Origin of the sequence: Paraburkholderia sp. NPDC080076 (assembly GCF_050281145.1) — a bacterium.
GTDB lineage: Bacteria > Pseudomonadota > Gammaproteobacteria > Burkholderiales > Burkholderiaceae > Paraburkholderia.
The window spans coordinates 1-356,146 of the sequence record NZ_JBNNWQ010000002.1; the positions used below are offsets into that span (position 1 = coordinate 1).

The window sequence follows — 356,146 nt, forward strand, 5'->3', positions numbered from 1 at the left end:
CCGGAGGCAACTTCGTCCGACCACTCCTGATTGTCCAGATACCACTGCACCGTTTTCGCGAGGCCCGTTTCGAACGTTTCCGCAGGCTTCCAGCCGAGTTCGCGTTCGAGCTTGCGCGCGTCGATCGCATAACGGCGGTCGTGGCCCGGACGATCCTTCACATAGCTGATCTGATCGCGGTACGACGCGCCCGCCTTCGGACGCAACTGATCGAGCAGGTCGCACAGCGTATGCACGACCTCGAGATTCTTCTTCTCGTTCCAGCCGCCGACGTTGTACGTCTCGCCCGGCGTGCCGCGCGCGAGCACTTCGCGGATCGCGCTGCAATGGTCGCCGACATACAGCCAGTCGCGCACGTTCTGACCATCGCCATAGACCGGCAGCGGCTTGCCGCCGAGCGCGTTGGCGATCATCAGCGGAATCAGTTTCTCGGGGAACTGGTACGGACCGTAGTTGTTCGAGCAGTTCGTGGTGAGCACCGGCAGGCCATACGTATGATGGTAGGCGCGCACCAGATGGTCGGAACCCGCCTTGGTGGCCGAGTAAGGGCTATTCGGCGCGTACGGCGTGGTCTCGGAGAATTGCGGATCGGTAGCGGAAAGCGAGCCGAACACTTCGTCGGTCGACACGTGCAGGAAGCGGAACGCGGCCTTGTCGGCCTCGCCGAGCGCATTCCAGTAATGGCGGGCCGCCTCGAGCAGCGTGAAGGTGCCGACCACGTTCGTTTGCACGAAATCAGCCGGGCCATGGATCGAGCGATCCACATGGCTCTCGGCGGCAAAATGCAGCACGGCACGCGGCTTATGCTCGGCAAAGAGCGCGTCGAGCGCGGCGCGATCGCAGATATCCGCGCGCACGAAAATGTGCTTCGGATTGTTTTGTTGCGACTTGAGCGTACCCAGATTGCCGGCGTACGTCAGCTTGTCCACGTTCAGTACCGCTTCGTCCGACGCATTGAGCCAGTCGAGCACGAAATTGGCGCCGATAAAACCGGCGCCGCCCGTTACCAGAATCATGAAATTCCCTTCTAGATGTTTGGTAGCAGGTCGAATTAGGCTGACTGACCTGCTCCCACGCGTTGTGGTGTCGGAATCTTGTCGACGCCCGCCGCCGCCCCTGGCACTGCGGGCGGGCGCTCAAACGCCAATCTTATGAAGCCCCGATTATAAAGCCGCCTAAGGCAAAAACTAGAACCCTAACAACTTGAAACAGCTTGACAAGTTTGGTTTCCATCACTTAATCCGGCCGTCACTTTCACGATAAATGTCGCTGTGAACGGCCGCAGGCATGATGGAGCGCCGCGCCGATGGAACGGCTAGCGGCATGATTCAACGCGACGCACCGCCAAAACGGGAGGCAAACGCCGCACACATCTGACAAATCAGGGTGCAATGCGAAGCATTATGATTGTTTATACGCGATCGAAAGTCGCGCGTCACCATGACCCAAAAAGATGGCGGATTGCCGCGCGGGTGCGGCCGATTATGCCGCCAGCATCCAGCGCAGCGTATCCATGAACGGAATGGCCTCGACTTTCGGCACGAGCGTGCGCAGCTTGGCGGGCGACCCGGCCAGCATCTTCACATCGGTTTGTCGCACGAAGGCGGGATTGATCTGAATCTCGAGCTCATGCCCCGTCAGATCGCTCGCCGCCGAGAGAATTTCGCGCAACGTGAAAGGCGTGCCGGTGCAGACATTGACCGTTTCCGAAGCGGCCTCGGAGTCGAGCAACGCTTCATAGGCGTTCGCCACGTAGCGCACGTCGGAGAAATCGCGCGCAACGTCGATATTGCCGAGTTCGATCGACGGTTCGCGGCGCGCGAAGTGCTCGACGATCTTCGGCACGAGGAAGTTAGACGCCTGGCCGCGGCCGGTATAGTTGAACGGCCGCACGATCAGGATCGGCAGGCGGTCGAACCAGGTCCGCACCATGGTTTCCATCGCCGCCTTGCTGGCCGCGTAGTGATTGACCGGCGTGACCGGAAAGCTCTCGTCGATGGCGTCGCTCGTCACGTTGCCGTAGACGTTCGCGCTGCTCGCGATCAGCAGCTTGCGGGGCGTATGGCCGACTGCGGCGCACGCCTCCAGCAGATTCAGCGTGCCGATCACGTTGACGCGGTAAAAGTCGAGCGGATCGTTATGGCCTACGAAGCTGATCGCGGCCAGATGGACAATGTAGTCGGGGCGCGCGGTTTCGATCACGCGCCGGCAGGCATCCGGCGACGTGATGTCGAGCCTCAGGCGCGTCGGCGTTTCTGGCTCGTCGCGCCCGGCGACCGTTTCGATCACCGTGTGGCCGCGACCGAGCAGGTTATCGACCAGATAGCGGCCAGTAAAGCCGCTCGCCCCGGTGACGAGCGTACGGATAGGTTGCTCTGCATGAAAAGACGACATGCTTTCTCCGTTCATGAAAGTCATCCTGTTGTGTCGCAATATCGCGGGGTCCTGCACCAGGCCGCTTGCCAGCCGCGCCTGACGCGATATCAACCCTTCAAACGGGCTATTATGTCACGCTAATATGTTGCATTGCCCAACGCGGCACGCCTCGTGCGTAACAGCGTGTATCAAACCGCACCCATTTCCTTGATGACACCGTCCACCACGTCTTCCGCTGTTTCCGATCCGTCCCCACTCCCGCTCGCTTTCGGCGATCTGCAAGGTTGCCGCACGCCGTTCCAGCAGCTGCTGGCCAAGGCCGCGCCGCCGACCGGTACGCCGCTGTGGTTCGCGGGCGACCTGATCAACCGCGGCACCGAGTCGCTGGCCACGTTGCGCGACGTCATCGCGCTCGGCAAGCAGGCGGTGCCGGTGCTGGGCAATCACGATCTGCATCTGCTGTCGGTGTCGGCGGGGATTCGCAAGTCGAAGAAAGGCGACACGATCGACGAGATTCTCGCCGCGCCGGATTCCGCCGACCTGCTCGAATGGATCCGCCACCGTCCGATCGCGCACTTCGACAACGGCATGCTGATGGTCCATGCGGGCGTGCTGCCGCAGTGGGATGTGAATCTGACGCTCGAACTCGCCGACGAATTGCAGCGCGCCCTGCGTGCGCCGAACTGGAAAGAGACGCTCGCCGGTTTGTACGGCAACGAGCCGAACCGCTGGAAACCGGGACTGAAGGGCATCGAGCGGCTGCGTTTGACGTGCAGCGCGTTGACGCGCATCCGCTTTTGCAACGCCGAAGGCGTGATGGATTTCAGCAGCAGCGGCGGCCTGAACGCGGCGCCGCCGGGTTGCATGCCGTGGTTCGATGTCCCGTCGCGCAAGACCGCCGATGTGACGGTGGTGTTCGGTCATTGGGCCGCGCTCGGCCTGATTTTGCGTGACAACCTGATCGGTCTCGACTCAGGCTGCGTGTGGGGCGAACAACTGTCCGCCGTGCGTCTCGCGCAAAAGCCCGCGGAACGCACGCTGACGCAGGTCGATTGCGAAAACTGCCGCGCGCCGGGCGGCGGCAACTAACTCGCCGCGGTGACGCGGCCGGATGAAAGGCCCGGGGTCAGCCCAAATGTCAGGCCGAACGCCCTGACTGATCGACCTGATCGACTGGTTCTTCGATCAGCGTTGCCACGGCGGCGGATGTGGCGGCCCGCTCCGCCATCACCGCGCCGGTTGTCGCGGTGCCGCTTTGCATCGCCTGCAATGCGGCCGCAATCACACCTTCCGCTTCTGCCGCCAGCGTGCGCCGGTCCGCGCCTGGCGCGAGCGGTGCGCAGACATAGATATGCGCGGTGAGCGGTCCGCCGCTCAGCAGCAGATTCAGAGAATCGGCGAGCGACAGATCGTCGATATAGGCAGGCGCGGTGGACTGCCGGCCCTGCGCGTCCTCATACATGATGCACAGCGGCTGCACCGCCGCCGACGCCGACACGGCCGCCTGAAACATGTTCGCGTGAAACGGCAGCAGCGCGAGACCGTTGGATGTGGTGCCCTCGGGAAACACGCACATCAATTCGCCCGCGCCCAGGCGGTCGGACAGTTCATGCATGATCCGCTTCGCGTCGCTGCGCTTTTCGCGCTGAATGAACACTGTGTCCAGTTGCTGCGCGAGCCAGCCGACCACCGGCCATTGCCGGATCTCGGCCTTCGAGACAAACGGCGTGGGCCGCCACGCATTGATCACGTAGATGTCGATCCACGAGATGTGGTTGGCGACCACCAGCGCACCGCGATCGAGCCGTGCGCTGTCGTTATGCACGACGAGCCGCATGCCGCACAGGCGCAACATCTTCAGCGACCATTCGCGATTGAGCGTGTGACGCACATGGGCGCTGGCTTTGGGAAAGCGCGTCGCCACGATCCACATGCCGTGCAGCAGATGGGCGACGAGACGGGCCTTGCGTAACGCGAGCTTCATGGTCGGAGCGTTCCTGATTGGGCCAATGAGCGGGACAATGAACGTAGCAACACCGTCGCTATCAACGCTGTTCGAACGCGACGCGCCCGGACACGATGGTCGCACGCACGCGCGCCGGCAATTCGTAGCCGAGGAACGGCGTATTGTGCCCCTGGCTCTTCAACGCGCGCGGCTCGACGCGCCAGTAGGCATTTCGGTCGAACACGCAAAGATCGGCCACGCCGCCCACGGCGATACGACCGGCCGCGTCCAGATTGAGCACATCGGCCGGCGCCGTGGTGATTCGGTTCAGCGCCTTGGCGAGCGGCACCCCTGCTTCGTCGGCCCACTTTACCGTCAGCGACAGGAACAGCTCCAGCCCGGTCGCACCGGGCGTGGCCTCGGCGAACGGCAGCAGCTTTTCGTCGTCGTCGACGGGCGTGTGGTCGGAGCAGATCGCGTCGATCGTGCCGTCGACCAGACCCGCGCGAATCGCTTCGCGATCGCGCTGTTGACGCAACGGCGGGTCGAGCCGGAACTGCGCGTCGAAGTAGCCGATGTCGAGGTCGATCAGATGCACGTGATTCACGGTGACGTCGCACGACACCGGCAAGCCCTCGGCCTTCGCCGCGCGCATCAGCGCAATGCCCGCCGCCGACGAAACGTGCGACAGATGCACCCGTGCACCGGTCACGCGCACCAGTTCGAAGATGGTGTGCAGCGCGATGGTTTCCGCCGACACCGGCACGCCCGAGAGCCCCAACCGCGACGCCAGCGCGCCGCTCGCGGCCACGCCGCCCTTGCCGAGATAAGCGTCCACGGGACGCAGCCACACGGTGTAATCGTAGGTCTTCGCGTATTGCAGCGCGCGCATCAGCACCTGAGTGTCGACCACCGGCACGTCGGCCTGCGAAAAGCCGATGCAGCCCGCTTCGGTCAACTCGACCATCTCGGTGATGACCTGCCCCTTGAGGCCGACCGTCAGCGCACCGAGCGGATACACGTGCGCCTGATCCAGATTGCGCGCGCGGAACTTGAGCATCTCGACGAGGCCCGGTTCATCGAGCGTCGGATCGGTGTCCGGCGGACACACGAGGCTCGTCACACCACCGGCGAGTGCCGCGGCCATTTCGGATTCGAGCGTCGCCTTGTGTTCGTAGCCCGGCTCGCGCAAACGCGCCGAGAGATCGACCAGACCCGGCACGACACACAGGCCTTTGGCGTCGATCGTCTTCGCCGCGTTGAACTCCGCGGGCGCGTTGCCGATGGCGACGATCTTGCCCGCTTCGATAAAAATGTCCTGCTGCTGTTCGGTGCCCGCTGCCGGATCGATCAGCGTGCCGCCTTGAATATGAATCTTCATGCGCTGCCTTATGTTCAACCTAACGTTCAGCTACGTTCCGCGCAATATGCCGCGTGTTCGTACTGTGCTTTCGCGACGCGCGCGCCGTGCCATTCACGATCGACGCCGCGCTGCATCTTGCAAGATCAATCGTGGTTGCCCGCGACGATCCCCATCACCGCCATGCGCACCGCGATCCCGAAGGTCACCTGGTTCAGAATCACCGATTGCGGGCCATCGGCCACTTGCGAATCAATTTCGACGCCGCGGTTCATCGGGCCCGGGTGCATCACGATCGCGTCGGGCGCGGCGAGCGCGAGACGCTCCGGCGTCAAGCCCCAGCTCTTGAAATACTCCTGTGCCGACGGCAGCAATGCGCCGCTCATCCGCTCGTTCTGCAGACGCAGCATGATGATCACGTCGACGTCCTTCAGACCTTCGTCGAGGTTGTGAAACACGCGCACGCCCATCTGTTCGAGGCCGCCCGGCAACAGCGTGCGCGGACCGATCGCGCGCACTTCCGGCACACCGAGCGTGGTCAGCGCATGAATGTCCGAGCGGGCGACCCGCGAATGCAGAATGTCGCCGACGATCGCCACGCGCAGCTTCGTGAAGTCCTTCTTGTAGTGGCGGATCGTGTACATGTCGAGCAGCCCCTGCGTGGGGTGCGCATGACGGCCGTCGCCGGCATTGATCACGTGCACATGCGGCGCGCAATGCTGGGCAATCAGATAAGGCGCGCCGCTCGACGCATGGCGCACGACGAACATGTCGGCATGCATCGCCGAGAGGTTGTTGATCGTGTCGAGCAACGACTCGCCCTTGCTGGTCGACGACGCATTGATGTTCAGATTCAGCACGTCAGCCGACAGACGCGTCGCGGCGATCTCGAAGGTGGTGCGGGTGCGCGTCGAGTTCTCGAAGAACAGGTTGAACACCGACTTGCCGCGCAACAGCGGCACCTTCTTCACCTCGCGATCGGTCACGCTGACGAACTGGTCGGCGGTGTCGAGAATGTGATTGACGATCGCCTTCGGCAAGCCCTCGATCGACAACAGATGTTTCAGCTCGCCGTTTTTCGTGAGCTGTGGGTTGCCCTTCAGGAAGCCATAACGGAAGCGCTCGGTGGCGCTGTCGGCGGAATCCTTGGGAGCCTGGGAGGCGGTGTTCATGGTGTACCTGCTTCAAATACGGGCTTCAACGTGATCGGTGTCGATGCTGACTGCGTGTGACGATGCCAAGCCGGCTTTCGCGCGCGATGCCGCGGCGACCGGCTCGAAAAATCTCTCTTGTGTGGCGTGTGATGGCTCGATGCGATGCGCCGATTGCGACGGACTCGCTGCGCGCCTGGCGCATCGTGCCGTGTTCAATCGACGCGTGCTTCAGTGTGAAAAGTGAAACGCGGCTGACCGGGTGCGCCGCCTGCTTCAACGCTTTCCGAGCGGGCCAGCACGAGCGTGGCGTCGGCGGGAATGTTCACCACGCCGCCGACAAAGCGCGCCGCCACCGGCAATTCGCGCCCGCCGCGATCGGCGAGAACCGCCAGTTCGACCGATGCTGGGCGGCCGTAGTCGTACAGCTCGTTCAGCGCCGCGCGAATCGTGCGGCCGGTGTACAGCACGTCGTCGACCAGCACGATACGGCGGCCGTCGACCGAAAACGGCAGCGAGGTCGGGCTCGCCTGCGAGTGCAGGCCTTTCTTCGCGTAATCGTCGCGATGCAGCGCGACGTTCACCACGCCGAAGCTCGGCAGGTTCAGGTCGCGCGCCAGCCGCTCGGCAAGCCACGCGCCGCCGCTGTAGATGCCCGCCAGCACCGCGCCTTCGGCGCCGTCTTGCCCGCCGCCGAGCTGGTCGCCATACACCGCGCGAATCTGGTCGAGCAGCGCGCGATAAAGCGCTTCGGCGTCAATGGAACTCATGATCGTCGGAAAGTCCGTCTAGATATTGCTGGAGGATGATGCTGGCGGCTTCGGCGTCGAGCATGTCGGCGCGGCCGTTGCCGGCGCGGATTTCCGCCTTCGCCTCGACCGACGAATAGCGTTCGTCGATCCACGTGACCGGCAATTTGAACCGGCCGTTCAGCTGATTGCCGAAGCGCTTCGCGAGCTGCGTCATTTCGTGCGGCGTGCCGTCCGGATGCATCGGCAAGCCGACCACGAGCGCGTCCGGCTTCCATTCGGCGATCAGTTTGCCGACCGCCTCGAAGCGGTATTCGCGGCTGCGGTTCTGCACGATCACGAGCGCCCGCGCGCGACGCGTCAGCGAATTGCCGACCGCCACGCCGATGCGTTTTTCACCGTAGTCGAACGCAAGCAGCGTCGCCTCACGTCCGGCCCGCAGGTTCATGCGTGACCCGCCTCGCCCGACAGCATGGACAGGTTGATGCCGAGCAAGGCCAGCGCGGCTTCGAGACGCTCTTCGGCGGGTACGTCGAAGACGATCTTCGGGTCGGCTTCGACCGTCAGCCAGCCATTCTTCGAAATCTCTTCTTCGAGCTGGCCCGCGCCCCAGCCGGCATGGCCGAGCGTGAGCAGGAAACGCTCGGGACCCGTGCCGCTCGCCACCGCTTCGAGCACGTCTTTCGAGGTGGTCATCTCGAGACCGCCCGGCACCGACATGGACGAGGTGTACGCGTTGCCGTCTTTCGGATCGTGCAGCACGAAGCCGCGCTCTGTTTGCACCGGGCCGCCGAAATAAACGGGCACATGGAGAAGGGGTTCGATCTCGAGCTTGAGATCGATGCGACTGAAGAGCGCTTCGAGGTCGATATCGGTCGGCCGGTTGATCACGAGGCCGAGCGCACCGCGCTCACTGTGATCGCAAAGGTAGACCACCGTTCCTGAAAACGTCGGATCCGCCATGTTCGGCATGGCGATCAGGAACTGGTTGGTCAGATTGATGCGATCGGTACTCTTGGACATAGTTCGGATTTTAGCAAAGACGATGCAGGATGGCGGGCTTTGAGCGTGGAACCGCGATGTGTGCCATGGAGCGTGCCGCGAGCCATCGACGGCGATTCAAGTTGCACTCTATCACGCACGCGGGCGCTCGCCACGGTGCAGGTTCGCAGGGTTTCGCGGCACGCGTATTGCGTGCCGCCGGGATATGTCATTGCGGCCCGTTGCGTCCGGCCGGCAGAGGGTCCGGCGGGCCGAATCCGCCACGCGTACTGTTCACGCGCCGCCCTGCTCGATCGAGCGCGTCAAGGCCGCCAGCGCGGTGTTGCCGCCGGGCGGCGCGACGCCCGCTGCAACCTTGTGCAACGTGGCACGCAAGGCCTCGGCGGCCTGCTCGAGCGTGCTCGCCGCCGGCGCGCCGACAATCACATGCGCACGCACCGCGGGCGTCGACACGCCGGCATGCGCGCGACGGCGCCACGCGAGCCCCAGCGCGTCGGCCAGCAGCGCCACGTGGCCGAGGCCAAGCGCGCACGCGGCGGAACCGAGCCGGTAGGCGGCATCGCCCGCCTGCAGCGCTTCGCTGGGATCGGCTTTCTCCGGCTGGTCGGCGGCGCGGGCGTGCTCGGTCAATGCGGAAATCGAGGCGTCCGCGGTTTGCAGAAAATCTTCGTACGCGTTTGCGTTAACCGCCAGCACGCCCAGCTCACGCGTCAGTGCACTGCGCGTGGCGCTGATCGCCTGGGCCTGCACTGCGCCCGCTTCCCAAAGCATTTCGGATGCCTGGGTGCCCGCGACGTGCCAGTCGACGGTCAAACCGTAGTCGTGCAGCACTTCCACCTGGTCGGCGTCTTCCGCTGCGGCGCCGAACAACGCGTAGTCGCGCCACAGCAGCGCGAGCGTCGCGCGCACGAGGGAGCGCGGCGCAAGTTCGATGCCGCGCGCATGATCGGCGAGCGCGAGGTTGCAACGGGCGTAGAAACGCCGCGCGTCGGTTTCCCCGGTGGCCCGGCCGCTGACCCGCAGAGCCTTGGCGCAGGCCTTGGCGAGGCGCCAGAAATCGTAAGGGTCCGGGCCGGCGAGTTCACTGAAAACGGCGTCCAGTTCGTCGAGCGCCGCATTGGTCACGGCCAACGCCGCCGCACTGCCGGAATCGGCCTGCGAGCGCAGCACCGGCAGCAGCGCGCGCTCATAGCGGGCTCGCAGATGAGCCAATTGATCGGCGGACTGCGCGTGTAGCGAGACCGGTGGCACCGGCCGCGCGGTCAACGCGAGATCTTCGAACGCGACGGTGGAACCGGGCGTGTGCTCCGACAGATGCGTGCAGAGCGCCCGGTAATGATTGAAGAGCACGGGCGAGCAGGACAGCTCGCGCAGATTGTGGCGTTCGAGCGCGGCGCGGAAGTCGCGCAAGGCCGCGCCGAACACGGGCCGCGCGTTGACCGCGTCGGCCGGGTCGCCCTCCAGGAGCGGCGACAGCCGCACCAGCGCGTCAGCAAAGCGCTGCGCGCTCAGCCAACCGGCTCCGCGCAATGCGTGCGACGCACGCAGCAACGCCGAGGTGCTCTCGCTGTGCTGTTCGAATGCCAGCAGCGCCTCGGCCAGCGCCAGTTCGGCCGGACGTACGGCGCCGCCGCGCGGGTTCGGCAAGGCATCGAAGGAAACGGGTGCAGCGGATCGAAGAGTCATGGGCAGGCGACACGAAGCTGACGGGCCGTCGCCTCGCGCCGCACGCAGACTGATCGGCTAACGCGCGAACCGGCGACAGGACAATGACAGACTAACGTTGCGACACGGCACGGCCGAGGATGTTCCGCGTCGACGCGTTGGGGCAAACTTCAGAGCGCACCGGGTGCGTTCGATCCGGCGCGCCACGCCGGCTGCGAAACACCATGCCAATGCCGCGCCGCAGGCATGCGGCACGGCCCGCAGCCGGCATGCCGGCTGCTCCCGGACTTCAGATCTGGACCATCTCGAAGTCTTCCTTACGCGCGCCGCACTCCGGGCAGGTCCAGTTAATGGGGACGTCTTCCCAGCGGGTGCCCGGCGCAATGCCTTCGTCCGGCAAACCGGCTTCTTCGTCGTAAATCCAGCCGCAAATCAGGCACATCCAGCTTTGATATTCCATTCTTGTGTCGCGTCGTAGAGTCCGTGGAAACGGGAGCCATGATGGTACCGTGTTGCCGCCCCAATGCCTAGCAATCAGCAACGCGCAATCGTAGCGTGCTACGGCCTTTGGCTATGCAGTTTGCGTCGGCCGGCACGGTGGTTGCGGCGCCATGCCGCGCGCCGGCCGCGGCTGGCTTGCTGCAATGCATCGCGAGATGCGAAAAAACGCCCTCGCGACGGTTTAGGCCGCATAATTGAGTCGATTGCGCAGTCTCTGCGCCTAAATTTAGCTCCTTTCTGTCAATCTTCATGCCCAGCGACACGCCTCCGATCGTCCTCACCTTCGGCCTTTCCGATCCCACTGGCGGCTCAGGCCTGCAAGCCGACCTGATGACCCTTGCCAGCATGGGCTGTCATGGCGTCTCCGTGCTCACGGGCTACACCGTGCGCGACTCGGCGAGCTGCGACGAAGTCACCGGGCTCGACCCTGAAGTGGTCGCGACCCAGGCGCGGATGCTGCTCGAAGACATGCCGATCGCCGCGTTCAAGGTCGGCGCCTGCACCCGCGCGGAAGTAGTGAGCGCGATTGCCGAAGTCGTCGCCGATTACGACGACATTCCGCTGATTCTCGCCCCCGATTTCACACTCGACGACGAGCACGTGCTGTCCGCCGACGAACTGCGCGAAGCGATCGCGGATCTGCTCGCGCCGCAAACCACGTTGCTGGTCGCCGATTCCGCCACACTGCTCGCGCTCGCGCAACCGGACGGCGACGCCGAAGCGCCGAGCCTCGACGCCGCCATCTCGCATCTGCTGTCGCAAGGCTGCGAATACATTCTGTCGACGGAAACCGGCACGCACCGGCACGTCAATACGCTGTTCAGCGAAGACGGCCAGTTGCGTCAGGACATGTGGGACCGCGGCAGCCATCGGATCATGGGCTTGACGGATACGCTGGGCTCGGCGATCGCCGCGTTGCTGGCCAACGGCCAGGAGCCCGCTGAAGCGGTGCGCGAGGCGCAGGAATATTTGTACCAGGCCCTGCGCAACGCTTTCCGGCCGGGCATGGGCGCGTATATGCCGGACCGGTTCTTCTGGGCGCGCAGCAGCGACGACGATACGCCGCCGACAGCCGGCAAGGATGCGGCGCCGGGCGAAGCGCGGCACTGATAGCTGGCGCGAAGCGCCGATCGCTTTCCCGGCGCTTCAGCCCGCAGCAAGCGCCCATAAAAAAACCCGCATTTCTGCGGGTTTTTTCTTTTGGGAAGCACGCCTCGCGGCGCACTCCCCCATGTGCTTCCAGCTGGACCTCGTAACGAGGCCCAACTGAAATTACATGTCCATGCCCATGCCGCCCATGCCGCCGGGCATACCGCCGCCCATCGGAGCATCTTCCTTCGGCAGTTCGCAGACAGCTGCGTCGGTCGTCAGCAGGAGACCCGCCACCGAAGCTGCGTTTTGCAGCGCCGTGCGCGTCACCTTCGTCGGATCCACGACACCTGCGTCAACCAGGTCGACGTACTCGCCGGTTGCTGCGTTGTAGCCATAGTTGCCCTTGCCAGCAGCAACAGCTGCCACCACGACGCTGGCTTCTTCGCCACCGTTCGTGACGATCTGACGCAGCGGCTCTTCCATCGCGCGCAGCACGATCTTGATACCTGCGTCCTGATCGGCGTTCAAGCCCTTCAGGCCGGCGATTGCCGTACGTGCGCGGATCAGCGCGACGCCGCCGCCAGCAACGATGCCTTCTTCCACAGCTGCGCGCGTTGCGTGCAGTGCGTCTTCGACACGTGCCTTCTTTTCCTTCATTTCGACTTCGGTCGCAGCGCCGACCTTGATCACTGCAACGCCGCCTGCCAGCTTGGCAACGCGTTCTTGCAGCTTTTCACGGTCGTAGTCCGACGTTGCTTCTTCGATTTGCGTGCGGACTTGCTTCACACGTGCTTCGATGTTCGCACCTTCGCCAGCGCCGTCGATGATCGTCGTGTTTTCCTTGCCCACTTCGATGCGCTTCGCTTGACCCAGTTCAGCCAGCGTTGCCTTTTCGAGCGTCAGGCCGGTTTCTTCAGCGATGACTTGACCGCCGGTCAGGATCGCGATGTCTTCCAGCATGGCCTTACGACGATCGCCGAAGCCCGGAGCCTTGACAGCAACGGTCTTCAGGATGCCGCGGATGTTGTTCACCACCAGCGTTGCAAGTGCTTCGCCTTCGACGTCTTCTGCGATGATCAGCAGCGGACGGCCAGCCTTGGCGACTTGCTCCAGTACCGGCAGCAGATCACGGATGTTCGACACCTTCTTGTCATGCAGCAGCACGAACGGGTTGTCCAACACGGCAACTTGCTTGTCCGGGTTGTTGATGAAGTACGGCGACAGGTAGCCGCGGTCGAATTGCATACCTTCGACCACGTCCAGCTCGTCTTGCAGCGACTTGCCGTCTTCAACGGTGATGACGCCTTCCTTGCCGACCTTGTCCATGGCTTCAGCGATACGATCGCCGATCGACGAGTCGCTGTTTGCCGAAATCGCGCCGACTTGGGCGATTTCCTTGTTGGTCGTGCACGGCTTGCTGATCTTGCGCAGTTCTTCGATCGCCGCGAACACAGCCTTGTCGATACCGCGCTTCAGGTCCATCGGGTTCATGCCCGATGCGACGTACTTCATGCCTTCGCGGACGATCGACTGAGCCAGAACCGTTGCGGTCGTGGTGCCGTCACCTGCGTTGTCGCTGGTCTTGGAAGCAACTTCCTTGACCATTTGCGCGCCCATGTTCTGGAGCTTGTCTTTCAGTTCGATCTCTTTCGCGACCGACACACCGTCCTTCGTGACCGTCGGGCCGCCGAAGCTGCGTTCCAGGACAACGTTGCGACCCTTCGGGCCCAGCGTGACCTTCACAGCGTTCGCGAGGATGTTCACGCCTTCAACCATCTTGGCACGGGCGGAATCACCGAATACGACGTCTTTAGCTGCCATCTTCTAACTCCTTGAATTCTTTAAGATATGACCGGGAAAAGTAGCGACCAGCGCTTACTTTTGCACCACGGCCATGATGTCTTCTTCGCGCATCACGAGCAGTTCGTTGCCGTCGACCTTAACGGTCTGGCCTGCGTACTTGCCGAACAGGACGCGGTCACCAACCTTCACGTCGAGCGCGATTTGAGCGCCCTTGTCGTCACGCTTGCCCGGGCCGACTGCCAGAATTTCGCCTTGATCCGGCTTTTCTGCTGCGGCTTCGGGGATCACGATGCCCGACGCGGTCTTGGTTTCTTGATCCAGACGTTTGACGATCACGCGATCATGCAAAGGACGAAGGTTCATACATACTCCTCTCTTGATTGAGACTGAAGAACGCTGAGAAAACCCGGCTGGCTGAGCCAACCGGCGATGTTGTTAGCACTCTCGTGCAGCGAGTGCTAATTATATGGACGGGTGGTGACAAATTCAAGAAGGGATGCTGCTGTTGGGTGAGATTCACTCAACTTTGGACTTTGTTCACTTAAGTCTGAGCGCCCGAGCGGCGCCCGGCCGCGATCATGAAAGGAAATATCATTTTGAAACAACGGGTTATTGTTAAACCAGCTGTTCCACAATGCCGCGAGCGCAGTGCGACCGCGCGGCTTTTTCTGACCGCATCTGTCCGCGCGTCCGGGTGACTCATGCTAAATCCAGGGAAAACCCCGCCCCCGAGTGCAATCGTCAGTGACGTTCGGGCAAACGCGCGGCTATCACCGCCCTGCCCCAGAGACAAATTGTACGTTGTGTCTGTATTGGCTCGGTGTCACCCCTTGCTGACGAGCAAACAAGCGCGTGAAGTCCCAGGCGGGTCAAAGCCCAGATTGAGCGCAAGATCCTGAAGTGCCATTTCCTGCTGCGAAACACTTTGAATCGACAGATCCATCCGCAGCATGCTGCCGAATGTCGCCGGCGTCATGCGCTGCGGGCGTTCCTTGAGAATGGCTATGCGGAAAGCTCGGTGAACCGGATCGCCGCGGAAGCCGGCGTATCGATCAAGACGCTCTACCGGCACTTCGAGAGCAAGGACGAGCTGTTCAGTGCGGCGATGGAAGCGGCCTGCTCGACGACCGGCACGCAGTCCGGTTCGGCAGAGGGAGTCGCCGAGCTTGGCGAGCCTGATTGGTTTAGCGAACCGCCGCCCGTCGCGTTGCCGATCGCGGGGGCGAATATCTTCGGCACGCGCTTTCGGAAGAACAGTTGGCGCTGTATCGCGTCGTGACCCGCGATGCCGCTCGCTTCCCCGAACTCGCGCGCCGCTATCGCGAACAGGTTGCGGGTGCACGCGACGCGCTATTCGCGAGCTATCTTGACCGATGGTTACCTGTCACAGGCTGGAAAGGCAAAGACAAGTATGGTGCCGCGACAACCTTCGCGGCACTCCTTAAGGCCACGCTTTTCGACGAGGCGCTGTTTGGCGTGAAGAGCGCAAGCGAGGAAGAAATTGCATCGTGCGCGAGGATCGCGGCCGTCGAGATGATGGTTCTCATCGAAGCCGGTCAGTTCTAATTCGTTCCGCTGATTTCAAGCCGCGATAGATTCGAGGCATTGCGGAACATCGAGTGTTGACCTGCCTCGCCGGCGGCGCGATGGAACAGCGCGCCGCTGCGGTCAAACACCATTGCCGCAATGCCGTGAACAGCGCCGTTCGCGACAGCATCGTCGAGCAACGGCTTGATGGCCGAATCGTTAAAAGTCCTGATTGGCTCGTGAGTTCGTAATGGAGAATCCGTACGCGGGCAAGCGGGCCGATTTTGCGATTGACGGGATCACGCGCTCGATTGAGATCGTATCGACGCGTATCAGGACTTCGTTAGCCCCGAAGACCGCGCCGGCGACATCTTCATAACGGAAGATCTGCGGTCCTCTATTCCGAGAGCAGACGACGGCTTCCGTTTCTCTTGCTCTCGTTGACAGAGAAAATCGGATCTACTGCGCAGGCGCCGGCACAGGCACGATCGACGCAATCCGCCAACCTTCCGGGGTTCGGACAGCGACTTCATAGACGAGGAACGGAGCGCTCCTCGCCGACGCTTCCGAAGCGCCAAGGGTAATCTGCGTGGGGGCGTACAACTGGGCGACGTCTGCGGTCAGGGGAACAATCTTGATGCTCTCGACGTTCGGCTCGAACTTCCACACCCCTTTGAAGGTTTCCTTGAAATGCTCGATGAGCGCGGGCTTCCCCCAGAACTGATAGGCGCGAGCCACGAATGCGATCGGGTCGGGTTGGCCAGCTGGCGCGGATGCCAGTACGCGCTCGAACGCGACAATGTCATGCGCCGTAGCGGCCGCTGCCTGGCGGAGAAAGACGTCTTTGACCTCTTGGCTGTCTTTCTCCGTGAAACGATGCGTGGCGGCGGCGTATGCAGTCGCATTAGCGGCCGCAAGGACCACAACCGCGAAGAATGAAGCGAGTGTTTTCTGTATGCGCATGTGCATCTCCCATTCACTCGGCAGGAACGGGAATTACCGCCGAGATCTTCCAACCGGATGGCGTCCGGATCGCAAACTCGTTGATCAGAAATGTCGCCGTTCTGGCGGGTTGGCCGGCTGCTCCGAGTGTGACGCGAGTCGGTGCATAGATCTGCACCGTATCGCCGTTCAACGGAATGATGCTGATGGCGCTCTGATCCGGTTCAACGCGCCACGTACCCGTGAAAGCCTTGCGGAAGTGCTCCATGACGGCATCCCTGCCCCAGAACCGGTACGCGCGAGCCACGAACGAGACAGGGTCTGGCTGGCCTGGAACGGCATGCGCCAGCGTGCCGTCGAGCGTGTCGATGTCATGGGCCGTTTCGGCGGCGGCCTGACGCAGGAACAAGTCATGAATCTCCTGCGTATCGCGTGCGGTAACTTCGGCAGCGTGCGCGGAACTCACGGCAGTCATCAACGAAAAGGAAAGAACAAAGAGGAGGTTGCGACGCACACCCAACGATCGAATATCCACGATATATAGTCTCATATGCCCGTATATGGAATTTTTTTGCGGCGGGAGAAAGGGATACTCTCGCCGCATGTCGCGGGGATCTCAATGCAGATGTGGCGCCCTTGACCTCAGAAAGTCTCTTGATCCATGGCCAGGTCCAGTTGCACGATTCGAGCCATGAATCGCCGCATCGCCAACGCGTCCTCCGTTCCAAATTCCTTTTCGAAGCGTGCTTGCGCCTTCTGCCAGGATGGTTTGCTTTGCGCCTCTATCTTGGCGCCCAACGTAGACAACGCTAGTTCTCGCTCCCGGCGATCTTCGCGCCCGACCTGAATCGTGATCAGCCCGTCGCGCTCGAGCGGGCGAACGTTGTGTCCCATCGTTGCCCGATCCATCGACAACACGTCGGCAAGCGCGGCCATTGTCGTCGGCCCGCGGCTGGCAAGGAGACTCAAGATCGTGTACTGCGTGGCCCGCAAACCGGTTTCCGCCATGCAGGCATCATAGAAGCGGGTCAAGCGCCGCGCGGCTTTACGCAGAGCGGTGTTGTTACATACACCAGGATTGATTGCCAGCCGAGACGCAGTCATGTTGGATCAAACGTTAAGATCTTGGAGAAAATATTATGGGCATATAAGACCATTGTCAAGCGAGTTCATGCCGGCCGATTAGCACAGAAGTTCGCTTAGCCCACACCTGGCCGGCCGCGTTCGCGACGACGGCTACGTTGCCCGATCGAACTTGTGTGCAAACCGCTCCGTTGCCCATTCGATAAAGACGCGCAACCGCTGGCTCATATGCCTGTCTGGCGGATACACGAGGAAGAAGGGGTATGGATCCGGTTGCCACGCCGACAGAACAGGCAGGAGTTCGCCACGCGCGATCGCGTCCCTCGCGGCAAACGAGAAGGTTTGAATCACGCCGAGACCGGCCAGCGCAGCCGCGACATGGGCGTTGCTCTCGTTCACCCCCATGCCTTGTAAGCTGCCGATTTCGATTCGCTCGCTGCCCTTCTGAAAACGCATCGGCAACACGCGTCCCGTCCGTGCAGAAACGTAGCTCACGATCCGATGGCCGCTTTTAAGCTGGTCGGGATGCATCGGCCTGCCGTGCTGCTTCAGATAATCGGGCGTCGCGCATGTCACCCACGATGCACGGCCAAGCGGACGTGCGACTAGCGAGGGCTCGTCTACGCTGCCGCCGCGGACGACACAATCTACGTTCTCGCCAATGAGATCGATCTGCCGGTCGCTCACGCCGAGATCGACACGAATGTCGGGATATCGCGCAATAAAGTCGGGCAGTGCGGGGATCAACACGCCACTTGCGTTCGCCGAGCCGATGTCGATGCGCAACCGTCCGCGCGGACGCTGATGTGCGCTGGCGAAACCCGAGTCGATGTCCTCGAGTTCCTTCAACACGCGCGAGGTGCGCTCGTAGTACGCGGCACCCTCGGCCGTGACAGTGACGCGTCGCGTCGTTCGTTGAAGCAGTTTGACGCCGAGATGCTGTTCCAGTGAACGCACGAGTTTGCTCACCGTGGCGAGCGGCATCTCGAACGAGTCGGCGGCACGGGTGAATGCGCCCGCTTCAACAACACGGGCGAACACGCGAATGGCAAGCAGTTGGTCCATGTCGATTATCTATCCACGTAGATAAAGTTATCGGCTTTACGCACTTTTTCAATAATCTCCTGCTTTGTACAGTAGCGCTCACGTCTTTGAAAAGGAAGTTGATCGTGACTACGAACGCACTTGAACGACTGCTTGCGCCTGTTCGCCTCGGCAGGCTGGCACTGAAGAACCGTCTGGTCATGGCGCCGATGACCCGCAGCCGCGCCGGGTTCGACGGCACGCCGGGAGAGTTGGCCGCCGAGTACTATGCGCAGCGCGCGAGCGTCGGCCTGATCGTGACTGAAGGGACTCAGCCCTCGGACGATGGGCAGGGTTATCTCGCCACGCCGGGCATCTATTCCGACGCGCATGTCGCCGGATGGAAGAGGATCGTCTCTGCCGTGCATGATCGCGGTGGCCATCTCTTCATCCAGCTCATGCACGCGGGGCGCATGTCGCACCCGGAGAACACGCCGCATCATCGCCAAGGCGTCGCGCCTTCGGCCATCGCGCCCGCTACGCCGATGTTCACGGCCAAGGGGATGCAGGATATTCCGGTACCGCGTGCGCTGACGACCGAGGAGGTGCGCCAGACCGTGGCCGACTTCCGTTTCGCGGCACGCCGCGCGATCGAGGCAGGCGCCGATGGCGTCGAGATCCATGGTGCGAATGCCTACCTGGTCCATCAGTTTCTCGCGCCAAGCGCCAATGCCCGCACCGACGAATATGGCGGCTCGATCCAAAACCGCGCCCGCTTTGCCATCGAGGTGGCCACTGCTATCGCCGACGAAATCGGAGCTGACAGGACGGCCATTCGCCTGTCACCCGGCATGACGCGGTGGGGCATCGACGAAGGCGCCGAAGGGCCGGCGCTCTACCACTATCTGGTGGCTGAACTGGACAAGCTCGGTCTGGCGTACCTGCACATCACGCATCAGGGCAATGAGCCGCTGGTCGCTGACATTCGCAAGCTTTGGACGGGCGTCTTGATCCTGAACCGGCCGGGCCGCCCCCGCGACGAGCTTGGAGCCGATGTAGCCTCGGGGCTCGCCGAGCTGGAAGCCTATGGCCAGATGGTGCTGGCCAACCCGGATTTCGTCGCGCGCCTGAAGACCGGCGCACCGATGAACGCTGCGAACCCCAATGCCTTCTTCGGCGGCGACGGGCGCGGCTATATCGACTATCCGGCGCTGGCCGAAGCCGTCGAACCCTGAGGGAGTGCGCGTTACCAATCACGCCGGACGCGAGCCTGCTTCGCATCATTGGCAAGATGCGGCTCGCGCCGGCAGTCCCGGTCGACGGCGGTGCATGAGCCCGGAGTCAGTGCTAAACCGACATACCATCACACGACACACAGTCAGTCACTCGACCATGATCAAGGCAAACCACCTTGTGTACTTCGCCTGCATAGTCAAGCACAGAAGCTTCAGCGCAGCCGCGAAGGAAGTCCGCGTAAGCAAGTCGACGTTGAGTCGTGCCGTCATCGACCTGGAACAGGCGCTTCGAGCATCACTTCTCACGAGAACGAGCCGGCGCGTGGATGTCACGCCCGCGGGCGAGCGGCTATACGCCCGCTGCCGCGCCGTGTACAACGCCGTACTGGCGGCGCAAAAAGCCCTCGAAAATATCGAGGCGGAGCGCAATATCACTCCAACCGCTCACCGGGAAACCAGTGCCGTTGACCAATGAGGCGGATGACCGCTATCCGCGCCGTAACGACATTTGAGTGACTACTCACGTCGTGCTTCGCGGCTCCTGAATCATCTTCCAGCCGTTGCCGGCGGGGTCGCGGAAACCGGCGTCGACGCTGCCGAAGCGATCGACCGGCTCCTGGGTGAATTCCACGCCACTTGCCTTTAGCCGGGCGTAGCTGGCGCGGCAATCGGACACCACGAGGACGAGAGGCGGCATGGCCCCCTTTGCGACCATCGCGCGCAGGGTCTGCGCGGTGGCATCGTCGTGAATCGGCGGACCGGGTTTGAACAGTCCGAGCTGGAACGAGGGTTGGTCCGGATGCTGGACTGTGAGCCACCGGTAGGGACCGTTGACCACGTCCGTATGAACGCGGAATCCCAGTTTGTCGACGTAGAACTTGAGCGCTTCGTCCTGATCGTCGACGTACAAGCCGACCACACTAATACCTTGGTTCATGACACCTCCTTGGTTGATGGCCGGAATGTACCTTTGGCCACGCGGCGGCGCTTCTCCAAAACTGCGATGGTGAGATCGGGACGCTGCGCGGCTTTCAGAACGCAGGCGGGCACGCGGTCGAGCTGCTGCATGGCGGCCTGCGCCTCCCGGCGCATGGCACTGGGGCTTCGTCCCGTGATGTCGCGGAAGATGCGGCCAAAGGTACCCAGGCTCTCCCAACCGGTGGCGAACGCTATTTCCGTGATGCTGAGCCCAGTGTCGCGCAGCAGGGTATTGGCCTGCTCGATGCGCCGCGTCAGCAGGTAGCGATGCGGCGGGATGCCGAAGGCCCGCTTGAAGGAGCGAGCGAAATGGGCCTCGGAGACGCCACTGACCGCGGCCAGGCGTTCGACGGGCCAGGCCTCGTGCGAGGCGGCATCCATTCGGTCTTTGGCGCGTAGCAGGCGGCGCAGCAGGGCCGGATCCTGCAACGGGTCGACGACGGCCGGCGCTGGCGACGAGGCAGGCGGCTGATTGAATTCGGCCATGATCATTGGTCGGCATCCTCGGCTGCAAGGGCAGCCCATCGAAGAATGATTCCGAAACCTCTTGATACTTTCATCGGTCTGCGGCTAAAGCGAATCGGTCGGCACGATTGTCAATTGTTCGAGCAAGTCCGTGCGTTTAACGCGCGGCATCGATGAGATCGACAAACAAGTGCGACGCGTTCGGACCGCCTGTGATCGTAGCATTCCGGACCCGCACACAAAACCGTTCGTGGCTGACCAGTATCTCATCAGCCGCCTTGCTTCAGACAAACGGTTTGGGATTAGCGATATAGACGTCCGGGTAGTGACGCCTGCATGAAGCCATGCATCGCCAGCCGCGATCCGGCGCATTCGATCGCGCCTGCGGTTTCGCGATCCGGCGTGATCGACTGCCGACACGGCTCGTGTTCGATCAGTAGTGCTCTGTCGCTGCCGCGTTGCCGGTTGTGGGTGCGGGGCCCGCTGTCGTTACGCCGTGACTGTCAGCAACCGGTCGCGCGTCGGCGCCGCCCGGCTGCCCAGGGCGCAACAACAAACCGCCCAGCACACCCGCCGCCGCCGCGAAGATCGCAGCGACCAGAAACGCCACGTGATAGCCGCTGTTGAGCGCCGCCGTGACGCTTTCGGAAGCCTGCAGCGCGTCGCTGCGCGCGGCGGCGAGACTTGCGAGCACCGCGAGGCCGAGTGCGCCCCCCATCATCAACGATGTATTGACGATACCGGACGCGAGGCCCGAATCGCTCGGATCGACGTCGCTCATGGCCGCCAGCAGCACGGCATTGAATGCGATGCCCGCACCGAAGCCGAACAGGATCATGCCGGGCAACACGTCGAGCACGAAGCTGCCGGTCATCGGTGCCCGTGCGAACAGCGCGAGGCCACACGCCGCGACGAGCAGCCCAACGGCAAGCGGAAGGCGCAGACCGAAGCGCATCACCACGCGCGCCGACAGCCCCAGCGAAAAGAACGCCATGATCAGACTGGCCGGCAAAAACGCGAGCCCGACCTGCATGGGCCGGTAGCCAAGCACGCGCTGCAGATACAACGCGGAGATGAAGAACCACGCGAACATCGCCGCCGCCCAGAGTACGCCGACCACATTGGCAGTCGCGAGATTGCGCGAACGGAACAGGCCGAGCGGCATCAACGGATGCTGCACGCGCGCCTCGATAACGAGAAACACGGCAAACAGAGCCAGCGCGGCAAGCAGCAGGCCCAGCGTCTGCGCCGAGGTCCAACCCGCTTCATTGCCGTTCACGACTGCGTACACGGCGAGCATCAGCGAAGCAGTTACCGTCACCGCGCCGGCCACGTCTAGCCGTTCGCCATGCGCATGACCGCGTGCCGATGGCAAGAGCGCGACGCACAGCGCGTACACGGCAATACCGATAGGCAGATTGACGAGAAAGATCCAGTGCCAGCTCAGCAGGTTGGTCAACAGACCGCCGAGCAGTACGCCGATGCTGCCGCCTCCCGCGCAAACAAAGCCATACACGCCCATCGCTTTAGCACGCTCGCCGGGTTCAGTGAACAGGTTCATGATGAGCGACAGCGAAACAGCGGAGACGACCGCGCCGCCCAACCCCTGCACGGCACGCGCGCATACCAGCAGGAGTTGCGAATTAGCCATGCCGCATACGAGCGACGCCAGCGTGAACAGCGTAATGCCGCCGAGGAACAGCTTGCGGTGGCCGTAAAGATCGCCCAGCCGCCCGCCAAGCAGCAGGCAGCCGCCGAAGGTCAACATGTACCCATTGACCACCCACACCAGCGAGGTTTCGGTAAAGCCGAGGTCCGCGGCGATCGACGGCAGTGCAACGTTCACGATCGTCGTATCGAGCACGATCATGAGCACGCCGAGGCACAGAACGATCAGCGCTAGCCAGCGTTTATTGCCGTGGATGGAATGGGTCATGCAGAGGCTCCTTAGCCTTGGTCAAACAACTGCAAGCGGATGCCGGCCATGCCGATACCACTAGAAGGCATCGGCATGACCGGTTCCCTTCCGGTTTCGATCAACGCTTGCTGAGCATCGCAAACTGCTGGCGCAACGCGTCCGCCATGTACGACCACGAACCTGCACCGTGACCCAGGAAGCAGGTAGGCAAGTGTGGAACGGACATGGCGGTGCTACGTCATGCAGCGAGTGCGGCGGTATCTTTCTTCGCCGAGGCAATGGCCCCATTGCGTGCCTCCTCACCCATCGCCACGCCCTCCGCGCGAATGAAAGTGATATCCGTGATGCCCAGAAAACCGAAGGCCGCCTTCAGATAGGTTTCCTGGTGATCGAAGAAGGCTGCAGGCGAGCCTTCGCTATAAACGCCGCCGCGCGACGAGGCGATGATCAGCTTCTTGCCGCCGCATAGTCCGACCGGGCCGTGCTCCCCGTAGCTGAACGTCTTCCCGGCGACAGAGATGCGGTCGATCCAGGCCTTCAGTTGAGAAGGCACGCCAAGGTTGTACATCGGTGCGCCGATGACCACGATGTCGGCGGCCAGGAACTCCTCGAGCGCGAACTGGCCCGCGGCGACGTCGGACTTCAATGCCTCGTCGACCGGCGCGCCTTGCGCGGCCGCGAGGTGTGCGGCCGTCAGATGGCCGATCGGTGTGACGGCCAGGTCGAGATGAGTGACAGCAAGGTCGGCATGGCGGGCCCGGAAGGTTGCGGCAACCTCCGCCGACAGATCACGACTGACCGAGCCTTGCCCGAGGATGCTGGAATCTACGTGTAGCAGTTTCATGCGAAATCTCCGAAGTGGCAGACGATGCGTATGCCGGAAACCCGCACGATAGGCTCTGACCTTCAATCTGGATAGCCTATATTTATAGATGAAACCCATCGCTCTGGTAGATACCTACCTCACTGAGTGACGCAGGCTGAGTGTGCCTTCAATGCTGGGCGAGCCGAGCCAAAAAGGCGTCGATCTGGTGTTCTTGCGTGGCCCAGGATGTTACCAGGCGAATCACCGAATGATCGTTATCCGACTTTCTCCAAACGTAGAAAGCAAAGTGCCGCGTCAAAGCCGAAATGACAGAATCGGGCAAGATTGCAAACACTTGATTCGTAGCCGTTTCCGCCTCGAGCGAGTAACCGCCGGACACGATCCCGGAGGCGAGCTTGGCCGCCATGGCATTGGCGTGTTTTGCATTTTCGAAGAAGAGATTCTTGACGCCAAATAACTCCTGAAACTGGATACCTAATAGCCGCCCTTTGGCTAACATGCCGCCGCGCTGCTTGAGGTGGAAAGCAAAATCCTCCGTCAACGCCGGATTGCAAACAACAATGGCTTCACCCAAAAGCGCCCCTACCTTGGTTCCACCGATCCAGAAAATGTCGACGAGCGAAGCAATATCGGCCAAAGTCGCGTCGCTCTTGCTTGACGCCAACGCCGCGCCCAAGCGCGCGCCATCGAGAAATAGAATGAGGCCTCGCTGCTTTGCTAGCGCCGAGATCTGCCGCAGTTCCTCGAGGGAGTAGACGGTGCCTGTTTCGGTTGCATTCGACAGATAGATAAGTCGAGGCTTTGCCATGTGCGGAAAATGAGCATTGCTGGCAAGCGCGGCCTCGATATTGGCGGGCGTGAGCTTCCCGTCTATAGCGGGAACGACGATGAGCTTGTGGCCAGTTGCCTCAATGGCACCGGCCTCCCTGACTACGATATGTCCCGAGCTCACTGCAATGACGGCTTCGTGCGGACGCAGGCAGCTGGATATCGAAACGATGTTGGCCATGGTGCCGCTCGCGACGTAGTGGATCGCTCCGTCGAACGTGTCCCCCAGGTGAGCCCTGATCCGGGTCGTCGCCTCGGCAGAGTACGAGTCTTCCCCGTAAGGTGCCTGTTGGATGTAGTTGGAGTCAGTCAGGGCACGGAGAATGTCGGGATGTGCGCCTTCGCTGTAGTCGTCAAGAAAGCTGAAAGTAGTCATTCGGTGTTTCTGCCTTGGATGGAGGCCGCCCAGGATGGGCGCGAGGCCAAAAACCGAAGACTACCGATCCGTCAGCGAAACGCCTTGTAAAAAATTGCTGCCCCGCCGTCAGAAGCGAGCGGGAGTCACGCCGTACGCCTCGCGAAACGCCCGCGTGAAATGGCTTTGATCAAAGAAACCAACGGCGTGCGCGATTTCGGTGATTGGCATGTTCCTATTCGCGTTGATCAACGCCATCGCCTTTTCCAGCCGCATGCGCAGTAACCAGGCGTGGGGCGTCATGCCGACAGTGCGTTTAAACAGTTTCAAGAACCGGAATCGAGCGAGGCCAACAAGAAGAGACAGATCTTCCAGAACGATTTTGTCGGCAAGATGCGCCTCGACAAATTCCCGAACAAGTCGCAGTTGTTCAGACGACAGAGCACCGGCGATAGTTTGGGGGGACGGTTGCTTCAAACGGGCGAACAGCGACTCCAGCAATTCCAGAACGTAGGTCTCGTTCATGATCGGATCGTTTATCCCGTGCCGAAGGGTGGAATGCATCTTGAGCAACTGGTCTGCGAGGCGGCCATCTTGCAGCACCACTGCGGCCTGCGAGGGGAAATAGTGCTTGCCCGTGATTTCCTCGCCGAAGCCATTCAGCAGTGCAGGCGATAGTCTAAATGTCTGAAGCGTGTACGACTCGTCCGCATCGGCGACTCCGTCGTGAACCTCGCCCGGAGGCATGAGCTGAATGGTGCCACGCGTGAGCAACAGCGATTCCCCACGGAACGATTGACGTTGCACGCCGCTGGCAACGAGTGCGATATGGCTGTCAAGATGATAGTGCGGCTCAAAGCGAAACTCGGCAAACCGAGCCGTGCTGAGGATCAAACCGGGGATGTCGGCTGAGTGACTGTATTGGACTTCTTCGGGCATGACTCACCTCCGGTTCGCCGCCGACACCTTGGAGACTAGCCCCGAAAGTTGCGCTGTGAGGCCTTCATTATCCCAGCTTCCTTTGGTCTGCACTTACGCTGTCAGATTTCGCGCTTTCATGTGATCTCCCGACCGAGCTGATTAGTCGATTTGTTAACGTAATCCGATTGCAGGCTTCTCCTTGGAAGTGCCTCCCGTCGACTCCTTCAACAAAGCGATCAATGCCCGCAGCCCGGCGGGAATATGGCGATTGCCAGGAAAGTACAGGAACAGACCGGGTATGAGCGCACACACAGGCGAGCGATGCGAAGGCGATGCATCACGACTGTTCAATATGTCCGGCTGCGCCTACCATTACGGTAATAGCAGTAGGGGAGGCGTATGGACAGCTTCGGTACCGATACTCGCTTTACGGGCTCGATCCCCGAGCTCTATGAGAGCCACCTTGTTCCGCTGCTCTTCGAACCTTACGCCGCAGATCTCGCGAACAGGGTTGCCGGGCGTCATCCGTCACGCGTGCTTGAGACCGCCGCCGGCACTGGCGCAGTGACCCGCGCGATGGCGCATGCATTACCCCTGAATGTCGAGCTGGTTGCGACCGACCTGAATCAGCCGATGCTGGATCGTGCGGCGGCCATCGGCACCCCAGGGCCGATCAAGTGGCAACAGGCGGACGCGACCCGGCTGCCGTTCGACGACGCGAGTTTCGACGTCGTCGTCTGCCAATTCGGGGTCATGTTCTTTCCGGACAAAGCGCGTGCGTTTTCCGAAGCTCGGCGCGTACTTCGGAACGGCGGCGTGCTGTTGTTCAACGTCTGGGATCGCATCGAGGTGAACGACTTTGCCAATACCGTCACGGCAACGCTTGCCGGTCTCTTCCCCGCGGATCCTCCACTTTTCATGAGGCGCACGCCGCACGGCTATTTCGACACGGAACTGATCTCACGCGACCTCGCGGATGCGGGCTTCAGCGCGGCGCCGCACTTCGAGACGATTGCGGCGCGTAGCCGCGCGACATCGGCTCGCGTGCCAGCCGTCGGCCTTTGCCAGGGAACGCCCTTGCGCAGTGAGATCGAGGCCCGTTCTGGCGGCGGTGTGGACGACGCTACTTCCGCGTGCGCCACTGCGATCGCCGAACGATTCGGCACGGGACCGGTGGACGGAAAGATCCAGGCGCACGTGGTCATCGCTCAGCGCTGAGAGGGCCCGGCATTGCTGCAGCCGGTTGCAAAGTCAAACGGCCATTCACGCGGCGACTCGCCTCCAACGGCTGCGAATCCGCGGACGCTACCTCCGTTATGTAAGCCCGTGTGACCAAAGCCGATACACAGACCAGCAGTACCAGTGCAGTGGGTGATCGCCACTAACCCAGCACAAAGAGGCATCCGCTCACGCATGCTGACCTTCGTTAGCGCAGCCTCAGACATCACTTCCGCTTGCGCCTCCCCTGCACTCCGAGCCCGAACCTCCAAATCCAGAATTGCGTCCTCCGAGTTAATATGGATAGCTGAATGACAACGTGAGGATAGTCTATGAATGCATCGGTTATCTCTGCCCTGGCTGCACTAGTCGGCGCCGCCATCGGCGGCATGACTTCGGTTCTTGCCTCGTGGTTGACCCAACGCACCCAGGTTCGCGCGGAGTGGCTAGCGCATGACCTCACCTGGCGGCAGGATCTGTACAAGGCGTTCATCGAGGAAGCGACAAAGTGCTATGTCGACGCGCTGCAACACAACCAGCCCGATCTCGCCGGGCTCGGCAACCTCTACGCGAAGATCAGCCGTATGCGCATCCAGTCGTCGCGCGAAGTCGCGGACGAAGCCGACGTGATCGGACGCAAGATCGTGGACACTTATCTCGCGCCAGACAAGTCCTTCATCGAGATTCGCGAGATGCTCGCGGCTGGCTCGATCGACATTCTCGGCAAGTTCGGCGACGTGTGCCGCGCGGAATTCGAATCGCTGCGCGCACAGCAGTTCTGAACAGAATACGTGCGCCGTTCAACGCGGCTTCAGTTCGACAGGCGGATCGGCGAGATAGCCGCCGCCGAGCGCCTTCGTCAACACAATCTCCTGACTGAGCACTTGACCCTTGAGCGTGAGCAGGGCGACCTGTTCCGCGACCACGGGCTGGCGCGCTTCGAGCGCCGCGAGCCGGCTCGTCAGCCCGCGTTGATAGTAGGCTTCGACACTGTCCCTCGTGAACGCGACTGATTCGATCCGTTGTTTCTGCAACGCAGTCTCCGCGTCGAGGGACTGCAGACGGCTGCCCGTCTGCGCGACATCGCGTACGGCGTTGAGAACGGCCTGGTTGTACTGCTCGATCAACAGGTTGCTGCCCTCGCGGGCGCCGTTCAGGTTCGCGTTGAGCCTGCCGCCGTCGAAAATCGGCAAGGTCAGGCCCGGAATCAGGTTGATCTGCTGGCTTGCATGCGTGAAGAGGTCGGCGAGGTGCAAGGCGTTGAAGCCGAAAAATGCCTTGATATCGAAGCTCGGATAAAACGCCGCCTTCGCCGCGTCGATCCGGTCGAATGACGCCTCGACATACCATCGCATCGCCTGCAGATCGGGCCGCCGGGCCAGCAGTTCGTACGAGAGCGTCGTCGGCAACGCCGCCTGCGAGCGCGGCAGCGCAACGGGTTCGATGGCGGGCAGTCCGGCGGGCCCCGCGCCGACCAGCGCGCGCAGCGATTCGCGCAACTGCTTGATCTGCCCTTGCGCCGACACGATCTGCCCTTCAATGGCCAGTTGCTGCGCGCGTGCCTCTTCGAACTGGGTGCGGGCTTCGAGGCCTCGCGCCGCTCGCCCTTCGTGTGCTTGCACCGCGAACTCCGCGATTTCATGCGATTCGTTCAGCAGATCGATGAGCTGATAAGTCGTTTGAATGCCGTAGTAAAGCTGGGCGACATCCGTCGAGATTTCGATTTCGACAGCGGACGTCTCGGCGAGCCGCGCATTGCTCACGCCGAGCGAAGCGGCGACCTCCGCGCGTTGCTTGCCCCAGATGTCCACGTCCAGGCTCGCGCCAAGCCCGACGACACCTTCCGTGTACCACGGCCCCGTCAACCCCGCAGCCGGTTCGTTCCTTGCGAACGGGCCGAGAAAGCCGTTCGCCGAAATATGCTCGCGATCCAGCGACGCCAGCGCCGCCACCTGAAGGTTGGAACCCGCTCTGGCAAGCTCCACATCCGACTTTGCTTGCGCGACGCGCGTGCGCGCGATGACCATGGTCGGCGCATCGGCGAGCGCCTGATCGATCAGCGCGTCGAGCTGGGCATCGCGATAGCGCGTCCACCAACGCGCGGCGGGCCAGCCGTCGCGTGCGAGGTGGATGTCGTCCGCGAGATTGATTTGCTCCGGCGCGATCTCGGTGTAGGGCGTGCCGTTGTGATGGATCAGCGCGCACCCCGACAGCACGGACGATATCCACGCGATGCATAGAAAGCATCGACGCCATCGCCAGTCGCACAAACCCGATCGCGCGTTCATGCTCGCACCGCCGGTGATGCCGGCACCGCGACCGGTGCGTCGACGCGCCAGTCCGGCAGCCCCGCGATCTGCCGCGACAGTTCGTCCGCTGCGGCGATGAGCGGCCGATCGGCCAGTTGAGTCGGTTCGACCGCTTGCGCAGCGACCTCGATGCGCCGCGGCGCGTGTGCATCGGGTGGGTTGGCCGCGAGTTCCTCCGCGTACCGGTTGAGTTCGGCGCTGGCCTGTTGCTGGGCCGCCTGCACTGCGTCGATGGTGTGTGGGCTCGACGATCCCGCTTGCGCCACGAGCGCGCTGCGCAACGCATCACCCGCAAGCATGATCTCGCGTCCCTGCGCGAGCACCGTTTGTGCGCGCAGTGTCAGTTGCGACTGCTCGCCTTCCTGCCAGGCGGGCTCGAGCGCGACACGCGAGAGCGTCGTCTCGCAATCGGCCAGCACGGCCCACGCCTGCAACTGGCGCTGTGCATACGGCAGATCATCCCCTTTCTCGGCGCCAGCCTGCGAGGGGCGCAACTGTGCTGCAATCGCGCGCAACAGGGTTGCGAGCTTCTGTCGCAGCACATCGCCCTCGCCCTCGCGCCAGAACGACATCTGCACGAAAGTCGCCACGCAAACACCCAGCAGAATGCCGACCATCCGGTCGCGGATTTCAGTGAGGTTCGTGGTTGGGCCGAACTCTCCGAGCAATGCAAGCGAGAACGTAAACATCACCTGGAGGCCGGCATAGCTGATCCTCTCCGAACCCGCCGTTATCCACGCCCCTACGGCAACGACAGGCAACACGATCAACAGCAGGCCAACGATGTCGTCGAAATGCGGAACGATGAACACGACCGTGAACAACGCCAGCGCGCTGCCGACGGCGGCCCCGGAGAGCCGCAGCAACGCACGCTGCGTCGATGCGCCGAGGCTCGGCAGCGCGACGATCAGGCAGGTCAGCATGACCGTGTGGACGCCCTGCCAGTCCACGGCGTTGTAGAACACATAGCAGACGAGAACAGCGAGCAGCGTCTTCAGCGAAAAGCGCGTGTACGCGGGATTGGTCCACGCGTCGGGCGCGACCATCGGTTCGCTCGCGGGTGGCTTACCGGCCGCGGCGGCACCGCTTGTAACAAGATCGGCATACGCGCGCAGCGCTCGCTGCGATTCGGCAGCAGCAGGAATCGCGTCGGCGGCATTGCGCTCTTCAGGTGTCGCCGTGCTCACGTAGCGATAGGGCTCGCCAGTCATGACCGAGTCATCGAGCGCGCGGCAGTTCGCACGCAACTCGCGCAACATCGCCAGTTGCGCTGCCGACACGCCAGGCCAACTGAGCGGCAGTTCACTCGCTCCGCGATAAAGCCGCGACACGGTCGCAATGCACGCAAGCTGTGATGCCTGATGCTCGCGATAGTTTGCATCACGCATCGTCGTGAACCGCAGCAGCTTCTGCAGCGTGAGCGCGCCTTGCTGGACGGCCGCCAGCGTGATCGGCGCGGCGCTCGCCGTGCCGTCGATCAGCTGCGTCAGGCGCGCGTCCAGCGTCACGAGTTGCCGATGGATTTCCGCCTTGAGTTGCAATTGCGGTTCGGCAGGCAGCAGCAAGGTATTGACCACGAGCGTCAGGGCGATTGGATAGTTGACGGCGATCCACACCCACAACACCGCGCGGATCAGCAGGTCGGCCTGATCGGTCTGGTCCACGAAACTCTGCACGTAGATCACGACGATCGCGACGATGAAAAACACCACGCCGATCTTGAGCACCCGGAGCAGGTACACGCTGCCAAAGAACATCAGACTCGCGATGACGATGCGCAGCAACGGATAGTCGAATGTAAACTTCAACAGCAGGATCGACAGGCCGATGGCGAGCGTCGAGCCGACCATGAACATCACGCCGACCAGCCGCGTGACCACCACGTTCGACTGCGTGACATAGAACACCACGAGTAGCGACAACGCGAGTTCGGGCACCTCGAGCGCCATCGACACGACGATCACGATGGCGCTCGTCAGCATGGAACGCAACATGACGTTCAGACGCCCTGGAAACGGTGCAAGCTCGCGGCTCAGGAAAGCGCCTGCATCGCGCAGCGTGACGGGCAGATAGTCGGCGGCGGTCATGGGTTCCTCAATGGTGCTCGCCGCCGTCGCCGCGCCCGGGTTCCAGCACGGCCACCGCCGACGTACCGACGCGAAACAGTTCCGGGTTCGGCTTGTCGATGCGGATCTTCACCGGGAAGCGCTGCGATACATGCACCCAGTTAAGCGTGCGTTGAATGCGCGGCAATCCGCCGGGCAATGCAAGGCCGGCTTCATCGGGCGCGATACCATAGCTGATCGAGTCGACGCTGCCCTGGAAACGCTGGCCCGTATCGCTCATCAGATAGACCGTGGCAGGCGTCCCCGCCCTGACGCCCTTGAGTTCGGTCTCGCGAAAATTCGCGACCACGTACCAGTGGCGCGTATCGATCAACGTGAAGACCGGTTTGAGCGCCGTGGCAAACTGGCCGGTCGATGTCTTCAATGACACGATGCGTCCGTCGAACGGCGCTCGCACCGTCGCATACTCCAGGTTCAGTTCGGCCGTCGCGATCTCCGCCATGACGACGGCGCGTTGCGCGACCAGCGCATCGACGCCGCTCACAGCCGCCGCCGCCTGCTGCGCCTGCAGTTGCGCGGCGTTGAGTTCGGCCTGCGTGGAGCGTTGCGCGGTGCGCGCACGGTCGACGTCTTCCGCCGATACATAACCGTGTGACAACAGCGGCTCCATGCGGTGCAGCGTATCGGACGCCTGGCCGGCTGCGGCTCGCGCGCGCTCGACGGCCGCACGCACCGACTGCGCGTTGTACTGCTGCGCATTGACCGTGCGCTGGGTCAGCTCGATCTGGCGGTCGAGCGCGACGAGGGACGCCTGGCCCCGCGCGAGCGCATCCTGGTACGGGCGCGGATCGATACGGAACAACAGATCGCCCTGCTTCACCGCCTGATTGTCGCGCACGGCCAACTCGACGATGCGGCCGCTGACTTCGGGCACGACGTCGATCGTATCCGCGTAGACATAAGCGTCGTCGGTGCGAGGCGCCCGGTCCCACACCCGGATGACGTAGACGAGCAGCAACAGCGTCACCACGACCATCACGATGGCCGGCCATTTTCTCTTCGATGTCCTGCTGGCTGGGGTCGCCATTCATCCACCCGACAAAAATTCAATGTTGGAAGAACATCAACCAGACAGCGAGCGCGAGGAATGCGACAAGCGTGGGATACACCACGGCGGAAGGTCCCATCAGATTGTCGGCCTGTAAGCGCTTGAGGATCAGATAGATGACGACCGTGAGCACGACGCCAGCGACGATACAGAACAGCCAGTCGGGAAAGTACGCGCCCAGCACGCCAATGGATGGCGAATTTGCGCACCCTGACATCGGAACCGCGGCAATCGCGGCCGCGCCGATTGCACGCTTTGAACATCTGCCTCTGGCAAGTGGCATGTGTCGTTTCAAAGTCGTCTCTATGGTTGAAATCAATGTTACGCCTTGCAGATACGACGATGCGTCTCGCCTCGGATTTCAGGTTTTGGGCATTGAGGGAAACGGCTTCGGGCGCACCGGAGATGTGACGCTTGCTTTGCATTTCCAACAAAGCGCCTTCATCCAAAGGCCTTCTGAAGAAACTGACAGCGCACCTTTCAAGATCGTAGCCTGTGGGCCGCCCGTCGACAGATGGCAGGCGCACGAAGCCGTCACAATAACGCCGAAAAAGGTATTCCGCATTACATGAATATGTAATGCCGCCGCCATGGCTCCTCTTCCTGGTCAAACTCTGACGCACTCCACATTCATGTAGTAGCGGCCCGCAAATGCGCTGACTATCATCAAGCCGGGGTCGAAAGTTGGCTCGAGAATCCGGCACGTCACATTGATTGCGCACGGCGTCTTTTTGTCTAATGAGAATCGAGGAACCGCATCATGCAAGCTCCCTTTGGAGAAGACAGAACGTGGCAGTCCGCGACGGCGCGCCTCTCGAACGAAAGCGAAATGCAACGGCCCATTGTGTCCAGTCGCGCGCGCCCGATGTGCGGCAAAGGCAAGTTTTCGAAATGCGCGATCCGGATTCTGGAGCGCAATGGACAGATCTCGGCAACCATTGCGTGGAGCGACGCGACCTCCTGCTGCTACGGCGAACAGACATGGCGGCGCTGCATCGCGAGGAAAGCCGGGGTTTGCGCACTGAGCGGCCAGACCATTGCAACCGGCGATGCCGTGTATCGACCCAGGCGTGGCCGACCTGCCCCACGAAACGTCGAAGCGATGATCCTGGCTACCGTCATGGACGCAACCCCCGTGGAGGAAACAGTCTGACAGATAAAATCCGGCTCTGCGTCAACAACGATAACGCCATGCTCGGCCGACGTATTTCATATCTATGTAATCCGAATCTTGTTCCGGTGTCCTGCCGTTACTCAAACAGTGTCGAGCGCCAATAGCCTGTCCAGGCTGATTCCAGATTCATGTAATAGCCGCGCTTCGCCACGCTCACTAACATCAAGAACCTGACATTGCGGACCGTTCAGATCAGCCACTACGGCTGGATGATTGCACCGCGCTCATCCGGACGTGTCTCTTTGGTCTCTCTGCGAAAGCATCGCACTCGTAGTAATTCATTCACCTATGGAGATGTGAAATGGCGACGATAGCTGCCGACTACATGGTTGGTGCACTAGTCAACGCGGGCGTGAAGCGCGTGTTCGGTGTCGTGGGGGATTCGCTCAATGGATTCACGGACTCGCTGCGCCGGGATGGTTCGATTGAATGGGTTCACATGCGGCATGAGGAAAGCGCGGCTTTCGCCGCTGGCGCCGAGGCTCATCTCACGGGGCAGCTCGCAGTCTGCTGCGGAAGTTGCGGTCCGGGGAATCTGCACCTCATCAACGGCTTGTTCGACTGCCAACGCAGCGGCGTTCCCGTTCTTGCTATCGCCGCGCATGTCCCAAGCACGGAAATCGGCATCGACTATTTTCAGGCGACTCACCCCGAAATCCTGTTCAAGGAATGTAGCCACTACGTCGAACTCGTCACCAGCCCGGACCAACTGCCGCAAATTCTGGGCCGCGCCATCCGGACAGCGGTTGCGCGTAAAGGCGTCGCTGTTGTCGTCATACCTGGAAATGTGGCGCTCGGACCTCTAACCAAACCTGTGCCGACCTGGAGCGCGCCTTCCGCTCCGGTGATTCACCCATCAAACGACGATGTGACGGAACTCGCAGGCCTGCTGAACCGTTCGTCGCGAGTGACGTTGCTGTGTGGGGCCGGCTGCAAGGATTCCCATGCGGAAGTCGTAGAACTTGCCCGCAAACTGCAAGCACCGATCGTGCACTCGCTGCGAGGCAAGGAATACATCGAATACGATAATCCATTCGATGTGGGCATGACGGGCCTTGTCGGTTTCGCTTCTGGTTATTCCGCGATGAAGAGTTGCGACATGCTCCTGATGTTGGGCACCGACTTCCCTTATCGACAGTTCTACCCGGAGAAGGTGACTATCGCGCAGGTCGATACACGCGCGGAAGCGCTCGGCAATCGATGCCCGATAGAGCTTGGCGTATTGGGAACCGTCAAGGATACGCTCAATGAACTTCTTCCCAAGATTCAGCAGAAAACGGACAGCAGCTTTCTGAATCGCGCACTCGACGACTATCGCAAGGCTCGCCAGAGTCTGGATGCGCTGGCGGAGCCGGAAGCGGGCAGCAGCACGATCCATCCGCAGTATGTGACGCGGCTCGTCAGCGAACTCGCGGACGAAGATGCGATCTTCTCCTGCGACGTCGGCACGCCCATCGCATGGACCGCGCGATATCTGAAGATGAACGGCAAACGACGACTGGTCGGTTCGTTCAACCACGGTTCGATGGCCAATTCGTTGTTGCACTCGATCGGCGCGCAGGCTGCTTTCAGGGACCGACAGGTGATCTCGATGTCGGGTGACGGCGGCTTCACCATGATGATGGGCGAGTTCCTGACGCTGATTCAAACCCGTTTGCCGGTCAAAGTCGTCGTGCTCAACAACGGAACACTCGGCTTCGTGGAAATGGAGATGAAGGCCAGTGGGTTCATCGATACGGGATGTGACCTGAAAAATCCGAACTTCGCCGCGATGGCCAACGCGATAGGAATCAAAGGCGTGCGCGTCGAGCATCCTGCGGAGCTGGAAGGCGCCCTGGCCGAAGCATTCGCCCATCCGGGCCCGGCTCTCGTCGACGTAGTGAGCGCGCGTCAGGAACTCGTGATGCCTCCCGCGACCACCACTGATCAGGCCTACCACTTTGGGCTGTTCATGCTTCGTGCCGTCATGGACGGTCGAGGCCAGCAGCTCATCGATCTCGCAAAGGTCAACCTGTTCCGGTAACGCGGTCCGCAAAACTCAACGGAAATCGAACCATGTCCAGCAAGGCCGTCAGCACCGTCAATGTTGCATCAGACCGCCAGCCCATCCACATGGGTTTCGTCATCGCCTGGCTTTTCTGTGCCGCGTTCTACTTCATGCAGTACATGCTGCGTTCGGCGCCGGGCGTGATGATACCCGAGCTGAGTGCGGCGTTCGCCCGCGATGCGCTGGGCGTGGGCGCGCTAGTCGGCCTGTACTACTACACCTATGCGCTGTTCTCGATCGTTTGCGGTGCGTTGCTCGATCGGCTCGGCGGCAAGGCGGTCATTCCGGGCGGCATCGTCCTCGTTGCCGTCGGCGCGGCGCTGTTCGGTCTGGGCAGCGTGGAGGCGGCGCAGGTCGGCCGCCTGCTGCAAGGCGCGGGTTCGGCGTGTGGGTTCATCGGCGCGGTGTATCTCGCCACGCACGGCTTTCCCCCGCGTTCTCTTGCGACGGCGGTGGGCTTCACTCAATGCTTCGGCATGCTGGGCGGCTCCGCTGGGCAGTTCGCCGTTGCCCCGCTGATTCACGGCCTCATCACGTGGCAAAAGTTCTGGTGGCTGTCCGGCCTTGTCATCCTTTTGATCGCCGTGCTGGTGTTCTTCGCGACGCCCGCAGTCCATGACGACAGCCCAGCCAACCAGGGCTCATGGATGAAGATGTTCGCGCCATACAAGGAAGTGCTGTCCAATCCGCAGTCGTATCTCTGCGGCTTCTGCGCCGGCCTGCTGTTCCTGCCGACTACGATCGGCGACATGATCTGGGGTATTCCGTTCCTGCACAACGGTCTCGACGTCAGCTATGCGGAGGCTGTCAATCGTGCGAGCATGGTGCCGCTCGGCTGGGTGATCGGCTGCCCGCTGTTAGGTTACCTGTCTGACCGTCTGGGGCGTCGCAAGCCGGTGTTGATTGCCGGCGCACTCCTGATGCTTGTGTCGGGCGCGGGCATTTTCTATCTGCCAGCCGGTGTGGCGCCGCCATATGTGCTCGGGCTGCTGCTCGGCATCGGCTCCGGTGCGGCAATGCTGCCCTACACGGTCATCAAGGAAGTCAATCCCGACAACGTGAAGGGCAGCGCCAGCGGTGCGATCAATTTCCTGGTCTTCACGTTCAGCGCCTTGCTCACGCCCGCGTACGGCAAGCTGCTTGCCCACGTCGCGAGCGGCGGCGCCATGGATCTGCCGGTGTTCCGCGCAGCCGGCTCGTGGCTGCTCGGTGGCATCGTGCTCGCAATGGTGCTGGCGATGTTCATGCGCGAGACCGGACCACGCGGACGTGCGAACGCGTGAGACTGTACGGCCAGGCCAGCGTTTTGTGATCCTATCCGAAGGATGGGCCGCCGACGCCGCGACGTCCGGGCGTTTGGTGGTGGCCGCAAGATTTCCGTATCGGGTCGGTGCTAACACGCATCAGGCGTCAGGCATCGAACGTGGTTGTCGACGACGTTTCGAGTTGCAGTTTGCCGGCCTGCCGGACGAGAGTGGCAAACGAATCCGCCTGCATTTTTTTCATGATGTGGCCGCGATGCACCTGCACGGTGTATTCAGTGATGCCAAGGATTGCCGCCGCCTGCTTGTTGAGCAAACCGCTTGCGAGTAGCGGCAACAGCTCCTGCTCACGAGGTGTCAGCGATTGATAGAGCGCTTGAAGCGTCGCTGCATTCCGCGCTTCCTCGCGAAGAACGTATGCTCTCGCGAGAGCCGCGTCGACCGCGCGCATCAATGCATCTTCATCGACAGGCTTGGTGAGGAAGTCGACAGCCCCGCCTTTCATGGCAAGAACCACGGACGGCACATCTCCCATTCCGGTAATGAAAATGACCGGAATGGGAGAGTCCATGCGAAGAAGCTTCTGGACTTCCAGGCCATTCATGCCTGGCATTTTCATATCCAGGATCAGACATGCCACCACATTTCGATGCGGTGTCTCCAGAAACGCTTTACCGGAGCTGAATGCCTGGACGTCTCTTCCGTTTGCGCGCAGCAGCGCAGAGAGTGCTTCTCGCACCCGGCTGTCGTCGTCCACCACATAGACCAGTTCGTTTGCGGATTCCATGGAACCCCCTGTAGTCAGGCAAACCTCCCCTAACGTCGGTACAGTCGATCTGCGATAGACGCGCAGAATGTGCCTCTCAGGCGGGCGTGCCGACGAGAAATTATAGCCGTGCGAATCGTTGCCCGGAAGCGTAGGGAGCCGCATCGTGCATTACATGATTATGTAATGTCAGCGCCGTATATGAAATTGTAGGCTGAGCGTTCCGCCTTGTCCGCTTGATTGGAAATCCCGATGCGGCGCACTCGGAAACACGTCGTTGCTATCAGCCCACTATGCTCTTCCAAACCGCGTCTTCGAAAAGCTTTGATCCCCAAATGCAAGCAGCGATTCGCCATGGTGTGACGGATCGCTGTCTCCTCGTATCCGTTTCGTGCGCACTGCACTGCGCGCGACCAGGCCTCGCACGTACTACATAAAACAACCGACGACACCCCCGCTCAATTTGCGCAAGGCACCATTGCGCGGGAAGATCCTGCCATTGGGGGAGACATGCAAAGTATCACTGTCCAATGTGCCGACGAACTCGGAGGTTGACATGCTTACCGTGTTGATACCACGTTCGTCTCGAGATGTTGCCCTAAGCGTCGCCGTATCCGGTGCGTCGGGCATGGCAGAATTACTAGAACCGGTTTCGGGCATCATCAGCCTCCTCTTTGTTGTCCTGATCGCGCACTTTTTCGGCAGGAGCTTCGGGCGTCTGGCCGCTGGGTTCGCCTCGCTTGGGATAGCCGGAATGGCGTTCACCGCCGGTCACCCTCCGCTTGCCTCCGGCTCTATCGCCCATTCCGCCGTCGCAATCGCAGCGGCATGGCTTTGTGCCGAGCTGGCCTCCCGGCGCCCCCGGCAGCCTGACTCAACGGCCGGATCGAAGGATGGACAGTTCGATGAGCAACTCCGCCAACTGAACCAGACACTTCAAAGTATTAGCAGTCTTCTTCCCGGCCATGTGTGGACCGCGCTGCCCACTGGTCACATCGAATACCTGAGCCCCAGCCTGTGCGAATACACAGGCATAAAGGAAGCACACCACTGCGACTCTTTCCGAGCCGCAATCCACCCTGACGACCTGGAGACAAACGACCGATACTGGGGGGCGCTTCTGGCCGGAAACGACATGGGAGAGCTCGAGCTTCGACTCCGACGTACTGACGGCGAGTACCGGTGGTTTCTCTGCCGTGTCAAAACGATAAGAAACGAAAGTGGACGGCTACTGCGATGGATCGGTGTGAGCTGGGACATACACGACCGCAAGACCGCTGAATCCCTGCTTCGAATCGAAGAAGAAACCTATCGGCGCATTGTGGATAGTGTGCCGGCATGCGTATGTGTCGGTGGACCCACCGGCGAGCTTGTCTACGTGAATAAAGTCGGCGTCGCCGCGTTGGGACGACCGATGGAGGAAATAGTCGGCGACCGATGGATGGCTTACATTCATCCCGATGACCTGCCCGCCGCACGGCAGCAATGGAATGCGTGCATTGCCGCGCGTGAACCGGTCGACATTGCCGTGAGGATGCTGCGGCGCGACGGCATATACCGCTGGCAGCGTCTTCTCGCCGAGCCATCACGCTCGTCGAGCGGGGACGTCATCAACTGGTACCTCGTCGGAATAGAAATGGAGGAGACCATCAAGGCTCAACAGGCGTTGGCGGCCAGTGAGAAAGAAGCCCGAGAACTCCTCGATCGATTACCCGGCCGCTTCGCTACCCGGACAGAGCACGAGTTCGACTACGTGAGTCAGCAGATTCTTGAGGAAACGGGTACGACGCTTAAGGGCATACAGAATCTCGGCTTTCTGAGTTTCATTCACCGCGATGACCGCGACCGGATAGAGGCGGGCCATCGTCGCTCTCTTCAGGAAAAGAGCGCGCACGATACGACCTATCGATGGGCAGACCGCGACGGTAACTATCGATGGCACCACGCGCGCTCCGTTCCTTACTTCAACGATGACGGAAGCGTCTACAAGTGGTATGCCGTGACTGTCGACATTGACGATCTTTACAGGTCTAAAGAGGTGATCCACGAAAATGAGGTTCAACTGAACTGGCTGGCGGAAACCGTTCCTGGCCTGCTCTGGCGTACGGACTCCCATGGCCGCCTGCAATACGCCAACAAGCGCACTGAAGACTACACCGGGCTGCAGCTCGATGATTTGGTGGCGAACGGCTGGCTTCACCTGGTGCATCCGGATGACTCCGCGTCGACCGTTGAAGCCTGGCAGGATTCCATCGATAGCGGGAGGCCTTTTGACTGGGTCTATCGGCTCCGCGCGGCCGACGACACGTATCGATGGTTTCAATGCAAAGGCGCACCTATGCGGGGTGCCAACGGTGACATTTTGAATTGGTATGGGCTTTCGACGGATATCCACGACCGGCAGTTAGCCGAGGAGGCTCTTCGCTCGGAAGAGCTTAATTTGCGAAGGCTCGTGGACGCATTGCCCGTGATGATCTTGCGCGCCACACCGCAAGGAGATGTCGACCGGTGGAATCGACAAATGCTGAAGTTCATGGGCAAGGGCGAGGAAGAATTCGACAGAGAAATGTTACTTAACCTCATCCCCGAAGCTGACCGCCTTCGCGTCCGTTCGCGCTGGAGGCAAGCTGTCCAGGAAGGTGCGTCCTATCAGGACACGTACCAGGTGACGGGCGCCGATGGGAAACTGCGCTGGTATCTCGCGCGCGGCGAACCGTTTCGCGACGAAAGCGGGCAGGTCCTGCACTGGTACGGCGTATGTACGGACATCAACGATCTCAAGCAAACGGAAGCAGTGCTCGAACAGCGGGAGCACCAACTACACGAGCTTATCGAGACCATCCCGGCCATGCTCTGGTGCAATGACCCACAAGGCAGGCTCACTTACGTCAATCGGAAGACCTCCGAATTTGTTGGCCTGGATATTTCACAACTCGAGAACCTCGGCTATCAGAAGACCTTCCATCCCGACGATCTGGACAGCCTGCTTCAGGCGTGGACACACTCGATCGAGACTGGCGAACCGTACTGCCATGTTGCGCGGCTTCGCCGAAAAGACGGCGTCTATCGCTGGTACCAGAACACTGCCGAAGCAATGAGAGACGCCGACGGCAACATTGTTCAATGGTATGGGCTCAGTCTTGATATCGACGAGCGCAAGCGCGCGGAGGACCGGCTCAGACAGACTCAGGCTGAACTCGCGCGTGCAACCCAGATTGCCACGGTCGCAGAACTCTCGGCGTCGATCGCACATGAACTCAATCAGCCTCTCACGTCCGTTATCGCCAATGCGCAGGCTTGCAAACGGTGGCTCGCGGCGTCGCCGCCCAATTTGGGCGAAGCCAGGGTTTCCGTGGAGAGCGTCGTTCGAGATGCCCGTTCCGCGGACGAGACGATGCAAAGCATCCGCGCACTGTTCAAGCGGCAAACATTCCAGAAACGGGAACGGAATGTGAAAGACATGGTCCTCGAAGCCGTCCGTCTGCTACGGGAAGACGAAACCAGACGTAGCGCCGACATCGAGTTCGACTTGCCCGATGGCCTGCCTCCAGTGTTCGTCGATCAGATACAGATTCAGCAGGTTCTTCTTAACCTCATCACGAACGGCATAGAGGCCACGGAGAACTCGGGACGCACACCCAGGATTCTGATTGCCGCGAACCCGGTTGACGACCGGTCCGTACTGCTCGAAGTCATCGATAACGGCTCGGGCATCGTCGACGACGACAGCATATTCGACGCATTCGTCACGACCAAGTGCAAGGGGATGGGCATCGGACTTGCGGTTTCCCGTTCCATTATCGAGGCTCATGAGGGTCGGCTTACCGCCTCCAATAACGAGGGCTACGGAGCGACCTTCGGCGTCGTCCTCCCCGTCTTGCCTGTCCAGATTTCCCAACCGGAGGCGGGCGCGAGAGAGTGCAACCGGGCGACTTTCGCCATGCGTCCGCCGCCTGCTCCAATGCCCTCCGTCGCTTCAACCACAGAGCCTCGTCGACAAAAACAGACTTGACTCCAGATTCATGTAATAGCCGTCAGACATACGGCCAACTACCATCGAAACCAGGTAGAACACTGGAGCGACCACGGCTCGATGACTTCAACGCTGCTATCGCAGTCGCCGGTCTGCGCCGGTTATTGTCCCAATACAGCGGCCTCAAACGAATGGATATTTAAGCAATGATTCGCATTGGAAATCTGACTGTCTTCCCGGACCGGCGAGAGATATTCGTCGACGGCTCGCCTGTCGAGCTTGGCTGCAGAGCGATGGATGTTTTTCTCGTCCTTATCGAAGCAAACGGCGCATTGGTGACAAAGGAGAAGCTGATAGATCAGGTGTGGCCGACCACCATAGTCGTGGACAACAATCTTCACGTGCACATCTGCGGGATTCGTAAAATGATGGGCGAGGATCGTAAGTTGCTGGTATCCGTACCTGGCCGCGGCTATCGTCTGTTGAGACCGGTTCAGCTGCCGCATGCCGCCTCGATTTTCGTCGAATGTACTGACTCAAGGCGGGGTGCGCAGTAGTTTTTTCTCTTCGAGCGCGCAACTCGCCTGGCGCGACACGTCCCGCTCAAAACAACTTGCCGGCGCCTACAAATCTGGCAGCGCTTGTCCTAAGGCAGAGGTGGACCGGCCACCGACGCCTTCAGGCGATGCTGTCGAGCAGGTCCAGCAACGCGTCCCCATCGACAGGCTTTCTGAAGAAACCTAGTGCGCCTCTCTGCTGATAGTAGTTCTCCGTATGCTCGCCCGGCTTGCCGGTAATAATGATGACGGGCATTGCTGCGCCAGAATGAACCACACGCTCGAGCACTTGCAAGCCGTCGATGGGCCGCATTCCCAAATCCGTTATAACGCATAACAGCTCCAGATAGCCGTCTGAAAAGAAATCCTGTGCCGATTCGTAGAGCCGTGTTCCATACCCGCCTGAGGCCAACAGGTTTGCAAGAGAGGTCAGAACCCGCCGATCGTCATCAATCACGGCAACGGTTCGAACCGGAGGCGCGAGCATTTCTTTCCTCCGGGTCATGGAGTCTCACAGAGGTTTGGCGTTGGCGTCAGGCATCGAACGTGGTTATCGACGAGGCTTTGAGTTGGAGTTTGCTTGCCTGCCTGACAAGAGTCGCAAATGAATCCGCCTGCATTTTTTTCATGATGTGGCCGCGATGCATTTGCACGGTGTATTCGGTGATACCAAATCGAAAGGCTTTGTGAGGAAATCAACTGCCCCGTCCTTTATGGCAAGACCGTAGTTGAATGCCTGGACGTTCGTTCCGTTTGTGCGCAATAGTGCAGAGCGTGCTTCTCGCACCCGACTGTCGTCGTCAGCCAGGTAGACCAGTTCGTTTTCGGATTCCATAGAACCCCTCTGCGGTCAGGTAAAAACCTCTCCTAACTTCGGTACAGTCGATCTGCAGTAGGCCCGCTAAATGTGCTGCTCAAAGGGCGTGCCGATGAGAAATTATAGTCATCGGAATCGTCGTCCGGAAGTGTGAGGAGCCATGTCGTGCATTACATGATTATGTAGTGTCACCACCACGTATGAAGTTGTAGGCTTATTGTTTGGCCTCATCGGCCGCGGCGCATAGCGCCGGTTGTTCCAGATACACCATCTTCTACAGCGTAATCACGGCCGTCACCAGAGCCAAAGTAACTATTTATGCTTGAACGCTGCTTACAAAGGAATATTGGCACTTGTCCAAGTGTTCAATGATTTGAGGCTCGATTGCGCCTCGCCCATCAACCATGGCAAACTTTCTATGAACCGGTGCAAGGTCGGCCTCTACGCCAGGACATTTTTCGTCGGATACGTGTACTGCTCGGGGTGGAATGCGACTCCATTCGCACAGCTCTATGAAAAGTTCAAAACCGATCCGCGCGTTCAGACAGCCGTCATTGATACCAGCCATCACTGTATGCTCACCGAGCCATTGAAAACCATCGAGGTCCTCGCTAACCTCGCATAAGCGGGTGTCTCTCATTCCTGTCTACTGGCCACCCTTGCGGATGTGCGGCGCGCATTGTCTTTGGATAAGCCGGGTCGAAATATAGTCGTGGTTCACTTGGCTTCCGAACGATGAGCGAGTGCGATCGCATCGAGACCCGCCAGCACGAATCGCACAAAATCCTCTGCAAGCGCATCCTTGTCCCTGGCGATAGCGGGCAATAGAGCAGACTGCATCTGCTTTGGCGCGATCATCATGGCGATGCAGGGCAACACTGAAAACATCAAAGCCCGCTGAACCACGGGCGTGGTCGGGTCCAGCCCCAGCACGCCGCCGATCACCTTGAGCAGGAATGCGGCCTTCGGACGCACCGCTTTCTCGATGAGCGCCGGGATGGCTTTCGACGGTGACAGCACTTCGCGCAGCATCAGCATAAAGCCCCAAGGCGTGCCCGCGTTCGTTGAAAGACCGACGAAACGCGAGAGGACCGCGCGCAACTGATCCTTGGGATCGTCGAGGCCCGCAGCAAGCTCGGCCAGCTCGTCAAGACCCACGACTTGCCGGTGCGCCTCGACCAACGCTGCTTCGTAAAGCGCTTCCCTGCTTCCAAAGTGATAGTTCACCGACGCCATCGGTGTGCCCGCGCGTTCGCAAATTTCCTTGCTGGTGGCATCCGCGAAACCACGTTCGGCGAACACCCGGCCTGCAGTCTCGAGCAGGTGCTGACGAGTCGCCGCGCCGTCAGGGCGCGAGGCCCGTCTAGGCTGGGTCGCGGCTGTCTTTTTCGGGGTGGTCGGCATGGTCGAAGACTTACATTCCAGAAATAGTTTGAATTTGAATTCAAATTCGCATAGTATCCATTCTACTTGATCTGCGTCCGGTCCGCGAACGGACGCGCCGACATGAAATGCTGAGTCAGCACGGCAGCCGGATCGCCCTCGCGGAGACCGCAGATTGAACTCATCGCGCGCGTTCCGTCGTGTTGAGTCGATCCGCCCAGTGTCCCGATCGGGACACCACAGGGTTTTAATTATGGATGACTTAGTAAATAAAAATCTCTCGGTGGGCGTTTTGTCTAACCCCACGCGAGCGCAACGATTTGCCGGCGCCGCACTTTCCGTGCTGGTCGTCGCCCTGCTATCGGCCTGCTCGCGGCACGAAACGGCGACTTACCAAGGCTACGTCGAAGGTGAATTCGTCTACCTCGGCTCCTCGCAAGCCGGCAAGCTCACGGCGTTGTCGGTCTCTCGCGGACAAACGGTCAAGGCGAACGCCTCGCTATTTTCCCTTGAAGCCGACGATGAAACCCACGCGCTCGTCCAGGCGCAGCAACAACTCGCGGCGGCCCGCGCTCAACTCGCCGACATCCGGACCGGCAAGCGCGTGCCCGAAGTCGACGTCAACCGTGCGCAACTGGCCGAGGCCGTAGCCAACGCCCGCAAGGCCGCGCTGCAACTGACGCGGGACGAAGCCCAATACCGCGCGGGCGGCATCGCAAAAGCTCAACTCGACGATTCGCGCGCGAATGCCGACTCCACCGCCGCACAGGTTCGGGAGCTCACCCATCAGGTCGACGTGGCTCGCCTGCCGGCCCGTTCACAACAGATCGTCGAACAGGAGGCGCAAGTAGCCGCTGCCGATGCCGTGGTTGCGCAGGCGCAATGGAAGCTCGATCAGAAACGCGTCAGCGCGCCATCAGAAGGCCTTGTCTATGACACGCTCTATCGCCAGGGTGAATGGGTGTCCGCCGGCAGTCCGATCGTCCAGATGCTGCCGCCGCAGAACGTCAAGGTGCGTTTCTTCGTTCCGGAGACGATCGTCGGGCAGTTGGCATTCAATCGCGGCGTGACGCTGCATTGCGACGGCTGCGCGGCTGACGTGCCAGCGAAGATCACTTACGTGTCGAATCAGGCTGAATACACGCCGCCCGTCATCTATAGCAACGAAAGCCGCGCCAAACTCGTGTTCATGGTCGAAGCCCACCCGTCGATTGCGGACGCGACGAAGCTTCATCCGGGCCAACCTGTCTCGGTGGTGCTGCAATGAACGACGACACCCAACAGTACGTGATCGACGTGCATGACCTGAACAAGCGCTTCGGCAACAAGCACGTTGTCAACAACGTCTCGTTGCAGGTCGGCCGCGGCGAAATCTTCGGCTTTCTCGGGCCAAACGGCAGCGGCAAGACGACGTCCATCCGTCTCATGTGTGGCTTGCTCACACCGGATTCGGGCAGCGGCACCTGCCTCGGCTACGACATCGTGCGCGAGAGCGAGCAGATAAAACGCAATGTTGGGTACATGACCCAGCGCTTTTCCTACTGGGAAGACCTGACCATCCGCGAGAATCTCGACTTTGTCGCGCGCATCTACCAGATGCGCAACCGGCGCGAGGCGGTGGATCGCTCGCTGGAATCGCTCGGCCTGCAGACGCGCGCGAACCAGTTGACCGGTTCCTTGTCGGGCGGGTGGAAGCAGCGGCTCGCGCTGGCCGCCTGCATGTTGCACGAGCCGAAACTGCTGTTGCTCGACGAGCCCACCGCCGGCGTGGATCCCACCGCACGGCGCGACTTCTGGGAAGAACTGCACCGCCTCGCCGCCACCGGCATATCAGTGCTCGTCAGTACTCACTACATGGATGAAGCCGAGCGCTGTCACAAGCTCGCTTATATCGCTTACGGGAAGATGCTCGCGCGCGGCACCGCGAGCGAAGTGATCGAATCACAAGGCCTTTCGACGTGGTCGATCCATGGCGAACACCTGAGCAAACTATCCGAGCAGCTTCGCACGACGCCCGGCGTCGACCAGACCGTCGTGTTCGGTTCCGCGCTGCACGTCAGCGGGCGCGATCATGAAGCGCTCGAAGCCGCGGTGCGGCAAGCGGTGGCCGGAACCTCGCTGCGCATCGAACCGATCGGCACGGGGCTCGAGGATGTGTTCATCTATCTGATGAGCCATTCGAAAGACAATTTCGGAGCGCCGTCATGAGGAATCGCACCGTCTTCTCCTTGACGCGCTGGTGGAGCATCGTTCTCAAGGAGTTTCTTCAACTGAGGCGTGACCGCGTCACCTTCGGCATGATCGTCGGGTTGCCGATCATCCAGCTGGCACTGTTCGGCTTCGCGATCAATACCGACCCGAAGCATCTGCCGACAGCCGTCATCATCCACGACCAGAGCGAGTTTTCCCGCAGCTTCGTTGCGGCGATGACGAACTCCGCTTATTTCGACATCGTCGAAATCTTGCCTGACGAGGAGGCCGGACGCCGCGCGCTCGCTCAGGGTAAGGTCCAATTCGTGCTCAACGTGCCGGTGGATTTCTCGCGCAAACTGCTGCGTGGCGAGCATCCGTCACTACTGGTCGAAGCCGACGCGACCGATCCCACCGCAACGAATACCGCCGTCAGCGCGCTGCCGAAACTCGTCCAGCCGGTCGCGAACAAAGATCTCACGGGGCCGCTCGCGCACCTGAACGGCACGCAAAACGCATTCGACGTGCAGGTTCACAATCTCTACAACCCCGAAGGCCTGACGCAATACAACGTCGTGCCCGGACTGATGGGCGTGATCCTCACTATGACGCTCGTCATGATGACCGGCCTCGCCGTGACTCGCGAACGCGAGCGCGGCACGATGGAAAACCTGCTCGCCACTCCTGTTCTGCCAATCGAAGTGATGACCGGCAAGATCGTGCCCTATGTCGTCATCGGGCTTATTCAGGCGTCGATCATTCTTGCCGCGACGCGCTACGTTTTCCACGTTCCGTTTGTCGGGAGCGCGCTGGCCATCTATCTCTCGGCGCTGCTTTTCATCGCGGCGAATCTGACAGTGGGCATCACGCTTTCTTCGCTCGCACAAAACCAGTTGCAGGCGATGCAACTCACCGTCTTCTACTTCCTGCCGAACATCCTGCTTTCGGGTTTCATGTTCCCGTTCGCGGGCATGCCGGCATGGGCGCGGTTTATCGGCAACCTCTTGCCGCTGACCTATTTCAACCGGCTGATTCGCGGCATTTTGCTCAAGGGCAATGGCTGGGCCGACCTGTGGCCGTCGGTGTGGCCGATGGCGCTCTTCACGGCAATCGTCATGGCCATTGCATTGCGCTTCTACCGGCGCACGCTCGACTAGGGGGACACGATCATGAAGCAACTCGTTTTCCTGTGCTCACTCGTGCTATGCGGCTGCGCAGTGGGACCGGACTTTCACGCGCCCGCGGCGCCGGACACGCAAACCTACACGCACAAGGCCGAGTCATCTCGTACGGTATCGGCCGGCGGCACAGAGGGTTCCTCGCAAACCTTCACGGCGGCGGACACGCCGCTACCGATGTGGTGGCGCCAGTTTCACTCGGCGCAGCTTGATCGTCTTGTCGAGCAGGCACTCAGCCAAAGCCCTACCTTGGCGCAAGCCCGCGCAAAGCTGATCGAGGCGCGCGAAAACTATAACGCCCAGTCGGGTGCGACACGATTTCCGAGCGTCGACGCGAAGATTTCGGCAACGCGTCAACAAGTCGATCTCGCGGCTTTCGGCATTCCGAATGTCGAGAACCCCGGGCCGTTTTCGCTATTCAATGCGTCGGTGATGGTGTCCTACACATTCGACGTTTTCGGCGGCAATCGCCGGGCGCTCGAAGCCACGTTGGCGCAGGTCGACTATGAGGCGTTCCAACTGGATGCAGCGCGCTTGTCCATTGCGGGCAATGTCGTGTCGACGGCCGTGCAGCGCGCATCGTTGCAACAACAGGTCTTGCTGACGCAGCGTCTTGCAGATGCACAGGCGCAGCAACTCGGCATCATGGAGGCACGCTTTGCCGCCGGTGGTGTGTCGCAGCTCGACGTGAACAGCCAGCGCACGTTGCTCGCGCAGACGCGTGCGTCGCTGCCGCCACTCGCTACGCAGCTCGCGCAGGCGGATCACCAGCTTGCGATCCTGGTGGGCGACGCCCCGTCTAAAGCAGATTTCGATCAACTCACGCTGGACTCGCTTCACCTTCCGGTTGAGATACCCGTCACGCTGCCATCGACACTTGCACGGCAACGTCCTGACATCCGCGCCTCTGAAGCGCTATTGCATCAGGCCAGCGCAAACGTGGGCGTTGCAACGGCGAATCTGTATCCGCAGTTTTCGCTATCGGCGGGAATCGGCTCTGAACGCACGAGTATTCAGGACATTGTGAATGGCCTGAACATCTGGAATATCGGCCTGAATCTGACGCAGCCCATTTTTCACGGCGGCGAACTGCATGCGAAGAAACGTGCCGCCCAGGCCGCCTATGACGCTGCGTTTGCGAGCTATCAGCAAACGGTACTTCAGGCGCTGCAACAGGTCGCAGATGCGCTGACGGCATTACATAACGATGCGCGCGAGTTGCATGCACGCGACGACGCCGCGCGACAGGCTCGAGCGAACCTCGAGATTGCGCGCGCGCAGTATTCAGCGGGTGGCGTCAGCCAGTTCAGCCTGCTCGACACGCAACGTCAAGCGCTGCAGACCGCTCTCGACCAGACGCATGCGCAGGCTGCCCGGTTGGGCGACACGGCCGCGCTGTTTCAGTCGCTGGGTAGCAGCGAGGCTGACGTGACGTTAGGGAGCGCGCCGTAAGGGCGAGAGGCCGCTTTGCGTGAGCACATATATCATGGAGTGATATATAATCGGGTCGAAGGCCCGCGGCGGAATCCGGAGTGTGGCCTCGCCCCATGTGATATCGCCCTCTCAAATTCCTATTCGACCCTTGTCCCGCTACGCTCTCATCCGCTGGCTCGCCAGCTTCGCCCCCCACCCCATTGCCGTCCGGTGGCCGGAGCGCCTGAGATCGGGTCTCGGCGCCTTGCTCGGGATTGCGTTCACCGGCGGGACCATGCACGTCCTTCTCGGACCGGCGGCGAACATTCCGCTTCTCGTCGCGCCAATGGGCGCTTCGGCCGTGCTGCTGTTCGCGGTTCCCGCCAGTCCGCTTGCGCAACCGTGGTCGATTATCGGCGGCAATATCGTCTCCGCGACAGTCGGCGTCGCCTGTGCAAACTGGATCGCCGCTCCAGTGGGCGCGGCTGCCTTGGCCGTCGCGCTGGCGATCTGTGCGATGTTTGCGCTGCGCTGCGTTCACCCGCCGTCGGGCGCGGTCGCGCTGACCGCGGTCCTCGGCGGTCCGGCGGTGCACGCGTTGGGCTACCGCTTCGTGGCCGAGCCGATTGCGATCCAGTCGGTGACGCTGCTGTGCGGTGCCATCATCTATCACGCTGCTACCGGGCATCGATACCCGCACGTCGCCCAGGCGAGTTCGGTCAAAGGCGCGGGCGCATCGGCTTCGGCGTCGAATGAAGGTTTTACGCGCGCGGACCTCGAAGCAGTGTTGAACCGGCGCGGCGAATTGCTCGATATCGACACGGACGATCTGGAATCCCTGTTGCGCGATGTTCAGTTGCAGGCCTACGCCCGTACGTTCAATGAACTGACCTGCGCGGACATCATGTCGCGGTCGCTCGTCGCCGTGTCGGCCACCACGCGAGCTTCCGCCGCGTGGAGTCTGCTGAAGCAGCGTCAGATCAAGGCACTTCCGGTCACCGACGAAAAGCAGCACGTGATCGGCATCGTGACCCGCGCCGACCTCGTCGACAAACGCGCGTTCGGCAAAGCGCCCGGTCTGTCGTCTCCCATGCAGCGCTGGTTCAGGCGCAGCGTCACGCCGGCGCCGCTGGTCGGCGCCCTGATGAATGTCGACGTCCGTACCGTCGACGCAACGACGCCCATCGTCGAACTGGTGCCCGTGTTCGCGAACTACGGGCATCACCATATCCCGGTTCTGGACTCGAGACAGCGGCTTGCCGGAATGATCACGCAGGCCGATCTCATCGCGGGACTGTATCGCCAGGCTTACGCCAAGCAGCGAACCACGGCATAGCCACCGTCATACCCACCGAGGTCGAACACGGACATACATATCACGTCATGATATAATTCGCGTTTCACTTCTTTCTCCACGGCGCTCCGATGAAAACACTCACGCGCGGCTTGACCAAGGCGAACTTCGAGCAACTGTCCGAGTTTCGCTACCAGATGCGGCGCTTCGAGCGTTTTTCTGAACAGGCCGCCCAGGGCGAAGGCATCACGCCGTTGCAGTATCTGCTGCTCCTGCATATCAAGGGTTATCCGGAGCGCGACTGGGCGACCGTCGGCGAGCTTGCGGAACGGCTGCAGGCGCAGCATCACGGCGTGGTCGCGCTCGTGTCCCGCTGCGAGGCGCTCGATCTGGTCCGCAGAAAGGTCAGTGAGACGGACCGCCGCCAGGTCGAGGTTCATCTGTTGAAGGCAGGCGAGCAGGTGCTCGCCCGTCTCGCCGAGATGCACCGTGCCGAGCTGAAGTCGCTCAAAGGCGCGTTTAACGTCCCCCAGATCGATATTTGAGTCACCATGAGTCTCGATACCCATAAGCGCGATTTTTCCATCAATGCGCGGCTTCCTGGCATTTCCGCGCTCGCCGCGGGGATCGGCGCTCTCAGCACGCTCGCGGCGTTCGTGCTGTTGAGCCTGATTCATCTATTCACCAACCTGTTTTTCTTCCAGCAATTTTCGTTTGCGGACCGCTCACCCGCCGTCAACACGTTGGGTGTCTGGGTGGTGGTCATCCCTGTGATCGGCGGTCTGATCGTCGGTCTAATGGCGCGTTACGGCTCGGAGAAGATTCGCGGGCATGGCATTCCCGAAGCGATCGAGGCCATCCTGTTCGGCAAGAGCCGCATGTCGCCGAAGGTGGCGATTCTCAAGCCGCTGTCGTCCGGCATCGTGATCGGCAGCGGCGGCCCGTTCGGCGCGGAAGGCCCGATCATCATGACAGGCGGCGCACTGGGCTCGCTGATCGCGCAGTGCGTGAAGGTCACGTCCGCGGAACGCAAGACGCTACTGGTAGCCGGCGCGGCGGCGGGCATGACAGCGGTCTTCGGCACGCCGGTGGCGGCCGTGCTGCTGGCGGTCGAACTGCTGCTGTTCGAATGGCGCCCGCGCAGTTTTCTGCCGGTCGCCCTCGCGTGTGCCGTCGCGGGATTTGCGCGCGCGGCATTCTTCGGCACCGGGCCGCTGTTTCCGCTCGAAACCGCGCCGCCCGGCGCGCTGTCGCTGCTCTCCTGCGTCATCGCGGGTCTGCTCTCCGGTGCGCTCGCCTCGGGTTTGTCGGCCGCGCTTTATAAAGTCGAGGACCTGTTCGGCAAGCTGCCCATCCACTGGATGTGGTGGCCCGCGCTCGGCGGACTCGTCGTCGGCATCGGCGGCTTTCTCGAACCGCGTGCGCTCGGCGTCGGCTACGACGTGATCGGCGACCTGTTGCATCAGCACATTGCAATCCAGATCGCGCTGGCGATTCTCATCGTGAAGGCTGTCATCTGGGTCGTGGCGCTGGGCTCGGGTACTTCGGGCGGCGTCCTTGCTCCATTGCTCATGCTGGGCGCGGGACTCGGCGTCTTGCTCGGCCATGTGCTGCCAGGCGGCGAACCCGCCCTGTGGCCGCTCGTCTGCATGGCGGCCACGCTCGGCGCGACTTTGGGTGCGCCGTTGACCGCCATCGTGTTCGCATTCGGCCTGACGCACGACAGTAACGCACTGCTGCCGCTGCTCGCCGCGACGCTGATCGCGCACGGGTTCGCAACAGTGGTCATGAAGCGTTCCATCATGACAGAGAAAATTGCCCGGCGTGGTTATCACATTTACCGGGAATACGGTGTCGATCCACTCGAGCGCCACCATGTCGACGAGGTGATGTCGCGCACTGTCAAGACAATCGATGCCGACATGTCCGTGGCCGAAGCGCTGGCAACGTACTTCGGCGCGACGCAGACACATCGCGCCTATCCGGTGGTGCGTCAGGGCGCGCTGGTGGGCGTCGTCGATCGCGCGGTGCTCGAATCCATTCGCGATGGCGACGCGCAAAATGCGCTCGACTCGCGACTCGCCGACGTATTGCGTCAGCGTTCGCCCGCTTTTGCATTACCCGGTGAAACCTGCCGCCTCGTCGCAACGCGGCTTGCGGTGCATGGTCTCGAACGGTTGCCGGTGGTTGCGGATTCTGCAACGTTGCAACTGATCGGCATCGTGTCGCGCAGCGATCTGATCAAGCCGTCTCTCGCGCACTTCGACGAAGAGCACAAGAAAGAGCGGTTCCGTCGCTTGCGAATGGACACCGGCAAGCGGCACTTCCCGCCGGTTCCTTAAATCGCCAGAGCTGTCGGCGATTCTTCCGTGCCCCTTCGGGGGCACGCTTGCCTCCTTTTCCTCGCTGTTCCACAGCACTCTCTCCCGCACGACATCGTCCCGACGCCGCGAAGCCACGTCGCGCGCTTCATCGCTATTCGCAAGCGTTCCAAAGACACGCGCGTCGCAAGCCACAACTGGGAACGGGGCTCGCACACGTGACATCCAACACCATATTGACGATCGAATCAGCCGCCGATCGCGTGCTGACCGACCTGGACTCGCCATCATTATTCAGGAGACGCATGATGAAGATGATCAGCGCAGCACTGCTCAGCGCACTCACGTTGACCGGCCTTCCATGCTGGGCGCAGAGCGCCGGTCCCACCGATGCGCAGATCGCAGCCATCGTCGTGACGGCCAATCAGGTGGATATCGACGCGGGCAAGCTCGCGGAATCGAAAACGAAGTCGAAAGATGTCAAAGGGTTCGCGCAACGCATGGTCACCGATCACAGCGGCGTCAACAAGGCCGCCGTCGACCTTGTGCACAAACTGGGCGTGACGCCGGAAGACAATCCGACGAGCCAGAGTCTCAAGCAAGGCGGCGATGCAAACCTCGCCAATCTGAAGTCGCTCAAGGGCGCGCCATTCGACCAGGCGTATATCGATCACGAGGTCACCTATCACGAGAACGTTCTCGACGCGCTGGACAAGACGTTGATTCCGGACGCGCAGAACGCGGAATTGAAGGCGCTGCTCGTCAAGGTGCGCCCAGCTTTTGTCGCGCATCTCGAGCACGCGAGGCATTTGCAGGCGGCGCTGGGCAAGAGCGGTGAGTAATCCGACAGTTCGCGCGGCCGGAAAGTGCCGAGGCACGAGACGTACGAGTGCTTTCGTCCGCGCCTGCGCGCTCCTTGCGATCGTTGTGACGTCACTCGCCGGCGTTTCCAACGCTGTGGCGAAAACCTATCTGATCGTGATCGAGCAGATGCGTTTCGATCCGCCGGTGCTCACCGTGCACCGCGGAGATCGTGTGATGTGGGTCAATAAGGATCTGTTTCCCCACACGGCGAGCGCCATGTCGAAAGCGTTCGATTCACGCGAAATCGCGCCGAATGCATCGTGGACGTATGTGGCTCGGGAGACCGGCAGCTATCCGTATCTGTGCACCCTCCACGCCACGATGCGTGGCACAGTGATCGTGCAATGACGGACGCACAATGCGTGGAGGCAACCTGGCGAGGCAGTCATGACGGACATCGCTGAAGCACATTCAAGCTTTGCCGCGGACGACGAACGTGAGACAGTCCACCGCATCTGCGCGGGAGATCGATCGGCGTTCGAACTGCTGATGCGCCGGCACAACCGGCGCTTGTATCGTCTCGCGCGCGCCACGCTGCGTGACGCGGCGGAAGCCGAAGACGCGCTGCAGGCGGCGTACCTATCGGCCTACAGATCGATCGCCCGGTTTCGTGGCGATGCCACGCTTCTCACCTGGCTGTCCCGTCTGGTGCTCAATGAATGCTATGGACGCCTGCGCCGGGAAGCTCGCCGTCAGAACGTGATTCCGATGGTGGACGCCAACACTCACGTCGATATCGATGCCATGATCGCGCAAGATTCCGATTCCCCAGAAAAGGCGGCCGCGCGCGCCGAGTTGCGGACATTGCTCGAGCGCAAGCTGGACGAATTGCCGGAAGCCTTTCGCGTTGTGTTCGTGCTGCGTTCAGTCGAGGAAATGAGCGTCGAGGAGACCGCGCAATGTCTCGCCATCCCGGAGGCGACGGTGCGCAGCCGGCACTTCCGCGCCAAGAGCCTGCTGCGCGAATCATTGGCGCACGAGATCGATCTCGCCGAGCGCGACGTCTTCGAATTCGGTGGTGCGCATTGCGACCGGGTGGTCGCCAACGTAGTAAACCGGCTAGCCGATGAGGATAATCAGCCGTTCACCTGTGGTTGAGATTTGTTTGCACGCTGTTGGCAGATGGAGAGAGTCACCTATGCGCCGTCGATACAAATCGGCCGTTTTCGCCGACGCCATTCGCAGTGTCTGGGCGATCCTGGCCCTGCTCGCCGCGGCGGCAAGTTCGAGCGCCGAGGCGCGCGAGATCAAAGTCGTGTCGGGAACCTATGGCAAGAACTGCGGCGCGTCACGAGGCAACGCGACCGCAGACCTCGCCCGCCAGTGCAACGGTCTGCAGACCTGCCGGTACGTGCTGCACAAGGCACCCGCAGGCACTCCATCCGTGCGCTGCCGCACGGACTTCCGCGCCGAATGGTCTTGCACCGGCACCGAATTCCATACCGCCGCGCTCAGCGCTCAAGCAGAGCCGGGCAGCACACTCGTGCTGAGTTGCGTCGAAGAGACCGGCGCGGGCAAATAACCGCCTCACTTCTGCGGACGGGCCCGCAGGGCGTTCTGCGCCATCCACCTGAGCCGCTCGCAGTCAGCCTTGACTCTCGATTTGAATTCCGCCGGATCGTGCAACCGCATGGCGTTCATCTGAATGCCTTCCTTCTCGCCGCGGCGCCAGCCGGTCTGCCATTGCACGTCGAAGTTGCTGGCGTCATGCAGCACTTTGCGCAGGCGCTCCTTGTACGCGCCAATACGTTCGGGAGAGGTCCCGCAGAATTCCTGGGCGAAGTGAGCCCGCTCACCCGCGGCTTGCGCATTGGCGTTCGCGGTTTCCTCGTTCGCCACGCCCGGCAGCGGCCATGCCACCGACAGCAACAACACGGACGCCACCGGCAATAGCATTCGATAGCAGTACTGCCATTTCCTCATGTCCGACTCCTTACCGTCCACGACGGCGCGTCCGTCCAATTACCCGCACGGCCGCATCGCCCAGGGATACTCCCTACGTTTTCCGCCATTTCACGCCGATCTGTCTTGATTCGACTGCAGGATGGCGGTTTCGCGCGCTATGCCAGTGTATTGCGTTGACAATACACGGTGTTACGCTCAAGAAAGCAGCCTTCGCGGCAGTGAGCCGCCGTTCAGCGGCAGAACAGCAGCCATAGAACATACCGCGAAGCGCGAATGCCTACGAGAGGCGAAACATCGCTGCGGGAGCGACTGCGATGCAAATCAAAACATATACCGGACTGACGCTATTGGTGTTTAGCAGTGCTGCTTTCGCATGGCAGCCACTCACCTATCCAATTCGAAGTCAAAGCCCTTATCAGCGCAGCATCGATACCGCGATGTGTTACGCGACGGCGAACAAGCAGACCAAGGTCAACATCGTCCGCGAGCCGCAGATTCCACCGCGCAAGCCGGCTGCCACCAAGACGTCGTCGACCGGCGTGCCGTCGCGGCCGCCATTGCCGCCCAGCACCTTCTCGTCCGCGCCGATCGGCGCGAGCATGCCGGCCGCCGCCGCGCCGGGCGCGAGTGCGCCCGCAGAGACTACGGCGGCGACGGCGACGGCGACGAAGGGTGCCTCGGCGCCTACGGCGGCGAGCGCGACTTCGGCGGGCACCACGACCACGGCCGCCACGGCGGCATCGGCGACGAGCGCGGGCAACAGCGCCTCGGAAACGGCGGCTGCGAGCGAGGCGCAGATGGCTGCGGCATCCAGTGTGAAGCTGCCACCTCTGCCGGCACCCGAGCCGCCAATGACACAGTATTGGGCCGCGTATGGCGCGTGCATGCAAGCGCGGGGTTACGTCGTCGCACAGTAACCCTGCTTGCAAGCCTCGTTACGGTGCCTTGTTTTTTTCTGATTGTGGCGCCGGCATTCGACGCCCCTTTGCGACACGGCGATGCTTAGCGACTTTACTTCCGATCAGCACGATCCCCTCCGATGCGGGCACTGCGGTGTCCCGCTAGCCGGTCGCTTCACGCCCTGTCCTTCGTGCCATCGGCGGCCGGTCGATTCGTTCGGCGCGCGTCCGGCGCCGCCTCCCTCGCTCAAAGTCCCGCTGAAGGATCCATTGGACGATCCACAGCCGCTCGTCGACAGCCGTCTGCCGACACGCAAGACCTGGAACCCGTCCTCGCGCGCGCTGGTCAATCCCTACGAGTTCATCGAGGAGCCCGTGGTCGCCGTGTCCGCCTATCAGCGACTGCGCCAGCCCCTCGTGCTGGGCGCATCGGCGCTGGTGGTGACGTCCGCGGTGTATCTGGGGTTCATCCATAGCAACGACTCGGAGGTCGGCACGCCTATCGCGGTTTCCGGCAAGGTGCGCACGCAAAACGTCCCGCCGCTCGTCGTCATTCCGCAGAAGCCCACGGCCGCTGTCGCGCAGCGGTCCGCGCCTGCCACCCCGCCGAAACCCGCGACCATCGTCGCCCAGAAGCCTGCAGCCGTCGCCACCCAGAAACCCGCCACCATCGCCGCCCAGAAGCCCGCCACCGTCATCGCGCAGACGCCCGCGGCAGCGCCCCCTGTCGTCGCACCAAAGCCCGCGGCCACCGTCGCCGCCGCGCGGTCCGCGCCCGTGCGTTCGCCGCCGGTTCCGCCACCGGCCGCGACGCCACCGCTTTCGCGCCGAGTCGCATCCGGTGGACCCGAGACGAAGCGAAATCCGGGCAGCCAGTCAGGCAACCCGCCGGATCAACCGCGCGCGGATGTGTCGCGGCATCTCAGAGCTGCCCGTGCCAATCTGCAGCAGAACAATCTTTCGGCGACCCGAGTGCGCCTCGCAGCAGCCATCGCCGCGCAGCCGGATAATCGCGACGCGTTGAACTTGCGCTCGACAGTGAGCCAACGCGAACAGCAGCGCGACGCGCTACTGAGCCTTGCGCGAGGCTGCGGATATATCGCTCGATGGACGTGCGTCTCGCACAATGCCGGCACGGCACTGCAGATCGATTCGAGCAGCAAGGAAGCACAGCGTCTCGTGACGCTTGCACAGCGCGAAACCGAACTGCAGATGCCGCCGCCCGCGGAACCCGCACCCGAGCCGCCGCCCGACACACGCGACGTGGCCATCCATCATTGACACAAGAGGCCGCTTCGATCAGGCCATGCAGGAACGGAACAGGAACAGGTGCGCGCTGCGCCCTAGCGGGCCGGCACGGCCAGACTCACCTGACGCGCGATCGCGCGATAGCGGTCAGCGGTATCCCTGAGCGTCAAGCCGGCCAGCGAGCGCTCCGCCCGCGCCTGCCCTAGCGCAACGATCACCGCCTCGGCATAGCACTGCACATTGCCGGTATCGACCAATTGGACGCCGGGAAATCCGCTCGCGAAAGCGAAGGCCGGAATCTTGCTCGCCACGATCGGCACGCCGGAAGCCAGCGCTTCGAGAAAAGCCACACTGTGCGCCTCGGATTGCGACGGCATGACGAACACGTTCGACTCCGACAGCACGGTAGCGACATCGGTGCGCGGACCTGCCACCGCGACGCGCTCCGCGATGCCCAGCGTCTTCGCCAGAGCGACGACCGCGCGGTGATAGTCGGGGTCTTCGATCACGCCGTACAACACGAGCCGTGCGTCTTTCTCGTGCTTGAGGACTTCGTTGAAAGCCCGCACCGTCAGCAGTTGATTTTTGACCGCCGCGTACCGGCCGATCTGCACCACCTGCGGCGTGCGGCCGTCGCGCTCCACGCCGTCGGTGAACGCGAAGCGCGCGATGTCCACGCCGTTCGGCACGACGGTCATCGACGGATGCGGCCCGATGGCCTGCACATAGTCCGTGACCCCCTGCTCCGACACGCCGATCACCATCCGGGCGCGTCCCGACAGGACATGTTCGACGCGTCTGAACAGCGGGCGCTCGAAGTCGTTGGTCGCCGAATGCATGACGTAGACCACCGGCACGCGCAGCGGCAATGCGCGCGCGTAAAACGACGGAATGGTCGCGTGCGCAAAGATCACATCCGGATGAAAACGCCGCACGGCGCCGAACAGATGGCATAACTTGATGAACGCACGATGCCGCCGCTCTGGAAAGAAGCACTGCACGCCGTGGCTTTCGAGGTCGTCTTGCAAGGGCGCGAAATCGGCATGCGCCGGCAACAGCGAAGCCACGCACACCGCCATGCCCTCGGCACACTGATCGAGCGCGAGGTCCTTGGCCAGGACTTCAGCTCCCGACAGACGCGGCGCAAGAACCAGGTGAAAGACACGCATCATGGTGTCCTTGCCGTCAACGTCCTGAACAGCATCCACGCGGCGGCGCAGCCAAGGCCGAGCGTCATGGACCAGGCAATGCCCGTCACGCCCCAATAATGCACTGCGGGAGGCGCGCTCAACACCAGCACCACGACCTGGATCGCCGACGCATGCACGGTCGCCTTCGCGTCGCCCACCGCGCGCAGATAGGCCACGAGCACTGCGATCAAAGCGCCGATTGCCATATTGATCACCAGGATCCTGAAGAGCGGCACCGCCGGCAGCCATGCGGCGCCGAGAATCAGCGAGAAGAGCGGCTCGGCGATCAGCCGCAGCACCGCGACGAAAGCCGCGAGCCCGATCGCGATCACCAGCAGATAGATCTTGATGATGCGCGACGCCGACTCCGGACTGCGGCGATGATGCGCCGCGAAGGTCGGAAAGAGGTATTGCGACATGGCGATCGCGGCGTCGGCGAGCAGCATCTGCGCGAGCCGCGACGACATCTGATAGCTGCCCAGTTGCGCCGGCCCGAGCAGTTTGCCGACCACCACCTTGTCGAACTGATTGAGCAGTAGATTGATCACGCTGCTGGCCCAGATCCAGCGGCTGAAACCGACGTAGTGGCCGATGCCCGACCACACCGCGCGGATCGGCGGACGCGGTTTCATGGTCGCCCAGGTGAGCGTGCTTTTCAGGCTCTCGCCGGCCACGAGGCCGATCAGCACTGAAGACGCGCCGGCGCCGAAATACGCGAGCGCGAGCCCCACCGTGCAGTCGACGAATGACGCCGCCACCTCCACACCGGCGATATGCTGGAAGCGCCGCTCGCGCTGCACCACGTAATAGGCGGGCGACGCCAGACCGCGCAGCAACGGCAGCAGCGCCGCGAGTTGGATCAGGATCAGCGAGCCGTCCAGATGGAACTGGCTGCTCAGCAATGGGGCGAGCGCGACCAGCAGCAGCGAAATGAGCACACCTCGCGCCGTCAATGTCGTCCACACCGCGCCGAGCTGCGAGCGCGACGGCGGATGTTCGCCTTGAATGACCGCTTGCGCGAGGCCGGTATCGGACAGCGCCTCGGCAATCGCCACCGCGAGCAGAGCCACGCTCACGCTGCCGATCGCCGCCGGCCCTAGCATCCGGCCAATCGCAAGAAATTTGATCGCTACAAGTCCACGCACGGCGAACTGCTGTAGCAGGACCCACGTCGCCGCACTCGCGCCGAAGCTGCCCGCCACCGAGAACGCCGGAAGCCTGATCGCCCGCAAGCTATTTCTCCGTCGAATCGGAACGCCGTTGAATCGGCCGCGCAGAGCGATTTCAAGCATCGCTCTGCAGACGCCGCCAGCGCATAATTTGTTAGGTTGCACCAGCAAGCTGGCGAGGTTTTTTCATCGAACTCCATGCACGACCATACCGCGAGAGAATCGCCTACAACCGCCATCAGCTAGGCCGGTTCGGCCTAAGCCGACACCCCCTAGTACGCTGAACCACAAAGCCGGACAAATTAGTGGTTACACGGATTCCGGCGGTGCTAACGTTGCTCAGCTAGCACCATGCGGGAACGGGCGCACGGGTACTTTTTTTCGCAACGCAAATGGCTACCGAAGCGATGGAACAAGACTACGTCCTGATTGTGGAACCGAATCTCACCGGTCACCGCTGGCGATATGTCGAGTGGACCATGCAGGCCTGCGCTGAAGCCGGCTATCCGTGCATGCTCGTGACCGAGTGCGCAAACGAAGACCACCGGCTCCCGAGACAGATCACCGCCGCCAACCGCGCGGACCAGCAGATCGCGTTTGTCGATCCCGAGGAGCAACCCCGCGGCCTCATGCGCGATCCCAACGAATACTGGCGCTTCCACCGCTATTTCAAGCGCGTGCACACGATCATCAGCCGGATGCAGTCGATCCGCCTCGTGGTCGTGCCCTATGTCGATTATTTCTTCTATTCTCTGCCGTTTCTCGGCTCGCCGTTCGGCAAGACGCCTTGGATCGGCATCACGATGCGCTCGACGTTCCATCATCACAAGGTCGGCATCAAGGCTCCCGATCGTCCGGTCGTCAATGCAATCAAGGCGCTGCTCTTCAAGCGTGCGATCCGGACCACCGGCCTGCGCACACTGCTGACGATCGATCCCACCTTGCCGGAATGGTCGGCGCGCAGTGCATCGAAGCACAGCGCGGCCATTGCCTACGTGGCCGACCCTTTTCCCGATGAACACGCGGAAAACCCCGTACTGGCCCGCGAGCGTCTGGGACTCGATCCCGAGCAGCGCTATCTGCTGGTGTACGGCTCGATCACGGAACGCAAGGGTATCTACGAACTGGTGCATGCGCTGACGCGTCTCGAGCATGCGCCCACGCTGATCGTCGCCGGCGAGCAGGATGCGGGCACGCGTCATTTCATGCGCAATCATGTGCGCAGCCTCAAGCCCGCGCCGCTGGTGCTCGACGCCTTCATTTCCAACGATATGGAACGCGATCTGTTCTCCGCGTGCGACGCCGTCTGGCTCGGCTATAAGGGGCACTACGGCATGAGCGGCGTGCTGGTGCAGGCGTACCGTTTCGGCAAGCCCGTAATCGCGACGGAAGACGGTTTGATCGGCTGGTTCAGCCGGCGTTGCGAATTGGGGCCGATTCTGAGCGACCTGAGTTCCGCGTCGATCGGCCGCGCGATCACCGAGACCATGACCTCGTGGCCGCATGCGCCTCAAGCCACGCCGTCCGCGCGTGAAGACCTGCTGTCACGGCATACGCTCGGGCAATTCAAGCAGACCTTGCTGCAGCAGATGGCTTGATTGCACGGCAGGTTCTTCAATAAAACACGAGGCGTCCATCATTGCGATGGACGCCTCGTCACATGTGGCGTCGGTTTCGTCACCGACACGGCGAACTCATGTCTTGAAGTACCGCGGAAGTGGCTGAAATTGACGCGAAGGCTCCAAACGGTACGCGCTGTATGCCGCGAATCGAGGCCAGTAGCAAATCAGATAGGCGAGCGGAATAAAAGAGGTGACGGTAGTGACGCTGACGGTGGCGCTGATAAACAGAAATATCATCATGACGAAGCCGTCGCTCGCGGTAAATGCAATGACGGCGAAAACGACCAATGCGCTGAAGAGCCCCATTTCCGCTATCGTGCCGGGAAGACCACCAAACAGCGCACCGAGCGCCATGTCGTCCTGGATCAAACGGATATAGGGAAGGTACTTGTAGTGCGCCATCATGTCGGGTGCGCTGATGCCCTTGACGAGATCCTCCAGCCGCGCATCGAACACGAACGCATAGCCGGCCAACCGGTGGGCAAAGGTGTCCGAGCCGAAGAAATTGTTGGACGCAAGGTACACCGAGATCGCTGAAACCACCGCATAGTAGCCAACCATGACCACCACTGGATGGAGCGAGCGCAATCTGTAACGGAAGGGATACAGCGCAGCGAAAAGGAAAAGCACCATCGACGATTTCGAGAAGCTGATGAAAAGGCCGAAAAGATAGAGAGCAATGAGTTTTTTATTGGGTGAATCGCTGAAGAGATGCAGGATAAGAGACGCCACCAGCAACGACGAGAAAAACCCCGCTTCGCGCGAAAATCCCGAGACCCGGGTGAAGTAGAACACCTCGTAGAAGTTCGTGTTGGTCATCGTCGCGTAGTCGCCCCAAATCAGTTTCGACAGATTCGTTGGCCCGAGCAGGAGCGAGAAATCACGATCGACGTAGTACATCGCGAATTGCACGGTTGCGAACAGGATATTGATGACCATCCACGGATGAAGGTAGCTGATGCGGCGCTCTGTCGTGTACATCAGATAGCCGATGCAAATGCCGATCGACAGGACCCGCACCGCCGCGGAGGGAGAAGTCAACGCGCTTGCCATAACCGCGATCAGCAATGGGCCGGCCCAGCGACGCGCCGTACCGGCAAGGAAGCGGGAAAAATCCAGATCGAGGAACGGGATCACGAGATAGAAATAAAGGGTGATCCCGTTCACCTGCGGATTGAGAATCACGCAGGTAAAAAACATGTAGAACAGCACGGATACTAGTCTGGAGTACATTGTTTTCTCAATGCAGGAACGCGCGACAACCGGCGGCCGACCGGCCGGCGGCGATCACGATGCGCCATGCTGTTGCGGTGGCGGAGCACTCGCCGCGGCATAGGCCGCTGCATAGCCGTAGCTGCGTTTCTCGCTGCGCCGTCGCGGCATCGCGTTGAATATCATGCCGATCAGACGCGCGCCGGCGCGATCAAGACTTTGCGCGGTGTCCTCGAGTTCCCGTTCGCTCTGGGCGCTCGGACGTACTACGAGCACCGTCGATCCGCCGAGGGAGGCGATCAGGTTTGCATCGCTCACCGCGAGCACCGGCGGTGTATCAACGATGATCACGTCATACAATTCGCCAAGACGGTCGAGTAGTTGTTGCATGCGGGGAGTCGAGAGCAGCCGGGACGGATTGGACGGGTACCGCCCTGCAGCGATAAACGAAAGTCCATGAACACCTGTGTTTCGAATCACGTGATTGACGTCGACCTGGCCAGCCAGAACTTCGGCGAGGCCACCCGCACCGGTCTGCTTCATGATGGCGGCCAGTTGGCCGCGGCGCATGTCGCCGTCGATCAGCAATACCCGTTTTCCGGCCTCCGCGCTGAGGACGGCCAGATTCGAAGAGATAAAACTTTTTCCCGTGCCGGGCGTCGCGCCTGTCACGACAAGCACGTTATTCGGCGCGTCCTGAATCTGCCGTTGCAACGACGCGCGTATGCCCCGCAAAGCTTCAAGCGGCATGTCATCGTACCCGTCGGTGGCGAGCAGGAAGCGGCCGCCGGCCAACACGGGATCTTGCGGAGCAGAGCCGCTATAGGCCAATCTGGGCGGCGATCCGGTTATCCTTTCGGCCCCTGTTTGCGGTGCTCTCCCCGAAAGGCCTTTCTTCGCCGGCTGCAAGTTCAGACTCTGCGCACGGTCCAACCGGGCCTGCTCGTCACTGAACAACACGTGACCAAAGACAGGCAGGTTCAGATGGCGCTCGGCCGCCAGCGAGTTCTCGAGCGCCGACGACCATAGTCGCCGCACAAAGACGTACAGGAACGCCGCGATCAGACCGCCGGCGGCGCCCACGCCGATCACCAGCGGGCGCTTGGGTTTCACAGGGTCCACGGGCAACAGCGCGGTGTCGATAATGTGTACGTTCCCAAGCGTCCCAGCCTGCGTCACCGCCAGTTCGTTGGATTTGTTGACCATAGCAACATAGATATCCTCGGCGACCTTGACGTTGCGTGTGAGGTCGGCCGACCGACGCTCGGAGGCGGGCAACTGGTCAAAGCGCGCTTCGAACGCGCTCTTGGCATTCTGCAGAAGTGCGAGTTGGCTATTGACGGTCTGCACGTCACGCGAGTTTGCTGCAAAGTGACTTTCCAGCGCCGCTTTTTGTACCTTGAGCATCGCGATCTGACGGTCGAACTCAATGCTGCCCTGGAGGTAGGACGCGGCTTCGGTGCCCGCCTGCATCGAACTCGACGCGGTTCTGTACTGGCTCAGTTCCGCCTCCGCTTGCGTCAGGTTGGCGTGAAGCTTCGGCAGTTCTCCAACGATAAACTCACGGGTCGTGAGGGCCTCGGTGCGGTGCTGCGCTATATGAGAAGCGATATAGCCCTGGGCGATGCCGTTGGCAATTGCGCGAGCCAGTTCCGGATCGGTGTTTTCATAGATGATCTGCACGACGCCGGTGTCCTTACCCGACTCGCTGACTTTCAACTGATGCTGGAAACGTTCGATTGCCTTGACGTCGCTAAAGCGCACGAGCGTGAATTCGGTTCCGGGGCGCGCGACGAGCCGATCCATCGTCAGCGCCACGCCGTTGGCCTGGGAGGGTACGCCGGGTGCGCCCGTGAGCAGGGTCCGGCCTTTCGGATCGGCGAGACGGTAGTGACCGCCAGCGAGAGCGGTCAACGTCAGTGATTCGTCTTCGAGCCAGGCCGGAACGGTCAGCGAACCGACCGACGCTTCCTCTCCGCCCCATGCAAAGGAGCCCAAACCGATGGGCGCCGGCATTGGCTCACCCGGCGTGGCAAATTGGCTGGTGATCGCTCCGATAACGGGGACGCGGTTCGGCGTGATTGAGGTGTCCTGCTTGAATTTCGTGATCACCGGCGCAATCACGCTCCGGCTTTGGATGATCTGAATCTCCGCTTCGGTCGGCAACGTGGGCGGAACGACCTGCTCCGGCGTCTTCGACGCTTGACCGAGCGCATTGGGCTGAGGGAAATCAACTTTGACCAACGCATCCGCGGAATAGACGGGGGTTGCCGCGAATGCATATAGGGCGGCCAGTCCGGTGACCACCGCGACAATGCCGACGATCAACCACACATTGTCCACAATCAGGCGTGCTAGTTCGCCGGCGGAAAACGCATCGACGTTGTTCCGTAGCCCAACCGGCGCAGTACGGGAAACACTCGAATTCATACGACGAACTCCTTGTTTGTTAGAACCAGAGTGAACCACTGGCCGGGAAATCCTCTTCCCGAACGCGCCTCGCAGCTCGACAGGCGCATCAGATTGGATCAGGGGATCCGTCACGCTTGCGTGAGGATCAAGGGGTCGTTGGTGGCAGGGGTGGAGCGGTCCGGTCTCGCCTGACAGATTGCGGCGCCGCAGCGACATCGTCTGTGCTGTAACGCACACGACTTAAAAATCGCGCCACACAGAGGGACGGACCAAAAGAAACAGCCCGCGGCTTATAGAAAGCGCGGGCTGCGGAGGTAGAAGGCTTGCTGCGCCGGGACGCCGGCGCGACGGATCGGGTTAGACCGGATTGGCGGCAACGAAATTCTTGAAGGCCGCATAAGACGGATTCTTCGTGACGCCGTTTGCCTGTATGAGGCCGAAGTCCGGATCGATCAGGCAGTACATCTGGACGGATTGAATGTTGTATTGATCCTTGAGCGATCGATACTCCGTCAGCGCCTCGGTTACATAGCTAGCCTGTTGCGCCGGGGTCACCTGGCTACCTTGCCAGCCCCATTCCGTCAACCAGATCGGCAGGTTAAAGGAGTCTTTCAGAACTTGCAGTACATTCAGGCAAGCGTTGTTTCGCCAGCCACAAATGATATCGCCTGAACTCTGGTACCAGTGGTAAGTCGTGTAGTCCCAGCGAACCTGCGCTGCGCCTGAAACGCCGTTAGCCGAGCCATTGGGCGTGATGCCGCTCCACAGCATCTGCAAGGCGCGATAAGCAAGCGGGACACCGACGTTGACGCCGCATTGGATCGTCGGGTCGATCGCCTTCACGCCGTCTATCATGCCGCGAATCACGCCGCGGAATGCCGGCCAGATCGCGGGACTATAGTTGTTCGTGTTGCTACCATCACCGTTCGTAATCAGGCCGTTCGAGTCGAGCTCGTTACCGCACTCGATGTACTTGACGAGGCCCTTCAGCGGCTTGGCGATGGACGATCCCAGGTTGTAGCCCAACGTGTATGCGGCCGATTCGGAACCGTTCTGGTTATACGCCGTCGACCAGACATTAATACAGGGCATGATGGACACGCCGCTGCCGGCAAACGCACCGGTCAATGCGTTGGCGACCGTCTGAGCCATGCCTGCGTCTGCTACGTCGACGCGATAGGTCGTAACGCCGAGATCCTTGAGCAACGCCAGTTGGGCAGCTGCCGACATGGTGTGGTAGATACCGTCGGGCCACGCAAGGTGGCCATTCATGCCGTAGAACAGCGAGCCCGAAGTCGAAGGGGAAGTCGCCCGGGTGACGTTGACCGTGATGGTCTGCGTGGTCTTGGTGCCGCCCGCCTGTCCCGCCGCAACGGAAAATGCGACTACATCGATCTGATGCGAGCCCACGGTCAATTTAGTCGTATCAACCTGGATGGAAAATTTGCCGCTGCTCGGCGTCGTGTCGGCGCCGATCTTGGCGACGGTCGCGTGGTCGTAAACGGCCACATTGCGCCAGTTGGTGCCGGCCGTGCCGGTCACTGTGATGGTACCGGAGATAGTCGCGTTGGCCGCAGGGGTCGTCACGGTGAAACCGCTTGAGCCGGCCCTGTTGGCCACACTTGCGTCGTTGGCTACCGCCGCGGGTGAGTCGCCGCTGCCACCGCCGCCGCATGCGGAAAGTGCAATCGACCCGGCACCTGCGACGAGACCGGCGAGGAACTTCCTTCGAGGTACTGATTCAGCAGGAACCAAAGAAGGGACGGAAAGTGGAAGATGTTGCTGATTTTTCGGTCGGGTAGGTAAGGTCATGAGTACAACTTACGCAGTTCGGTTGGGGATCGCAGTATATGTGCCCGCCTTTTTCGTATGTTGTAACTGGATGTAAAAGCGCAGCGATAAGGCGAACTATCTCCAGACTTATGCGAAGAAGCAAATATCCGCATTACGCGTATCTAAAAAGAGAACATATGTGCGCCGCCGCACATACGAACTGTTGTGTCCGCGCAGCAGTAAAACAATTATTTACCTATTAATTAGGGGTTTTCAGCACTTAATTTTTGTGCTTCAGCCCGGCTCCAAGCGAGTTCTTGCATTGCTTCCGGACAACCCGTCCCCGATAAAAGATTAAGTATCGCGCGGATTTATTCATACAAATAGCAATTCCTTCTTCTATTTTGTATGATAAATAAGGGTAAAGACTAACGACACAAAAAAAGCCGGCCCTTAAATCGTTAGAGGGCCGATCGCATGTTCGCCATAGAAACTCTTTACGCGCGCACTTCTTCGAAGTCGATTACGTCATTGGCTTGAACGAGTTTAAGTTTTCATAACTCATTTAATTTATTCTCCATACGAAATGTCGAGCGCCCGTTGGATGCCCGTAGCCGTGGGAAATCAACAAAATGCGAGTGCGCCTGTCTGTCGCGCGGAGTGCCTGTGCGCCGGCGTGACGCTACATACTCGAACGCAAGCGCGGCGGCGAATGCTCTGAAAGTTCGATTTCGTACTGACGAGTGGTCCGGCGCACCGTATTTTGGTTCTGCTTGCCGCTAAAGAACGCGGCGTTCCGCGTTGCCTTCAGGTGCCTGCAGACCACCTGCCTCTTGCTCATCGAACCGACTGAGCCATTTTCATAAGCGATTCAACGAGGATTGATCCGATGCCGACGATTCATCGCCGCCGCAGCCTATTCAGATCACGCATATTCGGGCGCGCTACGCTGTCTGCTCTCCTGTTGCTGGCTTTCTCAAGCGGCTCGTACGCGCAGGTGAAGCTGCAACTGGCCAACCCGGCGGGCTCGCAAGTCATGCTGACAAGCGGAAAGAAGACACTCCAGTTCAAAGTCGTGCCGCCGGACCATCTGCGCGCGGCGAAAATAACGGTCGGCGTTTATTCCTATGACAGCGACGGCAAGCCGGTGCCCACTCCACTTGCCTCGTACGAGAAAACCATCGGCAGCATGCAGGGTGGTAAGGCGATCGACATCGACGTAGCGATCCCGCGTGCGGGTCTATTCCGCCTCGACGCAACCGTGGAATCGGCGCATGGGGAAACGCTCGGCAAGACAACGAGCACGCTGGCTGTCGTCACGAAACGCGACGAGGTCGGGCCTTCCGACTTCGGGGTCGGCACGCACTTCGCTCAACACGTCACACCACCAGCGTCGGTGCTGTTGCCGCTCGTCAAGCAGGCTGGATTCTCGTGGATTCGGGATGACCTCTATTGGGCGGCAATCGAGAAAAAACCCGGTGTGTTCAAATTTCCCAAGAGCTACGACGACTATCTTGCCTTATGTAAGCAGCTCGGCATTTCGCCGTTAGTCGTTCTCGGCGAGGGTAATGAGGGCGCCTATCCGACACTCTTCCCAAAGTCGAATTTTCCGCTGTCAGCCGACGCTCGCGCGCGCTTCGCGGATTACGTCGACGCGGTGGTCTCCCGCTACGGTGACGATGCTGTGACTGCTCCCTACGGCGGAACAGTTAAACATTGGGAGGTGTGGAATGAGCCGGACTTCAACAAGATCAGCTACGCCGCCTACCTTTCCCTACTATGGGAAACGTTCGGCGCCGTTAAGGATGTCAACGCCGATGCGTCGGTCATTTCCTGCGGCGGTGGCGGCTCGGGCGGCGGCCCCGGCGGCGACTGTGTTGTCGGTTTACTCAAGGAAGGAGGACTGAACGATCAGACCGGATTTAGCGTACACCCCTATATGTCGCCGAATACGCCAGAAAGGGGTTACAAAACCGAAGGCGCTCCAATCGACTCCGTGAGCATTCCGACGGTGTGGCCCTACCTGAAAAACTTCACTGCCGACCGTGTAAAAGCAGACGGCCGACCTCTGCAAGTTTGGGTGACGGAGTTCGGCTGGCCTGTGAATCCTAAAGAGCCGGGGCAGGATGAGGCCACGCAGGCGGCCAATCTGGTGCGCAGCTATTTGCTATCGCGACGCTATGGCACAGTTCGCGTCATGTTCTGGTATGACTTTGTCGACGACGGCACCGACCTCAACAACATCGAACATAATTTTGGCTTGCTGCATCACGACCTGACACCCAAACCCGCATTCGTCGCGGCGTCCGTATTGAGCAGCACGCTCGGCAAGCGTAACTGGGCAAGAGCGCTCGTCGACGAGGAGAACCTCAAGGCGTATCAATACGGAACCGATGATCCAGTTATCGTCGGCTGGACGGTCGACGGCAAGCAGCGCGTTGCATCCGTCAGCCTGCCGCCTGGAAAATATATTCTGCGCGACTGGCAAGGCGTCGACACACCGGTCACGATTACCGCGCAGAAATTCCAGTGGCGAGTGGGTCCGATTCCCCGTTACCTTATGCCAGACCGACGGTAGCGTCAGTACACGCCAGTGCGCAGGAACGCCACGCCTGGGGCAGCATGCACGCTCAGGATAACTGCCCGCCCGCAGCAGCGGCGGGCACTTCCTCGCGCACCGAACTGCTGCGCTTTTCTGGGAACAGTGCATTGCGCATCAACAGGAACGGATACTCGATAGCACGCGTGGTCACATAGCCGATCGCAATCGCGATCGCAAACTGCGCCGTAAGCGCGACGACCCAAGTGAGGCTCGGCGCAAAACCCAGCGCGGTCGCTTTACGAATCAGCATGTCGCCCGGCGCGAGCGCGAGCGAATGCCACAAGTAAATACCGTACGAATAGAGGCCGATCCACGCCACGCCGCGATAGATCCACGATTTACGCAGCGATCCGGAGTATTCGAGCACCAGCACGATCAGCGCAGCAAAGCCAAGCGCTTGAATCGTGTAGCCGATGCTTTCATCCAGTGCGAGGTTCTTGGTGGCGAAAGCGAGCCATGCGCAAAGCAGGACGACGCTGAAGATCAGCAGCCACTTGCGCTTGGCGAGCTGATGGTACACGCCGGGTTTCATCCAGTAGATCGCGGAAAGAATCACGCCCACCAGCAAGCTGTCGATACGGTATTGCGTGTAAGCAAACGCCCCATCGAGATTACCGCCCGCCACTGCGAAGCAACGCGCCGTGAGCACCACCGCGCAGATGCCGGTAAGCACGCTGACGATCGTCCACGCGCCGAGACGCCAACGCGCAAACACCAGCAGAAGCGCCGGCAGCACCAGATAAAAGTGTTCTTCGACCGCCAGACTCCACGTCTGCGTAATCGACGTGCCCAGATAGTTTTGCAGGTGGGTCAGGTTCTGGAACAGGAAGGTATTCCACGGGTGGCGGCCGGCCAGCACATGGAAGACGATCAGCACGTAATACGCGGGCCAGATGCGGAAAATCCGGCGGATGATAAAGCGCCGTGCATCGACCTGTCCTGTTTCGGCGTACTGTCGAAGCAGCAGACCGCCCACCAGAAAACCGCTCAACGTGAAAAACAGGTTCACGCCTTCACGGCCGAAACTCTTCAGTGGGTACTCAATAATCTGGATGAGGTAATTGCCGGTATGAACAGCATGAAAGTGAAAGCCCATCACCATGATGATCGCGATGCCGCGGACGAAGTCGAGTTCGATCGCCCGTCCGGCTTTTGTGGGTCCCGCCCCGCCGAATAACTTCATGTTGTGCTCCGGTCCCATGCAAATGCGGTCATGCAAGATTGCGATCGTCTCTCGCGGGCCCCATGTCCCTTTTTGCATCTTCGGTGTCGGCAAGCGTGCGTGCGCGCCAACTTCAAGGCATTGACCGACAACATACGCAAGTGTGCGCGCGTCTTGCAGAGCTTACGCTTTCCGCGACCGCCAGAACCCAGGCAATGGTCGACGAATGCGGTCCAGCCCACTAACAGGCGTGCAGATTCCTTCAAAATAACCCGATGCGAGACCGTCCACTGTAGACCGACGGCGAAACGACGGTGACGGGGAGGAACTCGGTAATGCGCCACCAGTATGCAACGCCCTGGATATGGTTTTTTCTGCTGCCGCTTGCGTTCGACTATAAGGCGACCGACGCGAATACGGGTCACTTCGCGCAGTTCATCTTCGTCCTGCCGGCGATCGCCGCAGGGATTGCCCTTCTTCTCATCGCGCCGCGTTTTCACGAGCGCTCGCGGCTGCGCTCGGTCGTCACCTGGAGCTTGATCCTGTGCGTGTTCGGCAGCATCGTCGCCCAACTGGTTCAGGATAACGACACCGGCAACTATTTACGAACGCTGCTGCCGTTCACTCTCTTCATGCTGGGTTATCTCGTGGCGTGCCGCCCGTGGAGCGAATTCCGCATCGCCCAGTTCGAAAAAGCCCTGTTCGTCGCCAACGTCATCAGCCTCGTGTTCACCATGGTCTACGGCATGGCGACGGGCGGCGGTCTCGACGACGTGCGCTTCCGTATCCTTTCCGTGACGCTGCTGGGTTTGCAAGGCGTATTGCTCCACGAATTCATCGTGGCAAAGCGTTTTTCGCTCTTTACCGTGTCGATCTTCGCGCTGAGCGTCGTGATCGAATTGCTGAGCGTGACCCGCAGCGTGATGGTCGGCACGGTGCTGCTGTTCCTGATCGCCATGGGACTGAGCGCGCCGTCGATCCGGCATATCTGGCGCGCAATGAGCCGCACCATGATCATCGGCGCCGTGCTCGCCGGCATGGCCGGCGTCGCGGCCCTGACTTTCCCGACCGTCGCCGAGCACTGGACGCAGCGCATTTTCTTCTCCGAGGAAACCCGCTCCGGCAAGGATCCGACCACGATCACGCGTCTCGCGGAAATGCGCGACCAGTACGATCAGGTCACCGCGCAGCCGGAGACCTTGTTGTTCGGCGAAGGTTACGGCCACTACTATCGCTACTCGCCGGTCTATCTGCCTGACCTCGCCGGCCAGATCAGCGAGAAGGACTTTTATGCGATCAACGAATGGGCCGCGGGCCACAACTTCTGGGTCTATCAGTTCTTCGCGGGCGGCCTGCTGTTCGGCATCGGCATGCCGTTGGCCACGCTCGCCGCACTGGCGATCTGCTTCTTCTCGTATCGCTATTGGCGCTCCGTCGTGCCCGACGCACCCATGCTGCCGGTGCTCGGGCGCGCCATCATGCTGTTTGCCGCGCTGCCGGCCACGTCGATCGGTGGCAATCCGCTTGGGCCGCGTTTTTCGGGCCTCATATTCGGCGTCGCGCTCGGCTTGATGATCGCCACCCACGCGCGTTTGCAGCGCGCGTTGCCGGCGCGCGCGCGGCGCTTGCGCAGGCCGCCTTACGTGCGCCCGGAAGCAATGCCGGAATTGCCCGGCCGGATCCAGCCGGGCATGGGCCGCGCGGACCTCACGTCCACGCTCGGCGTGTCGCGCACGGCCGCCACCTCGTCCGACGCCGGCCAGTTCGGCGCGCTCGTCCCGCATACGCCGCCCAGGCATCGCTCCAACCGACCGAATATCGCCCGATGAAAATCCTCCACCTGCTTGCAAGCGTCGACCCACGCGCCGGCGGTCCCGTTGAAGGCGTCCGCCGCAGCGGCATGGCGATGCGGGAGGCCGGACACGAGATCGAAGTGGCGACCTGCGATGCCCCCAACGACGCCTACCTTGCGGCCTTTCCCTTTCCGCTCCACGTCTTCGGCCCGACCAAAGGCCGCTATAGCTTCAGCGAACGCCTCGCGCCGTGGCTCGCCGCCAACGCGAAGCGCTTCGACGCGGTGATCGTCCACGGCTTGTGGCAATACCACGGCTTCGCGGCATGGAAAGCGCTGCACAAGAGCGAGGTGCCGTATTACGTGTATGTGCACGGCATGCTGGACCCGTGGTTCAAAGAGGCCTATCCGCTCAAGCATCTGAAGAAGTGGCTGTACTGGCCGTGGGCCGAATATCGCGTGTTGCGCGACGCGCGCGCCGTCATCTTCACGACCGAGGAAGAACGCACGCGGGCGCGCCAGTCGTTCTGGCTGTACCGGGCGCATGAACGGATCGTGCCGTTCGGCACGACGGTGCCGCAACTCGAAGCCGCGCCGCTGCGCGAAACCTTCCTCAAATCCATACCGAGCCTGCGCGGCAAACGCATCGTGCTGTTCCTCGGCCGCGTGCATGCGAAGAAAGGTTGCGATCTGCTGATCGAGGCCTTCGCACGCGTTGCCAGCCGCGATCCGGCGCTGCATCTCGTGATCGCCGGTCCAGACGAAACCGGCTGGGCCTCGACGCTGCGCACCCAGGCGCAGGCGGCCGGCATCGCGCATCGCGTGAGCCTGCCGGGCATGCTGCAAGGCGAACTCAAGTGGGGCGCTTTTCATGCGAGCGACGTATTCGTTCTGCCGTCGCATCAGGAGAATTTCGGCGTGGCGGTAGCGGAGGCCCTCGGCTGCGGACTGCCGGCGCTGATCTCCGACAAGGTCAACGTGTGGCGCGAAATCGAAGCGGACGGCGCGGGGCTGGTGGCCGCGGATACCGTCGACGGCACGGAAAAGAATCTCGTGCGCTGGCTCGAAGTCGACGACCCGGCTCGCGAAGCGATGCGCGCACAGGCAGCCCGCACATTCAATGCGCGCTTCCGTGTCGAGACCATGGTCAGCGCGCTGACTGCCCTGCTCGAGACCAAGGGCGGCCACGACGACGTGCGTGAAAACGACAACACCCTCACCACGCTGCGCGAAGCGACCCAGCAAAGCCGCTGATCACCGGCGGCATTCCACGGCCTGAAGGCCTCACAACTCAAAACGAAGATGGCGCGCCTCGTGCGCGCCATCTTCGTTCGTCTTCATCAAACGCTCACTGCTCCTTCATCACCGGCGTCAAAGTCGAGGCTGCGATCGGCAACGTCTCGACTTGAGGCGGCGTCTGGAGCGACATGGTCGCGCTGTTCGCGGCTTCGGTTCGCGTACTGCCTACGGCGTCCGGCACATCCAGCTGCCGCATCAGATGACCGGCGAGACGCAGCGACAGCGCGGCAATCGTGATGGTCGGGAAGTTGGCGCCGACAGTCGGAAACACCGAACTGCCGCCAATGTACAGATTGCTGATCCCGTGCACCTTGCAATCGCGATCGACCACGCCCTCGCGCGGTGAATCATGCATGCGCGTCGTGCCCATGTGGTGCCACGTGCCTTCCAGCTTCACCGGCCACGTCCGGCCTTCGAGCGGCGCATCGAGCGTGACGTCCGCGACGTTCGCCATCTGCAATTCCTGCGCGAGCAACTGGAACGTTTTATCGAACGTGCGCTGCACCTGGTCGCCCAGGCGCCACTCCACCCGCACGCGCGGCATGCCGAAGTGGTCGCGCTTGTCGGCCGACAACGTGACGCGGCTATCCGGATTGGGCTCCGCTTCGACGATGGCCTGCAGCGTCACGTCGGTGATCAGCGCGGGCCATTGCAACAGCCGCGTCAAACCGAAACCGACAGTGTGCAGCGGGTGCGCGATCATGGTCTCGATGTCGCGCTTCACGCTGCGGCCGGGCTGGTCCTTGCCCATCAGCGCTTCCTTGAAACGGATCAACGCCTCGGAACCCGCACTGCCTTCGCCGTACCATTTCGAGTAGAGCCACACGCGTGAATTGAGCAGCTTCTCGCGTTCCATCCACTCCTGCTTCGGCGCGAACTGGGACGAGATCTTCGTGCCGTGCGCGGAGACCGCCACATTCTGGTAGTGATACTTGATGTCGTACAGCTTGTTGCGCGCGATGCCCGGACGAAAGCGCACCTTGCCCGACATCATCCGCGGATGGTCCATGAAGTAGCGGCCGACCAGATCGTTGGCATTGCCGAGCCCCGCAGCCTGCACGTTGTTCGACGCAAGCAGTAGGCGCGCGTTTTCGATGCCGCCCGTGGCCAGCACGAAAATCCGCGCGCTCACCGACATCGCGCGGCCGCTGATGGTGGCCACCTTCACTCTGGAAATCGTCGTGCCTTGCGCATCGGCGTCGATATTGAGCACGTTCGCATGAAGGAACACGCGCACCCGTGTCGAGCGCGACAGTTCCTCGCGATACACCTTGCCGAAACGCACCGGCGGACTGAACTGCGCGACGGTATCGCGCATGTCGCCGGTGGCGAGCGGCAGACGGCGCACGTCCTGACGCCCGATCTCCTGCTCCCAGTAAGCAGGGTCGAAATTCTGCGGACCGAGCTTCAGCAGTTCATGCGTGCGCGCATAGTAAGGCTCCAGTTCGTCGAGGCCGAACGGCCAGCCGCTGTGCGCAATCCAGTCGCGCTTTTCGAAGTCCCAGGGATCGAGCGGGCGGCACCAGCCGCCCCAGCAGTTGCTGCTGCCGCCGAAATAGCGGCTGCGCGAGCCGTCCGCGAACGTGTAGGGCAGCCCGATGTTCTCGCCGCGATAGAGGTCGCGGGTTGCGTCGTCAGGACCAAAACCACCGCTTTCCAGCATGCAGGCGTCGATACCCGCCCTCGACATTTCGAGCGCGAGCGTAATTCCCGCCACGCCTCCGCCGATGATACAGACGGTCGTTTCAATGACCGTGTTTTGTTCAACAGTACGCGTATCGATGAACATCCGCTACTCCCCATCTGCTTCACGCATTTCCTGAGCGCGTCACGGTTCGCCAAGCGGAGTTGGCAACCAGGCCACGCAAACGTCGCGGCCGGAACTCGCATTGGTGCTGCCACGAACGCCGCTCACCATGCAGCGCGGCAATCCCATTGTGGCAGTCGACATTCCGGCAAAACGACCTCGGCCTCCCAGCGTACAAAACGCTGTGGTTCTATGTCTGTGGTTCAGGTCACGGAATCGAACCGGTTCCTGATAAAGCGGCAAGGATTTCCGCCGTACACGCCCTCCGCTTCCAGCGAACGATGCACGACCGACAAAGGTGTCACGACCGCCGAGCGGCCGATGGTCACGCCCATTTGCACGACGCACTTCGAAGTGATCCAGACGCCGTCCTCGATGATGATCGGCGCGACATGCAGATCCATCGTCGTACTCATGTCGTGAGAGCCCGCAGTGAGGAACGTGCCCTGTGAAATGCACACGTTCGAGCCGATGCGAATCAGCGTCTGGTTGTAAATCCACACATCGACACCGAACCAGCAGTTGTCGCCCACCTCGAGATTCCACGGCGCCTTTACGCGCACCGGATGCACGAATCGGCAACCTGTACCGATCTTTGCGCCGAAGAGTCGCAGCAACGCAACGCGCACACCTGAGAACGGCAGCAGTTTGTTGTTGATCACACAGGCTTCCAGCACGAACCAGATGAGCTCGATCAGCGCGCCGCGCTTGGCCTGATAGTTTCCTTTTCCGGCCTGCGACAGATCGATGACGCGGCCGTCTTCGCGTGCGCCCTCGGCTTGCGGCATGCGCCCGACGTGTGGATCGTCGGCTACGTTACCCATCAGCTTTCTCCGAACCACGAACAGTGGTAAACATACGCAGGCATGCCAGGCAAACCTCTCACATTATGTTGCTGCGCCTGGCTCGACTTCGCGCGGTGGCTGTGAGGGCAAGCGTTTTGGCGGCTACACGCGTACCGGTTGGCGCACGATAGCTTTATCCCGACAGCATTTCCCTGGGGAATGAGATGATGACCTCGCTTCGACACACCGCTACCTGGACGTTTCTCGCGATCGCATCGTGCGCGATGCCGGCGTTCGCACAGAACGCCGCACCCAATCCCGCCACGGCCGCCCGCCCTCCCGCCGCGACGGCGGCCAACGGCTACGGTCTGAACGCACAGCTTCCCGCCGACCGGCGCGCCGCGCATCGCAGCAGCGAGCAGGGCCTGCTCGGTGCCCCGAACCCATACGGCACCGACGGCGCGCAAGGCAATACCAACGACGCCCAACGCGCCGCGCTGCTCGACTCGCAACGCATGACGGTGCTGGGCGGTGATCAGGCTGCGCAACCGGCGGTGGGCAAGGGCAAAGGCCAGCGCAAAGCGCCGGCTGCGGCCAACGGCCAGGTCCGTGTAGCCGGCCAGCCGGGACGGCCGAATGCGGCCGACGGTCTGACGCCCGAAGGCGCCGCAAGAGCCACCTATGCCGACCCCTACGCCACCAAGCAGGGTGTCTACCGTTCTCCGTGGTGATTTCGCCTTCATGACAAGGGCCGCGCGCCGGATCAATCCGGCGCGGCTTCCTCCGCAGTAGCCGGTTTTCGCCGGCGCCTCGCTGCAACACCTGAAGGCCGCGCGCTGAAAGACGGCGCTTCGCCTTTGCCGCGCTTACCGTCCACCTCAAGCAACAGCATCGCAAGCCGTTCCTCGAAGGCGCGAATCGTCGACTCCGGCGAGAGCGCGCGCTCCGCATAATTGCGCGCCGCCTTGCCGAGTGCCGTGCGCCGTTCCGCGTCGCTCGCCAGCACCGTGATCGCCGCCGCCAGCGCTTTCACGTTGTCCGGCGGCACGACCACGCCCCGCGGCGCTACGGCTTCGTAGAGCGCCGTGCCGCGACGCGCCATCGCCACGGTCGCGCGTCCGCTTGCGAACATGCCCGTGAGCTTGGACGGCATGACGAGATCCGCCGCGTCGCCGCGTTGCGGCAACACGTGAATGTCAGCGAGGTTGAGCAGTTCGTTCAGGCGGTCCACCGATTGCAGCGGCAAGAACACGCAATTCGTCAATCCTGAGCAGCGCGCGACCAGACTCTCTTTCGCCGCGCCGCTGCCGCAGAACACGAAGGTGAGGTCCGTGCGTGCGGCCAGCGCGACCGCTGCATCCGCAAGCGTTTCGATGCCCTGCTTCGCGCCCATGTTGCCGGAGTACAGAATCACTTTCTGCTCGGCAGGAATCCCGAGCAAACGCCGAAATTCGCTCGGCCGCGCAAGCGGAAAGATGGTCGACACGTCCACCCAATTGGGCAGGCAGACAACCCGTGACGCGTCGACGCCCTTGGTCGTCGCGCGCGCGCTCATCTGCCGCGTGATCGACGACACCGCATCGAAGCGCCGCAGCAATGCGCTTTCCACCCAGCGTGCGGTGCGGGCCGCGAACGAGCTTTTCAGCAATCCCAGATCGAATGCCGCATCGACCTCGTAGTCCTGAATATGCAGCCACGCGCGCGCGCGCGTGATGCGTGCGAGCATCAGCGAACCCGGCGCGCACATCAAGGTCGGTGCGATCAGCATGACCGCGTGGGGGCGCCACAGCACGTGCCGCACGAGCAGCGGCAGCGAGGTCGCCGCAAAGGTCGCGAGATGCAGCATCCGCTTCAGGCCGCTCGGACGCGCCGGCACCCATAGCGGCGCGCGCCAGATCGCCACGCCGTCGCGCGTCTCGTGCTGATACCGCCACGAAACGTAGCCTTCCCCAATACGCCACTCCGGGTAGTACGGCGGCGCGCACACCACGCGCACCTCATGTCCGCGGCTCGCCAGCAGCACGGCCATTTCCGCCGTGTACTTGCCCACTCCCGTCAGCTCAGGCGCATAGTTGATGCCGTAAATCAATATCTTCATCGTGGCTGCCAGAACAAGTTAGGGCGTGATGCGCGCGACGTGGCTGGGCGGAGCGACTCAGTCGCTCAACATCAGTGCACAGCCGCGGGCGATGTTGGCAGCCGCGGAAGGCGGATCGAAACGGCGAATCACATCCATGCACCGGCGCGCGGTGCCGCCCGCGTCGGCGAAGGCCTCCATTGCCTTGAGCATGGTGCGTTGCAGGCCGGCGACATCGCCCGCTGTAAACGCATAGCCGCTCACCCCGTCGATCACCAGTTCCGGCACGCAGCCGCAACTTTCGCTGACCACTGCCGGGCAACCATGCGCGAGCGCCTCGTTGACCACCAGTCCCCAAGGTTCGCTGTAACTCGGCAGCACCATGCAGGTGGCGCCGTAGTATTCCCGTGTAAGCGGCTCGTCCTGCAGACTGCCGACGAACGTCACCGCGTCGCCGAGTTCGAGCTCAGCCACCTTGACATGCAACGCTTCGCACATCGGGCCGGTGCCGACAATGCGCAGCTTGGCCGCCGGAATACGCCGCCGTAATCCGGCGAGCGCCTCGATCAGCGTGCCGATACCTTTCTCTTCGGACAAACGCCCCACGAACAGAAACACCGGCGGATTACCCGCACGAGCGGCGACCCGCTCGACCAGCGCACGTTCCGGCGAAAACGAACCCGGCATCGCCGCGGCCTGACACGGCACAAAAATCTTGTCGCGCTTCGCGCCAAGCGACAGCAGATACTCGCGGCTGCGCTCGCCGAAGCCGAAGTAACCATCGCACAGCGAGAAAAACACGCGCTTTGGAATCGACGTCAGCAGCTTTTTAGGCCGGTCACGCGCGGTCGAGTCGCAGAAAACCGCACGCCGTTTGCCGGTCACGATGCACGCCGCGAGCATCGCCCAGTATTCCGGGCGGTGATAGCCCGGCAGCACGATCAGATCCGATTTGGTGCGCAAGACTTCCCACGTGAGCCGTGCGATCAGTTTCATGGTGGGCACGTCTTCGTAGCAGCCGTCGAACAGCTTTTGCATCGGATAGCGATGAAACGAGTAATCGACGTCGGAAAAGCCGACGCGGTCGTGCTCCGTATCCGCGATCTGCACCATCGAATAGCGAATCGCTCCGGAAGCCGAAATGTTATGCAAGGCGGAAAACACGACACCCTTGTGGCGCGACCACACGACGTTGTGGAAGATCGTGACTGACGCTGTCATTTTTATGCCACTCCTCGAAAAATCGACCCGCGTGCCTTGCGCGTCCTGCGCATGCACAGCGTCCCAAGCGGTCCTTTACTCCAAAGCCGCGCGCCTAGGCCTCGATGGCGGCAGCCGGTGTCGAACCAGCGTGTGATTCGACGAAGTCCCGATACGTGGATGCGATTCCGTCCTCCAGACCGATCGTGGCCTGCCAGCCCATTTGCGCGAGGCGCGAGACGTCGAGCAGCTTGCGCGGTGTGCCGTCGGGTTTCGAGGCATCGAATACGAGCTCGCCCTCGAAACCGACGACCTTGCAGATGCATTCGGCGAGCTCACGAATCGACAGGTCCTCGCCCACTCCGACGTTGAAGAGGCCCTCCGTCACGTTGTGTTCGAGAACGAACAGCGTGGCCGCGGCGAGATCGTCGACGTGCAGAAATTCGCGGCGCGGCGTGCCCGATCCCCACACCGTCAAAGCGGGTTCGCCATTCAGCTTCGCTTCGTGCGCCTTGCGCACCAGCGCCGGCAGCACGTGACTGCTCTTCAGATCGTAGTTGTCGTTCGGGCCGTACAGATTGGTCGGCATCAACGCGACGTACTGCGTGTTGTACTCGCGGTTGTACGCTTCGCACAGTTTGAGGCCGGCGATCTTCGCGATCGCGTAGGCGTCGTTGGTCGGCTCCAGCGGCGAGGTCAGCAGGTACTCCTCGCGGATCGGCTGCGGACATTGCTTCGGATAGATGCACGACGAACCGAAGAACACCAGCCGCTCGACTTTGGCGCGGTACGCGGCATGGATCACGTTGGTTTCGATCACCAGGTTTTCATAGATGAACTCGCCCGGCTGCGTCGCGTTCGCGAGAATGCCGCCCACGCGCGCGGCCGCGAGCAGCACCACGTCGATCTTTTCGCTTTCGAAGAAGCGATTCACGGCCGCCTGATCCGTGAGGTCGAGCTCCTTGCGCGAGCGGGTGATCACGTTCTGATACCCCTCGGCGGCGAGACGCCTGACCAGCGCGGAGCCGACCATGCCGCGGTGGCCCGCGACGAAGATGCGTGCTTGTTTGTTCATCGCAAGTTACTCGTGATGTTCCAGCGCCGTGAATCCGGCCAGTGTGACGAGCGCGTCACGTCGTGCAATCTGATAATCCGAGCGCACCATTTCCTTGACGAGCGACTCGAACGAGGTGGTCGGCCGCCAGCCGAGCTTCGCATGCGCCTTCGACGGATCGCCGAGCAGCGTCTCGACCTCGGCGGGCCGGAAGTAGCGCGGATCGACGCGCACGATCACGTCGCCCGGCGACATCCTGATCTCGCGCCCTTCCACCTTCTCGACGATGCCGACTTCATCCACGCCGGTGCCTTCGAAACGCACGGTGACGCCCAGTTCAGCGGCGGCGTGCTGCACGAACTGACGCACGCTGTACTGCACGCCGGTGGCGATCACGTAATCCTCCGGCTGTTCCTGCTGGAGCATGCGCCATTGCATTTCCACATAGTCGCGCGCATGGCCCCAATCGCGCAGCGCCGACAGATTGCCGAGATACAAGGTCTTCTGCATGCCCACCGCGATACGCGCAACGGCGCGCGTAATCTTGCGCGTCACGAAGGTCTCGCCGCGCACCGGCGATTCGTGGTTGAACAGAATCCCGTTGCAGGCATAGAGGCCGTAAGCCTCGCGATAATTGACCGTGGTCCAGTACGCGAACAGCTTGGCGACGGCATACGGGCTGCGCGGATAGAACGGCGTAGTCTCCGACTGCGGCACCTGTTGCACGAGGCCGTACAGTTCCGAGGTCGAAGCCTGATAGAAGCGCGTCTTCTCCTGCAAGCCGAGAATCCGGATCGCTTCGAGAATCCGCAAGGCGCCGAGGCCGTCCGCATTGGCCGTATATTCCGGCTCCTCGAACGACACCGCGACGTGGCTCTGCGCGGCGAGGTTGTAGATCTCGTCCGGCTCGACGCGCTGGATCACGCGCAGAATGCTGGTCGAGTCGGTCAGATCCGCGTGGTGCAGAAAGAGGCGCTGGTCCGGATCGTGAGGATCGCGATAAAGGTGATCGATCCGGTCTGTGTTGAACAGGGATGACCTGCGTTTGATGCCGTGTACGTCGTAGTCTTTGGCGAGCAGCAGCTCCGCCAGATACGACCCGTCCTGTCCAGTGATGCCGGTGATCAGCGCGACCTTACGTTTCATGGAGCCTTCTCCTCGTTAACCTTTGCAATGCGAGTGCCACAAGCTTTTGCTGCGCGGCCGGCAGTCGGCCGCTGTCTCAGCCGGCGATGCTGTCGTAGCCGTAGTAGCCGCCCTGATAGCCCGAGCCGAGGAACGCGCCTTCCTGCGGCACATCGGTCAGCAGCACGCCTCTGAGCCCCACGCCGCCATTGCGCAGCCGCTTGGCCGTCTCCATGACCTCGTTGAGCGGGTGGCGGCCGTGGCGCACCACCAGCAGCGTCGTGCCCGCGTACTTGCCGATCACCGTCGAGTCGGTCACTGCCAGAACCGGCGGCGTGTCGACGATCACGAGGTCGTAGTGCGACTTCAGTTCTTCGAGCATCGTTTCGAAACGCTTGCTCATCAGCAGTTCGGCAGGATGCGAGGGCAGCGTGCCCTTGGCGAGCACGTCGAGACCCGGCAACACGTCGCGCTGGATCATCGAGCTCAGGTCACCGCCGCTCAGCACGTCGGACAGACCCGGCTGATGCGCGACACCGAAATGCGAATGCACGTCGCCGCGCCGCATGTCGCCGTCGATGATCAGCACACGCTTGTTCGCCGACGCCACCAGCGCCGCCAGATTCACCGACAGGAACGACTTGCCGGAATCGGGCCGCGAGCCGGTGATCATCACCACGTTGTTCTCGGCGTGATCGAGCGAGAGCTGCAATGAGGTGCGCAGATTGCGCACGCCCTCCACGGCGATGTCTTCCGGCGCCTGCTGCGCCAGCACATGCAGCCCGCGACGGCGCAGCATGACGTTTTCCTGCAGCTTCAACTGGGTCTGGCTGCGCGGCACCACCGCGAACACCGGCACGCCGAGCATGCCTTCGAGTTCGTCCGGACGCTCCACGCCGCCGTACATGGCGCGCTTGAAGAAGGTCAGCAGAATGCCGAGCACGAGGCCGCCGCCGAGCGCGATCAGGATCGCGATCACGCGCTTCGGACGCACCGGTTCATCAGGTGCTTCGGCGAAGTCGACCACGCGCACGTTGCCCACTTGTCCCGCTTTCGCCACGCGCAGTTGCTGCGCGCTATTCAGCAGATTCGTGTACAGCTCCGTATCGACGTGCACGTCGCGCAGCAGCCGCAATGCGGTTTGCTCCGTATCCGGCATCACCGCCACGCTGCGATTCATGTTGGCTGCCGCGCCTTGCAACGCGGCGATCTGCGCGTCGAGCGAGGCCACCGCCGGGTGATTCGCCGTGAAGCGTTGCGACATCTCCGCGCGTTGCTGCTGCAAATCCATCAGCTTGGTCTTGTTATCGACGATCTGTTGCAGCAGCAGGCGGCTTTCTTCACCCAGATCGACCGTGCCGTGCGTGTTGCGGAACTTGTTGTAGCGTTGCTCGGCGTCGTCGAGTTCCTTGCGCAAGCCCGGCAGTTGTTGATCGAGAAAGGCCAGCATGTGCTCGGCCTCGGTCGACCGGCTCTCCACATCCTGACGCACGAACTCGCGCGCCATGCTGTTGACGATCGCGGCCGTCAGGCCGGCGTCGCCGCCTTCAAGGCTCGCGCGGATCACGCCGGATTGCAGCGTGGTTTCCTGCACCAACAAAGCCTTTTGCAAACGGTCCACGGTGCTCAGCGTCGACGCGCGCTGCAATTCGAAACGCGAGCCCGCGGCGCCGACCAGCTTGTCGACGCGCAACGTGATCGGGCCGTCGGCGGTATCCGTTTCCACGGTTTCGCCGACTTTCCCCGACAGAATCGCAATACCGTTCTTGTCCCGCAGCACGTACGACCCATCATTGCCGGAAATCAGCGTGAAAGTCGCGTCGTACATCTCCTTCGAGGTGTCGAACCGCGACACCGAAATGCTCTCGTCACCCCATGCATAGCCGGACAGGTTGATGAACTGCGGCAACTTGAAGCCCCATTGCCCGTTCACCAAGCCCGCAATCATTCCGCCGATGAGCGGAAAATAGCGCGGCGTAGCCGTGATATCGAGGTGCAGTTTCTTGACGGTTTCTTCCGTGACGAGCCGCGACTTCAGCAACTCGATCTCGGCCGCCGTCGAAGGCTTGGTGTCGAACATGCCGGTGAGCGGCGGCAAGGAATCCTTGCCGTTCGCATTGGCATTCGCCGTCTTGTCCTCGACGTGAAACAGCACATCCGCGCGGTACGTCGGCGGCGCGAGGAAAGCGTACGCGCACCCCAGCGCGAGCGCGATCAGCGTCACCATCACGATCGTGCGCCAACCTCGCACGATCGTCCGCAGATAGTCCGACAAGTGAAGCTCGTCCGGACCGGACACGTCGGTGTAACGGTTTTCAAAGTTGATTGCCATTTTCTTCACCCAACAAAGCCCGGCGGTTCAAGATCACGTTGTACGGTTACTATTTCGCGAGGACGGCGCCCGTCACAGCCGCATTGATTGCCGGCAGCAGCAGGTTCAACACACGGTTGAAGCGGACCAGCCCGCCTTGACCGACATACACCACGTCCTTCGGCTGCAGTTCGAACTGATTGGCGAGCACCATCGACACCGGCGAGGTCGCGTCGAGGTGGTACACCTCAGGCGCTTCGCTCGTCGAGTTGCGGATCACGAACAGTTGCCGGGCCGCGGCCGTGTTCGAGTCGAAGCTGCCGCTGTCGGAGATCGCCTGCGAAAGCGTCAACGAGCCGTTGCGCATCGGCAGGATGGTCGCCGGCTTGTTGACCTCGCCCATCACGTAGACACCGCTGTCTTCGCGCGACGCCACCCGCAGCATGTCGCCCGGTTGCAGATAGATGTCCGACGGATTTTTGCCACGCTTGATCAGATCGTCGAGGTTGAGCTGATACGGGACGCCGTTGCGGATCAACACCACGCGGCTGCGATCCGCATTCGCGCTGAGGCCGCCGCTCAAGCTGATCGCGGTCGTCAGCGACATCGGAATGTCGTTGACAGCCTGAGAGCCAGGCGTGCGCACTTCACCGTCGACATAAACCTGCTGCGCGCGGAACGAGGCCACCCGCACCGTCACTTCCGGCTTCTGGTACACCTTGCTCAGACGCTTCGCCAGGTCCTTCTGGATCGAGGCGACGTCCCTGCCCGCCACATGCACGTTGCCTGCGTACGGAAACTGCACATCGCCGTTTTCGTCGATCAGGAAGCCAGGTGCGGCATCCGTCGTCTTCGTGTTCTGTGCCGGCTGACCGAGTGCGGCAGCCAGTTCCGGGTGATCCCATACGACGATCTGCAGCACGTCGCCGGGGCCGACCTTGTAAACGGTCGGCTTGCCGAACAACGCGACCGTTGCCGGCGGCAGCGCCGAGCTCGTCTGAGCCTGGTTCATCTTGCGCAGCAGCGCGAGGTTGATATCGGTAATCGGGATCTGCTGTTGCGATGCCGCTTCAGTACTGTAGTCACCACCCGTGTCCTGAATTGCGGCAGGCGTGACCATCCGCTGGCCCGGAGCGATGCCGCATCCGGAAATCAACGTTGCAGTAGCGAAAACCAGGAGACTTCCCGTGCGTAGACCAAGCGAGCTCATGATGTTTCCTCCTTGTGCCACGGCGTTTTTCCTCAAAGTAGAAAGCGCGTGGCGTTTTTAACAACTAATAAGCGTTTCGATGCACCAGTCCGGCGACTATCGTCGCGCCGATAATCCGCATGTCGAGTGCGAACGACCAATGGCCCAGGTAATACAGGTCATGTTCGACACGACGTTCCATCTTTTCGATGCGGTCGGTTTCGCCACGAAAACCGTTGATCTGTGCCCACCCCGTAATCCCCGGTTTTATGCGGTAGCGATTGATATAGCCCGCGACCACTTTCTGATAGAGGTCGTCGTGCTCGAGTGCATGGGGACGCGGTCCTACGACCGACATGTCGCCACGCAACACGTTGTAGAATTGCGGCAGTTCGTCGAGGCTCGTGCGGCGCAGGAAAGCGCCCACTTTGGTCACGCGCGGATCGTTGCGCGTGGCCTGCCTGACGGTGCCTTTTGGCTCGATATGCAAACGCATCGAGCGAAACTTGTAAATCGTGAATACGTGACCGTCTGCGCCTTTGCGTTTCTGCTTGAACAGAACCGGACCGCGCGACGACAGCTTCACCGCGATCGCAATGGCGAGCATGACCGGTGCAAGAGCGATCAGCGCGGTCAACGCGAACAGACGGTCGAAAATTTCCTTCTTCAGCATCGAACTGGCGGACAGCGGCGAAGCCACGAGATTGATCGCCGGCACGCCGAGCAGATCGATCACGCCGCTGCCCTCGAAGAGCGCGAGGCTGCGCACGTCCGGCATGAAACGGATGTTCACCAGATCGTCGCGGAATTCGCCGACCAGCGAACAGATCAACGGCTCTTCGGAAAGCGACAGCATCAGCCACAGTTCATGCACGTCGTTGGTCCGCATGTAGCCGGCCAAAGCATCGACGGTATCGAACACCGGCACGCCCGGGCTCGCGACCGACGACACGTCCGGACGCGCGTTGTACACGGCCGTGGCGCGAAAACCGGTGGTCGGCGCGGCGTTGATCCGGCGAATGATCGCGTCGCACTGCGAGCCGCTGCCGACAATGGCGACCTGGTGCAGATTCATCCCGGCGCTGCGCGCGCTCGCCAGCACGGCATGCGTCATCAGCCGGTACGCGATCAGCAGGCCGCCGGTCACCGCCGTCCAGTACGAGAACCACAGCCGCGACACGAAGTCGATCCGATGCAGCGAATACATCAACACGAGCGCGCTGCCCTGCACCATCAGCCACGCGAGCGACACCTGGCCGGCCAGCACCAGCTTGGAGCGGCCGCGCCATGATTCGTAGACGCCGAACGCCGGAAAGATGGCCAGCGCGAAGGCCGCGGAAAACATCACGAGCGCCCAATAGAACCCGGATTGAGCGAGGTAATCAAAGCGGATTTGCGACGCCACCGCCGCTCCCGCCAACACCAATGCAACATCGAAAACCCGCGCGAGCAAATCCTGAAACTTGCGCATTTTGGTCACCTCGTTCTTGCCGTTCTTGTCCGCAGTTGAGTCCGGCGTGCTGTTTAGGAGCAGCGGCCGTAGTTGTCGTTAAACCTCACAATGTCGTCTTCACCGAGATAGGTGCCTGACTGGATTTCAATGATTTCGAGCGGCACCTTGCCCGGGTTTTCGAGCCGGTGGCGGGTGCCGAGCGGAATGTAAGTCGATTCGTTTTCACTCAACAGAAACTGCTCTTCACCGCGAGTGACGAGCGCCGTGCCGCGCACGACGACCCAGTGTTCCGCGCGGTGGTGATGCAATTGCAACGACAGTTGCGCGCCCGGCGTCACGACGATCCGCTTGACCTGGAAACGCTCGCCATGGTCGATCGAATCGTAGAAACCCCACGGGCGGCGCACCTTGCGATGCGCGTCGGCCTCCGGCGCGTGCTGCGCCTTGATGCGCGACACCAGACCCTTCACGTCCTGCACGTGCGAGCGGTCGACCACCAGCACCGCGTCGGCGGTTTCGACCACCACGACATTGGTGGTGCCGACGCAGGCGACCAGCCGCCCTTCCGAATGCGCGTAGCTCGATACCGCGCCTTCGAACGTCACCCGGCCGCGTCCTGCGTTACCGTTGGCGTCCTTCTCCATCGCGGCCCAGACGGCGTCCCAGGAACCCAGGTCCGACCAGCCGGCATTCAGTCCGACCACCACGCCGGCGGGCGTCGCCGGCGCGCTCGCGGCCGCGCCATCCGTCGTTTGCGGCTCGGCCGTCTCGGTCAGGCGCTCCATCACCGCGTAGTCGATCGAATTCGCCGGCGTACTGAGGAACGCATCGACCAACGGCCGGAAATACGCACCGTCGACACGACCACCGGTGAATGCGCGTTCGCAAGCCGCGTGCATTTCCGGTTGCAGACGCTTCAACGTATCGAGCCACACGCTGGCGCGGACGATGAAGATGCCGCTGTTCCACCAGTACATGCCCGCCGCGACGTACTTCGCCGCGAGTTCTTCCGCGGGCTTTTCGACGAAACCGTCGATCGCATGGCCGCCGCCCGCCAGCTCGGCACCGATGCGGATATAACCGAAGCCCGTGTCGGGGCGCGTGGGCGGCACACCCAGCGTCGCGATCGAGCCCTGCTCCGCATAGCGTGCCGCGAGTTCCAGCGCGGCCTGCAAGGCGGGCACGTCGGCGATCGAATGATCCGCGGGCATGACGACGAGAATCGCGTCGCTACCATCCGCGCACGCCAGCGAAGCCGCCAGCGTCAGCGCAGGCGCCGTATCGCGTCGCGCCGGCTCGACAATAAGACGAGCGTCGACGCCATTTTCATGAAGTTGTTCTGCGATCACGAAGCGATGTTCTTCGCCGCATACGATGATCGGCGATGCGTCCACGCTCCAGCCGGCCGGAAAGCCTTCCATGCGCCGCGCGGTGGCTTGCAGCAGCGAGTCGGAACCGACTACGTCGATCAGTTGCTTCGGATAGTTTTCCCGCGACACCGGCCACAGGCGCGTGCCCGAACCGCCCGCCAGGATCACCGGGACGATGCGCGCGCAACGCGCGCCTGCCGTCGCGCCATCCGCACCGGTCGGGGCGACCGACGCGGTGCCTACAGCTCCCTGATTCGACATATTCGCATTCCTTATAATTTCCAAAGATCAACGGAAGTACGGACCGGATGCCGTGTTGCCACGGCGATCCGGCTGGCCCCGTCGCGCTATTCGCCGACTAGTCGGCGACTTTGAATCCGAAATTCGGTCGGCGAAATTCTCATCCGCTTGCGAAACACTTTCGCGAGGCGGTCGCCGTTACCCATACCCGTGCGGCGGGCAATCTTGTCGACCGGCAATTCCGATTCGGTCAACAGGCTGCAAGTCACCGCAAGGCGTTCGTGCAACAGAAAACTCGAGGGCGTAATGCCCATTTCCATCTTGAAGCGGCGCAGAAAGTTGCGCTCGCTCATCGCGGCGAACTGCGCCGCGTCGGCAATCGAAATCGCCTGCTGGCAGTTCTCTTGCAGCCAGCGAGCTGCCGCGCGCACCTTGTCGCCGGGACTCAGGCCACCGTCTTCGCCGAGCAGCGGCGCGAGATTCGAGCACGAGTCCGCCAGCAGGCGCTCGGCAACCGTACGCGCCGTGGCGCCGCCGAGATCGCGCTTGATCATGGCGAGCGCGCTTCGCATCGATTCGAGGCGATCGCCCGCATCGGCCGTCTGTTCCGGCTGGCGCGCCGACACCGGCTGCGCCTGTGAGTCGCCACCTTCCTTGCTGTCGGGCACATACGCCGCCTCGAGCAGCGCGCGGCCTTCCGCGATCGGCCGGATCATGCCGGTGTTGCGGCGCACACGGCGCAGCCACGCGATCAGGCGTTCATCGCCAGCGGCGGCGAATGCGCCTTTGCCGCCCGCCACATACAACGCGTCGAAACCACCGTAATGCCGCGCGTCGAGGCCGTCTGTCCAGACCCGCAGCGCGGACGACGAAGTCACCATGCCGCCATCGGCCGACAGGAAGGACACGTCGTATAACCAGCCGCCCGAGCCAGACGAAGCCATTTCGTTCGCTGCCTGGAACACCTCGGCAACGACCCCGGCTCCCTGCAGCGAGCAGTCGTTGAACATCAGTATCGCGATGCGACGCATACCCTTGTTTGGAGCGTGCACCCAGCGCAGCATTGCGGACTCGAGACTCGCGCAGGTCATAGTCATCCTCTCACCAGAAAACGGATCTACTTTTCACCTCGGACGGCCGCGGAGAGGCCGGCCTCTGTGCAGCGCATCATAGTCACCGCCACTCAAGCATTTAGCCGCCATGACCGAAAGCGCAGACATGTTGGCGTATGGACAGGGTGACCAACCAGGGATTTTCGGAACACCCCCACTACCGCCGTCTTTTCAACGAATTAATTGCCGATTCCACATAGGAATGAATTGGCATTCTGCGAATGTTAATGCAAATAAAAGCGCCATTTCGTACGCCACCGCACACACCACGACTACTCGAAAACGGCGCAGTTACAATTTGATCCATCCATCGCCATGCCGATTTGAAGTGACTTTTTTCCATGGGGACGCCAGAATGAGCGCAACCTGCTTCGCTATTCCAGCGCCCGCCGCGCCCCTTGCCTACTTGGGTTTCTTCTGACGATATATCCGCGGGGATGGCAATAAGTAAAACGAACATCCAATATAAGCACTTGAGAGTGCGACAAAATTATTTAGTTGGTTGTTATTGGATCTCACGGATATAAACGTGACGATTAATGTTTCAAACGTGAAACACGGGAATAAGACCACTTTAGGCGGCACGGCAATAGACGGGCCAGTGGCGGAATGTGTCGAGTGGCAACCGGGCTATTTCCGCCAGCGGTTTGCGGAAATACACTATGCGGTTTCCGCAACACATTGCTTCGAGAGGTGGGTCGAGGCGGCTTTGACCTGGTGAACTAGTAGTTCGGCGACGCGTCTGTTGCCTTTGGAAGGACAGCGAACGACACGGGGAACACATGTCGAATGTACGCGAACAGCGCGCGCCGCGAAAGCGCGTCGACGGCTTTTCCGGCGGCAGTCGAGGGCTGAGGAGCGGCATTGCCGCCTCGGTGGCTGCCGTCGTCCTGCTCGGCCTCGCGGCCGGTCGATGCGCTGCGGCCGATGCTGCGCCGCAGGCAAATGGTGGGGGCAATGGCGAATTCACCGCGGACGGCAGAAAGTGGACGCCGTGTGCAGCGGAATACGGCACCTGCCGTTTCAACGGCACGCGCGACGTGCTGTATGGCACTGCACAACAGCACGTCGTCAAAACGTTCTCGAATAGCGCGGAGTGCAACAACGGCGTATTCGGCGATCCTGCACCGGGCGTGGAGAAGCGTTGCGCGATGGCGCCAACGGTGGCGAATAATGCAACCGCGTCTGTCGCGAAGCAGGACGCAACGCCGAATGCGGCAATGCAATCCGCCACACCCACGGACCTGAAGGCGCCGCCGGGACAAGGGCTGCGTTGCTCAGCGCCTTCGTCGCAGGTCCCCACGGCCGCGAGCGGCGATCTGCTCGAAGCCGACACGCCCAGCGACGGCACGCGTCTCTTCGCCATGAACAAACCGTTCGCGCTGGTTTTCGCCACGCGCCCAGCGCAAGCCGACACGCTCAACTGGCAGATACGCGACACATGGAATGCCGTGCGTGCCAGCGGACGCTTTCCCGTTGCAGTTGGTGCGACGCTGTCCACGTTGAGCTGCGCGTCGAGCGTGGCGGGCTACTTCGCGGTGTCCGCATCGCTGGAACGCGGACACGGGCAGTTCGAATCGCGCGGCACGCGTCCCGCGGGCATCGTCACGTTCGGCGTGCTGCCGGATCCGTCCGCTGCGCTACCCGTCGTGCGTTTTCCGTATGAAGATCTGCATCGGTTCGGCGGACAGGGGGCCGCTTATCTTGCGCCGGGACAGCACTGCTGCGACGGCGACGGCTATCGGCCGGTCTATACCGCTCTCGGTCTCACGTGGGTCAACGACAATCGCAACTGGTATATGGAGGAGCCGAAAAAAACCGGCACGTTCGACCCCGCGAGCAAACAGCTCACGCCCTTCTTCCGGCGCGGCGACCTGCTGCGGCTGATCCAGCTCGACGGCATCCCGCAGTGGGCAAGTCCGACGAACAAGGAGACCCACAGCTATGCGCCGACCTCGCTCGCGCAGATGAAAGACTACATGGCCAAGGTGGGCGCCGAGTCGAATCGCGTTCGCATGACTTACTTTCCCAAACAGCGCGACAACTACTATCAGGTGACGTGGGAACCGGACGCCGACGGCGGTCTGCCGTGGCGCGACACGGACGCGAATTTCATCGCCATGTACAAGGCGGTCTGGGAGGGCATCCATCAGACGGATCCGCATGCGGTGGTAATGGGTCTGACCTATTCGTCGGTGCAAGGTAACGTCACGTGGATGCGCAAGCTCGGTCCGCTTGGCATCGGCCGCTATATGGACGGCATGACGATTCACGGTTACTACGACATCGGCACGACGCCCTCGCATCCGCCCGAGCGCGTCGCGGATTCCGGCAATCAGGGCACGGTGCCAGGCGCGTTGCCCGCCGCGATGCGGGCGCTGCGCCACGAAATGCGTCTTTACCTGAAGCCCGGCGCGCCGCTCTTCGTGACTGAAACCGGCATCAGCTACGACATCGGGCAGTCGTATGGCAAGAACTATCCGGGCGCGAACGTGCTGTATGCACAGGCTGCCGTGACGGCGCGCACGCATCTGATTTTGCTCGGCGAAGGCGCCGACATGACCTACGTGTTCTATCTGGCGGATATGCCGGACGCCGCGCCGGGCTACGGCATTTTCTTCGAGCTCGATCATCCGAAAGGCGCCTACGGTCCTTCCCGCATCAGCCCGAAACCCGCGGCGCTCGCGGTGGCGGCGATGACGCGAATCATCGACGGCACCGACACGCTCGGCCCGCTCAAGGATCTGCCCCAAGGCGTCTACGCCTACGCGTTCCGCCGGCTCGGCGGCGGCAAGATCGTGACCGCGTTATGGACGCATGACAACGACAAGTGGAACGCCAAAAGCGGCTTCGACGCGAGCCGCAGCGTGGACTTTCGGCTGCGGGTCGACGCGCCCGGCACGACCGGCGAAGTGACGGCGTTCGACATGATGGGCAACGCGACGAGCGTGCCGTACCGCGACGGAATGGCTAGCCTGAAACTCTCGCCCGCGCCGGTCTATGTCGTCTCCGGCAACGCCGAAGCCTTCAGGAACGCAGTCGCCACGCCCGAAGGTTACATGGCGCATTAGCGGCGCGATGTGACGATAGTTCGGCGTGATGTGACAGGTTCTGTGGCCCTTGGCGCACATAGTATGCAGGCGGAGGCACGTTAGCATGCCTATCAACACGCTGGAGCCGAAACATGAGCGGCCTTGCATGGATGATGCTGATACTGGCCGCGATGATCGGCGCGTTTCTCTTCGCGACGATCGGCGCGATTGTGCTCGCGCTTCTTCTGACGAGCGTTTCAAGCCGGCTCACGCGGGACGATGATCACCATCGTGACTACTAGCTGACCTGGCGCTCAACCGGCGCGAGAAGCGGGGGAGATGACATGCTGCTGACCGAGATCGATTTCCTGGACGTGGTCCGCCTCACGCCCCTGGTCGCATTCGATCTGATCGTCAGCGATGCTCAAGGGCGCGTGCTGATCGGCCGACGCCGCAACCGCCCTGCCCGTGGCACATGGTTCGTTCCCGGTGGCCGCATTCATAAAGACGAAACACTCGACGCCGCGTTCACGCGCATCGCCGACGCCGAGTTGGGCATCGCGCAACTGGCGCGCTCGACGGCACGCTTCGAAGGCGTGTTCGAACATCACTACAGCGACAACTTCGCGGGCGAGCCGGACGTGTCGACGCATTACATCGTGCTCGCCTATTCGCTGACGCTCACGGGCACCGCGCCGCTCGGACGGCCCGAGCAGCACAGCGAATATGTGTGGCTTGCGCCTTCGGAACTGCTCGCGCGCGCGGACGTCCACGAAAACACCAAGGCCTATTTCCGCTGATACGGGAGCAAGCCGTCACGCGGGCCTGAACCCGCGCCGCATCGCAATCTGGCGCTGACTGTGAGTTCGGTAACGTGCCGGCCACGGTCGCTACAGTATGATGCGAGCTCACCGTCAGAGCTCGAATCACTATGCGATTACCGGCAATCAGGCTCGTTCGCGATTCTTTCACTGCTTTACTCGCGGTCTTCTTCCTCACCTTTCTGCCAGGCACGGCGCGCGCGGTCGATTGCGGCGCCGGCACGCTGGTCACTGTGGTCGCGCACCTCGACGACGATCTGCTCTTCGTGGACCCAGCCATCAGCGAGCGTCTCGACGCGGGCTGGTGTATCACCACGGTGCATCTGATCGGCGGCGCCAACGGCGGCGACTTCGCTTATGTTCAAACGCGCGAGCGGGCCTCGCGGCTCGCCTATGCGCGCATGGCAGGCGTGCCTGACGAGTGGCTCGAATCCAACGTGACGATTGCCGGCAAGCTCGTGCATCAAATGGTGCTGAAGGCCCGGCCGCAGGTGCGCCTGCTCGAATTGCGCCTGCCCGGCGGCGCCGTGCGCGGCGGCCGCGTGCCGCTCGGCCTGCTGTGGGAGCAGCACTCCACGATCTCCACTTATCCGATGAACGCGGACGGCTCCGTGCGCGTGAAATACGATCGCGACGCGTTGTCGGCCACGTTGAAAGTGATACTCGCGCAAGCGACGCTGATCTACACGCTCAATCCGGACACCGTTCCGTTTATCGAGCATCCCGATCACATCTATTCCGCGCGCATTACCCGCCACGTCGCGCAGACGCTCGGCAAAGGCGTGCCGATCGTCTATCACGTCACCTATCCGACCGGCGTCTGGCCCGGCAATCTTCCCGCCGCCGAAGTGCAGCGTAAGCGCGACATCGTCGCCAGCTATTTTTCGATCGACGGCAGTGAGTCGTCGCATGTATTCGGCGAGTTTCAATGGGACGGCAACTGGATTTCGCGCCGCTATGCGTTTGCCGATCGCTCCGATCGCCGCGTGCCCGATTTCGTGTCTCATCCGATTCAGCTCTTCAATGCGGCGGCGAGCCGCTGCCTGACCTCCGCGGGTCCGGGCCGCGCGCCGACACTCGCCGCGTGCACGGACTCGTCCACGCAGCATTGGCGATGGGACCCGCTGACCGTGTATCCCGGCAATACGCGCAACGCCGCGCTCGTGAGCGTCGCGACGTCGCAATGCATCGCCGAACGCGACGGCTATCTGGTCGCCGAGACTTGCGATCAATGGGACCTGGCGCAGCGCTGGACGCCGTGGGACTTCGGCCTCGTCTATACACCGATGCGGCATTGCCTCGGCGAAAACGATGGCAAGCTGACCATGCGCGGCTGCACCGCGCTCACCACCCGCTACCGTTGGGCCACCACGCAACGTACCCAGGCGAACGACCTGAGGCTCGCCACGGCGATGGTCGGCGACATCGCCGGCTCGGGCGAGCAGTCCGCCGTGTACGTTCAGCGGCAACACGACGGGCCGGGATTCGACGTGTATGCCGCGTCGCTCGCGAAAGCGTCGCCGCCCGCGCTCTGGTATGCGGGCGCCGTCCCATTCGATCCTCTGGCTACCGCACCGAGCTGTGCCGGCGACAAACTGTGCTTCGACAGCGTGCGCTTCCTGCTCGGCGATTTCGACGGCGACGGCAAGGCGGATCTGATGATCGTCGCGGCGCGTCAGGGCGGGACCGCATTCTGGTTGCTCCGCAGTGCCGGCGACCGGTTCGAGGCGCCGCGCCTCTGGCTGCAGACCAGCAATACGTTCAAGCCGGAACTGACGCAGCAATATGTGGCGGCGGACTTCACGGGAACGGGACGGGCCAGCGTGCTGATCGCGCAGAAGCGGCCCGACAGCGGGCTCGATCTGTGGATCGCGTCTTCGCAAGGATCGGGCGTCTCAACGGGAGCGGCGCCGGCGCTCTGGGCGCAGGCCAAAAACCTGCCGCAGAACGTCAATCTGCTGGTGCGCGAAACGGCGGGCGCGCGCGCCTCGCTGCTCGCGGTCGACGGCGCGAACGGCCGCCTCGCACTCACGCCCATCACCAACGAAGGCTCGCGCATGAGCGTCGGCGAGCGCAACGTCTTGCCGGCAAGTTTCGCCCCCGACTTCGTGAAGGTGACAATGGGCGCCGTGCATGGCCGCGACAGCAACACGCTGATTCTGCTGAGCCCGCATCTCGACGAGTCGAGCGAAGAAGCGATGGTCGACGTCGCCACCCTCGACCTGAGCGGCGCGGCGAGCGCGCCGGCCCAGGCGGCGATATTGCACGGCATGACGTGGTCGGATGTGTTTCCGCAATTCGTGCGCGACAGACAGGGTGCCGCACTCGTGCTGTTTCGACGGACGGACGCGACTCTCGGCGATTTCTATTTCACCGGCGGCGCCCCCGCGCTCACGCGCTATCCTTCCGGAAACGGCCTGACACTGGGCGAAGCTCAGGAACTCGGCAAACTGCCGGGGCTTTTCTCGGAGACAGTGCGAATCGACCGGCTCGCGCAGTAGCGCGGACCGGCCGGTCCGATAGACGTCAGGCCGAAACCTGTAGCTGAACGAACTTGCGCGCGATCGTCATGTAACGATCCGCGGTGTCGTGCAGCGTGTAGCCGGCCAGTTGCCGGTTCGCGCGCGGCGTGTCGAGCGCGTGCAGCAGCGCGCGGCCGTAGGCTTCCGGGTCGGTCGTATCGACCAGGTTGACGCCGGCGAAAGCGCTCGCAAAACCGAACGAGGGAATCCGGCTCGCCACGACTGGAATACCCGACGCAAGCGCCTCGAGAAAACCAATGCTCTGCGCTTCGAAACGCGACGGCATCGCGAAGACACGCGAGGCGCGCAGAATCGCGGCGACGTCGGAACGCGGCCCACTCACCGTCACCTTGCTTTCCAGGCCGAGCTGACGAACGAGCGACAGCACCGCCCTGTGATAGTCGAGATCTTCGACAACGCCGCAGAACAGCAGATGCGCTTCCGGCTCCGATTGCAGCACGCGCTCGAACGCGCGGATCGTGTCCAATTGGCTCTTGCCTTCGATATAGCGGCCGAGCTGGACGATCTGCTTGGGGTGCATGCCGATATCCGGCGCGACGGCGTCGTTGGCTTGCGCGAACAATTGCGCGTCCACGCCATTCGGAATCACGACCATGGACGGATGCCGGCCAATCTCACGAAGGTAGTCGTCGATATTCTGCTGCGACACGCCGATGATCGCTCTCGCCCGTCGCGAGAGGAGGCGTTCGGCCCGCTTGAGCGCGCCGTTCTCGAAGTCGTTGACGCCGGAATGCATCACCCACGCAATTGGCGTGTGGACCGGCAGGAGGCGCACATACAGCGCGGCAAGCGTGGCGTGAGCCACGATGAAGTCGGGCCGGAACCGCCGTACCACGCGATACAGGTGCAACAGCTTTCCCACCCTGCCGTAGCGAACCTCGGGAAACAGACACGTGACGCCCGCCGCCTGAAGTTCTGCGTGAATGGCGGCGAAATCGTCCTGCTCTGGGAGCAGCGACGTCATGCAGACTTCATGGCCACCGCGCTGATGATGAATGGCCAATCCTTTTACGAGTACTTCTGCTCCGGACAAGCGCGGTGCATGAACCAGTTGAAGAATCCTCACGATTTATCTCTCTGGATAACCGCCTTTTTTGCGCAGCGGAGGGATGCCGCCCCCGTTATTGCAGACCCCAAATAACGTCGGCATCCATCATCGTGTATCGCGCGTTCCCTTTCGCGGAGCGCGTCAATGGCTCAGTAAAACAGCGACAGTTCCGCTGCGAAGTCCATGTCGCGAGGAAACGTTACACCCAAGGCCCAGCACTTTTACGCCAACCCCAAGAGCTTTTCGGCGGGTCAATGAGCGCTAGCGCCCATTTCTCAGTCGATTAGCCGAGCCAGATAGTTAGGCATCCGTTTCAAATTATTGCGACCCCAATTCGTTATGGCGAAAAAATACTGGTTTCGCCTGACGGATCTTTTAGTGTGATCAAAGCAATTAGTACTGCATTAATGTTCATACGTAACGACTCGTTACTTCTTTTAAACACACTAATGCGTATTGTTGCGGTCGATTCTTCCCAAATTGAGCTTTTCTAGCTTACAGGACAGTAAAAAATTCATCGGCTCGCGCCGTGAATTCATGTACTGCGATCTGAATCGCGCTGTTCCTCAACTCGCTGGCCGTTTTCGTCGTACCTTCCCCGGTCGTCCGATTCCGCCAAATCCGCTTCTGTCGGCGGTTCGGTTTCGTATGACATGAGTTTCTCTGCAGAGAAATGCGTTCGGGGCCGACATCCCGGGAAGGCATCACCTTCGCGCAGCCGCAAAGCCGCGCACACAGGACGCCAGTGTCGAAGCCTCGGTCATCGGCTGGCTTGCAAATGAACCCCGATGTTCGCTCCACCTCCCGACGCGCTTTGCGCGAGGACACGGACGAAGCATCAGCTAACGCATTGCTTACAGATTGATGAAATCGCACCTACTCGCACTCTCGACACTCTCCCTTGCACTCGCCGCATGCGGCGGCGGTGGCGGCGGCAGCACCACCGGCACCGCGGCAAGCCAGTCCAACAGCAACAGCAGCAGTTCGAACAGTTCGGCCAGCACGTCTGCCGCTAACAACCCCAGCACCGGCACCACTGCGCTGAACGCCACGGGCGGCACCGCGGCCATGAGCTGCGCCTCGCCCTCCACGTCGGCCGGCTCGGGCAGCGCGACGATCTCCGCCGATACGCCCAGCGCCGACGGCACGCGCATCTTCGCGGCCGGCAGTACCTTCCAGCTCGCCTTCAACACCAACGCGCCGAGCGCGGACACGCTGAACTGGGCCGTCACCGACACGCTCGGCCGCGTCGCCGCGAGCGGCAGCACCGCCGTGCCGAGCGGCGCGAAGACCATCACGTTCAATTGCACCTCGACGCTCGCCGGTTATTTTGCGGCGACGGGCACGCTCGCCAAGAACGGCGGCCAGTTGCCGCAAGCCGGCACGCGTCCGGTCGGCATCGCGAGCTTCGGCGTGACGCCGAACCTGTCCGGCGTCGTTCCGGCCGTCACCTATGCGCGCCAGGAACAGCATCGCTTCGGCATGCAGGGCGCGAACGACAACGGTCCGCTGCTTGCCGCGCTGGGCATTTCGTCGACGATCGACGACCGCCAGCTCTCCACCATGGAACCGAACGGACCGAACACCTTCAACCCGTCGACCAGCAATCTCGATTCGTTCTACAAGAGCGGCAACGTGATGCGCCTGATCCGCCTCGACGGCATTCCCGCCTGGGCGAGCAGCACCGGCGCCTTCCAGGACGACACGACGCTGCCGACCGATATTTCGTATTACCAGAGCTATATGAGCCGTGTCGGCACGGAATCGAACGCGATTCGCGCCGCGTACTTCCCGACCCAGTCGGCGAACTACTATCAGGTGACGTGGGAACCGAACCAGATGTGGACCGATACCGACGCCAACTTCGTCGCGTTGTACAAAGCGGTCTACCAGGGCATTCATTCAACCGATCCGCACGCGATGGTGATGGGCCCGGCCGATGCTTTCCCGAGCCTGACCACGACGCACCTGAAACGCCTCGCGCCGCTCGGCTTCGGCCAATACATCGACGCGGTCGCCACGCACGGTTACTACGACGCGGGCACCTCGCCGTCGCATCCGCCTGAGCGTTACGACAGCGACCCGTCCACCGCGGATGGTTCGTTGCGCGGCCAGATGCGCAACCTGCGCACGGAGATGGCCACCGACTATCGCACCGGCATGCATCTGTTCTCGACGGAAGCGGGCATCAGCTACGACCTCGGCAGCTCGTACGGCCCGAACTATCCGACCGCGAACGTGCTGTACGCACAAGCGGCGGTCGCGGCGCGCATGCACATCATCACGCTCGGCGAAGGCGCAGATCAGACCTACGTGTTCTACGGCGCGGACTATCCGGATGAAGTCGGCTACGGCACCTTCTTCGACCTGAGCGATCCGCAAGGTGCGTTCGGCGCGTCCAACATAAGCCCGAAGCCGGTTGCCATGGCAATCAGCGCGATGACGCACACGCTCGACGGCACCACGACGCTCGGTCCGGTGAACGGCACGCCGACCGGCGTGTACGCCTACGCGTTCCAGCAGGTGGGCAACGGCGCGGTGGTCACCGCTTTGTGGGCGCACAACAACAACGTGTGGAGCGCGAGCACGGGCTTTAGCTCGACCTATAGCGTCTCGTACAGCCTCAACGTCGATGCGCCAGGCACGAGCGGCACCGTGAAGGTGGTCGACATGATGGGCAACGCGACCAATGCGAATTACAGCAACGGTGTGCTGACGCTCAACCTGACCGAATCGCCGGTGTATGTGGTGTCGAACAATGCGTCGGTCGCCAAGGCCAACGCGACGACGCCGGTGGGATACGTCGCCATGTAAGTTGCGCGTTTGATGGACCCGAATTCGGGTACGCGGCGGACATGAAAAACGTCAGCCGGCTCGTGGGCCGGCTGACGTTATTTTTTTGGACGCTCGAAACAGGCAAGGCATGTTCGGCGTCGAGATCGAGTCACGATGTTCTCGTGGCGCTGGCGATTGCTTTCATCGCGCTTGAAAAAACCGGTCAGATTTCCTGCATGACTTGTGCGCCGGCCAAACTGCCGGGCCTGATGTGAGCTTCGCCCGGACCACAGCCAGGCAAGCGCCTTAAAAACCAGAAACCCCAACCTAAAGCACAAAACAGGCGCACACTACCTTATTGCTCCCCTGCGGAGCAAAAACCGCCAATTTGGGAGTCCATCATGGCAAAAGGTCAAATGCGCAGTAACCGCGAAGTCAAGAAACCGAAACAGGCGAAGAAACCTCAACCCGCCACTTCGCCATCAGGCGCGCCGCCGATTCGCATAGCACCGAGCGTGTCAGCGACCCAGAAGAAGCACTAAAGCGAGCAAGCCCGCCCCACACAGGCGGGCATCCTCGTCGACAAACTACTTCGAAATATCCTCCAACGCCACGTCCCGCGTCTTCGGCCCAAGCGTCCCGATGGCCAGCATCACTACCGCCATCGCCCCGGAGATAAACACGAACACGCCGTCCACGCCGAAGCGGCTCAAACATCCCGCGATTACGAACGCGGAGAACATCGCCGAAATCCGGCTCCACGAATAAACGAATCCCACGGCCCGCGCCCGAATGCTAGTCGGAAACAACTCGGCCTGATACGCGTGGTAGCTATACGAAATAATATTTCCCGCTAGCACGAGACACACGCCCAGGCTCACCAGCAACACCGTCTCGCGCGCCTGGCTGAACGCCAGCCCGCACACCACGTTGACCGCCGCCATGCAGATAATCACTGTCTTGCGCTCGAAGCGGTCGGCGATCAGCAATCCCAGCAACGGCCCGAGCGGTGCGGCAATCGCGATGATGCTCGCGTACATCAGACTCGTCGTCACCGTAATGCCCTGCTTGATCAGCAAGGTCGGAATCCAGTTTGCGAAGCCGTAATAGCCCATTGTCTGGAACACGTGAAAGATGATCAGCATCAGCGTGCGCTTGCGATACGGCGGCACCAGCAGATCTCGAAACGCCGCCCGTGCGCGCACCGGTTCGGGCGAGGCCGGCTCCGGCAACGGCCGTCCGTATTCGCGCGCCACGCGTGCTTCGAGCCGCGTCATGATCGCGTCCGCTTCGTCGATGCGGCCTTTCTGCGCGAGCCAGCGCGGGCTCTCCGGCAAACGCAGGCGGATCCACCACACCACGATCGCGCCGACCACGCCGGTCAGCACGACCAGACGCCAGCCATCCAGGCCGAAGTAGCGATGCGGCACCAGCAGATACGAGAGAAACGCGACGATCGGCACCGCGCAAAATCCCACCGCCTGTGAACACGCCGACGCGCGTCCGCGCACATGCTTCGGCACGAGTTCGGAAATGTACGTGCCGATCGTGACGATCTCCACGCCAATGCCGATCCCCGCAATGAAGCGCCACAGGTTGAGCCCGAGCGCCGTGTCCTGGAACGCCATGATGATATTGGCCGCCGTGTACCAGAGCAGCGACCACGTGAAGATCGCGCGCCGGCCAAAACGGTCGGCGAGAAAGCCGCACGCCGCCGTGCCGATGAACAGGCCCGCGAACAACGCCGCGATGAAACTCGCCACGCCGCTGGTGCCGAACAGACCGTGCGTGGTCGCGGTGAGAATGCCGCTGCGCACGAGTCCCGGCGCGATGTAGCCGGAGAACATCAGGTCGTAGAGTTCGAAGAAGAGCCCGAGGCTCAGCAGCATCACCAGCTTCCAGATCGAACGCGTGGCCGGCAGGCGGTCGAGCCGCGCGGAAATACGCGCGCCATCGAGCGCGATTTCGTCCGCGCGGCCGTCCGCCGACGCACCCGCGCCAGAGGGCAAACCGCCGAGCGCGCCGGCATCGCCGACCGCTGTTGCATACACCGCATGATTCGACGACTTCATCGTCTGTCTCCTTTATCCGGTCTTGCGCCGGATGAGATTGATTTGATTGCGTTCCATGCATCGAACGCCGCGCTCCTGCAACGGCCTCACGCGGCTTCCTGCGGCGCCTGCTTCGACCCGCCGCCCAGCGCCACGATCTGCGCCTCGTCGTAGCCCAGATCGCGCAGCACTTGTGCGGTGTGCTCGCCGATCTTCGCGATCGGTTGACGTGGCTGCAGACGCGCGCCATCCAGTGAAATCGGCAGTAAAGGCATGCCGGTTTCGCTGCCGTCATCGAGCGTGAGTCGAGCAAGACCACCGCTCTGGTTCAGATGCGGATCGTCGAACAGCTCTTCGGGTTTCGTGATCGACGCGAACGGAATGTGGTCGCGCTCGAACTGGGGCGCGAGCGCCGCGCCTTCGAACTGGCTCAGCGTTTCGCCGAGTGTCTTCAACAGCCATTCGCGCGCCAGCACGCGATCGTTGTTGCTGGTGAGGCGCGGGTCGGCCAGCAGATCCGCGCGGCCGAGAATCGCGCACAGCGCGCGCCACTGTCCGTCGCCGGTCGCGGCGATGAACATCTGCTCGTTGTTGGCGAGCGTGAACACGTCGTACACTGCCCATGCGCTGATGCGCTCGGGCATCGGCGCCGCGGGCACGCCGGTCGCGGCGAACTGCTGCATGTGCTGCGCGGACAGCAGCACGCAGTTCTCGAACAGCGCGCTCTGCACTTCCTTGCCGCGTCCGCTCGCATGCCGTTCGTGCAAGGCGGCGAGCACGCCGATCGCGCCGAACATGCCGCCCATGATGTCGTTGACCGAACTGCCCGCGCGCAGCGGACGGCCCACCGGCCCGGTCATGTAGGCGAGGCCGGCCATCATCTGCACGACTTCGTCGAGCGCGAGACGATGTTCGTACGGACCGTTCAGGAAGCCCTTGTGCGAGACGTAGATGAGCTTCGGATTGCGTTCGCGCAACGTCGCGTAGTCGAGACCGAGGCTCGCCATGCGGCCCGGTTTGAAGTTTTCGACGAACACGTCCGCGGTATCGACCAGCTTGTGCAGCGCGGCCAGTCCCGCTTCGCTATCGAGGTCGAGCGCCACGCTCTTCTTGTTGCGATTGAAGGTGCGGAAAAAACCCGCGCCGGTGCCGAGCAAACGGCGCGTACCGTCGCCGCGCGGCGGTTCGACCTTGATCACTTCGGCGCCGAGATCGCCGAGAATCATCCCGCAGGTCGGGCCCATCACCATATGCGACAACTCGATCACACGAATGCCCGCGAGCGGCAGCGCGCCTGGCTGCGGCAAAGAAGTGGAAGTAGAGGAAAGCGGATTCATTGCAGTACCTGCGAGTCGAAGGATTCGAAAGTTTGACGGGCGGCGCTGAACTGCTTCGGCAAGCCGGCGCGCGCCAGATAGCCGTACAGCGGTTCGCCGGGCAAAGCGTCGGCGAGCACGGCGCGCGACGCGAGCAGAAGGTCGAGGTCGATGCCGGTCGTGTAGCCCATGCTGTCGAGCATGAACACGAGGTCTTCGGTGTTGACGTTGCCGGTCGCGCCCGGCGCATGCGGACAGCCGCCGAGTCCGGCCAGCGACGCGTCGAATTCGCGGATGCCGTGTTGCAGCGCGACCAGTGTGTTGGCGAGACCGAGGCCACGTGTGTCGTGGAAATGCAGCGAGCGCAGCCTGCCGCCCGCGACGTTGCGCACCAGTTCGATGATCTCGCCGACCTGGCGCGGCGTCGCTTCGCCGGTGGTGTCGCCGAGTGCGATCACATCGGCGCCTGCTTGCACCGCGGCGCCGGCGATCGCGGCGATATCCGCGTACGGCACCGCGCCTTGCAGCGTGCAGCCGAACACCGTCGATAACCCGGCGATCAGTTCGACGCGCCGCGCGCCCGCTTTCGACGCGCTGTCGATCAACTCGCGCATCGCCGCGAACGCATCGATCATTTCCACCGGCGTCTTGCGCACGTTCGCGAGGCTATGCGCAGCGCTCACCGAAATCGGCGCGACGACCCGATGCACGCCGCATTCGAGCGCTCGTTGCGCGCCCTTCAGATTCGGCACCAGCGCCGTGACGACCAGATCGTCGTAGGTGAGCGCGTGGGCGATGACTTCGTCGGCGTCGGCCATCTGCGGCAGCAGCTTCGCCGGCACGAAGGACGCGACTTCCATATGGCGCACGCCGGCAGCATACGCGGCGTCGATCCAGCGCCGTTTGAACGCGGTGGGCATCGTGCGGGCGATGCTTTGCAGACCGTCTCGCATACCGACTTCGGTCACGACGACGCGCTCCTGGGTGTCACTCATGGTCTTGAATCCCGGTCTTGAATGCGGCGGAGAATGAGGGGAATGAAGCAACTGAGTGACAGCGTGCCCGCGCATCGACGCGCGGCAAAGTCTGCGTTGGCGACGTACTCCATCGCCGCTCGCGATGGCGGCTCAGGCAGGCCGGACGGGCGTGAGCCGTCGCAAAGGGGAAACCCTTAAGGGCTTTTCAGAGGGAGGAGAGCAGGCAGATCGCGGCCGGGTTTCAGCTCAGACGCTCAGCCCGCGTTCAGCAGATGATCGAGCAGATGTGACGCCGCGAGCGTGAGCGCCTGACGGTCGCGCATGCAAATCACGAAGCGCCGTTCGGCCCAGGCTTCGCTCAAGGGCACGGCCATGATGCCGTATTCGTCGGCGGCGTGACGCGGCAGCGCTTCGCGCGGCAGGATCGCGACGGCGAGGCCGGCCTGGATGAAACGATAGGCGGCGTCGAACGTCGATACGTAGGTGCGATAGTTGAGTTCACGGCCCTTCTCTACCGCGATGCGCTGCATCAGTGCATTCACCGAGGCGTTCGACGAGAGTCCGAGGTGGTCGAACGCCAGCGTCTGCTCGAAGCTGACCGCGCCCTCGCCCGCGAGCGGATGGTCGCGCGGCACGATCAGCGCGAGATGATCGGCGCGATAGGGCAGCGCGTCGAGACTGCCCATCGGCACGACATCGCGGCAAATGCCGAGATCGGCGACGCCTTCTTCCAGCCCTCGAACGATCTCCGCGCTCACGCGCTCTTCGACGTCCACGCGAATTCGCGGGTTCGCCTTTAGAAACGCCGAGAGCGCCTCGGGCAGAAACTCCACCATCGACGACACGTTTGCCAGCACCCGCACATGGCCGCGCGCGCCGGCCGCGTATTCACTGAGTTCGGCTTGCAGGCGTTCGTGGCCGCGCATGATGAGCCGCGCATGCCGCAGCAGCGCCTCGCCGGCGGCGGTCGCGCGCACGCCGCGCTGGCTGCGCGAGAGCAACGCGACATCGACCAGCGCCTCGAGGTCCGCCAGCCGTTTGCTGACCGCCGACGGCGCGATGAACTCGCGTTCGGCCGCGCGCGCGATCGTGCCTTCCTCGCAGACGGCAATGAACAAGCGCAAGGTCACCTGATCGATCTGCCACATGAGCGGGCGTGCTCCCAAGGTCTGAAGTGGGAAAATTATGCCCGACGATGACGGCGGCCGAGACCATCTCAGGGTATCCACCGCGGAGGTTGCTTGGCTTGCTTGCGTTGCTTGGGCTGATTGAGCTGCTTTAACCCGCGATCATTCCCGCACTTGCCCGGCTTTTCCGGTCTGGCTATGCTGAGGGCCTTGCCGGCCGCGAGCCTGTGCGCAGCACGCGAATCGCGGCACGAACCAGAACAATCGACCAGAACCAGAGATAGCCATGTCCACCACCAGTCTCTTCCTCACCGCCGCAGGCGTCGGCCTCGCGATTGCCGCGCCGGTCGGCCCGATGGGCATGCTGTGCATCCGCCGCACGCTGACCGGCGGTCCGCGTGCCGGGCTAGCCATCGGTTTCGGCATCGCAACCGGCGACGCCGCTTACGGTCTGATCGCGGCACTCGGCCTCGTCAGCATCTCGCAGTTCATGCTCGCGTACGACCGGCCCTTGCATCTGCTCGCCGGATTGTTCCTGTTGTATCTGGGCGTGCGCACGCTACTGCAGAAAGCACCCGCCGACGCGTCGAACGGCGACAGCAACGGCAACGGCAAGCTCGCGCAAGTGGGCCGCGCCGGTGCGCTGCGCGCCTATGCGAGTTCATTGCTGCTCACGCTGACCAATCCGCAAACGGTCATCATGTTCGCGGCACTGTTCACGACGCTCGCCCCGCGCGGCGCGTTTTCATCGAGCATCGCGCTGACCACGGTTGGCGGCGTATTTTGCGGCTCGATCGCGTGGTGGTGTTTCCTCGTGACGGTGGTGTCGCTCGCGCGTCATGCGATCGGCAGCAAACTGCGCGTTGCCATCGACCGGATCGTCGGGTTCACGCTGGCGGCGTTCGGCGTCGTGGAAATTCGCCGGGCGCTTTGAGCAAGCGTCCGCGCACAGCACCACGTATTAGCGCTGCGGCTGGGTCGGCGGCTACGGTTGAGCTGAGGCCTCAGCCTCTGCCTCACGAGCGCCCGCGCAACGCCACGAGCACCACACCGCAGATCGCCAGCAAACCACCGCATAGCGTCGCGAGCCCCGGGCGTTCTCCGGTCAGCAGCGCGGACAAGACTGTCGCCACGGCCGGCGTCAGATAGAGAAAATTGGCCGCGCGCGCCGCGCCGAAATGGCCGAGCGCGAAGGTCCACGTCGCATAACCGAGCGTCGCGGGAAACACGCCGAGCACCAGCACCGCCTGCAGCGTCCCGCGCGGCGCACCGTCGAGCGAATGCACCGCGCCCGGCAACCAGGGCGTCAGCAGCAGCGCGCCGGCCATTAATGTGTAGGCGGTGCAGGTCAGCGCGCCGTAGACCGGAATCAGACGCCGCTGCAGCACGAAGTAACTCGCGGAACACAGCGCGGCGCCGAGAATCAGAGTGCTGCCCGCGCCGAGCGTCAGGCCGCCCGGCTGGCCGCGCGCAATCACGGCGATACCCGCCAGGCTTATCAGCGACCCGAGCCATCCCCAGCGGTTGAAACGCTCGCCGAGTACGACGGCCGCCAGCAGCGCAGTAAAAATCGGCAGCGTATTGACGATGAAACTCGCCGCGCCCGCGGCCACGGTCTTTTCACCGGTATTGAGCAGCGCGTTGTAGAGCGCGATGCCGAGAAAACCGCACAACGCGAAGCGCAGGCCATCGGGCCATGTCGGCAGACGCGGGCGCCGGTAGGCGAGCCACGCGAGCACCAGCAGCGCCGCAGTAGCGAATCGCGCGGACGCCAGTTGCAAAGGCGGCAAGCCCTGCAAGCCGATCCGAATGAATGGAAAAGCGGATGCCCACGACACAATCGTGAAAGCGACCGCACCTGCCGCCAACAGCGGCTGACGCGCAAAGCGCGAGGGACGAGGCGAAGTGAGTGTGTTCATGCCGCGATCGTGCCTCGGTATGAGCTGCTAAGCTAGAACACAAATGAACACCGTGATGTGAATATGGCTCACACCTCGCCACACGCCGCGTCCGCGCGGCCGCCGCTCGCCAGCCTCGAAACCGTCTGCCACGTGGCCCGCGAAGGCTCGTTCCTCGCCGCTGCGGAAGCCGCCGGACTCACGCACGGCGCGATCAGCCGGCGAGTCGCGGCGGTAGAAAACTGGCTCGGCATGACATTGTTCGAACGCCATGCCCGCGGCGTGCGGCTGACACCGGACGGGCAGCGTTTTGTTGGGCGGATCGAGCAGGCTTTCGGCATTATCGACAGCGCTGCGGACCAGTGGCGTTCGCCGCGCAGCCCGCAACTGGTCAAGCTGAGCGTGGTGCCCGCGTTCGCCAAGCTGTGGTTCTTCGAGCGCCAGGCGACGTTCGAAAGCGAGGCGCCGGCGCTGCGCATTCAACTCGACATCGATCACCGCAACGCGGACATCGTCAGCGGCGACGCGGATCTGGCCATTCGCTACGGGCGCGGCAACTGGCGTCATCTGGAGGTCAAGCCGTTCCTGCCGGAGAAGCTGTATCCGGTGGCGCATCCCGCACTGGCCGCGCAACTGGCGAAGCAGCGGCATAAGCGCGGCGACGCGGCGCTGCTCGACGTGCCGCTGCTGCACGACTCGGACGTGACAGGCTGGCGCGCATGGTTCGATGCGCTGGACATACCATTGAAGCCTCGCGCGCAGGACCGGCGCTTCGAAGACTACACGCTGGTGCTGGCCGCCGCGGAAGCGGGACTCGGCGTGGCGCTGGCACGCGTGCCGCTCGCCGACGCCTATCTGCAGCGCAGCGGCCTCGTACGCGTGAGCCGCCATGAAGTCGCCTCGCCGCTGACCTACTACTTCGTGCATGCGAAAGGCGAAAACCGGCCCGAAGTCCTCGCGCTGATCGATCGTATGCAGGCCGCGCAGCGCACCGCTTCATACGCAAACGCGGCAGTTTTGCGACAATAGCGGCTTTCGCCGCGCCGCGGCGGCCTTTGCGCCGCCCTCCATCGACTGTCGAAGGCCGGCGCGCCGGCCTTGCCGCCTCTAACCCGTCCAACCCACCCGACCGCCAGCGGTCCGCTCAATGGCACTTCCCCACATCGATCTGCTGTACTCCGTCTCCGGCCTGTTCGTCGGCTTTCTGGTCGGACTGACGGGCGTCGGCGGCGGCTCGCTGATGACGCCGATCCTGGTCCTGCTGTTCAATGTGCATCCGGCCACCGCGGTCGGCACCGACCTGCTGTACGCGGCGGCCACCAAGGCCACCGGCACGCTCGTGCACGGCCTGAAGGGCTCCGTCGACTGGCAGATCACCCTGCGCCTCGCCGCCGGCAGCGTGCCGGCCGCCACGATCACGCTGATCCTGCTGCATCGTTATGGCATGGACACGCCGGGCGCGAGCCGGCTGATCCAGGTCGTGCTCGGCGCGGCGTTGCTGGTGACGGCGGTGGCGCTGGTGTTTCGTCCGCAACTCGCGGCGCTCGGCGCGCGCAAACAGCGCACGCCGCGTCAGGGACGCACGCTCGCGCTGACCATGCTGACCGGCGCGGTGCTCGGCGTGCTGGTGTCGCTGACTTCGGTCGGGGCGGGCGCGATCGGCGTGACGGTGCTGTTGCTGCTGTATCCGCTTTTACCGACCACGCGCATTGTCGGATCGGACATCGCGCACGCGGTGCCGCTCACCCTGCTGGCGGGCGCCGGCCATTGGCTGCTGGGCTCGATCGACTGGTCGATGCTGCTGTCGTTGCTGGTGGGATCGCTGCCGGGCATCGCGATCGGCAGCTATCTGTCCTCGCGCGCGCCGGACGCGCTGCTGCGCAACCTGCTCGCCGCCACGCTCACACTGGTCGGCGTACGCCTCGTGCTGGCCTGAAACCGCCCTAAGGATATCGACGCACGGCGGCGCGAACGTCCAGCGGCTACTTGAAGAACCGGCAGGTCAGATCGGCCTCGAACTGCCGGATCCATTGACCGTGACGATCGTGATAGGACTGCGCCCAGCCGCCGCGCCGCACGGTGACGAGGCGCTCGTGCGCTTCATCGCTCGGATCCGCGCAGGCACTGATGTCGAAATGGACCGGTGCAAAACCGTGCCGCGCGCACACCAGTTCGAAAGCCGCCCGATCGCCGATGGGCAGATCGGTATAGCGCAAAAGCGAGGTGTCCATGACGTTGACTCCGGTTCCTTACGCATCACAGTACGCTTTGCAACGCGTCAGCAGTGTGTCACAGCGCACAGACGGACCGTGGCCGCGCCGCCGTCCCATTCGAAACGGCTGAGCCCCATCATCGCCGCTTCAATAATCGCCAAATAAATAAAAAAAGGCTCCGGTTTTTTGCCGGAACCCTGGTGCACGCCTGCATCACGATGGCGCATGACGACGTGAGCCGTCCGCGCCAGGTGTCGCAGCCTGCTTACTGCTGCACAACGGTCAGCTTATTCGACACCGACGTCACGCCGGCGACGCCCTTGGCCGCCTGGCCGGCAGCGTCGATCTGGCCTTGGTCAGGCACCGAACCCGTGAGGGTCACCGCGCCGCCACGAGCACGCACGGCGATGTTCGACACATCGACGCCTTGTGTCTTGGCCAGCGCGCTACGCACCTTGCGGCCCAGCTGGCTGTTCGCCTTCTTGGTCGACTTGGCGCTGGCAGCCGGCGCGGCGGTCGTGCCGGTTGCCGTTGCGTCGCTTGCCTGAGCGTACACATTGCACGCCACCACCATTGCCACAACCGAGCCCAGCGTTTTCAGAAAACCGACCGATTTCATAGCTTTTCTTCTCCTTAGCTTCACATTGGACCGCATATACAAGCGGCTTCGTTACGACTACCGGCAGCCATGCTGGGCGCGCACGACAAGGCGCGGCCGAGCAACGGCCGACTAGGGCTGTAACACGATGTGCGAGAGGCGAGAGAGGCCGGTTGCCGTTGCCGCCTGCGATGACCGATGACGGGCATGCAGTGCGGTACGAAACCGGCAAGCCGCGAAGTCCGCCGACGCGCCCGGTTCTTGTGTGTCGTGCCGGGTCGCGCCGCGCAAACATCTGTTCGCGGCAGCGATGCACAATTTAATCTAGCCGGGCCAGAAGCGCAAAGGGTTTAGTCGGGTTTAGTCACACTGGAGATGCGAATCGCGTCAGACGCGCGGGCTGTCACGCCACGTTCACGATTTGTTACGGGTTTGTCGTCGCTGGCCGCCGCCGCGCGTTCCGCCGTGCGGTGAATCTCAGGTACCATCGGCGCGACGCAAGCTGCCGCGCGGCTTGCGTGCCCTTCGCGGCAGCCTGGCCACAAGCCGCGCGTGCTTCGCACCGCTTGGCGCGCGGCGGAGCGCCGTTCCTGTTCACTTTCGACCGTAGCCCGTCACGTCATCCGATGAAGCCAGCCTCCGGCCGCAAAAGCCCTCCCCGTCTCGTCGCCCGTTTCGTCGCGATCTCCTGGCGCGATCTCGCGGTCTCGTTCGGGCCGATCCTGCTGATCGCCGCCGTCGGGATCTGGGTCGCCGTGCGGCTGATCCAGCCCGCGCCGCCCAGCACGCTGACCATCAGCGCCGGCCCCGAAGGCAGCACCTTCTGGACCGCAGCGCAAAAGTACAAGGCGATTCTGGCGCGCAACCGCATCACGCTGAACGTGCTGTCGTCGGAAGGCTCGCTGCAGAATCTCAAGCGGCTGTCTGATCCGAAGTCCGGCGTCGATGTCGCCTTCGTGCAGGACGGCGTCGCGCCCGGCGCGGCGGCCGACGGGCTGATGTCGCTCGGCAGCGTGGCCTATGTGCCGCTCGCGATCTTCTATCACGGGCCGACCGTCACGCGGCTCTCCGAGTTCAAGGGCCAGCGGCTCGCAGTCGGCGCCGAAGGCAGCGGCACGCGCGAACTGGCGCTCGCGCTGCTCAAGGCGAACGGCATCGTGCCGGGCGGCGCAACCAAACTCCTGCCGCTTTCGGGCGACGACGCCGCCGAAGCACTCGTCTCCGGCAAGGTCGACGCGGCGTTCCTCGCCGGCGATTCGGCGCAACCCGCGGTGATGGGCAAGCTCTACCGCACGCCGAACGTGCAGTTCTACGATTTTTCGCAAGCCGATGCCTACACGCGCCGCTTTCCCTACCTGACGCAACTCGAAATGCCGATGGGCGCGTTCGACCTCGGCAAGAACCTGCCGTCCGCGCCGATTCATATGGTGGCGCCGACCGCCGAGCTGGTGGCGCGCGACTCGCTGCATCCCGCGCTTTCCGACCTGCTGATCGAAGCCGCGCGCGAGGTGCACGGCAAGGCGAACATCATGCAGCGCGCTGGCGAATTCCCCGCACCGCTCGCCCACGATTTCCCGGTCAGCGACGACGCCGCGCGCTACTACAAGTCCGGCAAGAGCTTCCTCTACCGCATCCTGCCGTTCTGGCTCGCGAGTCTCGCTGACCGCCTGCTGGTGGTCGTGGTGCCGCTGATCGTGTTGCTGGTGCCGGCGTTGCGTCTGGTGCCGTCGCTGTATGCGTGGCGGGTGAAATCGCGCATCTATCGCTGGTACGGCGCGCTGATCGCGATCGAACGCAGCGCGCTCAGCGACCATTCGCCCGCCGAGCGCGCGTCGCTGATCGAGCGGCTCGACGCGATCGAGGAATCGGTCAACGGTCTGAAGATGCCGCTCGCCTATGCGGATCAGTTCTACGTGCTGCGCGAGCATATCGGCTTCGTGCGCCAGCGGCTCATGCAGGCCCGAGACGCCCAGCGCGACGACGCCGCCAACGAAGCGGAAGGCGCGGAGAACGGATCGGACGAAGCAGGCGCCGGACCCACGCCGCCCGCCGCGAACGAAGCGGCTGAAATCGGCGAAACGCGCGACGACCACGACGCGAAACCATATTGACGGGTGCAAGCCGCGGCTGCACCGCGTAAGATCATTACAAATCCGACGGTGCAGCAGACGCGCCGTGCGGAACCGGCAATTCGGGAGACATTTATGACCGTTGGCATCGACGCCAGGCAACCGCTGTGGTTCTACGACTTTGTCTCGCCGTTTACCTACCTGTTGCTGGAGCAACACGACAAATGGCCAGGCTTCGACTTCGTGTTCACGCCGGTCGTACTGAATGATCTGTATCGTCACTGGGGACAGCGGCCGGCTTACGGCGTGCCCTCGAAACGCACCTTCCTGTACCGGCACGCGCTGTTTCGCGCGGAGCAACTCGGCATTCCGTACAAGATGCCGCCGGCGCATCCGTTCGATTCCATGAAGCCGTTGCTGCTCGCCACCGCGGCGAATGGCGACATCAACTTCGTGCGCGAGATTTTCCGATTCATCTGGCGTGAAGGCCGCGATCCGTCCACTGACGAAGCCTTTGCCGAGTTGTGCGACCGCGTCGGTATGCCCGACGGTCCGGAAATCATCAGAAGCGCAGCCGTGCTGGCGCAATTGCAGCGCAACACGGCGGATGCGATCGGCCTCGGCGTGTACGGCGTGCCGACCTTCTTTCTGAACGATCAATTGTTCTGGGGTGAGGACGCGTTGCCCATGGTGCTGTATTGCGCGCGCACGCCGAACTGGCTCGAATCGAGAGAAGTCAAACGGATCAGTTCGCTGCCGTCGGGGCTTGCGGACATTCAACCGTAGGCGATACGTAAGCGTAAAGCGGGCAAAACGCGCGCCGCATGGCGCTTGCGCGGGTCGATTGCAGGTCGATAGCGGCAAAACAGCCTTGCTGATGCCGGTCATACCGTGCCCGCTATGCCGCTACACCGCAAACGGGCCTAAGGTTATGACCTTCGCGCCGTGCGCGTTGGCGCTGCGCTCTCACGAGACTCTCGCGGGCGGCTCCGTACGACGCCTTATCGAATGATCCGTTTGCCCCGCCTCGCTTAAATCATGGACGACACCGCCGCCTCCCTCGATATCTGGCTCGTGCGCGTGCTGCGCACGCTGCTGGTCGAGCGCAGCGTCACGCAGACCGCGTTGCGTCTGAATCAGACCCAGCCTGCCATCAGCACCGCGCTGCGCAAACTGCGCGAGACGCTGAACGACCCGATCCTCGTGCGCGGCAAGTCGGGCATGGTGCCGACCGAATACGGCGAATCGCTGCTGGCTTCCGCGCAGCGCGTGCTGCGCGAAGTCGATTTCGTCGCGACACCGCATGGCGACTTCGATCCCGGCCGCTCGCGCCGTACGTTTCGCGTGGCCGCGCCGGATTATCTGAACGACTTCTTCATGCCGACGGTGATCGCGCAGTTTCGCGAGGCGGCGCCGCACGCGCGGCTTGAGATCGATTCGTTGAGCCCGATGCTCGATCATTCGGCCGCGCTCGATGCCGGCGAACTCGATCTGGTGATCGGCAACTGGCCGAAGCCCGAGCCGCGCTTCGAGCGCAGCGATCTGTTCTCCGACACGGTCGTGTGCATGATGCGCGCCGATCATCCGCTGACGCGCATGCCGTTGACGCGCGAGGCGTATCTCGCCGCGCCGCATCTGGCGCCGACGGCGTATAGCGGCGCGAGCAGCGGCGCCATCGACATTGGTTTCGCGCGGGCGCGCGCCGAGCGCCGTATCGTCGCCACGCTGCCCTACTTCGGACTGGTGCCGCAAACGCTGCTGCAATCCGATCTGATCTTCACGACCACGCGCCGCTTTGCGATGCACTACGCGGACATGCTGCCGCTCGCGGTGGTCGATGTGCCGATTCCGTTTCCGCGCATCAAGTGCTATCAGTTGTGGCATCCGCAGCCGGACCGGCCGAGCGATGTCGGCTGGCTGCGTACGCTGATGTCCGAGGTGTCGGATACGCTGGTCGCGCAGAAGGTGCGGCGCGCGAAACGGGCGCCCAAAAAGGAAACGTCAGCCGCGATGGGCTGACGTTTGGGTTTGCAGTGCGATCGGCCGCGGTTGAACGCCTTCGTCTTGATCGACTTCTAGCTATCAGACACTCGCGCAGAGCTGCTGCGTTGCGAGCTGCGCCACGACCTGCCGCGTACGAATCTGCAGCAACTCCGCGCACACCGCCACGGCGATCGCCGAAGGCGCCTTATCGACGATACCGGCTACGCCGATCGGACACGTCATCTCCACCAGCCGGTCCAGATCCACGCCACGATCGAGCAAACGACGCTCGAATTTCACGCGCTTCGTCTTTGAACCGATCATGCCGAAGTAGGTGAAATCGCGCCGCCGCATGATGCGTGCGGCGAGCGAGAAATCGAGCGCGTGATTGTGCGTCATCACGAGAAAGTACGCGCCGGGCGGCGCCGTATCGACGATCGCGTCCGGCGTGTCGGTCGCTTCGATCTGCACGTTGGCGGGCGTTTCGTCGGGGAACAGTTCGTCGCGCTCGTCGACCCACTGGACGACGCACGGCAAGCTGCCGAGCAGCTTGATGAGCGCGTGCCCGACGTGCCCCGCGCCGAACAGCACGATATGCATCGGCGCCGGACGCGGCGTCTGCACGGCGCTGCGTCGGCCGATCTGAACGGATGAAAAATCGTTCATGGCGATCACTCCAGTGAGTGTGTTGTTCACGCGCTTCTTTCCCGGCTCATTGCTACGCTGGTTGCCGCGGTGTTGCGGTTGCGGCCCGCACCGCGCCGACCGCCTTGAGGATTTCCTCGCTGGTCGCGGGCGCATTCAGCGGCGGATTGACCTTGTGGTCACCCACGGCCGACACTGCATCGCGCACGGCGAAGAACACCGAGAACGGCAGCAGCAGCGGTGGCTCGCCGGTCGCCTTCGAGCGATGGATGCTGTCCTCCGCGTTGCGGTTCTTGAAAAGACGCACGCGGAAGTCGGGCGGCGTATCGTTGACGGTCGGAATCTTGTAGGTGGACGGCGCATGCGTCATCAACTTGCCGCCGGCGTTCCACCACAGTTCTTCGGTCGTGAGCCAGCCCATGCCTTGAATGAAAGCGCCTTCCACCTGGCCGACGTCGAGCGCCGGATTCAACGAAGCGCCCACGTCGTGCAACGCGTCCGCGCGCAGCACGCGCATTTCGCCGGTCAGCGTGTCGATCACCACTTCCGATACGGCCGCGCCGTACGAGTAGTAGTAGAACGGCCGGCCTTGCAGCTTCGATTGATCCCAGTAGAGCTTCGGCGTCGCGTAGAAACCGTCCGACCAGAGCTGAATACGCGCGACGTAAGCCTTCGCGATCACTTCTTCGAACGGCACGATCGCGTCGCCGACCACGACTCGGTCATGCACGAAGCGCACTTCCGACGCGCTCACCTGCCCCGCGCCGAAACGCTCGGCGGCAAACGCCGACAGACGTTCGCGCAACTGACGCGCGGCGTCCTGCGCGGCCTTGCCGTTCAGATCGGAACCCGTCGAGGCCGCCGTCGCCGACGTATTGGCGATCTTGCTGGTGTCGGTGGCCGTGACGCGAATGCGGTTGAAGCCAATGCCCAGTTCATGCGCGACGACCTGCGCGACCTTCGTGTTCAAGCCCTGGCCCATTTCGGTGCCACCGTGGTTCACCAGCACCGAACCGTCGGTGTAGATGTGAACCAGCGCGCCGGCCTGGTTGAAGTGAGTCACGTTGAACGCGATGCCGAACTTGACCGGCGTGAGCGCCATGCCCTTCTTCAGTATTTCGTTATTCGCGTTGAACTCGTTGATCGCCGCGCGACGCGCGCGGTATTCGCTGGTCGCTTCGAGTTCGTCGATCAACTCGTGAATCACGTTGTCTTCGACGATCTGACCGTACGGCGTCTGGTTACGCTCCGTCTTGCCATACAGATTGCGGCGGCGCACGTCGAGCGAATCTTCACCGACCGAGCGCGCGACGTTGTCCATGATGTATTCGATCGCGAACGCGCCTTGCGGACCGCCGAAACCGCGGAACGCCGTATTCGACTGCGTGTTGGTCTTGCCGCAGAAGCCGTCGATCGTGACGTCCGAGAGCCAGTACGCGTTGTCGAAGTGGCACAGCGCGCGCGTCATCACCGGACCGGACAGGTCGGCGGAGAAGCCGCAACGCGAGGTCATGTCGACCGTCACGCCGTCGATCACGCCCTTGTCGTCGTAGCCGACTTCATACGTGTAGTGGAAGTCGTGGCGCTTGCCCGTGACCATCATGTCGTCGTCGCGGTCCGGACGCAGTTTCACCGGGCACAGCAGCTTCCATGCGGCGAGCGCCGCGCAGCACGCGAACAGACCCGATTGCGATTCCTTGCCGCCGAAACCGCCACCCATGCGGCGGCATTCGATCAGCACGTTGTGCGATGCCACGCCCAACGCGTGCGCGACCATGTGCTGCATTTCGGTCGGGTGTTGCGTCGAACAGTAGACATGCATGCCGTCGTCGTCCTTTGGCACCGCGTACGAAATCTGACCTTCCAGATAGAACTGTTCCTGACCGCCGAGCAACATTTCGCCGGCTTCGCGACGCGCGGCGCGGGCGATCTTGGTGTCCGCCTCGCCGCGCGCGAGTTTCATCGGCGGCAGCACGTGCTGGTTCGCGGCGCGCGCCTGCTGCGCGGTCAGAATCGCCGGCAGTTCCTCGTAGACGACTTCGGCGCGGCGCGCGGCGAGACGTGCGGTTTCATGCGACGTCGCGACCACGATGAAGATCGGCTGGCCGATGTATTGCACGAGACCGTCGGCGAGAATCGGATCGTCGCCGTGGATGATCGGACCAACGTCGTTGACGCCCGGAATGTCGTCGGCGGTGAAGATCGCGACCACGCCCGGCGTGGCGCGCACCTTGTCGAGCGACATCGAGACGATCTTCGCATGCGCTTTCGAGGACAGGCCGAGCGCGGCGTGCAGCGTGCCGGCGAGCGTCGGAATGTCGTCGGTGTACGTGGCGCGGCCGCTCACGTGCAGATGCGCGGACTCGTGCGGACGCGAGATGTGCACCTGGGTGAAGTCGTCGAGATCCTGAAGGTCTTTCAGGAACGGTTCGGCTTGCTGATTCATCGTTGTGTTCTCCGTATCCTTTGGGCTTCTACTTAGACGGCGGCCGGCGCACAGGCCGCGGCGACCGCGCGCACATCCAGCGCGCTCCTGGGCAGCGGATTGTTCGGACGCGTTTCGAGCCAGAAACGGTACAGCGTGTTCTTCGCCGATTCGAGGCGGTAGTTGCTGGTCGCGCGCATGTCCGACAGCGGCGCGTAGTCGTTGCCGAGCGCGAGCATCGCGGCCTGCGCGGTGGCTTCGTGCCATTCGGCGTCGCGCAACACGGCTTCCGCATGCGTCGCGCGCTTGGACGTGGCAGCCATGCCGCCGAACGCGATGCGCGGCTCGCGGATCAGGTTGCCGTCGGCGATGAAGGCGAACGCGGCGCACACCGCCGAGATGTCCGAATCGAAGCGCTTCGAGAGTTTGTAAGTGCGGAACTGCAGGTTCTGACGCACGCCGGTGCGCGTCGGCACTTTCAGTCCGACGACGAACTCGTGCTCCGCCATGTCCTTCTTCTGATACGCGAGGTACAAGTCTTCGAGCGGCATTTCGCGCTCGATCTCGCCGCCGCGCACGATCACGCGCGCGCCGAGGGCGATCAGGCCCGGCATCGAATCGCCGATCGGCGAACCGTTGGCGATATTGCCGCCGAGCGTGCCGGCGTTACGAATCGGCAGCGACGCGAAACGCTGCCACATCTCGTTCAGTTCGGGGTATTGCTTCGCGATTTCCGCGTAGGCCTTTTCGACGCTCACGCCCGCGCCGATCTCGATCCATTCGTCGTTGGTCTCGAGCTTCTGCAATTCGGCGATCTGCCCGACATACACGATGTTGCCGAGATCGCGCATCATCTTGGTGACCCACAAGCCGATGTCCGTGCTGCCGGCGAGAATACGCGTGGCCGGTTCGGCTTCCTTGATCTTTGCGAGCGCTTCGACCGTACGCGGCGCAGCGAACTGCTGGCCGGCGTGCTGGTAGTGGAAAGTGTCCTTACGTTCGAGCGTGGCGAGCGTTTTCGACAATGCTTCGATGTTGACCGGCGCTTTCGGCGCGGGCGCTTCGAACATGCGCACCGCCGCGTCGACAATCGGACGATAGCCCGTGCAGCGGCACAGATTGCCGGTCAGCGCGTTGCTGATCGCGTCACGCGACGGCACGCTCTTGTTCGCGCAGCTATGTTCGTGGCCGTGCTTTTCGTACAGCGACCACATCGACATGACGAAGCCCGGCGTGCAGAAACCGCACTGCGAGCCGTGGCACTCCACCATCGCTTCCTGCACGGGATGCAGCGAGCCGTCCGGTTGGCGCAGGTCTTCGACGGTGTAGAGCGCTTTGCCGTCGAGCGTCGGCACGAACTGGATGCAGGCGTTGACCGCCTTGAAGTCGACGCCGCCCGCCTCGTTGCGCTCGCCGATCACGACCGTGCACGCGCCGCAATCGCCTTCGGCGCAGCCTTCCTTGGTGCCGGTGCAATGCGCGTCTTCGCGCAGATATTGCAGGACGGTGCGAGTGACGGGCGCGTCCTTGATCTCGCGGATCGCGTTGCGGTGGTAGAAGCGAATCGGCTCAGTCATGTCTCGTTACTCTCGAATGTTCTGTGTCCGTTGGGACGTGCAGCAGTGATGGTTCGAAAACTATCACCGTCAATAAATACAACCCATAGCTCGGGTCGCATGCGGGACATATCCGCGAAAAGATATCGAGATGGGTTTGGGGAAGGGTTGGCTTATGGTGGTTGGGGTATTTGACCGTATTTTTGTCTTTTTTGTTGATTATTTGCCAGTTTGGGGAGAACAGTTTTGACGCACCCACCCCAAAAAGTGACCTCTGACGAGGCTAAAACGGACCGCTATAAGGTCCCGGCACCGGGTTTTTGTTAGACGAATTATTAAGCAAGTCCTGCAAGAGAATCGGTTCCATGGGAAAATCACGCCTTCCCGCCGATTTCAAGTCTCGTTTTCCCCATGTCCACCGACTCAGCGACACCTCGCAGCGAATTTGCGACGACCATGCAGATCATTCCGGTCGTCTTTTTCACGTTTCTTTGCTATCTGACGATCGGAATTCCGCTGGCGGTACTGCCGGGCTACGTCCACGACGACCTGGGTTACAGCGCCGTGCTGGCGGGTGCGGCGATCAGCGTGCAATACCTGGCGACGTTGGCGTCGCGGCCGCTGGCCGGCCGTTCTGCGGATACGTTGGGGCCGAAGCGGACCGTGTCGATCGGTTTGCTGGGTTGTGGCGCAAGCGGGGTTCTGTTGTTGCTGGCTGTGCTGTGCGGACGCTGGCCGGTGTTGAGCCTCGGCCTCCTGGTATGCAGCCGTCTCGTGCTGGGGTTCGGTGAGAGCCTGTGCGGCACGGGGGCGATTCTTTGGGGTATCGGCCGGGTGGGCACGAGCAACAATGCGCGAGTGATTTCTTGGAATGGCATCGCCACTTACGGCGCGCTGGCAGTCGGCGCGCCGCTGGGCGTGGCGATCGAGCACACGGTCGGGTTTGCAGCGTTGGGAATTCTGGTCATTCTGCTGGCGGCGCTTGGTTTTTACCTGGCTCGTCCGATGGCGCCTGTGCCGATCGTGCATGGCGAGCGCATGTCGTATCGCAGCGTGTTCACGCGGGTGCTGCCGCATGGGATCGGGTTGGCGCTTGGCTCGGCCGGATTTGGGTCGATTGCTACTTTCATCACGCTGTTTTATGCGGCTAAGCATTGGCCCAATGCGGCGTTGTCGTTGACGGTGTTCGGGACCCTGTTCATCGGGGCCCGGTTGTTGTTTGCCAATACGATCAAGACCTACGGTGGATTTCGCGTCGCGATTGCTTCGTTTTCGTTTGAATGCGCCGGGTTGTTGATGTTGTGGTTGGCGCCTGAGCCGCATATTGCGCTGGCTGGTGCAGCTTTAACCGGATTTGGGTTTGCTTTGGTGTTTCCGGCTCTCGGGGTCGAGGCTGTTGGGCTCGTGCCGCCGGCCAGTCGGGGGGCGGCTTTGTCGGCTTATTCCGTGTTTCTGGATCTTTCTCTCGGGATTACCGGGCCGTTGGCTGGGTATATTGCCGGCGAGTTTGGGTATGGGTCGGTGTTTCTTTTTGCGGCTGTTGCCGCTGCCGCGGGTGTGGGGCTTTCTACTTTGCTCTATTTGCGCAATGCCAAGGTGAATAATTTGCCTGCGGCGCTTTGAGTCTGGATGCGTTGTGGTACTGGAGCTTTGGCCTTTCCTTGAGTTCACGGTGGTCTATTAGCGTTGCCCCTGTGCCGGGCAATGCTCTCAACTTAAGCCCCATCCCATCAAGCGAGTTTGTGCGCAAGATGGACATGGGGCTTCGCTTTTTTCTGGGTGGCGGATCACTGCAAGCACCCGATTGAGGTTGTCCAGATAGCGCCGGATACGCAGAAGGCACGCGCCGAGGATGAGCTTGAGCGCGCCGAGCAGGCAAAGAAGAATCTACCTCCCCCCCGACAACCCCCTCTCCAAAGCCGCGACCCCCGCCGGCAAATCAACCTTAACCCCCAGATCCACCATAGTCCTCCCAAGCGCGTGCACAGTGCGAAAGAGGTTATGTTCCCGACACTGCTCTCCCATCTGTCCCACGCGAACGATAGGCAATCCAAAAGACCCCGAAATCTCCACCTGATGCATCCGCGAAATATGCGAGCACACATCTGCCGGACTGAACCCTTCGGGCACCTCGATGCCAACAACAGAATTCAGCCGGCACGCGTCAGGCGTATACAACCGCAGCCCCATCGCCGCGACCCCATCCTGCAGCGCCAACGAACACTTCAAATGCCGCGCAAACCGCTTCTCCAGCGTCTCGGCACAAACAAGCCGCAAAGCTTCGTGTAAAGCCAAAACGCCAGAAACAGGCGCCGTATAGTGATACCCCGCGTTGTGCCAAAAATTCTCCGCAAGCGTCGCATCCAGGCACCAATGCGCATTCGGCGCCGTGCGCCCTTTCACGCGCTCCCACGCCGCATCCGAAAACGCGATCAACGACACACCGGGAATCGACGACAACCCCTTCTGCCCACCCGTAATAACGGCATCGATCCCCCAGGCATCCATCTCCAAAGGCATCGTACTCAAGGTACAAACCGCATCGACGATCACCAACGCGCCCGCGGCTTTCGCCAACGCGGCAATCTCCTTCAGGTGATAATTCCACACCGTATTCGACGTCTCGCCCTGCACCACCGTCACGATCTCCGGACGCTCGCGTCGAATTGCCTCGGCAATCTCTTCGAGACTCGCCACCGAGCGGTCGGCAACATCGAGCGTGCTCACCCGCGCGCCGACGCGCCGGCCCATCTCCGCCATCCGTTCGCTGAAGAAACCGTTCCTGATGGACAGCACACGCGTGCCTTCCCACGCGAGGTTCGAGATCGCCATCTCCATCGCGGCCGATCCAGGCCCGGCCACGCCCAGCACCCATTTCGAATTCGTCTGGAACACATAGCGCGCCATCGACTTCACCTGCCCAATCACCTTCACCATGGTGCCACCCAGATGATTGATCACGATCGCGTTGGCCTTGGCCACCGCCGCGGGAATCGGCACGGGGCCGGCGCCCATCATCAGGAGCGGCTCTTCGGGAAGAATGGCGTCGAGCGACTGGACAACCGGACAGGGCACTGCGGAAGATGCAGATGTGAATGATGAAGTCGGCATGATGATTGGTACGTGAATGTCAGGACGCAAAGGAGCAAACGGCCCCGCCAGCATTGACGCTGGCGAGGCCGCCTGTTCGATCATTCACCGATCCGCGCGATTGCGCAAGTTTTTTGACTATGCTTGACCGCACAACACGGCGGACAATCCCGTCACTTCACCTTGGTCTTATCAAGCTTCTTGCCCGTGGACGCATTGAAACGCTCGACATAATCTTCGATCAGCTTGCGCAGGGCGCGGCCGATCTGCCGGTAGTCGGACTCGTTCAGATTGGCCAGCGAGACGCGCCCCGACGGATGCTGGGTGCCGAAGCCGCGGCCCGGCAGCAGCACCACCCGCGCTTCGCGCGCGAGACGGAACAGCAGTTCGGAAGGCTGCGTGTTCTTCAGTAGCCACTCGACGAACTCGCGCCCGAACATCCGCTCGCCGAGGAATTCGATGTCGAGAATGGTGTAGTAATCGACCTGATTCGGATCGTCGTCCTCGAACGAAATGCCGACCTCTTCATAGAGCGCCTGCTTGCGCTTGCGAATCAGCCGCTTCAACGCGTTCTTGTACGCGTCCGGCGTGTCCATCAGCGAGAACAGCGAAAACAGCACCATCTGCACCTGCTGCGGCGTCGACAGGCCCGCCGTGTGATTCAGCGCGACGGTGCGGCTGTCGGCCACCAGGCGGTCGATGAACTTGAGCTTGTCCGGCTCCGTCGTGATCGACTCGTAACGCTCGTGCAACTGCTTCTTCGCGTCCTTCGGCAGTTCAGCGATCAACCTGTCGAGCACGTTGTCGCGATGCGTCGCGATCGTGCCGAGACGCCAGCCGGTCGCGCCGAAGTACTTCGAGTACGAGTACACGAGAATGGTGTTCTTGGGCGCGAGCGCGAACAGCGACACAAAGTTATCGGCAAAGGTGCCGTACACGTCATCGGTCAGCAGGATCAGATCGGGCCGTTCCTTGACGATGTCGGCAATGTACTGAAGGCTCGCGTCGTCGATCTTCACCGAAGGCGGATTGCTAGGGTTCACCAGGAAGAACGCCTTCACCTTCGGATCGCGCAGCTTGTCGAGTTCCTTCTTCGAATACTGCCAGCCGTTGGCCACGTCGGCTTCGAGATTCACGACGTTCAACTGGTAGTCGTTCAGGCGCGGAATCTCGATGTACGGCGTGAAGATCGGCATGCCGAGCGCGATCGTGTCGCCGGCCTTGATCAGGTGGTTCTCGCGCATCGTGTTGAAGATGTACGTCATCGCCGCCGTGCCGCCTTCCACCGCGAACACGTCGAATTCGCCGACGAACGGATGGTCGCCGATCATCTCGCGCCGCAGATACTGGCCGACGATCAACTCGGACAGTTTGAGCATGCGGTCGGGCACCGGGTAGTTCGAAGCGAGAATGCCCTCGCACATTTCATACAGGAAGTCGCCGGCCGAATATCCCAACTGGTCGCGCACGTAAGACACCGCGCCGCGCAGGAAGTCGATGCCCGCCACGCCCTTGTTTTCGCGCAGGAACAGATCGAAGCGCTCTTCGAGGCCGTCGCGTCGCGGAAAGCCGCCCACGCCTTCCGGCATGTAGGCGAACGAGCGCTCCGATTCGCGCATCGCAAAGAGGCCGAGTTGCCAGAAGCCGTGGCGCGGAATCGTCGCGAGAAAATTCGGATTGCCGCGGCCGGCGTTGAGCATCGATGCGTTGGCGGGCCGCTCCACGGCGCCGCCGCCGGCGGCCTTGATCAATTCGTCCTTCAGCTCGAACGGGCTGAGCGCGGCCATACCTGCTTGTGCCATATCCGAGTGTTTCTTGTCGCCCTTCTCTTTTGCCATGATGCGTTCTCCTGAGCCAAGTGAAAGACGCCGGCGTGGCGGATGATCGCCCGATAAGCGCCGGCGTGAGAGATCGATAGACGCCCGCGCTAGACGAGCCCGACCACGAGCGGGCCGAGCAGCGTCAACGCGACGTTCGCGATGGCGTACGTAATCGCGAACGGCACGGTCGGCACGGCGCTTTCCGCCTTGTCGAGCACGCCGCCGAATGCCGGATTCGCGCTGCGCGAGCCGGTCAGCGCGCCGGCCAGGATGGCCGCGTTGTTGTACTTCAGCACGTAGCGGCCGAACAGCATGGTGAGCAGCAGCGGAAACAACGTGACGAACACGCCGAGCAGGAAGATCGTCATGCCGCTCTGCTTGACGGTGACCACGGCCTGCAAGCCGGAGTTCAGCCCGACCACCGCGACGAAAGCCGCGAGGCCGAAGTCCTTCAGCAACTGCGAGGCCGCCGTCGGCATCACGCCGTACATCGGGTGCTTGCCGCGCATCCAGCCGAACAGCAGCCCGGCCAGCAGACAGCCGCCGCCCGAACCGAGCGTGAGCGGAATGCCGCCCACGTCGATGACGATCAGTCCGATCAGCAAGCCCAGCACGATGCCGACGCCCATATAGATGAAGTCGGTCTTGATGCTGTACGGCAGCTCGTAGCCGGCTGCGTCGACGGCGCGCTTGGTGTCTTTCGGCGAACCGTAGAAGGTGATCACGTCGCCGTGTTCCAGCTTGGTCTCCGGCAGAATCGGCAGCGGCTGGCCGGCGCGCGATATGCCCTGGATGTAAACGCCGTGGCGCATATCACGATCCAGCACTTCCCGCGCGGCGGCGATCGTTGTGTGGTTCATGCCTTTGCGTGTGAACACGGCTTCGCGTGTCTGCATGACCACGCCGATGTCTTCGACCGCGGCAACTTCGCCGCCGCTCGCACCGAATGCGACCACAGCCTCGCGGCGGCCAACAACCAGCACCACGTCATCGGGCTTCAACACCAGATCGGGCGTTGGATCGAGTTGCTGCCCGTCACGCTTGATCCGCTCGATCGTCAGCATATCCTGATGTTGCGTCTCGACGGTCTTCACCGTTTTCCCGGCGCTGACATCGATCTTGTACGCTCGGCCGACCATCTCGGGCAACGCGGAAAGCTGTCCCGGCGCGATGGACGGCGCACCGGAGGACAACTCCCGTTCCGCCTGGATCGAGGCGTCGCGCAAACTCTGCCCCATGAACTTGGGCAGAATGTTCACGCACACGATGATCGCGCCCAGCGAGCCGAACACGTAGGTCACCGCGTAGGCAATCGCCACGTCTGATTGCAGCGACTTGACCTGATCGGCAGGCAGGCCGAGACGCGCGATCGCGTCGCCCGCCGTGCCGATAATCGCCGACTGCGTCAGCGCGCCGCCCGCGAGTCCGGCGGCGAGGCCCTTGTTCAGGTGGAACAGCTTCGCGCACACCACCACGGTGATCAGCGCGGTGACCGCCAGGAAGACGGCCATCGCAATCTCACGCAGCGTCTTGCGGTTCAGCGAATTGAAGAAGCCCGGACCGGAGTCGTAGCCGACGGCGTAGATGAAGACGGCGAACATCACCGACTTCACACCGTTGTCGATGGTCACGCCCGCCTGGCTAATGACGACCGCGGCCAGCAGCGACCCGCCCACGCCGCCCAACTGAAACTTGCCGAAGTTGATCTGCCCGATGAAGTAGCCGGCTGCGAGCGACAGAAACAGCGCGATCTCGGGTGATTTCTGAAAGATGTGATGTAGCCAGTCCATCGTGCCCTCGCTGGATAGTTTGCGATACTGAGTACTGGGTGCGGCCCGCGCATGCGAGGCGCAATCGTGTCGCGCGCCACATGCCGCCTGCCGCATCGACCGAACGTGGCATGGCGTGCCACGTCCGGCACATCTGCCGCCTAATGGAATTTCCCGGCGAGGCCGACAACCACCGGCCCCATCAGCGGCAACAGAATGTTCGAGAGTGCATAAGTGATCGTGTAGCCGATCACGGGAGTGGAGTTGCCGGTGACGCCCACCAGCGCGCTGATCGCGGGCGTGCTGCATTGCTGGCCGGCAATCGCGCCGAGCAGCATGGGCGCCTCGAGCCTGAGGAACATGCGGCCGATCCATAGCGACAGCAGACCCGGCACGAGCACCATCAGAATCCCGGCCACCGGCAACGCGAGACCGTATTCGCGCACCAGCTTGATGGCGTCCGGTCCCGCCGACAAACCCACTGCCGCGATGAAAGTGGCGAGACCAAAGTCCTTGAGGATCTGCGCGGCCGCCGAAGGCAGCGAACCGACCAGCGGATAACGCGAACGGATCCAGCCGAATAGCAGCCCCGACAGCAAACAACCGCCGCCCGTACCGAGCGCAACCGACACGCCGCCCACCCGTCCGCCGAGATGGCCGATCGCCATGCCGACCAGCACGCCCAGACCCAGATAGACAAAGTCGGTCTTCTGCGTCGCGACGAGCGCGTAGCCCAACCGCTTCGCGCCGCGCTCCACATCGGTTTTCGTGCCCACCAGCGTCAGCACGTCGCCGCGATTCAGTTCGGTGCCTGGCAGCGCCGGCACCGTGCTCTCGAGCCGCGTGACCGCCGCGATGTAGACGCCGCGTCCGTTTTCCGGCGTCGCCTGTTCGCGCACCTGCGCGATGGTCCGGCCGTGCAGGTCGCGGCGCGTCAGCACCACGTCGAGCTTCTCGGCGATCACGAGGCCGAAGTCGGTGCCGCTCACTTCGTCACCAAGCGCGGCCGCGGCCGCCACTATGGCTTCACGTCGCCCCGCCACGAGAATGACATCGCCAGGTGCGAGCGTCAGTTGCGGTTCGGCCGGTACGTCCAGGCCGTTGCGCCGCACGCGCTCGACCGTCAAATTGAAGCCGTACTGCTGTTCGAACGCCCGAATCGTCGCGCCAGCCGCCGTACCGGCGAGAAACGCGCGGCCCACCAGCGCCGGCGCGGCCGCGTGCTGTCCCTCGCCGAATGCGCCGTCGCCGCCGAGCTTGCGCCACACGCGCTCGGCTTCGTCGCGCAGATTGACGCGCAATAGCAGCGGTGCGAACTGGCTCGTAAAGAGCACGATGGTGATCAGGCCGAACAGGTAGCTCACGCTGTACGCGGTCACGATATTGGCCTGCAGGCGGACCGTTTCCGCGTCGCCGAAGCCGAGCTTGGCAATCGCCTCGGACGCCGTGCCGATCACGGCCGACTCCGTCGCCGCGCCGGCCAGCAGACCGGCCGCGGTACCGGCATCGAGCCGCATGATGGCCACCGCGATCATGATCAGCACCAGCACCGACACGATCTCGACTACCGACAGCAACCCGTAGCGCCAGCCGCGGCCGATGTTGGCGAAGAACTGCGGTCCGCCGGTAAAGCCCAGCGCGAAGATGAACAGCGCGAACGCGATGTTCTTCAGATCGGGGGCGATGCGCGCGCCCGTCTGGCCCAACAACAACGCAACGATCAACGTGCCGCACACGCCGCCGAGCTGAATGGGCCCGACGCGGAACGAACCAATGAAATATCCGATTGCAAGGCTTGCGAACAGCGCGATCTCCGGTTGAGACCTCAGCAATTCACCGATCATGTTGGCTCGCCGATTAACGGGTTTATTGGCAGGAAACCGAAAAATCGTTCGAGAAACTCGAATAAGTTTATTCGGTCCCCAGTATTACGCACGCATTACTCAATCGGCATAGCGAATGAGTGAAAACTTAATTTATGGCAAGGGGATGACGCGAGTTGCGCCCGGGATGATTTGCCGCACTGCAGCGGCGGGTATTGAAATAGTCATTCGATAGCTCGACTGTCACTCTTTCCTCGCGAAGTTGCCTAATGCCTTGAAAAGATATCGTCTGCTGATGGCCAATTATTACAGCATGAGTGAACACGCCTTTTCGAACTGCCTTTTTTAATTGATATTGTAATTCCGCAGGGCTGTCAATATTATTTTTAACTCGCGTCCGCCTGTCTTCGCAAAAAATGATCTTTAGCAAAGGCGAATGGATTGCAAGTACCTGGTCCGTGAGGCTTACCCTATACTGGACCGTTCGCCTGCCGCGCCATCAGGCCGCTTCGTTAGCGCCGGCACGTATTCTTCGGAGCCCGACATGCGCATGATCCTGTTCAGCAGCCGCCAATACGACAGCGACACGTTCACCGAAGCCAATGCCACGCATCGCTATGAACTGCACTTCCAGGAGTCGCACCTCGACAGCGAGACGGCCATTCTCGCTCAGGGCTACGAAGTGGTATGCCCGTTCGTCAACGACAACGTTCACGCAGCGGTATTGGAGCGGCTTCATGCCGGCGGCACGCGCATGATCGCGTTGCGCTCGGCGGGCTTCAATCATGTCGATCTGGCCACGGCCGAGCGTCTCGGCATCACGGTCGCGCGGGTGCCGGCTTACTCGCCGCACGCGGTCGCCGAACATGCAGTCGGCTTGATTCTGGCGCTGAACCGGCGCCTGCCGCGCGCCGCCGCACGTACTCGTGAAGGCGACTTTTCGCTGCACGGACTGCTCGGCTTCGATCTGCATGGCAAGACCGTGGGTGTGGTCGGCACGGGCATGATCGGCCGCGTATTCGGCCGCATCATGGCGGGCTTCGGCATGCAGGTGCTCGCGTACGATCCCGGCAAGCCCGCCCACGATCTGCTCGCGCTCGGCGCCCGCTACGTGCCGCTCGACACTTTGCTCGCCGAATCCGACGTGGTCAGTCTGCATTGTCCGCTGGTGCCGGACACGTACCATTTGATCGACGGCCCCGCGCTCGCCAAGATGAAGCGCGGCGCGATGCTGATCAACACGGGCCGTGGCGGCCTCGTCGAAAGCAATGCGCTGATCGGCGCCCTGAAAGATGGCCAGCTCGGCCACCTCGGGCTCGACGTGTACGAGGAAGAAGGCGGCCTGTTCTTCGAGGATCACTCGAACCTGCCCTTGCAGGACGATGTGCTCGCGCGTCTGTTGATGTTCCCGAACGTGATCGTCACCGCGCATCAGGCGTTCTTCACGCGCGAGGCGATGAACGAGATCGCCCAGACCACGCTCGATAACGTCGTGGCGTGGCAGGCCGGCACGCCGCGCAACGTGGTGCGCGCGCCCGCTTAGGTGCCGCCGCCGGTGTTCAGCGGCGTCGCGCGAACCACAGTGCGCGCGTCGTCCGCGGCGCCGCAGAGTTCGCGCAGCAACGTCGCCTCACGCTCGTGCACTTCCACCGGGAACCAGCGCGCGCCCGCATCGGCCAGATAGCGCGCGCGATGCTGGCCGTTGCGAAACGCCACCACGCCTTCGCGCTCCAATCCGAACCAGCCCAGCAGACCCGGCGCGCGACGCGTCGAGATGGTCACGTACGGCATCTGCGGAACCCGCGGGTTCTCTGGATCGAGAAACTCGCGAATGCCGCGCACCTTGCCCGAATGCCATTCGGCGACCGGCTTCAGCACGTAATCGGTATTGTCGCGATTGGCGCAGGCGAGCAGCTTGCGCACGTCGACGAGGACGACCTGATGCCGCGTGCCGTCCGTGACGAAGACGCGTTTCAGGCGCACGTGGTCGTACCATGGATGCTCTTGCAGAGGCACGGTCCAGACCGTCTCGGCACAAGCCGGCGCGGCGGCTGACGATGAATTGGACAAGGGCAAAGGCAGGCTCGTTAAGCCGGCGAAAAGACGCCAGCGCATTAAAAGAGCGCTTACGCTACGAGCCGATTGTGTAAGAAGCATGACAGACCACGGTATTAATTACTCTGCATGAGCACACTGCTCACAACCCGCACCCAGCGGGCAGACGCTGATGACTTCTACGGTGACAACGATGATAACCACGCAAAATTTCAATGACCACGTGCGCATCGAAGCTAATCAGGATATCGGCGTGGCGACGATCATCCTTGAGCGCCCTGCGCGTCGAAATGCCGTCGACCGTCCTGTCGCTGACGCGCTCAGCGCCGCGTTCGCCCGCTTCGAAGCGGAGCCGGCCTGGCGCGCGGCGGTGCTGTTCGGCGCGGGCGGCACTTTCTGCGCCGGCGCGGACCTGACCGCCCTCGCTGACGACACCCGTCGCAACGAATTGCATGCCGACGGCAGCGGTCCCGGCCCGATGGGACCGACGCGCATGAGCTTCAGCAAGCCCGTGGTCGCCGCGATTGCCGGTTATGCGGTGGCGGGTGGCCTGGAACTGGCGGCCCTGTGCGACCTGAGAGTCGTCGAAGACGACGCGGTGCTCGGCGTGTTCTGCCGGCGCGTCGGGATTCCGCTGATCGACGGCGGCACGATCCGCTTGCCGCGCTTGATCGGCCTGTCACGTGCGCTCGACCTGATTCTGACCGGCCGCGCGGTGAGCGCGCAGGAAGCGCTTGGCTTCGGTCTCGCCAATCGCGTCGTCCCAAAAGGCACGGCACGCGCCGCGGCGGAACAGCTGGCCGCCGAACTGGCCGCCTTTCCGCAGGCTGCGTTGCTCGCCGACCGCCGTTCGGTGTTGGAAAACAGCATGCTCGACGATGTCGCAGAAGCATTGCGCCGTGAAGGCGCCGGCGGTTATCAAGCGGTTTTCGACGAAGGTGTGGCCGGCGCGGCGCATTTCGCCAGTGGTGCCGGCCGCCACGGCAAAACGCTCGGCCCCGACGGTGGCAGCCGCTAGAAACGCAGCAAGGCTCGCGTTAGACAGCGACTTTCAGCAAAAAACAACATACGTGTCGACGATCAGCAAGCCCGTTTTGACTTAGGTAGAATCCCCTACTGTTTTACCCCTGTACGGCGCACGCGTTCTCGCCCCGAAAACGCGCGCCGGCCGCGCGACGCTTCCCGTCGCGCCGATTCACGCTCCTTCACCATGCCTTTGCCCCTGCTTGCCCTTGCCGTCGCCGCGTTTGGAATCGGTACCACCGAATTCGTGATCATGGGGCTGCTACCCGATGTCGCGCGCGATCTGTCCGTGTCGATTCCGGCGGCCGGCATGCTGGTGTCGGCGTACGCGCTCGGCGTCACCATCGGCGCGCCGATCGTCGCAATCGCGGTCGCCAACATGCCGCGCAAAAAAGCGCTGATGAGCCTGATCGGCGTGTTCATCGTCGGCAATCTGCTGTGCGCGGTTGCGCCGGGCTACGCGGTGCTGATGGCCGCGCGCATCGTGACCGCGTTCTGCCATGGCGCGTTTTTCGGCATCGGCTCGGTGGTCGCCGCGGGCCTCGTCGCGCCGAACCGTCGCGCGCAAGCGATCGCGTTGATGTTCACGGGCCTCACGCTCGCCAACGTGCTGGGCGTGCCGCTCGGCACCGCGCTCGGCCAGGCGGTGGGCTGGCGCGCCACGTTCTGGGCGGTGACGGGCATCGGCGTCGTCGCGGCGGCCGCGCTCGCCGTGTGTTTGCCCGCGAAGATCGAAATGCAGAAGGCCAGCCTCGTCCACGAATTCAGCGTGCTGAAGAACCCGCAAGTGCTGATGGTGCTCGGCATCAGCGTGCTCGCGTCGGCGAGCCTCTTTTCCACCTTCACGTACATCACGCCGATTCTCGAAGACGTGACCGGCTTCACGCCGCACGCGGTCACACTCGTGTTGCTGCTGTTCGGCCTCGGCCTCACGGTGGGCAGCACGCTCGGCGGCAAGCTCGCCGATTGGCGGCTGATGCCGTCGCTGGTGGCGTTTCTGCTGGCCATCGTCGTGATTCTGACCATCTTCGCCGGCACGATGCATTCGGAGATCCCGGCGATGATCACGATCTTCGTGTGGGGCATTCTGGCCTTCGCGATCGTGCCGCCGCTGCAAATGCTGATCGTCGACCGCGCGAGTCATGCGCCGAATCTGGCTTCGACCTTGAACCAGGGCGCCTTCAACCTCGGCAATGCGACCGGCGCCTGGCTCGGCGGCATGGCGATCGGCGCGGGCGCACCGCTCACGACGCTGCCCTGGGTCGGCGTGGCGACCTCGATCGGCGCGCTGGTGCTGACACTGTGGTCGGTGTCGATCGACCGGCGCGCGCAACGCATGGCGATGGCGGGCTAACCGCCCTTCTGCTCGCTCGCGTCAAACCCCGCATAGGTGCGGATGACTCGCGGCCGTAGTAGCATCTCGGCCGATGAAAGTCATCTTCACTCGCGATTTCCTCGCTTTGATCCTCAGCGTCGCCGTCGTCGGACTCGGCAGCGGCGCAACGCTTCCCCTCACTGCCCTCGCACTCACGCAAGCCGGTTACGGCACCGACGTGGTCGGCCTGCTGACTGCCGCGCAAGCGGGCGGCGGGCTCGTCATCGTGCCGCTCGCGGGATGGATCGCGGCGCGTTTCGGTGGCCGCCAGGTGATCGTGAGCGCCGTGCTGGTAGTGGCGTTCGCCACGGCGCTGATGCAACTCACCTCGAACCTGTGGCTGTGGGCCGTGTTGCGTGTTCTATGCGGCGCGGCGCTGATGCTCCTCTTCACGATCGGCGAAGCGTGGGTCAACCAATTGGCCGACGACGCCACGCGCGGCCGCGTAATCGCGATTTACGCGACCAACTTCACGCTGTTCCAGATGGCCGGTCCTGTGCTGGTGAGTCAGATCGCCGGCTTCACGCAGTGGCGCTTCCTGATTTGCGGGGCGATCTTTCTGCTGGCGCTGCCGATGCTCGCCACGATCCGCAAGACGCCGCAAGCGTCCGAGGATGAGCACGCGGCGCACGGCAGTTGGCGCCATGTTTTGCCGCAGATGCCGGCGCTCGTGATCGGCACCGGTTTCTTCGCGTTGTTCGACACGATCGCGCTCTCGCTGCTGCCGCTCTTCGCCATGTCGCACGGCATTACGAGCGAGGTGGCCGTGCTGTTCGCGTCGGCGCTGCTGCTCGGCGATACGACGATGCAATTCCCGATCGGCTGGCTGGCTGACCGGCTTGGACGCGAACGCGTGCATATCGGTTGCGGTGTGATCGTCCTGGCGCTGCTGCCGTTGCTGCCGTGGGCGATGACTTCGCCGTGGCTCGGTTGGCCTCTGCTGTATGTGCTCGGCGCGGCGGCAGGCGCGATTTACACGCTGTCGCTGGTTGCCTGCGGCGAGCGCTTTCGCGGCGTCGCGCTGGTGTCGGCGAGTTCGCTGGTGGGCGCATCCTGGAGCGCGGCGAGTTTCGGCGGCCCGCTGGTGGCGGGCGCGCTGATGAAGGGCGTGGGGAATGACGCGATGGTCGGGGTGCTGCTTGTGGCGGCGTTGGCGTTTCTGGTGGCGGTCTGGTGGGAGAGACGGCGTGCGCCGGTACGAGTCGTTGGTTAATCGCCGGACATTGGTTTACGCGTTTCGGCGTTTCGGCGTTTCGGCGTTTCGGCGCTTGGGCGCTTGGGCGCGGCGCCACTGCATGATGATGACCCATGAATAGCAAAACGGGGAAGCCACGATAAATGGCGTCCCCGTTTTTCGTCGTGCACGTTGCGTGCGGCTCGTCCGCTATTACAGCGTTACTTCAACGCCGGCAAAATCTGCCCGACGCATGCGCCGAAACCCACACGATAACCCTCACCCTGACACCAGCCGGCCAGCGTCAATTCGTCGCCGTCTTCGATGAAACTGCGTGTGCCGCCTTCCTGCAACTCCAGCGGCTTCTTGCCGTTCCACGTCAACTCCAGCAGGCTGCCGAACGAATCTTCGGTCGGGCCGCTGATCGTGCCCGAGCCCATCAGGTCGCCCACGCGCGTATTGCAGCCAGATACCGTGTGATGGGCGAGTTGCTGCGCCATCGTCCAGTACATATGCCTGAAGTTGGTTCGCGCAATCGTGCTCGCCTGCTTCGCCTGCTGCGGACGCAGCTTCACTTCCAAAGTGATATCGAACGCATGCTCGCCGTCGTGCCGCAGGTATGCGAGCGGTTGGGGCTCCTGCGCCGGCTGCGCGACGCGGAACGGTTCGAGCGCGTCGAGCGTCACGATCCACGGCGAGATCGTCGTCGCGAAGGTCTTCGCGTTGAACGGTCCGAGCGGCACGTATTCCCATTGCTGAATATCGCGTGCGCTCCAGTCGTTCAGCAGCACCATGCCGAAGATATGCGCTTCGGCATCCGCGCACGCAACCGGTTCGCCCAAGGCATTGCCCGCGCCGATCACGAAGCCCGTTTCCAGTTCGATATCCAGCTTGCGGCACGCGCCGAACACCGGACGCTCCTGATCCGGCAGCTTCAACTGCCCGTTAGGACGACGCACGGGCGTGCCGCTCACCACCACCGACGACGCGCGTCCGTTATAGCCGATCGGCATCTCCGACCAGTTCGGCAGCAGCGCATTCTTCGGATCACGGAACATGGAGCCGACATTCGTCGCGTGCTCCTTCGACGAATAGAAATCGGTGTAGCCGGGAATCTGCACCGGCAGATGCAATTGCGCGTCGGCCTGGCGGATCAGCGCGCGGCTGCGCAGTTCGGCGTCCTCACGCAGCGTCGCGTTATCACGCGAGAGCAGCTTGCTTAACTGAATACGCACGCCGCGCCACGCGTCACGGCCGAGCGCGATGAAATCGTTCAACGCGTCGCGCACGAATACACTGTCGCCCGCACCCGACGTAGGCAGCGTCAGCAGACCCGCGCTTTCGAGCGCGGCCAGGTCGACGATGCTGTCGCCGATCGCGACGCCCACGCGGCGCGTCGCATTCAGAGCGTCGCTAAAGACGCCGAACGGCAGATTCTGAATCGAAAAATCGCTGGTCGAATCGTTGGCCGACTCGACCCAGCTTTTGCGCGACGGATCGAGCGTCGCCTGAAGATCGCTCGGTGCGTTCATCGTTGCTCCGGATTGAAGTGTTTCTTGAGACCTTGCCAGCACTCGTAGTAATGCGCCTGCAATTGCGCGGTTTCGAGCGCGAAGCGCGTGGGCTTGATCAACGTGCGCGTTTCGAACATGAAGGCCATCGTGTCGGCGACTTTCTTCGGCGTCGACGTATCGCCGTGCGAGGCTTTCTCGAACGTTTCCGCGTCCGGGCCATGCCCCGACATGCAGTTATGCAGACTCGCACCGCCCGGCACGAAACCCTCGGCCTTGGCGTCATACACGCCGTGCACGAGGCCCATGAACTCGCTCGCCACGTTGCGATGGAACCAGGGCGGGCGGAACGTATCTTCGGCGGCGAGCCAGCGCGGCGGGAAGATCACGAAGTCGATCGAATCGACGCCCGGCGTGTCGCTTTGCGATTGCAGCACCAGGAAGATCGACGGGTCCGGATGATCGAAGCTGATCGAGCCGATGGTGTTGAAGCGGCGCAGATCGTACTTGTACGGCGCGTAGTTGCCGTGCCACGCCACCACGTCGAGCGGCGAATGGCCGATATCCGCGCGCCACAGATTGCCGTTCATCTTGGCGACGAGTTCGAAGTCGCCTTCACGGTCTTCATAGGCCGCGTGCGGCGTGAGGAAGTCGCGCGGATTGGCGAGGCCGTTCGAGCCGATCGGACCGAGGTCCGGCAGACGCAGCAACGCCCCGAAGTTCTCGCAGATATAGCCGCGCGCCGTGCCGTCCGGCAGGCTCACCGCGAAGCGCACGCCGCGCGGAATCACCGCGATCTCGAACGGCTCGACGTCGAGCTTGCCGAGCTCGGTTGCAATGTGCAGGCGCCCTTCCTGCGGCACGATCAGCAGTTCGCCGTCGGCGGTATAGAAGAAGCGGTCCTGCATCGAGCGGTTCGCCGCGTACAGGTGAATCGCACAGCCGTTCATCGATTCGGCCGCGCCGTTGCCCGCCATCGTCACCCAGCCGTCGATGAAATCGGTCGGCTCGGCCGGCATCGGCAACGCGTCCCAGCGCAACTGGTTGGGCGGCGTCGGCGGCACCTCCGCGAAGTTGGCGACGAGCCGCTCCGAAGGCAGCGGCGTGAACGGCTTGTGCACCGCCGCCGGATGGATCCGGTACAGCCACGAGCGGCGATTGTGGCCGCGCGGCGCGGTGAACGCCGTGCCCGACAGTTGTTCGGCGTACAGACCATACGCCGCGCGCTGCGGCGAATTGCGGCCTTCCGGCAAGGCGCCCGGCAAGGCCTCCGTCGCGAATTCGTTCGCGAAGCCCGACTGATAGCCCGGCTCGATTTCGAGCCGCGAACTGGCAGTGTTCGGCGTGCGTGTTTGGGTGTCCATGCAAGGTTCTCCGTTGATACTCGATCTCGTCATCTCATGCGGTGCGCGGCTCGGACGGCTGGCCGCGTTGACGCGTCGCGGCGGCCAGCGCGATCACCAGCAGCGCGGAGCACAGCACCGGCAGGGCCGCCGCATGAAACAGCGCGGCGTTCGACCAGTTCAGCGCGATCAGTTGACCGCCGATCAGCGGTCCGATCACCGAACCGATCCGGCCAATGCCGAGGCTCCAGCCGATCCCGGTCGAGCGCAGCGTGGTCGGATAGAAATGACCGGCCAGTGCGTTGACCGCCGGTTGTCCGCCGACCACGCAGAAGCCGCCCGCGAACACCACGAGCAACAGCCAGGGCAATGCATGCGCCACCGTGCCGATTGTGCCGACCGCCAGCGCCGCGCCCGCGAAACACACGAACAGCACACGCACAAAACCAAACCGTTCAATGAACCAGCCTAGCAGCAAGGTGCCGACCACGCCGCCTGTTTGCAGCACCGTGCCGACGATCACTGCCGTGCCCGGCGAATAGCCGGCGTCGCGCATCACGGTAGGCAGCCAGTTCGACAGAAAGTACAGATCGATCAGGTTCATGAAGCTGATCGCCCACAGAATCAAGGTTACCGGGCCGCGGCCGGCCCGGAACAATTCGGCGACCGGCGCGCCGCCGTTGCCCTTCTCACGCACGACGAGCCGCGTGTTCGCGTCGATCGGCAGCGCCGGGTTGAATTTCGCGAGCCAGCGCAACGCGCGCTCGCTGCGGCCCTTGAGAACCAGAAATTGCAGCGATTCCGGCAATGCGGCGAGCATCGCCAGCGCCAGCAGCAGCGGCACCGCGCCGCCCACCCAGAATACCGCGCGCCAGCCATAAGCCGGAATCAGCGCGGCGCTGATGAAGCCGCCGAGCGCCGCGCCCAGCGTGAAGCCGCACGACACCAGCATCATGCGCTTGACGCGATGCGCGGGGGTCGAGAATTCGCCGACCAGCGCCATCGCGTTCGGCATGATGCAGCCGAGGCCGAGACCGGTGATGAAGCGCAGCGCGATCAACGCGGGGATCGTGGTGACGAAGGGCGTGGCCAGCATCGCCAGCGCGAAGAAGAAGGTCGAACCGATCAGCACCGGACGGCGGCCGATGCGGTCAGCCAGCACCGACAGCCCGAGCGCGCCGAGCAGCATGCCGAACAGGCTGGCGCTGAACACCGGACCGAGCGCCGCCTTAGAGACATGCCATTCGCCGATCACGCTCGGCGCGACGTAGCCCATCGCTTGCGCGTCGAACCCGTCGATCACGAGGCACAGCCCGCATAGCGCGAGCAGCAGCAACTGGAATGCCGGGTGATGCGTTTCGCCGAGCACGCGCTCGACTTCGATCACATTGGCGGCGGCCGCGGCCGGTTTTGCGCTCATTGGTTCGTCTCCTGATGCTGACTGGATTATTCGATGGTGGCGGCGCGGCTGAAACGGCCGGACGGCGCCACTGGGCGGCGCATGCGCCGCGCGCACGGCACAAGTCATCCCGCCATCGCAGTCGCACTGCAATTTACGTATAGTAAAATGAATTATGATTAGTGAAATTAACGTAAACCCTGAAAAACCATTTAAGAATCCCGGACAGCCAGTCGGCACAAGCGTTCGACGGATAACGTTATGAGCAATTTGTTCATGTGACGGCGGTGCAGACTGCTACCATCAGTGGATGCGGCAATCGAGTCGCGTTGCTGCGCGCCGAGCGCCTCACTATCGCCATCCATACGTCTACATGATTCCGCCGACCATCCCCAACCTCATTGCCCGCGCCGCCGATCATCCGTTTCTCGGCGAGCATCTGGTAATGGGTCAAGGCCTGCATCACGACGTCGCGCTGGCGCAATTCGACGGGGTCGAACTCGCCAGCGCCTATGAGCCGATCTTCGATATCAGCGTGCATGCGTTGGCGCAGTCACTGTCGTCGGGGGTCGAGGGGGTGGACCGTTTCGGCGATGAACTCGGCTTTCAGGCCGTCACGCACCGGGTCGAGGCGGCGCCATTCGACGTGTTCGATCCGTTCGACCGTATCGCCGACGATCAGGAACTGGTCGCGCTCGACCGCATGTCACGCGCGCTGCACGCCATCAATTTCTTCGGCGCGCAGCGGCATGGGTTGCTCTTTTTGCGCGTGCACGAACGGCTGCTCAAGAGTGTGAAGTACGACCACGGGCGTCATTTTTCGAGCGTGCTGTTGTCGTTCGGATTGAACCCGTCGCGGGTGGTGATCGAGCTGCCGGCCGCGGCGGTAGCGCACAAGACGTTTCTCGGCTATCTGACCAAGAGCTACCAGCACTATGGCTTCAAGGTGGCGGGCAATCTGTCCAATGCCGGGCAGATTCTGTCGGTGTCGGAGACTGCGCGCCTCGACTTCATCAAGATGGATGCGGGGACCGCTTTGCGCGATGCCACGGTTAAACCGCTAGTGGGTTATGCGGGCCGCTTGCGGATTCCGCTGATCTTCAACCGCGTGATGGATGAAACGCAGTTCGAGGCGTTGCAGCAGTACGACGTGCGCTTCGTGCAAGGCCCGTTGTTCAATGCGCATTATCACGACCGGGCGGTTTGAGTAGTTGGATTGACGCGTTGCACACGCGCCACCCGCTTCAAACCGTATCGCCCAAACGCCGCGCAAGCGCTTTCAGCCGCGGCGCGACGTTGTCACGAAACACATCCTCTCCCATCGACGATGCCGGCCCGCTGCAACTCAGCACCAGCCAGCGCCCTTCGCGCGGCTCGCGAAACGGCACCGCGACCGCATTGACATCGTCATGCCACGCACGGAACGAATAGCAGCAGCGCTGCGCGGCAAAGGCGGCGATTTCCTGCTCGGCGTCGGCGACCAGTTCGGCGCCGTCCTTGCCCGCCGCCTTCCTCAATTCCGCCAGTAACGCGGCGCGCACGTCGAGCGGCTGCACTGCGAGATAGGCGCGGCCCATCGAACTTGTCAGCATCGATAGTTTCGAACCCGACGCCAGCCCAAGCGTCAACGCCGTTTCGCTGCGGATCGTCTCCAGATAAATCATGTCGAGCCCGTCGCGGCAACCGAGCGAGACCGCCGCGCCCACCTCGCGCGCGAAGGTGCGCATGTGCGGGCGCGCGAGTTCGAGCGTGTCCGTGCCCGAGAGCAGCGCGAAACCGAGCGACAGCACACCCGCGTCGAGTGCGTATTTACCCAAGGTTTCGTCGAGCCGCAGATAGCCGAGCACGGTCAGCGTGTAGGCGAGACGGTTGACGGTCGCCTTCGGCAAACCCGTGCGTTCGACGAAATCGCGGTTGCCGAGCATCGTTTCGCCCGGCTTGAACGCGCGCAACAAATCCAGTCCGCGTGCGAGGGCGACCACGAATTTGCGCTGGTCGAGCGGTTCGGAGGGAGTAGATGTCGGCGTCATGGGGTGATACACTCGGACGTGGTTTGCAAAACATTGTTTCGCATAGCGGAACTTAAGTCAAGCGCAAACACGTTTCCGTCAAGCAAGGAATCAGGAGATAAGCCATGGCCGAGGCCGCGCAGTTTCACTGGGAAGACCCGTTGCTGCTGGATCAGCAGCTCACCGAAGACGAACGCATGGTGCGCGACGCCGCCGCGGCCTACGCGCAGGACAAGCTGCAGCCGCGCGTGCTCGAAGCGTTCCGTCACGAGAAGACGGACATCGAGATCTTTCGCGAGATGGGCGAACTCGGCCTGCTCGGCCCGACGATTCCTGAACAATACGGCGGCCCCGGTCTGAACTACGTGGCGTACGGTTTGATCGCGCGTGAAGTGGAGCGCGTGGATTCCGGCTACCGGTCAATGATGTCGGTGCAGTCGTCGCTGGTCATGGTGCCGATCTACGAATTCGGCTCGGAAGCGCAGAAGCAGAAATACCTGCCGAAGCTCGTCACCGGCGAATGGATCGGCTGCTTCGGCCTGACCGAACCGAATCACGGCTCCGATCCGGGCAGCATGGTCACGCGCGCCAAGAAGGTCGAGGGCGGCTATTCGCTGTCGGGCTCGAAAATGTGGATCACCAATTCGCCGATCGCCGACGTGTTCGTCGTGTGGGCGAAGCTCGAAGAAGACGGCAAGGACGCGATCCGCGGCTTCATTCTCGAGAAGGGCTGGAAAGGACTGTCGGCGCCGACCATCCATAGCAAAGTGGGCCTGCGCGCGTCGATCACCGGCGAGATCGTGCTCGACGAAGTGTTCGTGCCGGAAGAGAACCGCTTCCCGGAAGTCAGCGGCTTGCGCGGTCCGTTCACGTGCCTGAACTCGGCGCGCTACGGCATCGCTTGGGGCGCGCTCGGCGCGGCCGAAGCATGCTGGCACACGGCGCGTCAGTATGTGCTGGACCGCAAGCAGTTCGGCCGGCCGCTCGCCGCGAACCAGCTGATCCAGAAGAAGCTCGCCGACATGCAAACCGAGATCACGCTCGGCCTGCAAGGCGTGCTGCGCCTCGGCCGCATGAAGGACGAAGGCACCGCAGCCGTCGAAATCACCTCGATCATGAAGCGCAACTCATGCGGCAAGGCGCTGGACATTGCGCGGCTCGCACGCGACATGCTCGGCGGCAATGGCATCTCGGACGAGTTCGGCATCGCGCGGCATCTGGTGAATCTGGAAGTGGTGAACACTTACGAAGGCACGCATGACATTCACGCGCTGATTCTCGGGCGCGCGCAAACGGGCATTCAGGCTTTTTTCTGAAGGTTTTCTGAAGCGCGGATTACAACCATTTGCGATACAACGATTGCGTCGGAGTCCGCGCGGCTCGATAAAAAAGCCGGTTCAATGTGAACCGGCTTTTTTCGTTCGACGCAGCGCGCCGTCGCTAACGGCCCGCTTCGTGGCGCATCAGCCGCTTACTTGTTCGGCTGCGGCGTCATGCGCAGATACGGACGCAGCGCCTTGTAGCCCTTCGGGAATTTCTGCTTGATGACTTCCTCGTCCTTCAGCGACGGGACGATCACCACATCATCGCCCTGCTTCCAGTTGCCGGGCGTAGCAACCGAGTGGCTGTCGGTGAGTTGCAGCGAATCGATCACGCGCAGCACTTCGTCGAAGTTGCGGCCGGTGCTGGCCGGATAGGTGATGATCAGGCGCACCTTCTTCTTCGGGTCGATCACGAACAGCGAGCGCACCGTGAGCGTCTCGTTCGCGTTCGGGTGGATCATGTCGTACAACTCGGCGACCTTGCGATCGCCGTCCGCGAGAATCGGGAAGCCGACATTGGCGGCTTGAGTCTCGTTAATGTCTTTGATCCACTCTTTGTGCGACTCGGCGCTGTCGACCGACAACGCGATGGTCTTCACGTTGCGCTTGTCGAATTCGTCGGCCAGCTTGGCGGTCAAGCCGAGTTCGGTCGTGCAGACCGGCGTGAAGTCGGCGGGATGCGAAAACAGCACGCCCCAACTATTGCCCAGCCATTCATGGAATTTGATCGGGCCGACACTCGACTGCTGTTCGAAATCCGGCGCGATATCGCCAAGACGTAGACTCATTGTGCAACTCCTATAGGGGTTTGGGCATTGCCGCGCGACCATTTACCCGCGGCGCTCCGCAACGATAAAGCATACGGGAGGGACGGTGTATGACGAACGAACATCGCTTCACTACTTTATGCGTTTTTGTAATTTTCACCGATTTAGTGGAAACTTTGCGGGACAGATCAACTCCATCTTAGGCAAACTTGTCTGCACGTCGTGCAGGCGGTGACGTTGTTTGTGGCTATGCTTCAACCGGGAACGGTTCGTGCGAAGTTGGAACCAACCGAGCCCTGCGCTCGCCAGCGGCCGTTTCTTTGGTTACGATTCACGCGTGGCGTGAGACGAAGGGGAGCTGTCAATGTCGGAAATCAACAAGGAGAGATTGATGTCGGATATCAAAACCGTCCTCGCGGACGCTGAAGATCTGCTGAAACAGGCCGCGAGCGCCACCGGCGAGCGTGCTTCGGAACTTCGTGAAACGGCGCTCACGCGCCTGAAGCAAGCCAAGGAAAAGGCGGCCGACGTTCAGGTAGTGGTGGTCGAAAAAGGCAAGAAGGCAGCCCGCGCCACCGACGACTACGTGCACGAGCATCCGTGGGCATCCATCGGCATCGCCGCAGGCGCCGGTGTGCTGCTTGGGCTGTTGATCAACCGCAAGTAACACTGCCGATGCCGCCGGGCGTAGCTCGTCCGGCGCACCAGCGAATCGAGTTGACCGGCGCACGCCTGGCCGGTCCGCTTCTTCTGGCGCGCGCGCGCGCCGGTTAGGCCTTCACGCGCAACGCCCACAGCCATGACGATCGAAACACAATCGCAGCGCGGAGAACATAGTCCGTTACGCCGCATAATCGGTTCCGTGTTTGCCATTCTGCAAACGCGGCTGGAACTGGTCGGCATCGAACTCGCCGAAGAAAAGGACCGTTTGCTCGGCGTGCTGTTCCTCGGCCTTGCCGCCATGATGCTCGCCACCATGGCGCTGATCGCGCTGACCGCGCTGATCGCTATCGCCTTCTGGGACACTTACCGCTGGCAGGCGCTCGCCGGCATCACCGCGGTCTATGCGATTGCGGGATTAGCTTGTGCGCTAAAAGCGCGCAGCGGTTTGCGCAATGCTCCAATGGTGTTCGAAGCGACCCTCGCCGAGTTCGAAAAAGACCGCGACGTGTTCCGCAAACCGTGACCTTGAAGGCGCAACGGCGTGCCCTTCGCGCCTTGCGTCTTGCTTGAGAAGCTCGCGCGAAATGCAGCGCCGTTCCACCGCCCCACCATTCACTGCCGCCGACACGCCATGAGCCAGATCCATTCCGACACCGCATTCCGTAACAAGCGCCACCAGGCCAAAGATCTGAGCGCACCGCATTTGCGAGCACTGCGCAAGGAGCTGCTGCTGGTGCGTGCGGATGTCGAGCGTATGGAGCTCGCTCAAGCGACCATCGAGTTGCGACAGGCGGTCACGCACTTCAGCTGGCTCAAATTTATCCTGCCGGGCTTCGGTGGCATGCGCGTCGGCAAGGGCTCGAAGGCGAGCTTTATCAACGCGGGGAGCATCGGCGCCCTTCTCAAACAGTATCCGCTCATCAGCTCGATCGTATCGATCCTCCTCGCCAAGCCACTGCGTACGACGGTCGTGGCCGGCGCCAAACCGGTGCTCAAGTGGGGCAGTCTTGCGCTTGCCGGGTGGGAAGGCTACCGGATCTGGCAGCAGATGAAGCGAGATTCGGCGGCCTCGTCTGGCAACAAGGCTGAATCCACGGACAGCGGTTACTGAGGGCAGACACTGCGGGCCGTGTCGCCTCGGCTTGGCTCGCTAGCTTGTATTCCAGCAGTCGTTGCTAATGGACGTCGAACCGCTTGCCCCGTTTTTGTTGCCGCGTAATCCTGTCGCATCGAGCGTGAAAATGCCGCATGTGTCGTCGCGCATCGGGCCGGATTCGCTCGGCGCTGCCTCGATCGCATAGCCACCGTTTGCATCGTCCGCGGGCAGCACATGCAGGCGATAGACAGGCGTGCCGAATTGCGGCGCCTGATCGAGGCCGGGGGGCAATGTCGGCGCGCTGTCACTTGCCGCTCCTTCGACGAATTGGGCCGCGCGATAGAGCGCGGACGCCGCGTCGATTCGATGAGTTCGCGCAATATGGCTGCGATACGAAGGCACGGCAAAGACGGCCAGCGTAGCGGCGATCGCTAGCGTAATCATCAACTCGAGCAGCGTGAACGCGGATGCATGCGGCTTCATGTCGCCTCCGTCAAAAAGGTCTGGCGGCAACGCGTCGCCAATGACGTTCGATTTTCTGTCCGTCGATCACCAGTTCCATTTGCAGCCATACCTGCGACTCGCTGACGCGGCCGAAGCCGCGTGAAGTCAATAAATACGCCCGAGCATCGGCACGAGTGGCTAGACGCCAGGCCTCGATCAGACATTGCGGCGCACGCAGCGAGCCGGGCCATTGCGCCACCGGCGTAACGGCGCCTGCTTCGAATGCGGCTGCGAGTTTCCATTGTGTCGGCTCACCGGCCGCGACCGGCGGCGGTGCTCCGGACTGCGCGCTTGCAGCCGCGATGACACTGCGTGCGCATAAGGTCAACGCTGAATCCGCGGCGTGAAAGGCCTGCAAGTAGTCGCGGACGTTGGTCGTGCCGCGCGCTGCTGCGAGTGAGGTTTCGAACCAGGCGGCGGAAGTGACCAACATCATTGTTGAAATCAGCAGGACGATCGGCAGCACCATGCCGCGTTGGCGAGCGCGTGACACGTTGCGACCCGTTCGGCTTGGGCCTGACAAGATTGCCGGGTCATCGTGGCATCCAACGCACTTCCCGTCCGTGCAGCTCGGCCGCATTTCCCTTCGTCGTTTTGTCACAGCGAGTCCTCCACGTGGTTGCGTGTCGCCACACGCCGCGAGAACGCCTGTCGCCGCCGCGAGTCAGCGGCGAGAGCGCTCACGCCGTCGCAATCGACATAGCGCGCACGCTGTTGTCCCTGCGGCGCGCCGCGCACGAGCACACAGAGATCGACGGCGACGACCTTCGCCCATTGATCAGCCATCACGGCCGACGCGTCGATTGCGGCCAATCCGCCGGCCAACCAGTACTTGATCCGCAAGCGTTCGACGCCTTCGACCAGCGGTTGAGCGGACCCCGTCTTGCCGTTGCCCTCGCAGTAAAGCTCCGGCTCGCCGGTCGAACCGCTTGTTCTCGCGAAGTACCGGTTGACGACCAGCACGCCCTGGTCGCCGAGTGCCGCGTTGCTGCCAGTCACGGCCTGGCCGAGGCAGTCGGTCGTTTGTCCGGTGGTCGATGGCCATGTGGAGATGTTGTCGCCCACGTAGCGGACCGCGACACCGTCCGAGTGGCTGGGCAAGGTCTCGCAAGCGAGGCTATCGTCCGCGCCGGTCGGGCGGCCGCCCGAGCATCCGAACATCGGCGCGGGACTGTTGTAACGTGCGACGTCCGCGGGCACGAAGCCTGCCATTTGCAGTTGCTGGCCAATCAGCGTCAGCGCTGTCAGACCGGCCTCGCGAATCCGCATCGCATCGCTCGCGTGCTCGAACGCGCTCCGCTGCGTCGTATAGAGCGAGACTGCACCCGCGGTCACCAGTAGCCCCAGCGCCATAGCGATCACGAATTCGATCAGGGTGTGGCCGTAAGCAGGATTCGAACGCCGCATCATTTTGCAAACGCCAGCGCCACGCATGAAGAGCCCGCCGGAAGATCCGCTCCGCCGCAGGACGCGGGCTTGTCGATGACATCGTCGGAATGCGGCATGTCGCGCAGTGATGTCCATGTCACGCGAGCAGCCGACACACCACCGTTGTCTCCCACCGAGGCTTCGCCATGCGGCAAAAGTACCGTGGCCCGTGCGTCCCATTGCCTGATTGCGGAGTCGCCAGCGGAGGGTGCGCTCATCGCTTCCGCGACGGAATCCGCGATCCAGGCAGCATGTTCGCGCATGGACATCGCGCGGGCTTCGCGTGCGGTCCACAACTGACCGGCGATCAAACCTAGTGCGGTGACTGCCATCAACGCGACCGCCAGCATGACCTCGATCAATGAACTGCCGCGACACTTCGACTCGCTGCGGCGCGAGTGCCGGCTCTGCGAATATCGGCTCATGACGCCGCTCCGCATGCACCTTCGACAATGCGCGCGCGGCCGCCCGCCGCGATACGAATGCAACGTCGCCACTTGTCCCCTTGCGTCGCCCTGGACGGCGCACGCGGCGCGATATCAAAACTGCGAAAGGTGCCGATCAATTGCCCCGCCGGCGGCGTAAACGTGAGATTCGTCTGCGTGCCGACGATGCTCACGGCCGCAAGCAGCGGTTGCGCACGCAATAGCGATAGCGTGCCGCCTCGTTCGGCCAGGACTGCCCAGCCGCACGACCAGTCAGCGACGCCATTGCCGCACGGCTGCCCGGCGGCAAGACAATGCCGCGCGGCGTCGATCCGGCACACGGTGACGCGTGCGCCTCGGCGTAACGCCTCACTGCGCGCATAAGCGAGCGTCGATGCAAGCGCCTTTGCGCGGGCGTCGACCTGGTCGCGTACGTACCACGCTACGAACGACGGCGTGGCCATCACAGCGATGACAGCCAGCAGCGCGACGACGGCCAGCGTTTCGACAAGCGTAAAGCCGCGGTATCGCGGTGGACGGACTGCATTTCGATTCATCTGCATCCCTGATCGATTCGAAGAATGCAGTCAATCTAGCGATTTGCAAATCGCTCAACAATCGGCCGAATGGCCAGGTGGCACTCAGACGCTATCCCGCGCAAGAATGCACGCGACGAACCATAACGGCAGCGGGGGATACAGATGCGCGAAACAACGCGGGAGAAAACGGCGACTCAAACGCGACGCGAGATGCGACTACGTTCAGCGTTTGCGGGGGGGCTTGGGAGGAGAAGAGGCGCGGCGAAATTCTTCGATCACGTCTTCGAATTCCGAGACGTCTTCGAAGCGCCGGTAGACGGAAGCGAAACGAACGTAGGCAATAGTATCGAGCGCGCGCAACTCGTTCATCACAAGTTCACCGAGGCGCTCGCTGCGCACTTCGCGCTCGCCGCTACCGAGCAACAGATACTCGATACGGGCAACCGCCGCGTCGATCGCGTCCGCTGCCACCGGGCGCTTGCGCAGCGCCAGTTGCATGCTCGCGACGATCTTGCGACGGTCGAATTCGGTGCGGCTGCCATCCTTCTTGACGACCGACGGCAACGCCAGCTCGACCCGCTCATACGTCGTAAAACGTTTGTCGCAGGCCGGGCAGCGGCGGCGCCGGCGAATCGTCGCGCCGTCTTCGGATACGCGCGAGTCGACCACTTGCGTATCGGCGTGACGGCAGAAGGGGCAATGCATGGCGGCTTAGCGGTAAACCGGGAAGCGCTGGGTCAGCTCAGCGACTTGTCCGCGCACACGTTCGATCGTGGCCGCGTCTTCCGGGTTATCCAGCACGTCGGCGATCAGGTTACCCACCTGCTCCGCTTCCTTCACGCCAAAGCCGCGCGTGGTCATGGCCGGCGAGCCGAGACGCACGCCGCTCGTCACGAACGGCTTTTCCGGATCGTTCGGGATCGCGTTCTTGTTGACGGTGATGTGAGCGGCGCCCAGCGCGGCTTCAGCAACCTTGCCGGTGATCTTCTTCGCACGCAGGTCGACGAGCATCACGTGGCTTTCAGTGCGGCCCGACACGATGCGCAGACCGCGCTTGACCAGCGTCTCAGCCAGCACGCGCGCGTTTTCGACGACTTGCTGCTGATAGGCCTTGAACTCCGGCGACAGCGCTTCCTTGAACGCGACAGCCTTGCCGGCGATCACGTGCATCAACGGACCGCCTTGAATGCCCGGGAAGATTGCCGAATTGATCTGCTTTTCGAACTCGGCCTTCATCAGGATCACGCCGCCGCGCGGGCCGCGCAGGCTCTTGTGCGTGGTGGTGGTGACGAAGTCGGCGTGCGGCACCGGATTCGGATAGACGCCCGCGGCGATCAGGCCGGCGTAATGCGCCATGTCGACCATGAAGTACGCGCCGATCGACTTGGCGATCTTCGACAGGCGTTCGAAATCGATACGCAGCGCGAACGCGGAGGCGCCCGCCACGATCAGCTTCGGCTTGTGTTCCTGAGCGAGCTTCTCCGCGGCGTCGTAGTCGATGTCCTCGGCTTCGTTCAGGCCGTAGCTGACCACGTTGAACCACTTGCCCGACATGTTGACCGGCGAACCGTGCGTGAGGTGGCCACCGTGCGCGAGGCTCATGCCCATGATCGTGTCGCCCGGCTTGAGCATGGCGAAGAACACGCCCTGGTTGGCTTGCGAGCCGGAGTTCGGCTGCACGTTGGCGGCTTCGGCGCCGAACAGTTGCTTCACGCGGTCGATCGCCAGCTGCTCGGCGACGTCGACGTACTCGCAGCCGCCGTAGTAGCGCTTGCCCGGATACCCTTCAGCGTACTTGTTCGTGAGTTGCGAGCCTTGCGCAGCCATGACAGCCGGGCTCGTGTAGTTTTCCGACGCGATCAGCTCGATATGCTCTTCCTGACGGCGGTTTTCCTGCTCGATGACCTTCCAGAGTTCAGGATCGACGTTGGCGATGGTGCTTTGGGCTCTGTCAAACATACGGATTCCGTTGAATGTGTTCAGGTTGACCGGATCGTGCGCCGAATCTTGCGTAGAGGGTACGCAGCGCTGCTGGCGGCTGGGCCAGCCCTGACGTGGCGGATGGAGAGTCGCCGCACACGCGAGGCAGGACAGCCACCGTCAGCGCAGATCAATGCGCGCGGATCACGGCTGCCCAGGCGAACGGCAAAACGGCACCCTGCGCTTCACGGTGGGTTGTTCCACCTTGAACCCGGTTGCTTGAACCGGTTCTATCGCCAGTCACGCAGGGATGAGCGCGTTAGTTTATTGGAAGAGGATCGAATAGGCAACCAGCTTCCGGCCGCTGCCGCAGGCGCTCGCCGGGCGGCCCGCAGCGCCCTCTTGCGCGGCGCGCAAACATCTGAGGAAAGTCCTGCGGAAACCCGCGGCGCGTCCCTGCCACGGCCACTCGTACGGCTGGTTCATCCTTGCCGCAGCGCCGCAATGGAAGTAGGCTTGGGGCCTTTCTCTCTTACCAGCCTGGGAACCACTGTAATGATCGTGTTCGTCACCGGAGCGTCCGCGGGATTCGGCGCCGCCATCGCTCGCGCCTTCGTCAAAGGCGGCCATCGCGTCGTCGCCACCGCACGCCGCAAGGACCGCCTGCAAGAACTCGCCGACGAACTCGGCGACGCACTTCTGCCGTACGAACTCGACGTCCGCGACCGCGCCGCCGTCGAAGCCGTACCGGCCTCGCTGCCGGCCGATTTCGCCGCAGTCGACGTGCTGGTCAACAATGCCGGCCTCGCACTCGGTATCGAACCGGCGCAAAAAGCGAGTCTCGACGAATGGAACACCATGATCGAGACCAACTGCACCGGACTCGTTCAAGTCACCCACGCGCTCCTGCCCGGCATGGTGGAGCGCAATCGCGGCCACATTTTCAATCTCGGCTCGGCGGCCGGCAGCTGGCCCTACGCGGGCGGCAACGTGTACGGCGCCACCAAAGCGTTCGTGCATCAGTTCAGCCTGAATCTGCGCGCCGATGTCGCCGGCACCGCGCTGCGGGTGACGAACGTCGAACCGGGTCTGTGCGGCGGTACCGAGTTCTCGAACGTGCGCTTTCGCGGCGACGATGAAAAGGCCGGCAAAATGTACGAAAACGTGCAGCCGCTGACGCCTGAAGACATCGCCGACTCGATCTACTGGATCGCCACACGCCCGGCGCACGTCAACATCAACACGATCGAACTGATGCCGGTGGCTCAATCGTTCTCCGCTTTGTCCGTTCATCGCGGCTGAAAAACGCGACTGAGGGCCGCCGGACGGGGCACACATCTTGAAACAGACCTTGGGGTGTGCGTTCCGGTAAAATGCGCCGCATGAATATGTCGACCAGCCAGCCCGGCGCGGAAATCGGCTACACGTGGCCGATTCGCGTGTACTACGAAGATACCGACGCCGGCGGCATCGTGTTTTACGCGAACTACCTTAAGTTTTTCGAACGGGCGCGCACCGAATGGCTGCGCGCGTGCGGCGTCGACCAGAATCGGCTCGCGGACGAAACGGGCGCGATTTTCATCGTCCGCAGCACCGCGGTCGATTATCGGGCGCCGGCCCGGCTCGACGACGTGGTCAACGTGGTCAGCCGGATCGAGCGGCTCGGCAGAGCGTCGGTCGATTTCGCGCAGGAAGCGTGGCGGGACGGCACGCTGCTTGCTACCGGGTCCATCCGGGTCGGCTGCGTGGACCGCATTGCGCTGCGGCCGGCCGCGATTCCTCCGCCGGTTCTCGCCGCCTTGCGGCGCGGGCCAAGCGTGAGCGAGCCCGGCGTGTCAACGGACAATGACTGAACCCCGTTGTTACGGGGCCAGTGAACTCGTAACGATCAAGCAACACAAAGCATGGTTCGGCTTGCAATATCGCCGATGCTTCCGTTTTGCTCACGGCAAGCTTCGAGCGGCCTTGCAGCCGGACGCCCCCTTCCGGGACGTTAAAACGAACCTTTATGAACACTACACAAGATCTGTCGATCGTTTCACTCGTACTCAACGCGAGCCTGCTGGCGCAGGCTGTCATGGCTCTGCTGCTGTTGCTGTCGCTGTTGTCCTGGACTTTCATCTTCCGCAAGTGGTTTGCGATCCGCCGGGCGCGCGCGCAAACTGAGCGTTTCGAACGCGATTTCTGGTCGGGCGGCGACCTGCAGGCGCTTTATCAAAGTGCGGCGAACAACCGCCACACGATCGGCGCGCTGGAACGGATTTTCGAGTCCGGCATGCGCGAATTCCTGAAAGGCAAGGAAAAGCGCCTGAACGATTCGGGCGCGATTCTCGACGGCGCACGGCGGGCCATGCGTGCCGCGTTCCAGCGTGAAATGGACGTGCTCGAAGCCAACCTCGCGTTTCTCGCGTCGGTCGGCTCGGTCAGCCCGTATATCGGTCTGTTCGGCACGGTGTGGGGGATCATGAATGCGTTCCGCGGCCTCGCCAACGTGCAGCAGGCCACGCTCGCCAACGTCGCGCCGGGCATCGCCGAAGCGCTGACCGCCACCGCGATCGGCCTGTTCGCCGCGATTCCGGCCGTGGTTGCCTACAACCGCTACGCGCACGATATCGACCGTCTGGCAATCCGCTTCGAGACTTTCATCGAAGAGTTCTCGAATATCCTGCAGCGTCAGGCACAGTAAGGAGTCCACGATGGCAGGCTCTCGCTCCTCCAGCATGCGCGGCAGCCGCTCGCGCCGCGCGATGGCCGACATCAACGTCGTGCCGTATATCGACGTGATGCTCGTGCTGCTCGTGATCTTCATGGTGACCGCGCCGCTCGTGGCCCCGTCGATCGTCAATCTGCCGACCGTGGGCGGCGCGGCGCCTCAGCAGCAAACGCCGCCCGTGATCGTGAACATTCGCGCGGACGGCAACATGAGCGTCAAGTACAAGGACGACTCGGGTGCGCAGCAGCAGGAGAACATGACGAAAGCCGATCTGAACGGCTTCATCGCCGACCGTGCACAGTCGCATCCTGACCAGCCCGTCGTGATCGCCGCCGACAAGACCGTCAAGTACGAAGTCGTGATGAACGTGATGTCCGAACTGAAAGCTCGCGGCGTCAAGCGCGTTGGATTGCTCGTCAAATCGCAATGATCCGCAAGAATTCCGAATACCCGCTCCAGCCACCGCGTGAACGCGGCACCGGGCGAGCCTTTGTGTTCGCGCTGGTGATGCACGCGCTGCTCGGGTTCTTCCTGTATCACGGCATTCAGTGGCAAAACAGTACGCCCGAAGGCGCGGAAGCGGAGCTGTGGACAGAAGTGCCGGATACGGCGATCCCGCGTCCCGTTCCGCCGCCGCCCGTGCCGGTGGCCCCTCCTCCGCCGGTGCGAGATGAACAGGCCGACATCGCGCTGCAGGAAAAGAAGCGCCAGCAACAGGAGGCGGCTCGCCAGGCCCAGTTGGCTGAACAGCAACGTCAGCAGAAGCTGCAGGCGCAACAGGAAGCCGAAGCGAAGCGTCAGCAGCAACTGGCGGCCGACCAGGCAGCGCAGCTCGCCGCGCAGAAGGCTGCGGCAGCCAAGCAGAAGCAGCAGCAACAGCAGCAGGCCGACAAGCTGAAGCAGCAGCAATTGGCCGACCAGCAAAAGCAGCAGCAGTTGAAGGAGCAGCAGCAGGAACAGCAGAAGCAAGCCGAGGCTGAAGCGCAGAAGAAGGCCGATGCGCAGAAAGCGGCGAAGGCCAAGGCGCAAGCCGACGCCGCGGCGCAGGCGAAGAAAGTGGATGCGGAACGTCGCGCACGCCTCGCGCAGATGCAGGGCCTCGCGACTGGCGGCACCGGCTCGACGACCAGCGATGGTCTCGGCAAGAGCGGCACGGGCAGCGGCTCGGGTGGCACGGCGACATCGCCGGGGTACTCGGACAAGGTGCGTCGTGCGGTACGCCCGAATATCTCGTGGGGCGGCGAAACGAGCGGTCTGGAGACGGTGGTCTCCGTGCGCTGTTCACCAACGGGCACCTTGCTGGGCGCAACGATTTCGCGCAGCAGCGGCAACCCCGCATGGGACGACGCCGCACTGCGGGCCGTCCAACGTACCGATCCGATGCCACAGGACATCAATGGCAAGACACCGACCAACTTCCTGATTACGTTGCGCCCGGCCGGTTGAGTCCAGTAGTTTGACAGTCAGTTGACAGCAGACGCCGCGCCCCGCCCACCGGGGCGTGCTCGGGAACGAATCAGTTCTTTTCGGGTCTGTCTGCTGTCTTGAAGCGTTAGTAAAACCGTTTTTGGGGAATCCATACAGCATGAGTTTGATGACCAAGCTAGGCCTGCGGACACTTGTAGCGTCGTGCCTGATCGCCGTCGGCGGCGCCGCCCACGCACAACTCAACGTCCTCGTGACAGGCGTCGGGTCCACCCAGTTTCCGATCGCAACGGCGAATTTCGCCAATGAAGCGAACTCGCCGCAACAGGTCAGCACGATCGTGCGCCAGGACCTGCAACGCAGCGGCAAATTCACGAACATCGACGCGGGCTCCACGCCGATTTCCGAAACCGATTCCGTCGACCTCGGCAGCTGGAAGGCCAAGGGCGCCAACGCATTCGTGTCGGGCAGCGTGAACCGCCTGCCGAACGGCCAGTACGAAGTGCGCTTCAAGCTGTACGACACCGTCAAGGGCGAAAGCCTCGGCGGCCTCGTGCTGGTGAGCCCGGAAAGCGGCTTGCGCATGAGCGCGCACAAGGTCGCGGACTACATCTACGCGAAGCTGATGGGCGGCCGCGGCGTGTTCGCCACGCGCCTGTCGTACGTCATCAAGACGGGCGGCCGTTATCAATTGCAGATCTCCGATTCGGACGGCCAGGACGCGCATATCGCGCTGTCGAGCCCCGAGCCGATCATCTCGCCGGCATGGTCGCCTGACGGCACCAAGGTCGCTTACGTTTCGTTCGAAAAGAAGAAGCCGATCGTCTACATCCACGATCTGCCTACGGGCCGTCGCGTGGTCGTTTCGGACCAGAAGGGCAATAACAGTGCACCGGCATGGTCGCCGGATGGACGCACGCTGGCCGTCGCGCTCTCGCGCACCGGCAACACGCAGATTTTCGCCGTCAATGCGGACGGCAGCGGCCTGCGCCGTCTCACGCAAGGCAGCTCGATCGACACCGAACCGTGCTTCTCGCCTGACGGCCAGTCGATCTATTTCACCAGCGACCGTGGCGGCCAGCCGCAGATTTACAAGATGTCAGCGCAGGGCGAAAGCGCCGGCGCCGCTCAGCGCGTCACGTTCACGGGCAGCTACAACACCAGTCCGCGCGTGAGCCCGGACGGCAAACAGCTCGCTTACATCTCGCGCGTCGGCGGCGGGTTCAAGCTTTATATCCAGGACCTGCAGGGCAACACCGCCACAGGCCTGACGGACACGACACATGACGAATCGCCGAGCTTCGCGGCGAACGGTCAGTACATTCTTTACGCCACACAGGTGAACGGCCGTGGCGTGTTGGCCGCAGTATCGACCGACGGTCGCACTCGGCAGGTCCTGTCCGTTCAGGGTGGCAGCGTACGCGAGCCGTCCTGGGGCCCGTTTATGCAATAACGTTGATGCAATAACACAAGGAGAGTACTCAAATGATGTCAAAACTTCGCTTCGCTTTCGCCGTATTGATGGTTGGTGCGCTGGCCGCATGTCACTCGGGCGTCAAGCTCGACGAAAACGCTAACAAGGGTGGCGCAGTCTCGACGCAGCCGAACCCGACCGATGTCGCACAGGTCAACGTCGACCCGCTGAACGATCCGAACAGCCCGCTCGCCAAGCGCAGCATTTACTTCGACTTCGACAGCTACTCGGTCAAGGACGATTATCAGTCGCTGCTGCAACAACACGCGCAGTACCTGAAGAGCCATCCGCAACGCCACGTCCTGATCCAGGGCAACACCGACGAACGCGGCACCAGCGAGTACAACCTGGCACTCGGCCAGAAGCGTGCTGAAGCTGTGCGCCGTTCGCTGTCGCTGATGGGCGTGACGGACTCGCAAATGGAAGCCGTGAGCCTCGGCAAGGAAAAGCCGCAAGCTACCGGTCATGACGAATCGTCGTGGGCACAGAACCGCCGCGCCGACCTCGTGTACCAACAGTAAGTAACGGGTGATGAGCCGAATGACGCATCGTTTCTCCTGGCTGCGGTTTGCCGCAGCGGCCTGCGTCGCAGGCACGGCCTTCGCGGCTGTGCCCGCGCATGCGGGCATCTTCGACGACGATCAGGCCCGTCAGGCCATTCTCGATCTGCGTTCGAAGACCGATAGCCTGTCGAGTCAGTTGTCGGCCGCGCAGCGCACGATCCTCGATCAGTCCAACCGTCTCGACCAGTTGAACCAGCAGGTCGCTACGCTGCGTGGGCAGAACGAGGACATGGCCAACCAGCTCGCCACGGTGCAAAAGCAGCAAAAGGACTACTACACCGATCTGGACACGCGTCTGAAGAAATTCGAGCCGCAGCAGCAGACGGTGGACGGCGTCCAGGGCGAGGTGCAGCCGGGTGAGACCGATTCGTTCAACGCGGCTTCGCAGCAGTTCCGCAACGGCGACTTCAAGAATGCGGCGGCGTCGTTCCGCACCTTCATCTCCAAGTTCCCGAACAGCCCTTACCAGCCGACCGCGCAGTACTGGCTCGGCAACGCGCTGTATGCACTGCGCGACTACAAGGGTTCGACGGCGACCTGGCAGGGTGTGGTGCAGAAATATCCGCAGCATCCGCGGGCGCCGGAAGCGCTACTGGCAATTGCGAACAATCAGCTCGAGCAAGGTCAGAAGGCTGCGGCCAAGAAGACGCTGGAGCAGATCGTCGCGCAATACGGCGGCTCGGACGTCGCGCAGTCGGCCCAGAGCAAGCTGTCGCAGATCAAGTAGTTCATACTGTTTGAGTAGCTGGCAGTAACGCGCAGTGTCCGACGTCATAGCCACGCGCGCCTCTCGCTGGAAAGCCCGGGTAGTGATGCCCGGGCTTTTCACTATCTGAAGTGCTGATAGCTCGGATGGCCGTGACGGGTTGACAGCGCGCCGCGGCTATCGCTATAATTTCGCTTCTCTTTTGGGTCGTTAGCTCAGCTGGTAGAGCAGCGGACTTTTAATCCGTTGGTCACAGGTTCGAATCCCGTACGGCCTACCAAAAGATTCAAGGGCTTGCACGCGTTTGTGTGCGAGCCCTTTTCTTTTTGCGGTTCGGGCTACGTCATGTGTCCCCGCGTGACGCCGCTGCCGTCACCGGCAAATGTGGTGGCTTTTTCACGCCGGCTCCCTTCTGCACTTCCCCTTCTCGCGCGCATCAGCACCCAAACTCGTGCAAGAACGCCCGCAAAATTTATATCACAGCCGCATATAATTGCCGATCAGCGGCTGCCCGCTTTCCTGCGGAAATCTTCGCGTACGCCGACATCTTTTTTGATGACCGCAGACTTTTCCCACAACACTCGCCACCATTTCACACAACGCGATCAGCATTTTCCAGCGTCCAATCTGACCGGCACAAACAGGAAACAACGGATACCGAACAGAACATTTATTGAGACATAAAGACGTGCAATGATCGCCGCCGATTCAGCGAAACCCGCTGCGACTCTGCGTGAGCAGACGCTTTGGCAACGCCGCAGCCCCCCTGCGCTTTCATTCCACCGATATGACCAATTTTCTGTTCGACCTGTTCTCGAACCTGGCTTTGCTTGCCTTGGTGCTGGCCGCATGTCACCTGTGCAACCGCTTCATCCCCGGCGCTTCGCTCAACGGCTCGCACATATTCGCCGCATTGGCATCGGTTGCACTCCTGCTCGATGCCGCGCTCACCTTTCTGGTGTTCGCCGACTCGCAAAACCGCTACGGCCAGTTCAGCACATCTACTGCGTTCTTCGAGCGCGGCTGCGCGTACCTGCTTGCAATCATCGCCGCTTTCACGTGGCGCCGTGTCGCGCGGGGCGCGAAAGTCGGGGCCGGCAAAGCGCTCGTCGTCCACACGTCTCCGTATTCGAAATCGAACCTGCCGATGTAAGGCACGGCAAGCGCCATCGCGTCGAACGCGTCCGCCGAATCGCCTGCTTTTCCCGCCAGACAAGCCACATGAGCAACGGGAACGGTCCTTGCGAATGCCCGCGCCGTCGCCTATAACTTCCGAAGACCGAGTGTTACCCCGAGTTACCGCTTGCGCCCGTCGCCGGGCATTGCCGCTGTATTGCACCACCGCTGTTCAATCAGTCGAAGGCAACTCACCCAACGAGGAACATCTTGGATCTCGAAACCGTACGCGTCTTCATCATGACCCGAGGCATCGACCTCGGCACCAAGGTCGTCGGGGCGATCGTTCTGTGGATCGTCGGCCGTTGGCTCATCGGCCTGATCACCGGCTTACTGCGCAAGGTGCTGGCGCGTAACGGCCGGGTCGATCCCACGCTGGCGCATTATCTCGGCTCGATTCTCGGCGCACTGCTGAACCTGCTGCTGATACTCGCGATCCTGCAGGTGTTCGGTGTCCAGACGACGTCGTTCGCCGCACTGCTCGCCGGCCTCGGCCTCGCCATCGGCACCGCCTGGGGCGGCCTGCTTGCCCACTTCGCGGCGGGTGTATTCATGCAAGTGTTGCGACCGTTCAAAGTCGGCGATTTCGTCACTGCGGGCGGCGTCACCGGCACGGTTTCGGAGTTGGGGCTGTTCGGCACGACCATCGTGACGCCGGACAACGTGACGACCATCGTCGGCAACAACAAGATCTTTTCCGACACGATCTCGAACTACAGCATCCTCCCGGTGCGGCGTGTCGAGCTGACGGCGAAAATCGCCAACGGCGTCGATCCAACGGATGCGATGAACCGGTTGAAGGCCGCCGTCACGCAGATTCCGAATGTGGCAGAGAGTCCCGCGCCGGACATCGAAGTGCTGAGCTTCACGCCGGAAGGCCCCCTGCTTTGCGTGCGGCCTTACGCGCACAACGAGCACTACTGGCAGGTCTACTTCGACACCAATCGCGCGATCATCCAGACGTTCAAGGAAGCCGGCTACCCGACGCCGGAAACGCCGCTGGCGCCGCGTGCGGTGACCTGAGCATCGTCGTGCGACGCGGATTGCTCGCGTCGTCGATTGTTAAATCCACGAGATTCAGAAGTACCAAACGAAAACGGCGTCGCGAGATTCGCGACGCCGTTTTTTCATCTGGCTAGCAGTGCGATAAAAACGTCAGTGGCTACCCGGATTTGACGCGTTCTTACGCATCATCTTCCACACCGCGCCAAGCACGACGGGCACGATCGCCGCGCCGATACCCACCAGCACGATCACATTCAGATACTGACGGATAAACGGAATGTTGCCGAAGAAGTAGCCGAGCAGCGTCAGCAGCAACACCCAGAAAAACGCGCCGGCAAAGTTGAACAACTGAAACCGGCTCACCGTCATTTCCGATGCACCCGCGACGAACGGGGCGAAGGTCCGCACCACCGGAATGAAACGCGCGAGCACGATGGTTTTGCCGCCATGCTTCTCATAGAAGTTGTGCGTCTTCTGCAGCGCGCTGCGATCGAGAAAGCGTTCGAGGAAAGGAATGTGCGAATTGAACACCCGCGGCCCGATGGCTCGCCCGATCATATAGTTCACGGTATTGCCGCCGATGGCCGCCACGAGCAACAACACGATCAGCAAACCAATGTTCATCTCGCCGGTCGCGCAAAAAGCACCGCCGATGAACAGCAGCGAATCGCCTGGCAGAAACGGCAGAATGACGAGCCCGGTTTCGCAGAACACGATCAGAAACAGCACCGCGTAGACCCAGGCGCCGTACACGTGAATAAAGTCTCCGAGGAACTTGTCGATGTGCAAGACAAGGTTGACGAAATGTAGCAACGTGTCCAAAGAGAATCCTTTATTAAGCGAATGTGACGGTGGCGGAAACGGCCGTATCAACAGGCCTGTCAGCGATGGCGGCAAGCGCTCCCTCGCCGCCGGAAATTGACCGCGTCATGATACAGAAAGTGCCCCGCTACAATTAAAAAACTCCCGCGTCGGGGTGCGCTTGCCCGCGCTGCAGGCTTGGCGCGCCGAATCGCTATAATTTCGCCATGTCCGAATTCTCCGAAACGCCTGCCGGCCTCGACGCCGCGGCCGCGATTTCCGCCGCCGCGCCCGCCCCACGCCCGTTACGCGCGATCCAGCCCCTTCCCGATCAGTTGATCAGCCAGATCGCCGCCGGCGAAGTGGTCGAGCGGCCGGCTTCGGTCGTCAAGGAACTGCTGGAAAATGCACTCGATGCGGGCGCGCAGTCGCTGCGCATCCTGCTCGACGAAGGCGGCGTCAAGCGCATCTCGATCACCGACGACGGCTGCGGCATCCCCGAGAACGAACTCGTGCTGGCGCTGATGCGCCATGCCACCAGCAAAATCCGCTCGCTTGCCGAACTGGAAGCGGTTGCTACGCTGGGTTTCCGCGGCGAGGCGCTGGCCTCGATCGCCTCGGTCGCGCAGATGACCATCACGAGCCGCACGGCCGACGCGGCGCACGCGGTGCGCGTGGACGCGGAAACCGGCGTGCTGAGTCCCGCGGCCGGCACTCAGGGCACCACAATCGAAGTCCGCGAGTTGTACTTCAACACGCCGGCGCGCCGCAAGTTTCTGAAGAGCGAGCAGACCGAACTCGGCCATTGTCTCGAACAGATTCGCCGCGCGGCGCTGGCGCGGCCGGATGTCGCGATTTCGGTGCTGCATAACGGCAAGGCGGTCGAACACTGGAACGCCAGCGAGCCGCCGGTGCGGGTTGCGAAGATTCTCGGCGAGACGTTCGCGACGGCCCATCTGCCGCTCGACGAATCCGCCGGACCGCTTGCCGTCTACGGTTGCGCGGGCCTGCCGACCGCGAGCCGCGGACGTGCCGATCAGCAGTATTTTTTCGTCAACGGCCGCTTTGTGCGCGACAAGCTGCTCACGCACGCCGTGCGCGCCGCTTATGAAGATGTCTTGCATGGCGAGCGCTATCCGTCCTACGTGCTGTTCCTCGATCTGCCGCCTGAAGCGGTCGATGTGAACGTGCATCCATCGAAGATCGAAGTGCGGTTCCGCGATTCGCGCTCGATTCACCAGTTCGTGTTCCACGCCGTGCAGCGCGCGCTGGCGCGGCATGCGGGCGCATCGCCGGAAACGACGGCGGGCGGGCATGCGGCGCATCTGGAGCCGTCCGTTGGTGGACCGGCTTCGTTTGGCGCAACGCCGCTGGGTGCGCTGGGTGGAGCGGGCGTCGGCGGTACCAGCTTTGGTGCGGGCAGCGGTGCAAGCGGCATCGGCGGCGGCTTTGGTGGTGCATCAGGCGGCAGCTTCGGAGCGTCGTCACAGCCCGGCAATACCTGGATGCGCCAGGCGCGCATGACGCAAGGTACGCTGCCGGTCGCGCAACCGCTCGCGTTTTACGACGCGCTCTTCGGCCGCAAAGACACCAGCGCCGGCACAGCGGAAGGCGCCACGCTCTTCGAGGCGCGCGATTCGGCTGCCGAATCGCCATCGCCGTACAACACGTCCGCGCCCTACCCGGCCCCCGCTTTTCATGCCGCCGACGAACAGCCTCTCGGCTTCGCACTCGGCCAGATCCACGGCATCTATGTGCTGGCGCAGAACGTGCACGGTCTGGTGATCGTCGACATGCACGCGGCACACGAGCGCATTCTGTACGAGCAGTTCAAAAACGCGTTGGCCGATCGCACGATTGCCGTGCAACCGCTGCTGATCCCGCAATCGATGCAGGCCGACCCGGTCGAAATCGGCACGGTGGAAGAAGAGCGCGACACGCTCGACGCGCTCGGCTTCGACCTCGCCGTACTGTCGCCGACCACGCTCGCGATCCGCGCGGTGCCGGCGCTGCTGAAAGACGCCGATCTGCAGGTGCTGGCGCGCGCGGTCCTCTCCGACCTGCACGCGTTCGGCGGCTCACGCGTGTTGACCGAACGTCAGCACGAACTGCTCGGCACGCTCGCCTGCCATCACGCGGTGCGCGCGAACCGGCGTCTGACGCTCGATGAAATGAACGCGCTGCTGCGTCAGATGGAAGCCACCGAGCGCGCCGATCAATGCAATCACGGGCGTCCCACGTGGTACCAGTTGACGCTGTCCGATCTCGATCGGTTGTTCATGCGTGGTCAGTGACGTGACGCTGTTTCGACGGGCGCCCGCTTGCCCATGACTTCACGCATAACCACGGTTATTCCGTGCCTGCTCGGCCCGACCGCATCCGGCAAAACCGCTGCCGCACTGGCGCTCGCCGCGCGGCGCCCGGTGGAAATCATCAGTGTCGATTCGGCGCTGGTTTATCGCGAGATGGATATCGGCACGGCCAAACCGACCGCTGAAGAACGCGCGGTGGCGCCGCATCATCTGATCGATATCGTCGATCCGACCGACGCCTATTCCGCCGCGCAATTTCGCGCCGACACCTTGCGGCTGACCGGCGAGATCCATGCGCGCGGGCGTCTGCCGCTGCTGGTCGGCGGCACCATGCTGTACTACAAGGCGCTCACGCAAGGGCTCAACGATTTGCCCGCCGCCGACGCAGACGTGCGCGCCTCGCTAGATGCCGACGCCGCACGCGAAGGCTGGCCTGCCCTGCACGCGCGGCTTGCCTCGATCGATCCCGTGACGGCCGCGCGCCTCGCGCCGAACGATTCGCAGCGGATTCAGCGGGCGCTCGAAGTTTTCATGCTGACCGGACGGGCCATGTCAGCTTTGCTGGCCGAGCCCGCCCGACAGGACGACGCTGCGGCCGCGTGGCGCTTCGTGCCGATTACGCTGGAGCCGTCCGAGCGCAGCGTGCTCCATGCGCGCATCGAGAAGCGCTTCGATGCGATGCTGGCCGGCGGTTTCGTCGATGAAGTGGTGAAGTTGCGCGAACGCGGCGATTTATCGCCCGAGATGCCGTCCATGCGTTGCGTGGGCTACCGGCAGGTCTGGGAGTATCTGGATGGCGCCGTCGACTATTCGACCATGCGCGACAAGGGCGTCTTCGCGACGCGGCAGTTATGCAAGCGGCAGCTCACATGGCTGCGCAGCATGACAGAGCGCTTGGTGGTGGATTGCTGCGATCCGCACGCGACGGCGCGGGTGCTTGAAGCGATTGAAGCGTTGCTTTGAAATTGTGAAGCTTTGAACTCGCGCGGCGCCAACTATCGCACACCGCGCGGGTCCCAACAGTCTTTAGACCACTACCGTCTGAGCTTCACCGGCCGCGCTTTCGCGAATCACGCCGATCTTCCAGACTTGCTCACCGGCAGCCGACAGCAGACCGATCGCCGCCTCAGCATCCGCAGCGGACACGATCACGGCCATGCCGATACCGCAGTTGAACACCCGGTGCATTTCCGCATCCGCCACGCCGCCGTGCTTTTGCAGCCACGAGAACAGCGGCGGCAACGGCCAGCCGCGATGATCCAACTCAGCCGTCAGGCCTTCACGCAGCACGCGCGGAATATTCTCGACGAGGCCGCCACCGGTGATGTGCGCCATGCCCTTGACAGCGATCTGCTGCATCAGCGCCAGCAGCGGCTTCACGTAAATGTGCGTGGGCGCCATCAGCGCGTCGGCGAGCGACCGGCCGTCGAAATCCGCGTTCAGATCAGGCTGCGCGCGCTCGATGATTTTGCGCACCAGCGAAAAACCGTTCGAATGGATGCCGCTCGAAGCCAGACCCAGCACGATGTCGCCCGGGGCGATGGTGCTGCCGTCGATAATCTTGCTCTTTTCCACCGCACCGACCGCGAAACCGGCCAGATCGTACTCGCCGTCCGGGTACATGCCCGGCATTTCCGCCGTCTCGCCGCCGATCAGCGCGCAGCCCGACAGTTCGCAGCCATGCGCGATACCCTTGACAACCGTTGCCGCCGTGCCCACATCCAGCTTGCCGCAGGCGAAATAGTCGAGGAAGAACAGAGGCTCGGCGCCCTGCACGAGAATGTCGTTCACGCTCATTGCGACCAGATCCTGGCCGACGGTGTCGTGTTTGTTCAGCTGAAAAGCGAGACGCAGCTTGGTGCCGACACCGTCCGTGCCGGACACCAGCACCGGCTCCTTGTACTTCTTCGGCACTTCGAACAGCGCGCCGAACCCGCCGATGCCACCCAGCACGCCGTCGCGCATCGTCTTTTTGGCAAAGGGCTTGATCGCGTCGACAAGGGCGTCGCCCGCGTCGATGTCCACGCCGGCGTCGCGATACGACAGACCTTGGGCCGAATCAGTTGAATTCGGGGCGGATTTCGGTTGATTCATGGGGAAGAGCTCGAAGGTCGGTAAAATGCGATTTTACCCGATGCCGGCCGACTGGCTGGAATTTGCATCATCCTTAATGATCCGGTCGCGACGACACCTGGGAAACAACCTTGCACGAGAACTCCTCGAATCTGACGCCGGTTCAGCGGCGCGCCTTCATCTGGCTGGCTATCGCGCTGGGCGTCGGCATTCTGCTCTGGCTGCTGAGTCCGGTCCTCACGCCGTTTCTGCTCGGCGCGATTCTCGCGTACATTCTGCAGCCGGGCGTCGCGTGGATGGTACGCCGGCGCGTGCCGCGCGGTCTCGCCGCCTTGCTGATGATGCTGCTCTTCACGCTGCTGATGACGCTGCTGGTGCTGCTGGTGCTCGCCGTCATCCAGAAAGAAGGGCCGCAGTTGCGGCAGCAGGTCCCCGTGCTATTCACGCACGTGAACGCCTGGCTGCAACCCAAGCTCGCCATGCTGGGACTCGCCGATTCACTCGATTTCGCCAGCATCCGTGATCTCATGATGGGGCAACTGGAAGGCAGCGCGCAGACCGTGGCGATGTATGCGTGGACCTCCATCCGCACGAGCGGCAATGTGATGATGACGCTGGTCGGCAACGTGGTGATGGTGCCGCTCGTGCTGTTCTACCTGCTGTACGACTGGAACCGCATGCTCGCACGCGTGCAGATCGTGGTGCCGCGCCGCTGGCTCGACAAGACGCTGCAACTCGCGCACGACATGGACCAGATGCTGTCGCAATACCTGCGCGGCCAGTTGCTCGTGATGGGCGTGCTCGCCGCGTACTATGCGATTGCGCTGAGCCTCGCGCGCTTCGAGATCGCGTTGCCGGTCGGCATTTTCACGGGACTCGCGGTGTTCATCCCGTACATTGGTTTTGCCACCGGCCTCGCGCTGGCGCTGCTCGCGGCGCTGCTGCAATTCGGCGACTGGTACGGCTTCGGCGCGGTGGCAGTGATTTACGGTGTCGGCCAGATCCTGGAAAGCTTTTTTCTCACGCCGCGCCTGGTCGGTGAACGGATCGGCCTGCACCCGCTCGCGGTGATTTTCGCGTTGCTCGCGTTCGGGCAGTTGTTCGGCTTTTTCGGCGTATTGCTGGCGTTGCCGGTCAGCGCGATTCTGTCGGTCGCCCTGCGCGAGTTGCGGCAAAGCTATCTGACGAGCACGCTTTATAACAACTGATTGCTCTTTAACTATTTCGGCCCGTTCTGCGGGCCATTTGCGGCCCAAGCCTCATTTTCGGCATTCACCTACTGTGCTTCGTCAACTGACGCTCGATCTCGGCACCCCGCCGCCATCGACATTCGACAATTTCTTCGCCGGTGCCAACGCGGAGCTGGTCACGCGCTTGCGCGAGCTCGAGAACGCGCTCGCCGCCGGGCCGGTCGCCGATCGCACGTTCTACATCTGGGGTGAGTCCGGCAGCGGCCGCACGCACCTGTTGCAGGCGCTCGTGCACGAAGCGTCGCCGGGGCACGCGCGTTTCGCCGGCCCACAGAGCAGTCTCGCCGCCTTCAGCTTCGACCCGCGCGTCGCGCTCTATGCAATCGACGATTGCGACGGCCTGTCGGCCGCGCAGCAGATCGCCGTCTTCAACCTGTTCAACGAAGTGCGCGCGCATCCCACCAGCGCGCTGGTCGCCGCGGGCAACGCGCCGCCCATCGGCATGACGGTGCGCGAGGATCTGCGCACGCGCCTCGGCTGGGGACTCGTGTTCCATCTCGCGCCGCTGCCGGACGAAGGCAAGGCCGCAGTGCTGAAACACGCGGCGCGCGAGCGCGGCATCATGCTCGCCGACGACGTGCCGGCCTACCTGCTCACGCATTTTCGCCGCGACATGCCGAGTCTGATGGCGCTGCTCGACGCGCTCGACCGCTTCTCGCTCGAACAGAAACGCGCGGTCACGCTGCCGCTGTTGCGTACCATGCTGGCTTCGCCGGACGCCGAAGAACGGCGCGCTGTGCCGACCTCAGCGGCCTCATCCGCGTCATCCGCCGCTTCAAGTAAAATAGGCCCCCATGGCTAACCTCGCACTCTTCGACCTCGACCACACGCTCATCCCCACCGACAGCGACCACGAATGGGGCCGCTTCATGGTGAAACACGGCATGGTCGACGCCGAAAATTTCGCCCGTGAAAACGACCGCTTTTTCGCCGACTACAAAGCCGGCAGGCTCGACATTCACGCCTATCTGATCGCCATGCTCACGCCGCTTTCGAAGTACACGCGCGCGCAGCTGGCCGACTTCCACGCGCAGTACATGCACGAAGTCATCAAGCCGGCGATTTTCCCCGTCGCGCTGGAGCTGGTGAAGCAGCACCGCGAAGCGGGCGACCTGTGTTGCGTGGTCACCGCCACCAACGAATTCATCACCCGCCCGATCGCTCAGGCATTCGGCGTCGACACGCTGATCGCCTGCGAAGCGGAAACCGTCGACGGCGAGCCGCATTCGCCGTACACCGGCCGCCCCACCGGCACGCCGAGCTACAAGGAAGGCAAGATCGTGCGCACCGAAGCATGGCTCGCCTCGCTCGGCAAGACGTGGAGCGACTTCGAGCGCAGCTATTTCTATAGCGATTCGCACAACGACATTCCGCTGCTCGAAAAAGTCACGGACCCGATCGCGACCAATCCGGACGACACATTGCGCGCCCATGCGCAGGCCAAAGGCTGGCGCATCCTCGAACTCTTTCAACCCTCGTGATCAAAAAACTTATCCGCAAGCTATTCGGCCAGGACTCGGCGCCCGCTGACGACAGCCTGCCCGCCGAAGCCGAAGCAGACGAAACCGGCAGCGCACCGGCGCGCGCATCGTCAAGTGCCAGCAAGGCGCGCCGCAAACCCGCCCGCGCACCCGTCAAGACCGCGCGTGACCCAGACGTGCCGGTCATCATTCCGCACGACGTGCACGGCATCGACCAGGCGCTGATCTCGAGGAACGCGATTCGCGTCACCGAAGGTCTGCAACAGGCGGGGCACCGCGCGTTCATCGTCGGCGGCGCGGTGCGCGATCTGCTGCTCGGCATCAAGCCGAAAGACTTCGACGTCGCCACCGACGCCACGCCCGAACAAGTGCAGAAGCTGTTCCGCCGCGCGCGCATCATCGGCCGCCGGTTTCAGATCGTGCATGTGCAGTTCGGCCAGGAAATCATCGAGACCTCGACGTTTCGCGCACTGGTCGATCCGCCCGCGGCAGACGCGCCTCCGGCCCGTCGCCTGAAACGCGACGAACTCGACCGCCGCACTCACGCGGTGGACGCAAGCGGCCGCGTGTTGCGCGACAACGTATGGGGTGAGCAGCACGAAGACGCCACGCGCCGCGACTTCACGATCAACGCGATGTACTACGATCCGGCCACGCAAACCGTGCTGGACTATCACAACGGCATGGCCGACATGCGCGCGCGTCTGTTGCGCATGATCGGCGACCCGGCCACGCGGTATCGCGAAGATCCGGTGCGCATGCTGCGCGTGGTTCGTTTCGCGGCGAAGCTCGACTTCGAGATCGAGGACAGCACGCGTGAGCCGATCGCCAACATGGCCGATCTGATCAACAACGTGCCCGCCGCGCGTCTCTTCGACGAGATGCTCAAGCTGATGCTGTCGGGCCATGCGCTCGCGTGTTTGAAACGGCTGCGCCAGGAAGGCCTGCATCATGGCCTTCTGCCCTTGCTCGACGTGGTGCTCGAGCAACCTATCGGCGAGAAGTTCATCACGTTGGCCCTGAACAACACAGATGCCCGCGTACGCGCCGGCAAGCCGGTGTCGCCGGGCTTCCTGTTCGCCACGTTGTTGTGGCACGACGTGCAGCAGCGCTGGCAAAAATTTGAAGCGAACGGCGAATATCCGGTACCCGCACTGCATCGCGCGATGGACGACGTCCTCGACATGCAAACGGAGAAACTCGCGATCCACAAGCGCTTCTCGTCGGATATGCGCGAGATCTGGGGCCTGCAGTTGCGCCTCGAAAAACGCTCCGGAAGAAGTGCGCTGAAGCTGCTGGAACACCAAAGATTTAGAGCGGGGTATGATTTCCTCCTGTTGCGCTGCGAATCGGGCGAACTCGATGAGTCGGTCGGTGCGTGGTGGACGGAGTTCATTGAAGGAGACATCGCCGCACGTGAGGCGTTGCTCACGCAAGGCGGGAAGGACCGAAGCCCCAGAAAACGACGGCGGCGCAGCAGTGGCGCCAGAAACCGCAAGCCGGGGGACGGATTGGAGGGCGGTACGCCAGCCGAACGCACAGCCGACGACGCGAGCCATGACGGCCCGCACGAAGACTGACCTAGCGTTCGCGGTTGCCGTCGAACGAAAGTTGCAGGAAGTTATGCCATGACGGTTGCTTATCTCGGCCTCGGCGCGAATCTCGGGGACGCGCGCCAGACCCTGAAAGACGCGGTGGTGTGCCTCGCACAACAGCACACCATCACCGTGCTCGCCAAGTCGAGCCTGTATCGCACTGCCCCGATCGACGCGGGCGGTGACGATTATTTCAACTGCGTCGTGAAGATCGATACGACGCTCCCCGTGCGGCATCTGCTTGCGCTGTGCCACAAGATCGAGCATCAGTTCGGCCGCGAGCGGCCGTTTCGCAATGCCCCGCGCACGCTCGATCTGGACATTCTGCTGTTCGGCGATCAATCGATCGACGAAGCCGATCTGATCGTGCCGCATCCACGTTTGATCGAACGCGCTTTCGCGCTGGTGCCGCTCATCGAGATCGACCCCACGCTGGTCATCCCGCAACATGGCCGCGCCGAAGCGCTGCTCAGCGGCGTGAGCGATCAGCGCATCGAGAAGGTGAAGGGGCCTTGCCAGTGTCCTATGCTCAATGCATTGGCCGCCGAGAGCACGCCACCCAAAGGCCGCTGCGAATGAATTCAACGCCGCTCACCGTCACGGCGCCGCAACTGCGGCCTCCGTTCGGCTATCTCGCGATCGAAGGGCCGATCGGCGTCGGCAAGACGTCGCTCGCGCGCCGCCTCGCGCAGCGCTGGTCGATGCACGAACTGTTCGAACGGCCGCAGGACAATCCTTTCCTCGAACGCTTTTATCGCGACACCGCGCGTTACGCGTTGCCCACGCAACTGCACTTCGCCTTGCAGCGCGCGCAGCAGGCGCAGGACGTGAGCGCGGCGCACCTGTCGGGCACGCCGCTGATCGCCGATTTCATGACGCAGAAGAACGACATCTTCGCGCGTCTGACGCTACAGGAAGACGAGTGGCAGTTGTATCGCGCGCTTGCCGCGCGGATCGACGTCAACGCACCGGCGCCCGACTTCGTGGTCTATCTGCAGGCGAGTCCCGAGGTGCTGTTCGCGCGCATCCAGAAGCGCGCGGTGCCAATGGAACTGCAGATTTCCGACGCGTATCTGCACGCGCTGTGCGACGCGTACAACGAGTTTTTCTATCACTACGACCGCACGCCCGTGCTGACGGTCAATGCCGAACACCTCAATCCGCTCGACTCGGACGCGGACCTTGCGCTGCTCGCCGAACGCATCGAAACCATGCGCGGCCGCAAGGAATTCTTTGTCAAAGGCACGTCGCTGTAAGCGGCGCCGCCACCTCTCTTTTCTCAACGGATTGACCCATGACCTATTTGCAGGAAGCGAGCCGGAACGCCATCACCGTGCCGAAACTGCAGGCAATGCGCGATGCCGGCGAAAAAATCGCCATGCTCACCTGCTACGACGCGAGCTTTGCCGCGCTGCTGGATCGCGCGGGCGTCGACGTGCTGTTGATCGGCGACTCGCTCGGCAACGTGCTGCAAGGCCAGACGACCACCCTGCCCGTGGCGCTCGCCGACATCGCGTATCACACGGCTAGCGTGGCGCGTGCGCGGCCCGCGGCGCTAATCGTGGCCGACTTGCCGTTCGGCACCTACGGCACGCCGGAAGACGCCTTCAGAAGCTCGGTGGAGTTGATGCGCGCCGGCGCGCAGATGGTGAAGCTCGAAGGCGGCGAATGGCTCGCGGACACGGTGCGCTTCCTGGTGGAACGTTCGATTCCCGTATGCGCGCACGTCGGTCTGACGCCGCAATCCGTGCATGCGTTCGGCGGCTTCAAGGTGCAAGGCAAAACCGAGGCGGGCGCGACGCAGTTGATGCGCGACTCGCTCGCCGTGCAGCAGGCCGGCGCGCAGTTGATCGTGATGGAAGCGATTCCGACGCTGCTCGCAAGCGACGTGACGAAACAGTTGCGCATTCCGACGATCGGCATCGGCGCGGGCGTGGATTGTTCGGGTCAGGTGCTGGTGCTGCACGACATGCTGGGCATTTTCCCCGGCAAACGGCCGCGCTTTGTGAAGGATTTCATGCAAGGGCAGCCAAGTATTCTGGCGGCCGTGGAAGCGTATGTGGCCGCAGTGAAGGATGGTTCGTTTCCTGGGCCGGAGCACACGTTCTGAGTTTCAAGCGATAGAGAATGCGGCGGAACGGGCGTCTTCGCGCCCGTTTTGAGACCGATCCGATATCGTATGCAAAGCTGGTTGTCTGTCTTCGTCTTCCTGTTAATGCGGCCTGGCCGCGAGCCGGGGAGAGACCACCATGAGCCCATTTTGCCTGATCGATGTAGCGGGAATCCGCGACCACGCCACTGTACCGCATGACGTGCGGGAATCCGCCTGGCATGCGCGCCTGACCGGCTGGATGGCCCGGCTACGGCATGTTCTTCACGGCTGAAGCGCGCAGACAGGCGAGCCGGCGCCGCGTTTCCTGCTGCTGCCGTTAGCGGCTTACTCTCTCGCCTCTCTCAGGCCACAATCCGCGCCGGTACTGCACCTCGCAGCGCATTGCACACCATTAGCGCTTCGGCGTTTTGCAAATCCGTCCGGGTCAGCACACGTTCGGCCACCTGCAAATCCGACGCGTCCTCGAGTAGAACGCCACGCATCACGCCGGGTAGCACGCCCGACACAAGCGGCGGTGTCCACCAGCGCCCACCCAACTTCACCAACACATTCGAACGGCCGCCTTCGGTCAACTCGCCTTGCGCGTTGAAGAACAACGTATCGAATGCGCCCTTCGCTTCGGCTTCGCGCCAGCCGCGATCGTATTCGGCGCGGCGCGTCGTTTTGTGGCGTAGCAGCGGATCGGCGGCGTCGGTTGCCGGGAAAGCGTGATCGGATCCAAGCAGCACGCCGACTGTCGATTCGGCTAGCGGCGTCAATACCGCGGCAGTGATCTGGATCGTGCCGTTTTTGCTCAACGCAAGCCGCATGCGATGCGGCGTGTGCGCGGGCAGCGACGCACACTTCGCCGCGATCTCTGCGCAAATGGCGTTTGCCTCGTCAAGTTTGAAGCCGAGCGTCGCGGCGCTCGACGAGAGCCGTGCGAGATGGCGTGATAGATGCCGCACACCCTCTTGGCGTGTCGCATACATCGTCTCGAATAGCTCGAAACCCGGCTCGGCGCCGGTCAGAAAGCTGGCCTTCAATTGGCACTCCGCATATTCGTCGGCGGCGACGCTGTCGAGCACGATGCCCGCGCCGACGCCCATCTTGCCTTCCAGTTGGCCAGTTTGTGTCGACCGGCTCAACGTCAGCGTGCGGATAGCGACGGATAAACAGAAGTCGCCACAGGCGGTCTGGTTTGCTTCGAGCGTGGTTGCGTCTGTGGGATCAGCGGCCGATGAAGGCGCATCCAGCCAACCAATCGCGCCGGTATAGAGCCCGCGTGGCGTGCTCTCGAGTTCATCGATCAACTGCATCGTGCGATGCTTCGGCGCGCCGGTGATCGAGCCGCAAGGAAACAACGCGCGCAATATTCCGGCGAACGACGTGCCGGGTCGCAACGTCGCATGCACCGTCGAGGTCATCTGCCACACCGACGCATACGGCTCGACCGAAAACAGCGCCGGCACCTTCACCGAGCCCGTTTGCGCGACCCGCGACAGATCATTGCGCAACAGGTCGACGATCATCACGTTTTCGGCGCGATTTTTCGGATCGTTGCCGAGGAATTCGGCAGCGCGCCGGTCCGCCGCCGGGTCGTCCGAGCGCGGCGCCGTGCCTTTCATCGGCCGCGCACGCAACATCGCGCCCTGCTTCTCGATGAAGAGCTCCGGTGAGCAGGACAGCACCCACTGTCCGCCCGGCAACGCGATCAGCGCGCCATACGGCACCGGCTGACGCGCCCTCAACCGCCGATACAGTGCGGTCGGCGAGCCGAATACGTCGAACCCGAGCCGATACGTGTAGTTGACCTGATACGAGTCGCCGGCGCGCAGGGCCGAGTGAATCGCATCGATCGACGCATTGAATTGCGCCGTGTCGACGCTCGCGCGCACGTTGGCCGTACCCGCCACTGATGGCTCGGCCGCGCCTTCATCGCGCGCCATGAGCCATGTGTCGACCTCTTCGCGAGCAAGCTTCTCGCAACGTTCGAACAATAAAAAACGCAGCGTGGCATCGCCAGGCTGCGTTTTCAGAGACCGGTGTACTTCGAGAAGATTCCGGCCGAACTCATAATCGGCGAGCACGACGGCATGCAAACCTCGCTGCGTCTCAGCGACCACGGTCCCGCACACGGCTTCGAGGTGCGCGGCATCCGCACACACCCGTTCATGCACAAAACCCGTGTACAGACGACTCGAACGGCGCGCCGCCGTCGCGTCGCAATCGTCGAGCAACGCGAACACCGCGTCGCGCTCATCTGCCGTCATACCTACCGCCAACTTCAAACTGCCATTAATCGAAGAAACTCTTCACCCGATCGAACCAGCTCTTGCTTTGCGGACTATGCCGCGAGCCACCCTCGACCAATGCCTTCTCGAACTGCTTGAGCAGATCGCGTTGCGGCTCGGTGAGCTTGACCGGCGTTTCGACTTGCACGTGCACGTACAGATCGCCGGCAATGCTCGAACGCAGCCCCTTGATGCCCTTGCCACGCAGACGGAACGTCTTGCCCGACTGCGTGCCTTCCGGCACGGTGAAGCTGGCGCGGCCCGCGAGGGTCGGCACTTCGATTTCGCCGCCGAGCGCCGCGGTGGTGAACGGAATCGGCATCTGGCAATGCAGATCGTCGCCGTCGCGCTCGAACACCGAGTGCTGCTTGATGTGAATCTCGACGTACAGATCGCCCGACGGGCCGCCGTTGATACCCGGCTCGCCATTGCCGGCGGAACGGATACGCATGCCGTCGTCGATACCTGCCGGGATCTTCACTTCCAGCGTCTTGGTTTCCTTCACCTTGCCCGCGCCGTGGCAGTGGCCGCACGGTTCAGGAATGTAGGTGCCGGTGCCATGGCACTTCGGGCAGGTTTGCTGAATGCTGAAAAAGCCTTGCGACATACGCACCGAACCCGAACCGCTACAGGTTGGGCAGGTTTCCGGCTTGGTGCCGGGCTTGGCGCCCGAACCGTGACAGACTTCGCACGAGACCCAGCTCGGCACGCGAATCTGCGTGTCGTAGCCGTGTGCGGCCTGTTCCAGCGTGATTTCCATGCTGTAGCGCAGATCGGCGCCGCGATACACCTGCGGGCCGGCGCGGCCGCCGCCGCGTGCGGCGCCACCGGCCGCCTGGCCGAAGATGTCGCCGAAGATATCGCCGAATGCGTCGGCAAACCCGCCGAAGCCTTGCGCCCCGGCACCGCCCATGTTCGGATCGACGCCCGCGTGCCCGTACTGATCATACGCGGCACGCTTTTGCGAGTCCGAGAGCATTTCATAGGCTTCCTTCACCTCTTTGAAATGCTCTTCCGCATCCTTGTTGCCCGGATTGCGGTCGGGGTGGTGCTTCATCGCCAGCTTGCGATAAGCCTTCTTGATTTCGTCGTCGCTCGCGTTCTTTGCGACGCCCAGAACCTCGTAGTAATCCCGTTTCGCCATATCGGTTCAACGCCACTCGCGCAATGCGCACGGTGGCTCCTCTTGAATGCTGGAGTCTCACGACTCGTCCGGCCGCTGTTTCATGCCGCCTGAATGCGGCTCAAAACAACGCCCTCCATAAAACAAATGTGCCCGGAGAGCCTAAAAGGCTCGCCAGGCGTGATAACCGCTCTTGCACGTTTCTGCTGTCCTGCTGTTCGACAAAGCTGGCGCAGTGTCCGGTGCAGCCGGGCCGCACACAAGGCTGTGTGCGGCTTTACGGTCGAAAGGCGACCTGGCTTTAGTCTTTCTTGACTTCCTTGAACTCGGCGTCGACCACGTCGTCCTGCTGGTGGCTCGCGCCACCGGCCGTTGCACCCGGGCTTGCCGCGCCCGCTGCCGCTGCTTCGGCACCTTGCGCAGCCTGCATGTCGGCGTACATCTTCTCGCCCATCTTCTGCGAGGCGGTGGCCACCACTTCGATCTTGGCTTCGATCGCGGCCTTGTCGCTCGAACCGCTCTTCAGCGTTTCTTCGAGGTCCTTCAGCGCGGCTTCGATCTTTTCCTTCTCGGAAGCTTCCAGCTTGTCGCCGTATTCGGTGAGCGCCTTCTTCGTGCTGTGGACCAGCGCGTCGCCCTGGTTGCGCGCATCGGCCAGTTCACGCAGCTTGTGATCTTCTTCCGCGTTCGCTTCGGCGTCCTTCACCATCTTCTCGATTTCGGCTTCGGACAGACCCGAGTTCGCCTTGATCGTGATGCGGTTTTCCTTGCCGGTCGCCTTGTCTTTCGCGCCGACGTGCAGAATGCCGTTCGCGTCGATGTCGAAGCTCACCTCGATCTGCGGCGTGCCGCGCGGTGCTGGCGGAATGCCTTCCAGGTTGAACTCGCCCAGCAGCTTGTTGCCCGCTGCCATTTCGCGTTCGCCCTGGAACACCTTGATCGTCACGGCGCCCTGATTGTCGTCGGCCGTCGAGTAGACCTGGGCGTGCTTGGTCGGGATCGTGGTGTTCTTGTTGATCATCTTCGTCATCACGCCGCCGAGCGTTTCGATGCCGAGCGACAGCGGGGTCACGTCGAGCAGCAGAACGTCCTTGCGGTCGCCCGACAGAACCTGACCTTGAATCGCGGCGCCCACGGCGACGGCTTCGTCCGGGTTCACGTCACGGCGCGGATCCTTGCCGAAGAACTCCTTGACCTTTTCCTGCACCTTCGGCATGCGGGTCATACCGCCGACGAGAATCACGTCGTCGATTTCGCCGACCTTTACGCCTGCGTCCTTGATCGCCACGCGGCACGGTTCGATGGTGCGTTCGATCAGCTCTTCAACCAGTGCTTCCAGCTTCGCACGCGTAATTTTCAGGTTCAAGTGCTTCGGACCCGACGCGTCGGCCGTGATGTACGGCAGGTTGATTTCGGTTTGCTGGCTCGACGACAGCTCGATCTTCGCCTTTTCAGCCGATTCCTTCAGGCGTTGCAGCGCGAGCACATCTTTCGACAGATCCACGCCCTGTTCTTTCTTGAACTCGGCAATGATGTAATCGATGATGCGCTGGTCGAAGTCTTCCCCGCCCAGGAACGTATCGCCGTTCGTGGAGAGCACTTCAAACTGCATTTCACCGTCGACGTCCGCGATTTCGATGATCGACACGTCGAACGTACCGCCGCCCAGGTCATACACCGCGATCTTGCGGTCGCCCTTTTCGGCCTTGTCCAGACCGAATGCCAGAGCGGCTGCGGTCGGCTCGTTGATGATCCGCTTCACTTCCAGACCGGCGATGCGGCCTGCATCTTTGGTTGCCTGGCGCTGGCTGTCGTTGAAGTACGCGGGAACCGTGATCACAGCTTCCGTGACCGGCTCGCCGAGATAGTCTTCAGCGGTCTTCTTCATCTTGCGCAGCACTTCCGCGGAAATTTGCGGCGGAGCGAGCTTCTGATCGCGCACTTCGACCCATGCGTCGCCGTTATCGGCTTTCATGATCTTGTACGGCATCAGGCCGATGTCTTTCTGCACTTCTTTTTCTTCGAAGCGGCGGCCGATCAGGCGCTTGACTGCGTACAGCGTGTTCTTCGGGTTGGTGACCGACTGACGCTTCGCAGGCGCGCCGACGAGAATCTCGCCGTCTTCCATGTAAGCGATGATCGACGGCGTGGTGCGCGCACCTTCCGAGTTCTCGATCACCTTGACCGAATTGCCTTCCATGATCGCCACGCACGAGTTGGTCGTGCCGAGGTCGATGCCGATGATTTTGCCCATTTTTACTAATCTCCTAACTTTGATCGCTGCGGGAAGCGCCTTGTTTGCCCAGCTGGCGGTAAGGCGATCCGCTCTCAATTCCTACCTGCACTCAACATAAGTGCGTCCGCATCGTTTTCAAGACCTCTTTTGCGATGCGGTCTTTAATTTTTTTCAATCGGGCGAACTTTTGCCCAAATTTGTTCCATTAACCGAGCCGCCTGCCTGCCGCCGTGGAAGTGAAACCACGTGGCCACGCCGTGCAGCATGAAGCGCCGGCCCAGTTCGCGATGCTCGCCAACGTTGCTGTGAACCCATTCGAGACCGAGCGCGTGAATCGCGCCCGGCTCACGGGCACGGCTTTCCTGAAGATCTCGCAGTTGAAACGGTCGAGATTCTGGCAAACACCACGCCAGTTCATCGTCTGCTCCGAATGACTCGGCGCCGAGCTCGCGCATCGCGAAGACGCCAAACACCGAGGCGCCGACCAGAACACTGGCCGCAGCGCTGCCTGCCGGCCGAAACGGCTTACCGAGCCTTCCGGCGCTTACTTCGGCGCCGCGACGGTCACGAGTGCCGGACGCAGCACGCGATCGGCGATCACGAAGCCCTTTTGCAGCACGGCCACCACGGTGTTCGGCTCCTGCTCGGCCGGCACCATGGAAATGGCCTGATGGCGGTGCGGGTCGAACTTCTCGCCAATCGGATTCAGGGCGACGACGCGGCCCTTCTCCAACGCGCCGGTGAGCTGGCGCAGCGTGAGTTCGACGCCTTCGCGCACCTTCTGCAGGTCGTCGGATGAGTGGGCGACGGCTGCCTCGAGGCTGTCGATTACCGGCAGCAGATGCTCGGCGAAGCTCTCGATTGCAAACTTGTGCGCCTTGGCGACGTCTTCCTGAGCGCGGCGGCGGACGTTTTCGGTCTCAGCCTTGGCCCGCAGGAAGCTTTCCTGCAACTCGGCGATCTTCGCTTCAGCTTCGGCCAAGGCCGCTTGCTCGGCGTTGACCGGCGAGTCGGTCGCGGCGTTGGCAGCCGCTTCCTGCTGAGGTGCCGCGGCCTCGGCGGCCTGGCGCGCGGTTTCGTCGGCGGGCGTGGGATTCTGGCTCGTCGGGTTCTCTTGCGTGTTTTCCATGTCGCTGAAAGTCGTTAAATGTGAAAGCGAGGTAAAAGCCAACGGTGGCAGGCAACGCATCAAACCTGGCGCGGTTTGTGCGTTGCAAAATCGCGACAGACAACTGCGCGAGTCACCGCAAATCAAAACGGCAGATGAGGCCGGGAACAACCATTTCAAGCGGTTCTCCCGGATCTTTTCGCACCACGAACGCGCGGCGGAAATGCCCGGTTACAACGATTATTGCTGCGCAATCAGATTGAGATTGAGTGCTATCGACAAGTGGCCTATGCTCCACTTAAGCATCGGAAAAGACGCGTTAACCCTAATCTGACGTCAACCTTTCCGACATATTGCAATTTCCACCCGATTCGCCCGTCTTTATCCTGAACCTTCCCGAGGGGAGTACCGTGAAACTGACCTTTGCAATCTCGGTGGTCGCATTGGTTCTGATTGCGGGCACCACGACCATCTGCATGTCCGGGGCTGTCAACGACCACACTACCGAATACGGCGGTGTGCATGCGACCATGGAACAACTGTTCAACCCCCACCTGAAAGTTTGTCGATAGTGCGCCTGTCGCGTTTGGTCGGCCGGCCGTGCAACGCGGCCGCCGGCTCGCGATACGTCTTGCGCCGCTCCTGTTCGACCTGCCGCTTCACCTTGCTCGCTTCGGTTTCCGCATAAAGCGTTTGCGCGACGCTCGCCGGGCCGCGCACGTCGCACACGCCCAGCACTTCCACCTGCCACACGATCCGTTCGATCTCGATCTCCACCAGGTCGCCGACCCGCACGTCTTTGGCCGGCTTAACGCTGGCGCCGCCAATCCGCACGTGGCCTTTTTCGACGGCGTCGGCCGCGAGCGAACGCGTCTTGAAGAAGCGCGCCGCCCAAAGCCATTTGTCGATGCGCAGCTTCGCGCCCGCTTCAGTTGAAATCGTGTAATTCATGAGCCTGTTCAAGCTCCTGTCGTATGCGGCACCGGCAACGCCTGCACCGGCCATCCCTGGAGGTTCTGCGCGACGATCTCGCCCAGCGCGGCAATCCATGCCTGCGAGGCGTTCAAGCAGGGAATCCGATGGAAATCCTTGCCGCCCGCGTGGAGGAATTCGTCGCGCACTTCCATGCCGATTTCCTCGATCGTTTCAAGGCAATCGGCTGTAAAGCCCGGACAGAACACGTCGGCGCGACGCACACCCGCCGCACCCAGTTCCTTCAGCGTGGGCGCCGTGTACGGCTGCAGCCATTCGGCCTTGCCAAACCGCGACTGGAACGTGATGCGGCATTCCACCTGTGTCAGTTCGAGCGCCTGCATCAACAGTGCGCCGGTTTGCTGGCATTGCTCGTGGTATGGGTCGCCGAGATCCAGCGTGCGCTTGGGCACGCCGTGGAAACTCAGTACCAGCTTGTCGCCCGCGGCAAAGTCCGGCCGGCCGTGCTGATGCCAATAGTGATGCACCTGCGCGGCAAGCGCCGCGATGTAGGCCGGATGGTCGGCGTACTGCCGCACCGTGCGGATCTCCGGCTGATTGCGCATACGCTTGAGCGCCGAAAAAGCGTCGTCGAAAGCGGTGGCGGTGGTCGACGACGAATACTGCGGATACATGGGCATCAGCAGCACGCGCTCGGCGCCCGCCAGCTTGAGCTGGTTCAGCATGGCCGGAATGCCCGGCGTGCCGTAGCGCATCGCGTAATCGACCAGCACCGTGTAGTCGTTCAATTGCAACAGATGGCGCAAGCCCTCCACCTGCTTCTCTGTGTGAACGCGCAGTGGCGAGCCTTCGGGCATCCACACCGCGGCGTACTTCTTGGCGGACGCGCGGCCCCGGACCGGCAAAATCAGCAGCCGCAGAATGATCTGCCAGAGCAGCGCCGGAATTTCGACCACGCGCGGATCGGACAGAAACTGCGCGAGATAGCGGCGGACCGCACGCGGCGTCGGCGCGTCGGGCGTGCCGAGATTGATCAGCAGCACGGCGACACGGTGTGACGTGGCGTTCTGTGAGGGCCGCTCGAGGTCGAAGCGCATAGGCAGCAGAAGTAACCGGTTTTGGCGGAGAGTCGGTTCAGGTGGGATTCATTATAGCGGCGCGGTTCATGCACCGGTCCGCCGGACACCCCTGGCCATTCGGCCAATTGGCAAGCCGCGCGCGGTCACGCATTATTTGCAGCAGGTGCCGCCGCGGCCAGGAGTCGAAGCTATTTATTGCTGGCTGAGAGTCAGGGAAAGCAGGCGTGCGGTGATGTCCACAATCGGAATCACGCGGTTGTAGGCCATGCGGGTCGGCCCGATCACGCCGAGCGTGCCGACGATCTTGCCGTTCACCTCGTACGGCGCGGTGACCACGCTCATTTCCTCGATCGGTACGAGATTCGACTCGCCGCCGATGAAAATCTGCACACCCGCCGCGTGACTCGACACGTCGAGCAATTGAAGGAGACTGGTCTTTTGGTCGAACACATCGAACAACTTGCGCAAGCGCGCCATGTCCGACGAAAGGTCGGCGACTTCGAGCAGGTTGCGCTCGCCGGAAATCAGCACGGTCTCGCCCGTGTCGGATTCGTCCGTGCTGGCGGTGACGGCGGCGTGCATCAGCGTAGTCATGTCACCGCGCAGTTCGTCGATTTCTTCGCGCAGGCGGCGGCGCACGTCGTCGAACGAAAGGCCCGCGAAGTGCGCGTTGATGTAGTTGGAAGCCTCGACCAGTTGCGACGGCGAGAAATCGCGCTGGGTCGCCATGATGCGGTTCTGCACGTCCCCTTCCGGCGTGACGATGATCAGCAGAATGCGCTTGTCGGACAAACGCATGAACTCGATCTGCTTGAACACATGGCTGCGCCGCGGCGTGAGCACCACGCCGGCGAACTGCGACAAATTGGAGAGCACGCTGGCCGCAGCCGCAACGATTTTCTGCGGTTCGCCCGCCTGCAGCGTAGTCTTGACGGTACGCGTCACGGCCTCTTCGTCCGCGGCGGACTCCACCGTCAGCATGGTGTCCACGAACAGGCGGTAGCCGCGAGGCGTAGGAATGCGGCCCGCCGAAGTATGCGGACTGATCACGAGCCCCAGGTCCTCGAGGTCGGACATCACGTTGCGGATCGTTGCGGGACTCAGTTCGAGGCCCGAATAGCGCGACAACGTGCGCGAGCCGACCGGCTGACCTTCGGCGATGTAGCGCTCGATCAGCGTTTTGAGGAGGGTTTGTGCGCGAGGATCTAGCATGACGGAAAATTTTAGCTCAATGGCACGACAACCGCGAGCGCTAGGGGCGCCCATCCCTGACGAACGCGCCGCCTGTTGCCGGCGCAGCGCATTGCCTTCGGTCCGGCCTGCTAGCCGGCGTTCCGCCCGGCGCTTTGCGGACCACCTTGCAGGCCACCTTCTGGGCGGCCCCGCTGCCGGCACCCCGCCGCACTTTAACCGGCGCACATGTCATCAAGGCTTCACCATTCTAACGATAATCGCGAGATGCGCTGACGGCCCGCGCGTGCCGGCCGGCTACCGGGTCTGTCTGCGGTTCTTTTCAGGCCCTACCTATGGTGTAATGCCGGCATGCAAGTGACCAGCCAGTTCAAGACCGTCGCGCTCGTCGGGCGCAACAATACGCCGGGCATCGCCGAGCCCTTGACCACGCTCGCCTCGTGCATCGCGAAGCGCGGCTTCGAGGTCGTGTTCGAAGCCGACACCGCCGCCGAGATCGGCGTCACCGACTATCCGGCGCTGCGTCCCGCCGAGATCGGCGCGCGCGCCGACGTTGCGGTGGTGCTGGGCGGCGACGGCACCATGCTCGGCATCGGCCGCCAGCTTGCGCCGTACCGCACGCCGCTGATCGGCATCAACCACGGGCGGCTCGGCTTCATTACCGACATTCCGATCTCCGACATGCGCGAGATCGTGCCGCAAATGCTCTCGGGCAACTTCGAGCGCGAAGAACGTGTGCTGCTCGAAGCGCGCATTATGCGCGGCGGCAATCCGATCTATCACGCGCTGGCCTTCAACGACGTGGTGGTCAACCGCAGCGGCTTCTCGGGCATGGCGGAACTGCATGTCTCGGTGGACGGCCGCTTCATGTACAACCAGCGCTCGGACGGCCTGATCGTGGCCACGCCCACCGGCTCGACCGCTTACGCGCTGTCGTCGCAAGGGCCGATTCTGCATCCGCAATTGCAGGGCATCGTGCTGGTGCCGATCGCGCCGCACGCGCTCTCGAACCGGCCGATCGTGCTGCCGGACGACTCCAAGGTGAGCATCCAGATCGTCTCGGGGCGTGAGGTGAACGTCAATTTCGACATGCAGTCGTTCACCTCGCTCGAACTGAGCGACACGATCGAAGTGCGCCGCTCGCGTCATACGGTGCCGATGCTGCATCCCGTCGGCTACAGCTACTTCGCCACGCTGCGCAAGAAGCTGCACTGGAACGAATACCCGTCGCACGAAGAAGACTCCAAGCCCTGAGCGGCAAGGACACCGGAACGCGAACGCCGCCGCTGCCGAAACCCGACTATCACGCTCACCAGACGACCTCCATGCTTCGCCACCTCTCGATACGCGACTTCGTCATCGTCGCCGCGCTCGATCTCGAATTCGACAGCGGCTTTACTGTTTTCTCCGGCGAAACCGGCGCCGGCAAGTCGATCCTGATCGACGCGCTGGCGCTAGCGCTCGGCGCCCGCGCCGATGCGAACGTCGTGCGCACCGGCGAAAGCCGCGCCGACATCACTGCGGAGTTCGAGACGCATGGGCAGGTCGAGCAATGGCTCGACGAGCAGGCGCTCGGCACGACCGGCGACGACGGCCATCACGACGGCACGGTGATGCTGCGGCGCGTGGTGGATGCCAACGGCCGTTCGCGGGCCTTCATCAACGGCACCGCGGCGACGCTCGCGCAGTTGCGCGAGGTCGGCGAAATGCTGGTGGATATTCATGGCCAGCATGCGCACCAGTTGCTGATGCGCCCCGACGCGCAACGCGAACTGTTCGACACACACGCCGGCCTGTCCGACACTGCCGCAACCGTTACGCGAGCATGGCGCATGTGGCGCGAGAAGGTTCAGGCGGTCGAGCACGCGCAAACGCGTGACCGTGAACTGCAACTGGAACGCGAGCGCCTCGCCTGGCAGCTCACCGAACTGGACAAGCTCGCGCCGCAACCCGGTGAGTGGGAAGAAGTGAACGCCGAGCATCGGCGGCTGTCGCACTCCGCCAATCTGATCGACGGCGTGCAAGGCGCGCTCGGCGCACTGTCCGAATCGGACGAGGCCATGATCACGCATCTTTCCTCGATCGTCTCTAAGGTGCGCGATCTGGCGGAGATCGATCCGGCCTTGAACGACGTGCTGGCCGCGCTCGAGCCGGCCGAAATCCAGCTGCAGGAAGCGGCTTATTCGCTGAGTCATTACGCGCAAAAGCTCGAACTCGATCCGGACCGGCTGGCGCAGGTCGAGAAGCGTCTCGACGCGTTGCATTCGGCCGCGCGCAAGTTCCGTCTGCAGCCGGAAACGCTGCCGGAGGAACACGAGGCGCGTCGCGCTCAACTGGCCGCGCTCGACGCGGCCGCCGACCTCGCCAGCCTGCACGCCGCCGAAGCCAAAGCCAGGGAAGACTTCCTGACCGAGGCGAAGAAACTCTCGAAGGCGCGCGCCAAGGCCGGCAAGGCGCTGGGCGCGGCGGTCACCACGGGCATGCAGGAACTGTCGATGAAAGGCGGCAGCTTCGAAGTCGCGCTGGTGCCGCTGCCCGAAGGCGGCGCGCATGGGCTCGAACAGGTCGAGTTCCGCGTCGCCGGTCATGCCGGCGTGCCGCTGCGGCCGCTTGCCAAGGTCGCCTCAGGCGGCGAACTGGCGCGGATCAGCCTCGCGCTCGCCGTGATCGCCAGCGCCGCCAGCCCGACACCCACGCTGATCTTCGACGAAGTGGACACGGGCATCGGCGGCGGCGTCGCCGAAGTGGTCGGGCGGCTATTGCATCAGCTTGGCCAACAGCGCCAGGTGCTGTGCGTGACGCACTTGCCGCAAGTTGCCGCGCGCGGCGACCATCATTTCCAGGTGGCGAAAGCGGGCAATGGCAAAGGCGGCACGGTCAGCAGCGTGACCTCGCTCGACAAGGCGAGCCGCGTCGAGGAAGTCGCGCGCATGCTCGGCGGCCTGGAGATCACACCGACCACGCGCAAGCATGCGAAGGAAATGCTGGCGGCGTAGTTGTTCGTCGGCTGGGGATGCCCTCGCCATCCGCGACTCGCGATCGGAGCACTGGCGGCGACGAACGGCGGCTAAGGGTGAATCGCTGGGCGCGTCGCCCGCTTGGCAGAGTGAAGGCCGCGACGTCGCTCACGCCGCCGCTCGAAGCGCCGCCAGGCAGATCCCGCTTGAGAAACCCTCGCGCACGTTCAACCAAACACACGCTTCCACAGCCCCAGCACCGCTTCACGCTCCCTAGCCACCAGCGCCGGCTCGACCCGCGCCTTCTCCATCCCATCCAACCGCAACTGGTGCTGCAACTTGCGGTACGTGCGATACGCCGCGCCGACCGTCTCCGCTTCCGCCTCGCTCATCAGGCCGAAGCGCGACACTTCCCGCAGCAACGCGATGTTGCCGGTATTGCGGATCAACTCGGGATCGCTCGCCGCGTGCAACAACACCCAGTACTGCACGGTGAATTCGATATCCACCATCCCGCCGCTATCGTGCTTCAGGTCGAACAGCGCCGTATGGTTCGGATGCCCCGCTTCTACGCGCGCACGCATCTCCACAATTTCCTTCATCAGCGGCGCCGCTTCGCGCGGCGTGGTCAGCACCTGTTCGCGGATGGCTTCGAACTTCGCGCCGATCTCAGCGTCGCCCGCGCAGTAACGCGCGCGGCTCAATGCCTGGTGTTCCCACACCCACGCCGTATTCGCTGCGTCGCCCTCGCGCAACTGGTAACGGCGGAACGCGTCCAGATCGGTGACGAGCAGGCCCGATTCGCCGTTCGGCCGCAGACGCAAGTCGACGTCGAACAGGGTGCCGGCGCCGGTTGCCGTCGTGAGCCAGGTGATCAGGCGGCGGGTGTAGGTGGAGTAGACGTCGGCTGCGGCGTCGTCGGGGTCGTCGTAGAGGAAGATCACGTCGAGATCGGACGCGTAGCCCAGTTCCTTGCCGCCCAGCTTGCCGTACGCGATCACCGCGAAACGCGGCACGTCGCGGTGGCGTTTCGGCAGTTGGTTCCAGACGGCCTCGAGCGTGACGTCGAGCACGGCATCGGCAAGTTCGGACAGCCGGTCGCTCACATGTTCGACGCTCAGCTTGCCGGCCAGATCGATTAGCAGAATGCGAAACACCTCGGCCTGGTGGGCATGGCGCAACAGATCCATCTGCTGTTCGACGCCATCCGCCGCGGCAAGGCGCAGGCGCAGCGTGCGCTTGAACTCGGGCCAGTCGAACGGACTGTTGATCGCTTCGTCGTCCAGCAATTCGTCGAGCAATTGCGGATGGCGGATCAGATAGCCGGCCGCCCAGCGCGAACCGCCGAGCACCGACAGCACGCGATGCAGCGCCTGCGGATATTCGGTCAGCAGCGCGAGATACGCGCCGCGCCGGCTCACCGCTTCGAGCAGGTCGAAGAACCGCGCCACCGTATCGCCGCGCCGCTCGGCGGGCTCTAAAGTGCGCGCGGCTTCGAGCGCCCGTTGCGCGACGATGTCGAAACGTTGCCGGCTGCGCTCGGCCAGCCCCGCATAACGCGACGACTGCCACACCGCGCGCAGCCGCGCGAGCAGTTCGCCCGGTTCGGCCACGCCGAGTTCGATCAGGCGCGCCTGCAGGGCTTCGTCGGCGCTGTCGTCGGCGAGCGCGCTGCTCCACACCCACACGCCGGCGCCGTCTTCGGGGGCGCCACAGCCGTCGCGGCCGCTCACCTTGTCGGCGAAAATCTGATCGAACTGCTGTTCGACGAATTCGCGATGCGCGTCGAGCTTGGCCATCAGCGCGGCGTAGTCGTCGCAACCCATCGCATGAGCGAGCGCCGCGCGTTCCTCGCGATCGACCGGCATCGCATGGGTCTGCGCATCGTTGCGGTATTGCAGCCGATGCTCGAGTTCGCGCAGGAAGCGATACGCCTGCGACAGCTTCACGCAAACCGACGTGTCGATCAGCCCATGCGTGGCCGCGTGACGCAGCACGGCAAGCGTCGGCCGCACACGGAAGCCCGCATCCTGGCCGCCACGGATCAACTGGAACACCTGCGCGCTGAATTCGATTTCGCGGATGCCGCCCCGCCCGAGCTTGATGTCGTCCGCCTTGTCGGGACGCATCGACGCGCGCCGCTGCGCCTCCTGGCGAATCTGCAGATGGAGTGCGCGAATCGCGCTGATCACGCCGAAGTCGAGATAGCGGCGATAGACGAACGGTGTGACGATCGCATCGAGCTGCTTCTGCAGCCGTTGCGCGGCATCGCTCGCGGCTTCGGACACGAGACGCCCCTTGATCCACGCATAGCGCTCCCACTCGCGGCCTTGCACGTAGAAATACTCTTCGAGCATGCCGAGACTGCACACGAGCGGCCCCGAGTCGCCGTTCGGCCGCAGCCGCATATCGACGCGGAACACGTAGCCGTCGCCGGTCACTTCGGCGAGGGCGCCGATCAGGCGCTTGCCGAGGCGCGTGAAAAAGTCCTGCGTGGCGATCGGCGAACGCTGGCCGCCGGCGGTCTCGCCGTCCTCTTCGTAAATGAAGATCAAGTCGATATCGGACGACACATTCAGCTCGCGCCCGCCAAGCTTGCCCATCCCCACCACGCCAAGCGAGAGCCGTTCGCCTTGCGGATTGCGCGGCTCACCGTATAGCGCTTCGAGTTCGGCGGACAGGACCGCAAGCGCGCGCTGGATCGTCGTCTCCGCCAGGTCCGTCATCGCGCCGGTGACTTCGGCAACATCCGCCTCACCCGCCAGATCACGCTCCATCACGGCGCAAAAAACCTCGGTGCGCAGTTGGCGCAAGGCCCGTTTAAGTGCATCTTCACTCAATGGCGCATCGGCCGCGCCGGCCGACTCGGCGCACAAGGCGTCGAAACGCGCGTCGATACGCTCGCGCGTGAGCGGCCCGGACGCCAGCGCCGCCACGTGCGCCACGAGTTGCGGACGGGCCGCCGCAGCGCGCGCCGCGTAGTGTGAATAGTTGGAACTCAGGAGAGTGGCGTCAGTCATCAAGGGTCTGGCTCGCTCGTTGCTTGATCAGCGTGGTTCAGTTCGTCGTAGTACACGGTAGCGGTGGTCGCGGCAGCCTCGCGCAAGTCGCGAGACGGCATGCAGACAGGGTTTGCAGGAGGTCCGCCTACGCTTTCCCGTGTGTTACATTTCGTCGTTAATTCGCAAAACTACCATACGCCCACCCGCCGCAGCATGTCCGAGCGAAACGAATCCGCCGCCCCGCACGAAACTGCGCAGGTCCGGCCTGTGAGCGGACGCGACCACATCGTGCTGCGTCGGACCTTGCACGTGGTCCTCGCGCTCGCGCTCGTCCTGTACTTCATTGCGACGGGTCTGTTTCTCGGCTTGCGCTACGTGGTCCTGCCGCGGATCGATTCGTTCCGGCCGCGCATCGAAGCCGCCATCTCCGAAAAGCTGCACACGCAGTTCACCATCGGCAAGCTCGCGCCGCATTGGAGCGGCTTCCAGCCGGGCCTCGACGTCACCGATCTCGTGATCCGCGATCACGACGGCAAAGCCGCGCTGACCATCCCGCACGCCACCGCAGCGCTCTCGTGGAAATCGCTCTGGCAGTTTCATCCCGCGCTGTCCAGCCTGATCGTCGATCAGCCGGACGTGCTGGTGTCGCGCAGCAGCGACGGCGTGCTTTCGGTGGCGGGCGTGCCGGTGCCGACTCGCCACAGCGGCAACGACACCTTGTCCACCTGGCTACTGCGTCAGCAGGCGATCGTGGTGCGTGGCGGCGCGCTGCGCTGGCGCGATGCGCAGCATGACGCGCCGGAGTTGGCGCTGCGCGACATCCGCATCGCGATTCTGAACGACGGCTACGATCACCGCCTTGCACTGCAGGCGCCCGCCGACGGCCAGGTCCTGCACGGCCCGATCGATTTCCGCACGCACTTCAAACACGCGCGGCTCTCCGCGATCGGCAAGCCGATCAACTGGACCGGCCAGGTGTACGTCTCGACCGGCCCGGTCGATCTGCCGACGCTCGCGCGCTACGTCAATTTCCCGATCGAGACGTTTGCCGGCCGAATCGACAACGCCATCTGGATCGACTTCGCCGACGGGCGCATGAAGTCGGCGGGCGGCCAACTCGCCGGCACCGACGTCGCCATGCGGGTGCGTCCGACCCAGCCGAAGCTGCTGGTGCCGGTCGCCAATTTCTCGTGGCGCCTCGAAGCCGACCAGGGCGACTACAGACTGCAACTGACCAATCTGCACGCCGAACTCGGCCAGCCGCCGCTCGACGACGGCACGCCGCTCACCCGCACACTCGCGTTCACCACGCTCAATGGCCGCTACCGGACCGCCTCGCAGCAACACGGGCAGCTCGTCGGCGTGAGCGGCGATCGTGTCGACCTCGGCATCCTCGCCGAATTCAGCCGCGCGTTGCCGCTGCCGCGGCGCCTCCTGAACAGTCTGGTGCGCTTCAATCCGCGCGGTCTGGTGGCCAATTATGTGATCGAAGTCGAGCGCGGCAAACCCGAGTCCGGCGAAGCAGGCAGCGACCGCCGCCCGAGCGGCGCCGAGCCGATCGAACGCTATCGCTTCAAGGGCGACCTGCAGGGTATCAGCATCGCCGCTCAGGAACCGCCGCCGGGGCTTACGCCACTGAATCACCCGCGCGCTGGCATTCCCGGCATCGAGAATCTGTGGGGCAACGTGGATGCCGACGAGACCCACGGCACCGCCCTGCTCAACACCTCCAACGTCGCCATTACGCTGCCGGGCGTGTTCGACGACCCGCGCCTGAAGCTCGACCGTCTGCATGGCCGCGCCGATTGGACCATTGCGCCGAAAGCGCCGGGCGAGAACCGCCCGGCCTTCACCGTGAAGCTGGCCGATTTCGGCGTCTCGAACGCCGACGCCGCGGCCACCGCCTCCGCCGACTACAGCAACCCCGGCCACGGACGCGGCTCGCTCGATCTGAAAGCCGACTTCCAGCGCGCGCAGGTGTCGCGCATCGTCCGCTACTTGCCGACCAGCATCAGCGAAAAGCTGCGCATCTATCTCGGCCACGGCTTGCAGGCCGGCATGTCGCACGGCGCGACCATCGAGATTCACGGCGATCTCACCAAATTTCCCTACTCGCGCGATCCGAGCGCCGGGCAGTTCCATATCGTTGCGCCGTTCAAGGGCGGCAAGTTCGATCCGACACCCTTCCCGCCGCGCAAGATGAAGAACGGCACGCCGAACGTGTGGCCCGCGCTCGACGGCATCGACGGCGTGTTCGAGCTCAAGCAGAACGTGCTGCGCTTCGACATCGACCGGGCGCATTACAAGCAGGTCGCGCTGATCGGCGTCAACGGCAGGATCGAGGACCTCGGCACCAAGGCGTCGAGCCTCGTCATCAAGGGCGACGGCCACGGGCCGCTCGCCGACATGCTCGACTACGTGAACGCCAGCTCGCTCGGCATCATGGCGAAGCATGAAACCGAGAAAGTGCGCGCTGAAGGGCCGGCGTCGCTCGCGCTCCAGTTGACGGTGCCGCGTACGCCGAAGCCGCACATCGCCGTGGAAGGCGCGGTCGGCTTCCAGAACAATCGCCTGAGCGTCGAGAACGTGCCGCCGCTGTCGCAACTGAAGGGCAAGGTGCATTTCACCGAGCACACGGCGCAGGTGGACCGGCTCTCCGGGCAATTCCTCGGCGGCGACGTGCATGCGAACGGCGGATTGAAGAAGGACGGCACCTATGCGCTCGACCTTGGCGGCCATATCGCCGTCGACGCCGCACGCGGCCTCAATCTGCATGGGCCGGGCGCGCAGGTGCTGACGCGCATGAGCGGCAGCGCGCCCTACGCGCTCAACGTGCGCGGCGCCAAAGGACAGCTGCCCGAAGTGACGGCGCACTCCGATCTGACCGGCCTCGCGCTCGACTTCCCCGCGCCTTTCAACAAGCCGGTCGGCACGCCGATGCCGCTGCGTTTCGCCGTCAGCCCGTCCGCCGCACCGGGCGAAGCGGGAATCGAGCGCGCCGATCTCACCTTCGGCCCGGTCGCCGCCACCTATCTGCTGCGCTATCAGCCGAAAACGACGCCGACGGTCGTGCGCGGCGCAATCGGCGTGAACAAGACCGCCGACCTGCCGTCCGAAGGGGTGATCGCCGCCGTCGACCTGGACGAATTCGACGCGGACGCGTGGCGCGCGCTGATCACGCAAATACGCAGTAAAGAAGCGGCCGCCGCCGTGACGCCGGCTGTGCAGAACCCGACCGTCGCGCAATTCCTGCCGAGCCGCTTCGCGTTGCACATCGACACGCTGACGCTGCTCAAACGGCACTGGGACAGCGTGATCGTCGGCGCATCGCATACGGACCGCACATGGCAGGCGAACATCGCCTCGAACCAGGTGTCGGGCCATGTGTCATGGCTGCCGGGCGCGACGAAAGAGTCGCCGGGCACGCTACAGGCGCGCTTTGCCCGCGTGGTGATTCCGTCGGCGACCGACAAGGACGTGCTCGGCCAGGCGATCTCGGCGCCGGCGCAGAACATGCCGACCATCGATCTGGTGGTCAACGAGTTGATCGTGCGCGACCGCAACATTGGCCGCCTCGAAGTCGACGCGCACAACTTCGACGAAGACGGCGTGCCGGTCTGGCAACTCGACAAGCTCGACATCACCAACCCCGCGGCTACGCTGACCGCCACCGCGAACTGGCGCACCTCGACCGGCCTCGGCAACAGCGCCGACGAAGCCACGCCGCGCCGCACCGTGTTCGATTTCAAGCTCGATATCAAGGACGCCGGCGCGCTGCTGGAGCGCTTCGGCCAGCCGCGCACGCTCAAGGCGGGCAGCGGTTCGCTCTCGGGCAAGGTGGTGTGGCAAGGCGGCCCGACCAAGATCGACTATCCGACCTTTAACGGCAATCTGGCCGTCGATCTGCGTCACGGCGAGATTCTCAAGGTCGATCCGGGCGTCGCGAAGCTGCTGGGAGTGCTCAGCCTGCAAAGCCTCGCGCGCTTCGCCACCATGAATTTCCACGACGTGATCGGCGAAGGCCTGCCGTTTGATCATGTCACCGGCACCGCGCAGGTTCACAACGGCATTGGCCGCACCGAGAACTTCGAGATGGTGACCGCACCGGCGCGCGCCGAGATGAAAGGCTCGGTCGATCTCGCTCAAGAAACCCAGGACCTGCACGTGCGGATCGTGCCGACGGTCAGCGCCGGTGCCGGTGTGATTGCCGCGGCGGTCATCAATCCGCTGCTCGGGCTGGGCGCGCTGGTGGCCGATGTGGCCTTCAGCCAGACGGTCTCGCACGCGTTCGCGCGCGATTACGCGATCACCGGTTCGTGGTCGAAACCGCACGTTGAGCGGGTGAAGAGCGATCGCGGTAAGATGGACGCTCCGGCTTCGACCGTGGACGCGCACTGAGCCTGCATCCGGCCCTTTGTTTGGTCAGACAGGCACCGTGCCGCAGCGGCGGCCCGAGCCAGCCTTGAACGACGTATGCGGCGCAAGCCATTCGCGCCGCCGTCTTGCCGGGAGTTTTTCGAAACGCTCATGAGCGAAACACACGTCTCTTCAGCCGTCTCCAGCGGTTCCCTGGAAAGCGCATTCCGTGTCGCCGCGCTGCAAATGGTGAGCACACCGGATCGCGAGCGCAATCTCGCCGAAGCCGGGCGCCTGATTGCCGAAGCCGCCGCCGACGGCGCGCAACTTGTCCTGCTGCCTGAATACTTCTGCTTCATGGGCTTCAAGGATACGGACAAACTCGCCGTGCGCGAACCCTATCAGGACGGTCCGATCCAGCGCTTTCTCGCCGACGCCGCGCGCCGCCACCAGATCTGGGTGATCGGCGGCACGCTGCCGTTGATGTCGCCCGAAGCCTCGCGCGTGCTGAACACCACGCTGGTGTTCGACCCGCAAGGCAACGAGGCCGCGCGCTACGACAAGATCCACCTGTTCAACTTCGAAAAGGGCGAGGAATCGTTCGACGAGGCACGCACCATCTGCCCCGGCGGCGAGGTCCGCACCTTCGAGGCGCCGTTCGGCCGCGTCGGCCTGTCGGTCTGCTACGATCTGCGCTTTCCGGAGCTGTACCGGCGCATGGGCGACTGCGCGCTGATCGTGGTGCCGTCGGCGTTCACTTACACGACCGGCCGCGCCCATTGGGAGATGCTGCTGCGCGCCCGGGCGGTCGAAAACCAGTGTTACGTGCTGGCCGCGGCGCAAGGCGGCAAACATGAAAACGGCCGCCGGACGTGGGGCCACAGCATGCTGATCGACCCGTGGGGCGAAATCGTCGCGGTGCGCGACGAAGGCGCAGGCGTGGTCGCCGGCAATCTCGAGCGTGCGCGTATCGACGAAGTGCGACAGAGTCTGCCCGCCTGGCGTCATCGTGTGCTCAGTTGACTCCTCTGACCCAGTTGATAAATCCATCCGCGTGACATTGAAACTGCGGCGTCTCCTACTCACATAGTGTGTGACAGAGGCGCTAACCGAATCCTTCGTATCGAGCAGAACATACTTCGCATGAACATCATCGAACCCGGTATCCGTAATCTCGCCACCGCCAAGGACATCCTCCTGACGCCCTACGGTCTCGACGAATCCCTGCTCACTCGCACGCTCGCCGAAATCTTCACGCACAAGATCGACTACGCGGACCTGTATTTCCAGTACACGCGCAGCGAAGCGTGGAGTCTCGAAGAAGGCATCGTGAAGTCCGGCAGCTTCAGCATCGACCAGGGCGTCGGCGTGCGCGCCGTGTCGGGCGACCGCACGGCTTTCGCCTATTCGGACGACCTGTCGCCCGAAGCGATCCGCCAGGCGGCGCTCGCCACCCGCTCGATCGCCAAGGCGGGCGGCGGCAAGCAGAAGATCAAGGTGGCGTCGTCGCTGACCGGCATCGCCGGGCGCGATCTGTACCTGCCGGCCGATCCGCTGCATTCGCTCGACGCGACGGCCAAGGTCAAGCTGCTCGAACGTATCGAACAGATGGCGCGCGGCCGCGATCCGCGCATCCAGCAGGTCATGGCCGGCCTCGCCGGCGAATACGACGTGGTACTGGTCGCGCGCAGCGACGGCGGTTTCGCGGCGGATATTCGTCCGCTGGTGCGTGTCTCGGTCACGGTGATCGCCGAGCAGAACGGCCGGCGCGAAATCGGCAGCGGCGGCGGCGGTGGCCGCTTCGATTACGCCTATTTCACGGACGAAGTTCTGTCGGGCTATGTCGACGACGCCGTCCATGCGGCGCTGGTGAACCTCGACGCGCGCCCCGCTCCGGCAGGCGCGATGACCGTCGTGCTCGGACCGGGCTGGCCCGGCGTGCTGCTGCACGAAGCGATCGGCCACGGCCTGGAAGGCGACTTCAACCGCAAGGGTTCGTCGGCATTCGCGGGGCGGATCGGCGAGCAGGTCGCCGCCAAGGGCGTCACCGTGGTGGATGACGGCACGCTGCCGAACCGCCGCGGGTCGCTCAATATCGACGACGAAGGCAATCCGACCCAGTGCACCACGCTGATCGAAGACGGCATTCTGAAGGGCTACATCCAGGACACGCTGAACGCGCGTCTGATGAAGATGCCGGTCACGGGCAACGCGCGCCGTGAGTCGTATGCGGCGCTGCCCATGCCGCGCATGACCAACACATACATGCTCAACGGCGACAAGGATCCGCAGGAAATCATCGCTTCCGTGAAGAACGGGCTGTATGCGGTGAACTTCGGCGGCGGCCAGGTCGACATCACCAACGGCAAATTCGTGTTCTCCGCGTCCGAGGCGTACATGATCGAAAACGGCAAGGTCACGTACCCGGTGAAGGGCGCGACGCTGATCGGCAGCGGCCCGGAATCGCTCAAATACGTCAGCATGATCGGCAACGACATGAAGCTCGATTCGGGCGTCGGCGTGTGCGGCAAGGAAGGCCAGAGCGTGCCGGTGGGCGTCGGCCAACCCACGCTGCGGATCGACAGAATGACGGTCGGCGGCACGGCCTGATTCGGCAACAAATGCATACTTCGTGCACGTATTGCGCGAAGTATGCGGATTTTCCGCATTTTTACACCCCGCAGCTTGCAAGCGCCGCCTGCCCGGGTTATAAAGTCACTCACCCTTTTTGACCTGCGACCTCATTCGTCATGTCCGCCAAGTTTTATTTTTACTTTTTTTGGCATCTCAGACCGCTGGCGGATCGAGAGGGGTGTTAGTGCACGCAGGACACCGAGAATTCCCGAAAAACCGCCAGCTAGCCTGGCGGTTTTTTTTCGCCTCATGCCTTTGAAACTTTAATTTTGATGGTCGTCCGCTCTGGCATCGCTGCTTCATCGCAACCCTGATTGCCCGCGCGAACACGCTACGAACCGATTGGAGAACAAGATGCCCCCGCACAACACCGACGATGTCCGCATCCGCGAATTGAAAGAACTCACACCGCCCGCTCACCTGATCCGCGAATTCGCTTGCGACGAAACGGTGTCCGACGTGATCTACAACTCGCGCACCGCGATGCATCGCATTCTGCACGGCATGGAAGACCGCTTGATCGTGATCATCGGACCGTGTTCGATTCACGATACCAAGGCAGCGATGGAATACGCGGGGCGTCTGATCGAGCAGCGCAAACGCTTCGCCGGCGAACTCGAAATCGTGATGCGCGTGTACTTCGAAAAGCCGCGTACGACGGTGGGCTGGAAGGGTCTCATCAACGACCCGCACATGGACAACAGCTTCAAGATCAACGACGGCCTGCGCACCGCGCGCGAGCTGCTGTTACGCATCAACGAACTGGGCCTGCCGGCCGGCACCGAATACCTCGACATGATCAGCCCGCAATACATCGCCGACCTGATCTCGTGGGGTGCGATCGGCGCGCGGACCACCGAATCCCAAGTGCACCGCGAACTGGCTTCGGGCCTGTCGTGCCCGGTCGGCTTCAAGAACGGCACGGACGGCAACGTCAAGATCGCCGTCGACGCGATCAAGGCCGCCTCGCAGCCGCACCATTTCCTGTCGGTCACCAAGGGCGGCCACTCGGCGATCGTCTCGACCGCGGGCAATGAGGACTGCCACATCATCCTGCGTGGCGGCAAGACGCCGAACTACGACGCGGACAGCGTCAACGCGGCGTGCGCGGACATCGGCAAGGCCGGCCTCGCCGCGCGTCTGATGATCGATGCAAGCCACGCGAACAGCTCGAAGAAGCATGAGAACCAGATTCCAGTGTGCGCGGATATCGGCCGCCAGATTGCTTCGGGCGACGAACGGATTGTCGGCGTGATGGTGGAATCGCATCTGGTGGCGGGCCGCCAGGATCTGCAGGAAGGCTGCGCGCTGACGTACGGCCAGAGCATCACGGACGCCTGCATCGGTTGGGATGAAAGCGTCGCCGTGCTCGAAGGCCTCGCCGACGCGGTCAAGCAACGCCGTGTGGCACGCGGCAGCGGCAACTGAACCCACGCTGACTGCAGCAGTGGATGCACGGAGAAGCCCGGCTCGATGAGCCGGGCTTTTTGTTGGCCGAACGGACGAATGGTGCTCGGTCCGCACGACAGGAAGATTGCCGAAACGCGGTATCGCGCCATCGTTAACAATAGGAACACTTAACAAATGACGATCGACACCAAAATTCGTCACGTAACCAAGCCGGGCGCCAATCTGTTCCTCGAACTCGGCTTTTCCGCTGAAGAGGCGAAACGCCTGCACGCCGCATCGAAAAAACAGATCAACGACACGCGGCTGCTCAAGGAGCAGCTCATGACGGAACTGTCCACCTGGATCGAACAGCATCATTTGAAGCAGGCCGAGGCGGCCGAGATTCTGATGGTGTCTCGCCCGCGCGTGTCCGACGTGGTCAACAAGAAGACCACCAAGTTCACCATCGACACTTTGGTGGAAATGATGAGCCGGATCGGCAAGCCGGTCACGCTGGCGGTTGGCTAACGCACGGGGTCGTCAATGCGGCTGACGCTGCATGCGTCGTGGCGCGGTCTTACGCCTATTGCAGCGGCTACCAGGCTTTAGCCTGCACTGCGTTCGTGTTGCCACAGCACATCGGTGCCGCCGTCCACGCGATTGAGCACGCGCGCGAGCACGAACAGCAGATCGGAAAGCCGGTTCACATACTGGCGCGGCGCGGCGTTGATAGTCTCGTGCTCACCCAACGCAACAATCGCCCGTTCGGCACGGCGGCACACGGTGCGGCACACATGCGCAAGCGAGGCCGCACGCGAGCCAGCGGGCAGAATGAACTCCTTCAGCGGCGGCAACGCCGCGTTGTAGTCGGCAAGCCAGTCGTCGAGTTGCGCGAGTTGCCGGTCGGTAATCATCGTGTGGCCGGGAATGCACAACTCGCCGCCGAGGTCGAACAGATCATGCTGGATCGTCACGAGCGCTGTCCGCACCTTGTCCGGCAAGGTTTCACACAGCAGCACGCCGAGGTTCGAGTTGAGTTCGTCCACGTCGCCAACCGCGGCAATGCGCGCGCTGTCTTTGCGCACACGGCTGCCGTCACCGAGACCGGTGGTGCCGTCGTCGCCCGTGCGGGTGGCGATCTTGCTCAAACGGTTGCCCATAAAGTCTCCCATGCATTCAGTGACGATGCGCCGCGCCATGGCCCGACATAGATCCGCAGCGGCACATCGGGCACCGCGTTTATCCATATTGCGCGCATCGTGAAGTCGCCGCCATTATAGAAGCGCTGGCCGGCTGCAACGCCGGCCCACGGGTGATCGGCGTAAAATGAAACACATGCTGCAAACCAGCACCGCCCCAAATACCAGGAGACATGCGTGAATCATCCCGTGCCGCCGGCCCCGCTGCGCCGGCCGTTTCCCGCCGAGTTGCTGAGCGCGCTCAAAGCCGTCTTCGCCGATCGCGTGTCCGTGTCCGAAGCCGTGCGCGCCCATCATGGCCGTGACGAATCGCCGTTCGACCCGCAACTGCCCGATGCCGTCGTCTTCGCGCGCACGACTGAAGACGTGCAAACCGTCGTCAAACTGTGCGGCCAGTACAACGTACCGATCATCCCCTACGGCAACGGCTCGTCGCTCGAAGGGCATCTGCTCGCCGTGCAAGGCGGCGTGTCGATCGATCTGTCGGAAATGAACCGGGTGTTGTCGATCAACGCCGAAGACTTGACGGTCACCGTCGAACCCGGCATCTCGCGCAAGCAGCTAAACGAGGCCTTGCGCGACACTGGTCTGTTCTTCCCGATCGACCCGGGCGCGGACGCGAGCATTGGCGGCATGTCGGCCACGCGCGCATCGGGCACCAATGCCGTGCGCTACGGCACGATGCGCGAGAACGTGCTCGGGCTGTCCGTGGTTCTGGCCGACGGACGCGTGATCAAAACCGGCACGCGGGCACGCAAGTCGTCCGCGGGTTACGACCTCACACGCATGTTCGTCGGCTCGGAAGGCACGCTCGGCGTGATCACGGAAATCACCGTGCGCCTGTATCCGCAACCGGAAGCGGTGTCCGCAGCCGTGTGCGCGTTCCCGTCCATGGGCAATGCGGTGCGCGCGGTCATCGAAACGATTCAGATGGGCGTACCGATTGCGCGCGTCGAGTTCGTCGATTCGCTCGCCATCCGCTCGATCAATCGCCACTCGAATCTGACGCTGCGTGAAGCGCCCACGCTATTCTTCGAATTCCACGGAACCGAGGCGAGCGTGAAAGAGCAGGCCGAGCTGGTCCAGGAGATCGCCACGCAGAATGCCGGCGAAGGCTTCGAATGGGCGACGCGTCCGGAGGACCGCAGCCGTCTGTGGAACGCGCGCCACAACGCCTATTTCGCCATGCTGCAGCTGAAACCCGGCTGCCGCGCGGTCACGACCGACGTCTGCGTGCCGATCTCGCGTCTCGCGGAATGCGTGGAGGAAACGGAACAGGATCTGAAAGCGTCGCCGCTGCCCTGCCCGATCGTCGGCCATGTCGGCGACGGCAACTTTCACGTCGCGATCCTGATCGATCCCAACAAGCCGGAAGAACTCGTCGAAGCCGAACATCTGAACCATCGCATCGTGCAACGCGCGCTGCGCATGGACGGCACCTGCACGGGCGAGCATGGCGTCGGCCTGCACAAGATGGGTTTCCTGCTCGAAGAGCACGGTGAAGTCGCGGTGGATACCATGCGCTCGATCAAGCACGCGCTCGATCCGCACAATCTGATGAACCCGGGCAAGATCTTCACCTGGGCGGCATGACGCGTATTCAGGCGCGGCTGCATGAGAGAACCAGCCGCGTTGGACTTGAAAGGCACGAGGAGACAAGTCACATGAACGCACCCGCTGAACTGACGGCCGAAGTACTCGCCCAGCGCCAGCGCGAAGTCGTGCAGGCGCTGATGGCCGTATTGCCGACCCATTGTTTGCTGTATCGCGAAGAAGACACCGTCGCCTACGAATGCGACGGTCTCGCGGCCTACCGGCGTCTACCGCTCGCGGTCGCGTTGCCGGAGACGGAATCGCAGGTGCAGCGCATCGTGCAGATCTGCCATCGCCTCGACGTGCCGATCGTGCCGCGCGGCGCGGGCACCGGTCTGTCCGGCGGCGCCATGCCGATCCGGCACGGCGTGGTGGTATCGCTTGCGCGCTTCCGCAAGATCGTCGAGGTCGACTCGTACGCGCGGACCGCCACGGTGCAGCCGGGTGTGCGCAACCTGTCCATCTCGGAAGCCGCCGCACCTTACGGTTTGTATTACGCGCCGGACCCGTCATCGCAGATCGCCTGCACGATCGGCGGCAATGTCTCGGAGAATTCCGGCGGCGTCCACTGCCTCAAATACGGCCTCACGGTGCATAACGTGATGCGCGTGCGCGCCGTGACCATGGAAGGCGAAATCGTCGAGTTCGGCTCTCTCGCCCCCGACGCGCCGGGTCTCGATCTGCTGGCCGTGCTGATCGGCAGCGAGGGCATGTTTGCGATCGTTACCGAAGTCACCGTCAAGCTGATCCCGAAACCGCAAACGGCGCAGGTCATCATGGCCAGTTTCGACGACGTCGTGAAAGGCGGCGACGCGGTCGCCGGCATCATTGCGGCGGGCATCATTCCGGCGGGGCTGGAGATGATGGACAAGCCGGCCACTCGCGCCGTCGAGGAATTCGTCAACGCGGGCTACGATCTCGAAGCGGCGGCCATCCTGCTGTGCGAATCGGACGGCACGCCCGAAGAAGTCGCCGATGAAATCGTGCGCATGACCGCGGTGCTGCGCGAACAGGGCGCCACCCGCATCCAGATTTCCCGCTCGGAGAACGAGCGCTTGCGCTTCTGGTCCGGCCGCAAGAATGCGTTCCCGGCCGCCGGGCGCATTTCACCCGACTATTACTGCATGGACGGCACGGTGCCGCGCCGTAGTATCGGGCCGCTGCTGGCGCGCATCGAGGCGATGGAGAAGACCTACAACCTGCGCTGTATCAACGTGTTCCATGCGGGCGACGGCAACATGCATCCGCTGATCCTGTTCAACGGCAACGACCAGGACGAGTGGCACCGGGCCGAAGCGTTCGGTTCCGACATCCTCGAAGCGTGCGTCGAACTGGGCGGCACGGTGACCGGCGAGCACGGCGTAGGCATCGAGAAGATCAATTCGATGTGCGTGCAGTTTTCGCCCGAAGAACGCGACACGTTCCACGCGGTCAAGCGGGCTTTCGACGCGCCCGGCCTGCTCAACCCCGATAAAGGCATTCCCACGCGGGCACGCTGCGCCGAATACGGCAAGATGCACGTGCGCGGTGGCTTGCTGCCGCATCCGGAGCTGCCGCGGTTTTAACGCTGTGCCGTGCCCGCCGACGCATCACGCATAGCTCGCGTGGGCGCCGGTTTTCCTGCTCTCACCCTGATTACCCGATGCGGGTCCGCTCCTGGTTGCCAGCGAGCCCCCGCCCGGTACAATCAAACGAAACACAACGAAGCAGGACACCATGGAAGAGGACGACATCGTCGCCGTGTGGTCGGAACGTGTGCGTTCGGCCAGCGCCGAGGGGCGCGCGTTGCGCATCCGTGGCGGCGGCACCAAAGACTGGTACGGTCAGACGCTGGAAGGTGACATCCTCGACACGCGCGCTTATCGCGGCATCATCGCGTACGATCCGGCGGAGCTGGTCATCACCGCGCGCGCGGGTACGCCCCTGCTGGAGATCGAGGCCGCGCTCGCCGACCATCATCAGATGCTCGCCTTCGAGCCGCCGCACTTCGGGCCGCAGGCCACCTTCGGCGGCTGCATCGCGGCGGGTATCGCCGGTCCGCGCCGCCCGTCGGCCGGCGCGGCGCGCGACTTCGTGCTCGGCGCCGTCATCATGAACGGCCAGGGGCAGAAGCTGCATTTCGGCGGCCAGGTGGTGAAGAACGTCGCGGGCTATGACGTCTCGCGCCTGATGGCCGGCTCGCTCGGCACCTTGGGATTGATTCTCGAACTGTCGATCAAGGTACTGCCGTTGCCGCAGGCCGAAGCCACGCTCAAATTCGACATGAACGGCACCGACGCGGTCCGTAAGCTCAACGAATGGGGCGGCCGCCCGCTGCCGATTACCGCGAGTGCCTGGCGCCATGGCACGCTGGCCGTGCGCCTCGCCGGCGCCGAGGCGGCGGTCAAGTCGGCGAAGATGGCGCTCGGCGGCGAAGTCGTCGATGCGGTCGAAGCCGAACGCTTCTGGGCGGGCCTGCGCGAACAGACCGACTCGTTCTTCGCCGCCATTCCGCCGCGGGCCGCACTGTGGCGCCTCGCGCTGCCTTCGATCACGGAGCCGCTGCAACTGCCCGGCGCGCAACTCATGGAATGGGGCGGCGGCCAGCGCTGGTGGATCACCGACACCGACGCGCAGACCGTGCGCATCAGCGCCAAGCAGGCCGGCGGCCACGCCACGATCTTCCGCACCGGCCACGGCTACGACCGCGGCGCCGGCGTATTCACCCCGCTGCCCGCGCCGCTGATGAAAATCCATCGCGGCCTGAAAACCGCTTTCGACCCGGCCCGCATCTTCAATCGCGGCCGTCTCTACCCCGACTTCTGAGCGACGCGATGCAAACCAACCTCGCGGACTTCATTCGCAACACGCCCGACGGCGACGAAGCCGACGGCATCCTGCGCAATTGCGTGCACTGCGGTTTCTGCACGGCCACCTGTCCGACGTATCAGATACTCGGCGACGAACTCGACGGCCCACGCGGACGGATCTATCTGATCAAGCAAATGGTCGAAGGCGCGCCGGTCACGCGCAGCACCCAGGTCCATCTCGACCGGTGCCTGACCTGCCGAAACTGCGAAACGACCTGCCCGTCCGGCGTGCAATATGGCCGGCTGGTGGAAATCGGCCGCAAGATCACCGAAGAAAAAGTCACGCGCCCGTTCAGTCAACGGCTGGTGCGCCGCATGCTCGCGAGCTTCGTGCCGAACAGCGCACTGTTCACGCCGACCATGCGGATCGGCCAGCATTTTCGCCCGTTGCTGCCCAAGAAGCTGCGCGACAAAGTGCCGGCGCGGCAGCGTCCGCTCGAATGGCCGACCGCCAAACATCCGCGCAAGATGCTGATGCTGGCGGGTTGCGTGCAACCGTCGATGATGCCGAACGTCAACATCGCCACGGCGCGCGTGTTCGACGCGCTCGGTGTCGAAATGCTGATCGCGCCGGATGCGGGCTGCTGCGGCGCGATCCGTCTGCATCTGGGCTACAACGACGAAGCGCTCGACGATTTGCGCGCCAACATCGACGCATGGTGGCCCTACGTCGAACAGGGCGTGGAGGCGATCGTCATGAACGCGTCCGGCTGCGGCGCGACGGTCAAGGAATACGCGCACCTGTTGCGGCATGATCCGGCGTATGCGGAAAAGGCGCGCCGCGTGGTGGAATTGACGCGCGACGTCGCGGAGATCCTGCCGGAGTTCGAAGAAGCGCTGATCTCGGTCACGCGCCGCCGCTCGGTGCACACCGTGGCGTTTCATCCGCCTTGCACGTTGCAGCATGGTCAGCAGATACGGGGCAAGGTCGAGCATTTGCTGACCGCGCTGGGTGTCGAAGTGCGCCTGCCCGCCGACAATCATCTGTGCTGCGGCTCGGCCGGCACCTACTCGCTGACGCAGCCCAAGCTCTCGTATGCGCTGCGCGATCAGAAGCTCGAGCGGCTGCAGGCGCAGGAGCCGCAGGTGATCGTGTCGGCGAACGTCGGCTGCATTGCGCATCTGCAAAGCGGCACGTCGACGCCGGTCGCGCACTGGATCGAACTGGTCGAGCACATGCTGTCCGTATAATCGGGTAATCGACTCTCGCTGGACTTCCGGTTCCGACATGCCCGATCTGATTCACAACCTCGAGGCGGTGCAGCAGCGCATCGCCATGGCCGCGCATGTGGCCGGACGCGATACGCGTTCGGTCCATCTGCTCGCGGTCTCCAAGACCTTCCCCGCCGAAGACGTACGCGCCGCCTACAACGCCGGCCACCGCGCGTTCGGTGAAAACTACGTGCAGGAAGCCCTCACCAAGATCGAGACGCTCGCCGATCTGCGCGCTACGCTCGAATGGCACTTCATCGGTCCGTTGCAATCGAACAAGACGCGGCCGGTCGCCGAGCAGTTCGATTGGGTGCATTCGGTCGATCGGTTGAAGATCGCGCAGCGGCTCTCGGAGCAGCGTCCCGATAATTTGCCGCCGCTCAACGTGTGCCTGCAGGTCAACATCAGCGGCGAGGCGTCGAAGAGCGGCGTGAGCGTTCCCGAGGCGGTGGAAGTCGCGCAGGCGATCGCCGCCCTGCCGAAGCTGAATTTGCGCGGCCTGATGGCGATTCCCGAGCCGGCCGGCGGCATCGACGAACAACGTGTGCCGCATCGGCACTTGCGTGAGTTGTTCGAGCGTCTGTGCGACAACGGACTCGAACTCGACACGCTGTCCATGGGCATGTCGAGCGACCTCGAGGCCGCCGTGCTGGAAGGCGCGACGATCGTGCGCGTCGGCACTGCGATCTTCGGCGCGCGAGACTACTCTAACTGACCCTTGCGGGCCTTTTCAGGCTCTTTGGGCTCTTCACGGCACTTCCTTCGGAACATCATGAAAATTGCTTTTATCGGCGGTGGCAACATGGCCGCCGCATTGATCGGCGGCCTCATCAAGCGTGGCGTCGCACCCGCTGACCTCTACGCAATCGATCCCAACGAAGACGCGCGCAAGCGCAACGAGCAGCAATTCGGCATCAAGACCGGCGCCGCCGCGGATGCCGCGCTCGCCGCGTACGACGCCGTCGTGCTGGCGGTGAAGCCGCAGATTCTGAAGAGCGTCGCCGAGGCGGTGGCGCCGCATCTGAATGCATCGCAACTGGCGGTGAGTATCGTCGCGGGTATTCGCATGAGCGACATGTCGCGCTGGCTGAATGGCCACAACCGCATCGTGCGCGTCATGCCGAATACGCCGGCGCTGATCGGCATGGGCGTGACGGGACTGGTGGCGACCGGCAGCGTCGACGAAGCGGGCCGCGCGCTCGCGTCGCAAGTGTTAGGGGCGGTCGGCGAAACGGTCTGGTTCGACGACGAAGCGAAGATCGACGCCGTCACCGCGATCTCGGGCAGCGGACCGGCCTACGTGTTCTATTTCATCGAGGCGTTGCAGGAAGCCGCCCGTCAGCTCGGCATGGATGAAGCGCAGGGTCGCGCGCTGGCCGTGGCGACCTTCACCGGCGCGGCGCAACTGGCGGCGAATTCCGACGAGCCGCCGAGCGTGCTGCGCGAACGTGTGACATCCAAAGGCGGCACGACGGCGGCGGCGCTGGCGTCGTTCGACGCGAGCGGCATCAAGGCTGCGATCGTGCACGGCGTGCTCGCCGCCGATGCGCGCGCCAAGGAAATGGGGGACGAGTTCGGCAAGCAGTGAGCGCGCTCGCGCGGCGCGAGGCAGTCGGGAAACTTCAGGAAGGGAAGCACGTTGTGGCACGCCGCGCTGCGATTCGAACCGGCGCGGCGTCTACGGCGCCGGACGCGAAGTAAGCAGCGCGGCAGAACTGACCGCGGTAGCACTTCCATTCAATCCGCGGCGGCATCCGCAGATAGAAAACGCAATTAGCGTAAAACCGCGCAACAAAACTAAAACGACCCCACCGCGTAATGTGCGGCGATGCCGACGAACAGCGCGCCGCCCAGCCAGTTGTTATGCCGGAACGCGGCGAAGCACGCCATCCGTTCACGGTCGCGGATCAGCGTGTAGTGATAGATCGCGCAGCCCACGGCCGCCGCCCATCCCAGCCAGTACAGCACGCCGAAGCCGAGCAGCACGCCGATGCCGACGTAAATCCCCAGCGTCACCGCGTAACAGATCATGATCGCCGCCACATCGAAGCGGCCGAACGTCAGCGCCGACGTGCGGATGCCGATCTTGATGTCGTCGTCACGGTCGACCATCGCGTATTCGGTGTCGTACGCCACGGACCAGAACACATTGGCCAGCAGCATCACCCACGCGAGCAACGGCACGTGGTCCTGTATCGCGGCGAACGCCATCGGAATGCCGAAGCCGAACGCGATCCCCAGATACGCCTGCGGAATCGCGAAGAACCGCTTGGTGAACGGATACGAACCGGCGACGAAAAGCGCCGCCACCGAGAGTTCCTTGGTCAGCGTATTAAGCGGCAGGATCAGCAGAAACGCCAGCAACGACAACGCGGCCGCCAGCGCCACCGCTTCCCACGCCTTGATCTTGCCCGACGTGATCGGACGATTCTCCGTGCGCTTCACGTAGCGATCGAAGTCGCGATCCGCGTAATCGTTGATCGCGCAGCCCGCCGAGCGCATCAACACCGTGCCCACGATGAAAATCACCAGCAGCGGCCACGTCGGATGACCGTCGGAGGCGATCCACAGCGCGTTGAGCGTCGGCCACAGCAGCAGCAGGCTGCCGATCGGCTTGTCCATGCGCACGAGGCGCAAATACAGGGGAAGTCGGGCAAACATGGGCGGAGTCGGTGAAAGTGCGAAGACGGTGCGGCTATTTTACGGGAAGCGGACGACGGGTCGCTTCCGGGCGGGCAGGACCGACCGAGCCGGCGCTGCAAAAAACAAAGCCCCCCGTGCAGGGAGGCTTTGTTGGTGTCGCACTTTACCGAAGACGCAGACGCCTACGTCGAAACGAGAGGCCTTGCGCGCTAATGCTTAAGCCAGCATCGAGCGCAGCATCCACGCGGTCTTTTCGTGCGTTTGCATGCGTTGTGTCAGCAGGTCGGCGGTCGGCTCGTCGTTGGCGGCTTCCGTCGACGGGAAAATCGCGCGTGCGGTACGCACGACGGCTTCCTGACCTTCCACCAGTTGGCGGATCATTTCCTCCGCGGCCGGCACGCCGTCCGCTTCCGGAATCGACGACAGCTTGGCGAAATCCTTGTAGCTGCCCGGTGCATGCACGCCCAGCGCGCGAATCCGTTCAGCGATCGAATCGACCGCCAGCGCGAGCTCGTTGTACTGCGTTTCGAACATGAGGTGCAGCGTATTGAACATCGGACCCGTCACGTTCCAGTGGAAGTTGTGGGTCTTCAGGTACAGCGTATAGGTGTCGGCGAGCAGTCGCGACAGACCTTCTGCAATCTTCTTGCGATCCTTGTCGCTGATCCCGATATTGACGTGCTGTACGGCTGCTGCGGCTTCTTTTTTGGCCATGATGACTCCTTTGAAGAGTGATACGAACCGGTCGGCAAAGTGACGGTCTGCGGATAGCAAACTCGACAGCTCGAACGCTCGACAGTTTAGCCTGGAAAACTGCTGCGTTCGTATGACGCGTGGCCACTTGCCGCATCACGGCGGCGGCTTGGATCAGCCGCCGAGCGCGTGTTGCAGCGCCTGCGCGACGATCACTGCGACTCCGCTCGCGAAGATCGCAAAGCCCACCGCCCTGCGCGCCAACAATGCGTGCCGTTGCGCGCTGTTTGCGGCTGACGTGCCACCCAGCGCGGCTATCATCATCTGGGTCATGATCGTGCTCCTTCGGTTCGTATCGGTACCAGCGGGACGCAGATGCGCCCCGCTTTGCTGCATGACTTCAACTGCGCAATTGCTGCTTACTTCTTATTGCGTTCCGCGAGGTCGGCCATCGCCGCGATCACGCCTTCCGCGTAAGCCGGGTCGGCGCGACGGAAGTGCTCGATCTGGCGTGCAACGATCTCCTGCGGCACACCGTTGATATGGCGTGCGATGTTGCCGAACAGACGCTCGCGCTGAGTTGCATCGAAGAGCGCAAACAACATACCCGGCTGCGTGTAGTAGTCGTCGTCCAGGCGATGATCGTAGCGATCCACAGCGCCCGCCGCGAGCGGTGGCTCGGATGCGTTTGCGTCCTGCGCGAAATCGCCGAAGCGGTTCGGCTCGTAATTCACGTTGCCGCCGAGGTTGCCGTCCGTGCGCATCGCGCCGTCGCGATGGAACGAATGCGGGTTCGGCACGCGCGCTGCATTCACCGGAATCTGGTGATGATTGATGCCGAGGCGATAGCGCTGCGTGTCGCCGTACGAGAACAGACGGCCCTGCAACAGACGATCCGGCGAGAAGCCGATACCCGGCACCACGTTGGCCGGCGTGAACGCCGCCTGCTCCACGTCCGCGAAATAGTTCCGTGCGTTGCGATTCAGCTCGATCGTGCCGACGTCGATCAACGGATAGTCCTTCTGCGACCACACTTTCGTGATGTCGAACGGATTGAAGCGATACGTCGCGGCTTGCGCTTCCGGCATCACCTGAATCGCGAAACGCCACTTCGGGAAGTTGCCCGCGTCGATGTTGCCGACCAGATCGCGTTGCGCGCTTTCGCGGTCTTGCGCCACCACTTGCGCCGCTTCGGCATCGGTGAAGTTCTCCATGCCTTGCATCGACTTGAAATGGAACTTCACCCAGAAACGCTCGTTGTCGGCATTGATGAACGAATACGTGTGCGAGCCGAAGCCGTGCATCTGCCGGTAATTCTGCGGAATGCCGCGGTCGCTCATCAGAATCGTCACCTGATGCAGCGACTCCGGATGACGCGACCAGAAATCCCACGCCGCGACATTGCTGCGCATGTTGGTGTACGGGTCGCGCTTTTGCGTGTGGATGAAGTCCGGAAACTTCAGCGGATCGCGGATAAAGAACACCGGCGTGTTGTTGCCGACCACGTCCCAATTGCCTTCTTCCGTGTAGAACTTGATCGAGAAGCCACGCACGTCGCGTTCGGCGTCGGCTGCGCCGCGCTCGCCGGCCACCGTCGAAAAGCGCATGAAGAGCGGCGTTTCCTCGCCGACTTGCGCGAACACCTTCGCCTTCGTGTAGCGCGAGATATCGTGCGTGACCTTCAGCGTGCCGAATGCGCCCGAACCTTTTGCGTGGACACGGCGTTCCGGAATCACTTCGCGATCGAAGTGAGCGAGTTTTTCGAGCAGCCAGACGTCTTGCAGAACAACCGGACCGCGTGAGCCGGCGGTCATCGAATTCTGGTTGTCGGCGACGGGTGCGCCGGCGGCACTGGTGAGCTTACGTTCGGTCATGCGTGACTCCTGGTTGGCTTTTATCGAAACAGATTGTGGGGAGCGGCGCGGCGCACAGATGCCAGAGGCTCATGCGTTATGCGGACAGGGCCCGATCGACCAGCAGGGACAACGCGACGGTACGCACGCTGAGCATCGACGCGACAAAACCGCGCGGCACGACGGCCGATTGAGCGATGAAGGCGTGGATTTGTTGCGGCTTGGATTGCGTCATGGCTTCCTCCGGGTCTTATGGGATCAGGCGATCCATGGAGGAAACTATAACAATACTATCGAAATACTGCTTTTGATTAATTTTATCTATTCGATAGGACTTGTGGCTATCGGCGCCTCGGGCGGGCGCCAAGGCCGGTCGCTGGACGTGTGCGCAGCGAGCCGGCTTCTCGGTGCGCTGGTTAGTTGACGGCGACCGGCAAATCGAGCTTCTTGACACCCGCCAGATCGCAGGAGCTGATGGCGTCGCAAATGGCCTCGATGGCGGGCATGCGCGTGAAGCTCTTGCGCCAGGCCAGCACGACGCGGCGATCCGGCACGGGTTCGTCGAAAGCGACGTAGCTGAGCAGCCCCGAATCAATGCCGCCGGCGTGCGGCTTGACTTCATGAACCGACATGCGCGGCAGCACGGTAATGCCGACACCGCTCGCCACCATGTGACGGATGGTTTCCAGCGACGACCCTTCGAAGGTCTTCTGGATACCGTCCGCGTTTTGCGAAAAGCGCATCAGTTCCGGGCAAACGCCCAGCACGTGGTCGCGGAAGCAGTGACCGCTGCCGAGCAGCAGCATGGTTTCCTGCTTCAGATCGTCGGCGTCGATTTTCAGGCGGTTTTCCCAAGCGTGACCGGACGGCAAGGCGACCACAAAAGGCTCGTCGTACAGGGGGCGCAGCATCAGGCCCGTTTCCGGAAACGGCAGCGCCATAATGGCGACGTCGATTTCGCCTTGCTTGAGCAGTTCGATCAGCTTGAGCGTGTAATTCTCCTGCAGCATCAAGGGCATTTGCGGGACGCGCTTGATCATCTGTTTGACGAGCGTGGGCAGCAGGTACGGCCCGATCGTATAGATGACGCCAAGGCGCAGCGGCCCGACCAGCGGGTCTTTGCCTTGTTTGGCGATTTCCTTGATGGCGAGCGTCTGCTCGAGAACGCGTTGAGCTTGCGTGACGATCTGTTCGCCGATCGGCGTGACACTCACTTCGCTGGTGCCGCGCTCGAAGATCTGGACGTTGAGCTCGTCTTCGAGCTTTTTGATCGCCACCGACAGTGTCGGCTGGCTGACGAAACACGCTTCGGCGGCCCGGCCGAAGTGCCGCTCGCGGGCGACCGCGACGATGTATTTCAATTCGGTGAGCGTCATTAGGGGACCAATCAGTGCGATGAATTCGATAGGTTCTAGTTATACACCTATAGGGTCGGTTCGCCAACCATTTGGTTTTTTTGCGCGGGGCGCTGACTTTGGGCTTTGGCCTTTCCTTGAATTCGCGGTGGTCTATTAGCGTTGCCCCTGTGCGGGGCGGCACCTACTTTCTTTGCCGCGGCAAAGAAAGTAGGCAAAGAAAGCCGCTTCACACCGCCAGCTCATAAGCGGATCCCTCGCGCAGTCACGGTAGTGGTGCATCTGGAATCTGTCGTCTCGCACATTCCGCCCTGGTGACAAGGCAGTCATTCTTCCGGCGGCGCTGCGCGCGCCGTCGCGGTACTTCATCAACCAGCGGCTGCGTTTGCTCGAGCCGTCCGCTCTCCACCGCGTATCGTGTCATATCGCCGCAGCACCCCGCACCCGTATGCTTTTGGCATTTCGCCGAGGCGAAGCCGACGGCCCCCTCCGCACTCAACCGAAGCCACAGTTTTTCAAGCAGACCGCTCCGGCGAGCACGTAGTGCGAGGCGGGAAGTATGACTGCCTTGTCACTCACGCGGAATGCGCGAGAACACAGATTCCAGATGCGCCACTACCGCGACTGCGCGAGACACCCGCTTATGAGCTGGCGGTTTGAAGCCGCTTTCTTTGCCTACTTTCTTTGCCGCGGCAAAGAAAGTAGGTGCCGCCCCGCACAGGGGCTACGCCAATCGACCACCGTGAATTCAAGGAAAGGCCAACACCACAAAAACCACCACCAAAGCGCCGCACAGGCAAAACACCCCCCTTCACGCTTTCAAATACTGCTCCCGCGCCCCCAACCACCGCGCCAAATGCTGCATCACAACCTCAGGAAACTTCTCCAGCAAAACCGCCGCAGCCTCCCGAGCAGGCTCAATCAACCACTGATCATTCTGAAGATCAGCAAACCTCAACATCGCCGCCCCCGACTGCCGCGCCCCCAAAAACTCCCCCGGTCCACGAATCTCAAGGTCCCGCCTCGCGATCTCAAAACCATCAGTCGTTTCCCGCATAGTCTGCAGCCGCGCCCGCGCGGTCATCGACAAAGGCCCGGTGTAAAGCAGCACGCAAACCGAAGCCGCGCTCCCACGCCCCACCCGTCCCCGCAACTGATGCAACTGCGCAAGCCCAAACCGCTCAGCATGCTCGATCACCATCAACGATGCATTCGGCACATCGACACCCACTTCGATCACCGTCGTCGCCACCAGCAACTGCACCTCATTGCAAGTAAACGCATCCATCACGGCCGCCTTTTCAGCCGGCGCCAGACGCCCATGCACCAGACCGACATTCAACTCGGGCAACGCGGCCACCAGCGTCTCATACGTCTCGACCGCGGTCTGCAACTGCAAGGTCTCGCTTTCCTCGATCAGCGGACACACCCAGTACACCTGCCGCCCCGTCAGCGCGGCCTCGCGCACGCGCCCGATCACCTCCTCGCGCCGCGCGTCGGACACGAGCTTCGTCAGGATCGGCGTGCGTCCAGGTGGCAATTCGTCAATGGTCGAGACGTCGAGGTCGGCGTAATACGTCATTGCGAGCGTGCGCGGAATCGGCGTCGCGGACATCATCAATTGATGCGGCTGGAAGTCGCTTGCGCCATCGGCCGCGTTCTGCGCCTTGGCCCGCAGCGCCAGCCGCTGCGCCACGCCGAAGCGATGCTGTTCGTCGACGATCACGAGCCCGAGGCGCGCAAACTCGACCGCGTCCTGGATGATCGCGTGCGTGCCGATCACGAGTTGCGCCGTGCCGAGCGCGGCGGCTTCGATCGCGGCGCGCTTTTCCCTGGTCTTCAGACTGCCGGCCAGCCACGCGACGCTCACGCCGAGCGGCTCCAGCCAGCCGCGCAATTTGCGCGCGTGCTGTTCGGCGAGGATTTCGGTCGGCGCCATGAGCGCGGCCTGGTAGCCGGCGTCGATGGCTTGTGCCGCGGCCAGCGCGGCGACGATCGTCTTGCCGCTGCCGACGTCGCCCTGCAGGAGCCGCTGCATCGGATGAGGCTGGGTCAGATCGAGCGCGATCTCGCCGCCGACGCGCTCCTGCGCCGCCGTCAGCGAAAACGGCAGCGCCTTCAGCAAGCGCGCCACCAGCGCGGATTCGTCGCCCAGCTTGCGGCGCGGCATGGCCGGCGCGGCGCGCGTGCGGCGCTCGTCGTGCGCGCGCTTGAGCGACATCTGCTGCGCAAGCAATTCCTCGAACTTGATGCGCACCCAAGCCGGATGCGTGCCGTCGATCAATGCGGTCTCATCGGACTGCGCGCCCGGATGATGCAGCGTGCGCACGGCGTCCATCAGCGACGGCACGCCGAGCGGCTCCATAAACGTCCGCGCGACCGCCTCGGGCAACAACTCCGGCAGCGAAGTGCGCGATAGCGCGTTGTCGATCGATTTGCGCAAATATGCCTGCGTCACGCCCGCGGTGCTCGGATAGACCGGCGTCAGCGCCTGCGGCAGCGGCGTGTCTTCGTCGACCACGCGCACGGCCGGATGCACCATCTCCATGCCGAAGAAACCGCCGCGCACATCACCACGCACCCGTAGCCGCGCGCCGATCGCCATCTGCTTGACCTGCGAGCCGTAGAAATTCAGAAAGCGCAGCACGAGTTCGTCACCGGCGTCGTCGCGCAGTTTCACCAGCAACTGACGGCGCGGACGATAGGCAATCTCGTTGTCGAACACCACGCCTTCGGTTTGCGAAATGCCGCCCGGCAGCAGATGCCCGATCGGCGTCAGCGAGGTTTCGTCCTCGTAACGCATGGGCAGATGCAGCACGAGGTCGATGTCGCGTGTGAGGCCGAGTTTTGAGAGCTTGTCGGCGGTTTTTTCGGCGGACTTGGCCGCGGGCTTCGCGGACGATTTCGCGGAGGCCTTGGGCGTGGCCTTGCCGGCGGGTTTGTCGCCGAATATGTCGGCAGGCTTGCCGGCGCGCTGGTCGCCAGATGTATCAGCGAGCTCGTCACCCGCTGCGCCGCTGTCAGGAACGGCAGTTTCGCGGTCCAGCGCCACGCCCGCGCCTGCTTCGCTTGACGCCGCCACCGCCTTGCCGCGCGAGACGCGGCGCTTGGGCTCGGCGCTCACTTCATCGGTAGCGGAGGGCAATCGGCGGTCGGACAAAGGCATGGGCTGCTTCGCAAGTACAATATCGGCTGTCAAGGGGTTCGGCGCCATACAGCGCGCGGGCTCGCGGGCCGCTCTGGCGTCCCGCAATCATAGCCGCCCGGCTCCGGCTTCGGCTCAATTCAGTTTCATTTCGCTTCCAGTCGTTCGCATGTTGACGCTTTCCGATTTCGATTTCGATCTGCCTCCCGAGCTGATCGCACAAGTCGCGCTGCCCGAGCGCAGCGCCAGCCGTCTGCTCGAGGTGGATCATCCAGCCGACGCCACCGGCCCGGCACGCCTGATCGACCGCCGCTTTGCCGAGTTGCCCGACTGCATCGCAGCCGGCGACCTGCTGGTCTTCAACGATACCAAAGTCCTGAAGGCGCGCTTCCTCGGCCAGAAGGCCAGTGGCGGCAAGATCGAAGTGCTGGTAGAGCGCCTCACCGGCGAGCGCACCGCGCTCGCGCAGATTCGTGCAAGCAAGAGCCCGCAGCCGGGCACCACGATCCGCCTGGCCGATGCTTTCGACGTCACGGTCGGCGAGCGCGTCGAGCCGTTCTACACGCTGCATTTTCCCGGCGACTGTCTGACGCTGATCGAGCAGTTCGGCCGCCTGCCGCTGCCGCCGTACATCGAGCACGATCCCGACTCGATCGACGAAACCCGCTATCAAACGGTGTTCGCGCAAAATCCCGGCGCGGTCGCCGCGCCCACGGCCGGCCTGCATTTCGACGACGCGCTGCTGGCCCGCCTCGACGCCAAAGGCGTGGAACGCGCGACGCTGACCCTGCACGTCGGCGCGGGCACGTTCCAGCCCGTGCGGGTCGAGAATCTCGCCGAACACAAGATGCACAGCGAGTGGTATCACCTGCCGCAATCGCTCGCCGACAAGATCGCGGCGACGCGCGCGCGCGGCAACCGCGTGATCGCGGTGGGCACGACCTCGATGCGCGCACTCGAAGCCGCCGCGCGCGACGCCGAAACCGCGGGCCGACCGCTTGCCGCCGCCAGCACGGAAACCGACATTTTCATCACACCGGGCTATAAATTCCGCGTGGTCGACCGGCTCGTCACCAATTTCCATCTGCCGAAGTCGACGCTGCTGATGCTCGTGTCGGCGTTCGCGGGCGTCGAAACGATTCGCGAGACGTATCGCCATGCAATCGAGCAGCGTTACCGCTTCTTCAGTTACGGCGACGCGATGCTGCTCACGCGGCGCGACGCTTGAAGTCAGAGACGCCTTCAGTTTTTGCAGTTCCTCAAGCCGCCGCGAGCCCTTCCGGCGGCGTTTCAACATTGCGCCGGACTGTTCTCCGGTAGCACAGGAGTTATTTCATGACCGACGCTCATCAGTCGCACGACGCGACTTTCGAGCGCCCTGACAAGGGCCTCAATTTCGAACTACTCGGCGTCGACGGGCTGGCCCGCCGCGGCCGAGTCACGCTGAATCACGGCGCGGTGGAAACGCCGATCTTCATGCCGGTCGGCACCTACGGCACCGTGAAGGCCGTGCAGCCGCGCGAGCTGGAGGAAATGCACGCGCAGATCATCCTCGGCAACACTTTCCACCTGTGGCTGCGCCCGGGTCTGGAAACGATCGAGGCGCACGGCGGCCTGCACGGCTTCATGGGCTGGAAGAAACCGATTCTCACCGATTCGGGCGGCTTTCAAGTCTTTTCGCTGGGTGATCTGCGCAAGATCACCGAAGATGGCGTCACGTTCGCGTCGCCGATCAACGGCGACAAGCTGTTCCTGTCGCCTGAAGTGTCCATGCAGATCCAGAAGGTGCTGAACTCCGACATCGTCATGCAGTTCGACGAATGCACGCCGTACGCGACCAATAACGTGCCGACCTCGCACAAGGAAGCGGCCGATTCGATGCGTATGTCGATGCGCTGGGCGCAGCGCTCCATCGACGAATTCCGCAAGCTGGGCAATCCGAACGCGCTGTTCGGCATCGTTCAGGGCGGCATGTTCGAAGACTTGCGCGACGAGTCGCTGGCGGGGCTCGCGGAGAAGGATTTCCACGGCCTGGCGATCGGCGGCCTGTCGGTCGGCGAACCGAAGGAAGACATGATGCGCGTGCTGAACCACATCGGCCCGAAGCTGCCCGCCAACAAGCCGCACTACCTGATGGGCGTCGGCACGCCGGAAGATCTGGTGGCGGGCGTCGCCGCCGGCATCGACATGTTCGATTGCGTGATGCCGACCCGCAATGCGCGCAACGGCTGGCTCTTCACGCGTTTCGGCGACGTCAAGATCCGCAATGCCGCGCACAAGAATTCGCTGCGCCCGCTCGACGAGCAATGCGGCTGCTACACCTGCCGAAATTTCACTCGCGGCTACCTGCATCATCTGCATCGTGTAGGAGAAATCCTCGGCGCGCAGTTGAACACGATTCACAACCTGCATTACTACCTCGAACTGATGCAGGAAATCCGCGACGCCATCGACGCGAAAATGTTCGAGCCCTTCCGCAAACGCTTTCACGAGAACCGCGCGCGCGGCACCGCCGAGTCGCCATGACGGCGCGGGGCAACGGATTCAGCCGAAGAATCCGTCCGCCTCGCGAGGAAAACCTTACAATCAACTTTCGCGGGCAGCGAAAAAGGCTTTAAACGGTTGATCGCAAAGCTGATTCGCCGCGCCGAGGCGCGTCAGGCCGGTGGTAGAATAACCGGCTGATTTTTTTGATCGTTTTGACTTATAACGGAGAGACCAACGTGTCGTTCATTTCCAATGCCTTCGCCCAAGGCACAGCAACAGGTGGCATTGAATCGAACCTGATGAGCTTCCTGCCGCTGATCCTGATGTTCGGCGTGCTGTACTTCATCATGATTCGCCCGCAAATGAAGCGCCAGAAGGAACATCGCAACATGCTCGCCGCCATGGCCAAGGGCGATGAAGTGGTGACGAATGGCGGCATCGTCGGCAAGGTGACCAAGGTGGGCGAAGCTTACGTCGGCGTCGAAATCTCGGAAGGCACGGAAATCACCGTGCAAAAAGCGTCGGTCACGACGATTCTCCCGAAGGGCACGATCAAGTCGCTGTAAGGCCTGCTCTCTCGCGTCCGGCGCGGCCTCGCCGGCGGTTTATGCAATCCAACGCTGAATCGCCCGCGCTCATCGCCGGACGCATCGCTTCCAAGCCAACCTTCCCGTTGGACCACTCATGAATCGCTACCCCCTCTGGAAATACGCCGTGATGCTGGTGGCTCTGGTCATCGGCCTCGTGTACACGCTGCCCAATCTGTTCGGCGAAGCGCCGGCGGTGCAGGTGTCGAGCGGCAAGGCCACGGTCAAGCTCGACTCGACCACGCTGTCGGCGGTCGAAGCTGCGCTCGCCGCGAATCAGATCAAGCCGGACGACGTCACCTTCGACAACTCGGCGACCAACGCGAACATCCGCGTGCGTCTGCCGGACACCGACACGCAATTGCGCGTGAAGGACCTGCTGCAGAGGTCGCTGAACAGCGACCCGACCGACCCGCAGTTCGTCGTGGCGCTGAACCTGCAAAGCGCGTCGCCGCGCTGGCTGACCGCCTTGCACGCGCTGCCGATGTACCTCGGTCTCGATCTGCGCGGCGGCGTCCATTTCCTGCTGCAGGTCGACATGGCCGGCGCGCTGAACAAGAAGCTCGATTCGGACGCTTCGGACGCGCGCACGCTGCTGCGTGACAAGAACATCCGCGACGGCGGCGTGAACCGCGTCAACCAGTCGGTGGTGATCAATTTCGCCGACCAGGCGACGGCGGACAACGCAACCAAGCAACTGGGCCGCGGCATCAGCGAACTCCAGTGGGCCTCGCAGCCCGGCCCGGACGGCGGCGTGCAACTGGTCGGCACGTTCACGCCGGCGGTGCAGAAAGCCGTGCAGGACGCCGCGCTCAAGCAGAACATCACCACGCTGCATAACCGCGTGAACGAACTCGGCGTGGCCGAGCCGGTGATCCAGCAGCAAGGCTCGGACCGCATCGTGGTCGAACTGCCGGGCGTGCAGGACACGGCGAAGGCGAAGGACATCATCGGCCGCACGGCCACGCTCGAAGCGCGCCTCGCCGATCCGGTCAACACCCATCCGAATCCGAACGATCCGGTGCCACCGGGCGACGAGCTGTTCACGCAAGGCAATCAGACGCCGGTGCTGCTGCGCAAGCAGATCATCTTCACGGGCGACCGGATTATCGACGCGTCGGCGGGCTTCGACGAACATCAACGTCCTTCCGTCAACATCCGTCTGGATTCGGCCGGCGGCCGCGCGGTGGCCAGCATCTCGCGCGACAACATCGGCAAGCCGATGGCCATGGTGCTGTTCGAAAAGGGCAAGGGCGAAGTGCTGACGGTTGCGACCATCCAGTCGGAACTGGGCGACCGTTTCCAGATCACCGGCCAGGCCACGCCGCAAGGCGCCGCCGACCTCGCGCTGCTGCTGCGCGCCGGTTCGCTGGCAGCGCCGATGGACATCATCGAAGAACGCACGATCGGCCCGAGCCTCGGCGCGGACAACATCAAGAAGGGCTTCCACTCGGTGGTGTGGGGCTTCGCGGCGATCGCCGTCTTCATGATCGCGTACTACATGCTGTTCGGCGTGATCTCGATGATCGGCCTGTCGGTCAACCTGCTGCTGCTGATCGCCGTGCTGTCCATGCTGCAGGCCACGCTCACCTTGCCGGGTATCGCGGCTATCGCGCTCGCGCTCGGTATGGCGATCGACGCGAACGTGCTGATCAACGAACGCGTGCGTGAAGAACTGCGCCACGGCGCGCCGCCGCAACTGGCCATCCAGAACGGCTACGCGCACGCCTGGGCGACGATTCTCGACTCGAACGTCACCACGCTGATCGCCGGTATCGCACTGCTCGCGTTCGGCTCAGGGCCGGTGCGCGGCTTTGCGATCGTGCACTGTATCGGCATTCTGACGTCGATGTTCTCGGCCGTGTTCTTCTCGCGCGGCATCGTCAACCTCTGGTACGGCGGCAAGAAGAAGCTGAAGTCGCTGGCCATCGGCCAGGTGTGGCGTCCGGATACGGTGCCCGCGGGCTCGGCCGCTTACCTCGGTAGCGAAGACGCCGCGACCGACACCGCGCAAGCCGTCGCCGCGGTCACCGCCAAGCCGTCGAAGGCCAAGGCGGCAGTCGCGCAAGCACGTGCCGGCAAGCCGACCGTGCGCCGCCGCAACGCGCCGGGTTCGTCGACAGGTTCGTCGCCGGGTTCCTCGAACACGCCGCAGAAACCGGGTTCATCCCGCTGAGTCCCGGAGAACAAGACCATGGAATTTTTCCGTTTTCGCAAAGACATTCCGTTCATGCAGCGTGCGTTGATTTTCAACGCGATCTCGCTGCTGACGTTCCTTGCTGCTGTGTTCTTCCTAGTGCATCGCGGGCTGCATCTGTCGGTGGAGTTCACCGGCGGCACCGTCATCGAAGTGCAGTATCCGGGCGCCGCGCCGCTGGAGCCGGTGCGCGGCACGCTGGGCAAACTCGGTTATGCCGACGCCCAGGTGCAGAACTTCGGCACCTCGCGCGACGTGCTGATCCGTCTGCCGCTCAAGCAGGGCTATACGTCCGCGCAACAGAGCGATCAGGTGATGACCGCGCTGAAGGCCGAGACTCCGCAGGTACAACTGCAGCGTGTCGAGTTCGTCGGCCCGCAGGTCGGCAAGGAGCTCGCCACCGACGGCCTGCTCGCACTGGCCTGTGTGGTGGTCGGCATCGTGATTTACCTGTCGTTCCGCTTCGAATGGAAGTACGCGGTGGCCGGCGTGATCGCGAACTTGCACGACGTGATCATCATTCTCGGCTTCTTCGCGTTCTTCCAGTGGGAGTTCTCGCTGTCGGTGCTGGCCGCGGTGTTGGCAGTGCTGGGCTACTCGGTGAACGAGTCGGTGGTTATCTTCGACCGGATTCGTGAGACCTTCCGCCGCGAGCGCAAGCTGACCGTGATCGAGGTGATCAACCACGCGATCACCAGCACGATGTCGCGAACCATCATCACCCACGGCTGTACGCAGATGATGGTGCTGTCGATGTTCCTGTTCGGCGGCCCGACGCTGCACTACTTCGCCTTGGCGCTGACGGTCGGTATTCTGTTCGGTATCTACTCGTCGGTGTTCGTCGCCGCGGCGCTCGCCATGTGGTTCGGCGTGAAGCGCGAAGATCTTATCAAGGACAAGAAGGATCGCACCGATTCCGACGATCCGAACGCAGGCGCGCAAGTCTGATTCTGGCGTAGTTTCAGACCTCGCAATGCAAAAGGCCGGTTCATCACGAACCGGCCTTTTGCGTTTACCGCCGCCCTTGCTCCGCCATCACACTGCTCTATCCCGCAGCAGCGTCAGAAGGCGTCCGCTTCAGCGAAAGCCTAGCTTACGCCGCGCCGCCATCAGCGCGACGAGGCTCACGATCGCGGCGAAAATCAGGTAGTAACTCGGCGCGGCCTTCGAGCCCGTAAAGCTGATCAGCCACGCGATGATGAACGGCCCGAAGCCGCCGAAGATCGTCACTGCGATGTTATAAGCCAGCGACATGCCGGTCGTGCGCGTTTGCACCGGGAACATCTCCGAGAGCAGTCCTGGCAGCGCCGCGAAATAGCCGGTCATCAGAAAGCCGAACACGATCTGCATGGTGATCAAGGTGCCGAAGGTCGGATGCGCGACCAGATACACGAAGGCCGGGTAGATGAGGACAAGCAGCAGCAGCGCCGACGTCAGCATGATCGTGGTGCGTCCGTGCCGGTCCGACAGATGGCCGATCAGCGGCGAGAACACCATCTGGATCAAACCGGTCAGCGCGATCGCCGCGAACGCGACGGACGGCGCCAGTCCCAATTGCTTCACGCCGAATGTCGGCATGAACAGCACCAGATAGGTCGACACCGTGCCGAGCACCACCACGCCGATCGCGATCAGGAGGCGCAATTTCTGGCTGGTGAAGGTGTCGCGCAGCGGCGTCTCGGTCGTTTCGGCCGCGAGAAACTCGGGCGTCTCGTCGAGCTTCGTGCGGATGTACCACGCGACCGGCCCGATCAGCAGACCAAAAATGAACGGCACCCGCCAACCCCAGGAACCCATCTGCTCCGGCGAGAGTTTGCCGGTGAGCAACACACCGAAGCCGGCGGCGAGCAACGTAGTGAGCCCCTGGCTCGCCACCTGCCAGCTCGCGAAGAAGCCGCGCCGCCCCGGCACATGCTCCGCGAGAAACGCGGTGGCGCTGCCGAACTCGCCGCCGGCCGAAAAGCCTTGCATCAAACGCGCCAACACGAGAATCACCGGCGCGGCGAGGCCGATACTTTGATAGGTCGGCAGGATCGCAATGATCAGCGTGCCGGCCATCATCAGCAGGATCGAGAGCGTGAGCGCCGCCTTGCGGCCGGCGCGGTCGGCGTATGCGCCGATCACGATCGCGCCGAGCGGCCGCATGAAGAACGACACGCCGAATGTGCCGAGCGTGAGGAGCAGCGAGACCGTGTCGTTACCGGCCGGGAAAAACAGCTTCGCGATGATCACCGCGAAAAAACCGTACACCACCAGATCGAACCATTCCAGCGCGTTACCGATCGAGGCCGCGATCACCGCGCGCCACGAATTCTGCCGGCTCCCCGCCAGGCTTGCTGCCGTCGTTGCGTTCATGCAGATCTCCAAGTCGCGCGAAATATTATTCATGTTGGCTGACGCCTGAAACGCCCGACTGGATGCGCGCACAACCAATACGGTGCCTGCGCTCTATGTACCCGAAAAATTAATACGACGCGAGTGCGAAATTGCGCTATGCCGCCGCATAAGGCTTCCAGCGTGTCGGATGGCCAAGAAAAAACCGCTTCATCGCAAAAGCGAACGAAGCGGTTTTTTTGTTGCGGCGCAATGCGCCGCGCAACTCAATAGCCCAATTCAAAAGACGCGTTAGGCCCTTATTGCTTGATGCCTTCGGATTGAATGTGCAGCTTGGTATCCATGCTGAAGCCGTATTTGGTGCCGAAATCCATGCCGTAGTCGGCGCGGCTGAAATGCGCGCTCGCTTCCACGCCGCACACTTCGCGCTTGAGCATCGGATGCGGCATGCACTTGAACGAATCGATCTTCAGATTCAGCGGCTTGGTGACGCCGTGCATCGTCAGGTTGCCGATCACTTCGACCGGCTTGTCGCCGTCGAACTTGATGTCGGTGCCCTTATAAGTCGCCGACGGATACTTGGCGACGTCGAAGAACTCGTTCGACTTCAGATGCTCGTCGAGCTTGCCGTTGCCCGTTTCGATCGACGCCGGATCGACCGTCACGTCGACCGTGCCGGTTTTCGCCGCGCGGTCGAGCGTGACCGTGCCGGAACTCTTGGTGAACTTGCCGCGCCACACCGAGAGGCCGCCGAAGTGATCCGCCTCGAAGCTCGGATACGTGTGGGTCGGGTCGAGCTGATAGGTATCCGCGGCCGCGAACGCGCCGAACGAGAAAGAAGAAGCCAGCGCGCCGACGGCGATCAACATGGATGTTTTCAATTCAAGCTCCTGGGTTCTGGAAAAAAGGCTGCCGCGCCCGAACGGCGCGGCACACATCACTTGTGTGCTGCAACGATATGAAACTTGATGACGACCTCGTCGGCGACCACGGAGGTGTCCTTCCATTCGCCGGTGCCGATGTCGAATTGCGAGCGCTTGATCGGCAGCGACCCGTCGAAGGTTTGCACGGCGCCCTGCTGGGACACCGTGACCGGCACCACCACCGTCTGCGATTTACCCTTGATGGTCAGCTTGCCGGTCACCTTGAACTGGTTGCCGCCGGCCGGCGCGATCGCGCTCGAGACGAAGGTGGCGCTCGGATACGTCTTCGCGTCGAACCAGTCCTTGCCGCGCACCTGGTCGTTGTAGCTTTCGTCGCCGAGGTCGTAGCTGGCCACGTCGATGCTGAGCTGCGCGGTGCCGTCGGCCGGTTTGGCCGGATCGAACTTGAGCTGCGCGTTGAACTTGCCGAACTTGCCTTCCACCGGCACGTTCATCTGCTTCGACGTGGCCGTCACCGAACTCTTTGCGACGTCGACTTGCGCGAGAGCGCTGCCGGCCACCGTCAGCGAGGTCGCGGCGAAAGCGGCGAGCATGTAGCGATAAAACGAGACCTTCATGGTTGTCCTTATTTGAGGAAAGGGAGCATGCGCGAGAGCAGGCCGTCGCGATCCAGCCATTGATGCTTGAGCGCGGCCGCGACGTGCAACGCGACCAGCACGAGCAAGGTGTAATTCAGCGTGATGTGCACGTTCTTCAGGAGTTCCTTGAGATGCGGGTCCGGCGCAATCAGGCGCGGCAGCGGAATCAGCCCGAGGTACACCACCGGTATGTTGGCCGCCGAGCTGTACAGATAGCCCGAGGCGGGAATCGCGATCATCAGCACGTACAGCAGCAGGTGCACGAGATGCGCGGCGCCGCGCTGCCAGACCGGCATGCGGCGCGGCATCACGGGGGCCGCGTGCGTGGCGCGCCACAGAATGCGCAGGACGGCCAGCGCGAACACCGTCACACCGATCCATTTGTGCCACGAGAAGTACTTCAGCTTGGTGGGCGTGAAGCCCGGGATATCGGTCATCACCCAGCCGAGCGCGAAGCCGCACACGATCAGCAACGCGATCAGCCAATGCAAGGCGATGGCAGTCCGCGTGTACGACTCCCGGCTGCTGAATGAAGGATTGAGTGCCATGACAGGTCAACGCAAGCTAAGTGAGGTTAACGGCGCAGCCCGCACTGCTATTCCAGGTACCGATGCGCAGCGCATCGGCGCGTACGATCGGACCATGCCTGCTGCGGCACGCGCCAAGGCGGCCATGCTACCCCAATCGGAAAAAACTGGCTGCGGCCCGCTGATATGCCGCCGACCGGCCGCTCCAGCGACATGGCCCCATATTGAACAATTGGGGACGGAGGCTGTCAGAGTTATACCGAATCCATGTAGGATCAACCGTCCGCCGAAAAGACCGTCTGGCCCACGGTCCGCAGCCCGTGCGACGGTCTGTGCGACGGCCGGGCGCGTTTTGGTACTATTACCCCACCCTTTTATCAGACCTGCCATAGAACGGGCATTGCACGCTTCCCCTCACACCGTCGGCCCTTTGCCCTATGGACCATGACAATCTGATCGCGTGCCATGAATGCGATACGCTGTTCCGCAAGCCGCGGCTTGTCGGGCGCACGGTCGCGCGCTGTCCGCGTTGCGGAGCGACGCTCTATCGCGGCGTGTCCCGCAAGCTCGACGCCATCAGCGCGATGACGCTCGGCGCGCTGATCACTTTCCTGATCGCGCAGGGTTTCCCGATCGTCGAACTCGAAGCCAACGGCATCACCTCGCAGACCACGCTGTTCGGCGCGCTCGTCGCGCTGTGGGGCGAGGAGATGCAGATTGTCGCGATCATGGTGTTCTGCTCGACCATTCTGTTTCCGCTGACCGAGCTCGTCGCGCTGCTCTATGTGCTGATCCCGCTGCGCGCAGGCTATGTGCCGCCCGCCTTCAACCAGGTGCTGCGCGCCATTCAGTTCGTGCGCCCGTGGGGCATGATCGAAGTGTTCATGCTCGGCGTGCTGATCACGATCGTGAAGATGGTCAGCCTCGCGCGCGTGATTCCGGAAGCGGCGCTGTTCGCGTTCGGCGTGCTCACGCTGATGTTCGCGGTGGTGGTCACGTTCGATCCGCGCATTCTGTGGGACCTCGCCGACGAACTCGGCGCCCGCAACCAGCGGCCGCTGCCACGCACCTCCGCCGATAGCGCGGCGGCCGCCGTCAGTTCGGTCGCCGGACCGCCCGCGCCGCCCGAGGTGCACGCCGCGGCAGCGCCCGACGTGCAGACTGCACCGTCCGCCTTGCCATCGGCCGCGCCGCCGGCGCCATCGGTGCCACGCCGAGGATGAGCACGCCATGAAATACGTCACCGCGAAACGCGCGGGCCTGCTCAGTTGTCATGCGTGCGGACGCGTCGAACCGCGCATCCGCTCCGTCACGCCGCAGCACTGCGGACGCTGCGGCTCGCGCCTGCACTCGCGCAACCCCGACAGCCTCATGCGCACCTGGGCGCTGCTGATCGCCGCCGCGCTCCTGTATATTCCCGCGAATCTGCTGCCGGTGATGCACACCTCGTCGCTGCTCGGTTCCGAAGACGACACCATCATGAGCGGCGTCGTCTATTTCTGGACCTCGGGCGACTGGCCGCTGGCGGTGATCGTGTTCATCGCCAGCATCATGGTGCCGATGCTCAAGCTGAGCGTGCTCGTGTTGCTCACCGTCACGGCGCAGCGCCATTCGCGCTGGCGGCCCGACCAGCGCACCACGCTTTACCGGATGGTCGAGCGGATCGGGCGCTGGTCGATGCTCGACGTGTTCGTCGTCACGCTGACCGTCGCGCTGGTGCGCTTCAAATCGCTTGCCGTCATTACGGCCGGCCCCGGGGCGATCGCCTTCGGCTCGGTGGTGATTCTGACCATGATGGCCTCCATGCAATTCGATCCCCGACTCATCTGGGATGACGTGGAAGGCGGCGTGAACGGCAGTACCCAAAAACCTCAGGATCTCAAACATGACTAGCCCGCAAGAACCGACGCCCGCCTCCGATGCGCCGCGCAACGATTCGAACGGACCGAAGCTTCCGCCCCAACTCCCAGACCCTGAAATTGAGCCGCGCAGCCGCTGGCTGCCTTCCCTCGTCTGGGTGATTCCGCTGATCGCCGCGCTGATCGGCATCGCGCTCGTGATCAAATCGGTGACCCAAAGAGGCCCGACCATCACGATCAGCTTCATCAGCGCCGAAGGCCTCGAACCCGGCAAGACCAAGGTGAAGTACAAGGACGTCGACGTCGGCTCGGTGAAGACCATCACGCTGTCGAAAGATCTGTCCCACGTGCTGGTGCAGGTGCAATTGACCAAGGAAGGCGAAGATTTCGCGGTCAAGGATTCGCGTTTCTGGGTGGTGCGGCCGCGCGTCGGCGCGAGCGGCGTGTCGGGTCTCACCACGCTGCTCTCGGGCGCGTACATCGGTGCGGACGCCGGGCACTCGCCGGATAGCGAGAAGAATTTCGTCGGCCTCGAAACGCCGCCGCCGATCACCGGCGACCAGAAGGGCCACCAGTTCGTCCTGCACGGCGACTCGCTCGGCTCGATCGACATCGGCTCGCCGATCTTCTACCGGCGCGTGCAGGTCGGCCAGGTGGTCGGCTTCTCGCTCGACAAGGACGGCACCGGCGTGACCATGCAGGTCTTCGTGTCCGCGCCGTTCGACCAGTACGTCGGCACCAATTCGCGCTGGTGGCATGCAAGCGGCGTCGATCTGCGGCTCGATTCCAGCGGCTTCAAGCTGAACACGCAGTCGCTGGCCACGGTGATCGTGGGCGGCTTGTCGTTCCAGTCGCCGCCGGGTCAAGGCGTGGGCGCGCAGGCGCCGAACAACATGACGTTCCGGCTCGGCTCCGACGAAGCGGATGCGATGCGCGAACCGGATGGCGTGCCGTTGCGCGTGGTGATGAATTTCAACCAGTCGCTGCGTGGGCTGTCGGTCGGCGCGCCGGTCGATTTCCGCGGCATCGTGCTGGGCCAGGTGACCAACATCAGCATCGACTACGATCCGAAAACGCGCAGCTTCACGATGCCGGTGACCATGAACCTGTACCCCGACCGTCTCGGCAAGCGCTTCCGCGAGACCGCGCCGGTGCCGGGCACGCTCGCCGGTCAAACGCTCCTGCAACAGCTCGTCAAGCACGGTTTGCGCGGCCAGTTGCGCACCGGCAATCTGATCACGAGCCAGTTGTATGTCGCGCTGGATATCTTCCCGAAGGCGCCGCCGGCGACCGTCGACGTGGCGAGCGATCCGCTCGAACTGCCGACGATTCCGAACACGCTCGACGAGTTGCAGCTCCAGGTCGCCGACATTGCGAAGAAGCTCGACAAGGTGCCGTTCGACCAGATCGGCAACAACCTCAACAGCGCGCTGAAGAACGCCGATCAGCTCTTCACGCGACTCGACAAGGAAGTCGTGCCGCAGGCCCGCGACACCCTCGCCGCGGCGAAGCAGACCTTCGGTTCGGCCGAGGCGACGTTGCAGCAGGATTCGCCGTTGCAGTCGGATGTTCATCAGGCGTTGCAGGAATTGACGCGCACATTGCAGTCGCTGAATGCGCTGTCGGATTATCTGGAACGTCACCCCGAATCGCTGTTGCGCGGTAAATCAGGAGATAAACCATGATGTTTGCCCGGCTCCCCCGCCCGCCGCGCGGGCTCGTGCGCGGCGCTTTTGTTGCCGGCGCTCTGGCCGGACTCGTGGCGCTGGCGGCGTGCTCGTCGCCTTCGAGCCGCTTTTATACGCTGGGTGCCGACAGTACTTCCGGCTCCGTCGCGCCGGTCAGTGCCCGGACCTCGGCCGCGCCGGCGTGGCTGATCGAAGTTGCGCCGATCGACGTGCCGCCGCAGGTATCGAAGAATCAGCTGGTCGTGCAGACGGGACCGACGCAGGTCAAAGTGCTCGAAGAAGAGCGCTGGGCCTCGCTGCCGGGCGACGAGATCCGCCGGGCTTTGTCGACGAGTCTGACGCAGCAGCTCAACACGATCGACGTGTATGGGACCGCTTATCCGGATGGGACGCCGGTGTATCGGGTCAGCATGAATGTGCAGCGGTTCGAGTCATGGCCCGGTTCGCATGCGTTGATCGATGCGGTGTGGAGTGTGCGGGCTGTGCGCAGTACTGCGGTGATGACTTGCCGGAGTGTCGTGAGTGAGCCGGTTAGCGGTGGGTATGACGCGCTGGTTGAGGGGCATCGGCGGGCGTTGAAGGAAATCTCCGCGCAAGTTGCTTCGGCTGTGCAGGCTATGGCGGCTTCGGCTCCGCAGGGTAAGGGTGCGTCCGCTGGCAAAGTTGCGGCTGTAGCTACGCCGCCTTGTCCTTCTGCGGGTGGAGCGGCTGTCGCCGGCAGTTGAAGGTTTTTCGTTCGCCGCAGCGATTTGATTTGGCTGTGGTCTTCGCGGTGTTGGCCTTTCCTTGAATTCATGGTGGTCTATTGGCGTTGCCCCTGTGCGGGGCGGCACCTACTTCTCTTTGCCGGCCGCAAAGAGAAGTAGGCAAGAGAAAGCGGCTTGAACCGCTAACTCTTAAGCGGGTCCCCTGGCTTGGAGGGGATAGTGGCGCATCTGGAATCTGTCGGCTCGCACATTCTGCCTTAGTGACAAGGCGCTCATTCTTCCCGCCTCGCGCTGCGCGCTCGCCGGAACGGTCTGCTTGAAAAGAGTGCCTTCGTTTGGGCGCGACGGGCCATCGGCTTCGCCTCGGTGAAATGCCGAAAATATCGTGAAATTGCGCGGCGCGATGGTATGCCACGACACCGCGTGAGGTGAGAACGCCGCCGAGCAATCGCAGCCGCTGGTTGATGATTACCGCGCGGCGCGCGCAGCGCCGCCGGAAGAATGAGCGCCTTGTCACTCGCGCGGAATGCGCGAGACCACTGATTCCAGATGCACCACTACTGCGACTGCGCGAGGGGCCCGCTTATGAGCTGGCGGTGTGAAGCGGCTTTCTTTGCTACTTTCTTTGCCGCGGCAAAGAAAGTAGGTGCCGCCCCGCACAGGGGCAACGCCAATCGACCACCGCGAATTCAAGGAAAGGCCAACACCACAAAAACCGCCACGCAGGCACCCATGCAAAAGCACGACACCCCGACCGCGTACAATAGCGCCTTATCCAACGCCTTCCGGCAACCTCAATGTCCTTCGATTTCTTCCTCCCTTGCCCGCGCGGCCTTGAAGCCTCGCTTGCGGCTGAACTCGCCGAAATTGCCGCCCAACACCTGAACGGCGCCCCGTTCACGGCCGGCGCACAAGTGCCGGGCGGCGTGCATTTCCGCGGAGGCTGGGCCGCCGGCATGGCCGCCAACCTGTATTCGCGTCTCGCGAGCCGCGTGCTGCTGAAAATCGCGCATCGCCCGTATCGCAGCGAGCAGGACATTTATGCGCTCGCAGTCGAACAGCGTTGGGAACAATGGTTTTCGGCGAACGAAACGCTGCGCGTGGACGTCACGGCGATCAAATCGCCGCTGCGCAGCCTGGAATTCACGACGCTGCGCGTCAAGGACGCCATCTGCGATCGTCTGCGCGAAGTCAGCGGCGCGCGGCCAAGCATCGACACCGCCATGCCCGACGTGCGCGTGTTCGCCTTTCTCACCGCCACCGACTGCACGCTGTATCTCGACACCTCCGGCGATCCGCTCTTCAAGCGCGGCTGGCGCCTCGACAAGGGCGCAGCGCCGCTGCGCGAGAATCTAGCCGCGGGCATTCTGCGTTTGACCGGCTGGACCGCCGGCACTCCTCTGTACGACCCGATGTGCGGCAGCGGCACATTCCTCGCGGAAGCCGCGCAGGTGGCGCTGAATATCGCGCCGGGCGCGGAACGGCGCTTCGGCTTCGAGAAGCTCAAGCAATACGAAGCCAAAACCTGGCAAACACTCAAGGCCGCCGCGCTCGACGCGAAGCACGCCGCGCGCAGTTCGCGCGCCGATCTGCAAATCTTCGGCAGCGATATTTCCGGCGACATGCTCGACAAGGCGCGCGCCAACTTCCAGCGCGCCGGCTTGCCGTCGATTCCCCTCAAACAGGTCGACGCGCGCGGCATGACGCCGCCGACGTCCGCCGCAGGCATACTCGTCGCCAATCCGCCGTATGGCGAACGGATCGAAGTGCGCGGGCGCAATGCCCGGGGCGAGCTTCGCGAAGGCCGCGGCAATCGTGAGAGCCGCGAAGACGAGGGTTTTCGTCGCGCGCAGGAAGAAACGCCGGACAGCGAATTTTTCCAGTCGCTCGGCGATGCGCTCAAGCAGCGCTTCACCGGCTGGCACGCGTTCATCCTGACATCGGATCGCAAGCTGCCGGGCCAGTTGCGTCTGCGTGAATCGACCAAGACGCCGCTCTTTAACGGCGCGCTCGAATGCCGTCTGTTCCGCTTCGATCTGATCGCGGGCAGCGTGCGGCAGCGTCCGCAGAGCGACACGCCGGCGGCGTGAGGTGCGCTGCGTCTGACAGGTAGTTTGGCGACGAAAACCGCGGACTGGCTCCGCGGTTTTTTTTCGCGCGTGGCTTGCGAGCCGTCCGTTTTTTGCAGCGCCTCATTCATCGCTCCTGCCACCCCCTACTGACACCACGCTGTCAGTAGCACCCCCGCACACTCCTTCTCACGCCATCCGGCGCCTTACACGGCTTACCCGCCATCCACAGGAGAGTGACATGTCCGCATCATCCAAAGTTGTTGCATGGTTCGAGATTCCATCCGTCGATTTCGATCGCGCCGTCCGTTTCTATGAAGCGGCGCTCGACGTCAAACTGAATGTCCAGGAAGTCGGCGGCCAGCCGATCGCCGTGTTCGGCTACGAGGAGCCGGCGACCGGCGGCGCGATCGTCCACAGCCCGTCGATGACCCCGACGGAAGACGGCGTGCTCGTCTATCTGAACGCGCAACCGACCGTTAACGCCACCCTCGCGCGAGTCGAGCAAGCCGGCGGCAAGACCGACGGTCCGGTGATCAAACTGCCGCAGGACATCGGCTATATCGCGTTCTTCACCGATACGGAAGGCAACCGCCTCGGCCTGCACTCGCGGACCAACGGCTAAACGCAACACAACGCTCGTGCGCGGCGGCCAGCGAGCACCGCGCACGAACGCCGACCGGAGCGCGGCATGCGACGCTATCATCGCGGGACTGTCCCCGTCCTCTTCTACAAGACGCCCACGATGACACGCCGCGCCGACCGCCTGTTCCAGATCGCCGAACTGCTGCGCGGACGGCGTCTGACCACTGCGCAACAACTCGCCGACTGGCTGCATATCTCGCTGCGCACGGTCTATCGCGACGTGCGCGATCTGCAACTGTCAGGGGTGCCGATCGAAGGCGAAGCCGGTATCGGCTACCGTCTGAGCCGCGCGGCAAGTTTGCCCCCGCTCACCTTCACCGCCGATGAACTGGCCGCGCTCGCCGCGGGCGCGCGCATGCTCGAGTCGTGGGGCGGCGCCGGCTTCGCGGGCGGCGCGCGCGGGGCGCTCGCCAAGATCGCCTCGGCCATGCCCGCCGACAAGCGCGCGACGCTGGAAAGGCTCGCGGTCTTCGCGCCATCGTTTCACATCAAAGGGGATTTTTCCGCGCAATTGGACGCGCTGCATCGCGCGATCGACACGCGGCATGTGGTGAGCTTTGCCTATGTCGATGTGAATGGCGCGGCGACCGAGCGTCGTGTCTGGCCGCTCGCCCTCGCCTATTGGGGCGCGCGCTGGACGCTCGGTGCGTGGTGTGAATTACGGAGCGATTTCCGCAATTTCGGGCTGGAGAAGATTCAGAATCTTCAGGTGCTCGAACAATATCCAGATCAGGAAGGCAGGCGACTCGCGGACCTGTTGCGGCATGTGAATGCGAAGCCGAAGTGAGGATCGCGGTTCGCCGCTGCGAAGCAAACCGCGATCTCGTTCCTTGCGCGCAGGCTTATTCCACCGCCTTCACCATGTCTTCGATCACCTTCTTCGCGTCGCCGAACACCATCATCGTCTTGTCCATGTAGAACAGGTCGTTGTCGAGCCCGGCGTAACCTGCGGCCATCGAGCGCTTGTTCACGATGACCGTACGCGCCTTGTACGCCTCGATGATCGGCATGCCCGCGATCGGTGACTTCGGATCGTTCTTGGCCGCCGGGTTCACCACGTCGTTCGCGCCGAGCACCAGCACCACGTCGACCTGACCGAACTCGCCGTTGATGTCGTCCATTTCATAGACCATGTCGTACGGCACTTCGGCTTCGGCGAGCAGCACGTTCATGTGCCCCGGCATACGTCCGGCCACCGGGTGAATCGCGTACTTCACCTCGATGCCCTTCTCGACCAGCTTGTCGGTCAGCTCCTTCAACGCATGCTGCGCCCGCGCGACCGCCAGACCATAACCCGGCACGATCACCACGGTTTCAGCATTGCCGAGCATGAACGATGCATCGTCAGCCGAACCGGATTTCACCGGACGCTGCTCCGCCGACCCACCTGCCGCAGCCGCCCCCGCTTCGTTGCCGAAGCCGCCGAGAATCACGTTGAAGAACGAGCGGTTCATCGCCCGGCACATGATGTACGACAGAATCGCACCGGACGAACCCACCAGCGAGCCCGCGATGATCAGCATCGGATTGTTCAGGGAGAAGCCGATACCCGCCGCCGCCCAGCCCGAGTACGAGTTGAGCATCGACACCACCACCGGCATGTCCGCGCCACCAATCGGAATGATGATCAGCACACCCAGCACGAACGCGATCAGCGTCATGATGATGAACGGCAACCACGACTGCGTGAGAAAGAACAGGATGCCGAAGCCGAGCATCGCGAGCGCGAGCATCAGGTTGATCAGATGCTGGCCGCCGTACACGACCGGCGCGCCCTGAAAGAGACGGAACTTGTACTTACCCGACAGCTTGCCGAACGCGATCACCGAACCCGAGAACGTGATCGCGCCGACGAACGTGCCGATGAACAGTTCGACCCGATTACCGTAAGGCAGGAAGCCCGGCGTCGTGTTCTCCGGATCGACGAGCCCGAACGCCGACGGCTCCGACACCACCGCATACGCGATACACACGGCAGCGAGACCGATCAGCGAGTGCATCGCCGCGACCAGTTCCGGCATCTTGGTCATCTCGACGCGCGCGGCGACGAACGCACCGACCGCCCCGCCGATCACCAGCGCGACCAGCAGCAAACCGAGCCCTAACCCAAGATTCGAGCCGAGCGCATTCGCCTGCTTGACGATCAGCGCGATGGTGGTGAGGATCGCAATCGCCATCCCGACCATGCCGAAGGTGTTGCCAATGCGCGCCGTCTTCGGATTCGACAGCCCCTTGAGCGCCTGAATGAAGCAGACCGACGCGACCAGATAAAGCAGCGTGACGACGTTCAGACTCATTACGCGTTCTCCTTGGCAGCGGCGGGGAGCTTCTTCGGTTCTTTCTTGCGGAACATCTCCAGCATTCGTCGTGTGACGAGAAAGCCGCCGAACACGTTCACTGCCGCCAGTGCGACCGCGAGCGTGCCGAAGAACTTGCCGGGGGTGCCCAAGGTCAGGCCCGCGGCCAGCATTGCGCCGACGATCACGATCGCCGAAATCGCGTTGGTCACGGCCATCAGCGGCGTGTGCAGCGCGGGCGTGACGTTCCAGACCACGTGGTAGCCGACGTAGATCGCCAGCACGAAGATGATCAGGTTGATGACGGTGTGGTTGATGACTTCCATCGCCGCTCTCCTTAAGCCTTGCGCGTGACTTCGCCGTCACGGGCCAGCAGCGTGGCCGCGACGATATCGTCCGCGAGATCGATGTTCAGGGCGCCTTCCTTCGTGATGATCAGCTTCAGGAAGTCGAGCAGGTTGCGTGCGTAGAGCGAGGACGCGTCGGCGGGCACCATCGAAGCGAGATTCGTATAGCCGACGATGGTCACGCCGTGTTTGATGACGACCTTGTCCGCTTCAGTGAGCGGGCAGTTGCCACCGCGCTGGCCTTCGTACTCGGCACCGCGGCCCGCGGCGAGGTCGATCAGCACGGAGCCGGGTTTCATCGCCTGCACGGTTTCGACCGAGATCAGCGTCGGCGCGGCGCGGCCAGGGATCAGCGCGGTGGAAATCACCACGTCGGCCTGTTTGGCCCGTTCGTGGACCAGCGCGGACTGGCGCGTGAGCCACGAAGGCGGCATCGGCCGCGCATAGCCGCCGACGCCCTGCGCGGCTTCGCGCTCCTCGTCGGTTTCGTAGGGCACGTCGAGAAACTTCGCGCCGAGCGATTCGATCTGCTCTTTCACCGCTGGACGGACGTCGGAGGCTTCGATCACGGCGCCCAGGCGCTTGGCGGTCGCGATCGCCTGCAAACCGGCCACGCCCGCGCCGAGAATCAGCACGCGCGCGGCTTTCACGGTGCCCGCCGCGGTCATCAGCATCGGCATGAAGCGCGGATAGAGCGTGGCGGCCAATAAAACCGCCTTGTAGCCCGCGATGTTCGCCTGCGACGACAGCACGTCCAGACTCTGCGCGCGCGTGGTTCTCGGCGCGGCTTCGAGCGCGAACGCGGTCACGCCCGCAGTCGCCAGCTTTAATGAGTTTTCGGTATTAAACGGATCGAGCATGCCGACCAGCGTCGCGCCGCGTTTAAGCAACGGCAACTCGGCATCGGTGGGCGACTGGACCTTCAGGACGAGTTCAGCGCCAAAAGCGGTCGCCGCATCGACGATCTCCGCGCCGGCGGCCGTAAAGGCATCGTCTGGAAAGCTGGCGCCGGTCCCGGCGCCGCTCTGGATCGTGACCCGGTGGCCCTGGGTCACATACTTCTTGACCGTTTCGGGCGTCGCGGCGACGCGGGTTTCGTGCGCGCGCGTCTCGGCTGGCACTCCGATGTGCATCTTGTTCCTCCTCGACTTCCTGTTTTACGACAGATCGGCCGACGAGGCCCGCCGGCTTGCGAGTGCAACGGCTAACGCCTCACTTTAACCGAAACAGGGGGGTGCGCAGAAATCGGGGACAATCCGGGGGTGCCCGGCGGACCGGCCCGACGTCGCGGACGGCGAGCGGCCGGCCCGCCGGTCGTGCCTGTCACCCGCAACCGGCCGGCCGCTTCCCGGCAGGCGAGGCCCATAAACGGTAAAATGCGCACCCATGAAACCGGAAACCTGGCTGCCGCACGTCACCGTCGCGGCCATCGTCGAGCGTGACGGGCGTTTTCTCGTGGTCGAGGAGCATACCGTCGACGGCCTGCGCCTGAACCAGCCCGCGGGCCATCTGGAAGCGGGCGAGACGCTTGAGCAAGCGGTGATCCGCGAAACGCTCGAGGAAACCGCCCACCCGTTTGCGCCCGAGGCGCTGGTGGGCATGTACATGACCCATTTCGAGCGGCCCGGCAGTGAGGGCGTGACCTACCTGCGCTTCACCTATTGCGGCACCGGCGGCGCGGCCGATCCGCAGCGCGCCCTCGACCCCGACATCGTCCGCACGTTGTGGATGAGCGCCGACGAATTGCGCGGCTGTCCCGAACGGCACCGCACGCCGCTCGTCATGCAATGTCTCGACGATTACCTCGCGGGCCGGCGTTTCCCGCTCGACTTCGTGCACACGCATTCGGTCGGGCAAAAAAGATAGCCGCAACGAGCGGCCAACCCACGATCCATGAAGTCACGCAGCACCCAGTGAGCATCTTATGAGCAAGCAGAAAGTCGTAGTAGGCATGTCGGGCGGCGTCGATTCGTCGGTTACCGCATGGCTGCTGAAGGAACAAGGCTACGACGTGGTCGGCCTGTTCATGAAAAACTGGGAAGACGACGACGACAGCGAATACTGCTCGACGCGGCAGGACTGGATCGACGTGGTCTCGGTGGCGGACCTGATCGGCATCGACGTCGAAGCGGTCAACTTCGCCTCCGAATACAAAGACCGCGTGTTCGCTGAATTCCTGCGCGAATACTCGGCCGGCCGCACGCCGAATCCGGACGTGCTCTGCAACGCCGAAATCAAGTTCAAGGCTTTCCTCGACCACGCCATGTCGCTCGGCGCCGAAACCATCGCGACCGGCCACTATGCGCGCGTGCGCGAGAACGATGGCCGCTTCGAACTGCTGAAGGCGTTCGACCATACGAAAGACCAGTCGTACTTCCTGCATCGGCTGAATCAGGCGCAGTTGTCGAAGACGCTGTTTCCGCTCGGCGAGATTCCGAAAACCAAAGTCCGCGAAATCGCCGAGCAGATCGCGCTGCCCAATGCGAAGAAGAAAGACTCGACCGGCATCTGCTTTATCGGCGAACGGCCGTTCCGCGACTTCCTGAACCGCTATCTGCCGACCAAGCCCGGCCCGATGAAAACCACCGACGGCAAAGTGGTCGGTGAACATATCGGCCTCGCGTTCTACACGTTCGGCCAGCGCAAGGGCATCGGCCTCGGCGGCAGCAAGGACGGCAGCGGCGAGCCGTGGTTCGTCGCCGGCAAGGACATTCCGTCGAACACGCTGTATGTCGCCCAAGGCCATGATCACTCGTGGCTGCTCAGCCATACGCTGTCCGCGGGCAATACCAGCTGGGTGGCGGGCGAGCCGCCGGCGGACGGCTTCGCGTGCGGCGCGAAGACCCGTTACCGGCAAGCGGATGCGCCATGCACGTTTAGCAGAACGAGCAGCGGCGAAGGCCTCTTCGAGCTGAATTTCGACGCGGCGCAATGGGCTGTCACACCGGGGCAATCTGCGGTGCTCTACGATGGCGACGTGTGCCTCGGCGGCGGCATCATCGAACATGCGGTCACCGGGCAGCCGGTCGCGCGTGAGCCGCAAAAAGCGGCGCTGCTGACCGCCCGTTGATCCAGACGTCCAATCGTGCGGCAACGCGGCCTGGCGCCGCACGCTTCGCTTTCACGTTTCAATCTGCGCTGCGCGTGGCATCCACGCGTTCGCTCTTCAAACCGCAGCTAGCTTCACCATAACAAGCAGTCGCTCGTTTTCCTTTGCGGCGGATTCCGTCTGCGCCGGCAGCGCTGGCGATCCCGCCGTGACGATCCTCACTGCACTGGAGTCCCCATGTTTTCTCGACGTTATCTGGCCATGTGGTGCGCCGCCGCGCTGTTCGCCGTCTGCGCGGCGTTCGCCGCCACGCAGCACATTTCGTGGTTCTGGATCATCGTGCCGCTCGCACTGGTCGCGCTCGGCCTGTTCGACCTGACGCAGCAGCGCCACGCGATCCTGCGCAACTATCCGCTGTGGGGCCACTTCCGTTTCCTGTTCGAATTCATCCGCCCGGAGATCCGCCAGTATTTCGTCGAAGGCGACACGGACGAAAAGCCGTTCTCGCGCGCCCAGCGCAGCATCGTCTATCAGCGCGCGAAGAACGACGTCGACAGCCGTCCGTACGGCACCGAACTCGACGTCAAAGCGATCGCGCACGAATGGATCAGCCACTCGCTCGCACCTACCACGCTCGAGAATCACGACTTTCGCATCGTCGTCGGACCGGATCGCGCGCAGCCTTATTCGATGTCGATCTTCAACGTCTCGGCGATGAGCTTCGGCTCGCTGTCGGCGAACGCGATCATGGCGCTGAACCTCGGCGCGAAGAAAGGCAACTTCGCGCACGACACCGGCGAAGGCTCGATGTCGAAATATCACCGCGAGCACGGCGGCGACATCATCTGGGAAATCGCCTCGGGCTACTTCGGTTGCCGCAACGACGACGGCAGCTTTAGCGCGGAGAAGTTCGCGAAACAAGCCGCCGAGCCGCAAGTGAAGATGATCGAGGTGAAGCTCTCGCAAGGCGCGAAGCCGGGCCACGGCGGCGTGCTGCCGGCCGCCAAGATCACGCCGGAAATCGCGGAGACGCGCGGCGTGCCGATGGGCCGCGACTGCATCTCGCCGGCCACGCACTCCGAGTTCTCGACGCCGCGCGGCCTGCTCGAATTCGTCGACCGTCTGCGCACGCTGTCGGGTGGCAAGCCGACCGGCTTCAAGCTGTGCATCGGGCATCCGTGGGAATTCTTCGGCATTGCCAAGGCGATGCTGGAAACGGGCATCCTGCCGGACTTCATCGTCGTGGACGGCGCGGAAGGCGGCACGGGCGCGGCGCCGCTCGAATTCACCGACCACGTCGGCGTGCCCTTGCAGGAAGGTCTGCTGCTGGTGCACAACACGCTGGTGGGCATCGGCTTGCGGCAACGTATCCGCATCGGCGCGAGCGGCAAGATGATCACCGCGTTCGACATCACCAAGACGCTCGCGATCGGCGCGGACTGGGTCAACGCGGCGCGCGGCTTCATGTTCGCGGTGGGCTGCATCCAGGCGCAGACCTGCCACACGGGGCGCTGCCCGACCGGCGTCGCGACCCAGGACCCGGTGCGCCAGCGCGCGTTGGTGGTTCCGGACAAGGCCGACCGCGTCTTCAATTTCCATCACAACACGCTGCATGCGCTGAAGGAAATCATTCAGGCCGCGGGATTGAAGCATCCGGCGGAACTGCGCGCGCATCACATCGTGCGGCGCGTGTCGTCGCATGAGGTGCGTTTGATGTCGGAGCTGCTGAAGTATCTCGAACCGAACGATCTGCTCAACGGTCACTACCGCTACTCGCTGTTCGAGAAGTATTGGCCGGTGGCGCAAAGCGATTCGTTCTCGCCGAAGATGGAGCTGGCGGCGACCTGATCCGCCCGCCGACGCACCCGGCACGACGCAGGGCCGCCACACGCGGCCCTTTGTCGTCTAAAGCACACTCGAACTCCCGTCCGACCCCGCAAAACGGACACCCCCCTCCCTTTCCGTTAAAATCTACGGTTTAGCACTTCGCTCCACGGCCACCCGGCGCGCTTCGGCGCTCACGGCGCGGCCCCATGCCCGAAAGGCACTTCATGCTCACGTTTCAGCAAATCATCCTGACCTTGCAGTCCTACTGGGACAAGCAGGGTTGCGCGTTGCTCCAGCCGATCGACATGGAAGTCGGCGCGGGCACGTCCCACGTCCATACCTTCCTGCGCGCGGTCGGCCCCGAGCCGTGGCGCGCGGCGTATGTGCAACCGTCGCGCCGCCCGAAAGACGGCCGCTACGGCGAGAACCCGAACCGTCTGCAGCACTACTACCAGTACCAGGTGGTGCTCAAGCCTGCGCCGGAAAACATCCTCGATCTGTACCTCGGCTCGCTCGAAGCCCTCGGCTTCGACCTGAAGCAGAACGACGTGCGCTTCGTCGAAGACGACTGGGAAAACCCCACGCTCGGCGCCTGGGGTCTGGGCTGGGAAGTGTGGCTGAACGGCATGGAAGTGACCCAGTTCACGTACTTCCAGCAGGTCGGCGGCCTGGATTGTAAACCCGTGCTCGGCGAAATCACGTACGGGCTCGAACGCCTCGCCATGTATCTGCAGAAGGTCGAGAACGTCTACGACCTCGTCTGGACCGAATGGGAAGAACAAGGCCCGAACGGCCCGGAACTGCGTCGCCTGACTTATGGCGACGTGTACCACCAGAACGAAGTCGAACAGTCCACCTACAACTTCGAGTACGCGAACGTGGAGTTGCTGTTCTCGATCTTCAATAGCTACGAAGCCGAAGCGAAGCGCATGATCGAAGCGCAGATCGCGCTGCCCGCCTACGAGCTGGTGCTGAAGGCCGGTCACACGTTCAACCTGCTCGACGCACGCGGCGCCATTTCGGTCACGGAACGCGCGGCGTATATCGGCCGCATTCGTGCGCTGTCGAAGCTGGTCGCGCAGGCCTACTACGATTCGCGCGAAAAGCTCGGCTTCCCGATGCTCGGCAATCCGGTGCACGGCGTGCCCGGCCTCACGACCGACGAACAGGACGCCGCGATGCCCGCGTGGGCGCCGCCGCTGAAAGTCGAACGCAAGATCGACCAGGACTGACGAGAACATCAACACATGACTCAACCCCATCAAGCTACCCTGCTCGTCGAGCTGCTGACCGAAGAACTGCCGCCGAAGGCGCTCGCGCGTCTCGGCGACGCCTTCGCCGAAGGCATTGCGCAGCGCCTCGCGGCGCGCGACCTGGTCGAAGGCGAACTGTCGTTCGAACGTTATGCCACGCCGCGCCGCCTCGCCGTCACGATCAAGAACGTGCGCGCGGTTGCGCCGGAAAGACACGTGCGCGAAAAGGTGCTGCCGGTTTCCGTCGCGCTGGATAAAGATGGCCAGCCCACCGCGCCGCTCGCCAAGAAACTCGCCGCGCTCGGCTTCCCCGATTTTTCGGTGAACGACCTGGAGCGCGCGCAGGACGGCAAGGCCGAAGCCTTCTTCCTGCGCTACGCCGCGCCCGGCGCCACGCTCGCCGACGGCCTGCAAAACGCGCTCGACGAAACGCTCGGCAAGCTGCCGATCCCGAAGGTCATGACGTATCAGCGCCCGGACGGCACCAACGTTCAGTTCGTGCGTCCGGCGCATCGACTGACCGCGTTGCATGGCGAACAGATCGTGCCGGTGAGCGCGCTCGGCATCGACGCCGACGACACCACGCTCGGCCATCGTTTCCTCTCCGAAGGCTTCGTACAGATCCAGCACGCGGACTCGTACGCCGAGACGCTGCTGCACAAAGCCCACGTGGTGGCGAATTTCGCCGACCGCAAGGCAACCATCCGCACGCATCTGCTCGCGCAAGCCGACGGCGACCAGGTGGTGATGCCGGAATCGCTGCTGGACGAAGTGACGTCGCTGGTCGAATGGCCGGTGGTCTACGCGTGCCGTTTCGAGGACGAATTCCTGCAAGTGCCGCAGGAATGCCTGATCCTCACCATGCAGACCAACCAGAAATATTTCGCGCTGACCGATGCGAACGGCAAGCTGCGCTCGCGCTTCCTGATCGTGTCGAACATCGAGACGTCCACGCCGGGCGATATCGTCGAAGGCAACGAACGCGTGGTGCGTCCGCGTCTGGCGGACGCGAAGTTCTTCTTCGAGCAGGACAAGAAGAAGCCGCTCGCGGACCGCGTGCCGTTGCTCGCGAACGTCGTGTATCACAACAAGCTGGGTTCGGCGCTGCAACGCGTGGAACGCGTCGAAGCGCTGGCCGGCGCGATCGCCGGATTGATCGGCGCCGACGTGGTGCTCGCGATGCGCGCCGCGCGTCTGGCCAAGGCCGACCTGATCACCGACATGGTCGGCGAATTTCCCGAGCTGCAAGGCACGATGGGCACGTACTACGCGCGCCACGACGGCGAGCCGGAAGAAGTCGCGCTCGCGTGCTCGGAGCACTATCAACCGCGTTTCTCCGGCGACGCGTTGCCCACCACCGCGACCGGCACTGTCGTCGCACTGGCCGACAAGCTGGAAACGCTGGTCGGCATCTGGGGCATCGGCCTGCAACCCACGGGCGAGAAAGACCCGTTCGCGTTGCGCCGTCACGCGCTCGGCGTGCTGCGCATTCTGGTCGAGAAGCAACTGCCGATCGATCTGGTCGAACTGCTGCGTACCGCTTACGCGCAATTCGCCGCGGTGCCGAATGTCGCCGATTCCACGCAAGCCATTTACGAATTCAGCATGGACCGCCTGCGCGGTCTGCTGCGCGAGCGCGGCTATGCGCCGGGCGAAATCGACGCGGTGCTGGCGCTGAACCCCACGCGTCTGGACGACATCGTTGCGCGTCTGGATGCCGTGCGTGAATTCGCGTCGCTGGCGGAAGCGGCCTCGCTCGCGGCGGCCAACAAGCGCATCTCGAACATCCTGAAGAAGTCGGAAGGCGCGGCGACCGGCGGCGTGCAGGCCACGCTGCTCATCGAAGCGGCGGAAAAAGCCTTGCATGCGCAACTCGAACAGGTCGCGCCGCGCGTGCAATCGCAACTGGCCGCACGCGACTACACGGGCGCGTTGACCGCGCTCGCCGCGTTGCGCGAACCGGTCGACACGTTCTTCAACGACGTGATGGTCAACGCCGAAGATCCGGCATTGCGCGCCAACCGTTTGGCCTTGCTCGGCGCACTGCATCAGCAGATGAACTGCGTCGCCGATATTTCCCGACTCGCCGCCTGAGCCCCGCGCCATGCCAACCAAAAAAGTGGTGATCCTCGACCGCGACGGCGTGATCAACGTCGACTCCGACGCGTTCATCAAGTCGCCGGACGAATGGGTCGCACTGCCCGGTTCGCTCGAAGCCATCGCGCGTCTGAACCAGGCCGGCTATCGCGTGGCGATTGCGACCAACCAGTCGGGCATCGGCCGCGGCCTGTTCGACATGAACGCGCTCAACGCGATGCATCTGAAAATGCATCGCATGGCGGCAGCGGTCGGCGGGCGCATCGACGCGGTGTTCTTCTGCCCGCACACGGCGGAAGATCATTGCGAGTGCCGCAAGCCTAAGCCCGGCATGTTGAAGATGATCGCCGAGCGCTTCGAGGTCGACCCGGAACATACGCCGGTGGTCGGCGACGCCATGCGCGATCTGCAAGCAGGCGCCTCACTCGGCCATCCGACTCATCTGGTGCTGACCGGCAAGGGCCGCAAAACACTTGCGGCCGGCGGCTTGCCCGAAGGCACGATCGTGCACGACGACCTGCGCGCATTCGCACTCGACTTCCTCGCCGACGCTCAAGAGTGACGCGCGCCACGCGCGTCCCCATCCCTCACTGACCACGCCGATGCGCTTCATCCGTTCTTTGCTTCTGCTGATCTACTTCGTTCTGTTCACGGTGCCGTACGCGACTGCATGCTTCATCGCATTCCCGTTCATGCGCGCCGACAATCGCTACTGGATGGCCGCCGGCTGGTGTCGCGCGACGCTGCATACGGTGCGTTGGCTCAACGGTATCCGCTACAACATCGAAGGCTTCGAAAACCTGCCCAACGGTCCCGCCGTGCTGCTCTCCAAGCATCAATCGGCATGGGAAACGCTGGCGTTTCCGGCGCTGATGCCGCGGCCGCTGTGCTACGTGTTCAAGCGCGAACTGCTGTACGTGCCGTTCTTCGGCTGGGCGCTCGGCATGCTGAAGATGGTTCATATCGATCGCAAGGAAGGCAAGTACGCGTTCGAATCGGTCATCAAGCAAGGCAAGGCACGCATGGCGGAAGGCGCCTGGGTCATCATGTTTCCGGAAGGCACGCGCACGCCGACCGGCAAGCAAGGCAAGTACAAAACCGGCGGCGCGCGTTTCGCGACGGCCACCGGCGCGCCGGTCGTGCCGATCGCGCACAACGCAGGACGTGTGTGGCCTCGCAACTCGTTTCTCAAATATGCGGGTATAGTCACAGTGTCGATCGGCAAGCCGATCGACACGACGGGGCTCACGCCCGATGAAGTGAACACGCGCGTCGAACAGTGGATCGAAGCTGAAATGCGTCGCATCGATCCTACCGCGTACCGCGCGGCGGAAAGCAGTTCCGCCGCCGCACCAATCTGACGCGCCCACGCCCTCGAAGGCGTATTTGCGCGAAGCCGAATCCGATGCAGAAGTCTCCCACGCCACAGCCCGCTGCGGCGCTCGATAACCGGCAACTCGATCTCCCGCTCTTCGCCGAGCCGGGGTCGACGTCGTCGTCCCCTTCACCTTCCGCACCTACGCCCGGTGCTTCGCAGAGTTCGCCAGGCGGCCAGCAGCCGGCCGTGCCGCTTGCGCCGGATGGCAGCAAGTTGCGCAGCCTCGCGATCGGCTCACGCACGCTCCATTACGCGCTCAAGCGTTCGGCGCGCCGCTCGATCGGCTTTGCGATCGACAGCACCGGTCTGACGATCACCGCGCCGCGCTGGGTCACGCTCGCCGATATCGAAACCGCGATCACCGAAAAGCAGCGCTGGATTTTCACGAAGCTGATCGAGTGGCAGACGCGTGTCGAGCAGCGCGCGTTGCCGAAGGTCGACTGGAAAGACGGCGCCGAGGTGCCGTATCTCGGTCAGCCGGTGCGCGTGAAACTCGGCGCGCCGCAAGGCACGCTCGCATTCAGCGCGGAAGATGCGGCGTTGCAAGTGCCGCTGCCCTTGCAGGCGGATCCGCAGCAGATCAAGGATCGCGTGCAAGGCTGGCTGCAGGGTGAAGCGAAGCGCTTGTTCGGCGAGCGCCTCGCGATTTACGCGGAGAAACTGGGCGTGAACTATCGCGCATACGCGCTCTCGTCAGCGGCGACGCGTTGGGGCAGTTGTTCGAGCGACGGCAAGATTCGCCTGAACTGGCGGCTGATTCACTTCCCGCTTTCCATTATTGATTACGTGGTCGCGCACGAGCTCGCGCACCTGCGTGAAATGAATCACAGCCCACGCTTCTGGCAAACAGTCGAATCGATCTTTCCGGAATTCCGCGAAGCGCGCCAGACGTTGAAGTCGCATCCGCCGGAATTGCTGCCAACGCTTTGAGGCCTTCCTCGCGCTTTGAATGAAACCGGCGCTTCAGCCTGAAGCGCCGGTTTGTCACGCACTGCCGCTCATTCGGAGCAGAAGGTTTCCTGCAGATGACGCCACGTCACCTTGCCATGCGCGTCGAGATCCATCACCGCCGTGGAGCGCCGCACGTTCGCGTTGCCGGCGTTGTCGCGCTGATACTCGCGATATTTCACCACCGCGCCTGACGGGTACTCAGCGACGATCTCCTTGTCGCGGATCGCGATTTGCGAGCCCGGACGCGCGCCGTGCAGCTTCGAGAAAATCTCGCGCAGGCCGGCGTGATCCAGCGCGATGCCCGATGTCATGACCAGCGTGAACTGCGGCGAGAAGCGGGCCATGATTCGCTGCAGCGCGCCTTCGTCCGCGGAACCGTCGAACAGGGCTTCGATTTCGACGTGGATCTCGTCGAGTTCTTTGAAGTAGGGATTGATGTTATTCATTGTTCGACCTCGCCCTGCCGCCTGCCTTATTTCTTCTTCTGGATGAACTCGATCTTGTAGCCGTCCGGGTCCGTGACGAAAGCAATCACGGTCGTGCCGTGTTTCATCGGGCCGGCTTCGCGCACGACCGTACCGCCTTGTGCCTTGATTTTGTCACATGCGGCGTATGCATCTTCCACTTCGACAGCGAGGTGGCCGAAGCCGGTGCCGAGGTCGTAGGTGGGCGTGTCCCAGTTGTGGGTGAGTTCGAGCACGGTGCCATTGCGTTCGTCTTCGTAACCGACGAATGCCAGCGTGAATTTGCCGTCCGGATAATCATCGCGGCGCAGCAGTTTCATGCCGAGCAGTTCGGTGTAGAAGGCGATCGAACGGTCCAGGTCGCCGACCCGGAGCATAGTGTGAAGAAGGCGCATTATGCACTCCCTGTTGCGTGGTAACGAGACCGTCAATGTACCCGGAATCCCGCGACGCTGCAGAGAGTGCCCTCTGTGAATCAGTACTCAGAATTGATGCCGCACGCCTGCCATCAAGCCGATCTGCGAGCCCTTCTGCGCGAGCCCGACGCTGTTGACGCCCTGCAGTTGCGCGCCGATCAGGTCGCCGCGGTACAGCGAATAATCGCCTTCCAGATAGACGTCCGTGCGGCGGGACAGGTTGTAGTCGGCGACCAGTTGGTACTGCCACGCGGAGCCGTCCTGCGCGGCGGTTTTGCCGTCCTGCAGCGTGCGCCAGACGTTCGCGGCGAAATGCCACTTGTTGCTGACCTGTTGCGTGATGCCGCCCATGATCATGCGGCGTCGCGCAAAGTCCGTGTACTTGAGCGCCGCCAGCACGGGCGCGGTGAACGGCCCGTTGGCGAAATTCGAAAAGCCCGGGTCGTTCTGATTGACGATGTAGCCGGCGGAAAAGCGCGTGAGGTTCCAGGTGTACGAGCCGCCGAACGTCCACGTCTTCGCGGCCGCGCCGTTGACCGAATCTTTCGACACTTCGTACGCGCCGCCTACGCTGAACGGCCCGCCTACCGGCTTATAAGCCGCGGCCGCGCCGATCTGACTGCCATAGGAATTGCCCGCGTTGCCACCGAACGCGTAGCCGGCCGCAAACGTGAAGCCGTTGTATCTCGCCTGATATTGCACCTGGTTGCTGGTCCAGATGCCGCCCGTCATTGTGATTTCAGGTTGAAAACTGAAGTCGTACGGGATCCAGGAATTGCTGCCGTAGCCAGCCACCGTGACGCCTTCGATCACGACGTTGTATTGACGGCCGAGAATGATCTGGCCGTACGAATCCGAACGCACGCCGACCTGCGCTTCATTGAAAAACGGCAGCGTGGGATCGCTTTGTCCGGTGTTGATATAGATGCGGTTTTCGAGTTTGAAGAAGGTAGACCAGCCGCCGCCGAGATCCTCGACGCCCTTCAGCCCCCAGCGGCTTTGCGTCATGCCACCGGTGCCGAGTCCGATCGACGAATCGCCCGCCTTGTTGACGTGAGTCAGATAGCGCACGCTTTCGTCGACCACGCCGTACAGCGTCACGCTGGATTGCGCGTGCGCCATCTGACACCCCAACGACGCCAATGCCGCGGGCACCGCGGCCGCTGCCCACCTGCCTACGTTCTTCATGCCTTCTCCTCGTACAGGCTGCGCATCGCGCGGATAGTTCGTGCCTTGAATGTCCTGACGAAACGTTTGTGGCTGAACCTTATCGCGAAACGGCACCCGTGCGAAATTAGTCTGAAGCAGGTGTTGTTAAGTCAGCAAAAACGCTTGCCGGCGTGCTTTCGGCCCGTAAGAAGCACGCGTAGGCGGTGGGGTCATCGGCGGGCGGCTCGGGCAGGTTTGATATCGTACGGGCTGTTCCCGACTCGACCCACCCCATGAGCACCTCCGCCCTGCCCGCACGCCGCACCCCGGATAGCTTCGCCATCCTGTTGATGATCGGCCTGTGCGCGATCTGGGGTCTCCAGCAAGTGGCGATCAAGAGCACCAACGCGACGCTGCCGCCGGTCTTTCAGGCGGGCGTGCGTTCGGCGATTGCGGCGGTACTGGTATGGGGCTGGGCACGCTCACGCGGCACGCCGCTCTTTCGCGACGACGGCACCCTGGGCGCCGGCCTGCTCGCGGGCGTGCTGTTCGCGGGCGAGTTCGTGTGCATTTTTCTCGGCCTGACGCTAACCAGCGCATCGCGCATGGCGGTCTTTCTGTACACCGCGCCGTGCTTCACGGCGCTCGGGCTGCACTGGTTCGTCGACGGCGAGCGCATGCGGCGGATTCAGTGGCTCGGTATCGTCGTGGCGTTCGCGGGCATGTCGCTCGCCTTCGCGGACGGCTTCCTGCACGGCCACGCCGCGCGCGGCTCGGTGCTCACGGGTGTTGTGGGCGACGCGCTCGGTGTGTTGGCCGGCGTCGCATGGGCCGCGACCACCGTGGTGGTGCGCGCCACGCGCCTCGCTCAATCGAGCGCCAGCAAGACGTTGTTCTATCAACTGACGGTCTCGGCCGTGGTACTCCTCGCGCTTGCGCTCGGGCTCGGCCAGGCGCATGTGGCCACCGTCACGCCGCTGGCCGTGGTGAGCCTCGCGTATCAGGCGGTGATCGTGGCGTTCGTCAGCTATCTGGTGTGGTTCTGGCTGCTGACGCGCTATATCGCGTCGCGCCTGTCAGTGTTCTCGTTCCTCACGCCGCTGTTCGGCGTGACCTTCGGCGTGCTGCTGCTCGGCGAATCGTTCAGCCTGCGCTTTCTGATGGCCGCGGTGCTGGTGTTGACGGGCATCGCGCTGGTCAACGCACCGGCGAAGCGGGTGACGATCTAGAGCCTCGGCCCGTCAGAGCCCAAGCCCCAAGCCTTAGGCTTTGGCCGCCACGATCTGCGCCACGCGCACGTACTCGGCCACCGGCACATCTTCGGCGCGACGTTGCAGGTCGAAGCCGAGCGCCTCGAAATCCACCGAATCGCGATACGCAGCGAGCGTGTTGCGCAACATCTTGCGACGCTGCGAGAACGCGGCCGTCACCACTTCGCCGAGCACGCGCTCGTCCACCGGCGCCAGTTCATGCAGCTCGTACGGAATCATCCGCACGATCGCCGAATCGACTTTCGGCGGCGGGTTGAACGCTTCGGGCGGCACGTCGAGTTGCTTGTCGATTACATAGCGATATTGCAGCATCACCGAAAGACGGCTGAACGCCTTGGTGCCCGGCTCCGCCACCATCCGCTCGACTACTTCGTTCTGCAACATGAAGTGCTGATCGATCACGCGATGCGCGAACGACGTCAGATGAAACAGCAGCGGGCTCGAAATGTTGTACGGCAGATTGCCGACAATGCGCAGCGACGCCTTGTCGCCGGGCGCGGCCAGCGAGCCGAAGTCGAACGCGAGCGCGTCGCCCGCATGCAGTTCGAGCAGGCCGCCGAATTTCGTCTTCAGACGGCCGATCAGATCGCGATCCAGTTCGACGGCGTGCAAGGGCGCTTCCGGCGTCGCCAGACGCTCGATCAGCGGTTCGGTGAGCGCGCCGAGGCCCGGCCCGATCTCGACCATACGCTCGCCGCGTTGCGGCCGGATGACATCGACGATCGAATCGATCACGCCCATGTCGACCAGAAAATTCTGACCGAAACGCTTGCGCGCGATATGACCCTGGTGCCGGCCCTGTTCCTGTCTGCTGGTGGACATCGAAGAAACGCTAAGAAAGAGAACTGCTTAAGAAAAGGAACCTGCTGAGCGGCGCGCGCTTGCTCGACGCGCTCGCCATGCCGCATACATAGCTAGCGGCAGGATACCAGCGAGACGCCGTGCACAGGCCGCGCGACAGCGCCGAATCAGCCCGCGCGGCGGTGCTGCGCCATCGACACCGCCGTCTCGATCGCGGCGATCAGACTGCCCGCGTCGGCGCGGCCCGTGCCGGCCAGATCGAGCGCGGTGCCGTGATCGACCGAGGTGCGGATGATCGGCAAACCGAGCGTGACATTGATGCCTTCGCCGAACGTGGCGTACTTCAACACCGGCAGGCCCTGGTCGTGGAACATGGCCAGCACGCAGTCGGCCTCATCCAGATAGCGCGGCTGGAACAGCGTGTCGGCCGGATACGGACCGCGCGCGTCGATGCCTTGAGCGTCCGCGAGGTTCAGCGCCGGCGTGATGACCTCGATTTCCTCGCGGCCCAGATAACCGTTTTCGCCCGCGTGCGGGTTCAGCCCCGTCACGAGGATGCGCGGCGCGGGCAAACCGAAGTGGTGCCGCAAATCGTGATCGATGATGCGCAGCGTCTCGACAATGCCTTCGATCGAAAGCGCGGCGGAGACATCCTTGAGCGGCAGATGCGTGGTCGCCAGTGCGACGCGCAACGGACGCTTGCCGGTGCCGGCCAGCATCATCACCACGCGCGGCGTGTGCGTGCGCTCGGCCAGATATTCGGTGTGGCCGGTGAAGGGCACGCCGGCATCGTTGATGGTGCTCTTTTGCAGCGGCGCGGTGACGATCGCGTCGAACGTGCCGGCTAGCGCTCCGTCGATCGCGCTGTCGAGCAGATCGAGCACGTAGCGGCCGTTGGCCGCGTTGAGCTTGCCCGCGACGGCAGGCGCCCCGAGCGGCCGGTGTTGCAAGCGCACGCGCTTGCCATCCGCCACCAGTGCGCTCCAATCGACACCCACGGCACGCGCGCGTTCGGCGAGCAGGTCCGCGTCGCCCAACACGGTGAACTGCGCGTGGGGCCAATGCGCCGCCGCGCCCGCCAGTGCCTGCGCCGTCAATTCGGGGCCCACGCCGGCGGGCTCGCCGGTCGTGATCGCGATCTGCAACGGTGGGCGGGCGGACTGGGCGGCGCTTGTCATGACAGTTATTGCATGCTCGACTGAGTGGGCTTCACTTCCACGTACGCGGTATCGCGCAGTTCGCGCAACCAGTCGGCGTAAGCCTGTTCCGCCTTGCGCTGACCGATGGCCTGGCGCGCCAGATCCATCTGCTGCGAGACCGAACCTTCGGATTCGCGGCGGCCCAGCACCTGAATCAGGTGGTAGCCGTATTCGCTGCGAACCGGGTCGCTGATCTGGCCGTCCTGCAGGCTGTTCATGGCGCGCTCGAATTCCGGCACCGTCTCGCCCGGGCTGATCCAGCCGAGGTCACCGCCTTGCGACGACGAACCGTCTTGCGAGTAAGTGTGCGCGAATTTCGAGAAGTCGCCGCCCGAAGCGATCTCGCTCTTGATTTCGAGCAGCTTCTGACGCGCTTGCGGTTCCGACATGCCGTCGCCGACGCGCAGCAGAATGTGACGCACGTGCGTTTGCACGAGCTTCGGCGCATCCGAGCTGGCGCCCTGACCCGCGCGGCGATCGACCAGACGCACGATTTCGAAACCGTCGTTGGTGCGGATCAGATCCGGATTGACTTCGCCGGGACGCATTGTCGAAGCGGCCTTGACGAATTCAGGCGGCAGCTTGGACGGTGAAGCGAAACCCGTATCGCCGCCTTTCGATGCATCCGGCGCCTGCGAATTGGACTTCGCCAGCTTTTCGAAGTTGGCGCCGCCCTTGGCTTCGGCGAGCAATGCTTGCGCCTTCTGCTGCGCCGCTTCGATATCCGTCTCCGACGCGTTCAACGGCGCCTTGATGAAAATGTGCTGCAGATGCAGATCGCTCGTCAGGCCGGCGTTCGGGCCACGCTGACTGGCGATGTAGTTCGCGACTTCGGCGTCCGACACCGTGACCTTGCTGTCCACTTCCTTCTCGCGCAGACGCGAGAGCGTCAGTTCGGTACGCGCGTCGCTGGTGAACGTGCTCCAGGGCACGCCTTGCGCCTCGATGCGCGAGCGATACACGTCGAGCGACAGGTTGTTCGCCGCGGCAAGCCGTTCGAGCGTTTTTTGCACGGTGGCGTCGTCGATGTTGATGCCGTCTTCCTTGGCCTTTTGCAACTGGATGCGTTCCAGCACCATCTGGTTGAGCACCTGCTGGCGCAACTGGTCCATCGGCGGGACCGGCGCGTTCTGCTGGTTCAGGCGGCGGGTGATCAGGCTCATGCGTTCGTCGAGCTCGCGCCGCGTGATGACACCGTTGTTGACCACTGCGGCAATGGTGTCGACCGTCTGGCCGCTACTGCCGCCCAGCGCCTGCGCCTGCACCGGCGCAACCGACAGGAAAGACGCCGCGGCGGCAATACCGGCCGCAAGCGTTGCCAAGCGAAGCTTTTTCATGATTGCCACAGATACTCCAATGATGTCGGGCGCGCCTGGCCCGTCTTTTCGCACTTTATAAATGATGCGCCATTCGTCAAACGATGCGTCATTCGTAGTTGGTGAACCGCGACTCCGGCGGCGGCGGCGGCGGCAACGGCGTATAGCCCGCCACGCTGGCGCGGAATGCGGTCATCAGCCCGTTGTCGACGCTCGACAAGCCCTTGAACGTCAACTGCGCGAGGAACCGCGTGCTCGACTGATTCTGCCCCGAGGTGTTCAGACCGTTCGCGTAGCGCTGGATCCCGGCCCCGAGCGTCCAGCAGTCGGCGTCGTACTGCAGGCCGACCAGACCGTCGACGATCCGGTGGCCGCCCAGGTCGTAATTGAACCGGCCCACGCCGTACACCCGGTGCGTGAGCGGCCACTGCCCCGAAATCAGCACCTGATTGATCGGCTGGTTGTCCAGCGTGGTGTTCGCGCGCGTGTAGCGGTACGCGACGTTGATCACCTTGCCGGTGGCCGGACTGAACCCGAAGCCGACGCTCGTCTTCACCAACTGGTTGTTGTCGGCATTATATTGGAACGCCGTTTCCGAAGCGAAACCGGCGCCGAGCTTGAACGACGCCCCGGCGATAAGGTCCGAGTGCGTGGCCTGCGCGCTGGTCTGGGTAGGCTGCAGCGTGACGCGCTGGTCCTGGAAGTAATACTGCTGCGCGATCACGAATCGCGCCCGTTCGTCGCCCGTTGCCGCGTTGATGAAGCGCGTGGTGAGAGCAGCCGTCAGACGGTTCGCGTCGGCGATCCGGTCGTTGCCGACGAAGGTGTTCGGCGTGAAGATTTCCGCCAGCCCGAAGTCGGAGTCGGCGGTGTCGAACAGCGGCGCGGATTCCTGATTGCGGAACGGCGTGTACACGTAGTACAGGCGCGGTTCGAGCGTCTGGATGTAATCCTCGCCGAAGATCCGCACCGAACGGTCGAAGATCAGGCCCGTGTCGAACGACAGCGTCGGGATCGATTCGGTGAAATTCTTCGGCGTGCCGACCGGCACGTCGTCGCCGATATTGCGCAGGTTGTACGACGCAAAGTGCCACTGCACCTTCGGCGTGACGAAGTAACCCGGCCCGACTACCGAATACGAAATGTACGGGTTGAACATCACCCGCTGACCTTCGGTCATGTCCGCGGTGGTGATGCGGAAATTCGTGTAGTCGGCTTCCGCGCCGAAGTCGAAGCCGCCGACGTTGTACTTCGCGTACTTCACGTTCAACTGAGGCTCGCGGCCGTACGGCGCGACCGACGGCGTCAGCGTCTGCCAGTGCTGCTCGCGCGCGAGCACCGACCACGGGCCATTGTTGTAGGTCAACCCGGCTTCCTGTTGATACAGGAGCTGGGTGCCGTTCATGAACTGATTGACCGACGACGACAAATCTTCCGGATACGTGTTGTCCGAAACCTTGTTGTAGTAGATGTAGCCGCCGAACCCGTTGCCGAAGTTCTGGTTGTGCTGGATGTACAGCGCGTAGCGGTTGGTCTTGGTCAGATGGTCGTCCGGCAGGAACTCGCCGGTGATCGAGCCGGAATACGTGGGCGACAGGTAACGGAACGACGCCTGCGTCTGCACACCGCGTTTCGAGATCAGACGCGGCGTGAGCGTCAGATCGCGATTCGGCGCGATGTTGAAGTAATACGGCACCGACAGTTCGAAGCCGTTCGACGAACTCAGCGAGAACGTGGGCGGCAAAATCCCGCTGCGCCGCTCGCCCGAGAGCGGGAACGACAGCCAGGGCGAGGCGAACACCGGCACGCCCTGGAAGAACAGCACGCCGTTGTAGGCGACACCTTCGTCCGCGCCGGTGTCGAAATCGAACTCGCTGCCCTTGATGTACCAGGCCGGATCGTCCGCGCACGCGCAGGCCGTGTAAGTGCCCTTCGTGAAGACCGAGCGCTCGTTGTCGAGCAGGTCGACGCGCTCCGCGCTGCCCGAGCCGCCCGTCACGTTGAAGTGGTACTTCGGCGCGGTCATGAAGCCTTCGCTCGAATCCACGCGCATGTGCGCTTCCGGGCCGACGAACGAATTGCCGTTGTTGACTACGTGGACCTGGCCGTACGCGTCGGCCATATCCGTATCCTGGTCGTAATGCAGCGCGTCGGCCTTGATCACGACCGTATTGCGCCGCACCTCGGCCGAGCCCTTGGCGGCCATGTCCTGGTCGGTGGTGCCGGTGGTCGTGTCGCCGAGCACGAACGTGGCCGGTTTCTGGCCCTGCTGCAACGGACGTTCTTCCAGCTGCGGGGCAAGCTGCATGCCCCAGGGCGCGTCGATAGGTTGCGGCTGCGCGGCTTCCCCCACCAACTGGGCGTGCGCAAGCGCGGGCATCAGGCCCGGAGCGGCGATCAACGCCGCGACGAGCCGCCTTTTGCGCGGCACAACGGCACAAGAGGGAGTCGTTTGGGAAAGCTGTCTAGGCGGCATGTATCGTTTGGCGAATCGGCTCGTCCGTCAGCATCTGCAGTCACGGTCCACCGCCTGCACACCCCGACCGTGACAGTCGGCTGCACATCAATATTTACAATCTGTCGAACGATGAGGCGGGCGGTAAAGCGGAATACGCGAAAGCTGGCGTGAGCCGCGTCAAAAAAGTCGTGGGGTATTATATGGCAAGACGTTGCCCCTCTGAATTTGCCGCCGGTTTTCATGACGCTGCCCTCATCACAAGACTCCACCGATACCCGTCTCGAACTGCTCAAAGCCTGGCTGAAAGGCCACGTGGCGCGCTATGCGCTCGAGCTCGACACACTTGTCCCGGCTTCGTCCGACGCCAGTTTTCGCCGCTATTTCCGCCTGGCCGGTAAGGCGGCGGAAGGCGAAAGCAGCGGCACGCTGATCGCCGTCGATGCCCCGCCGCCCGAAAAGTGCCGCGAATTCGTGCAGGTCGCGCAGTTGCTCGCGGCCGCCGACGTGCATGTGCCACGCGTGCTGGAGGTCGATTTCGAGGCCGGCTTCATGCTCGTCACCGATCTGGGCACGGCTTCGTACCTCGGCGCGCTGACCGAAGCGCAAAACGCGGACGACCCGCGCCGCGCCCGTGCGCTGATGCGCGACGCGCTCGACGCGCTGATCCGCTGGCAACTCACCTCGCGCGAAGACGTGCTGCCGCCGTTCGACGAAGCCTTTCTGCGCCGCGAGATGGAGTTGATGCCGGAGTGGTTCCTCGGCCGGCATCTGGGCCGCGGGACGGACGAAAAAGCGGACGAAAAGGTACGCGGCGTGCTCGATCGCACGTTCGCGCTGCTGATCGCGAGCGCCCGCGCGCAGCCGCAGGTGTTCATGCTGCGGGACTTCATGCCGCGCAATCTGATGATCGCCGCCGAGCCGAATCCGGTGAACCCGGGCGTGCTGGACTTCCAGGACGCGGTGTACGGTCCGATCACCTACGACGTCGCCTCGCTGTTGCGCGATGCGTTCCTGAGCTGGGACGAAGAGTTCGAGCTGGATTGCTTCGTGTACTACTGGGAGCGGGCGAAAAAAGCCGGCCTGCCGGTCGATCCTGATTTCGGCGAGTTCTACCGCCAGATCGAATGGATGGGTCTGCAACGGCACATCAAGGTGCTGGGGCTCTTTTGCCGGATCAACTATCGCGACGGCAAACCGCACTACATGAAGGATCTGCCGCGTTTCATCGGCTATGCGCGCAAGGTTGCCGAGCGCTATGCACCGCTGCGTCCGTTCGCGAAGCTCCTCGACGATCTCGAGGGCCGCGCGAACGAAGTCGGCTACACCTTCTGACCGATGACGATGTCCCTGAAGAAAGCGATGATTTTCGCCGCGGGCCGCGGCGAGCGCATGCGTCCGTTGACCGACACATGCCCCAAGCCTTTACTCGACGTGGGCGGCAAGCCGCTGATCGTGTGGCAGATCGAACGGCTCGCGCTTGCGGGCTTTCGAACGATTGTGATCAACCACGCGTGGCTCGGCGAGCAGATCGAAGCCACGCTCGGCGACGGCTCGCGCTGGCAAGTCCAGTTGCGCTACTCGGCCGAGAACGAGGCGCTGGAGACCGCGGGCGGCATCGTGCAGGCGTTGCCGCTGCTGGAGGATGACGGCGCGAGCGAAGTGTTCGTTGCGGTCAGCGGCGACGTGTACGCCGACTTCGATTACGCCACGCTGAATGTGCACGCCGAAAGATTGCGGGCCTTGCGCGAGCCGGGCATGCATCTGGTGATGGTGCCGAACCCGGCGTTTCATCCGAATGGCGACTTCGGTCTGGTTGACGGCGCGCTCTCGCTCGACGCCCGACCACGGTTCACGTTCGGCAACATCGGGCTGTACGACACGCGCATGTTCCGCGATCTGCCGCGCGGCACGCGGCGCGCGCTCACGCCGTATTACCGCGACACGATCGGACGCGGTCTCGCGAGCGGCGAGTTGTATGAGGGCATGTGGGAGAACGTCGGCACGCCGGCGCAGTTGGGCGAGCTCGATCAGCGTTTGCGCACGCGTTGAGCGACACGCGTTGAGCGACACGCGTTCGGCGCCAGAATTTCGCATCACGCTGCATTGCCGAGCGACAACGCAAAAAACCATCGCACAAGTTTTATTGCCCACCCTCTCCCGCACCCACTGCTTCCACCGCCTCCGGCGCCTCGGCCGCGCGCTGCTGCTGCAACGCCCACATCTGCGCGAACAGGCCGTTCGCGCGCAGCAGTTCCGCATGCGTGCCGCGCTCGATGATCCGCCCTTTGTCCATCACGATGATCTGCTGCGCGTGCACCACCGTCGAAAGCCGGTGCGCGATGATCAGCGTCGTGCGCTCGCGGGCGATCTGATCGAGCTCATGCTGAATCGCGCGCTCGGAACGTGAATCGAGCGCGGAGGTCGCTTCGTCGAATAGCAGGATCGGCGGATTCTTGAGGATGGTCCGCGCAATCGCCACGCGTTGCTTTTCGCCGCCGGACAGCTTCAGGCCACGTTCGCCGACCGGCGTTTCATAGCCTTTCGGCAGCCCTTCGATGAACTCGTGAATATGCGCCGCGCGCGCCGCCGCGATCACTTCCTCGCGCGTTGCCGAGGGACGGCCGTAGGCGATGTTGTAGTAGATCGAATCGTTGAACAGCACCGTATCCTGCGGCACGATGCCGATCGACGCGCGCAACGAATCCTGCGTGACGTCACGAATATCCTGACCGTCGATGGTGATCGCGCCGCCCGTCGCGCGGTCAAGATCGTAGAAGCGGAACATCAGCCGCGCGAGGGTCGATTTGCCCGAACCGCTATGGCCGACCACTGCGGTGGTGGTGCCCGCCGGAATCGTGAAGCTCACGTCGTGCAGAATCTGGCGCGCCGGTTCGTACGCGAAGTTCACGCGCTCGAAGCGCACCTGCGCGCCGTTCACGCGCAGCGCGGGCGCGCCTTCCAGGTCGGGCACTTCCCGCGAGGCGCCGAGCAGCGTGAACATGCGGTCCATGTCGGTGAGGCTTTGCTTCAACTCGCGATACACCACGCCGAGAAAATTCAGCGGAATATAAAGCTGCAGCATGAAAGTGTTGATCAGCACCAGATCGCCGAGCGTGAGACGCCCGGCCATCACGCCTTGCGTGGCGCGCCACAGAATGAACACGAGCCCCGTGCCGATAATCGCCTGCTGCCCGAAGTTCAGCGCCGACAGCGAGCGCTGCGACTTGATCGCCGCCGTGCGATAGCGTTTGAGGTTTTCGTCGTAACGGCTCGCTTCCCACTCTTCGTTGCCGAAGTATTTGACTGTCTCGTAGTTCAGCAGCGAATCGATCGCGCGTGAGTTCGCCTTCGAATCGAGATCGTTCATTGTGCGGCGAAAATGCGTGCGCCACTCCGTGACCTTCACCGTGAAGACGATGTAGACGGCGAGCGCAATGAACGTGACCACTGCGTAATACGCCTCGTACTTGACGACGAAAAAGCCGAGCACGAGCCCGACTTCGACGAGCGTCGGCAGAATGCTGTAAAGCGAGTACGAGATCAGTTGCGTGATGCCGCGCGTGCCGCGCTCGATGTCGCGCGACATGCCGCCCGTCTGCCGTTCGAGGTGAAAGCGCAACGACAGCGCATGCAGATGGCGGAACACTTTCAGCGCGAGTTGGCGCACCGCGCTTTCGGTCACCTTCGAAAACAGAATTTCGCGCAGTTCGGTGAACAGCGACGTGGACAGCCGCACCACCGCATACGCGACCACCAGCAGGCCGACGCCGCCCAGCAATACGATGGCCGGCGAATCGTGAGCACGGCCGAGCGCGGTGAGATGCTGCACCGAGGCGAGGCTGTCGACGATCCGCTTCATCACGATCGGCACGCCGAGGTTGGCGACCTTCGCGCCGATCAGGCAGCTCAGCGCGAAACCGACCCGCCATTTATACGTGGCGAGATACGGCAGCAGCGACAGGATCGTCTGCCAGTCGTTGCGCGGCTGGGTGGAGATCGGCGAGGGTTCGGACGAGGGCGTGCGGCGCATGGAGATCGGCTGGGGAGAGTGTGGAGATGCCGGAGTTCGCAGCGGCGCGGCGACCGCGGCATGCCGGCTCGGCATACTGCTTTTGGTCGCGCGACCCGGCTGGGCGCTTTCCCGTACAATTCCTGATCTTTCTATTGTCGCAGAAGCCGGCTGGCGCCGCTTTTCATGGGTTGGCCCGCCGTGGGTGGCACGTTGGCCGCGCGGTACGTGCCGTACCGTTGTCGTGAAATGCCCCGCCTGCCGGTCGAGCCGACCGAGCCAACACGTTTCTCAAGGGTGCCCCGATGACCGATATTCTTCAACTCCCGCAAAAGCACTGCGCGCTGCGCGTGGTGCCGCAGCCTTCGGACGCGAACGTCCACGGCGACGTGTTCGGCGGCTGGATCATGGCGCAAGTGGACATTGCCGGCTCGATTCCGGCAAGCCGCCGCGCCAACGGGCGGGTAGCGACCATCGCGGTCAATTCGTTCGTGTTCAAGCAGCCGGTGTTCGTCGGCGATCTGCTGAGCTTTTACGCGGACATCGTCAAGACGGGCAATACGTCAGTCACGGTGGCGGTCGAGGTCTACGCGCAGCGCATGAGCCTCACCGAAGACCTCGTGAAGGTCACCGAAGCCACGCTGACCTACGTCGCCACCGATAGCGACCGGCGCCCGCGCGCGTTGCCGCTGCTGGATTGAGCGGGTCGCGGTAAAAAAACGAGGCGCCGCGGCGCCTCGGTTTCTTCAGGCTTGGTATAAGGTCACTGGCTCCGCCCATGACCTGGTGCGAGCAGCGAAAATCGGGCGCAACGCCGCGTGAATCGGTGCTTCGTGGTTCCCAGCGCAGTCTGAGTCGGGAATTACGAATATATCCGACCGAAACGCCCGCGCAAATCGATTACGCGCACGATTCCGCGCTAACCCGCACGACTCGAGACCGCAGGCGCGCCGTTGCTGCGCAGATAAGCGTCGACCTGCCCTTCGATCCACTGCGCGAAATGCGCCTGCGAGGCATTGAGCATTTCGCGTTGCTGCCAGACCAGCCAGTAGGGATAACGGTACGGCACGCGGATATTGGTGATCTGCACCAGCTCGCCACGCGCCAGCGCATACGCGACCAGGCTGCGCCTTTCGAGCGCGACGCCCTGGCCTTGCAGAACGGCGCCGATCACGATATTCGAGTCGTTCGCCGACAGCACCACGGCTCCCTCGGCCGGCTCCGCCACCTGAGCTGCCTGACACCAGTCATGCCACGGCGTATCGGGACTCGAGAGCAGCGGACAGGCCAGCACGTCCTCGGCGGTGACGGGCAAGCGGCCATGCGGCGCCAGTGCGAAATGCGGAGCGGCGACCACCACCATCTCGTCGTCGAACAACTTCTGTTGCGCGACGTCGGGCCAATGCCCCTGTCCCATGCGGATGCCGATGTCGCTCGCGCCGTGGCGAAAATCCTCGACCTGCAAGCTCGTCTGCAAGCGGATCCGGTAGTACGGATGCGCGTCGCGAAAACTGGCGAGGCGCGGCACGAGCCAATGCTGCGCGAACGAAGGCAAGGTGGTGATCACCAGTTCGCTTTCATGTGGGCGCGCCTGTGCGCGGCGAGTCGCATGGGTGATGTCGCGCAGCGCCATGCGGATGTCGAGCGCGTAGAGCCGTCCTTCCTCGGTCAGCCGCAGCCCGCGCGCCTCACGCATGAAGAGCGCGACGCCCATCGAATCTTCCAGCACCTTGATCTGCTGACTCACCGCCGAGTGCGTGACATGCAACTCGCGCGCGGCCTGTGTGACGCCGCCCAGGCGAGCGACGGCCTCGAAACAGCGCAGCGCGGTCAACGGCGGGATAGGTTTCATGTAAGAAATTCTGACGTAAATCGTCTTTAATTGTCGCTTTTTTTGCAGTGCGGAGATGCTTAATCTATCGGTTCGATGCGCCCTGCCCCATGTAGGCAGGGGAACCACGCGGCCACGAGGCTCGGGCGCGCCATGATAGATGTTCTAACGGGAATGAGATGAAACTGATCGGAATGCTGGATTCGCCGTACGTACGCCGGGTCGCTATCTGCCTCAAGTTGCTGAAGCTCGACTTCGAGCACGAGTCGATCTCGGTGTTCAGCACCTACGACCAGTTCGCGAGAATCAACCCTGTCGTCAAGGCGCCCACGCTGATCGCCGACAACGGGCAGACCGTGATGGACTCGACGGTGATTCTCCAGTACCTCGCCACGCTCGCCGGGCCGAACCAGCGGCTGTTGCCGACGCGGCCCGACGCCGCCTTGCGCGCCGCCCGCCTCACGGGCCTCGCGCTCGCCGCGTGCGAGAAGAGCGTGCAGATCGTCTACGAACGCAATCTGCGGCCGGCGGAGAAGCAGCATGAGCCGTGGGTGGATCGCGTGAGCACGCAGTTGTTCGCCGCTTACGCCGAACTCGAACGCGAGTTCGCGGCCGCGGCGCTGCCGATCGAGGCGGACCAGTTCGACGCAGCCGACGTCACCGTGGCGGTCGCCTGGCACTTCACGCAGATGATGCTGCCGGGGATGGTCAGCAAGACGGAGCATCCCTTCCTGCAGTCGTTCTCCGAACTGGCGGAAGGTCTGCCGGTTTTCCTGGACACACCGGCAGAGTAAGCGCCGCGGCGCGAGCGCTCAAACCGTCGCGAGCTCGCGCCCCACGCCGCCTTGCAGCAACTCGGAAATCGCGTCCGTCGACAACGGCTTCGCGAAGTAGAACCCTTGCATCTCGTCGCACGCGCGCTCTTTCAGGAAGTCGAGTTGCGCGGACGTCTCCACGCCTTCGGCGATCACCTGCAACTTCAGCGAATGCGCGAGCGCGATGATCGCCGAGGTGATCGTCTCGTCGTCGCCCGACACGCCGATGTCGGAGACGAACGAGCGGTCGATCTTCAGCCGATCCACCGGGAAGCGCTTCAGATAGCTGAGGCTCGAATAGCCGGTGCCGAAGTCGTCGATGGCAAGGCCGATGCCGAGCGCATGCAGTTCGTTGAGCATCGACACCGCTTCTTCGGCATTGCGCATGATGGTGCTTTCGGTCAATTCGAGTTCGAGGTACTGCGGCTCGAGGCCGGTCTCGGCCAGCACCTGCATGACCAGCTTGGCGATATCGCGTTGCTGGAACACCCGCGCCGACAGATTCACCGAAACCCGCGCCGGCGGCAAACCCTCGTCCTGCCAGGCCTTGTTCTGGCGGCACGCCTCGCGCAGCACCCACTCCGAGAGCGGCCCGATCAGCCCGCTTTCTTCCGCAACCGGAATGAACGACGACGGCGGCACCAGCCCGACTTCCGGATCGCGCCAGCGCACCAGCGCCTCGGTGCCGACAATCTGTCCGCTCTCGATATCCACCTGCGGCTGGTAGTGCAACAGGAATTCGTTGTCGCGCAAAGCACGGCGCAAACGCCGCTCGAGATTCAGGCGCGCGCCCGCACTCGCGTTCATCTCCGGCTGATAGAACTGGAACGTGTTGCGGCCCATGTCCTTCGCGCGATACATCGCGAGGTCGGCCTTCTTCATCAGCGTTTCGGCGTCCTCGCCGTCTTGCGGGAACAGGCTCGCACCCATGCTGCATCCAACATACAGCTCGGTGCCGTCGAGCCACACCGGCTCGGAGATCGACGCGCGCACGCGCTCCATCCACGCGATCAGCGACTGTTCGTCGACGGTGTCGGTCATCACGATCACGAATTCGTCGCCGCCGTGCCGAGCCACCGTGTCGCTGGTACGCGTGCAGCGCGCGAGACGCTCGGCGACCACGCTCAGCAGACGGTCGCCCACACTGTGGCCGAGGCTGTCGTTGACGTTCTTGAAGCCGTCCAGATCGATGAACACGACCGCGACGCCCTTGTGGTGCCGTTGCGCGACGATCAACGCATGCTGCAAGCGGTCGCGCAGCAAATTGCGGTTCGGCAGGCGCGTGAGGCTGTCGTAGTTGGCCTGGTATTCGAGCTGTTCCTGATAGCGCATCAGATCGGTCACGTCGTTGATCACGCCGATGTGATGCGTGATCACCCCCTCCTGATTCGGCACCGGCGCGATGAAAAGCTGATTCCAGAACAGGGCGCCGTCCTTGCGATAGTTGCGCACCACCGCGCTGACTTCGCGGTTCGCCGCGAGCGCCTGACGGATCAGCGCGACGCCTTCCTGCTCGCGGTCGTCGCGCTGCAGAACGCGGCAATCGTGGCCGATCACCTCGGCGGGGTCATAGCCGGTAATGCGCATGAACGCCGGGTTCACGTACTCGATCAGATTGCCGGTCGGCGACGGCGCGGTGATCAGAATCGCGTTGACGCTGGCATCGAGCGCGCGGCTTTGCAGACGCAAGGCAAGATCGGCGCGCTTGCGCTCGGTGATGTCCGTGTAGGAACCGAGCACGCCGATCACGCGGCCGTCGCCGTCGGTGAACGGCAGCTTGCTCGTGACCGTGGTGCGGTGCACGCCGTCGATCACCAGATCGACTTCGAAGTTCATCTTCGGCACGCCGGTGCTCACCACTTCCTTGTCGTGGTCGTTCAGCAGCGTCGAGAAGTCGCGCCACGGCATGTCGGCGTCGCTCTTGCCCACCACCTGCTCGGGATATGCGAGCCCTGCATCGCGCGCGAACGCCATGTTGCAGCCGAGATAGCGCGACTCCATGTCCTTCCAGAAAATGCGCTGCGGAATATTGTCGATCACCGCTTCGAGCATCTGGTTCGAACGGTGCGCTTCGGCTTCGGCGTTGATCTGGTCGGTGACGTCGTCGGCCAGCACGAAGAACGCCGCGCGGCCCATGAAGTTCAGCGCGTGATACGAAATATCGGCGCTGATCGTCGAGCCGTCCTTGCGCCGGTGATGCCAGATGCCCGCCATGGTGCGGCCGTGCTGGCCCGCGTCGCTGCGCTGCATATGCGATTCGAGACGCGAGATTTCGCCGTTCGGCCGGATCGTGCGAATCGTCATGCCGAGAAATTCGCTTTCGGTGTAGCCGTATTGCTGGATCGCGGCCGCGTTGACGGCGAGAAAACGCAGCGTCTCGCGATCGAAAATGTACATCGGCACCGGATGGTCGTCGAACAGGCCGCGAAAGCGTTCGTCGTGGCGGCCGAGCGCGCGCACGGTGCGCAGCTTCTCGCGCGCGCTGTTTTCGCGGGCGCCGAACGTGAAGATCAGCAGCACGCTGCCGCCCAGCATGGTCACGATCAGCAGGAACATGGCCCGCTGCGTTTCGCTCGCCGAGGCCGCGAGCGACGCCTGCAAGGCGCGGCTCTCCGCGCCGCGCAGTGCCGCGAGGCCGTCTTCGACGCGATCCAGGCCGAGCCCGAGATGGGTGTAAGTCGATGCCGCCCACGCACGCGAGGCGTCCGGCACGGCATTGCCGCTCTGGAGCAGCGCGTCGTCAATGTCGTGTTGCAACGCGTGGCTGTCCGCGCTCAGCTTCGCGAGTGCGTCGAGCATGGCGGGCTCGCCGGCCAGTTCACGGCGCAGATCGCGCTCCAGACCCGCGAGCGTGGTCGCCATGGCGGTGGCCGCGCCAGCCGGCGCCGCCTCGCCCGACGCCTCGAAGCGGCCGAGCGCGGCAAGGCCGCCGTCGAGCACCGCCCGGTAGGCGTCGAGATCCTCGCGCACGCTCGTCGAACGCAGCATGCGCGCGTCAGCGTCGCGTTGGCCGCAAATCTGCGTATAAGCGACGAACGCGTTCGCGCCGATCGCCGCGGCAACGACCGCCAGGTTGATCAGCAGCCGCTTCGATAAAAAAGGAGTCATGGGTTCCGAACGTCAATCGTTCTGCGGGCGGGAGCGCGCGGTCGCTTTCGATGCGTCGGGCCGCATCGATACGAGACTCTTTACGCGCCAACCCATGGATAACGGCAGAGTTCGGAACAGATTGAGGGTAGCGAGTGAAAAAAAATGGCGGGTCGCGCCTAGCCGGCCGCGCCTAGCCGGCCGCGCCGAATTCCTTCATGGCCGGGACGAAGTCGTGATTGGCCTCCGGCTTGCGCGACAGCTTGGCGAGCACGTAGCGCTTGAACGGCTCCAGTTCGGCCCACTGGGCGACGCCCGGCGCGGCGAGACCGGCCAGTTGCGCCTGATGCGCGATGCCGTCCGGCACACTGTCCGTGCGGCGCCAGGCGGGCGCGTCCTCGGGCGTGAACCACTCCGGCTCGATGTTCGCGTGGGTGCGCAGCATTTCGAACAGGGCATGATCGAAATTCGGCTCGATCTCCGCGTCTTCCTCGACCGGGAAACGCGCCAGCAGCTTGCGGTCTTCGAGCGGCAGCGTTTGCCATTGATCGAGCGAGATGCGCAGCCCGAACCGGTCGAGATTGAAGCGTACCGACATCGGGATGTAGGTGAAATTCTCCGAAGACTCGACCTCGAAGTTGAACAGAAGCGGTGCTTCGTTGAGTCCCATGACAATGTCCCTCGTGGATGGCGGGCAACACGCAAGCCCAGCTTGGGGTATTTTAGAACCTTATTCGCGCGACGGCGGCATGGCCGGCGGCAACATACCGGGCCGCCAACCGCCCACACGCGCGCAGCATGGCAAAGGAGTGAACTAGCTTGAACGAACTGGAAACAGCCGGGCAGCCGGGCGCCGTGGAGCGCCAGGTGCGCCGGCACCGCGGCGCGGCGGTCGAAACCGTCACCGACCACGTCGGTCAGGAGTGGCCGGTCGCGCTCGTCTTCAACGGCATTTCGCACGCGGTGATGATGTGCACGCCGCGCGATCTGGAGGCGTTCGCGGTCGGATTCGCGATTTCAGAAGGGATCGTGGGGCGCGGCAGCGACATTCAGGACATCGAGGTCGAGCTGCATGATGACGGCGAATTGCCGCATGCCGAAGTGCAGTTACAGGTGGTGCAGCAGGCGTTCGTCGCGTTGAAGGAAAAGCGTCGCGCGCTCGCCGGGCGCACCGGCTGCGGCGTGTGCGGCATCGAAAGCATCGATCTGCTGGATCTGGAACCGGAGCGTGTGCCGGACACCGGTTTTCTGCAACGGCTCGCGCCGGACGCGATCGCGCGCGCCGCCCGCGAATTGCCCGAGCATCAGGCGCTGACGCGGCTGACCGGCGGCCTGCACGCCGCCGCGTGGTGCGACGCGGCGGGCGCGATCCGCTATGCGTTCGAAGACGTCGGCCGCCACAATGCGCTCGATAAGCTGATCGGCCAGCTCGTGCTCGATCGCGTCGATACCAGGGAAGGCTTTGTGTTTCTGTCGAGCCGCGCCAGCTACGAGCTGGTGCGCAAGGCCGCGCGCGTCGACGTGCCGATGGTCGCCACGATCTCGGCGCCGTCGTCGCTGGCGATTGCGATTGCCCGCAAGGCGGGCGTGCGGCTGGTGAGCTTCTGCCGCGAGAAAAGCTACGTCGACTACGATACGTTGCAGCCGGCGCAGCCTTGAGCGGTTGAAGCGGCTGCATACCTGAGCGCCCGACGCGCTCAGGCACGGCACTCAGTCGAATTGCCGGAAGTCCGGCTTGCGCTTCTCGAAGAACGCCTTGAACGCCTCGCGTGCTTCGGGCGCGAGCAGCATCTTGCCGAAATGCACGGCTTCTTCGGACATCTGCGTTCGCAGTTCCTGATGGCTCGCGCGCTTCATCAAACTTTTCGTCACGCGCAGCGACGAAGCCGGTAACGCAGCCAGCTTCGCGACTTGCGAAACAGCGAACGCGTCGACTTCGGCCGCGGGCAGCAGGCGATTCACGAAACCCATGCGCTGCGCTTCGGCGGCGTCGAATGCTTCGCCGAGCAGTAGTTTCTCCGCCGCCGCCTGGTAGCCGGCCACGCGCTGCAACAGCAGGCTCGACGCCGCTTCCGGACAGAGGCCGAGTTGCGTGAACGGCAGCGAGAAGCTCGCGGTGTCGGCCGCGTAGACCAGGTCGCAATGCAGCAACAAGGTCGTGCCGATGCCGACCGCCGGCCCCGCCACCGACGCCACCACCGGCTGCTCCGCCGAGCTGATCGCGCGCAGGAACTGGAACACCGGCGCGTTTTCGCCCATCGGCGGCGTCTTCATGAAGTCTTCGAGATCGTTGCCGGCGCTGAAAATACCCGCGCTGCCGCGAATCAGAATGGCGCGCACGGACGCGTCGCCTTGCGCTTCGACCAGCGCGTCGGCCATCGTCTGGTACATCGCGGCCGTAATCGCGTTTTTCCTGTCGGGCCGGTTGAAGGCAATCGTCAGCACGCCGTTGGCGCGCTCGACCAGGATATCCATCGTCATCTCCTCGTACTCCTGCTGAAAATGTAAAAACGGTTCGCAAGCTGGGTGGCCTGCGAACCGTTCCGCGGTTCTTAGCGGGTCGCCCTTGGGCTTCCCTCTGGAACCGAAGCGACCACCGGAGTGAACGCCGGGGTGGACATGCTTACAGGCGCTCGATGATGCCCGCCGCGCCCATGCCCGTGCCGACGCACATGGTCACCATGCCGTACTTGTAGTTACGGCGGCGCAAGCCATGCACCACGGTCGACGCACGAATCGCGCCCGTCGCACCCAGCGGATGGCCGAGGGCGATCGCGCCGCCGAGCGGGTTGATTTTCGCCGGATCGAGACCGAGGTCCTGAATCACCGCCAGCGATTGCGCGGCGAATGCCTCGTTCAGCTCGATCCAGTCCAGGTCGTCGATCTTCAGGCCGGCGGCCTTCAGTGCGGCCGGAATCGCTTCCTTCGGACCGATGCCCATAATTTCCGGCGGCACGCCGCGCACGGCGAAGCTGACGAAACGCGCGAGCGGCGTCAGGTTGAATTCCTTTAGCATTTTTTCCGACACCACGATCAACGCGCCCGCGCCGTCCGACGTCTGCGAGCTGTTGCCCGCCGTCACCGAACCCTTGTTGGCGAACACCGCGCGCAGCTTGGCCAGACCTTCGAGCGAGGTTTCCGCGCGCGGACCTTCGTCGAGCGACACTTCGCGGGTCTTCACGCGGACTTCGCCGGTGGCGAGATCCGGGAAGCGCTCGGTGATCGTGTAGGCGGCGATTTCGTCGTTGAACTCGCCGGCTTGCTGCGCGGCGATCGCACGGCGGTGCGATTCGACCGAGAACGCGTCTTGCGCCTCCCGGCTGATCTTCCAGCGCTCGGCGACTTTCTCCGCTGTCAGGCCCATGCCGTAGGCAATGCCAATGTCTTCATTGTGATCGAAGATATGCGGCGACATGGACGGCTTGTTGCCCATCATCGGCACCATGCTCATCGATTCGCAGCCGCCCGCGATCATTGCGTCCGACTCGCCGACGCGGATGCGGTCGGCGGCCATGGCGAGCGCGGTCAGGCCCGATGCGCAGAAGCGGTTCACCGTCACGCCGCCGACGCTATTCGGCAGACCGGCCAGCAGCGCGCCCATGCGCGCGACGTTCAGCCCTTGTTCCGCTTCCGGAATCGCACAGCCGATGATCGCGTCTTCGATCACCTTCGTGTCGAGGCCGGGCACTTGCGCCACGGCTGACTTGATCGCGTGCACCAGCAGTTCGTCCGGGCGCGTGTTCTTGAACATCCCGCGCGGCGCCTTGCCGATCGGCGTACGGCTCGCGGCGACGATGTATGCGTCTTGCAATTGCTTTGCCATTTGAAGCTCCTTTGTCGACCAGAGTTAGCGCTTTAGCGCTTACTCTGGTCCCATGCAGTCTTATCGCGGTCGACCAGAGTTAGCGCTTTAGCGCTTACTCTGGTCCCATGCAGTCTCATCGCGGTCGACCAGAGTTAGCGCTTTAGCGCTTACTCTGGTCCCATACAGTCTTATCGCGTTGGTCGCTTAGTTACGCACCGGCTTGCCGGTTTGCAGCATGCCCATGATCCGTTCCTGTGTCTTTTGCGTGCCGAGCAGATCGACGAACGCACGACGCTCGAGTTGCAGCAGCCATTCTTCATCGACCAGACTGCCCGCCTCCACGTCACCGCCGCACACCGCTTCCGCGATGCGGCTCGCGATCAGGAAATCGTGCTCGCTGATGAACCGGCCATCACGCATATTGACGAGCGACGCCTTGATGGTCGCGATCGCCGAACGGCCGGCCACCGGCACCTGCGTCACACGCAGCGGCGGACGATAACCCGACGCCGACAACGCGCGCGCTTCCTTCTTCGCGACGTCGAGCAGCTCGAACACGTTGAAGACGATCGTGTCGGACGGCTTCAGGTAGCCCATCGCGCGGGCGTCGAGCGCGGAGGCCGAGACCTTCGCCATCGCCGCGTTTTCGAACGACTTCTGCACGAACTTGAGCAGGTCGTTGGTCGCGCCCACTTGCGTCGCGGCTTCCGCCGCGCGCAATGCCGCTTCCTTCAGGCCGCCGCCCGCGGGCACGAGACCCACGCCGACTTCCACCAGACCGAGATAGCTTTCGATGTGCGCGACCCGCTTCGCGCTATGCAGCGCCAGCTCGCAGCCGCCACCGAGCGCGATGCCCGACACGGCCGAGATGACCGGCACGCTCGCGTACTTCACGCGCAGCATGCCTTGCTGGAATTTCTTCACGAACGGCTCGATGCCCTTCGCGCCGCCCATCATGAACGCCGGCATCGCTTCTTCGAGGTTGGCGCCCGCCGAGAACGGGCCGCCCGGCGTGCCGAGTTTCAGCGACGTCGGCTGCCACACCACCAGACCCTTGTAGTCTTTTTCGGCCAGTTCGATCGCCTGCGTCAGACCGTCGATCACCGACGGTCCGATCGTGTTCATCTTGCTCTTGAACGACACGATCAGCACGTCGTTCTCGCCGGCGCGATCGTCGACCCAGGCGCGCACAGCGTCGGTTTCGAACAACGTCTTGCCGTAGGTCTTCGGATCAGCGGTTTCGCCGACCAGCGGTGCACGGAACACCTGCTTGTCGTAGACCGACAGCGACGAGCGCGGCACGAAGGTCTTCGAAGCCGGCGACCACGAACCTTCGTTCGTATGCACGCCGCCCTGCTCGGCCACTGGACCTTCCAGCACCCACGACGGCAGCGGCACGTTCGAGAGCGCCTTGCCGGCCGCGATATCTTCCTGCACCCATTCGGCGACCTGCTTCCAGCCGGCCGTCTGCCAGCCTTCGAAGGGACCTTCGTTCCAGCCAAAGCCCCAACGGATCGCCAGATCGACGTCGCGCGCGTTGTCGGCGATCGATTCCAGATGCACGCCGATGTAGTGATACACGTCGCGGAAAATCGCCCACAGGAACTGAGCCTGCGGATGCTGCGATTCGCGCAGCAGCTTCAGACGTTCCGCCGGCGGGCGCTTCAGAATGCGGCCGACCAGTTCGTCCGCCTTGGCGCCGCCGTCGACGTACTCGCCCGTCTTCGGATCGAGCACCTTGATCGCCTTGCCTTCCTTCTTGTAGAAGCCGCCGCCGGTCTTCTGACCCAGCGCGCCCTTCTTCACGAGTTCGGCCAGCACGGCCGGCGTTTCGTAGACCGGGAAGAACGGGTCGTCCTTCAGCGTGTCCTGCATCGTCTTGATGACGTGCGCCATCGTGTCCAGACCGACCACGTCGGCGGTACGGAACGTGGCCGACTTCGCGCGGCCCAGACGCGCTCCCGTCAGGTCGTCCACTTCGTCGAAACGCAGGCCGAATTTGGCGGCTTCGGTCACGACGGCGAGGATCGAGAAAATCCCGACGCGATTGGCGATGAAGTTCGGCGTGTCTTTCGCGCGCACGACGCCCTTGCCGACCACGCTGGTCAGGAACGACTCGAGTTGATCGAGGATTTCCGGGCGCGTGGTCGCGGTCGGGATCAGTTCGACCAGGTGCATGTAGCGCGGCGGATTGAAGAAGTGCACGCCGCAGAAGCGCGCCTTCAGTTCATCCGAGAAGCCATCGGAGAGCGCGGTGATCGACAGACCCGACGTGTTGGTCGCGAAAATCGCGTTCGGCGCGAGATGCGGCGCGACCTTCTTGTACAGGTCGTGCTTCCAGTCCATGCGTTCGGCGATCGCTTCGATCACGAGGTCGCATTCGGCGAGCTTTTCGATGTCGTCGTCGTAGTTCGCGGGCTGGATGTATTGCGCGTCGTCCTTCACGCCGAAGGGCGCCGGCGACAACTTCTTCAGATTCTCGATCGCCTTCAGCGCGATCGCGTTCTTCGGGCCTTCTTTTGCAGGCAGATCGAACAGCAGCACGGGCACCTTGGCGTTGATCAGGTGCGCGGCGATCTGCGCGCCCATCACGCCGGCGCCGAGCACGGCTACCTTGCGAATGATCAGATTGCTCACGTCGTTCCTCCGGGGAGTTATGCGATGTTGCGAAGCTTCATGGGACTTCGCGATGTGTGGCTGACGGCAGGCGCCGCGGGTTGGACACGCGCGACGCCTGCCTTGATGTGTTTGCCTGGCGCTTGAAAGCAGCGGCTTAGAACAGCGCTTCTTCGAGGTCCATCATCGACTTCGAGCCGGCGCGTGCCTGACGGATCGTCATCGCCGTTTCCGGCAGCAGCTTGGCGAAGTAGAAGCGAGCCGTGGCGAGCTTCGCCTTGTAGAACGGATCGCCCGAGGCTTCCTTGTCGAGCGCGACGCGTGCCATGCGGGCCCAGAAATACGAGAACACCAGATGGCCGACGGTGCGCAGATACGGCACGGCGGCGGCGCCCACTTCGTCCGGGTTCTGCATGGCCTTCATGCCGATTTCCATCGTCAGCTTCTGCACCTTTTCGCCGATGTCGGCGAGCGGGTTGATGAACTCCTGCATCTCCGGCTTCACGCCTTCCGCTTCGACGAAATCCGACACCAGCTTGCCGAACTTCTTCATCTTCGCGCCCATGTCGCCGAGGATCTTGCGGCCGAGCAGGTCGAGCGCCTGGATCGCGTTGGTGCCTTCGTAGATCATGTTGATGCGCGCGTCGCGCACGTACTGCTCCATGCCCCACTCGGCGATAAAGCCGTGGCCGCCGTAGATCTGCATGGCGTGATTGGTGCTCTCGAACGCGTTGTCCGACAGGAACGCCTTCAGGATCGGCGTCAGCAGCGCGACGAGGTCGGCGGCTTCCTTGCGCACCGATTCGTCAGCGTGCGACAGTTCCTTGTCGATATGCAGCGCGGACCAGTACGAGAAGGCGCGCGCGGCTTCGGCGTAGGCCTTCTGCGTGAGCAGCATGCGGCGCACGTCCGGGTGCACGATGATCGGGTCGGCCGCCTTTTCGGGCGCCTTCGGGCCGGTCAGCGAACGCATTTGCAGACGCTCTTTCGCGTACGTCAGCGAGTTCTGGTAACCGATTTCGGTCAGGCCGAGGCTCTGCATGCCGACGCCCAGGCGCGCGGCGTTCATCATCACGAACATCGCGTTCAAGCCCTTGTTCGGCTCGCCGACGAGCCAGCCCTTGGCGTTGTCGAGATTGATCACGCAGGTGGCGTTGCCGTGAATGCCCATCTTGTGTTCGATGGAGCCGCACTTCACGCCGTTGCGCTCACCCGGTTCGCCCGCATCGTTGGGCACGAACTTCGGCACGATGAAAAGCGAAATGCCCTTGGTGCCCTTGGGCGCATCCGGCAGACGCGCGAGCACCAGGTGAACGATGTTCTCCGCGAGATCGTGTTCGCCGCTGGAGATGAAGATCTTCGTGCCGCTGATCGCGTAGGAGCCGTCGCTGTTCGGCTCGGCCTTGGTGCGCAGAATGCCGAGGTCGGTGCCGCAATGCGGCTCGGTCAGACACATCGTGCCGGTCCAGACGCCCGCGACCAGCTTCGGCAAATAGCGCTGTTGCAGCTCCGGCGTGCCGTGCGCGTGCAGACATTCGTACGCGCCGTGCGAGAGGCCCGGGTACATGGTCCACGCCTGATTCGCCGAGTTCAGCATTTCATACAGCGCGTTGTTGACGAACGCGGGCAGGCCCTGGCCGCCATATGCCGGATCGCAACCCAGTGCGGGCCAGCCGGCTTCGACGTATTGTTTGTAGGCTTCCTTGAAGCCCTTCGGCGTGGTCACGACGCCGTCGCCGGCGTACGTGCAGCCTTCCTGATCGCCGCTGTGGTTGAGCGGGAACAGTACTTCCGAGCAGAACTTGCCGGCTTCCTCGAGCACCGCATTGATGGTGTCGGCATCGAGATCCGCGTGCTTCGGCATCTGCTTGATTTCGGCTTCGACGTTAAGCAGTTCGTGCAACACGAATTGCATGTCGCGCAGCGGCGCGGCGTACTGTCCCATGACTCTCTCCCAAGTTTGACAAGAAGCCAGGCCGTTAGCCGAGTCCGTGGATCGGAGCTTTCTGCGCCGCTGAATCCGCCTGATTGGCGGCGGCGCTGCTAACGGCTTTCGCTTTGATACGAAACAATCAATTTTTCCAGCGCGGCCCACGTGAGACGCACCGCATCCGGCAAGTGCAGGAAGCGCGCGTCGTGATGCAGACCGAGCGTGAAGCTGTACAGTTCGAACAGCATCAGTTGCGGATCGGTGTCGGCACGCAGATGCCCTTCTTCCATTGCCTGCGAAATCGCGCGCGTGAGCGCCGCACGCCAGACCGTCACGCTCGACACCAGTTGCTCACGCACCGGGTTATCCGCGCGGTCGTCGTACTCGACGGCGCCGCTGATGTAGATGCAACCGGTGGTGACTTCCTGAATGCGCTTCTCGATCCAGCGGGAAATCATCGCGCGCAAGCGCGGCAATCCACGAGGCTCGCGCAAACTCGGGAAAAACACCTCGTCTTCGAAACGACGGTGATATTCGCGCACGACTTCGACCTGCAAGTCCTCGCGCGACCCGAAATGCGCGAACACCCCGCTTTTGCTCATCTGCATGCGCTCAGCCAGCAGCCCGATCGTCAGACCTTCCAGTCCGTCGCGGCTTGCCAGGTCAAGTGCTGCGTCGAGAATTGCGGCTCGCGTCTGTTCGCCTTTTCGCATAGCTTTTTACCGTTCTAATGTGACCGAAAGAAAAATCGAACGGCCGTACTATTATTGAGTGCCGCCGTCCGCGAAACAAGGACTTTATTAGAAACCGGTTTCTAACCTGGTTTCAATTCTGCGGCATCCGTCAATCAGAGGAATGAGATTTTTTAGAGGCGTTTGCCTGAAGTTTGCCTTGAGACAGGGTTGCCCGCCTAAGTGCACGCTTTCTTCTGATTAACGCAGCCGGCCGACATGATGCAGCAAGTCGGTGCGAATGCAGAAGCGTTTGACGTATCGCGGGTATTGGAAGGACGACGCGGTGCCGGGATTGCCGGGTGGAATGCCGTCGATAGTTTCGTTAGACGCAGGCCTGACGTGGCGTTGCCGCCGTGTCAGGCTTGCTCGATCGGAACATGGAGAATGAAAGAAGATCGCGTCAGGACGCGTTGTCGTGCGCTGGGAAAGTTTGCGTAGGCGCCGCGGCAGCCCGCGTCAGCACGTCGTTCCAGTCACCACGCCGCATCCGGGTGAAAAGACGCAATCCGGGATACCACGGGCTGTCGTCCCCGCCATACAGCCAGCGCCAGCTTCCCGCGAAACGGTTGAGCAGCTAGACCGGGGCTTTACCCATCGCCGCGGCAAGATGGGCTGCCGACGTATCGACGGCGATCACTGCGGCCCGCCGTCCTTCGATGCAAAGCAAAGCGGCCCAAGCATTGCGCTCGAGCCGCTTCGTGCCTACTAGGCGTTGGTCGCAAACGCATTGCCGCGAGTCAGTCGTAGCCACCCACCGTCAGCAACTTCATCACGGCCCGGTAGGTCGTGTAGGCGAGCCAGTTGAGCGCGCGCTCACCGGCCGGCCGGGCGTCGTAGCGCGCTTCGTCGATACGGCGCGAGTCCTTGAAGGCGACGAGGATCGCTTCACGCAACGCGTCGATCGACGGGTCGTTCACCAGCACCACATTGGCTTCGTTGTTGAGCATCAGGCTCAGCGCGTCGAGGTTCGACGAGCCGACCGTCGCCCAGTTCGAATCCACCACCGCGACCTTGCCGTGCAGCAGCGTTTTCTCGTACTCGGCGATCTGCACGCCGGCCTTGAGCAACGCGCGATAGAGAAACGGCACCGCGTAATCGAGCGCCTTGAATTCCTTGCGTCCGATGATGAGCTTCACCACCACACCGCGTCGCGCCGCGAACACCAGCGCGCGCCGCAGCTTGCGCCCCGGCATGAAATACGGATTGGCGAGCAGCACTTCGTTGCGCGCCTGGCCGATCGCCGCCAGATACGCTTTCTCGATAGCGCGCCGGTTGATCAGGTTGTCGCGCGCGACGAACGCTACACAAGGTTGGCCGCCCGCCCACAATTCTTCGTTGCGACGCCGGCGCCTGCGCCGCAGGCTGCCGAGCGAGGCCGTGGTCTTCGGCCCGAGGTCCGGCTCCATGGACTCGATCGGCCGATGCCCAAGTCGAATCCGCCGCCACTGCACCTCGAACGCCTGGCGGATATCGGCGACCACCGGCCCGTGCAATTCGACCGCGAAGTCCCAGCGCCGGTACGGCAGCTTCTCGCCATTGTTCTCGTAATCGTCGACGATATTGATCCCGCCGCAGTACGCGAACTGATCGTCGATCACCGCCAGTTTGCGATGCGTGCGCGAGAAGCCGAAGCGGCCGAACAGGTGCGGGTTGTAGATGCGATGGTCGATGCCGGCGACGGGCCACTCGTTGAACATCGGCAAACGCTCGGTGCCGATGCCGTCGGTGATCACGCGCACCTTGACGCCGCGCGCGGCGGCGCGCAGCAACGCGGCGCTGACCGCCTGCCCGGCGTTGTCGTAGCAGAAGATATACGTTTCGAGCACCACGTCGCTCTGCGCGGCATCCACACGCGCGATCAGCGCACTGAAGAACTCATCGCCGGAACGCAGCAGCTTGACGTCGTTGCCGCTGGTGAAGCGGTAACGCTGCCAATAGCGGCGGCCGAGCAGCGATTGCCGCAGTCGGGCGAAGCGGCGCGCGCCGCCGACGCTCACCGGCCACGCTCCGTGGGATGCCCAACGTCAGCACGCCCACTGAACCGCTCATGCAGCCTTTTAGGCAACTGCAGGATCGCATCGGCATTCGACGACGAAAAGCAGCGCGACGCCGCCTCGTCATACGGCAGCCACAGAAATGCGGTGTGCTCGCGCGGCGCCAGCGTGACCTCGAGTTGCTCCGGCACTTGCAGGCTGAACCAGTGCTCGGTGTTGTGGATCACGCCTTCGGCATAGCGATAGCGGAACTCCGGGTAGATCTCGTATTCGATCGAATATTGCCAATCGAACAACGCGCTATGCGGCACTTGCGCGCTGCCCACCACGATGCCGGTCTCTTCGCCGACCTCGCGCGTCGCCGTCTCGGCGAGCGGCTCATCGAGCCGGTCTTTGGAGCCCGTGACCGACTGCCAGAAACCGGCGTGATCGGCGCGCTCGATCAGCAGCACGTCGAGCGCGGGCGTATGGATGATGACGAGTACGGATTGCGGAATCTTCGGCGGTTTCGGCATGGCGTGAAAACTGGGCGCAACGCTTGCGCGGTACATGTCGGAGATTGGTCCAGGAAACGGTCGAACGCAGTTGCATCGACTGTAACGCAAAAAACGAAAAAGGCGCATGACGCGCCTTTTTCGATTGCTTCCGCTGTCGTTTTTCAGACAGCACTGACTGGCTTCAGGGCGTTACACCTTCGGTTCCGGCTGACGCAGACGGATGTGCAACTCGCGCAACTGGCGCTCGTCCACTTCGCTCGGTGCCTGCGTGAGCAGACACTGTGCGCGTTGCGTCTTCGGGAACGCGATCACGTCGCGGATCGAATCGGCGCCGGCCATCATCGTGACGATGCGGTCCAGACCGAACGCGATACCGCCGTGCGGCGGCGCGCCGTATTGCAGCGCGTCGAGCAGGAAGCCGAACTTGGCTTGCGCTTCTTCCGCGTTGATCTTCAGCGCGCGGAACACCTTGCTCTGCACTTCTTCACGGTGAATACGCACCGAGCCGCCGCCGATTTCCCAGCCGTTCAGCACCATGTCGTAGGCCTTCGCAAGGCAGCGCGCCGGATCCGTTTCCAGATACTCGAGGTGCTCGTCCTTCGGGCTAGTGAACGGGTGATGCGCGGCGACGTAGCGGTTGTCTTCCTCGTCGTATTCGAACATCGGGAAGTCGACCACCCACAGCGGCTTCCAGCCGGACTCGACGAGACCATTGGCCTTGCCGAATTCCGAATGGCCGATCTTCAGACGCAGTGCGCCGAGACTGTCGTTCACCACCTTCGCGCGATCCGCCGCGAAGAAGATGATGTCGCCGTCTTGCGCGCCGGTGCGCTCGATGATCGCCTTGACCGCTTCGTCGTGCAGGTTCTTGACGATCGGGCTTTGCAGACCGTCACGGCCCTTCGCCACTTCGTTGACCTTGATCCACGCGAGGCCCTTCGCGCCGTAGATGCGCACGAATTCCGTATAGCTGTCGATGTCGCCACGCGAGAGCTCGCCGCCCTTCGGCACGCGAATTGCCGCGACACGGCCGTCTTTCGTGTTGGCCGGCGTGCTGAACACCTTGAAGTCGACGTCGCGGACCGCATCCGTGAGGTCCGTGAATTCGAGCTTCACGCGCAGGTCCGGCTTGTCCGAACCGAAGCGGCGCATGGCTTCCGAATACAGCATGACCGGGAATTTCTCGTCGAGCGCGACGCCGATCGTTTCTTTGAACACATGACGGATCATGTCTTCGAACAGATCGCGAATTTCCTGTTCCGACAGGAACGAGGTTTCGCAGTCGATCTGCGTGAATTCCGGCTGACGGTCGGCGCGCAGGTCTTCGTCGCGGAAACACTTGACGATCTGATAGTAGCGATCGAAGTTCGCCACCATCAGCAGTTGCTTGAACAACTGCGGCGACTGCGGCAGCGCGAAGAACTGGCCCGGGTTCGTGCGCGACGGCACGAGGTAGTCGCGCGCGCCTTCCGGCGTGCTCTTGGTCAGCATCGGCGTTTCGATGTCGATGAAGCCCAGCGAGTCGAGGTACTTGCGCGCCTCGATCGCGACGCGGTAACGCAGACGCAGGTTGTGCTGCATCTGCGGACGGCGCAGGTCCAGCACGCGGTGCGTGAGACGCGTGGTTTCCGACAGGTTGTCGTCGTCGAGCTGGAACGGCGGCGTGATGGACGGGTTCAGCACGATCAGCTCGTGGCACAGCACTTCGATCTTGCCGCTCTTGAGCGCCGCGTTCGTGGTGCCTTCCGGACGGGCACGAACCACGCCCTTGATCTGCAGGCAGAACTCGTTGCGCACGCCTTCGGCCGCCTTGAACATCTCCGCGCGGTCCGGGTCGCAGACGACCTGAACGAGGCCTTCGCGATCGCGCAGGTCGATGAAGATGACGCCGCCATGGTCGCGGCGGCGACTCACCCAGCCGCACAGCGAGACGGATTGGCCCAGCAGTTCTTCGGTCACCAGACCGCAGTATTGAGATCTCATCGACATGATGTTTGTCTTTCGTTTTGCATTGGTTGAACGGCGCGTGGCATTAAAACGCTACGTGCCGCGTTACAGCGGAGGCTCGACTGTCGTGCGGCGCACCGGCGCCGGCGGCGCGGACGGCGCCACGACGCCCATCGAGACGATGTACTTGAGCGCGGCGTCGACCGTCATGTCGAGTTCGATCACTTCGCTCTTGGGCACCATCAGGAAGAAGCCGGAAGTTGGATTCGGCGTAGTCGGCACATACACGCTGACGTGATCTTCTTTCAGGTGGTTGATGACGTCGCCGCCCGGAATGCCGGTCAGAAACGCAATCGTATAGGAGCCGCGGCGCGGGTACTCGATCAGGAGCGCCTTGCGAAACGCGTTGCCGCTGCTCGACAGCAGGGTATCGGACACCTGCTTGACGCTGGTGTAGATCGGGCCGACCACCGGAATGTGAGCGACCACGACTTCCCACCACTTCACGAGCTTCTGCCCAATGAAGTTCTGCGTCAACAGTCCAACGACAAAGATGAAGGCGAGCGTGAGCACTGCGCCGAGGCCGGGCAGGCGAAAGCCGAACAGGCGCTCCGGCTGCCACGCGCGCGGCAACAGCAACAGCGTCTGGTCCATCGTGCCGATGATCAGACCGAGCACCCACAGTGTGATGGCCAAAGGCACCAGCACCAGCAGGCCAGTCAGGAACACCGATTTGAGCGTCGTTTTTTTCGTCGTCATGTGTACCGCCAGAAAGCCGCGCGGGCCGAAGCCCAACGTGCGGCGTGTGCGCCGCCCCGAAGGGCGGCAGTCCTGCTAGGCGCTGCCGGAATCGCTCGAACTCGCCGAAGCGGCCGGTGCGGCAGCAGGCGCGGACGGCGTTGCAGCCGTGCTGCTGGCCGGCGCCGCGTCGGATTGCGCGGCGCCGCTATTGGCGCCCGCGTTCTCGCCCGAAGCGCCATTCGAGGCGCCGTTGGCGTCGGGCTTGGCAGGCGCGCTCTTGCCGCCATTACCGCCGCGAAAATCGGTCACGTACCAGCCGGAGCCCTTCAACTGGAAGCCGGCAGCCGTGACCTGCTTGCGATATGTGTCTTTCCCGCACTCGGGACACTGCGTCAACTGGGGGTCGCTGATCTTCTGAAGCACGTCCTTCCCGAAGCCGCACGATTCGCAACGATAAGCGTAGATCGGCATGATCTTTTTCCCTACTGAAATCTAGTAAACGCTTGCAAAGCCTTGAATTATAGCCGCAAACGATTCCCCTCCCCCGGATTTTGGGGACAAGCGCTCGACGCAGCCGCCGCTCGCTTAAGTGGGGGCGGCCGCGGCCGAATCAAGTACGGCGCGCGTTGCCGTGGAGCGCCGCAGCCGCATCGTCAGGCGCGGCGGCGCCAAGTTAGCCAGCGCTCACGTCCCGCGAAAATGGCAATCGAATCATGCACCGCTTCGTCTTCAATCAGCTCGAAATACGGCGTGAGCAGCGCGTCGAGATCCGCGCGCTCGATGCCGAACGGCGGCCCTTTCGGCGTCGCGCCGATGAAAAAGAGGCCCGCGAGCAACGCGCCGTCGGGCAGCAGCTCGGCCATCCGTCGTGCATAGTCGGCGCGGCGCGCGAGCGGCAGCGCGCAGAAGAATGCGCGCTCGTAAATCCAGGCCGGCGTGAAAGGCGGCTCATACGTGAAGAAATCCGCCTGTTCCACCAGTTGCGCGTGCTGCGCGCCCAACTGCTCATGCGCCGCCGCGACGGCGGCCGGTGAAAAGTCGATCGCGCGGACTGGATTGCCCTGCCCGGCCAGCCAGACCGCTTCGTACGCACTGCCGCAACCTGGAATCAACACGGCCGCGCCGCTGTGGCGAGCGGCAAACGACTGAAACGCGGACGGCACGCCCGCCTGATCCCACGGCATGAACCCGCGCTCGAAACGCTCGTTCCAGAACTCGGGCGAGTTGGGGTCGCGGTTCTCGAAGTCGGGCGCGGAGGGTTGGGTCGGGTCGCTCATTGGTTACCTCGCAGGGATTGCAATCAACCGCCGTAAGCGAGCACCAGAAACGCCCGCGCCAGCACCGCGCCGACACCGACCGCCACGCCGAACAGCAGCAGGCTTTGCAACAGCCGGTTGGTGCGTTTCTGCTCGAGCAGAATCTGGCGAATCATGTCGTCGTTCGTGCCGCGCTTGTTGTCGTGGCGCTCGGCCAGCACGTGATGAATCAGGCGCGGCAACTGCGGCAGCGTCTTGCTCCACTGCGGCGCCTCGATCTTCAGGCGCTCGTACCAGCCGCGCACGCCGATCTGTTCGTTCATCCAGCGTTCGAGATAAGGCTTGGCCGTCTTCCACAGATCCAGTTCGGGATCGAGCGAGCGGCCGAGGCCTTCCACGTTCAGCATGGTTTTTTGCAGCAGCACCAGTTGCGGCTGGATTTCGACGTTGAAGCGGCGCGAGGTCGAGAACAGGCGCATTAGAACCTGGCCGAGCGAAATGTCTTTCAGCGCGCGGTCGAAGTACGGCTCGCACACGGCACGGATCGCGCTCTCGAGTTCTTCGACGCGGGTAGTCGGCGGCACCCAGCCCGACTCCAGATGCAGCGTGGCGACGCGATGGTAGTCGCGCTTGAAGAACGCGAGGAAGTTCTGCGCGAGGTAGTTCTTATCGAAGTCCGACAGCGCGCCGATGATGCCGAAATCGAGCGCGATATAGCGGCCGAAGTGGGCCGGATCGAGACTCACCTGAATGTTGCCCGGGTGCATGTCGGCGTGGAAAAAGCCGTCGCGGAACACCTGGGTGAAGAAAATCTCGACGCCTTCGCGCGCCAGCTTCGGAATATCGACGCCGGCCGCGCGCAGCGTTTCCACTTGGCTGATCGGCACGCCGACCATACGCTCCATGACCAGCACCGTGGGCGTGCAAAACTCCCAATACATCTCCGGCACCAGCAGCAGGTCGAGCCCGGCAAAGTTGCGCCGCAACTGGCTGCCGTTGGCCGCCTCGCGCATCAGGTCGAGTTCGTCGTGCAGATATTTGTCGAATTCGGCCACCACCTCACGCGGCTTCAGGCGCTTGCCGTCGGCCCACAGACGCTCGGCCCATACGGCGATGTCGCGCAGCAAGGCGAGGTCGGAATCGATCACCGGCAGCATGTTCGGGCGCAGCACCTTCACGGCGACGGCCTTGCCGGCGTGCTGGCCCGCTTTCACCGTGGCGAAGTGCACCTGCGCGATCGAGGCGCTCGCCACCGGCACTCGCTCGAAGTCGTCGAACAGCACGTCGACCGGCGCGCCGAGCGACTTCTCGACCAGCCCGATCGCCACCGCCGAATCGAACGGCGGCACCTGATCCTGGAGCTTCGCCAACTCGTTGGCGATATCCACCGGCAACAGATCGCGCCGCGTGGACAACACCTGCCCGAACTTGACGAAGATCGGCCCGAGGCTTTCCAGCGCGAGCCGCAAACGCACGCCCGGCGGCGCATCGAACTTGCGCCCGATGGTGGTGATACGCAGCAGCAGACGCACGCGCCGGTCGTTGATGCGGCTGAGCATCATCTCATCGAGACCGAAGCGGATGACCGTGAAAAAAATCTTGAGGAAACGCAGAAAACGCATAGTTGTGCCCGGTGACTAGCGCGTGCCGCGCGACGTGGCGGCGCCGCCCGGCGCATCGGCGCCGCGGGCTTCGACCTTCTGTTCAAGACGCTCAAGGCGTTTTTCCACGCGCGCCAGTGCGTCGCGCGCGCGGGCCAGTTCAACGTTGAAATCCTCGAGCGCGGCGCGGCGCACCAGTTGCGGATTCTCGTCGAGCAGATACTCGGCGGCGGTGTCGAGCAGATTGCGCCCGGTGCGCTGCACATGTTCGCCGACCGTGCGCACGACCGACGCCACCCGCCACGCCGGGCCGTCGCCGATAAGCTTGGCCAGATCTTCTTCCGGCTCCCAGCGCAGATGTTCGGCGAGCTTGGCGATCACGGTGGCAAATTCGGCGTCGCCTTCGATCTTCACGTGCTTCATCACCGCCGCCTGGCCGCCTTGCACGAAAGCGGGCAACGCGTCGGAGGGCACCGAGATGGTCACGTCGAACTGTTGCGCCTCGGTGGCGGCAACCGCGCTCAGATAGCCGTCCGGTTGCACCAGCAGCATCAACACGACCGGCGGACATGACAGTCTCGCGGTCTTGCCCGCGTAGGGGGCGAGGCGCTCACGAGCCCACGATTCGCGGGCGAGCAGATGATTGACAGCAGCAGCGAAGGGCTTGGCGGCGAGGGTCATTGAAAGTGGCAAGAAAAAACCCGCGCGAGCGAGGTGCCCGCGCGGGTTCCTATTGTAACGTCCGTTCGCTTTGCGGCTTGCTATGCCGAACGGCCAACGCCAGGTGCGATTCAAGAACGCGCTGATCCGTCGCGCGGCCTCTATCGCACCGCCTGTTTCAGTGCTGCGTGACCTGCTGGATGCCGGCCAGCAGCCAGCCTTCGCCGGCACGGTTCGCCTTGGACAGGTTCCAGACTTCGACGAACGGCTCGGCCGCCGCGCCCGGCGCTTCGCGAATCAGGCCCGAGAAGCGGACGCTGGCGAAGTATTCGTTCGCGCGCTCTTCCACGCCGAGCAACTCGGCATTCAGTTGCACCACGTCCGTCTGATTCGTCTGCGCACCGCGCGACGACAGATCGACCTTCACCTCGGCGAACATTTCCGGCGTGGTGAATTCGCGGATGTCGTCCATGTTGCCGACGTCCCATGCGGCTTGCAGACGCACGAAGTAGACCTTGGCATTACGCAGGAACGCTTCCGAGTCGAAGCCGGCCGGCACCACAGGCACGGCGTTGATGGTCGGCGTGCTCAGCGGATTGCCTTGCGGTTCGAGATACGAGCCGGTGGGCGGCGCGTTATACCGGGGTTCCTGCGAGTAGCCCGTACCGCCCGAGTTGAGCGACGGCGAACTGCCCGCGTACGCCGGCTGCGCCGAGTCGCGCTTGCGGCCCATGAAGCGGCGGATCAGCCAGATACCGATCATCGCGATAATCGCAATCACGATGATATTGGCCATGGCGCCGGCGAACGCGCCGCCCAGGCCAAAGTGCGACAGCAACGCGGCGATGCCGAGACCGGCCGCCAAACCGGCGATCGGCCCGAGCCAGCGCGAACGGTTAGGTTGCGCGGCGGGTGTCGGCGCGGGCGCCGGTGCCGGCTGCGCACGCTGCTGCATGGCCTGATTGCCTTGGGAAGGTTGCGACGGCGCGGACTGCTGCGTCACGCTATTCGACTGACGGCCGATGCTACGGCCACCGCCCATGCGGCGAGCTTCCGCATCGAGCGAAGCGAGGGAGCCGGCCATGATCAGGCCGACCATCGCGATCAGTCCGATTCTTCTCACCAGCGACCGCCCAACCTTACGGGGAGATAACACACCTGAATCGGACATTTTCGTACTTTCCTTTAAAAATCGATGGGTTAGGAACCCTAGTATTTGGTCCCCACATGTAAAGCTACCACGCCAGCTGACAAATTGTAATATTTGACGCCGTCCAGGCCTGCTTGTTCCATCATTGTTTTCAAAGTTTCCTGGTCCGGATGCATCCGGATCGATTCCGCGAGGTACTGGTAGCTCTCGGCATCTTTCGCAAAGCGTTCGCCCAACCACGGCAACACCTTAAAAGAATAGACGTCGTAGACCTTTTTGAGCGGATCCCATACCTTCGAAAATTCCAGCACCAGCAGACGCCCCGCCGGTTTCAGCACGCGCCGCATTTCCGCCAGCGCGACGTCCTTGTGCGTCATGTTGCGCAGGCCGAATGCCACCGTGACCACATCGAAGTAATTGTCCGGAAAGGGGATTTTCTCTGCGTCGCAAAGCAGCGCCGGCGTGATCACGCCCTTGTCCAGCAAGCGGTCGCGCCCCACGCGCAGCATCGATTCATTGATGTCGGTATGCCAGACTTCGCCGGTTTCGCCCGCCTGCTTCGCGAAGGCCTTCGACAGATCGCCCGTGCCGCCCGCGATATCGAGCACCTTGTAGCCCGGCCGCACGTTGGCCTGGGCGATCGTGAACATCTTCCACGCCCGGTGCAACCCGCCCGACATCAGGTCGTTCATCAAGTCGTAGTTGGCGGCAACCGAGTGGAACACGCCCGCCACCTTCTGCGCCTTGTCCTGTTCGTCGACCGATTGAAAGCCGAAGTGGGTTTTGCTCATCGCGCTTGTCCTTTCGCGTATTCTGAATGTTGCGCCGCATCAGTGCGGCGATCGGGGCGAATCGTATCAGTGACAGTGCCCGTGCGCAGCGCCGGCTTGAACCATAGGCGTATCGCGGTCGACGCCGGCCGCCTGAAGTTTGGCGAGATAGTCGCGCCAGAGTTCATCCTGGCGCACGGCCATGTCGTACAGCAGGTCCCACGAATAGATGCCGGTGGCGTGTCCGTCGGAGAAAGTCGGCTGCAGGGCATAGTTGCCGACGCCCTCGATCATCGTGATCGTCACGTCGCGCTTGCCGGTCTGCAGGGTTTCCTGGCCGGGCCCGTGGCCCATCACTTCCGCCGACGGCGAATACACGCGCAGCAGTTCGAACGGCAGGCGATACGATTCGCCGTTTGCGTACTGCAATTCGAGCACACGCGATTTGGAATGCACGACCACGCCGGTCGGCACCGGAGTATCGGGAGTCAGTCCACTCATATTGACCTCATAGAAAACGCCGTCTCAAGTTTCCCTGCTCCCTCGGCCGCAAACGCACGACACGATAGGTGCGCGGTCGCTCAACCCAGCGCCTGTTCGATTTCCTGCCGCACCGCTTCGCGCAGCAAGGTGGCTTGCGCGCGGCGCGACGACAGCATGGCTTCGGACACCGTGCGCTGGCGCGGCGCCCAGATGGGCAGCGGAAAATGGGCGTCGTTCGAAAAACGCGGAATCACGTGCCAGTGCACGTGGGGAACCTGGTTGCCGAGGCTCGCCAGGTTGACCTTGACCGGCTGCAGGATGCGCCGGATCGCGCGCTCGACCGCATACACGGCCTTCATCACGCGATCGCGGTCGTTTCCGTCGAGGTCGGAAAACTCGGCCACATGCTCGTTCCAGATGACCCGGCAAAAGCCCGGGTAATCGTGTTCGTCGGTGAGGACGACACGCAAGGTGTCGTCGTGCCACAGCACATCGCCGCCATCTTCACGGCAAAAAACGCAATCCATCGTCGTCCTCAGGCAAAAATCGTCGGTCGTGCCATTAAACCAGCACGCGCTCGATTCCGCCATTGTTCGCACGCTGCACGTAGTCGACCATCCAGTCTTCACCGAGCACGTGACGTGCCATCTCGACGACGATGTAATCCGCCTCGATGCCCGCATCTTCGTTGTAACGCGACAGACCTTGCAGGCAAGACGGGCAGCTCGTGAGGATCTTCACGTCGGTGGCGCCCTTCGGCTGCGGGCCGTCGCCGGCCTTGAGCACGGAGCCGTTCGGCGCACCCGCCGAGCCGGCCGATGCATTGGCCGGATTGATCCCGTTCGCGCCCGCTTCAGCAACGAGCGGAATGCCGCGCAGCTTCGCCGCGCCCTTGCGGATCTCCTCTTCCTTGCGGAAGCGGACCTGCGTCGAAATATCCGGACGCGTGACTGCGAGTGTGCCGGATTCGCCACAGCAGCGATCGTTCTTCTCGATCTGGTAGCCGTCCTTCTCCGAGCCCATCAGCTGATTGACGAGCTTGACCGGGTCCATCGTCTTGATCGGCGTGTGGCACGGGTCGTGGTACATGTAGCGCACGCCGTTCACGCCGTCGAGCTTCATGCCTTTCTCCAGCAGAAACTCGTGAATGTCGATGATCCGGCAACCCGGGAAGATCTTCTCGAATTCGTACCCGGCGAGCTGGTCGTAGCACGTGCCGCACGACACCACCACCGTCTTGATGTCGAGGTAGTTCAGCGTATTGGCGACGCGGTGGAACAGCACGCGGTTGTCCGTGACGATCTGCTCGGCCTTGTCGTACTGGCCCGAACCGCGTTGCGGATAGCCGCAGCACAGGTAACCCGGCGGCAGCACCGTTTGCACGCCCGCTTCCCACAGCATGGCCTGGGTGGCGAGACCGACCTGCGAGAACAGCCGCTCCGAGCCGCAGCCCGGGAAGTAGAACACCGCTTCCGTGTCGGCGGTGGTCGTCTTCGGATTGCGGATGATCGGGACGATCTTGTTGTCCTCGATGTCGAGCAACGCGCGCGCGGTCTTCTTCGGCAGGTTGCCCGGCATCTTCTTGTTCATGAAATGGATCACCTGCTGCGTGACCGGCGGCTTGCCGACGGTTGCCGGCGGGTGCGCCGTCTGCTTCTTCGCGAACTTCTTCAGCACGTCGTTGCCGAGGCGCTGCGCCTTGTAGCCGATGCCCATCATCGCGGTGCGCGCGAGGTTGATGGTCTGCGGGTTGGTCGCGTTGAGGAAAAACATGCCGGCCGCGTTGCCCGCGTTGAACTTCTTCTTGCCCATCTTGCGCAGCAGGTTGCGCATGTTCATGGTCACGTCGCCGAAGTCGATCTTCACCGGACACGGCGTCACGCATTTGTGACAGACAGTGCAGTGATCGGCGACGTCGTTGAACTCGTCCCAGTGCTTGATCGACACGCCGCGGCGGGTCTGCTCTTCGTACAGGAACGCCTCAACCAGCAGCGAAGTGGCGAGAATCTTGTTGCGCGGGCTGTACAGCAGGTTCGCGCGCGGCACGTGGGTCGCGCACACCGGCTTGCACTTGCCGCAGCGCAAGCAGTCCTTGATCGACTCGGAAATCGCGCCGATATCGGACTGCTGCATGATCAGCGATTCATAGCCCATCAGGCCGAAGCTCGGCGTGTAGGCGTTGCGCAGGTCGGCGCCTTCGAGCAGCTTGCCCGCATTGAAGCGGCCATGCGGATCGACGCGCTGCTTGTAGGCGCGGAATTCGCTGATCTCCTCGTCGGTGAGGAATTCGAGCTTGGTGATGCCGATGCCGTGCTCGCCGGAGATCACGCCGTCGAGCGAACGCGCCAGCTTCATGATGCGTGCGACTGCCGTGTGGGCGTCCTGCAGCATCTCGTAGTTGTCGGAGTTGACCGGCAGGTTCGTGTGGACGTTGCCGTCGCCCGCGTGCATGTGCAGTGCGACGAACACGCGGCCGCGCAGCACCTGCTTGTGGATCGCCTGGGCTTCGTCGAGGATCGGCTTGAACTCGCCGCCGTTGAAGATCTGCCGCAGTTCGGCACGGATCTCCTGCTTCCACGACACGCGGATCGTACGGTCCTGCGTGACATGGAACACGGTGGCGTCGGGCTGCGCATCCGCGCGGTCGGCGAACTTCTCCGCCAGCGCTTCGTAGCCGAGACCGACCAGATAGTGCTGCGCCTCACGCAGCGACAGGTCGAGCTTGTCGCGCAGGAATTCCCAGCGCGTGCGCACGCGCTTGAGCAGATCGAGCGCCTGCTGCACGCGGTCTTCGAGCAGTTCGGCGCTCGGAATTTCGTTGGCGTCGTCGCTCTTGCCGAGCGGCAGCTTGCCGGCCTGGAAGAACGCTTCGAGCGCGTCGACCAATTGCAGCTTGTTCTTGATCGACAACTCGATGTTGATGCGCTCGATACCGTCCGTGTACTCGCCCATGCGATCGAGCGGGATCACCACGTCTTCGTTGATCTTGAACGCGTTGGTGTGCTTGGCGATCGCGGCCGTGCGGCTGCGGTCGAGCCAGAAACGCTTGCGCGCCTCGGCGTTGACCGCGACGAAACCTTCGCCGCTCTTGCCGTTGGCCATGCGCACGACTTCCGAGGTGGCTTGCGCGACCGCGTCCGCGTCGTTGCCCACGATGTCGCCGATCAGCACCATCTTCGGAAACGCGTTGCGCTTGCTCTTGGTCGCGTAGCCGACCGCGCGCAAATAGCGCTCGTCCAGATGCTCGAGGCCGGCGAGAATCGCGCCGCCCTGCTTCGACGTTTCGAACAGATAGTCCTTGATTTCGACGATGCTCGGAATCGCGTCGCGTGCCTGGCCGAAGAATTCGAGGCAGACGGTGCGCGTGTGCGCCGGCATCTTGTGCAGCACCCAGCGCGCGGAGGTGATGAGCCCGTCGCAGCCTTCCTTCTGCACGCCCGGCAGACCGGCGAGGAACTTGTCCGTGACGTCCTTGCCGAGACCTTCCTTACGGAACACGCGACCCTTGATGTCGAGCGCTTCCGTGCGCAGCAGTTTTTCGCCCGGCGCGTAGTTGCCGTCGAACCATTTGAGCTCGAAACGCGCGACTTCGATGTCGTGAATCTTGCCCATGTTGTGCTCGAGGCGCGTGACTTCGAGCCAGTTCCCTTCCGGGTCGACCATGCGCCACCAGGCGAGATTGTCGAGCGCCGTGCCCCACAACACCGCCTTCTTGCCGCCCGCGTTCATCGCGACGTTGCCGCCCACGCAGGACGCATCCAGCGAGGTCGGATCGACGGCGAACACGAAGCCGGCCTGCTCGGCCGCTTCGGTCACGCGGCGCGTAACCACGCCCGCGCCGGAGAAAATTGTCGCGACTTTACGGTCGACGCCCGGCAATTCGGTCATTTCGACCGCGCCGAGTTGTTCGAGCTTTTCAGTGTTGATGACGGCCGAGAACGGCGTGAGCGGCACCGCGCCGCCCGTGTAGCCCGTGCCGCCTCCGCGTGGAATCACGGTCAGACCGAGTTCGAAACACGCCTTGATCATGCCGGCGATCTCGGCTTCGGTATCCGGCGTGAGCACGACGAACGGGTATTCGACGCGCCAGTCGGTCGCGTCGGTCACGTGCGAGACGCGCGATAGGCCGTCGAACTTGATGTTGTCCTTTTCCGTGACCTTGCCCAGAACCTTGGTCGCACGCTTGCGCAGATCGTAGGTCTTCTGGAATTCGCTGGCGAATTCGTCGACGGCGCGGCGCGCGGCCTGCACCAGCGTTTCCACGCGAGCGGCGCGGTCGATGCCCGCTTCATCGCCGTGTTCGGTCAGATCGGCGCGGCGGCGCTTTTCGATCTCGCTCAAACGGTGATGCAGCGCTTCGATCAGCATCGCGCGGCGCTTCGGATTGTCGAGCAGGTCGTCTTGCAGGTAAGGATTGCGGCGCACTACCCAGATGTCGCCGAGCACTTCGTACAGCATGCGTGCCGAGCGGCCGGTGCGGCGTTCCGCACGCAATTCGGCAAGCACGGCCCAGGCTTCGTCGCCGAGCAGACGGATGACGATTTCGCGATCGGAAAACGACGTGTAGTTGTAGGGAATTTCGCGCAGACGCGCTTCGGGATCGGTGGCCACCGCGGCGGCCCCGTGCGGATCGAAAACTTGAGGTGCGTTCATGTTCGGACGACTCGGTAGGTCAACCCGGCGCGCTCATCGATGACGCGTCGGCTGACGGTGCGCGTGGCGCGCAATGCTGGAAATCTTCTTGGGAGCGAAGCACGACCGACGGCCAAACCCACACCGGTCGCTTCGCGGCGCTCAGATATAACTACACGATCGTGCGTGGCGGACGTGACGCTCCGCCGCGGGGCAAGACTCACGCGGGGCGGGCATCAAGTGGGCGATCCGAGGCTGCCAGTGCATCTTCCGATCCTTATTCCAAAATGGAATTCTACCGCATGATCCCGCCACGCGTTGACGGCTGAAATCGGAACAGCGGCGGGGGTTTGGGCACTTTCGTGGCGAATCGTAAGGTGGCGCCCACCTGCCGGATTGACCAACCGAACGGTCGGGCGGCGCTGTACGGCGCGGCGCCAGTGCATCAGCCGAGGGCCTGAGCGTACACCGTTGGCGCTATCATTGACCCTTTCCCGTCTCACCAAGCGCTCCGCGCCACCCGCATGGCTTCCCACGACTACCTGAAAAAAACCCTGACCGCGCGCGTCTACGACGTGGCCCGCGAGACCGAACTCGAACGCGCGCCGAATCTGTCGGCGCGTCTGCGCAACCCGGTCTATCTGAAGCGCGAGGACAACCAGCCGGTGTTCTCGTTCAAGGTGCGCGGCGCGTACAACAAGATGGCGCATATTCCTTCCGAAGCGTTGGAACGCGGCGTGATTACAGCGTCGGCGGGCAATCATGCGCAGGGCGTGGCGCTGTCGGCGGCGCGCATGGGCGTGAAGGCGATCATCGTGGTGCCTGTCACGACCCCGCAGGTGAAGGTCGATGCGGTGCGCGCGCACGGCGGTCCCACTGTCGAAGTCGTGCAGTTCGGCGAATCGTATAGCGACGCCTACGGACACGCAGTGAAACTGCAGGAAGAGCGCGGTCTGACCTTCGTGCATCCGTTCGACGATCCGTATGTGATCGCCGGCCAGGGCACCGTCGCGATGGAAATTCTCAGCCAGCATCAGGGCCCGATTCACGCGATCTTCGTGCCGATCGGTGGCGGTGGACTGGCGGCGGGCGTCGCCGCGTACGTGAAGTCGGTGCGCCCGGAGATCAAGGTGATCGGCGTGCAGACCGATGATTCGTGCGCGATGGCGGCGTCGCTGAAAGCCGGTGAGCGGGTCACGCTGAACGAAGTGGGTCTGTTCTCGGACGGCACGGCGGTGAAACTGGTCGGTGAAGAGACCTTCCGCCTGTGCAGCGAATATCTCGACGACGTGCTGCTCGTGAATACCGACGCGCTATGCGCCGCGATCAAGGACGTCTTCCAGGACACCCGCAGCGTGCTGGAACCCGCCGGCTCGCTCGCAGTGGCTGGTGCCAAGCAGTATGCGGAACGCGAAGGCATCGAGAACCAGACGCTGATTGCGATCACGTCGGGCGCGAACATGAACTTCGACCGCATGCGCTTCGTGGCCGAGCGCGCCGAAGTCGGTGAAGCGCGCGAAGCGGTGTTCGCCGTGACGATTCCCGAGGAGCGTGGCAGTTTCCGCCGTTTTTGCGAACTGGTCGGCACGCGCAGCGTCACCGAATTCAATTACCGCATTGCGGACGCGAACTCCGCCCATATCTTCGTGGGCGTGCAGATCAGGAATCGCAGCGAGTCGGCGCAGATCGCGGGCGCGTTTGAAGCGCACGGCTTCGCCACAGTCGACCTGACGTTCGACGAACTCTCCAAGCAGCACATCCGCTACATGGTCGGCGGGCGCTCGCCGTTGGCACACGACGAACGTCTGTTCCGTTTCGAGTTTCCCGAGCGCCCGGGCGCGCTGATGAAATTCCTCTCGTCGATGGCGCCGAACTGGAACATCAGCCTGTTCCACTATCGCAACCAGGGCGCGGACTACAGTTCGATTCTGGTCGGCATCCAGGTGCCGGACAGCGAGAATGAAGCGTTCAACAAGTTTCTCGCCACGCTCGGCTATCCGAACTGGGAAGAGACGCAGAATCCGGTGTATCGCCTGTTCCTCGCTTGATTACTTAGGACTGAAACGCGCAGATGGCTCTTTCGCTTGTCGACAAACTGGTGGTGGCAATCTCGTCGCGCGCGCTGTTCGACTTCGAGGAAGAGAACCGCGTGTACGAGGAAGGCAACCTGCAGGCCTATGAAGCGTTGCAGCGCGACCGCCTGACCGTGCCCGCCAAACCGGGTGTGGCGTTTCCGCTGATCCGCAAGCTGCTGGCCTTGAACACCAGCGGTCATCGCGTCGAAGTGGTGATTCTTTCGCGCAGCGATCCGATCAGCGGACTGCGCGCGTTCCACTCGTGCCGCGAGCATGGGCTCGCCATCGAGCGCGGAGTGTTTACGCGCGGACGCGCGCCGTTCGGCTATCTGAAGCCGTTGAACGCGTCGCTGTTTCTGTCCGCGAATCAGCAGGACGTGCGCGACGCGCTGGCCGCCGGATTTCCCGCCGCGCGAGTCTTGCCCGAATCGGCGAGAATGGCGAGCAAGTATCCGGACGAAATCCGCATTGCCTTCGACGGCGACGCGGTGCTGTTTTCCGACGAAGCCGAGCGCGTATTCCAGAAGGACGGCTTGCGCGCATTCGTCGGCCACGAGATTCACAACAAGGATCTGCCGCTCGCGGATGGCCCCTTGAAGCCATTGCTCGAAGCGCTGCACCGGCTGCAAAAACTCGCGGATGAAGCCGCGCCGATGCATATTCGTACGGCATTGGTGACGGCGCGCTCAGCGCCCGCGCACGAGCGCGCAATCCGCACCTTGATGGCGTGGAACATCGAAATCGACGAAGCGATGTTCCTCGGCGGCCTCGACAAGAGCGCATTCCTGCGCGAGTTCGAGCCGGACTTTTTCTTCGACGACCAAATTGGCCACTGCGAATCGGCCCGCGTCGTGACGGCGACGGGGCACGTGCTGAGTGGCATCGTGAACGCATCATGACACCCGAACAATCACCGCTGGGTAAGGCCTCCACTTACACCGAACAATACGACGCTTCTTTGCTGTTTCCGATCGCGCGAAAAAATGCGCGCGAGGCGATCGGCATCGGCGCGCAGTTGCCGTTCTTCGGCACGGACATCTGGAATGCGTACGAGTTGTCGTGGCTGAATGCGCGCGGCAAACCGCAAATCGCGGTGGCAACGTTCTTCGTGCCGGCGGATTCGCCGAATATCGTCGAGTCGAAATCGTTCAAGCTCTACCTCGGCTCATTCGCGCAGACCGCGTTCGGGTCGATGGAGGCGGTGCGCGACACGATCAAGCGCGATGTGTCCGCGTCGTGCGGTGCGAGCGTGTCCGTTCATCTGGCCGCGCCGTATGAGTTCGGCAAATTGCAGATGGAAGAATTCGAGGGTTTGTCGCTGGATCGGTTGGATCTCGATACCGACGTTTATCAGCCGGACGCGTCCTTGATGAAAGCGGCGCTGGATGAGGCACCGGTCGAAGAAACGCTGTTCTCCAACTTGCTGAAATCGAATTGTCCGGTGACCGGGCAGCCCGATTGGGGCAGCGTGCAGATTCATTACGTGGGCCCGCAGATCGATCACGCGGGCTTGCTGCGCTACATCATCTCGTATCGGAATCACACTGGTTTTCACGAGCAGTGTGTCGAGCGGATTTTTATCGATGTGCTGAAGGCCTGCAAGCCGGTGAAGCTCGCGGTGTATGCGCGTTATACGCGGCGCGGCGGGTTGGATATCAATCCGTTCCGCACGAATTACAACTTGCCGATGCCTGACAATATGCGGCTGGCGCGGCAGTAAATAGCAGCTTGTTCGCCGCGGAATCCGATGCGATTCCGCGGCGAATGAAACTGGCTAAGTATTCAGAGTTAGGCCGTGGGCTTCTTATAAGCCACACAGTCCACTTCAACGCGACAGTCGATCACCATCGAAGAAACGACACAGGCGCGCGCCGGCGGGTTCTCGCCGAAATACTCGCGGAACACCTTGTTGAACGACGCGAAGTCGCGCGGGTCATCCAGCCACACGCCGCAGCGGACCACATGCTCCGCGCCATAGCCGGCTTCCTTCAGGATCGCGAACACGTTCTGAATCGCCTTGTGCGATTGCTCGACGATGCCGCCATTGATCACTTCGCCGTTTTCCATCGGCGTCTGTCCAGACACGAACAGCCAGCCGTCCGCTTCGACTGCACGCGCAAACGGCATATGCTGACCGCCCGTTCCCTTCCCGCCTTCAACACCATATCGCTTCATCATCACACTCCTCAAAAAGTCCGGCACGCGTCCGGCAGAATCGCCGCGCGCGCCGCAATCAATCAATTAATCATGCAATCGGGCAAATAATCAGAACGCGCCGTGCGCGTCACCCTTCGATGCCGCGCCGCGCGCCACGAAGTGCCCGGCGCGCTCGCCCGTCACTTCGCCATTGCGATACGTCAAGACGCCGTTCACCCACACCGCGTCGATGCCGTCGGCGGCCTGCTCCGGGTTCTCGAACGTCGCCGCGTCGCGCACCTTGGCCGGGTCGAACAGCACCAGGTCGGCGTGATAGCCGATGTGCACCTCGCCGCGCTGCGCCAGACCAAAGCGACGCGCCGACAAGCTGGTCATCTTGCGCACCGCCTCTTCGAGCGGCAGCAAGCCCGCGTCGCGCGCGTAGTGGCCGAGCACGCGCGGAAACGCGCCCCACAAGCGCGGATGCGGCAGCGGATCGTTCGGCAGCCCGTCTGAGCCGACCATGGTCGCGGGATGCGAGAGGATGCGCCGCACGTCCTCTTCGGACATGTTGTGATACACCGCGCCCGCCGGTTGCAGCCGCTTGCCGGCTTCCTGCTGCGAAACGCCCCACTCCGCCGCGATCTCCTTCACGAGCTTGCCCGCCATCTCCGGATGCGGCTCCGACCACGTAATCGTGATGTCGATGTCGCCCGTCACCTGCTTCACGTCGAGCGTCGACGAACTGCGGTTGTACGGATAGCAATCGCAACCGATCGGCTGCAGACGGCGCGCGCCTTCGAGCGAATTCAGCACTTCCTCGCTGCGTCCCCAGTTCGACGGACCCGCGCACTTCAGATGCGAAATCACCACCGGCACGTGCGCGTGACGGCCCACGCGATAAGCCTCGTCCATGGCGTCGAGAATCGCGTCGAATTCGGTGCGCATGTGCGTGGTGTACAACGCGCCGGCCGCGGCGAGCGGTTCGGCCAAGGCCATCACTTCTTCAGTCGGCGCCGAAAACGCCGAGCCGTATGCGAGCCCTGAACTCAGACCCAGCGCGCCGTTGGCCAACGCTTCTTCGAGCTGCGCGCGCATGCCGTCGATTTCCTGCGGCGTGGCCGCGCGGTCGAGCCGGTCCATCTGGTTGCTACGCAACGCCGTGTGCCCGATCAACGCGCCGACGTTCACCGCCGGCCGCGCCGCGTTCACCGCTTCGACATACGCGGCGAAGGTCGGATACTGGAATGCGTCGCGCTCGCCGAGCAGGTTCATCGGATCGGGCGGATCGCCCTTCAGCGCAACCGGCGACGCGCTGATGCCGCAATTGCCGACGATCACCGTCGTCACGCCTTGCGTGATCTTCGGCAGCATTTGCGGCGAGCGGATCACGTGCGTGTCGTCGTGCGTGTGAACGTCGATGAAGCCCGGCGCCAGCGCGCGGCCTTCGGCCTCGATCACTTCTTCGGCGAGCCAGTTCGACAGATTGCCGATCGCGACGATGCGGCCGTCACGAACCGCGACGTCGCGTTCGACAGGCGGCGCGCCCGTGCCGTCATACAGTTGCGCGCCGACGATCAGCGTGTCGGCGGCTTCGGGATGCGAGTGCATGGATCAGTCTCCTAACGGTTGTCGATCGCCGCCGCCGCGGTGCGTGTCGAGTGCATGTTTCATGCGGCGCAGCAATTCGCGGCTCTCGTCACCCTGACTGACGGCAAGTTCGGTGACGAGCACATCGAGCGCCATCATCATCGCGTAGCGCGACGACGACGGCTTGTAAATGAAATCAGTTTCAAAGGCCACGATCGGAATCACCCAATCGGCGAGTCGCGCCAATGGCGACGCCGGCGCGGTCAGCGCGATCACGGTTGCGCCGTAGCTGCGCGCGATCTTGCAGTTCTCGACCATCTCGGGCACGCGCCCGGTGGTGGAGAGCGCGATCACCACGCATTCGCGCGACACGGTGCTCGCCACCATGCGTTGCAGCAAGCCGTCCTGATAGGTCGCCACGGGCCGCCCGAGACGCACGAGCCGGAAGCGCATCTCGTCGGCGAGCGCGGTCGAGCCGCCGCCCATGCCGAACACGTAGATCATGCGCGCGCCGCGCAAGGCGGCGGCCGCGTCGCCGAGCGGCGCCTGGCGCAGCAATTGATGGTTGTGCGCCAGCGCGGTTTGCAATTCGTCGAACACGCGGGTCGCGATCGGCTCGGGCGCGTCGTTCGGACCGCCGGCCTTCAGGAAACGCTGCCCAACGGCGGCCGCCTGCGCGAGCCGCAGTTTGAGCTCGCGCACGTCGCGGCAGCCGACCGCCTTGGCAAAGCGCGTCACGGTTGCGACGCTCACCTCCGCCTGCTGCGCGAGCGCGCCGATGCTGGCGCGCGAGGCGCCGGTCAGATCGTCGAGAATCAGCGCGGCGACCTTGCGTTCAGCCGAGCGCAGTTCCGGCGCGCATTCGGCAATGCGCGCGACGATGTCGAAAGCCAGCGGTTCGGCGGTTAAGTTCATTGCAGACTGTGGGAGGCCGCGCGAAGGCTTATAACCCGCCTCCGCCCAACCGTGGTACTAAATAACATTTCTTCATCCATCGTACTTTCGGTAACATGGTAAAGTCAACTTTGATTCAATTTAACTGGACGATGGAGCAGGGAGACATGAAAGTTACAAACTATCAGGGCGCAACGATTGATCCTCATAGCAAGGGCTTGGGCATGGTTCCGGGCACCAGTATCCAACTCACGGATGCCGCGCGCCTCGAGTGGAACCTGCTGAACGAAGACGTGAGCCTGCCGGCCGCCGTGCTGTACGCGGACCGCGTGGAGCACAACCTCAAGTGGATGCAGGCATTCGTCGCGGAATACGGCGTCAAGCTCGCGCCGCACGGCAAGACCACCATGGCGCCGCAGCTGTTTCGCCGTCAGCTCGAAAACGGCGCGTGGGGCATCACGCTCGCCACCGCGCATCAGGTGCGCGCGGCTTACCACGGCGGCGTTTCGCGTGTTCTCATGGCCAACCAGCTGGTCGGCCGTCACAACATGATGATGGTTGCCGAGTTGCTGAGCGATTCGGATTTCGAATTCTTCTGTCTCGTCGATTCGGTTGAAGGCGTCGAGCAGTTGGGCGAGTTTTTCAAGTCGGTGAACAAGCAGTTGCAAGTGCTGCTCGAACTCGGCGTGCCGGGTGGGCGCACGGGCGTGCGCGACGCGGCGCAGCGCAACGCAGTGCTCGAGGCGATTGCACGCTATCCGAACACGCTGAAGCTCGCCGGCGTCGAGTTGTATGAAGGCGTGCTCAAGGAAGAACACGAAGTGCGCGAGTTTCTGCAAAGCGCGGTCGCGGTCACGCGCGAACTCGTCGAGCAAGGCCGTTTTGCGCGTACGCCGGCGGTGCTCTCGGGCGCGGGTTCGGCCTGGTACGACGTGGTCGCGGAAGAATTCGTGAAGGCGTCGGAGACCGGCAAGGTCGAGGTCGTACTGCGTCCCGGCTGCTATCTGACGCACGACGTCGGCATCTATCGCAAGGCGCAGACGGAAATTTTCGCGCGCAATCCAGTCGCGAAGAAAATGGGCGAAGGGCTGCTTCCCGCGCTGCAATTGTGGGCGTATGTACAGTCGATTCCCGAACCGGATCGCGCGATCATCGGTCTCGGCAAACGCGATTCCGCGTTCGACGCCGGCATGCCGGAACCGGCGCGCCACTATCGTCCGGGCAACGAAGCCCCGCGTGATATCGCGGCGAGCGAAGGCTGGGAGATTTTCGGCTTGATGGACCAGCACGCGTATCTGCGGATTCCCGCAGGCGCTGACCTGAAAGTGGGCGACATGATCGCGTTCGACATCTCGCATCCGTGTCTGACGTTCGACAAATGGCGTCAGGTGCTGGTGGTCGATCCGGCGTATCGCGTCACGGAAGTGATTGAAACGTTCTTCTGATGGGTTTTGCGAACGGCGCGTTCTCGGGCAACGAGGCGCGCCTTTCGTGGTGTTGCGTAAGGGCGGGTTTTTCGCGCCGCTCCGGCGAGGTGACTTTGTTTAACCGTGCCCGTCCGGCAAATCAAGACTGGCGTGGCGCTTCACTGCCCACTGTCTCGGATGTTTGAGCGACAGCCTCAACTGCGCTGGCCGTCGCCGCCACTTCGCTGATCCTTGCCTCGAGCATTTTCAGCGCACCCGACAGCGCGTTCAGCGCGTCGTCCGGCAACACGGCTATCGTGTCATGCATAAACGCGTTGCGACGCGGCAAGCTGGCTTCCGTCGCCGACTGGCCCGCTTCGGTCAGGCGCACGTTGGTCACGCGGTTATCGCGCGTATCCATGCTTCGAGCGATCCAGCCCATACCTTCCAGCGTTTTCAGTTGCCGTGTCAACGCGCCCGGATCGACGCGCAAGCGCTCCACCAGCCGCTTCTGCGACGACTCGCCAGCCTGCTCGTGCAGCGCGAGCAGAATGCGCCAGCGCGGCAACGGATGGCCGACGTGCGCCTCGAAAGCCGACATGAACGCCCGATATGTGCGGCCGAATTGCTGCATGACGGCGACGCGGTCCTGTTCTTCCATGATCTGTCTGTAAAACGGTGAGTCGAAAAATCAGTCCGCGTGAATCACGGGTTCGAGCTTGCGCTGGAGTTTGATCGGCGGCACGCGGCGGCTTTGCCAGACCGACACCACGGCGATGATCGCCGCCATGGCGAGACCCAGATGAATCGCTGACACGAGCGCTTCTCGCGCGCTCTCGAGCAGCATCGCGCCGTTGTGGCCCGCATGCGTCAACTGGCTGAGCAAAGTGGCTTGCGCATCGCGATTGATGAGGATTTGCGGGTCGCCGAGATCCGCGAACCAGTGCGACGCATGGTCGTTGTCCAACGCGCTGCGCACGCCGCTCGCATACATATGGCTGACCAGCGTGCCGGTCAGCGCCGTGCCGATCATGCCGCCGATCATCCGCAGCGACTGCAGCAGCGCCGTCGCGATACCGAGGTGTTCGCGGCCGGCCGTTTGCTGCGCGAAGATCGTCAGGTTCGGCATGACGAAACCGAGCCCCAAGCCGCCGACGATCATGAACGACATCAACAGCCATTGCGGCATGGCGCGCGTCGCGACGACCACGCCGAGGCACGCCAGCGCGAGCAGCGTAAAGCCGATATACAGCATCAGATTCGGATTGCGCACGCGCGAGACGATGCGCCCATTGGCGATACTGCCGATCGTGATGAACACGACCAGCGGCGTAATGACGAGGCCTGCTTCTTTCGGCGACATGCCGAAGCCGCCCTGGAACAGCAACGGCGCGTAGAACAGCAGCGAGAACATCGAAAAGCCGCCCAGCACGGCCAGCGTGAAGAGCGCGGCGAGACTGCGGTTGCGGAACATGTCGACCGGCAGGATCGCCGTCGGGCAGCGCTTTTCCCATTGCCACAACGCGTAAGCCGACGCGACACTCAAGATGAGCAACGCCAACGCGCTCAAGGTCACGCCATGCTTCGGCAGCAATTCGACGAACAGTTGCAGCGAGCCGAGCGCCACGGCGATCAACACGGCGCCGGGCCAATCGAGGCGCATCTTGCCTTCGTGTTCGACATGACGCAGATGCGGCAGGAAGCGCCAGACAAAGAACAGCGACAGCAGGCCGACAGGCAGATTCACATAGAAAACCGAGCGCCAGCCGTAATACTGCGTGAGGAAACCGCCGAGCGACGGTCCCACCGCGTTCGCGATACCGAACGCCGAACTCATCAGCACTTGCCAGCGCAGACGCACGACCGAGTCGGGAAACAGATCAGGAATGCAGGCGAATGCGGTGCCGACCAGCATGCCGCCGCCGATGCCTTGCAGCCCGCGCGCGAGCACGAGGAAGAGCATGTTGTTGGCCGCGCCGCACAGCACCGACGCGCCCGTGAACACGACGATCGACGCGATCACGAACGGCTTGCGCCCGTAGTAATCGCCAAGCCGGCCGAAAATCGGCACGGTGATCACCGAGGTCAGCAGATACGACGTGGCGACCCACGCGTACAGCTCGAAACCCTTGAGTTCGGCGACGATCGTGGGCAACGCGGTGCCGACCACGGTCTGGTCGAGCGCGACCAGCATCGTAACGAAGGAGATGCCGAGCATCGCCAGTAGCGATTCACGGAACGGTAAAACTTGCCCACTCGAGTGGTGGGCCGCGGTATGGACAGCCATTTTTGATGGAGCAACAGTTGACACGTCAAACGATTGGGAATCATACCACGCTGCGACGCTCTAAGCGGGACAAGCCGTCGCGGTTCGCCGCATCGGCAGTCGACTGAAGAATGGATATCACATGACGCCAGGGAGGCACATGGAGCCGAGTTCGCTCGCAACACAATCGTTATCGGACGACGACCTGAAAGCGCTGCGCCGCGCAAAACATGAACTGGAGAGCCCCGCTCTGGCGATGAAGCTGGCGAGCATCGTCGGCGCGCCGCTGGAGAAACTGCTCTCGCGCATGCCGGCGTTCGCCAACGAAAAAGTCACCGACGCGACGGAGCTGGCCTTGCGCAAGTGCCTGTCGATCGCGCTGCGCACACTGGGGCGGCAGGACGGCGCGACGCCGCTGGTGGTGCCCGACAAGCCGAGCAACTTGCTGCACAAGTTCGCCGTGGCGACTACCGGCGCGGCCGGCGGCGCATTCGGGCTGTTCGCGCTACCCGTCGAGTTGCCGGTCACGACCACGCTGATGTTCCGCTCGATCTGCGACATTGCGCGCAGCGAGGGCGAGGATCTGACGTCGATCGACACGCAGCTGCAATGTCTGACGGTGCTCGGTATGGGCGGCACCTCGAGTTCCGACGACGACGCCGACTTCGGCTACTTCATCATGCGCGGCGCGCTCGCGCAGGCGGTGTCGAAAGCGTCGTCTGAAATCGCGACCAAAGGCTTCACTGCGCACGGCTCCGCAGCCTTGCTGCGCCTGCTCAACACGATCGCCGCGCGCTTCTCCGTGCAGGTGAGCGAACAGATCGCCGCCAAATCCATCCCAGCGATCGGCGCGGTGCTCGGCGCGATGGTCAATACGGTTTTCATCGACCACTTCCAGCAGGTCGCGCACGGTCACTTCACCGTGCGTCGGTTGGAACGGCAGTACGGCCAGGAAACGGTCGAAGCCGCCTATCAGGCGATCGACATTGCGCTCGACGGCTGAGCCGCGCGGCTCGTCACGCGCCGCACGAAGGCCGCGGCGCGGTCGAGCGCGCGATTTCCTTCGGGGATGAACGGCGCGAAGATCGGCCAGACGTGCGGCATCTTGTTCCACACTTCGAGTTCGCAGTCGACACCCGCCGCCCGCGCGTTGTCGGCCACGCGCCGCGAATCGTCGAGCAACACCTCGGTGCTGCCCGCCATGATGAAGAGCGGCGGCAAGCCGCGCAGATCGGCATAAACCGGAGAAGCGTAGGGATGCGTTGCTGGCGTGTCGCCGAGGTAGACCTTTCCCGCTAGGGCAATCGCCGAGCCGCTGAACATCGGATCGAGACCGTCGTTGGTGCGGATGCTGGCGCCGGTCGCGGCCAGATTGGTCCACGGCGAAAATAGCAGCCCGCCTGCCGGCATGGGATCGCCGGCGTCGCGCAACGCCACCAGCGTGGCGAGCGCAAGACCGCCGCCCGCTGAATCGCCCGAGATCACGATCGACTCGGGCGCGATGCCCCCGGCGATTAACTGACGGTACGCCGCTGTCGCGTCGTCGAGCGCCGCCGGGAAGCGATGCTCTGGCGCGAGACGGTAGTCGAGGGAAAAAACCGGCGCATCGGCGCGCGTCGCGAGACCGAACACGATCGAACGATGGGTACGCGGTGAACAGAAGTAGTAGCCGCCGCCGTGGCAATACAGCACGGTCGGCCCGGCGTTTGCGGCTGGCGCACCGTCGGCGCGCTCGATCCACTCGCCACGCAACGGCGTATCGTCCGCGCCGTACAGCTCACGCAGACGCCACCCGCCCGGCACCCGCGGCGACCAGACGCGCTTGGCGGTCAGCGCGCGCGCTCTTTCGACATCGATGCGTGGCTTGAGGGTCTCCGGTCGAAACTGTCTACGCAGATACCAGCACGCGAGTGCACTTTGCCAACTCAACGGGACACGCTCCTTCGATTGTGTCCTGTCATGTTACGTGCGTTCGCTACTACGCCGGTGGATGGCCGCTTCTAATCTCAAAAGCGCCCGCGTCGCCGCGGTAATGCTTTCCGGTCACCTAGTTCGCCGGCAAAACCTGCCCGCGAATTTCACCCATCGGGTTCTGTGCGGTATGGACGTTGAAGTACCACTGCCCCGCCATCAGATCCGTCACCTGCTGTTCGGTCAGCGCCGCCGAGCCTTTGATCGGGCTGGCGAGCGCGCCCTTGTCGATCGGCACCTGAATCTTGGCGTTCTGGCCCACCGGCGCGGGGCCGTGGAAATGCGCGGCGGTTGCCGGGCCGCTCAAGCCTTCGTAGCTGACTGTCCATTGCAGGGATTTTGTCGACGTGTCGAACGTGGCGTCCAACATGCCGTGCCCGTGGCTCACGCGAGGCGGCACTTCGCTCGAAGGCTCGAGATCCGCCTTCAACGCCACCGTGTCCGCGAAGGCAACGCCCGACGCCAACGCCCACAGCACCACGGCAAGATTCAGTTTTCGAAGCGCAATCATGGTCTTCTCCGGACTTGATGCACCGCCGCACCGACACTCGGCCGCGCGCGAAGCCACCACATACTAGTGCAAATCCGCCGAACCTGTTTTAGCTGGGGAGCGCGAGGCCATCGCGCCTTTTTAGTCAGTCACTTTCGCGCACTGCACCGCGTTTGCGGCAACCGAAACGTGTGGCACTTTGTAGTTGTCCGTAGTGATCCCGTGCGTTTTTCCGACGCACGAACGGGCTCGCGATATCGCTCCGAAAGCGCCTCGACGGCGTTTTAATCGATTTCCTCAAACAGTTAATTGCGCATTTTGTAATGAATGACCGGCAATATCCCGGTTATGCTTCTTCTTGCGAGAAGTGACTCCTTCATCGAGGGAAGTCTCCAAATCTTTAACGCGGCTTCGGCCGCGTTTTTTTTCGTCTTTTTGTCGCGCCCCCGCTCACACAGGCGCTGTAGCGCTTTGATGCGGTCGCATCTGCGAAAGCGGTTTTTTACACGAGCAACGCGGCCTGCTGTTCGATTCCGTCCAGCATGGCATTGCACTTGTCGATTAAAACCATCCCATCGTCGCGCACCCGTTCCGGCGGCTTGACCGTGATTTCGCGGCGATAGTCTTCAAGTGCCTTGAGCAGCGGTGGATATTGCAGGACGCTCGCCGCCCCCGCCACGCGATGAAGCCACTCGCGCACGCGGTCCACCTCGATACGCTCTGACTCGACGCGCTCGAGCAACGGCGACAACGACTGCACGTCCTCGCGAACGGACGACACGAACGAGTCGAGCAACGCCTTGACGGTCGATTCACTACCCCACAGTTGTGTCATGTGCCCGAGATCGACCGGGACGAACGGCTCGGCGCCGCCATGAACATCCGGCACGGCGACTGCCGGCGTGTTGACGGCCTCCGAAGGCGCGGCTTGCCACGCGCTGTCGGTGCCGAACCAACGGCTCAGATAATCACGCAACGTGGCGAGCCGTGTGGGCTTCACGAGGCTGTCGTCCATGCCGGCGTCGCGGCACAGATTCAGGTCTTCGGGCGCGGTGTTCGCCGTGATACCCAGAATGGGCAGGCGATAAGCGCCGCCCTGCTCGCTTTCACGAATGCGCCGCGTGAGTTCGTAACCGGACACCTTTGGCATGTGGCAATCCGTGATCAGACACCCGTAGCTCGTATGTTCCAGCGCGGCCAGCGCCTCGGCGCCATCGTTGGTGACGTCGCACGCGAAGCCGAGCAACGCGAGCTGGTGACGGATCAACTCCTGATTGACCGGATGATCTTCAGCGACGAGGATCAGCCGGCCACTGGCGATGGCCCGCTCGCGGTCCGGAGGCGGAGTGGCGCCCTCGGGCGTACGCGAGATACCTGCCGATCGCAGCGTCACCGAAGGCAGCCCGGTCATCGCGGCAGCGCACGCGGCGCCGAGGCCGCGCCACGAAATGGGATTGATGCTGACGCGCACGTTGTCGTCGAGAATGCGGTAGCCCGTCGGCTTCGGCTTTTCGGTCAGACAGATGACACGCGTGCGCGGCCTGATGTCCGCGGGCAAGTCCACGTCTTCATTCACGAACAGCAAATCCACGTCGGCCAGTGCGGTGCGATCGTGCAGTTCGGGTGCGCCAGGTGAAACGCGGCGCAATTCGAGGCCGAGCGCTTCGCCGAAGTGCATCAGCGCCTGGGCGATACGCGCGTCGCCGGTTGCCACGATTCCGCGCTTGCCACGCAAGCCGTTCACGGAATAGTGCTGAGTCTCGAACGGCATGGCAAGCCGCACGGTCATGCGCGTGCCGCTACCCGGTTCGCTGTGCAACGTGAGCGAGCCGTTCATGAGGTCAATCAGCTTGCGGCAGATCGTCAAGCCAAGGCCCGTGCCGCCGAACCGGCGCGTGGTGGACGATTCCGCCTGCACGAACGGCTCGAAGAGCTTGACCTGCACCTCCGGCGCGATGCCGATGCCAGTGTCCTCGACGATCATTTCGAGCGTCTGAATGCCGTCGCTCTGCGCGACGACCGACACGCACACGTCGACCTTGCCTTGCGGTGTGAACTTGATGGCATTGCCGAGCAGATTAAAGAGAATCTGCCGCAATCGGACGCTATCGCCGCGCAGCGTGGCGGCGACGTCCGAGCCGATATCCACGCGCACTTTGAGACCCTTTTCATGGGCGCGGCCGGCCAACAGGCCGACAGCGTTGTCCACCAGGTCACGTATGTCGATGGATTCGGCCTCGATGGTCAGCCGTCCCGCTTCGATTTTCGAATAATCCAGCAAGTCGTCGAGAATCTGCAGCAACGCGCCGGCCGACTCGTGGATCATGCCCAGCATTTCGCCTTGGTCCGCGTTGAGCGGCGTGCGCTCCAACACTTCCACGAGACCGAGCACGCCATTCATTGGCGTGCGGATTTCATGGCTCATCATGGCGAAGAAGTCGTCTTTGGCGCGCGAGGCCGCTTCGGCCAGGTCACGCGCGCGCGCAAGCTCGTCGGAGCGCGCGTGCTCCACGCTGGCGTCCACCCAGTACCCGCTCCAGACGACGCTGCCATCCGATTCGCGATGCGGTACCAATTCGGCACGCGCCCACTTGATGTCCTCATCGCCTGCGAAACGGAACTCCATGTCCACCGGCGTTTCGCAGTGCGCCGAGCGCTCGAGTTCAGCCAGCACGAACGCCCTATCCTCTTCGCACACGCGCTGGAAATCGACGTGATCGCTGCTGCTCTGCGAACCGTCTCGCACGCCCAGCAGATGACGCGTGTCGCCACCGATATACGGAAACGAATACACGCCATCCGCAGTGCGGCGCAGTTGAAACACCACCGCCGGCAGCGATCGCGTCACGTCGAAGAGGCGTCGCTCGGTTTCGCGCGCGAGCATTTCGGCGCGCCGGATATCGGTGATATCGACTACCGTGCCGAGCACGCAAACGGGCTGACCGTCACTGCCGCGGCAGATGCGGGTCCAGAAAAGGCCATGCCGCACATTGCCCGCGCCGCGCTCGAACTGCAACTCCACCTCCGCGGTCTCGCCGCCGTTCAGCATCTCGCGTGTGATGTCGTCCAGGATGCGGCTATTGGCCTCGCCCCATGTCCGCACTTCGATGGTGCTTCGTCCGATGATCGCCTCGCGGCCCAACCCGCAGGCTTGCTCATAGGCCTCGTTGACGGCGATATACCGGCCATCGAGGTCCTTGGCGACGAGCGGATAGGGCACCGTCTTCATCAAGGTTTCCTGGAAGTTCAGTTGCAGCTCCAGTTCACGCTCGGTTTTCTTGCGCAACCTGACTTCCCGCTGCAGCAACAGATAGGCGCGCAGGGTAATCAGCAGCGCGACGCCGATGCCGATCAGCACCGGCAGCAGACGTACCGCGGTCACGCTCCACATGCCCGACTCCGGCGCGTTGCCGGTGACCCATTTCTGCCGGATGCGCTGCTTTTCCGCGGGCGGCATAGCCAGCAGCGCACGGTCGATCAGCCCAGCGAGTGGGCTCAGGTCCGGGCGTACAGCGAAGTCGAGCGCGTCGGAGTCGCCCACCGTGCCAAGGATCTTGAGGACGCCGTCGTACCGTTGCTTGAGCAGGATATCCACGGCGGCCACGTTGCCCACCAGAACGTCCGCCTCGCCGGACTCCACCATCTTGAGCGCGTCGTCGAGACTGGGCGCGACCGCGACGTGGTCCGCCGGAATTCGCTGGAATGCGAGCGTGACCGAACCGGCGACATGCGACGAAACGACGATGCGGCGCGACGCGAAATCATTCAGCGAGCGAGCAGCCGGTTCGTCCTCACGCCCGACGATCACCAGCGGATAGCTCTCGTATGCGCTGGTATGCCGCGCCTTCGTGAGGCGTGGATCGTGACTGGAAGCTGTGGCGAGAATTGCCAGTTCGCCGCGCTGGAAAGCTTCGATCGTGGCCGGCCAATCGGCGGTTTGGGCCCGGTTGAAGACGACGCCTAGAGTGCGGCTCAGATACGCCAGATAATCGGCGGCGATGCCCGCAGGTCGGCCGGAGTTGTCGACGTAGCTGAAGGGCGGCCAGCGATTATCGAAACCAACCTGCAATGGTGGCAGCGAACGAAGCCAGGCCTGCTCTTGCGGCGTCAGCGCGAGACTCGGCGCGGCGGGCACAGGCTTCGCGTCGAAGTTGCCGGATAGCCAGCGCATGCGAATCGCCACTTCGTCGGCCGGGTTCATCGACGCGAGCGCCTGGTCGAGCTGGTCCCGCAATGCAGTCTGTTTGCGGGGCACCGCGAAGCGCAAATTGGAGGTTTTGCTGTTCTCCTCGAAGGCCACTCGCAAGCCGCGAAACTCGTCGGTGGACAATGCATATTGCACGACAGCAGTGGAGCCGAGATAAACATCGGCGTCGCCCTGGATCACTGCGGCGAGTGCGGCGTGCGTCGCGGTGAACGTGGTGATCTGGGCGTGTGGGAAGCGTTCGCGTGTCACACGCTCGAGCGCAAAACCTTTCTCCAGCGCGATACGCGCTCCAGCCAACTGGGCGGGACTTCCATAACTGTTACTGTCCCGGCGTACCACGACAGACGTGGAAGAGCGGAAATAAGGCGCGGTGAAACTCAAGCACCGCTCGCGCTCGGGCGTGCGGGCAAAGCTCATCAGCAGATCGACATTTCCGGCGCATGCTGCGACAAGCAGTTGCGGCAGGTCCGGGAACGCTTTGGCTTCGATGACGACGTTCGGCCCGACGAGTGCACGCAGATAGTCGACACTCATGCCGGTGAGCTGGCCGTCTTGCAGAGCGTCGAACGGCAGCCAACTGTTGGCGAGCACGCCGACGGTCAGTTTCGCGGGGAAACTGGCAACAACCTCAGTGTTCGAGCGATTGTCGAACGATTGAGCAAACGCTGTTGTTTGTGCGGCGAAAAATAAGAGCCCTGCGAGCAGACCCAGCGAGAGGCGTTCAAGCGCACGCCTCATTGCAACGCCTGGCATGAAATTGACGGCAGACACGGTAATGGCACCCGGCGACGCTCAGGCAACTTCGCCACGCCCGCCGGCGAGCGTCGCGGCAGCGTGGTCGGCCTTGCCGTGCAGAAACGAGAACAGCACACCGGCCATCACCCCGCCTGACAGAGGCGCAGCCCAGAACAGCCACAGCTGGTCCAGCGCCCAATCGCCGACGAGCAATGCCTGGGCCGTGGAGCGGGCGGGATTCACCGAGCCATTGGTAACCGGGATCGACACGAGATAGACCAGCACCAGACAGGCACCGACTACCAGCGGCGCGATCGACGCCATGTCTTGCCGGCGGGCGATCAACAGGCTGGCCGTGACGAAGCCGAAGGACAGCACGAACTCGATGGCCAGCGCTGAATGCATCTGATAGTCGGCCGGAGAATGGTCGCCGAAGCCATTTGCCGCGAACTCGCTCGCGCCAAGATCGAACCCGGGACGGCCGCCCGCCACGTAAAGAAGTAGCGCGGCGGCCGCGATCGCGCCGAGAATCTGCGAGGCAATGTAGGGAAGCAGATCCCTGACCGGAAAACGTTGCGCGACAGTGAAGCCCACTGTGACAGCGGGATTGAAATGACCGCCGGACACGCCGCCGAAACAGTAAGTGGCCGTGGCGAGCGCGAGACCGAACGCCAACGCCACCTCCAGCACGCCACCTGCCTGCTGGACCGCACCGACGTTCAACACAATGCTGCCGCAGCCGACGAACACGAGCCACGCCGTTCCAACACCCTCGACCAACAACCGCTTACCTAACGCATCCATGCCGCCTCCTGAATCTGCTCCCAGGCAGACGGCATCGCACGATTGCCATCAGACATCTGCCTGAATTCTCTCGGCCCGGGAATCGCTCAGCTTGACGAAATGATCGATTTCGTCAGGAGAGTACGGAATAAGCCGTAGTGAATTCAGAACTATGAGACGCCAACGTCCCGCAACCAATCAGAAGACTCCTAAATTTCTGGTTCGCCAAAATCATCCGCCGACGGCGCAATGCAATATTGCTCGCCAGCTGTCAGGCCAATCCGATCTGCCGCGCATAGCCGATCAGGTCAGCTTCCGTTTCCAGCCCGAGCTTGCGCATCGCACTACGTTTCTGGGTACTGATGGTCTTGCCGCTGCGCTGCAAACGTACCGCGATTTCATGGACGGCAAGGCCTTGCACATAAAGCTGAAAGACTTCCCACTCGCGCGCGCTCAGCATGCCGGCGCGCAACTGCAACGGCGTGTCGGCCGCCTCCATCGCAACACGCGCGTGTTGCGACAGATAGACGCGCCCGGCAAACGCTGCCTCGATCGCATCGATCAACGCCGTGACGGTCTCGCGTTTATCGACGATGCCGCCCACGCCGATATGCAGAAGACCGGACAGCATGTGAGCGTGGCAGATCATGGTGAGGACGACGACGCAAGGACGCGACTGGCCCCGCAACAGACGGCGCAGAAACGACACCGCGTTGCTGCCGCCATGAATGCCGGGCATGTTGATATCGGAAACGACGACGTCGCACGCGCAGGCGTCGAGTAGTTCCGCCAGTCCGTGAGTGTCGGCCGCCTCGCCGACACATTCGATGTGCGGCGCGGCTTGCAACACGCGCTTGACGCCGACGCGAACGCAGTCGTGATCGTCTGCGATGATGACGCGGATCTTCTGTCTCATTTTCTATTGTCTTATCGATTGGTATGCCCTGCACACGATGTGCTTCCCCGGGCATGCCAATACATCTTCTATTCGTCGCGCGACGGCGCGACGGCGCGACACGTGGCCGACTTATCACCGGCTCATTGCCGCTTCGGCACGCGCTCCTCAGGAATCACACCGTACTCCACGGCGAAGCGAAACAGTTCCGCGTCGCTGTGCAGGGCCAGCTTGCGCATAGCCGTGCACTTCTGCGCGCTGATCGTTTTGACGCTGCGTTCCAGACGCGCGGCGATCTCGGTGACGCCATACCCTGACGCATATTGGGTGAACACTTCGAGTTCGCGGCGCGAGAGAATCTTCCGGACGTAATCGAGCCGCTGGGTCGCCGATGCGTCGGCGATCAATGCGCGCACCGCCGGCCCGACATAGCACTCGCGTGCCAGCGCCGTGATGACGGCCACATGGATCAGGTCGATCCGGTCCCGCTTGCTCACCAGCCCCTCGACGCCGAGCGAAATGACCTTTTGAAGTTCGGCCGCCTCGGTTTCCATGGTGAGCACGACGAGCGCGATGTCGGGGTAGCGCGTCTTGAACTGCCTGACGACTTCCAGTCCGCTGCCATCCGAACCGCCCGGCATGTAGAGGTCCATGAGCACGAGGTCGCATGAACCGCGATCGACTTCTGCGAAGAGTTCGGTGGCGTCGGCTGCACGGCCGACGATCTCCATATTCGGATAGCCGCTTATCAGGTTTTCGATTGCCAGCAGCACCAGTGGATGATCGTCCGCGATGATCGCGCGAACGGGTGTGCTTACCTCAGCGGTGTCGCGCATCTTCTACTTCTCCTCCGTACCTTGAATGATTGCCGCCCTCTTTCGTCAACCCTGCTCCTGTCACGATGATTAAATATTTTCGCGAGAATAAACATAAGATCGGTCCGAAACAACCTCAGTCAATTCAAAAAGTAAATTGCTTAGATATGCGATTCAAAATTAAGAATCCCATAAGCGCGCACATAAGAGAAAAGACCGGGATCGTTGGTGACACCGAGTTTGGCCATCGCTTCGCGTTTTTGCCGCGTGACCGTGCGACGATCGCAGCCGAGCACCGCAGCAATGTCCGATATCGACTGGCCACTTACCAGCAGCCTGACGACTGCGGCCTGTTTGCCGGTTAAACGTGGCACCGGCGGTTGTTCGCACTCGGGATCTTGTGGTTGCGCCAGCGCTTCGATGATGGAACGGCCGAGATAGGTTTCTCCGTGCCGAGCTGCGAGAATCGCTTGCCAGAGCTCGTCCATCGACTCCGCCTTGCCGACCATGCTCACGGCGCCGTCCGACACAATCGCGCGAAGAATCGCGGCGTTTGCCAGAGTTGTCATCACCACGACGCGCAATTGCGGCCAGCCGGTTCGGATTCGTCGCACGAGGTTCAGGCCGTCGTCGATGGCGAATGAGTGTTCCGGCATCGCGAGATCGGTGACGAGCACATCGCAGGGCGTGCTCCGCAGGCGTTCTATTAGCGAAAAGGGATTCGTCGCCTCGTCGACGACAGTCACGCCGGCATGCATTTCCAGCGCGGCGCGGATGCCAAGGATAACGAAGGGATGATCGTCCGCCAGGATAATTCGAAGATTCACTGGGATTGTCTCTCGTTTGTTGTAGGAGTGAATGCGCATACGCAGAAAAATCTGAACCACTCTGCACATGCTTTAACGGCCCCTCGGCAACGCTCAATGTGCCAAGGCGCCCATAAAATCACCGCCACAACTTCACGAAAATCGGAGCGCTCCGAATCCTACAGAGAAACTAATAGTCCATTGCGGATTGATTAGAAATAGAAAACATAATTACGCGGAATGGATATTGTCGAGTTTCTCGAGCGGCGCATTTTCGCCGGAAACTCAACGACTCGACCATTCATCGCAGAAGTTTCGGCACGGTGCGCCGTATCGCCCGCAGCATCGTCGACAACGGGCACCGTGATCCATATCAAGTTGCATCGCAAGCGCGCGCGGCGCTCACCTTGCCTTCACGCGCCGCGCGCGGAAACACCGGCAATGCGATCAATGCGCACACGCTGGCCACGGCCCACACCATCGGCCACGAACCGACCGACAACAGCGGCGGAATCGCCAGCGGCGTCAGGAACAGCGTAAGAAACACACAGGTGTTGCCGATCGCCAGCGCAGTGCCCGCGCGGCTCGTCCCTGCCAGCGTGGCGAGTTCCGTGAAGGCCACGCCGTGCCAGGCCGACGCGCTCACGCCGCCCACCACGACCATTAGTGCGAACACCGCGGTCATCGCCGCGTGATGCATGCCGGCGAGACCCGTCAGCAACGCGAGCGATGCGAACAGTACCGCGGTCAGCAGACTACAGGCGCGCATGTAAGCCCGGCGATTGCCGCGCCGGTCAGTCCAACCGCCGCTCCAGACCCGCGCGATCGCGGCACCCGTTTGCACCGCGGCCATGGTCACGCTGATCGCCAGCACGCCGGCGCGGCTGAAGTCGTGAAGAAACACCGTGCCGAACGTCACAACGGCAAGTTGTGGCACGCACAGCGCGCCGGCGCCGAGCGCCACGCGCCAGATGCCGATGTCACGCAACGGCGAGACCCTGGCGGGCACGCCGCTCGCAGCCGCCGTGTCGCGCACCTCACGCGCGCCGTCCGCCTCGATATGGGAAGGTTCGTGCAACCAGCGCCACGCGAACACCGCGGTGATCGCGCACGCTAGCGCCAGCACGGTATAGGCGCTCGCAAAGCCGAAACGCGACGCGAGCACCGGCAGCAGCAATGCGCCAAGGCCGCCGCCTGCGGGCACCGCGGTCTGGCGAATACTCATGGCCAGACCGCGCTCACCCTCGCGAAACCAGGCCATCACCGCACGGCCGCTCGATCCGTTCACGCTGCCGCCGAGCAACCCCACCAGCAACAGGCCGAGCGCGAGCATCGTCACGCTCGGGACATGCGCACCGGACGGCACGACGAACAGCGCCAGACCGGCCAGCGCGGCCGCGGTCGAAAGCAGTCCGAGCAGCAAGACGCGCCGGTCGCCCCAGCGGTCGGTCAGCAGCCCCCACGGCAATTCGCTGACCGCGATGCCGAGGCCGAGCATGCCGAGCACGAGGCCTAGCCCGTCATTGCCCAGGTGATAGCCGGAGCGCAAGAACACCGCCGTCGTCGGAATCCCGGAGAACGCCGCCGAAAAACTCGCGTTGGCGGCGAACCCGACTCCCAACACCTTCCACCGATGACTTGCCGTTCGGCCGCCGGATAACCCTAAGCCCGCAATTGATTCGCTTCCCATGACACCCTCCGCAAAGAATCTAGGGGTATCCTACGGCTGAGGCTTCCATCGGAAAAGCCGGAAAAGTAGATGACTTCCATCGGATATGCCGAATCATGAGCCAACGCGGATTTGACCTGACGCAGTTGCGGACCTTCGTCGCCGTCGCCGAATCGGGCAGCGTCTCGGCGGGCGCCGAGCGCGTGTTCCTGTCGCAGTCCTCGGTCAGCGAACAGTTGAAGAAACTGGAGGAGCGCGCCGGCCAGCCGCTTTTCGTGCGCAGCAAGCAGGGCGTGAGCGCCACGCCCGCCGGCAGCCGGCTGCTCGAGCACGCGCGGCGCATCATCGCGATGAGCGAAGCCGCGTTCGAAGACCTGCAAGGCCGCTCGCTCGACGGCGAGTTGCGCATCGCCATCACGGACTACTACCGCCCGCACGACATCGCGCGCATTCTCAAGACGTTCTCGGAACAGCACCCACGTCTGAAGCTGCACGTCACCGTGCTGCCGAGCGCGGTGATCGACAGCAATGCGGGCGACGATGCGTCGTTCGACATCGGTCTCTCGCTGCGGCTCGTCACGGACAACACGCGCGCCGCGAGCCGGCGCACCGGCGCGCAAAGCACGGTTGTGCGCCGCGAAAAACTGCTGTGGGTCAGCGCGGCCGATTCAAGTCCACGGCCGGCCACGCCCTATCCACTCGTATTGCTGCCGTCGAGCTGCCAGTTGCAGCGTTTCGTCGTGAAGCTGCTGGACGAGCACAAGGTACCGTATGTGGTGTCGCATTCCGCTTCCGGCGTAGCCGGCCTGCAACTCGCGCTGAAGGCCGGGCTGGGTATTTCCTGCCTGAACGAATCGTCGATTGGCGGCGGTGTCGTGGCCTGTCCCGCAAGCGTCGGTTTGCCCGCGTTGCCCGCCGTGGAATTTCATCTCTTGCCTGGGCGAATCGGCGAAACCGAACTGGTCAGCAACGCTCGCACGGCCTTGATGCGGCTCTTCAGTTGACTCATGGAAGATGGGCTCACGCCGTCTCATGGAAGCCCGAGGCTGATCATCAAAAGATCACATTCGCGCGATAGCGTCGACACACGAGGCGATTCGCAATGGAAATGTTGAAAGCCCCTTGGTCGACGCCTATCATGATCAGGTGTCCCGTCGAATGAGCTTTTGTTTGCTATTGACGCGTCGACTAATTTCCTGCAACCTCGTACACGCTGCTGAACGTTTCAAGCGTCAATTCCCGCAGCCCGAAACCGCCACCCGCAGGCGCATTCAGGCCGATCATTGTTTTAGCAAAGCAATCGCATCGCCGTAGCGAATCATCACTCGCCATCCAGAATAAGTCCGTTTCGATTTGCTGTTCTTGCAGTCGTTACACAAGAAAAACCGGCAGAGTTGACATGCGTCATCCGTCGGCTTCATAAGCGAATCCACGTGAGAATGCGCGAGAGATAATCGAGAACAAAGAACGTTCCCAATCGAGGCCTGGCGTGCATCGTCGAACTATCGGATCGTCGGTTCTGTTTGTGCTTTACGTCATGTGGAGCGGTGCGGCGCTTGCCGCCACCGAGGCGTCCGGCGCCATGCCCTCGGCCATGGACGAGCGCGTGCGCGCCTGCACCTCATGTCATGGCGTGCAGGGCCAGGGCCTGAACAACGATTACTTTCCGCGGATTGCCGGCAAACCGGCCGACTACCTGTTCAATCAGTTGACCGCGTTCCGCGACGGCGGCCGCACCTATCCGCCGATGGGTTACCTCCTCGCCTTCCTGCCCGACGACTATCTGCGCAAGATCAGCCAGTATTTCGCCGATCTGCAACCGCCCTACCCCAACGCCGATCAAAGCAACGTCGCACCCGCCGTGCTCGCCGCCGGACAGCGCCTCGTCACACAGGGCGACCCCGCCCGCAAGATACCGGCGTGCATCGCTTGCCATGGCGCGCGCATGACCGGCACGCAGCCGGGCATTCCCGGCCTGCTCGGTCTGCACGCGAGTTATATCGCCGGGCAGATGGGCACCTGGCGTTCGGGCACGCGGCACGCGCTCGCGCCGGACTGCATGCACTCGATCGCGGTCAAGCTGACCGACAAGGACATCACCGCGGTATCGAACTGGCTCGCGCGCCAACCACGTCCGGCCGATCCGCGGCCCGCGCCGGCCTCCACGGAGCGGCTGCCTCTCGCCTGCGGGAGCCAACCGCAATGAAGCCGACACTTCGCACTTTGGGCTACTTCCGCGCAGTGCGCGCCGCTTTGATCCTCGCGATGAAGGGCCGTCGCGTGCCGGCGTCGCTCGTATCCAGTCTGCTGATTGGCGGCCTGATCGTGGCCGGCAGCGCGGCGCTTCTGCGCGCATCGCCCACGCCCCTGCTGATCGCCGAAGCACGCGCCGCTGAAACCACCACGGCGTCCGCGCCGGGCGCCGACACGCGTCCCGACATCGTCAAACGCGGCGAGTATCTGGCGCGCGCCGGCGACTGCGTCGCCTGTCACACGGCGCCGCGCGGCAAACTGTTCGCCGGCGGCCTCGCGATGGAAACGCCGTTCGGCACGCTGTATTCGCCGAACATCACACCGGACGCCCAGTATGGCATCGGCACCTGGAGTCAGGAGGCGTTCTTCAACATGATGCGCACCGGCCGCACGCCGGACGGCACACTGATCTACCCTGCGATGCCGATCGCGCAATACACGAAGGTCACGCGCGAAGACTCGGATGCGATCTTCGCCTATCTGAAGACGGTCGCGCCGGTACGTGAGCCGAATCACAAACACACGCTGCGCTTCCCGTTCAACCAGCGCAAGCTGCTGTACGGCTGGCGCACGCTGTATTTCCGCGAGGGCGAGTTCCAGCCCGATCCGACCAAATCGGTCGAATGGAACCGCGGCGCATATCTGGTCGAAGGGCTCGGGCACTGCACCATGTGCCACACCAAGATCAACATGCTCGGCGGCTCGTCGCAGAGCGAGCAGTTCGCGGGCGGCCTGATTCCGGTGCAGAACTGGTACGCGCCGTCGCTGACCTCGGACAAGGACGGCGGCCTCGGCGACTGGAGCATCAAGGACATCGTCGATCTGCTGCAAGCGGGCATTTCCGATCGCGGTGCAGTGTACGGTCCGATGGCCGAAGTCACGTATCACAGCCTCCAGTACATGACGGAAGAAGACGTCAAGGCAATGGCCGTCTATCTGAAGACCTTGCCGGACAAGAGCGGCCGCAAGTCCGGGCCGTCTGCGCCGACCAACACCAACGTGTTCGCGCTCGGCGAAAAAATCTACGCCGACAAGTGCGCGCTCTGCCACGGCGCGAAGGGCGAAGGAAAGTTGCAGCATTACCCGCCGCTCGCGGGCAACCAGTCGATCGAAATGGACTCCGCGGTCAACCCGATCCGCATCGTGCTCAACGGCGGATTCCCGCCGGGCACCATGCGCAATCCGGAACCGTACGGCATGCCGCCTTTCGGCCAGGAACTGAACGACACCGACGCCGCTGCCGTGGTTACCTATATCCGCACTGCGTGGGGCAATCACGGCCAGCCCGTGACATCCCGCGAGGTCAACGAGTTGCGCAAGGCGCCGCTGCACTGAAACGCCGCACTGGAGAACTTCTAGATGGAAGCGAACGATACCCGCAGCGCGACCCCGCCTACGGATGACGAAGTGGAACGCGTCGTCGCGGCCGGCCCGCACGGCGCGATCGCCGTGGCCGGTGTCGCCACGCTGATCGTGATGGCGATCTGGTTCGGCTTCTACTTCGTCGTGTTTCTGCCGCGCGGCGTCGTTCACTGATCATGTCGACCGATTCCAATCATCAACCGGGCGGCGGCCACGCGGTCGCGCTACGCGCCGAGCGACGCTGGGCCATCTTCGCCGTCGCGCTGATCGTGCTGATGCTGGCGGTCATCGTGTTCTCCGGGCTGCATTGGGCGATGATGCCGCCCTCGCGCGTCGAGACAATCGATCCGTCGCGCCTGCAGCTGTCAGGCGAATTCGTCGAAGACAATCTCGGCAGCGCGGTCGAACCGGACGGCTCGGTGGTGGTGCGCTTCATCGCGCAACAGTACTCGTTCACGCCGCAATGTCTGCTGGTGCCCGCCGACACGCCGATCACGATCCGCACCACCAGCGCCGATGTCGTGCACGGCCTGCTCGTCACCGACACCAACATCAACACGATGGTCGTGCCCGGCTATGTCGCCACGCTCAATACGCGTTTCGACACGCCCGCCGATCACACCATGCCGTGCCACGAGTTCTGCGGCTTCGGCCACCAGACCATGTGGGCGCACGTGAAAGTCATCGACAAAGCCACCTTCTTCGAGCAAGCCCGACAATCACGGAGGCTGAGCTGTGTTTCACGCTAAGCGACTCGTTCTCGCGCATTTCTGGCTCGCCTTCATTGCGTTTCTGATCGCGCTGCTGCTCGGCGCCTGGCAGATGCTGGTGCGCAGCCCGCTCGTGCCATGGGTCGGCGACCCCGAGCTCTACTATCGTTCGGTGACCGCGCACGGCTCGGTGATGGCGTACGTACTGCCCACGCTGGTGTCGATGGGCTTCGGCTACGCGATCGTCGAACTCGCGCTCGCGCAGCGTCTCGTCGGTCTCAAATGGGCATGGGCCGCGTTCATCATGCTGGCGGTCGGCGCGGTGATGGCGATGGTGCCGGTGGCGCTGGGCCAGGCATCGGTGCTCTACACCTTCTATCCGCCGATGATCGGTAGTCCGTTCTATTACCTCGGCGTGGTGCTGGTGGTGGTCGGCTCGTGGATCTGGGTCGCGCTGATGCACGTGAACCTGCGCATCTGGAAGCGCGCCAATCCCGGCAAGCCGGTGCCGCTCGCGATGTTCGCCAACGTGGCGGGCGCGTATCTGTGGGCATGGACCGCCGTCGGCGCGGCGCTGGAGATCCTGTTCCAGATCCTGCCGGTCGCGTTCGGCCTCACCAACACGATCGACGCCGGCCTCTCGCGCATCCTGTTCTCGTGGACGCTGCACGCGATCGTCTATTTCTGGCTGATTCCCGCTTATATCGCCTACTACACGCTGGTGCCGCGCGCGATCGGCGGACGGCTCTATAGCGATTCGATGGCGCGCGTGTCCTTCATCCTGTTCCTCGTCTTCGCGATGCCGATCGGCATCCACCATCTGTTCGCCGATCCGCAGGTCGGCTCCGGCTTCAAGTTCCTGCATGCGGTGTTCACCGGCATGGTGTCGGTGCCGACGCTGCTGACGGTGTTCACGATTTGCGCGTCGGTCGAAATCGCCGGCAGATTGCGCGGCGGCAAGGGCGCGTTCGGCTGGCTCACCGCCCTGCCCTGGCAGAACCCGATGATGCTCGTGATCGCGTTTTCGTTCGTAATGCTCGGTCTCGGCGGCGCGGGTGGATTGATCAACATGAGTTACCAGTTGAACTCGACCGTGCACAACACCCAGTGGGTGACGGGGCATTTCCATCTGATCTTCGGTGGCGCGATCGTCATCATGTACTTCGCGATCGCCTATGAACTGTGGCCGCAACTGACTGGCCGCGCGATTACATCGGTGAAGCTGGTGCGCTGGCAACTGTGGCTATGGTTCATCGGCATGATGGTGGTGACGCTGCCGTGGCACTACGTCGGCCTGCTCGGTGCGCCGCGCCGCATGGCCTATTACGATTACAACGCTCTCGGCTTGCAGTCGCAGGCGTTCTGGGTCGGCATGTCGGCGGTCGGCGGATTGATCCTCGTGGTGTCCGGCGTGCTGTTCATCTACATCCTGGCGAAGTCGCAATTCGGTCCGGTGGTTGAGCAACAAAGCTTCCGCTTTGCGAGCGCGGCGCAGCCGGTGGTGCGCGTGCCGGCCGCGCTCAATAGCTTCGGGTTATGGGTGGCGCTGATGATCGGACTCACGGTCGTCAACTACAGTGTGCCGATCGTGCAGTTGCTCAGATTGCCGCAGACGTCCGTGCCGGCAGTCGTCGTCGGAGCGCAGCGATGAATCAGGAACGCGTCTTCAGCTTGCGCAACCCTTGGTTCACGGTGAGCGTGGGCGGCATCATTGCGATTGCCGTCGTATCGATACTGATCGGCTTCATCTGGCTGCCTTCGGCGAACAGCGCGTTCGCCGGACGCGGCTTGTGGGCGACGATCTGCAGCGCCGCCGGTGCGCCGTCGAGCTGGTACGGCGGCGCCAATCTCACTGGTCCGGCGCCTAGCGACGTGGTGGTCTTGCCGCCGTTACGGCGCGCGCGGGCCGACGCGAATTCGATCGGCCGCGGCGCGACGATCGCGACGCAAAATTGCTCGATGTGTCACGGCGTACTCGGCACGGTGCAGGTCACGGCGCCCGCGTTGGCCGGGCAATATGCCGACGTGATCTATAAAGAGTTGCGCGACTACCAGAACGGCGTGCGTCAGAACGCGATCATGCAGCCGATCATCGCCGCGCGCAGCGATCAGGATCTGCATGATCTGGCGGCTTACTACGCGTCGCTGCCGAGAGCGCCCGCGGCGGAGACGCTGCCCACCGGCGTGGGACCGGATGCGAATGCGGTGAAGCTTGCCATGCAGGGCGATCCGCAGCGCAATATCGCGCCTTGCGCCGCCTGTCACGGGCAACTCGATCGCAAGGGCGCGGCGCCGTGGCTGGGCGGACAGTCGTCGATTTATCTCGCGGCGCAGATGCGCGCCTTTGCTTCCGGCGCGCGGCATAACGACATCAATGAGCAGATGCGCAACGTGGCGCGGCAAATGACGCCGGCCGAGATCGACAGCGTCGCCAAATACTATGCGGCCATGCAGTAACGGCCGCTTTGTCAGCGCGGCGCCGTTTGTCCCGAAGAGTCAGCGCGCCACCGTGCGAAACATCCGCCGATATCAAGCCGTTGCAAACCCGTTGGCATCGGCCGTCTTCGGTGCGGCGATCGAACCGCTACGCCGCCCGGCAAACGAAGACGAAGACGCTGCATCGCTCCCCGTCTGGAACACCGACACCGCGGACGTCAGCCGCCGCGCCTGCTCTTCCAGCGAACTCGCGGCCGCCGCGGCCTGCTCCACCAGCGCGGCGTTTTGCTGCGTCACCTCGTCCATCTGCGCGACCGCGAGATTGACCTGATCGATGCCCGTACTCTGCTCGAGCGCGGCCGCCGCGATTTCACCCATGATCGCACTCACACGCGCAATCGCGTCCACGATCTCGGTCATTGTCGAGCCCGAGCGTTGAACCAGTTGCGAGCCGGCCTGCACCCGCGCGGTCGACTCGTCGATCAAGCCCTTGATCTCCTTGGCCGCTGCCGCGCTGCGTTGCGCGAGCGAGCGCACTTCGCTCGCCACCACTGCGAAACCGCGGCCCTGCTCACCGGCGCGCGCGGCTTCGACTGCCGCGTTCAGCGCCAGAATATTGGTCTGAAACGCGATGCCTTCGATCACGCCGACAATGTCGGCAATCCGCCGCGAATCGTCGACGATGCCATGCATCGTGCCCACCACCTGCTCCGTCAGATCGCCGCCTTGTGCCGCAAGGGTGGATGCGCCCTGCGCGAGCGAGCTGGCCTGTTTCGCGTTGTCCGCCGTTTGCTTGACCGTCGAGGTGAGCTGTTCGATGCTCGCCGCCGTTTCTTCGAGCGACGCGGCCTGTTCCTCGGTACGTTGCGACAGATCGGTGTTGCCTGCGGCGATCTCGCTCACGCCGGTGTCGATGGATTCCGTGCCTTGACGCACCGAGTTCACCGTCGTAATCAGCGATTCCTGCATCTTGCGCAACGCGGCCGCGAGACGGCCCATTTCGTTATTGCTGGCCACGACGATCTGGCCGGTCAGGTCGCCGTTGGCGATGCGCTGAAACTGCGCGATGGTGGCGTCGACCGGACGGACGATCGCGCGCACCAGCACCGCGCGGCCGATCCACGCTCCCAGCAGCGACGCGACAATGCCGATCGCCACCGCGATGCAGATCGCATAGAACAGATCCTGCGCGTCCTGATAGCGTTGCGCGCCGTGATCGAGCTGCAACTGTTCGAGCGCGAGCATCGCCTTTTCGTACGCGCTGTAGAGCGACGGCAGCTTGTGAGCCTGCAATTGCTGGAAGGTCGTCTTGTCGCCGGACTTGAGCGCGGCGAGAGCCGGATCGACGCCTTCGTGCAGGAAGGTGTCGCGCTTGTCCTGCATGTCCTTGATGAGACGCTGTTCGTCGGCGTCCGCGCTCGCGCGGCTCACATAGTGGGCAAGACGGTCATTGGAAGCTTTCTGGTACTGATCAAAACGCTTGAGCACGGCATTCGCGCCGTCCTGGTCGTTCAGATCGACGAGCGATGCGTACGTCGCCAGCGCGAGGCGCAGGCGCAGCAACTGTCCGGCGCTGCCTTCGAGGTCGGCGACAGCCGGCGTATCGACGGTGTACATCTGTTGCAGCGAAGCGTTGCTCGAGCGCAGCGACAGCAAGCCGGCGGCGGCGCCGAACAGCAGCACGACGCCGAAGAACAGGATCATCAGGGTAAGGCAGGTGCGAATCGACAGATTTTTCAACATCGGGCTTGTCTCCGTTGGGCTGCCTGACCGAATGTTCAGTGAAAGCCTCGGCCACGCGTGCTGCGCCCAAGCCCGTTCGGCCAGGTCCGCAACTCTTGTATAAATTTAAGCGAACGCCACATATAAGGACTACGGCTTAATAACGAAAAACTTTATGGTTGATGGCGCATGTGCTTGCGATACATCAACATACGAGCGCATATGAAGGGTGATTAGCGCCGGGCGTTGCGGGACTACCCGGGTTCTCGGCGGGCTGCCGTTGATGGAAAGTGTCGGGGATGTGTCTACGGAGCATTGCGATGTCGGAAGTGGGCTCGGCTCTGCTGGTATTCGTTCTATTGCTCGCCGCGACCGGAGTCGGCGTGTGGGTGCGCCCGCTGCTGCCTGAAGAGCACAAGGCGCATGAGACGGTGCAGTTGATCCAGCTGGTGATCGGCATGCTGGTGACGTTCGCCGCGTTGGTACTCGGCTTGATGACGGCGTCCGCGAAGTCCAGCTTCGACACGGTCTCGAACGATTTGCGCACCTACGCGGCCGATCTGATCGAGTTCGACACGACCCTGCGGGAATACGGTACGGACACCGATTCAGCCCGGCACCTGTTGAGCCAGTACACCGCTGCGGCGATTGCATCGACGTGGCCCGCCGAAACGCCGCCCACCGGCGCATATCCGAAGGACATCGGAACGCAGGACAACTCGCAGAAACTGGAGAACGTGCGGCTCGGCGACATGCTGACCGCCGTGGGCCGTGAATTGCGGACACTGCGGGCGCACGATCCGTTACAGCAACGCGCGCTCGATGACGGGTTGAAACAATACCGGCGCGTCGTGGACGCGCGGTGGAAGATCATCGAGGAAGCGCACAGCTCGATTTCCCAGCCGTTCTTCAAGACGCTGACGTTCTGGCTGGGTGTGATCTTTCTGAGTTTCGGCTTGATCGCGCCGCGCAACGCGCTGGCGCTGGTCACGATTTCGCTGGGCGCGGTGTCGATTGCTTCAGCGATCTATGTGATCGTCGATCTGGATACGCCGTTTACGGGCCCGATTGTCATCTCCAGTGCGCCTATGCGGGATGCTCTGGACCATTTGAGACGGTGAACACCACACAGCATCACCGGATGCGCGCGTCGAACTCCGCAATCCGCTTCGCCCGCTCGATGACCGGCCGGTCGACCAGTTTGCCATCCACCGCGAACGCCCCTTCCGGATGCTCGCGAGAAGCCGCCAAAACGCGCGCCGCCCAGCGGCGCTCGTCCTCGCTCGGTGCGAAGCCGCTGTTGACCGGTTCCACCTGTCTCGGATGAATGCACAGCTTGCCGCCAAAGCCGAAGCGCCGCGCGGTGGCCACATGCCCGGCCAGGCGCGCGAGATCGTCGAGCTCCAGTGTCACCCCGTCGATCGGCGCGGGCAGGCCCGCATAGCGCGATTCGATCACCATCTGCGAGCGCACGTAGTCCAGTTCGACGCCGAGTCCTTCGATGCCGGCATCGCCGCAAAAATCCACCGTGCCGAAGGCGAGCCGCATGACCGACGGCGCGCCGGCAATCTCCCGCATCGCCACCACGCCCGCCACGGTTTCGATGAGCGCCACGATTCGGATCCGCGACGGCAGCCGCGCGGCGACATCGGCGAGTTGCTGCGCGCTGTCCGACTTCGGCAGCATCATCGAGCAAACGCCGGACGCGCGCACCATGTCGACGTCGTCGACATGCCACGGCGTGCCCACCGCATTCACGCGGACCATCAGCCGCGCAGGGTCCGCGGTCGACAGCCAGCGTTGCAGGCCCTCGCGCGCGGCTTGCTTGGCCGCCGGCGCGACCGCGTCTTCGAGATCGATCACCACCGCGTCGGCGCCGCTGTCGAGCGCCTTCGTGAAGCGCTCGGGGCGGTCGCCCGGCACGAACAGATAACTGCGTGCGTCCATCCTGTTCTCCTGAACGGCACGCTTCGCGATGATGCTAGTTCGCGTGCCAGTCGCGTTGAAACGTTTCGGAATAGCTGTAGCGATCCGCCGGATGCACGCTGATGGTCAGCTCGACCACCTGCGCACGCCGGTTCAGATAGCGGCGGCACAACCACAGCGCGGGCGAGCGCGGCTTCGCGTTCAAACGCTGCGCCAGCTTCGCCGGCAACGCGACCGCGCGGATTTCCTGCTGCACTTCGGCGATCTGCTCACCGAACTGCTTTTCGATCATCGTGTAGATCGGCACGTGCGTCCGGCCGCTCAGGCCCGTCAATGAGCGAAACGCGGGGTGGATATACACCTCGGTGTGGCAGATCGGTTCGACACTCTCCGGCGACAGGCGAATACCCTCGGCCAGCAGCCAGGTTTCGCCCGGCTTTGCGCCGAGCCGCTCGATCAGATCCGGGTCGTCGATCTCGACAGTCTGCGTCGACGCGATCTCCAATTCCGTGTCGGTCGTATAACGGTGCAGATCGCTCAGGCGCTCCATCACCTGACGGTACGCGGTTTCGCTTTGCGTGGCTTTCACGCGGGTGCCGATGCCGGGCCGCCGGTCCACCAGACCACGCTGCTCGAGTTGCTTGATCGCCTGCCGCACCGTGAAGCGGCTCGCGCCGAACTGCTCGCACAGCTCGAACTCGGTCGGCAGCAACGTGCCGATGGGAAACTGCCCGCCCTGAATCTCGTTCAGGAGCGTCTGTGCCAGTTGCATGTAGCGCGGCTGTTGCCCGAGGACTGTCGTGGCCATCTGGATGTGCAAAAAAGTGAAAGGGCGGACGGTTGCCCGCCCGGCCTTATTGCACCACACCCGCCTCCCTCAGCAAAGCGATCCTTTCCGCGCCGTAGCCCAGTTCGTCGAGCAAACGCTGCGTGTCCTGCCCGAGATCCGGCGCGGCGCGCGTCGGCAGGGGCTCGTCGATCCGCACCGGCGCGGCCACGCCGCGTACCTTGCCGAAGCGCGGGTGCTCGGCGTCCACCACGCATTCGCGTTCGGCGACGAAGGGATTCTCCAGCGCCTCCTTGACGTTGAACACCGGCGCGGCCGGCACGCGGCCGCCGAAGCGTTCGAGCCATTGCGCCGTGGTGGCGGTCGAGAGTACTGCGTCGAGTTCGGTCTGCACCAGCTCGCGATTCGCGAGGCGCGCCTGGAAGTTGCAAAAGCGCGGATCGGTTACCCACGATGGTTTGTCGATCACTTCGGCGAGCACGCCCCAGAACTTCTCTTTGTTGCACATCAGGAAGATCCAGCCGTCCTGCGTCTTGTACAACTGACTCGGCGTGAGCGACGGATGCGACGAGCGGTTCTCGCGCCCCGTCACCACGCCGCCGTTCAGATACCACGTCGCGACATAGGCGAGGTTATGCAGCGCGACGTCGAAGAGACTCACGTCGATATCGCGTCCTTTGCCCGAGGTCTTCGCATCCACGAGACCGGCGAGCAGCGCCATCGCCGCGGTCGTGCCGGTCATCAAGTCGATGATCGACAAGCCGAAGCGCGCCGGCGGGCTATCAGGCTCGCCCGTGACCGACAGATAGCCGGCCTCGGCTTGCATCAGATAGTCGTAGCCCGGCCATGCCGCGCGGCTGCCGCTGCGTCCGTACGCGGACAGATGCCCGCACACGATCTTCGGATTCGCCTCGCAAAGCTGCGCGTAAGTGAGCCCGAGTTTCGCTGGCAGATCGCCGCGCAGATTGTTGAACACGGCGTCGCTCTTCGCGACGAGGTCCAGCAGCACCGCGCGCGCTTCGGGCTTCTTCAGGTCGAGCGTCAGACTGCACTTGTTGCGATTGAAGGCTTCGAAGAAGTGACTATCCCCTTCGCCGAAGAAATATGGGCCGACCGCGCGGCCGACGTCGCCGCCGTTGCTCGGATGCTCGATCTTGATGATCTCCGCGCCGAGGTCCGCGAGATGCTGGGTGGCGAAAGGCCCGGCGCCATATTGTTCGATGGCGAGCACGCGCACACCGGTAAGGGGCAAGCTCATACCGGACTCCTTTCGATCAACTGTTTGGCGATGATGATGCGTTGCATCTCGTTAGTGCCTTCGCCGATCGTGAGAAGCGGTGCGTCGCGATACAGGCGCTCGACGTTGTATTCCTTCGAGTAGCCGTACGCGCCGTGAATGCGCATGGCCTCGATGCTGTTTTCCAACGCGGCTTCGGTCGCGAAGTATTTCGCCATGCCCGCCTCCATGTCGCAGCGTTCGCCGCGGTCGTACTTCTTCGCGGCGGCGTCGACCAGCAGGCGGCCCGCTTCGACACGCGTCGCCATCTCGCCAAGCTTCAACTGGATCGCCTGGTGCTCACAGATCGGCTTGCCGAAGGTTTTGCGCTGCTGCGAGTAGCTGACCGATTCATCGAGCGCGGCTTGGGCGACGCCGACGCCGCGCGCAGCGACGTTGATGCGGCCGAGTTCGAGCCCGCCGAGTATCTGCTGCAGGCCCTTTCCTTCCACGCCGCCAATCAATGCATCCGTCGATACGTGAAAGTCATTGAACGACAACTCACAGGTATCGATGCCTTTGTAGCCGAGCTTTTCGAGTTGCCGGCTGACCTCGAACCCCGGCCCTTTCTGCACCAGCAACAAACTCATCCCACGATGACGCGGCTGCGCGGTCGTATCCGTCTTCACCAGCAGCGCCAGCGTGTTGCCGTGCTTGCTGTTGGTGATCCACGTCTTGTTGCCGTTCACGACATACTCGTCGCCGACGCGTTTGGCGGTCGTGCGAATGGCCTGCAGATCGGTGCCGCAATCGGGCTCGGTGAGACCGATGCCGCCGCGCCATTCGCCGGTGGCGAACTTCGGCAGATATTTGCTTTTCTGCTCGGGCGTGCCGTTGCGTTGCACCAGCATCGCGAGAATCAGATGCGAATTGATGATGCCGCTCACCGACATCCACACCCGCGAGATGCGCGCAATGATCTGCGCGTAGGTCCGGGTCGACAGACCCAACCCGCCATACTCGGGATCGATGATGCAGCCGAATAGCCCCATCTCCTTCATCTTCTCGACGATCTCCGCCGGGTAGATATCGTCGTGATCGAACTTGTGGACGTAAGGACGCACCTCGGTTTCGAGAAAGCGGTCCAGCATGTCGAGAATCAGTTGATCGTTTTCCAGCGTGTCGAGTTCGGTTGCGGTCATGATGACGTCCTTAGGATGCGGTGTGTCCGGCAAGCGTGTCCGCGAACGCGCGGGCCGGCCGTTCGTCGAGTTGCAATACGGCTTGGGCAATCTGTTCGGCGGCGCTGCGCGAGACGCTGCGCTGCGCGTTCGCGTAGAACTTGGCGACGATGTCGTCGTTGCTGACGGGCCGATCCGCGCAGCCGCGATTGATCGCCTCGCAATGCGCGACGCGCGAGCCGTCGCTGCGTTCCACCACGACCTCGCCGGTGTAGTGGCGCGGGAATGTCGTGTCGGGATCGATTTCGTAATCGACTTTTTTGGCGAGTGCCAAGACCGCCGGATCGGCAAGCGCGGCAGGTTCGAGTTCGTCGAGCGTGAAGCGGCCCTTGAGCAACGCGGTGGCGACGATGTACGGCACGCTGAATTGCGCGTCGTAGGCGGTCACAGGTTTGCGCTTTGCGTCGACCGGTTCGCACACGATCTCGACCGTGCCGCGCGGCACTTTGGCGATCACACGTTTGATCGAATCGAGCTTTTCTGCCGAGAAGCGATGCTCGCGATGCAGCGCGATCGCCGCGTCGGCGACTGCATGCGTGAAGTGACACGCCGGCAGCGGTTTGATTGCGACTTCGTCGATCTGCCACGTACTGCCGAGGCCTTCGGTGGCGAGCTGACGATCAGCCGCGTCGAGCGGCTTGCCGAGGTGGCTAGCGTATAAACCGAAGCGCCCTTCGTAAGCCAAACGCGGCCCGGTGAAACCGTGCTTCGCGAGCGTCGCGGCGGTGATGCCCGAGGCCGCCGCGAAACCGGGATGGGCGCGCTTGGTCCACGCGCCGTCTTCGAGGAATTCGAGGCTGCCGGCCGCCATCGACAGAACGATGCCTTGTGCGTGCGCCATGCGGGCTTCGTCGAGTTGCAGCAAACGCGACGCGGCAACCGCGCAACCGAACGCGCCGACTAGACCCGTCGGATGAAACCCGGCGTCGTGGAATCCGCCCTTGGCCGCCGATGCCACGCGCGTCGACACTTCCATTGCGACGATGTACGCAGCCAGCAAGTCCGCGCCGTTCAGCCCGTCGCGGTCGGCGAGCGCGAGCACGCACGGCAATGCGCTGGTGGTCGAGTGAATGACGCCGCGTGAATGCGTGTCGTCGAAGTCGAGTCCGTGAATCAGCACGCCGTTCATCATCGCCGAGTCGCGCAAGGCGAGCCGCCGGCCGTAACCGATCACCGGCGAGGCGCCGCTGCCGAGCTCGGAGAAAGCAGCGAGCGAGACATCCGCATACGGATAACCACGCGACGCGAACGCAATGCCGACAGCGTCGAGAATCAGATGCTTGGCGCGCGTCTGCACGGCGCGCGGCACGTCGCGCAATTGCAGGCCCAGGCCGAAGTGCGCGTACTGATCGGACAGCGTGACGGAGGAATCGAGTGAAGTCATGGGTTTTTAACCTTGCTGGGTGGCGGGTAGCGAATCAGAGTTGGGGTCGAGGCTCGGCGAGATCCGCTCGAGCGCATGCTGATTGGTTTCCACTCGCAGCAGCAGAATGCCGAACACCAGCAATGCGAGGATGCCGCTCACCATGGCCAGCACGCCGGACACGCCGAACGAGTTGTAGAGCAGCACCGCGAGATACGGCGTGGTCATCGAGGCGGCACGGCCACATACACCTGCCGTGCCGGTGCCGCGCAGACGTAATTCGGTCGGAAAGAGTTCGGGGATATAGGCAAACAGACCAAGCGTGGTCACCGTGTAGATGCAGGTGATCAACACGAACCCGACGCTGCTGATCGCCCAGCCCGCATGCATGTTCGGATAGATGAAGCCGACCACGATCGTGGCGATCGCGAAAATCACGAGGCCACGCGCCCGGCCGATGCGGTCCGCACAGAAGAAGCCGACCAATGCGCCGCCCGGCGCGCCGAACGCCATCAGCGTGGTGAAGCCTAGCGATTGCACGATGGTGAGGCCTTCCTTGACGAAGAAGGTCGGCAGCCACGCAACAAAGCCGTACACCGAAATATTCACGGCGACCGCCGTGAGAATGGCGACCAGCGTGCGGCCGAGCATGGCCTGTGAAAACAGGGCGGAGAACGGCGCTTTCGGCACTTCGAGACTTTCGGTGCGTTCGACCGGCGGCAACGGACCTTTCTGACGCTGGACCTCGTGCTCGATGGCGGCGACAGTGGCCTCGGCTTCTTCGCTGCGTCCGACCGATTCGAGCCAGCGCGGCGACTCCGGCATCCGGTGCCGCAGCACCCACACGATGATCGCGCCGACGCCGGCAATCGCGAACATATAGCGCCAGCCCAGATGCGGAATCACGACGTAGCCCACCGCCGTCGAGACCAGCAAACCGGAATTGATGATGAGCGCGAGCAGAGCGGTCCAGCGTCCGCGCGATGCGGGCGGGATGAATTCGCACAGGGTGCCCGCCGCGACCACCAGTTCGGCGCCGAGGCCGACGCCCATGATCAGCCGCAGCACGATCAGCCACATCATGTTCGGCACGAAGCACGCGGCTATCGACGCGAGGCCGAAGATCAGCAGGTTGGTCTGGTACGACGAGCGGCGGCCGAAGCGGTCGCCGAGATAGCCGGCAAACCCCGCGCCGATCAGCATGCCGAGAAACGTCACCGAGATGAAAAGCGCGTTCAGCTTCAGATCCGAAAAGCCCGCTTTCACCATCGCGCCGAGCGCGCCGGCGGCGAGATAGATGTCGAAGGCGTCGAGAAAGGCGCCCGCGCTGATGAGCCCGAGAACCTTCCAGTGAAAGGACGCGATGGGCAGGCGATCGAGTCGCGCGCCCGAGTTGACGATACCGATAGCCACCTTTGTCTCCTTGGTGTGCATGCGGCCGCGCTAACGCTCGCCGCATCGTGACGCCTGTTCGGGCGTCGCCGGAATCCGCGCGCTGGCTGCTCTTGACGGCAGGTGGGCGCTGTTTTGCTGCTTGTCGTTCTCAGAGTGTGCGGGTCTTCGACCCGAACACGCGGCGGTGTGCGCCGGACGACGCGTCAATCAATCGCCGACACCGTGCCCACGTGCCGGCACCAGGGCGCTGCGCACGAAATCCATGATCGGCGTGCCGTCCTGCTTGAACGCGCGGGTTTGCACGGTGACGATGCCCTGCCCCGGACGCGACTTCGATTCGCGCTTTTCGAGCACTTCGGATTCCGCATAGATCGTATCGCCGCAAAACACCGGGCCGGTCAGACGAATCTCTTTCCAGCCGAGATTGGCGATGGCCTTGCCGCTGACGTCGTTCACCGACAGACCCAGCACCACGGCAACCGTCAGACCGCTATTGACGAGCAGGCGGCCGAACTCGCTTTTGGCCGCGTAGGCGGCGTCGCAGTGCATCGGATGGAAATTCATCGTCAGCAGCGAGAAGTGGATGTTGTCGGCTTCGGTAATAGTGCGCCCTGGCCGGTGTTCGTAGATATCGCCCACCTGAAAATCTTCGAGGTAGCGGCCGTAGCTGGCGCGAATGCGCGTTTTGACTGCGACGTCGGACTCCATGCCTGTCTCCTGTCGACCAGAGTTGGCGCTTTCGCGCCTTACTCTGGTCCCATGCAACTTGGTTGCGGTTTCCGAGTGACTTATCGGTCTTTGTTACTTTGTCCGTACAAAGTGTGATTCGAGTATTGTCGGCGGACGGGTGAATGTCAAGGCGACATTCCTGGAAAGGCCGATGATTGGCGGCAAATGCGCCGCTGAGGCACGCCAGGACTCATGACCAGGTTTATCCCTGGCCTGTGGTCAGAGGTGGGGCGCGACGTGTTGTCGGCTGAACTGTCTTATGGATGCGCCAATAAAAAACCCCGCTGGTTGAGCGGGGTTTTTTGCATCGATTCGGTGCGAGTGCGGATGATTAAAACGGAATATCGTCATCCATCTCATCGAACCCGCCGCCGGCCGGCGCGCTCGGACGGCTTGCACCACCACCGCCGCCACCGCTGCCACCACGCGCACCACCGCCCGACACCGCGCGGCCGCCACCACCGCCACCGCCGCTGCGCTCCGACGGTTCGCCACGGCTGTAGCCGCCTTCGTCGCCACCGCCGCCCATCGAACCGCCACGGCCACCCAGCATCTGCATCTGCTCGGCGACGATTTCCGTCGAGTAACGGTCGGTGCCGTCTTGCGCCTGCCACTTACGGGTGCGGATGCGCCCTTCCAGATAGACCGACGAGCCCTTCTTCAGATATTCGGACACGATTTCCGCGAGGCGGCCGAAGAACGACACGCGGTGCCATTCGGTCGCTTCCTTCATTTCGCCGGACGCCTTGTCCTTGTACCGATCCGTCGTTGCAAGGCGGATGTTCGCCACTGCGTCGCCGCTCGGAAGATAACGGACTTCCGGATCGGCTCCGAGATTGCCGACGAGAATGACCTTGTTCACGGATGCCATGAGTTTCTCCTGTTGATTCCGTTACGGGCGGCGCGGCAATACACGTTTTCGCGTTTCAGGGCCGGCAGGCCCGAGACCGGAACTGCGCCTCTGCCCGCCGCCGGGTGAGTTCTGGGTGTGTTCGGGATGCGCCGTATTACGCTTTGCGCGGCGGCTGTTTCATCTGTGCGGCGATTATAAGCCAGCACAAGACGAGCCCCGAACACGTAAAAAAGACAGCGCTCTGACCATCCACTTTCAGCAGCCAACCGCCGACCACTCCGCCCAGCGCAAGACCGATCGACTGCGTGGTGTTGTACACGCCTGCGGCCGCGCCCTTGCGGGTGCCGGGCGCCAGTTTCGACACCAGCGAAGGCTGCGAAGCCTCAAGAATATTGAAGCCCAAAAAGTACACAAAAAGAATCGCCGCCACACTCAGAATCGTATGCGGAGCGACGCCCAATAACAACTGTCCGATCAGGATAAGGCCAATCGCGGACAGCAGCACGATCTTCATTTTGCCGCGCTTTTCGGCGGCGATGATCGCGGGCACCATCATCACGAACGAGAGGCCCATGACCGGCAAATACACTTTCCAGTGCGACGCGACCGGCAGGCCGCCGGCTTCGAGAATGCGCGGCACGACGAGAAACAGCGCGGTTTGCGTGGCATGCAGCACCAGCACGCCGAAGTTAAGACGCAGCAACTCGACGTTGTGCAGCACTTCGGCGAACGGCGCGCGTACGTGCACCGGCTTCGGCGCATCGGGCACGATCCACAGCACCACGCCGATCGCCAGAATCGAGAAGATGCCGACGAGCGTAAACAGCCCGCTCATGCCGACCCACTGGAACACGATAGGCGCACCGACAATCGCCACCGCGAACGACACGCCGATGCTGCCGCCCACCATCGCCATCGCCTTGGTGCGATGTTCCTCGGCGGTCAGGTCGGCGATAAACGCGATCACCGCCGACGACACCGCACCCATGCCCTGAATCACCCGCCCGACGATGATCCACGTCATGTCGTGCGCGCCCGCCGCCACGAAGCTGCCGAGCGCGAAAATCAGCAGACCGGTCGCAATGACCGGTTTGCGTCCGACCTTGTCGGAGACCCAGCCATAAAAGATGTACAGCATGGATTGCGTCACGCCGTACGCGCCGAGCGCGATCCCCACCAGCAGCACGTTATCGCCGCCGGGGATGGTCTTCGCGTAGATCGAGAACACCGGCATGATCATGAAGAGACCGAGCATGCGCAGCGCGAAGATCGCGGCAAGCGACACGGTCGCGCGCAGTTCAGGCGCGCTCATGCGTGAGGAGGTGGCAGACGGATTGGACATCGGGAGCGTTCGTTGATTGAGCTGGGCGGCACACCGCGGGCGGGCACAGCGGCGGAGCGGCCACGACCGCGCGGCTTACCGCAAGACGGCGGGCCGGCAGCGGCGCGGCGTTCGAGCCGACGGCCTTGCTGCATGCCCGCTGGCGCCTCGCGGTGTCTTGCGGTTGCCTTGTACTCGCGGAAAACGGCCCCAGTTAGACCTCTTCCCCGCGGCGCTGGACCGCTGCCTTACAGCTCGCCTCAACGCCTCTTCAGGCTGTCAGGAAGCCGTAACGGCGGTCTTGAAAAGTCGTTATAGTAGCAGGTTTAGCCTCTTCCTCTTTCCGCCAGTTCATGGAATAAATCCGTGGAACAAATCCGTATTCGTGGGGCTCGCACCCACAACCTGAAGAACGTCAATCTCGACCTACCCCGTCACAAGCTCGTCGTTATCACGGGCCTTTCAGGCTCGGGCAAATCGTCGCTGGCGTTCGACACGCTCTATGCGGAAGGACAACGGCGTTATGTCGAAAGTCTCTCCGCCTACGCACGCCAGTTCCTGCAATTGATGGAAAAGCCGGACGTCGATCTGATTGAAGGGCTGTCGCCGGCAATCTCGATCGAACAGAAAGCGACCTCGCACAATCCGCGCTCCACGGTTGGCACCGTCACCGAGATTCACGACTACCTGCGGCTATTGTTCGCACGGGTCGGCACGCCTTACTGTCCGGATCACGAAATTCCGCTGGAAGCGCAAAGCGTCTCGCAGATGGTCGACGCGGCGCTCGCGCTGCCGGAAGAAACCAGGCTGATGATCCTCGCGCCCGTCGTGGCGAACCGCAAAGGCGAACACGTCGAACTGTTCGAGGAAATGCAGGCGCAAGGCTTTATCCGTTTCCGCGTGCGCTCGGGCGGCGGCACCGCCAATGAAGGCGTGGCGAAGATTTATGAAGTCGACTCGCTGCCGAAACTGAAGAAGAACGACAAGCACACCATCGACGTGGTCGTGGACCGCCTGAAAGTGCGCCCCGACATGAAGCAGCGTCTCGCGGAATCGTTCGAAACGGCACTGCGTCTCGCCGACGGCCGCGCGATCGCGCTCGAAATGGACACGGACAAGGAGCATCTGTTCAGCTCGAAGTTCGCCTGCCCGATCTGCTCGTACTCGCTGCAGGAACTGGAGCCGCGTCTTTTCTCGTTCAACAATCCGATGGGCGCATGCCCGGAATGCGATGGCCTCGGCCAGATCACTTTCTTCGATCCGAAGCGGGTGGTCGCGCATCCTTCGCTGTCGCTCGCGGCGGGCGCGGTGAAGGGCTGGGACCGGCGCAACCAGTTCTACTTCCAGATGCTGCAGAGTCTCGCGGCGTTCTACGAGTTCGACATCGACACAGCGGTCGAAGATTTGCCGGAGAAGGTCCGCAAGATCCTGCTGTTCGGTTCGGGCAAGCAGGAGATCCCGTTCTCGTACATCAACGAACGTGGCCGCACTTCGGTGCGCGAGCATGTATTCGAAGGGATCATTCCGAATCTGGAGCGGCGTTACCGCGAGACCGATTCGGTCGCGGTGCGCGAAGAGCTCGCCAAGTATCAGAACAACCAGCCCTGCCCGGCCTGCGCCGGCACGCGGCTGCGCCGCGAAGCGCGCTTCGTGCGGATCGGCGCGGACGGCGACGCGCGCGGCATCTTCGAAATCAGCGGCTGGCCGCTGCGCGACGCGCTCGGCTATTTCCAGACGCTGCGCCTGGAAGGCTCGAAGCGCGAGATCGCCGACAAGGTGGTCAAGGAAATCGTCGCGCGGCTGATGTTCCTGAATAACGTCGGGCTGGATTATCTGTCGCTCGAACGCAGCGCGGAGACGCTGTCAGGCGGTGAGGCGCAGCGGATTCGCCTCGCGTCGCAGATCGGCTCGGGCCTGACCGGCGTAATGTACGTGCTGGACGAACCGTCCATCGGCCTGCATCAGCGCGACAACGACCGGCTGATCGCCACGCTCAAGCATCTGCGCGACCTCGGCAACTCGGTGATCGTCGTCGAACACGACGAAGACATGATCCGCATGGCCGACTACGTGGTCGACATGGGCCCGGGCGCGGGCGAACACGGCGGCATGGTGATCGCCGAGGGCACGCCCAAGCAGGTGCAGGCGAACGCGGCGTCGATGACCGGGCAATACATGTCCGGCGCGCGCAACATCGAGTTCCCGGACGAGCGCAAAGAGCCCGACGAAAAGCGCCTGCGTATCGTCGAGGCGTACGGCAACAATCTGCAGCACGTGTCGCTGGACTTGCCGGTTGGCTTGCTCACCTGCGTGACCGGCGTGTCGGGCTCGGGCAAGTCCACGCTCATCAACGACACGCTTTACCATGCGGTCGCGCATCACCTGTATGGCTCGGCTACGGAGCCGGCGCCGTACGAATCGATCGAGGGCCTCGAGCACTTCGACAAGGTCATCAACGTCGACCAGTCGCCGATCGGCCGCACGCCGCGCTCGAACCCGGCCACCTACACGGGCCTCTTCACGCCGATCCGCGAACTGTTCGCGGGCGTGCCCGCGGCCAAAGAGCGCGGCTACGAAGCCGGCCGCTTCTCGTTCAACGTGAAGGGCGGACGCTGCGAATCCTGCCAGGGCGACGGCGTACTGAAGGTCGAGATGCACTTCTTGCCGGACGTGTACGTGCCTTGCGACGTCTGTCACGGCAAGCGCTACAACCGCGAAACGCTCGACGTGCAGTACAAAGGCAAGAACATCAGCGAAGTGCTCGACATGACGGTGGAGAACGCCTACGAGTTCTTCAAACCGGTGCCGGTCGTCGCGCGCAAGCTGAAAACCTTGCTGGACGTGGGTCTAGGCTATATCCGGCTGGGTCAATCGGCCACCACGCTGTCGGGCGGCGAGGCACAGCGCGTCAAACTATCTTTGGAACTGAGCAAGCGTGACACCGGTCGCACGCTATACATACTTGACGAGCCGACCACCGGCCTACATTTTCATGACATCGCTTTGTTGCTCGAAGTGATTCATCGATTACGCGACCAGGGTAATACCGTCGTGATCATCGAGCATAATCTCGATGTAATTAAGACTGCGGACTGGGTCATCGACCTGGGTCCCGAGGGCGGGGCCGGCGGCGGGCAGATCATTGCCCAGGGCACGCCGGAGCAGGTGGCGAAGTCAAAGGCAAGTTTTACCGGTAAGTACCTGGCGCCTCTGCTGAAACGCGCGGCCAGTAAAAAGTAACGCTGCACAACTCAGGTTGGAGACGGAATAAGCCATGGCCAAGCGGAATCAGGCGCGCGACGACGGGCAAGTGCAGGACCTACGCCCACGCCCGGTCAGGCTGACGAGCGACATGAGCCTGCCGAAGCTGTCGGCGGTCGAAATCGGCAGTTATATCGTGATGCTGTTCGGCATGTGGGCGGTCATCGAACTTCGTCTGCTCGGCGCGTTGCTCGCCGGGCTGCTGGTGTTCCAACTGGTCCACACGATCGCGCCGCGCATCGAGCGCCACATGTCGAGCAAGCGGGCGCGCTGGCTCGCGGTGGTGATCCTGGCCACGGTGATCGTGGGCGCGCTGACGGGGCTCACGCTCGGCATCATCGAGCATTTCGAGAACGACGTGCCGAGCGTGCAGAAGCTGCTCGACCAGGCCATGCAGCTGATCGACCAGGCGCGCGGCCGGATTCCTCAATTTGTCGCCAACTATCTGCCGGTCGACACCGAACAGATGAAGACCAAGGCGGCGGAGCTGATGCAGACGCACGCCAACATGCTGCAGCAAAGCGGCAAGACCGCGGCGCGCGCGTTCACGCATATCCTGATCGGCATGATCATCGGCGCGATCATCGCGGTCGGCGCGCAGAAGCATATGCAACGGCTGCCGCTGTCCACGGCGTTCGTCACACGCGTGACACGTTTCGCCGATGCGTTTCGCCGCATCGTGTTCGCCCAGGTGAAGATTTCCGCGATCAATGCGGTCTTCACGGGCATCTTCCTGCTGGTGATCCTGCCGATCTTCCACGACACACTGCCGTTGTCGAAGACGCTGGTGCTGGTCACGTTTATCGTCGGCTTGCTGCCGGTGATCGGCAATCTGATCTCGAACACGATCATCGTGGCGGTGGCGCTCTCGGTGAGCTTTCCGGCGGCGGTCATGTCGCTCGTGTTCCTGATCCTGATTCACAAGCTCGAGTACTTCCTGAACGCGCGTATCGTCGGCGGACAGATCGAGGCGCGCGCGTGGGAATTGCTGATCGCCATGCTCATCATGGAGGCCGCGTTCGGTCTTCCCGGCGTGATCGCGGCGCCGATTTTTTATGCGTACATCAAGCGCGAACTGATTTACTTGCGGTTGGTTTGAGGCTGCGGCGAGCGGTCTGGAACGCGGGTCGGCGGATAAGAAAAAGCGGCACTTTCGGTGCCGCTTTTTTCATGCTCAGAAGTCGATGCGCGCATTCAGTGACAACGTGCGCGGGTCACCCGGCGTCACATAGTCCGCGTATTGGTACTCCCAGTAGCGGCGATTGAGCAGGTTGTCGATCGCCGCGCGGAACGTCACATCGTAGCCGCCTATGCGCGTCGCATAGCTCGCGCCGAGATTGACCAGCATGTAGCCCGGCGTATCCAGATTGCCGGACGGGCGCACGTTGGTGTTGCCCGTGAACTTCGCGTCGGCGCCGATGCGCAGCCCCGGCACATACGGCACCGAGTACGTCGCATGGCCCGCTACCACGAACTGCGGCGCGCCGGCCACGCGATTGCCGTTATTGGCCGAGCCCTTCTCGTACTTCGTGTTGATCCACATGAGATCGCCGCCGACGTTCCAGCTCGTGCCGAGGCGCACGTCGCCGCCGAACTCCACGCCCTGGAAGATCGACTCGCCGTCCTGCGTGTAGACGTTAGCGCTATTCGCGTAGGCCGAGCCGCGCTCGATCCGGAACAGCGCGGCCGTCGCGCTCCAGCGCTCATGCTCGCTCTTGATCCCGACTTCGTATTGCTTGCTGCGCAACGGCTTGAGGAGTTCGCCGCGGTTCGCGTAGGTGTCGCCGACCACGGTGCCCGCTTCCAGCGACTCAACGTAGCTCGTGTAGAGCGTCGTGGTCGGCGCGAGCTTGAACATCAGCGCCACCGTCGGCGTCACGACGCCGTTCTGGCTATAGGTCGAGGTGGTCGCACCGGTGGTCGAGTAGCCATGCTGCTCGTAATTCGTGTAGCGCACGCCGCCGAGTACCGACCAGCGCTGCGTCAACTGGATCGTATCGTTCGCAAACAACGCTTTTTGCGTAATGTCGCTGTCGCGGTAGGTGTAGTAGTTCGACGCGCTGTAGAACGTATTGGTGTTCGGCTGGTAGAGGTTGCCGGTGCCGATCTGGCCGAAGAAGCTGTTCGCGCCGTAGTCGTTCGTTTGACGCTGATACGCCGCGCCGATCACGAGCTGGTGCTGCAACGGCCCCGTCTTCACGCTGCCTTCCGCCGACACCTGCCACAAGCTCAACTGATGCCCTTCCTTGCCGGCGAAGCGGCTGTCGGTGTAATCGCCGGCGCTGTTCTGCAGGTAATAGGTGCTTTCGTTGCGATCGCGCGAGCTTTTGCTGTAGCTGTAGGTCGCGTTCAGCGTCCAGTCCGGGCTCAGGTTGTACTGCACGCCCGCGGTATAGAGCTGGACGTTCGTGTTCAGATGCTGGTCGGGACCGGAGAGGTTGCTGGTGCCGCCGCTCATCGTATGCGGCAAGACGGTGCCCGGATATTCCGCCGTCGAGATCGCGCCGGTGATACCGCTCGAATGGCGCTCCTGATACAGCGCGCCGAACGTGGCCTTGAGGTCGCGCGTGATGCGTGCATCGAGCGCGACCGACACCGAGTCGCGCCGCACGTTGCCGTCGTTATAAGTCTTGCCTTCCTCGTGCGTGGCGTTCAGGCGATAGCCGAACATGCCGTTCGGACCGACCCGGCCGCCGAGATCCGCATGCTCGGTCCATACGCCGTCGGTGTAATAGCCGATGTCGACGCTGCGCACGGGCGTCGTCGAGACCGGCGGCTTTTTCGTCACGTAGTTGACCACGCCGCCCGGCGCGCCGAAGCCGTACATGAAACCGGTCAGCCCCTTGAGCAATTCCACTTTCTCGAGTTGCTCGTACGGCATCGTGACGCCGTAGCTGTTAAACGGCATGCCGTCGATCTTGAAGCCCGACTGCCAGTCGAGCTGCATGCCGCGCACCGTCAGATACGTGGCCCATGCGTTGTAGGCGTTGCCGTTGTCGGAGACGGAGGCATCGGTGGCGAATACATCGCCGAGCTTGGTTGGCTGGCGATCCTGCAGCTCTTCACTCGTGACCACGGTGGTCGAGAACGGCGTGTCGAGTTGCGATCGTGTGCCGAGCGCGCCGCTGCTCACGTCTTCCTTCAGATGCTGCTCGGTGTCTTGCGCCGCCGTGACCTTGACGGCCGGCAGCGCTTTTTCGCCGTTATCCGTGGACGCTGCCGTGCCCGACGCCTGCTGTGCCCATGCCGCGTGGCTGATTGCCAGCGCCAGACACACCGTCAAATGCAGCGGCCGCATCGTCAGTTTTTTCTTCGGCTCTTCTACCCCGTTTCTTACGCTCATCGCCTGATTCCGCAGTTTTTGTTTTTCCCCACCAAATGAGAATGATTCCCATTCGACAAGGTCGCGATGATGCCGAAGATTTATGCTAATTGTAAGCTTCAATATGCGACATTTTGTCGCACAGGCTGCAGCCATGTTGGCTGAAACCCCTACTGAATGGTGCTCTCAGGGCCGCGCGCAAGCAGGCGGCTGTTGTCGAGCCACGCCACATTTACGACAAACTTGCAGCGCGTGGCATGATTCCTTAAGATGCGAACAATTCCCATTTGCACCAAGCCTCTGTCGTGACACCCCTTTCGAAGTCCTGCTCCGTCGCGACGGCTCGCCCATGAGGCGCCAGTTCGTCCGTCTGCATCGCTGGTTCGGTGTCGCCACGGCGCTGTTTCTGTTCGTCGCCGGTCTGACTGGCGCGATCATCGCGTGGGACCATGAGCTCGATGCGGCGCTGAATCCATCTTTCTTCAAAGCCCGCACCGCCGGCCCGGCACTGTCGGGCCTCGAGTTGGCGCGCCGCGTGGAAGCCGCCGATCCGCGTCTCCAGGTGACGTATCTGCCGCTGGCGGCCGAGCCTGGCCATACGCTGCAAATGATGGTGCTGCCGCGGACCAACCCGGCCACGCAGAAGCCCTACTCGCTCGATTTCAATCAGATCGCCGTCGATCCCGCCACCGGCGAGATCCAGGGACGCCGCGAATGGGGCGTCGTCTCGCTCGCGCGGCTCAATCTGATCCCGTTCATCTACAAGCTCCACTACACGCTGCAACTGCCGTTTACGGGCGGCGTCGATATCGGCACGTGGTTGATGGGGATCGTCGGCATCATCTGGCTGTTCGACAGCGTGATCGCGCTGTGGCTCTCGTTTCCGAGCGTCAAGGCGTGGCGCAAGTCGTTCGCGTTCCGCCTCGGGCGGGGCGGCTATGCGCTCACTTTCGATTTGCACCGCTCGGGCGGCGTGTGGATCTGGGGCTTGCTGATGATCGTCGCGCTGACGTCGGTGTCGATGAATCTGTCAGCGCCAGTGGTGCGCCCAATCGTGTCGTTGTTCTCGAAGCTCACGCCGGATCCGATCAACAACCCTGAAATCCTGCGCGCCGCGCAACCCGGCGACAAAGTATTGAGCCGCGAGCGCATCGTGCAACTGGCCGAGCAGGCCGGCAAGGCGCAAAACCTCAGCGTCGCGCCAGGCGGCATCTACTACGCGGAATTCCTGCATGCGTACGGCGTCGGTTTCTACGCGACCGGCAATGATCACGGCGATCTCGGCCTCGGCAATCCGTGGATGTATTGGGACGCGGCCACCGGCAAGCAACTCGGCGCGCAGATTCCCGGCAAGGGCACGGCGGGCGACATCTTCGTGCAGGTGCAATTCCCTCTGCACTCGGGACGCATCCTCGGTCTCGGCGGACGGATTCTGATCAGCGCAGTCGGCGTCGCGGTCGCCGTGCTGAGCGCCACGGGGCTGCTGATCTGGCTGAAGAAGCTGAACGCGCGCCGCCGTTCGGCGCAAAACGCCAATGTGGCGCGCGACGCGGGCCAGTCCGCAGCGCGCTCATAGACTCAAATAAACAAAAAGGCGGCGCCGGGATCATCCGGCCACCGCCCTCTACTGCGCAAGCCTGCAAGCAACGGCTCTTAGCGAAACACCACCGTCTTGCTGCCGTTCAACACGACGCGATGCTCCACGTGCCACTTCACCGCACGCGCCAGCGTCACGCACTCGACATCGCGGCCGATCGCCGTGAGCTGCTCCGGCGTCATGCTGTGGTCCACGCGCTCCACTTCCTGTTCGATGATCGGACCTTCGTCGAGATCCGTCGTCACGTAATGGGCGGTCGCGCCGATCAGCTTCACGCCGCGGTCGAACGCCTGGTAATACGGCTTCGCGCCCTTGAAGCTCGGCAGGAACGAGTGGTGAATGTTGATCGCGCGGCCAGCCAGCGCTTCGCACAGCTTCGGCGACAGAATCTGCATGTAGCGCGCGAGCACCACCAGGTCGGCCTGATGTTCGTCGATCACTTCGAGCACGCGCGCTTCCTGCGCGGCTTTCGCGTCGGGCGTGGCGCCCAGCAGCGGGAAATGATGGAACGGAATGTCGTAGCTGGCGGCGAGTTGGTAGAACTCCTTGTGGTTCGAGATGATCGCCGGAATCTCGATACCCAGCTGGCCGGTGCGGTAGCGGAACAGCAGATCGTTCAGGCAATGGCCGATCTTCGACACCATGATCACCACGCGCGGCTTCACCGACGCATCGTGCAACTCCCAGCGCATGCCGAACTGCTCGGCGAGCGCCGAGAACGACGTGCGCAGCGCCTCCAGACCCGGATCGCCGCCCACCTGCTGGAAATGCACGCGCATGAAGAACTCGCCGGTGCGGCTGTCGCCGAACTGCGCGGAGTCGAGAATGTTGCTGCCACGCTCGAATAGAAAGCCCGACACGGCGTGAACGATGCCGGGCCGGTCGGCGCACGACAGTTTGAGGATAAAGCTGTGATCGGTCGACATGACCTGGGTGACTCCCTTCTTCAATGCGTGGTTTGTTCGGTATGTCTGGTTCGGTGAAGCGTGTTTCGGCATGGTCGTTGCGCGCGCACCGATGCGGCGCTCAGGCGAATACCGGTGGCACGAACAAGGCCTCGATGCCGGCGCACGCGTCTTCATCGATCCAGCGGCGGCGCAGCAGGCAATCCAGCGTGGCCAGGCTCGCGTCGACGGTCATCGCGCCCTCCTCGATCCAGCGCGCCGCTTCGTCGATGCGCGCGAGCCGGTGTTCACCCACTTCGCCGTCCTGATTGCGCGGCGCGAAATCGGCCGGCAGCGCGAGGTCGTAGATGAAAATCTGTTCGGCCTGCGTGCCTTCCGGCAACGATTGCAGCACATGCGCGGTGCGGCCCGCCACAGAGCGCGCGGCGATCTCCTCGGGAATGCCGGCTTCTTCCCAGCATTCCTTGATGATCGTTGCCTCGACGCCGAAGCCCCAGCCGATGCCGCCCGCGACCACATTGTCGAGCATGCCCGGGTCGGTCGCCTTGGTGTCGCTGCGGCGCGCGATCCACAATTGCGGGGCGCTATCCTCGTATTCTACGACGCCGTTCAGATGCACCGCGTAGGTCATCGTGCCGAAGAAGCGCGACGCCGCGCGTTCGATATACGCAAGCGGCGGCGCGTCGAACGCATTACGGATCGCGTAGGTCTCGTTGCGCCAGCCCGGAATGCGGCCATCGGCGGCAAGTGCGCCGATCACGGAACCGAGCGCCGCGCTGCGTAAATCCACGGTATTGAACGCGGGCGCGAGCGTCACACGGGCGCGGTCGATCGCGAACACATCGGGCCAGCGCGCGAGCAGCGGCACATCGCTCGTCCGGATCCAGCCGACCTGTTCGGCGTCGATCCAGAACGGCACATGCGCCTGCACGTCGAAGCGGCGCGCGGCGGTGATGCAAGGCAAAGTCATTTAAAGCTCCAAGCTAACTGTCTGCGGTCGCTGCCGATGAGCGCCGAGCGTCTTATCGACCCAATCCAATCAATCACGCAACGCGACGCGTATCCCGATTGCGATGAACGTGGCACCGGCCAGGCGATCAAGCCACACGCCCACGCGCGGCCGGCGCTTCAGCCAACCGCCGATCATCCCCGCGCACACGCCGAACAGCGAAAACACCACCACCGTCTGCAACATGAACAGCACGCCGAGTTCGAGCATTTGCAGCGTGACGCTTTGCGTGCCGTGCGGCTGCACGAACTGCGGCAGGAATACGACGAAGAACAACGTCACCTTCGGATTCAGCAGATTGCCGAGCACGCTCTGGCGAAACACCGCCATCAACGGCTGCGGCGCGCGTTCGTGCGCGGTCGCGAGACCCTGGCTGCGCAGTGCCTTGATGCCGATCCAGATCAGATACGCGGCGCCGGCAAGTTTGATGACTTCAAAGGCAACCGGCGAGGAGCGCAGCAACGCGGCCACGCCGAGCGCGGCCAACGTCGTGTGAAACGTGATGCCGGCTGCAAAACCGAGCGCCGCGACGAGCCCCGCCGCGCGGCCCTGCGAGATACCGCGCGCGAGCACTTGCAGATTGTCCGGGCCGGGCGCCATGGTGATAGCAATCGAGGTGGCGAGAAACAGCAGGAAGTTGGGCATCGTTCTTACCTTCTTGTGACCGGAAAGTAGTTCATAGCGGCTTGGCTGCGACTGATCAGTGACCGTCGAATCCCGTCACCGTATAGAGTGCGAGGCCGCCCTCGCGCAGCAGCTTCGAGCCGCCTAGTTCGGGCAGATCGATGATCGCCGCGCCTTCCACCACGACCGCGCCGAGGCGCTCGAGCAGAATCTTGCCCGCCATCATCGTGCCGCCCGTCGCAATCAGATCGTCGATGATCACGACGCGGTCACCCGGCTTGCAGGCATCCTCATGAATTTCGACGGTCGCGGTGCCGTATTCGAGTTCATACGATTGCGAGACCCGCTTGTAGGGCAGCTTGCCCGCCTTGCGGATCGGAATGAAGCCGAGGTTCAGCTCGTACGCGAGAATCGGCCCGATGATGAAACCGCGCGCGTCCAGCCCGGCAATGTAGTCGAGCTTGGCGTCGATATACCGTTGCACGAACAGATCGATCAGCACGCGCAGCGACTTCGGCTCCTGCAGGAGCGGCGTGATATCGCGAAACTGCACGCCCGGCTGCGGCCAGTCGGGTACCGTGCGAATGTGGTTTTTGATGTAATCGGCCGCATCGAGCGGCGCGCTCGCAAGCGCGTTGGACATGATGTCTCCGGATGGACCTCGACAGGTCCGATGAAAAACTCAACTAGCGGCGGCCCGGCAGGCGAACCTTGCCAGGAGCAGGCGTCAGGCCGCGGCGGCGCCCGCGCGCCGATGCTTCGAGAGCCGTTCCTCGGCCTCCGCCAACTGTTCGGGCAGACCGCGCAGCACTACGATGTCGCTCGCGCGCAGCTTGGTGGACGGGTCCGGCTCCACGCCGCGAATACCGTGCCGGCGAATCGCCGTCACTTCGACACCCAGATCGAACAGACCGAGTTCCGCGAGGGTACGGCCCACCGCGTCCGCGCTTTCGTCGACCGGCACCGATTGTAGCCGCACCTGTTCGTGGCCGTCGTCGTCGTCCACGTCGTCGGCGCCGTGGAAATAGCCGCGTAGAAGGGCGTAGCGTTCATCGCGCATTTCCTCGACCCGGCGCACCACGCGCCGCATCGGCACGCCCATCACCACGAGCGTGTGCGAGGCGAGCATCAGACTGCCTTCGACGATTTCCGGAATCACCTCGGTCGCGCCCGCGGCCAGCAGCTTTTCCAGATCGGCGTCGTCGACGGTACGAACGATCACCGGCAGCGTCGGTTCCAGTTCGTGAATGTTGTGCAGCACGCGCAATGCCGACGGCGTATTCGCATACGTGATCGCAATCGTGGCCGCGCGATGGATACCGGCGGCGAGCAGCGACTCGCGCCGCCCTGCATCGCCGAACACGACCGATTCGCCCGCCGCCGCGGCCGCCGCGACACGGTCGGGATCCAGGTCGAGCGCGACGTACGACAAGCCCTCGTGCTCCAGCATGCGCGCCAGGTTCTGTCCTGCACGACCGTAACCGCAAATGATCACGTGGCCGCTTTGCTTGAGACTCTGCGTGGCTATACGCGTCATCTGCAACGACTGCATCATCCATTCAGTCGAGGACAGCCGCAGCACGATCCGGTCCGCGTTCTGGATCATGAACGGCGCGGCCAGCATCGACAGCAGCATGGCCGCGAGAATCGCCTGCAGCATGGTGGCGTCGACGAGATGCTTGTCGAGAATCAGATTCAGCAGCACGAAGCCGAACTCGCCCGCTTGCGCGAGGCCGATACCGGTGCGCATCGCGACGCCCGGCGACGCACCGAACAGCCGCGAAAGGCCCGTCACCATGACCGCCTTCAGCAGAATCGGCCCGATCAGAAAGCCGAGCACGATCAGCGGATGCTCCCAGATCACCCGCGGATTGAGCAGCATGCCGGTGGTGATGAAGAAGAGCCCGAGCAGCACGTCGCGAAACGGCTTGATGTCCTCTTCCACCTGATGCCGGTACGGCGTCTCGGCGATCAACATACCGGCGATGAACGCGCCGAGCGCGAGCGACAAACCGAACTTGTCCGTGATGAACGCGCAACCCAGCGTCACCAGCAACAGATTGAGAATGAACAGTTCCTGCGAACGGCGGCGCGCCACCACGTTGAACCAGCGCGTCATGAAGCGCTGGCCCACGATCAGGAGCAGCGACAGAGCCACGACGATCTTGATGGCCGCCACGCCAAGCGCGCTGACGAGATCTTCGGAGTTGCCGCCCAGCGCAGCGATGACGATGAGCAGCGGCACCACCGCCAGATCCTGAAACAGCAGCACGCCGAAGATATTGCGGCCATGCTCGGTCTCGATCTCGAGCCGCTCCGCCAGCATCTTGCTGACGATCGCCGTCGACGACATGGCAAGCGCGCCGCCCAGCGCCACGCTCGCTTGCCACCTGATGTGCACCCAGCGCTCCAGCACGAAGCCGAGCGTGACCGCCACTGCGATGGTGCCGATCACCTGCAACAGGCCGAGGCCGAACACGAGCCGGCGCATGGAGCGCAGCTTGGCCAGCGAAAACTCCAGCCCGATCGAAAACATCAGGAACACTACGCCGAACTCGGCGAGGTTCTGCGCGCCCGCCGAGTCGGGAATCAGACCGAACGCATGCGGACCGACGACGATGCCCACCGTCAGATAGCCGAGCATCGGCGGAAGATTCAGAAAGCGAAAGACCACCACGCCCGCTACTGATGCCAGCAGCAGGAACAGCGTCATTTCAAGGGGGGAAATCATCGGCAAAAACGCATCGGCAAAGCGTCCTCGTTCGTCAGCGGAACCGCGCACGCGAAACGCCGTGCGACAAGGTTGAGGGGCCGGTAAAGGCAGCGATAGAGGCAGCGGCTTGGCACAGCAGGCCCGGCGCGGCGAACAAGCGCCTTTGCTATACTTCGCGAATGATAGCGAAAATCAATGGCGACCGGGCACTCGCGCTCGCTCGCGACGTGCTCGACATCGAAGCGGACGCCGTGCGCGCGCTTCGCGATCAACTCGACGATGGTTTCGTCGGGGCGGTCGACTTCATCCTGGGTTGCCGTGGGCGCGTGGTCGTTTCCGGCATCGGCAAATCCGGCCATGTGGCCCGCAAGCTCGCGGCCACGCTCGCCAGCACCGGCACGCCGGCGTTCTTCGTGCATCCCGCGGAAGCCAGTCATGGCGACCTCGGCATGGTCACCGCCGACGACGTGTTCCTCGCGCTGTCCAATTCCGGTGAAACCGAAGAACTCGTGGCGATCCTGCCGCTCATCAAGCGGCTCGGCGCGAAGCTGATCGCCATGACGGGCCGTCCGTCTTCGAGTCTCGCACAACTGGCCGACGTGCACCTGAATTCCGGTGTGTCGAAAGAAGCCTGCCCGATGAATCTTGCGCCGACCGCCAGCACCACCGCCGCGCTCGCGCTCGGCGACGCGCTCGCGGTCGCGGTGCTCGACGCGCGTGGCTTCGGCCGCGACGACTTCGCGCGCTCGCATCCGGGCGGCGCGCTCGGCCGGCGCCTGCTCACTTATGTACGCGACGTGATGCGCACCGGCGACCAGGTCCCGAAGGTCACGCCCGACGCCACCGTGCGCGACGCGCTGTTCCAGTTGACCGCCAAGCGCATGGGCATGACCGCGATCGTCGATCACGACGACCGCGTGACCGGCATCTTCACCGACGGCGACCTGCGCCGCGTGCTCGAACGCGACGGCGATTTCCGCGAACTGTCGATCGCCTCGGTCATGACGGCCGGCCCGCGCACCATCGGTCCGGATCAACTCGCGGTCGAAGCCGTGGAACTGATGGAGCGCTACCGCATCAATCAGATGCTGGTCGTCGACGAAGCAGGCAAGCTGATCGGCGCACTCAACATGCACGACCTGTTCTCGAAGAAGGTGATCTGATGGCCATCGCTCCTCCCACCGCGACCGAACGCGCAAGCCGCGTCAAGCTGATGATTTTCGACGTCGACGGCGTGTTGACCGACGGCGGTCTGCTGTTCACGGCGGAAGGCGACACGATGAAGGGCTTCAATTCGATGGACGGCCACGGCATGAAGCTGCTGCGCCAGGCCGGCATCGAAACGGCGATCATCACTGGGCGCAAGTCGGGCATCGTGGCGGCGCGGGCGAAGGAAATGAACATCACGCACGTCTATCAAGGCGTGCAGGACAAACCTCAGGCGTTCGCGGACCTGTTGCAGCAAACCGGCATGACGGCCGAAGAGTGCGGCTACATGGGCGACGACTGGGTCGATCTCGGCGTGATGCTGAAGGTCGGCTTCGCGGCGGCGCCGGCCAATTCACATCCTGAAGTGATCGCGCGGGCCCACTGGGTCAGCGAGGCGCGCGGCGGCCACGGCGCGGCGCGCGAAGTCTGCGACACCCTGCTGCGCGCGCAGCACAAGTACGAGGCGCTGCTCGCGGCCGCCTGTAGCGGCGAACAGCGGGGCCTCGTCGGATGAATCAGTTTCGCCTGACTTCACTGATTCCGTTGGTCGCCATGGCGGCGCTCGCCGGTATCACATGGTGGCTGCTGCAAGCCACCCTGCCCCGGCAGAACGAAGGCGTGGTGCGTCCCAAGGAGCACACGCCGGACTACTTCGCTGACAACTTCTCGGTTTCCGAACTCGATCAGTCGGGCTCCACGCAATACCGGCTGACCGCCCAGTCGCTGATCCATTACGAAGACGACGAGCTGAGCGACCTGGTCAAACCGGCCATGCGCGCGTTCCAGCCCGGCAAGCCGATCGTCACCGCAACCGGCGACACCGGCAAGGTGAACGGCGACGCGTCGATCGTCGATCTGTACGACAACGCGCGCATCGTGCGGGCGCCCGGCTACGGAGATCCGCAGATGCAGGCGGATTCGCAGCATTTTAGGGTGCTGGTCAACGACGATGTGATCGAGACAGAAAAGCCGGTTAAACTTCAGCGCGGCATGTCGGTGATGACTGCCAGCGGCATGAACTACAACAACGTCACCCGGGTGATGCAGCTGTTCGGTAACGTGAAAGGCAACATCGCCCCGTCCGAAGCAGGCGGCAGCTCGCCCAAGCAACCCGGGTAATCCATTCCAGGCGTGACTGCATGAACGAATCGTTCCCCCGTTTTGATACCGGCCGCACGCGCACCCTGTCCGCGTGCCGCGCCGGACTCGCTGCGCTGATCGTCGCGTTGCCGCTCGCCGGCTTCGCGCCGCTCGCGCACGCCGATCGTGCCGACAAGGACAAGCCGCTGAACATCGAAGCGGACAACATGACTTACGACGACCTCAAGCAGGTCAACATCTTTACCGGCCATGTGGTCGCCACCAAAGGCACGATCGTGATCAAGGCCGACCGTGTCGAAGTGACGCAAGACCCCCAAGGCTATCAGTACGCCACCGGCACCTCGAGCGGCGGCAATCTGTCGTATTTCCGCCAGAAACGCGAAGGGCTCGACGAATACATCGAAGGCACGGCCATCCGGATCGACTACGACGGCAAGCAGGATCTGACCACGCTCACCACCAACGCCACCGTGAAGCGCCTGCAAGGCCTCTCCACGGTGATGGACCAGGTGCACGGCAGCGTCATTACGTATGACGGCCAGAACGACTTCTACACCGCGAAGGCAGGCAAGGACGTCGCCGGCCCGGGCAACCCGACTGGCCGCGTGCGCGCCATGCTGTCGCCGCGCAACGGCGGCGCCGCGCCGCTGAACGGCGCATCGGCCACGCTCGCGCCGTCCACGACGATTCCCGGAGCGCCGAACCAGTGAGCACCTCAGCGTCCCTCCCCAATCGCAAGCCGGCCGGCACCAGCAGTTCGCTGGCGGTGCGCAACCTGAAAAAGCGTTACGGTTCGCGCACGGTCGTCAAAGACGTGTCGCTCGACGTGAAAAGCGGCGAAGTGGTCGGTCTGCTCGGCCCCAACGGCGCGGGCAAGACCACCTCGTTCTATATGATCGTCGGCCTCGTGCCGCTCGACGCGGGTGAAATCGATCTGGACGGCAAGTCGATCAGCCTGCTGCCGATCCACAAGCGCGCTTCGCTGGGTTTGTCGTATCTGCCACAGGAAGCTTCGGTGTTCCGCAAGCTCAGCGTCGAAGAAAACATTCGTGCGGTACTGGAATTGCAGCACGAAGACAACGGCAAGCGGCTCAGCAAGGACACCATCACGAGCCGCACGGAAGCCCTGCTCGACGAACTGCAGATTGCGCATTTGCGCGAAAACCCGGCGCTGTCGCTGTCGGGCGGCGAGCGCCGCCGGGTTGAAATCGCCCGGGCGTTGGCCACCAATCCGAGCTTTATTCTGCTCGACGAACCGTTCGCCGGCGTCGATCCGATCGCCGTGCTGGAAATTCAGAAGATCGTTAAATTTCTGAAGCAGCGCAATATCGGCGTGCTGATCACCGATCACAACGTGCGTGAAACGCTCGGCATCTGCGATCACGCCTACATCATCAGCGACGGCAGCGTGCTGGCCGCCGGCGCGCCGAGCGAAATCATCGAAAACGAAAGCGTGCGGCGCGTCTATCTGGGCGAGCATTTCCGCATGTAAGCGCATGAGGGATTACCGGCAGTGCGAGCACGCACCCGCCGGCCCCTATGCGGCAACTGCACACCCGGTTTTTTGACCTGGGCCGTCTCGCGCCCATCGCCGCCTAAAACAGGCGCGCGCGTAATTGCGAATGTCGCAAGGTATCGCGGTCGTGGCAAACTCTCTACAATGAATCTCAACTTGCCATGAAAGCCAGCCTCCAACTCCGCCTATCGCAGCATCTTGCGCTGACGCCGCAACTGCAGCAGTCCATCCGGCTGCTTCAGTTGTCTACGCTCGAATTGCAGCAGGAAGTCGCAATGGCGATCTCGCAAAATCCGCTCCTCGAAAACGAGGACGACTGGATCGCGAGCCCGTTGCGCGTGGCGGCCGACGGCTCGCTGATCGCCCAGGCGCCCAATTCTTCCGCACCGTCCGACCAGATGGGCGGCAATACGTCGTCCTCGTCCAGCAGCAGCAACGAGCGCGCCGAGAACGGCGAGCCGCAGGGCGTGGACGAATACAACGGCATGGCCGGCGACGGTAACGGCGACGCGTCGCAATGGAATCTCGACGATTACGGCCGCTCGGGCAACGCCTCGGACGACGACGACCTGCCGCCGCTGCAAATCCACGAATCGAGCACCTCGCTGCGCGACCACCTGATGGCGCAATTGCGCGTCACCCAGGCGGGCCAGCGCGACCGGGCGCTGATCACTTTCCTGATCGAATCGCTCGACGACGACGGCTACCTGGCCGCCACGCTCGAAGAAGTGCTGGCCGATCTGCCCGAAGAGCTCGAAGTCGACCTCGACGAAATGAACGCCGCGCTGGCGCTGCTGCATAGCTTCGACCCGGCCGGGGTCGGCGCGCGCTCCGCGTCGGAATGTCTCAAGCTGCAATTGTTGCGGCTCGACGGATCGCCTACGCGCACGCTCGCCCTCGACATCGTCGCCCACCATCTGGAACTGCTCGCGGCGCGCGATTTCACGCGTCTGCGCAAGCATCTGAAGGCCAACGACGACGATCTGCGCGATGCGCATCTGCTGATCCGCTCGCTCGAACCGTTTCCGGGCGCCGCCTACGGCAAGGCCGAAGCGGACTACGTCGTGCCGGACATCATGGTGCGCAAAACGGCACAGGGCTGGCAGGCCGAACTGAACCCGGAAGTGGTGCCGAAGCTGCGGATTAACCATCTGTACGCGAATATTCTGCGCAATAACCGGGGCGATCCGGGCAGCGGTTCGTTGCGCCAGCAACTGCAGGAAGCGCGCTGGCTGATCAAAAATATCCAGCAACGTTTCGAGACGATTCTGCGCGTGGCGCAGGCAATTGTGGAACGCCAGAAGAGCTTTTTTGTCCACGGCGAAATTGCCATGCGCCCCTTGGTTTTGCGGGAAATTGCTGATACGCTGGGCCTACACGAGTCAACTGTCTCGCGTGTGACAACCGGTAAATACATGCTGACCCCATTCGGGACGCTTGAATTTAAGTACTTCTTCGGATCACACGTTTCGACTGACACGGGCGGCGCGGCGTCCTCAACGGCGATCCGTGCGCTCATCAAGCAACTGATAGGAGCGGAAAACCCGAAATCTCCTCTTTCAGACAGCCGCATAGCCGAACTGCTGGCGGAACAGGGCTTCGTGGTCGCACGGCGTACCGTTGCGAAGTATCGCGAAGCGCTCAAGATCCCGGCAGTCAACCTGCGCAAGTCTCTGTAGCCCGTCGCCTTCCGTGGCGGGCATTTACCGGCCGCTCCGCAGTTGGCGGAAAGGCCGGCCGATGCGACCTGCCAGAAGTCAGTCACCGGGGGGCGACTCAGGCAAGCCGACAGATCGACCGGACCTTCGTCATCGTGCGGACCAAGCGGCCATTAGCTTGGAGAAGCACTATGAATCTGCAGATCAGTGGACACCACCTCGAAGTAACGCCTGCGTTGCGCGAATACGTGATCACCAAACTGGATAGGGTGCTAAGACATTTCGATCAGGTAATCGACGGCAGTGTGGTCCTCTCGGTCGACAACCACAAGGAAAAGGAAAAGCGTCAAAAGGTTGAAATCAACCTGCATCTCAAGGGCAAGGACATCTTTGTCGAGAGCTGTGACAGCGACCTGTACGCTGCGATCGATCTGATGATCGACAAGCTTGACCGGCAAGTCATCCGCCATAAGGACCGCCTGCAAGGCCATGCGCATGAGGCGATCAAGTATCAACCGGCGCCGCAACTAGATGTGCCGCCGCAATAGGGGAAATTAGAGGGTTTTCTTCGATAGACCTTCGTTTTCTCTTACCAGCGAAACCGCCCGGAACCGGGCGGTTTTTTGTTTCCGGTCGCTGCTTTTCGCGCGGCGTCGCAGCAAGTGCCGGCGCTTCAAATGAACTCAATACGCATTGATGGCGCGCCGCACCATCCGTGGCTACCCTGTTCTATAATGTTCCGGTTACCATCGGGGTCAGGTAAGCTCAAGCGGAAATCGGTCGACCGGAGTCCTGCGCTTTCGGACTCCCACGCACGTCGCCGCGAGCATCAAACGAATGGAACGCCACTCAAACGCCCCAGCGAGGAGAACCCAGGCCACGTTTCCGCCTGTCAACATGAATCGTTTAGCCAAATTTCTTCCCCTCGAGAACGTCGTCGTCGGACTATCGGTCACCAGCAAGAAACGCGTGTTCGAGCAAGCGGGCCTGATCTTCGAGAACCAGAACGGCATCGCCCGTAGCACGGTCACTGACAATCTGTTCGCGCGCGAGCGCCTCGGATCGACTGGCCTTGGTGAAGGCGTGGCGATTCCGCATGGCCGGATCAAAGGCTTGAAGCAACCGCTCGCCGCGTTCGTCCGTCTTGCCGAACCCATCCCCTTCGAATCGCCCGACGGTCAGCCGGTCTCGCTGCTCATCTTCCTGCTCGTGCCCGAACAGGCCACTCAACAGCACCTCGAAATCCTTTCGGAAATCGCCCAGTTGCTGTCCGATCGCGAAGCCCGCGAGCGCCTGCATACGGAAGAAGACCGCGAATCATTGCATCGCCTGCTCACTCAGTGGCAACCTTGATGCATCGGCGGTTATCCGCACGCCGGTGATCCGCCCACGTGCGGATACAGTCTGGCAAGGTAAGCGGCCCGCGCTAGCGCGGCCGTTGCTTTGCCCGGCAAGCGGCCCACACTGGAGTCACTGACTCATGGATACGTCCAGCATCAACGCCCAAAGCATTTTCGACGACAACGCCGCCATGCTGAAGCTCAGCTGGCTGACGGGGCATGAAGGCTGGGAGCGCGGCTTTTCTTCGGAATCGGTCGCCAATGCCACGTCGAGCGCCGACCTCGTCGGCCACTTGAACCTGATCCACCCGAACCGGATCCAGGTGCTCGGCGACGCCGAAATCGACTACTACAAACGCCAAACCGACGAAGACCGCTCGCGCCACATGGCCGAGCTAATCGCGTTGGAACCGCCGTTTCTGGTGGTGGCGGGCGGCGTCGCCGCGCCGCCGGAACTGGTCCTGCGCTGCACGCGCTCGTCCACACCGCTATTCACCACGCCGATGTCCGCCGCCGCGGTGATCGACAGCCTGCGCCTCTACATGTCGCGCATTCTGGCGCCGCGCGCCACGCTGCACGGCGTGTTTCTCGACATCCTCGGCATGGGCGTGCTGCTCACCGGCGACTCGGGCCTCGGCAAGAGTGAACTCGGGCTGGAACTGATCAGCCGCGGCCACGGTCTCGTCGCCGACGACGCGGTGGATTTCGTGCGCCTCGGTCCTGACTTCGTCGAAGGGCGTTGTCCGCCGCTGCTGCAAAACCTGCTGGAAGTGCGCGGCTTGGGCCTGCTCGATATCAAGACGATTTTCGGTGAAACCGCGGTGCGCCGGAAAATGAAGCTCAAGCTGATCGTGCAACTGGTCCGCCGTCCCGATGGCGAATTCCAGCGGCTGCCGCTGGAAAGCCAGACCGTCGACGTGCTTGGCCTGCCGATCAGCAAGGTCACGATTCAGGTGGCTGCCGGCCGAAATCTCGCTGTGCTGGTCGAAGCCGCCGTGCGCAACACGATCCTGCAACTGCGCGGCATCGACACGCTGCGCGACTTCATGGATCGCCAGCGCCTGGCGATGCAAGACCCCGACAGCCAGTTCCCCGGCAAGCTGATCTGAGCCGCAAGACAATGCGGTGCCCGCAGCCGGCGGCAGGCCGCGGGTACACGCACGGAGACCAGATGCTATGATGAAATGTACGGTTTTGACGACTCCATGCGCATAATCCTGATCACCGGTATATCCGGCTCCGGCAAATCAGTTGCCCTGAACGCGCTTGAAGACGCAGGCTATTACTGCGTCGACAATCTGCCGCCGCGTTTCCTGCCGCAACTGGCCTCCTATCTCGCCGAGGACGGGCAAGACCGCCTCGCGGTCGCTATCGACGCGCGCTCGAGCGCCTCGCTCGACGAAATGCCCGCCATGATCCGCGACCTGTCGCGCGCCCACGACGTGCGTGTGCTGTTCCTGAACGCGAGCACGCAGTCGCTGATTCAACGCTTCTCCGAAACGCGCCGCCGCCATCCGCTCTCCGGTTCCACTTCGCACGACGCCGATGTCGGCCTGCTCACCTCGCTCGCCGAAGCGATCGAACGCGAACGTGAACTCGTGGCGGGTCTGGCCGAATTCGGTCATCAGATCGACACCAGCAATCTGCGCGCGAATGTGCTGCGCGCATGGGTCAAGCGTTTCATCGAGCAGAAAGATTCGGGACTCGTGCTGATGTTCGAGTCGTTCGGTTTCAAGCGCGGTGTGCCGCTCGACGCGGATTTCGTGTTCGACGTCCGCACCTTGCCGAACCCGTACTACGATCATGAATTGCGGCCGCTCACGGGCCTCGACAAACCGGTGATCGATTTTCTCGATGCGCTGCCGGTCGTGCATGAAATGATCGACGACATCGAGAACTTTCTCGCCAAGTGGCTCCCGCATTTCCGCGACGACAACCGCAGTTATCTGACCGTCGCGATCGGTTGCACGGGAGGCCAGCACCGGTCAGTGTTCATTGCGGAGACGCTCGCCGCGCGTCTCGCATCGTCGGCGAATGTCATTGTGCGGCACCGCGATGCGCCGGTCGAAGCCGGCGAATCATCGAAGTTAGTGGCTTAACCGGCCGCATCGCGCGGCCTCAACTCGAAGCGTTGCGCCATGTCTTCTTCTACTGTGCTTGCCGATGTGCCGCTGTTTCCGCTGCATACGGTGCTGTTTCCCGATGGACTGCTGCCGCTGAAGATTTTCGAAGCGCGCTACCTCGACATGGCGCGCGACTGTCTGCGCGAAAAAACGCCGTTCGGCGTGTGCCTGCTGAAAAGCGGTGCGGAAGTGGCGCGCGAAGAAGAGCCTTCGGTGCCCGAAGCAATCGGCTGTCTCGCTGAAATCGACGAGTGCGATGTCGAAGCCTTCGGCATGCTGCTGATTCGCGCACGCGGCACGCGGCGTTTTCGTCTGCTGTCGCATCGCGTCGAGTCGAGTGGTTTGCTGGTCGGCATGGCGGAGCCGCTCGGCGAGGATATGCCGCTCGAAGGCAACGAGCAGCTGGCCAAGTTCGGCGCATGCGCGGAGGTGCTCGAACGGATCATCGCGACGATCCGCGAGCGCGATCCGGAAAGCCTGCCGTTCGCGGAACCGTTCAGGCTCGAAGATCCGTCATGGGTGTCGAACCGTCTTGCCGAAGTGCTGCCGATTGCGCTGCGTGCTCGCCAGAAACTGATGGAGTTGCTGGACGCCGGCGCGCGGATCGACGTGGTTCATCGCTACATGCAGCAGCATCAGCTGCTGTGACGGCGGCCGCGTGGCCGCCGGATTGATCAGATCAGCGAGCCCTGCAAACTCTCCAGCAGCTTGCGCACCGGCGCGGGCACACCGAACGAATCGAGATCGCTGAGCGCGACCCACGCCGTGTCGGCGTCGCCCAGCGCAGCCAAGGCGCCCACGCCTCGATCCAGCTCCGCGAGCCGCGGCTCGATGTCCAGTTTGAAATGCGTGAACACATGCGTGAGCGGCGCAAGCGGCGAGACCGCACCGTCGCCACCGAAGGCGCGCGCGCGGTCGGCGAGCGCGGCTTCATCGGCGGCTTCGGGCAAGCTCCACAAGCCGCCCCAGATACCGGACGGCGGGCGCTTCTCCAGCATCACCGCGTTGCCGTCGCGCAGCACCAGCATCCACGTACGGCGCGTCGGCACGGTCTTCTTCGGACGCGCCGTGGGAAGCAACCGCTGGCGTCCGGTCACGTTGGCGACGCAGTCGGCGGCGAACGGGCAGCGCAGGCAGTCGGGCTTGCCGCGCACGCACAGCGTCGCGCCGAGATCCATCAAGCCTTGTGTGTACGCGCTGACTTCGGCGTCCGATGCGTTCGACGGAAGCAGCGACTCCGCCAGCGTCCACATCGCGTTTTCGACTTTCTTTTCGCCCGGGAAACCTTCCACGCCGAACACGCGCGCCAGCACGCGCTTCACGTTGCCGTCAAGAATCGTCGCGCGCGCGCCGAACGCGAAAGACGCGATCGCCGCCGCCGTCGAACGGCCGATGCCCGGCAGCTCCGCCAGCTCCTCGACCGATGCCGGAAACTCGCCGCCATGCTGCTCGACCACGACTTGCGCGCAGCGATGCAGATTGCGGGCACGCGTGTAGTAGCCAAGGCCGGCCCACAACGCCATCACGTCGTCAGACGGCGCGGCGGCGAGCGCGGCAACGGTCGGAAAACGCGCGAGAAATTTCGCGTAATACGGAATCACCGTCGACACCTGCGTCTGCTGCAGCATGATTTCCGACAACCAGATGCGGTACGGATCGCGCGTGTTCTGCCACGGCAAATCATGCCGGCCATGCTGACGCTGCCACGCGATCAGACGCGTGGAAAAATCAGACATGACCGGAAAAGCAGGCGCTCGAGGCGCGGCGGACGGGGTTGAACGCGGAGTTAAACGAGAAGGCATTGGGGATTTAGCGCTGACAGGTGGGACAGAAATACGTTGAACGCTGCCCCTGCACGATCTGTTTGATCGGCGTTCCACACACACGGCATGGCAGCCCGGCGCGATCATAGACGAAATAGTCGAGCTGGAAGTAACCGCTTTCGCCATTGCTGCCGACGAAATCCCGCAACGTGCTGCCGCCCTTTTCGATGGCGGCGGCGAGCGTCACGCGCACGGCGTCCGCCAGCAACTCGAAGCGCACGAGCGAGACGCGCCCCGCCGCGGTGGTCGGCCGGATGCCGGCGCGAAACAGGCTCTCCGACGCGTAGATATTGCCCACGCCGACCACGATTTCACCGGCCAGCAGCGCCTGCTTCACCGAGACCTTGCGCCCCCGCGTGAGCCGGTGCATCAGCGCGCCGGAGAACGCGGGCGAAAACGGTTCGACGCCGAGGCTCGCGAGCAAGGGGTGCTCGAGCACGTCGCCGGCTTCGCGCGGGTGCCACAGCACCGCGCCGAAGCGCCGCGGGTCGCGATAGCGCAAAATGAACTCGTCGAAAATCCAGTCGATGTGATCGTGTTTCGCCGCGGCCGGCGGATGCGGCACATGGCGTAGCACCCGTAGCGTCCCAGTCATGCCAAGATGCACGATGAACCAGCCCGCGTCGATCTCGAACAATAGATATTTGCCGCGCCGCTCGACCTTGCGCACGACGTGCCCGCGCAAGGTTTTCGCAAGGTCGGCCGGAATCGGCCAGCGCAATGCGGGCGTGCGCACATCGACGCGTTCAACCTTGCGCCCGGACACATACGGTTCGATTCCCCGTCGGGTAACCTCAACTTCTGGCAACTCTGGCATGTCTAACTGGTCTGCAACTTGCGTGAGTGGTTGTGCGCGTATTGTAGCGAGCGCGTTACAATCGTCCGAAACATTGAACGGATTTCCATGAACTTGTCCTTCGTGAAGCTGTTTTTGAAGCGCCCGGCTAGCGCATTCCGCGTACCTCACGCCGTGTCCGCTCGCCGGATGCTCGGTGCGGCGGCGCTCGCCGTCTGGGCGCTGGCTGCCGTGCCCGCCCACGCGCAGGACCCATCGCCGGACTCGGATGACACTTCGGTCATCCTGCCGGATCCGCTCGGCCCGGCCTCGGCGGAAGACCAGAAGTCGCTGCCCGGCGTGCCGCTGACGAGCCAGATCGTATTCCAGGTGCTCGCCGCCGAAGTCGCGCTGCAGCGCGACCAGCCGGCGCCCGCCTATCAGACCTACCTCGCCCTCGCGCGCGACACGCATGATCCCCGCATGGCGCAGCGCGCCACCGAGATCGCGCTGGCCGCGCAGAGCCCGTCGGACGCTTTGACCGCCGCGCAATTGTGGCAGCAGTATGCGCCCAACTCGGAACGCGCCGCGCAACTCGACGCGTCGCTGCTCGTGCTGTCCGGCAAACCTGACGAAGCTTCGCCGATCCTCGCCCGCGAACTCGCACGGGTGCCCGCCGACAATCGCGGCAGCGCGATTCTGGCACTGCAACTGCTGCTGTCGCGCGGCCCGAACCGGATCGGCGGCCTGCACGTGCTGCAGGATCTGCTCAAGAACGACATGAACCGGCCCGAAGCGCAACTGGCGATCGCACGCCAGCAGCTCGTGTCGGACGACGCACCGGGCGCGCGCAAGTCGCTCGAACAGGCGCTCACGCTCAAGCCCGACTATTTGCCGGCGGCGCTGATGCTGTCGCAAATGGGCCCGGAAGAGCGCAAGGAAGGCATCGCCTCGCTCGAAAAGTACGTGCAGCAGAATCCGAAATCGCATGACGCGCGTCTCGCGCTCGCGCAGATGTATCTCGCGAGCGACCGTCTGGACGACGCGCAGAAGCAGTTCGAGATCATGCATAAGAACAACGCGAACGAACTGACGCCGCTCATGGCGCTCGCGTTGATCAAGATTCAGCAGAAGAATTTCAGCGACGCGCAAACGTACCTGACTCAGTACGCCCAGCAAGCGGAGAAAACGCCGGGCGCCGATCCGGGCCAGGCGTATATCTACCTTGCGCAGTTGTCGCTCGAACAGAAGAACGAAGCGGCCGCGAGCGATTGGCTGAACAAGATCTCGCCGTCGAGCCAGCAATATGTGCCGGCGCAGATCACGCGTGCGCAATTGCTCGCCAAGCAGGGCAAGACCGATGACGCGCGCAAGCTGCTGGCTAACCTGCCCGCGTCGGACCCGCGCGACCAGGCGCTGATCGCCCGCACCGACGCGGCGATCCTGTTCGACGCGAAGCGCTACCCGGAGGCGGAAACACGTCTGCAGCAAGCCACGGCGCAATTCCCCGACGACCCCGATCTGACCTACGACTACGCGATGTCCGCTGAAAAAACCGGCCATTACGACGTCATGGAAGCGCAGTTGCGCAAGCTGATCCAGACGCAGCCCGACAATCCGCAAGCGTACAACGCGCTCGGCTACTCGCTGGCTGATCGCAATCAGCGCCTCGCCGAAGCGGACAAGCTGGTCGAGAAGGCATCCTCGTTGGCGCCGAACGACGCGTTCATCATGGACAGCGTCGGCTGGGTCAAATACCGGATGGGCGATACATCGGACGCGATCAAGCTGCTGCGCAAAGCGTACGACATGCAGCCGAACGCCGAAATCGGCGCGCACCTCGGCGAAGTGCTGTGGAAAACCGGCAATCAGGATCAGGCACGCGCTGCTTTCCGCGATGCGCGCAAGCTCGAACCGGACAACGACACGCTTGTCAAAACGCTCCAACGTCTTCAGGTGAACGATCTTTGATGCGTCTTTCCCGTCTGATTTCCTTTCCCCGGGCGCCGCGTGGCGCGGCGCTCGGGTTCGCAGCGGCAGCGGTCGTCGTATTGGCCGGTTGTGCGTCAGTCAAACCGCAGGGTCCGTCCACGTCGAATGCCGCGACTTCCGTCACCGCGCAAACGAGCCGTGCTTACCAGGGCCGCTTCGCGGTCCAGTACAACGATCAGAACGGCCAGCAGCGCAACGCCTACGGCAACTTCACGTGGCAGGAAACCGGCGACACCGTGACCGTGCAGTTGCGCAATCCTCTCGGCCAGACGCTGGCGGTGGTGACGTCGTCGCCGGCTTCGGCCACGCTGGAACTGCCGAATCGCCAGCCGCTCACCGCGGATAACGTGTCCACGCTGATGCAGAATGCGCTCGGCTTCGCGCTGCCGGTCGAAGGGCTGCGCTATTGGCTGCAACCGTCGCCGGCGCCCACCTCGCGCGCCAAGACCGAGAAGGATCCGGAGCAACCGTCGCGGCTGAAGCAAATCACGCAGGACGGCTGGACGATCGACTATCTGGCTTATGCCGACGCGCCGGCCACCGGCGTGAAGCGCATCAACCTGACCCGCTCGGATCCACCGCTCGACATCAAGCTCGTGCTGGACCAATAACCCGCGCCGCTTCACGCACTCTTTCGCGCGCGACCTTGCCGCTTCTTTGGCGCCATGTGGCGCATGTAGCCTCGACTCATGATTGAAACGACCGATTCGCTGCGCGATTGCCTCGCGCCAGCGAAACTCAACCTCTTCCTGCACATTACCGGCCGTCGGCCGGATGGCTATCACACGCTGCAAACGGTCTTCCAGTTGCTCGACTGGGGCGACACGCTGCACTTCACGCGACGCAACGACGGGCTCATCACGCGCAGCACCGAGATCGCCGACGTGCCGCCGGAACATGACCTGACCGTGCGCGCCGCGACGCTGCTCAAAACGCATACGGGCTCGCCTGAAGGCGTCGATATCGAAATCGACAAGCGTCTGCCGATGGGCGCGGGCCTCGGCGGCGGCAGCTCCGATGCAGCGACGACACTGCTCGCACTGAACCGTCTGTGGAAGCTCAACTTGCCGCGCCTCGAATTGCAGGCGCTGGCATTGAAACTCGGCGCGGATGTGCCATTTTTTGTGTTTGGAAAAAATGCGTTCGCGCAGGGTGTCGGAGAAGCACTAGACGTTGTACAATTGCCGCCGCGCCATTTCCTAGTAGTGACGCCGAGGGTTCATGTTCCGACTGCAGCGATTTTTTCTGAAAAAGCGTTGACAAGAGATTCAAAACCCCTCACAATTACGGACTTTCCTGCAGAACTTAGCTGCAACACTGAATGGCCAGAAAGTTTCGGCCGGAATGACATGCAGCAGGTTGTCGTAGGGAAATACGCGGAAGTAGCGCAAGTGTTGCGATGGTTTGAAAACATCGCGCCAGCGCGGATGTCTGGATCAGGTGCAAGTGTTTTTGCAGCGTTCCGTAGTAAAGCTGAAGCAGAAGCGGTGCAAGCCAAACTGCCAGCCGAATGGAACAGCGCAGTGGCCGCAAGTCTCGATCAGCATCCACTCTTTACTTTCGCGTCATAAGTTTTGCATCGTCGAACGAAACTCCACGTTCGACGAAGCTCAGAGTTAGTGTAGGGGAGTCGCCAAGCTGGTTAAGGCACCGGATTTTGATTCCGGCATGCAAAGGTTCGAATCCTTTCTCCCCTGCCAAAATTTCTCGCATTTCCCTCGCCCCCAGCCTGAAGTAGGTGCACGATGAGCAGCCATGACGGCCTGATGGTTTTTACTGGCAACGCAAATCCCGCGCTTGCACAGGAAGTCGTCAAAATCCTCGGTATTCCCCTCGGCAAAGCAATGGTTAGCCGTTTCTCGGACGGTGAAATCCAGGTCGAGATTCAGGAAAACGTGCGTGGCAAGGATGTCTTCGTCCTGCAGTCCACGTGCGCACCGGCGAACGACAATCTGATGGAACTGATGATCATGGTCGATGCGCTCAAGCGCGCATCCGCCGGCCGGATCACAGCAGCCATCCCCTACTTCGGTTATGCCCGTCAAGATCGTCGCCCGCGTTCCGCGCGCGTCGCCATCTCGGCGAAGATCGTGGCGAACATGCTGGAAATCGCCGGCGTCGAGCGGATCATTACGATGGATCTGCACGCCGACCAGATTCAAGGCTTCTTCGACATTCCGGTCGACAACATCTACGCGACGCCCGTGCTGCTCGGCGATCTGCGCAAGCAGAACTACGAGAACCTGCTGGTCGTTTCGCCGGACGTCGGCGGCGTGGTGCGCGCCCGGGCATTGGCCAAGCAGCTGAATTGCGATCTCGCGATCATCGACAAACGCCGCCCGAAGGCGAACGTTGCCGAAGTGATGAACATCATCGGTGAAGTCGAAGGCCGTACCTGCGTGATCATGGACGACATGGTCGACACCGCCGGCACGCTCTGCAAGGCAGCACAAGTTTTGAAGGAACGCGGCGCGAAGCAGGTGTTCGCTTACGCTACGCACCCGGTTCTGTCAGGTGGCGCAGGCGAGCGTATCGCCGCTTCCGCACTCGACGAACTCGTTGTGACGGACACGATCCCGCTCGGCGACGAAGCCCGCTCGTGCGCGAAGATCCGTTCTTTGACCAGCGCCGGCCTGCTTGCCGAAACGTTCTCGCGGATTCGCCGCGGCGATTCGGTGATGTCGCTGTTCGCTGAAAGTTAAGTATTTGCGAAGGCGCAGCGCGCCGCACCATGCGGTACGCTGCGCTTTTGCACAATCGGCATGAACGAACGAAGGTTCGTGCCGCAGCTCTGGGGCCTCAGCCATCTGGCTTGGAGGCCCCGTTTTTACTGCCTGGTCGCGGGCAGTGCATTGGAGATTCAAAATGAAAGTAGTCGCTTTCGAGCGTTCTTTGCAAGGTACGGGTGCGAGCCGCCGCCTGCGTAACTCGGGCAAGACCCCGGGCATCGTATATGGCGCTGGTGCTGAAACGCAATTGGTCGAACTGGACCACAACGCGCTGTGGCACGCGCTGAAGAAAGAAGTTTTCCACTCGTCGATCCTCGATCTGGAAGTGGCAGGCAAGTCGCAACAGGTTCTGCTGCGCGACGTGCAATACCACCCGTTCCGTCAGCTCGTGCTGCACGTGGACTTCCAACGTGTCGACGCGAAGAAGAAGCTGCACACCAAGGTGCCGCTGCACTTCATGAACCAGGAATCGAACCCGGCAGTGAAGCTGTCGAGCGCGGTGATCTCGCACGTTATCAACGAAATCGAAATCGAGTGCCTGCCGTCGGCACTGCCGGAATTCCTCGAAGTTGATCTGGCGACGATCGAAGCGGGTCACTCGGTTCACGCCAAGGACATCAAGCTGCCGGCAGGTGTGTCGCTGGTTGCTCACGTCGAAGCAGAAAATCCGGTGGTCGCAGCTGCAACGATCCCGGCTGGCGCAATCGCTGAAGGCGAAGCCGCCGCTGCTGAAGGCGAAGGCGAAACGCCGGCTGCTTAAGGGCGCCTCACGCGAAGAGCAAGAAATCCTCTCGATCCGTTTCAATGAAACGGTCGACGTGACCCGCCGAGGTTCGCCCCGGCGGGTTTTTTTTCGGTTTTTTTCGGCTCGGCTGCGTTCGGCTGCTGAGCCAGATGGACCTACGCAATCATGATCAAGCTGATCGTCGGCCTCGGCAATCCGGGCGCCGAATACACCGCGACGCGCCACAACGCCGGCTTCTGGCTGGTCGATCAACTGGCGCGCGAAGCAGGCGCGACGCTGCGCGACGAGCGGCGTTTCCACGGTTTCTATGCCAAAGCACGGCTTCACGGCGAAGAAGTGCATCTGCTGGAACCGCAGACGTATATGAACCGTTCGGGCCAATCGGTCGTGGCAGTTGCGCAGTTCTTCAAGATTCTCCCCGACGAAATCCTGGTCGCGCACGACGAACTCGACATGCCTCCCGGCAGCGTCAAGCTGAAGCTCGGCGGCGGCAGCGGCGGCCACAACGGGCTCAAGGACATCACCGCGCATTTGTCGTCGCAACAGTATTGGCGGCTGCGGATTGGCATTGGCCATCCGCGAGACCTGATTCCCGAGAGCGCGCGCGCCGGCGCCAAGCCCGACGTCGCCAATTACGTGCTGAAACCACCGCGGCGCGAAGAGCAGGACGTGATCGATGCGTCGATCGAGCGCGGGCTCGCCGTCATGCCGCAAATCATCAAGGGCGAGTTGGAACGCGCGATGATGCAACTGCATCGCAATCCGTAGAATGCCCGCTGGAATCGATATTCGCTGTACCGTCTTCGCGCAACTATGTTGCATGGGACCGGACTAAGCGCTAAAGCGCTAACTCCGGTCGACCGC

311 protein-coding genes, 2 tRNA genes, 1 pseudogene and 1 riboswitch are annotated in these 356,146 nt (G+C 63.0%); of the genes and pseudogenes, 148 read left to right on the forward strand and 166 right to left on the reverse strand.

Annotated features, from left to right (window positions below):
* Positions 1 to 1,016, reverse strand: a 1,016-nt coding sequence (rfbB, locus tag ACQKRQ_RS07385; RefSeq protein WP_427476124.1) for a dTDP-glucose 4,6-dehydratase, incomplete at its 3' end; no start/stop codon positions are given.
* A 466-nt stretch (positions 1,017 to 1,482) separates the two neighbouring features.
* Entirely contained in the window at positions 1,483 to 2,394 is a 912-nt protein-coding gene (locus tag ACQKRQ_RS07390) for a GDP-mannose 4,6-dehydratase (RefSeq protein ID WP_132375868.1), read from the reverse strand.
* Between the two features lie 192 nt (positions 2,395 to 2,586).
* Between ACQKRQ_RS07390 and ACQKRQ_RS07395 the strand changes: the two genes are divergently transcribed.
* The gene (locus ACQKRQ_RS07395) at positions 2,587 to 3,465 is read left to right on the forward strand and encodes a symmetrical bis(5'-nucleosyl)-tetraphosphatase (RefSeq protein ID WP_427476126.1); all 879 of its coding nucleotides are present in this window, start codon (positions 2,587 to 2,589) and stop codon (positions 3,463 to 3,465) included.
* Between the two features lie 49 nt (positions 3,466 to 3,514).
* Here the strand turns inward: ACQKRQ_RS07395 and ACQKRQ_RS07400 are convergent, their stop codons facing one another.
* The 8 genes from ACQKRQ_RS07400 to ACQKRQ_RS07435 form a co-directional block, all read right to left on the reverse strand.
* Positions 3,515 to 4,360 carry a lysophospholipid acyltransferase family protein gene (locus tag ACQKRQ_RS07400; RefSeq protein WP_427476129.1) on the reverse strand — a complete coding sequence of 282 codons (846 nt, stop codon included), beginning with the start codon at positions 4,358 to 4,360 and terminating at the stop codon, positions 3,515 to 3,517.
* 61 nt (positions 4,361 to 4,421) lie between these two features.
* Positions 4,422 to 5,702, reverse strand: coding sequence for a dihydroorotase (locus ACQKRQ_RS07405; RefSeq protein WP_427476132.1), 1,281 nt, complete (start codon positions 5,700 to 5,702; stop codon positions 4,422 to 4,424).
* Between the two features lie 125 nt (positions 5,703 to 5,827).
* Positions 5,828 to 6,853 (reverse strand): aspartate carbamoyltransferase catalytic subunit, encoded by a 1,026-nt coding sequence (locus ACQKRQ_RS07410; protein ID WP_106310148.1) that lies wholly within the window; start codon positions 6,851 to 6,853, stop codon positions 5,828 to 5,830.
* 194 nt (positions 6,854 to 7,047) lie between these two features.
* Positions 7,048 to 7,602, reverse strand: a complete 555-nt coding sequence (pyrR, locus tag ACQKRQ_RS07415; protein ID WP_342960117.1) for a bifunctional pyr operon transcriptional regulator/uracil phosphoribosyltransferase PyrR — start codon at positions 7,600 to 7,602, stop codon at positions 7,048 to 7,050.
* The gene (gene ruvX, locus ACQKRQ_RS07420) at positions 7,589 to 8,029 is read right to left on the reverse strand and encodes a Holliday junction resolvase RuvX (RefSeq protein ID WP_427476136.1); all 441 of its coding nucleotides are present in this window, start codon (positions 8,027 to 8,029) and stop codon (positions 7,589 to 7,591) included. The genes pyrR and ruvX overlap by 14 nt, the downstream gene beginning before the upstream one ends.
* Positions 8,026 to 8,604, reverse strand: a complete 579-nt coding sequence (locus ACQKRQ_RS07425) for a YqgE/AlgH family protein (RefSeq protein ID WP_427476138.1) — start codon at positions 8,602 to 8,604, stop codon at positions 8,026 to 8,028. Before ACQKRQ_RS07425 ends, ruvX begins: the two co-directional genes overlap by 4 nt.
* 252 nt (positions 8,605 to 8,856) lie before the next feature.
* Complete coding sequence (locus ACQKRQ_RS07430; protein ID WP_427476140.1) at positions 8,857 to 10,269, reverse strand: hypothetical protein; 1,413 nt, start codon at positions 10,267 to 10,269, stop codon at positions 8,857 to 8,859.
* Between the two features lie 268 nt (positions 10,270 to 10,537).
* Entirely contained in the window at positions 10,538 to 10,708 is a 171-nt protein-coding gene (locus ACQKRQ_RS07435) for a rubredoxin (protein ID WP_006047743.1), read from the reverse strand.
* A gap of 290 nt (positions 10,709 to 10,998) precedes the next feature.
* Between ACQKRQ_RS07435 and ACQKRQ_RS07440 the strand changes: the two genes are divergently transcribed.
* A complete protein-coding gene (locus tag ACQKRQ_RS07440; RefSeq protein ID WP_132375876.1) occupies positions 10,999 to 11,859 on the forward strand; it encodes a hydroxymethylpyrimidine/phosphomethylpyrimidine kinase in 861 nt (286 codons plus the stop codon).
* A 162-nt stretch (positions 11,860 to 12,021) separates the two neighbouring features.
* Here ACQKRQ_RS07440 and groL read toward each other — a convergent pair whose 3' ends face one another.
* From groL to ACQKRQ_RS07455, 3 genes are all read right to left on the reverse strand, one after another.
* Positions 12,022 to 13,662 (reverse strand): chaperonin GroEL, encoded by a 1,641-nt coding sequence (gene groL, locus ACQKRQ_RS07445; RefSeq protein WP_132375877.1) that lies wholly within the window; start codon positions 13,660 to 13,662, stop codon positions 12,022 to 12,024.
* Positions 13,663 to 13,716: 54 nt separating this feature from the next.
* On the reverse strand, positions 13,717 to 14,007 hold the full coding sequence (gene groES / locus ACQKRQ_RS07450) for a co-chaperone GroES (protein WP_007178996.1): 291 nt from the start codon (positions 14,005 to 14,007) through the stop codon (positions 13,717 to 13,719).
* 460 nt (positions 14,008 to 14,467) lie between these two features.
* A complete protein-coding gene (locus ACQKRQ_RS07455) occupies positions 14,468 to 14,620 on the reverse strand; it encodes a hypothetical protein (protein WP_427477179.1) in 153 nt (50 codons plus the stop codon).
* Here ACQKRQ_RS07455 and ACQKRQ_RS07460 point away from each other — a divergent pair.
* Together ACQKRQ_RS07460 and ACQKRQ_RS07465 are read left to right on the forward strand one after the other, a co-directional pair.
* On the forward strand, positions 14,570 to 14,923 hold the full coding sequence (locus ACQKRQ_RS07460) for a TetR/AcrR family transcriptional regulator (protein WP_427476146.1): 354 nt from the start codon (positions 14,570 to 14,572) through the stop codon (positions 14,921 to 14,923). The genes ACQKRQ_RS07455 and ACQKRQ_RS07460 overlap by 51 nt on opposite strands.
* Positions 14,902 to 15,210, forward strand: a complete 309-nt coding sequence (locus ACQKRQ_RS07465; protein ID WP_427476148.1) for a TetR/AcrR family transcriptional regulator C-terminal domain-containing protein — start codon at positions 14,902 to 14,904, stop codon at positions 15,208 to 15,210. The genes ACQKRQ_RS07460 and ACQKRQ_RS07465 overlap by 22 nt, the downstream gene beginning before the upstream one ends.
* 420 nt (positions 15,211 to 15,630) lie before the next feature.
* Here ACQKRQ_RS07465 and ACQKRQ_RS07470 read toward each other — a convergent pair whose 3' ends face one another.
* The 4 genes from ACQKRQ_RS07470 to ACQKRQ_RS07485 form a co-directional block, all read right to left on the reverse strand.
* Positions 15,631 to 16,134 carry a YybH family protein gene (locus ACQKRQ_RS07470; protein WP_427476150.1) on the reverse strand — a complete coding sequence of 168 codons (504 nt, stop codon included), beginning with the start codon at positions 16,132 to 16,134 and terminating at the stop codon, positions 15,631 to 15,633.
* A 13-nt stretch (positions 16,135 to 16,147) separates the two neighbouring features.
* Positions 16,148 to 16,648, reverse strand: a complete 501-nt coding sequence (locus ACQKRQ_RS07475) for a nuclear transport factor 2 family protein (RefSeq protein WP_427476152.1) — start codon at positions 16,646 to 16,648, stop codon at positions 16,148 to 16,150.
* Positions 16,649 to 16,755: 107 nt separating this feature from the next.
* A complete protein-coding gene (locus ACQKRQ_RS07480) occupies positions 16,756 to 17,145 on the reverse strand; it encodes a MarR family winged helix-turn-helix transcriptional regulator (protein WP_427476154.1) in 390 nt (129 codons plus the stop codon).
* A 204-nt stretch (positions 17,146 to 17,349) separates the two neighbouring features.
* Entirely contained in the window at positions 17,350 to 18,261 is a 912-nt protein-coding gene (locus tag ACQKRQ_RS07485) for a LysR family transcriptional regulator (RefSeq protein ID WP_427476156.1), read from the reverse strand.
* Between the two features lie 104 nt (positions 18,262 to 18,365).
* On the opposite strand from ACQKRQ_RS07485, the gene ACQKRQ_RS07490 reads away from it, so the two are divergent.
* Together ACQKRQ_RS07490 and ACQKRQ_RS07495 are read left to right on the forward strand one after the other, a co-directional pair.
* A complete protein-coding gene (locus ACQKRQ_RS07490) occupies positions 18,366 to 19,454 on the forward strand; it encodes an alkene reductase (protein WP_427476158.1) in 1,089 nt (362 codons plus the stop codon).
* Positions 19,455 to 19,611: 157 nt separating this feature from the next.
* A complete protein-coding gene (locus tag ACQKRQ_RS07495; protein ID WP_427476159.1) occupies positions 19,612 to 19,929 on the forward strand; it encodes a LysR family transcriptional regulator in 318 nt (105 codons plus the stop codon).
* 45 nt (positions 19,930 to 19,974) lie between these two features.
* Here the strand turns inward: ACQKRQ_RS07495 and ACQKRQ_RS07500 are convergent, their stop codons facing one another.
* The 6 genes from ACQKRQ_RS07500 to ACQKRQ_RS07525 all read right to left on the reverse strand — a co-directional run bounded on the left by ACQKRQ_RS07500 (position 19,975) and on the right by ACQKRQ_RS07525 (position 25,763).
* Positions 19,975 to 20,391, reverse strand: a complete 417-nt coding sequence (locus ACQKRQ_RS07500; RefSeq protein ID WP_132375882.1) for a VOC family protein — start codon at positions 20,389 to 20,391, stop codon at positions 19,975 to 19,977.
* Complete coding sequence (locus tag ACQKRQ_RS07505; protein WP_427477139.1) at positions 20,388 to 20,918, reverse strand: helix-turn-helix domain-containing protein; 531 nt, start codon at positions 20,916 to 20,918, stop codon at positions 20,388 to 20,390. Before ACQKRQ_RS07505 ends, ACQKRQ_RS07500 begins: the two co-directional genes overlap by 4 nt.
* A 412-nt stretch (positions 20,919 to 21,330) precedes the next feature.
* The gene (locus tag ACQKRQ_RS07510; RefSeq protein ID WP_427476161.1) at positions 21,331 to 22,833 is read right to left on the reverse strand and encodes a DHA2 family efflux MFS transporter permease subunit; all 1,503 of its coding nucleotides are present in this window, start codon (positions 22,831 to 22,833) and stop codon (positions 21,331 to 21,333) included.
* 220 nt (positions 22,834 to 23,053) lie between these two features.
* Complete coding sequence (locus ACQKRQ_RS07515) at positions 23,054 to 23,659, reverse strand: FMN-dependent NADH-azoreductase (protein ID WP_427476163.1); 606 nt, start codon at positions 23,657 to 23,659, stop codon at positions 23,054 to 23,056.
* A gap of 148 nt (positions 23,660 to 23,807) precedes the next feature.
* A complete protein-coding gene (locus ACQKRQ_RS07520) occupies positions 23,808 to 24,845 on the reverse strand; it encodes a threonine aldolase family protein (protein WP_427476165.1) in 1,038 nt (345 codons plus the stop codon).
* A gap of 108 nt (positions 24,846 to 24,953) precedes the next feature.
* Positions 24,954 to 25,763 carry a helix-turn-helix transcriptional regulator gene (locus ACQKRQ_RS07525; protein ID WP_132375886.1) on the reverse strand — a complete coding sequence of 270 codons (810 nt, stop codon included), beginning with the start codon at positions 25,761 to 25,763 and terminating at the stop codon, positions 24,954 to 24,956.
* A 381-nt stretch (positions 25,764 to 26,144) separates the two neighbouring features.
* Here ACQKRQ_RS07525 and ACQKRQ_RS07530 point away from each other — a divergent pair, with 381 nt between their 5' ends.
* Both ACQKRQ_RS07530 and ACQKRQ_RS07535 read left to right on the forward strand, forming a co-directional pair.
* A complete protein-coding gene (locus ACQKRQ_RS07530; protein WP_427476167.1) occupies positions 26,145 to 26,963 on the forward strand; it encodes a class I SAM-dependent methyltransferase in 819 nt (272 codons plus the stop codon).
* A 332-nt stretch (positions 26,964 to 27,295) separates the two neighbouring features.
* Positions 27,296 to 27,745 (forward strand): hypothetical protein, encoded by a 450-nt coding sequence (locus ACQKRQ_RS07535; protein ID WP_427476169.1) that lies wholly within the window; start codon positions 27,296 to 27,298, stop codon positions 27,743 to 27,745.
* An 18-nt stretch (positions 27,746 to 27,763) separates the two neighbouring features.
* Here the strand turns inward: ACQKRQ_RS07535 and ACQKRQ_RS07540 are convergent, their stop codons facing one another.
* The 4 genes from ACQKRQ_RS07540 to ACQKRQ_RS07555 are packed head-to-tail and all read right to left on the reverse strand — an operon-like array spanning position 27,764 to position 32,630.
* A complete protein-coding gene (locus ACQKRQ_RS07540) occupies positions 27,764 to 29,251 on the reverse strand; it encodes an MdtP family multidrug efflux transporter outer membrane subunit (protein ID WP_427476171.1) in 1,488 nt (495 codons plus the stop codon).
* Complete coding sequence (locus tag ACQKRQ_RS07545) at positions 29,248 to 31,359, reverse strand: FUSC family protein (protein WP_427476173.1); 2,112 nt, start codon at positions 31,357 to 31,359, stop codon at positions 29,248 to 29,250. The genes ACQKRQ_RS07540 and ACQKRQ_RS07545 overlap by 4 nt, the downstream gene beginning before the upstream one ends.
* A gap of 7 nt (positions 31,360 to 31,366) precedes the next feature.
* Positions 31,367 to 32,425: a multidrug transporter subunit MdtN gene (gene mdtN / locus ACQKRQ_RS07550; RefSeq protein WP_427476175.1), complete on the reverse strand. Its 1,059-nt coding sequence runs from the start codon at positions 32,423 to 32,425 to the stop codon at positions 31,367 to 31,369.
* 19 nt (positions 32,426 to 32,444) lie between these two features.
* The gene (locus ACQKRQ_RS07555; protein ID WP_243658205.1) at positions 32,445 to 32,630 is read right to left on the reverse strand and encodes a YtcA family lipoprotein; all 186 of its coding nucleotides are present in this window, start codon (positions 32,628 to 32,630) and stop codon (positions 32,445 to 32,447) included.
* A 4-nt stretch (positions 32,631 to 32,634) separates the two neighbouring features.
* Here ACQKRQ_RS07555 and ACQKRQ_RS07560 point away from each other — a divergent pair, with 4 nt between their 5' ends.
* The 4 genes from ACQKRQ_RS07560 (at position 32,635) to ACQKRQ_RS07575 (ending at position 36,950) form a co-directional block, all read left to right on the forward strand.
* The gene (locus ACQKRQ_RS07560) at positions 32,635 to 33,018 is read left to right on the forward strand and encodes a hypothetical protein (RefSeq protein ID WP_427476177.1); all 384 of its coding nucleotides are present in this window, start codon (positions 32,635 to 32,637) and stop codon (positions 33,016 to 33,018) included.
* Positions 33,019 to 33,206: 188 nt separating this feature from the next.
* Positions 33,207 to 33,599, forward strand: coding sequence for a DUF3331 domain-containing protein (locus ACQKRQ_RS07565; RefSeq protein WP_427476179.1), 393 nt, complete (start codon positions 33,207 to 33,209; stop codon positions 33,597 to 33,599).
* 322 nt (positions 33,600 to 33,921) lie between these two features.
* Complete coding sequence (gene poxB / locus ACQKRQ_RS07570) at positions 33,922 to 35,643, forward strand: ubiquinone-dependent pyruvate dehydrogenase (RefSeq protein ID WP_427476181.1); 1,722 nt, start codon at positions 33,922 to 33,924, stop codon at positions 35,641 to 35,643.
* A gap of 134 nt (positions 35,644 to 35,777) precedes the next feature.
* Positions 35,778 to 36,950 (forward strand): MFS transporter, encoded by a 1,173-nt coding sequence (locus tag ACQKRQ_RS07575; protein ID WP_427477141.1) that lies wholly within the window; start codon positions 35,778 to 35,780, stop codon positions 36,948 to 36,950.
* Positions 36,951 to 37,077: 127 nt separating this feature from the next.
* On the opposite strand, the gene ACQKRQ_RS07580 is transcribed toward ACQKRQ_RS07575, so the two are convergent.
* Complete coding sequence (locus tag ACQKRQ_RS07580) at positions 37,078 to 37,716, reverse strand: response regulator transcription factor (RefSeq protein WP_427476183.1); 639 nt, start codon at positions 37,714 to 37,716, stop codon at positions 37,078 to 37,080.
* 535 nt (positions 37,717 to 38,251) lie between these two features.
* Here ACQKRQ_RS07580 and ACQKRQ_RS07585 point away from each other — a divergent pair.
* Together ACQKRQ_RS07585 and ACQKRQ_RS07590 are read left to right on the forward strand one after the other, a co-directional pair.
* Positions 38,252 to 41,707 carry a PAS domain-containing sensor histidine kinase gene (locus ACQKRQ_RS07585; protein WP_427476185.1) on the forward strand — a complete coding sequence of 1,152 codons (3,456 nt, stop codon included), beginning with the start codon at positions 38,252 to 38,254 and terminating at the stop codon, positions 41,705 to 41,707.
* 167 nt (positions 41,708 to 41,874) lie between these two features.
* A complete protein-coding gene (locus tag ACQKRQ_RS07590) occupies positions 41,875 to 42,225 on the forward strand; it encodes a winged helix-turn-helix domain-containing protein (RefSeq protein ID WP_427476187.1) in 351 nt (116 codons plus the stop codon).
* Positions 42,226 to 42,346: 121 nt separating this feature from the next.
* Here the strand turns inward: ACQKRQ_RS07590 and ACQKRQ_RS07595 are convergent, their stop codons facing one another.
* From ACQKRQ_RS07595 to ACQKRQ_RS07605, 3 genes are all read right to left on the reverse strand, one after another.
* Positions 42,347 to 42,712: a response regulator gene (locus tag ACQKRQ_RS07595; protein WP_427476189.1), complete on the reverse strand. Its 366-nt coding sequence runs from the start codon at positions 42,710 to 42,712 to the stop codon at positions 42,347 to 42,349.
* Positions 42,713 to 42,758: 46 nt separating this feature from the next.
* Entirely contained in the window at positions 42,759 to 42,872 is a 114-nt protein-coding gene (locus ACQKRQ_RS07600; RefSeq protein WP_408178884.1) for a hypothetical protein, read from the reverse strand.
* A gap of 887 nt (positions 42,873 to 43,759) precedes the next feature.
* Positions 43,760 to 44,446 carry a TetR/AcrR family transcriptional regulator gene (locus tag ACQKRQ_RS07605; RefSeq protein WP_408432374.1) on the reverse strand — a complete coding sequence of 229 codons (687 nt, stop codon included), beginning with the start codon at positions 44,444 to 44,446 and terminating at the stop codon, positions 43,760 to 43,762.
* A gap of 271 nt (positions 44,447 to 44,717) precedes the next feature.
* Here ACQKRQ_RS07605 and ACQKRQ_RS07610 point away from each other — a divergent pair, with 271 nt between their 5' ends.
* The 11 genes from ACQKRQ_RS07610 to ACQKRQ_RS07660 all read left to right on the forward strand — a co-directional run bounded on the left by ACQKRQ_RS07610 (position 44,718) and on the right by ACQKRQ_RS07660 (position 55,207).
* The gene (locus ACQKRQ_RS07610; RefSeq protein ID WP_427476190.1) at positions 44,718 to 45,692 is read left to right on the forward strand and encodes an HlyD family secretion protein; all 975 of its coding nucleotides are present in this window, start codon (positions 44,718 to 44,720) and stop codon (positions 45,690 to 45,692) included.
* Positions 45,689 to 46,633 carry an ABC transporter ATP-binding protein gene (locus ACQKRQ_RS07615; RefSeq protein ID WP_427476192.1) on the forward strand — a complete coding sequence of 315 codons (945 nt, stop codon included), beginning with the start codon at positions 45,689 to 45,691 and terminating at the stop codon, positions 46,631 to 46,633. Before ACQKRQ_RS07610 ends, ACQKRQ_RS07615 begins: the two co-directional genes overlap by 4 nt.
* On the forward strand, positions 46,630 to 47,772 hold the full coding sequence (locus tag ACQKRQ_RS07620) for an ABC transporter permease (protein WP_132375905.1): 1,143 nt from the start codon (positions 46,630 to 46,632) through the stop codon (positions 47,770 to 47,772). The genes ACQKRQ_RS07615 and ACQKRQ_RS07620 overlap by 4 nt, the downstream gene beginning before the upstream one ends.
* Positions 47,773 to 47,784: 12 nt before the next feature.
* Positions 47,785 to 49,245: an efflux transporter outer membrane subunit gene (locus ACQKRQ_RS07625; RefSeq protein ID WP_427476194.1), complete on the forward strand. Its 1,461-nt coding sequence runs from the start codon at positions 47,785 to 47,787 to the stop codon at positions 49,243 to 49,245.
* A gap of 130 nt (positions 49,246 to 49,375) precedes the next feature.
* Entirely contained in the window at positions 49,376 to 50,542 is a 1,167-nt protein-coding gene (locus ACQKRQ_RS07630) for an HPP family protein (RefSeq protein ID WP_427476196.1), read from the forward strand.
* 89 nt (positions 50,543 to 50,631) lie between these two features.
* Complete coding sequence (locus tag ACQKRQ_RS07635) at positions 50,632 to 51,045, forward strand: MarR family winged helix-turn-helix transcriptional regulator (RefSeq protein ID WP_012431895.1); 414 nt, start codon at positions 50,632 to 50,634, stop codon at positions 51,043 to 51,045.
* A gap of 6 nt (positions 51,046 to 51,051) precedes the next feature.
* Positions 51,052 to 52,842, forward strand: coding sequence for a chloride channel protein (locus ACQKRQ_RS07640; RefSeq protein WP_427476198.1), 1,791 nt, complete (start codon positions 51,052 to 51,054; stop codon positions 52,840 to 52,842).
* A gap of 284 nt (positions 52,843 to 53,126) precedes the next feature.
* Positions 53,127 to 53,663 (forward strand): DUF4142 domain-containing protein, encoded by a 537-nt coding sequence (locus ACQKRQ_RS07645; protein WP_427476200.1) that lies wholly within the window; start codon positions 53,127 to 53,129, stop codon positions 53,661 to 53,663.
* Positions 53,656 to 54,033, forward strand: a complete 378-nt coding sequence (locus ACQKRQ_RS07650) for a cupredoxin domain-containing protein (protein ID WP_427476202.1) — start codon at positions 53,656 to 53,658, stop codon at positions 54,031 to 54,033. The genes ACQKRQ_RS07645 and ACQKRQ_RS07650 overlap by 8 nt, the downstream gene beginning before the upstream one ends.
* Positions 54,034 to 54,072: 39 nt before the next feature.
* The gene (locus ACQKRQ_RS07655; RefSeq protein ID WP_427476203.1) at positions 54,073 to 54,783 is read left to right on the forward strand and encodes an RNA polymerase sigma factor; all 711 of its coding nucleotides are present in this window, start codon (positions 54,073 to 54,075) and stop codon (positions 54,781 to 54,783) included.
* Positions 54,784 to 54,823: 40 nt separating this feature from the next.
* Positions 54,824 to 55,207, forward strand: a complete 384-nt coding sequence (locus ACQKRQ_RS07660) for a hypothetical protein (RefSeq protein ID WP_427476205.1) — start codon at positions 54,824 to 54,826, stop codon at positions 55,205 to 55,207.
* A 5-nt stretch (positions 55,208 to 55,212) separates the two neighbouring features.
* Here ACQKRQ_RS07660 and ACQKRQ_RS07665 read toward each other — a convergent pair whose 3' ends face one another.
* Positions 55,213 to 55,608, reverse strand: coding sequence for a hypothetical protein (locus ACQKRQ_RS07665; RefSeq protein ID WP_427476207.1), 396 nt, complete (start codon positions 55,606 to 55,608; stop codon positions 55,213 to 55,215).
* Between the two features lie 296 nt (positions 55,609 to 55,904).
* On the opposite strand from ACQKRQ_RS07665, the gene ACQKRQ_RS07670 reads away from it, so the two are divergent.
* Together ACQKRQ_RS07670 and ACQKRQ_RS07675 are read left to right on the forward strand one after the other, a co-directional pair.
* Positions 55,905 to 56,507: a hypothetical protein gene (locus ACQKRQ_RS07670; RefSeq protein ID WP_427476209.1), complete on the forward strand. Its 603-nt coding sequence runs from the start codon at positions 55,905 to 55,907 to the stop codon at positions 56,505 to 56,507.
* A 252-nt stretch (positions 56,508 to 56,759) separates the two neighbouring features.
* Positions 56,760 to 57,770 (forward strand): hypothetical protein, encoded by a 1,011-nt coding sequence (locus ACQKRQ_RS07675; protein ID WP_427476211.1) that lies wholly within the window; start codon positions 56,760 to 56,762, stop codon positions 57,768 to 57,770.
* Between the two features lie 62 nt (positions 57,771 to 57,832).
* Here ACQKRQ_RS07675 and ACQKRQ_RS07680 read toward each other — a convergent pair whose 3' ends face one another.
* Positions 57,833 to 58,906 (reverse strand): glycosyltransferase, encoded by a 1,074-nt coding sequence (locus ACQKRQ_RS07680; protein ID WP_427477143.1) that lies wholly within the window; start codon positions 58,904 to 58,906, stop codon positions 57,833 to 57,835.
* A complete protein-coding gene (locus ACQKRQ_RS07685) occupies positions 58,906 to 60,159 on the reverse strand; it encodes an oligosaccharide flippase family protein (protein ID WP_408178802.1) in 1,254 nt (417 codons plus the stop codon). The genes ACQKRQ_RS07680 and ACQKRQ_RS07685 overlap by 1 nt, the downstream gene beginning before the upstream one ends.
* Before the next feature lie 344 nt (positions 60,160 to 60,503).
* Here ACQKRQ_RS07685 and ACQKRQ_RS07690 point away from each other — a divergent pair, with 344 nt between their 5' ends.
* Positions 60,504 to 61,694 (forward strand): glycosyltransferase, encoded by a 1,191-nt coding sequence (locus ACQKRQ_RS07690; protein WP_427476212.1) that lies wholly within the window; start codon positions 60,504 to 60,506, stop codon positions 61,692 to 61,694.
* A gap of 96 nt (positions 61,695 to 61,790) precedes the next feature.
* Here the strand turns inward: ACQKRQ_RS07690 and ACQKRQ_RS07695 are convergent, their stop codons facing one another.
* From ACQKRQ_RS07695 to ACQKRQ_RS07705, 3 genes are all read right to left on the reverse strand, one after another.
* Positions 61,791 to 62,930 (reverse strand): hypothetical protein, encoded by a 1,140-nt coding sequence (locus tag ACQKRQ_RS07695; RefSeq protein WP_427476214.1) that lies wholly within the window; start codon positions 62,928 to 62,930, stop codon positions 61,791 to 61,793.
* A gap of 75 nt (positions 62,931 to 63,005) precedes the next feature.
* The gene (locus ACQKRQ_RS07700) at positions 63,006 to 65,360 is read right to left on the reverse strand and encodes a polysaccharide biosynthesis tyrosine autokinase (RefSeq protein ID WP_427476216.1); all 2,355 of its coding nucleotides are present in this window, start codon (positions 65,358 to 65,360) and stop codon (positions 63,006 to 63,008) included.
* A 339-nt stretch (positions 65,361 to 65,699) separates the two neighbouring features.
* Positions 65,700 to 67,154, reverse strand: coding sequence for a glycosyl hydrolase (locus ACQKRQ_RS07705; RefSeq protein WP_427476218.1), 1,455 nt, complete (start codon positions 67,152 to 67,154; stop codon positions 65,700 to 65,702).
* 850 nt (positions 67,155 to 68,004) lie between these two features.
* On the opposite strand from ACQKRQ_RS07705, the gene ACQKRQ_RS07710 reads away from it, so the two are divergent.
* Positions 68,005 to 69,693, forward strand: a complete 1,689-nt coding sequence (locus tag ACQKRQ_RS07710) for a beta-glucosidase (protein ID WP_427476220.1) — start codon at positions 68,005 to 68,007, stop codon at positions 69,691 to 69,693.
* A 52-nt stretch (positions 69,694 to 69,745) separates the two neighbouring features.
* On the opposite strand, the gene ACQKRQ_RS07715 is transcribed toward ACQKRQ_RS07710, so the two are convergent.
* Positions 69,746 to 70,900 carry an acyltransferase family protein gene (locus ACQKRQ_RS07715; RefSeq protein ID WP_427476222.1) on the reverse strand — a complete coding sequence of 385 codons (1,155 nt, stop codon included), beginning with the start codon at positions 70,898 to 70,900 and terminating at the stop codon, positions 69,746 to 69,748.
* A gap of 314 nt (positions 70,901 to 71,214) precedes the next feature.
* Between ACQKRQ_RS07715 and ACQKRQ_RS07720 the strand changes: the two genes are divergently transcribed.
* Both ACQKRQ_RS07720 and ACQKRQ_RS07725 read left to right on the forward strand, forming a co-directional pair.
* On the forward strand, positions 71,215 to 72,708 hold the full coding sequence (locus tag ACQKRQ_RS07720; protein WP_132375921.1) for a hypothetical protein: 1,494 nt from the start codon (positions 71,215 to 71,217) through the stop codon (positions 72,706 to 72,708).
* Positions 72,705 to 73,925, forward strand: a complete 1,221-nt coding sequence (locus ACQKRQ_RS07725; RefSeq protein ID WP_427476224.1) for a glycosyltransferase — start codon at positions 72,705 to 72,707, stop codon at positions 73,923 to 73,925. Before ACQKRQ_RS07720 ends, ACQKRQ_RS07725 begins: the two co-directional genes overlap by 4 nt.
* 94 nt (positions 73,926 to 74,019) lie before the next feature.
* On the opposite strand, the gene ACQKRQ_RS07730 is transcribed toward ACQKRQ_RS07725, so the two are convergent.
* On the reverse strand, positions 74,020 to 75,759 hold the full coding sequence (locus tag ACQKRQ_RS07730; RefSeq protein WP_132375923.1) for an FAD-dependent oxidoreductase: 1,740 nt from the start codon (positions 75,757 to 75,759) through the stop codon (positions 74,020 to 74,022).
* A gap of 221 nt (positions 75,760 to 75,980) precedes the next feature.
* Positions 75,981 to 76,601, reverse strand: a complete 621-nt coding sequence (locus ACQKRQ_RS07735; protein ID WP_132375924.1) for a DapH/DapD/GlmU-related protein — start codon at positions 76,599 to 76,601, stop codon at positions 75,981 to 75,983.
* A 185-nt stretch (positions 76,602 to 76,786) separates the two neighbouring features.
* Between ACQKRQ_RS07735 and ACQKRQ_RS07740 the strand changes: the two genes are divergently transcribed.
* Complete coding sequence (locus ACQKRQ_RS07740) at positions 76,787 to 77,293, forward strand: hypothetical protein (protein WP_408432393.1); 507 nt, start codon at positions 76,787 to 76,789, stop codon at positions 77,291 to 77,293.
* A 32-nt stretch (positions 77,294 to 77,325) separates the two neighbouring features.
* Here ACQKRQ_RS07740 and ACQKRQ_RS07745 read toward each other — a convergent pair whose 3' ends face one another.
* The 9 genes from ACQKRQ_RS07745 to ACQKRQ_RS07785 all read right to left on the reverse strand — a co-directional run bounded on the left by ACQKRQ_RS07745 (position 77,326) and on the right by ACQKRQ_RS07785 (position 89,672).
* Positions 77,326 to 78,660 carry a glycosyltransferase WbuB gene (locus ACQKRQ_RS07745; RefSeq protein ID WP_427476227.1) on the reverse strand — a complete coding sequence of 445 codons (1,335 nt, stop codon included), beginning with the start codon at positions 78,658 to 78,660 and terminating at the stop codon, positions 77,326 to 77,328.
* 57 nt (positions 78,661 to 78,717) lie between these two features.
* Positions 78,718 to 79,860: a glycosyltransferase family 4 protein gene (locus ACQKRQ_RS07750; protein ID WP_132375927.1), complete on the reverse strand. Its 1,143-nt coding sequence runs from the start codon at positions 79,858 to 79,860 to the stop codon at positions 78,718 to 78,720.
* A 94-nt stretch (positions 79,861 to 79,954) separates the two neighbouring features.
* A complete protein-coding gene (gene fcl / locus ACQKRQ_RS07755; protein ID WP_427476229.1) occupies positions 79,955 to 80,914 on the reverse strand; it encodes a GDP-L-fucose synthase in 960 nt (319 codons plus the stop codon).
* A gap of 6 nt (positions 80,915 to 80,920) precedes the next feature.
* Positions 80,921 to 82,039 carry a GDP-mannose 4,6-dehydratase gene (gene gmd, locus ACQKRQ_RS07760; protein ID WP_132375929.1) on the reverse strand — a complete coding sequence of 373 codons (1,119 nt, stop codon included), beginning with the start codon at positions 82,037 to 82,039 and terminating at the stop codon, positions 80,921 to 80,923.
* Positions 82,040 to 82,115: 76 nt separating this feature from the next.
* On the reverse strand, positions 82,116 to 84,350 hold the full coding sequence (locus tag ACQKRQ_RS07765; RefSeq protein WP_132375930.1) for a polysaccharide biosynthesis tyrosine autokinase: 2,235 nt from the start codon (positions 84,348 to 84,350) through the stop codon (positions 82,116 to 82,118).
* Between the two features lie 49 nt (positions 84,351 to 84,399).
* Positions 84,400 to 85,539: a polysaccharide biosynthesis/export family protein gene (locus ACQKRQ_RS07770; protein ID WP_408178814.1), complete on the reverse strand. Its 1,140-nt coding sequence runs from the start codon at positions 85,537 to 85,539 to the stop codon at positions 84,400 to 84,402.
* A gap of 64 nt (positions 85,540 to 85,603) precedes the next feature.
* Entirely contained in the window at positions 85,604 to 86,989 is a 1,386-nt protein-coding gene (locus tag ACQKRQ_RS07775; RefSeq protein ID WP_342960127.1) for an undecaprenyl-phosphate glucose phosphotransferase, read from the reverse strand.
* Positions 86,990 to 87,042: 53 nt separating this feature from the next.
* Positions 87,043 to 88,602, reverse strand: a complete 1,560-nt coding sequence (locus ACQKRQ_RS07780) for a mannose-1-phosphate guanylyltransferase/mannose-6-phosphate isomerase (RefSeq protein ID WP_427476233.1) — start codon at positions 88,600 to 88,602, stop codon at positions 87,043 to 87,045.
* Positions 88,603 to 88,688: 86 nt separating this feature from the next.
* Positions 88,689 to 89,672 carry a helix-turn-helix domain-containing protein gene (locus ACQKRQ_RS07785; protein WP_132376975.1) on the reverse strand — a complete coding sequence of 328 codons (984 nt, stop codon included), beginning with the start codon at positions 89,670 to 89,672 and terminating at the stop codon, positions 88,689 to 88,691.
* An 803-nt stretch (positions 89,673 to 90,475) separates the two neighbouring features.
* Here ACQKRQ_RS07785 and ACQKRQ_RS07790 point away from each other — a divergent pair.
* The 4 genes from ACQKRQ_RS07790 to ACQKRQ_RS07805 all read left to right on the forward strand — a co-directional run bounded on the left by ACQKRQ_RS07790 (position 90,476) and on the right by ACQKRQ_RS07805 (position 96,047).
* The gene (locus ACQKRQ_RS07790) at positions 90,476 to 92,764 is read left to right on the forward strand and encodes a hypothetical protein (RefSeq protein WP_427476235.1); all 2,289 of its coding nucleotides are present in this window, start codon (positions 90,476 to 90,478) and stop codon (positions 92,762 to 92,764) included.
* 113 nt (positions 92,765 to 92,877) lie between these two features.
* A complete protein-coding gene (locus tag ACQKRQ_RS07795; RefSeq protein ID WP_165923870.1) occupies positions 92,878 to 93,027 on the forward strand; it encodes a hypothetical protein in 150 nt (49 codons plus the stop codon).
* Between the two features lie 45 nt (positions 93,028 to 93,072).
* Positions 93,073 to 93,525: a GDP-mannose mannosyl hydrolase gene (locus ACQKRQ_RS07800; RefSeq protein WP_132376976.1), complete on the forward strand. Its 453-nt coding sequence runs from the start codon at positions 93,073 to 93,075 to the stop codon at positions 93,523 to 93,525.
* 131 nt (positions 93,526 to 93,656) lie between these two features.
* Positions 93,657 to 96,047 (forward strand): PIG-L family deacetylase, encoded by a 2,391-nt coding sequence (locus ACQKRQ_RS07805; RefSeq protein ID WP_427476237.1) that lies wholly within the window; start codon positions 93,657 to 93,659, stop codon positions 96,045 to 96,047.
* Between the two features lie 25 nt (positions 96,048 to 96,072).
* Here the strand turns inward: ACQKRQ_RS07805 and ACQKRQ_RS07810 are convergent, their stop codons facing one another.
* Together ACQKRQ_RS07810 and ACQKRQ_RS07815 are read right to left on the reverse strand one after the other, a co-directional pair.
* On the reverse strand, positions 96,073 to 97,155 hold the full coding sequence (locus ACQKRQ_RS07810) for a glycosyltransferase family 4 protein (RefSeq protein ID WP_427476239.1): 1,083 nt from the start codon (positions 97,153 to 97,155) through the stop codon (positions 96,073 to 96,075).
* An 836-nt stretch (positions 97,156 to 97,991) separates the two neighbouring features.
* Positions 97,992 to 98,441 carry a hypothetical protein gene (locus ACQKRQ_RS07815; protein WP_427476241.1) on the reverse strand — a complete coding sequence of 150 codons (450 nt, stop codon included), beginning with the start codon at positions 98,439 to 98,441 and terminating at the stop codon, positions 97,992 to 97,994.
* Between ACQKRQ_RS07815 and ACQKRQ_RS07820 the strand changes: the two genes are divergently transcribed.
* Both ACQKRQ_RS07820 and ACQKRQ_RS07825 read left to right on the forward strand, forming a co-directional pair.
* Positions 98,410 to 99,951 (forward strand): hypothetical protein, encoded by a 1,542-nt coding sequence (locus ACQKRQ_RS07820; protein ID WP_427476242.1) that lies wholly within the window; start codon positions 98,410 to 98,412, stop codon positions 99,949 to 99,951. The genes ACQKRQ_RS07815 and ACQKRQ_RS07820 overlap by 32 nt on opposite strands.
* A gap of 41 nt (positions 99,952 to 99,992) precedes the next feature.
* Positions 99,993 to 100,187, forward strand: coding sequence for a hypothetical protein (locus ACQKRQ_RS07825; RefSeq protein ID WP_427476244.1), 195 nt, complete (start codon positions 99,993 to 99,995; stop codon positions 100,185 to 100,187).
* Positions 100,188 to 100,499: 312 nt separating this feature from the next.
* Here ACQKRQ_RS07825 and ACQKRQ_RS07830 read toward each other — a convergent pair whose 3' ends face one another.
* From ACQKRQ_RS07830 to ACQKRQ_RS07845, 4 genes are all read right to left on the reverse strand, one after another.
* A complete protein-coding gene (locus tag ACQKRQ_RS07830) occupies positions 100,500 to 101,984 on the reverse strand; it encodes an MFS transporter (protein ID WP_132375937.1) in 1,485 nt (494 codons plus the stop codon).
* An 86-nt stretch (positions 101,985 to 102,070) separates the two neighbouring features.
* Positions 102,071 to 103,300 carry a CaiB/BaiF CoA transferase family protein gene (locus ACQKRQ_RS07835; RefSeq protein WP_427476246.1) on the reverse strand — a complete coding sequence of 410 codons (1,230 nt, stop codon included), beginning with the start codon at positions 103,298 to 103,300 and terminating at the stop codon, positions 102,071 to 102,073.
* On the reverse strand, positions 103,297 to 104,274 hold the full coding sequence (locus ACQKRQ_RS07840) for a hydroxymethylglutaryl-CoA lyase (protein ID WP_427476248.1): 978 nt from the start codon (positions 104,272 to 104,274) through the stop codon (positions 103,297 to 103,299). Before ACQKRQ_RS07840 ends, ACQKRQ_RS07835 begins: the two co-directional genes overlap by 4 nt.
* A gap of 236 nt (positions 104,275 to 104,510) precedes the next feature.
* Entirely contained in the window at positions 104,511 to 105,404 is an 894-nt protein-coding gene (locus ACQKRQ_RS07845; RefSeq protein WP_132375940.1) for a LysR family transcriptional regulator, read from the reverse strand.
* A 265-nt stretch (positions 105,405 to 105,669) separates the two neighbouring features.
* Between ACQKRQ_RS07845 and ACQKRQ_RS07850 the strand changes: the two genes are divergently transcribed.
* Positions 105,670 to 106,317, forward strand: coding sequence for a LysE family translocator (locus ACQKRQ_RS07850; protein ID WP_132375941.1), 648 nt, complete (start codon positions 105,670 to 105,672; stop codon positions 106,315 to 106,317).
* A gap of 82 nt (positions 106,318 to 106,399) precedes the next feature.
* Here ACQKRQ_RS07850 and ACQKRQ_RS07855 read toward each other — a convergent pair whose 3' ends face one another.
* A complete protein-coding gene (locus tag ACQKRQ_RS07855; protein WP_427476250.1) occupies positions 106,400 to 107,302 on the reverse strand; it encodes a DMT family transporter in 903 nt (300 codons plus the stop codon).
* Between the two features lie 63 nt (positions 107,303 to 107,365).
* On the opposite strand from ACQKRQ_RS07855, the gene ACQKRQ_RS07860 reads away from it, so the two are divergent.
* Both ACQKRQ_RS07860 and ACQKRQ_RS07865 read left to right on the forward strand, forming a co-directional pair.
* Positions 107,366 to 108,310 (forward strand): LysR substrate-binding domain-containing protein, encoded by a 945-nt coding sequence (locus ACQKRQ_RS07860; RefSeq protein ID WP_427476252.1) that lies wholly within the window; start codon positions 107,366 to 107,368, stop codon positions 108,308 to 108,310.
* A gap of 118 nt (positions 108,311 to 108,428) precedes the next feature.
* Positions 108,429 to 109,217 (forward strand): sulfite exporter TauE/SafE family protein, encoded by a 789-nt coding sequence (locus tag ACQKRQ_RS07865; RefSeq protein WP_132375944.1) that lies wholly within the window; start codon positions 108,429 to 108,431, stop codon positions 109,215 to 109,217.
* A gap of 46 nt (positions 109,218 to 109,263) precedes the next feature.
* Here the strand turns inward: ACQKRQ_RS07865 and ACQKRQ_RS07870 are convergent, their stop codons facing one another.
* From ACQKRQ_RS07870 to ACQKRQ_RS07880, 3 genes are read right to left on the reverse strand one after another with little or no spacing between them, the layout of a single operon-like run.
* On the reverse strand, positions 109,264 to 109,512 hold the full coding sequence (locus ACQKRQ_RS07870; protein WP_132375945.1) for a hypothetical protein: 249 nt from the start codon (positions 109,510 to 109,512) through the stop codon (positions 109,264 to 109,266).
* A 47-nt stretch (positions 109,513 to 109,559) separates the two neighbouring features.
* Entirely contained in the window at positions 109,560 to 109,721 is a 162-nt protein-coding gene (locus ACQKRQ_RS07875) for a hypothetical protein (protein ID WP_427476254.1), read from the reverse strand.
* Positions 109,722 to 109,759: 38 nt separating this feature from the next.
* Complete coding sequence (locus tag ACQKRQ_RS07880; protein ID WP_132375946.1) at positions 109,760 to 110,113, reverse strand: BON domain-containing protein; 354 nt, start codon at positions 110,111 to 110,113, stop codon at positions 109,760 to 109,762.
* Positions 110,114 to 110,718: 605 nt separating this feature from the next.
* Here ACQKRQ_RS07880 and ACQKRQ_RS07885 point away from each other — a divergent pair.
* The 3 genes from ACQKRQ_RS07885 (at position 110,719) to ACQKRQ_RS07895 (ending at position 114,180) form a co-directional block, all read left to right on the forward strand.
* Positions 110,719 to 112,203, forward strand: a complete 1,485-nt coding sequence (locus ACQKRQ_RS07885) for a TAXI family TRAP transporter solute-binding subunit (RefSeq protein WP_427476256.1) — start codon at positions 110,719 to 110,721, stop codon at positions 112,201 to 112,203.
* 93 nt (positions 112,204 to 112,296) lie between these two features.
* Entirely contained in the window at positions 112,297 to 112,947 is a 651-nt protein-coding gene (locus ACQKRQ_RS07890; RefSeq protein ID WP_132375948.1) for a 2-hydroxychromene-2-carboxylate isomerase, read from the forward strand.
* A 252-nt stretch (positions 112,948 to 113,199) separates the two neighbouring features.
* A complete protein-coding gene (locus ACQKRQ_RS07895) occupies positions 113,200 to 114,180 on the forward strand; it encodes a LysR substrate-binding domain-containing protein (protein ID WP_132375949.1) in 981 nt (326 codons plus the stop codon).
* 63 nt (positions 114,181 to 114,243) lie between these two features.
* Here ACQKRQ_RS07895 and xdhC read toward each other — a convergent pair whose 3' ends face one another.
* Genes xdhC through xdhA form a run of 3 tightly spaced genes read right to left on the reverse strand, consistent with a single transcriptional unit; the run spans position 114,244 to position 118,791 of the window.
* On the reverse strand, positions 114,244 to 114,810 hold the full coding sequence (gene xdhC / locus ACQKRQ_RS07900; protein ID WP_408315457.1) for a xanthine dehydrogenase accessory protein XdhC: 567 nt from the start codon (positions 114,808 to 114,810) through the stop codon (positions 114,244 to 114,246).
* A 52-nt stretch (positions 114,811 to 114,862) separates the two neighbouring features.
* Entirely contained in the window at positions 114,863 to 117,235 is a 2,373-nt protein-coding gene (xdhB, locus tag ACQKRQ_RS07905) for a xanthine dehydrogenase molybdopterin binding subunit (protein ID WP_132375951.1), read from the reverse strand.
* Between the two features lie 32 nt (positions 117,236 to 117,267).
* Entirely contained in the window at positions 117,268 to 118,791 is a 1,524-nt protein-coding gene (xdhA, locus tag ACQKRQ_RS07910) for a xanthine dehydrogenase small subunit (RefSeq protein ID WP_427476259.1), read from the reverse strand.
* Between the two features lie 390 nt (positions 118,792 to 119,181).
* On the opposite strand from xdhA, the gene ACQKRQ_RS07915 reads away from it, so the two are divergent.
* A complete protein-coding gene (locus tag ACQKRQ_RS07915; protein ID WP_132375953.1) occupies positions 119,182 to 120,393 on the forward strand; it encodes an MFS transporter in 1,212 nt (403 codons plus the stop codon).
* A 264-nt stretch (positions 120,394 to 120,657) separates the two neighbouring features.
* Here ACQKRQ_RS07915 and ACQKRQ_RS07920 read toward each other — a convergent pair whose 3' ends face one another.
* From ACQKRQ_RS07920 to aspT (ACQKRQ_RS07935), 4 genes are all read right to left on the reverse strand, one after another.
* Positions 120,658 to 121,881, reverse strand: a complete 1,224-nt coding sequence (locus tag ACQKRQ_RS07920) for a pyridoxal-phosphate-dependent aminotransferase family protein (protein WP_427477146.1) — start codon at positions 121,879 to 121,881, stop codon at positions 120,658 to 120,660.
* A 152-nt stretch (positions 121,882 to 122,033) separates the two neighbouring features.
* Positions 122,034 to 123,698: a bifunctional aspartate transaminase/aspartate 4-decarboxylase gene (locus ACQKRQ_RS07925; RefSeq protein WP_427476261.1), complete on the reverse strand. Its 1,665-nt coding sequence runs from the start codon at positions 123,696 to 123,698 to the stop codon at positions 122,034 to 122,036.
* A gap of 89 nt (positions 123,699 to 123,787) precedes the next feature.
* On the reverse strand, positions 123,788 to 125,470 hold the full coding sequence (aspT, locus tag ACQKRQ_RS07930) for an aspartate-alanine antiporter (RefSeq protein WP_427476262.1): 1,683 nt from the start codon (positions 125,468 to 125,470) through the stop codon (positions 123,788 to 123,790).
* Between the two features lie 140 nt (positions 125,471 to 125,610).
* Complete coding sequence (gene aspT, locus ACQKRQ_RS07935) at positions 125,611 to 127,293, reverse strand: aspartate-alanine antiporter (protein WP_427476263.1); 1,683 nt, start codon at positions 127,291 to 127,293, stop codon at positions 125,611 to 125,613.
* Positions 127,294 to 127,816: 523 nt separating this feature from the next.
* On the opposite strand from aspT (ACQKRQ_RS07935), the gene ACQKRQ_RS07940 reads away from it, so the two are divergent.
* Complete coding sequence (locus ACQKRQ_RS07940; protein ID WP_132375957.1) at positions 127,817 to 128,815, forward strand: 2-hydroxyacid dehydrogenase; 999 nt, start codon at positions 127,817 to 127,819, stop codon at positions 128,813 to 128,815.
* Here the strand turns inward: ACQKRQ_RS07940 and ACQKRQ_RS07945 are convergent.
* A complete protein-coding gene (locus tag ACQKRQ_RS07945) occupies positions 128,812 to 129,429 on the reverse strand; it encodes a plasmid fertility inhibition factor family protein (RefSeq protein WP_132375958.1) in 618 nt (205 codons plus the stop codon). The two genes, ACQKRQ_RS07940 and ACQKRQ_RS07945, sit on opposite strands and share 4 nt — an antisense overlap.
* A gap of 91 nt (positions 129,430 to 129,520) precedes the next feature.
* Between ACQKRQ_RS07945 and ACQKRQ_RS07950 the strand changes: the two genes are divergently transcribed.
* The 3 genes from ACQKRQ_RS07950 to ACQKRQ_RS07960 all read left to right on the forward strand — a co-directional run bounded on the left by ACQKRQ_RS07950 (position 129,521) and on the right by ACQKRQ_RS07960 (position 132,938).
* Positions 129,521 to 130,345, forward strand: coding sequence for a crotonase/enoyl-CoA hydratase family protein (locus ACQKRQ_RS07950; RefSeq protein WP_132375959.1), 825 nt, complete (start codon positions 129,521 to 129,523; stop codon positions 130,343 to 130,345).
* A 192-nt stretch (positions 130,346 to 130,537) separates the two neighbouring features.
* Complete coding sequence (locus ACQKRQ_RS07955) at positions 130,538 to 131,704, forward strand: MFS transporter (protein ID WP_408178839.1); 1,167 nt, start codon at positions 130,538 to 130,540, stop codon at positions 131,702 to 131,704.
* Between the two features lie 73 nt (positions 131,705 to 131,777).
* Entirely contained in the window at positions 131,778 to 132,938 is a 1,161-nt protein-coding gene (locus ACQKRQ_RS07960; protein ID WP_427476267.1) for an MFS transporter, read from the forward strand.
* Between the two features lie 182 nt (positions 132,939 to 133,120).
* On the opposite strand, the gene fahA is transcribed toward ACQKRQ_RS07960, so the two are convergent.
* The 3 genes from fahA to ACQKRQ_RS07975 are packed head-to-tail and all read right to left on the reverse strand — an operon-like array spanning position 133,121 to position 137,173.
* A complete protein-coding gene (fahA, locus tag ACQKRQ_RS07965) occupies positions 133,121 to 134,431 on the reverse strand; it encodes a fumarylacetoacetase (protein WP_427476268.1) in 1,311 nt (436 codons plus the stop codon).
* On the reverse strand, positions 134,428 to 135,774 hold the full coding sequence (gene hmgA / locus ACQKRQ_RS07970) for a homogentisate 1,2-dioxygenase (RefSeq protein WP_427476270.1): 1,347 nt from the start codon (positions 135,772 to 135,774) through the stop codon (positions 134,428 to 134,430). Before hmgA ends, fahA begins: the two co-directional genes overlap by 4 nt.
* 34 nt (positions 135,775 to 135,808) lie before the next feature.
* Positions 135,809 to 137,173, reverse strand: coding sequence for an MFS transporter (locus ACQKRQ_RS07975; RefSeq protein ID WP_427476272.1), 1,365 nt, complete (start codon positions 137,171 to 137,173; stop codon positions 135,809 to 135,811).
* 352 nt (positions 137,174 to 137,525) lie between these two features.
* Between ACQKRQ_RS07975 and ACQKRQ_RS07980 the strand changes: the two genes are divergently transcribed.
* Positions 137,526 to 138,359, forward strand: a complete 834-nt coding sequence (locus ACQKRQ_RS07980) for an EAL domain-containing protein (protein ID WP_132375965.1) — start codon at positions 137,526 to 137,528, stop codon at positions 138,357 to 138,359.
* A 37-nt stretch (positions 138,360 to 138,396) separates the two neighbouring features.
* On the opposite strand, the gene ACQKRQ_RS07985 is transcribed toward ACQKRQ_RS07980, so the two are convergent.
* The gene (locus tag ACQKRQ_RS07985) at positions 138,397 to 139,182 is read right to left on the reverse strand and encodes an IclR family transcriptional regulator (protein WP_427476274.1); all 786 of its coding nucleotides are present in this window, start codon (positions 139,180 to 139,182) and stop codon (positions 138,397 to 138,399) included.
* 104 nt (positions 139,183 to 139,286) lie between these two features.
* Here ACQKRQ_RS07985 and ACQKRQ_RS07990 point away from each other — a divergent pair, with 104 nt between their 5' ends.
* Positions 139,287 to 140,477 carry an acyl-CoA dehydrogenase gene (locus ACQKRQ_RS07990; protein WP_132375967.1) on the forward strand — a complete coding sequence of 397 codons (1,191 nt, stop codon included), beginning with the start codon at positions 139,287 to 139,289 and terminating at the stop codon, positions 140,475 to 140,477.
* A 155-nt stretch (positions 140,478 to 140,632) separates the two neighbouring features.
* Here ACQKRQ_RS07990 and ACQKRQ_RS07995 read toward each other — a convergent pair whose 3' ends face one another.
* Positions 140,633 to 141,271: a peroxiredoxin gene (locus ACQKRQ_RS07995; protein WP_427476275.1), complete on the reverse strand. Its 639-nt coding sequence runs from the start codon at positions 141,269 to 141,271 to the stop codon at positions 140,633 to 140,635.
* Between the two features lie 343 nt (positions 141,272 to 141,614).
* On the opposite strand from ACQKRQ_RS07995, the gene ACQKRQ_RS08000 reads away from it, so the two are divergent.
* From ACQKRQ_RS08000 to ACQKRQ_RS08010, 3 genes are all read left to right on the forward strand, one after another.
* Positions 141,615 to 141,917: a DUF883 family protein gene (locus tag ACQKRQ_RS08000; protein ID WP_007179108.1), complete on the forward strand. Its 303-nt coding sequence runs from the start codon at positions 141,615 to 141,617 to the stop codon at positions 141,915 to 141,917.
* 132 nt (positions 141,918 to 142,049) lie between these two features.
* Complete coding sequence (locus ACQKRQ_RS08005; protein WP_132375968.1) at positions 142,050 to 142,436, forward strand: phage holin family protein; 387 nt, start codon at positions 142,050 to 142,052, stop codon at positions 142,434 to 142,436.
* Positions 142,437 to 142,544: 108 nt separating this feature from the next.
* Positions 142,545 to 143,024, forward strand: coding sequence for a DUF3318 domain-containing protein (locus tag ACQKRQ_RS08010; RefSeq protein WP_132375969.1), 480 nt, complete (start codon positions 142,545 to 142,547; stop codon positions 143,022 to 143,024).
* Between the two features lie 39 nt (positions 143,025 to 143,063).
* Here the strand turns inward: ACQKRQ_RS08010 and ACQKRQ_RS08015 are convergent, their stop codons facing one another.
* The 7 genes from ACQKRQ_RS08015 to glyA form a co-directional block, all read right to left on the reverse strand.
* A complete protein-coding gene (locus ACQKRQ_RS08015; protein ID WP_427476278.1) occupies positions 143,064 to 143,492 on the reverse strand; it encodes a type IV pilin protein in 429 nt (142 codons plus the stop codon).
* A gap of 10 nt (positions 143,493 to 143,502) precedes the next feature.
* Positions 143,503 to 143,982 (reverse strand): pilus assembly PilX family protein, encoded by a 480-nt coding sequence (locus ACQKRQ_RS08020; RefSeq protein ID WP_427476280.1) that lies wholly within the window; start codon positions 143,980 to 143,982, stop codon positions 143,503 to 143,505.
* Positions 143,983 to 144,110: 128 nt separating this feature from the next.
* Entirely contained in the window at positions 144,111 to 144,923 is an 813-nt protein-coding gene (locus ACQKRQ_RS08025) for a PilW family protein (RefSeq protein WP_427476281.1), read from the reverse strand.
* Positions 144,920 to 145,366, reverse strand: a complete 447-nt coding sequence (locus ACQKRQ_RS08030) for a type IV pilus modification PilV family protein (protein ID WP_132375971.1) — start codon at positions 145,364 to 145,366, stop codon at positions 144,920 to 144,922. Before ACQKRQ_RS08030 ends, ACQKRQ_RS08025 begins: the two co-directional genes overlap by 4 nt.
* The gene (locus tag ACQKRQ_RS08035) at positions 145,363 to 145,923 is read right to left on the reverse strand and encodes a GspH/FimT family pseudopilin (RefSeq protein ID WP_243658212.1); all 561 of its coding nucleotides are present in this window, start codon (positions 145,921 to 145,923) and stop codon (positions 145,363 to 145,365) included. The genes ACQKRQ_RS08030 and ACQKRQ_RS08035 overlap by 4 nt, the downstream gene beginning before the upstream one ends.
* A gap of 204 nt (positions 145,924 to 146,127) precedes the next feature.
* Positions 146,128 to 146,610, reverse strand: coding sequence for a transcriptional regulator NrdR (nrdR, locus tag ACQKRQ_RS08040; protein ID WP_132375973.1), 483 nt, complete (start codon positions 146,608 to 146,610; stop codon positions 146,128 to 146,130).
* 6 nt (positions 146,611 to 146,616) lie between these two features.
* Positions 146,617 to 147,864: a serine hydroxymethyltransferase gene (gene glyA / locus ACQKRQ_RS08045; protein WP_132375974.1), complete on the reverse strand. Its 1,248-nt coding sequence runs from the start codon at positions 147,862 to 147,864 to the stop codon at positions 146,617 to 146,619.
* A 166-nt stretch (positions 147,865 to 148,030) separates the two neighbouring features.
* Positions 148,031 to 148,139, reverse strand: a riboswitch (ZMP/ZTP riboswitch).
* A gap of 241 nt (positions 148,140 to 148,380) precedes the next feature.
* On the opposite strand from glyA, the gene ydfG reads away from it, so the two are divergent.
* The 11 genes from ydfG to ACQKRQ_RS08100 all read left to right on the forward strand — a co-directional run bounded on the left by ydfG (position 148,381) and on the right by ACQKRQ_RS08100 (position 156,905).
* Positions 148,381 to 149,127, forward strand: a complete 747-nt coding sequence (ydfG, locus tag ACQKRQ_RS08050; RefSeq protein WP_132375975.1) for a bifunctional NADP-dependent 3-hydroxy acid dehydrogenase/3-hydroxypropionate dehydrogenase YdfG — start codon at positions 148,381 to 148,383, stop codon at positions 149,125 to 149,127.
* Between the two features lie 71 nt (positions 149,128 to 149,198).
* Positions 149,199 to 149,678 carry a tol-pal system-associated acyl-CoA thioesterase gene (ybgC, locus tag ACQKRQ_RS08055; protein ID WP_427476283.1) on the forward strand — a complete coding sequence of 160 codons (480 nt, stop codon included), beginning with the start codon at positions 149,199 to 149,201 and terminating at the stop codon, positions 149,676 to 149,678.
* Between the two features lie 155 nt (positions 149,679 to 149,833).
* Entirely contained in the window at positions 149,834 to 150,511 is a 678-nt protein-coding gene (tolQ, locus tag ACQKRQ_RS08060) for a protein TolQ (protein ID WP_012431821.1), read from the forward strand.
* A 10-nt stretch (positions 150,512 to 150,521) separates the two neighbouring features.
* A complete protein-coding gene (tolR, locus tag ACQKRQ_RS08065) occupies positions 150,522 to 150,968 on the forward strand; it encodes a protein TolR (RefSeq protein WP_012431820.1) in 447 nt (148 codons plus the stop codon).
* On the forward strand, positions 150,965 to 151,984 hold the full coding sequence (gene tolA / locus ACQKRQ_RS08070) for a cell envelope integrity protein TolA (protein ID WP_427476286.1): 1,020 nt from the start codon (positions 150,965 to 150,967) through the stop codon (positions 151,982 to 151,984). Before tolR ends, tolA begins: the two co-directional genes overlap by 4 nt.
* A gap of 139 nt (positions 151,985 to 152,123) precedes the next feature.
* Positions 152,124 to 153,416 (forward strand): Tol-Pal system beta propeller repeat protein TolB, encoded by a 1,293-nt coding sequence (tolB, locus tag ACQKRQ_RS08075; protein ID WP_132375978.1) that lies wholly within the window; start codon positions 152,124 to 152,126, stop codon positions 153,414 to 153,416.
* A 32-nt stretch (positions 153,417 to 153,448) separates the two neighbouring features.
* A complete protein-coding gene (pal, locus tag ACQKRQ_RS08080; protein WP_035552920.1) occupies positions 153,449 to 153,958 on the forward strand; it encodes a peptidoglycan-associated lipoprotein Pal in 510 nt (169 codons plus the stop codon).
* Positions 153,959 to 153,977: 19 nt separating this feature from the next.
* On the forward strand, positions 153,978 to 154,727 hold the full coding sequence (gene ybgF, locus ACQKRQ_RS08085; RefSeq protein ID WP_132375979.1) for a tol-pal system protein YbgF: 750 nt from the start codon (positions 153,978 to 153,980) through the stop codon (positions 154,725 to 154,727).
* 183 nt (positions 154,728 to 154,910) lie between these two features.
* A tRNA-Lys gene (locus ACQKRQ_RS08090) sits at positions 154,911 to 154,986 on the forward strand.
* A gap of 507 nt (positions 154,987 to 155,493) precedes the next feature.
* Positions 155,494 to 155,859 carry a hypothetical protein gene (locus ACQKRQ_RS08095; RefSeq protein WP_427477148.1) on the forward strand — a complete coding sequence of 122 codons (366 nt, stop codon included), beginning with the start codon at positions 155,494 to 155,496 and terminating at the stop codon, positions 155,857 to 155,859.
* A gap of 233 nt (positions 155,860 to 156,092) precedes the next feature.
* Entirely contained in the window at positions 156,093 to 156,905 is an 813-nt protein-coding gene (locus ACQKRQ_RS08100; RefSeq protein ID WP_427476289.1) for a mechanosensitive ion channel family protein, read from the forward strand.
* 132 nt (positions 156,906 to 157,037) lie between these two features.
* Here ACQKRQ_RS08100 and ACQKRQ_RS08105 read toward each other — a convergent pair whose 3' ends face one another.
* The gene (locus ACQKRQ_RS08105; RefSeq protein WP_132375981.1) at positions 157,038 to 157,709 is read right to left on the reverse strand and encodes a DedA family protein; all 672 of its coding nucleotides are present in this window, start codon (positions 157,707 to 157,709) and stop codon (positions 157,038 to 157,040) included.
* A gap of 206 nt (positions 157,710 to 157,915) precedes the next feature.
* Between ACQKRQ_RS08105 and mutL the strand changes: the two genes are divergently transcribed.
* A complete protein-coding gene (mutL, locus tag ACQKRQ_RS08110; protein ID WP_427476291.1) occupies positions 157,916 to 159,982 on the forward strand; it encodes a DNA mismatch repair endonuclease MutL in 2,067 nt (688 codons plus the stop codon).
* Between the two features lie 33 nt (positions 159,983 to 160,015).
* Entirely contained in the window at positions 160,016 to 160,963 is a 948-nt protein-coding gene (gene miaA, locus ACQKRQ_RS08115) for a tRNA (adenosine(37)-N6)-dimethylallyltransferase MiaA (RefSeq protein ID WP_427476293.1), read from the forward strand.
* A gap of 63 nt (positions 160,964 to 161,026) precedes the next feature.
* Here miaA and purM read toward each other — a convergent pair whose 3' ends face one another.
* A complete protein-coding gene (purM, locus tag ACQKRQ_RS08120) occupies positions 161,027 to 162,094 on the reverse strand; it encodes a phosphoribosylformylglycinamidine cyclo-ligase (protein ID WP_132375984.1) in 1,068 nt (355 codons plus the stop codon).
* 110 nt (positions 162,095 to 162,204) lie between these two features.
* Here purM and ACQKRQ_RS08125 point away from each other — a divergent pair, with 110 nt between their 5' ends.
* The 7 genes from ACQKRQ_RS08125 (at position 162,205) to panB (ending at position 168,509) form a co-directional block, all read left to right on the forward strand.
* Positions 162,205 to 163,281: an AI-2E family transporter gene (locus ACQKRQ_RS08125; protein WP_132375985.1), complete on the forward strand. Its 1,077-nt coding sequence runs from the start codon at positions 162,205 to 162,207 to the stop codon at positions 163,279 to 163,281.
* Between the two features lie 73 nt (positions 163,282 to 163,354).
* Positions 163,355 to 164,125: a DnaA regulatory inactivator Hda gene (gene hda / locus ACQKRQ_RS08130; protein ID WP_132375986.1), complete on the forward strand. Its 771-nt coding sequence runs from the start codon at positions 163,355 to 163,357 to the stop codon at positions 164,123 to 164,125.
* Entirely contained in the window at positions 164,118 to 164,804 is a 687-nt protein-coding gene (locus ACQKRQ_RS08135; RefSeq protein WP_132375987.1) for an HAD family hydrolase, read from the forward strand. The genes hda and ACQKRQ_RS08135 overlap by 8 nt, the downstream gene beginning before the upstream one ends.
* Positions 164,801 to 166,384, forward strand: coding sequence for a polynucleotide adenylyltransferase PcnB (gene pcnB, locus ACQKRQ_RS08140; RefSeq protein WP_427476296.1), 1,584 nt, complete (start codon positions 164,801 to 164,803; stop codon positions 166,382 to 166,384). Before ACQKRQ_RS08135 ends, pcnB begins: the two co-directional genes overlap by 4 nt.
* A gap of 48 nt (positions 166,385 to 166,432) precedes the next feature.
* On the forward strand, positions 166,433 to 166,978 hold the full coding sequence (gene folK, locus ACQKRQ_RS08145; protein WP_132375989.1) for a 2-amino-4-hydroxy-6-hydroxymethyldihydropteridine diphosphokinase: 546 nt from the start codon (positions 166,433 to 166,435) through the stop codon (positions 166,976 to 166,978).
* Entirely contained in the window at positions 166,975 to 167,655 is a 681-nt protein-coding gene (locus tag ACQKRQ_RS08150; RefSeq protein ID WP_408283396.1) for a deoxynucleoside kinase, read from the forward strand. Before folK ends, ACQKRQ_RS08150 begins: the two co-directional genes overlap by 4 nt.
* 38 nt (positions 167,656 to 167,693) lie before the next feature.
* A complete protein-coding gene (panB, locus tag ACQKRQ_RS08155; RefSeq protein ID WP_408432443.1) occupies positions 167,694 to 168,509 on the forward strand; it encodes a 3-methyl-2-oxobutanoate hydroxymethyltransferase in 816 nt (271 codons plus the stop codon).
* Between the two features lie 344 nt (positions 168,510 to 168,853).
* Here the strand turns inward: panB and pabB are convergent, their stop codons facing one another.
* The 5 genes from pabB to grpE form a co-directional block, all read right to left on the reverse strand.
* Positions 168,854 to 170,764, reverse strand: coding sequence for an aminodeoxychorismate synthase component I (gene pabB / locus ACQKRQ_RS08160; RefSeq protein WP_427476298.1), 1,911 nt, complete (start codon positions 170,762 to 170,764; stop codon positions 168,854 to 168,856).
* Between the two features lie 25 nt (positions 170,765 to 170,789).
* Positions 170,790 to 171,929, reverse strand: a complete 1,140-nt coding sequence (dnaJ, locus tag ACQKRQ_RS08165) for a molecular chaperone DnaJ (protein ID WP_132375993.1) — start codon at positions 171,927 to 171,929, stop codon at positions 170,790 to 170,792.
* A gap of 280 nt (positions 171,930 to 172,209) precedes the next feature.
* The gene (gene dnaK, locus ACQKRQ_RS08170) at positions 172,210 to 174,162 is read right to left on the reverse strand and encodes a molecular chaperone DnaK (RefSeq protein ID WP_132375994.1); all 1,953 of its coding nucleotides are present in this window, start codon (positions 174,160 to 174,162) and stop codon (positions 172,210 to 172,212) included.
* 143 nt (positions 174,163 to 174,305) lie between these two features.
* The gene (locus ACQKRQ_RS08175) at positions 174,306 to 174,617 is read right to left on the reverse strand and encodes a hypothetical protein (protein WP_427476300.1); all 312 of its coding nucleotides are present in this window, start codon (positions 174,615 to 174,617) and stop codon (positions 174,306 to 174,308) included.
* A 71-nt stretch (positions 174,618 to 174,688) separates the two neighbouring features.
* Positions 174,689 to 175,273, reverse strand: coding sequence for a nucleotide exchange factor GrpE (grpE, locus tag ACQKRQ_RS08180; protein WP_132375995.1), 585 nt, complete (start codon positions 175,271 to 175,273; stop codon positions 174,689 to 174,691).
* Between grpE and ACQKRQ_RS08185 the strand changes: the two genes are divergently transcribed.
* Entirely contained in the window at positions 175,272 to 175,586 is a 315-nt protein-coding gene (locus ACQKRQ_RS08185) for a hypothetical protein (RefSeq protein WP_132375996.1), read from the forward strand. The two genes, grpE and ACQKRQ_RS08185, sit on opposite strands and share 2 nt — an antisense overlap.
* A gap of 209 nt (positions 175,587 to 175,795) precedes the next feature.
* Here the strand turns inward: ACQKRQ_RS08185 and ACQKRQ_RS08190 are convergent, their stop codons facing one another.
* From ACQKRQ_RS08190 to hrcA, 3 genes are all read right to left on the reverse strand, one after another.
* Positions 175,796 to 176,203 carry an RNA-binding S4 domain-containing protein gene (locus ACQKRQ_RS08190; RefSeq protein ID WP_132375997.1) on the reverse strand — a complete coding sequence of 136 codons (408 nt, stop codon included), beginning with the start codon at positions 176,201 to 176,203 and terminating at the stop codon, positions 175,796 to 175,798.
* 8 nt (positions 176,204 to 176,211) lie between these two features.
* Positions 176,212 to 177,282, reverse strand: coding sequence for a ferrochelatase (gene hemH / locus ACQKRQ_RS08195; RefSeq protein ID WP_132375998.1), 1,071 nt, complete (start codon positions 177,280 to 177,282; stop codon positions 176,212 to 176,214).
* A gap of 174 nt (positions 177,283 to 177,456) precedes the next feature.
* Positions 177,457 to 178,476, reverse strand: coding sequence for a heat-inducible transcriptional repressor HrcA (gene hrcA / locus ACQKRQ_RS08200; RefSeq protein WP_106284494.1), 1,020 nt, complete (start codon positions 178,474 to 178,476; stop codon positions 177,457 to 177,459).
* A 330-nt stretch (positions 178,477 to 178,806) separates the two neighbouring features.
* Between hrcA and ACQKRQ_RS08205 the strand changes: the two genes are divergently transcribed.
* Together ACQKRQ_RS08205 and recN are read left to right on the forward strand one after the other, a co-directional pair.
* On the forward strand, positions 178,807 to 179,709 hold the full coding sequence (locus ACQKRQ_RS08205; protein ID WP_132375999.1) for an NAD kinase: 903 nt from the start codon (positions 178,807 to 178,809) through the stop codon (positions 179,707 to 179,709).
* A gap of 71 nt (positions 179,710 to 179,780) precedes the next feature.
* Positions 179,781 to 181,451, forward strand: coding sequence for a DNA repair protein RecN (recN, locus tag ACQKRQ_RS08210; protein WP_427476302.1), 1,671 nt, complete (start codon positions 179,781 to 179,783; stop codon positions 181,449 to 181,451).
* A 188-nt stretch (positions 181,452 to 181,639) separates the two neighbouring features.
* Here recN and glnE read toward each other — a convergent pair whose 3' ends face one another.
* Positions 181,640 to 184,432: a bifunctional [glutamate--ammonia ligase]-adenylyl-L-tyrosine phosphorylase/[glutamate--ammonia-ligase] adenylyltransferase gene (gene glnE, locus ACQKRQ_RS08215; protein ID WP_427476304.1), complete on the reverse strand. Its 2,793-nt coding sequence runs from the start codon at positions 184,430 to 184,432 to the stop codon at positions 181,640 to 181,642.
* 195 nt (positions 184,433 to 184,627) lie between these two features.
* Here glnE and ACQKRQ_RS08220 point away from each other — a divergent pair, with 195 nt between their 5' ends.
* The 5 genes from ACQKRQ_RS08220 (at position 184,628) to ACQKRQ_RS08240 (ending at position 193,321) form a co-directional block, all read left to right on the forward strand.
* Positions 184,628 to 188,812: a YhdP family protein gene (locus ACQKRQ_RS08220; protein WP_427476306.1), complete on the forward strand. Its 4,185-nt coding sequence runs from the start codon at positions 184,628 to 184,630 to the stop codon at positions 188,810 to 188,812.
* A 129-nt stretch (positions 188,813 to 188,941) separates the two neighbouring features.
* Positions 188,942 to 189,793 (forward strand): carbon-nitrogen hydrolase family protein, encoded by an 852-nt coding sequence (locus ACQKRQ_RS08225; protein ID WP_427476308.1) that lies wholly within the window; start codon positions 188,942 to 188,944, stop codon positions 189,791 to 189,793.
* Between the two features lie 120 nt (positions 189,794 to 189,913).
* Complete coding sequence (gene tldD / locus ACQKRQ_RS08230) at positions 189,914 to 191,380, forward strand: metalloprotease TldD (RefSeq protein ID WP_132376004.1); 1,467 nt, start codon at positions 189,914 to 189,916, stop codon at positions 191,378 to 191,380.
* 378 nt (positions 191,381 to 191,758) lie between these two features.
* A complete protein-coding gene (gene aroG, locus ACQKRQ_RS08235) occupies positions 191,759 to 192,832 on the forward strand; it encodes a 3-deoxy-7-phosphoheptulonate synthase AroG (RefSeq protein WP_012431785.1) in 1,074 nt (357 codons plus the stop codon).
* A gap of 156 nt (positions 192,833 to 192,988) precedes the next feature.
* Entirely contained in the window at positions 192,989 to 193,321 is a 333-nt protein-coding gene (locus ACQKRQ_RS08240; protein WP_427476310.1) for a helix-turn-helix domain-containing protein, read from the forward strand.
* A 77-nt stretch (positions 193,322 to 193,398) separates the two neighbouring features.
* Here the strand turns inward: ACQKRQ_RS08240 and ACQKRQ_RS08245 are convergent, their stop codons facing one another.
* Positions 193,399 to 193,953 (reverse strand): cob(I)yrinic acid a,c-diamide adenosyltransferase, encoded by a 555-nt coding sequence (locus ACQKRQ_RS08245; protein WP_427476312.1) that lies wholly within the window; start codon positions 193,951 to 193,953, stop codon positions 193,399 to 193,401.
* 216 nt (positions 193,954 to 194,169) lie between these two features.
* Between ACQKRQ_RS08245 and ACQKRQ_RS08250 the strand changes: the two genes are divergently transcribed.
* The 6 genes from ACQKRQ_RS08250 (at position 194,170) to proC (ending at position 201,234) form a co-directional block, all read left to right on the forward strand.
* Complete coding sequence (locus ACQKRQ_RS08250; RefSeq protein WP_427476314.1) at positions 194,170 to 195,585, forward strand: FAD-linked oxidase C-terminal domain-containing protein; 1,416 nt, start codon at positions 194,170 to 194,172, stop codon at positions 195,583 to 195,585.
* 71 nt (positions 195,586 to 195,656) lie between these two features.
* Complete coding sequence (locus ACQKRQ_RS08255) at positions 195,657 to 197,150, forward strand: FAD-linked oxidase C-terminal domain-containing protein (RefSeq protein WP_427476316.1); 1,494 nt, start codon at positions 195,657 to 195,659, stop codon at positions 197,148 to 197,150.
* 151 nt (positions 197,151 to 197,301) lie between these two features.
* Entirely contained in the window at positions 197,302 to 198,390 is a 1,089-nt protein-coding gene (glcE, locus tag ACQKRQ_RS08260; protein ID WP_132376008.1) for a glycolate oxidase subunit GlcE, read from the forward strand.
* A gap of 8 nt (positions 198,391 to 198,398) precedes the next feature.
* On the forward strand, positions 198,399 to 199,625 hold the full coding sequence (gene glcF, locus ACQKRQ_RS08265) for a glycolate oxidase subunit GlcF (RefSeq protein ID WP_427476317.1): 1,227 nt from the start codon (positions 198,399 to 198,401) through the stop codon (positions 199,623 to 199,625).
* A gap of 37 nt (positions 199,626 to 199,662) precedes the next feature.
* The gene (locus ACQKRQ_RS08270) at positions 199,663 to 200,361 is read left to right on the forward strand and encodes a YggS family pyridoxal phosphate-dependent enzyme (protein ID WP_427476319.1); all 699 of its coding nucleotides are present in this window, start codon (positions 199,663 to 199,665) and stop codon (positions 200,359 to 200,361) included.
* A gap of 57 nt (positions 200,362 to 200,418) precedes the next feature.
* Complete coding sequence (gene proC / locus ACQKRQ_RS08275) at positions 200,419 to 201,234, forward strand: pyrroline-5-carboxylate reductase (RefSeq protein WP_427476321.1); 816 nt, start codon at positions 200,419 to 200,421, stop codon at positions 201,232 to 201,234.
* Positions 201,235 to 201,443: 209 nt separating this feature from the next.
* On the opposite strand, the gene ubiA is transcribed toward proC, so the two are convergent.
* From ubiA to recG, 7 genes are all read right to left on the reverse strand, one after another.
* A complete protein-coding gene (gene ubiA / locus ACQKRQ_RS08280) occupies positions 201,444 to 202,307 on the reverse strand; it encodes a 4-hydroxybenzoate octaprenyltransferase (protein ID WP_427476323.1) in 864 nt (287 codons plus the stop codon).
* A gap of 198 nt (positions 202,308 to 202,505) precedes the next feature.
* Positions 202,506 to 203,003, reverse strand: coding sequence for a Dps family protein (locus ACQKRQ_RS08285; protein WP_132376013.1), 498 nt, complete (start codon positions 203,001 to 203,003; stop codon positions 202,506 to 202,508).
* 153 nt (positions 203,004 to 203,156) lie between these two features.
* Positions 203,157 to 203,315, reverse strand: a complete 159-nt coding sequence (locus ACQKRQ_RS08290) for a hypothetical protein (protein WP_408283442.1) — start codon at positions 203,313 to 203,315, stop codon at positions 203,157 to 203,159.
* An 86-nt stretch (positions 203,316 to 203,401) separates the two neighbouring features.
* Entirely contained in the window at positions 203,402 to 204,856 is a 1,455-nt protein-coding gene (locus ACQKRQ_RS08295; protein ID WP_427476325.1) for a catalase, read from the reverse strand.
* A gap of 76 nt (positions 204,857 to 204,932) precedes the next feature.
* Positions 204,933 to 205,070, reverse strand: a complete 138-nt coding sequence (locus ACQKRQ_RS08300) for a hypothetical protein (protein ID WP_408178882.1) — start codon at positions 205,068 to 205,070, stop codon at positions 204,933 to 204,935.
* Between the two features lie 181 nt (positions 205,071 to 205,251).
* Positions 205,252 to 206,211: a LysR substrate-binding domain-containing protein gene (locus ACQKRQ_RS08305; protein WP_132376015.1), complete on the reverse strand. Its 960-nt coding sequence runs from the start codon at positions 206,209 to 206,211 to the stop codon at positions 205,252 to 205,254.
* A gap of 790 nt (positions 206,212 to 207,001) precedes the next feature.
* A complete protein-coding gene (gene recG, locus ACQKRQ_RS08310; protein ID WP_427476327.1) occupies positions 207,002 to 209,356 on the reverse strand; it encodes an ATP-dependent DNA helicase RecG in 2,355 nt (784 codons plus the stop codon).
* Between the two features lie 148 nt (positions 209,357 to 209,504).
* On the opposite strand from recG, the gene queA reads away from it, so the two are divergent.
* The 5 genes from queA (at position 209,505) to secF (ending at position 215,554) form a co-directional block, all read left to right on the forward strand.
* The gene (gene queA / locus ACQKRQ_RS08315; RefSeq protein ID WP_427476329.1) at positions 209,505 to 210,563 is read left to right on the forward strand and encodes a tRNA preQ1(34) S-adenosylmethionine ribosyltransferase-isomerase QueA; all 1,059 of its coding nucleotides are present in this window, start codon (positions 209,505 to 209,507) and stop codon (positions 210,561 to 210,563) included.
* A 107-nt stretch (positions 210,564 to 210,670) separates the two neighbouring features.
* Positions 210,671 to 211,861 carry a tRNA guanosine(34) transglycosylase Tgt gene (gene tgt, locus ACQKRQ_RS08320; protein ID WP_427476331.1) on the forward strand — a complete coding sequence of 397 codons (1,191 nt, stop codon included), beginning with the start codon at positions 210,671 to 210,673 and terminating at the stop codon, positions 211,859 to 211,861.
* A gap of 197 nt (positions 211,862 to 212,058) precedes the next feature.
* The gene (gene yajC / locus ACQKRQ_RS08325) at positions 212,059 to 212,388 is read left to right on the forward strand and encodes a preprotein translocase subunit YajC (protein WP_007179286.1); all 330 of its coding nucleotides are present in this window, start codon (positions 212,059 to 212,061) and stop codon (positions 212,386 to 212,388) included.
* A gap of 118 nt (positions 212,389 to 212,506) precedes the next feature.
* Positions 212,507 to 214,585 carry a protein translocase subunit SecD gene (secD, locus tag ACQKRQ_RS08330; RefSeq protein ID WP_427476333.1) on the forward strand — a complete coding sequence of 693 codons (2,079 nt, stop codon included), beginning with the start codon at positions 212,507 to 212,509 and terminating at the stop codon, positions 214,583 to 214,585.
* A gap of 18 nt (positions 214,586 to 214,603) precedes the next feature.
* Positions 214,604 to 215,554 carry a protein translocase subunit SecF gene (gene secF, locus ACQKRQ_RS08335; protein ID WP_132376020.1) on the forward strand — a complete coding sequence of 317 codons (951 nt, stop codon included), beginning with the start codon at positions 214,604 to 214,606 and terminating at the stop codon, positions 215,552 to 215,554.
* A 129-nt stretch (positions 215,555 to 215,683) separates the two neighbouring features.
* Here the strand turns inward: secF and ACQKRQ_RS08340 are convergent, their stop codons facing one another.
* The 4 genes from ACQKRQ_RS08340 to ACQKRQ_RS08355 all read right to left on the reverse strand — a co-directional run bounded on the left by ACQKRQ_RS08340 (position 215,684) and on the right by ACQKRQ_RS08355 (position 219,010).
* Positions 215,684 to 216,961, reverse strand: a complete 1,278-nt coding sequence (locus ACQKRQ_RS08340) for an MFS transporter (protein ID WP_132376021.1) — start codon at positions 216,959 to 216,961, stop codon at positions 215,684 to 215,686.
* Between the two features lie 278 nt (positions 216,962 to 217,239).
* Positions 217,240 to 217,809: a YceI family protein gene (locus ACQKRQ_RS08345; RefSeq protein ID WP_132376981.1), complete on the reverse strand. Its 570-nt coding sequence runs from the start codon at positions 217,807 to 217,809 to the stop codon at positions 217,240 to 217,242.
* Positions 217,810 to 217,877: 68 nt separating this feature from the next.
* A complete protein-coding gene (locus tag ACQKRQ_RS08350; RefSeq protein ID WP_132376022.1) occupies positions 217,878 to 218,441 on the reverse strand; it encodes a YceI family protein in 564 nt (187 codons plus the stop codon).
* A gap of 8 nt (positions 218,442 to 218,449) precedes the next feature.
* The gene (locus tag ACQKRQ_RS08355) at positions 218,450 to 219,010 is read right to left on the reverse strand and encodes a cytochrome b (RefSeq protein ID WP_132376023.1); all 561 of its coding nucleotides are present in this window, start codon (positions 219,008 to 219,010) and stop codon (positions 218,450 to 218,452) included.
* A 416-nt stretch (positions 219,011 to 219,426) separates the two neighbouring features.
* Between ACQKRQ_RS08355 and ACQKRQ_RS08360 the strand changes: the two genes are divergently transcribed.
* The 7 genes from ACQKRQ_RS08360 (at position 219,427) to ACQKRQ_RS08390 (ending at position 226,744) form a co-directional block, all read left to right on the forward strand.
* Positions 219,427 to 220,212, forward strand: coding sequence for a paraquat-inducible protein A (locus tag ACQKRQ_RS08360; protein WP_427476336.1), 786 nt, complete (start codon positions 219,427 to 219,429; stop codon positions 220,210 to 220,212).
* Between the two features lie 7 nt (positions 220,213 to 220,219).
* Positions 220,220 to 220,882, forward strand: a complete 663-nt coding sequence (locus tag ACQKRQ_RS08365; RefSeq protein ID WP_132376025.1) for a paraquat-inducible protein A — start codon at positions 220,220 to 220,222, stop codon at positions 220,880 to 220,882.
* A complete protein-coding gene (locus ACQKRQ_RS08370; RefSeq protein ID WP_408320744.1) occupies positions 220,875 to 222,533 on the forward strand; it encodes an intermembrane transport protein PqiB in 1,659 nt (552 codons plus the stop codon). Before ACQKRQ_RS08365 ends, ACQKRQ_RS08370 begins: the two co-directional genes overlap by 8 nt.
* Positions 222,530 to 223,261, forward strand: a complete 732-nt coding sequence (locus ACQKRQ_RS08375; RefSeq protein ID WP_427476339.1) for a PqiC family protein — start codon at positions 222,530 to 222,532, stop codon at positions 223,259 to 223,261. Before ACQKRQ_RS08370 ends, ACQKRQ_RS08375 begins: the two co-directional genes overlap by 4 nt.
* A gap of 779 nt (positions 223,262 to 224,040) precedes the next feature.
* Complete coding sequence (locus ACQKRQ_RS08380; RefSeq protein ID WP_132376029.1) at positions 224,041 to 225,333, forward strand: THUMP domain-containing class I SAM-dependent RNA methyltransferase; 1,293 nt, start codon at positions 224,041 to 224,043, stop codon at positions 225,331 to 225,333.
* 220 nt (positions 225,334 to 225,553) lie between these two features.
* Positions 225,554 to 225,937 carry a VOC family protein gene (locus ACQKRQ_RS08385; protein WP_427476341.1) on the forward strand — a complete coding sequence of 128 codons (384 nt, stop codon included), beginning with the start codon at positions 225,554 to 225,556 and terminating at the stop codon, positions 225,935 to 225,937.
* Between the two features lie 66 nt (positions 225,938 to 226,003).
* Positions 226,004 to 226,744: a helix-turn-helix transcriptional regulator gene (locus tag ACQKRQ_RS08390; protein WP_132376031.1), complete on the forward strand. Its 741-nt coding sequence runs from the start codon at positions 226,004 to 226,006 to the stop codon at positions 226,742 to 226,744.
* 55 nt (positions 226,745 to 226,799) lie between these two features.
* Here the strand turns inward: ACQKRQ_RS08390 and ACQKRQ_RS08395 are convergent, their stop codons facing one another.
* The 3 genes from ACQKRQ_RS08395 to ACQKRQ_RS08405 are packed head-to-tail and all read right to left on the reverse strand — an operon-like array spanning position 226,800 to position 229,734.
* Positions 226,800 to 228,254 (reverse strand): NAD(P)(+) transhydrogenase (Re/Si-specific) subunit beta, encoded by a 1,455-nt coding sequence (locus ACQKRQ_RS08395; protein ID WP_427476344.1) that lies wholly within the window; start codon positions 228,252 to 228,254, stop codon positions 226,800 to 226,802.
* Positions 228,254 to 228,580 carry an NAD(P) transhydrogenase subunit alpha gene (locus tag ACQKRQ_RS08400; RefSeq protein WP_012431753.1) on the reverse strand — a complete coding sequence of 109 codons (327 nt, stop codon included), beginning with the start codon at positions 228,578 to 228,580 and terminating at the stop codon, positions 228,254 to 228,256. The genes ACQKRQ_RS08395 and ACQKRQ_RS08400 overlap by 1 nt, the downstream gene beginning before the upstream one ends.
* 11 nt (positions 228,581 to 228,591) lie before the next feature.
* Complete coding sequence (locus tag ACQKRQ_RS08405) at positions 228,592 to 229,734, reverse strand: Re/Si-specific NAD(P)(+) transhydrogenase subunit alpha (protein ID WP_132376033.1); 1,143 nt, start codon at positions 229,732 to 229,734, stop codon at positions 228,592 to 228,594.
* A gap of 253 nt (positions 229,735 to 229,987) precedes the next feature.
* Here ACQKRQ_RS08405 and ACQKRQ_RS08410 point away from each other — a divergent pair, with 253 nt between their 5' ends.
* The 8 genes from ACQKRQ_RS08410 (at position 229,988) to ACQKRQ_RS08445 (ending at position 239,135) form a co-directional block, all read left to right on the forward strand.
* Positions 229,988 to 230,467: an NUDIX hydrolase gene (locus ACQKRQ_RS08410; RefSeq protein WP_427476346.1), complete on the forward strand. Its 480-nt coding sequence runs from the start codon at positions 229,988 to 229,990 to the stop codon at positions 230,465 to 230,467.
* Between the two features lie 58 nt (positions 230,468 to 230,525).
* Positions 230,526 to 231,671: a tRNA 2-thiouridine(34) synthase MnmA gene (gene mnmA, locus ACQKRQ_RS08415; protein ID WP_427476348.1), complete on the forward strand. Its 1,146-nt coding sequence runs from the start codon at positions 230,526 to 230,528 to the stop codon at positions 231,669 to 231,671.
* 216 nt (positions 231,672 to 231,887) lie between these two features.
* The gene (locus tag ACQKRQ_RS08420) at positions 231,888 to 233,498 is read left to right on the forward strand and encodes an FMN-binding glutamate synthase family protein (protein WP_427476350.1); all 1,611 of its coding nucleotides are present in this window, start codon (positions 231,888 to 231,890) and stop codon (positions 233,496 to 233,498) included.
* A gap of 203 nt (positions 233,499 to 233,701) precedes the next feature.
* Positions 233,702 to 234,709: a glycine--tRNA ligase subunit alpha gene (glyQ, locus tag ACQKRQ_RS08425; protein WP_106310562.1), complete on the forward strand. Its 1,008-nt coding sequence runs from the start codon at positions 233,702 to 233,704 to the stop codon at positions 234,707 to 234,709.
* Positions 234,710 to 234,724: 15 nt separating this feature from the next.
* Complete coding sequence (gene glyS / locus ACQKRQ_RS08430; protein WP_427476351.1) at positions 234,725 to 236,824, forward strand: glycine--tRNA ligase subunit beta; 2,100 nt, start codon at positions 234,725 to 234,727, stop codon at positions 236,822 to 236,824.
* Positions 236,825 to 236,834: 10 nt separating this feature from the next.
* Complete coding sequence (gene gmhB / locus ACQKRQ_RS08435; RefSeq protein WP_132376042.1) at positions 236,835 to 237,389, forward strand: D-glycero-beta-D-manno-heptose 1,7-bisphosphate 7-phosphatase; 555 nt, start codon at positions 236,835 to 236,837, stop codon at positions 237,387 to 237,389.
* A 40-nt stretch (positions 237,390 to 237,429) separates the two neighbouring features.
* Positions 237,430 to 238,188 (forward strand): lysophospholipid acyltransferase family protein, encoded by a 759-nt coding sequence (locus ACQKRQ_RS08440; protein WP_132376043.1) that lies wholly within the window; start codon positions 237,430 to 237,432, stop codon positions 238,186 to 238,188.
* A 44-nt stretch (positions 238,189 to 238,232) separates the two neighbouring features.
* On the forward strand, positions 238,233 to 239,135 hold the full coding sequence (locus ACQKRQ_RS08445; protein WP_132376044.1) for a M48 family metallopeptidase: 903 nt from the start codon (positions 238,233 to 238,235) through the stop codon (positions 239,133 to 239,135).
* Between the two features lie 68 nt (positions 239,136 to 239,203).
* Here the strand turns inward: ACQKRQ_RS08445 and ACQKRQ_RS08450 are convergent, their stop codons facing one another.
* The 3 genes from ACQKRQ_RS08450 to ACQKRQ_RS08460 form a co-directional block, all read right to left on the reverse strand.
* Positions 239,204 to 239,602, reverse strand: coding sequence for a hypothetical protein (locus tag ACQKRQ_RS08450; protein WP_427476353.1), 399 nt, complete (start codon positions 239,600 to 239,602; stop codon positions 239,204 to 239,206).
* 26 nt (positions 239,603 to 239,628) lie between these two features.
* The gene (gene gloA / locus ACQKRQ_RS08455) at positions 239,629 to 240,015 is read right to left on the reverse strand and encodes a lactoylglutathione lyase (RefSeq protein WP_132376046.1); all 387 of its coding nucleotides are present in this window, start codon (positions 240,013 to 240,015) and stop codon (positions 239,629 to 239,631) included.
* 87 nt (positions 240,016 to 240,102) lie between these two features.
* On the reverse strand, positions 240,103 to 241,224 hold the full coding sequence (locus ACQKRQ_RS08460; RefSeq protein ID WP_132376047.1) for a porin: 1,122 nt from the start codon (positions 241,222 to 241,224) through the stop codon (positions 240,103 to 240,105).
* Positions 241,225 to 241,478: 254 nt separating this feature from the next.
* On the opposite strand from ACQKRQ_RS08460, the gene ACQKRQ_RS08465 reads away from it, so the two are divergent.
* On the forward strand, positions 241,479 to 242,414 hold the full coding sequence (locus ACQKRQ_RS08465) for a DMT family transporter (RefSeq protein ID WP_408178331.1): 936 nt from the start codon (positions 241,479 to 241,481) through the stop codon (positions 242,412 to 242,414).
* A 33-nt stretch (positions 242,415 to 242,447) separates the two neighbouring features.
* Here the strand turns inward: ACQKRQ_RS08465 and rsmA are convergent, their stop codons facing one another.
* The 4 genes from rsmA to ACQKRQ_RS08485 form a co-directional block, all read right to left on the reverse strand.
* Entirely contained in the window at positions 242,448 to 243,278 is an 831-nt protein-coding gene (gene rsmA, locus ACQKRQ_RS08470) for a 16S rRNA (adenine(1518)-N(6)/adenine(1519)-N(6))-dimethyltransferase RsmA (RefSeq protein ID WP_427476356.1), read from the reverse strand.
* Positions 243,279 to 243,424: 146 nt separating this feature from the next.
* Positions 243,425 to 244,435 carry a 4-hydroxythreonine-4-phosphate dehydrogenase PdxA gene (gene pdxA / locus ACQKRQ_RS08475; RefSeq protein WP_132376050.1) on the reverse strand — a complete coding sequence of 337 codons (1,011 nt, stop codon included), beginning with the start codon at positions 244,433 to 244,435 and terminating at the stop codon, positions 243,425 to 243,427.
* Positions 244,436 to 244,440: 5 nt separating this feature from the next.
* On the reverse strand, positions 244,441 to 245,802 hold the full coding sequence (locus tag ACQKRQ_RS08480; protein WP_132376051.1) for a peptidylprolyl isomerase: 1,362 nt from the start codon (positions 245,800 to 245,802) through the stop codon (positions 244,441 to 244,443).
* 79 nt (positions 245,803 to 245,881) lie between these two features.
* On the reverse strand, positions 245,882 to 248,248 hold the full coding sequence (locus ACQKRQ_RS08485) for an LPS-assembly protein LptD (RefSeq protein ID WP_427476359.1): 2,367 nt from the start codon (positions 248,246 to 248,248) through the stop codon (positions 245,882 to 245,884).
* Between the two features lie 222 nt (positions 248,249 to 248,470).
* Here ACQKRQ_RS08485 and ACQKRQ_RS08490 point away from each other — a divergent pair, with 222 nt between their 5' ends.
* Complete coding sequence (locus ACQKRQ_RS08490) at positions 248,471 to 249,562, forward strand: aminoglycoside phosphotransferase family protein (protein ID WP_427476361.1); 1,092 nt, start codon at positions 248,471 to 248,473, stop codon at positions 249,560 to 249,562.
* Between the two features lie 3 nt (positions 249,563 to 249,565).
* Positions 249,566 to 250,279 (forward strand): N-acetylmuramate alpha-1-phosphate uridylyltransferase MurU, encoded by a 714-nt coding sequence (murU, locus tag ACQKRQ_RS08495; protein WP_427476363.1) that lies wholly within the window; start codon positions 249,566 to 249,568, stop codon positions 250,277 to 250,279.
* Positions 250,280 to 250,370: 91 nt separating this feature from the next.
* On the opposite strand, the gene ACQKRQ_RS08500 is transcribed toward murU, so the two are convergent.
* Positions 250,371 to 252,260, reverse strand: a complete 1,890-nt coding sequence (locus ACQKRQ_RS08500; RefSeq protein ID WP_427476365.1) for an ABCB family ABC transporter ATP-binding protein/permease — start codon at positions 252,258 to 252,260, stop codon at positions 250,371 to 250,373.
* Positions 252,261 to 252,544: 284 nt separating this feature from the next.
* On the opposite strand from ACQKRQ_RS08500, the gene ACQKRQ_RS08505 reads away from it, so the two are divergent.
* Entirely contained in the window at positions 252,545 to 252,940 is a 396-nt protein-coding gene (locus tag ACQKRQ_RS08505) for an acyl-CoA thioesterase (RefSeq protein WP_132376056.1), read from the forward strand.
* 218 nt (positions 252,941 to 253,158) lie between these two features.
* Here ACQKRQ_RS08505 and ACQKRQ_RS08510 read toward each other — a convergent pair whose 3' ends face one another.
* Entirely contained in the window at positions 253,159 to 254,091 is a 933-nt protein-coding gene (locus ACQKRQ_RS08510; protein WP_427476367.1) for a LysR substrate-binding domain-containing protein, read from the reverse strand.
* A gap of 158 nt (positions 254,092 to 254,249) precedes the next feature.
* Here ACQKRQ_RS08510 and ACQKRQ_RS08515 point away from each other — a divergent pair, with 158 nt between their 5' ends.
* Positions 254,250 to 254,864, forward strand: a complete 615-nt coding sequence (locus ACQKRQ_RS08515; protein WP_427476369.1) for a glutathione S-transferase N-terminal domain-containing protein — start codon at positions 254,250 to 254,252, stop codon at positions 254,862 to 254,864.
* A gap of 18 nt (positions 254,865 to 254,882) precedes the next feature.
* On the opposite strand, the gene ACQKRQ_RS08520 is transcribed toward ACQKRQ_RS08515, so the two are convergent.
* Positions 254,883 to 257,993 carry a sensor domain-containing protein gene (locus ACQKRQ_RS08520; RefSeq protein ID WP_342960135.1) on the reverse strand — a complete coding sequence of 1,037 codons (3,111 nt, stop codon included), beginning with the start codon at positions 257,991 to 257,993 and terminating at the stop codon, positions 254,883 to 254,885.
* Positions 257,994 to 258,165: 172 nt separating this feature from the next.
* The gene (locus ACQKRQ_RS08525) at positions 258,166 to 258,642 is read right to left on the reverse strand and encodes a nitrate reductase associated protein (RefSeq protein ID WP_132376060.1); all 477 of its coding nucleotides are present in this window, start codon (positions 258,640 to 258,642) and stop codon (positions 258,166 to 258,168) included.
* 149 nt (positions 258,643 to 258,791) lie between these two features.
* Between ACQKRQ_RS08525 and fdhD the strand changes: the two genes are divergently transcribed.
* Entirely contained in the window at positions 258,792 to 259,631 is an 840-nt protein-coding gene (gene fdhD, locus ACQKRQ_RS08530; RefSeq protein ID WP_132376061.1) for a formate dehydrogenase accessory sulfurtransferase FdhD, read from the forward strand.
* A 51-nt stretch (positions 259,632 to 259,682) separates the two neighbouring features.
* Here fdhD and ACQKRQ_RS08535 read toward each other — a convergent pair whose 3' ends face one another.
* The 19 genes and pseudogenes from ACQKRQ_RS08535 to ACQKRQ_RS08625 all read right to left on the reverse strand — a co-directional run bounded on the left by ACQKRQ_RS08535 (position 259,683) and on the right by ACQKRQ_RS08625 (position 282,809).
* Complete coding sequence (locus tag ACQKRQ_RS08535; RefSeq protein ID WP_408178321.1) at positions 259,683 to 260,453, reverse strand: enoyl-CoA hydratase; 771 nt, start codon at positions 260,451 to 260,453, stop codon at positions 259,683 to 259,685.
* A 142-nt stretch (positions 260,454 to 260,595) separates the two neighbouring features.
* Positions 260,596 to 261,795 carry an acetyl-CoA C-acyltransferase gene (locus tag ACQKRQ_RS08540; RefSeq protein WP_427476372.1) on the reverse strand — a complete coding sequence of 400 codons (1,200 nt, stop codon included), beginning with the start codon at positions 261,793 to 261,795 and terminating at the stop codon, positions 260,596 to 260,598.
* A gap of 186 nt (positions 261,796 to 261,981) precedes the next feature.
* Positions 261,982 to 264,414 carry a 3-hydroxyacyl-CoA dehydrogenase/enoyl-CoA hydratase family protein gene (locus ACQKRQ_RS08545; protein WP_132376064.1) on the reverse strand — a complete coding sequence of 811 codons (2,433 nt, stop codon included), beginning with the start codon at positions 264,412 to 264,414 and terminating at the stop codon, positions 261,982 to 261,984.
* A 136-nt stretch (positions 264,415 to 264,550) separates the two neighbouring features.
* Positions 264,551 to 266,338, reverse strand: a complete 1,788-nt coding sequence (locus tag ACQKRQ_RS08550; RefSeq protein WP_408178318.1) for an acyl-CoA dehydrogenase C-terminal domain-containing protein — start codon at positions 266,336 to 266,338, stop codon at positions 264,551 to 264,553.
* A gap of 98 nt (positions 266,339 to 266,436) precedes the next feature.
* The gene (locus tag ACQKRQ_RS08555; RefSeq protein ID WP_106282004.1) at positions 266,437 to 267,036 is read right to left on the reverse strand and encodes a TetR/AcrR family transcriptional regulator; all 600 of its coding nucleotides are present in this window, start codon (positions 267,034 to 267,036) and stop codon (positions 266,437 to 266,439) included.
* A gap of 421 nt (positions 267,037 to 267,457) precedes the next feature.
* Positions 267,458 to 267,694: pseudogene (locus ACQKRQ_RS08560) on the reverse strand (tetratricopeptide repeat protein); the annotation flags it as partial.
* Positions 267,695 to 267,794: 100 nt separating this feature from the next.
* Positions 267,795 to 269,054: a cardiolipin synthase ClsB gene (clsB, locus tag ACQKRQ_RS08565; protein ID WP_427476374.1), complete on the reverse strand. Its 1,260-nt coding sequence runs from the start codon at positions 269,052 to 269,054 to the stop codon at positions 267,795 to 267,797.
* On the reverse strand, positions 269,051 to 269,566 hold the full coding sequence (nudB, locus tag ACQKRQ_RS08570) for a dihydroneopterin triphosphate diphosphatase (RefSeq protein WP_427477151.1): 516 nt from the start codon (positions 269,564 to 269,566) through the stop codon (positions 269,051 to 269,053). Before nudB ends, clsB begins: the two co-directional genes overlap by 4 nt.
* A gap of 171 nt (positions 269,567 to 269,737) precedes the next feature.
* Entirely contained in the window at positions 269,738 to 271,537 is a 1,800-nt protein-coding gene (gene aspS / locus ACQKRQ_RS08575) for an aspartate--tRNA ligase (protein ID WP_132376067.1), read from the reverse strand.
* 63 nt (positions 271,538 to 271,600) lie between these two features.
* Entirely contained in the window at positions 271,601 to 272,254 is a 654-nt protein-coding gene (locus tag ACQKRQ_RS08580; protein ID WP_012431717.1) for a DUF502 domain-containing protein, read from the reverse strand.
* 75 nt (positions 272,255 to 272,329) lie between these two features.
* A complete protein-coding gene (locus tag ACQKRQ_RS08585) occupies positions 272,330 to 272,707 on the reverse strand; it encodes an FmdB family zinc ribbon protein (protein ID WP_427476376.1) in 378 nt (125 codons plus the stop codon).
* A 182-nt stretch (positions 272,708 to 272,889) separates the two neighbouring features.
* Positions 272,890 to 273,513 (reverse strand): thiopurine S-methyltransferase, encoded by a 624-nt coding sequence (locus ACQKRQ_RS08590; protein WP_427476378.1) that lies wholly within the window; start codon positions 273,511 to 273,513, stop codon positions 272,890 to 272,892.
* A 23-nt stretch (positions 273,514 to 273,536) separates the two neighbouring features.
* The gene (ubiB, locus tag ACQKRQ_RS08595; protein WP_408178314.1) at positions 273,537 to 275,114 is read right to left on the reverse strand and encodes a ubiquinone biosynthesis regulatory protein kinase UbiB; all 1,578 of its coding nucleotides are present in this window, start codon (positions 275,112 to 275,114) and stop codon (positions 273,537 to 273,539) included.
* A 15-nt stretch (positions 275,115 to 275,129) separates the two neighbouring features.
* Positions 275,130 to 275,774: a ubiquinone biosynthesis accessory factor UbiJ gene (locus ACQKRQ_RS08600; protein ID WP_132376071.1), complete on the reverse strand. Its 645-nt coding sequence runs from the start codon at positions 275,772 to 275,774 to the stop codon at positions 275,130 to 275,132.
* Between the two features lie 157 nt (positions 275,775 to 275,931).
* On the reverse strand, positions 275,932 to 276,924 hold the full coding sequence (locus ACQKRQ_RS08605) for a Tim44 domain-containing protein (RefSeq protein WP_427476381.1): 993 nt from the start codon (positions 276,922 to 276,924) through the stop codon (positions 275,932 to 275,934).
* Positions 276,925 to 276,962: 38 nt separating this feature from the next.
* Positions 276,963 to 277,694 (reverse strand): bifunctional demethylmenaquinone methyltransferase/2-methoxy-6-polyprenyl-1,4-benzoquinol methylase UbiE, encoded by a 732-nt coding sequence (gene ubiE / locus ACQKRQ_RS08610; protein ID WP_064265554.1) that lies wholly within the window; start codon positions 277,692 to 277,694, stop codon positions 276,963 to 276,965.
* Positions 277,695 to 277,760: 66 nt separating this feature from the next.
* The gene (locus ACQKRQ_RS08615; RefSeq protein WP_132376073.1) at positions 277,761 to 278,174 is read right to left on the reverse strand and encodes a gamma-butyrobetaine hydroxylase-like domain-containing protein; all 414 of its coding nucleotides are present in this window, start codon (positions 278,172 to 278,174) and stop codon (positions 277,761 to 277,763) included.
* 80 nt (positions 278,175 to 278,254) lie between these two features.
* Positions 278,255 to 278,683 (reverse strand): HIT family protein, encoded by a 429-nt coding sequence (locus tag ACQKRQ_RS08620; RefSeq protein WP_427476383.1) that lies wholly within the window; start codon positions 278,681 to 278,683, stop codon positions 278,255 to 278,257.
* Positions 278,684 to 278,717: 34 nt separating this feature from the next.
* A complete protein-coding gene (locus ACQKRQ_RS08625; protein ID WP_427476385.1) occupies positions 278,718 to 282,809 on the reverse strand; it encodes a DUF3683 domain-containing protein in 4,092 nt (1,363 codons plus the stop codon).
* A gap of 503 nt (positions 282,810 to 283,312) precedes the next feature.
* Between ACQKRQ_RS08625 and ilvA the strand changes: the two genes are divergently transcribed.
* From ilvA to queF, 3 genes are read left to right on the forward strand one after another with little or no spacing between them, the layout of a single operon-like run.
* Entirely contained in the window at positions 283,313 to 284,836 is a 1,524-nt protein-coding gene (gene ilvA, locus ACQKRQ_RS08630) for a threonine ammonia-lyase, biosynthetic (protein WP_427476386.1), read from the forward strand.
* A 23-nt stretch (positions 284,837 to 284,859) separates the two neighbouring features.
* Positions 284,860 to 285,762 carry a 5'-nucleotidase gene (locus tag ACQKRQ_RS08635; RefSeq protein WP_132376077.1) on the forward strand — a complete coding sequence of 301 codons (903 nt, stop codon included), beginning with the start codon at positions 284,860 to 284,862 and terminating at the stop codon, positions 285,760 to 285,762.
* Positions 285,759 to 286,583, forward strand: coding sequence for an NADPH-dependent 7-cyano-7-deazaguanine reductase QueF (gene queF / locus ACQKRQ_RS08640; protein WP_427476387.1), 825 nt, complete (start codon positions 285,759 to 285,761; stop codon positions 286,581 to 286,583). The genes ACQKRQ_RS08635 and queF overlap by 4 nt, the downstream gene beginning before the upstream one ends.
* A gap of 68 nt (positions 286,584 to 286,651) precedes the next feature.
* On the opposite strand, the gene ACQKRQ_RS08645 is transcribed toward queF, so the two are convergent.
* The 3 genes from ACQKRQ_RS08645 to ACQKRQ_RS08655 form a co-directional block, all read right to left on the reverse strand.
* Positions 286,652 to 287,038: a RidA family protein gene (locus tag ACQKRQ_RS08645; RefSeq protein WP_007179354.1), complete on the reverse strand. Its 387-nt coding sequence runs from the start codon at positions 287,036 to 287,038 to the stop codon at positions 286,652 to 286,654.
* 90 nt (positions 287,039 to 287,128) lie between these two features.
* Positions 287,129 to 288,610 carry an N-acyl-D-amino-acid deacylase family protein gene (locus tag ACQKRQ_RS08650; RefSeq protein ID WP_427476388.1) on the reverse strand — a complete coding sequence of 494 codons (1,482 nt, stop codon included), beginning with the start codon at positions 288,608 to 288,610 and terminating at the stop codon, positions 287,129 to 287,131.
* Between the two features lie 3 nt (positions 288,611 to 288,613).
* The gene (locus ACQKRQ_RS08655; RefSeq protein WP_132376080.1) at positions 288,614 to 289,504 is read right to left on the reverse strand and encodes a MurR/RpiR family transcriptional regulator; all 891 of its coding nucleotides are present in this window, start codon (positions 289,502 to 289,504) and stop codon (positions 288,614 to 288,616) included.
* Positions 289,505 to 289,650: 146 nt separating this feature from the next.
* On the opposite strand from ACQKRQ_RS08655, the gene ACQKRQ_RS08660 reads away from it, so the two are divergent.
* Positions 289,651 to 290,928, forward strand: coding sequence for an amino acid deaminase (locus ACQKRQ_RS08660; RefSeq protein WP_427476390.1), 1,278 nt, complete (start codon positions 289,651 to 289,653; stop codon positions 290,926 to 290,928).
* A 121-nt stretch (positions 290,929 to 291,049) separates the two neighbouring features.
* On the opposite strand, the gene ACQKRQ_RS08665 is transcribed toward ACQKRQ_RS08660, so the two are convergent.
* Entirely contained in the window at positions 291,050 to 291,550 is a 501-nt protein-coding gene (locus ACQKRQ_RS08665; protein WP_427476392.1) for a MarR family winged helix-turn-helix transcriptional regulator, read from the reverse strand.
* Between the two features lie 30 nt (positions 291,551 to 291,580).
* On the reverse strand, positions 291,581 to 293,176 hold the full coding sequence (locus ACQKRQ_RS08670; RefSeq protein WP_408284222.1) for an MDR family MFS transporter: 1,596 nt from the start codon (positions 293,174 to 293,176) through the stop codon (positions 291,581 to 291,583).
* Between the two features lie 139 nt (positions 293,177 to 293,315).
* On the opposite strand from ACQKRQ_RS08670, the gene ACQKRQ_RS08675 reads away from it, so the two are divergent.
* Positions 293,316 to 294,158: an EcsC family protein gene (locus ACQKRQ_RS08675; RefSeq protein ID WP_132376984.1), complete on the forward strand. Its 843-nt coding sequence runs from the start codon at positions 293,316 to 293,318 to the stop codon at positions 294,156 to 294,158.
* Here ACQKRQ_RS08675 and ACQKRQ_RS08680 read toward each other — a convergent pair.
* The 8 genes from ACQKRQ_RS08680 to ACQKRQ_RS08715 all read right to left on the reverse strand — a co-directional run bounded on the left by ACQKRQ_RS08680 (position 294,128) and on the right by ACQKRQ_RS08715 (position 305,547).
* Positions 294,128 to 295,084 (reverse strand): alpha/beta hydrolase, encoded by a 957-nt coding sequence (locus ACQKRQ_RS08680; protein ID WP_427476394.1) that lies wholly within the window; start codon positions 295,082 to 295,084, stop codon positions 294,128 to 294,130. The genes ACQKRQ_RS08675 and ACQKRQ_RS08680 overlap by 31 nt on opposite strands.
* Before the next feature lie 118 nt (positions 295,085 to 295,202).
* On the reverse strand, positions 295,203 to 295,637 hold the full coding sequence (locus tag ACQKRQ_RS08685; RefSeq protein WP_132376085.1) for a CHRD domain-containing protein: 435 nt from the start codon (positions 295,635 to 295,637) through the stop codon (positions 295,203 to 295,205).
* Positions 295,638 to 296,118: 481 nt separating this feature from the next.
* The gene (locus ACQKRQ_RS08690; RefSeq protein ID WP_427476396.1) at positions 296,119 to 300,561 is read right to left on the reverse strand and encodes an ATP-binding protein; all 4,443 of its coding nucleotides are present in this window, start codon (positions 300,559 to 300,561) and stop codon (positions 296,119 to 296,121) included.
* Between the two features lie 54 nt (positions 300,562 to 300,615).
* Positions 300,616 to 301,362: an aquaporin Z gene (gene aqpZ, locus ACQKRQ_RS08695; protein WP_427476397.1), complete on the reverse strand. Its 747-nt coding sequence runs from the start codon at positions 301,360 to 301,362 to the stop codon at positions 300,616 to 300,618.
* Positions 301,363 to 301,612: 250 nt separating this feature from the next.
* A complete protein-coding gene (locus ACQKRQ_RS08700) occupies positions 301,613 to 302,257 on the reverse strand; it encodes a response regulator (protein ID WP_408178302.1) in 645 nt (214 codons plus the stop codon).
* 122 nt (positions 302,258 to 302,379) lie between these two features.
* Positions 302,380 to 303,072, reverse strand: coding sequence for a response regulator (locus ACQKRQ_RS08705; RefSeq protein WP_408178301.1), 693 nt, complete (start codon positions 303,070 to 303,072; stop codon positions 302,380 to 302,382).
* A gap of 140 nt (positions 303,073 to 303,212) precedes the next feature.
* On the reverse strand, positions 303,213 to 303,917 hold the full coding sequence (locus ACQKRQ_RS08710; RefSeq protein ID WP_427477153.1) for a response regulator: 705 nt from the start codon (positions 303,915 to 303,917) through the stop codon (positions 303,213 to 303,215).
* Positions 303,918 to 304,230: 313 nt separating this feature from the next.
* Positions 304,231 to 305,547 carry an MFS transporter gene (locus ACQKRQ_RS08715; protein ID WP_427476400.1) on the reverse strand — a complete coding sequence of 439 codons (1,317 nt, stop codon included), beginning with the start codon at positions 305,545 to 305,547 and terminating at the stop codon, positions 304,231 to 304,233.
* Between the two features lie 95 nt (positions 305,548 to 305,642).
* On the opposite strand from ACQKRQ_RS08715, the gene ACQKRQ_RS08720 reads away from it, so the two are divergent.
* The 7 genes from ACQKRQ_RS08720 to ACQKRQ_RS08750 all read left to right on the forward strand — a co-directional run bounded on the left by ACQKRQ_RS08720 (position 305,643) and on the right by ACQKRQ_RS08750 (position 312,308).
* Complete coding sequence (locus tag ACQKRQ_RS08720) at positions 305,643 to 306,530, forward strand: LysR family transcriptional regulator (protein WP_408431784.1); 888 nt, start codon at positions 305,643 to 305,645, stop codon at positions 306,528 to 306,530.
* A 485-nt stretch (positions 306,531 to 307,015) separates the two neighbouring features.
* Complete coding sequence (locus tag ACQKRQ_RS08725; RefSeq protein ID WP_427476402.1) at positions 307,016 to 307,732, forward strand: c-type cytochrome; 717 nt, start codon at positions 307,016 to 307,018, stop codon at positions 307,730 to 307,732.
* Positions 307,729 to 309,114: a c-type cytochrome gene (locus ACQKRQ_RS08730; RefSeq protein WP_427476403.1), complete on the forward strand. Its 1,386-nt coding sequence runs from the start codon at positions 307,729 to 307,731 to the stop codon at positions 309,112 to 309,114. The genes ACQKRQ_RS08725 and ACQKRQ_RS08730 overlap by 4 nt, the downstream gene beginning before the upstream one ends.
* Positions 309,115 to 309,138: 24 nt before the next feature.
* Entirely contained in the window at positions 309,139 to 309,315 is a 177-nt protein-coding gene (locus ACQKRQ_RS08735) for a hypothetical protein (protein ID WP_165923876.1), read from the forward strand.
* 2 nt (positions 309,316 to 309,317) lie between these two features.
* Entirely contained in the window at positions 309,318 to 309,890 is a 573-nt protein-coding gene (locus ACQKRQ_RS08740; RefSeq protein ID WP_408213182.1) for a cytochrome C oxidase subunit II, read from the forward strand.
* Positions 309,877 to 311,502 (forward strand): b(o/a)3-type cytochrome-c oxidase subunit 1, encoded by a 1,626-nt coding sequence (locus tag ACQKRQ_RS08745; protein ID WP_427476406.1) that lies wholly within the window; start codon positions 309,877 to 309,879, stop codon positions 311,500 to 311,502. Before ACQKRQ_RS08740 ends, ACQKRQ_RS08745 begins: the two co-directional genes overlap by 14 nt.
* Complete coding sequence (locus tag ACQKRQ_RS08750; protein ID WP_132376095.1) at positions 311,499 to 312,308, forward strand: c-type cytochrome; 810 nt, start codon at positions 311,499 to 311,501, stop codon at positions 312,306 to 312,308. The genes ACQKRQ_RS08745 and ACQKRQ_RS08750 overlap by 4 nt, the downstream gene beginning before the upstream one ends.
* Before the next feature lie 72 nt (positions 312,309 to 312,380).
* Here ACQKRQ_RS08750 and ACQKRQ_RS08755 read toward each other — a convergent pair whose 3' ends face one another.
* Positions 312,381 to 314,030: a methyl-accepting chemotaxis protein gene (locus ACQKRQ_RS08755; RefSeq protein WP_427476408.1), complete on the reverse strand. Its 1,650-nt coding sequence runs from the start codon at positions 314,028 to 314,030 to the stop codon at positions 312,381 to 312,383.
* Between the two features lie 299 nt (positions 314,031 to 314,329).
* On the opposite strand from ACQKRQ_RS08755, the gene ACQKRQ_RS08760 reads away from it, so the two are divergent.
* On the forward strand, positions 314,330 to 315,130 hold the full coding sequence (locus ACQKRQ_RS08760; RefSeq protein WP_132376097.1) for a DUF4239 domain-containing protein: 801 nt from the start codon (positions 314,330 to 314,332) through the stop codon (positions 315,128 to 315,130).
* 13 nt (positions 315,131 to 315,143) lie between these two features.
* Here the strand turns inward: ACQKRQ_RS08760 and ACQKRQ_RS08765 are convergent, their stop codons facing one another.
* The 9 genes from ACQKRQ_RS08765 to ACQKRQ_RS08805 all read right to left on the reverse strand — a co-directional run bounded on the left by ACQKRQ_RS08765 (position 315,144) and on the right by ACQKRQ_RS08805 (position 324,861).
* Complete coding sequence (locus tag ACQKRQ_RS08765) at positions 315,144 to 315,956, reverse strand: HpcH/HpaI aldolase/citrate lyase family protein (RefSeq protein WP_427476410.1); 813 nt, start codon at positions 315,954 to 315,956, stop codon at positions 315,144 to 315,146.
* Positions 315,957 to 315,990: 34 nt separating this feature from the next.
* Positions 315,991 to 316,743: a GntR family transcriptional regulator gene (locus tag ACQKRQ_RS08770; RefSeq protein WP_012431680.1), complete on the reverse strand. Its 753-nt coding sequence runs from the start codon at positions 316,741 to 316,743 to the stop codon at positions 315,991 to 315,993.
* A gap of 46 nt (positions 316,744 to 316,789) precedes the next feature.
* Positions 316,790 to 317,980 carry a CaiB/BaiF CoA transferase family protein gene (locus ACQKRQ_RS08775; protein ID WP_427476412.1) on the reverse strand — a complete coding sequence of 397 codons (1,191 nt, stop codon included), beginning with the start codon at positions 317,978 to 317,980 and terminating at the stop codon, positions 316,790 to 316,792.
* Positions 317,977 to 319,140 carry an acyl-CoA dehydrogenase family protein gene (locus tag ACQKRQ_RS08780; protein WP_427476413.1) on the reverse strand — a complete coding sequence of 388 codons (1,164 nt, stop codon included), beginning with the start codon at positions 319,138 to 319,140 and terminating at the stop codon, positions 317,977 to 317,979. Before ACQKRQ_RS08780 ends, ACQKRQ_RS08775 begins: the two co-directional genes overlap by 4 nt.
* A gap of 10 nt (positions 319,141 to 319,150) precedes the next feature.
* Positions 319,151 to 320,563, reverse strand: coding sequence for an MmgE/PrpD family protein (locus ACQKRQ_RS08785; RefSeq protein ID WP_427476414.1), 1,413 nt, complete (start codon positions 320,561 to 320,563; stop codon positions 319,151 to 319,153).
* 6 nt (positions 320,564 to 320,569) lie between these two features.
* Positions 320,570 to 321,976, reverse strand: coding sequence for an MFS transporter (locus tag ACQKRQ_RS08790; protein ID WP_427476416.1), 1,407 nt, complete (start codon positions 321,974 to 321,976; stop codon positions 320,570 to 320,572).
* A gap of 168 nt (positions 321,977 to 322,144) precedes the next feature.
* Positions 322,145 to 322,645, reverse strand: coding sequence for a MaoC family dehydratase (locus tag ACQKRQ_RS08795; RefSeq protein WP_132376103.1), 501 nt, complete (start codon positions 322,643 to 322,645; stop codon positions 322,145 to 322,147).
* A gap of 352 nt (positions 322,646 to 322,997) precedes the next feature.
* The gene (locus ACQKRQ_RS08800) at positions 322,998 to 323,537 is read right to left on the reverse strand and encodes a single-stranded DNA-binding protein (RefSeq protein WP_012431674.1); all 540 of its coding nucleotides are present in this window, start codon (positions 323,535 to 323,537) and stop codon (positions 322,998 to 323,000) included.
* Positions 323,538 to 323,673: 136 nt separating this feature from the next.
* On the reverse strand, positions 323,674 to 324,861 hold the full coding sequence (locus ACQKRQ_RS08805; RefSeq protein ID WP_165923877.1) for an MFS transporter: 1,188 nt from the start codon (positions 324,859 to 324,861) through the stop codon (positions 323,674 to 323,676).
* Positions 324,862 to 325,206: 345 nt separating this feature from the next.
* Between ACQKRQ_RS08805 and uvrA the strand changes: the two genes are divergently transcribed.
* Both uvrA and ACQKRQ_RS08815 read left to right on the forward strand, forming a co-directional pair.
* Positions 325,207 to 328,080 (forward strand): excinuclease ABC subunit UvrA, encoded by a 2,874-nt coding sequence (gene uvrA, locus ACQKRQ_RS08810; RefSeq protein WP_427476418.1) that lies wholly within the window; start codon positions 325,207 to 325,209, stop codon positions 328,078 to 328,080.
* A gap of 34 nt (positions 328,081 to 328,114) precedes the next feature.
* On the forward strand, positions 328,115 to 329,200 hold the full coding sequence (locus ACQKRQ_RS08815; protein WP_132376105.1) for an AI-2E family transporter: 1,086 nt from the start codon (positions 328,115 to 328,117) through the stop codon (positions 329,198 to 329,200).
* A gap of 75 nt (positions 329,201 to 329,275) precedes the next feature.
* On the opposite strand, the gene ACQKRQ_RS08820 is transcribed toward ACQKRQ_RS08815, so the two are convergent.
* On the reverse strand, positions 329,276 to 331,444 hold the full coding sequence (locus ACQKRQ_RS08820) for a TonB-dependent siderophore receptor (protein WP_427476420.1): 2,169 nt from the start codon (positions 331,442 to 331,444) through the stop codon (positions 329,276 to 329,278).
* 328 nt (positions 331,445 to 331,772) lie between these two features.
* Here ACQKRQ_RS08820 and ACQKRQ_RS08825 point away from each other — a divergent pair, with 328 nt between their 5' ends.
* A complete protein-coding gene (locus ACQKRQ_RS08825; RefSeq protein ID WP_427476422.1) occupies positions 331,773 to 332,999 on the forward strand; it encodes a PepSY-associated TM helix domain-containing protein in 1,227 nt (408 codons plus the stop codon).
* A gap of 77 nt (positions 333,000 to 333,076) precedes the next feature.
* Here ACQKRQ_RS08825 and purU read toward each other — a convergent pair whose 3' ends face one another.
* The 5 genes from purU to ACQKRQ_RS08850 form a co-directional block, all read right to left on the reverse strand.
* Positions 333,077 to 333,946 carry a formyltetrahydrofolate deformylase gene (gene purU, locus ACQKRQ_RS08830; RefSeq protein WP_408231725.1) on the reverse strand — a complete coding sequence of 290 codons (870 nt, stop codon included), beginning with the start codon at positions 333,944 to 333,946 and terminating at the stop codon, positions 333,077 to 333,079.
* A gap of 100 nt (positions 333,947 to 334,046) precedes the next feature.
* Complete coding sequence (locus tag ACQKRQ_RS08835; RefSeq protein WP_427476424.1) at positions 334,047 to 334,895, reverse strand: NUDIX hydrolase; 849 nt, start codon at positions 334,893 to 334,895, stop codon at positions 334,047 to 334,049.
* Between the two features lie 69 nt (positions 334,896 to 334,964).
* Complete coding sequence (locus ACQKRQ_RS08840) at positions 334,965 to 335,579, reverse strand: LysE family translocator (RefSeq protein ID WP_106282098.1); 615 nt, start codon at positions 335,577 to 335,579, stop codon at positions 334,965 to 334,967.
* 55 nt (positions 335,580 to 335,634) lie between these two features.
* Positions 335,635 to 336,201 (reverse strand): adenine phosphoribosyltransferase, encoded by a 567-nt coding sequence (locus ACQKRQ_RS08845; RefSeq protein WP_132376111.1) that lies wholly within the window; start codon positions 336,199 to 336,201, stop codon positions 335,635 to 335,637.
* An 84-nt stretch (positions 336,202 to 336,285) separates the two neighbouring features.
* Positions 336,286 to 338,289, reverse strand: coding sequence for a monovalent cation:proton antiporter family protein (locus ACQKRQ_RS08850; protein WP_132376112.1), 2,004 nt, complete (start codon positions 338,287 to 338,289; stop codon positions 336,286 to 336,288).
* A 161-nt stretch (positions 338,290 to 338,450) separates the two neighbouring features.
* On the opposite strand from ACQKRQ_RS08850, the gene kdsD reads away from it, so the two are divergent.
* The 11 genes from kdsD to ACQKRQ_RS08905 all read left to right on the forward strand — a co-directional run bounded on the left by kdsD (position 338,451) and on the right by ACQKRQ_RS08905 (position 347,866).
* Positions 338,451 to 339,434, forward strand: coding sequence for an arabinose 5-phosphate isomerase KdsD (gene kdsD / locus ACQKRQ_RS08855; protein ID WP_132376113.1), 984 nt, complete (start codon positions 338,451 to 338,453; stop codon positions 339,432 to 339,434).
* A complete protein-coding gene (locus ACQKRQ_RS08860; protein WP_132376114.1) occupies positions 339,434 to 339,994 on the forward strand; it encodes a KdsC family phosphatase in 561 nt (186 codons plus the stop codon). The genes kdsD and ACQKRQ_RS08860 overlap by 1 nt, the downstream gene beginning before the upstream one ends.
* Positions 339,991 to 340,599 carry an LPS export ABC transporter periplasmic protein LptC gene (gene lptC, locus ACQKRQ_RS08865; RefSeq protein ID WP_012431662.1) on the forward strand — a complete coding sequence of 203 codons (609 nt, stop codon included), beginning with the start codon at positions 339,991 to 339,993 and terminating at the stop codon, positions 340,597 to 340,599. Before ACQKRQ_RS08860 ends, lptC begins: the two co-directional genes overlap by 4 nt.
* A 20-nt stretch (positions 340,600 to 340,619) precedes the next feature.
* Positions 340,620 to 341,291: a lipopolysaccharide transport periplasmic protein LptA gene (lptA, locus tag ACQKRQ_RS08870; protein WP_132376115.1), complete on the forward strand. Its 672-nt coding sequence runs from the start codon at positions 340,620 to 340,622 to the stop codon at positions 341,289 to 341,291.
* Entirely contained in the window at positions 341,288 to 342,073 is a 786-nt protein-coding gene (gene lptB / locus ACQKRQ_RS08875) for an LPS export ABC transporter ATP-binding protein (protein WP_132376116.1), read from the forward strand. The genes lptA and lptB overlap by 4 nt, the downstream gene beginning before the upstream one ends.
* A gap of 185 nt (positions 342,074 to 342,258) precedes the next feature.
* On the forward strand, positions 342,259 to 343,776 hold the full coding sequence (locus ACQKRQ_RS08880) for an RNA polymerase factor sigma-54 (protein WP_427476428.1): 1,518 nt from the start codon (positions 342,259 to 342,261) through the stop codon (positions 343,774 to 343,776).
* A 170-nt stretch (positions 343,777 to 343,946) separates the two neighbouring features.
* Positions 343,947 to 344,303: a ribosome hibernation-promoting factor, HPF/YfiA family gene (hpf, locus tag ACQKRQ_RS08885; protein WP_106282113.1), complete on the forward strand. Its 357-nt coding sequence runs from the start codon at positions 343,947 to 343,949 to the stop codon at positions 344,301 to 344,303.
* Positions 344,304 to 344,592: 289 nt separating this feature from the next.
* Positions 344,593 to 345,108 (forward strand): PTS sugar transporter subunit IIA, encoded by a 516-nt coding sequence (locus tag ACQKRQ_RS08890; RefSeq protein WP_132376118.1) that lies wholly within the window; start codon positions 344,593 to 344,595, stop codon positions 345,106 to 345,108.
* 127 nt (positions 345,109 to 345,235) lie between these two features.
* The gene (gene hprK, locus ACQKRQ_RS08895; RefSeq protein ID WP_012431656.1) at positions 345,236 to 346,204 is read left to right on the forward strand and encodes an HPr(Ser) kinase/phosphatase; all 969 of its coding nucleotides are present in this window, start codon (positions 345,236 to 345,238) and stop codon (positions 346,202 to 346,204) included.
* 96 nt (positions 346,205 to 346,300) lie between these two features.
* Complete coding sequence (rapZ, locus tag ACQKRQ_RS08900) at positions 346,301 to 347,194, forward strand: RNase adapter RapZ (RefSeq protein WP_132376119.1); 894 nt, start codon at positions 346,301 to 346,303, stop codon at positions 347,192 to 347,194.
* A 39-nt stretch (positions 347,195 to 347,233) separates the two neighbouring features.
* Complete coding sequence (locus ACQKRQ_RS08905) at positions 347,234 to 347,866, forward strand: LON peptidase substrate-binding domain-containing protein (protein WP_132376120.1); 633 nt, start codon at positions 347,234 to 347,236, stop codon at positions 347,864 to 347,866.
* A 26-nt stretch (positions 347,867 to 347,892) separates the two neighbouring features.
* On the opposite strand, the gene mutY is transcribed toward ACQKRQ_RS08905, so the two are convergent.
* Positions 347,893 to 349,020: an A/G-specific adenine glycosylase gene (gene mutY / locus ACQKRQ_RS08910; RefSeq protein WP_427476431.1), complete on the reverse strand. Its 1,128-nt coding sequence runs from the start codon at positions 349,018 to 349,020 to the stop codon at positions 347,893 to 347,895.
* Between the two features lie 7 nt (positions 349,021 to 349,027).
* The gene (gene mutM, locus ACQKRQ_RS08915; protein ID WP_427476432.1) at positions 349,028 to 349,858 is read right to left on the reverse strand and encodes a bifunctional DNA-formamidopyrimidine glycosylase/DNA-(apurinic or apyrimidinic site) lyase; all 831 of its coding nucleotides are present in this window, start codon (positions 349,856 to 349,858) and stop codon (positions 349,028 to 349,030) included.
* Between the two features lie 87 nt (positions 349,859 to 349,945).
* On the opposite strand from mutM, the gene ACQKRQ_RS08920 reads away from it, so the two are divergent.
* From ACQKRQ_RS08920 to pth, 7 genes are all read left to right on the forward strand, one after another.
* The gene (locus ACQKRQ_RS08920) at positions 349,946 to 351,787 is read left to right on the forward strand and encodes a tetratricopeptide repeat protein (RefSeq protein ID WP_427476434.1); all 1,842 of its coding nucleotides are present in this window, start codon (positions 349,946 to 349,948) and stop codon (positions 351,785 to 351,787) included.
* On the forward strand, positions 351,787 to 352,419 hold the full coding sequence (gene lolB, locus ACQKRQ_RS08925) for a lipoprotein insertase outer membrane protein LolB (protein ID WP_427476435.1): 633 nt from the start codon (positions 351,787 to 351,789) through the stop codon (positions 352,417 to 352,419). The genes ACQKRQ_RS08920 and lolB overlap by 1 nt, the downstream gene beginning before the upstream one ends.
* 78 nt (positions 352,420 to 352,497) lie before the next feature.
* Positions 352,498 to 353,379, forward strand: a complete 882-nt coding sequence (gene ispE, locus ACQKRQ_RS08930) for a 4-(cytidine 5'-diphospho)-2-C-methyl-D-erythritol kinase (RefSeq protein WP_132376124.1) — start codon at positions 352,498 to 352,500, stop codon at positions 353,377 to 353,379.
* A gap of 52 nt (positions 353,380 to 353,431) precedes the next feature.
* A tRNA-Gln gene (locus ACQKRQ_RS08935) sits at positions 353,432 to 353,508 on the forward strand.
* A gap of 45 nt (positions 353,509 to 353,553) precedes the next feature.
* Positions 353,554 to 354,510, forward strand: coding sequence for a ribose-phosphate pyrophosphokinase (locus ACQKRQ_RS08940; protein WP_025597839.1), 957 nt, complete (start codon positions 353,554 to 353,556; stop codon positions 354,508 to 354,510).
* Between the two features lie 163 nt (positions 354,511 to 354,673).
* Entirely contained in the window at positions 354,674 to 355,297 is a 624-nt protein-coding gene (locus ACQKRQ_RS08945) for a 50S ribosomal protein L25/general stress protein Ctc (protein ID WP_132376125.1), read from the forward strand.
* A gap of 150 nt (positions 355,298 to 355,447) precedes the next feature.
* Positions 355,448 to 356,050: an aminoacyl-tRNA hydrolase gene (pth, locus tag ACQKRQ_RS08950; protein WP_132376126.1), complete on the forward strand. Its 603-nt coding sequence runs from the start codon at positions 355,448 to 355,450 to the stop codon at positions 356,048 to 356,050.
* Positions 356,051 to 356,146 lie beyond the last annotated feature (96 nt).

Bases quoted from the DNA above. Each gene is read 5' to 3' on its own strand.
- ACQKRQ_RS07980 (WP_132375965.1), top strand. From the start codon at position 137,526: ATGATTCCGCCGACCATCCCCAACCTCATTGCCCGCGCCGCCGATCAT.
- ACQKRQ_RS08815 (WP_132376105.1), top strand. From the start codon at position 328,115: ATGGCCAAGCGGAATCAGGCGCGCGACGACGGGCAAGTGCAGGACCTA.
- ACQKRQ_RS08775 (WP_427476412.1), bottom strand. From the start codon at position 317,980: ATGAGCTTGCCCCTTACCGGTGTGCGCGTGCTCGCCATCGAACAATAT.
- ACQKRQ_RS07990 (WP_132375967.1), top strand. From the start codon at position 139,287: ATGGCCGAGGCCGCGCAGTTTCACTGGGAAGACCCGTTGCTGCTGGAT.
- ACQKRQ_RS08440 (WP_132376043.1), top strand. From the start codon at position 237,430: ATGCGCTTCATCCGTTCTTTGCTTCTGCTGATCTACTTCGTTCTGTTC.
- ACQKRQ_RS07750 (WP_132375927.1), bottom strand. From the start codon at position 79,860: ATGACAGCGTCAGTCACGATCTTCCACAACGTCGTGTGGTCGCGCCAC.
- ACQKRQ_RS07860 (WP_427476252.1), top strand. From the start codon at position 107,366: ATGGCTCACACCTCGCCACACGCCGCGTCCGCGCGGCCGCCGCTCGCC.
- ACQKRQ_RS08620 (WP_427476383.1), bottom strand. From the start codon at position 278,683: ATGGATTGCGTTTTTTGCCGTGAAGATGGCGGCGATGTGCTGTGGCAC.
- lptC (WP_012431662.1), top strand. From the start codon at position 339,991: ATGAATCAGTTTCGCCTGACTTCACTGATTCCGTTGGTCGCCATGGCG.
- grpE (WP_132375995.1), bottom strand. From the start codon at position 175,273: ATGGAAAACACGCAAGAGAACCCGACGAGCCAGAATCCCACGCCCGCC.
- nrdR (WP_132375973.1), bottom strand. From the start codon at position 146,610: ATGCATTGCCCCTTCTGCCGTCACGCCGATACGCAAGTGGTCGACTCG.
- ACQKRQ_RS08400 (WP_012431753.1), bottom strand. From the start codon at position 228,580: ATGGAAGTCATCAACCACACCGTCATCAACCTGATCATCTTCGTGCTG.
- ACQKRQ_RS08585 (WP_427476376.1), bottom strand. From the start codon at position 272,707: ATGCCGATCTACGCTTATCGTTGCGAATCGTGCGGCTTCGGGAAGGAC.
- gmd (WP_132375929.1), bottom strand. From the start codon at position 82,039: ATGAAACGTAAGGTCGCGCTGATCACCGGCATCACTGGACAGGACGGG.
- ACQKRQ_RS07705 (WP_427476218.1), bottom strand. From the start codon at position 67,154: ATGACCTTACCTACCCGACCGAAAAATCAGCAACATCTTCCACTTTCC.
- ACQKRQ_RS07840 (WP_427476248.1), bottom strand. From the start codon at position 104,274: ATGAGTGACACCCAGGAGCGCGTCGTCGTGACCGAAGTCGGTATGCGA.
- ACQKRQ_RS08290 (WP_408283442.1), bottom strand. From the start codon at position 203,315: ATGACCCAGATGATGATAGCCGCGCTGGGTGGCACGTCAGCCGCAAAC.
- ACQKRQ_RS08820 (WP_427476420.1), bottom strand. From the start codon at position 331,444: ATGAGCGTAAGAAACGGGGTAGAAGAGCCGAAGAAAAAACTGACGATG.
- ACQKRQ_RS07580 (WP_427476183.1), bottom strand. From the start codon at position 37,716: ATGGAATCCGCAAACGAACTGGTCTATGTGGTGGACGACGACAGCCGG.
- ACQKRQ_RS07850 (WP_132375941.1), top strand. From the start codon at position 105,670: ATGTCCACCACCAGTCTCTTCCTCACCGCCGCAGGCGTCGGCCTCGCG.
- ACQKRQ_RS07615 (WP_427476192.1), top strand. From the start codon at position 45,689: ATGAACGACGACACCCAACAGTACGTGATCGACGTGCATGACCTGAAC.
- ACQKRQ_RS07585 (WP_427476185.1), top strand. From the start codon at position 38,252: ATGCTTACCGTGTTGATACCACGTTCGTCTCGAGATGTTGCCCTAAGC.
- ubiB (WP_408178314.1), bottom strand. From the start codon at position 275,114: ATGCGTTTTCTGCGTTTCCTCAAGATTTTTTTCACGGTCATCCGCTTC.
- secD (WP_427476333.1), top strand. From the start codon at position 212,507: ATGAATCGCTACCCCCTCTGGAAATACGCCGTGATGCTGGTGGCTCTG.
- ACQKRQ_RS08405 (WP_132376033.1), bottom strand. From the start codon at position 229,734: ATGCACATCGGAGTGCCAGCCGAGACGCGCGCGCACGAAACCCGCGTC.
- aspT (WP_427476262.1), bottom strand. From the start codon at position 125,470: ATGGACTGGCTACATCACATCTTTCAGAAATCACCCGAGATCGCGCTG.
- ACQKRQ_RS08555 (WP_106282004.1), bottom strand. From the start codon at position 267,036: ATGCGAAAAGGCGAACAGACGCGAGCCGCAATTCTCGACGCAGCACTT.
- xdhA (WP_427476259.1), bottom strand. From the start codon at position 118,791: ATGACTGAGCCGATTCGCTTCTACCACCGCAACGCGATCCGCGAGATC.
- ubiA (WP_427476323.1), bottom strand. From the start codon at position 202,307: ATGTTTGCCCGACTTCCCCTGTATTTGCGCCTCGTGCGCATGGACAAG.
- ACQKRQ_RS07590 (WP_427476187.1), top strand. From the start codon at position 41,875: ATGATTCGCATTGGAAATCTGACTGTCTTCCCGGACCGGCGAGAGATA.
- ACQKRQ_RS07795 (WP_165923870.1), top strand. From the start codon at position 92,878: ATGAGCGGCCTTGCATGGATGATGCTGATACTGGCCGCGATGATCGGC.
- ACQKRQ_RS07885 (WP_427476256.1), top strand. From the start codon at position 110,719: ATGAAGCCAGCCTCCGGCCGCAAAAGCCCTCCCCGTCTCGTCGCCCGT.
- ACQKRQ_RS07390 (WP_132375868.1), bottom strand. From the start codon at position 2,394: ATGTCGTCTTTTCATGCAGAGCAACCTATCCGTACGCTCGTCACCGGG.
- glnE (WP_427476304.1), bottom strand. From the start codon at position 184,432: ATGACTGACGCCACTCTCCTGAGTTCCAACTATTCACACTACGCGGCG.
- ACQKRQ_RS08410 (WP_427476346.1), top strand. From the start codon at position 229,988: ATGAAACCGGAAACCTGGCTGCCGCACGTCACCGTCGCGGCCATCGTC.
- ACQKRQ_RS07715 (WP_427476222.1), bottom strand. From the start codon at position 70,900: ATGAAGTTATTCGGCGGGGCGGGACCCACAAAAGCCGGACGGGCGATC.
- hrcA (WP_106284494.1), bottom strand. From the start codon at position 178,476: ATGCTAGATCCTCGCGCACAAACCCTCCTCAAAACGCTGATCGAGCGC.
- ACQKRQ_RS07560 (WP_427476177.1), top strand. From the start codon at position 32,635: ATGGATGGCGAATTTGCGCACCCTGACATCGGAACCGCGGCAATCGCG.
- ACQKRQ_RS08010 (WP_132375969.1), top strand. From the start codon at position 142,545: ATGAGCCAGATCCATTCCGACACCGCATTCCGTAACAAGCGCCACCAG.
- ACQKRQ_RS08520 (WP_342960135.1), bottom strand. From the start codon at position 257,993: ATGACTCCTTTTTTATCGAAGCGGCTGCTGATCAACCTGGCGGTCGTT.
- tolR (WP_012431820.1), top strand. From the start codon at position 150,522: ATGGCAGGCTCTCGCTCCTCCAGCATGCGCGGCAGCCGCTCGCGCCGC.
- ACQKRQ_RS08665 (WP_427476392.1), bottom strand. From the start codon at position 291,550: ATGGAAGAACAGGACCGCGTCGCCGTCATGCAGCAATTCGGCCGCACA.
- rapZ (WP_132376119.1), top strand. From the start codon at position 346,301: ATGCGCATAATCCTGATCACCGGTATATCCGGCTCCGGCAAATCAGTT.
- ACQKRQ_RS07920 (WP_427477146.1), bottom strand. From the start codon at position 121,881: ATGCCGACTTCATCATTCACATCTGCATCTTCCGCAGTGCCCTGTCCG.
- ACQKRQ_RS07785 (WP_132376975.1), bottom strand. From the start codon at position 89,672: ATGACCTGCGCGAGTCTCGAGTCCGCAATGCTGCGCTGGGTGCACGCT.
- ACQKRQ_RS07735 (WP_132375924.1), bottom strand. From the start codon at position 76,601: ATGGGTAACGTAGCCGACGATCCACACGTCGGGCGCATGCCGCAAGCC.
- ACQKRQ_RS08030 (WP_132375971.1), bottom strand. From the start codon at position 145,366: ATGAGCCGATATTCGCAGAGCCGGCACTCGCGCCGCAGCGAGTCGAAG.
- aspS (WP_132376067.1), bottom strand. From the start codon at position 271,537: ATGTCGATGAGATCTCAATACTGCGGTCTGGTGACCGAAGAACTGCTG.
- ACQKRQ_RS07620 (WP_132375905.1), top strand. From the start codon at position 46,630: ATGAGGAATCGCACCGTCTTCTCCTTGACGCGCTGGTGGAGCATCGTT.
- ACQKRQ_RS08395 (WP_427476344.1), bottom strand. From the start codon at position 228,254: ATGAGTCTGAACGTCGTCACGCTGCTTTATCTGGTCGCGTCGGTCTGC.
- ACQKRQ_RS08525 (WP_132376060.1), bottom strand. From the start codon at position 258,642: ATGGGACTCAACGAAGCACCGCTTCTGTTCAACTTCGAGGTCGAGTCT.
- aqpZ (WP_427476397.1), bottom strand. From the start codon at position 301,362: ATGGATGCGTTAGGTAAGCGGTTGTTGGTCGAGGGTGTTGGAACGGCG.
- ACQKRQ_RS07495 (WP_427476159.1), top strand. From the start codon at position 19,612: ATGATCAAGGCAAACCACCTTGTGTACTTCGCCTGCATAGTCAAGCAC.
- ACQKRQ_RS07635 (WP_012431895.1), top strand. From the start codon at position 50,632: ATGAAAACACTCACGCGCGGCTTGACCAAGGCGAACTTCGAGCAACTG.
- ACQKRQ_RS08465 (WP_408178331.1), top strand. From the start codon at position 241,479: ATGAGCACCTCCGCCCTGCCCGCACGCCGCACCCCGGATAGCTTCGCC.
- ACQKRQ_RS07955 (WP_408178839.1), top strand. From the start codon at position 130,538: ATGCCTTTGCCCCTGCTTGCCCTTGCCGTCGCCGCGTTTGGAATCGGT.
- ACQKRQ_RS08505 (WP_132376056.1), top strand. From the start codon at position 252,545: ATGACCGATATTCTTCAACTCCCGCAAAAGCACTGCGCGCTGCGCGTG.
- ACQKRQ_RS08760 (WP_132376097.1), top strand. From the start codon at position 314,330: ATGTCGGAAGTGGGCTCGGCTCTGCTGGTATTCGTTCTATTGCTCGCC.
- ACQKRQ_RS08000 (WP_007179108.1), top strand. From the start codon at position 141,615: ATGTCGGAAATCAACAAGGAGAGATTGATGTCGGATATCAAAACCGTC.
- ACQKRQ_RS07575 (WP_427477141.1), top strand. From the start codon at position 35,778: ATGCAGTACATGCTGCGTTCGGCGCCGGGCGTGATGATACCCGAGCTG.
- purM (WP_132375984.1), bottom strand. From the start codon at position 162,094: ATGAATCAACCGAAATCCGCCCCGAATTCAACTGATTCGGCCCAAGGT.
- pabB (WP_427476298.1), bottom strand. From the start codon at position 170,764: ATGACGGCAGATGAGCGCGACGCGGTGTTCGCGTTGCTCGACGATTGC.
- ACQKRQ_RS08940 (WP_025597839.1), top strand. From the start codon at position 353,554: ATGAGCAGCCATGACGGCCTGATGGTTTTTACTGGCAACGCAAATCCC.
- ACQKRQ_RS08270 (WP_427476319.1), top strand. From the start codon at position 199,663: ATGCCCGATCTGATTCACAACCTCGAGGCGGTGCAGCAGCGCATCGCC.
- queA (WP_427476329.1), top strand. From the start codon at position 209,505: ATGTTGACGCTTTCCGATTTCGATTTCGATCTGCCTCCCGAGCTGATC.
- ACQKRQ_RS07395 (WP_427476126.1), top strand. From the start codon at position 2,587: ATGACACCGTCCACCACGTCTTCCGCTGTTTCCGATCCGTCCCCACTC.
- ACQKRQ_RS08890 (WP_132376118.1), top strand. From the start codon at position 344,593: ATGGAACGCCACTCAAACGCCCCAGCGAGGAGAACCCAGGCCACGTTT.
- ACQKRQ_RS07595 (WP_427476189.1), bottom strand. From the start codon at position 42,712: ATGCTCGCGCCTCCGGTTCGAACCGTTGCCGTGATTGATGACGATCGG.
- ACQKRQ_RS08905 (WP_132376120.1), top strand. From the start codon at position 347,234: ATGTCTTCTTCTACTGTGCTTGCCGATGTGCCGCTGTTTCCGCTGCAT.
- ACQKRQ_RS07565 (WP_427476179.1), top strand. From the start codon at position 33,207: ATGCAAGCTCCCTTTGGAGAAGACAGAACGTGGCAGTCCGCGACGGCG.
- ACQKRQ_RS07430 (WP_427476140.1), bottom strand. From the start codon at position 10,269: ATGACTCTTCGATCCGCTGCACCCGTTTCCTTCGATGCCTTGCCGAAC.
- hemH (WP_132375998.1), bottom strand. From the start codon at position 177,282: ATGCGCTTCGACCTCGAGCGGCCCTCACAGAACGCCACGTCACACCGT.
- ACQKRQ_RS07870 (WP_132375945.1), bottom strand. From the start codon at position 109,512: ATGGACACCTCGCTTTTGCGCTATACCGATCTGCCCATCGGCGATCGG.
- ACQKRQ_RS08350 (WP_132376022.1), bottom strand. From the start codon at position 218,441: ATGAAGGTCTCGTTTTATCGCTACATGCTCGCCGCTTTCGCCGCGACC.
- ACQKRQ_RS07745 (WP_427476227.1), bottom strand. From the start codon at position 78,660: ATGAAGATATTGATTTACGGCATCAACTATGCGCCTGAGCTGACGGGA.
- ACQKRQ_RS07535 (WP_427476169.1), top strand. From the start codon at position 27,296: ATGAATGCATCGGTTATCTCTGCCCTGGCTGCACTAGTCGGCGCCGCC.
- ACQKRQ_RS08740 (WP_408213182.1), top strand. From the start codon at position 309,318: ATGTCGACCGATTCCAATCATCAACCGGGCGGCGGCCACGCGGTCGCG.
- recN (WP_427476302.1), top strand. From the start codon at position 179,781: ATGCTTCGCCACCTCTCGATACGCGACTTCGTCATCGTCGCCGCGCTC.
- ACQKRQ_RS07975 (WP_427476272.1), bottom strand. From the start codon at position 137,173: ATGAGCGCAAAACCGGCCGCGGCCGCCGCCAATGTGATCGAAGTCGAG.
- ACQKRQ_RS08220 (WP_427476306.1), top strand. From the start codon at position 184,628: ATGTCCGAGCGAAACGAATCCGCCGCCCCGCACGAAACTGCGCAGGTC.
- ACQKRQ_RS07645 (WP_427476200.1), top strand. From the start codon at position 53,127: ATGATGAAGATGATCAGCGCAGCACTGCTCAGCGCACTCACGTTGACC.
- gloA (WP_132376046.1), bottom strand. From the start codon at position 240,015: ATGCGCCTTCTTCACACTATGCTCCGGGTCGGCGACCTGGACCGTTCG.
- secF (WP_132376020.1), top strand. From the start codon at position 214,604: ATGGAATTTTTCCGTTTTCGCAAAGACATTCCGTTCATGCAGCGTGCG.
- ACQKRQ_RS08825 (WP_427476422.1), top strand. From the start codon at position 331,773: ATGAGGCGCCAGTTCGTCCGTCTGCATCGCTGGTTCGGTGTCGCCACG.
- ACQKRQ_RS08255 (WP_427476316.1), top strand. From the start codon at position 195,657: ATGAACGCACCCGCTGAACTGACGGCCGAAGTACTCGCCCAGCGCCAG.
- ilvA (WP_427476386.1), top strand. From the start codon at position 283,313: ATGGCTTCCCACGACTACCTGAAAAAAACCCTGACCGCGCGCGTCTAC.
- groL (WP_132375877.1), bottom strand. From the start codon at position 13,662: ATGGCAGCTAAAGACGTCGTATTCGGTGATTCCGCCCGTGCCAAGATG.
- ACQKRQ_RS07425 (WP_427476138.1), bottom strand. From the start codon at position 8,604: ATGTCCAAGAGTACCGATCGCATCAATCTGACCAACCAGTTCCTGATC.
- ACQKRQ_RS07530 (WP_427476167.1), top strand. From the start codon at position 26,145: ATGGACAGCTTCGGTACCGATACTCGCTTTACGGGCTCGATCCCCGAG.
- ispE (WP_132376124.1), top strand. From the start codon at position 352,498: ATGATTGAAACGACCGATTCGCTGCGCGATTGCCTCGCGCCAGCGAAA.
- ACQKRQ_RS07940 (WP_132375957.1), top strand. From the start codon at position 127,817: ATGCGCATGATCCTGTTCAGCAGCCGCCAATACGACAGCGACACGTTC.
- glyA (WP_132375974.1), bottom strand. From the start codon at position 147,864: ATGTTTGACAGAGCCCAAAGCACCATCGCCAACGTCGATCCTGAACTC.
- ACQKRQ_RS08945 (WP_132376125.1), top strand. From the start codon at position 354,674: ATGAAAGTAGTCGCTTTCGAGCGTTCTTTGCAAGGTACGGGTGCGAGC.
- ACQKRQ_RS08550 (WP_408178318.1), bottom strand. From the start codon at position 266,338: ATGGGACAGTACGCCGCGCCGCTGCGCGACATGCAATTCGTGTTGCAC.
- lolB (WP_427476435.1), top strand. From the start codon at position 351,787: ATGCGTCTTTCCCGTCTGATTTCCTTTCCCCGGGCGCCGCGTGGCGCG.
- ACQKRQ_RS07520 (WP_427476165.1), bottom strand. From the start codon at position 24,845: ATGACTACTTTCAGCTTTCTTGACGACTACAGCGAAGGCGCACATCCC.
- ACQKRQ_RS07830 (WP_132375937.1), bottom strand. From the start codon at position 101,984: ATGAAGTCGTCGAATCATGCGGTGTATGCAACAGCGGTCGGCGATGCC.
- glyS (WP_427476351.1), top strand. From the start codon at position 234,725: ATGACTCAACCCCATCAAGCTACCCTGCTCGTCGAGCTGCTGACCGAA.
- ACQKRQ_RS08670 (WP_408284222.1), bottom strand. From the start codon at position 293,176: ATGGCTGTCCATACCGCGGCCCACCACTCGAGTGGGCAAGTTTTACCG.
- ACQKRQ_RS08205 (WP_132375999.1), top strand. From the start codon at position 178,807: ATGCAAGTGACCAGCCAGTTCAAGACCGTCGCGCTCGTCGGGCGCAAC.
- ACQKRQ_RS07855 (WP_427476250.1), bottom strand. From the start codon at position 107,302: ATGAACACACTCACTTCGCCTCGTCCCTCGCGCTTTGCGCGTCAGCCG.
- ACQKRQ_RS08805 (WP_165923877.1), bottom strand. From the start codon at position 324,861: ATGTCCAATCCGTCTGCCACCTCCTCACGCATGAGCGCGCCTGAACTG.
- kdsD (WP_132376113.1), top strand. From the start codon at position 338,451: ATGATAGCGAAAATCAATGGCGACCGGGCACTCGCGCTCGCTCGCGAC.
- ACQKRQ_RS08515 (WP_427476369.1), top strand. From the start codon at position 254,250: ATGAAACTGATCGGAATGCTGGATTCGCCGTACGTACGCCGGGTCGCT.
- ACQKRQ_RS08225 (WP_427476308.1), top strand. From the start codon at position 188,942: ATGAGCGAAACACACGTCTCTTCAGCCGTCTCCAGCGGTTCCCTGGAA.
- ACQKRQ_RS08485 (WP_427476359.1), bottom strand. From the start codon at position 248,248: ATGCCGCCTAGACAGCTTTCCCAAACGACTCCCTCTTGTGCCGTTGTG.
- recG (WP_427476327.1), bottom strand. From the start codon at position 209,356: ATGCCTTTGTCCGACCGCCGATTGCCCTCCGCTACCGATGAAGTGAGC.
- glcE (WP_132376008.1), top strand. From the start codon at position 197,302: ATGGAAGAGGACGACATCGTCGCCGTGTGGTCGGAACGTGTGCGTTCG.
- ACQKRQ_RS08345 (WP_132376981.1), bottom strand. From the start codon at position 217,809: ATGTTGATCGCCGTCGGCGCGCTGGCTTCTTCTTTCTCGTTCGGCGCG.
- ACQKRQ_RS07865 (WP_132375944.1), top strand. From the start codon at position 108,429: ATGGCACTTCCCCACATCGATCTGCTGTACTCCGTCTCCGGCCTGTTC.
- ACQKRQ_RS08380 (WP_132376029.1), top strand. From the start codon at position 224,041: ATGTCCTTCGATTTCTTCCTCCCTTGCCCGCGCGGCCTTGAAGCCTCG.
- ACQKRQ_RS08755 (WP_427476408.1), bottom strand. From the start codon at position 314,030: ATGTTGAAAAATCTGTCGATTCGCACCTGCCTTACCCTGATGATCCTG.
- ACQKRQ_RS08490 (WP_427476361.1), top strand. From the start codon at position 248,471: ATGACGCTGCCCTCATCACAAGACTCCACCGATACCCGTCTCGAACTG.
- ACQKRQ_RS08020 (WP_427476280.1), bottom strand. From the start codon at position 143,982: ATGGTGCTGCCGATCGTCCTGCTGATTTCAACAATGATGTTGGTCACT.
- ACQKRQ_RS08360 (WP_427476336.1), top strand. From the start codon at position 219,427: ATGGACCATGACAATCTGATCGCGTGCCATGAATGCGATACGCTGTTC.
- ACQKRQ_RS08795 (WP_132376103.1), bottom strand. From the start codon at position 322,645: ATGGAGTCCGACGTCGCAGTCAAAACGCGCATTCGCGCCAGCTACGGC.
- ACQKRQ_RS07890 (WP_132375948.1), top strand. From the start codon at position 112,297: ATGACCGTTGGCATCGACGCCAGGCAACCGCTGTGGTTCTACGACTTT.
- ACQKRQ_RS07915 (WP_132375953.1), top strand. From the start codon at position 119,182: ATGTCCACCGACTCAGCGACACCTCGCAGCGAATTTGCGACGACCATG.
- ACQKRQ_RS08705 (WP_408178301.1), bottom strand. From the start codon at position 303,072: ATGCGCGACACCGCTGAGGTAAGCACACCCGTTCGCGCGATCATCGCG.
- glcF (WP_427476317.1), top strand. From the start codon at position 198,399: ATGCAAACCAACCTCGCGGACTTCATTCGCAACACGCCCGACGGCGAC.
- ACQKRQ_RS08880 (WP_427476428.1), top strand. From the start codon at position 342,259: ATGAAAGCCAGCCTCCAACTCCGCCTATCGCAGCATCTTGCGCTGACG.
- hmgA (WP_427476270.1), bottom strand. From the start codon at position 135,774: ATGGACACCCAAACACGCACGCCGAACACTGCCAGTTCGCGGCTCGAA.
- ACQKRQ_RS08095 (WP_427477148.1), top strand. From the start codon at position 155,494: ATGACCAATTTTCTGTTCGACCTGTTCTCGAACCTGGCTTTGCTTGCC.
- lptA (WP_132376115.1), top strand. From the start codon at position 340,620: ATGAACGAATCGTTCCCCCGTTTTGATACCGGCCGCACGCGCACCCTG.
- pyrR (WP_342960117.1), bottom strand. From the start codon at position 7,602: ATGAGTTCCATTGACGCCGAAGCGCTTTATCGCGCGCTGCTCGACCAG.
- poxB (WP_427476181.1), top strand. From the start codon at position 33,922: ATGGCGACGATAGCTGCCGACTACATGGTTGGTGCACTAGTCAACGCG.
- folK (WP_132375989.1), top strand. From the start codon at position 166,433: ATGACGGTTGCTTATCTCGGCCTCGGCGCGAATCTCGGGGACGCGCGC.
- ACQKRQ_RS07805 (WP_427476237.1), top strand. From the start codon at position 93,657: ATGCGATTACCGGCAATCAGGCTCGTTCGCGATTCTTTCACTGCTTTA.
- ACQKRQ_RS08005 (WP_132375968.1), top strand. From the start codon at position 142,050: ATGACGATCGAAACACAATCGCAGCGCGGAGAACATAGTCCGTTACGC.
- ACQKRQ_RS08675 (WP_132376984.1), top strand. From the start codon at position 293,316: ATGGAGCCGAGTTCGCTCGCAACACAATCGTTATCGGACGACGACCTG.
- ACQKRQ_RS08375 (WP_427476339.1), top strand. From the start codon at position 222,530: ATGATGTTTGCCCGGCTCCCCCGCCCGCCGCGCGGGCTCGTGCGCGGC.
- hprK (WP_012431656.1), top strand. From the start codon at position 345,236: ATGGATACGTCCAGCATCAACGCCCAAAGCATTTTCGACGACAACGCC.
- ACQKRQ_RS08370 (WP_408320744.1), top strand. From the start codon at position 220,875: ATGACTAGCCCGCAAGAACCGACGCCCGCCTCCGATGCGCCGCGCAAC.
- ACQKRQ_RS07665 (WP_427476207.1), bottom strand. From the start codon at position 55,608: ATGAGGAAATGGCAGTACTGCTATCGAATGCTATTGCCGGTGGCGTCC.
- ACQKRQ_RS07845 (WP_132375940.1), bottom strand. From the start codon at position 105,404: ATGTGGCAGATCGATCAGGTGACCTTGCGCTTGTTCATTGCCGTCTGC.
- xdhC (WP_408315457.1), bottom strand. From the start codon at position 114,810: ATGAACGATTTTTCATCCGTTCAGATCGGCCGACGCAGCGCCGTGCAG.
- ACQKRQ_RS08635 (WP_132376077.1), top strand. From the start codon at position 284,860: ATGGCTCTTTCGCTTGTCGACAAACTGGTGGTGGCAATCTCGTCGCGC.
- ACQKRQ_RS08535 (WP_408178321.1), bottom strand. From the start codon at position 260,453: ATGACGATGGATATCCTGGTCGAGCGCGCCAACGGCGTGCTGACGATT.
- ybgF (WP_132375979.1), top strand. From the start codon at position 153,978: ATGACGCATCGTTTCTCCTGGCTGCGGTTTGCCGCAGCGGCCTGCGTC.
- tgt (WP_427476331.1), top strand. From the start codon at position 210,671: ATGACCGACGCTCATCAGTCGCACGACGCGACTTTCGAGCGCCCTGAC.
- ACQKRQ_RS08655 (WP_132376080.1), bottom strand. From the start codon at position 289,504: ATGAACTTAACCGCCGAACCGCTGGCTTTCGACATCGTCGCGCGCATT.
- ACQKRQ_RS08770 (WP_012431680.1), bottom strand. From the start codon at position 316,743: ATGGCCACGACAGTCCTCGGGCAACAGCCGCGCTACATGCAACTGGCA.
- ACQKRQ_RS08015 (WP_427476278.1), bottom strand. From the start codon at position 143,492: ATGAAGCCGCATGCATCCGCGTTCACGCTGCTCGAGTTGATGATTACG.
- mutY (WP_427476431.1), bottom strand. From the start codon at position 349,020: ATGCCTTCTCGTTTAACTCCGCGTTCAACCCCGTCCGCCGCGCCTCGA.
- ACQKRQ_RS08850 (WP_132376112.1), bottom strand. From the start codon at position 338,289: ATGATTTCCCCCCTTGAAATGACGCTGTTCCTGCTGCTGGCATCAGTA.
- tolA (WP_427476286.1), top strand. From the start codon at position 150,965: ATGATCCGCAAGAATTCCGAATACCCGCTCCAGCCACCGCGTGAACGC.
- ACQKRQ_RS08860 (WP_132376114.1), top strand. From the start codon at position 339,434: ATGGCCATCGCTCCTCCCACCGCGACCGAACGCGCAAGCCGCGTCAAG.
- queF (WP_427476387.1), top strand. From the start codon at position 285,759: ATGACACCCGAACAATCACCGCTGGGTAAGGCCTCCACTTACACCGAA.
- ACQKRQ_RS07625 (WP_427476194.1), top strand. From the start codon at position 47,785: ATGAAGCAACTCGTTTTCCTGTGCTCACTCGTGCTATGCGGCTGCGCA.
- ACQKRQ_RS07455 (WP_427477179.1), bottom strand. From the start codon at position 14,620: ATGACGCCGGCGACATTCGGCAGCATGCTGCGGATGGATCTGTCGATT.
- ACQKRQ_RS07740 (WP_408432393.1), top strand. From the start codon at position 76,787: ATGATGACCTCGCTTCGACACACCGCTACCTGGACGTTTCTCGCGATC.
- ubiE (WP_064265554.1), bottom strand. From the start codon at position 277,694: ATGAGCAAAACCCACTTCGGCTTTCAATCGGTCGACGAACAGGACAAG.
- ACQKRQ_RS07995 (WP_427476275.1), bottom strand. From the start codon at position 141,271: ATGAGTCTACGTCTTGGCGATATCGCGCCGGATTTCGAACAGCAGTCG.
- ACQKRQ_RS07710 (WP_427476220.1), top strand. From the start codon at position 68,005: ATGCCGACGATTCATCGCCGCCGCAGCCTATTCAGATCACGCATATTC.
- ACQKRQ_RS08845 (WP_132376111.1), bottom strand. From the start codon at position 336,201: ATGTCCAACGCGCTTGCGAGCGCGCCGCTCGATGCGGCCGATTACATC.
- ACQKRQ_RS07720 (WP_132375921.1), top strand. From the start codon at position 71,215: ATGCGCCACCAGTATGCAACGCCCTGGATATGGTTTTTTCTGCTGCCG.
- ACQKRQ_RS07655 (WP_427476203.1), top strand. From the start codon at position 54,073: ATGACGGACATCGCTGAAGCACATTCAAGCTTTGCCGCGGACGACGAA.
- ACQKRQ_RS08625 (WP_427476385.1), bottom strand. From the start codon at position 282,809: ATGAACGCACCTCAAGTTTTCGATCCGCACGGGGCCGCCGCGGTGGCC.
- mutM (WP_427476432.1), bottom strand. From the start codon at position 349,858: ATGCCAGAGTTGCCAGAAGTTGAGGTTACCCGACGGGGAATCGAACCG.
- ACQKRQ_RS07960 (WP_427476267.1), top strand. From the start codon at position 131,778: ATGAAAGTCATCTTCACTCGCGATTTCCTCGCTTTGATCCTCAGCGTC.
- ACQKRQ_RS07730 (WP_132375923.1), bottom strand. From the start codon at position 75,759: ATGTTCATCGATACGCGTACTGTTGAACAAAACACGGTCATTGAAACG.
- fcl (WP_427476229.1), bottom strand. From the start codon at position 80,914: ATGAACAAACAAGCACGCATCTTCGTCGCGGGCCACCGCGGCATGGTC.
- ACQKRQ_RS08840 (WP_106282098.1), bottom strand. From the start codon at position 335,579: ATGCCCAACTTCCTGCTGTTTCTCGCCACCTCGATTGCTATCACCATG.
- ACQKRQ_RS08300 (WP_408178882.1), bottom strand. From the start codon at position 205,070: ATGACGCAATCCAAGCCGCAACAAATCCACGCCTTCATCGCTCAATCG.
- ACQKRQ_RS08600 (WP_132376071.1), bottom strand. From the start codon at position 275,774: ATGACCCTCGCCGCCAAGCCCTTCGCTGCTGCTGTCAATCATCTGCTC.
- ACQKRQ_RS08150 (WP_408283396.1), top strand. From the start codon at position 166,975: ATGAATTCAACGCCGCTCACCGTCACGGCGCCGCAACTGCGGCCTCCG.
- ACQKRQ_RS08305 (WP_132376015.1), bottom strand. From the start codon at position 206,211: ATGACGCTCACCGAATTGAAATACATCGTCGCGGTCGCCCGCGAGCGG.
- ACQKRQ_RS07640 (WP_427476198.1), top strand. From the start codon at position 51,052: ATGAGTCTCGATACCCATAAGCGCGATTTTTCCATCAATGCGCGGCTT.
- ACQKRQ_RS08025 (WP_427476281.1), bottom strand. From the start codon at position 144,923: ATGATGCGGCGTTCGAATCCTGCTTACGGCCACACCCTGATCGAATTC.
- ydfG (WP_132375975.1), top strand. From the start codon at position 148,381: ATGATCGTGTTCGTCACCGGAGCGTCCGCGGGATTCGGCGCCGCCATC.
- proC (WP_427476321.1), top strand. From the start codon at position 200,419: ATGAAAATTGCTTTTATCGGCGGTGGCAACATGGCCGCCGCATTGATC.
- ACQKRQ_RS07945 (WP_132375958.1), bottom strand. From the start codon at position 129,429: ATGCTTCTTACACAATCGGCTCGTAGCGTAAGCGCTCTTTTAATGCGC.
- ACQKRQ_RS07405 (WP_427476132.1), bottom strand. From the start codon at position 5,702: ATGAAGATTCATATTCAAGGCGGCACGCTGATCGATCCGGCAGCGGGC.
- ACQKRQ_RS08540 (WP_427476372.1), bottom strand. From the start codon at position 261,795: ATGGCAAAGCAATTGCAAGACGCATACATCGTCGCCGCGAGCCGTACG.
- ACQKRQ_RS07780 (WP_427476233.1), bottom strand. From the start codon at position 88,602: ATGTCGAATCAGGGAGCTGTAGGCACCGCGTCGGTCGCCCCGACCGGT.
- ACQKRQ_RS07770 (WP_408178814.1), bottom strand. From the start codon at position 85,539: ATGAGCTCGCTTGGTCTACGCACGGGAAGTCTCCTGGTTTTCGCTACT.
- ACQKRQ_RS07600 (WP_408178884.1), bottom strand. From the start codon at position 42,872: ATGCATCGCGGCCACATCATGAAAAAAATGCAGGCGGATTCATTTGCG.
- ACQKRQ_RS07765 (WP_132375930.1), bottom strand. From the start codon at position 84,350: ATGGCAATCAACTTTGAAAACCGTTACACCGACGTGTCCGGTCCGGAC.
- ACQKRQ_RS08690 (WP_427476396.1), bottom strand. From the start codon at position 300,561: ATGAGGCGTGCGCTTGAACGCCTCTCGCTGGGTCTGCTCGCAGGGCTC.
- ACQKRQ_RS08835 (WP_427476424.1), bottom strand. From the start codon at position 334,895: ATGACTTTGCCTTGCATCACCGCCGCGCGCCGCTTCGACGTGCAGGCG.
- ACQKRQ_RS07440 (WP_132375876.1), top strand. From the start codon at position 10,999: ATGCCCAGCGACACGCCTCCGATCGTCCTCACCTTCGGCCTTTCCGAT.
- hpf (WP_106282113.1), top strand. From the start codon at position 343,947: ATGAATCTGCAGATCAGTGGACACCACCTCGAAGTAACGCCTGCGTTG.
- ACQKRQ_RS08390 (WP_132376031.1), top strand. From the start codon at position 226,004: ATGCGACGCTATCATCGCGGGACTGTCCCCGTCCTCTTCTACAAGACG.
- mutL (WP_427476291.1), top strand. From the start codon at position 157,916: ATGTCCGAATTCTCCGAAACGCCTGCCGGCCTCGACGCCGCGGCCGCG.
- tldD (WP_132376004.1), top strand. From the start codon at position 189,914: ATGAACATCATCGAACCCGGTATCCGTAATCTCGCCACCGCCAAGGAC.
- ACQKRQ_RS08735 (WP_165923876.1), top strand. From the start codon at position 309,139: ATGGAAGCGAACGATACCCGCAGCGCGACCCCGCCTACGGATGACGAA.
- ACQKRQ_RS08185 (WP_132375996.1), top strand. From the start codon at position 175,272: ATGTCGCTGAAAGTCGTTAAATGTGAAAGCGAGGTAAAAGCCAACGGT.
- ACQKRQ_RS07670 (WP_427476209.1), top strand. From the start codon at position 55,905: ATGCAAATCAAAACATATACCGGACTGACGCTATTGGTGTTTAGCAGT.
- ACQKRQ_RS08450 (WP_427476353.1), bottom strand. From the start codon at position 239,602: ATGAATAACATCAATCCCTACTTCAAAGAACTCGACGAGATCCACGTC.
- ACQKRQ_RS07825 (WP_427476244.1), top strand. From the start codon at position 99,993: ATGAAAAACGTCAGCCGGCTCGTGGGCCGGCTGACGTTATTTTTTTGG.
- ACQKRQ_RS07835 (WP_427476246.1), bottom strand. From the start codon at position 103,300: ATGAATCCGCTTTCCTCTACTTCCACTTCTTTGCCGCAGCCAGGCGCG.
- nudB (WP_427477151.1), bottom strand. From the start codon at position 269,566: ATGCCGAAACCGCCGAAGATTCCGCAATCCGTACTCGTCATCATCCAT.
- ACQKRQ_RS08035 (WP_243658212.1), bottom strand. From the start codon at position 145,923: ATGAATCGAAATGCAGTCCGTCCACCGCGATACCGCGGCTTTACGCTT.
- ACQKRQ_RS08355 (WP_132376023.1), bottom strand. From the start codon at position 219,010: ATGGCACTCAATCCTTCATTCAGCAGCCGGGAGTCGTACACGCGGACT.
- ACQKRQ_RS08765 (WP_427476410.1), bottom strand. From the start codon at position 315,956: ATGGACGCACGCAGTTATCTGTTCGTGCCGGGCGACCGCCCCGAGCGC.
- miaA (WP_427476293.1), top strand. From the start codon at position 160,016: ATGACTTCACGCATAACCACGGTTATTCCGTGCCTGCTCGGCCCGACC.
- ACQKRQ_RS07485 (WP_427476156.1), bottom strand. From the start codon at position 18,261: ATGGACCAACTGCTTGCCATTCGCGTGTTCGCCCGTGTTGTTGAAGCG.
- ACQKRQ_RS07700 (WP_427476216.1), bottom strand. From the start codon at position 65,360: ATGAATTCGAGTGTTTCCCGTACTGCGCCGGTTGGGCTACGGAACAAC.
- ACQKRQ_RS07515 (WP_427476163.1), bottom strand. From the start codon at position 23,659: ATGAAACTGCTACACGTAGATTCCAGCATCCTCGGGCAAGGCTCGGTC.
- ACQKRQ_RS08385 (WP_427476341.1), top strand. From the start codon at position 225,554: ATGTCCGCATCATCCAAAGTTGTTGCATGGTTCGAGATTCCATCCGTC.
- pth (WP_132376126.1), top strand. From the start codon at position 355,448: ATGATCAAGCTGATCGTCGGCCTCGGCAATCCGGGCGCCGAATACACC.
- ACQKRQ_RS07510 (WP_427476161.1), bottom strand. From the start codon at position 22,833: ATGACCCATTCCATCCACGGCAATAAACGCTGGCTAGCGCTGATCGTT.
- ACQKRQ_RS08135 (WP_132375987.1), top strand. From the start codon at position 164,118: ATGGCTAACCTCGCACTCTTCGACCTCGACCACACGCTCATCCCCACC.
- ACQKRQ_RS08800 (WP_012431674.1), bottom strand. From the start codon at position 323,537: ATGGCATCCGTGAACAAGGTCATTCTCGTCGGCAATCTCGGAGCCGAT.
- xdhB (WP_132375951.1), bottom strand. From the start codon at position 117,235: ATGAATCAGCAAGCCGAACCGTTCCTGAAAGACCTTCAGGATCTCGAC.
- ACQKRQ_RS08730 (WP_427476403.1), top strand. From the start codon at position 307,729: ATGAAGCCGACACTTCGCACTTTGGGCTACTTCCGCGCAGTGCGCGCC.
- ACQKRQ_RS07470 (WP_427476150.1), bottom strand. From the start codon at position 16,134: ATGCGCATACAGAAAACACTCGCTTCATTCTTCGCGGTTGTGGTCCTT.
- ACQKRQ_RS07435 (WP_006047743.1), bottom strand. From the start codon at position 10,708: ATGGAATATCAAAGCTGGATGTGCCTGATTTGCGGCTGGATTTACGAC.
- ACQKRQ_RS08920 (WP_427476434.1), top strand. From the start codon at position 349,946: ATGAACTTGTCCTTCGTGAAGCTGTTTTTGAAGCGCCCGGCTAGCGCA.
- ACQKRQ_RS08295 (WP_427476325.1), bottom strand. From the start codon at position 204,856: ATGACCGAACGTAAGCTCACCAGTGCCGCCGGCGCACCCGTCGCCGAC.
- ACQKRQ_RS08615 (WP_132376073.1), bottom strand. From the start codon at position 278,174: ATGAGTGGACTGACTCCCGATACTCCGGTGCCGACCGGCGTGGTCGTG.
- ACQKRQ_RS08685 (WP_132376085.1), bottom strand. From the start codon at position 295,637: ATGATTGCGCTTCGAAAACTGAATCTTGCCGTGGTGCTGTGGGCGTTG.
- ACQKRQ_RS07725 (WP_427476224.1), top strand. From the start codon at position 72,705: ATGAAAATCCTCCACCTGCTTGCAAGCGTCGACCCACGCGCCGGCGGT.
- ACQKRQ_RS08650 (WP_427476388.1), bottom strand. From the start codon at position 288,610: ATGCACTCGCATCCCGAAGCCGCCGACACGCTGATCGTCGGCGCGCAA.
- ACQKRQ_RS08645 (WP_007179354.1), bottom strand. From the start codon at position 287,038: ATGAAGCGATATGGTGTTGAAGGCGGGAAGGGAACGGGCGGTCAGCAT.
- ACQKRQ_RS07985 (WP_427476274.1), bottom strand. From the start codon at position 139,182: ATGACGCCGACATCTACTCCCTCCGAACCGCTCGACCAGCGCAAATTC.
- ACQKRQ_RS07875 (WP_427476254.1), bottom strand. From the start codon at position 109,721: ATGCGCCATCGTGATGCAGGCGTGCACCAGGGTTCCGGCAAAAAACCG.
- gmhB (WP_132376042.1), top strand. From the start codon at position 236,835: ATGCCAACCAAAAAAGTGGTGATCCTCGACCGCGACGGCGTGATCAAC.
- ACQKRQ_RS07790 (WP_427476235.1), top strand. From the start codon at position 90,476: ATGTCGAATGTACGCGAACAGCGCGCGCCGCGAAAGCGCGTCGACGGC.
- tolQ (WP_012431821.1), top strand. From the start codon at position 149,834: ATGAACACTACACAAGATCTGTCGATCGTTTCACTCGTACTCAACGCG.
- ACQKRQ_RS08340 (WP_132376021.1), bottom strand. From the start codon at position 216,961: ATGAACGCAACGACGGCAGCAAGCCTGGCGGGGAGCCGGCAGAATTCG.
- ACQKRQ_RS08715 (WP_427476400.1), bottom strand. From the start codon at position 305,547: ATGGGAAGCGAATCAATTGCGGGCTTAGGGTTATCCGGCGGCCGAACG.
- ACQKRQ_RS08580 (WP_012431717.1), bottom strand. From the start codon at position 272,254: ATGACGACGAAAAAAACGACGCTCAAATCGGTGTTCCTGACTGGCCTG.
- ACQKRQ_RS08445 (WP_132376044.1), top strand. From the start codon at position 238,233: ATGCAGAAGTCTCCCACGCCACAGCCCGCTGCGGCGCTCGATAACCGG.
- ACQKRQ_RS07400 (WP_427476129.1), bottom strand. From the start codon at position 4,360: ATGAAGCTCGCGTTACGCAAGGCCCGTCTCGTCGCCCATCTGCTGCAC.
- ybgC (WP_427476283.1), top strand. From the start codon at position 149,199: ATGCGCCGCATGAATATGTCGACCAGCCAGCCCGGCGCGGAAATCGGC.
- ACQKRQ_RS08420 (WP_427476350.1), top strand. From the start codon at position 231,888: ATGTTTTCTCGACGTTATCTGGCCATGTGGTGCGCCGCCGCGCTGTTC.
- aspT (WP_427476263.1), bottom strand. From the start codon at position 127,293: ATGATCGGTGAATTGCTGAGGTCTCAACCGGAGATCGCGCTGTTCGCA.
- murU (WP_427476363.1), top strand. From the start codon at position 249,566: ATGACGATGTCCCTGAAGAAAGCGATGATTTTCGCCGCGGGCCGCGGC.
- ACQKRQ_RS08780 (WP_427476413.1), bottom strand. From the start codon at position 319,140: ATGACCGCAACCGAACTCGACACGCTGGAAAACGATCAACTGATTCTC.
- ACQKRQ_RS08510 (WP_427476367.1), bottom strand. From the start codon at position 254,091: ATGAAACCTATCCCGCCGTTGACCGCGCTGCGCTGTTTCGAGGCCGTC.
- ACQKRQ_RS07660 (WP_427476205.1), top strand. From the start codon at position 54,824: ATGCGCCGTCGATACAAATCGGCCGTTTTCGCCGACGCCATTCGCAGT.
- groES (WP_007178996.1), bottom strand. From the start codon at position 14,007: ATGAACCTTCGTCCTTTGCATGATCGCGTGATCGTCAAACGTCTGGAT.
- ACQKRQ_RS08710 (WP_427477153.1), bottom strand. From the start codon at position 303,917: ATGCGCATTCACTCCTACAACAAACGAGAGACAATCCCAGTGAATCTT.
- ACQKRQ_RS08750 (WP_132376095.1), top strand. From the start codon at position 311,499: ATGAATCAGGAACGCGTCTTCAGCTTGCGCAACCCTTGGTTCACGGTG.
- ACQKRQ_RS08700 (WP_408178302.1), bottom strand. From the start codon at position 302,257: ATGAGACAGAAGATCCGCGTCATCATCGCAGACGATCACGACTGCGTT.
- dnaJ (WP_132375993.1), bottom strand. From the start codon at position 171,929: ATGGCGAAACGGGATTACTACGAGGTTCTGGGCGTCGCAAAGAACGCG.
- ruvX (WP_427476136.1), bottom strand. From the start codon at position 8,029: ATGAACCTGCGGGCCGGACGTGAGGCGACGCTGCTTGCGTTCGACTAC.
- ACQKRQ_RS08500 (WP_427476365.1), bottom strand. From the start codon at position 252,260: ATGCGCCGCACGCCCTCGTCCGAACCCTCGCCGATCTCCACCCAGCCG.
- ACQKRQ_RS07880 (WP_132375946.1), bottom strand. From the start codon at position 110,113: ATGAAATCGGTCGGTTTTCTGAAAACGCTGGGCTCGGTTGTGGCAATG.
- ACQKRQ_RS07540 (WP_427476171.1), bottom strand. From the start codon at position 29,251: ATGAACGCGCGATCGGGTTTGTGCGACTGGCGATGGCGTCGATGCTTT.
- glyQ (WP_106310562.1), top strand. From the start codon at position 233,702: ATGCTCACGTTTCAGCAAATCATCCTGACCTTGCAGTCCTACTGGGAC.
- ACQKRQ_RS08720 (WP_408431784.1), top strand. From the start codon at position 305,643: ATGAGCCAACGCGGATTTGACCTGACGCAGTTGCGGACCTTCGTCGCC.
- ACQKRQ_RS07895 (WP_132375949.1), top strand. From the start codon at position 113,200: ATGGACGACACCGCCGCCTCCCTCGATATCTGGCTCGTGCGCGTGCTG.
- ACQKRQ_RS08460 (WP_132376047.1), bottom strand. From the start codon at position 241,224: ATGAAGAACGTAGGCAGGTGGGCAGCGGCCGCGGTGCCCGCGGCATTG.
- rsmA (WP_427476356.1), bottom strand. From the start codon at position 243,278: ATGTCCACCAGCAGACAGGAACAGGGCCGGCACCAGGGTCATATCGCG.
- ACQKRQ_RS07545 (WP_427476173.1), bottom strand. From the start codon at position 31,359: ATGACCGCCGCCGACTATCTGCCCGTCACGCTGCGCGATGCAGGCGCT.
- ACQKRQ_RS08245 (WP_427476312.1), bottom strand. From the start codon at position 193,953: ATGGGCAACCGTTTGAGCAAGATCGCCACCCGCACGGGCGACGACGGC.
- panB (WP_408432443.1), top strand. From the start codon at position 167,694: ATGACCTATTTGCAGGAAGCGAGCCGGAACGCCATCACCGTGCCGAAA.
- ACQKRQ_RS08660 (WP_427476390.1), top strand. From the start codon at position 289,651: ATGAAAGTTACAAACTATCAGGGCGCAACGATTGATCCTCATAGCAAG.
- ACQKRQ_RS08605 (WP_427476381.1), bottom strand. From the start codon at position 276,924: ATGTCCGATTCAGGTGTGTTATCTCCCCGTAAGGTTGGGCGGTCGCTG.
- ACQKRQ_RS08790 (WP_427476416.1), bottom strand. From the start codon at position 321,976: ATGCACACCAAGGAGACAAAGGTGGCTATCGGTATCGTCAACTCGGGC.
- pal (WP_035552920.1), top strand. From the start codon at position 153,449: ATGATGTCAAAACTTCGCTTCGCTTTCGCCGTATTGATGGTTGGTGCG.
- fahA (WP_427476268.1), bottom strand. From the start codon at position 134,431: ATGAACGCACCGAGCGATCTTCAGGCGACGCTCGATCCGTCGCGCAAA.
- purU (WP_408231725.1), bottom strand. From the start codon at position 333,946: ATGTCGACCGATCACAGCTTTATCCTCAAACTGTCGTGCGCCGACCGG.
- ACQKRQ_RS08240 (WP_427476310.1), top strand. From the start codon at position 192,989: ATGACGATCGACACCAAAATTCGTCACGTAACCAAGCCGGGCGCCAAT.
- ACQKRQ_RS07680 (WP_427477143.1), bottom strand. From the start codon at position 58,906: ATGCGTGTCTTTCACCTGGTTCTTGCGCCGCGTCTGTCGGGAGCTGAA.
- tolB (WP_132375978.1), top strand. From the start codon at position 152,124: ATGAGTTTGATGACCAAGCTAGGCCTGCGGACACTTGTAGCGTCGTGC.
- pdxA (WP_132376050.1), bottom strand. From the start codon at position 244,435: ATGACAAGCGCCGCCCAGTCCGCCCGCCCACCGTTGCAGATCGCGATC.
- ACQKRQ_RS08590 (WP_427476378.1), bottom strand. From the start codon at position 273,513: ATGAGCGACCCGACCCAACCCTCCGCGCCCGACTTCGAGAACCGCGAC.
- ACQKRQ_RS07775 (WP_342960127.1), bottom strand. From the start codon at position 86,989: ATGCGCAAGTTTCAGGATTTGCTCGCGCGGGTTTTCGATGTTGCATTG.
- ACQKRQ_RS08190 (WP_132375997.1), bottom strand. From the start codon at position 176,203: ATGAATTACACGATTTCAACTGAAGCGGGCGCGAAGCTGCGCATCGAC.
- ACQKRQ_RS07410 (WP_106310148.1), bottom strand. From the start codon at position 6,853: ATGAACACCGCCTCCCAGGCTCCCAAGGATTCCGCCGACAGCGCCACC.
- dnaK (WP_132375994.1), bottom strand. From the start codon at position 174,162: ATGGGCAAAATCATCGGCATCGACCTCGGCACGACCAACTCGTGCGTG.
- ACQKRQ_RS08365 (WP_132376025.1), top strand. From the start codon at position 220,220: ATGAAATACGTCACCGCGAAACGCGCGGGCCTGCTCAGTTGTCATGCG.
- ACQKRQ_RS07500 (WP_132375882.1), bottom strand. From the start codon at position 20,391: ATGAACCAAGGTATTAGTGTGGTCGGCTTGTACGTCGACGATCAGGAC.
- ACQKRQ_RS08285 (WP_132376013.1), bottom strand. From the start codon at position 203,003: ATGGCCAAAAAAGAAGCCGCAGCAGCCGTACAGCACGTCAATATCGGG.
- ACQKRQ_RS07525 (WP_132375886.1), bottom strand. From the start codon at position 25,763: ATGCCCGAAGAAGTCCAATACAGTCACTCAGCCGACATCCCCGGTTTG.
- ACQKRQ_RS08785 (WP_427476414.1), bottom strand. From the start codon at position 320,563: ATGACTTCACTCGATTCCTCCGTCACGCTGTCCGATCAGTACGCGCAC.
- mnmA (WP_427476348.1), top strand. From the start codon at position 230,526: ATGAGCAAGCAGAAAGTCGTAGTAGGCATGTCGGGCGGCGTCGATTCG.
- ACQKRQ_RS07605 (WP_408432374.1), bottom strand. From the start codon at position 44,446: ATGCCGACCACCCCGAAAAAGACAGCCGCGACCCAGCCTAGACGGGCC.
- ACQKRQ_RS07690 (WP_427476212.1), top strand. From the start codon at position 60,504: ATGGAACAAGACTACGTCCTGATTGTGGAACCGAATCTCACCGGTCAC.
- ACQKRQ_RS07950 (WP_132375959.1), top strand. From the start codon at position 129,521: ATGATAACCACGCAAAATTTCAATGACCACGTGCGCATCGAAGCTAAT.
- ACQKRQ_RS07925 (WP_427476261.1), bottom strand. From the start codon at position 123,698: ATGGCAAAAGAGAAGGGCGACAAGAAACACTCGGATATGGCACAAGCA.
- mdtN (WP_427476175.1), bottom strand. From the start codon at position 32,425: ATGGCGACCCCAGCCAGCAGGACATCGAAGAGAAAATGGCCGGCCATC.
- ACQKRQ_RS07505 (WP_427477139.1), bottom strand. From the start codon at position 20,918: ATGGCCGAATTCAATCAGCCGCCTGCCTCGTCGCCAGCGCCGGCCGTC.
- aroG (WP_012431785.1), top strand. From the start codon at position 191,759: ATGCCCCCGCACAACACCGACGATGTCCGCATCCGCGAATTGAAAGAA.